This window comes from Pseudomonas sp. MDT1-17 (genome assembly GCF_054898105.1).
In genome coordinates this window covers 5948871-6353491 of sequence record NZ_JBUBVM010000001.1, presented here as the reverse complement: position 1 = coordinate 6353491, position 404621 = coordinate 5948871, and the positions used below count along the sequence as shown (strand labels likewise).

At 58.0% G+C, this 404621-nt stretch carries 376 protein-coding genes, 1 other RNA gene, 32 pseudogenes and 1 riboswitch (1 of these 410 only partly in view); of the genes and pseudogenes, 217 read left to right on the top strand and 192 right to left on the bottom strand.

The window, feature by feature from the left end; translation table 11 throughout:
* Positions 1-23: 23 nt before the first annotated feature.
* Entirely contained in the window at positions 24-3551 is a 3528-nt protein-coding gene (locus tag ACYZTX_RS29520) for an Ig-like domain-containing protein (protein ID WP_462036969.1), read from the top strand.
* Positions 3552-3646: 95 nt separating this feature from the next.
* Here the strand turns inward: ACYZTX_RS29520 and ACYZTX_RS29515 are convergent.
* The 3 pseudogenes from ACYZTX_RS29515 to ACYZTX_RS29505 all read right to left on the bottom strand — a co-directional run.
* A pseudogene (locus ACYZTX_RS29515) lies at positions 3647-4803 on the bottom strand (IS30 family transposase).
* Between the two features lie 357 nt (positions 4804-5160).
* Positions 5161-5912 (bottom strand): annotated as a pseudogene (istB, locus tag ACYZTX_RS29510) (IS21-like element helper ATPase IstB).
* Between the two features lie 19 nt (positions 5913-5931).
* Positions 5932-6339 (bottom strand): annotated as a pseudogene (locus ACYZTX_RS29505) (IS21 family transposase); the annotation flags it as partial.
* Positions 6340-6345: 6 nt separating this feature from the next.
* On the opposite strand from ACYZTX_RS29505, the pseudogene ACYZTX_RS29500 reads away from it, so the two are divergent.
* Positions 6346-6591: pseudogene (locus ACYZTX_RS29500) on the top strand (IS3 family transposase); the annotation flags it as partial.
* A gap of 180 nt (positions 6592-6771) precedes the next feature.
* Here the strand turns inward: ACYZTX_RS29500 and ACYZTX_RS29495 are convergent.
* The 4 genes and pseudogenes from ACYZTX_RS29495 to ACYZTX_RS29480 form a co-directional block, all read right to left on the bottom strand.
* Positions 6772-6992 (bottom strand): annotated as a pseudogene (locus ACYZTX_RS29495) (integrase core domain-containing protein); the annotation flags it as partial.
* A gap of 334 nt (positions 6993-7326) precedes the next feature.
* Positions 7327-7701, bottom strand: coding sequence for a hypothetical protein (locus ACYZTX_RS29490; protein WP_462036968.1), 375 nt, complete (start codon positions 7699-7701; stop codon positions 7327-7329).
* 232 nt (positions 7702-7933) lie between these two features.
* Entirely contained in the window at positions 7934-8224 is a 291-nt protein-coding gene (locus ACYZTX_RS29485) for a type II toxin-antitoxin system RelE/ParE family toxin (RefSeq protein ID WP_462036967.1), read from the bottom strand.
* Positions 8217-8462 (bottom strand): type II toxin-antitoxin system ParD family antitoxin, encoded by a 246-nt coding sequence (locus ACYZTX_RS29480; RefSeq protein ID WP_462036966.1) that lies wholly within the window; start codon positions 8460-8462, stop codon positions 8217-8219. Before ACYZTX_RS29480 ends, ACYZTX_RS29485 begins: the two co-directional genes overlap by 8 nt.
* 1537 nt (positions 8463-9999) lie before the next feature.
* On the opposite strand from ACYZTX_RS29480, the gene ACYZTX_RS29475 reads away from it, so the two are divergent.
* Positions 10000-11148, top strand: a complete 1149-nt coding sequence (locus ACYZTX_RS29475) for an OTU domain-containing protein (RefSeq protein WP_462036965.1) — start codon at positions 10000-10002, stop codon at positions 11146-11148.
* 145 nt (positions 11149-11293) lie between these two features.
* Here the strand turns inward: ACYZTX_RS29475 and ACYZTX_RS29470 are convergent, their stop codons facing one another.
* The 8 genes from ACYZTX_RS29470 to ACYZTX_RS29435 all read right to left on the bottom strand — a co-directional run bounded on the left by ACYZTX_RS29470 (position 11294) and on the right by ACYZTX_RS29435 (position 15678).
* Positions 11294-11962, bottom strand: a complete 669-nt coding sequence (locus ACYZTX_RS29470; RefSeq protein ID WP_462036964.1) for a lytic transglycosylase domain-containing protein — start codon at positions 11960-11962, stop codon at positions 11294-11296.
* A gap of 64 nt (positions 11963-12026) precedes the next feature.
* Entirely contained in the window at positions 12027-13079 is a 1053-nt protein-coding gene (locus ACYZTX_RS29465) for an EscU/YscU/HrcU family type III secretion system export apparatus switch protein (protein ID WP_462036963.1), read from the bottom strand.
* Positions 13076-13864, bottom strand: coding sequence for a type III secretion system export apparatus subunit SctT (sctT, locus tag ACYZTX_RS29460; protein WP_462036962.1), 789 nt, complete (start codon positions 13862-13864; stop codon positions 13076-13078). The genes ACYZTX_RS29465 and sctT overlap by 4 nt, the downstream gene beginning before the upstream one ends.
* Before the next feature lie 2 nt (positions 13865-13866).
* Positions 13867-14136: an EscS/YscS/HrcS family type III secretion system export apparatus protein gene (locus ACYZTX_RS29455; protein ID WP_462036961.1), complete on the bottom strand. Its 270-nt coding sequence runs from the start codon at positions 14134-14136 to the stop codon at positions 13867-13869.
* Positions 14137-14145: 9 nt separating this feature from the next.
* A complete protein-coding gene (gene sctR / locus ACYZTX_RS29450; protein ID WP_462036960.1) occupies positions 14146-14796 on the bottom strand; it encodes a type III secretion system export apparatus subunit SctR in 651 nt (216 codons plus the stop codon).
* Positions 14797-15150: 354 nt separating this feature from the next.
* A complete protein-coding gene (locus tag ACYZTX_RS29445) occupies positions 15151-15246 on the bottom strand; it encodes a type II toxin-antitoxin system YafQ family toxin (RefSeq protein ID WP_462037140.1) in 96 nt (31 codons plus the stop codon).
* Positions 15219-15428, bottom strand: a complete 210-nt coding sequence (locus ACYZTX_RS29440; RefSeq protein ID WP_462036959.1) for a type II toxin-antitoxin system YafQ family toxin — start codon at positions 15426-15428, stop codon at positions 15219-15221. Before ACYZTX_RS29440 ends, ACYZTX_RS29445 begins: the two co-directional genes overlap by 28 nt.
* Positions 15415-15678 carry a type II toxin-antitoxin system RelB/DinJ family antitoxin gene (locus ACYZTX_RS29435; RefSeq protein WP_462036958.1) on the bottom strand — a complete coding sequence of 88 codons (264 nt, stop codon included), beginning with the start codon at positions 15676-15678 and terminating at the stop codon, positions 15415-15417. Before ACYZTX_RS29435 ends, ACYZTX_RS29440 begins: the two co-directional genes overlap by 14 nt.
* Positions 15679-16052: 374 nt before the next feature.
* Here ACYZTX_RS29435 and ACYZTX_RS29430 point away from each other — a divergent pair, with 374 nt between their 5' ends.
* Positions 16053-16262: a recombinase family protein gene (locus tag ACYZTX_RS29430; RefSeq protein WP_462036957.1), complete on the top strand. Its 210-nt coding sequence runs from the start codon at positions 16053-16055 to the stop codon at positions 16260-16262.
* A gap of 163 nt (positions 16263-16425) precedes the next feature.
* Positions 16426-16666: pseudogene (locus ACYZTX_RS29425) on the top strand (IS481 family transposase); the annotation flags it as partial.
* 1035 nt (positions 16667-17701) lie between these two features.
* On the opposite strand, the gene sctQ reads toward ACYZTX_RS29425, so the two are convergent.
* Genes sctQ through ACYZTX_RS29395 form a run of 6 tightly spaced genes read right to left on the bottom strand, consistent with a single transcriptional unit; the run spans position 17702 to position 23221 of the window.
* On the bottom strand, positions 17702-18661 hold the full coding sequence (gene sctQ, locus ACYZTX_RS29420; RefSeq protein WP_462036956.1) for a type III secretion system cytoplasmic ring protein SctQ: 960 nt from the start codon (positions 18659-18661) through the stop codon (positions 17702-17704).
* Positions 18639-19082, bottom strand: a complete 444-nt coding sequence (locus ACYZTX_RS29415; protein WP_462036955.1) for a hypothetical protein — start codon at positions 19080-19082, stop codon at positions 18639-18641. Before ACYZTX_RS29415 ends, sctQ begins: the two co-directional genes overlap by 23 nt.
* Positions 19083-19097: 15 nt before the next feature.
* Positions 19098-19481, bottom strand: coding sequence for a hypothetical protein (locus tag ACYZTX_RS29410; RefSeq protein WP_462036954.1), 384 nt, complete (start codon positions 19479-19481; stop codon positions 19098-19100).
* The gene (gene sctN, locus ACYZTX_RS29405; protein ID WP_462036953.1) at positions 19460-20800 is read right to left on the bottom strand and encodes a type III secretion system ATPase SctN; all 1341 of its coding nucleotides are present in this window, start codon (positions 20798-20800) and stop codon (positions 19460-19462) included. Before sctN ends, ACYZTX_RS29410 begins: the two co-directional genes overlap by 22 nt.
* Position 20801: 1 nt before the next feature.
* Positions 20802-22856, bottom strand: coding sequence for an EscV/YscV/HrcV family type III secretion system export apparatus protein (locus ACYZTX_RS29400; protein WP_462036952.1), 2055 nt, complete (start codon positions 22854-22856; stop codon positions 20802-20804).
* Complete coding sequence (locus ACYZTX_RS29395) at positions 22853-23221, bottom strand: hypothetical protein (protein ID WP_462036951.1); 369 nt, start codon at positions 23219-23221, stop codon at positions 22853-22855. Before ACYZTX_RS29395 ends, ACYZTX_RS29400 begins: the two co-directional genes overlap by 4 nt.
* Positions 23222-23412: 191 nt before the next feature.
* Here ACYZTX_RS29395 and ACYZTX_RS29390 point away from each other — a divergent pair, with 191 nt between their 5' ends.
* Positions 23413-26175 (top strand): two component system sensor kinase, encoded by a 2763-nt coding sequence (locus ACYZTX_RS29390; RefSeq protein WP_462036950.1) that lies wholly within the window; start codon positions 23413-23415, stop codon positions 26173-26175.
* Here the strand turns inward: ACYZTX_RS29390 and ACYZTX_RS29385 are convergent.
* Entirely contained in the window at positions 26172-26822 is a 651-nt protein-coding gene (locus ACYZTX_RS29385) for a two component system response regulator (protein WP_462036949.1), read from the bottom strand. The genes ACYZTX_RS29390 and ACYZTX_RS29385 overlap by 4 nt on opposite strands.
* A 148-nt stretch (positions 26823-26970) precedes the next feature.
* Here ACYZTX_RS29385 and ACYZTX_RS29380 point away from each other — a divergent pair, with 148 nt between their 5' ends.
* From ACYZTX_RS29380 to ACYZTX_RS29365, 4 genes are read left to right on the top strand one after another with little or no spacing between them, the layout of a single operon-like run.
* Entirely contained in the window at positions 26971-27366 is a 396-nt protein-coding gene (locus ACYZTX_RS29380) for a hypothetical protein (RefSeq protein WP_462036948.1), read from the top strand.
* Positions 27363-28862 carry an EscC/YscC/HrcC family type III secretion system outer membrane ring protein gene (locus ACYZTX_RS29375; RefSeq protein ID WP_462036947.1) on the top strand — a complete coding sequence of 500 codons (1500 nt, stop codon included), beginning with the start codon at positions 27363-27365 and terminating at the stop codon, positions 28860-28862. The genes ACYZTX_RS29380 and ACYZTX_RS29375 overlap by 4 nt, the downstream gene beginning before the upstream one ends.
* The gene (gene sctD / locus ACYZTX_RS29370) at positions 28862-30070 is read left to right on the top strand and encodes a type III secretion system inner membrane ring subunit SctD (RefSeq protein WP_462036946.1); all 1209 of its coding nucleotides are present in this window, start codon (positions 28862-28864) and stop codon (positions 30068-30070) included. The genes ACYZTX_RS29375 and sctD overlap by 1 nt, the downstream gene beginning before the upstream one ends.
* A 24-nt stretch (positions 30071-30094) precedes the next feature.
* The gene (locus ACYZTX_RS29365) at positions 30095-30364 is read left to right on the top strand and encodes an EscE/YscE/SsaE family type III secretion system needle protein co-chaperone (protein ID WP_462036945.1); all 270 of its coding nucleotides are present in this window, start codon (positions 30095-30097) and stop codon (positions 30362-30364) included.
* A 681-nt stretch (positions 30365-31045) separates the two neighbouring features.
* Here the strand turns inward: ACYZTX_RS29365 and ACYZTX_RS29360 are convergent.
* Positions 31046-31270 (bottom strand): hypothetical protein, encoded by a 225-nt coding sequence (locus ACYZTX_RS29360; RefSeq protein WP_462036944.1) that lies wholly within the window; start codon positions 31268-31270, stop codon positions 31046-31048.
* A gap of 392 nt (positions 31271-31662) precedes the next feature.
* The gene (locus tag ACYZTX_RS29355) at positions 31663-32193 is read right to left on the bottom strand and encodes a YbjN domain-containing protein (protein WP_462036943.1); all 531 of its coding nucleotides are present in this window, start codon (positions 32191-32193) and stop codon (positions 31663-31665) included.
* Between the two features lie 1190 nt (positions 32194-33383).
* Here ACYZTX_RS29355 and ACYZTX_RS29350 point away from each other — a divergent pair.
* Positions 33384-34019 carry an HAD-IB family phosphatase gene (locus ACYZTX_RS29350; protein WP_462037130.1) on the top strand — a complete coding sequence of 212 codons (636 nt, stop codon included), beginning with the start codon at positions 33384-33386 and terminating at the stop codon, positions 34017-34019.
* 73 nt (positions 34020-34092) lie between these two features.
* Here ACYZTX_RS29350 and ACYZTX_RS29345 read toward each other — a convergent pair whose 3' ends face one another.
* From ACYZTX_RS29345 to ACYZTX_RS29325, 5 genes are all read right to left on the bottom strand, one after another.
* The gene (locus ACYZTX_RS29345; protein WP_462036942.1) at positions 34093-35436 is read right to left on the bottom strand and encodes an MATE family efflux transporter; all 1344 of its coding nucleotides are present in this window, start codon (positions 35434-35436) and stop codon (positions 34093-34095) included.
* Positions 35437-35761: 325 nt separating this feature from the next.
* Positions 35762-36835, bottom strand: coding sequence for an EAL domain-containing protein (locus tag ACYZTX_RS29340; RefSeq protein WP_462036941.1), 1074 nt, complete (start codon positions 36833-36835; stop codon positions 35762-35764).
* A 431-nt stretch (positions 36836-37266) separates the two neighbouring features.
* On the bottom strand, positions 37267-37446 hold the full coding sequence (locus tag ACYZTX_RS29335) for a carbon storage regulator (RefSeq protein WP_462036940.1): 180 nt from the start codon (positions 37444-37446) through the stop codon (positions 37267-37269).
* A gap of 126 nt (positions 37447-37572) precedes the next feature.
* The gene (locus ACYZTX_RS29330) at positions 37573-38040 is read right to left on the bottom strand and encodes a hypothetical protein (protein WP_462036939.1); all 468 of its coding nucleotides are present in this window, start codon (positions 38038-38040) and stop codon (positions 37573-37575) included.
* Positions 38037-38903 carry a winged helix-turn-helix domain-containing protein gene (locus ACYZTX_RS29325; RefSeq protein WP_462036937.1) on the bottom strand — a complete coding sequence of 289 codons (867 nt, stop codon included), beginning with the start codon at positions 38901-38903 and terminating at the stop codon, positions 38037-38039. The genes ACYZTX_RS29330 and ACYZTX_RS29325 overlap by 4 nt, the downstream gene beginning before the upstream one ends.
* Positions 38904-41146: 2243 nt before the next feature.
* Between ACYZTX_RS29325 and ACYZTX_RS29320 the strand changes: the two genes are divergently transcribed.
* From ACYZTX_RS29320 to ACYZTX_RS29280, 9 genes are all read left to right on the top strand, one after another.
* Positions 41147-42526, top strand: a complete 1380-nt coding sequence (locus tag ACYZTX_RS29320) for a TolC family outer membrane protein (RefSeq protein ID WP_462036936.1) — start codon at positions 41147-41149, stop codon at positions 42524-42526.
* A 65-nt stretch (positions 42527-42591) separates the two neighbouring features.
* A complete protein-coding gene (locus ACYZTX_RS29315) occupies positions 42592-44760 on the top strand; it encodes a type I secretion system permease/ATPase (protein ID WP_462036935.1) in 2169 nt (722 codons plus the stop codon).
* Between the two features lie 40 nt (positions 44761-44800).
* Entirely contained in the window at positions 44801-45970 is a 1170-nt protein-coding gene (locus tag ACYZTX_RS29310) for an HlyD family efflux transporter periplasmic adaptor subunit (RefSeq protein WP_462036934.1), read from the top strand.
* A 157-nt stretch (positions 45971-46127) separates the two neighbouring features.
* Positions 46128-46649, top strand: a complete 522-nt coding sequence (locus ACYZTX_RS29305; RefSeq protein WP_462036933.1) for a fimbrial protein — start codon at positions 46128-46130, stop codon at positions 46647-46649.
* Positions 46650-46731: 82 nt separating this feature from the next.
* Entirely contained in the window at positions 46732-47472 is a 741-nt protein-coding gene (locus ACYZTX_RS29300) for a fimbrial biogenesis chaperone (RefSeq protein WP_462036932.1), read from the top strand.
* 20 nt (positions 47473-47492) lie between these two features.
* Positions 47493-48173 (top strand): FimD/PapC N-terminal domain-containing protein, encoded by a 681-nt coding sequence (locus tag ACYZTX_RS29295; RefSeq protein WP_462036931.1) that lies wholly within the window; start codon positions 47493-47495, stop codon positions 48171-48173.
* Positions 48118-49872 carry a fimbria/pilus outer membrane usher protein gene (locus ACYZTX_RS29290; RefSeq protein ID WP_462036930.1) on the top strand — a complete coding sequence of 585 codons (1755 nt, stop codon included), beginning with the start codon at positions 48118-48120 and terminating at the stop codon, positions 49870-49872. Before ACYZTX_RS29295 ends, ACYZTX_RS29290 begins: the two co-directional genes overlap by 56 nt.
* Positions 49873-49879: 7 nt before the next feature.
* The gene (locus ACYZTX_RS29285) at positions 49880-51196 is read left to right on the top strand and encodes a fimbrial protein (RefSeq protein ID WP_462036929.1); all 1317 of its coding nucleotides are present in this window, start codon (positions 49880-49882) and stop codon (positions 51194-51196) included.
* A complete protein-coding gene (locus ACYZTX_RS29280; RefSeq protein ID WP_462036928.1) occupies positions 51193-51960 on the top strand; it encodes a fimbrial biogenesis chaperone in 768 nt (255 codons plus the stop codon). Before ACYZTX_RS29285 ends, ACYZTX_RS29280 begins: the two co-directional genes overlap by 4 nt.
* A gap of 271 nt (positions 51961-52231) precedes the next feature.
* Here the strand turns inward: ACYZTX_RS29280 and ACYZTX_RS29275 are convergent.
* Together ACYZTX_RS29275 and ACYZTX_RS29270 are read right to left on the bottom strand one after the other, a co-directional pair.
* Positions 52232-52476, bottom strand: a pseudogene (locus tag ACYZTX_RS29275) (IS5/IS1182 family transposase); the annotation flags it as partial.
* Between the two features lie 107 nt (positions 52477-52583).
* Positions 52584-53009, bottom strand: coding sequence for a type II toxin-antitoxin system HicB family antitoxin (locus ACYZTX_RS29270; RefSeq protein ID WP_462036927.1), 426 nt, complete (start codon positions 53007-53009; stop codon positions 52584-52586).
* A 292-nt stretch (positions 53010-53301) separates the two neighbouring features.
* Here ACYZTX_RS29270 and ACYZTX_RS29265 point away from each other — a divergent pair.
* From ACYZTX_RS29265 to ACYZTX_RS29250, 4 genes and pseudogenes are all read left to right on the top strand, one after another.
* A pseudogene (locus tag ACYZTX_RS29265) lies at positions 53302-53602 on the top strand (transposase); the annotation flags it as partial.
* Positions 53603-54309: 707 nt separating this feature from the next.
* On the top strand, positions 54310-54555 hold the full coding sequence (locus ACYZTX_RS29260) for a hypothetical protein (protein ID WP_462036926.1): 246 nt from the start codon (positions 54310-54312) through the stop codon (positions 54553-54555).
* A gap of 501 nt (positions 54556-55056) precedes the next feature.
* Positions 55057-55326, top strand: coding sequence for a hypothetical protein (locus ACYZTX_RS29255; protein WP_462036925.1), 270 nt, complete (start codon positions 55057-55059; stop codon positions 55324-55326).
* A gap of 55 nt (positions 55327-55381) precedes the next feature.
* A complete protein-coding gene (locus ACYZTX_RS29250) occupies positions 55382-55702 on the top strand; it encodes a hypothetical protein (RefSeq protein ID WP_462036924.1) in 321 nt (106 codons plus the stop codon).
* A 4-nt stretch (positions 55703-55706) separates the two neighbouring features.
* Here the strand turns inward: ACYZTX_RS29250 and ACYZTX_RS29245 are convergent.
* The 8 genes and pseudogenes from ACYZTX_RS29245 to relB (ACYZTX_RS29210) form a co-directional block, all read right to left on the bottom strand.
* Positions 55707-56036: pseudogene (locus ACYZTX_RS29245) on the bottom strand (DUF2931 family protein); the annotation flags it as partial.
* Positions 56037-56203: 167 nt separating this feature from the next.
* On the bottom strand, positions 56204-56470 hold the full coding sequence (locus tag ACYZTX_RS29240; RefSeq protein WP_462036923.1) for a type II toxin-antitoxin system RelE family toxin: 267 nt from the start codon (positions 56468-56470) through the stop codon (positions 56204-56206).
* Positions 56454-56681, bottom strand: a complete 228-nt coding sequence (relB, locus tag ACYZTX_RS29235) for a type II toxin-antitoxin system RelB family antitoxin (protein WP_005730594.1) — start codon at positions 56679-56681, stop codon at positions 56454-56456. Before relB (ACYZTX_RS29235) ends, ACYZTX_RS29240 begins: the two co-directional genes overlap by 17 nt.
* Before the next feature lie 450 nt (positions 56682-57131).
* A pseudogene (locus ACYZTX_RS29230) lies at positions 57132-58652 on the bottom strand (T6SS phospholipase effector Tle1-like catalytic domain-containing protein).
* Between the two features lie 137 nt (positions 58653-58789).
* A complete protein-coding gene (locus ACYZTX_RS29225; protein WP_462036922.1) occupies positions 58790-59077 on the bottom strand; it encodes a type II toxin-antitoxin system RelE family toxin in 288 nt (95 codons plus the stop codon).
* Positions 59067-59306 (bottom strand): type II toxin-antitoxin system RelB/DinJ family antitoxin, encoded by a 240-nt coding sequence (locus tag ACYZTX_RS29220; RefSeq protein WP_462036921.1) that lies wholly within the window; start codon positions 59304-59306, stop codon positions 59067-59069. Before ACYZTX_RS29220 ends, ACYZTX_RS29225 begins: the two co-directional genes overlap by 11 nt.
* Positions 59307-59903: 597 nt before the next feature.
* Positions 59904-60179, bottom strand: a complete 276-nt coding sequence (locus tag ACYZTX_RS29215; protein WP_462036920.1) for a type II toxin-antitoxin system RelE family toxin — start codon at positions 60177-60179, stop codon at positions 59904-59906.
* Positions 60163-60390 (bottom strand): type II toxin-antitoxin system RelB family antitoxin, encoded by a 228-nt coding sequence (relB, locus tag ACYZTX_RS29210; protein WP_462036919.1) that lies wholly within the window; start codon positions 60388-60390, stop codon positions 60163-60165. Before relB (ACYZTX_RS29210) ends, ACYZTX_RS29215 begins: the two co-directional genes overlap by 17 nt.
* A 593-nt stretch (positions 60391-60983) precedes the next feature.
* Between relB (ACYZTX_RS29210) and ACYZTX_RS29205 the strand changes: the two are divergent.
* From ACYZTX_RS29205 to ACYZTX_RS29190, 4 genes and pseudogenes are all read left to right on the top strand, one after another.
* A pseudogene (locus ACYZTX_RS29205) lies at positions 60984-61310 on the top strand (winged helix-turn-helix domain-containing protein); the annotation flags it as partial.
* Positions 61307-62653: an ATP-binding protein gene (locus ACYZTX_RS29200; protein ID WP_462036918.1), complete on the top strand. Its 1347-nt coding sequence runs from the start codon at positions 61307-61309 to the stop codon at positions 62651-62653. The pseudogene ACYZTX_RS29205 and the gene ACYZTX_RS29200, both read left to right, overlap by 4 nt.
* Before the next feature lie 256 nt (positions 62654-62909).
* A complete protein-coding gene (locus ACYZTX_RS29195) occupies positions 62910-63446 on the top strand; it encodes a hypothetical protein (RefSeq protein ID WP_462036917.1) in 537 nt (178 codons plus the stop codon).
* Between the two features lie 25 nt (positions 63447-63471).
* Positions 63472-63702, top strand: a complete 231-nt coding sequence (locus ACYZTX_RS29190; protein ID WP_462036916.1) for a helix-turn-helix domain-containing protein — start codon at positions 63472-63474, stop codon at positions 63700-63702.
* 473 nt (positions 63703-64175) lie between these two features.
* Here ACYZTX_RS29190 and ACYZTX_RS29185 read toward each other — a convergent pair whose 3' ends face one another.
* The 3 genes from ACYZTX_RS29185 to ACYZTX_RS29175 all read right to left on the bottom strand — a co-directional run bounded on the left by ACYZTX_RS29185 (position 64176) and on the right by ACYZTX_RS29175 (position 68282).
* Positions 64176-65618 carry a PipA/GogA/GtgA family type III secretion system effector gene (locus ACYZTX_RS29185; protein WP_462036915.1) on the bottom strand — a complete coding sequence of 481 codons (1443 nt, stop codon included), beginning with the start codon at positions 65616-65618 and terminating at the stop codon, positions 64176-64178.
* 766 nt (positions 65619-66384) lie between these two features.
* On the bottom strand, positions 66385-67362 hold the full coding sequence (locus ACYZTX_RS29180) for an IS5 family transposase (RefSeq protein ID WP_462032471.1): 978 nt from the start codon (positions 67360-67362) through the stop codon (positions 66385-66387).
* Positions 67363-67694: 332 nt separating this feature from the next.
* The gene (locus ACYZTX_RS29175) at positions 67695-68282 is read right to left on the bottom strand and encodes a tyrosine-protein phosphatase (RefSeq protein WP_462037129.1); all 588 of its coding nucleotides are present in this window, start codon (positions 68280-68282) and stop codon (positions 67695-67697) included.
* Between the two features lie 345 nt (positions 68283-68627).
* On the opposite strand from ACYZTX_RS29175, the gene tnpA (ACYZTX_RS29170) reads away from it, so the two are divergent.
* From tnpA (ACYZTX_RS29170) to tnpC (ACYZTX_RS29160), 3 genes are all read left to right on the top strand, one after another.
* Positions 68628-68951, top strand: coding sequence for an IS66-like element accessory protein TnpA (tnpA, locus tag ACYZTX_RS29170; RefSeq protein ID WP_462034296.1), 324 nt, complete (start codon positions 68628-68630; stop codon positions 68949-68951).
* Positions 68948-69283 (top strand): IS66 family insertion sequence element accessory protein TnpB, encoded by a 336-nt coding sequence (gene tnpB, locus ACYZTX_RS29165; RefSeq protein WP_462034295.1) that lies wholly within the window; start codon positions 68948-68950, stop codon positions 69281-69283. Before tnpA (ACYZTX_RS29170) ends, tnpB (ACYZTX_RS29165) begins: the two co-directional genes overlap by 4 nt.
* A gap of 61 nt (positions 69284-69344) precedes the next feature.
* On the top strand, positions 69345-70871 hold the full coding sequence (gene tnpC, locus ACYZTX_RS29160; protein WP_462034294.1) for an IS66 family transposase: 1527 nt from the start codon (positions 69345-69347) through the stop codon (positions 70869-70871).
* A gap of 950 nt (positions 70872-71821) precedes the next feature.
* Here tnpC (ACYZTX_RS29160) and ACYZTX_RS29155 read toward each other — a convergent pair.
* Positions 71822-72217, bottom strand: a complete 396-nt coding sequence (locus ACYZTX_RS29155; protein WP_462036914.1) for a hypothetical protein — start codon at positions 72215-72217, stop codon at positions 71822-71824.
* Between the two features lie 284 nt (positions 72218-72501).
* Here ACYZTX_RS29155 and ACYZTX_RS29150 point away from each other — a divergent pair, with 284 nt between their 5' ends.
* Positions 72502-72921, top strand: a complete 420-nt coding sequence (locus ACYZTX_RS29150; protein ID WP_462036913.1) for a group II intron maturase-specific domain-containing protein — start codon at positions 72502-72504, stop codon at positions 72919-72921.
* Positions 72922-73465: 544 nt separating this feature from the next.
* Here the strand turns inward: ACYZTX_RS29150 and ACYZTX_RS29145 are convergent.
* From ACYZTX_RS29145 to ACYZTX_RS29125, 5 genes are all read right to left on the bottom strand, one after another.
* Positions 73466-73690, bottom strand: a complete 225-nt coding sequence (locus tag ACYZTX_RS29145; protein ID WP_462036912.1) for a hypothetical protein — start codon at positions 73688-73690, stop codon at positions 73466-73468.
* Positions 73691-73776: 86 nt separating this feature from the next.
* The gene (locus ACYZTX_RS29140; protein ID WP_462036911.1) at positions 73777-74274 is read right to left on the bottom strand and encodes a hypothetical protein; all 498 of its coding nucleotides are present in this window, start codon (positions 74272-74274) and stop codon (positions 73777-73779) included.
* Complete coding sequence (locus ACYZTX_RS29135) at positions 74265-74732, bottom strand: hypothetical protein (RefSeq protein WP_462036910.1); 468 nt, start codon at positions 74730-74732, stop codon at positions 74265-74267. Before ACYZTX_RS29135 ends, ACYZTX_RS29140 begins: the two co-directional genes overlap by 10 nt.
* A 138-nt stretch (positions 74733-74870) precedes the next feature.
* Positions 74871-75284: a DUF2931 family protein gene (locus ACYZTX_RS29130; RefSeq protein ID WP_462037128.1), complete on the bottom strand. Its 414-nt coding sequence runs from the start codon at positions 75282-75284 to the stop codon at positions 74871-74873.
* Between the two features lie 302 nt (positions 75285-75586).
* Positions 75587-75784, bottom strand: coding sequence for a hypothetical protein (locus ACYZTX_RS29125; RefSeq protein ID WP_462036909.1), 198 nt, complete (start codon positions 75782-75784; stop codon positions 75587-75589).
* 144 nt (positions 75785-75928) lie between these two features.
* On the opposite strand from ACYZTX_RS29125, the gene tnpA (ACYZTX_RS29120) reads away from it, so the two are divergent.
* The 3 genes from tnpA (ACYZTX_RS29120) to tnpC (ACYZTX_RS29110) all read left to right on the top strand — a co-directional run bounded on the left by tnpA (ACYZTX_RS29120) (position 75929) and on the right by tnpC (ACYZTX_RS29110) (position 78174).
* The gene (gene tnpA, locus ACYZTX_RS29120) at positions 75929-76234 is read left to right on the top strand and encodes an IS66 family insertion sequence element accessory protein TnpA (protein ID WP_462036908.1); all 306 of its coding nucleotides are present in this window, start codon (positions 75929-75931) and stop codon (positions 76232-76234) included.
* On the top strand, positions 76234-76572 hold the full coding sequence (tnpB, locus tag ACYZTX_RS29115; RefSeq protein ID WP_462036907.1) for an IS66 family insertion sequence element accessory protein TnpB: 339 nt from the start codon (positions 76234-76236) through the stop codon (positions 76570-76572). The genes tnpA (ACYZTX_RS29120) and tnpB (ACYZTX_RS29115) overlap by 1 nt, the downstream gene beginning before the upstream one ends.
* A 63-nt stretch (positions 76573-76635) precedes the next feature.
* The gene (gene tnpC, locus ACYZTX_RS29110) at positions 76636-78174 is read left to right on the top strand and encodes an IS66 family transposase (RefSeq protein WP_462036906.1); all 1539 of its coding nucleotides are present in this window, start codon (positions 76636-76638) and stop codon (positions 78172-78174) included.
* 133 nt (positions 78175-78307) lie between these two features.
* Here the strand turns inward: tnpC (ACYZTX_RS29110) and ACYZTX_RS29105 are convergent, their stop codons facing one another.
* The 5 genes and pseudogenes from ACYZTX_RS29105 to ACYZTX_RS29085 form a co-directional block, all read right to left on the bottom strand.
* On the bottom strand, positions 78308-78622 hold the full coding sequence (locus tag ACYZTX_RS29105) for a hypothetical protein (RefSeq protein ID WP_462036905.1): 315 nt from the start codon (positions 78620-78622) through the stop codon (positions 78308-78310).
* A gap of 175 nt (positions 78623-78797) precedes the next feature.
* The gene (locus tag ACYZTX_RS29100) at positions 78798-79067 is read right to left on the bottom strand and encodes a hypothetical protein (protein ID WP_462036904.1); all 270 of its coding nucleotides are present in this window, start codon (positions 79065-79067) and stop codon (positions 78798-78800) included.
* A gap of 40 nt (positions 79068-79107) precedes the next feature.
* Positions 79108-79686 (bottom strand): plasmid pRiA4b ORF-3 family protein, encoded by a 579-nt coding sequence (locus ACYZTX_RS29095; RefSeq protein ID WP_462036903.1) that lies wholly within the window; start codon positions 79684-79686, stop codon positions 79108-79110.
* Positions 79687-79689: 3 nt separating this feature from the next.
* Positions 79690-79915 (bottom strand): annotated as a pseudogene (locus ACYZTX_RS29090) (transposase domain-containing protein); the annotation flags it as partial.
* 98 nt (positions 79916-80013) lie between these two features.
* Positions 80014-80529: a hypothetical protein gene (locus tag ACYZTX_RS29085; protein ID WP_462036902.1), complete on the bottom strand. Its 516-nt coding sequence runs from the start codon at positions 80527-80529 to the stop codon at positions 80014-80016.
* A 359-nt stretch (positions 80530-80888) separates the two neighbouring features.
* Between ACYZTX_RS29085 and ACYZTX_RS29080 the strand changes: the two are divergent.
* Positions 80889-81169, top strand: a pseudogene (locus ACYZTX_RS29080) (HigA family addiction module antitoxin).
* 45 nt (positions 81170-81214) lie between these two features.
* On the opposite strand, the gene ACYZTX_RS29075 reads toward ACYZTX_RS29080, so the two are convergent.
* Positions 81215-81496 (bottom strand): BrnA antitoxin family protein, encoded by a 282-nt coding sequence (locus ACYZTX_RS29075; protein WP_462036901.1) that lies wholly within the window; start codon positions 81494-81496, stop codon positions 81215-81217.
* A complete protein-coding gene (locus tag ACYZTX_RS29070) occupies positions 81456-81914 on the bottom strand; it encodes a BrnT family toxin (RefSeq protein WP_462036900.1) in 459 nt (152 codons plus the stop codon). Before ACYZTX_RS29070 ends, ACYZTX_RS29075 begins: the two co-directional genes overlap by 41 nt.
* Before the next feature lie 303 nt (positions 81915-82217).
* Between ACYZTX_RS29070 and ACYZTX_RS29065 the strand changes: the two are divergent.
* The 5 genes and pseudogenes from ACYZTX_RS29065 to ACYZTX_RS29045 all read left to right on the top strand — a co-directional run.
* Positions 82218-82861: pseudogene (locus ACYZTX_RS29065) on the top strand (group II intron maturase-specific domain-containing protein); the annotation flags it as partial.
* 243 nt (positions 82862-83104) lie between these two features.
* Complete coding sequence (locus ACYZTX_RS29060; protein WP_462036899.1) at positions 83105-83338, top strand: hypothetical protein; 234 nt, start codon at positions 83105-83107, stop codon at positions 83336-83338.
* Positions 83339-83598: 260 nt separating this feature from the next.
* Positions 83599-83919, top strand: coding sequence for a hypothetical protein (locus tag ACYZTX_RS29055; RefSeq protein ID WP_462036898.1), 321 nt, complete (start codon positions 83599-83601; stop codon positions 83917-83919).
* 354 nt (positions 83920-84273) lie between these two features.
* Positions 84274-84546: a hypothetical protein gene (locus tag ACYZTX_RS29050; RefSeq protein ID WP_462036897.1), complete on the top strand. Its 273-nt coding sequence runs from the start codon at positions 84274-84276 to the stop codon at positions 84544-84546.
* A gap of 335 nt (positions 84547-84881) precedes the next feature.
* Positions 84882-85004 (top strand): hypothetical protein, encoded by a 123-nt coding sequence (locus ACYZTX_RS29045; protein WP_462036896.1) that lies wholly within the window; start codon positions 84882-84884, stop codon positions 85002-85004.
* 129 nt (positions 85005-85133) lie between these two features.
* Here ACYZTX_RS29045 and ACYZTX_RS29040 read toward each other — a convergent pair whose 3' ends face one another.
* Together ACYZTX_RS29040 and ACYZTX_RS29035 are read right to left on the bottom strand one after the other, a co-directional pair.
* Positions 85134-85451: a hypothetical protein gene (locus ACYZTX_RS29040; protein WP_462036895.1), complete on the bottom strand. Its 318-nt coding sequence runs from the start codon at positions 85449-85451 to the stop codon at positions 85134-85136.
* On the bottom strand, positions 85448-85750 hold the full coding sequence (locus ACYZTX_RS29035; protein WP_462036894.1) for a hypothetical protein: 303 nt from the start codon (positions 85748-85750) through the stop codon (positions 85448-85450). The genes ACYZTX_RS29040 and ACYZTX_RS29035 overlap by 4 nt, the downstream gene beginning before the upstream one ends.
* A gap of 598 nt (positions 85751-86348) precedes the next feature.
* On the opposite strand from ACYZTX_RS29035, the gene ACYZTX_RS29030 reads away from it, so the two are divergent.
* Positions 86349-86588, top strand: coding sequence for a hypothetical protein (locus ACYZTX_RS29030; RefSeq protein WP_462036893.1), 240 nt, complete (start codon positions 86349-86351; stop codon positions 86586-86588).
* Positions 86589-87542: 954 nt separating this feature from the next.
* Here the strand turns inward: ACYZTX_RS29030 and ACYZTX_RS29025 are convergent.
* Positions 87543-89095, bottom strand: a protein-coding gene (locus ACYZTX_RS29025) for an IS3 family transposase (protein ID WP_462035392.1) whose coding sequence is annotated in 2 segments (ribosomal slippage) — positions 87543-88633 and positions 88633-89095 — 1554 coding nt in all. Because the reading frame shifts where the segments join, the coding sequence is not laid out codon by codon here.
* 146 nt (positions 89096-89241) lie between these two features.
* Between ACYZTX_RS29025 and ACYZTX_RS29020 the strand changes: the two genes are divergently transcribed.
* The 9 genes from ACYZTX_RS29020 to ACYZTX_RS28980 all read left to right on the top strand — a co-directional run bounded on the left by ACYZTX_RS29020 (position 89242) and on the right by ACYZTX_RS28980 (position 93409).
* Complete coding sequence (locus ACYZTX_RS29020; RefSeq protein ID WP_462036892.1) at positions 89242-89775, top strand: hypothetical protein; 534 nt, start codon at positions 89242-89244, stop codon at positions 89773-89775.
* Between the two features lie 347 nt (positions 89776-90122).
* On the top strand, positions 90123-90353 hold the full coding sequence (locus ACYZTX_RS29015; protein WP_462036891.1) for a carbon storage regulator: 231 nt from the start codon (positions 90123-90125) through the stop codon (positions 90351-90353).
* Positions 90354-90812: 459 nt separating this feature from the next.
* A complete protein-coding gene (locus ACYZTX_RS29010) occupies positions 90813-91181 on the top strand; it encodes a hypothetical protein (protein ID WP_462036890.1) in 369 nt (122 codons plus the stop codon).
* 150 nt (positions 91182-91331) lie between these two features.
* Complete coding sequence (locus ACYZTX_RS29005; protein ID WP_462036889.1) at positions 91332-91595, top strand: hypothetical protein; 264 nt, start codon at positions 91332-91334, stop codon at positions 91593-91595.
* A gap of 24 nt (positions 91596-91619) precedes the next feature.
* A complete protein-coding gene (locus ACYZTX_RS29000; protein ID WP_462036888.1) occupies positions 91620-91790 on the top strand; it encodes a hypothetical protein in 171 nt (56 codons plus the stop codon).
* 113 nt (positions 91791-91903) lie between these two features.
* Positions 91904-92128 (top strand): hypothetical protein, encoded by a 225-nt coding sequence (locus ACYZTX_RS28995; RefSeq protein WP_462036887.1) that lies wholly within the window; start codon positions 91904-91906, stop codon positions 92126-92128.
* A 335-nt stretch (positions 92129-92463) separates the two neighbouring features.
* Positions 92464-92661 (top strand): hypothetical protein, encoded by a 198-nt coding sequence (locus ACYZTX_RS28990; RefSeq protein WP_462036886.1) that lies wholly within the window; start codon positions 92464-92466, stop codon positions 92659-92661.
* Complete coding sequence (locus ACYZTX_RS28985) at positions 92654-92941, top strand: hypothetical protein (RefSeq protein WP_462036885.1); 288 nt, start codon at positions 92654-92656, stop codon at positions 92939-92941. Before ACYZTX_RS28990 ends, ACYZTX_RS28985 begins: the two co-directional genes overlap by 8 nt.
* Positions 92942-93109: 168 nt before the next feature.
* A complete protein-coding gene (locus ACYZTX_RS28980; protein WP_462036884.1) occupies positions 93110-93409 on the top strand; it encodes a hypothetical protein in 300 nt (99 codons plus the stop codon).
* Between the two features lie 192 nt (positions 93410-93601).
* Here ACYZTX_RS28980 and ACYZTX_RS28975 read toward each other — a convergent pair whose 3' ends face one another.
* The 4 genes from ACYZTX_RS28975 to ACYZTX_RS28960 all read right to left on the bottom strand — a co-directional run bounded on the left by ACYZTX_RS28975 (position 93602) and on the right by ACYZTX_RS28960 (position 96836).
* Positions 93602-93742 (bottom strand): hypothetical protein, encoded by a 141-nt coding sequence (locus ACYZTX_RS28975; RefSeq protein ID WP_462036883.1) that lies wholly within the window; start codon positions 93740-93742, stop codon positions 93602-93604.
* Positions 93743-94618: 876 nt separating this feature from the next.
* Positions 94619-95293 carry a response regulator gene (locus ACYZTX_RS28970; RefSeq protein WP_462036882.1) on the bottom strand — a complete coding sequence of 225 codons (675 nt, stop codon included), beginning with the start codon at positions 95291-95293 and terminating at the stop codon, positions 94619-94621.
* 20 nt (positions 95294-95313) lie between these two features.
* Complete coding sequence (locus ACYZTX_RS28965; protein WP_462036881.1) at positions 95314-95916, bottom strand: hypothetical protein; 603 nt, start codon at positions 95914-95916, stop codon at positions 95314-95316.
* A gap of 575 nt (positions 95917-96491) precedes the next feature.
* Positions 96492-96836, bottom strand: coding sequence for an AMP-binding protein (locus tag ACYZTX_RS28960; protein ID WP_462036880.1), 345 nt, complete (start codon positions 96834-96836; stop codon positions 96492-96494).
* 1145 nt (positions 96837-97981) lie between these two features.
* Between ACYZTX_RS28960 and ACYZTX_RS28955 the strand changes: the two genes are divergently transcribed.
* Positions 97982-98611: a hypothetical protein gene (locus ACYZTX_RS28955; RefSeq protein ID WP_462036879.1), complete on the top strand. Its 630-nt coding sequence runs from the start codon at positions 97982-97984 to the stop codon at positions 98609-98611.
* Positions 98612-99149: 538 nt separating this feature from the next.
* Here the strand turns inward: ACYZTX_RS28955 and ACYZTX_RS28950 are convergent.
* On the bottom strand, positions 99150-99791 hold the full coding sequence (locus ACYZTX_RS28950; RefSeq protein WP_462036878.1) for a tyrosine-type recombinase/integrase: 642 nt from the start codon (positions 99789-99791) through the stop codon (positions 99150-99152).
* A gap of 33 nt (positions 99792-99824) precedes the next feature.
* Positions 99825-100382, bottom strand: a complete 558-nt coding sequence (locus ACYZTX_RS28945) for a hypothetical protein (RefSeq protein ID WP_462036877.1) — start codon at positions 100380-100382, stop codon at positions 99825-99827.
* A gap of 203 nt (positions 100383-100585) precedes the next feature.
* Between ACYZTX_RS28945 and ACYZTX_RS28940 the strand changes: the two are divergent.
* Both ACYZTX_RS28940 and ACYZTX_RS28935 read left to right on the top strand, forming a co-directional pair.
* Positions 100586-101431 (top strand): annotated as a pseudogene (locus tag ACYZTX_RS28940) (IS256 family transposase); the annotation flags it as partial.
* A 408-nt stretch (positions 101432-101839) separates the two neighbouring features.
* Positions 101840-102277 carry an HAD domain-containing protein gene (locus ACYZTX_RS28935; protein ID WP_462036876.1) on the top strand — a complete coding sequence of 146 codons (438 nt, stop codon included), beginning with the start codon at positions 101840-101842 and terminating at the stop codon, positions 102275-102277.
* 239 nt (positions 102278-102516) lie between these two features.
* On the opposite strand, the gene ACYZTX_RS28930 is transcribed toward ACYZTX_RS28935, so the two are convergent.
* From ACYZTX_RS28930 to ACYZTX_RS28910, 5 genes and pseudogenes are all read right to left on the bottom strand, one after another.
* Positions 102517-103881 carry a tyrosine-type recombinase/integrase gene (locus ACYZTX_RS28930; RefSeq protein ID WP_462036875.1) on the bottom strand — a complete coding sequence of 455 codons (1365 nt, stop codon included), beginning with the start codon at positions 103879-103881 and terminating at the stop codon, positions 102517-102519.
* Positions 103874-104380, bottom strand: coding sequence for a hypothetical protein (locus ACYZTX_RS28925; RefSeq protein ID WP_462036874.1), 507 nt, complete (start codon positions 104378-104380; stop codon positions 103874-103876). Before ACYZTX_RS28925 ends, ACYZTX_RS28930 begins: the two co-directional genes overlap by 8 nt.
* Positions 104377-106473: a hypothetical protein gene (locus ACYZTX_RS28920; RefSeq protein ID WP_462036873.1), complete on the bottom strand. Its 2097-nt coding sequence runs from the start codon at positions 106471-106473 to the stop codon at positions 104377-104379. The genes ACYZTX_RS28925 and ACYZTX_RS28920 overlap by 4 nt, the downstream gene beginning before the upstream one ends.
* A gap of 1 nt (position 106474) precedes the next feature.
* Positions 106475-108082: a hypothetical protein gene (locus tag ACYZTX_RS28915; RefSeq protein ID WP_462036872.1), complete on the bottom strand. Its 1608-nt coding sequence runs from the start codon at positions 108080-108082 to the stop codon at positions 106475-106477.
* Positions 108083-108825: 743 nt separating this feature from the next.
* A pseudogene (locus ACYZTX_RS28910) lies at positions 108826-109734 on the bottom strand (YifB family Mg chelatase-like AAA ATPase); the annotation flags it as partial.
* Positions 109735-110026: 292 nt separating this feature from the next.
* On the opposite strand from ACYZTX_RS28910, the gene ACYZTX_RS28905 reads away from it, so the two are divergent.
* The 8 genes from ACYZTX_RS28905 (at position 110027) to ACYZTX_RS28870 (ending at position 117282) form a co-directional block, all read left to right on the top strand.
* Positions 110027-110776 carry a HalD/BesD family halogenase gene (locus ACYZTX_RS28905; protein WP_462036871.1) on the top strand — a complete coding sequence of 250 codons (750 nt, stop codon included), beginning with the start codon at positions 110027-110029 and terminating at the stop codon, positions 110774-110776.
* 22 nt (positions 110777-110798) lie between these two features.
* The gene (locus tag ACYZTX_RS28900; protein WP_462036870.1) at positions 110799-111257 is read left to right on the top strand and encodes a VOC family protein; all 459 of its coding nucleotides are present in this window, start codon (positions 110799-110801) and stop codon (positions 111255-111257) included.
* Positions 111258-111701: a DUF3291 domain-containing protein gene (locus ACYZTX_RS28895; protein ID WP_462036869.1), complete on the top strand. Its 444-nt coding sequence runs from the start codon at positions 111258-111260 to the stop codon at positions 111699-111701. It begins immediately after the preceding gene.
* An 11-nt stretch (positions 111702-111712) separates the two neighbouring features.
* The gene (locus tag ACYZTX_RS28890) at positions 111713-112585 is read left to right on the top strand and encodes an iron-containing redox enzyme family protein (RefSeq protein WP_462036868.1); all 873 of its coding nucleotides are present in this window, start codon (positions 111713-111715) and stop codon (positions 112583-112585) included.
* Positions 112585-113820: an ATP-grasp domain-containing protein gene (locus ACYZTX_RS28885; RefSeq protein WP_462036867.1), complete on the top strand. Its 1236-nt coding sequence runs from the start codon at positions 112585-112587 to the stop codon at positions 113818-113820. The genes ACYZTX_RS28890 and ACYZTX_RS28885 overlap by 1 nt, the downstream gene beginning before the upstream one ends.
* Before the next feature lie 84 nt (positions 113821-113904).
* Complete coding sequence (locus ACYZTX_RS28880; protein WP_462036866.1) at positions 113905-115155, top strand: cation:proton antiporter domain-containing protein; 1251 nt, start codon at positions 113905-113907, stop codon at positions 115153-115155.
* 95 nt (positions 115156-115250) lie between these two features.
* A complete protein-coding gene (locus ACYZTX_RS28875) occupies positions 115251-116105 on the top strand; it encodes an EamA family transporter (RefSeq protein ID WP_462037127.1) in 855 nt (284 codons plus the stop codon).
* A gap of 205 nt (positions 116106-116310) precedes the next feature.
* Entirely contained in the window at positions 116311-117282 is a 972-nt protein-coding gene (locus tag ACYZTX_RS28870) for a LysR family transcriptional regulator (protein WP_462036865.1), read from the top strand.
* A 77-nt stretch (positions 117283-117359) separates the two neighbouring features.
* On the opposite strand, the gene ACYZTX_RS28865 is transcribed toward ACYZTX_RS28870, so the two are convergent.
* Complete coding sequence (locus ACYZTX_RS28865) at positions 117360-117620, bottom strand: accessory factor UbiK family protein (RefSeq protein ID WP_008076132.1); 261 nt, start codon at positions 117618-117620, stop codon at positions 117360-117362.
* A 419-nt stretch (positions 117621-118039) separates the two neighbouring features.
* Here ACYZTX_RS28865 and glnK point away from each other — a divergent pair, with 419 nt between their 5' ends.
* The 4 genes from glnK (at position 118040) to sutA (ending at position 120815) form a co-directional block, all read left to right on the top strand.
* Positions 118040-118378: a P-II family nitrogen regulator gene (glnK, locus tag ACYZTX_RS28860; RefSeq protein WP_002555808.1), complete on the top strand. Its 339-nt coding sequence runs from the start codon at positions 118040-118042 to the stop codon at positions 118376-118378.
* Between the two features lie 35 nt (positions 118379-118413).
* Positions 118414-119751, top strand: coding sequence for an ammonium transporter (locus ACYZTX_RS28855; RefSeq protein WP_462036864.1), 1338 nt, complete (start codon positions 118414-118416; stop codon positions 119749-119751).
* Between the two features lie 215 nt (positions 119752-119966).
* On the top strand, positions 119967-120392 hold the full coding sequence (locus ACYZTX_RS28850) for a secondary thiamine-phosphate synthase enzyme YjbQ (protein ID WP_462036863.1): 426 nt from the start codon (positions 119967-119969) through the stop codon (positions 120390-120392).
* 102 nt (positions 120393-120494) lie between these two features.
* Positions 120495-120815, top strand: a complete 321-nt coding sequence (gene sutA, locus ACYZTX_RS28845; RefSeq protein WP_462036862.1) for a transcriptional regulator SutA — start codon at positions 120495-120497, stop codon at positions 120813-120815.
* Positions 120816-120977: 162 nt separating this feature from the next.
* Here sutA and ACYZTX_RS28840 read toward each other — a convergent pair whose 3' ends face one another.
* The 6 genes from ACYZTX_RS28840 to lptM are packed head-to-tail and all read right to left on the bottom strand — an operon-like array spanning position 120978 to position 125594.
* Entirely contained in the window at positions 120978-121679 is a 702-nt protein-coding gene (locus tag ACYZTX_RS28840; protein WP_462036861.1) for an HAD family hydrolase, read from the bottom strand.
* On the bottom strand, positions 121676-122575 hold the full coding sequence (gene xerC, locus ACYZTX_RS28835; RefSeq protein WP_462036860.1) for a tyrosine recombinase XerC: 900 nt from the start codon (positions 122573-122575) through the stop codon (positions 121676-121678). The genes ACYZTX_RS28840 and xerC overlap by 4 nt, the downstream gene beginning before the upstream one ends.
* Before the next feature lie 2 nt (positions 122576-122577).
* Positions 122578-123303, bottom strand: a complete 726-nt coding sequence (locus tag ACYZTX_RS28830; protein WP_462036859.1) for a DUF484 family protein — start codon at positions 123301-123303, stop codon at positions 122578-122580.
* 13 nt (positions 123304-123316) lie between these two features.
* Positions 123317-124147: a diaminopimelate epimerase gene (dapF, locus tag ACYZTX_RS28825; protein ID WP_462036858.1), complete on the bottom strand. Its 831-nt coding sequence runs from the start codon at positions 124145-124147 to the stop codon at positions 123317-123319.
* A gap of 4 nt (positions 124148-124151) precedes the next feature.
* On the bottom strand, positions 124152-125399 hold the full coding sequence (lysA, locus tag ACYZTX_RS28820) for a diaminopimelate decarboxylase (RefSeq protein ID WP_462036857.1): 1248 nt from the start codon (positions 125397-125399) through the stop codon (positions 124152-124154).
* 12 nt (positions 125400-125411) lie between these two features.
* On the bottom strand, positions 125412-125594 hold the full coding sequence (lptM, locus tag ACYZTX_RS28815; RefSeq protein ID WP_462036856.1) for an LPS translocon maturation chaperone LptM: 183 nt from the start codon (positions 125592-125594) through the stop codon (positions 125412-125414).
* Positions 125595-125901: 307 nt separating this feature from the next.
* Between lptM and cyaY the strand changes: the two genes are divergently transcribed.
* The 3 genes from cyaY to rnk all read left to right on the top strand — a co-directional run bounded on the left by cyaY (position 125902) and on the right by rnk (position 127000).
* Complete coding sequence (gene cyaY / locus ACYZTX_RS28810; RefSeq protein WP_462036855.1) at positions 125902-126234, top strand: iron donor protein CyaY; 333 nt, start codon at positions 125902-125904, stop codon at positions 126232-126234.
* 4 nt (positions 126235-126238) lie between these two features.
* Positions 126239-126463 (top strand): DUF1289 domain-containing protein, encoded by a 225-nt coding sequence (locus tag ACYZTX_RS28805; protein ID WP_462036854.1) that lies wholly within the window; start codon positions 126239-126241, stop codon positions 126461-126463.
* 126 nt (positions 126464-126589) lie between these two features.
* Positions 126590-127000, top strand: coding sequence for a nucleoside diphosphate kinase regulator (gene rnk / locus ACYZTX_RS28800; protein ID WP_462036853.1), 411 nt, complete (start codon positions 126590-126592; stop codon positions 126998-127000).
* Between the two features lie 6 nt (positions 127001-127006).
* On the opposite strand, the gene ACYZTX_RS28795 is transcribed toward rnk, so the two are convergent.
* The 3 genes from ACYZTX_RS28795 to ACYZTX_RS28785 all read right to left on the bottom strand — a co-directional run bounded on the left by ACYZTX_RS28795 (position 127007) and on the right by ACYZTX_RS28785 (position 130818).
* Positions 127007-129853 (bottom strand): class I adenylate cyclase, encoded by a 2847-nt coding sequence (locus ACYZTX_RS28795; protein WP_462036852.1) that lies wholly within the window; start codon positions 129851-129853, stop codon positions 127007-127009.
* A gap of 195 nt (positions 129854-130048) precedes the next feature.
* Positions 130049-130294, bottom strand: a complete 246-nt coding sequence (locus tag ACYZTX_RS28790; protein WP_462036851.1) for a TIGR02647 family protein — start codon at positions 130292-130294, stop codon at positions 130049-130051.
* A 227-nt stretch (positions 130295-130521) separates the two neighbouring features.
* The gene (locus tag ACYZTX_RS28785) at positions 130522-130818 is read right to left on the bottom strand and encodes a hypothetical protein (protein WP_462036850.1); all 297 of its coding nucleotides are present in this window, start codon (positions 130816-130818) and stop codon (positions 130522-130524) included.
* Positions 130819-130942: 124 nt separating this feature from the next.
* Between ACYZTX_RS28785 and ACYZTX_RS28780 the strand changes: the two genes are divergently transcribed.
* Positions 130943-131602: a glutathione S-transferase family protein gene (locus tag ACYZTX_RS28780; RefSeq protein ID WP_462036849.1), complete on the top strand. Its 660-nt coding sequence runs from the start codon at positions 130943-130945 to the stop codon at positions 131600-131602.
* Positions 131603-131732: 130 nt separating this feature from the next.
* Here the strand turns inward: ACYZTX_RS28780 and argH are convergent, their stop codons facing one another.
* Complete coding sequence (gene argH, locus ACYZTX_RS28775) at positions 131733-133127, bottom strand: argininosuccinate lyase (RefSeq protein ID WP_010465079.1); 1395 nt, start codon at positions 133125-133127, stop codon at positions 131733-131735.
* 139 nt (positions 133128-133266) lie between these two features.
* Here argH and ACYZTX_RS28770 point away from each other — a divergent pair.
* The 8 genes and pseudogenes from ACYZTX_RS28770 to rsd form a co-directional block, all read left to right on the top strand.
* Positions 133267-133589: pseudogene (locus ACYZTX_RS28770) on the top strand (sensor histidine kinase); the annotation flags it as partial.
* Complete coding sequence (locus ACYZTX_RS28765; RefSeq protein WP_449645358.1) at positions 133586-134332, top strand: LytR/AlgR family response regulator transcription factor; 747 nt, start codon at positions 133586-133588, stop codon at positions 134330-134332. The pseudogene ACYZTX_RS28770 and the gene ACYZTX_RS28765, both read left to right, overlap by 4 nt.
* 137 nt (positions 134333-134469) lie before the next feature.
* The gene (gene hemC, locus ACYZTX_RS28760) at positions 134470-135411 is read left to right on the top strand and encodes a hydroxymethylbilane synthase (RefSeq protein WP_462036848.1); all 942 of its coding nucleotides are present in this window, start codon (positions 134470-134472) and stop codon (positions 135409-135411) included.
* Positions 135408-136175, top strand: coding sequence for a uroporphyrinogen-III synthase (locus ACYZTX_RS28755; RefSeq protein ID WP_462036847.1), 768 nt, complete (start codon positions 135408-135410; stop codon positions 136173-136175). Before hemC ends, ACYZTX_RS28755 begins: the two co-directional genes overlap by 4 nt.
* 16 nt (positions 136176-136191) lie before the next feature.
* Complete coding sequence (locus ACYZTX_RS28750; RefSeq protein WP_462036846.1) at positions 136192-137346, top strand: uroporphyrinogen-III C-methyltransferase; 1155 nt, start codon at positions 136192-136194, stop codon at positions 137344-137346.
* Entirely contained in the window at positions 137343-138581 is a 1239-nt protein-coding gene (locus ACYZTX_RS28745) for a heme biosynthesis HemY N-terminal domain-containing protein (RefSeq protein WP_462036845.1), read from the top strand. The genes ACYZTX_RS28750 and ACYZTX_RS28745 overlap by 4 nt, the downstream gene beginning before the upstream one ends.
* Before the next feature lie 229 nt (positions 138582-138810).
* On the top strand, positions 138811-139362 hold the full coding sequence (locus tag ACYZTX_RS28740) for a disulfide bond formation protein B (RefSeq protein WP_462036844.1): 552 nt from the start codon (positions 138811-138813) through the stop codon (positions 139360-139362).
* Positions 139363-139540: 178 nt separating this feature from the next.
* On the top strand, positions 139541-139999 hold the full coding sequence (rsd, locus tag ACYZTX_RS28735; RefSeq protein WP_462036843.1) for a sigma D regulator: 459 nt from the start codon (positions 139541-139543) through the stop codon (positions 139997-139999).
* A gap of 61 nt (positions 140000-140060) precedes the next feature.
* On the opposite strand, the gene ACYZTX_RS28730 is transcribed toward rsd, so the two are convergent.
* Complete coding sequence (locus ACYZTX_RS28730) at positions 140061-140726, bottom strand: FKBP-type peptidyl-prolyl cis-trans isomerase (protein ID WP_462036842.1); 666 nt, start codon at positions 140724-140726, stop codon at positions 140061-140063.
* A 192-nt stretch (positions 140727-140918) separates the two neighbouring features.
* On the opposite strand from ACYZTX_RS28730, the gene ACYZTX_RS28725 reads away from it, so the two are divergent.
* Entirely contained in the window at positions 140919-141992 is a 1074-nt protein-coding gene (locus ACYZTX_RS28725; protein ID WP_462036841.1) for an AlgP family protein, read from the top strand.
* Here the strand turns inward: ACYZTX_RS28725 and ACYZTX_RS28720 are convergent.
* A complete protein-coding gene (locus ACYZTX_RS28720) occupies positions 141989-142453 on the bottom strand; it encodes a TIGR02444 family protein (RefSeq protein WP_462036840.1) in 465 nt (154 codons plus the stop codon). The genes ACYZTX_RS28725 and ACYZTX_RS28720 overlap by 4 nt on opposite strands.
* A 50-nt stretch (positions 142454-142503) precedes the next feature.
* Between ACYZTX_RS28720 and ACYZTX_RS28715 the strand changes: the two genes are divergently transcribed.
* The 4 genes and pseudogenes from ACYZTX_RS28715 to ACYZTX_RS28700 all read left to right on the top strand — a co-directional run bounded on the left by ACYZTX_RS28715 (position 142504) and on the right by ACYZTX_RS28700 (position 146980).
* Positions 142504-144414 (top strand): ATP-binding cassette domain-containing protein, encoded by a 1911-nt coding sequence (locus ACYZTX_RS28715; protein ID WP_462036839.1) that lies wholly within the window; start codon positions 142504-142506, stop codon positions 144412-144414.
* A complete protein-coding gene (locus ACYZTX_RS28710; protein ID WP_462036838.1) occupies positions 144414-144995 on the top strand; it encodes a mechanosensitive ion channel domain-containing protein in 582 nt (193 codons plus the stop codon). Before ACYZTX_RS28715 ends, ACYZTX_RS28710 begins: the two co-directional genes overlap by 1 nt.
* Before the next feature lie 220 nt (positions 144996-145215).
* Complete coding sequence (gene rhtB / locus ACYZTX_RS28705; RefSeq protein WP_462036837.1) at positions 145216-145848, top strand: homoserine/homoserine lactone efflux protein; 633 nt, start codon at positions 145216-145218, stop codon at positions 145846-145848.
* A gap of 110 nt (positions 145849-145958) precedes the next feature.
* A pseudogene (locus tag ACYZTX_RS28700) lies at positions 145959-146980 on the top strand (transposase).
* 142 nt (positions 146981-147122) lie between these two features.
* Here ACYZTX_RS28700 and ACYZTX_RS28695 read toward each other — a convergent pair.
* Positions 147123-147296, bottom strand: a pseudogene (locus tag ACYZTX_RS28695) (penicillin-binding protein activator LpoB); the annotation flags it as partial.
* 298 nt (positions 147297-147594) lie between these two features.
* Between ACYZTX_RS28695 and ACYZTX_RS28690 the strand changes: the two are divergent.
* The 3 genes from ACYZTX_RS28690 (at position 147595) to ACYZTX_RS28680 (ending at position 151266) form a co-directional block, all read left to right on the top strand.
* Positions 147595-149493, top strand: a complete 1899-nt coding sequence (locus tag ACYZTX_RS28690) for an FTR1 family protein (RefSeq protein ID WP_462036836.1) — start codon at positions 147595-147597, stop codon at positions 149491-149493.
* Positions 149494-149522: 29 nt separating this feature from the next.
* On the top strand, positions 149523-149978 hold the full coding sequence (locus ACYZTX_RS28685; protein WP_033060654.1) for a YaiI/YqxD family protein: 456 nt from the start codon (positions 149523-149525) through the stop codon (positions 149976-149978).
* 292 nt (positions 149979-150270) lie between these two features.
* Positions 150271-151266, top strand: coding sequence for an IS110 family RNA-guided transposase (locus tag ACYZTX_RS28680; protein WP_462033164.1), 996 nt, complete (start codon positions 150271-150273; stop codon positions 151264-151266).
* 77 nt (positions 151267-151343) lie between these two features.
* On the opposite strand, the gene elbB is transcribed toward ACYZTX_RS28680, so the two are convergent.
* A complete protein-coding gene (gene elbB, locus ACYZTX_RS28675; protein ID WP_462036835.1) occupies positions 151344-152012 on the bottom strand; it encodes an isoprenoid biosynthesis glyoxalase ElbB in 669 nt (222 codons plus the stop codon).
* 115 nt (positions 152013-152127) lie between these two features.
* Here elbB and ACYZTX_RS28670 point away from each other — a divergent pair, with 115 nt between their 5' ends.
* On the top strand, positions 152128-153363 hold the full coding sequence (locus ACYZTX_RS28670; protein WP_462036834.1) for a sterol desaturase family protein: 1236 nt from the start codon (positions 152128-152130) through the stop codon (positions 153361-153363).
* Here ACYZTX_RS28670 and ACYZTX_RS28665 read toward each other — a convergent pair.
* Positions 153344-153976 carry a DedA family protein gene (locus tag ACYZTX_RS28665; protein WP_462036833.1) on the bottom strand — a complete coding sequence of 211 codons (633 nt, stop codon included), beginning with the start codon at positions 153974-153976 and terminating at the stop codon, positions 153344-153346. The two genes, ACYZTX_RS28670 and ACYZTX_RS28665, sit on opposite strands and share 20 nt — an antisense overlap.
* Before the next feature lie 208 nt (positions 153977-154184).
* Here ACYZTX_RS28665 and hemB point away from each other — a divergent pair, with 208 nt between their 5' ends.
* Positions 154185-155198: a porphobilinogen synthase gene (gene hemB, locus ACYZTX_RS28660; RefSeq protein ID WP_462036832.1), complete on the top strand. Its 1014-nt coding sequence runs from the start codon at positions 154185-154187 to the stop codon at positions 155196-155198.
* An 18-nt stretch (positions 155199-155216) separates the two neighbouring features.
* Positions 155217-157439, top strand: coding sequence for a polyphosphate kinase 1 (gene ppk1, locus ACYZTX_RS28655; RefSeq protein ID WP_462036831.1), 2223 nt, complete (start codon positions 155217-155219; stop codon positions 157437-157439).
* A 167-nt stretch (positions 157440-157606) separates the two neighbouring features.
* Here the strand turns inward: ppk1 and ppx are convergent, their stop codons facing one another.
* Both ppx and ACYZTX_RS28645 read right to left on the bottom strand, forming a co-directional pair.
* Positions 157607-159109: an exopolyphosphatase gene (gene ppx, locus ACYZTX_RS28650; RefSeq protein WP_462036830.1), complete on the bottom strand. Its 1503-nt coding sequence runs from the start codon at positions 159107-159109 to the stop codon at positions 157607-157609.
* A 219-nt stretch (positions 159110-159328) separates the two neighbouring features.
* Positions 159329-159463, bottom strand: a pseudogene (locus ACYZTX_RS28645) (amino acid ABC transporter ATP-binding protein); the annotation flags it as partial.
* Here ACYZTX_RS28645 and ACYZTX_RS28640 point away from each other — a divergent pair.
* From ACYZTX_RS28640 to ACYZTX_RS28615, 6 genes and pseudogenes are all read left to right on the top strand, one after another.
* Positions 159458-159622 (top strand): annotated as a pseudogene (locus tag ACYZTX_RS28640) (FCD domain-containing protein); the annotation flags it as partial. The pseudogenes ACYZTX_RS28645 and ACYZTX_RS28640 overlap by 6 nt on opposite strands.
* Positions 159623-159742: 120 nt before the next feature.
* Entirely contained in the window at positions 159743-160072 is a 330-nt protein-coding gene (gene trxA / locus ACYZTX_RS28635) for a thioredoxin TrxA (RefSeq protein WP_008150340.1), read from the top strand.
* Between the two features lie 250 nt (positions 160073-160322).
* Positions 160323-161582: a transcription termination factor Rho gene (gene rho, locus ACYZTX_RS28630; RefSeq protein WP_462036829.1), complete on the top strand. Its 1260-nt coding sequence runs from the start codon at positions 160323-160325 to the stop codon at positions 161580-161582.
* Positions 161583-161723: 141 nt separating this feature from the next.
* Positions 161724-163190: a 4-hydroxy-3-polyprenylbenzoate decarboxylase gene (gene ubiD / locus ACYZTX_RS28625; RefSeq protein WP_046045118.1), complete on the top strand. Its 1467-nt coding sequence runs from the start codon at positions 161724-161726 to the stop codon at positions 163188-163190.
* Positions 163190-164158 carry a CDP-6-deoxy-delta-3,4-glucoseen reductase gene (locus ACYZTX_RS28620; protein WP_462036828.1) on the top strand — a complete coding sequence of 323 codons (969 nt, stop codon included), beginning with the start codon at positions 163190-163192 and terminating at the stop codon, positions 164156-164158. The genes ubiD and ACYZTX_RS28620 overlap by 1 nt, the downstream gene beginning before the upstream one ends.
* A 338-nt stretch (positions 164159-164496) precedes the next feature.
* Entirely contained in the window at positions 164497-165165 is a 669-nt protein-coding gene (locus tag ACYZTX_RS28615) for a gamma-glutamylcyclotransferase (protein WP_462036827.1), read from the top strand.
* On the opposite strand, the gene glpT is transcribed toward ACYZTX_RS28615, so the two are convergent.
* On the bottom strand, positions 165141-166490 hold the full coding sequence (gene glpT / locus ACYZTX_RS28610) for a glycerol-3-phosphate transporter (protein ID WP_462036826.1): 1350 nt from the start codon (positions 166488-166490) through the stop codon (positions 165141-165143). The two genes, ACYZTX_RS28615 and glpT, sit on opposite strands and share 25 nt — an antisense overlap.
* Positions 166491-166781: 291 nt before the next feature.
* The gene (locus ACYZTX_RS28605) at positions 166782-167759 is read right to left on the bottom strand and encodes an NADPH:quinone oxidoreductase family protein (RefSeq protein ID WP_462036825.1); all 978 of its coding nucleotides are present in this window, start codon (positions 167757-167759) and stop codon (positions 166782-166784) included.
* A 150-nt stretch (positions 167760-167909) separates the two neighbouring features.
* On the opposite strand from ACYZTX_RS28605, the gene ACYZTX_RS28600 reads away from it, so the two are divergent.
* Positions 167910-168311 carry a flagellar basal body-associated protein FliL gene (locus ACYZTX_RS28600; RefSeq protein WP_462036824.1) on the top strand — a complete coding sequence of 134 codons (402 nt, stop codon included), beginning with the start codon at positions 167910-167912 and terminating at the stop codon, positions 168309-168311.
* A 113-nt stretch (positions 168312-168424) separates the two neighbouring features.
* On the opposite strand, the gene ACYZTX_RS28595 is transcribed toward ACYZTX_RS28600, so the two are convergent.
* Positions 168425-168877, bottom strand: coding sequence for an EVE domain-containing protein (locus tag ACYZTX_RS28595; protein ID WP_462036823.1), 453 nt, complete (start codon positions 168875-168877; stop codon positions 168425-168427).
* Positions 168878-169078: 201 nt separating this feature from the next.
* Between ACYZTX_RS28595 and ACYZTX_RS28590 the strand changes: the two genes are divergently transcribed.
* A complete protein-coding gene (locus tag ACYZTX_RS28590) occupies positions 169079-169231 on the top strand; it encodes a hypothetical protein (protein WP_008024268.1) in 153 nt (50 codons plus the stop codon).
* Between the two features lie 34 nt (positions 169232-169265).
* Here ACYZTX_RS28590 and ACYZTX_RS28585 read toward each other — a convergent pair whose 3' ends face one another.
* The 4 genes from ACYZTX_RS28585 to ACYZTX_RS28570 all read right to left on the bottom strand — a co-directional run bounded on the left by ACYZTX_RS28585 (position 169266) and on the right by ACYZTX_RS28570 (position 170688).
* The gene (locus tag ACYZTX_RS28585) at positions 169266-169871 is read right to left on the bottom strand and encodes a 5-formyltetrahydrofolate cyclo-ligase (RefSeq protein ID WP_462036822.1); all 606 of its coding nucleotides are present in this window, start codon (positions 169869-169871) and stop codon (positions 169266-169268) included.
* Between the two features lie 84 nt (positions 169872-169955).
* Positions 169956-170134: non-coding RNA, 6S RNA (ssrS, locus tag ACYZTX_RS28580), on the bottom strand.
* A gap of 30 nt (positions 170135-170164) precedes the next feature.
* The gene (locus ACYZTX_RS28575) at positions 170165-170482 is read right to left on the bottom strand and encodes a cell division protein ZapA (RefSeq protein WP_150765618.1); all 318 of its coding nucleotides are present in this window, start codon (positions 170480-170482) and stop codon (positions 170165-170167) included.
* Complete coding sequence (locus tag ACYZTX_RS28570; protein ID WP_462036821.1) at positions 170479-170688, bottom strand: TIGR02449 family protein; 210 nt, start codon at positions 170686-170688, stop codon at positions 170479-170481. Before ACYZTX_RS28570 ends, ACYZTX_RS28575 begins: the two co-directional genes overlap by 4 nt.
* Positions 170689-170816: 128 nt before the next feature.
* On the opposite strand from ACYZTX_RS28570, the gene ACYZTX_RS28565 reads away from it, so the two are divergent.
* The 10 genes from ACYZTX_RS28565 to gcvP all read left to right on the top strand — a co-directional run bounded on the left by ACYZTX_RS28565 (position 170817) and on the right by gcvP (position 183029).
* Entirely contained in the window at positions 170817-171377 is a 561-nt protein-coding gene (locus ACYZTX_RS28565) for a YecA/YgfB family protein (protein WP_462036820.1), read from the top strand.
* Positions 171378-171404: 27 nt separating this feature from the next.
* A complete protein-coding gene (gene pepP, locus ACYZTX_RS28560) occupies positions 171405-172739 on the top strand; it encodes a Xaa-Pro aminopeptidase (RefSeq protein WP_462036819.1) in 1335 nt (444 codons plus the stop codon).
* On the top strand, positions 172736-173923 hold the full coding sequence (gene ubiH, locus ACYZTX_RS28555; protein WP_462036818.1) for a 2-octaprenyl-6-methoxyphenyl hydroxylase: 1188 nt from the start codon (positions 172736-172738) through the stop codon (positions 173921-173923). The genes pepP and ubiH overlap by 4 nt, the downstream gene beginning before the upstream one ends.
* A complete protein-coding gene (locus ACYZTX_RS28550) occupies positions 173916-174056 on the top strand; it encodes a hypothetical protein (protein WP_347802495.1) in 141 nt (46 codons plus the stop codon). Before ubiH ends, ACYZTX_RS28550 begins: the two co-directional genes overlap by 8 nt.
* Positions 174057-174065: 9 nt before the next feature.
* Positions 174066-175283, top strand: a complete 1218-nt coding sequence (locus tag ACYZTX_RS28545) for a 2-octaprenyl-3-methyl-6-methoxy-1,4-benzoquinol hydroxylase (protein WP_462037126.1) — start codon at positions 174066-174068, stop codon at positions 175281-175283.
* A gap of 221 nt (positions 175284-175504) precedes the next feature.
* Positions 175505-176509, top strand: coding sequence for an extracellular solute-binding protein (locus ACYZTX_RS28540; protein WP_462036817.1), 1005 nt, complete (start codon positions 175505-175507; stop codon positions 176507-176509).
* A 156-nt stretch (positions 176510-176665) separates the two neighbouring features.
* A complete protein-coding gene (locus ACYZTX_RS28535) occupies positions 176666-178282 on the top strand; it encodes an ABC transporter permease (protein ID WP_462036816.1) in 1617 nt (538 codons plus the stop codon).
* A gap of 156 nt (positions 178283-178438) precedes the next feature.
* Positions 178439-179521: a glycine cleavage system aminomethyltransferase GcvT gene (gene gcvT, locus ACYZTX_RS28530; protein ID WP_462036815.1), complete on the top strand. Its 1083-nt coding sequence runs from the start codon at positions 178439-178441 to the stop codon at positions 179519-179521.
* Positions 179522-179571: 50 nt separating this feature from the next.
* Positions 179572-179955: a glycine cleavage system protein GcvH gene (gcvH, locus tag ACYZTX_RS28525; RefSeq protein ID WP_462036814.1), complete on the top strand. Its 384-nt coding sequence runs from the start codon at positions 179572-179574 to the stop codon at positions 179953-179955.
* A 200-nt stretch (positions 179956-180155) separates the two neighbouring features.
* Entirely contained in the window at positions 180156-183029 is a 2874-nt protein-coding gene (gcvP, locus tag ACYZTX_RS28520) for an aminomethyl-transferring glycine dehydrogenase (protein WP_462036813.1), read from the top strand.
* Positions 183030-183184: 155 nt separating this feature from the next.
* Here gcvP and ACYZTX_RS28515 read toward each other — a convergent pair whose 3' ends face one another.
* The 6 genes from ACYZTX_RS28515 to ACYZTX_RS28490 form a co-directional block, all read right to left on the bottom strand.
* Entirely contained in the window at positions 183185-183853 is a 669-nt protein-coding gene (locus ACYZTX_RS28515; protein ID WP_462036812.1) for an outer membrane protein, read from the bottom strand.
* Positions 183854-184065: 212 nt separating this feature from the next.
* Positions 184066-184383 (bottom strand): DUF2388 domain-containing protein, encoded by a 318-nt coding sequence (locus tag ACYZTX_RS28510; RefSeq protein ID WP_462036811.1) that lies wholly within the window; start codon positions 184381-184383, stop codon positions 184066-184068.
* Positions 184384-184451: 68 nt separating this feature from the next.
* Complete coding sequence (locus ACYZTX_RS28505) at positions 184452-184901, bottom strand: NfeD family protein (protein ID WP_462036810.1); 450 nt, start codon at positions 184899-184901, stop codon at positions 184452-184454.
* Between the two features lie 8 nt (positions 184902-184909).
* Positions 184910-185830, bottom strand: a complete 921-nt coding sequence (locus ACYZTX_RS28500) for an SPFH domain-containing protein (protein WP_008150402.1) — start codon at positions 185828-185830, stop codon at positions 184910-184912.
* Between the two features lie 108 nt (positions 185831-185938).
* A complete protein-coding gene (locus tag ACYZTX_RS28495; RefSeq protein WP_462036809.1) occupies positions 185939-187723 on the bottom strand; it encodes a GspE/PulE family protein in 1785 nt (594 codons plus the stop codon).
* Positions 187724-187813: 90 nt separating this feature from the next.
* Positions 187814-188152 carry a hypothetical protein gene (locus ACYZTX_RS28490; protein ID WP_462036808.1) on the bottom strand — a complete coding sequence of 113 codons (339 nt, stop codon included), beginning with the start codon at positions 188150-188152 and terminating at the stop codon, positions 187814-187816.
* 126 nt (positions 188153-188278) lie between these two features.
* On the opposite strand from ACYZTX_RS28490, the gene ACYZTX_RS28485 reads away from it, so the two are divergent.
* Entirely contained in the window at positions 188279-188743 is a 465-nt protein-coding gene (locus ACYZTX_RS28485; RefSeq protein WP_462036807.1) for an Lrp/AsnC family transcriptional regulator, read from the top strand.
* 114 nt (positions 188744-188857) lie between these two features.
* On the opposite strand, the gene ACYZTX_RS28480 is transcribed toward ACYZTX_RS28485, so the two are convergent.
* A complete protein-coding gene (locus ACYZTX_RS28480; RefSeq protein WP_462036806.1) occupies positions 188858-190225 on the bottom strand; it encodes a CYTH domain-containing protein in 1368 nt (455 codons plus the stop codon).
* A 156-nt stretch (positions 190226-190381) separates the two neighbouring features.
* Here ACYZTX_RS28480 and argE point away from each other — a divergent pair, with 156 nt between their 5' ends.
* Together argE and argA are read left to right on the top strand one after the other, a co-directional pair.
* Positions 190382-191539, top strand: coding sequence for an acetylornithine deacetylase (gene argE, locus ACYZTX_RS28475; protein ID WP_462036805.1), 1158 nt, complete (start codon positions 190382-190384; stop codon positions 191537-191539).
* Positions 191540-191675: 136 nt separating this feature from the next.
* On the top strand, positions 191676-192974 hold the full coding sequence (gene argA, locus ACYZTX_RS28470; RefSeq protein WP_462036804.1) for an amino-acid N-acetyltransferase: 1299 nt from the start codon (positions 191676-191678) through the stop codon (positions 192972-192974).
* Between the two features lie 181 nt (positions 192975-193155).
* Here argA and tauA read toward each other — a convergent pair.
* Positions 193156-193407 (bottom strand): annotated as a pseudogene (gene tauA / locus ACYZTX_RS28465) (taurine ABC transporter substrate-binding protein); the annotation flags it as partial.
* Positions 193408-193773: 366 nt separating this feature from the next.
* Between tauA and ACYZTX_RS28460 the strand changes: the two are divergent.
* The 9 genes and pseudogenes from ACYZTX_RS28460 to ACYZTX_RS28420 all read left to right on the top strand — a co-directional run bounded on the left by ACYZTX_RS28460 (position 193774) and on the right by ACYZTX_RS28420 (position 201068).
* Positions 193774-195147: an OprD family porin gene (locus tag ACYZTX_RS28460; protein ID WP_462036803.1), complete on the top strand. Its 1374-nt coding sequence runs from the start codon at positions 193774-193776 to the stop codon at positions 195145-195147.
* Between the two features lie 83 nt (positions 195148-195230).
* Positions 195231-195359 (top strand): annotated as a pseudogene (locus tag ACYZTX_RS28455) (peroxidase); the annotation flags it as partial.
* 279 nt (positions 195360-195638) lie between these two features.
* Positions 195639-196232: an NADPH-dependent FMN reductase gene (gene ssuE, locus ACYZTX_RS28450; protein WP_462036802.1), complete on the top strand. Its 594-nt coding sequence runs from the start codon at positions 195639-195641 to the stop codon at positions 196230-196232.
* A 101-nt stretch (positions 196233-196333) separates the two neighbouring features.
* Entirely contained in the window at positions 196334-197311 is a 978-nt protein-coding gene (locus ACYZTX_RS28445) for a sulfonate ABC transporter substrate-binding protein (protein ID WP_462036801.1), read from the top strand.
* Positions 197312-197336: 25 nt separating this feature from the next.
* Entirely contained in the window at positions 197337-198485 is a 1149-nt protein-coding gene (ssuD, locus tag ACYZTX_RS28440; protein ID WP_462036800.1) for an FMNH2-dependent alkanesulfonate monooxygenase, read from the top strand.
* Between the two features lie 8 nt (positions 198486-198493).
* Positions 198494-199276 (top strand): aliphatic sulfonate ABC transporter permease SsuC, encoded by a 783-nt coding sequence (ssuC, locus tag ACYZTX_RS28435; RefSeq protein ID WP_462036799.1) that lies wholly within the window; start codon positions 198494-198496, stop codon positions 199274-199276.
* Positions 199273-200079: an aliphatic sulfonates ABC transporter ATP-binding protein gene (gene ssuB / locus ACYZTX_RS28430; RefSeq protein WP_462036798.1), complete on the top strand. Its 807-nt coding sequence runs from the start codon at positions 199273-199275 to the stop codon at positions 200077-200079. Before ssuC ends, ssuB begins: the two co-directional genes overlap by 4 nt.
* Positions 200080-200112: 33 nt before the next feature.
* Positions 200113-200328: a TOBE domain-containing protein gene (locus ACYZTX_RS28425; RefSeq protein WP_007942473.1), complete on the top strand. Its 216-nt coding sequence runs from the start codon at positions 200113-200115 to the stop codon at positions 200326-200328.
* Between the two features lie 122 nt (positions 200329-200450).
* Positions 200451-201068, top strand: a complete 618-nt coding sequence (locus ACYZTX_RS28420) for an LbetaH domain-containing protein (RefSeq protein ID WP_462036797.1) — start codon at positions 200451-200453, stop codon at positions 201066-201068.
* Between the two features lie 4 nt (positions 201069-201072).
* Here the strand turns inward: ACYZTX_RS28420 and ACYZTX_RS28415 are convergent, their stop codons facing one another.
* Entirely contained in the window at positions 201073-201711 is a 639-nt protein-coding gene (locus tag ACYZTX_RS28415; protein WP_462036796.1) for a TetR/AcrR family transcriptional regulator, read from the bottom strand.
* 226 nt (positions 201712-201937) lie between these two features.
* Positions 201938-203314: a glutamine synthetase family protein gene (locus ACYZTX_RS28410; RefSeq protein WP_462036795.1), complete on the bottom strand. Its 1377-nt coding sequence runs from the start codon at positions 203312-203314 to the stop codon at positions 201938-201940.
* Between the two features lie 278 nt (positions 203315-203592).
* Here ACYZTX_RS28410 and ACYZTX_RS28405 point away from each other — a divergent pair.
* The 8 genes and pseudogenes from ACYZTX_RS28405 to ACYZTX_RS28370 form a co-directional block, all read left to right on the top strand.
* Positions 203593-203910 (top strand): annotated as a pseudogene (locus ACYZTX_RS28405) (gamma-glutamyl-gamma-aminobutyrate hydrolase family protein); the annotation flags it as partial.
* A 99-nt stretch (positions 203911-204009) separates the two neighbouring features.
* Positions 204010-205368, top strand: coding sequence for a glutamine synthetase family protein (locus ACYZTX_RS28400; RefSeq protein WP_462036794.1), 1359 nt, complete (start codon positions 204010-204012; stop codon positions 205366-205368).
* Positions 205369-205426: 58 nt separating this feature from the next.
* Entirely contained in the window at positions 205427-206791 is a 1365-nt protein-coding gene (locus ACYZTX_RS28395; protein ID WP_462036793.1) for an aspartate aminotransferase family protein, read from the top strand.
* Between the two features lie 199 nt (positions 206792-206990).
* The gene (locus ACYZTX_RS28390) at positions 206991-208088 is read left to right on the top strand and encodes a polyamine ABC transporter substrate-binding protein (protein WP_462037125.1); all 1098 of its coding nucleotides are present in this window, start codon (positions 206991-206993) and stop codon (positions 208086-208088) included.
* Between the two features lie 242 nt (positions 208089-208330).
* A complete protein-coding gene (locus ACYZTX_RS28385) occupies positions 208331-209428 on the top strand; it encodes a polyamine ABC transporter substrate-binding protein (protein WP_462036792.1) in 1098 nt (365 codons plus the stop codon).
* Positions 209429-209502: 74 nt separating this feature from the next.
* Entirely contained in the window at positions 209503-210645 is a 1143-nt protein-coding gene (locus ACYZTX_RS28380; RefSeq protein ID WP_462036791.1) for an ABC transporter ATP-binding protein, read from the top strand.
* 35 nt (positions 210646-210680) lie between these two features.
* Positions 210681-211562, top strand: coding sequence for an ABC transporter permease subunit (locus ACYZTX_RS28375; RefSeq protein ID WP_461971029.1), 882 nt, complete (start codon positions 210681-210683; stop codon positions 211560-211562).
* Positions 211559-212449, top strand: a complete 891-nt coding sequence (locus tag ACYZTX_RS28370) for an ABC transporter permease subunit (RefSeq protein ID WP_462036790.1) — start codon at positions 211559-211561, stop codon at positions 212447-212449. Before ACYZTX_RS28375 ends, ACYZTX_RS28370 begins: the two co-directional genes overlap by 4 nt.
* 91 nt (positions 212450-212540) lie before the next feature.
* Here the strand turns inward: ACYZTX_RS28370 and ACYZTX_RS28365 are convergent, their stop codons facing one another.
* Positions 212541-212933, bottom strand: coding sequence for an HD domain-containing protein (locus ACYZTX_RS28365; RefSeq protein WP_462036789.1), 393 nt, complete (start codon positions 212931-212933; stop codon positions 212541-212543).
* Between the two features lie 236 nt (positions 212934-213169).
* Here ACYZTX_RS28365 and ACYZTX_RS28360 point away from each other — a divergent pair, with 236 nt between their 5' ends.
* Entirely contained in the window at positions 213170-214135 is a 966-nt protein-coding gene (locus ACYZTX_RS28360) for a GlxA family transcriptional regulator (protein WP_462036788.1), read from the top strand.
* 135 nt (positions 214136-214270) lie between these two features.
* Here ACYZTX_RS28360 and ACYZTX_RS28355 read toward each other — a convergent pair whose 3' ends face one another.
* Positions 214271-216670 carry a penicillin acylase family protein gene (locus tag ACYZTX_RS28355; protein WP_462036787.1) on the bottom strand — a complete coding sequence of 800 codons (2400 nt, stop codon included), beginning with the start codon at positions 216668-216670 and terminating at the stop codon, positions 214271-214273.
* 109 nt (positions 216671-216779) lie between these two features.
* Positions 216780-217361, bottom strand: coding sequence for a DUF6436 domain-containing protein (locus tag ACYZTX_RS28350; protein ID WP_462036786.1), 582 nt, complete (start codon positions 217359-217361; stop codon positions 216780-216782).
* A 97-nt stretch (positions 217362-217458) separates the two neighbouring features.
* Between ACYZTX_RS28350 and bipL the strand changes: the two genes are divergently transcribed.
* On the top strand, positions 217459-218406 hold the full coding sequence (gene bipL, locus ACYZTX_RS28345) for a phospholipase BipL (RefSeq protein WP_462036785.1): 948 nt from the start codon (positions 217459-217461) through the stop codon (positions 218404-218406).
* A 120-nt stretch (positions 218407-218526) separates the two neighbouring features.
* Here bipL and ACYZTX_RS28340 read toward each other — a convergent pair whose 3' ends face one another.
* Complete coding sequence (locus ACYZTX_RS28340) at positions 218527-219279, bottom strand: DUF2059 domain-containing protein (protein ID WP_462036784.1); 753 nt, start codon at positions 219277-219279, stop codon at positions 218527-218529.
* 108 nt (positions 219280-219387) lie between these two features.
* Here ACYZTX_RS28340 and ACYZTX_RS28335 point away from each other — a divergent pair, with 108 nt between their 5' ends.
* Positions 219388-220020 (top strand): 2OG-Fe(II) oxygenase, encoded by a 633-nt coding sequence (locus tag ACYZTX_RS28335; protein ID WP_462036783.1) that lies wholly within the window; start codon positions 219388-219390, stop codon positions 220018-220020.
* Positions 220021-220022: 2 nt separating this feature from the next.
* A complete protein-coding gene (locus tag ACYZTX_RS28330; RefSeq protein ID WP_462036782.1) occupies positions 220023-220508 on the top strand; it encodes a 2-thiouracil desulfurase family protein in 486 nt (161 codons plus the stop codon).
* A gap of 128 nt (positions 220509-220636) precedes the next feature.
* On the opposite strand, the gene ACYZTX_RS28325 is transcribed toward ACYZTX_RS28330, so the two are convergent.
* Complete coding sequence (locus ACYZTX_RS28325; RefSeq protein ID WP_462036781.1) at positions 220637-221224, bottom strand: transporter substrate-binding domain-containing protein; 588 nt, start codon at positions 221222-221224, stop codon at positions 220637-220639.
* A gap of 135 nt (positions 221225-221359) precedes the next feature.
* On the opposite strand from ACYZTX_RS28325, the gene ACYZTX_RS28320 reads away from it, so the two are divergent.
* The gene (locus tag ACYZTX_RS28320) at positions 221360-221785 is read left to right on the top strand and encodes a DUF4399 domain-containing protein (RefSeq protein ID WP_462036780.1); all 426 of its coding nucleotides are present in this window, start codon (positions 221360-221362) and stop codon (positions 221783-221785) included.
* Positions 221786-221848: 63 nt separating this feature from the next.
* On the opposite strand, the gene serA is transcribed toward ACYZTX_RS28320, so the two are convergent.
* On the bottom strand, positions 221849-223078 hold the full coding sequence (gene serA, locus ACYZTX_RS28315; RefSeq protein ID WP_462036779.1) for a phosphoglycerate dehydrogenase: 1230 nt from the start codon (positions 223076-223078) through the stop codon (positions 221849-221851).
* Positions 223079-223283: 205 nt separating this feature from the next.
* Here serA and ACYZTX_RS28310 point away from each other — a divergent pair, with 205 nt between their 5' ends.
* From ACYZTX_RS28310 to ACYZTX_RS28295, 4 genes are all read left to right on the top strand, one after another.
* Positions 223284-224678: an FAD-binding oxidoreductase gene (locus ACYZTX_RS28310; protein ID WP_462036778.1), complete on the top strand. Its 1395-nt coding sequence runs from the start codon at positions 223284-223286 to the stop codon at positions 224676-224678.
* 36 nt (positions 224679-224714) lie between these two features.
* The gene (locus ACYZTX_RS28305) at positions 224715-225380 is read left to right on the top strand and encodes a fumarylacetoacetate hydrolase family protein (RefSeq protein WP_462036777.1); all 666 of its coding nucleotides are present in this window, start codon (positions 224715-224717) and stop codon (positions 225378-225380) included.
* A gap of 215 nt (positions 225381-225595) precedes the next feature.
* Positions 225596-226525, top strand: coding sequence for an SdiA-regulated domain-containing protein (locus ACYZTX_RS28300; RefSeq protein ID WP_462036776.1), 930 nt, complete (start codon positions 225596-225598; stop codon positions 226523-226525).
* Between the two features lie 104 nt (positions 226526-226629).
* The gene (locus tag ACYZTX_RS28295; RefSeq protein WP_462036775.1) at positions 226630-227547 is read left to right on the top strand and encodes an SdiA-regulated domain-containing protein; all 918 of its coding nucleotides are present in this window, start codon (positions 226630-226632) and stop codon (positions 227545-227547) included.
* 125 nt (positions 227548-227672) lie between these two features.
* Here the strand turns inward: ACYZTX_RS28295 and rpiA are convergent, their stop codons facing one another.
* Complete coding sequence (rpiA, locus tag ACYZTX_RS28290) at positions 227673-228347, bottom strand: ribose-5-phosphate isomerase RpiA (RefSeq protein ID WP_462036774.1); 675 nt, start codon at positions 228345-228347, stop codon at positions 227673-227675.
* 147 nt (positions 228348-228494) lie between these two features.
* Between rpiA and ilvA the strand changes: the two genes are divergently transcribed.
* Together ilvA and ACYZTX_RS28280 are read left to right on the top strand one after the other, a co-directional pair.
* The gene (gene ilvA, locus ACYZTX_RS28285) at positions 228495-230009 is read left to right on the top strand and encodes a threonine ammonia-lyase, biosynthetic (RefSeq protein WP_462036773.1); all 1515 of its coding nucleotides are present in this window, start codon (positions 228495-228497) and stop codon (positions 230007-230009) included.
* A 39-nt stretch (positions 230010-230048) separates the two neighbouring features.
* Positions 230049-230474 (top strand): DUF2269 domain-containing protein, encoded by a 426-nt coding sequence (locus ACYZTX_RS28280; protein WP_462036772.1) that lies wholly within the window; start codon positions 230049-230051, stop codon positions 230472-230474.
* A gap of 122 nt (positions 230475-230596) precedes the next feature.
* Here ACYZTX_RS28280 and ACYZTX_RS28275 read toward each other — a convergent pair whose 3' ends face one another.
* On the bottom strand, positions 230597-231253 hold the full coding sequence (locus ACYZTX_RS28275) for a histidinol-phosphatase (protein WP_462036771.1): 657 nt from the start codon (positions 231251-231253) through the stop codon (positions 230597-230599).
* A gap of 143 nt (positions 231254-231396) precedes the next feature.
* Here ACYZTX_RS28275 and ACYZTX_RS28270 point away from each other — a divergent pair, with 143 nt between their 5' ends.
* Both ACYZTX_RS28270 and ptsP read left to right on the top strand, forming a co-directional pair.
* Positions 231397-231876 (top strand): RNA pyrophosphohydrolase, encoded by a 480-nt coding sequence (locus ACYZTX_RS28270; protein WP_095083604.1) that lies wholly within the window; start codon positions 231397-231399, stop codon positions 231874-231876.
* A gap of 22 nt (positions 231877-231898) precedes the next feature.
* Positions 231899-234178, top strand: coding sequence for a phosphoenolpyruvate--protein phosphotransferase (gene ptsP, locus ACYZTX_RS28265; protein ID WP_462036770.1), 2280 nt, complete (start codon positions 231899-231901; stop codon positions 234176-234178).
* A gap of 132 nt (positions 234179-234310) precedes the next feature.
* Here ptsP and ACYZTX_RS28260 read toward each other — a convergent pair whose 3' ends face one another.
* On the bottom strand, positions 234311-235057 hold the full coding sequence (locus ACYZTX_RS28260) for an NRDE family protein (RefSeq protein ID WP_462036769.1): 747 nt from the start codon (positions 235055-235057) through the stop codon (positions 234311-234313).
* A 120-nt stretch (positions 235058-235177) separates the two neighbouring features.
* Here ACYZTX_RS28260 and ACYZTX_RS28255 point away from each other — a divergent pair, with 120 nt between their 5' ends.
* The 3 genes from ACYZTX_RS28255 (at position 235178) to ACYZTX_RS28245 (ending at position 237870) form a co-directional block, all read left to right on the top strand.
* On the top strand, positions 235178-235960 hold the full coding sequence (locus ACYZTX_RS28255) for a sulfite exporter TauE/SafE family protein (protein ID WP_462036768.1): 783 nt from the start codon (positions 235178-235180) through the stop codon (positions 235958-235960).
* An 80-nt stretch (positions 235961-236040) separates the two neighbouring features.
* Entirely contained in the window at positions 236041-236850 is an 810-nt protein-coding gene (gene lgt, locus ACYZTX_RS28250; protein WP_462036767.1) for a prolipoprotein diacylglyceryl transferase, read from the top strand.
* Positions 236851-236898: 48 nt separating this feature from the next.
* Positions 236899-237870 carry a thymidylate synthase gene (locus ACYZTX_RS28245; RefSeq protein WP_462036766.1) on the top strand — a complete coding sequence of 324 codons (972 nt, stop codon included), beginning with the start codon at positions 236899-236901 and terminating at the stop codon, positions 237868-237870.
* 126 nt (positions 237871-237996) lie between these two features.
* On the opposite strand, the gene cadR is transcribed toward ACYZTX_RS28245, so the two are convergent.
* Positions 237997-238446 (bottom strand): Cd(II)/Pb(II)-responsive transcriptional regulator, encoded by a 450-nt coding sequence (cadR, locus tag ACYZTX_RS28240; protein WP_462036765.1) that lies wholly within the window; start codon positions 238444-238446, stop codon positions 237997-237999.
* Positions 238447-238531: 85 nt separating this feature from the next.
* Here cadR and ACYZTX_RS28235 point away from each other — a divergent pair, with 85 nt between their 5' ends.
* The 8 genes and pseudogenes from ACYZTX_RS28235 (at position 238532) to ACYZTX_RS28200 (ending at position 247888) form a co-directional block, all read left to right on the top strand.
* Positions 238532-240793, top strand: a complete 2262-nt coding sequence (locus tag ACYZTX_RS28235; protein WP_462036764.1) for a heavy metal translocating P-type ATPase — start codon at positions 238532-238534, stop codon at positions 240791-240793.
* Between the two features lie 15 nt (positions 240794-240808).
* Entirely contained in the window at positions 240809-241672 is an 864-nt protein-coding gene (locus ACYZTX_RS28230; protein ID WP_462036763.1) for a LysR family transcriptional regulator, read from the top strand.
* Positions 241673-241895: 223 nt separating this feature from the next.
* A complete protein-coding gene (locus ACYZTX_RS28225) occupies positions 241896-242972 on the top strand; it encodes a putative 2-aminoethylphosphonate ABC transporter ATP-binding protein (protein WP_462036762.1) in 1077 nt (358 codons plus the stop codon).
* On the top strand, positions 242972-244696 hold the full coding sequence (locus tag ACYZTX_RS28220) for a putative 2-aminoethylphosphonate ABC transporter permease subunit (RefSeq protein WP_462036761.1): 1725 nt from the start codon (positions 242972-242974) through the stop codon (positions 244694-244696). Before ACYZTX_RS28225 ends, ACYZTX_RS28220 begins: the two co-directional genes overlap by 1 nt.
* Before the next feature lie 49 nt (positions 244697-244745).
* Positions 244746-245771 (top strand): putative 2-aminoethylphosphonate ABC transporter substrate-binding protein, encoded by a 1026-nt coding sequence (locus ACYZTX_RS28215; RefSeq protein ID WP_462036760.1) that lies wholly within the window; start codon positions 244746-244748, stop codon positions 245769-245771.
* Positions 245772-245916: 145 nt separating this feature from the next.
* A complete protein-coding gene (locus tag ACYZTX_RS28210) occupies positions 245917-247050 on the top strand; it encodes a TIGR03364 family FAD-dependent oxidoreductase (protein WP_462036759.1) in 1134 nt (377 codons plus the stop codon).
* A 40-nt stretch (positions 247051-247090) separates the two neighbouring features.
* Positions 247091-247380 (top strand): annotated as a pseudogene (locus ACYZTX_RS28205) (HD domain-containing protein); the annotation flags it as partial.
* A gap of 85 nt (positions 247381-247465) precedes the next feature.
* Positions 247466-247888: a hypothetical protein gene (locus ACYZTX_RS28200; RefSeq protein ID WP_462036758.1), complete on the top strand. Its 423-nt coding sequence runs from the start codon at positions 247466-247468 to the stop codon at positions 247886-247888.
* 110 nt (positions 247889-247998) lie between these two features.
* On the opposite strand, the gene ACYZTX_RS28195 is transcribed toward ACYZTX_RS28200, so the two are convergent.
* The gene (locus ACYZTX_RS28195; RefSeq protein ID WP_462036757.1) at positions 247999-249375 is read right to left on the bottom strand and encodes a GTPase/DUF3482 domain-containing protein; all 1377 of its coding nucleotides are present in this window, start codon (positions 249373-249375) and stop codon (positions 247999-248001) included.
* On the bottom strand, positions 249368-250747 hold the full coding sequence (locus ACYZTX_RS28190) for a DUF2868 domain-containing protein (RefSeq protein WP_462036756.1): 1380 nt from the start codon (positions 250745-250747) through the stop codon (positions 249368-249370). The genes ACYZTX_RS28195 and ACYZTX_RS28190 overlap by 8 nt, the downstream gene beginning before the upstream one ends.
* A gap of 85 nt (positions 250748-250832) precedes the next feature.
* Between ACYZTX_RS28190 and ACYZTX_RS28185 the strand changes: the two genes are divergently transcribed.
* Positions 250833-251345, top strand: coding sequence for a dihydrofolate reductase (locus ACYZTX_RS28185; RefSeq protein WP_462036755.1), 513 nt, complete (start codon positions 250833-250835; stop codon positions 251343-251345).
* Between the two features lie 120 nt (positions 251346-251465).
* Here ACYZTX_RS28185 and ACYZTX_RS28180 read toward each other — a convergent pair whose 3' ends face one another.
* Positions 251466-252857 (bottom strand): L-cystine transporter, encoded by a 1392-nt coding sequence (locus ACYZTX_RS28180; RefSeq protein WP_462036754.1) that lies wholly within the window; start codon positions 252855-252857, stop codon positions 251466-251468.
* A 242-nt stretch (positions 252858-253099) separates the two neighbouring features.
* Here ACYZTX_RS28180 and ACYZTX_RS28175 point away from each other — a divergent pair, with 242 nt between their 5' ends.
* The gene (locus ACYZTX_RS28175) at positions 253100-254161 is read left to right on the top strand and encodes an HAD family hydrolase (RefSeq protein ID WP_462036753.1); all 1062 of its coding nucleotides are present in this window, start codon (positions 253100-253102) and stop codon (positions 254159-254161) included.
* 71 nt (positions 254162-254232) lie between these two features.
* Positions 254233-255599, top strand: a protein-coding gene (locus ACYZTX_RS28170; RefSeq protein WP_462036752.1) for an IS3 family transposase whose coding sequence is annotated in 2 segments (ribosomal slippage) — positions 254233-254722 and positions 254722-255599 — 1368 coding nt in all. Because the reading frame shifts where the segments join, the coding sequence is not laid out codon by codon here.
* Between the two features lie 101 nt (positions 255600-255700).
* On the opposite strand, the gene ilvD is transcribed toward ACYZTX_RS28170, so the two are convergent.
* The 5 genes from ilvD to ACYZTX_RS28145 all read right to left on the bottom strand — a co-directional run bounded on the left by ilvD (position 255701) and on the right by ACYZTX_RS28145 (position 262673).
* Positions 255701-257542: a dihydroxy-acid dehydratase gene (gene ilvD / locus ACYZTX_RS28165; protein ID WP_462036751.1), complete on the bottom strand. Its 1842-nt coding sequence runs from the start codon at positions 257540-257542 to the stop codon at positions 255701-255703.
* Between the two features lie 258 nt (positions 257543-257800).
* Positions 257801-259006, bottom strand: coding sequence for an MFS transporter (locus tag ACYZTX_RS28160; RefSeq protein ID WP_462036750.1), 1206 nt, complete (start codon positions 259004-259006; stop codon positions 257801-257803).
* Entirely contained in the window at positions 258999-259976 is a 978-nt protein-coding gene (locus ACYZTX_RS28155) for a diiron oxygenase (protein ID WP_462036749.1), read from the bottom strand. The genes ACYZTX_RS28160 and ACYZTX_RS28155 overlap by 8 nt, the downstream gene beginning before the upstream one ends.
* Complete coding sequence (locus ACYZTX_RS28150; protein WP_462036748.1) at positions 259973-261052, bottom strand: SagB family peptide dehydrogenase; 1080 nt, start codon at positions 261050-261052, stop codon at positions 259973-259975. The genes ACYZTX_RS28155 and ACYZTX_RS28150 overlap by 4 nt, the downstream gene beginning before the upstream one ends.
* 424 nt (positions 261053-261476) lie before the next feature.
* Positions 261477-262673 carry a class I SAM-dependent rRNA methyltransferase gene (locus tag ACYZTX_RS28145; RefSeq protein WP_282381575.1) on the bottom strand — a complete coding sequence of 399 codons (1197 nt, stop codon included), beginning with the start codon at positions 262671-262673 and terminating at the stop codon, positions 261477-261479.
* Positions 262674-262905: 232 nt separating this feature from the next.
* Here ACYZTX_RS28145 and ACYZTX_RS28140 point away from each other — a divergent pair, with 232 nt between their 5' ends.
* The 3 genes from ACYZTX_RS28140 to ACYZTX_RS28130 are packed head-to-tail and all read left to right on the top strand — an operon-like array spanning position 262906 to position 264938.
* Positions 262906-263721 (top strand): HDOD domain-containing protein, encoded by an 816-nt coding sequence (locus ACYZTX_RS28140; protein WP_462037124.1) that lies wholly within the window; start codon positions 262906-262908, stop codon positions 263719-263721.
* Between the two features lie 28 nt (positions 263722-263749).
* Positions 263750-264562 (top strand): bifunctional DNA-formamidopyrimidine glycosylase/DNA-(apurinic or apyrimidinic site) lyase, encoded by an 813-nt coding sequence (gene mutM / locus ACYZTX_RS28135; protein WP_462036747.1) that lies wholly within the window; start codon positions 263750-263752, stop codon positions 264560-264562.
* 52 nt (positions 264563-264614) lie between these two features.
* Positions 264615-264938: a multidrug transporter gene (locus ACYZTX_RS28130; RefSeq protein ID WP_462036746.1), complete on the top strand. Its 324-nt coding sequence runs from the start codon at positions 264615-264617 to the stop codon at positions 264936-264938.
* Positions 264939-265027: 89 nt separating this feature from the next.
* Here ACYZTX_RS28130 and ACYZTX_RS28125 read toward each other — a convergent pair whose 3' ends face one another.
* The 5 genes from ACYZTX_RS28125 to ACYZTX_RS28105 all read right to left on the bottom strand — a co-directional run bounded on the left by ACYZTX_RS28125 (position 265028) and on the right by ACYZTX_RS28105 (position 269713).
* Positions 265028-265279: a YfhL family 4Fe-4S dicluster ferredoxin gene (locus ACYZTX_RS28125; protein WP_458508730.1), complete on the bottom strand. Its 252-nt coding sequence runs from the start codon at positions 265277-265279 to the stop codon at positions 265028-265030.
* A gap of 102 nt (positions 265280-265381) precedes the next feature.
* Positions 265382-265861 (bottom strand): pantetheine-phosphate adenylyltransferase, encoded by a 480-nt coding sequence (gene coaD, locus ACYZTX_RS28120; protein WP_008150570.1) that lies wholly within the window; start codon positions 265859-265861, stop codon positions 265382-265384.
* 115 nt (positions 265862-265976) lie between these two features.
* Positions 265977-267572 carry a GMC family oxidoreductase gene (locus tag ACYZTX_RS28115; protein WP_462036745.1) on the bottom strand — a complete coding sequence of 532 codons (1596 nt, stop codon included), beginning with the start codon at positions 267570-267572 and terminating at the stop codon, positions 265977-265979.
* Positions 267573-267708: 136 nt separating this feature from the next.
* Entirely contained in the window at positions 267709-268254 is a 546-nt protein-coding gene (locus ACYZTX_RS28110; protein ID WP_462036744.1) for a twin-arginine translocation pathway signal protein, read from the bottom strand.
* 28 nt (positions 268255-268282) lie between these two features.
* Entirely contained in the window at positions 268283-269713 is a 1431-nt protein-coding gene (locus ACYZTX_RS28105; protein WP_462036743.1) for a coniferyl aldehyde dehydrogenase, read from the bottom strand.
* 147 nt (positions 269714-269860) lie between these two features.
* Here ACYZTX_RS28105 and ACYZTX_RS28100 point away from each other — a divergent pair, with 147 nt between their 5' ends.
* Together ACYZTX_RS28100 and ACYZTX_RS28095 are read left to right on the top strand one after the other, a co-directional pair.
* Complete coding sequence (locus ACYZTX_RS28100) at positions 269861-270532, top strand: TetR/AcrR family transcriptional regulator (RefSeq protein ID WP_462036741.1); 672 nt, start codon at positions 269861-269863, stop codon at positions 270530-270532.
* 33 nt (positions 270533-270565) lie between these two features.
* The gene (locus tag ACYZTX_RS28095; protein ID WP_462036740.1) at positions 270566-271420 is read left to right on the top strand and encodes a sulfurtransferase; all 855 of its coding nucleotides are present in this window, start codon (positions 270566-270568) and stop codon (positions 271418-271420) included.
* A gap of 136 nt (positions 271421-271556) precedes the next feature.
* On the opposite strand, the pseudogene ACYZTX_RS28090 reads toward ACYZTX_RS28095, so the two are convergent.
* A pseudogene (locus ACYZTX_RS28090) lies at positions 271557-272150 on the bottom strand (YheT family hydrolase); the annotation flags it as partial.
* An 86-nt stretch (positions 272151-272236) separates the two neighbouring features.
* On the opposite strand from ACYZTX_RS28090, the gene ltrA (ACYZTX_RS28085) reads away from it, so the two are divergent.
* Positions 272237-274003, top strand: a complete 1767-nt coding sequence (gene ltrA, locus ACYZTX_RS28085; protein WP_462032462.1) for a group II intron reverse transcriptase/maturase — start codon at positions 272237-272239, stop codon at positions 274001-274003.
* 45 nt (positions 274004-274048) lie between these two features.
* On the opposite strand, the pseudogene ACYZTX_RS28080 reads toward ltrA (ACYZTX_RS28085), so the two are convergent.
* From ACYZTX_RS28080 to ACYZTX_RS28065, 4 genes and pseudogenes are all read right to left on the bottom strand, one after another.
* Positions 274049-274465: pseudogene (locus ACYZTX_RS28080) on the bottom strand (YheT family hydrolase); the annotation flags it as partial.
* A 63-nt stretch (positions 274466-274528) separates the two neighbouring features.
* Positions 274529-275140 carry a 16S rRNA (guanine(966)-N(2))-methyltransferase RsmD gene (gene rsmD / locus ACYZTX_RS28075; protein ID WP_282383173.1) on the bottom strand — a complete coding sequence of 204 codons (612 nt, stop codon included), beginning with the start codon at positions 275138-275140 and terminating at the stop codon, positions 274529-274531.
* Complete coding sequence (locus ACYZTX_RS28070) at positions 275140-276630, bottom strand: M16 family metallopeptidase (protein WP_462036739.1); 1491 nt, start codon at positions 276628-276630, stop codon at positions 275140-275142. Before ACYZTX_RS28070 ends, rsmD begins: the two co-directional genes overlap by 1 nt.
* Positions 276623-277978 (bottom strand): M16 family metallopeptidase, encoded by a 1356-nt coding sequence (locus tag ACYZTX_RS28065; RefSeq protein WP_462036738.1) that lies wholly within the window; start codon positions 277976-277978, stop codon positions 276623-276625. Before ACYZTX_RS28065 ends, ACYZTX_RS28070 begins: the two co-directional genes overlap by 8 nt.
* A 344-nt stretch (positions 277979-278322) precedes the next feature.
* Here ACYZTX_RS28065 and ftsY point away from each other — a divergent pair, with 344 nt between their 5' ends.
* The 5 genes from ftsY to ltrA (ACYZTX_RS28040) all read left to right on the top strand — a co-directional run bounded on the left by ftsY (position 278323) and on the right by ltrA (ACYZTX_RS28040) (position 284310).
* Complete coding sequence (gene ftsY, locus ACYZTX_RS28060) at positions 278323-279855, top strand: signal recognition particle-docking protein FtsY (protein ID WP_462036737.1); 1533 nt, start codon at positions 278323-278325, stop codon at positions 279853-279855.
* Positions 279852-280523, top strand: coding sequence for a cell division ATP-binding protein FtsE (ftsE, locus tag ACYZTX_RS28055; RefSeq protein WP_008152655.1), 672 nt, complete (start codon positions 279852-279854; stop codon positions 280521-280523). Before ftsY ends, ftsE begins: the two co-directional genes overlap by 4 nt.
* Complete coding sequence (gene ftsX, locus ACYZTX_RS28050; protein WP_462036736.1) at positions 280520-281542, top strand: permease-like cell division protein FtsX; 1023 nt, start codon at positions 280520-280522, stop codon at positions 281540-281542. Before ftsE ends, ftsX begins: the two co-directional genes overlap by 4 nt.
* 113 nt (positions 281543-281655) lie before the next feature.
* Positions 281656-282510, top strand: a complete 855-nt coding sequence (rpoH, locus tag ACYZTX_RS28045; protein ID WP_007897890.1) for an RNA polymerase sigma factor RpoH — start codon at positions 281656-281658, stop codon at positions 282508-282510.
* A gap of 483 nt (positions 282511-282993) precedes the next feature.
* A complete protein-coding gene (gene ltrA / locus ACYZTX_RS28040; protein ID WP_462036735.1) occupies positions 282994-284310 on the top strand; it encodes a group II intron reverse transcriptase/maturase in 1317 nt (438 codons plus the stop codon).
* A gap of 103 nt (positions 284311-284413) precedes the next feature.
* Here ltrA (ACYZTX_RS28040) and mtgA read toward each other — a convergent pair whose 3' ends face one another.
* Complete coding sequence (mtgA, locus tag ACYZTX_RS28035) at positions 284414-285136, bottom strand: monofunctional biosynthetic peptidoglycan transglycosylase (protein WP_462036734.1); 723 nt, start codon at positions 285134-285136, stop codon at positions 284414-284416.
* Positions 285137-285210: 74 nt separating this feature from the next.
* Here mtgA and ACYZTX_RS28030 point away from each other — a divergent pair, with 74 nt between their 5' ends.
* From ACYZTX_RS28030 to trmB, 4 genes are all read left to right on the top strand, one after another.
* Positions 285211-285582, top strand: a complete 372-nt coding sequence (locus tag ACYZTX_RS28030; protein WP_090178577.1) for a DUF423 domain-containing protein — start codon at positions 285211-285213, stop codon at positions 285580-285582.
* A gap of 72 nt (positions 285583-285654) precedes the next feature.
* On the top strand, positions 285655-285855 hold the full coding sequence (gene thiS, locus ACYZTX_RS28025; RefSeq protein WP_165557463.1) for a sulfur carrier protein ThiS: 201 nt from the start codon (positions 285655-285657) through the stop codon (positions 285853-285855).
* Between the two features lie 60 nt (positions 285856-285915).
* Entirely contained in the window at positions 285916-286710 is a 795-nt protein-coding gene (locus ACYZTX_RS28020; RefSeq protein WP_462036733.1) for a thiazole synthase, read from the top strand.
* Between the two features lie 9 nt (positions 286711-286719).
* Positions 286720-287445, top strand: a complete 726-nt coding sequence (trmB, locus tag ACYZTX_RS28015) for a tRNA (guanosine(46)-N7)-methyltransferase TrmB (RefSeq protein ID WP_462036732.1) — start codon at positions 286720-286722, stop codon at positions 287443-287445.
* 130 nt (positions 287446-287575) lie between these two features.
* Here the strand turns inward: trmB and ACYZTX_RS28010 are convergent, their stop codons facing one another.
* From ACYZTX_RS28010 to ACYZTX_RS27970, 9 genes are all read right to left on the bottom strand, one after another.
* Positions 287576-287899: a DUF3392 domain-containing protein gene (locus tag ACYZTX_RS28010; protein WP_462036731.1), complete on the bottom strand. Its 324-nt coding sequence runs from the start codon at positions 287897-287899 to the stop codon at positions 287576-287578.
* Between the two features lie 22 nt (positions 287900-287921).
* Positions 287922-289127 carry a radical SAM family heme chaperone HemW gene (hemW, locus tag ACYZTX_RS28005; protein ID WP_462036730.1) on the bottom strand — a complete coding sequence of 402 codons (1206 nt, stop codon included), beginning with the start codon at positions 289125-289127 and terminating at the stop codon, positions 287922-287924.
* Entirely contained in the window at positions 289124-289720 is a 597-nt protein-coding gene (rdgB, locus tag ACYZTX_RS28000; protein ID WP_462036729.1) for an RdgB/HAM1 family non-canonical purine NTP pyrophosphatase, read from the bottom strand. The genes hemW and rdgB overlap by 4 nt, the downstream gene beginning before the upstream one ends.
* Entirely contained in the window at positions 289717-290151 is a 435-nt protein-coding gene (locus ACYZTX_RS27995) for a DUF4426 domain-containing protein (RefSeq protein WP_462036728.1), read from the bottom strand. The genes rdgB and ACYZTX_RS27995 overlap by 4 nt, the downstream gene beginning before the upstream one ends.
* Before the next feature lie 26 nt (positions 290152-290177).
* Entirely contained in the window at positions 290178-290798 is a 621-nt protein-coding gene (gene metW, locus ACYZTX_RS27990; RefSeq protein ID WP_462036727.1) for a methionine biosynthesis protein MetW, read from the bottom strand.
* 7 nt (positions 290799-290805) lie between these two features.
* Complete coding sequence (gene metX, locus ACYZTX_RS27985) at positions 290806-291945, bottom strand: homoserine O-succinyltransferase MetX (protein WP_462036726.1); 1140 nt, start codon at positions 291943-291945, stop codon at positions 290806-290808.
* A 120-nt stretch (positions 291946-292065) separates the two neighbouring features.
* Positions 292066-292653 (bottom strand): YggT family protein, encoded by a 588-nt coding sequence (locus tag ACYZTX_RS27980; protein ID WP_462036725.1) that lies wholly within the window; start codon positions 292651-292653, stop codon positions 292066-292068.
* Positions 292654-292677: 24 nt separating this feature from the next.
* The gene (gene proC, locus ACYZTX_RS27975; protein WP_462036724.1) at positions 292678-293496 is read right to left on the bottom strand and encodes a pyrroline-5-carboxylate reductase; all 819 of its coding nucleotides are present in this window, start codon (positions 293494-293496) and stop codon (positions 292678-292680) included.
* Between the two features lie 33 nt (positions 293497-293529).
* Positions 293530-294216, bottom strand: a complete 687-nt coding sequence (locus tag ACYZTX_RS27970; RefSeq protein ID WP_462036723.1) for a YggS family pyridoxal phosphate-dependent enzyme — start codon at positions 294214-294216, stop codon at positions 293530-293532.
* Positions 294217-294272: 56 nt separating this feature from the next.
* On the opposite strand from ACYZTX_RS27970, the gene ACYZTX_RS27965 reads away from it, so the two are divergent.
* Positions 294273-295307, top strand: coding sequence for a type IV pilus twitching motility protein PilT (locus ACYZTX_RS27965; RefSeq protein WP_462036722.1), 1035 nt, complete (start codon positions 294273-294275; stop codon positions 295305-295307).
* 102 nt (positions 295308-295409) lie between these two features.
* On the opposite strand, the gene ACYZTX_RS27960 is transcribed toward ACYZTX_RS27965, so the two are convergent.
* Positions 295410-296027, bottom strand: coding sequence for a C40 family peptidase (locus ACYZTX_RS27960; protein ID WP_462036721.1), 618 nt, complete (start codon positions 296025-296027; stop codon positions 295410-295412).
* A gap of 249 nt (positions 296028-296276) precedes the next feature.
* On the opposite strand from ACYZTX_RS27960, the gene ACYZTX_RS27955 reads away from it, so the two are divergent.
* Positions 296277-296696 (top strand): NINE protein, encoded by a 420-nt coding sequence (locus ACYZTX_RS27955; RefSeq protein WP_462036720.1) that lies wholly within the window; start codon positions 296277-296279, stop codon positions 296694-296696.
* 93 nt (positions 296697-296789) lie between these two features.
* Here the strand turns inward: ACYZTX_RS27955 and ACYZTX_RS27950 are convergent, their stop codons facing one another.
* From ACYZTX_RS27950 to gshB, 7 genes are all read right to left on the bottom strand, one after another.
* Complete coding sequence (locus ACYZTX_RS27950; RefSeq protein ID WP_462036719.1) at positions 296790-298061, bottom strand: dihydroorotase; 1272 nt, start codon at positions 298059-298061, stop codon at positions 296790-296792.
* A complete protein-coding gene (locus ACYZTX_RS27945) occupies positions 298058-299062 on the bottom strand; it encodes an aspartate carbamoyltransferase catalytic subunit (protein WP_007897943.1) in 1005 nt (334 codons plus the stop codon). Before ACYZTX_RS27945 ends, ACYZTX_RS27950 begins: the two co-directional genes overlap by 4 nt.
* Positions 299063-299089: 27 nt before the next feature.
* Positions 299090-299593 (bottom strand): bifunctional pyr operon transcriptional regulator/uracil phosphoribosyltransferase PyrR, encoded by a 504-nt coding sequence (pyrR, locus tag ACYZTX_RS27940; protein ID WP_462036718.1) that lies wholly within the window; start codon positions 299591-299593, stop codon positions 299090-299092.
* A gap of 79 nt (positions 299594-299672) precedes the next feature.
* Positions 299673-300110, bottom strand: coding sequence for a Holliday junction resolvase RuvX (gene ruvX, locus ACYZTX_RS27935; protein ID WP_090178626.1), 438 nt, complete (start codon positions 300108-300110; stop codon positions 299673-299675).
* Positions 300110-300682: a YqgE/AlgH family protein gene (locus ACYZTX_RS27930; RefSeq protein WP_462036717.1), complete on the bottom strand. Its 573-nt coding sequence runs from the start codon at positions 300680-300682 to the stop codon at positions 300110-300112. Before ACYZTX_RS27930 ends, ruvX begins: the two co-directional genes overlap by 1 nt.
* 193 nt (positions 300683-300875) lie before the next feature.
* Positions 300876-301775: an energy transducer TonB gene (locus tag ACYZTX_RS27925; protein WP_462036716.1), complete on the bottom strand. Its 900-nt coding sequence runs from the start codon at positions 301773-301775 to the stop codon at positions 300876-300878.
* A gap of 77 nt (positions 301776-301852) precedes the next feature.
* Entirely contained in the window at positions 301853-302806 is a 954-nt protein-coding gene (gene gshB, locus ACYZTX_RS27920) for a glutathione synthase (protein ID WP_462036715.1), read from the bottom strand.
* A 233-nt stretch (positions 302807-303039) separates the two neighbouring features.
* Between gshB and pilG the strand changes: the two genes are divergently transcribed.
* The 6 genes from pilG (at position 303040) to ACYZTX_RS27890 (ending at position 313049) form a co-directional block, all read left to right on the top strand.
* Positions 303040-303444 carry a twitching motility response regulator PilG gene (pilG, locus tag ACYZTX_RS27915; RefSeq protein ID WP_462037123.1) on the top strand — a complete coding sequence of 135 codons (405 nt, stop codon included), beginning with the start codon at positions 303040-303042 and terminating at the stop codon, positions 303442-303444.
* Positions 303445-303501: 57 nt separating this feature from the next.
* Positions 303502-303867 carry a twitching motility response regulator PilH gene (gene pilH, locus ACYZTX_RS27910; protein ID WP_109635579.1) on the top strand — a complete coding sequence of 122 codons (366 nt, stop codon included), beginning with the start codon at positions 303502-303504 and terminating at the stop codon, positions 303865-303867.
* 10 nt (positions 303868-303877) lie between these two features.
* Positions 303878-304426, top strand: coding sequence for a chemotaxis protein CheW (locus ACYZTX_RS27905; RefSeq protein WP_462036714.1), 549 nt, complete (start codon positions 303878-303880; stop codon positions 304424-304426).
* Positions 304427-304582: 156 nt separating this feature from the next.
* Positions 304583-306640, top strand: coding sequence for a methyl-accepting chemotaxis protein (locus tag ACYZTX_RS27900; protein ID WP_462036713.1), 2058 nt, complete (start codon positions 304583-304585; stop codon positions 306638-306640).
* Between the two features lie 51 nt (positions 306641-306691).
* A complete protein-coding gene (locus tag ACYZTX_RS27895) occupies positions 306692-312598 on the top strand; it encodes an Hpt domain-containing protein (RefSeq protein ID WP_462036712.1) in 5907 nt (1968 codons plus the stop codon).
* Complete coding sequence (locus ACYZTX_RS27890) at positions 312591-313049, top strand: chemotaxis protein CheW (RefSeq protein WP_462036711.1); 459 nt, start codon at positions 312591-312593, stop codon at positions 313047-313049. Before ACYZTX_RS27895 ends, ACYZTX_RS27890 begins: the two co-directional genes overlap by 8 nt.
* A 122-nt stretch (positions 313050-313171) precedes the next feature.
* Here the strand turns inward: ACYZTX_RS27890 and ACYZTX_RS27885 are convergent.
* Positions 313172-314085 (bottom strand): annotated as a pseudogene (locus ACYZTX_RS27885) (LysR family transcriptional regulator).
* A 127-nt stretch (positions 314086-314212) separates the two neighbouring features.
* On the opposite strand from ACYZTX_RS27885, the gene trhA reads away from it, so the two are divergent.
* Positions 314213-314830: a PAQR family membrane homeostasis protein TrhA gene (trhA, locus tag ACYZTX_RS27880; RefSeq protein WP_462036710.1), complete on the top strand. Its 618-nt coding sequence runs from the start codon at positions 314213-314215 to the stop codon at positions 314828-314830.
* Between the two features lie 85 nt (positions 314831-314915).
* On the opposite strand, the gene ACYZTX_RS27875 is transcribed toward trhA, so the two are convergent.
* Together ACYZTX_RS27875 and ACYZTX_RS27870 are read right to left on the bottom strand one after the other, a co-directional pair.
* The gene (locus ACYZTX_RS27875; protein WP_462036709.1) at positions 314916-315635 is read right to left on the bottom strand and encodes a 16S rRNA (uracil(1498)-N(3))-methyltransferase; all 720 of its coding nucleotides are present in this window, start codon (positions 315633-315635) and stop codon (positions 314916-314918) included.
* 155 nt (positions 315636-315790) lie between these two features.
* Entirely contained in the window at positions 315791-317197 is a 1407-nt protein-coding gene (locus ACYZTX_RS27870; RefSeq protein ID WP_462036708.1) for an adenosylmethionine--8-amino-7-oxononanoate transaminase, read from the bottom strand.
* A 223-nt stretch (positions 317198-317420) separates the two neighbouring features.
* On the opposite strand from ACYZTX_RS27870, the gene ACYZTX_RS27865 reads away from it, so the two are divergent.
* Positions 317421-319184: a flavin monoamine oxidase family protein gene (locus tag ACYZTX_RS27865; protein WP_462036707.1), complete on the top strand. Its 1764-nt coding sequence runs from the start codon at positions 317421-317423 to the stop codon at positions 319182-319184.
* 431 nt (positions 319185-319615) lie between these two features.
* Here ACYZTX_RS27865 and ACYZTX_RS27860 read toward each other — a convergent pair whose 3' ends face one another.
* On the bottom strand, positions 319616-321385 hold the full coding sequence (locus ACYZTX_RS27860) for an anti-phage dCTP deaminase (protein WP_462036706.1): 1770 nt from the start codon (positions 321383-321385) through the stop codon (positions 319616-319618).
* A 430-nt stretch (positions 321386-321815) separates the two neighbouring features.
* On the opposite strand from ACYZTX_RS27860, the gene ACYZTX_RS27855 reads away from it, so the two are divergent.
* Together ACYZTX_RS27855 and ACYZTX_RS27850 are read left to right on the top strand one after the other, a co-directional pair.
* A complete protein-coding gene (locus tag ACYZTX_RS27855) occupies positions 321816-322367 on the top strand; it encodes a cytochrome b (protein WP_462036705.1) in 552 nt (183 codons plus the stop codon).
* A 32-nt stretch (positions 322368-322399) separates the two neighbouring features.
* Positions 322400-322993: a YceI family protein gene (locus tag ACYZTX_RS27850; protein WP_462036704.1), complete on the top strand. Its 594-nt coding sequence runs from the start codon at positions 322400-322402 to the stop codon at positions 322991-322993.
* A 147-nt stretch (positions 322994-323140) separates the two neighbouring features.
* On the opposite strand, the gene ACYZTX_RS27845 is transcribed toward ACYZTX_RS27850, so the two are convergent.
* From ACYZTX_RS27845 to ACYZTX_RS27830, 4 genes are all read right to left on the bottom strand, one after another.
* Positions 323141-325030 (bottom strand): DEAD/DEAH box helicase, encoded by a 1890-nt coding sequence (locus ACYZTX_RS27845; protein ID WP_462036703.1) that lies wholly within the window; start codon positions 325028-325030, stop codon positions 323141-323143.
* A gap of 223 nt (positions 325031-325253) precedes the next feature.
* Positions 325254-326069, bottom strand: a complete 816-nt coding sequence (locus ACYZTX_RS27840) for a substrate-binding periplasmic protein (RefSeq protein WP_462036702.1) — start codon at positions 326067-326069, stop codon at positions 325254-325256.
* 197 nt (positions 326070-326266) lie between these two features.
* Positions 326267-327112, bottom strand: a complete 846-nt coding sequence (metF, locus tag ACYZTX_RS27835) for a methylenetetrahydrofolate reductase [NAD(P)H] (RefSeq protein ID WP_462036701.1) — start codon at positions 327110-327112, stop codon at positions 326267-326269.
* Between the two features lie 130 nt (positions 327113-327242).
* Positions 327243-328652 (bottom strand): adenosylhomocysteinase, encoded by a 1410-nt coding sequence (locus ACYZTX_RS27830; protein WP_462036700.1) that lies wholly within the window; start codon positions 328650-328652, stop codon positions 327243-327245.
* Positions 328653-328675: 23 nt separating this feature from the next.
* A riboswitch (S-adenosyl-L-homocysteine riboswitch) is annotated at positions 328676-328778 on the bottom strand.
* A gap of 198 nt (positions 328779-328976) precedes the next feature.
* Between ACYZTX_RS27830 and ACYZTX_RS27825 the strand changes: the two genes are divergently transcribed.
* Both ACYZTX_RS27825 and ACYZTX_RS27820 read left to right on the top strand, forming a co-directional pair.
* Complete coding sequence (locus ACYZTX_RS27825) at positions 328977-329381, top strand: acyl-CoA thioesterase (protein ID WP_462036699.1); 405 nt, start codon at positions 328977-328979, stop codon at positions 329379-329381.
* 171 nt (positions 329382-329552) lie between these two features.
* Positions 329553-330440: a formate/nitrite transporter family protein gene (locus ACYZTX_RS27820; protein WP_462036698.1), complete on the top strand. Its 888-nt coding sequence runs from the start codon at positions 329553-329555 to the stop codon at positions 330438-330440.
* 41 nt (positions 330441-330481) lie between these two features.
* On the opposite strand, the gene ACYZTX_RS27815 is transcribed toward ACYZTX_RS27820, so the two are convergent.
* On the bottom strand, positions 330482-331651 hold the full coding sequence (locus ACYZTX_RS27815) for an MFS transporter (RefSeq protein WP_462036697.1): 1170 nt from the start codon (positions 331649-331651) through the stop codon (positions 330482-330484).
* Positions 331652-331868: 217 nt separating this feature from the next.
* Between ACYZTX_RS27815 and ACYZTX_RS27810 the strand changes: the two genes are divergently transcribed.
* Positions 331869-332702, top strand: coding sequence for an EamA family transporter (locus ACYZTX_RS27810; RefSeq protein ID WP_462036696.1), 834 nt, complete (start codon positions 331869-331871; stop codon positions 332700-332702).
* A 40-nt stretch (positions 332703-332742) separates the two neighbouring features.
* A complete protein-coding gene (locus ACYZTX_RS27805) occupies positions 332743-333126 on the top strand; it encodes an MAPEG family protein (protein ID WP_462036695.1) in 384 nt (127 codons plus the stop codon).
* Between the two features lie 80 nt (positions 333127-333206).
* On the opposite strand, the gene mltA is transcribed toward ACYZTX_RS27805, so the two are convergent.
* Positions 333207-334379 carry a murein transglycosylase A gene (gene mltA / locus ACYZTX_RS27800; RefSeq protein ID WP_462036694.1) on the bottom strand — a complete coding sequence of 391 codons (1173 nt, stop codon included), beginning with the start codon at positions 334377-334379 and terminating at the stop codon, positions 333207-333209.
* 128 nt (positions 334380-334507) lie between these two features.
* On the opposite strand from mltA, the gene ACYZTX_RS27795 reads away from it, so the two are divergent.
* A complete protein-coding gene (locus ACYZTX_RS27795; RefSeq protein ID WP_462036693.1) occupies positions 334508-334957 on the top strand; it encodes a c-type cytochrome in 450 nt (149 codons plus the stop codon).
* 3 nt (positions 334958-334960) lie between these two features.
* Here ACYZTX_RS27795 and ACYZTX_RS27790 read toward each other — a convergent pair whose 3' ends face one another.
* From ACYZTX_RS27790 to ACYZTX_RS27775, 4 genes and pseudogenes are all read right to left on the bottom strand, one after another.
* Positions 334961-335356: a DUF1090 domain-containing protein gene (locus ACYZTX_RS27790; RefSeq protein WP_462036692.1), complete on the bottom strand. Its 396-nt coding sequence runs from the start codon at positions 335354-335356 to the stop codon at positions 334961-334963.
* A 97-nt stretch (positions 335357-335453) separates the two neighbouring features.
* A pseudogene (gene ligB, locus ACYZTX_RS27785) lies at positions 335454-337126 on the bottom strand (NAD-dependent DNA ligase LigB).
* 926 nt (positions 337127-338052) lie between these two features.
* Positions 338053-339243: a methionine adenosyltransferase gene (metK, locus tag ACYZTX_RS27780; RefSeq protein ID WP_008151990.1), complete on the bottom strand. Its 1191-nt coding sequence runs from the start codon at positions 339241-339243 to the stop codon at positions 338053-338055.
* 18 nt (positions 339244-339261) lie between these two features.
* On the bottom strand, positions 339262-340257 hold the full coding sequence (locus tag ACYZTX_RS27775) for an ArsR/SmtB family transcription factor (RefSeq protein WP_462036691.1): 996 nt from the start codon (positions 340255-340257) through the stop codon (positions 339262-339264).
* A gap of 273 nt (positions 340258-340530) precedes the next feature.
* On the opposite strand from ACYZTX_RS27775, the gene tkt reads away from it, so the two are divergent.
* The 6 genes from tkt to fba all read left to right on the top strand — a co-directional run bounded on the left by tkt (position 340531) and on the right by fba (position 346938).
* Positions 340531-342528, top strand: a complete 1998-nt coding sequence (gene tkt, locus ACYZTX_RS27770; protein ID WP_462036690.1) for a transketolase — start codon at positions 340531-340533, stop codon at positions 342526-342528.
* Positions 342529-342716: 188 nt separating this feature from the next.
* A complete protein-coding gene (epd, locus tag ACYZTX_RS27765; RefSeq protein ID WP_462036689.1) occupies positions 342717-343775 on the top strand; it encodes an erythrose-4-phosphate dehydrogenase in 1059 nt (352 codons plus the stop codon).
* A gap of 27 nt (positions 343776-343802) precedes the next feature.
* Positions 343803-344966 carry a phosphoglycerate kinase gene (locus ACYZTX_RS27760; RefSeq protein WP_449645616.1) on the top strand — a complete coding sequence of 388 codons (1164 nt, stop codon included), beginning with the start codon at positions 343803-343805 and terminating at the stop codon, positions 344964-344966.
* A 34-nt stretch (positions 344967-345000) separates the two neighbouring features.
* On the top strand, positions 345001-345222 hold the full coding sequence (locus ACYZTX_RS27755; RefSeq protein ID WP_462036688.1) for a hypothetical protein: 222 nt from the start codon (positions 345001-345003) through the stop codon (positions 345220-345222).
* 56 nt (positions 345223-345278) lie between these two features.
* Positions 345279-345611 carry an MliC family protein gene (locus tag ACYZTX_RS27750; RefSeq protein WP_462036687.1) on the top strand — a complete coding sequence of 111 codons (333 nt, stop codon included), beginning with the start codon at positions 345279-345281 and terminating at the stop codon, positions 345609-345611.
* A gap of 262 nt (positions 345612-345873) precedes the next feature.
* On the top strand, positions 345874-346938 hold the full coding sequence (fba, locus tag ACYZTX_RS27745) for a class II fructose-bisphosphate aldolase (protein WP_046045276.1): 1065 nt from the start codon (positions 345874-345876) through the stop codon (positions 346936-346938).
* A gap of 79 nt (positions 346939-347017) precedes the next feature.
* On the opposite strand, the gene ACYZTX_RS27740 is transcribed toward fba, so the two are convergent.
* Together ACYZTX_RS27740 and ACYZTX_RS27735 are read right to left on the bottom strand one after the other, a co-directional pair.
* Positions 347018-348217 carry a type II toxin-antitoxin system HipA family toxin gene (locus ACYZTX_RS27740; RefSeq protein ID WP_462036686.1) on the bottom strand — a complete coding sequence of 400 codons (1200 nt, stop codon included), beginning with the start codon at positions 348215-348217 and terminating at the stop codon, positions 347018-347020.
* Entirely contained in the window at positions 348214-348465 is a 252-nt protein-coding gene (locus tag ACYZTX_RS27735; protein ID WP_449645621.1) for a helix-turn-helix domain-containing protein, read from the bottom strand. Before ACYZTX_RS27735 ends, ACYZTX_RS27740 begins: the two co-directional genes overlap by 4 nt.
* 94 nt (positions 348466-348559) lie before the next feature.
* Between ACYZTX_RS27735 and ACYZTX_RS27730 the strand changes: the two are divergent.
* From ACYZTX_RS27730 to ACYZTX_RS27720, 3 genes and pseudogenes are all read left to right on the top strand, one after another.
* Positions 348560-348973: pseudogene (locus ACYZTX_RS27730) on the top strand (class II fructose-bisphosphate aldolase); the annotation flags it as partial.
* A gap of 158 nt (positions 348974-349131) precedes the next feature.
* On the top strand, positions 349132-349383 hold the full coding sequence (locus ACYZTX_RS27725; protein ID WP_462036685.1) for a helix-turn-helix transcriptional regulator: 252 nt from the start codon (positions 349132-349134) through the stop codon (positions 349381-349383).
* Positions 349376-350647 carry a type II toxin-antitoxin system HipA family toxin gene (locus ACYZTX_RS27720; RefSeq protein WP_462036684.1) on the top strand — a complete coding sequence of 424 codons (1272 nt, stop codon included), beginning with the start codon at positions 349376-349378 and terminating at the stop codon, positions 350645-350647. Before ACYZTX_RS27725 ends, ACYZTX_RS27720 begins: the two co-directional genes overlap by 8 nt.
* Before the next feature lie 140 nt (positions 350648-350787).
* Here ACYZTX_RS27720 and ACYZTX_RS27715 read toward each other — a convergent pair whose 3' ends face one another.
* Both ACYZTX_RS27715 and ACYZTX_RS27710 read right to left on the bottom strand, forming a co-directional pair.
* Positions 350788-351096, bottom strand: a complete 309-nt coding sequence (locus tag ACYZTX_RS27715) for a hypothetical protein (RefSeq protein WP_462036683.1) — start codon at positions 351094-351096, stop codon at positions 350788-350790.
* A 246-nt stretch (positions 351097-351342) separates the two neighbouring features.
* Positions 351343-352031 (bottom strand): annotated as a pseudogene (locus ACYZTX_RS27710) (transposase).
* A gap of 303 nt (positions 352032-352334) precedes the next feature.
* Between ACYZTX_RS27710 and ACYZTX_RS27705 the strand changes: the two are divergent.
* On the top strand, positions 352335-352670 hold the full coding sequence (locus ACYZTX_RS27705) for a hypothetical protein (protein WP_462036682.1): 336 nt from the start codon (positions 352335-352337) through the stop codon (positions 352668-352670).
* A gap of 146 nt (positions 352671-352816) precedes the next feature.
* Here the strand turns inward: ACYZTX_RS27705 and ACYZTX_RS27700 are convergent, their stop codons facing one another.
* Together ACYZTX_RS27700 and ACYZTX_RS27695 are read right to left on the bottom strand one after the other, a co-directional pair.
* Positions 352817-353110, bottom strand: a complete 294-nt coding sequence (locus ACYZTX_RS27700) for a fructose-bisphosphate aldolase (RefSeq protein WP_462036681.1) — start codon at positions 353108-353110, stop codon at positions 352817-352819.
* Positions 353111-353745: 635 nt separating this feature from the next.
* A complete protein-coding gene (locus ACYZTX_RS27695) occupies positions 353746-354414 on the bottom strand; it encodes a polysaccharide lyase family 7 protein (RefSeq protein WP_462036680.1) in 669 nt (222 codons plus the stop codon).
* Positions 354415-354737: 323 nt separating this feature from the next.
* On the opposite strand from ACYZTX_RS27695, the gene ACYZTX_RS27690 reads away from it, so the two are divergent.
* From ACYZTX_RS27690 to ACYZTX_RS27680, 3 genes are read left to right on the top strand one after another with little or no spacing between them, the layout of a single operon-like run.
* Complete coding sequence (locus ACYZTX_RS27690; protein ID WP_462036679.1) at positions 354738-356861, top strand: putative bifunctional diguanylate cyclase/phosphodiesterase; 2124 nt, start codon at positions 354738-354740, stop codon at positions 356859-356861.
* A 45-nt stretch (positions 356862-356906) separates the two neighbouring features.
* Positions 356907-357398 (top strand): M48 metallopeptidase family protein, encoded by a 492-nt coding sequence (locus tag ACYZTX_RS27685; protein ID WP_462036678.1) that lies wholly within the window; start codon positions 356907-356909, stop codon positions 357396-357398.
* Positions 357399-357429: 31 nt separating this feature from the next.
* Complete coding sequence (locus ACYZTX_RS27680) at positions 357430-357726, top strand: winged helix-turn-helix domain-containing protein (RefSeq protein ID WP_462036677.1); 297 nt, start codon at positions 357430-357432, stop codon at positions 357724-357726.
* Positions 357727-357834: 108 nt separating this feature from the next.
* Here ACYZTX_RS27680 and ACYZTX_RS27675 read toward each other — a convergent pair whose 3' ends face one another.
* Positions 357835-358287: a GNAT family N-acetyltransferase gene (locus tag ACYZTX_RS27675; RefSeq protein ID WP_462036676.1), complete on the bottom strand. Its 453-nt coding sequence runs from the start codon at positions 358285-358287 to the stop codon at positions 357835-357837.
* 258 nt (positions 358288-358545) lie between these two features.
* Here ACYZTX_RS27675 and ACYZTX_RS27670 point away from each other — a divergent pair, with 258 nt between their 5' ends.
* Positions 358546-359283: a substrate-binding periplasmic protein gene (locus ACYZTX_RS27670; RefSeq protein ID WP_462036675.1), complete on the top strand. Its 738-nt coding sequence runs from the start codon at positions 358546-358548 to the stop codon at positions 359281-359283.
* Between the two features lie 15 nt (positions 359284-359298).
* On the opposite strand, the gene yccS is transcribed toward ACYZTX_RS27670, so the two are convergent.
* The 9 genes from yccS to betI all read right to left on the bottom strand — a co-directional run bounded on the left by yccS (position 359299) and on the right by betI (position 373110).
* Entirely contained in the window at positions 359299-361482 is a 2184-nt protein-coding gene (gene yccS, locus ACYZTX_RS27665) for a YccS family putative transporter (RefSeq protein ID WP_462036674.1), read from the bottom strand.
* A gap of 227 nt (positions 361483-361709) precedes the next feature.
* Entirely contained in the window at positions 361710-362888 is a 1179-nt protein-coding gene (locus ACYZTX_RS27660) for a BaiN/RdsA family NAD(P)/FAD-dependent oxidoreductase (RefSeq protein WP_462036673.1), read from the bottom strand.
* 159 nt (positions 362889-363047) lie between these two features.
* Positions 363048-364433, bottom strand: coding sequence for an ATP-dependent RNA helicase DbpA (gene dbpA, locus ACYZTX_RS27655; protein ID WP_054044240.1), 1386 nt, complete (start codon positions 364431-364433; stop codon positions 363048-363050).
* A 57-nt stretch (positions 364434-364490) separates the two neighbouring features.
* A complete protein-coding gene (mdtD, locus tag ACYZTX_RS27650; RefSeq protein ID WP_462036672.1) occupies positions 364491-365918 on the bottom strand; it encodes a multidrug transporter subunit MdtD in 1428 nt (475 codons plus the stop codon).
* A gap of 111 nt (positions 365919-366029) precedes the next feature.
* A complete protein-coding gene (locus tag ACYZTX_RS27645; RefSeq protein ID WP_462036671.1) occupies positions 366030-367367 on the bottom strand; it encodes a TldD/PmbA family protein in 1338 nt (445 codons plus the stop codon).
* Entirely contained in the window at positions 367367-368809 is a 1443-nt protein-coding gene (locus tag ACYZTX_RS27640; protein ID WP_462036670.1) for a TldD/PmbA family protein, read from the bottom strand. Before ACYZTX_RS27640 ends, ACYZTX_RS27645 begins: the two co-directional genes overlap by 1 nt.
* A gap of 265 nt (positions 368810-369074) precedes the next feature.
* Positions 369075-370778, bottom strand: a complete 1704-nt coding sequence (betA, locus tag ACYZTX_RS27635; protein ID WP_462036669.1) for a choline dehydrogenase — start codon at positions 370776-370778, stop codon at positions 369075-369077.
* A 155-nt stretch (positions 370779-370933) separates the two neighbouring features.
* Positions 370934-372406, bottom strand: coding sequence for a betaine-aldehyde dehydrogenase (gene betB, locus ACYZTX_RS27630; RefSeq protein WP_462036668.1), 1473 nt, complete (start codon positions 372404-372406; stop codon positions 370934-370936).
* A 110-nt stretch (positions 372407-372516) separates the two neighbouring features.
* The gene (gene betI, locus ACYZTX_RS27625; protein ID WP_462036667.1) at positions 372517-373110 is read right to left on the bottom strand and encodes a transcriptional regulator BetI; all 594 of its coding nucleotides are present in this window, start codon (positions 373108-373110) and stop codon (positions 372517-372519) included.
* A gap of 379 nt (positions 373111-373489) precedes the next feature.
* Between betI and ACYZTX_RS27620 the strand changes: the two genes are divergently transcribed.
* Entirely contained in the window at positions 373490-375439 is a 1950-nt protein-coding gene (locus ACYZTX_RS27620) for a BCCT family transporter (RefSeq protein ID WP_462037122.1), read from the top strand.
* 209 nt (positions 375440-375648) lie between these two features.
* Here ACYZTX_RS27620 and choV read toward each other — a convergent pair whose 3' ends face one another.
* The 3 genes from choV to ACYZTX_RS27605 form a co-directional block, all read right to left on the bottom strand.
* Positions 375649-376827 (bottom strand): choline ABC transporter ATP-binding protein, encoded by a 1179-nt coding sequence (gene choV / locus ACYZTX_RS27615; RefSeq protein ID WP_462036666.1) that lies wholly within the window; start codon positions 376825-376827, stop codon positions 375649-375651.
* Positions 376824-377669: a choline ABC transporter permease subunit gene (gene choW / locus ACYZTX_RS27610; protein WP_282380591.1), complete on the bottom strand. Its 846-nt coding sequence runs from the start codon at positions 377667-377669 to the stop codon at positions 376824-376826. The genes choV and choW overlap by 4 nt, the downstream gene beginning before the upstream one ends.
* A gap of 66 nt (positions 377670-377735) precedes the next feature.
* Complete coding sequence (locus ACYZTX_RS27605; RefSeq protein ID WP_449645636.1) at positions 377736-378683, bottom strand: choline ABC transporter substrate-binding protein; 948 nt, start codon at positions 378681-378683, stop codon at positions 377736-377738.
* Between the two features lie 435 nt (positions 378684-379118).
* Here ACYZTX_RS27605 and ACYZTX_RS27600 point away from each other — a divergent pair, with 435 nt between their 5' ends.
* Positions 379119-380495: an L-serine ammonia-lyase gene (locus ACYZTX_RS27600; RefSeq protein WP_462036665.1), complete on the top strand. Its 1377-nt coding sequence runs from the start codon at positions 379119-379121 to the stop codon at positions 380493-380495.
* A 512-nt stretch (positions 380496-381007) separates the two neighbouring features.
* Positions 381008-382111, top strand: a complete 1104-nt coding sequence (gene gbdR, locus ACYZTX_RS27595; RefSeq protein ID WP_201198415.1) for a choline metabolism transcriptional regulator GbdR — start codon at positions 381008-381010, stop codon at positions 382109-382111.
* Between the two features lie 88 nt (positions 382112-382199).
* Here the strand turns inward: gbdR and ACYZTX_RS27590 are convergent, their stop codons facing one another.
* The 6 genes from ACYZTX_RS27590 to ACYZTX_RS27565 all read right to left on the bottom strand — a co-directional run bounded on the left by ACYZTX_RS27590 (position 382200) and on the right by ACYZTX_RS27565 (position 387542).
* Positions 382200-382463, bottom strand: a complete 264-nt coding sequence (locus ACYZTX_RS27590; RefSeq protein WP_401354025.1) for a hypothetical protein — start codon at positions 382461-382463, stop codon at positions 382200-382202.
* Between the two features lie 259 nt (positions 382464-382722).
* Positions 382723-383886 (bottom strand): gamma-butyrobetaine dioxygenase, encoded by a 1164-nt coding sequence (locus ACYZTX_RS27585; protein WP_462036664.1) that lies wholly within the window; start codon positions 383884-383886, stop codon positions 382723-382725.
* A gap of 13 nt (positions 383887-383899) precedes the next feature.
* On the bottom strand, positions 383900-384376 hold the full coding sequence (locus ACYZTX_RS27580; protein ID WP_462036663.1) for a thioesterase family protein: 477 nt from the start codon (positions 384374-384376) through the stop codon (positions 383900-383902).
* A gap of 154 nt (positions 384377-384530) precedes the next feature.
* Positions 384531-385496 carry an L-carnitine dehydrogenase gene (locus tag ACYZTX_RS27575; protein WP_462036662.1) on the bottom strand — a complete coding sequence of 322 codons (966 nt, stop codon included), beginning with the start codon at positions 385494-385496 and terminating at the stop codon, positions 384531-384533.
* A gap of 139 nt (positions 385497-385635) precedes the next feature.
* Positions 385636-386523, bottom strand: coding sequence for a 3-dehydrocarnitine:acetyl-CoA trimethylamine transferase CdhC (locus ACYZTX_RS27570; RefSeq protein ID WP_283181969.1), 888 nt, complete (start codon positions 386521-386523; stop codon positions 385636-385638).
* A 74-nt stretch (positions 386524-386597) separates the two neighbouring features.
* Positions 386598-387542 carry a choline ABC transporter substrate-binding protein gene (locus ACYZTX_RS27565; RefSeq protein ID WP_462036661.1) on the bottom strand — a complete coding sequence of 315 codons (945 nt, stop codon included), beginning with the start codon at positions 387540-387542 and terminating at the stop codon, positions 386598-386600.
* A 209-nt stretch (positions 387543-387751) separates the two neighbouring features.
* On the opposite strand from ACYZTX_RS27565, the gene ACYZTX_RS27560 reads away from it, so the two are divergent.
* Entirely contained in the window at positions 387752-388711 is a 960-nt protein-coding gene (locus ACYZTX_RS27560) for a GlxA family transcriptional regulator (RefSeq protein WP_462036660.1), read from the top strand.
* 136 nt (positions 388712-388847) lie between these two features.
* Here the strand turns inward: ACYZTX_RS27560 and ACYZTX_RS27555 are convergent, their stop codons facing one another.
* A complete protein-coding gene (locus ACYZTX_RS27555; protein WP_462036659.1) occupies positions 388848-389264 on the bottom strand; it encodes a DUF3010 family protein in 417 nt (138 codons plus the stop codon).
* A 219-nt stretch (positions 389265-389483) separates the two neighbouring features.
* Between ACYZTX_RS27555 and ACYZTX_RS27550 the strand changes: the two genes are divergently transcribed.
* Positions 389484-389780 (top strand): helix-turn-helix domain-containing protein, encoded by a 297-nt coding sequence (locus ACYZTX_RS27550; RefSeq protein ID WP_462036658.1) that lies wholly within the window; start codon positions 389484-389486, stop codon positions 389778-389780.
* Complete coding sequence (locus tag ACYZTX_RS27545) at positions 389777-391015, top strand: type II toxin-antitoxin system HipA family toxin (protein WP_462036657.1); 1239 nt, start codon at positions 389777-389779, stop codon at positions 391013-391015. Before ACYZTX_RS27550 ends, ACYZTX_RS27545 begins: the two co-directional genes overlap by 4 nt.
* Positions 391016-391019: 4 nt before the next feature.
* Here ACYZTX_RS27545 and ACYZTX_RS27540 read toward each other — a convergent pair whose 3' ends face one another.
* Positions 391020-391421: a lysozyme inhibitor LprI family protein gene (locus tag ACYZTX_RS27540; RefSeq protein ID WP_462036656.1), complete on the bottom strand. Its 402-nt coding sequence runs from the start codon at positions 391419-391421 to the stop codon at positions 391020-391022.
* A gap of 235 nt (positions 391422-391656) precedes the next feature.
* On the opposite strand from ACYZTX_RS27540, the gene ACYZTX_RS27535 reads away from it, so the two are divergent.
* From ACYZTX_RS27535 to ACYZTX_RS27485, 11 genes and pseudogenes are all read left to right on the top strand, one after another.
* Positions 391657-392634, top strand: coding sequence for a dipeptidase (locus ACYZTX_RS27535; protein ID WP_008033250.1), 978 nt, complete (start codon positions 391657-391659; stop codon positions 392632-392634).
* A 78-nt stretch (positions 392635-392712) separates the two neighbouring features.
* Positions 392713-393243 carry a DUF5943 domain-containing protein gene (locus ACYZTX_RS27530; RefSeq protein WP_008033249.1) on the top strand — a complete coding sequence of 177 codons (531 nt, stop codon included), beginning with the start codon at positions 392713-392715 and terminating at the stop codon, positions 393241-393243.
* A gap of 15 nt (positions 393244-393258) precedes the next feature.
* Positions 393259-395319: a dimethylglycine demethylation protein DgcA gene (gene dgcA, locus ACYZTX_RS27525; RefSeq protein WP_462036655.1), complete on the top strand. Its 2061-nt coding sequence runs from the start codon at positions 393259-393261 to the stop codon at positions 395317-395319.
* A gap of 171 nt (positions 395320-395490) precedes the next feature.
* Complete coding sequence (dgcB, locus tag ACYZTX_RS27520; protein ID WP_462036654.1) at positions 395491-397440, top strand: dimethylglycine demethylation protein DgcB; 1950 nt, start codon at positions 395491-395493, stop codon at positions 397438-397440.
* Positions 397440-398660 (top strand): electron transfer flavoprotein subunit alpha, encoded by a 1221-nt coding sequence (etfA, locus tag ACYZTX_RS27515; protein WP_462036653.1) that lies wholly within the window; start codon positions 397440-397442, stop codon positions 398658-398660. Before dgcB ends, etfA begins: the two co-directional genes overlap by 1 nt.
* A gap of 15 nt (positions 398661-398675) precedes the next feature.
* Entirely contained in the window at positions 398676-399446 is a 771-nt protein-coding gene (etfB, locus tag ACYZTX_RS27510; RefSeq protein WP_462036652.1) for an electron transfer flavoprotein subunit beta, read from the top strand.
* Positions 399447-399467: 21 nt separating this feature from the next.
* Positions 399468-400034, top strand: coding sequence for a GNAT family N-acetyltransferase (locus tag ACYZTX_RS27505; protein WP_462036651.1), 567 nt, complete (start codon positions 399468-399470; stop codon positions 400032-400034).
* Between the two features lie 216 nt (positions 400035-400250).
* Positions 400251-401121, top strand: a pseudogene (locus tag ACYZTX_RS27500) (hypothetical protein); the annotation flags it as partial.
* 403 nt (positions 401122-401524) lie between these two features.
* On the top strand, positions 401525-401710 hold the full coding sequence (locus tag ACYZTX_RS27495) for a Com family DNA-binding transcriptional regulator (protein WP_462036650.1): 186 nt from the start codon (positions 401525-401527) through the stop codon (positions 401708-401710).
* 10 nt (positions 401711-401720) lie between these two features.
* On the top strand, positions 401721-402551 hold the full coding sequence (locus tag ACYZTX_RS27490) for a lipid II-degrading bacteriocin (protein ID WP_462036649.1): 831 nt from the start codon (positions 401721-401723) through the stop codon (positions 402549-402551).
* 125 nt (positions 402552-402676) lie between these two features.
* Positions 402677-403081, top strand: coding sequence for a hypothetical protein (locus ACYZTX_RS27485; RefSeq protein WP_462036648.1), 405 nt, complete (start codon positions 402677-402679; stop codon positions 403079-403081).
* Between the two features lie 769 nt (positions 403082-403850).
* On the opposite strand, the gene gbcA is transcribed toward ACYZTX_RS27485, so the two are convergent.
* On the bottom strand, positions 403851-404621 hold the 3' portion of the coding sequence (gene gbcA, locus ACYZTX_RS27480) for a glycine-betaine demethylase subunit GbcA (RefSeq protein WP_462036647.1). 525 nt of this gene lie beyond the right edge of the window; the window shows 771 of its 1296 coding nt (coding positions 526-1296); its start codon lies beyond the right edge, outside the window; the stop codon is at positions 403851-403853.

Below are 404621 nucleotides of genomic sequence, written 5' to 3'. Positions count from 1 at the left end.
CGCCGCACTTGCGTTCCCTGACGATGGTGACGACGGGTAATAAAACCGCCGATGGCAAGGATCAGCATGAAGCCTTGGCGATCCTGGAGGATGGCCACGGCAACCTGTTGTCCGGTGCGACCTTGACGTTCACAGAAGTGGAAGGTCTTACCCCAGCGTCCGGTGCCAGTGATGAACATGGCCAGTTGGAAGTGAAATTTGCCAGTACCGCGTCCGGTCCGGTGGTCCTGACGGCCAAAGCCGCGAATGGGCTTGCGCAGACGGTTAAAGGCTCGTTCGTGGCCGATGCGGCCACGCCGCACTTGCGTTCCCTGACGATGGTGACGACGGGTAATAAAACTGCCGATGGCAAGGATCAGCATGAAGCCTTGGCGATCCTGGAGGATGGCCACGGCAACCTGTTGTCCGGTGCGACCTTGACGTTCACAGAAGTGGAAGGTCTTACCCCAGCGTCCGGTGCCAGTGATGAACATGGCCAGTTGGAAGTGAAATTTGCCAGTACCGCGTCCGGTCCGGTGGTCCTGACGGCCAAAGCCGCGAATGGGCTTGCGCAGACGGTTGAAGGCTCGTTCGTGGCCGATGCGGCCACGCCGCACTTGCGTTCCCTGACGATGGTGACGACGGGTAATAAAACTGCCGATGGCAAGGATCAGCATGAAGCCTTGGCGATCCTGGAGGATGGCCACGGCAACCTGTTGTCCGGTGCGACCTTGACGTTCACAGAAGTGGAAGGTCTTACCCCAGCGTCCGGTGCCAGTGATGAACATGGCCAGTTGGAAGTGAAATTTGCCAGTACCGCGTCCGGTCCGGTGGTCCTGACGGCCAAAGCCGCGAATGGGCTTGCGCAGACGGTTAAAGGCTCGTTCGTGGCCGATGCGGCCACGCCGCACTTGCGTTCCCTGACGATGGTGACGACGGGTAATAAAACCGCCGATGGCAAGGATCAGCATGAAGCCTTGGCGATCCTGGAGGATGGCCACGGCAACCTGTTGTCCGGTGCGACCTTGACGTTCACAGAAGTGGAAGGTCTTACCCCAGCGTCCGGTGCCAGTGATGAACATGGCCAGTTGGAAGTGAAATTTGCCAGTACCGCGTCCGGTCCGGTGGTCCTGACGGCCAAAGCCGCGAATGGGCTTGCGCAGACGGTTAAAGGCTCGTTCGTGGCCGATGCGGCCACGCCGCACTTGCGTTCCCTGACGATGGTGACGACGGGTAATAAAACTGCCGATGGCAAGGATCAGCATGAAGCCTTGGCGATCCTGGAGGATGGCCACGGCAACCTGTTGTCCGGTGCGACCTTGACGTTCACAGAAGTGGAAGGTCTTACCCCAGCGTCCGGTGCCAGTGATGAACATGGCCAGTTGGAAGTGAAATTTGCCAGTACCGCGTCCGGTCCGGTGGTCCTGACGGCCAAAGCCGCGAATGGGCTTGCGCAGACGGTTAAAGGCTCGTTCGTGGCCGATGCGGCCACGCCGCACTTGCGTTCCCTGACGATGGTGACGACGGGTAATAAAACTGCCGATGGCAAGGATCAGCATGAAGCCTTGGCGATCCTGGAGGATGGCCACGGCAACCTGTTGTCCGGTGCGACCTTGACGTTCACAGAAGTGGAAGGTCTTACCCCAGCGTCCGGTGCCAGTGATGAACATGGCCAGTTGGAAGTGAAATTTGCCAGTACCGCGTCCGGTCCGGTGGTCCTGACGGCCAAAGCCGCGAATGGGCTTGCGCAGACGGTTGAAGGCTCGTTCGTGGCCGATGCGGCCACGCCGAAGATCGTTTCTCTGACGGCGATCACTGGTTCGGACACCCTGGTGGTGTCGGCCAACGGTCAGGCCGTGCACTCGGCGACGGCAACCGTGACCGATGAGCAGGGCAACCTGCTGTCCGGTGCGCAGCTGACGTTTGAGCATGCCGACTCGGTGAGCGCGAATGCGGCGCAGACCGGTACGGACGGCACGACGCTGGTGACCTTTACCAGCAAAATGGCTGGCGAAGTCAAACTGACAGCGAAAGTGGGCAGCAGCTCGCAGGCAGTCACACTGAGCTTTGTGGCCGACTTGAGCACTGCGCAACTCACGGTTTTATTCGACAAGTCGGTGGCTACGGCCGGTGATAAAGACAGTATCGCCGTCACGGTCCTGGTGAAAGACATCTATGGCAACCCAATTAAAGGTCAACAAGTAGGCTTTACTGCGAGTGTGAATGCTTCAGTTACGGTCGTTAACGCGACCACCGACAAACAGGGCCAAGCGACCGCGACCCTGAAAAGTAAGAAGGCAGATGAGCACATAGTGACGGCGACCTTTCAAGGCAAATCGGTGACTAAGAAAGCCACCTTCGAGGCGGACAAAGCTACGGCTGCGATCGATGCAAGTAGCCTCCAAGTGGACACAGGAGTTGTAGCGAATGGTAAAGATAGTGGCACTGCTTGGGTTAGTGTTAAGGACGCTAATGGCAACGGCGTTCCTAATCTGAATGTGCATTTTACAGCGACGAATGACGTGACAGTTCATGGCTTGCCGATAACTACCGATAAGATAGGCGGCGCGGGAGTCAAGTTGCGCAGCGAAACGGCTGGCAAGAGTACCGTGACCGCAACGATAAATGGGGGTAAGGCGGCAAGCAGGGATACCATCTTTATAGCGGACAAGGAAAGCGCGCACATTCAGTCAAACACACTGAAAGCCACGAGTGGTGCTATTGCTAACGACATCGCTACGAACGAGGTAACAGCAACGGTAGTGGATAGAAAAGGCAATCTTATAGAAGGTTACGAGGTTAAGTTTTCCGCTAGTAATGGGGCAACTATCGCTTCGTCAATTTATACTAACGCACAAGGTGTAGCTAAAACCTCTGTGTCCACTAAATATGCCGGCACTGTTGTCGTGGAAGTGATTGTCGGGACTCAGGTGGCTACAGTAGAGACTGGCTTCGTAGCCGATCAGACGACCGCGAAAATCATAAAGGTATCTTCGAAGGACGAATTTGTAGCGAACGGAAAAGATGTTAACCCTGTTGTGATTAAAGTGGTGGATGCATACGATAATCCACTGATTGATAAAGAGATTAAGTTTGTGGCGCAGTTCGCAACAGTAAGGCCTGTCAATGTGAGGACTGATGTTTCAGGACACGCTCGCGTCAATTTGGTTACTGTGGTGTCTGGAATTGATAGTATTCAGGCCGCATTAAATGATGCAAAGCTAACGATTGAATTCAATGCTGAAGGAGATAAAGCCACTGCTAAAATGTCTATGGGGACAGAAACACCTAATTCACTTGATAGTCCTGCGCGAGAGATTTTGCTGTTCGTTTATATTAGTGATGCTAATGATAATCCATTAGCTGGCATCGAAGTGGTCGTTACTAATAATGTAATAATAAATTGGGCAGGAGGGCTGCAAGTTGTTAGCCGAAAAGCCGTAACTAATCACCTGGGGCTCGTCGAATTTAAGTTGAGTAGCCCTCATATGGTGAGTTCTTTTGACGCATCCGCTACTGTTTCTGGTAAGCGCTTACAAAAAAAAATGCATTTTTACTTTATCGGGTCTTAGTGGGGAGTAATTTCGCGCGGAGATGAAGTGCTTGCTACTACTGCTGTGAAATTGACTTGGGTGAAGCATTGAGGGTAATTGTTGTTGTGGCACGCTCAACCGGTCGGCGCAACAAGACATTGCAACCTATCAGCCGGTGTTTCGAAATCCAAGGTTTTTTGCGTGGTCGTTGATTCATTTGTAGCGCAACGGCATTGAGATCGGATTGGGAATAGCCACTCAAGTCGGTGCCGTTGCGAAAGTACTGACGTAACAATCCGTTAGTGTTTTCATTCGTGCCACGCAGCCAAGGGCTACGCGGATCGCAAAAAAACACGTTGATGTCTGTATCTACTGTGAACCGCTTGTGCTGGGCAACCCTTGTCCCGCGATCCCAAGTCAAGGGCGCCAGAGTTGCTCTGGAAGTTGTTGGACCTCGCATATCAGGCCGTCAACGACACTTTTGGTATCTTTACCCTCTACCCGGACAAGAACCCAAAATCAAGTGGTGCGCTCTACCAGCGTGGCAATGTGTCTGTTTTTAGAACCGGTTATCAAGTCGCCTTCCCAGTGTCCCGGTACGGCCCTGTCAGCCACCTCAGCAGGGCGTTCGGATATCGAAACAGCATCGATGATATGTCCTCTGGGCTGCCCCTTGGTCGTGGCAGTTTTTGCGCGGCGCATCATGCGTCTGGAGCGAAGTACGGCAACCAACTCCTTCTTCAAGACACCTCGTGCTTGAATAAACAGGCTTCGGTAGAGCGTTTCATGGGAAATCTGCATGGCGGGAGCGTCGGGATATTCGCGTTTGAGCCAACCTGCAATCTGCTCGGGTGACCAGTAGAGCTTCAGCTTACTCGATACCAGTTCGCACAGTTCAGGGGACTGATTCAATCGATACGGTTTAGGGCGAAGTCCGCGTGTCCAGGCTTGCGCATCCGCGTCCGTTGCGCGGTAAAGACCTCGCCCCTGGTTTCTCGATACGTCACGACTGACTGTTGAGGGTGAGCGGTTTAACTGGCCTGCGATGTGGCGAATGGAATGACCGATCGCCATTCCTCTGGAGATTTCTTCACGCTCGCCCAACGTTAAAGCAAGTCGAGAACGTTGCCTAATTCGCGGCCCCCCCCCCGTTACGAGCCAGCAATGTATGGACAGTGCCTGCCGGTTTTTGAATGGCTAGCGCAATTTTTCTGAGGGTTTCGCCCTTGCGCCACTTCCAAAGCTCTGATTTTTGCTCAGCAGAAAATCCATGTGCGCCACTGCGTGCCATTTTTTTATGGTACCCCAATCAACGAGCGGAAAGTGTACGTTGCGTTGACCGGTTGAGCGCGCCATCCCTACCGCGACCGGTCATTCGACGTGGTCGCGACCCGCTTGATGCGCGCTGGAGTTTGCGGCGGATTTTAATCGTATTTTCGTAAATGAAATTCAAAAAACATCATATGCTGTGCTTTTGTGGGTGCTTACATTTGGCGGGTCGAATTTCAGCGCTGCTTTGAAAAAACACCCGAAGTGTTGGTGTCTGCGGATTCCACGCCATCCGGACACTCAGCCCACCAACATCCGGACACCCATTCCACGCTCATTCGGACAGGCAGTCGGAGCGTAGCGCCGCAGGTTTGCATTGTTAGTCTGAAGTCCCTGTTGCCGTCAATTTCGTTGCGCGCCTGCGCATCGATTCGCCTTTGAGTTCGATCCGATAAGCGTTGTGCACCAGCCGGTCGAGGATCGCATCACCCAGGGTTGGATCGCCGATCAGCGCATGCCATTTGTCCACCGGCATCTGGCTGGTGACCAGCGTCGTGCGGTTGCCGTAACGGTCGTCAAGCAGTTCCAACATGTCGCGCCTTTGCGAGGCGGTAAACGGAGCGAGACCCCAGTCGTCCAGGATCAGTAGGTCAGTTTTAGCGTAGCCAGCCATCAGTTTGGCAAAGCGGCCGTCGCCGTGGGCCAGGCTCAGTTCTTCCATCAAGCGCGGCAGGCGCAGGTAGCGCACGCTTTAGCCATCGCGGCAGGCCTTGTGGGCCAGCGTGCAAGCGAGCCAGGTTTTGCCCACGCCGGTGGGGCCGCCGATGATCAGGTTCAGGCCGTCGCGTAGCCATTGACCGCTGCCTAGTTGCAGGATCAGAGACTTGTCCAAGCCACGCGGGCTGCGGTAGTCGATGTCTTCCAGTCAAGCGTTGTGGCGCAGTCGGGCCGCTTTGAGTCGAGTGCTCAAGCGTGTATCTTCACGCTCGGTCACGCGGTCGACCATCAGGCCGAGGCGTTCATCGAAGCCAAGGTCGTTGATGTCGGACGTTGCGTGTTGCTCGCTCAGCGCCTGATCATGCCGTGCAGACGTAGGGTTTGGAGCTTGTCTAGCGTCGGGTTGGGCAGCATTTGGGTGATCCTTTTTAGGTCAGTGGTAGTAGCCGGGGCCGCGCAGGTTGATGTGCTCGTCGGGCAGTAGCGGCAGGTTTTGCTGGGCCAGCGGCAGGCGTTCCAGCCCTTGGCGCAAGATCGATTCGAGGCTTTTGTAACTACACGCGCCCAGTGCCAGCGCACGCTGGCAAGCGGCCTCCAGCTGCTCTTCGCCGTGCTGCTTGCTCAGGCGCAGGATGCCCAGGCAGGCGCGGAAGCCGTGCTGCGGATGGATTCGGTGTTCGAGGATGTGGGCCATGACGCCAGCAGTATTCGGCCCGGTCTGCTCAGCCCAGCGGATCATTCGCTGCGGTGTCCACTCGGCGTGCTCGCGGTGACTCTTGGGCATGTGCTCGGTTTGGGTGGTGTGGCGGCCTTTATGCAGCGAGCGCAGGTGACTGGCCAGTTACTGCCAGCGATCAACGTGAAGCGGGTTTACCGGGTGATGCGTGACCACAACCTTTTGCTTGAACGCCGGATCAAACAGCCCGGCGTGCCGCGTCGGCACGAAGGCCGTATTGCCGTGGAAACCAGCGATACGCGTTGGTGCTCGGACGGCTTTGAGTTCCGCTGCGAGGACGGCGCAAAACTGAGCAGCACCTCGGATGAAGCGCTGGTTTACTGCGGTAAGCTTCTAGGGGGGCATGGGGGGGATATTGGGAAGAGGAGAGGCTCTGGTGACCCTAAACGCCCGAGAGCCCGTAGGATTGGCTGCTGAAAGTGCATCGCTGTGAGCCAGCGTCATATGTACGAGCGTTTGCGAAATTCGACAGGCATTGAAATGCTGCCATGGGGCTGAGAGACTTACCCCCCAAAGAAAATCGGACACCAACTCCTGTTAAATTGGTGGTGTGGCTAAACGCATGAATTCTCGTGGTGAGCGGTATTTCAGCGCGCTGTGCGGATGCGATCGTTGGAGTACTTGAAGGCAATCGTCAAGTTGTGTAACGCCGTTTCCCGATCAGGCTGGGTATGTGCGCGACGTAGTCGCGTTTGTTCGTTTTGACGAAGCTTTCGGCCCATGCCATTGCTTTGATGGTTGCGCACCGGCGTGGTCACCTATTGCCGATTTTTCAAGGAAATAGCCGCGTTTTTACGACCATATAGGCCGCGCGGTTAGTGCTGAGTCATTGCGCTGGTGTTATGGGGCGTTAATCGCCGAAGCGCTTCTCCACGTTTTCCAGCATCAAACGTCACTGTTGTAACCCGTCGCTCGAGCAGCAAATGATTATCACGCATCACGCGATAGACCCTTTGACGTTGATCGGCGCCTGGCGCTACTGTTCACGCCGCCGACGCAGCAAGCTCCACCCCCGGCTATAACCGTAGCTGGGACTCACTGACTTCAGTCCCTATCACCTCGACCAGCGCCGGGTGGTCCCGCATGCGCCGCCTAATGATGCAGCACCAGGTTGAATCGAAACGTCAATTGCGAGCGCGCTACACCGAGACTTCCATTGACCGGATTCACTAATCGCCCCAGCAAATAAGGGGAGTACGCGATCCATATTCGCGGCCGAGCAATCTCCTCCGCTTCATGGCGCACTTCGACCGGCATGGTTTTCCCCAGTATTCGCTGTAACTCGCGAATCTGCTTGGGCGCATCGGTCAGCTCGGACGCAGGCACCACGGCCTCGCGAGCGCTGACGACCAAGACGCTGCCCTTTTGAAAGCATTGAAACAGCTGATTGGCACTAATGCCGTTATGCCAAGCAGCCCTTGAGAGGCTTGTCCCCTCGCCATTTTTTGCTCCGAACCCCAGCGACATGGCCGCTCCATGCTCAAAAACTCCTGCCCCATCTCTGCTATAAATCATAAATGCAGTCTTTTACCTTCAGGGGAGAAGGGGGTGCTGTCTTTCAAGCGGTCTCGTTCAGCAATCACCAGAAAAACCAACTCGACACCTTGGTAGCTGCGCATACTCTCCGAGTAGAGGTTCGGGGAGCAACGGAACCGTGCGACCTCAGGTCGCACGGTTCCATTGCTCCCCCAACACTCAGTCACAAGTGGCGTGTTGCATCCATTGCTTTGTGTAAAATACGCACAATGGCAACGCCGTAAGGTTCTACGGTTAAGTAGACCGTGTGATGTACAATGCTTATGCGGCGATAGCCCTTTCGGATTTCATTGCAGCCCCTTGCTCTAGAGGGCCACGCCGCTAAATCATCAAAGGCGGTCGTTAGGATATCTGTGTAGTAATTGGCTTGTTGGAGACTCCACGTCTGAGCGGTGTAGCGCCAAATATCCTCCAGATCCATTGCTGCGGCAGGCGTAAGTCGGTATTCAACCATGCTTATTCATCATGCGTTGCTTGAATGCTTGCGCATTGAATGGGCGAGGCTCACCGCTGGCTTCACCGGCGATCAGTGCGGAACGGATCGCTTCAAGGCTATAACGTTGTTCCTGCTCTCGGCGGATGAGGTCGCGGATACATTCGCTGTCGTTCGTGTACTGACCGGAATCAATTTGAGCCTTGATCCAGCTGTCTTGTGCGTCGGTCACGGTGATGGTTTTGCGCACGGTAGCCATGATTTACCCTCAAGATGTTTTGTTGGTAACTGCACGCTATCATACTATTGGTGCTACTTTGCGCCATTAGTCGTTTAAGACGACGTTTTAGTTCGGGAGATCTGCTCGCCTGCTGCCCGAAGTAGTCCGCCAACCCCAGATTTTTATGCCGCGAGCAAAACGGTCAACGGCTGGTTGCTCGCCGCGTGAGCTTGCGTTGGTTTTTGTCGGGTAACGGCGGCGCATTACTGCGCCGCCGTCCCCTAAGAACCGGACATGAAAGTCGCCCCTCATCCGGCTCAAGCCTTTTAACTGCACCATCGTCTGGTACCGGGCAATTAATCAACGTCCATCGCGGCTCGACGTCGGGCAAAGTAAGACGACCACGCGGGATCAAAGAGAGTGGCCAAACCACGTATTTTGACGTGCCGAACGATTGGAGTCGTCGAAGCTCGAAAAACCACTATCGTTGGACAATACCACCGACGTTGGTTTGCCCTGCAAACACCCAGTTTTGGTACCCCTCTGCGTGGAAGTACTTCTGTCTTACTCAGCCTGCGCCTTTATTGGATGCCGACGCAGGACCCGTGTCCATAAGAGACGCCAAATTTGATAGGTGACGCGCTCGCTCGTTTTTGTCCAAATGCTTGGGGTGGAGGCGATCGTATACGGTGAGGATCGATGGATAGAGCAGGATTTCACCACAAAGGCCCGGTTGTAGGGTTAAGAATGGACTCAGGAAGCGTAATGAATCCCTACGCGAAGAAATTAGGTTTCTTTTTGAGTGCTGATGAACAATGCAGCTGTTCAGAGAGCTGTATGGTCAGTGAGGACGCAAAGGGGGCGGTGAGTTTGCCTGGTTAACCCCTGATACATCATGTTTCGTCGCGTTCAGATTGCCTAGGCGCTGATGATCAGGGCATAAATTCAAAAGGGGTAATCTGCAGTCACCGATGGTTGGAATACGGGCGAAGTGGGTGGTCGGCGGAAAGAGGCAAATAAGTCAGGGGGAGAGGCGGTCACCGTCAGTCTGCATCCGCTCCCGACCTGGTCCATCACAAGCCACAGTGGGGGGCACGTACGTGTTGTTTGAGGGTTCGTTAAAAACTCACCAGGCGTTCTAACCCAGGTTTGAGTCGAACGCGGCATTTCCGCGATTATGCCGAGTGGGTACGTGACCGCCCGGACAACTTATTGCCAATACTCTCGAGGCCGCGCGGTGCGCAGCTCACTGAGCAGGTGCTGCGGGAGCACTTTGATCCACGCCTGGGTGCGAAGTTTTTTGCGCGCCTTGAGCTCATCACAACAGCTTCGCTGGCAGAGGCCCGTCCAGCCGGTCGGTATGATTGGTCTGGGGCCAAAGGGGAGCTGTCAGGTCAATGCATCCCATGGCCAAAAAACGTCAGGACGCATGCGCCTGAAGACCATCCGCACCCTTGGCTAATTGTCGAATCGCGTTTGCGCTTGCTCGTCGCAAAAAATTAAAGATCGGCCAATTCCGTAAGACGCCTCGGTTTTGCCTGCGTAGAGTGGTGATTTTTCTTCAGGTCTCCCTCTGATGATTAACCTTACTGCTGTATCCGCCTCTACCTCGAATGTGGATACTCAGCTTGACGTTTCTGCCAGTGCTAGCCGCGCCACACCCTGCAATCCTCAAGATGCCGCCTTTATCGCTATTACCACGAGGGGGGATTGGGACAGTCAATACTTGGAGCAGGTGGCAACTTCGTTGCCGAAGTTGTCGCAGTGGCCTGCCTGGCGGGGGCTGGTCATTATCGAGCAGGAACGTATTCAGCGTTACGATGTTGCCGGTTCGCAGCCGGTAGATAAAGGCAATATTGATCCCAACGACGTCATTATTGCCCGTAGCGACGTTCAATATATGAGTAGGCCTAACCCAGGCATGGAATTCTGCTTTCTAAAGAATGGGGACGGTTTCTTTCGGGCCGTGCTCGCAGGCTTGCATGGCCAAGAATTGGATGACCGCACGGAAGCCAAGTTGCTTCCAGCACTGCGTGGCCAGGTAGCAGATTACGTCTACCGAAACTGGGATGATTTCAAAGATTTTGTCGTTCCGGGCAGAGAGCCGTTGGCGGGCGATGCCACGCTCGAGCCTCTGGGCGGCGCGGCGGTTAAGCCGTCGCCATTGCCGGAGGTGCCGGGGGGCGTTCAATCGATGGAAACGTTCAAGCAGGCGTCGGGCATCGGGAAGCCCTCGTTTATCACGATGTTGATGACCCAAGTACAGGCGCTGCTGGCTCCGGCTTTAGAGGCCATCCGCGGGGCTGCCTTCACTGAAAAAGATACGCACGGTCTGGCGGTGGCGCTGCGTCTGGTCAATCGCACCATCGCCGATGCGCCGCTTGCTGAAAAAGCTGAGTGGATCGAGCGTTGTTTGCAGGACTTGTTTTCCAGTGATGCCAAACATCCGGTTTCCAAGGCAGAAGCCATCCTTCAGCATCGCAACGTGGCGGCGCTAACCCCGCTGGTTAACGAACTGATGACGTTTATGGAAAACACTGCCCAGACGTTGCAGGGTGATGCGCTCGTGCGTCTCGGGGAGCTGCTGGGCGTAGATATTGCCGTCGATGGGATGGGTCGAGGGATTGGGCGGAGTTTTTCCAGCGAAGCTTCCACCTCGGGCCCGGTCGAACAATTCCGGGCGCGCTTTGAGAATCTGCGTGAAGAATTTGACATTGCGTTTTGATGCCCCCGATCTCAATCGCCAGCTAAGCATTTTGCTTGGGTGGTAAGGCAAGAAGTCGTTAATCTGTTGCAACAATACACTGCAGCGCTAGGTGGATAAACATGTTTCGGCCACCCGGATCGCCCAGGCATTGTTTTTACCAGCATCAGTTTTCATAACCGACAGATTGCGGTGAACTCAGCAGCAGTTCGATCAACCGGTTCAGCGGCACCAGTTGTTTTTGAGGGGAAGACCCGCTTTTTACGGGTTGACTTTTCCCGCCGGGCTGGTGGGGTTGGAAAACAGGAGAAGCCTTCGGGTCGTCACGATAACGCTCAATGACCTTGCGGACGTAGTTCTGCGTCTCCGGGTATGGGGGTATGGTTCGGCCGTATTTTTTTACCGCCCCTTCTCCTGCGTTGTAGCCGGCAATGGCCAGCTCAAGATTGTGATCGAAGTGGTTTAACAGCCATTTGAAATAGGTGGCGCCGGCCCGGACATTGGTGTGGGGATGGCGCAAGTCGGTATAGCCGAAGCGTTCTCCGGTGCCAGGCAGCACCTGCATCAGGCCAACGGCGCCTTTGCTGGACAGGGCATCGGCGTTGTAGCGCGACTCCACGTAAATCATCGCATGGAGCAGCCGGGCATCGAGCTGCAGTTCAGCGGCGACGCTGTCGATGACCCAGTCAAAGGAGGAGGCGGGGGCTGAAGCGGACGCCACCGCCTTCTCGGCGCGAACGGCGGATGCCGCTGCGGGGGATGGCGGTAAGGGCGCGCCGAGCTGGACGCTTTCAGGGTCCTTCCGGCTCCAGATCAGGGGTGCATCCTGGGCCATGGCGTGGTGTCCCCAGTGGCTTATCCACAATAGGGAAATCGCCAGCGGCCAGCGCAGAGGTTGCCTAGGCGGGCTCATGCTCGTAGTCCAGTTTCATGGCGATACGTAACAGGTGGGCGACGGGCTCAAACAGTTCAGGCGGAATGTAGCTGCCGACCGGGCATTGAGCCGCGAGCGTCCGGGCGATGCCGATATTTTCTACCACCGGGACGCCCGCATTTTCGGCCAAGGCGACGATGTTGAGGGCGAAGTGGTCGCGGCCGACTTCGAGCACCTGCGGCAAGGGTGTTTCGCCCTCGCGAAAGTACAGACAGACCGCGATGTGAGTCGGGTTGCGCACCACCATGGTGGATTTCCTGACATTGGCGGCCAGGCTGCCGCTTTGTACCTCCCTGTGAGCTTCCTTGCGCTTTTGTTTCATGTGCGGATCGCCTTCGGCGTTTTTGTATTCCTGTTTGATGTCTTCCAGCGACATCAGCAGTTGCTGCTCCGTGTTGTAACGCTGGAAGGCGAGATCGGCGGTGCCGACAATGATATAAAAGCCAATGAGCACCGCCCACATCCAGAACAGCAACTGGATGCTGACTTGCAGTCCGCACGCCACGGTGCACAAGGGCAGGAACTGGATCGTCGGGCCGTACTGACGAATCAGGTAGAAGAAAATCAGTGATAACACCGCCACCTTGGCGATGGACTTGCCGAACTCGAACAACTTCTGCGTGGAGAACATCTGCTTGGCATTGGTCAGCGGATTGATCTTCTCCAGCGACGGTTTCATGGCTTCAGGCGCCAGCAGAGGGCCCGTCTGCGCCATGATCGTGAGAAGGGTCACCAACACCAGTGGCGCGGCTATTCCGCCGACGACCCGCACCAGGATCTCGGCAAACAGATCGCTGAGCTGTTTGATGGCCGACGAGAGGTCGAGGTGGATCGCGTTGATGGTCGTGTCGAGTAGTGCGGTAAAGCTGTCCAGCAGGTAGCGGCCCTCAAGCATGAAGTAGCTGAGCATGACCGCCAGCTGTACCCCGCTGGTGATCTCGGTGCTCTTGGCGACCTGACCTTTGGCGCGTGCGTCGCGGATTTTTTTGGCGGTCGGCTTTTCGGTTTTTTCGCTCATCGCAAGTAATCCGGCAATTCGCGAGTATTACGTGTCGCTGACGTGCTGTGCTCCAGCGGCGCCTGAAAGGCAAAGCCGAAACTGATGGCCAGCATGAGAATGGCAAAAGCGCTTTTGATCGGCATAGACAAAAAGAAGACGTTCAACTGCTGGGCAGAGCGGTTGATCAGTCCGAGCGCCAGGTCGACCAGAAGGATCGCAACGATCGCGGGCATGGAAAAACGCAGACACAGCTCATAAGCCAGCTGCCATTGCTGGGACAGAAAGGCAGGAAAGCCTGGGCCCAGTCGGAAGACCTCGCCAGGCGGCAGGCTGACGTAGGAGTGGTAGATCGACTCGATCAGCAAATTGAAGCCACCGCCCATGAGAAACAGCACACCAAAGACCTGAGTAAATAATATGCCCAACAGCGACGATTGCTGGCCGAGCATCGGGTTCAACACGCTTGCCATGGAGGCGCCACGCAGCGTGTCGATTAAAAAACCGGCCATGTCCATCGCCCAGAAGGGGATGGCGGCGCAAAAACCCAGGAGAATCCCTATGCACAGTTCGCCGGCAATCAGCAGCATATAGCCGGACACGGTTGCCTGCTGGCGAGCGGCGTCCAGCAGGGGCCAGGTATCGGCGATTGCGACCAGGGGCAGGGCAATCACCAGCGCCAGGGCATTGCGCACCAGGGTGCCGCCCAGGATGGACGGGTTGAACAGCGGCACCATGATCATTACGCCCAGCGGACGCAACATGCACAACCCGAGAACAGGCAGCCACTGAGTGAGTGCTTCCACCCTCAGACCCTCATCTGGTGGATCAAGTCGAATGAGCGGTTGGCATAGTTGAGCAACAAGTCGCCCATCCAGTTGAAGCAGACGGCCAGAGTGATCGCCACCGCCACCAACTTGATCAGAAACTGCACTGTCTGATCTTGTACCTGAGTCAGGGCCTGCACCAGGCTGACCAGCACGCCGACGACGGAGGCGACTACCACCACCGGAAGGGACAGCAACAACACCAGCCACATCATCTGCATGGCCAGCTGGGTAATCAGGGCTTCACTCATCTGGCCGCCTCAGTGAAATGACAGGATCAGTTGCCCCAGCAGCTTCTCCCAGCCGTTCATCAGCACAAACACCAACAGCTTGAGGGGCATCGAAATCGTCATGGGCGAGACCATCATCATGCCCATGGCGAGCAGAACGTTGGAGACGATCAGGTCAATGGCGATAAAGGGTAAATACAGCAGCAGGCCGATCTTGAAGGCCTCGATCAGTTGACTGACGGCGAAGGCTGGCATCAGGACCAGCAGTGAATTGTCCGGGATGCGGTCATGGTATTTTTCCGGCCAGACGTCCTTGCCGATGTTGGCAAAAAACAGTACTTGATCAGGCGCCGTGTTGCGCTCGAGAAATACGCGATAAGGCGCCAGGATTTCACGTTCGACCTGCTGGGTAAAATCGCTAGATTGCATCTGCACCGGATTGGCAGCCAGGTTGTCCTGAATTTCCAGGGCGATCGGCGCCATGATGAACAGGGTTAGGATCAAGGCCAGCCCATACAGGGCAATGTTGGGTGGAATTTGTTGAATGCCCAATGCGTTGCGCAGCAGTGAAAGGACCACCGCCAGTTTCAAAAAAGACGTGCCCAACACCAGCAGCAAAGGCAGTAGGGAAACTGCGGACAGCAGCAGTATCAGGTGCAGCGGCTGCTCCAGCAGATTCATCAAAAAGCTCCGGATAAGGGGCGGCCATTATCCGGAACCCTTCACGGGCGGGTTATCGGGCACACACCTGAGTTTTCAGAGGAGGGAGGCCCCGCATTTGGGAAAATCATACGCTTGGCATTTGCCCCTGCCCCTGCCCCTGCTTGAGTGCAGTCGCATAGCGTTGTGATAAGTGAATACATGTATTGTGTAGGAGCCTTAGACGTGGCCACTCCATTCGCCTGGCGTCTGGAGCCGAGCAGTAACTGGATTTTTTGGCGACCTGCACCGGGCGTACCAAAGATGAGTGCGTCTAGATAAATTCAGGCCTCACTCAGGCCCATCCTTCTCTTTTAATGAGGCCTGAGTCTGTCCTTACAGGCCAAGCTCGCTGTGCGATCCGAGACGCACCAGTTGCAATACGTCATCTGGCTTGCGGTAAATCAGCACCAGATCGGTCTGATATGACAATCCCGGTGATCTTTCCAATCGCCAGTGAGCGCGTGGTCACGGTGCTTCTCGGTCAGTATCTGGTCGTTCGCCAAGGCCGTGACGAGGGTAACGAAATCACTCGCCAACGGCTGACGATGCGAGCCTTTGGCTTCACGCTTGTAATCGCGCTTAAACCGACTGGTCTGCTCAATCGTCCGCATTCAGGTCCGCCATCAGATCCTCAACGGTAGAGAACGACGTCAAGCCGCCGCGTCGCGCTTCTTTCATCGCCTCTATAGTGATGGCGTTCGGTACCAACGGTTCGAAGGGCAAAGCCTTCTCGCGGGCGACACGAGTCAACATGATGCGGAAGGCGTCGGAGACAGTCAGTCCCATCGCTGCTAGCACGATGGTTGCCTCTTCCTTGATGTGTTCGTCAATGCGGGCCCGGACTACAGCATTTGCAGGCATGGTTTGATCCTCTGGGTTTATGAGCCACATTGTAGCTCGGCTTTTCCGAAAGTACACCCAATAAAATCCAGCTTAAACACTAGGCCGGGACGAGGTCGTCCGCTGCGGGCGTCACACTATCTGTATCCACCAATATTAATATCCAACGCAATGCTCATGAGTATAGAAACCATGCTGATTGGATATGCGCGCGTCTCAACCGATAACCACTTCCTCGATCTGCAACGCGATGGATTGAAAAAACGTTGGCTGTGAGCGCGTTTTCGAAGACACCGTCAACGGTGCCTGAGCGAGTAGGTTTGGCTGCCTTGCAGGCCATACTGCGCAAGAGAGACACCTAGGTGATTTGGCGCTTGGATCGTCAGGGACGCTCGATGAAAAACTTGATTCGTTTGGTCGATCAGTTGGACGTCATCGGTGCCGGCTTACGTTGCTTGCAAGAAGGCAACTCAACTGCCTCGACTGGCGGTCGTGTGGTATTTCAACTGTTTGGTATCTTGGCTGTGTTTGAGCGAAATCTGATCCGAGTACGGGCCCAATCGGGCCGGTCCTCCGCGCGAGCGGGGGGGGGGCGCAAAGGCTGAGGCAAGAAGTTGATCGATCCGGCCAAACAAGAACTGATTCTGAGCCTTTACCGCTGACGAAAACAGGCTTGTCGGCTGATGGGTATCGGTCGCTCGACGCTCTACAGCGACCTGAGCGAGGCCGATTGCAATACCTTGCGGGCGAATAGTACCATCCTTGGCGATGATGCAGCCGCGGCAGCGGCTTGGCCACTTGCCGAAGAAAAGTCCGGGGCGGGCTATCCAGTTGGCAGCGATAGCGGAGTTGTATGGTGTGTCTGCCAGCACCGTACCGGCGATGAACCTCATCCATAAACCTCATGTGGCCCACCATGCTAATCAAGGTAAACCGAGCGTAATTGCAGCAGGGTGAGCTAGAGCGCTACTGTGAGCTGATTGCAGCGTTGGAACTGCGCACGACCAGCACAGGGTCGACTCCTTTTCTGCCAGTCGCGCGGACCTGTCCTGACGCGCAGCAGGGGCGGCGTGGCGCCTACTTGCCTACTTAGCGTTGCCCAGATTTGACGCATCACAGCCCCTAAAAAGTTATGTGCATCTTTATTTTGCGTGGAGTAGGGTTTAAATCCTAATTTTTCGGGAGGTTCGTCATGCGTAGCACTCAATAATTCAGTATCACTCTGCCTAACCCGATGGCTCGCCTGGTGGGTGCCAGGGCGGATGCCGGTGAATATGTCACCGAAAGCGAGTGATTCGTGACTGCCTGTGGGCTCTGTTGGCCGTGATCGTACCTTAGAAAGCTGGCTCGTAGGACAACTAGCCCCAGCATACGATGCCTTGAAAGCTGACCATTCGCGAGCTCAGAACGCCGATCAGCTGCGTGGCTGGTTATCGACAGACCGCCAGACCGCCACTGCAAAATCTTAGTGTCATATATCGTCGAGTTTGCACCGAAAGCCCTGGAACAGTTGGCTGCGCTTTGCCGCTACATTTCCGTAGCGGCTTCGCCGCGGACTGCTCAGCGTTTACCGACGTAATCGCGCCCCATTGCGAAGATTTTCGGCGTCCCCACACCGAGAGAGCCAGAGGGACGATTACGGCCAGGTCTGCGTATCACGAACTATTGCAAGCTTGCCATGATTGCCTTTGTCGCTGATGCCGAGCAGGTTTCCATCCTAGGCATTTTTTGCGGTGGACAAGGTTTTAAAGCAGTCTTGGAGTTTGAGATGGGCGAACAGAAAAGAGACCCCGTCCATGAATGAGTCCCTGAGCTCTTTGCCTTATCTGGGCATGGCTTTGGCGCGGTGCAGTGAATTGATTTGTTCTGCCTAGCTTGGATCAGCCTGACCATACTCCTGAAATCATTAACGAATGAAAGGGGCTTCCGTTTCTGAGGCCGCGGAGAATGTTGCGAATCGTGGAGAACCGCAGTCCTTGACCGCCTAGCATTGTTCCGGCCAAGTAACGTAGTACGCGATTTTTTCCGAAGTCTGAAGTCCCGCTTAGACAAACCGTTCGATACGCACGGCGAGCCGCCCTTCGATATTCAGCAGCAGGCCGTGGGCAATGGTGCGGCCCGCCACCTTGAGCAGAACCCCGTCCTCCAAACGGGCGGGCCCTTGCAGCACCTCGCCGATCTGCAGGCTGGCCAGTTGATGCAACGGGACGTCAATCGAGGCCACTTGGGCGACAACGCTTACCAGCAGGTCAGGGCACAGCAGGGCGGCGGACGTCGAAGCGTCGGGCGTTGCGTCAAGCCAATCGTCGAAATCTTCCATCACGGCCTCAAGGGTATAAGTGGCAAAGTCGTTGGCCACCACCGTGGCCAACGGACGGTTTAAAAACAAACCCAGTGTGCCGGCGTCGGTCGGGTAGCTCTGGTGTAACAGCAGGCCATCGCCGGGCTGCAGGCGCGCAAGGGCCTGTTGTTCGATCCGGCTCCAGCCGGCGATGAGGGCGACGGGAATCGCCCGGTCGCCGATCACCTCGCCATCCTCGATGGGCTCAAGCGCAGCCGCAACGCTGGCAAGCCAGGGCAGCGGCGACTCCAGAACCCATGCCTGCAGGTGACGCCCGTCCTGTTCGATTTCGAGACACCCGTAAGGGCCGAAGGGGGTGCTTGCCGCTTCAATTGTGAGTCCTGCCGGCCAGGAGAAACCGCAGTAGTCCAGGATGTCGCCGACGCAGGCCAAGGTCCAGCTGGCTAGCGCCTCATGCAGCTCAGGACAAACACTGCCCCAGTCCGGCACTTGGAGCTGGGGCTTGATCCACCGACACCACTGATCGGCCGCTAGCCATAGCTTGATGGGATGGCCCTCGGCTTCGGCGCTCAGCACCAGACCTTCGCCGGCGCCGGCGCAATAGCGCAGCGTCAGTGTGCAGTCCTGGCCGCGCAGCCTTCTGCCCGCGCCGATGTCGCGTACCAGCTGGCCGGCCGCTTTACTCAGTCGCGGCAGAGGCATCGTGAACCTCCAGAATGATCGGGCGATTGAACCGTCGCGCCAGTTCGCTTTCGAGTGCGCGGCAGGAGCCTGCAATTTGCTCGAAACGCGCTCGGTCAGGTGTGCGCACTTGCAGGTGCAAGGTACTGGTCTGGACGGTGGCGCAGATTTCCAGGCCTGCCAGCGGACCATTGGTCAATCTGAGGGTCAGGGTGGCTTGGGCGAATTGGCCCAGATTGGTCAAGTGCGTTTGGTAAGGTTCAAGCTCCAGCGTCAAGGCCTGATGAGCACGCTGCGAGGGTGTTTGTTCGCTGGGCGCAGGACTGTCGTTCAGCGGCGCGGGTTTTAGCCACTGTTGGAACGCTTGCCGTTGACGCTCATCGTCCTGCGTTCTTGCGAACTGCTGGGCCGGTGGTCGTCGGGCGGCGGTTGAAAGTGTCATGAGGCAGGGCATCTGTCACTCCAGAAGCATGTTGAGTTTTTCTTGTTCGATCAGCAGCTTGTGTAGCAATGACTGACGTTCTGCCTGCTCGAGCCGCAGACGGCTGCATTCGCTCTGGAGCATGTCAATGCGCTCGGACAGGACGTGGTCGTGCTGGTTGTAATCGGCCAAATCGATTTTCAGGTCGCGCAGGGCGCCCGGATCCAGAACCTCGGAAACACTGCTGCGCTCGCGCCATTGCGACCACAGGTGACGGCGTTGATCGAGCAAGCGGCTGGTGCTGGTCTGCAGCTCACTTTCTTGCTGGGCCAGCATCGCCAGTGCGGTGCGCTGGCTCTGCTCGCGTCGCCGTTTGAGGCCAAGCAATCTTCCCAGCGTTAAGCTTTCAGTATTGTGCATAGGTGCTCTAGCGTTCCTTGAAAACTGACTTTCTCCGTGATGGGCTGGCACAGGAACTGACGAATGGCCTCGTGGCGTGCGAGGGCTTCGTCAGCTTCGGGGTCCTGCCCCTTTTGGTACTCTCCAACCCTGACCAGCAGTTCGATTTCTTTGTAGGCGGCCATCAGTCGCCGCAGCTTGCCGGCGAGCTGGCGATGCTCGCCCTCCACGATCTGGCCCATGACCCGGCTGACGCTGGCACCAATGTCAATGGCCGGGTAGTGGTTGGCTTCGGCGAGCGCGCGTGACAGCACGATGTGCCCGTCAAGAATTGAGCGCACCTCATCGGCCACGGGCTCGTTCAGGTCATCGCCCTCGACCAGTACGGTATAGATTCCGGTGATGCTGCCGGTGCTCGATTGGCCGGCGCGCTCAAGCAGCTTGGGTAAGTGGGCGAAAAAGCTGGCGGGATAACCCCCAGGCCCACAGGGCTCGCCCGCCGCCACGCCGATTTCCCGGGCGGCGCGGGCAAAGCGTGTCAATGAATCCATCATGAGCAACACCGATTTGCCCTGATCGCGAAAATACTCGGCGACTGTGGTTGCGGTGTCAGCGGCTTTGTAGCGCTCAAGGGCTGGACGGTCGGAGGTCGAGACGATCACGACGGTGCGTTGCCGGGCGGCCGGGGATAGGGTGTGCTCCAGAAACTCGCGAACTTCGCGACCCCGCTCGCCGATCAGCGCTAGAACGATGACGTCGGCGAGGCTTCCATCGCAGATCATACCCAGCAGGCTTGTCTTGCCTCCGCCGGCGGCGGCGAAGATACCCAGGCGCTGGCCCACGCCGCAGGTCAGCAAGCCGTCGATGGCCCGCACGCCCAAGGGCAGCGGGGTATCAATGATCGGTCGGGAAAGAGGTGGCGGGGCGCTGCGTTCCACACCGCGGCGCACATGATCCGGTGGCGCCTGACGACCATCCAGGGCGCGACCCAGGCCATCGATGACCGTCCCAAGGAGGAAGAGACCGAGTGCGATCTCGTGGGGTTTGCCCAGAGCGTGTACGTGGCTGCCCGTGGTGACGCCCCGCGGTTCGCTGAACGGCGACAGCAGGGCGTAGTGGCCTTGTAGAGACACAACTTGCGCCTCGATGCCGGAGGGCTCCAGGCGACACAGCTCATGCAGGCCCACCCCGGGCAGCGCGGCGCGCAACAGCGTGGAGCCGACTTCGGTGATGCGTCCGTTGACCTGTTCACCGGTGTCGGGGCGCAGCGGCAGGGCGGCCGTAAAGTCCGGCTGTTGGTCCAGCAGACTAAGCACGTGGTGAAGGCTGGGCAGTTTCATGTCAGGTCCGCTCAATCAGGTCGATGTTGCCCAGCACGCGCAGTTCGACTTCGTCGCCCAGTTCCTGGAAGGACAGCACCGGCAGGGCGGCGTATTCGCGCTCGATGATCTTGCGCACGAAGCGGCGCACGTCGATGGCAGTGATCAATACCGCGCGCCGTGTATCACTGTCGCCGATGTGCTCGCGGATGCCTGCGATAATCGCCTGGTTTTGTGTGGCTTCGAGGGTCGAATACGACCCTGCGGCGGTCTGACGGATCGATTCGCGGATCAGCTGTTCAATGCGGTCACCAATCATCCAGCCACTGATCCAGGGCTGGCCGGCGCGGTAGCGGGTCGCGATATGACGACGCAAGGCGACGCGCGCGTATTCGGTGAGCATGATCGGGTCTTTTTCCCGGGGGGCCCATTCGATCAAGGCTTCAAGGATGCTGCGCAGGTCGCGAATCGACACGCCTTCTGCAACCAGGCGCTGCAACACGTCGGAGATCTTTCCAATCGGCAGTTGGCGCTGCGCTTCCTTGACCAGTTCGGCGTAGGTGTTTTCCATCGAATCCATGAGAAAGCGCGTTTCCTGCACGCCGATGAACTCGGCAGCAAAGCGGTCAATTACCAGTGATAGGCAGTGGCTCATGCGTGCCTGATCCCGATGCACGGTCACCCCGAGCGCGGTGAGCGTCTCACTGTGCTGCGGCTCGATCCATTGCAGCGTGTGCCCGCCAAAGGGCAGGCGTTCACTCTTGAGGGCTTGCGCCAGTGGCTGGGACTGCGCATCGGCCAGCAGCAGGCGGTCGGGGATGGTCAGTGTTAGCACAGGTTCCTGATAGAGCAACACCTGCAGTGTGCCTGGCGCAAGCGTGGAGTCTAGCTGCAGGTGAATCTCGGGCAGGGGGATCCCCAGTTGCTCGAACTTCCCCTGGCGTAGCTGACTGAACATCGCCTCAAGCGGTCCGGCGTGCATCAGGTCACTGGCCAGGCGCGCCATCAGCGGCAGCGCACCTGGGTTCATGGTCTGAGGCGAGTCGCCAGCGTGAGGCGCGCCCTGCGAATTAAATCCTGCTTGCTTTGCGGTGTGGCCGGCGTGCCCCCGGCGCTTTTTCGCCCACCACGACGTAGCATAGACCACCCCGGCCAAGGTCAAAAAGTAGAGGATGGGAAACCCTGGTATCAGCGCGAAAATCACCAGCACCCCGGCCGCCAAGGCCAGGGCCTGGGGTTGGCGAGTGATTTGCTCGCTCAGGTCCGAGGCCAGGTTCAAGCGTTGCTCGCCCGGGACGCGGGTGACAATGATGCCGGCGGTGATGGCAATCAGCAGCGCCGGAATCTGGCTGACCAGCCCGTCGCCGATGGACAACAGGGCGTAGGTCGACATCGCGGTACCGGCGCTCATCCCGTGAATGAAGACGCCTACTGCCGTGCCACCCAAAATATTGACCAAAATGATGATGATGCCGGCGATCGCGTCGCCTTTGACGAACTTCATCGCGCCATCCATCGCGCCGTACAGCTGGCTTTCCTTCTGCACCAGGCCGCGTTGGCGGCGGGCTTCATTGGCATCGATGATGCCGGCGCGCATGTCGCCGTCAATGCTCATCTGTTTGCCCGGCATCGCATCCAGGGAAAAGCGCGCACCCACCTCGGCCACGCGCTCAGAACCCTTGGTGATGACGATAAACTGCACGATGGTGATGATGGTAAACACGATCAGACCAACGCCGAGGTTGCCGCCCACCGCAAAGTTACCAAAGGTATAGACGATGTCGCCTGCGTCGGCCTGGAGCAGGATCAGGCGCGTGGTGCTGATGGTCAGTGCCAGGCGGAACAAGGTGGTGATCAGCAGCACTGCCGGGAAGGTCGAGAACTCCAGCGGCTCGTGGATGTACAGGGCCATCATCAACAGCACGACCGAAATGGTCAGGTTGATGGCAATCAGCAAATCGACCAGGCCTGTGGGCAAGGGCACGATCATCATGAACACGGCGAGTAGCAGGAGGATTGCCAGGACAATGTCCTGGCGCCCGGCGGCCACCGCCAGCCATGTGTTAAGCCGTTTCAAGGCTGCTCTGCGACGTGAAGTGCCAAGAGTCGACGCATCACGTTCAGGCAGTCCAGCCATTGATTGACGTCGCTGCCCGGTGCAGGCGCACAACTGAGCAGTTGGTAGTCATTGAGCAGGTAAGCACGCAGCGGCACGCCGCGGCTACAGGCTGGCTGGCAGCGGCGCAACAGGGTTTTTAGCGAGCTGATCCGCTGGCAGGGGTCGATCTGGCGAGCCAGCGACAGCAGAATGCGCCCTTGCAGGTACTCGATATACAGTCGAAGGGGGGGCTGGGAGAATTCCATACGCGCGTCGACGCGGCACGGAGAAAGGTCTGCTAGGCGCAAGAACTCCTCAAGGCTGCGTTGCGTTTGTAGGTCCATCGTATTCTCGTTTTGCAAGCCTATCGGTGCAGGTGCGCACCGATGCTCAGGGTAGGCGGCGAGGGTGACGCCAAGGGTGGTTTCAATCATCCAGCATCGATGCGGCGGGAGCCATCGGGTGATGACCTGATGTATGGCGGGGCCTCGGGTGAGGTAATTTGCAGGGGGTTGTAGCGCGATGGGGTGAGAGCGTGATTCGCATACATAAATTTTGGCAGGTTTCCTTGACTCGCAAGGTCATCTTGACGCTCGCGGGAGCGATGTGTGCGTTTTGGCTGCTGTCAGAGACTATCAGTTTTTATTACCGTTACCAAAAGGCCGAAGCCGAGGTGCGTGATGATCTGGCGTGGGAACTGAAAAGGGTGTCTCAGGAGGAGCATCGCCTTTACGAGTTGGCGCAGATTCGGGTCAATACCTTGTTACGCCTCTGGAGCGAATTGCTCAGCGGTGCTCGGCTGTCAAAGTCGCCTCGCGAGTTGCTCAGCCGAACGGTGTTCGTGCCCTTTGAGGGGGGGACGCTGGACGACGATACGGTGGCCGCGGTGGGACAGGTGCTGGAGGTGTTTGGCAATGCCGACCCGCAAAGTCCGGTGACCACCTTCTTGAAGGTGCCCGGTCAGGGGGTGTTTTTTTATCGCCCGAATCACTTGGGTCACGAAACTGCGGACCGCGCGTCTCAGACGGTGACCCGCCAGCGTTTTGGCGTGCCTTTCCAGGAGCCCTTTCTCAATGCGCACAGCCTCTCGCGCAGCGTGGTTACTGCGCTCGATCAAGGTTCCGGCGTCATGGCCGGTCAGGCGTTGAACATCAACCGGATGGGTGAGCATCGGTCAGAGTTTTCTTACCTGTTGCGCGATGAAGCCGGCACGGTGTTATGGAGTGATTTAGGCGTGGGGGCCGAGGCTAACGCCTTGCAGGCGCTGGTTCCGGGCTGCCGGCCGGACGTGACGCCCCTCGCCGACTTCATCGTGGCGTGTACGGTGCTTGAGGACACCCATTTGCAGATGCTGGCCCTGGCGCCTCGGGATCTGGCGATGCGGCAAGTATTGTCCTTGTTGGCGTTCACCGCGCCTTGGGCCTTGTTGGCCCAAGTGCTGCTTCTGGTCCTGATTGCGCTAATTCTGCACCGCCGACTGGGCGGCCCGTTACGTCACATCGTGGCAATCATCCATCGTCAGCAACAGTCTACGGATTTGAGTTTCCGCTTACCGGAAAAGCGCAAGGATGAGTTGGGGCGCATCGCGCGGGCTTACAATGCGTTGCTGACCAATCTCAATGCCTACCACCAGACACTGGAAGACAAAGTCAGTGAGCGAACCCGCGAACTGAGCGTGGCCAAGCGTATGGCCGAAAATGCCAATGACCGTAAAAGCGAGCATTTGACCAGTGTCAGCCATGAAATTCGCACGCCCCTGAACGGTATTGTCGGTGCCCTGAGTCTGCTGGAGCGCGGCGCGTTGTCTGGGCCGCAGCAGCAGGAATTGATCGCCACGGCGCTGCAGTCCTCGGGGTTCTTGCTCAGCATCATCAATAACCTCCTGGATTTTTCCCGTATCGAAGCCGGTCAGCTGGAGTTGTCTTGTGAACAGACCGACCTGTTGTCGCTGCTGGATCAGGCGTTATTGACGGTCAACTTGCGGGCTCAGGAAAAGTGCCTGCAATTGCAGGTGCTGGTGATGGCCGATGTGCCGCCATTCATGCGTCTGGACGGCATCCGGGTGCAGCAGATTCTGGTTAACCTGCTGGCCAATGCGGTGAAGTTCACCTCGGTCGGTGGTGTTTGCGTGCGAGTCGCACGCCAGGGCGACATGCTGATGATCACGGTGCGGGACACTGGTCGGGGGATATCGGACATACAGCGGCTCGACATTTTCAAACCGTTTTCTCAGGTGAGTGTTCATGACAACGGCAGTGGGCTGGGGCTGGCGATTGCCTCGCGCCTGGCCCGCCTCATGGGTGGGGACATAGGGCTGCAAAGCCAGGTAGAGAAAGGCTCGGTGTTTACGTTGCTGCTGCCGATCGACGAGCCGGGTAGCCCAGCGCCACAGTTTGCGGCAAGCCTGATGGCTCCCCTTAGTTTGCACCCCCAGTTGTCGCTGTGGGGGATTGCCGTGCAGGCGGGGGAGTGCCCTGCACTGGATATGCCGGAGTTGGCGTATTTGCCGGGCCGTCTGCGGCAAAAGCTCACTTCGATTCTTTTGAAAGAGCCGGTTCCTCGGGAGGGGGTGGCGTGGATGGCGCCTTGCCCTTGGTCGTTGAAAGTATTGATCGTGGACGATATCGCGATCAATCGCGATATCGTCGGCAAGATGTTAACGGTCTTGGGACATAAGGTGCATGGTGCCAGCGGTGGCCAGGAGGCCTTGGCTTGGGGGCGAGAGCATGTGTTCGATCTGGTAATGATGGATGTGCGGATGCCGGACATGGATGGTTTTCAGGTGACCCGGCTCTGGCGCGATGAGGGCAGTGACATGCTCGATCCGGGAACGCCCATCTGGGCATTGACCGCCAATGCGCTACCCGCTGAGCGAGGCCGGGCCAAGGCTGCGGGCATGGATGGCTATCTGGCCAAGCCGGTCAGTCTTGAGCAACTGGCGGCAACGGTGGGCCAAACGGTATCCCTCTTGCTGGCGCGTGGCCTCGACCTGGCACCCAATCTTCAGTTGCAGCAGCCGCTATTGGACCTGAGCGACACCGTCTTGCATGACAAGCTCTGCGCGACCCTGCGAGGCGTTTACGATGATATCGTGGTCGCGCACCGTCAAGGTGAGCGGGAAGAACTGTTGAAGTGGTTGCACGCCCTCAAAGGCTGTGCGGGGCAGGGCGGGCTTGATCTGGTCGCCGAGCTTGCGCAAGAACATGAAGATCAGATTCAACAGGGCGCTTGGCCGAGCGACAAGGATGTGCACAATCTGGGCTGCCTGATTCAGCAGAGCGCCCATGTCGACCCTTAATGAATCCCCAAGCGCCAGGCCCAGTTGACCAGCTCGGCGACGTTATGGGCGTCGAGTTTGCGCATCAGGTTCAAGCGGTGCGTTTCAACGGTTTTGATCGAAATCCGCAGCTGTTCAGCAATGTCGCGGTTGCGGGCGCCTTCGGCAATCAACTTCAACACCTGGTTCTCACGCACGGTTAACTTGCTGGGGCCGTCCAGGGTGGGCGAGCAGGTCACCTGTGCCTGGTTGAGTTTGGGATCCAGATAGACCTTGCCGGCCAAGGCTGTTTGCAAGCCGGCCAACAAAATCTGTTGCGAGCTCTTTTTGAGGACGTAGGCCAGTGCCCCGGCCGCCAGTGCGTTGTGGGCCCGGTGCTCCGACGCGTCAGCGGTGATCACGACAATCGTCAGCTGGGGAAGACGTCGTTTCAGTTGGAGGATGATGTCGACACCGTCCATGCCGGGCAGCCCCAGGTCGATCAGAACCAGATCGGGTGTCAACTTCAGGCAGGCGCCGTACACCTCCAGGCCGTCGCTGATGGCGCCCACGACGTGATAGTTGGCCACTGTCGAAAGAAGCTTTTTGAGTCCGTAGATGAGTATCTGGTGATCTTCGACAATGAGAATTCGTTTTCTTTCGTGCTGGGACGGCGAGTGTTGCCACATGGTTAAAAAGCCTGGCTTTCAAGGATGATTAAGGTCGATCGGGAGGGGCAAGTGGTGCCAGATAAATGATAGCGGGATCAGGTATTTACCGGATTAAGCTTTGCGTGAAAACTGACACTATCCTGTGAATTCTTCCTACTGTGATCCTATGAAGTTTCCTGTTTCCTTGGCGGACGTTGAGTCCCTGCATGTTGTGAAGCGTGAGGGTGGGCGATGGCGCATCACGCTGGCCGGCGTGCCAGGCTGGTGTGGGGAGTTCCCCCGGGGGCTGTGTATGGCATTGGCGATTGAACGGCCTGCGATGGATGAGGCCATGCTGTTGCAAACCACGCTGTGGCTGGCGTCGATCCCGGACAGTCTGGACGACAGCTTGGTGCTGGAAGGCGAACGCCTGTTTCTGATCCGCCGCTATGGGCTGGAAGAGCCTGCGGCCGAACGGGACACCCGCATCCAGCAGCACCTCGTCATCGTCAGGTGGTTTGCCACGCAGGGCCAACCACAGGCACTGGCCGCCGACCTCAAGCCTTCGGGGCCTTGGGTATGAGCCGAAGTAAAGCCATCCTCATAGGTTTGATACTGGTCAGCGGCTGGGCCTGTGCAAAAACGACTATGCCCACTCGAGGGGGGGCTGACTTTTTCCTGGACACCCGCGGAGCCAAGCTGGCGGATATCTTGCGCGATATGGGTGCCAATTTTCGATTGCCCATCATCGTGAGTCCCAGTATCAACGACTCCTTTATCGGCCATCTGGATGCAAAGTCCCCCGAACAGGCGCTCGAGCGCCTGGCGCAACTGTATCCGTTGGCGTGGTACTACGACGGGCAGACGATGCATGTTTATAGGACCGACGAGGTGGGCATGGAGTTACTGACGCCGGCTTACCTGTCTCCTCAGACCCTGATCGGCCAACTGCAATCGACTGGTGTGCTCGATCCCCGCTATTGTCGTGTACGCGCTATACCCACCTCCAATGCGCTGGAGGTGCAGGGAGTCCCGGTCTGCCTGGAACGGGTTGCGCGCTTGTCGCGGGGGCTGGATCAACAGAGGCTGGACCAGGAACGTAATCAGGAAGGCATAGAGCTGTTTGCCTTGAAGTACGCCTCGGCGGCAGATACGGCCTATACTTATCGCGGTCAACAAGTCGTGGTGCCTGGCATTGTCTCGGTGCTTAAAGACATGGCTCGGGGGCAAGCCCTGCCGCTCGCGCAAAAAGACGGGGGTGGGGCCTCCGGGGATCGGGTGCAGCCGACGTTCTCGGCCGAACCGCGCCAGAATGCGGTGTTGGTGCGTGACCGAAAGCTCAACCTGGGGTTGTACCCAACGCTGATCGCTCAACTGGATCAAAAGCCCCAACTGGTCGAAATCTCGGTCACCATCATTGATGTCAATTCCCAGGATCTGGGGGCATTGGGGGTGGACTGGTCAGGCGCGGCGAATCTCGGCGGCGCAGGGGTGAGTTTCAACACCGGTAGCGAATTGGGAGCGGGCAACTTTTCCACGGTAATCTCCAACACCGGCAACTTCATGCTGCGGCTCAGTGCGCTTGAGCAAAACGCCAAGGCGCGGGTGTTATCCCGCCCCTCTGTGGTCACGCTCAACAACATGCAGGCCGTCCTGGATCGCAACATCACTTTTTACACTAAGCTTGTGGCCGAAAATGTGGCCAAGCTTGAGTCCATTTCGACAGGATCGCTGTTGAGGGTCACCCCGCGGGTCGTTGGCGAGGCGGATCGCCAGGAAATCATGTTGGCGCTGATTATTCAGGACGGCCGGCAAACAAGCCCCATCAGCCAGGCAGAGCCGTTACCGCAAACCCTGAATTCGGAAATCTCCACACATGCCTTGCTCAAGGCCGGGCAAGCCTTGTTGCTGGGAGGGTTTGTTCAGGATGAGGAGAGCGAGAGCGTGCGCAAGATTCCGCTGCTGGGGGATATTCCGTTGCTCGGCCGCATGTTCCAGACGAAGCAGAACACCAAGCGTCAGGCCGTCCGGTTGTTTCTGATCAAGGCGGATCCTTGGCACCAGTCTGGTAGTTCCTGATGGAATGCAATTACCAACTTAAGTGGCTTAACGGGCTATTGGCGGGACGCGAACTGGCACTGCCCGACGGAGAGTTGCGCTTGGGCGGCCATGACCCGGACATTGCGCTGTCCCTGGAACAGGATGCCCAGGCGATTCTGAGGATCGATGGGTCGGCGGTGAGCCTGCTGACGCCTACGCCGACCTGGGTGGACGGTGCACCGTGGGATCTGCAGCAGTCCTTGCCGCTGGGTATGGTGATTGACGTGGCTGGACAGGCCTTCGTCCTGGCACGCTGGGGTGAGCCGTTGTCGTCTCTGGAGGTACCGCTGCGCCAAGGCTTGCGGCCGATGCCCGTCGCCGGCCCTGTTTGGGGGACAGCGGGCCTCATCCTTGCTGCCTTGGCCGTCGCAGGGCTGTTTTGGCAACCCGCGCCCGACGTGCCGCCGGCGACGGCGCAAGATTGGTTGGCGGCGCAACTGAAAAGCCCCGATTTGGCCGGTATGACGCTGCAGCGCGATGAGCAGGGCGGGCTGACGCTCACCGGCCTTTGTCTTGCTTCCTCCAGCGTCGAAGCGCTCAGGGTGCAAATACGTGATCGAGGCATGCACTTGTACGACGAAAGTGTGTGCGCCGACACTGTGCTGGACAGCGTGCGCGCGGTGCTCGCGTTTAACGGTTATGCGGATGTCATGGTCGAGAGCGATGAGGCGCCGGACCGGGTGATGATTTCGGGTAACATCGTTGCCGATGCGCTCTGGCAACGCACCACCCAGCAGCTCAAGTTGATTCAGGCCCTGGGAGGCTGGCGGGTGGTCAATGACCATGAGCACTTGTTCAATGAGTTACACACGCGTTTGACTGAGCATGCTGCGCTGGAGGGTTTGAGTATCCGTATCGTCGACGGCGCGCTGCGTGTCAGTGGCCAACTGGAGCCCGCGCGCCGGGAGACGGTGGTGCAGGTGCTCGAGACGTTTAACCGCCAAGCGCCACGGTTGCTGGCGGTTTTCCAGAATCTGCCGGCCGGTGCGCTGGCTGTCACGTACCTGCCCTCCGGCATTGTCGGTGTGGGAGGCAACCTCAAGTCACTGTACCTTCAGCTGGCCAACGGCATGCGCCTGCAGCAGGGCAGTGTCCTGCCCAGCGGCTACAAGGTCTATGCCCTCAGCCGCTCAACCGTGGTGTTGCTCAAAGGGCAGGAATTGATTTCCGTGCCGCTTGAGCTGTGATTTTTCCAACGATCAGGAGACCGTATGACCCGCATCACCCACTTGGAGGACGCCCTGTACGCGGATGCGCAGGGGGGCATGCGTGATCAGTTATTGGGCAAGCTGGCGCACACACAAGCGCAATTGAGCGAACAGCTGCGTATGCCCCAGCCGCCCGAAGCTTTCAGGGCGCTGGGGCAATGCCTGGAGGCGTGCGTCAGTGCCAGTGCCACGATTGAGGTGTTGTGGCAGCGGTATCATTTTCCGGGAGGGATGAAGGGGGGCGCACCTTCAAGTCCATCGACGCGCAACTGATCCGGTTCAGTGTCCCGGGCGTGGGGGGGGGGGGGGGCGTTGGTATTCCCCTCGGCTACGTCCCTTTCCTCCACTATCTCCGCGGGGCTTGGCCCTTTGTTCGATGGCTTCTCAGGGACTACGGACGTATCCGACTTCTCAGCGACGTAGACAGCAGGGTTACGGCTTTTGGCCTTGCTCCGCCCGGCGCTTGCGCGCCGGGCACCGCTGAGATCTCGCAGTACCTGTGCGAAGGACTTCCCGACGTGCACAGGGTCTCCGACCGCGCAGGATCAGAGCATGACTGGCGTATAACGCCATACTCCGTATGGCCTTCTGCTTCGCTTACAGGCGTGCTCATCTGGCCATATCGGCCAAACATGGCTCGGGGCGTGGTAAATCAGCGCGGGGAGAAGGGGGCCAGGGTTCATTAAACAGGGTTATTTTGGCCTCGACGACCACCCCTGCCCGCGCAAGATCTTTTTAAGAATGTTGCCTAGCCAAACGCAGAGGCGCTTCCAGGTTTCCACGTAATACGTTCGCCGCCCTTGAACGAGGATTTTGATCGGTGGTGAACGTTGAACCGCAGGCAAGCCTTTACGTTCCTCTTTTGGGATTAAAGCTTCGCCCGTATCGAGAGTGGTCTTAATCTCGCTCATGGCAGGGCTTGAGTTCGCAGCGATGGCGGGGGGGGCTTTGCGCTCACTTTGAGGCAACGCTGCTTTGGCGTTCAGCGCGATAAGCCGCGTCAGCCAACTCGCGCATTTCCTTTGCTTCGTCGGCATCGATCAGGCCTTGGGCAATCAGTTGGTGGAGCTCCTGGCGTAACTCGCGGTGCCAAGCGTCCAGGCTTACGATGAGGAAGGTATTACTTAACCGTTCGTACCAACTAGCCAAGTGACGCAATTTTTTACTGGGGTCAATCATGATCAAAATCCTATGCAGTGTGCAGCGGGCTGATGACTCGTCAAAGCTCCGTCTTTGCGTTAACTGGTCGCGTCCTGCGCCGTGGCCGATGAATAAGGAGCCTGCGCAAACCTCGTACGTGATCTGGGTTGATACCACGTGTCTCTTATCGATCTAGACCAACGGATCCTTTCCACGCTCGACGGCTGCCGCTGTGCGGTCAGTGGCTAAGTCTGCGTTCTCGCTGTCATGGCGATAGTTTCCTTTCCCGTTGGTTACTCGCCAGACACCCATTCGCTGAAGAACGCACGCAGCACGCCGGCTTCGCAAGACTGATCTTCTTCAGGTGCAGCAGGACGTTACCGCGGGAGCAGACGAGGCTGCGCGCGTAAACATCCTGCATGGGTTGTGGATCAGCGTGTTGCTTTTCCGGCGCTCTCTTTGGATTTCTCCGCTCGCGGCGTTTCAGGCTTCGGATCAGATGTTGTCTCAGACGTAGCGGCAGCTGACGCCAAGTTCGCCGCCTGTTGACTGTAATCGCGCAGGTAAACGATGAACTCTTGCAGGAGACGATCCCACAAGCTCAAGTTGCTGTGCAGATGCTCAGGGCTGACCCCGGCGCCGACCGTGACATCCAGGTCCATCACCAGAAAGTCACTTTGCACCGACAAGCGGGCAAAGCGGCGGGTCGCATTCCAAAGCTCGGTAATGCCTGCAGGCAGCACACCTTGAATTCGTAAGGCGCAACTGTAAGTGAAGTCGACGTAGGCATCTGATTCGGTGGCCCGGTTGCCAAAGCGCACGGCATAGCCGATGCCCTGGCTCGCGCTGAGCAACTGTATAACGCCGTTCTGTTCACTTTGATTAACCCGGTAGCCGGCAGTTTGCAAAACCTCTGTCAGATTCTCCGGGGTTACTTGCGTAATCAATCCGTTATTAGCCATATGTGTTGAATTCCTTTTTATTCGAGTAAGTGAGGTCGTGGGGTACGCTGCTATTATATCGAGCGCACACGAGCCCGTTTCTTTCGATAACAATTCCAGTGTTGCGGTGCGCCCGCCATTTATCAACAAAGAGCCCATCGGCAAGTAGGTATTTGACTGTTTTTGATCGCGATTGATGTTTTATGCCGGGATTTAACAAGTGTGCCTTTGTACTCTTGAAACATTCACCGGGCACGTCGGTGCGCAAAAAAATGGGGCTTGATCTATGGCGCATTAAACGCGCTGAGGCTGAACGGCAGGGCTGTGAAAATAAGATCAGTGAAGCAGGGGTGGAGGTCCGGACTCTGACTGTCTGATCTGTGCGCTCATCGAGGCAATTGGCTGCGCGATATCATGCGTTAACTTGTTTTTTTAGTATCGCGCATCGACGTCATCTCTGGCGGTGTGGCCCAGTGATCTAGCCTGTCGCGGGAGATGGCCGAGAGCGACTTTTGTTGCGTCGTGTTGAGCTGCAAGCGCTGGCGTATGACGCACGCTTGACGCTTGCTGCAGCACATCTCAAAGAACCACGCCTTGCGGCGGGGCTTCATTGTCTAGGCTCGTGAAAAACACAGCGTTGATGATTTTTCAGTGCGTGAAATTCAAGCCTATTGGAATAATAGGCTGTTTAATTACGGCATTCGCTTGGCAATCGCCTGACTGCCCAGCGACGCCCATAGAATTTGTGCCTTGGTGGTTTGCCAAGCGTGATAAATACCCGAAAATCTTGAAAAATCCCAAGAGGCGTATTAATCGGTACTGGCTCAAGGTCGACTCCATCATCACCGGACATGCCATACGCGTTCATGGCGTAGAACTTATTAATCATTATCCCGCCACGGTTGTGTTGCCGTGCGACGCAAGCGCCAGGTAAGGAAGCAAGCGTGTTCGGCTAGCCATGCCAAAGGGTATGGCTGGCGACTGAACGCTTGGGCCGAGGCCACGTATTTGGCCCTGCGCGACGACCTTCATCGAGATTACCGTGTGGTCTTAGCCTCAGAGCAGGCCGCCGCCGTCATTTTATGGAGCAAACCTTGGAACCTCGATTGGACAAAAAACACTCCGGTGCGCCTGATCTGGTGTCAGGCCCTCGCGCGACGAGCGCAGCGCCTGGCAGGAACCGCGACGCAGACAGTGTCTCGCTGTTGCTCATGAAACCTGACAAGGTTATCCCGCCCCCAGCGGTACTGTCTGTTTTTGATTTTGACGGCACCCTCACGTGGCACGATAGTTTTTTGCCCTTTCTGATTTTTGCTTTCGGCACGCAAACAGCGTGTCGACATATGCTCAAGCTGGTTCTGCCAAGCCTAGGATTTGTCTTGGGGCGTTATTCGCGCGATGAGCTCAAGGCACGACTGGTGCAAACCTTTTTGACAGGCGTCGACGCTCAATGGCTTGGGCAAACAGCAGCCCAGTTCAGCCAGGCCTGGTGGGGCAGGTTGATGCGCCCGGCAGGCTTGAGCGCAGTCGCCGCCGAAATTCAATCGGGGGCGGTCGTCACCCTCTGCTCCGCCTCGCCATCTTTGGTACTGCGTAGCTTCGCCGATCGCTTGGGGGTCCAGTTGATTGGTACCGAGCTTGAGACTGTGGATGGTTTGCTGACCGGCCGAATCGTCGGTGACAATTGTCGTGGCGAAAACAAAGTACTTCGTCTCGAAGAGGTCTATGGGCCTCTGCGGCAAATGCGCTTGCGAGTGTGGGGCGACTCTCCTGGCGACAACGCCTTGTTGTTAAGGGCGCAAGATCCTCATTGGCGGCCCTTTCATCCGCGCTGGCAGGTCTGGTGACCGCGCTCGCGGGCCAGCCTTTCGTGCACACCGTGGGGCCTAGGGCGTGTCAGCCACGCTGTCGTTTTTAACGTTAAGGAGAGGTAGCCAATTGTCGCTTGAGCAGCAGGAAGATACCCGCGCCCAGGATAATCGTTGAGACGGGCAAAGCGAGAAACACACCCGTTACCCCAAGCCATGGAGCCAGCAACAGCAGCGCTGGAACCTGGATCAGCATATTCAAGAGCGTAATGGCGATGGCCCTTTTATTATCATTGACTGCCTGGAAGTAAGCGGCAGCCAATACCAGCCCGCCATCGATGAACAACGCAAACAGGTGCAGTTGCAGCGCCTGCACCGTTGCCGCGGTCAACGTCGCGTCCTCGGCGCTGATAAAAATTCTCGCCCAGACCTGTGGGGCGAGGAAGATCAGGGCAACGAACACCAAGCCACTGCCGAGGATCCAGCGCAGCGCCAAAAAGAATGTTTGTCTGATCGGCGCCCTGAGGCCCGCGCCGTGGAAATAACTCACGATCGGCTGCATACCGGTGGCAAGACCTTCGGCGAGCAGGTAATAGACGGTCATGACGTAGCCGCTGACAGCATACGCGGCCACATGAACCGTGTTGCCGTAACGCATGAGCGCAACGTTGTGCAATAAAACGGCGACGCTGGCATAAAGGTACATCAGCAAGCTGGAAAAACCGCTCACCATGATGGCGCGCAACAGAGTCGTTTGTGGCCTGGTCCAAATGTGGGCGCTTTGTAATGGCAATGGGCTGCGCTTGGAGAACAAATAAATCGTGCCGATGATCACTGACAGTGACTCACCGATCACCGTAGCCCACGCCGCTCCCTCCAGCCCCCAGCCCATCACGGCGATAAAGACATAATCGAGCAGGACATTAGTGACAGCCCCCGCGAGCATCATGAGAGTTGCCAGCAGCGGCGCGCCGAGGTTTCGGACGAGGATGGGCAGTGCCAGGCTCGCCATGATCAGCGGTGAACACCAGCCAAATACACGCAAATAGTCACGCCCGTGGCGCAATACGCTGTCCTCCACACCTTGGGCCTGCAACAAGTGGTCACCGAACATAATGATCAGCGAACCGACCACTAGGCCCAGCACGATGAGGGCTCCTAGGCCTTGGGAAATGAACTGCTGGGCTTTGCGCGGGTTGCCTTCACCTTGCGCGATCGAGCAATGAATGCCGGCGCCCATACCAATCATCAGACCTACACCCGCCATGAGCCCAACCCAGGGCCAGGCGGTGTTGACTGCAGCTAATCCTTCCACACCGACAAAGTGACCAATAAAAATCCCGTCCACAATCTGGTAGAAGCCGCTGACCAGCATGGCAAACACCGTGGGCCATGCATATCGCCAGTAGCTAGTTCTAATGGTCTCGGAGCAGAGGGGGATATTTGCTTCAGACATGGGGCCTACCTGCAAGGGGAAAAAGCCTGACCGTCACGGGTAAGGCTGAAAGTGGCGCGGCATCAGGTTGATCAGGCCAGTGCCGGCCGTGCTAAACGCCCTCGTGATCACAATAAGTTTGATCGTTCAAGCCACGTTTTGACTGAGGGCGAAAGTCCCAAGCCATGCGGGGCAAGGGCAAGTCAGAGGCAGGCGAGAACAGCTCGGGAGGGGGCCGACGCTAACCAGGCGGTTTTAGCTTGTGCCGCCCTCACTCAACTCAAGTGGCGCTGTCGCATAGTCGGCCTTGGCACGACCAGCTGCAATAGAGCAGGACTCATAAGGGCTAAACGACGCCTTGCATGCTCGGATGCGGTAGGGAAAAATATGCCCTGACTAGTGCCTGGGCCGATAGCTCCTTGGAATAGAGCCAGCCTTGTGCCTTCTCTGCACCCAGTGCGCTGACCCGCCCCGCTTGATGTGTGGTTTCAATCCCCTCAACTACGACGTCGATGTCCAGTTTCTTGGCCATCTGCAGCAGGTGGGACAAGATAATGTTCGAGGTAAAGCTTTCGCTGCGCAAGGTGAAGGACTTGTCAAATTTAATCATGTCGACCTGCAATTGATCCAGGTAGGCCAAGCTGGAATAACCGGTACCAAAATCATCCAACACAATTCGATGGCCCCGAGCGCGCAGACGGTTTAACTGAACGACGGCTCGCTCGCGGTCTAAGGCCACACGCTCGGTGACTTCAAAGGCAAACCGTGACGCCGGGAGCTTGTGGGTGTCCAAAAGGTGCTGGATAAAATCCGGAAATGTGGGGTCCATGACATCGGCGGCCGAAAGGTTGATCGTGATGTAAAGCTCATCGCATGCCCAAAGGGTCTGCGAATATTCTTCAATGACCCGCCGGCATACCCAGCGTGTCACGTCTTGGATAAGGCCCACCCGCTCCAACTCGGCAACGATCGCTTCCGGACTAAAGGTTGAGCCTTTGGCTGGCCAACGTAATAACGCTTCTGCGCCTAGCCATCCTCCCGACTGCATATCCACAATCGGTTGGTAGTGCACCGTGATTTCGTTGCGGTCGAGTGCATTGAGAAAATCAGAAATTGTCGTGGAGAGATACTTGTAATACGAGACAACAATTTTTCTTGTGAACCAGCCCAGCGGGGAAATGGAAAAGGTTCGATGTATTGGATGTGGAGGCGTCGCGACTGCCTTTATCAACGGGGCAAACTTTGACAGTGCAGAATATTGCGCCAGCAAGGCCACTGAATTAGCGGTTAAAAGCCGCAGCCTCATCGCCAATGCTTTGAACTTTTGTTGACTGCGAGTCATCCGAGCTAAAGGAATTAAAGAGAAAAATGCTCGCCGGGCACGAATCGGCGGGGTGGCGGCAGGTGCATTACATTTCATGTAAGTTCCCCCTTGTCATGTCAATGAGCCGCTGCACTTTTAGAGGGCGCTGAGGCACGGAATTTGTTGTCCCCCATCATCTTAATGAGGAAGCGCTTTAAAACATACGAGGTGCGGTTTCCCGCACGAACGAGTATAGGGTTAGGGGTTGCATCGTAAGATCAATAAGCATGAATTTATCAAAATTCACAACAATCTGAATGCTGAGGGGTTCTCATCTACGCTGTTCGAGCGAACCCCATGTGAACGTGACAATGGCCCGCTCTCGCGGGACTTAAACGTGGGGCGTTTTAAGTTGAAGTCTGACCTGTCGGGAACCGTCGAGCGAGACATTGACAGTGCGCGTTAAACATTTTCATAGTCGATAGGGGAGAAGAGGCGACAAGGTGCGATAGCCCTTGTCGCAGGTAACTCATCTTATAAGTGAAAGGTTAAGGCGCCTTCGGTGCGTAGCGCTGATTTTGCCGAGGCAGTTCTGTCCGGACAATATTAACACTTTTGGGTGCCGTGAGCCCTAACTTGATGTAGCCGCGCTGTATGTTTAGCACCCTCACTTCCACTACGTCATTCAATATAACAGCTTGACCTATCTTAAATTCTAGCTCAATCATCGTCATCATCCTTTGATTAATGTCAAAGGATCGTGACTGAATCGAAGAGGCGACCCAAGACAAAAACTATGAAAAAGGGGTTTTTGTGGGTAAGCGGCTGTCTGCGCCTAGTCATGACTCGCCGGTTTAAGGCTCGGGCCCGAAACAACGAACAGCACTCAATTCCTTGACATAAAAGCACAGGCTGCTGCCTGTGGTGTCGAGTTTATACAAGGTAAGTTCCGATAAGGCGGTCGAAAGAAAAGTTTGATTGAACGAAATATCTCGGTCAATGGGCAGGGTGTATTTCTGAGTGACTTCGTTTTTTTCGATAATAAATCGGCCGCTGCCGGCGAGGCTGCTGATGCGCTTCAATGTGTATTTGCGGCTTTCCTGGTTGATCTCTTCGAACTGGTGAAGTTGTCGGCCGTGAGACTGCAATCGTAAATTGGCGGGAAACTCGGTTCCGTTGCTCGAGAGAATGGTGCCGGAGGCGAAATAGATGCCTTGGAAAACCGGTTGTTGCGACAGTGCTGTATAGATGGTATGTAAGATGATCATCAATACGATGACTGAAATGAGGGCAGTTCTTGCATCAAACGCGATACGGTTCATTGCATGCACCCCTTAAGTTGCTCGTTTGTCAGAGCGCTTACTTGCTTTCGATGGACGGTTAAGAATTTAACATTGGTCCCACTGTCGATGCAGGTGATTTCATAAAAGCTGTGCATGCGGTTAAAGATCACTGTTTGCGGTCGTGTGATCATTTTCTTCAGGCGTTCATGCACGGCGTGGAGATCTGTTTTTATCTGGATCAGTTCATCTTCGCTTTCGGAGGCATAAACGGTGGTCAGGTCGCCCGTGGTTTCCTCAATGACCGAAAGGCCGGACTGTTCGAACAGCGGCCAATCGAAGCGCCAGACAAAGGTGGCTATGAGAACGACCAAAAGCGCTGCTAGCATATAATTGACAACCGACCTGGTCGTCGGCGCTCTTGGTTTGGCTGGGAATGCTTGGGGCGACTCGATGGGCGCGTGGCCATGGGGCGCTGAGTGGCTGTCTTTCATATCAACAAAGAAAGTTGGCTCGTGGTCGCTGCTCAGAAAAGCCGAGTTGAATCGGTAGCCCCGCCGGGGGAACGTTTGGATAATGGCCCGGTGGTCATCGTCGTGAAACAGCTCGCGTATGTTGGAAATGGCTTGATTGAGGCTGTTCTGGCCCACCACACGTCGCGGCCAGGCGAATGAAAATATCTCTTCTCGGCTGACAATCACGTCCGCCTTGAGTATCAACAATTCCAGAATTCGGCTGGAGGTATAGCTAAGCTCAATACTCTTGATTGAGGATCCATCGTGAATGATAATTTGATGCTTGGCGGGGGTGAAGCGGGCGTGTTGCTGTCCCTCGAGGAAAGTTATGAAATAGTTGAGCGTATTAAGATCGTTTGTAGAAGATGTGACGTTGTCATCGGTTAGCATTTTCGTATGCCTCTTGAACGCTTTTAATTTGCTACCAGGTCAGCAGTTATCGGCAACACGCAGCCAAGAGTTTTTACACATCAACCGTCGCGTCAATGATCGCGCCATGCGGTCGCGCAGCAGCCTAGGGTCTTTCCAGGCGCGATGAAAGCAGGCTTTTGTAACTCGGAGTGAATTCCGGGTGGCTGCTTTAAATGCCCAAGTGCTACCTAGTTTCATCCACGCTAATCTCTGCCAGTGTGCAGTGCCAACGTTCCTTAAGCGTGTTGCGTACGCCTTTAAAGCGTGACTGTAAGCTCGAATTTTCACCTCATCAATGCCGGTTTCTGCATGCCGCTATACACCACTTAAGTAGCAAGGCTTTTGGGTTTTTAGCACAACAGCCTTTAGTGGTGCAGGCGCGCGAGATCCGCAAAGTAAGTGTCGGTGGAATCCATGTGGCGAGTTCACCAGGTTGCGCCCCGTTGCAACGTGCTGGCATTGGGGAGCCGTTGGATAGGTGTCGGGGCCATTGCATTGTTAAGGCCTCCTCTTCTCGATTAAACGCGGGAGTATTATGTAGCGACCGCCAGCCTTGGGGCAGTGACGCCTCGACTCATTCAGGCGGAGCTGCACTTCTGACGGCCTTTTCTTTATGGAGCGTTCTTAGTCACCATCGTGTAATTCCCTCACTTTGTTTCACCTTTAATGATCATGCTTGACGCCATCATAGTTCAGATTGGCTGGTCGACAGCTTTGCCGCTCGTGATAATTGGTAAATTCACTGGTATTCATCTTTTGAGCTTGGCTTTTCTAGGGGGACTGTAGCGCTATTGTTCTTTTGGTTGGTCGTGTCATTGGGTTTGCGGGGGGGGGGGGGGGGGCGCTTGCTGTGACTCTTGGCATTCTATGCCGCTTGATTAACTTAGCTCGCGCGCCCGCCGTGCTTGGGTTTGATTTTTATGGGTCGCCCCCACTTATGTTGGTAACGGGCCGGCTTCAATCGCGTCCTATGCGTTTGTCGCTGTGAGTCAACGCAGGCGACCTGCTAAAAGTTTGAGCAGTGCGCAGAGGCGACATCGTATGGGTGGGTGTGCTGTAGCTGACAAGGGTTCGCGCGATCCTCGAGCTATCAAAATACATTATTCACAATTATTGTTCCTTGGGTTTCGTCGCTCTGGCTTCGTGGCCTGATGTTAAACCGGGTTGTTTATTTATTGGGGTGACTCCGTGTTTAAGGCGCCTGCGCGCCTTGTAATCATGGGTTGGACGTTTCTTTTAGGGTGCCACTAAGTGGCTGCTGATTTAGTGAATTCACATTCATTGATTTTGGTGGTTTGCTCCTTGTTGTGAAAAAAACAAGTGCGTTTGTGGATAGATCGGTTCGGCAAGGACTGCCTCAAAGTGAGCGGTATAAAACGGGACTATGCTGTGTTCAGTCGGACCATTCTTTTAACAAGTTTCAAATCGAGATCAACGACTAAGGCCAGCAAGCCCGGTAGGGCACACACAGTAATGTCTTTGGGGACACCCTCCTCAACAGCCATTTGAAACGACCAGAGCGAACCGACCGAACCGGTGGAGGTGCATAATGACAGTGGCGATCTCAGTAGTTAATAAAAAGACCCACGCCTTCAGCACCGTTCCCGGGTTGTTTGTTTCGATTGTCTTGTCCATCGTGATGGTTACCTCTGTGCCGGACCTTCCTGGCAACTCGGCGGTGGTGGGCAATCACGATGGCCGCCGAAAGCGTAAAGAACTCCGGGGGCCGCTGAAGCTGGCGGCTCTATCACGTCGATATTTCCCGATGTTTGCGTCCTGCGTGGCGGTGCGGCCGGTGACGGCCGTTCTGGCCCGATTACCAAGGCCAAGCCGAAGACTTGCGGGACCAGCCGCATCACTCTGGCTGATTTGGCTGCCAACATTAGCGCTCAGGCCCCCTAGGCTTTTATTGACGATCTGGCGCACTCGACCCGGCCGGCACCGTGTATGTACCAGGTCCACAGGTAAGGCGTCGAAGGGGGAGCAATACCCAGATGGTCATTGACCGTGATGGCACGGGCTCAAAGTTCGAGCCGACGGCAGTGGTGAAAGTAAGGGGGCGGTGACGGGGTACCTAGGTACCTCGCTGTTGAATCACCAGTTGATTGTCTGATTAAAGCAGTAGTGAGAGTGCGTTGGCTGTGACGACCCACTCTGCCATTCGACAAAGACCTGGACGCTAACCCAATTTAGAAGTGCGACATTTTGGCGGGGAACTCTATATGCGTAGCGATATCAGGGCGTCTTCTGCGCGCCCACTTATGTCTAAAATGGGCCATAACAATGGCGCTCTTAAACGTGCGCTGTGCGGCGTACTGATTGCGCTTATGTTGCCGCCCATGACCCTGCCGAGCGCCTTTGCGGACATGTCGCAAGCGGTTGAGGTTACCGGCACCTCTTATTTAACGGCTGAAGCGGCGATCCTGTTGGCTTTTGAGCGCAGTCCCTCATTGGTACAAGCGTTTGCACTCATCAAGAAAGGCGAAGCGCGCAAAGATGAAGCCATGAGTGCTTATTATCCACAATTAAGTTTAGCCACTAGTTATGGCCTGCATGATGAATATACGTATGGGCCGAAGCTGAAACAGCTGATTTATGATTTCGGCAAGACCTCAGGGGCCATTGATAATCAAACATTCCTGACCGAGTCTTACCGCGACGACCTGATGAAGACCATTACCGAGGTGACCGGAGATGCGTTGCTGGCTTATTCCAGTGTCAAACGTTATCAGGAGATTATTGCCGTTACGCAAAAGATGATTGATTCGTTGGAGGCGGTGAAGTCGACTGCTCAACTGCGTTTGGCGTCCGGTTTGAGTTCATCTGCCGATGCACTTCAGGCGGCGACGCGTATTGCATCTTTTAAGACAACACTGGAGCAATACCGCAGCCAGTTGGAGAACGCCAAGGTCAGCCTGGCGCAACTGACCGGCAAGCGTGCCGAAACCCTTGCCGAGCTTCCGCAGGCGCTAGCGGTTGAACCGAGTCGTCATGCCGACAAGGTTGATTACGGCTCTATCCCGTCAGTGCGTTCCGCCGTCGCGCAAGTGAAAGCGGGAGAGGCGGTTCTTAGTTCTACCAAGGCGCAGCACATGCCGAGCATCAGTTTGGATGCGGCCCGACTTCGGCAAAACCAGCGCAACGCCACCAACGCTTATTCCGGTTGGGACAATCAAGTGGGGGTCTCGGTTGATATCCCGCTGTACCAGGGAGGCGCCATTTCGGCGCGTGTCTCCCAAGCGTACGAAGACCTTGAGGCCTCCAAGGCGTCGGTGAATCAAGCGATGCTGGAGGTCGAACAAAGAGCTTCCACCGCCGTGAGCAACTGGCGCGGCGCCGAGGCCCGGCTGCAGAGCAGTCGTTATCAGGTCGATATTGCCACCCGCACCCGAGATATCTACCAGGAAGAATACAAGCTCGGGGACCGTAGCCTCACCGATATGTTGAGTGTGGAACAAGACGTTTTTCAAGCGTTAAGCAACAGTACTGCAGCGAAGTTTGATCGATATGACGCCGTGATCAACTTTGCCGTGATTCAGAACACGTTATTGCCTCTGCTGGGCGTGGACAGCCCGTCAGAGCGGGCGCTGCCCAACCTTTAATGGCGACCACGGCGGGCCCGGCATCAGGTCTTACAAAAAGACTATAAAAAGAGCTAAGGATTTATATGAGCGAAATCGGCGGAATCATAGACATCAAGAAATGGATAGCGGCATTTGCTCGAGTTTCTGCCTCGTATGGACACCCGGTGGATGACCAGTATCTGGTCCAGCAAATGACCTGGCATCAAGGGGCTACGCTTGAGCAGAAGCTCTTGCGTTTGTCAGCGTTAATGAACCTGCAGGCGAAAATCAAGAACCCCACCCAAGTGCTTGTGAGTCCACAACGGGTTCCGTTTGTCGTCGTGCAGCACGATGGTCAACTAGCGGTCGTGGAATCGATCAATGATGACGGCGGTCTGAGCTTTTGGCTGACGGATGGCAGCGATCTAATAAATGAGTTGCCAGCGGACGAATTTTGGGCGCACAGCCTTGCCATGGTGGTCCTGCTCAGCCCCGCGCTGCGAGGGCGGGACGCTCGGGTGGATGAGTTCGTTAAACCCTATGAAAAGCATTGGCTGGCCCAGGCTTTTCGTGGGATGGGGCACAAGATTGCGGAAGTTTCCCTCGCCTCTTTAGTGAGTAACGTGCTGGCCTTGGCGGGCATCTTGTTCTCGATGCAAGTCTATGACCGGGTGATTCCTGCCGAGTCGTACAACACGCTGTGGGTGTTGTTTATCGGGGTCCTGGTCGCGGCCCTTTTCGAGTTTCTCATCCGCATGGCGAGAACGCAGGCTTCCGACCTCATGGGCAAACACGCGGACCTGAAGATATCCAGCTTTCTGTTCGCCCGCGCCATGGTGATTCGCAACGAAGCCAGACCCAAATCAACCGGGTCTTTCATTTCGCAGATTCGCGAGGTGGACCATGTTCGGGAAATGATCACCTCCAGCACCGTGGGGGCGGCCGCTGACATGCCGTTTGTGCTGATATTCATTGCCATTATGGCCCTGATCGGCGGCCCGCTGGTGTGGATTCCAGTGCTGGCCATTCCTTTGGTGATCATCCCGGGGTTATTGCTGCAATGGCCGTTGCGCAAGTTGTCGCGCGAGGGCATGCGCGAAAGTGCCTTGCGCAGTGCAGTTCTGGTGGAAACCATTGAAGGCATTGAGGACATCAAGGCATTGCAGGCTGAACCCTACTTCCAGCGGGTATGGGAACAGAACCACGAGATCAGTGCGGACATTGGCATCAAGCAGCGGATGTGGGGCGCCATGCTGTCTGGCTGGGGCGGGCTGGTCCAGCAGCTGTCGTATTCGGCGATGCTCGTGATGGGCGTTTATTTCGTGTTAAAGGGCGATATGACCACCGGCACGTTGGTGGCCTGCAGCTTGTTGTCCTCAAGAACGCTTTCGCCGCTCATGCAACTGACCATGGTGTTTTCCCGCTGGCAGCACGCCAAGGTGGCGATGAATGGACTGGACGAGCTACTAAGAAAGCCGATCGACATGCCGTCTGAAGAGTCCCGTGCGCATTGCCCCCATCTGCTGGGCAACTACCAGCTGCGGCATGTGCAATACGCGTACGACTACATGCAATCAAAAAGCGTCCTGGCAATCGACCAGTTGAGCATTGCCCAAGGCGAGCGTGTGGCGATCTTGGGGCGCGTGGGGGCTGGGAAGTCGACCCTGCTCAAACTCCTGGCCGGACAAGGCCAAGCCACGCAGGGCAAAGTCACGCTCGATGGTGTGGACCTGAGCCTGATCGACCCGGTCGATGTGCGTGCACAGGTCGGTTACCTGGGGCAGGACGCCCGCCTGTTTTTCGGATCGCTGCGGCAAAACCTGCTGATGGGCCATCCCCACGCCACCGAGCAGGAGATGCTGGACGCCCTCGCTGTCAGCGGCGCACTGACCATGCTCAAGCACGACGCCTCGATACTCGATCAAGTGGTTCATGAAGGCGGCAAGGGGCTATCAGGCGGGCAGAAGCAAATGGTGATGCTCAGCCGCATGCTGTTGCGCAACCCCAAAATCGTCCTGATGGATGAGCCCACCTCGAACATGGATGAGGGACTGGAGCATCAGGTGCTTAAACGACTTGATGAGTGGGTCGCCGGCAGAACGCTGGTGGTGGTAACCCATCGTCCCGCACTTTTAAAGATCGTCAATCGCATCGTCATTGTTGAGGACGGTCGCATTGTCGACGACGGTCCGCGGGACAAAATTCTCACCAAGTATGCCGGCAATGTCACCAACTCGGTCAGCCCCGTGGCACCCTCCGAGATGGCTAAATAGTTTGACTCCCCCACAACGGGTTGATTGGCAGGTATAAATTATGAGCAATGTAGTGGCAAGTGAATTGATGGCGTCGGAAAATATTCGACCGTCTTGGATTATCTGGTTGTCGCTCTTGGCGTTGATAGCGTTTGGCGCTTGGTCGTATGTTGCACTGCTGGATGAAGTCACTGTCGGGGCGGGGAAAGTCGTGCCGGCCTCTCAAGAGCAGATCATTGAAAGTCTCGACGGCGGGATTATTGCGCAACTGCTGGTCAAGAAGGGCGACCTCGTTAAAAAAGGTCAGGTGTTGGTCGAGCTAGATCCAGATTACTTTGAGTTTACCGTCAAGGAAGCCAGCGTGCGGGTCGCCGCCTTACAGGCCTCGATCGAGCGTTTAACTGCCGAAATCAATAAGCAGCCCTTGACGTTCAGTGCCCCAGTGCAAGCCGATCCTGAACTGGTCAAGCAGGAAACCGAGCTTTACACCGCGCGCAAAGAAGGGTTTGAGGCCACGCTCGTCGATTTGAAAAAGACCATGGCGCTTATCCGGGCCGAGTTGACCATGACCGATCCGTTGATCAGCAAAGGCGCGGCCAGTGAAGTGACCTCGATACGCCTGCGCCGCCAGTTGTCAGAGCTGCAAAGCAAAATCAATGACGTGACCAGCAACTATTTTGTCCAGGCTCATGAAGCCCTGGTCAAAGCCAAAGCCGAGGTGGAAGCCCAAAAAGCCATCATGTCGGGGCGCAAAGAGCAACTCGATCGCATGGTGCTCATGTCGCCGGTGGATGGAATCATCAAAGAGATCCACGTGACCACCCTCGGCGAGGTCCTGAAACCTGGCGATAAGCTCATCGAGATTATCCCGCTGGGCGGCGAAATCCTGATTGAAACCAAAATCAATCCTCGAGACATCGCCTATATCCGCCCGGGTCTTGCGGCCAATGTAAAACTAACCGCCTACGACTCTTCCATTTATGGCGACATCAAAGGCGTGGTCGATATTGTTTCCCCCGACACCATCCGCGACGACGTGCAACCCGACCAATACTTTTATCGGATATACGTGCGCACCAGCAGCACGTCGATAAAAAACAAAGCGGGCATAGAGTTTCCTGTGATGCCGGGAATGGTCGCGAGTGTGGAGATCAAGACCGGTGCCAAGACAGTGTTTGACTACCTGCTCAAACCGTTGAACAAGTTCAAGGAGTCGCTCAGAGAGCGTTGAATTTGCGCCTTTGTCACCCACGTATGAAGGAGGTGCATAGAGCCACCAGCGAAACCAGTAGAGCGCGTATGGGTAAGTTTGATATTCCGACAAAAAGCCTTGGCTTATTTTCGATGTAAACCGGTTGAGCCAAGGTCAATGACAAGAGGAAGTTGATATGAAACGTGCAGCGTTAATTGTCGCGATGACGGCGTTCCCCCTGGTGGCTGTGGCTGCCAGTTCCAACACCCTCACTTTTAAAGGAGAGGTGGCCTCCCAGACCTGCGAGGTTTCCATCAATGGCAGTTCAGCCACTGTGGTTCTATTGCCTACGGTGTCGGAGAAGTCACTCAATAGCAGCGGTGCGACCGCGGGAGATACCAGCTTCAGTCTCATGCTGAGCGGTTGCTCTGCGCCTTCGAGCGATCTCTCTATCACTACCAATTTTCAGGGCTCTAACGTGACCAGCGGCGGTAATTTGCGCAACAGTGGAACCGCCGCCGGGATCGCCTTGCAGTTGCTGGCCCCTGATGGAAAGGCGGTGAAGTTGTCCGGCCTCACACGCGTTAGCGGGCTGACCTTGAGGAAGGGAGAGACCTCCACCAGCAGTGATTTCACCGTTCGTTATATCAACGAGGACGGCAAGTCCGGGGCCGGCACGGTGACCAGCACTATGCAGTACTCAATTAGCTACCTGTAAGGCGTCAGAGCGACACTGCTGACCCCAATCATGGGGTTGGCAGCTTGATGTTCTCTCAAACATCCGATGGAATGAATCCGTTATGAGTTACCTGATGCGGTTCAGCGTTTACCTGTGCTTTTTGGTGTCGATGGTCTTTGCTTCACCGGCTTATTGCAGTGTGGTGTTGATTGGGACACGCATCATTTATCCTGCATCCGCGTCTGACAAAAGCCTGCAGTTCACCAGCCAGGATGCCTACCCGAGCCTGGTGCAAATCTGGGTGGACAAAGGTAACCCGCAATCCAAGCCTGAAACGGCTGACGCGCCTTTTGTCGCGACCCCGCAAATTTTCCGAGTGAACTCCAATGCCGGGCAACTGGTGCGGCTGGTGTTCACCGGTGCCGACTTGCCATCCGATCGCGAGTCGGTTTTTTACCTGAACTTCATGCAAGTGCCAGCACTCAAGGCTGACCAGCTATCGTCCAATTTGTTGCTGTTAGCGGTCACCAGCCGCGTGAAGCTGTTTTACCGCCCGCTGAGTCTTAAAGGCGATGCCGATAGTATTGCCAGTACCCTCAAGTTCAAGCTTCAAGGTAGCGGTGCCAGTGCGCGCGTTCAGGTTGAAAATGGCAGTGGCTTTCACGCTGTCATCAGGCAGGCCAGCCTGGTGGGGGGAGGGCAATCGATCCCGCTGGTGTCCAGCGTGATGCTCTCGCCGAAAAGCACCGATTCCTGGTCTATTCCCGCGTCCACTCAACCCCTGCCCTCCGGTCGCCGGCTACACCTCACACTGATCAATGATTTGGGCGCGGATATTGTCAGCGAATTGGCACTTGAGTGACGGCCTAGATTGGTCGCGGTATGGGTGATTGTGCCGATCGAAACGCCTCTGGCACCAGTGTCTGGCGCCCCCGCTGTCTTGTAGCTGCCTGTCTGTCTGCATTCCTAGCGCTGGGCCTTTGCGTCAGGGCGCAAGCCTCCCCGACGCCCCCGGCAGCCACCAGTGAGGAGTATCAGTTTGATGAAAACCTGTTATTTGGGGTCGGATCCCTGGCGCGTTTCAACAAGCCCAGTGCCGTCGAACCGGGCCGCTACACGGTCGAGTTGTATATCAACAACCACTTTGTGCAGCGCGCAGACGTCCGCTTTCTTGAAACGTCCAACAAGGAGGTTCAGCCGTGCCTGTCGGCGGCCTTGCTGGAGAACGCTGGGGTGCTGCGCAGCGCCATTCAGGCCGCGGCGAGCGAAGACTGTCCGCTGTTGGCGCAGACAATTAATGGCGCCTCTTTCACCTTCGATCTGGGCACTCTGCGATTGGACCTGAGCGTACCGCAAAGCTTGATCAATCGCACGCCACGCGGCTACGTGCCCCCTGACAGTCTGGACAGCGGTGCAACCATGGGTTTTATGAACTACAACCTCAATCATTACCATGTCACGCGCACAGGCAGTTACACCAGCCGCACAGAGCGGCTACGCGCCCTCGGTGCGCGGAATTGCGCAAACCAATGCCCAGGTCAGCATCCGGCAGAACGGCAATGAGATCTACCGGACCGTCGTGGCCCCCGGGCCGTTTGAAATCAGTGACCTCTACGCCACTCACTACAATGGCGATCTGCAGGTGTCGGTTCTGGAAGCCGATGGCCGCCCGAGTCATTTCACCGTGCCGTTTTCCGCTGTATCGGAGTCACTACGCCCCGGTACCTCTCGCTATCGCTATGCACTGGGCCGCACGCGGGACACGGGCCAGGACACGGCGTTTACTGAGCTGACCTACCAGCACGGCTTGAGCAATGCGGTGACGCTCAATAGCGGCCTACGCTGGAGTCAAGACTATCAAGCCTGGCTGGTCGGTGGTGTGTATGCCAATTGGCTGGGCGCGTTTGGCCTGGACACGACCTATTCACAAGCGAACGTGGCCGGGGAAGGCGCCATGAACGGTTGGATGTCGCGACTGTCCTACAGCCGTACGTTCGCACCGAGCCATACGCTCCTGACGGTGGCCGGCTATCATTACTTCAACGAAGGCTATAGAGATTTTGGTGACGTACTGCAGCGTCAATCGACCTCCACCGACACGGGCGGCGCCGTGACCCGCTACTTGCCGCGCTCGCGCCTGGACATTTCGGTGAATCAGGACCTGGCAGCCTTCGGGTCGTTATACCTCTCTGCATCCATGCAAAACTACCGTGGGGGCCACGCCCGCGACACCCAACTGCAGGCAGGTTACAGCCAGACGTTCCGCAATTCGGTCAGCCTCAACCTGTCGGTCGCCCGTCAGACCACGGGACCGTCGCAGCGCAATGGTGAAAACAGCACTATCGGTTCGGCCAGTAGCGACCTGATCGACACCGGGTTTAACGATAACCTGCGCACACCGGGCACCACTGAAACAATTTTTTTACTGTCCGTTTCCCTGCCGCTGGGCAGTTCCTCGAATTCGCTGGCGCCGATCTTCAACAGCGCTTTCAGCCACAGTGCCAATTACGGCGATGTGTACCAAAGCTCTCTATCGGGCGTCGCCGGGGCCGATCAAAGCCTAAGCTATGGCGTCGATGTCGTGCACGATGCCGAGCAAGCGCAAAATACCTTCAGTGGCAATCTGCAAAAGCGCTTGCCCAACGGCGCCGTTGGACTGAGCGCTTCCCAGGGACCGGATTACTGGCAAGCCTCCGCCACGGCGCGGGGCGCCTTGGCGGTGCACAGCGGCGGGGTGACGTTTGGCCCCTATTTGGGCGAAACCTTTGCCTTGGTACAAGCCAACGGCGCGGCCGGTGCCAAGGTCATGAATGGCCAGGGTGCGCAGATTGATGGGGCCGGTTTTGCGCTGGTGCCCTCTCTGACGCCTTATCGCTATAACACCATTGCCATTAGCCCCGAGGGTATGGATGAAAACACTGAGCTGGAAGACGGCCAACGGCGCATCGCCCCCTTCGCCGGTGCTGCGGTCAAAATCAATTTTGTCACCCGCACAGGCGCCCCGTTGTTGATCAATGCGCGTTTGGCGGGTGGGCAGCCCATCCCCATGGGCGCTGATGTCATCGATGAGCAGGGCCGTGTGGTGGGCATGGTGGGCCAGGGCAGCCAGGCCTACCTGCGTAGCGAGCAGCGCAGCGGTCACCTCACCCTGCGCTGGGGCGAGGGGGCTCAAGAGAAGTGCGTCATGGCTTACGACCTGCAAGGGCTCGACGTCAAACAGCCGTTGATCCGTCTGGATAAAGAATGCCGTCTCCAGGAGTAATGCGCTGATGCACAGCGTTCTTGTATCTTTGCTGATAATGCTGAGCTTGTTATGGAGCGTGCAGGCGCGTGCCCTGTGCGAGCAGGTCTATAACGGCATGCAGACCACCGACGGCAGTTCGGTGCAAATCAATGCGGGCAGGATCAACCTCACGTCCACCCATCTGCAGCCGGTGGGGGCGTCGTTGGCCAATACCCTGGTCAGTGCCGCCAATGCGCCCGGGATCAGTGCCGAGTCGGTGCTTTGGCAGTGTGACCTTAGGGACAAAGACCAACTTTATGAACTGTTCGCCACTAACGGGGCAGAGCGGGTGGGAGGCTACTGGGAAATTGGCGATGGTGCGGGAGCGTCTACCAACGACGGGTTGCCGGGCTATTTTGCGACCTATTTCGCCTACGTTGGCCTCAAACTCACCCACTTGAATTCGGGCAAGGCCTTCACCCGTCAATGGCAGCAAAGCCCGATCACCCAATACGACGTTGTGGGGGATAAGATCCTGATCAAAGCCAAGCACCTGAGTATGGTGCAGGCCGAACTGGCACGGGTCTCGGCCATCCCCCCGGTGGGCGGCAGCACTAGCGATCACTGTGCCGGCCTCGCTCAACGAAATGCCAGCAGCACCGCCAGTTACACCTGCCCTGTGCCCAATGCCTATATTCAATTCAAAGGGCCGGGGATTATTTCCGACGGGGCGGGTTCCGATGCCAGTACCAGTCGCGCCTTCATGGGGGCGCGCAATGGGGTGGCGTTTGGCTTGCGCAACGCCGCCTCCATCAGTTACGCCGCCGCCTGTACGGTTCGAACCGTGACGCCGGTCGTGACCTTCATGCGAGTGACGGACCGTCAGCTCAATACCGGGCAGACCAGTGAAAGCGATTTCTCCATTGAGCTTGAATGCAATGATTTCACCCCAAACGCGGCCGTCGCCCAGAATCTGTTTGGCATCCAGGTGTCCCCCTCAGCGTATGATCAGGCCCTTAAGCTGGGACTGATCACCGGCGATGGCGCAGTCACCTACTTGTTGTCCACCGGCTACGGCCGTGATCCCTCCATGGCCACCGGTGTCGGCATTCGCTTGCGCCACAACGGCAGCGGCATGCCCATGAATTTTGTCGGCCAGGCCGGGGTGTCTGCCCCCCTGGTAGGCAGCCGCGGTGCAGGGGGCTGGTATCCTATGGGTGAGGGCCAGGCACGCGATGCCTCCCGGTCAGGAACGTCTTTTTACACCGAGTCCATCACTGCCATTCTCTCGGTGTTGCCGGGGATGACGGCGAAAGTCGGGAAAGTCGATGCCATGGCCGTCGTGCTGGTGAAAGTGCAATGAGCCCCATCCGGCGGATCATGACAGGGCTATCACTTGTGTTCGTGTGGGGCGCGAGCGGGGGGCTGAAAGAGGCGAAAGCGGGGGTGATGGCTGAAAGCACGCGGGTGATTTATCTGGGGGGGCAAAAAGAACGCACGCTGATGGTGGCCAACACCAATGCCTACCCCGTGCTGGTGCAAGTCTGGGTCAACCATGGTGAAGAGGCGCTGGCACCGCAGTCGGCACTGACCCCGATGATTGTGCTGCCGCCGGTGTTTCGTTTGCAGCCAGGTGCCTTGCAGGGATTGCGGCTGATTTTCAACGGCGATCCGTTGCCTGTGGATCGCGAGTCGGTGTTTTGGCTCAACCTCTATGAAGTGCCGCCAACGCGGGAAATAGCCCCGACGATCGCGCCAAAAATCGCGGTCGCGATGAATACTCAGATGAAAGTTTTCTACCGGCCGATAACACTGTCCGCTACCGTCAACGATCTCGGCTCGACGCTACGCTTTGAACTGCAAAAATCAGCAGATAAAACATGCCTGAGGGTGCGCAACACCACGCCATATCACGCGTCGTTTTCCGCGCTAAGCCTGGTTAAAAACGGTCAGGAGCTGTCGATCACACCCGTTCACGACATGATGACACCACCCTTGAGCGAGCGATGTTACGCATTGCCGCAAGAGCGGACGTTTGATGTTACAAGCGCCGAAGTGCGATTTATGTTGATGGATGACGCGGGGCATGCTCAGGAGGGGACCGCGCTGATGTCATTGACCCAATGAACCTGGATTTCATTCTGTGCAATATCCGCAGGTCCCAGAGCACGTTAACGCTTTTTCTTGAGGGGCGAACTCCATGGCCTCTCAGAAGCGGACAGTTATCCGAAGCTGCCAGCGAATCTGTCGTCGAAAGAATTCATCAGAGCGACTCGCTCTCAGAATCGGGAACTCGAGTGGCTATCTTGAACGGCTAAAAGCCCTGCTCTTACCATTGGGTTAGCGGTCCTGCTTAAAGCCTCCAACAGCGGCATTACTTCGCCACCTGTGGGGTCACAAACTCGATGGGCAAAATTCGTAAGCCTGCTAGATGGATCTTGGTCGTATTACCTGCCCGACTTTTGCCGCTGGCCTCGGTGTCAGCGCTGCACCTCCGGTACTGTTTTGGTGAGCCTTGATACAGCTGCCATCAATGAATTCCCACTCAAGGTCTGGTTGGTCTACCAGAACTCTGAAAACCCTGAGCCATTTACCACCTGCTGACCAGGCATTGAACCGTTGGTAGATGGAGGTCCAGCAGCCACTGGGCAGTAGTCGGGGCATTGCAAACTCGTTTTGTTTCGGTGTAGGCCACAACAATACGAGTTTGCTATTTTTATCAAAGGGTTAGCACGAAACGTCAACAGACCTTAGGCTGATTCGAGTCTGATCGAAATTCGCCGCCCTAACCGGTGCAATGCGCGTTCAATGTTTTCGATTTTCGAGGGATAGAGGAAATTGATTAGGCAATAGACGTGGGACCGTGGCACGCAAAGACGGCGAGCCAGTTCAGTTCTGCTGGTTCCGGACTCCAGCAGCGCATTCCACAGGGCGATCTTGGCAGCGGTCCGCGCCGGCAGATGCAAGTGCACCTCCTCAGCCTGCGGTTGTCTGTGAGTGACCGGGATGGATCGGCGCTGACTGACATAGATTGACAGCACCGCTTCCAAGTCATTTAGGGCGCTGGCCAGTGCTTGCTCGAGCGTATCGCCTGCGATATGTAGCTCTGGGATATCAGAGCTCGTCAGCCAGATGCTGTCAGGTTCTTGATGAATCTTTAATGTGTATTCAAACATAGTGACTCCATTCGAGAATAGCAGGGCTCCCTTCCTTGGGAGCCAACAGGTTGATGACTGATACGTTGCCAGTGTGGCCGCTCCTAAATCAAAGCTGCAAGTAAGTCCGGTCGAATATATGTTTGAATCTAGGGCGCCGGCAGCATTCGGAAAAACATACTCTAACGTTTTCGGGGCTTAGAACGTGGCCCTGGATGGTCTTTACCAGCCGCCGGAGAAGGGCCGGTGCGGGCGACGCTACAAGCTGACGACATCGGATCCGTTGTGGATGTCACACTCCGTAGACTAGACACTTCTGGCGGATCGGGGCTATGACAGCGATGCCTTTGTCACGCAGGTGCAAGAGCGAGGAGGCAGTGGCTCCTGCGCGAAAGAATCGCAAGGTAGCGTGTGAGTACGACAAGGCCATCTATAAACTCCGGTACCTGGTCGAAAATGCCTTCCTGCACCTCAAGAGCTGGCGAGGCATTTTGCAACGCGCTACGCAAAAAAGTACCGCCTCGTTCCTCGCGGCTGTCCAGATTTTATGCATTTCACTCTGTGCTGTAATCGTGTGGCGACACCGTCTAGGCAGTGGTCCAGCGCAGGACTAGTCCGCGATACAAGGCTGCTCAAGACAATGCAAGGAGACGCTACAATGTCCCTGATGATGGACGCCGACGCCCTGCGGCCCGCCGCGCGGCCTCGGTGGTCAATACCCAGGAACGCGTGGTCCGAGCCGCTCTCGGCGCAACAATCCACCGCTTACCAGCAGGCCTATCAGAATGTCGAGCGCGCGCACCGACGCCTGCGAACGGCGGGCCCGGCAGGGGGGAGGAGGCCGAAGTGTTGTGTGAGGTCGCCGAAGGGTAGGGCGCCCCCATTACTCGTCACGAACTTTCAGAGCCTCCCCAAGCCCCTGAATCTCTGTGACTAACTTGAACCCGCCCTGACGGCGGTGACCGACGCTCAGAAAGCCTGGGAAACCGCTATGGCGGCGACTCGCGACGACTGCACCCTCGTAACGGGCGAGCCATACCCGCAACGGTTGCACGCGTCGGCCACGCCGAGTGCCATGGCGATCAAGTCACTTGCGAGATCCTGCGGGCCGAAGGGTAAGGTGGATCGGCTGACCCCTTGTCCACAATCGGAAATACTTTTCACCAGAAAGCCCCCTCGGTGCCCAGCTACGCTGCTTGCATCAACCTCAAGGCGCGACACCGATGGCCATATATGAAGTCCATGAAGCGCACGAGGTCTACAGCCCGCCGCACGGATAGGTGGGTGGCTGATACGTCACGAACGCAAAGGAATCTGCGCCATGGCCATGATCGACAGTGATCGATTCAAATACTATTTATACGCTGCGAAATACGCCAGGCCTGCGTGGGTCGCGACCAATTATGCGCTGCTGGCCGTTGACCGTTATGATCGCGCGGCCTGGGCGCAGGCCCAGGAGCACAACCAGCAGGCGCTTAACGCGTACAACAGTAAAGCCCGTGATGTGACGACCGTGATGCAGCTGCTGCTCGAGCAGGCCGAGCAGCACGGGGCGCAGCCTGGGTAGGCCGCGTGTGGCGAATAACGAACTGAACACAACGGAACCCCTGAGATGTCCACTTACAAAACAAATTCTGGAAGCCTTGATAAATGCCCAAGACTTCATTGCGCTGATCCGCCGGACCTAGACGCCGCGGAAGGCTGATGAGCAGGCCGGCCCGTGGTTATGTCACTGCGCTGTCTGATCATCAGCTGATTGAGTCGCTCCATGGAAATAGCTGATGGATCAGACGGCAGCGCGCGTCGGGACTGGACGCGCCCGAGCCCGAGTCCGAGTAGGTTGGAGACTACCAATAACGAAAACGGGAACCCCACCGTGGCGATGATCGACAGTGGCACACTTAAACCGGCCCTGGAGACCGGGCGGTGGCCGCGTACGGGCTGGATCATACCTCCCGCCGCAGCGACGGTGTCCAGAGTAGTTGACTGCGCAAAGCGGGCTATCCGGGTGTGGCACGAGCGGGCCAACGACGTAGATGATGACCGACTAACTGAAAGGACCCCCACCATGAGAAACCAAGAAGTCCCGCGCCGTGACAAGAACAACGCCGGCACCCTGGAGCGGGCGCGTGAGTGCATTGCCTCGGTGATTAATGCTGAAAGCCTAGTGTTCTGGCGGGAAGATGCCCTTATAGCCCAAGGTTGGATCAGCGCGTTATACATTGAAGGGCTATTGGATGTGGTCGGCTACGAACAGCTGGACGCCGAGCTGGAGGTGGCGATGGCCGCGGGTGAGGGCCGCTTGGCACGCAGAGTGCGCACCCTGGGTCACGAGTAACGTCGTTTTCGGGGGTTCCGGCTTACACCCCCAAAACGCCGCGATCGGCGGCGATATGAGCGAGCAGATTCGCGGCTTGCGCAACAGTGTAGCAGCGGTGGGTCAGCAACTGATTGCGCCCAAGACCTGGATCGGCTCACAAGACGTCAACGTGCTGCAGGTGCTGTGTGAGGTGATTGAGGTGATTGAGGTACTCGAGCAGATGAACACCCAACTGGCCGCGCACAAACACGGGCCATCACCAGTGGCGGATAACGCGAGGAGTTTGCCGGCAACGCCGCCAAGGCGCTGCTGCTGGGAAAGCTGCAGCCGATCACGGCGTAAAAAAAAGCCCGTCACCTGGGATGAGGATCCAGATGACGGGCTAAAGCCATGAACTTTTACCAACTGCCGTAAGGAATGCCGTAGCGCTCGATGTAGCGCTGCGCCTTCTCGCTGATCTTGTAGGCATACCGACCTTCGGTTTTGCCTTGACTTGGCCCCCGGGGTTCCACTTCCGCCTGAACCCGAGCGACCTTAACCGACTCGTTACAACTATCCCTAACCCATACCTGCACAATCCCGCCCGGTGCCATCCCCACCACCAGCCAAGCTGAGTAGCGTGAACGTTTGGTCTTCGCGCACGGCGGACTAATAGACGCCTGCATGACCTGCCGCGCCTCGTCGGGAATGTCTACCCAGACGTTATAGGGGACGGTAGAGAAAACGGACAAAATCGTACGCTAAGCATGCGGCCTGTCAGGTTGAGGTCATAGAGTTTGACGTTTAGGCGTCAGATAATGCAGAAAGCGGTCCTAGTCTGACGCGATGTCGGTGAGCCGACTGACGCCCAGTTGAGGTGTACTTCAACTGGACGCGACAGCGGGTTACGTTGGTTTCAGCGGTAAACTTCTCGACGGTTGCCAAGCTTTACAACCAGTATCCGTAAGGCGCCGTCCTGAATCTCGCAGATTACCCGGAAGTCTCCTACGCGATACCGCCACAAGCCACCCCATGGGCCTGTAAGCGCCTTGCCAGTAGTTCTCGGATCATCCCTGCTGGACACCCGCTCATCCATAAAGTCAAGAATGCGCTTCGCTGACTGCTTGTCGAGCTTCCGTAACTGTGTTTTGGCCGTGTCGGTGTAATCAATCGTCCAGGCCAAGGTCTTTCCTTACGTCCGCAGCAGAGTGAACGACCTCTGTATTTTTACGGACTCGCTCCAGGACTTCAGCCGCGAGGTAGTAATCCTCAAGGTCAGTCAGGCCATGATCGATGATTTCGCGCAGATAATACGCCTTGGTACGCCCGGTGCTTGTCGCCAAAAAATCTAGGCGCTGCTCGGTTTCGGGTGCCAAGCGAATGGAAGTGGCCATGTCTAAGGCTCCTATGTGATACGTGTATTCACATTATCACAAATGTGCGCGAATGCTTAGCGTACGATTTTTCCGAATTCTGCTGGCTCCCCTTATAGGTCTGCGGCTCGTCGATTGACTGCCAACGGACATAAATTCTTTTGGGCAAAGCGGCACCGGTCTCTGGTCGAATGTTCCCGCCAATTCTCTGCCAGCCTCGGGCGGACTCCGTACCGTCTTCTGGGGTATCAGTTCCCAACGCACCGCCGGCACCGTTGTTGAACAACTGGCCATGGATATCTTCCACCGTACTGTTTTTCCACCCAGCCGATCAGGTAGGACGGCCCCTGAAAATCAATGCTCCACCGGGGTAATGTCGAACCTGCTCGTCGGTTATCGCCCCACTGGCCTGACAATCGCTCATCAACAACAGGCCTACCAGGGCCAGCCACATTGTCATCGTCCATGAACTCATCCAGGTACGTGGGGGTGCCGCACGCGCACGGCATCACGCGTGGGGGCATTGATATACAACACCGAGGACTCACGCTGCCCCATAGTGTCCAAGGGGTGGTTCCAGTGTGCGGACATGTGGATGTAACGCAACTTGAGCAGAGCGTCTTCCGCCGGCGTCACAGTGTAGTCACCGGCGATAAACCTATCACACAGTGGCTGAAGTTCTGCCGGCAGTTGATACTCGGGCGTCTCGGGGATGTCCAAAAAACTCACCCCTTTTTGCTTAGCCAACTCATGCATGACCCGCATATATACCCGTGACAGCTCGCCCCGCACCGTCCGTTTGAGTTGCAGGCCGGCATAGACCCGCTTTTGCTCAGGGTCCATGAAATTGTTTTTGACACGCTCAAACACCTTGGGCGGCGGTGTGACCACCTCCAGCATGGCCTCGGGCCAACCCTGGGTCACCAGTTGAGTCTTGTAGACCAGCGCATCACGATAGATTGAAGTGGTCTTCACGTCCGTGCCTTTAGCCACGGTCAATCCCTGCATAGGGCCTACCAACACACATTCCAGCGCCTCAGCCCGGTAACCGCCACCTATGTTCGAGTGCACGCCGGGCAATACAATCTCCCGGTGGTCGGGTGCCACACGGTTCAGGGCAAAGTTGGCTCGGTATTCATCACGGGCTACCAGCTGCACCACATCCGGAAACAGCGCACGCGGCAAAAGCAGATGCACGCCGGGCGTTATCGCCCTTTGAACATTGCCCCAGTTCTTGAGCCCTGCCACCGAGGCGACGGTGTCGAACAGGCCAATAAAGCCCATGCGAATGTCGCTGTTGTAGAAATCCAGGAAAGTTCGACTAAAGCCTTTTTCATTCCGATTCAGGCTTTTTCGCAGCGGAGCATAATTACCCAGGGCGACCTCATTGGCAAAATGGCGGGCCGCAGCAGCACCTCGGCTGAAGCCAAAGGTATCGAAGGTCAGCGAGGTGATTTCGCCGTCGGGGTTAGTCTGAATGACGTCCTCGACTATCTCGATCTGAGCAAATGCCTCCAGCACTCGTCCAGTGACACCGGTGTCACCCCGTCCTGCTCCCAAGCCCAACGCACGGTCTTTTTCTCCGGCTTGGGTGCCAATGCCGTCAACGTAAAGCATACGCGATGCCAACTTTCCGGAGTCGTCACCGTCAAGTCCTTGAAAATAAAGATCGCTTAGCTTTTTTACATTGCTGACATCGTTGCCGTAACGGCTATCCGGATCGCTCATGTACGGCTTGCAACTGGCATCCAGGTCTTCGCGTTTGACCGGATGATGAGCACCGCAAGCCAAACCCTAGGCGGAGTTGGCGGCATTGTTGCCAGTGCCGTCGAAAAATACACCGATACGCAGGGCAATTCGGGTTTTCGCCTGGACGGGGATCGGCTTCTCTTCGAGCAGTGCGGGAGGGGCGGCGTACTGCGCCGGTATAGACCGGCTTTTAGGCGTGTTGCGGGGTGGGTTCGGGATCAAGGGCCGACACACATTCGGCATCACAGGGTCACACGCTTTTTCCCAATCGGTCGTCATTCCTGAACGCTCTAATTCTATCCATTGAAGAGCGACGCAGGCTAGCAAACGACTCCAGCGATAACTGCTTGTAAAGTCTTACCTGGTGTTTCAGCCAAACACTAACTGAGGCGCTCCGCAGCTTTGCGATAAACCTGATCTCGCTCGCGCTTATCGACAGCCACTACAAACACCAGCACCTCCTGATCACTCACTTGATTGACCAATCGGTAGCCGCTGCTGCGCAGCTTGATCTTGTAGCAGTCCGGTAAGGCGTGCAGACGGTTGGCTTCAATCCGGGGATTAACCAGGATCATAGCCAGCTTCTTCTTGAGTTGCTGGCGCACCGTACCCCCCAGTTTGGGCCACTCCTTTAATGCCCTCGCATCGAACTCGAGGCTATAGGTCATCGAGCGAAACCTTAACGCGTTGCGGAGCGGCCAGACGTTCACGCACCGTGGCCAACAACTCTTCATCGTCCTCGGTCATCAGCATGGGCTTGAACGGTAATTGGCCTCGCTCTGCCACGTATTGCAGGGCTTGACGCATCAACTCAGAAGGCGTCACGCCCAGTTTTTCCAGCTCATGGTAAGCCCGTGCCTTGAGGTCATCGTCGATACGAACGTTGATGGATGCCATGGAAATACTTTCACTGTAATGACGATTGTCATTACGGTGACGTAGAAAGACTTTTTAGGCAAGCCTGCGTCATGCACCGCTGAAAAGAAAACTTGCGCGAAAAGAAAAATGTTCAAGGAAACGCACTTTCCCCCCTCCCGCCGACGGGCTCTGTACATTTTTTTTGTGAAAAAATTTGGGTGATGCAAACATCCCTCCCGGTCAGGCCGGCTGCGGGCTTTGGCGGATTAGGGCATTTTTCAATTTTTGAAAGGTTTTTCAGTTTTTTGCAAAGACATCGCTCCGCGGCGGCTAGGTGCCGCCCAGACGGCGAAATCCGAGAGGCCCGGGCTAGAGCGGTCAAAAACGAGAAAACGCAGGGTTGGCCGTGTTTTCCAAAACTGAACGTCACCTCACGGCAGTGAAAAACGAGGTCCATGGAGGGCATTCAAAATCAGGCTGTAGCGCTAGCTACACGAGGGCTGCAGGCCTTGTTGTTGTTGGCTGATTTCAGATTTCAAAATCTTTCGCGAAAAAAACGCCCAGAAGAGCGTGCACTAGCAGCGCCATCAAAAACGCCAAAAAATCAGGTCTAGGCTTTTTTTCCACGCTACGACATTAGTGCTTTCGGTATACCTCACGACGATTACCAATACGCCCCACCAGGATCGTGACCACACTGTCTTGAATGCTACTGATTATCCGGTAGTCACCCACACGGTATTTCCCAAACTCCCCAAGCGCCGAGCCCTTTAAGGCCTCGCCGATGCTGCGTGGGTCATCCAATAACGAAACACGCTCCTGCAAAAACTTGACAATACGGCGGGCGATTTGGAGATCAATCTTGCCCAATTCTTTAGCAGCAGCCGGCTCTACTTTAATCTTCCAAACCATGCTGTTTGATCACTTCATCCAAGGATAGGGTTTCGGTTCGGCCTGCCCGAATTTCGATCATGCGCTGCTCGGCGACGTAAAGATCTTCGAGGTCGTCCAGATGCTCGCAGATGGCCTCTGTGGCGTAGTAGGTTTTGCTTCGCCCGGTGAGTTCTGCAAGGCGGTCTAGGCGCGCCTCACCCTCGTCTGGAAGACTCAGTGAAATAGCCATGGCTGACCTCTGTGGTGTATGTGCAATACAAGTATTGCAGCGAGACCGGAAGGCCTCAACTGCACTGCTGATCTGACAGACGTAGTTCTGCGGGCTGACTGACACCCCGGGGATCTCAAAATCGATGCCTTCACCGATGGCACACGACGGTGTCACCGGTTCGATCATTTTGAATCAGCCAGCGCACGCGCGCGCCCGGTTGAGCCCTGGGGCGATTTATCCGGGTCTTAGCGCCCGGAGGGCCGAAGGCCAGAGTAGGCCTGCTCCGCTTAGACAGACGGTCACACGGTCGTCAGGTGGTTGTTGTACAGATGCGGGTGCAGGGGTCGCAGACCCTTGCCGGGGTTTGGGGCGAGCAGCCCCATTGCACTGTCTTCGCGCCGTGCCTGCGGCACGACTTGCGCGAGCATTGCCGTAGGCAGACCAGGCTTCTCTAGGAGTGTTACTGGAAAGGCCAACACCGACTTAAACCAAGTATAAAGGGACTTAATACTTTCATGGTGTGAGTTGATTTTGAACGCGCACCGCACGCGGCTGCCGCGAACCGAAAAGTGGGGCCTGACTAAGGAGTAAGGCGCATCGACAGAACATGCCGCGCCAGTGGCTTCACTCAATCGACCATCGTTGCCGGCCCCTTGTTGCTGGACTTCCATCGCAAGCAGGCTCGCCTCGATAAAGAGCCTGTGGCACTGACCGCGTACGAGTATCGGATACTGGAGTACCTGATGCGTCATCACTGCCAGGTGGTGGCCAAGGAGCGCCTGATGGAACAGCTCTATCCCGACGACGCTGAGCGGGACCCGAACGTGATCGAGGTGCTGGTGGGGCGTTTGCGACGCAAGCTGGAAGGTCCTGCGGGATTCAAGCCGATCGAGACTGTTCGCGGCCAGGGTTATCTGTTCACCGAGCGTTGCACATGATGGGATCGCTTCGCCTTCGTCTGATGCTCGCCGCCACCCTCTTGGCGGTGTTTTTTATGCTGGCCTTGTTGCCGGCGATGCACGGTGCATTTAGCTTGGCGTTGCAAGACGCCATCGAGCAACGCCTAGCGTCGGATGTCACCACGCTCATCTCTGTCGCGCAGGTAGAGAACAAACAGTTGCAAATGCCCACGCAGTTTCCCGATGAGCGCTTTAACCTCTCCGACAGACGTTTGCTCGGCTACATCTATGATCGCCAAGGGCGCCTAGTCTGGCGCTCCAAAGATAGCCATGAAGAGAGCATCAATTACACGCCGCGTTATGACGGTCACGGTAACAAGTTTGCTCGGATCCGCCAGACCAATGAACAGGAGTTTTTTGTTTATGACGTGGAGGTCAAGCTGCTGGGGGGGCAAAGTGCAGCGTTCAGCATCGTTGCCCTGCAACCGGTACGCGATTACGAACTCACCCTCAAAGGCTTGCGCAAACACCTTTATCTGGGTTTCGGTGGCGCGTTACTGGTTTTGTTGGCGTTGCTGTGGATTGGTTTGACTTGGGGCTTGAAGGCTTTGCGCCGGCTCAGTCAGGAGCTGGATGAAATCGAAAGCGGTGCCCGCCAAAGCCTCAGTGAACAACACCCGCGAGAACTGTTGCGCCTGACCGGCTCCTTGAACCGGTTGCTGGACAGCGAGCGTGATCAGCGCAGCCGTTACCGGGATTCCCTCGATGACTTGGCACATAGTCTGAAAACCCCCCTGGCGGTTTTGCAAGGGGTCAGCGAAGACATGGCGCAGCGCCCGCAAGATCGAGATCAAGCCAGGATACTGCAAACCAAGATCGAACGCATGAGCCAGCAAATCAGTTACCAACTGCATCGGGCAAGTCTGCGCAAAAGCGGTCTGGTGCGCCATCAAGTACGGCTGCGACCTGTACTGAAAAGCTTATGCGACACCTTAGACAAGGTTTACCGCGACAAACGCGTACAGGTGGCGTTCGACTTGCCAGAACGATGTTACGTGCCGATCGAGAAGGGTGCCCTCTTGGAGATGATGGGCAACCTGCTAGAAAATGCTTATCGGCTGTGCCTCGGTGAAGTGCGCATCAGTGTGCGTGAAACGCTCGAGGGTGTTGAGTTGTGCGTCGAAGACGATGGGCCCGGCGTGCCTGCGGATCAGCGTGCGCGGTTATTGCGGCGCGGCGAGCGCCTTGACCGGCAGTATCCGGGCCAGGGCATTGGGCTGGCGGTTGTCAAAGACATCATCGATAGCTACGGCGCAAAATTGTCCTTGGATGACTCAACGATGGGCGGCGCGGCGTTTTGGATTCGTTTTGAGGTCCGTTGAGATGCGGTCGCACGCGCGGGGGCAACGTTGGAGTCGTAAGCACGGAAGCCCCAATGGCCGGCATCAGCATTAAGGATATCTGCAAGGCTGTGCGTGCTGATGCTTGTTTGGAGGGCGCACGCGACAATTCTCTCGAGAAGGCTCATCAGCGTAGGTGTGTAAGGCTGCGATTCATCCCCGCCCGCGATTGGCTTTTCCAATCATGGAGCTAAGCGACATCCAGTTTACTTGCCAGCCTTAAGGGTAATGGCTTCACTTGTGGGAGGAGGCGGCAGGCGTCGGCTTCGATCTCAACATCAAGGAAATGTTTGGCATGGATTCAGGTAAAAAGCTACTCGTCAGCGCCCTCTTCGCCCTCTTACTGCCTGCTTGCGGCAGTGAAAACAAGTCCCAGGCAGTCAGCGTGACCAGTGAACAGGTGTCTTTGGTCAGCGGTGGGTTCATGAATGGCGATGAACCGGGAGTGAGTATTTACATAGGACCGGATGAATTTAATTTTTTCGAGATCACGCTGGATCGGATCAATGTGAAGTCGGGGTATGCAGTTAAGGACATGGGCAACAGCGTCGCAAATTTTTCAGTCGCGGCTAACTGGGGTGGGGAGCACTATGTTCAGTCCTCTCACCATGCCACCTACACCACCTTCCAGATCCGTTCCCTCTCTCCTGATGAGGCGGTCATCGAGCTTTCTGCAAAATTGCTGTCGATGTCCTCGGGCAAGTTTCTCGTTTTGGCCCCCTCACTCGTCCACATACGGGGTGAACTGCTGCAAAAGCTGACTGCACCTCAGTAAGGGCAGTGCCGCCTGCACTAGTGTCATGAGCGCTGACCAGACTTCGACCGTGGCTCAAGCCGAACGCCTGCGGATACTGGAGCGAACTAACGAAGGCCGTTTGGAAGCAAAGGCCAAGGGTGTCAAGTTCGGCCGCAAACCTACTGTGGACAAGCTCAAAGTACTCGCGCTGCGTGATCAGGGTATCGGCGCGATGGAGATTGCCAGGCAGCTAAAGATTGGCCGCTCAACAGTCTACAAAGCGCTGGCATCGTGAATTGATGACCGGTTGCATGCTTAACGTACTTTAAATTCCGTTTTCTGAGGCGACCCCTGTTATCTGCGTACCAGCGGTCTTCTGAGATCGTTTCATCAGGTAGGCGATCCCTTGCGAAGCAATGCAGCCCATAGGTGACGTTGACCCTGAGTATCCATTCTGGCCGCGCTGGCTGCTTATCTGTTTTCTCCACGCCAGGAATGACGACCTCCCAGATATAGGGGTGTAGGTGGCTCAGTGTAGACCTCTCCCCCTACTGTCACTGCCTTCCAGGCAATACCACTCGTGGGTTTTCCCATCTATTTGCGTTCGCGTGCTGTCACCAATTACGTACATGTTGCCATGCGTACGTTAAATCGCTTGCTGATAACGGTGTTAAAAGCGATGGATTTCGGAGTAAAGAGGTTCTGCAGGTTTTCCTGTGGATCCTGATCTCCTCTTTAGGGGAGACCGCAGAAAACAGGCCCGTAGGTTCACCCGGTGACACGGGTGGTTCCCTCCACTGAAGTGGGAACAACTTCTGCAAGCGACCTCGTGTCGCACTTTTCCGAACTCTGTGGTCTTCCCTTCATCAGATAGCTGCTTAGCGCCAAGCCATAATAATGGGGGGCGACTTCGCAGCCAAATACAGGATCGAAATAAACCATTGTGTCGGCCTCAGCGTCGCGGACGGCGAGAATGGTATGACGGGCAAATGCAACCGTTTGACCGCCTTTGAGGTTAGGGATCTCAGGGTTTTCGGAAAGTGTAAAGGCCATCTCTGTATCGAGTACCTTCGTAGTAATCCCCTGAATGCCAGCGGCCTCGCCTAACAGAGCAAATAGATGCGCAAGCGATGAACAATCGCCGTCACGATGGCGAACCAGATCAAACGGATCGCGGTACTTGTCTATGCGATAAGAAAATATACGCTGTCGAAAATTCTGCTGCGCCATCTGCCCAAGAATTCCGAGGGGACTTTCATCGTCGGCGATGCCTTTTACCAGTTGCAAAAGTAAGCCTGGTAACCGCTGAGCATTTTGGCGGTCTTCTAGAGTCTTTCGCTGGAGTTCTGGATGAAAAAGCCTGGGGCGCTTGGCGATTAAATCAAGCCGCGCCTGAGATGCTTTTGCCAGCGCGGCTTCAACGCTTTTTAAAATATTTCCTTCTTTGGGTTGCCCGCCGCTTTTCAGGGCAAGGTTGGATTTGATTAAACGACTGGTGAGCAAGGTTAATGGACGGGTTCCCAATGGGGCGGGAGATAATGTCGAGGACGTTTCTATGGCACCCTCCTGCGCGAGCTCAGAAGATCGACCGGTCTGCGTGAGAATGATATTGGCATATTCTTGAATGGGGCCGCGGGGGTGATTCTCCTCACGCTGGGGCAGCCCTGTAATGGATGCGATCAGTTGCTCGGTCCAGTGTCTCCTTGGGCTGCAAGCGCGTTCCCCCGTAGACAAGCTGTGTGGAGTATCAATCCTATGGAGTTCTTTCTGGGGAGCCTTGGTATCTGCGAGGAGGGGAAAGAGACTCTGAAAATCACCGGTGTGTGGCTGTAGCTCAAGCGTGAAACGTCCTCCCTCATTCAAAATCGACGCTTCAAACGCGTGATTGTAAAGTCTGCGAAAGGTTGAACTTTTGTCGTAGCAAAGGATTAGTGTTTCAATGAGTATTTGTTTGGCGCAGACTATTTCTTTTGATTCATCTGCCCCGCTGACGTCTACAAGCAGGTGCTCTTGAAGTCGGCTTAATTCAAAGACAGGGCCATCATCCAGGGCTTGCAGGTCGTATTGTTTACGTAGGCGACTCGGGTTCTTCCACTGCTCGAACATATCGCTGTGACGTGTAGCTAGAGTCTGATCGCAATTTTTCAAAGGCCCAGTGTCTGGATCCTTTGTCACCCCATGAAAAGTTTTTAATGGATGGATTGTGTACATGTGCGCCTCTTGAGTTTATCGCAGACCGGGAGTGAAGAGCATCTGGTGATAAAAGCAAATTGTCCGGCAAAAAGCCAGTTCGAGCAATCCGGTACCCAAAGACCCTCCACCCCTGAATAAAAAGCAGCACGCTCGCCAGTTCGCCGAGCTGATGGGCGAGGCAATCGTTAAAGGGACGCATAAACTCATTTCGCTAATCAAAGTCTACAAATCCACAGCCTTGGATGAGTAAGTCGAACTTTAACCAAGGCTTACGTTGGTTTTTGGGTCCATTGTTCCCCAAACCCCAAACCCCAATATTCCAGTACGGCAGAGGTACGACCCCCGCATCTTACAGTTGGACTGTCGGCCAAAGTGATGAGGGCGCTTGCGGCAACTAATCATTTAGAAAACACATTGGGCCCCCAGCGTATTTTCCAGACGCTCGATCGAAAGGCCCAGACGGCAACTTTAGCATCTGCCACAGTCCGTCAAAAAATCGCCGATCATTCCCTGCCCGTTTTTTTTTCTAGGAAGGCGTTTTAGCCAATGACTGGGACTAGGGCTGGTGTTTTAGTGCCAAGTTCCCCATGTCGCAGAAGCAAGTTAGAACAGGTATTCAAGTTGATGCGCAACGCTCTAGGGAAGGTCTGAAGTACCCACCGATTTTTGATGCCCTCACTACTTGAGGCTCAAAAAATCATAAGTCGGCGAAAATCAGGCCTTTCTTGTCCTTAATCCACGGTTCTTTCCTCTAATTGCACTGTTTCAGGGCAATTGGCCCGCATTACAGACGCACCTCGTCCATACCCATCAACCGTTTTCGCACCATCCACAAGTTCGACAAAGCGAACAACGTTGTCTGCTGCGCGATGTTTTTCGACAAACCACGAAAGCGCACTTTCGTATAACCAAACTGGCGCTTGATCACGCGAAACGGATGCTCAACCTTGGCCCGCACCTGCGCTTTCGCGTATTCGATCTTGCGTCGCATGCGCCCGATCAGACTCTTTTTTGCGTGCTTTTTATAGCTGCTTGGTCGGGCGGCAATCGACCAGATCATCTTGCGATCCTGATGCTCTGGACGTTTATCCACGCCGGTGTAACCGGCGTCGCCACACACGTAAATTTCCTCACCGTGCAGCAACTGATCGACCTGCGTCACGTCCGCCACATTGGCCGCCGTGCCCACCAGGCTATGCACCAAGCCGGATTCGGCATCGACGCCGATGTGCGCTTTCATACCAAAAAAATACTGATTCCCTTTCTTGGTTTGGTGCATTTCGGGATCGCGTTTACTGTCCTTGTTCTTGGTCGAACTCGGCGCGTGAATGATCGTCGCATCGACCACCGTGCCGTGACGCAACAGCAGGCCACGGTCGCCCAGATAGCCATTGATGACCTGCAAAATCCCGCCTGCCAACTCATGTTTTTCCAACAAGCGGCGGAAGTTGAGGATCGTGGTTTCATCGGGAATCCGATCCAGATTAAAGCCCGCGAACTGGCGCAGAATCGTCGTTTCATATAGTGATTCTTCCATCGCCGGATCGCTGTAGCCGAACCAGTTCTGCATCAAATGAACGCGCAACATGGCCATCAACGGATACGCCGGACGGCCCCCTTCGCCCTTTGGATAATGCGGCTCGATCAAAGTAACCAAGCCCTTCCAGGGCACGACCTGATCCATCTCGATCAGGAAGCGCTCGCGGCGGGTCTGCTTACGTTTGCCGGCGTACTCGGCATCGGCGAAGGACATCTGTTTCATCGGGGCTCAACCGTTCTGTTCATGTGAGGTGCGTATTTCACCAAATATGGAAGTCTTTTTCAGAGTTTCCCTAGATCGGGTCCAGGCCCTCGTTGTTACGCCATCCACAGAACTGCACGATTGGACCATCGATGGCAGGGAGTTTCCTTTTCCCTGACGCGTGCAGTGTTTGCGAGTAATGACGCAGCGCCATTGCTCCTGTGCAGTGTTGCTCTTTTTTCCCCCAGACCTCCAGGTTGTGTTAACTGAACACCCACTCATCGCAGGGGATGCCAGAAGACGCTCGGCAGATCGTTGCTCGACGCGGTACGGACTGTCACCGTGTTCAGCGTTTACCCAGCACTCAGCCAGCTACGCACACGACAGGTGGCAAATCGACTGGTACTGCAATCACCGCGCACAAGTGCTTGGCGCAGTTGAGCGATATCGCTGCGCATGACGTAGCGAGTCGCCTGGATCAAATGCTCTGGATCGCCGTATCCACCTTCTTGCAGTTCCTTAAGTGCATCCTCTTTGCTCCAGTCCTGCACCACGGTGCGATACATCGCTGCCATCAGGCCCGTGCGGTTACGTCCGTGTTTGCAGTGCATCAGCACAGGCCCCTTCAACTGCGCGGCCTGTAACGTTCGCAAAACGCGCAACACATCGGCATCGTTAACCCGGTCTGCGTGCAAAGGAATGCTCACTAACGTCATCGGAGCGTCCCCCAGCCAAACCGCGTCATCCTGCTTGATAAAGCTCACGACAGTCTGAACCTGCAGGCTCTGTAGCAGTGGCACGCTTTGCGAGACAGGCAAAGCGCTGCGATACAGGGTCGGGGTCATTCGGTGAAGATTGATGGACTTATCGATCGGCGTTGCCCAGGCACTGTCAATGGATGTGGCTAGTCCGGGCGTGCTGGCCTGGACAGCCGTAGCCATCAGGCTAAGCAGAATCGAAGTCACCCAGATACGCGTGGAGAAAAACCCTGTGGGGCGTACCGCCCTGGTTCGGCCTTCCATGACATTCCTTGATCGGTGTGTGAATCTGGAGCGTAGCAAACGAACCGACAGTGGGACGCAGGGATTTCCCTCAAGACATTTCTTAATGAGCGTTGCGCTGAACACGAGGAGCTTCTGTAGTCCCCCCCCCTGAGTGCGCAATCCATTTTCGCGAGCGAGCAATCGTAAGCGTCCGGCGAAGTCACCTACCCGATCCCAGCGATAAGGGCGATGTTGTCCACTTAAAAATACGTGGACACTATCGCCCCTATCATCAGGATTGCCATGCGCCAAAGAACCTCTTATCCCAAACCCTTTAAAGCCCAGATCGTCCAAGAATGCCTGCAACCTGGCGTGTCGATGGCCAGCGTGGCCCTGCGTCACGGCATTAACGCCAACCTGGTTCGAAAGTGGATACCTGCTTATCGTGATCATCAGGCGCCGGCTTTGCCTGCTTTTGTTCCGATGAAGCTTGCGCCCGCAACCCAGCCCGATCAGCAGATGTCGGTCAACATCGAGGTTCCTTTCGGGCCGCAAAAACTCACTGTGAAGTGGCCATCCTCAGATCCTGGCGGGTGTGCTCGTTTTGTCCGAGAGCTTGCCAAGTGATCCGCATCGATGCCATCTGGCTCGCCACCGAGCCCATGGATATGCGTGCCGGTACCGAGACCGCGTTGGCCAGAGTAATTGCAGTATTCGGTGCGGCGAAGCCGCACTGTGCTTATCTCTTTGCCAATCGACGTGCTAACCGAATGAAAGTCCTGGTTCATGACGGGATTGGTGTTTGGCTGGCTGCACGGCGGTTGAACCAAGGCAAATTCCAATGGCCAGGCATTCGGCAAGGTTGCGAGATGGAACTGGATACCGAGCAACTTCAGGCCTTGGTATTAGGTCTGCCTTGGCAACGTGTTGGCGCTGGCGGCACAATCACACTGCTGTAAAAACTGTAATTAGCTTCTTGGCCTACTGCCGCAAGCGATCTGCTTTGGTAAAATCCAAGGCATGACTTCTTCGCCCAATATCGATCAGATGACCCCCGACCAACTGCGTGCATTCGCTGCGCAGTTGATGTCGAAGGTCGACACCATGGGCAGAAAGATCCACCGCGATCAAACCATCATCGAACAACTGACCCACGAGATCGCCATCCTCAAGCGGCACAGGTTTGCCAAGCGCAGCGAGCAGATCAGCCCTGAGCAAGGCAACTTGCTCGACGATCTGCTCAACACTGATCTTGAGGCTATCGACGCCGAGTTGAAGGCCCTCCGACCAGCTCCCGCTCCAGAAGAGAAGCGCCAGCAACCCAAGCGTGCGCCGCTGCCACCGCAGTTTCCACGCACCGTAATTCATCACGAACCGGAAAACACCCAGTGCGCCTGCGGCTGCCAACTTCAGCGCATCGGCGAGGACGTCAGCGAGAAGCTGGATTACACGCCGGGCGTGTTCACCGTCGAACAGCATGTGCGTGGAAAATGGGCCTGCCGTCAGTGCGAAACACTGATCCAGGCACCGGTGCCGGCCCAGGTAATCGACAAGGGAATACCTACAGCAGGTCTGCTCGCTCACGTAATGGTGGCGAAATTCGCCGACCACTTGCCGCTGTACCGGCAGGAGAAAATCTTTGGCCGCGCCGGCTTAGCCATCGCGCGTTCAACTCTCGCGCAATGGGTTGGGCAGACCGGTGTACAGCTTCAGCCATTGGTTGATGCCTTGCGAGAAGCTGTTCTGGCCCAACGAGTTGTCCATGCTGACGAAACTCCGGTGCAGATGCTTGCGCCCGGGGAGAAGAAAACTCACCGCGCTTATGTCTGGGCTTACTGCACCACGCCGTTCTCGGCGCTTAAGGCAGTGGTTTATGACTTCAGCCCGAGCCGCGCCGGTGAGCATGCACGTAACTTCCTCGGCTCGTGGAACGGCAAGCTGGTGTGCGACGATTTTGCTGGCTACAAAGCCGGTTTCGAGAAGGGCATGACCGAAATTGGTTGCATGGCCCACGCACGCCGCAAGTTTTTCGATCTGCACGTGGCGAATAAAAGTCAGTTGGCAGCACAGGCACTGCACTCGATTGGCGGCTTGTACGAAGTTGAACGCCAAACGTGCGAGATGAGTGATGAGGATCGCTGGCGGATACGGCAAGAAAAAGCTGCGCCGTTAGCGAAAGCGCTGCACGACTGGATGTTGGCCCAGCGCGATCTTGTACCCAACGGATCAGCGACGGCCAAAGCCTTGGATTACAGCCTTAAACGCTGGGTCGCGCTGACGCGCTACCTGGAAGATGGGGCCGTGCCCATCGACAACAACCCAGTCGAGAATCAGATCCGGCCGTGGGCGCTCGGGCGTTCAAACTGGTTGTTTGCCGGGTCGCTTCGCAGCGGCAAACGAGCGGCGGCGATCATGAGCTTGATCCAGTCAGCGCGTATGAATGGGCATGATCCGTATGCCTATCTCAAAGATGTGCTGACGCGGTTGCCGATGCAGCGAGCGAGTGAGATCGACCAACTGCTGCCGCATCAGTGGGTATCTGCCTGAGTCATGCAAGGTGACTTCGGCGGACGCTTACGTAACTTGAAGCACCACCCAAATTGATGTTGACATTGAGTTTGCCCATCGACATCGACATCGACATCGACATCGACATCGATGGACATTCGAGATTCCCAATCCAGTCGGTCAAGATGACTTTGGTAGACGCTTACCTTGAGTTTTGAAGGGCTTTGGATAAGAGGTTCGTTGGCGCATGGAAATCCTGACGTTAAGGGCAATCGCGTCCGCTTAAAAATACGCGGACACCATCGCCCTTAATGTTGGAGTTCGGAAGGTGTGTTGGCTGGACGCTTACGAGTGTCCACCCTGGGTCAGGAGTAACGTCGTTTATGTTCAATCGCCCCCCCCCCCCGCACTGATAAAGGCGGGGGGCTTTTTTACCCTGCGGAAACCACACCCCCTAGACTGGTGTGCCAGACGGCCAGGCGGTGATGAAGTACGTCGAATCAGTGGGGATGCGCAGGTGGTCAGGCCGCTATTGATGCTTTGATGCTTGAGTGTCGAGGCGCTGGCCGGGGTTTCGCGCTGCCGCCGCAGCAGGGCGCGGCACTGCTAGAGAATTTCCAGGTGATGGTCGGCCAGGTCGAGGGCAATAGTCATGGATAAACTTGCGTGCAGCGCGGTAGCGGTCCACAGGGGCAAGCTGTGCGCCGGTACGTTTCTCAGAAATACGGCACAAGCCCTTGGGCGTGGAGCGGTTCAAATCTCTACTCACTTGCCATTAATTCTGGTCAGCGGCGTTGGATTGTAGATCGAGCCGGTAGATTCAGGTTCATTCGTAATCACTTCCAGTGCGCGGGGGGGGCGGATAGACGCAATTAATGTCGATCGAAAAACACGCTGATTGCAGGTCGGCGTGTTTTCGATTGCAGGCCCTACAGTTGATGACCCTTTGCTTCGACACGGGCGGGTTAAGTAGGAGGCAAAGTAATAAGCTATACAAGATACAAAGCAGGCTTTTTAGCTGGTTCAGGAGCAGTGGTGTTGGCGTGCTGAGTGTCACTCCAAACAAACGGAGTTAAAGTGTCCAGCGTACGGCGCATCAGGGTGAACGCTCCTTTAAGCAAGAGCTGCTCTTCCTCCTCCAAAGACACCGTCGATCCTAGCTGGATATCATTTTGGGTCTGCTCACCAAAATGGCGGAGGGTGTTAATGGTTTGAAGAATATCCATTATGGCAAGGCGAGCTTTCACATTCATACTTAGCACTCCTGTGTCAGGTGAGCCGGAACATTTAAGTGTCAGGCTAGACGAATTAAAGAAGGCGTTAAAAAAATTGCCAGGATTGGTCTGCTCAATTTTGATCATCAATTTTTTTTGATAAGAAATCACAACTCAGCGTTCCGGAATGAATGCGGTATCACCATAATGTTGAAGAGTTGAACAGGCAGAAAACTTGGTATTTGGTCGGTTAGGGGGACTATTACCTACCTCGTCGAATCAGTGAGCATGAATACGGCCTGTGCCGATCCCGCATGCCGAAGCGGCGTATCAATAGATCGTGACACGCTTTACGGCTTTATCATGACGCGTTCCTATACGCTCGCAGGATAGGCGCGAGAGGTTGTCCATCGCCCTCATCTGCCTTAGGGGGGCTCTGAAAAAGACCTCCAAACGTGCGCAAGCATGGCGGTAAGTTGCTCATCAAACCAGCTGCCAAGAGCGAAACAGCACTCTTGGAAAAGGTCAGAGGAATTGTGAAGAAGAACTGGACAGCTACTCAAGCCAACCTGATTTTACAGCTCAATCCTGTGATTCGGGGATGGGGTATGTACCACCGGCACGTAGTGTCCAAATCCCGCTTTACATCCATAGATGCTCAAGTTTGGCGCCTCTTATGGAGATGGGCATTGCGTCGCCCCCCCTCAAAAGGCGCGGGCTGGGTAAGGCAAAAGAATTTCCACGCAGGGGGAAATCGGACATGGGTGTTTGCAGCGCAAACGAAGGTCAATGGACTAACCCAACGACTGCGGCTCTTTCGTATCGCAACCAATCGTTCGTCATGTCAAAATACGCGGCAAGGCGAATCTGTTTGATCCTGCGTTGATGTCTTACTTCGCTCGCCGTTGCACCGCGACCGTTTCGGATTGATGCCCGGTGCCAAAACATGGTGCTGACAATTGGCTTGAGCCGGATGAGGGGCGACTCTCACGTCCGGTTCTTAGGGGGCGGCGGCGCAGCAATGCGCTGCTCCTACCCGACAGTAGCCCCCAGTCGCCGTCGTCGATGTGGAAGATCAGCCAGCCTCTGCCGTCGGCGCCGCGATCGCCCTTGAGCAAGGTCCCGCCAAGCGTCCGACCGTTGGCCAGCTGCACGCTCGCGTCATGAGCTAGTAGGGGCCTTTGGTCCGCTCGATTCACTGAATCGCTACGTGGAAAAGCTGGGCATCGCAAGGTACAGCGTAGAGCTTTAGGACATAAAGCCTAGTTCTACGCTGCTCCCTTTGGTTGGCGTCCTTTAACGAGTGAACTTCTCAGCATGAAGCTTCGTCAGCATCACGCAACCTCGAGTCGTATTCGTTCTGAGACACTTCTACTTAGCCAGATGAGCGACATTTCTATCTGGCCTTGACAGGGCGGCCTATCCTTCGGCGACCATTGCTTGGCATTCCTCGCCCAAGGCCATCAGTTCCTCATAGGTTTCGAGGCTGATCAACTCCAGAGACAGCAACGTTGCCAAACGGCCGTCGACCATCCCGCATCGATAAATGTCCAACCCTTGAAACGTCACCCGTTCGGTGTTGATGTCTTTACAAATGTCTTCCAGATGCTGCGCAACTACGTCAGGCTGTACGATTAGACTCATTAGGGGGCTTCCTTTCTCAAATGTCCGTCTTTACACCAGGTGCAAAGGGTTCCTTTCGGTTCCTTACTCGTAACACGTATTACGTCCTACCCTTGCGCAGCGTCCTGCTGCGCCTTGGCGGCCAGCTGATCGACTAGCTGCTCGACCTGTTCGCAACCCTCGTCGATCCTCCCGAAACACTTGGGACACAGAGCGCCTTGCGCCGGTTGCGCCGGATCCAGATGGCCTTGGCAAAAACGATAATTGCGGCACGGGAACAGCTGCTGCGGGGTGGATTCGTCCATGAGGCCGCTTCCTTGTGGTTCGTTATTGCGATGCGACACCTTGTCGCCCTCGATCAGGCCCATACGGCGCGCGAGCGCCGCCACGGCCTCTTCGTTGTCGACAGCCTGACGGACATAGCCGTACAGTCGCCGACACGCGCCATGGTAAACATGTTGCGCCTTCTTGGCCTTGTCCAGGGCGGTGCCTTTGTCGACCGGCGCCGCCGCCTTCACAGCGGCAAAGGCCTGCTGATAGGCCGCTTCGGCGCGTTTCACCGGCAGCAAAGCGTGCTTGAGTTGTTCGGTGCCTATCATTGGCATAACTGGGACTCCTTTGCTTCACTGTGGTCGTTACGGGGTGCCGCTGGTGACGGTCGCGCCGGCTCCCATGGCAGCGGCTCGCCGCGCTGTGCTCGCTCCAGGCATTGCTCGGCCCAGGCTACGCGGTCGTACCGGTCAACGGCCAGCAACGCATTAGTGGCCGCGACCCACGCTGCCCTGGCGTCTTTCGCAGTGATCAAATGGTGTTTGAATCGCTCACTGTCGATCATCGGCATGGCAAGAATCCTTTGCCCTTCCCCCACTCGGCCTCTTTCCTGTTCCTGAGCGTTCTGCCGATCGGCCTGCTCTTGCAGCTCGACCCGTTCATAGCCGTCGTCGATCTTGGCGAAACAGTCAGGACAAAGGTCGCCTTGCAGGGGTTGCGCGGCATCCAGGTAACCCTGGCAGAAACGGTGGTAGTGGCACGGAAAAAGCGTTACGAGCGTGTATTTGTCCATGGTTCAGCGTCCTTGTTCATTATTGGCGAGGCGACATCCTTGTCGTCCTCGATCAGCCCCATCGGGCGCGCGAGCGCCGCGACGGCTTCTTCATTGTCGATCGCCTGGCGAACATCGCCGTACCGTCGCCGTCATGCGTCATGCTATACAGGTTGCGCCTTCTTGGCCTATCCAAGGTCGCGCTGAACATTTGCCAGCGGCCGTAGGGAATGCCGTAGCGCTCAACGTAGCGTTTCGACGCTTCTGTTTGCGGGTACTAATGATCGCTGGCTTTACCCAGATAAGGTCCCAAGGGCTCCACTTCCGCCAGTGCTCGAGCAACTTCGACCGGCCTGTGGCAACTGTCCTTGACCCACACACCACCACGCCACCCGGCGTCAATCCTATGATCAGCGAGGCTCCAGCGCGAGCAAGGCTGTCCGGTCTTTCCGAATAGCGCCGACTGGTTGACGTCTGCAAGAGCCGGCGGGCCTCGTCGGGGAGATCTACCCAAACCTTGTACATTTGCGGCTCGACGACCGATTGCCAGCAGACAAAAATCCGTTTAGGCATGGCGGCGCCGGTCACCGGCATGACATTACCTTTGAACCCTTGCCAACCTCGGGCGGACTCGGTGCCATCTTCCGGGGTATCAGTCCCCAACGCACCGCCGGCACCGTTGTTGAACAACTGTCCGTGGATGTCTACCACTGTACTGTTTTCCAACCAGCAATAATGTAGGACGGCCCCTAAAAGTCGATACTCCACCAGAGCGGGTGGGGGACGCCCTCGCCGGATAACGGGTCAGTGGCTTGGCAACCGCTCATCGACAACAGGCCCATCAGGGCCAGTAACGATTTTCATCGTCCTGGATCTCAACCGGGTACGTGAAGGTACCGTACGCGCACGGCATCGCGCGTGGGGGCATGGATATACAACACCGAGGGTTCACGCGGCCCTGTGGTGTCCAAGGGATGGTTCCAGTGCGCGGACATATGGATGTAACGCAACTTGAGCAAGACGTCTTCAGCCGGCGTGACGCTGTGGTCATCGGCGACAAACCTATCACACATCGGTTGAAGTTCATTGGGCACGGCATAGTTTGGGTCATGCTCATCAATCGCTTCAAACTTCCCCCTTTTGTAAGCCTCCAGCCCAGCCACCTGTAATTCCCTACCTCCACTCGCCACGCTGTGCTCTCCAAAAAAGGAGCACACATGAAACCACCCACCACACTTACTGCCCGGCGCACATTCTGGGCTGAACATGTCCAGGCATGGCGCAGCAGTGGGCTCACGCAAGTCGCCTACTGTAAGCAGCACCAACTCAACACCAAGTCTTTTGGCTATTGGTTTCGAAGTCGCGAGTTGGGAAACGAGACGCTGACGCTGGTACCCATAGCTGTGCATGAACCTGCCCAAACAAGTGACTTGCTGCTACGCCACCCAAGCGGCTGGGAATTGGTATTGCCCCGCGCGGTGGAGCCGGCGTGGTTGGCTCACTTGTTTCAGGAGATGCTCTGATGCTACTGCCGACACAGGTCTGGTTGAGACTTGAACCCATGGACATGCGCCTTGGCATTGATGGCCTTTCGGCACGTGTTCAACACGCGCTGGGGAACTCGCCGTGCGACGGCACCGCCTATGCCTTTCGTAATCGCCGAGGTAACCGCCTCAAACTTTTACAGTGGGATGGAACCGGCGTCTGGCTAAGCCAGCGACGTTTGCATGATGGGGTTTTTGTCTGGCCAGACGAAGGCGATAAAGCCTTCACACTGACCCAGGCTCAATGGCGCTGGCTGATCACCGGCGTTGACTGGCAGCGCTTGGAAGCTCGCCCCATGAGTCACTGGAAAGTGTAGAAAATAACCTTCATTACCGTTCGCGGATAACGATAGTGTTCACTTTTTCAGTAAAATCCACGGATGCCTATCGCCGACGAAATCGCCGCCCTGAACCTTGATCCCGCACTGCGGGAGCAGATCATGGCTGCGCTTCTACATAAGGCCGATGTCGATAAGTTACGTGCCCAGGCTCAACACGACGCCTTGAAAATCCAGGCTCTGACGCTTGAACTGGCGCACTACAAGCGCATCCGTTTCGGCGTCAAGAACGAAGCCCTGTCGCCTGAGCAGCGCGATCTGTTTCACGAAACCATGGAGGCCGACTGCGCCGCCATTGAGGCTGAAGTCGAGGTGCAAGTGCCTGAACTGCGGGCTCAGCGTCCGCGGGCCGGGCGTCAGGCACTGCCGGAACATCTGCCGCGCATCGAACATCATCACGAACCCGAAGTGTGCACGTGCGGCCAGTGTGGTGGTGCCTTGGTGAGAATCGGTGAAGACATCACCGAGCAGCTCGATGTCGAACCTGCGAGGTTCTTCGTCCACCGCCATATTCGCAGCAAGTACGCCTGCCGCCCTTGCGAAAGTATTGTCTCAGCCGACGTTGCTCCGGCTGTCATCGACGGTGGTATGGCGGCCCCCGGCTTGATTGCCTGGATCTTGATCAGCAAGTATCTCGATCATTTGCCGCTGTATCGGCTGGAGCAGATCGCCCAGCGTGACGGCGTCACGCTGGCCCGCTCAACCTTGTCGGAGTGGGTAGGCCGTTATGGTTTTGCCCTGCAGCCCTTGGCCGATCGCTTGCGTGAGTTACTGCATCAACGCCTGATTTTGCATGCCGACGAAACCCCGGTGCAGCAACTGGATCCCGGCAAAGGAAAAACCAAACGCGCCTATCTGTGGTGCTATCGCAGCAACGACCTGGATGACGGGCCAGGCCTTGCCGTGTTCGACTATCAGCCCGGACGCAGCGGTGCGTATGTGCGTGCGTTCCTGGAGGGCTGGAAAGGTCATCTGGTGGTCGACGACTATGCCGGTTACAAGGCGTTGTTTGGTCTTGGCATTACGGAGGTGGGTTGCATGGCCCATGCACGACGCAAGTTCTTCGAACTGCATGCGGCCAATCAAAGCCCGGTGGCGGCTGAAGCCTTGCGAAGGATCGCCGAGCTTTACGAGATTGAAGGGCGCGGCAGGAAACTCGCCACAAAACAGCGGCAACACCTGCGGGTTCAAGAAGCAGCACCCAAGCTGCGGTCGCTGCACGACTGGTTGCAGTCGACTCGCCAAGGCGTGGCCAACGGCAGCAGCTTGGCCAAGGCCATTGATTACAGTCTCAAGCGCTGGGAGGCGCTGTCGCGCTACGCGCTGAGCGGTGATTTGCCGATTGATAACAACCCCGCCGAGAACGTCATCCGGCCGATAGCTATCGGTAAGAAAAACTGGTTGTTTACCGGCTCAGAGCGCGCCGGACGCCGAGCGGCGGCGATTCAGAGTTTGCTGGCGACGGCCAAGTTGAACGGTATCGAGCCGAGTGCATGGCTGAAAGATACGCTGGAAAAGCTGCCAACCTTGCCCAATAGCCGGCTGGATGAGTTACTGCCGTTGAGATCAGCTGCCGAGTAAAGGTGGCTGGGCTGAAGGCTTACCCCCTTTTTGCTTGGCCAGCGCGTATGTGACCCGTAGATACACCCGCGACAGCTGACTGCGTACCGGTCGTTTGAGTTGCAGGTTGGCATAAACCCGCTTCTGCGCAGGGTCAATGAAATTGTCTTGCCGCGCGCCAACACCTTAGGAGCGGTGTGACCACCTCGAGCACGGCCTTGGGCCAGCCCTGGGCGACCAGCCGAGTCTTGTGCTTCAACGCATCGCGATAGATTAAGGTGGTTTTCACGTCCGTGCCTTTGGCCACGTTCAGGCCCTGCATCGGGCCAATCAGCACGCACTCCTGCGCCTGGGCTCGATAACCGCCACCAATCGAGTGCACTCCGGGAAATGCAATCTCCGAGTGGTCTGGCGAAATCCGGTTCAGCGCGCAGTTGGCCCGGTAATCATCGCGCGCCACCAACTGCACGGCAGGTACAGACGCACGCCTGGGGGCATCGCGCTTTGGACATTAAGCCCATTGGTGAAACTAGCCACCGAGGCTACGGTGTCGAACAGACCAATAAAGCCCATGCGGATGTCGTTGTTATAGAAGTCCAAGAAGGTTCGACTGAAGCCCTTTTGGTAAACATTGAGGATTTGCCTCAGTGGGCCGCGGTTGCCCAGGGCGACCTCTTGGCGAGGTGCCGAGCCGCCGCACCACGGCTAAAGCCGAAAGTGTCGAAGGTCAGCGACCGGATTTCCATATCGGGATGGGTCTCGACAATTTCTTGGATTACGCCATTGATACCGATAAATGCCAGCTGAACACGTCCTGCCACACCCGTGGCACCTCGTCCTGTCCCCAAGCCCATTGAACTGTCTTTTGCTCCGGCTTGGGTGCCGATGCCGTCAAGGTAGAGTTTGCGCAACACCATCTGGTTCGTAAGCGTTCGAGCTACACCGCCTTGCAGCTCAAACCTTAACCCGTTTAAACCACTGGTTCACGCGCTCGCACTCAAATGCCGCTGGATCAAAAACATCACCATGCCATTCAACCATCGCCTCATGCTCTGGATGATTGGGGTTGGCCATCGCTTCCAGAAACTCCTCGTAACCAGGCCCGCCACCCACGTCTTCCGGTGGACAAGCATTGGCACCATCGATGCAATACGGCACCTGAGGACAGGCAATAACGGGTAGCGTTTTTTCGACCTTGATACGGTGATGCCAGCTATCACCGAAGTCGTAGAGATAATTGAATGTTCGCTTACCGCTCAACGCCTTGATCAGCGTTTTACGAGCTTGCGGGTTAACCGTCGGCCCCCAGCCATCGGGATCGGGCATACCATAACGCTCACCGGCAATTTCAAACTCATGCAGATGACTATCACTCCAGCCCATCACGGCCTGGATGACATGGTGCAGTTTGCCCAAGGTGATGTTTTCAGGCACCGCGAACCTACGCCAGATTTTCGGAGTGATCCACTTCAGCTCAATGTGCAGCAGCAACAAGTCGGAGGCGGGTTTGGGTAAACGGACAGTTTTAACCATGGATCAGGCGGCCTCGCAGTATTCAGTGTGGTTCAAGGAAATGTTCCAGGGCAGCAACTCGCTCACCCGATTGATCGGGTGCTCGGCAATGTGCTCAAGCACGTAGGTCAGATACGCCTGTGGGTTCAATCCGTTTAGCTTGGCAGTGCCCCACCAGGCTGTAAATCGCAGCCGCTCGTTCTCCGCCGGCATCGGAACCGGCAAACAGGTAGTTTTTGCGGCCCAGCGCCCGGTCGGGTAGTCAGACGCGGTCACCCGCGTCCACCCCCCTAAGAACCGTGCATGCAAGTTTCCCAGCGCACGGATCAAGCCTCTACAAAGGCACTATCAAGCACCCGGCGATACCTCTTTAACATTGGCGAACTGCTGATCTCCGGGGCAGCGCTGGTGATAGATTTCAAGATTGACTGCCGCGTCCGTTCCTCCACAAGCCCGTTTCACGACGTGGCGAGCATCCCATGGCGTGTCTTTGGTAACGGGTTTATGACAAGTGGAGCACAGGCCGTCTTGCTGCCGCCAGATCCAATATAGCTTCGCGCGACCCCGTGTCGATCTGAGCATTTTCTTGCCCCAGTGGGACTCGAAGTACTTGTGCCAGTTGGGGTCATGCGGATTAGCGGCCGCTTTGATCCTGATGTGCCGCATGATCGCCGTGTCCGACTCCAACCGCAAGGTGTGTTCCTTCACCTTTCCCCCTGTGAGTTTTACAACGGTGGAAAACACCCACTGTTTCGGAACAGGCGGAAAATCGGTCACGTTGTTAGCGAAATGAGCGGTCACGTTGTACCGAAACGGGCGGTCACGATGGGCCGAAATACGCATTTCGTGCGGATTTTCTGGCACTCGAGCTCTGCAGAACTTACTGATGGAAGTTGGCAGTGCTTTATCCCACCTCTGCAGGGATCCGCAGGCTTTTCTCACCTGTTGTTCGCGTACGAAGCCCCCGGCCTGGGCTGGCTTGAGCCAGGTGCAGAAGTGCAGAAAAAGAGACCTATTTAGCCCGCAGGCGTGGTGGGGAGACGATTGCGCGCGCCAGGTGTAGACCCCCTGCCGCTCGACAGCAGGTCGAAGCCCCACCACCTCCGACAACCAGTAGGAAGCGCGTCATACATGACCCCGCGTCCCAAGGCCTATTGCTGGTCGACGTTGCAAGCCGTGAAGAGGCAGATCACACTGTCCCTGTGATCAAGACAGGGGGCCTCATGGCTATGCATACCCCTCCTCATCCAGGCGAAATGCTCTACAGCATGCTGCAGGAGCTGATCTAAAAATCGCCGAGATGGCCCGACGCTTGCGCTTTTCCCGTGAGATGCTTTCGCGGGTGATCCACGGACACACCTCGATCAGTCCCGACCTCGCTGTGCGCTTGGAACGGTCCGGACTCAGCACTGCCCGCTGTTGGCTGGTGTTGCAAATGAACTACGATCTTTGGCAAGCAGAGCATCACCAACAGCCATCGGTAGATCGCTTAGTCGCTGCTTGATTCGACCTTTACGAGCGCCAGATTTTTGCCGACCGAAGTCGGTGACTACGCCTTCAGTTCGCTTGGAGTATGCGTCTTGAGCCAGTCGGCTAGGGCGGCGTTCATTCGGGTTTGCCAGCCTGGGCCGGATGCCTTGAATTGTGCGAGCACGTCCGGCTCAAGCCGAATCGTTATCCGCTCACGCACCACGTCCGCCTTGGGCCTACCGCGTCGGACAAGTCGGGCTCCCTTGAACTCGTCAGCGTGCTTAAAGAAAGCGTCTGTGAGTTCAGGTGCGTCGTCCGGATCAACCCAGGCGGTTTCGGTATTGAGTTTGTTCGCGTTCATTGGCTTTTCTCATAAAGATGATGCGGCGAGCCTCGCCGTGAGGCGTCCAGACAATTACAACCATGCGACCGATCAACAGACCCACGGTGATAAAGCGGACCTCTCCGTAATCCTGTCGTGTGTCTTCGCCAGTGAAATGGTGCCCGGCAAAGACGGCGGCAGCGTCGGCAAAGTCAACGCCCCGCTCCATCAGGGTTTTGTCACGCTTGGCAGGATCGAAGATTATTTGCACATGTTTATTGTATGCACAATAATTAATGTATGCAAGGTAGTGGCCTGAACAACGCGACTGAAATACTGAGCCATCGGCCACGATCCGCTCTGTCAATGCGGCAATCCGGCTTTCGATCGTGCCGCGTTTAGCCTGTTGGTTAGAGAATACGCGGGCATAGAACGCCACAATCACAGCCTGGCTCATTGCTCACCTCGCTTTGCACTACGATGCTTTTTCACACAGGGCAGGGATTGTGACAATTCTGAGGAAGCCCGCGTTTCTGTCGGTTTAAGCTGCTCGCAGACCCTCTCGAGCTGTTCACGAGAGAATCGATTTGGTTCGAAGCCAGGCGGATACACCAATGCTCGTTATTCGGCTCATGACTGAAGTCTCCCGTCAGTGGGGGGGCGATGACCTCGATGACGAGAACAGTCTCGACATCGGGGTAAAATTTTCCCTGGCAATACGCAGCCGCCATTTTATCCGAGAGTTTGCTCTGTGGTTGCCGGTGCTATTTCACCATTGCTGGCCAATGTATTGCTGGGCGAGGTGGCAAGGAGATATCGCGACGAGGCCGCATCGTCAGGTACGCGGACGATGCGAACGTTTACGTACACAGCCTCAAGGCCGGTCAGCGGGTAATGGCAGTGCTCCGTCGCCTTTATGATCGACTTAAGCTGCAAGTGAACGCAGAGCGCCATTGCCAGTGCGTTTGGCCGCTAGGTCTGGGCTTTGGGCTGTCGGCTCAAGGCGAGGTCAAACGCTGGGTGGCAAGCAAAGCGCTGCAGACGTTCAAAAGCCGCATCCGACAGCTGACATCTCGTAATGGAGGCCGATGTATGTCGCAAGTGGTGGAAGGTCTGAGACTGTACCTACTGGGTTGGAAAGCGTTCTTCGGTTTATCGCAAACCCCTCGTCTCTGGCACCGGTTCGATGAACGGATACGCCGACGACTCAGGGCCATCCAGCTCAAACAATGGAACACCGCAAGGAGAACGTACCGTGAACTGCGCAAACTTGGAGCAAACCCTGATTTGGCAGCGGCAATAGCCGGCAACAGCCACAGGTTCTGGCACAACAGTGTCGGTCTGATCCATGGAGTGCTTACGGTGGCGTGGTTCGACCGGCTGGGTCTGCCTCGACTCTGCTGACCTCAACTTCTCGAACCGCCCGGTGCGGACCCGCATGCCGGGTGGCGTGGCAGGGGGGGCGGCCAGATGGCCTTCCCCTATGCCGATTCGTATTGAAAGACCACCCGCCGATCCGCCGATTTAATGCCGTAACTCGCAGACAGTGAAATCGCTGTGAAATTTTCTCAAATTCACGGTAGGCCGTCCTGCCGCTCAAATTTTGCTGCTTGAATAAGGCCGTAACCCATCCAGCAGGAGAGTCTTATGCACACCGAAGCGCATTTCGTGTTGAAAGATGTATTGATGACCTGCCAGACCCTCAATAATTTTGCTTATCGCGCGATCAAAAATCTAGAAGCCGGCTTTCCCAACGATCTGGACGATGAGGAGAAGAGTGAGCTGGAGCGTGCCTTCAACCTGATGCGCCTCACATTGGCGTGCATCAGTCCGTTGATTTCTGTCACGGCTGATGAAGCGCGCCTGAGGCGCGTAGGCTAGCGGCTATTGTTTATACTCCATTTTCCCTATTCATCCGGGGGTGTGCCAGGTTGTTTCCCGTCTTTCGACGCTCTAGATTGGCCGGATACAGTCGACACTGACTTTCACCCACCGCTTTGGCTCTGACAGAGGAGGCAGGACCCCAACATTGGCCTTGAGCGAAGGTCCGTGATGACTTGCCGTCCAGAAGAAACCCTGATGGGGCGCAACGGGACGTTTCGCGATGAAGCGGCTTTTCCAGTCAACGTAGGAGGTGGATCATGTCGGCGAAAACGCCAACATCTCGCTGGTGTATCGCCATCACTTTTGGCGATGAAGAAAATAATGGATTCGTCACCCTGGGTGGTGCCGCCTGTAACACGCAGGTCGAGTGGGAACAGCACTGGCAAGCCATCCTGGTATCCCCGCTGAGTTCAGACGATCCGGCCATGCTCGTTGCGAACAAGTTCGATCAGGACGGCGAACGGGTCGAAGAGCAGCGTATCAGCGCCGCCACCGCCGAGCGAATGTTGGGACGGCCGCTGGCCGAGTTGTTGAAGAGAGCCCAGCGAAAACATCATTCCCCTTGGGCCCAGTCTTGAATGTGAGATAGGTCGGGAAAACGACGGGGTTTCGGGAGAACATTCAGGGACGGCGCAAGGTGTTGGTTGGCCGAGTTGATGGTGACCTGTGACTGAAGGAGAGGGGGTCGTCGTTACGGGAAACAAATGCCCCTAACCGGAAGCTGCCCGTTAGCAAGAAAAGCTGCCCCATTCTGCAATGATCGATAAGGAATTGCTGCTCTCCTAGGAGCGTTGTGCCGACTGATTGAGCAGGCCGAGCACGACGCGACCGGATAAGTGCGCGGCGTTACGCGCAACGATCGCCTAGTCATTCACGCTCCCAGTGTTGGTTTGACGCAGGGGCGGCCGCTCGCTCGAAGAGGAATTGTCCGTATGCCGTGCTCTCCCACCCAGATCCCCCTTGACCCGCTGACGGTCGACGTGCCCAGCGCGACCCTGCACACCACTTGGGAGCGCGAGCTGCACAGCATTGGCGAGCACCTCAATGTCCCGCGGATCCTGCACCATGTGGCCCACGCCCAAGGCTTTGTCTGGGGCCTGTATGCCGGCGAACTGATCAGCGCCGAGCAACAGCGGGTGATGAATGAGGCGGTGCAGCGGGCCGAGCGTGCCGCTTTTCGGCGCGTAGCGGAGGGCAAGCCATGATCGGCGCGGTGATTCAACCCCTCCCCAGTGAAAACCCTGGTCAGTCAACACGGGATCCATGAAACGGTGGTCGACCGATTACGTGGCAATAATTAGCAGTGGACTATCGTGGCACAAGTTGAAAGCGCCCTATAAGGGAAGCTTCCAACTTGACAGCTCTGCAGAGAGTCTGCGAACCGCAAACTTCACCAAAAGGCCAATACGTTTCAGAAGGGAAGCTCTGCCATACCCATGATCGACGACGAGTCCCTGCGGCCTTACCTGGAGGCGGTACGGGCCCACCCCGTGCCGCGCGACTCGCGCTGGTTAGTGCCTTGAAGGCCCCCCAGGCGCACATGCCGCAGCAAATCGCCGCCTTCACACGGAACTATACGCTGGCCGATCTTGCGCATACCGATGCCTGTAAAGAGCTGGTTTGGCAGGTGAGCGAGGCGGGCGAAGGGGAGGGTGATCCGTGACGAGTACGCTGTTTATGCAGCAAGCGTGGCCACCGCCGACAGGCTGGCCCAGACCCGGCAGTTAGCGCCGCGAGCGCACTGGGATCAGCTGGCCGATGGGTGATCGGCGTCCAACAATGGTTATCGCTATTAGTCCAGCTGCCTCGCCGATCCGGCTTGGCCACCGGTGAGGGCGGCCTGCTCCAAAGTCACCAGACGGTCGTACCACTGCCGATCGATGGCGGTGTACAAGCGATCCGCTTGGGCGACGGAGATGTCCCGCCGCTGTTCCAGGCCGGCGACAAAATCCCTCGCATCGTCGCGGGCCTCACGCGCTGCCTTGCCATGCTCGGCGCCGCGGATCCGGTTGAGCCAGGCATTGGCTGGGGCGTCGACTACCAGCGGCAGCCCCAGTTCGGCAACTAGACTGACGCGTGGGACGACAGGCTTAAGGTGGTGTCGATTCATCTCAGCAACCCCCAGTCACCGTGCTCGATTTGCAAAAGCAGCCAGCCGCTGCCACGGAGGGTGCGCTCATCCTCGAGCAGGTGGGCACCGAGGGCTTGGCTGTTTGCCAGTTGCAGCTGCACGTAGTTGGCGTGATCAGGGGCATGCAGGACGCCGGCGAACTCTAAACAGGCTAGGTGGACCGCGCCGTGGCGGGCGAGGACGATGGTGGGGGCGTGATTGAGGTTGACGACTGGGTCGCTGCCGAGGTGGCGCACCGAGACGGTGACCTGGGCGGGATCATGGTAGGCATAGGCCATAAAGGTGTTTCCTTGGCGAGTAAGAATAACTCACGCAGCGTAGACCACAGTACGGGGGGGCACAGTCTAGGGTGGTCGGTTGCCGCCGATGGGTAGGCGGATTTTTTGCCGCCCGTCCCGGGAAAGGACGCACGCTCTCAGAGCACTTGCTATGCCCAGGCAGCATACGCTGCGGTTTCTATTGAAGACAATCAGAGGACTGCAACAACGCATCTCCAAGGCCATCGGGCGGCATGCTCTACCGTTGAGCGGTAAAGGGGACGACACAAACACCGGCATAAATAGTCCATGATTGCCGCGCAATTACGAATCAGCAACAAAATGGCTGCCTGAAGATCTCTACTTGGCGAGCCAACACAAGGAAGTCAAGCCGATGAAATTAAGTTCAGGTCTACACCCCGGCCAGGCCAGCAAGGTCATTAAGGAAGAAGGCTGGAAGCTGATGGCGGTCCCCGCGTGAGCAATCGTGAGGCACTGCCATTGATGACGGTGATAGCACGCCAACCCCAAGCGTTGAATAACGGCACACAGACTGGTACCCAGGTAAACGGTCGCTCGGGTGCGTCTTTTTGGATGACAAACTGAAAGGACTCTTCCCATGCCAATGATTGACACCGAGCACCTCAAACACGCCTTGCACCCGTACTGCATGCCCAAGCGGCCTATCAGCTATGCCGCGGTAAAGGCGGCGGCGCCGATGAACAAAAGCGTGGCCCTGGACAAGGCCAAGAAGGCGCAACACGTTTACCACGACGCGTGCCGACGACTGTGTAGCAATGTCCGACAGGCAGTCGAAAACGAAGAAACCGTCGCGGTATTGGTGCGCCGTATGGGCTAACCGGAAAACTTTTCCGATCTTGAAAGGCCCCCCGTCGTCATGAGTAAGCCCCCGATCTCCGCCCGGCGCCGCTGGCCGAGCCGCTGTCTGTCGTTACTGATAACACTGTTTATGTTCAAACGGATCCCCTCTTTGTCCAAGCAGGTGGTCGTTTGCTTCGTCACGGATGGCCGAGAAAGACGCTCAAATGTCGCTCGCTGGCACCAGTCAGCGTGGAAATTTTGGTCTAAAGGCCCTGGGCAAAATGGACAAAAGCAAAGGCGTTTTCGCCATAGGCGATGCAGCGTAACCGCGGCTTTTGGTTGAGCCTACTCCTGCGTGACAAACGACATCGGCCATGACCCTCGACAGTGTATGAATTCCGCAATTCGTAATAGCCGCCGCAGTGCTTGCGGCAATGCATAATCCCTGCCGATCAACCAGGGCAGGCCCAACCCCTCAGTTTAGTCATTGGCCACTTGGGCGCCGAGGGGACTGAGTCGCTGAATTTTTCGTGTCGCACGGCGGCTGAAAAGATCGGGCTGACGTGGCGTCGCACACAGTCCAGTGGACGTTGAAGGTGGCACTCAGATAGCCAACTTTGGCAAAAAGCCAGTATTGTCGAACAAAATTGTTAGGGCACACTGCCACCTCACACCAACAGGGATGGACGCGCGATGGATCAGCGCAGGCAACTGGAAACAGACGTTTTTTTAAATCTCTTAAAACCGGCATGGATGGGCTATCCCTTGCAGGGCCGAGCCCATCTTTGTCAGCGCTCGTTGTTGGCCACCGTGAGCACCGGCCATACCGATGACCCCCATGAGCACGACGCTTTCTCGATCGCTTCAGGACAACCTCAAGCTGCGGTTCTGGACGGTCGCGAACGGCTGTGCCAGGTGTTTCGCTCTTTTGGTTATCCCTGCCAGCTCGAGGGCGGCATTTTTCAAGGTAGTTGTCGCGTCAACCGTTCAACTATGCCGCTCTTTTCTCGTCCTGCTGCTCCCGATCCGGATTCAGCATCACCGCTCCTATCGGCTCCCAGTTCCGCGTCTGGCCTGACCAACGTTCCGGGCTTTTCTTGCGCGCTCGCTGGTACAGTTCATGCCGCCGCGCCAGGATCTGGTGGTCCAGCCCTCGATGCCGCTCCGTCGGTGTCACGAAGCGGATCCGGCTATGCCGGTGCTCGTTGTTGTACCAACGCATAAAATCTCTCACCCAAGCGCGTGCGGCGTCCAAGCTGGCAAAACCCTCCTGCGGCCATTGCGGGCAATATTTCAGTGTTCTAAACAGCGACTCCGAGTACGGATTGTCGTTGCTCACTCGCGGTCGGCCACGGGACGGCGTGATGCCCAGGTCGTACATCTTGCTCAACAGCGTCAGCGATTTCATCGGCGCACCATTGTCCGAGTGCAGCACCAGCGGCTCGCGTAAACACTGCTCGCCGATCACGCTGCGTTGCAGCAGCGCAGCGGCTTTTTCGCCGCTTTCTTCTTCGTAAACTTCCCAGCCCACGGCCTTGCGGCTGTAAATATCTTCGATCAAATACAGGTAGTAGTACTTGCCACGTATCGGCGACGGCAAATACGTGATGTCCCACGACCACACCTGATTGGGCGCTTTGGCGACATGCGTCGTCGGTGCCGCATGCCGTCTGGGTCGCTGGCTACGGCCCCGATGATGTTGCTGGCCGGCTGCACGCAGGATGCGATAAAACGTCGCTTCCGACGCCAGATAACGCCCCTCGTCAGCCAGCCTCGGTACGATCTGACTCGGCGGCAAATGGGCATACGCCGGGCTGTTACACAGCGTCACGATCGCTTGTCGTTCGATCTCGCTCAACGCATTACGTGGCGTGGGCCGCACGGTGGTTGTGCGGGCATCGGCTTGAACATCCTCACTCTGCGTCCATCGCTGCAAGGTTCTGAGCGACAGCCCCACCTCCTGGCACGCTCTGATTTTTCGAGCACCGGCCACGATGGCTTCGATCAACCAAGCCACCAACAACTGCCGTTCCGGCAAAGAGGTCAGGTGTCCTCGTTGTCGATCCCCCAGTAATCGTTGAGCTTTTTTCGCAGCACCAACAACGCGGCGGTCTCGGCCAGCGCCTTGTCTTTACGCAGCAGTTCGCGCTCAAGTTGCTGAATACGTTTCTTGTCCTTGCGAGACTGTTCGCGGTCGACCTTTTGTTGGTTCTGAACACTCTGCTGCCCCGTGATACAGGCTTGGCGCCAGGCGCTGACGTGTTCGGGGTACAGACCTTTTCGTCGGCAGTACTCACCCAGTTCGAGCTGCGACAGACCGGCGGTTTCAAGGACGACAGCGAACCGGGCTTCAGCAGACCAGTTCTCGGGGAGTGGCTTGTCTTCAGGCACTGCGCTTCCTTCAGAACTGACCTTCTTGCGCCAGTTGGACAAAGACATTTCGCTAACCCCTTCACGCCGGGAAACCTCGGCCATCGTCAGGCTCAGCGGGGGAAGCAGCATCTTGAGTAATGCGGCTTTGCGTTCAGGTGAATAGTACGGCACGACCAGTCTCTTTCCGCCCCCGATATGCTTTTTCAGGAAAATTCGGAGAGGCGACAACTATCCTGACACCGGGGGAGGGGAAGAGCTGATCAATCGAGGGCATGTCGTTCAACGATCGGACCCCCCCACAATGGAAAAGACCCTACATGGAATGTATTGGCAAAGTCCTGGCCCTCATCGGTCTGGCGTGTGTGCTTATGGCCTGCAGCGATACGGAGAATAACTCCGCCGTAATGAGCGGTGATACAACCTTAAGTCGCCCAGTGCTGAATCCGGGAGAGCGGGTTGGCATCAACGTCAAACAAGTGAAACGAGTGGTCTCTAAGCGCAACATCCTTGGTGAGTCCACGGTCTCGATTGTGATGGGATCGAACAGTCCAAATCTTTTTGAGCTCACCCTGCTGCGTTCGAACATCCGAACGGGCTATTCAGTTAACAGCGAGCGCTTTAGTCGTCCTGAGATTTTACTGAGCACGCTCTGGTATGGCAGCCGATTCATCCAATCGAATCAACATCGCACCGCGGTGAATTTGACAATGGAATCCATTAACTCCCAGGAGGCTGTGATCCATGTTTCCGGAACACTCGTCAACCCCGCGACGGGTGAGTACCTGACCTTGTCGCCGTCGATCATCTCCGTACAAGGGGCCTATCTAAAGGAGTTGGTCGCTGAGAAATAATGTTTTTGGTTGGGCCTGCGAGAAGCGCAATCGGATTTAGCTAGGCGCAGCGGCTGTCCGCCATGTTGTCCATGACATCACGCGGAACAATCCCCCACTGGAAAAAGCCTGGGTCGGAATTAAAAGAGCCAGGCCGACCGTATCCATCACCGAAATGGATGTGCCGAGCCACACTCGCGCCCCGCGTGCAGACCGAGCCCGCGCCCCGCACAAGCTTATGTTGGTGCTTCGCGGGCTGCCCAGCCAGCGATGGCCGCGCACCGTGGCGTAACGAGTCGCCGTGCTCAACCTGTATCGGCGATGGGTTTGTGCCGGATAGCAACTGAACTGTTCAAGGAGAAATAGCGATGTTGATATTGTCCCGCCGCTCAGGCAAAGCCGTGATGATCGGCGATGAAATTGTTTTTCAGGTGCTAGGCGTTGATGAAAATCAGGAGCACGTAACAATCGGAATCGAAGCTCCAGTGTCTATCCAAGTCCACCAGCAGGAGGTCTACAGCCGCATTAATGACCGCAAGCCAAGCGTCGTCATCTCCCACAAACCCAGGGTTCGGGTCTTGGTTCGGGGTAACCCCTAGACACTACCGACGCATAGAAAACTTTTCCGCCAGAAAGACTCCCGCCATGCCGATGATTGACGGTAACGAACTCAAGCCCATTACGAGCTGGGTCAATGAGTGACATCCTCCCCTGCATGGATGAGGGGGCTTCCCGCTGGTACGGATTGAGTCCCATCGTATCCCCTGTCTCATTGATTTTTAGAAGTGGAAGCACTGGTACCCGGATCATGAAAGCTGATGCAGTCGCGCACTCCCCAGAGAACTGGGCGACCCGACCCAATGATCCAACGTGGGTATTGGCAAAAGCTGGCTGGAAGTGAATCAGTACATCGTGAAAAAGCTGATAAGTGGGCTGATCGTGCTATTCACCGTCGTCATGGCGCAGCGCAAAATAGGCGCTACGCCATTCCCTACGCTAGCTGGCAAATGTTCATGGCTGCAACCCGGCAATACGTTTTTCACTAAAAGGACTTCCCCATGCCGATGATCGACACCAAACCCCTCAGGCACGCCCAGCAACCGGAGGAGCAGGCCGAAGCGGCTTATCATGCGGCTTACACTGCCGTGAAGGCGGCGACCGCTGTGGACACAGGCGCGGCTATGGACAAGGTCAAGAAGGTGCAACATGTTTATCATGACGCGTGTCGGCGACTGTGCAGCGATGTCCGCCAGGCGATCGACATCGAAGAAGCCGTCGCGGCGCTCGCGCGTTGGATGGAGCTGACCGAGGACGACAAGGATGTCGCCTCACCAATAATGAACAAGGACGCTGACCATGGACAAACCTACGCTCGTAACGCTGTATCCGTGCCACTTCCATCGTTTCTGTCAGGGTTACCTGGATAACGCGCAACCCCTGCAAGGCGACCTTTGTCCTGACTGTTTCGCCAAGATCGACGACGGCTATGAACAGGCTGAGCTGCAAGAACAGGCCGATCGGCAGGACGCTCAAGAGCAGGAAGAGGCCGGGGGGAGGAAGGGCAAAGGATTCCTGCTATGCCGATGATCGACAGTGAGCGATTCAAACATCATTTGATCACTGCGAAAGACGCCAGGGCAGCGTGGGTCGCGGCCACTAATGCGTTGCTGGCCGTCGACCGGTACGACCGCTTAGCCTGGGCGAAGGCCCAGAAGCACAACGAGCAGATGCTTAACGCGTACAACAGTAAAGCTCGCGATGTGACGACCGTGATGCAGTTGCTACTTGAGCAGGCCGAGTATTATGGACCCAGCCTGGGTAAGACAACATGGGGCGAATAACGATTCGAATAGAAAGGCCCCCTCATGGCCCTGATCATGGGTACCTATCCCCTGCCGCCCATGGCCCAACAAATGGCGGCGTATAAGCGTGACTATCGAGCGGCGGATCGGGCGCACGCGGATGCCTGCGAGCGGCTGGCCGGGCTGGTCATTGAAGCCGTGGAAGGGGAGGGTGGTGTGTCGTGTTCGCCATGAGTTTAAACACTACGCCTGCTAATTTTGGCATACATAAAATTGCTGGGGCGCAGCGGGACTGGGTCAGGTTGACAGTCCCCGCACGGACCAATCAGCAACGAAAAGGAACCCTTATGAGTTTGATCGTAAAGCCCGAGGTCATTAGCCAGCATCTGGAAGACATTCGTAAAGACATCAACACCGAAAGGGTGAAGTTCCAAGGACTGGACCTCTATCGGTGCGGAATGGTCGACGGTCGTTTAGACACGTTGCTGTATCTGGAACTGATCAGCATCGAAACTTTTGAGGAGCTGATGGCGCTGGGTGAGGAATGCCAGACGATGGACGCCCAAGAGTAGGCCGCCATAACAGTCGGATTTCGAGTAACGCCGCTTACGTTCAAAAGGCCCCAACCCCAGCCCAGTGAGGAGGCCTTTTCTTTTGCCTGCGAAAACCACCATAGTCTGGTGTACCACACCCTCAGATCAGGATTACGCACCGAATCTCCAGCACGGCCTACAATCGGTGCAACGTACCGGAGCGGCCTGTTAGCAGGCTTTTGCTTTGCGAGATGGCGGCGGTCGACAACGGCCTGGCTCTGGACAGGGCCGTGGCGACGCTCGCGTGCCGTATAGGCTGATCGAAGGCGACAAGCCACCGCGTCTTAATTACAAACCACAAGGAAAGTTACATCATGGATGAACCCACTCCGCTACAACTTATTCCCTGCCGCTATTATCGCTTTTGCCAAGGTCATCGGGATCCTGCACAACCGGCGAAAGGCTCATTGTGTCCTGACTGTTTTGCCAAGATCGATGAGGGCTACGAGCAGGTCGAGATGCAAGAGCAAGCCGATCAATTGGCGGCGCAGGAGGACGCTGGACATGCTTAGGGTGAGGGAATCGAAGCCCGAACTGATGGGCGGTACAGTGCCAAGTGGCGAAATCAGCCGTCAGCGCCTCGATGCCGCTCTTGGGTCGATCGAGGTGGCCAAGACGGCGCTTGAGGTGGGTTATGCCGCGGCCTACGCGGTCGGCTTCAGCGATGCCTTGCATGTGGAAAAACAGATTTGTCACGACGGCGTGCGCCGCTATCGTGAGGATGTGCACACGCGCTGTACGCGACGGCTGGCCGCGTTGGAGACCTTGCCCAGCGCCAAACGCCAAGGGTAGGGCGGCGCTCGACTGATCCTGCGGCGGTCCTATCGCAAAGGGGAGATGCCTGGCTGCAGCTCTCCCCTTTTTAATTGAATGACTCGGGAACCCCGTCCTTGCAGGAGGACGCATACTGTTAAGGCTATGGTTGAGGTCGTGATCGCTAATCATCCAAAAGGAATTTGTATGCCCCATATGCACCAAGGCCCGGCCCATGTCACGCTTTACGCCGGCCACTCTGGCCTGGAAGCTCTCGACATTTTGAATGAGGCGGTGAGCATTACCCTGACTGCCAGCGCCCTCCTCGACGTCGCGTGCTTGGCTTTTGCCCAGCCGTTGTTCGGCCCTGCACGGCCGCATTACGTGCGGGTGATGTTGCCCAGCGGCCTGGCGGTGGCAGGTCCCATTGTCCAGCGCAAGTATCAGCCGGATGGTAGTGGCTGGCTAACATTCGAGGTGGAAGAAACCAACCTGGGATGGACGTGATGCGTACGCCTGACTCTAAGAGTCGTGCCCACAGGCGACGATCCTGTTTCCACCCTGTTGCTGTTGCTGTTGCTGTTGCTGTTGCTGTTGCTGTTGCTGTCGCTGGTGATCACCGGGACGGTCAAAGCTTGGCTTCGTCGGGTGCTCAGGGCTGAGGAGTTCAGGGGCACGCACGAATCCCGCGTCGACGCCTCAGCGTTTGTTACCGGACTGAAACGACGACAGGACATCACCCTGGCCCAGGCCGGTCTGTTGTGTGCTGCGGTCGTCAACCAGTGGCGCAAATGCCTGCTGACTCTGGACATCAAGGTTGCGCTCCTGAGGACTGCTCATGAACGATCGCCCAAGCCGAACGCAGCGAACCACAGGCGCAGAACAGGTTTTAGGCGGTGGGGGTAAGGGGGCTTGTGCAACTTTAGCAGTGCCTGGGCCGCTTCAATGACGACATTCGGCCAGTTGGAAAAAGGGCCGCAGTACCTCCGGGAGGGCGTCGATTGGAAACCCGGGTAAATCCACACCAGGTCGTCCCTGGGACAGTCAGGGCATTCGCCAGCTCCTCCAGACTCACCGACCCCAGTCCAGGTCCAACCTGGGAGTAACAGCCAGTTGAGAGGACCTGCACGGACCGAGTGTTGTCGCAAACGCACGCCTGATGGGGTAAAAAGCGTAAGGAGTATAAGCAAACTCTCAAGGGCAGGGAGCCATCAAGGTCCAGCGGCGGCGTAGTTAAACGGTAAAAGGCTGCATCTCCAAGTCCCCACGAGACCACCATGGCCAAGCGTGGCGCTAACGCACAACTTGCCGTTTCCGGCGCAAAAAAAAGCCCGCCGATGGGAATGAGCGAGCTAAAAGCTTTCTTTCGGAATGCAATTAAACAGGATTTTTAACTCCCTCGACCGCGTGCTTCGCTGGAGACGAGACAGAGGCTACCAGACAATCTCCGCGGCGCCTGTAAAACGTCTATTGCTGCGTGTAACGGGAGGCGGAAAACCTCGTCCTTCAACTGAGCGCGAACCCATGGGTACGCCCTGTACCTGCCCGAAATCCGTGGGGCGTGGATCGTGCTCCCTTACAAGGTGATGATAAAAGCCGCCAACGCTACGATCGCCAAACCGGACGTAACCTCACCCGTCAAGGGCAGCAACACGGTCATGGACAGCACCGTCAGCAGGGTGGCGGCAAGCATCCATCCCACCCAGCGCGGCCCAATCATGTGCAACGCTCGGTAAATCGATAGCCCTGGCCACGCACGTTGTCGATCGGCTGGAAGCCGGTTTGGCCTTCAAGTTTACGCCGCAGACAGCCCATCAGCACTTCAATCACCTTCGGATCACGTGCGTCGTCGTTTGGCTGGAGGGCCAGCAAACTTTCTTCAGCCACCACTTCCCGGTGATGGCGCATCAAGTATTCAAGAATGCGGTATTCATACGCGGTCAGCGCCAGGGGCTTCTTATCGAGCGAGGCCTGCTTGCGATCGAGATGCAGCACCAGCGGTCCGGCGACCAGGGTCGGCGGAGTCAATCCGCTGGAACGGTGCAGCAAGACATTCAACCGAGCCTCCAGCTCATCGAACTGGAACGGCTTGACCAGGTAATCATCGGCCCCGGCGTCCAGACCTTCGACCTTGTCCTGCCAGTTACAACGCGCGCTGAGAATCAGGATCGGAAAACGCTGGCCGACGGCGCGTAGCTGGCGGATCAGCTCCAGGCCGCTCATGCCGGGTAAGCCGAGGTCGATCAGCGCCAGGTCGTGGTGGCCCAGCCCCACCTGGACCAACGCCGCTTCGGCACTGGCCACCGCCTCAACCGCATGGCCGCGCTTACTCAGGCAGCGTTGCAGTTGCCGGCGCACCAGCGCTTCATCTTCCACGACCAGCAATCTCATCACACGCTCCCTTCGGTGGTTTAAAACGCGTAGTTGGCCGCCAGGTAGGTCTGGGCGCTGCTGTTGAGTTTCATCGAACCCTGTTTGCTGCCACCGCGCTCATTGAGCTCAGTACTGGCGTTGGTGCGCAGGTAGCGGTAACCCAGTTCCACGGAGGTGTTTTGCGACACCTGCTGCAGTACACCAAGTTGCGCACCGACGGTGTACCCGACGTTGGTGTCGCGGCTAAAACCTGCCGATTCCTGGCTGACCTTGGTCAAGCCGGCCGAGGCACCGCCGAACAGTTTGGTGTCTTTGCCCACCGGCAAGAACAGGTCGTAGTTGCCCAGCAGGTTTTCCTGACGCTGTTTATTGGCATGGTGCGAGCCCGACACGTTGTCGTAGGTGGCGTAGTAACGGCTGTCGTCGCTTTGGCGACCGGCGCGCAGACCAAAGGTGTGGTCCCTGTGGATGATACCGTCGGCATTGGGGTGGTTGAGGTTGTCGTTCAGGGACTTGGATTTGCTGACCTGGTTGCTGGTCTGGCCGTAAGTCAGGCCGGCAAAGTTCTTGGTTTCGGCTTGCGCCGCGGCAGCGGTGCCCAGCATGGAGAAAGCCAACAGCATTTTTTTGAAGTGGGTCATGGGGAAGCTCCTGATGCGCGGATGGCGCTGAGTAGGGATGAAGCTAGGTTACGCCTCCCGTCCTGAACGCCCGCTGTACCCACGCTGTACCGCAGCTGAACCAGATCAAACGATTGTTTGAGGAGCCCATCACCGCCGCTGGGCATATACGGGGGGCACGGCGCAACGGCCTATTTTGACCGCGTGTATAAACTCCGCCGGTTTGGGCGTACCACCCCAGTCAATTTCTGCCAGGCTAAATATCTTTTTTAGCTTCGCTCCCAGTGGGCGCGGTACCCACTGCGATTTGTACCGTCCCGACGGTACAAATGCCCGGCGACTGCGATTACGGGTACTCGTTAAATGGTAATCCGTGCAGATGGCGGCGCAGAGGGATCCAAATGGCATTGATTTTTTTGGTAAATCGAGGTTCGCAACATGACCAAGGGACTGGCTTGCCAACGTTTCACGTCGATTCGATCCAGCATTGGGATCCGTTCAACTGCAACGGCATGTCAGATGGCCTAGTCACCTATCCTCGATGGTACTCGCTGAAGACTCCCCCGCAGCCGGTGCAGTATTGAGCCCGTCAATATTCACGCAAATACACTCTCTAACTCTGCAATGTCCAGCGATTTCAAGGTCAAAAGTATTTGAACCTGACTATCACGCATCATCCAGCGTTGACGTGCCTGGGGCGTTTTGGTGTCCAACGGTACATAGACTACACCGCACTTCAGTATGGCAAGTTCACTGACAATCAACGTGGTAAATCTGTCCCCAATAATCGCTATATGGGTTGCGGTCTTAGCTCCGCCACTGCGCAGGAAACGGGCTAATTGGGTCGTCTGCCGATTTAAGGTTTGATAACTTATGCAAGCCCCTTGTGCTCCACTGCAATAGCGTTGGGGCGCGCTTTCACCTGGGACTCGATACTTCATGGATCAACGATGTTGATCGCGTACAGGCCGCTTCGTCCGTATTGTCACCGTTGTGATAGTTCGCTTTGAACTTAGAAATATCTGACATTGCTTCATTCCTTACAACCCAAAGAGACTGCCAACTACAATAGTCGTCTTTTTAGCTGTTGGGCTTGCCTTTCTGAAAAATAACAATAATTCATTCATAGATAGGGCAATTCATAACAGGTGCCGGAATTCCATTATGATCATCAGTTTGATTGTTTCTGGCATGCAGGAAGTAAGTTTCGGCATGCCAGTACCTTAATGCGAGTGGCCTGCTGCGGTGTTGGCGGTGGCGCGCCCGTGTATGGGGTCGAGGGAGTGCCTGATCGAATTGATACGAATCATGGCAAAAGTCGCGACGCAGCAGCGGTTTTGGGGGCCAGGTCAACGGGATAAAGCCGTCCCGCGCAAGACACAGGACAAAGGAAACGGGCGGTCACGATGAGTGAAATACGCCGTCGGGGACGATTTACGGGTACGGGGCTGACTGAGGAGCCAAGTATTTTGGGGGGGGCGCCTGTGCCCCTGGATGGGGTGGTTGGCATTAAGCGTGGAGGTAGCGGTACTGGGCATCAAGCCACGAATGGGCGTGCTTCGTGACAGGCGGGCTTCTCCAAATCCGGGATGTTGTTTAGATAGCTACACTGATCGCTTGCGCCAATGTCGCCCCTGGTCTTAAACCGCCGAAATGGGCGGCGGCAGGGGCATCAGCTCTTGCTAACTTCGCAAGCATTCCCCTCACGATCGGTATAACTTGTACCACCGCACTGATTTCCTGAACCTTCTCTGACCCTGCATTTGGGGTAATAGTCCCATTCATTCATTCATTCATTCATTCATTCATTCATTCGTTTGTAAATCACGTCCTCTTAAAAAAGATGAACATTGCGAGTTGCGCGGGGGGCCTGCAGGTTATTGTTAAGAGTCGCCGGAGAAATGGCTAGCGACGGCTATGCAGAATCAAGTTGTCGTTCTGAGGAGTCGGCAGCCCTTATTTCGATAGCTTGCTAGCTTGTATGACCAGGCGCAGCACGAAGTCCCGCATTCTGATACAGACATCACCGAGGCCGGAGTGAAAGGGTCGACACGGTGCGACAGCCTCTGCAAAAGGAATGTGCACCGTGACGGACAGTGAAGGCGTGGATATCAGAGTGTTCGCAATTTGTGTGGCTTTTACGCTCGACAAAACAATTACAAACAACGCGATGGAGATTTACCTCATGGAAAGAATTACGAAATTCATGGCCATTATCGGCCTAGCGTACCTGCTGTTAACGTGCGGCCATGTGCCGAGACTGTCAATTGCCGGCAGCGAAGATGCTGGCGGGTATTCATTGTCGGTGCTAACTCCTGCCCCCAGCATTAGCTTCAATCAGGTAAAACACATTGCGCCGGCATTCAACGCGACCGGGGAGCCCACAGTATTCGTGCTGTTAAGCTCAGACGATCAGACGCTATTGGACGTCTACCTGCTGCGATCGGCCATCAAGGAGGGCTATTCGGTGCAAAGCCACCGATCGGATAGGCCCGAGATAGAGCTTAGGGCGCAATGGAAGGGCCGTCGATTCTCTCAATCGGCCGAGCACCCCACCATCGTCAACCTGACCATTCAGTCAATCACACCCACCGAGGCCGTGATTGATGTCTCTGGAACCTTGGTCAATCTCGCGACAGGCGCTTACCTGAGCGTGTTTTCGACGGGGATTCGTGTGAGTGGTGAAGATCTCAAAACGTTGGTGGGTGAGTTCTGAAGTCGCAATTACCAGAGGGTCCGGCCTGTGCCGGACTTTTCAGTTGTGGACACCACGACGGTTGGTATCGTGGACCTTGCACTTAGCAGTGGAGGTTGGGGCATGAGCATCCATTCAAACTACCACATCAAAGTGTCACAATGGATCATGCCGCCTGCATGGATCGGCCCTCAATGTGAACACCGGGAACATAACACCGCAGACGAAACACCCAGTTGTTGACGATAGTGGCTGGGGCTGCAGGCCGTGGAGGCTGGAGGTCATCGTCAGAGGGGCAAGGCAGTTTTTTTGTCGGCTGGGAGTGAATCGACCTGGCCTAGCCTTCGGTGCTGACCGACGCCGGCGCGCGCAATCAGCACCCCTCGCACAGCGCATCAAAAATGCAGCGGTCAGTTTTGGGTTACTCACGGGAAGCGCAATCTTTAATGGTTCCTGCTTTTTTGCACAGGTGTGACCTGCCACGGCGGAACAGTGGGTGGTCAAGCGGCCTCGCGGCGTAAAGAGCTCAACCGCGTCGGTACTCGCATTGAACGCGACATCACAACAGCGCTTCAAAAGACGCGATCAGGTCGAGCAGAGTGCGCGAACTCTTATCGAGGCCGGGCTGATCGAGCTCAGCGATCAAGTGAGTCACTTGTTCGGTGATCGCGCTCAGGCTTTGAAACTGTTCCATGCCGTGGATGGGCGGGCGCAACTGTCCGGCTTCGTCCCATGCCAGATGAATGTAAATGTCCAATGACTTCAGATTTTTGTGGCCGGTGAACTCCTGTACTTTGCGCTTCAATGTTTCCGTATTCAGCAGCGCTTCCTTGAAGTCGTTGAGTGTCCCGATTTTGCTGCGCATGATTTGCGCGACGAAGATCTTGGTGATGAAACGATGGCGGAACAAGTGCAGACTGACAGGCTCAGCAATGTGAGCCAGGGTGCGCAATTTTTGGATCTCAAAGGTGATGGTGTTGGCGCATAGGGGCCGACCGCTGGTCTCGCTGACAAACAGATAACCATGGTCAGGTTGCACTGTGAGGTGCTTGGCCATCAAAGGGGCGCGATGAACGTCCACATAGTCCTTCAGCAACTGGATATCCCGATCGCTGATCGGAATTTCCCGGTACGTCAGGCGGTCGTTGTGCTCAGGCGCATCGGCTCTCGGCGTTTTTCCCACTTGTTTGACCAGCAGCATGCGTAAATGCCCGGTTTTCTGGGCATGGGCCACCTAGGCCAGGGTCAGATGCTTCAGTTCCAGCCTTCGCCCCCCGGTCATCTCCAGTGTGCGGATCATCACCCGACGGCGTTCCCTGACGAAGGCGCTGGCCGTTTGATCACCGAACGCCGCGAGGCGCAGCCGTTTGATCTGCTCGGTGGTGACTGGCAAGCGGCGTGAAATCCTCGACTCCAGCGGCATGGCCACATGATGCAGTCCTGTACCCCGTATCTCGGTGCCGTCCGGCAACACCCGATCATACAGCTTACGCTGAATGCTCAGTTTAACCGGCAGGGCAAATGTGGTGGACAGGTAATGGATAAACTCAAGGCAGCTGCGAACAACGTTCAACGCCGGGTTTTGATTTCTGACGTGTGCTCCCTGAGCATTGCGCTGCCCCAGCAGACCGACCACAAAAAATGAAAACTGGACGTCGGTGATGGCCATGAAGGGGGTGTCGTTGGCGTAGGCAAATCGCAGAAGATGGCTCAGATTGGCCGCATAGGTGAGCAGTGTGCCCCCTCGCTCTGTGCGAGAGCGGCCCTGCTCATACAGGTGGAGCATCCACATGTTCGCTTCGATGCACTAGGCCCCGTCGGGCCAGCGGAGCGTGGGTATGGCGCAAGCGTCGGCGGTGATGGGTTTATGGTCAAGGCCGACGGAAAACGGCAGGGTCTGCGTTGCGCGGGTCAGCGTGTACAATTTTTTGAGGGTGTAATTAGTTTTGTGTAAACGGTCATTTGGCAGGAGACTGCCTACCCCAAGGAAATCCAATGACCGAGCCAAAACCCAAGCGCGCCAAACGAATCAAGCCTGATCCTGAGCTGGTTAAACTGGCCGACAGCCTGCTGACCAACTACAAAAAGCCTGAAGACCTCATCGGCGAAAATGGCTTGCTCAAACAGCTCACCAAGATGTTGGTCGAGCGAGCCCTTGAGGCGGAAATGACCGAGCATCTGGGTCATGGCAAAAGCGCGACGATCACCAACGCCGGCGCCAATGCCCGCAACGGTCACAGCGGTAAAACCCTGAAGGGCGACTTCGGCGAACTGCCGCTCGACATCCCTCGCGACCGGCAGGCGTCCTTCGAGCCGCAACTGGTCGCCAAGCATCAAACCCGCTGGACCGGCTTCGACGACAAGATCATTTCCCTCTACGCCCGGGGCTTGAGCGTCAGAGAAATTCAAGGTCACTTACAGGAAATGTACAGCACAGAGGTGTCTCCCAGCCTGATCTCGGCGATTACCGACGCGGTGAGTGACGAGGTCAAGCTGTGGCAAGCCAGACCGCTGGACGCGCTGTACCCGATCCTCTACCTGGACTGCATTCACGTCAAAGTGCGTGACGCTGGCGCCGTGCGCAACAAGGCGGTTTACCTGGCTATCGGCGTCAACATGGCCGGTCACAAGGAAGTGCTGGGCTTGTGGATCGCTCAAACCGAAGGCGCAAAATTCTGGCTGCAAGTGGTGACCGAACTCAAGAATCGGGGCGTGCAGGACATCTTCATCGCCTGCGTGGACGGCCTCAAAGGCTTCCCTGAGGCGATTGAAACGGTTTACCCAAAAGCCGTCGTTCAGCTGTGCATCGTGCACATGGTGCGCAACAGCTTGAACTTCGTGGATCACTGCATTTTTGAGCCTAATAAACGCTAAATAAATTCGTACTAATAGTCCATCAGGCCCCAATCCAAATGCAAGCAAGGCACACTGTATCTACATGATGATTCCGTGGGTCGTGCTAAAGTATAAATACAGTTGAGCAACACACCTCAAGATTGAGTAAGCGGTGGGAGAAAAAGCCAAGCCAACGGGCCATAAATATTTACCTTTTTAGGCGTAAACCTATTCACATTGTCGATCACTGCTGAAAAATATGCGACAAAGCAAAATCTTACGACAAAGAAAATTTCGGACAGGATTCACAAAGTGGTCACTACGCTTAGCGTACTGAAGGAGAAACATTCATCGGAATCGTAGTGTTTGTGTTCGAAGGTTGATCCGATTCCATACCTTTCAAGGAGAGATGGAGTGATAATTTTTCTAGATATCGATGGCGTTTTGCATCCGCTTTTTCCTCGAAGAGACCGGCCTGCCACGGAGTCTGCGCCATTTGCTTACCTCCCCAGGTTGTCGGCGGTTTTGCGTGATTACCCGAAGACGTATGTTGTCATCAGTAGCACCTGGCGTGTAAATCGCACCTTGAATGAACTAAAGTCTCTGTTTCCTTTAGATCTGCAAGATCGAATCATAGGGTCAACTCCAATTCTGGAGGACTCCCAGCGGCCGGGAGGACGAGAAGCCGAGGCATTAAGCTGGCTTGATTCTAATCCTGAACATACTAGCTGGGTTGCGGTTGATGATTGCGCAGTCTGTTGGTTTAGCCTCTCCAAACTAATCCTCTGCAATGACGGGTTTCGCAGGGAGGAAGAGGTGGATCTACGAGCCGCCATTAAAGACGAAAGCTAAGGTATCCGAAGTAGTGGGAGAGTTAACCTCAAATACGCCTACTACAATCTTATCGCCGTCTGTCATGAAGCTGGATCGCGAGCAAAATCCGATCTCCAACGGCTAAAAATGGTTACTAACTGCAATCGGTTTAATTCGCTTGGAGATTTTAGAATTGAGAGTTGGCAAGGCGCCGGAGTCAATGTAATGATATCCATTGTTTGTGCTGCAAAAAGTCGAATCGGTCTTAAAAAATAGTATCATTCGAGTTCCTTCAGGTAATCAGAGATCGATTCAAGAAGCTCACCAACTGGGATTATAGAAAAACCTGCCTTTATCTCATCTTGAGTCATTTTTATAGTCTGCCTTAGCGATGATATATGCTGACTACGTATCGCGGCGCTCGCGACTTCTTTTCGATTGGTTATATCTCCAAATGCTATTTTTATATAAGGGTCTAGAGAGCTTAGTCGTTTATGACCGGTCCACTGCTGTATTTCTTGCTTGAACGACTCTGTGTTGACAAGAAGGTTGCGAAATTCATCAGGATTTTCGAAGTTGTGTTGAAGTATTAACTTTATGAAATATTGGGTTATGAATCTATGTCGATACATGTGAGGGGACAAACGTTCATGAATATCAGCTGCGGTTGCAAGCTCAGATATTTCCTGGGTAATCGTATTGGCGTTTAAAGCTCCTCCGGTGTTAGAGTTAATAAGTAGAAAGCCTTCGTCTTTCATGCTTAATATTTTGATTTTTGGATTTCTATTGTATTCGATGTAAGAAGCGATAAATTTTAAGTCAGGTAAAGATATAGGCAAATATCTTGAGGCTGGTTTATTCCCACCTGTTTTTGCTGTTGGCACTTCGAGTCCCTTGCTTGGGTTGTTAAGTGCGGCATACACGCTACGTGTGGTTATTTTTACCAATTCTGATCTTCGGCAGCCCGTGTGTTCAAGCAACTTCAACATTACGAATCTTCGTTTGCGACGAAATAAATCGTCAGTCTTGGCAGCAGCCGAAACGATGGCTTTCGCATGGTTTTCGGTTATTGGAAATCTTTTCTTCTCAGGCGACGGCTTTGGAAAAGATCTGTGGTGCCAGTAATATTTTATGAGTTTTCGGGCTCCATTTGAAATGTCGATTTCAGCTCGTTTTTTCTCAGCTTTAATTACTCCGTTCTTGCCTACAAAGTTCTCTATTCCTTTGATTTTCCCTGTGTGAGCCAGTAAGTCGATACAGTTTCGCCCAATTGTTAATATTGTAGTATTGGAGCGGCTAGATTTGGTTGAGGTAATATTGTTTTTCTCGGATAACATTGACTGCATGAACAGAACAAATAAGTTGTCTGTCATTTGAGAGATGTCGATACTATTATTCCAGCAGTAGCGTAGGAGGTGGCTAATATTTCCAGCATAAGTTTTAAGCGTGCCTCCATTATTGTTTCTCGACAGGCCTTTTTCAAAGAGGGAGTGCATATAGCAGTTGGAGTAGTGGCACCATGATCCATCAGGATAGCGGAGCATGGGAATGTATGATGCAGAAATAGAAATGTAGTTATCGTCTGAGAGTATTGCAAGCGGAAGCTGAAAGTCGCTAGCAGTAAGTCGATATAATTTACGCATCACCTGCGGACCTCGGATGTTTTAAGAAAGCGTAAATTTCAGCGTGTTGCTTTTCGCACAATCGAATGTTGACCAAATCATTGGTCTTATTTGCAAAGCTTCTTGATTGCTCCATGCTTGACTGTAATGCTACTGTGTAATATAAGATTTCTTCGTTGAGAAGTTGGATTTCCCTTTTCAGTGTTGCTAGTTGGTCCTTTGTCTGCGGTTTTTTTATAGTTTTTGTGTCAGTGATAGCTAGTGACGCGACAGCTTTCAAAGCTGCAGATCTTGCTTGATCTAATGCTTCGAACCCACCGTTAAGATAAGTGTTAGCACGTGTTTTAAGAGTATTTAACGAGCAAGGGTAAATGTCACGCTCGGGTGAGGTGTATCTACAGAGCGTTGTCTGGTTTTTTAGAAACGGCCGAATAGCGTTCTCTCGAAATTTCTCACTGTTTTCGGAAACCATTACGAGTAAGGCATATAGATTCAAAACTGAGTCGATCTTTTTCTTCATGGTTTTTGCGTTAATTTCGTGACTATTTGATAAGAAAGTGATTCGCCACAATTTAAAAAATGTGGTTCCACAGTTATAGTGTTATCTTCAATGAGTGTCTCTAAATATGCTTCAACTTCTTGCATATCAAGCATCGTAAAATCTGTCGTTCCAAAGCGGGTCATCATTATTTCTTCTAGTTCATTGGTGACATCCTTGTCGCCTTGAGTTAGGCAGTCACTTACATATGCAGATTTGACTCCACGCAAAACCTCCCCTGGGGTCGACTCGGTAATATAGTTGTAAAGGTGTTCAACGTCGGTGTGTCCAAAAAACCACCGGAGGGTCTCAAGCCCACCAAAGGAATCGCCCCAAAAAAACATCATTGAGAAACCACGTCTTAATTGATGCTGACGTATATAGAATCGTTCATTTTTGCAGTTTTTAGGTGTTTCTATATAGTCACAGAAAAAGTCTAGGCTTCGGTTGTAACTTGGCGATCGTAGTCCGCTCCCTAAGCCTTTGGCGTGCCGGTCTGGAAAGGCAAACAAATTAGTATAATTGCCTATAACCTCGTTTTTTATTAGCGTTTTTTGAAACTCTTGTAGCGACTGAATAATTTGTACGCCGATACTTGGAATTGGCCTTTTCAAAATCTCCTTTTTTGATAAGTAACCAGACTTTCCGTTCTTAAACAATAGGTACTTTCTTGTTTTATCTAAACATTCAAAGGGTATGAGGTTCCTCAATTCTTCTTGTCGCCTAGCCATTAATAGCCCGACTACGATCTGCGCCGCTCCATAATAGACCCGTAGCAACTCCCATAATCCTTCGTTTTTTCGGAATCTGGTAAAGTATTCTTGGAGTTTCACTGTTCTTATTTTTTTTGAAAACTTTCGACCGGAAAGCATATTTGAACTTAAGGACCAGCATTTGACTCCTGCTTCAGCCAGTCTAGGGGATATCTCATTTTGCAGCGACCAAGTGGAGTCTTGGGTATTAACGCTTTCGCTATTATTCAATTGGGCGGTCATTACGGCGGCGGCTGACCTTAAGATATCATCCCCGTAGTCAATGATGAAATCGATAGCTTTTTGAAGGGATGGAAGTAATATGCTTGGCCTTAAGGTTCTGTACCGCGCGGTTTTAGCTAGGTTTAAGTGAGCAGTTAAGGTTTTCAGGCTCAGAGTACCCAAAGCGTGCGCAGGCGTATTTATACCTACTTCTGCTAGTCTAGTTACGGCCATAAACGAAGTGTAAAATCTTGAAAACTGTCGCTCACTCATGATGCTCTTGTTTTCCGAGCGCACGTTCACCGCGTTGTGCTCAGTAGATATTCCATCATACGGATCAAAGCTGAATTCGGGAATTGCGGTTTTTAGATTTCGGCCAAGTAAAGTGTTTTTGTATATATTCGATGCAAGTTTGGAGGTATTAATTGAGAATCTGTGCCCAGAGCTGAAGTTTGGCATATAGTAATCATTCTGGATTAGCCATATTTTTGATTTCTTTGTCTGGTCGATGGATAAACCTAAAGCCGGTTGGGGGACGTCTATAAGTGCGTAGATTTCGGGATATTTATATGAGAAGTCCAGTATTGATTCATCGTCTACCAGCTTGCTGGTATGTATAAAAAAATCCAAAGTTTTTGTTTTCCAGCTATATACGGCATCAATAATCTTGCTGGAAGTCGCTAAAATATAAAAAAAAGTTCTGACATCGTTTTCAGTTAGGCATTCTAGGCCAAATGTCGCGAGTTTAAATTTGTCTCCGTTCAGTATTAAGTAGTCAATGATGTGTATCGCCCTCCGTGTATTATTATATGCTGTAGCATCGCCCGGTGACACTCCTTGGTTTAACGAAGGTGTATTTTGAACCGTAATCCAATTTTTGAAGAGGAACAACAGTTCGCTATTGTTTTGATCCGTAAGGACTGAGCCGTTTTCAAGTTCAATTTGGAAGTCCACATCGAACTTTCTTCCTGAGCCGAAATCGAACGACCAAATTTTCGCATTGAAATCTTTTTTAAGCCATTGGCTGTTGAATTGCTCTGTAGTAAACGGGAACATTTCTTCTAAAAATGAAAGCGCCGAACCTTGATGATTTAAGGTCATGTCAGTATGTGGACTCCATAATTGTTTTGGCGTTCCTCAATGCCGACTGTATATCCGGTCGATCTGCCAAATTTAACTCGACGTGGTCTATGATTTTCGAGCTGAGGACAATCCAAAGATTCGATTTTGTTTCGCTTGCTGATGGGTACTGATTATTCTTGATTTTCAGTAGCTCTGTGAAAATCCCTTCATTTAACCCTATAAGTATTGAGCTTTCAGAGCCTACAGTAGTATCTACATTATCTAACGGTTCAGGCGGCAACTTGATCGCATGATTGAACAAAAACTTTTCGACTTGATCAAGGCTATTAAAACCAGAAGCATGAATCTTATTGGGGCGATCCTGCATAGCTTCGAGAATTATTCCTGCTTGGAAAATTCGGATCCAACGCTCTTGAAAAAAATCCCAAATTACGGCAGGTAGATAACGAGATAACAATTGTGGGTCATACTTTTTATGCCCTAGTGCTTTTGACATATCCTGAGTGCTTTTCGTCTTTAAATAAACCAGCACCCCAGCTGTCGCTCGCACAGTTGAAAGATTTGCACGGGGGGCTAGGGTAATTGCTTCTTCATGGCTTAGGTGCGCATATTTTTTTAAGCCTTGGACAATTTTTTCCAACATTTTTGGAGACGTAGTGCATGATGCTAGCTTAGGTCTCTGGAATTGACCGAAGCTTCTGACAGCAGATAGGAATAGATATCTGTAACTATCATTCCCTGTAAGTCTTAAATGCTCTCTTCCATAAGCTGTTATATTAATAATCTGCTGTACAATGTATGCCCCGTTTTCCGTCAGTTCGATGACCTGTTCAGCTTCGCGTCTACCAGCCCTGAATTTATAGCCAACAAGTTGATGACCATGGTCTGTTTTGTTGAAGCCTATTTGCTTGCCGTTTTCGTCAAATATCTCTAATTCATAAAGGAAGCCAGGTGTTATTTTTGGATGTAGGATTGTTAGCAGCACACAGTGCGGGTATAGAGATCCCGTCGTTGCAAGGCCAAGGTCGTGAGCTGTCAAATCGAGCGGAGTGGGGAATATCTGCTTGCATTTATCCATTACATATTGATATGAGTGGTTTTCTAAGTTCGCCGACGAATTTGCATAGTGCTCAGGGTTTTGACGATTGCGCATCCATATGCTTTTCTCACGACCATATTGGTTTGTACCGATGTCATTAATCCATCTTATCTTTCCATTTGGTGCTGCAAATTTTCGACGTTTGTACCGAGCTTCAAGGTCTGCTATCTCGCAGTGAGCCCATTGTTGTAGTGCTGCCATAGAACTATTTAATTTATCAAATATGCAATATATTGCTGCTTCGTCGGTTATCTCCAGTGGAATGTCGTGGATGAGTTTGGTGTGGACAAGGGTTTCATCAGAAGCTCTGCTGACTCTTGTAGAGCTATTTCTATACAGTTTTTTAGGTAACACCGGAAGTCCGCAGTAGCCTGAACTTAGCAAGCCAGCTGGAACGAGTTGGCTGTTAATGAAAGCTTTAAATTGAATATTCCAAGCAGACGCAATTGTGTTAAGTTGCATGCCTTTCCCATCGGCATACATAGTGTTGACATAGTGCTTAACGAACCTATCCCAGAAATCAGCCATGAACACATCAGACCTAAGTTGTGATGGTGTTATTTCTATAGGCTGGTTCTCTAAGAAATCTCCTAGTTGTAGTAGGCATGGTATACCTCGATACCGCCTGCCAGACAGATACAGATGGGTCTCGGCGTATAATTTTTTTGTGAACTGAAGTCCAATCTTTCTACAGAATCCCCATAATGGTAGATAGGATAGACCACCGGAAGTGGTTGATATTGGCCATCCACGCCAGTATTCGACCTTGTCGAAATCTAGTTCAAAGCTCCTAAACATTTCTTCATAAGAAGCTACGGCTTTTGGCGCTAGAGAGAAACTGAAAATAGTTCGCTTGTATTTTGATCCAAAGAAGGGGATCGCGCAGATGAAAAAATTTGCTCGATCATTCCTTGTCTTTTGTGAGGCCTGGACATGTGCTTCGGAGTACAAAAAGCCGAGAAAGCCTTCGACCAAACTTCGGAATTGGGCAGACGATTGCGGGACGGGCGGCTGCGCCGTTATCTGAAGGTAACACTCAAATCCCTTGACCGTTCGCTGCACGACAGATTGTGACGCCCACTTGACGTCCCTTGCTGCGGCGGTGAACGCCTTCAGATGCTCTGACCGCAGCCTCTCGTAGGGATAGTGGTGATAATGGACGCCATTTGAGAATGTTGGCAAAGGCGAGTAGGTACGGATTTCCAATGTGATTCCTTTGAAAACATGGGTTTATCCGATTTTTGACAACGCGCCTAAAAAAGTCAAAATACGAGTTCATCAAGGAACAGAACGCCATGGTGGGCGAGGGTGATTTCACCGGGTTGCGGCTTTGAACCACCGCCCACCAACGCCGGGCCGGAGGCCGAGTGATGGGGCTGGCGGAATGGTCTTTGCGGCCAGTGGCTCAAGGGCACGCAACTGGTGACGGATTGAATGGCTGCGACTTCCAGCGCCTCGTTTTCGGCCAAAGGAGGAAGCAGCCCCGGCAAACGACTCGCCAACAGCGTTTTCCCGGTCCCGGGTGGTCCGCTGAACAGAAGGTTATGAGCGCCCGCCGCCGCAATCAGCAATGCGCGTTTGGCCGAAAGTTGTCCCTGGACTTCATTCAGGTCCGGATAGGGTTTGCTGGCGTAGAGCAACCCGTTGGAAACGTAGGGTTCGACCGGCGTATGTCCGTTGAAGTGCGCAACGGCTTCCAGCAGGTGATCCACGGCAAACACCTTCAACCCCGACGCCAGGCACGCCTCCTCGGCATTCGCCCGCGGCACCATCAGCGAACGCCCGGCCTTGCGTGCTGCTAGCGCAGCTGGTAACACGCCTCTCACCGCACGTACCGCGCCTGACAGTGCCAATTCTCCGAGGCATTCAATGTCATCCAGCGTCAACGTCGGCACCTGGACGCTGGCGGACAGAATTCCCAGGGCAATCGCCAAATCGAATCGTCCACCGTCCTTCGGCAAATCCGCTGGGGCGAGATTCAACGTGATGCGCCGCGCCGGGAATTGCAGCCCGGAATTGATGATCGCGCTACGCACCCGGTCCTTGCTTTCCTTCACGGCCGTTTCGGGCAAACCGACCATGGTCAGCGATGGCAAGCCGTTGGCCAAATGGACTTCTACGGTAACGGCAGGCGCATCCACACCAATCTGGGCGCGGCTGTGGACGATGGAGAGGGACATTGTCGTTCCTTGAGCTTTACGGGAACCGCTTCCTGCGGTTTAAAAAGCATAGGTCGAGGTTGTCGGTTCGCTGGTAATTCGATAGCTGGATATACCTCAGGATGTTGCTAATCAGTTTTTGCAATTTATACGACCAGCATCGGCGCTGGCCATTGGCCTGCGAGTTTTATTACTTCATTTCACGAACGACAGTAGTTCCGCTGCTCGTGTTTATCCCACTTCGAAAGCTGGATAGGATCATTGGCGCTGCAACAAATTGTTAATGTTGCCAACTAACGTAAAGGAATTAGTGATGTCTGCGAACCTGGATGTTATGGATGTTGATCAATCGCATTTGGAAATTCTTGACAGTGATCCTTACAAGGAGCGCGACTTTTTCTGGGAGCAACATCGATTTGCCCGCGACGGCTATTTGAAAATAAATCATTTGGTTGATCCTTTAGTTCGCGATTCAATCATGGCTGACGTGAAGTTCCTCATGGCTAATCACGCCAAACGCCGTGATTTCCTGATCGAGTCAACGGGTAATACACCACGCTATTTGAGTAACGTAAGTCGAGACAATATCGAGGAATTCGGCAAGTACATTTCCCTGGCTTATAACTCGAAATACCTGATGAGCCTGATTGCCAATATCGTCAAGGAAGAGGTAATACCGACGCCTTGGAAGTGGGATAACTATATTATCAACAGCCAGCACAAATCGGGCGATACCCATGGCTGGCATTGGGGTGATTACCCTTACACCATTATCTGGATAGTCGAGGCTCCGAGCATTGAGAGCGGCGGTTTGCTCGAGTGTGTCCCGCATACCAATTGGGATAAAAAGAACTCCAGAATTGAAAACTTGCTGGTAGAAAATACCATCGATTCCTATTTTCACATGACCGGTGATGTCTATTTGCTCAAGGCAGATACTACGTTGCACCGAGTAAAACCACTGACTCAAGATGTTCAACGAATCATTCTGAATACAACATGGGAACGCGCTCGCGACGTTGATCGTCATGTTGAGCACGAGACTTTCGTTTTTCGCGATTGATCACGAAGTCGGACTGCTGATAATGAATACAGTTAAATATACCCACACTAATCTCATTGCGTCTGATTGGAAAAAGATCGCCAGATTTTATTCAGATGTGTTTGGTTGCGAACAGGTAGGGCCCGTAAGGTATTTGTCAGGAATCAATGTTTCCGGGGGTACGGGCGTTGAAAATGCCCAGCTCGAAGGTGTGCATTTGCAACTGCCGGGTTACGGCCCTGAGGGGCCTACCCTGGAGATATTCCAGTATGTCGAAACTCGAGAGCGAGAAGTGGCTTACGCCAATTCAAAAGGCCTGACTCACCTGGCATTCGAAGTTTCGAATATGGACGATACCTGTTCGAAAGTAATAAGGGCAGGTGGCTGGATGCTTGGAAAACTAGTCAGTCAGGTAATCGACGGCGTCGGGGTCTGCACGTTTGTGTATGTGCGAGACCCTGATCGAAACATTATTGAAGTTCAGATGTGGGATCACAATTGAATGGCAGTCTTGGCGCAGTTTGATCTTGTGCAACCGCGTTATCGAAAAGACAACCCTCTCATGACCGGATTTTATGAGTCTGTTCGATACGTCAACAATCTTGCAGAACAACACCCAGGATTCATCTGGCGTGAATTGAATGAAGATCAGGCACTCCTGGATGAGTTATGGGGAGAGGGATATCTCTACACGCTTTCATTATGGAAAAGCCCCGAGGCATTAAAGGACTTTTTGTACAAGACACCCCATAACGAGTTTAGAAAACGAGGTGGTGAATGGTTTATACCGATCACCAAGCCACGAGTCGTGATGTGGTGGGTGGATGAGGGGCATATTCCAACACTGAGTGAGGCGCATCAAAAGATGCAGATCCTTTATGAACTCGGGCCTTCCCATCAGGCGTTTGACCTCAAGTCCAGTGCACTGCCAATCGTTATTTACTGAGGAAACTGAAAATGGATTTTGAACAACGAGAAGGTCAGCAATTTATGGCTGACTATTATCGCGATTTCTTGAATGATCCGGCTGCGCTGGTGGGCCAGGGTAAGTTTCTCCATTCTCGGCGGGAGAGCGTAGAGAGCATCGAAGATGATTGGAGTCGTGCAGAAGAGGCAAAAGTTGACCTGCGTGAATTACCAACAACTCGAGAAGATTTTCTGACTTGGTATCTGGATTGCGAAAAGAAGATCAACGAAGATATCGACTTTTTTGTCGATTACATGAAAAACAGCGCGACGCTTGAGCAAGTAGCTTATTACATCTGCATGGAAGAAATGGTCGACGGCTCTTTCGATGACTTGATGGCTGTCGTGCAGTTGGGTATGCCGATCAATTGCAAAATGGTCGCGGGTGAAAATTACTGGGACGAAATGGGTAACGGTAATTTCGACTTTGTTCACACCTCCATGTTCAAAACCTCTTCAGCTTATATGCGCAATGTATTGGCGCAAAAAAACATTACTCCCGAGATTCCGCCAAAAGAATGTTTGATGAATGGCAACATTCTTCTGATGTGGGCCGTGCGCCGCGAATACAACATGCGTTTGATTGGGGCGATGGGCTTGGTTGAGGGGTCTGCGCCGACACGTTTTGGTGCCACCACCCAAGCGCTGGAGCGTCTCGAACAACCCAAGGAAGTGATTGCATACCATAAGGCGCATATCGGTATTGATACCCATCACAGTGAGGCTTGGTTCGATACCGTGCTGCAGCACTATTCCAAGGGTGGGGCCGAGGTTATTCAGGAACTGGCCATGGGTGTGATGATTCGCTACAACGTCGCCGTTCGTTACTACCGATACATGTATGACGCCATGCGGGGAATCTGATGATGACGCCAGCAGCCTCTATCGTGGTTATTGACCCAGTGAGTTCCGGTCGCCGTTATGGCCGTGAAATCGGCGAGAAGGGCTTTCACTCTATCGCCCTGACCACGCGCGACAGGTTCCCTGGGATGCTTGATCGTTTGCACAGTTGTGAAGAGTTCAACCAATCCATCAAGGCATACAGTTTTGATGAGGCGGTGGAGAAACTTTCCAGCCTTAACGTCAAGGCCATCATTCCGGGTTCAGATTCGGCACTCAAGTTCACTGACCAACTTGCGCAGCATTTTGCGCTGGTCGGCAATCCGGTCGCGACGCGGCAAGCGAGAGCCAACAAGTACGCGATGAAGCAACGACTTCGACTGCAGGGAGTTCCCGCAACGCAATCGGTGGAGGTGTCACTTGATCAAATGCTCAGCGGTGAATTGGCGTCGCTGGCGTACCCCGCAGTGGTCAAGCCAAGTCAGGGCACGGGCAGCAAGAACGTCAAGGTTTGCAATGATCGCTCTGACGTCTACAAGGCGCTGGCAGCGATTGAATCCGCCAATGAAGGGCATGTGGAGGAGGAGCGTGGTGCACTTATTGAGGCGTTTATCGAAGGTCCTGAGTATTTTATCGCTACGGCAAATTTTGGAAAAAACAAGAAAAAGAAGATTCTGTGCTTCGCGGAATACGAAAAAATCAGCGTCGGTAACAACCCCAGCATCTATAAAAACATACGATCCCTTCCGCCCCTGAATGAAAAGGCGATAGAGGCTTTTGCCTATATCAGCCAGGTGAACGAGGCGTTGGAGGCCGACTTCGGAATTAACGATATCGAGTTCAAAATCAATGATAAAGGCCACTTCATCATTGAACAGAACGGGCGGCTACCCGGTGCGAATGTGCCTTCACTGGTAGAAGCGTGTACTGGCCTGAACTGCTACAGCCTGAACCTGGATATTTTTCTGGGGCGGGAGATGGATCATTTGGCTGATGTCGACTATTCAAAGCACTTTTGTATTTGCTGCCTGATCAATACTCAGCCTGGTGAAATCAAGTCGATAACGGGATTGGAAGCCGTCGCTAAACTGTCCTCCGTGCACGATCTGGCCCTATTGGTAAAGGAAGGAGAGTACATCGAGGACACCCAGGACTTCCTATCTACGTGGGGGTTTGTTTACCTCGTCCACGAGGATCCAAAAGTGCTCGCGGAGCATTCGAGATTCGTCCACGAAACATTGCGGCTGCATTATTCCTGATACGAGAGCGGTTGCCTCGGGCAGCCGCGTGCTTGTTGTGCGCCGGACAAACCAGGTTGTAGCGATCGTTTACAGGAGAAGTTCATGTCGCATTGGATGCTTCAAGTCTGTCTGATTCTGGCTGTTTCCATATTGCTCGGCCGGATGGCGGAAAAACTCGGTCAGAGCCGCGTCATAGGTGAAATCACTGCGGGTATTTTGTTGGGACCTTCCGTATTAGGAGCGCTTTTCCCGAGTTTTTCCGAGTTTTTGTTTTTCACCGAATCGCTGCGTAACTTGAAAGTGCTGGCGGAGCTTGGGTTGGTGCTTTTGATGTTTGAAATTGCCTGGCACATGCCTGCTCAACGCTCCGGCGAGGGAACTGCAGCGAAGTTCGCGCCAATTACGATCGCGCTCTTTGGCATGCTTTCATCATTTGTGATCGGTTGCGTGATTGCGGTCCTTTCAAAAAAGGATTTGGCTCCAGACAAGGCGCTCTGGTCGTACACACTGTTCTGTGGCCTGGCACTTTCGGTCACGGCGCTACCGGTATTAGTGCGGATCATTGCCGACGCCAGGAACATCAGCGCTGACGCCGCTTCATATGCACTGTCTTCCGCGATCTACACCGATGTATTTGCCTGGCTAGGTGTGGCGCTTCTGGTTGCCTTCCACTCGATGGGGGCGACGGACCTTCTCGACTCCTTGATCAAGACGCTATTGCTGATCGGATTCTTCTTGTTGTCCTTTTATATGGTACGGCCGCTGATATTGAATTGGCGCCTCATGACCTCGACTGGCGGAATCAGCGTCCAATTATCCATTGCGTTCTGCTACTGTTTGATCAGCGCAGAAATAACCGCAAGACTTGGCTTTCACCAAGCCATTGGAGCCATAGTGGCTGCGTACGTCTTCTGCAAAGTACCGGGCCTGCAACTTAACTGGGAAAACGTAATTGGACGTTTCTCCGGTACGTTTTTGACGCCTTTATTTTTTGCTTACTCTGGACTTCAAGCGTCGTTTGGTTCTTTTTCCGAGAGCAGTGTCTGGGGGTGGCTGGGACTGTTTGTTGTCGGCGGTTTTCTTGGAAAGATTGGCGGTACGTATTGGGGCGCAAGAGTATGCGGTCTGCCTTCCGCAACAGCCCTGGAAGTGGGCGTGTTAATGAACACGAAGGGGCTGGTTGAATTGGTAGTGCTGAGCATTGGTCTTGAGTTAGGTATTTTGTCAGCGACTACTTATAGTGTACTACTAGTTCTTGCATTACTGTCCACCGTCATGACCATGCCACTATTGAATATGTGGATGCAACGTTCGTCGCGAATACGGGTTATATCTACAGTTAGTGATGGTTAATAAAAATGTTTGACTTTTTTATTGGATCCAGTCTATTTTGCGGGCGAAAACAAAAATGGATCCAAAAAAAAGGGAAGATGATTTTGGACATATTGATGGGATTAGTTGCTGCATTGTTTTGGGGCGGAACTGACTTTCTCGTCGGTTTAAATGCACGGGCGGTTGGCGTAAAACGAGCGGTATTTTTTGGCCAGGCGCTGGGTTTTGTTTTGATGAGCGCTCTCCTGCTGCTCTACCCGGTCTATCTCATCAAGTCCATGTCGGCGCCGTTGCAAGTTTGGCTCCTTGGTGCCCTTGCCGCGATTTTTACAGTCGCAGGTGCTCTCGCACTGTCCAAAGCCTTCGCATTGGGCAAGGCCGCGATTGTTGCACCGCTGGTGACATCCTATGGAGTGTTCACGACTGCATTTGCGTGGGCAAGCGGCGATATTATTGTACTTAGCCAATTCGTCGGAATCGCGGTGTGTGTGACGGGGGTACTGCTGACAAGCGCCCACGATAATGCGGATGGAAAGGTGAAGCGACAAAACAAAGTGTCCATTGTCTATGGATTGCTCGCAGCGTTGTTGTATGGCGCAAGTTTCTGGATTCAAGGTAAGTACACACTACCCACATTAGGCCCAATAACCATGTTGTGGCTGGGTTATGCCGTTGGACTGTTTGTCTTGTTTCTCCTGGTTTTAAGGGTGGAGTCGGGGCTGAAGCTACCGTCGGTAAAAAGCCTTGGTACGCTCACAAGTGCCAGTTTATTGAACCTTGGTGGGTTCTCGGCGTTTTCGTTTGGGGCCATTAACGGTTCGGTATCAGTGGTGACGGTCATCAGCACCTTGTCAGGAGGTATTGCCGCAGTGTTGGGTTATCTGTTTTTCAAAGAGCGGCTTGGCAAGATCCAAGTGGCGGGTATTGTTCTGGTGCTCCTGGGTGCGATCATTCTTCATCTGTTTCATTGAGTGGTTTCAAAAAAGCAAACGTTTGCGCATAGTGACTGAGCCGCTGAACTCATCATTTATTCCTCGTAAGGCTTGATCCTCTTGTTGTTAGCCTGTGAGGGGCTTAAGCCTTAATTAATAAAGACCGCGGCCTTCAGGGCACGCTGTCAAACGTAGCGTCGATTCAAGATAATCGTCCACTGTCTATAGTTATGGCTGATCACGAGTGTCTAACCCGTTTCAGTCCGCAGATAATAAAACAGCTTCCCGAAGGATTGAGAATAACTATATGCACAAAGGTCATATTGAAATACTACCTTACATGGCCGCTTTTGCAGTCGTTGTAGAGACGGGTAGTTTTATTGATGCCTCTACTAAGTTGGGAGTGTCGGCCTCAGCCGTGAGTCGGCAGATATCCAAATTAGAGCGAGCACTGTCATTACGCTTGTTAGAACGCAGTACGCGACAGCTGAAAGTCAATGAGGACGGCGCAAAGATATATTCACATTGCAAGGCGTTGTTGCACTCATCTTCCAGAGTGTTTGAGTTAAAAGATGAACTGGTGAGACCGCAAGGATTGATCAGGGTCAGCGCGCCGAAAATGATGAATAACATCTGCAATCAACTGATTCCCGAGTTCCTGCGTAAATATCCCGATATCAATGTTCAGTTCATATTTGATAATTCGGAGATCAATCTCATCTCCAGCGAGATCGATCTCAGTATCAGAATTACCGATTCTCCGCCACTGGGTTTGATCGGGCGGAAGTTGTTCAAGGTCGGTTATACCTTATGTGCATCGCCCGACTATATTGCTGAGTTCGGTGTGCCGTTGCACCCCTCTGACCTGGCGACGCACAGTTGCATTGTCATGTCTGAGGACTCTGCTGGAGAGAAGTGGGAATTTAAAAACGGTGCGGAGAAGTTTCAGATCAGCGTGAAGGGTCGTTATTGCTCGAACGACAGCGAAGCCGTTCTGGAGGCCACGTTGAGTAATCTCGGCGTCGCTTGCCTGCCGGTTGCTGTTGCGGATCAGGCTATCAAAGAGATGCGCTTGCATGCCGTGCTGCCAAGTTGGGATTACGTAGGTGCTTCACAAGGTATGGCATGGTTGCTGTATCAACCAAACAAGCACGGTTCGCAAAAACTGAAAGTCATGGTCGACTATCTGCTCGCCAAACTCTATTGCGTTAGCTAAGCAACATGCCCTCAGCTTGAATATCGCTCTTTATTGCGGCATTGCCCCGCGCTGCGTGCTGCGCGCGGGGAATCATGTTACTCGGCAGGCGGGTTCAGCTTCGCTTCCAACTCCGCAACCTTCGCCTCAAGACTTTCCAACCGTGCCCGGGTGCGTGCAAGCACGACCATCTGGCTATCAAACTCTTCCCGGCTCACAAGATCCAGCTTGCTGAAGCCGCTCTGCAACAGGGCCTTGAACTGGCTTTCGATTTCGCTTTTCGGCAGTGGGGTGTCGCCGCTGAAGAGGCGGGAGGCGGTGCCGCTCAGGGCATCGAGGAAGTCTTTGGGTGCGAGCATGGGAAATGTCCTGTCAACAATGGCGGGCAGTGTATCACGCAGTGTCTATAGTCAATCTCGCCGTCAGGGGTGCACGCTTTTCGCGCATGCGGACGGACGGCAATGCACTGTTGTTGTGCGTATCAGTCAAGCCATTTGCTCGAAGTAACTTGCGGCAGCGGCCAAGGGCTTGAAATCAGTGGGTTTTGGCGAGATGGCAAGCTTTCTGCTTAGTTGGTAGTGACCCATGCACTGATACAGTCGCTGTGACGAATGCAGTGCGCCAAGCGGAACGGGGGAAGTGTTTCGTGCGGTGTGGTTAGCAGGCGTCGGACGGGCAGGTAAGGCCGACGATGCGTTACAAAGCCAGGCACTGCGCTTAGACTTGAGCCGGGTTTGTTTTCCTGGGGCAAGTCCACCAAATTCGGGAGAGAGTTTTCATGAAGCTAGTCACTGCCATCATCAAGCCGTTCAAACTGGACGACGTACGCGAGTCGCTGTCCGAGATTGGCGTGCAGGGCATTACCGTTACTGAAGTCAAAGGCTTCGGTCGGCAGAAGGGTCACACCGAGCTGTATCGCGGCGCGGAATACGTGGTCGATTTCCTGCCAAAGGTGAAGATCGATGTCGCCATTGACGACAAGGATCTTGACCGGGTTATCGAGGCGATAACCAAGGCTGCCAACACCGGCAAAATCGGTGACGGCAAGATCTTCGTGGTCAATCTGGAACAGGCGATTCGCATCCGTACCGGCGAAACCGATACCGACGCAATCTAAGCCGCCACACACCCAACGCCCCAGGAGAAAACAATATGACTCTGCGTAAATTCGCAGGGCTAGGAGCCCTGTTGTCCCTCGTAATGCCCAGCCTGGCTATGGCGGCAGACGAAGTGGCGGCCCCAGTCCTCAACTCCGGCGACACCGCCTGGATGATGACCTCGACAGCCCTCGTGCTGTTTATGACCATTCCCGGCCTCGCGCTGTTCTACGGCGGCATGGTTCGCTCCAAAAACATTCTTTCCGTGATGATGCAGTGCTTTGCCATTACCGGTCTGATCAGCATTCTGTGGGTCATTTATGGCTACAGCATCGCGTTCGACACCACCGGCATGGAACAGGGCGTCGTCAACTTCAACTCGTTCTTCGGCGGCATGGGCAAGGCATTCCTCGCCGGTGTCACGCCATCGAGCCTGACCGGCCCTGCGGCATTGTTCCCTGAAGCGGTGTTCATCACCTTCCAGATGACCTTCGCCATCATCACCCCAGCTCTGATCGTCGGTGCTTTCGCTGAGCGGATGAAGTTCTCCGCCATGCTGATCTTCATGGGCATCTGGTTCACCCTGGTTTATGCACCGATCGCGCACATGGTCTGGTCCGGCAACGGCGGCCTGATGTGGGACTGGGGCGTGCTGGACTTCGCCGGCGGCACCGTGGTGCATATCAACGCCGGTGTTGCCGGTCTGATTGCCTGCCTGGTACTGGGCAAGCGCAAAGGCTTCCCGACGACCCCGATGGCTCCGCACAACCTCGGTTACACCCTGATGGGTGCTGCAATGCTGTGGGTTGGCTGGTTTGGCTTCAACGCCGGTTCCGCTGCTGCGGCCAACGGCACTGCCGGTATGGCGATGCTGGTGACCCAGATCGCAACCGCCGCTGCTGCATTGGGTTGGATGTTCGCCGAGTGGGTCACTCACGGCAAACCAAGTGCTCTGGGTATCGCTTCGGGTGTTGTGGCCGGTCTGGTTGCAATCACACCAGCCGCTGGCACCGTAGGCCCGATGGGCGCTCTGGTCATCGGCCTGGCAGCGGGCGTGGTGTGCTTCTTCTGCGCCACTACCCTGAAACGCAAGCTCGGGTATGACGATTCCCTGGACGCCTTCGGTGTGCACGGCATCGGCGGTATCCTCGGCGCGATCCTGACCGGTGTCTTCGCCGCTCCGGCCCTGGGTGGCTTCGGCACCGTCACCGACATCGGTGCACAAGTCTGGATTCAGATGAAAGGCGTGGGCTTCACGGTGATCTACACCGCGATCGTCACCTACATCATCCTCAAGGTCCTGGACGCCGTCATGGGTCTGCGTATCACTGAGGAAGAAGAGGCGGTCGGTATCGATCTGGCACTGCACAACGAACGCGGCTACAACTTGTAAGTACGCGCACAAAAAAACTTGCCCGGCTTGCCGGGCATTTTTTTGTCTGGAGTTTGTCTGTGAAGGAACTGCTGAAAGGTTTTTTCGTACACGTTTAGTGGCGTTTACGACGAGCGTTTTTCTGCGGCCAATGGCTTACATGATTGAAGGAATATTAGGGCCTTTGTTTTTTCCCAGAGCGCGCTAGAATGCGCCCCGAACGTGCGGAGAACTGTATGTGGCAACAGACTCTGATTACCCTGCGGGCGAGGCCCCGGGGCTTTCATCTGGTAACGGACGAGTTACTCGCCGGCCTGCCTGAACTCAAGGCATGTCGGGTCGGTCTTTTGCATTTGTGGCTGCAGCATACCTCGGCGTCGTTGACCATCAACGAGAACGCCGATCCGGCGGTACGTCGCGACTTCGAACGATTTTTCAATCGTCTGATCCCACAAGGAACAGACGGCTATGAGCATAACGACGAAGGCCTGGACGACCTCCCGGCGCACTTCAAGGCCAGCGTACTTGGCTGTCAGCTCAGTTTGCCGATTTCGGCAGGCCGACTGGCGCTGGGAACCTGGCAAGGCGTTTATCTGGGCGAGCACCGTGATAATGGCGGTGCCCGTAAAGTCCTCGCCACCGTTTACGGTGAAGGGGCATAAACCGTTGGTTGCCGGCGGTTGTAGAATTTTTTCCAGCGGCCTTCGACAGACGGCGAAGCTGGGCTATAACTAATCTGCTTTTCGCAAGTCATGAGGTAGAACATGAGCGACGATGATCTGGAAAACGACGACCTCGAAGTAGGCGACGACGAAACCGAAGAAGGTCTGGAAACAGCAGCGGAAGACGTTGCTGACGACGATGGCGGTGAAGCGCCCGTTCCGACCGCCAAAGGCAAAGCCAAGGCAGCGGTATCGGTCGACGAGCTGCCGAGCGTCGAAGCGAAAAACAAGGAGCGTGATGCTCTGGCGCGGGCCATGGAAGAGTTCCTGGCCAAGGGCGGGAGGGTGCAGGAAGTGGAGGCCAATGTGGTCGCCGATCCTCCCAAGAAGCCTGACAACAAGTACGGCAGCCGGCCTATCTAAGCGTCTGCAGCTTGCTTGCTGAAAAAGCCCGCCGTCGCTGCGGGCTTTTTCATGGGTGAAACAAAATCAAAAGATCGCAGCCTTCGGCAGCGCCTACATTATTGATGGTGTACACCTGTAGGAGCTGCCGAAGGCTGCGATCTTTTCGAGATCATCTCAAAACTAAACTGTATTCCACCGAGCCAACAACGCTGGCAACTCGCTCAGACTACGAATCTCGGCATCCGGTGCTTTCTCACCTTCCCACACCTTGCCCGCGGGGTTGAACCAGATCGCCCGCAACCCGGCCTGTTGCGCACCGGCGATGTCGTCACCCGGATGATCGCCGATATGCACGGCCGTCTCAGCCGTCGCACCACCCCGTTGCAACGCCTCATGAAACAGTCGCGCATCCGGCTTGCCGATGCCGATGTCTTCGGCGCACAACGCAAATTTGAAGTAATCCGCCAGCCCTAACCGGCGCACATCTGCATTGCCGTTGGTGACCACGCCGAGGGCGTAGTGATTGGCCAGAGTTTCGAGGGTCGGTTGCACCTCCGGGAAGATTTCCAGCTGATGCCGGGCATGCAGAAACACCTCAAAACTCTGATCAGCCAGGTCCGATGCCTGACCCTGCTCGTAACCGGCCTCTTCCAGCGCGTGGAACAAGACTCGGCGGCGCAGAGCGCTGATGCGGTGCTTGAGGTTGGGTTCGCTGCTGAGGATCCGCTCGCGAATTGCCCACAAATGCTCTACCGGCACGGCGCCCAGATTTGGTGCATGTTCGGTCAGCCATTCACGCAATACGGCTTCGGCGCTGACGATCACCGGGGCGGTGTCCCACAGGGTGTCGTCGAGGTCGAAGGTGATCAATTGGATTCTCATGACTCATCGCCTTTGATGCGTTTGGCCCTTGGATGGGCACTGTCGTAAACCGTCGCCAGGTGCTGGAAGTCCAGGTGGGTATAGATCTGGGTGGTTTTGATGTCCGAGTGGCCGAGCAACTCCTGAACCGCCCGCAAGTCCTGGGAAGACTCCAGCAAATGGCTGGCGAAGGAGTGCCGCAGCATGTGCGGATGCAGGTTCTGTCCCAGCTCGCGCTCGCCAGCGGCTTTAACTCGCAGCTGAATTGCCCGTGGGCCGAGGCGCCGGCCTTGCTGGCTGACAAACACTGCGTCGTCCGCCGGGTTGGTCATGGCCCGAAGCGGCAGCCACAACTCCAGCGCTTCGCGTGCTTTCTTGCCGACCGGCAGCAGTCGGGTCTTGCTGCCCTTGCCGAGCACTTGAACCATGCCGTCGGCCAAGTCCAACTGATCAAGATTGAGCCCGGTCAGTTCCGAAAGGCGCAAACCCGAGGAATAGAACAGCTCCAGAATCGCCTGATCCCGACGCGCCAGGAAATCATCTTCCACCGCGCCCTCAAGCAGTTGCAGTGCGCGGTCGGTGTCGAGGGTTTTTGGCAGCCGACGTTCGCCCTTCGGCGGCGCCAGGCCGTTAGCCGGGTCGTGGTCGCAAAGGCCTTCGCGGTTGAGGTAGTGATAGAGCCCACGCACTGCCGACAACAGCCGCGCCAGGCTGCGAGACGATTGACCCTGTGAATGCAGGCGTGCGATCAGGCTGCGCAGGCGCTGGATATCCAGGGCCGACCAACTGCTGATGTTCTGTTTGACGCACCAGCCCAGCACTTTGTCGAGGTCGCGGCGGTAGGCGTACAGCGTATGGGGCGACACCTGTCGCTCACTGCGCAAGTGTTCGCAGTAAGCGTCCAGTTGCCGTTCCATGGTCAGCGTACCGAGCGCAGGGAACTGTTGACCCGCGGCAGCACGCGGCCCATCACTTCGGCGATATAGCTTAGGAACAGCGTGCCCACCGAGCTCTTGTAATGCTGCGGGTCGCGGCTGGCGATGGCCAGGACGCCGTGGATGCCTTGATAGCTGATGGCGACGACGGCGGTGGAACCAATCTGCTTGCGCTGTTCTTCGCCAAACAGGAAGTCCAGTTCGTGTTCACGCAGGCTGCCGCTGACGCTTTTGTCTTCCGAGAGCAAGCCGCCGATGGCCGTTTGCGCGTCGGCATGGGTCACCCAGCGGCCCACCGGCATGGGATTGTCACCCAGCAGAATCAGGCTGACGAAGGGCACCTGGAAATCCTGGCGCAGACTGTCTTCAACGCTGATCACCACATCTTCCAGGCTGGTGGCGTCCATCAGCGCGAGAATCAGGCGGCGGGTCTTGTCGAAGAGACGGTCGTTGTCGCGGGCCACGTCCATCAAGTGCGAGAGGCGATGACGCAACTCGATATTGCGGTCGCGCAGGATGGTCATCTGGCGCTCGACCAGCGAAATGGTGTCGCCGCGCTGGTGCGGAATGCGCAAGGTCGCGAGCAGTTCTTCATGCTCGACGAAGAAATCCGGATGAGCCTCCAGGTACGCGGCAATCGCCGCCGCCTCGAGGCTTTCGGAAGGGGATTCGTCGGGCTGTAGGGCGGGAACCTGGGGCTTGTCGGTCATGGATTTAGCTCACTCAAAGACGCACTTGTCCTTCATATACGCGGACTGCCGGGCCGGTCATCATCACCGGTTGGCCAGGGCCTGCCCATTCAATGGACAAACGCCCGCCGGGCAGGTCGATCAATAGCGGCGAATCCATCCACCCCTGGCTGATCGCGGCCACTGCGGCAGCGCAAGCGCCGGTTCCGCACGCCTGGGTTTCCCCGGCCCCGCGTTCCCAGACGCGCAACTGCGCACGGTTGCGGTCGATGACCTGGAGAAAACCGACATTGACCCGTGCCGGGAAGCGCGGATGGTTTTCGATTTTCGGCCCCAGTTCACGCACCGGTGCGTTGTTGATATCGCTGACCCGCAGCACGGCATGGGGGTTGCCCATGGACACGGCGGCCAGTTCGACCGCAGTGCCGTCGACGTCAACCTGATAACTCAGGGCCTGTTCCGGCGCGTCGAACGGAATGTCGGCCGGTACCAGGCGCGGTGCGCCCATGTTGACACCGATCTGCCCGTCGCTGCGAATATCCAGTTCGATGATGCCGCTTTTGGTCTCGACGCGGATCAGCCGTTTCGCGGTCAAGCGCTTGTCGAGCACGAAGCGCGCGAAGCAGCGCGCACCGTTGCCGCACTGTTCCACTTCGGAGCCGTCGGCGTTGAAGATCCGATAGCGGAAATCCACGTCCGGGTTGCTTGGCGCTTCGACGATCAGCAACTGGTCGAAACCGATACCCGTATGCCGATCGCCCCATTGCTTGGCGTGTTTGGGCAGGATGTGCGCATGCTGGCTGACCAGGTCGAGGACCATGAAGTCATTGCCCAAGCCGTGCATCTTGGTAAAACGCAGCAGCATGGTATTACTCCGGCAGCAGGCTTTCGCCAGCAAACAACTCGGCTACCGTCTCACGGCGACGCACTTCAAATGCCTGATCACCGTCCACCAACACTTCAGCGGCACGACCGCGGGTGTTGTAGTTGGAACTCATGACAAACCCATACGCACCGGCCGAATGCACGGCCAGCAGATCGCCTTCTTCCAGGGCCAACTGACGGTCCTTGGCCAGGAAGTCGCCGGTCTCGCAGATCGGCCCGACGATGTCGTAGGCACGGGCAGCGGTAGTGCGCGGGCGCACGGCGGTGACGTCCATCCAGGCCTGGTACAGCGCCGGGCGGATCAGGTCGTTCATGGCCGCGTCGACGATGGCGAAGTCTTTGTGTTCGGTGTGCTTGAGGTACTCGACCTGGGTCAGCAGCACGCCGGCGTTGGCGACGATAAAGCGGCCCGGCTCGAACACCAGCGCCAGGTCACGACCGTCGAGACGCTCGCGCACGGCTTTGATGTAGTCGGCAGCCAATGGCGGCTCTTCATCGCGATAACGCACGCCCAGGCCACCACCGAGATCGATATGGCGCAGGTAAATGCCGCAATCGCCGAGGCGGTCGACCAGGCCCAGAAGGCGGTCGAGGGCATCGATGAATGGCGCCAGGGTGGTCAGTTGCGATCCGATGTGGCAATCGACGCCGACGACTTCCAGGTTAGGCAGTTGGGCGGCGCGGATGTACACGTCTTCGGCGTCGGCGATGGCGATGCCGAACTTGTTCTCTTTAAGACCGGTGGAAATGTACGGGTGGGTACCGGCGTCGACGTCCGGGTTCACGCGCAGCGAGATCGGCGCACGAACACCCAGCTCGGCGGCGACGACTTGCAGGCGTTCCAGCTCATCGGAGGATTCGACATTGAAGCAGTGCACGCCGACTTCCAACGCGCGACGCATGTCGTCACGGGTCTTGCCGACACCGGAGAACACGATCTTGTCGGCGCTGCCGCCAGCGGCCAGTACGCGTTCCAGCTCACCACGGGAGACGATGTCGAAACCGGCGCCCAGACGCGCCAGGACATTCAGTACACCCAGGTTGGAGTTGGCCTTGACCGCAAAGCAGACCAGGTGCGGCATGCCGACGAGCGCATCGGCATAAGCCAGGTACTGGGCTTCGATGTGCGCACGGGAGTAGACGTATGTCGGTGTGCCAAAGCGTTCGGCGATGGCGGACAGGGCAACACCTTCCGCGAACAGCTCGCCGTCACGGTAGTTAAAAGCGTCCATGGCGTTCCCTTATTATTGGTAGACGTCGTGCTTGTGTGCTTTCGACGGCTGCTTTTGCGAGGACTGGGCCTGCTCGGCAGGATCCTGAGAATCGTCAGGCAGGTACAGCGGGCCTTTTTGACCACAAGCCGATAATAAGCTGGCAAAAGCGACGAGCGAAGCGAGCGCAGCAAAGGAAGAGATCAGGCGCTTCATGGCGAAATCCTTGAAAATACGTTAATTGCGCCGGAGTATACCGGCCACCCGGCAGCTTGCCTATGCGACGGGGCTCCCGTCCGGCGGGGCTTCGCACGAGTCCGGTCGGTATCGTGCAATCCTTGTGGGAGCGAGCCTGCTCGCGAGGACGGTGTGTCAGCCAATAACGATGCTGAATGTGCTGGCCTCTTCGCGAGCAGGCTCGCTCCCACAAAGTGGTGCTTGGTCGTTATCCTTTGCAATCACCGGGGCTCGCCCGTATCTTGCGGCGCTTGAGCGTGAGTAGACACTTTTTGAGGTTCCCGCAATGAGTTTGACTGAAGCCCGTTTCCACGATCTGGTCGATGCCACCCAGCAGACGCTGGAGGATGTTTTTGATGAAAGTGACCTGGACATTGATCTGGAGAGTTCGGCCGGTGTGCTCACCGTCAAGTTCGAAAATGGCAGCCAGTTGATCTTCAGTCGTCAGGAGCCGCTGCGGCAGTTATGGCTGGCGGCGGTGTCCGGCGGGTTCCACTTCGATTACGACGAAGAGAGCGAGCGCTGGATGTGCGACAAGAGCGAAGAGCAATTGGGCGAGATGCTTGAGCGCATCGTCAAGCAGCAAGCTGGCGTCGAACTCGATTTCGAAGGTCTGTGAGGTCGTGACGCAGCCTGCGCCCGTTCGTCCGCCCAAACCGCTTTACAGCAATGTCAGCCCGGCGGTGCCTTCGCCTTGCAGCGGTGTGTGTCGGCTGGATGAGCAAAAGGTCTGCCTTGGGTGTTTTCGCCACGTCGAAGACATCCGCGAATGGCGCTCGGCCGATGACGACCGGCGTCGTGTCATCTGCACCCAGGCCGCACTGCGCAAACAGGTCTGCGGGCCCTGACTTGTATATTTATTGAGCTGTGATAGTGTCCGGGTACGCCTCAACCCATCGAGGCTCGTGAAAACCCCGCCTTTTTCTGGCGGGGTTTTGCTTTTTCTGTGCAGAAGAAAGGAGTCTGCCCAAATCATGACCGCACCTTCAATCACCCTTACCCGTCTGGACGTTCAACGTCTGGAACGCCTGATCGACAGCCTGGATGACACGCTGCCGGGCGTTATCGCGCTGCAAACCGAACTGGACCGCGCCGATACCCTGGTCGGTCACGAAGAGGTGCCAGCCGATGTCGTGACCATGAACTCCCGTGTGCATTGCCGTGAAGAAATCAGCGGCAAGGACTATCACCTGACACTGGTTTACCCGAAGGATGCCAATGCCGATGAAGGCAAGATTTCCATTCTGGCGCCAGTGGGCAGTGCCTTGCTCGGCCTTAAGGTGGGTCAGCACATCGACTGGCCGGCTCCGGGCGGCAAGACCCTCAAACTGACTCTGCTGGAAGTCGAATCGCAGCCAGCCGGGGGCGGCCACTTCCCGGAATAAAATCCATCAGACCTGCTCGAGCGCCTCGTTTAATGCGCGCTCCAGGTCGGCCTTGTAGCGCAAATACAAATTGCTGGAGTTCTGCCCATCACCGAGCAGGCCCGACAGGTCCAGGTCGGTGATGTAGCAGCGATAGCGTTCGGCTTCACTGCGTTGCTCGACGATTTCCCGGGCGACCACGCTGAACAGTTGGTCGCCATGCTCCAACTCTGAAAACTCCCGCTGATTGCAATACAACGTGACCTGCGCCTGTCCCGGTGCGGCTTTGCCGACAATCGCCTGCACGTCGTAGAACGGTTTGTTGACCGGGGTTTGCGGCGCTGGCCGGGCTTCGACCCGGCGTGCCCGTACGGGGCCGGAGGGCAGCAGTTGGTAATACAAGGTGTCCAGGCTCACCGGCTGGGCGACGTCCATCGGCAGCAAAGCGTCGCGCCGGTACTGGAGCGATTGCAGGAACCGTTGCAATGGCACCAGCAGGCTTTGCTCGTCGTGGTAAGGCAAACGCTGCTGCCACAGGGCATTGAGTTCATCCAGTACGTACAGGTCGGCGTGGTATTCATTGATCCGGTAGAACACCTGAATGCAGTCGGGCTGACCCATCGGCAGGACCAGCGCCAGGTCGTGATCTTCCAGTGCCATCGGGTCCAGGTGCAGCGGGCTGTAGCTTGCCAGCTCTTTACCCAGATAATCGACCAGCGCCGGCAGCGTGGCGAGGGCAACATGATTGACCTGGCCGGGTACCAGTTCCAGTGCGTGGTAGTGCTGCTGGACCTGAATCAGGTAGCGATGATTGAGTTTGCTCAACAGCAGGTTCTGCGCGGTGTCGAGGATTTCTTCGACCCGCCGGGCGATGAACTGTGCGCGGTTGTGGCAGAAGCAACGCACGCGCAACGTGGGTTGTTGTAGCCCGCCGGGCAAGTTATTGAGGTAATCGCGCACGCAGTCGAGCAGCGCGTGGGGGCCGTTGAATCGGCTGACCAGCACTTCGTTCCAACTATTGAGCGTGACCTGATCCAGCGTCAGCACCAGGTTTTCCCGAACGCCGGCGTAGCTCAGGGAATCGGTGCGCTCGGTGGTCATCAGGATGTTCAGGTCGCGGTGGTGCTTGAGTGGGTCGACACCGACGTTCACCAGTATCAGCACTTCGCTCGGCACACTGGCGCGCAGTAACGGTTCTTCGGCGACGGTCGTCAGCGGCAGTGCGATGCTCTGTTGCAGGCTGCCGAGCAGGTTGAACAGTTCGAACTCGCTCAGGTCGCTGTTGCCGGGATGCAAGGCCAGGCGAGTGCTGCTGTCGATCACGCCATTGCGGTGACACCAGGTCAGCAGTTCCAGCAATTGGCGGCTGCGTTTGATCGGTGCGAAATGCTCCCACTCGAGGGCTGTCAGGCTGCCGTTGTACAAACCCCACTGGGGTTGACCCGGTTCTTTTTTATTCGGCGCTTGCACCAGCGTGAGGGTGTCTTCTGCCAAGTCCGGGGCGATGCCAGGGTTGATGAACTCGACCTTGTCGGCCTTACGCTCGAACGCCGCGTACAGTCGTCGACCCAGAATGTTGAGGTCGCGTTTGTTGATCAGGCTGACGGTCTGTTCGGTGCGGGCGAATTGGGTCAGAAAGCGGTAGCTGTAATTCAGCTCGTTGACCAAGGCCCGGCGTTCCGAACCAACCTGACGGACTTTCCACTGGCTGCGGCTATCGAGCAAAGCCAATTGACGATGATCCCAGTGCCATTCGTGGGCCAGGCGTTTGAGCAACGAACGCTGCCAGCTCTGAGTGCGGCTGCTGCTGCCGGTGAGTTTGCGATTGACCTTCAGGTACAACGCCCGGCGTACCAGCTCCAGCCGCTCCGGTTCGCCACGGGCGATGAGGTATTCCTCGATGCGCCGGTAGACCACGACGTACGGGTCCAGCTCATCAAGGTCGAGCCGATTGGCAAACACCGCTTGCTTGAAGCGCAGGCTCAGGCAATGGACCTTGGGGTGTTCGCTGGCATAGACCTCGGTCAGCAGTAGTTTTAGCACCGATTTATAAGGCGATTCGATGCCCTTGAACAACTGCCAGAGCCCTGCACCGATGAACTCACCGGGTGGGATATAGGCCAGATGCCCCAAGTCCAGGGTTTCGTCGGCACGGATGAAGCGCTTGGACATCAGCGTGTGGGTGTATCGGTCGTAGCTTGCCTCTTCGTAGACGGGCACCAGCCACCAGATGGGTGTGCGGCCGGCCAGCCAGATCGCGGTGCGATAAAACTCGTCCAGCAGCAGATAGTGCTGGGTGGTGCCGCAGTCTTCCGAGCTCAGTTGCGTATCACGTTCGCCGCGTACGAAACGGGTCGGGTCGATCAGGAAGAAATGCGCCTCGGCGCCCTGGCTGGCGGCCCAGATTTCGAGGAGCTGGCATTTTTTGCGCAGCTCAATGAGCTCGTTTTCGCTCAAGTCCGGTCCGTGACAGACCCACACGTCCATGTCGCTCTGATCGGCCTGGGCCAGGGTGCCAAGACTGCCCATCAGGAACAGGCCGTGAATCGGTCGCGGCGGATTGCGGCCATGGCGGGGTTTATAGGAAAACGAGCGAGTCAGGCGTTGGGCTTCGGCGAGGGCGTTGGCGTCTGGTTCGTAATTCGACAGCCCGGCTGGCGTACCGCCCGAAACGTATCCCGGCAACAGCGGATGATTGACATGGAAAAACAGCGGCAACAGGGTCAGAACCGCTTGCTGGCGAGTCGACAACCCTTCCATGGCGCGCGCCAAACGGCCTTCGTGGAGCTTCAGAAAACGTGCGCGCAGTTGGCTGAGAACCTTGCGGTCGATTCCCTCGTCCAGATCGGGGCGGATTTCATGGGTGCGGGTCATGTCAGCTCAAACCGGCTCGCGGGGCTCGGACGTGGGAGGTCTCAGGATGAGAAGCAGTTTAGCGCTTCGGCCCTGGGACTTTTAAGCTGATTTTGTTTTTCTGGCGTCAGATTTTTATCGCGCGGCGACGGCAGGCAACAGAGTGAGCCCGCGGAAATCCCGTAGCAGGGGTTTCCGTGGGCGCTGCGGTAATGCTCAGGCAGTTTCCCGTACGTTGAGAATGGTCAGAACGGTTTGCACATTTTGCGCGGCGTCACGACCCAGACTGGTCAGATAACCACCATCTGGCTGGGTGATCAGTTCTTTGTCGAACAGTCTTAGGGCGGCGGCAATGGCTTTCGGGGCAGCGGTCTGATGAATTTTCAAACCTTCCTGGGAACTGTCCAGGTTGAAGAGTGCGAGGATTTCCAGTTCGGCAACCAACTCAGGGGTAAGCGACATAAGGACTCCAGACTTTCTAGGAATTGGACGACAGCGTCCCTAAGGTGATCCCACTTGTGCGGCATGTCCAGTGCTCGCGACAGGGTTTTTTCACCTCGGGATGCATTCCCCGGCGGGTAGTGCGGCAGCGGGGTGCGTACCAGTGTAGTCAGGGTCTGGGGGAAGGCAGGAATGATTGGTGACAATCTGTGTGGGAGCGAGCAAAGCCGCTCCCGAAAGGTAGTCGCTTACTTCTTTTCCGGCGGTAACTCTGGCAATGCACGCAACGCGGTTTCATACCATTCAGTGTTGAACGCGCGGTCTTCTTCGAGGATCGCGTCGATTTCCACTGCCAGAACGTGGGCCATCAGATTGAGAATTTCTTCACGCTCGTAACCCACCAATGTCAGCTTGTTGAAGGTGGCCTTGGCGGCTGGCGGGTTGTCGCTTTCGATCTGGTTTTCGATGGCTTCGACCAGGGTGTTTTCGGCGAACTCTTCTTCGTCGATGTCGTCTTGGTTGTTATCGGGGGTTGGCTCGCTCATGGCAGGCTCCTCAAGGAAAGACGGCCAGTTTACCTGCATTCAGCGCTGTGATGCTGCTGGCAAGAAACGTCGCGGCGTTCTATAAAAGGCACCTGCCAACCCCGCACGACCTGGAGACTATGTGATGCTCAAGCTTTATGGATTTTCCGTCAGCAACTACTACAACATGGTCAAGCTGGCGCTGCTGGAGAAGGGACTGCCATTTGAAGAAGTAGTGTTTTACTCAGGGACAAGCCCCGAGGCATTAGCCATCAGCCCGCGCGGGAAGGTGCCGGTGCTGGGCGTCGAACAGGGTTTCGTCAACGAAACCAGCGTGATTCTCGAATACCTCGAACAAAGCCAGAAAGGCACGCCGCTGTTGCCGAGCGATCCCTTTGAGCGGTCGCAGGTCTTGGCGCTGGCCAAGGAAATCGAGCTCTACATCGAATTGCCGGGACGCGCCTGCTACGCCGAAGCATTTTTCGGAATGACCGTGCCGGAGGCGATCAAGGACAAGACCAAAGCCGAGTTGCTGCTGGGGTTTGCCTCATTGGGCAGGCACGGCAAATTCGCCCCTTACGTGGCAGGTGACAGCCTGAGCATTGCGGATTTGTATTTCCTCTACAGCGTACCGTTAGCCTGTGCAGTCGGTCAGAAGCTGTTCGGTATCGATCTGCTGGCCGAGATACCGGCGGCGAAGGCGTTGCTGGAGCGTCTGGAACAGAACCCGCATGTGCAGCGGATTGCAAAGGACAAGGAAGCGGCAATGCCAGCGTTTTTGGCGATGGTCGCGTCCAAGAAGTAGGTTTTTTAGCGTCTTCAAGACCGCATTCGCGAGCAGGCTCGCTCCCACATTGGACCTATGGTGTTCACAAGGTCTGTGTTCACCACCGATTTAATGTGGGAGCGAGCCTGCTCGCGAAGCTTTTGGCGGTTTAGCGGCTGGCGAGTAATGCCTGGCCGCGAGCCACGGCCTTCTTGACCTGCGCCGGCGCAGTCCCGCCGATATGGTCCCGGGCATTCACCGAGCCTTCCAGCGTCAACACGGCGAACACATCCTGATCGATCTGGTCGCTGAACTTGCGCAGCTCTTCCAGGCTCATTTCTGCCAGGTCTTTCCCGCTTTCCACGCCGTACTTCACGGCATGGCCAACGATTTCGTGGCAGTCACGGAACGGCAGGCCGCGACGAACCAGATAGTCGGCCAGGTCAGTGGCGGTGGAGAAACCGCGCAGTGCCGCTTCGCGCATCATCGCGTGTTTGGGTTTGATCGCCGGGATCATGTCAGCAAAGGCCCGCAGCGAGTCACGCAACGTGTCGGCGGCGTCGAACAGCGGCTCCTTGTCTTCCTGGTTGTCCTTGTTGTAGGCCAGTGGCTGGCCTTTCATCAGGGTCAGCAGGCCCATCAGTGCGCCGAATACGCGGCCAGTCTTGCCACGCACCAGCTCCGGCACGTCCGGGTTTTTCTTTTGCGGCATGATCGAGCTGCCGGTGCAGAAACGGTCTGGCAGATCGATGAACTGGAACTGGGCACTCGTCCACAGCACCAGCTCTTCAGAGAAGCGCGACAAGTGCATCATCGCGATGCTCGCGGCCGAGCAGAACTCGATGGCGAAGTCACGATCGGACACGTTGTCCAGCGAGTTGCCGCCCACAGCGTCGAAGCCCAACAGTTGCGCGGTGAATTCGCGGTCGATCGGGTAGGTGGTGCCCGCCAATGCAGCGCTGCCCAGTGGCATGCGATTGGTACGTTTGCGGCAATCGACCAGGCGCTCGTAGTCGCGGCTGAGCATTTCGAACCAGGCCAGCATGTGGTGCCCGAAGGTCACCGGCTGCGCGGTTTGCAGGTGAGTGAAGCCCGGCATGATGCTGCCGGCTTCGCGCTCGGCCTGCTCCAGCAAGCCTTTTTGCAGACGGGTGATTTCGCTCAGGATCAGGTCGATCTCGTCACGCAGCCACAGGCGGATGTCGGTGGCGACCTGGTCGTTGCGGCTGCGGCCGGTGTGCAGCTTTTTACCAGTGACGCCGATGCGGTCGGTCAGACGCGCCTCGATGTTCATGTGCACGTCTTCGAGGTCGATGCGCCAGTCGAACTGGCCAGCCTCGATTTCACCCTGGATGGTCTTCAGGCCATCGGTGATGCTGTCGCGCTCGGCATCGGTCAGCACGCCGACCTTGGCCAGCATTGTGGCGTGGGCGATCGAGCCCATGATGTCGTGGCGATACAGGCGCTGGTCGAAAGTGACGGAGGCGGTGAAGCGGGCGACGAAGGCGTCGACGGGTTCACTGAAGCGGCCGCCCCAGGACTGATTGGTCTTGTCAGTGCTCATGAATTCGCTCGTATCGGCTGAAGAAAGATGGCGTTTAAAGCTGGTGCGGATAATAACAGGGTTGCCAATCCTGTCGCTGGCACTGGTCGAGACGTTTTTTTCTCATGCTGCGGTCCATACTCAAGTTAACGCGAGGAGGGTTGCGCAACGATATTTTTCAATTGAGCAATATCGTGCCGGCAACCGTCTACAGTTGGACAGTAGGATCAGCGCACTTCCAGACGCTGCAGCTGACTATAAGAAGAGGGGGTGTTCATATTGTGTATCAACAAACCCTACGGCGATGCCTCGCCAGCGCGGGCCAGGGCCACTAAACGCACGACAGATAAAAATTTAGCCGTCGGTCGGGCGGCACTTTTTGGCCCTCGCGCTAGTCTTAGCGTGGATCGCGGTGACGGACGCCACTTCACCTGTCTACGCTATCCTTGTGCGAGACTCACGCAGGAATCCAGCGCAATATGAATGTCCTGATCGTTGATGACGAACCCCTTGCCCGCGAGCGCCTGAGCCGAATGGTTGGCGAACTCGAGGGATACAGTGTCCTGGAGCCTAGCGCCACGAACGGCGAAGAGGCGTTGGCACTGATCGACAGCCACAAACCGGATATCGTGCTGCTCGATATCCGCATGCCGGGCCTCGATGGCCTGCAAGTGGCTGCACGATTGTGCGAACGCGAAACCCCACCCGCCGTGGTGTTCTGCGCTGGGCCCGATGAATTTGCCGTGGAAGCCTTACAGGCCAGCGCCGTAGGCTATCTGGTGAAACCTGTGCGTACAGAACAATTGCATGAAGCGTTAAAGAAAGCCGAGCGGCCCAATCGCGTCCAGCTCGCGGCCCTGACCCGTCCCGCCGCCGAAAGTGGCAGCGGCCCACGCAGTCACATCAGCGCCCGTACCCGTAAGGGTATCGAACTGATCCCGTTGGGTCAGGTGGTCTACTTCATTGCGGATCACAAATACGTGACCTTGCGCCACGAAGGCGGCGAAGTGCTGCTGGATGAGCCGCTCAAGGCCCTTGAAGATGAATTTGGCGACCGCTTCGTGCGCATCCACCGCAACGCGCTGGTCGCCCGCGAGCGCATCGAACGCCTGCAACGCACGCCTCTGGGGCATTTTCAGCTGTTCCTCAAAGGCTTGAACGGCGATGCCCTGATCGTCAGCCGACGGCATGTGGCCGGGGTGCGCAAGATGATGCAGCAGCTTTAATCCGCCATTTACGAGCGGGTTGCATCCCGATTGCTGGACGTCTGAGGCCAGGGAGGCCACGCGGTTTCTGATACAAGTCAAAGTGGATTTGGCTGAGCTGTTATTATCCGCCGTATCTATTCAGTACGGATTGATCCATGTCCTCTCGCGAAATCCGCATCGCCACCCGTAAAAGTGCTCTCGCCCTGTGGCAGGCCGAATACGTCAAAGCTCGTCTGGAAGAGGCCCATCCGGGTCTGCTCGTGACGTTGGTGCCCATGGTCAGTCGCGGTGACAAGTTGCTCGACTCGCCACTGTCGAAAATCGGCGGCAAGGGCCTGTTTGTCAAAGAACTGGAAACCGCGCTGCTGGAAAACGAAGCCGACATCGCCGTGCACTCCATGAAAGACGTGCCGATGGACTTCCCTGAAGGGCTCGGTCTGTTTTGCATCTGCGAGCGCGAAGACCCGCGCGATGCGTTCGTCTCCAACACCTACGCCAGCCTGGATGAGTTGCCGCAAGGCAGCGTCGTCGGTACCTCCAGTCTGCGCCGTCAGGCTCAATTGCTGACCCGGCGTCCGGACCTGGAGATCCGCTTCCTGCGCGGTAACGTCAACACGCGCCTGGCCAAGCTCGATGCCGGCGAATACGACGCCATTATCCTCGCTGCTGCCGGCCTGATTCGTCTCGGCTTTGAAGATCGAATCACCTCGGCCATCAGCGTCGACGACAGTCTGCCGGCCGGTGGCCAAGGCGCGGTGGGTATCGAATGCCGTAGCGTCGACAGCGAAATTCACGCGCTGTTGATGCCGCTGCACCATCAGGACACCGCCACTCGCGTGATTGCCGAACGTGCTCTCAACAAACATTTGAATGGCGGCTGCCAAGTGCCAATCGCCTGCTACGCCGTGCTTGAAGGTGAGCAGATCTGGTTGCGTGGCCTTGTCGGTGATCCGAACGGTGGTCTGCTGCTCTGTGCCGAGGCTCGTGCGCCACGCAGCGACGCCGAAGCCCTGGGCGTGCAAGTGGCTGAAGACCTGCTGAGTCAAGGCGCCAACGACATTCTCAAAGCAGTCTACGGCGAGGCAGGTCACGAGTGACGGGCTGGCGCCTGCTGCTGACGCGTCCCGCGGATGAGTCGGCGGCGCTGAGCAGTCTTTTGGCCGAAAAGGGGATTTTCAGCAGCAGTTTGCCGCTTTTGGAGATAGAGCCGATTCCTGTCTCTGACACAATGCGCGAAGTGATTCAGGGTCTGGATCGCTATTGCGCGGTGATCGTCGTCAGCAAGCCGGCCGCCAGAATTGCTGTGGATTTGCTCGAGCGGTTTCGGCCGCAACTACCTCGTCTGAAGTGGTTCAGCGTGGGCGCAGCCACCGCGCAGATTCTCGAGGATCGCGGGTTGGACATCAGCTACCCGGTGGATGGCGATGACAGCGAAGCCTTGCTCGAACTTCCCTCTTTGCGCGAGGCCATCGCACGGCCCGGTCCACGCGTGCTGATCATGCGCGGGGAGGGCGGGCGCGAGTTGCTGGCTGAGCGTTTGCGCGAGCTAGGTGCTAGTGTCGAGTATCTGGAGTTGTACAGTCGCGGCCTGCCGCAGTACCCGTCAGCGGCCCTGCCTGAGCGGATCCGGGCGGAACGCTTGAACGGGCTGGTGGTCAGCAGTGGACAAGGTTTTGAGCACCTGCGTCAATTGGCCGGCGATGCCTGGCCGCAATTGGCGCAGGTGCCGTTGTTTGTTCCAAGCCCCAGGGTCGCCGAGCTGGCACGTGCCGCCGGGGCCCAAACAGTTGTGGATTGTCGCGGCGCCAGTGCCGCGGCTTTGCTGACGGCGTTACGGGAGCACCCCGTGCCCGTTCTCTAATGCAAAGGATGGATACGTGAGCGAAACTGCCTTGCCTAAAGATGACGTCCAGCCAGTGCTTGATGCACCGGTTGAAGCACCGGTTGAAACCGGGCCACCTGCTGCAGTGCAGCGCCGAGGCAATGGGCTGGCAATCGTCGCGCTGTTGCTGGGCGCTGCCGGTGTCGCCGTGGGCGGATGGGGAGTCTGGCAGGTGCGTCACCTGCAAGCCAATACTCAACAGCAGTTGAGTCAGGTCCAGGCATTGAACGATCAGGCGCAGGACCTGAAGCTCAATGAACAACGCCTGACTGCTCGCCTGGCGCAAATGCCTGCCGCCGACGAACTCGACGCTCGCAGTCGTTTGGTCACTCAACTTCAAGGCGATCAGCAACGCTTGAATCAACGTCTGGAAACGGTTCTCGGCGCCAGCCGCAAGGACTGGCGTCTGGCCGAAGCCGAGCACCTGCTGCGCCTGGCCAGCCTGCGTCTTTCCGCGTTGCAGGACATCAGCAGTGCCCAGGCCCTGGTGCAGGGCGCAGATGAAATTCTGCGCGAACAGAATGACCCGGGTTCCTTTGCCGCTCGCGAGCAAGTGGCCAAAACGCTGGTGGCATTGCGTAGCACCGAGCAGCCGGATCGCACCGGGTTGTTCCTGCGACTAGGGGCGCTGCGCGATCAGGTGATCAGCCTCACCGAGCTGGCACCCGAGTACAAGGATCGCGGTGAATCCCTGCTGGGTCTCACCGCTGATGGCGACGGCGCGAGTCGCTGGGCGCAATGGTGGGATCAGGTCTCGCGCTACATCCGCATCGACTTCAACGCCGACAAGAATGTGCGTCCATTGCTGGCCGGGCAGAGCCTGAGCCAGGTGCGCCTGGCCCTGAGCCTGGCACTGGAGCAGGCGCAATGGGCCGCGCTCAATGGCCAGGCCGCCGTTTACACCCAGGCGCTGGCCGAAGCCAGGGACGTGCTCAAGGGCAACTTCAACCCGGACAACCCGCAGAGCAAAGTGATGCTCGAGCAGGTTGGCGAATTGAGCAAGCAGCCGGTCACCGTGGTCACGCCGGATCTGACCGGCACGCTGAGCGCGGTTCAGGGGTATCTGGAACGGCGTAACGTCAACGCCGAGGACTCGATCAAGCCGATGGCCAAACCTGCCGCGAACACCGCGCAGGAGGCGACGCCATGAAACGCCTCTATGTGATCGTGTTCCTGGTGATCGCCGCGGCTGCCGCGCTCGGGTTGGCGATTGCCGAGCATTCCGGTTACGTGCTGATCGCCTACAAAAGCTTTCGTTACGAATCGAGCCTGTGGGCAACCCTGGCGTTGGTCGCCGTGCTGTGGCTGGTGTTCTGGGGCATCAAGGCGCTAATCGAACTGGTGACGACCTCCAGCGGTGTGGTCAATCCCTGGTCGCGACGCAACCGTAGCCGCCGGGTGCAGGTGGCGATTGAACACGGTCAGCTGGATCTGGCCGAAGGTCGCTGGGCCAGTGCACAGCGTCATCTTCACCGGGCCGCGGAAGCCGAGCGCCAGCCGTTGCTTTACTACCTCGGCGCTGCCCGGGCCGCGAACGAACAAGGTCATTACGAGGAAAGCGACAACTTGCTGGAGCGCGCGCTTGAGCGACAGCCTCAGGCGGAGTTGGCGATTGCCCTCAACCACGCCCAATTGCAGACTGACCGCGGCGATACCGAAGGCGCCCTGGTAACCCTGCAAGCCATGCACGAGCGTCATCCTCATAACGTCCAGACGCTGCGTCAGTTGCAGCGCTTGCATCAACAGCGAGGCGACTGGTCGGCCGTGATTCGCCTGCTGCCGGAGCTTCGCAAGGACAAGGTCCTGCCACCGGCCGAGCTGGTCGAACTGGAACGTCGGGCCTGGGGTGAGAACCTGTCCCTGGCGGCGCATCAGGAAGCAGACGGGACGGTCGGCTTGCAGTCGCTCAACCGCGCCTGGCAGCAGCTGACCTCCGCTCAGCGGCAGGAGCCGCAACTGGTGCTCGCTTATGCAGAGCAGCTTCGGCAGCTGGGTGCTCAGGTCGAAGCCGAAGAGATCCTGCGAGCGGCGCTCAAGCGCAACTACGACAGTCATCTGGCACGCCTCTATGGACTTGTTCGCGGCAGTGATCCGGCACGTCAACTGCACACCGCCGAGGGCTGGCTCAAAGACCATCCGGCCGACCCGAGCCTGCTGCTGACCCTGGGGCGCTTATGTCTGCAAAGCAGCCTTTGGGGCAAGGCCCGGGACTATCTGGAAAGCAGCTTGCGCATGCAGCGCAATCCGGAAGCCTGCGCGGAACTGGCGCGGTTGCTGGCGCAGCTGGGTGACACCGAGCGCAGCAATCAGTTGTTCCAGGAGGGCTTGGGCTTGTTGGATGAGCGCTTGCTGGCGGCACCGTTGCCAGTTCCTGTTCACGCTTGATGAGTGAATGACGGGTCGCTCGAGCGGGCGATCCCGTCGGCTGCAATCTGCCGGGATTTTACCTTTGTAGTCCGTCATCGGCAGAGTCCTACAGAGGACTACACCTAATCCTCTCGTTTCTGTCGGGAATTCCCTACACTTCTGTTGAAGTGTCCCCGCTAGCCTGCCTTGAAAGGCTGGCGCGCTTTCCTCTACCGTAACCGCCTGTCTCTACTGTTACGGAAATGACATGTCTTTGGCCTGCTCACGCTCCTTGTTTTTCATGGCTTTCATTGCAGGTGCCCTGGCCCTGGGCGTGTCCTATTACCTGGAATATGCGGTCGGCCTCAAGCCTTGCGGGTTGTGCCTGTTGCAGCGGTTTTCCCTCGCGTTACTCACGGGCATCTGTCTGATGGCTTCGGTGCATGGGCCGGGCCGCTTCGGGTCATTTCTGTATTGGATGCTCGGTCTGCTTTGCAGTCTGGCGGGTACGGTCACGGCGTGGCGGCAGGTATTGCTACAGAGCGATCCAATGCATCAGTTGTTGACGTGCTCGCCCGATCTGGCTGTTCAGTACAAGGACTTGCCTTGGTTGTGTCAGGTGACGCACATGTTTAAAGGGGAGGCAGAATGCGCGGAGATTTCCTGGACACTGTTCGATCTGAGTATTCCTGAGTGGAGTCTGCTGCTCTTCATGGCAATGACGGTTTTAGGTATTTATCAGGTGCTGCGTCTTGTCTGGAAAGCCTGCCAGCGACCGCTCAGCGGCGAGTTGTCACACCGGGCGCTGGCGGGTGATTAAACACTTGTATGAACTTTATCTCCTGCGTACCTTGAAGCCATTGTCGCGCGGGCATAATCTGGCCCGCACGTGTCATTGGAATTATGTTGCTCGAATGACGCTCTGCCGGGCCAATACTTGATCTTCAAGTGTGCGACGGGTGTAGGGCAGCATGACCCACAAGGGAAGAGAGATCACCATGCTCGAAAGTTGTCAGAATGCTCAGGAACGTTGGGGTGGAGTGCATCTGCTGATCGATCGCTGGTTGCAGGAGCGTCACGAACTGGTTCGGGCCTATGATGCTCTCGGCGCCGAGCCTGAGGCGCTGGGTGAGAACCGTAAGCCGTTGCAGGAATTCTGCGGAGTGCTAGTCGATTACGTGTCTGCCGGGCATTTCGAGATCTACGAACAGTTGACCGGTGAAGCCAAGGCGTTTGGTGACACTCGCGGACTGGAGTTGGCCGAGACCCTCTACCCTCGTATCGACGTCATCACCGAGAAGCTGCTCGCGTTCAACGACCTGTGTGATGCAGGCAAATGCGTGGCAGAGAAATTCAAAGAGCTGGGTGGCCTGTTGCACGAACGCTTCGAACTGGAAGACTGCCTGATCGAAGTGCTGCACACCGCTCACAAGGAAGAAGATTCGGTTCAGGCCTGAACCCCTTCCCGCAAGACCTCCAAAAACGGTGCGCTATGCGCGCCGTTTTCGTTTCCGGTATTCAGCGTGTGGCACCGCGCAATTCGACTTCGAATACCAGCGGTGTAAACGGCGCGATCAGGTCGCCGGCACCCTCGGCGCCATAGGCCTGGGCCGATGGAATCACCAGGCGCCATTTCGCGCCGACCGGCATTTGCTGCAACGCGCTGCGCCATCCGCTGATCACGCTGTCGAGACTGAACCACTGCGGCTGACTGTTCTGGTCGAACACTGTGCCGTCGGGAAGGCGACCGATATACAGCACCTGGACTTTGCCGTTGGGGCCAGCTTTGGCACCAGTGCCCGGCGCCAACTCCGTCAGCAATATTCCATCGGCCAGCTCACGAACGCCCGGTCTGGTTTTTTCCTCGTCGAGAAACGCCCGCTCTTTTTGGAGCGCGATTTCGCTTTGCGGCAGGGTGGGTTGCAAGGCGACCTGGGCTTCGTGCTCGGCAAGAATCTGTTCGATCTGCTCATCTTTCAGCGCCAGTGGCTTGCCTTGATAGGCTTGTCGCAAACCTTCGATCAGCGCCTGAAGTTGCAGATCGGGAACCTCCTGACGCAGGCGTTCGCCGAGGCTCGCGCCCAGGCTGTAAGAGAGATCGTGAGTGTCATTTTCTTTGGTTTTTTCGGCGGCCTGGGCCACGGAAAAAAACACGCACAGTGATAAAAAAAGGTAGCGCGACATGGGCACTCTCCGACCTGAGATGCGCAGGATTATGCCAGTGTGAATGCGCTCAACGGTGAACTGGTTTTACGCAGACGCAGAAGAATTTCAATCCGTTGCAACGCAGCGCTTTGGATACTGTCAACATGCCCTAGCGGCGGTAGCAGCAGAGGTCTAGTATGAGCCGCACCCACGTCAGCCAGGAGGTAAACCATGTCGGCCACCAAGAAGCCAGTAAATACTCCGTTGCACTTACTCCAACAACTCTCGGGCAGCTTGCTCGAGCATCTGGAAAACGCTTGTTCCCAAGCCATGGCTGATGCTGAAAAACTGCTCGCCAAACTGGAAAAGCAGCGCGGAAAAGCGCAGGAGAAATTGCACAAGTCCCGTACCAAATTGCAGGACGCTGCGGCAGCCGGCAAGGCCAAGGCACAAACCAAAGCCAAAGGCGCGGTGAAGGAGCTTGAGGACTTGCTCGATGCCCTCAAGGATCGTCAATCGGAAACTCGCAGCTACATTCTGCAACTCAAGCGCGATGCTCAAGAAAGCCTGAAACTGGCCCAGGGCGTCGGTCGTGTACAAGAGGCTGTCGGCAAGGCGTTGTCCCTGCGTTCGGCCAAGCCTGCCGCGGCTCCTGCCAAGAAAACCGCTGCCAAACCGGCTGCTGCAAAAGCACCGGTGAAAACCGCAGCAAAACCAGCAGCGAGAAAAGCAGTTGCTGCCAGCGCTGCGAAACCGGCTGCTAAAACGACGGCTGCCAAGCCTGCCGCAGCCAAATCTGGCGCTGCAAGAACTGCTGCTGCCAAACCCGCCGTGGCGAAAACTGCCGCTGCTAAACCGGCTGCTAAACCAGCTGCAAGAACGGCCGCTAAACCCGCAGCAAAACCAGCAGCCAAAACTGCAGCCAAAACTGCAGCCAAAACTGCAGCAGCGAAACCTGCTGCCAAACCGGCCGCCAGATCTGTCGCGGCTAAAACCGCTGCAAAACCGGCTGCGAAAACTGCGGCCAAACCCGCTGTAAAAGCAGCGGCCAAGCCGGCCGCTAAACCAGCCGCTAAACCGGCAGCCAAACCTGCTGCTGCCAAACCGGCCACCGCCAAACCCGCTGCCAAGCCAGCAGTGAAAAAACCGGTTGCCGCCAAGCCGGTCGCCGCGCCAGTTGCCAAGCCAGCCAACCCGGCTCCGGCAGCAACGTCTGCTTTAGCAGCAGCCACCTCGACAGCCACGCCAGCGCCAACGCCGGCCGCCGCTTCGATCGCAGCAACCACCCCAACCAGCGCTTCCTAAGGGCCGGTTACCGCGACGCGCAGCTGATGCAGCGCGTCGCGGTCCAGGTGGGCGGCGCCTGCCGTCACACCTTCCAGCCAGGCCGATAGATCGGTCGCCTCACCTTGCGGCCAACTCTGTGCCGATCGCTCCAGCCGCAACAACAGATGGCGTTCGGCGTCGAGCTCCAATCTCTTTACTTGTTCGCGCAGCGTAGTCAGCTCGGCATCCTCAGTCGCGGCGGCTTTCCATTGCATGCGCAATGCTCGCAGCGGTTGAACGACATCGGTCTCCCAGGGCTCGGCCACAGTGCGAAGTAGCTGCAATCGCTGCTCGTTACAGGCAACGCCCCGCTGTGCCAGCCACAATCCACCGAGCAGCAAGCACACATTCACGCCCGCCGACTGTAATCGCAGGCAGGCGTGCTCAACGCCGGGACGGGTGTAAGTACTAAGGGAAAAGCTCCACAGGTCAGAGGACATAGTGCTACTCGCGCCAGTTGCGAGCGAAGCTGGTAGACTCCGCCGCCATTATGATTCGACTTCAGAACCTGACTTTACAGCGTGGCCCGCAACGTCTGCTAGAAGACGCCGAGCTGACCCTGCACGCCGGCCACAAAGCCGGCCTCATCGGTGCCAACGGCGCCGGCAAATCGAGCCTGTTCGCCTTGCTTCTGGGTGACCTGCACCCGGACTCGGGTGATTGCTTCTTGCCGGCGGACTGGCGCATCGCCCACATGCGCCAGGAGATCGATACTCTCGATCGCGTGGCGGTCGACTATGTGCTCGATGGCGACCTGCGCCTGCGCGAGGTGCAACGCGACCTCGCCGCAGCCGAAGCGGCCCATGCCGGTGCCGCTCAGGCCCGCCTGCACGCCGAACTCGACAGTGCCGACGGTTACACCGCCGACGCCCGAGCGCGCAAGTTGCTGGCGGGGCTTGGGTTCACCAACGAGCAAATGGATCGCCAGGTAGGAGATTTCTCTGGTGGTTGGCGGATGCGTCTGAACCTGGCGCAGGCTTTGATGTGCCCCTCGGACCTTCTGCTACTCGACGAACCGACCAACCACTTGGACCTCGACGCCATCATCTGGCTCGAAGAGTGGCTCAAAAGCTATCCCGGCACCTTGATGCTGATCTCCCACGACAGGGACTTCCTCGATGCCGTGGTTGATCACGTGGCCCACGTCGATCAGCGCAAGATCACCCTGTATCGCGGTGGTTATAGCGCCTTCGAACGCGCCCGTGCCGAACGTCTGGCCCAGCAACAGCAGGCCTACGAGAAGCAACAGGCGCAACGTGCGCACATGGAAAGCTACATCGCCCGCTTCAAGGCCCAGGCCACCAAGGCCCGTCAGGCCCAGAGCCGGATCAAGGCCTTGGAGCGGATGGAAGAACTGTCCGCCGCCCACGTCGATTCGCCGTTCGATTTCGTTTTCCGCGAATCGGTGAAGATCTCAAGCCCGCTGATTGACCTGTCGGATGCTCGGCTGGGTTATGGCGACAAAGCCGTGCTGGAAAAGGTCAGGCTGCAACTGACCCCCGGTGCACGGATCGGTCTGCTCGGCCCGAACGGCGCCGGTAAATCGACCCTGATCAAAAACCTCGCCGGTGAACTCGAGCCGTTGTCCGGTCGATTGACCCGAGGCGAGAACACTGTCGTTGGTTACTTTGCCCAGCATCAGTTGGATTCGCTCGACTCCAAGGCCAGCCCGTTGCTGCATATGCAGCGCCTGGCGCCGACCGAGCGCGAGCAGACCCTGCGCGACTTCCTCGGTGGTTTCGACTTCCGCGGGGCGCGAATCGATGAGCCGGTGCTGAATTTCTCTGGTGGCGAGAAGGCTCGTCTGGCGCTGGCGTTGATCGCCTGGGGCCGGCCGAACCTGTTGCTACTCGACGAACCGACCAACCACCTGGACCTGGAAATGCGCCTGGCGCTGACCATGGCGCTTCAGGAATTCAGTGGCGCGGTACTGGTGGTCTCCCACGATCGCCATTTGCTTAAAAGCACCACCGACAATTTCTACCTGGTGGCGGACGGCAAGGTCGAGGAGTTCGACGGCGACCTGGAAGACTACACCCGTTGGCTGGTGGACTACCGTCAGCGCAATGCGCCCGTCAGCAACACCCCGGTCAATCCGGACAAGACCGACAAGAAGGCCCAGCGCCAGGCCGCCGCTGCGTTGCGTCAGCAACTGGCGCCACACAAGCGTGAAGCCGACAAGCTCGAAGCCGAGTTGGGCAAGCTGCACGAGAAACTGGCCAAGATCGATACCAGCCTCGGCGACAGCGACATTTACGAGCCGGCGCGCAAAAACGAATTGCGTGATCTGCTGGCCGAACAGGCGAAGCTGAAGGTACGTGAGGCGGAGCTGGAAGAAGCCTGGATGGAAGCGCTGGAATTGCTCGAAAGCATGCAGGCGGAGCTGGAGGCGCTGTCCTGATGGAAGCCTTCAAGCTGCCATTGCCTGCCGTGTTGATCGAGCCGATCTGGCTCTTTGTGCAAATCCTGCTGATTCTGTTGGCGGGCTATGTCGCCCAGCGCTGCGTCGCCAAGTGCCTGACTCGCCTGGGTGAGCGCTATCCGTTTCCACCGCAATTGCTGATGCCGCTGCGCGGTGGTCTGCGCTGGCTGATCATGGGCAGTGCGCTGATCTTCGTACTGGAACGCCTGGGGGTGTCGGCGACGGTGCTCTGGACCGCGTTGTCCGGGTTTGTCGCGGTGGCGGCGGTGGCATTCTTCGCGATGTGGAGCGTGCTCTCCAATCTGCTCTGCGCGATCCTGATCTTCACCGTCGGCCCGTTCCGCCTCGGCGACGTGGTCGAGTTGGTGGACACCACCGACAAGCCTGGCGTCAAAGGCCGGGTCGTGGCGATCAATCTGCTCTACACCACGCTGATCGAAGCCGAAGAACTCGGCACCGGCAGCGCGATGGTGCAAGTGCCCAACAGCCTGTTCTTCCAGCGCTCGGTTCGACGCTGGCGTGGTACGGATGTGTTCTCGACCGGTGGGTTTGAAAAGTAGGCCTTCTGTTGCCTGACATATCGCTTTCGCGAGCAGGCTCGCTCCCACAGTAGACCTGTGGCGCTCACAAATCCCGTGTGGGAGCGAGCCTGCTCGCGAAAGGGCCCTGGGTCTGTATATTGCTTGTCGGTTTCAGCTCTATCCTACAAAAAATCGGTAGTCATCGGCCCAAAGCCGCATTAGCTTAGACGTCTGTCACGAGTCTGAGTCGAGGTGTGCGATGGAGCTTCAAACGTGGCTGGCTTTTTTTGCCGCCTGCTGGGTGATCAGTCTGTCTCCCGGAGCCGGCGCCATTGCGTCGATGTCCAGTGGTCTGCAATACGGTTTCTGGCGCGGTTACTGGAACGCCCTGGGCCTGCAGTTGGGCCTGGCGGTGCAGATTGCGATTGTCGGTGCCGGTGTTGGCGCGATTCTCACGGCGTCGGCCACTGCCTTCTATGCGATCAAATGGTTCGGTGTCGCCTATCTGGTTTTCCTCGCGATCAAGCAATGGCGTGCGCTGCCCAGCGACATGAGCGATGACGCGGCCGTGCGTCAGATTGGCAAGCCGATGGCGTTGGTGTTTCGCGGTTTCCTGGTGAACATCAGCAACCCCAAGGCCCTGGTGTTCATGCTGGCGGTGTTGCCGCAGTTCATTGATCCGCATGCGCCGCTGCTGGCTCAGTACCTGATCATCGGGGTGACCATGGTCTTCGTCGATCTGATTGTCATGGCCGGTTACACCGGATTGGCGTCCAAGGTGCTGCGGTTGTTGCGCACGCCCAAACAGCAAAAACGCATGAACCGCACCTTTGCCGGGCTGTTCATTGGTGCGGCGGCATTCATGGCGACCCTTCGCAAAGCGGCGGTGTAAAACCGTCAGACACAAAAAAGGCGACCCAAGCAGACTGTGTGAAAACCTAGCAATCTGCCTAGCGATCAAAGAAAATGCTCCGCATCGAAAGATACGGAGCATTTTTCGTTATGGCCTACATCCAAGGACAGTCCCGCAGCCAGACCAGCCTGTTCCCGGTCTCGCTGGAAGAGTTGATCCCCGAGGATCACCTCGTTCGTGTGATCGATACCTACGTTGCCAAGCTCGATCTTGTGCGCCTGGGTTTCGATAAAGCCTTACCCAAAGGCACCGGGCGCCCCTCTTACGGCTATTTCCAACGGATTCGCTCATCCCGGCGTCTCGAAGCCGAGTGCCAGCGCAACATCGAAGTGATGTGGTTGATCAACCGGCTTAAACCCGAATTCAAGACCATCGCCGACTTTCGCAAAGACAACAAAGCTGCCTTTATCGCGACCTGACGTGCCTTCGTTCAGTTTTGCCGAAAGGTGGGTCTCATCGCTGGCGAACTGGTGGCCATCGATGGCAGCAAGTTTCAGGCGGTTGCTTCCTCGCGGCGTCATATGAATTTGAAGCGGCTCAAGCACCAGGAGCAGAAGCTGGATAAACGCATTGCCCAATACCTGGCTGAGCTGGATGAGGCGGATAAAACCGAAGCCAATGAGGTGGTTGATCGTAGTGCGGTCAAGACGGCTTTGGCGCAACTTGAAGTCAGGCACTCCAATAACCTGACGTGCCAGGCACTGATGAAATCAATGGAGCTTGAGCAATTCAATACTCACGAAAGCGATGCACGAATGATGCGAACGCACAAAGGGCCTCGGGTCGCGTACAACGTGCAAACCGCCGTAGACGCTGAGCATTGTCTGATCCTGCATCATGAAGTCACTCAGGACAGCGATGATCGCAAGCAACGGCTTTCGAACGAATGGAGCGGCGAATGCAGGCACATCCAGAGATGATGGTCAGCCGAAGATCCATCGTGGAGCATCCCTTCGGCAACCTGAAACAGTGGTTGTTTGGCAATGCTCGCTTCTTGCTGCGACAGCTCGACGGGGCGAGAGCTGAAATGGCCTTGGCGGTGAACGCTTATAACCTGAAAAGAGCGATTAACGTGCTTGGCGCACGTCAGCTGATAACGTTAATGGGCTGAAACGCCCTTTTTTGTCTGCTGTCCGCACAAAAGCAAACGCCCCGAACAAGTCGGGGCGTTTGCAGGAACCACCATCAGTGCGTTTTCACACAGCCTGCAAGGGTCGCCTTTTTAGTTTCAAAGATCAGCGCAGAATGACCGGCGCCGAGTAGCTGTCGTTGTTGGCGAGCTCGTTGATGTCGTTGTTGAAGTCGATGTCCGACACGGTGCCGAACAACACGTAGTCGGCACCTTTGAAGTTGCCGGCCTTGATCCGCTTGATCACGTCATAGACGTCACCCTTGGACGCCGATGTATGCGTGCCCTGGACCGCTTGCTCTTCGCTCTTGAGGTATTCCTTGTCGCGCAGGTCGGCGATCACGGCCGGCGCTGAGCGCGATCGAGGTAAGGGCGCGGGATGCCATGGCGGGTACTTCTTCCCTGAATGTCAGCAGCCGCAAATGCGGGACGGGCTGATGGGACCTACTGGCGGGGATGTTGGCCTCCTGCCGATTACTCATAACAAGAGGAGCTTAAATACCGAATGCCGTGCCGTTAACCGCACAACAAAGCTTGAGTGAAAGTCATTGGAAGTGAACAATGTGTTACTTCGTATTTCCAATTGAGATTCATTCATGACTGCCCCGTCCCGTTTCCTGGCCTGGCTGGTGTTGCCGTTGTTTGCCCTGTGCAGTACCAATCTGCTGGCGGATACCTTGGAAGGCGCGCCGCAAGCGCTGCATTTGCTCGATTACATCGGCGCGGACTACCCGCAGACGGTGCAGGCGGGCAAGGTTGCCGACGAATCCGAATACCGTGAACAGCTGGAATTCATCAAGGTGTTGCAGGGCTTGATCGCGGAGATGCCGGCCAAACCGGAAAAAGCCGGGCTGGAGCAGGGCGTCAGCACGCTGCGCAACGCCATCGCTGCGCGGCAGGACGGCGCGGACGTCGCCCGTCAGGCACGGCAACTCGGCGCGAAACTGGCCGTAACCTATGAAGTCAGCCAGGCACCGATCATTACGCCGGATCCGACCCGTGGTGCGCCGCTGTACGCTCAGCATTGTTCGGTTTGCCACGGCGACGCGGGTGCCGGGGATGGTCCGGCGGGTGTCGGTCTGATGCCACCGCCGTCCAATCTGCGTGATGCGGCGCGGCTGGATCACCTGAGCCTCTACGCGATCTACAGCACCTTGGGCCTCGGTGTCGAAGGCACCGACATGCCAGCCTTCTCCGATCAGCTGGACGATCGTCAGCGTTGGGATCTGGCGACCTACATCGCCAGCTTAAGCGCCGATCCGGCTGCCGCAAAATCCGAACAGACCTACAACATCGCCGACCTGGCCCGTCAGACTCCCGCAGAAGTGCAGGCCGCCGAGGGGCCGCAAGCGGCGGCGACCTTCCGTGCGCAGCGGGCGCAACCGCCGCAGGTCAAGCGTGGCCCGGCGCAGTTGCTCGACTACACCGCCGCGACGCTGGACAAGAGCATAGCGGCCTACCGTGCCGGCGATCACGATCAGGCCTATGACCTGTCGGTGGCGGCTTATCTGGAAGGTTTCGAACTGGTCGAAAGCTCGCTGGATAACGTCGACGCCAACGTGCGCAAAGACACTGAAAAATCGCTGATGGCGTACCGTCAGTCGTTGCAGGATGGTTTGCCGGTAACCCAGGCCCAGCAGCGTCTGGACGCGGCCAAGGCCAAGTTGAAGGAGTCCGCCGGCCTGCTGGGCAGCGATGGTTTGAGTTGGTCCCTGAGCTACATTTCCGGTTTGTTGATTCTGCTGCGCGAAGGCCTGGAAGCGATTCTGGTGCTGGCAGCGATCCTCGCGTTCCTGCGCAATACCGGCCAGCAATCGGCGGTACGCAGCGTCAATGTTGGTTGGGGGCTGGCGCTGCTGGCGGGTCTGGCGACCTGGGCGCTGGCGGCGTACGTGATCGATGTCAGCGGTTCGCAGCGCGAATTGCTGGAAGGTGCGACGGCGTTGTTTGCCGCTGTCATGGTGCTCTGGCTCGGGGTGTGGATGCACGATCGTCGTCACGCAGCGGCCTGGCAGGATTACATCAAGAGCAGCCTGGTGGGCGGCGGCGGGCGTTTCGGCTTTGCGACGCTGGCGTTCTTCTCGGTGTATCGCGAGCTGTTTGAAGTGATTCTGTTCTACGAGACCCTGTGGCTGCAGGCGGGTCCAGCGGGTCATAACGCGGTGTTGGCGGGTGGTGCGACGGCGTTGGTATTGCTGGTCGGTCTGGCGTGGGTGATTCTGCGTGGCTCGGCGAAGTTGCCGCTGTCGCTGTTTTTCAGCATCAACGCCGGATTGCTGTGTGCACTGTCGGTGGTGTTTGCCGGGCACGGCGTGAAGGCGTTGCAGGAAGCCGGGATTTTCGGCACCCGGCCGGTGCCGTTCTTTGACTTCGACTGGCTGGGCATCCACGCTGATGCGTATTCGCTGAGTGCTCAGGCGGTGGCGATCATGGCGATCATCGTGCTGTACAGTCGCAGCCGGATGGCCGAGAAGCGGCGGGTGCCGGCTTCCTGATCGAGTGATCCTTTAAAAGGAAAAACACAATGCGTGTCTGGATCGATGCCGACGCCTGCCCTCGGGCGGCCAAGGATCTGGTGGTGAAGTTCGCTCTCAAGCGCCAGTTCGAAGTGGTGTTGGTGGCTGGACAGCCGCAGATCAAGCCGGGTTTGGCCTTGGTGAAGCTGATCGTGGTGCCAAGCGGTCCGGATGCCGCCGACGACTACCTGGTGGAATACGCGGTACCCGGCGAACTAGTGATCTGCAGCGATGTGCCGCTGGCCGACCGTCTGGTGAAAAAGGGCGTTGCGGCGCTGGATCCACGGGGCAAAGAGTTCGATGCGCAGAACATGGGCGATCGATTGGCGGTGCGTAACCTGTTCACCGATCTACGTGAACAGGGGCAGATGAGCGGCGGGCCAGCGCCGTTTGGCGAGCGCGAGAAGCAAGCGTTTGCCAATGCGCTGGACCGGATTCTCACGCGGCTTTCCCGCAAAGCCTGAAAAGATCGCAGGCTTCGCCAGCTCCTTGTATGTTGACCCTGATTCCAACGAGAGAGGTTACGCTCAAGGATTCATACAGCAGCAAGTACGTTTCTGGGGGAGGCCGATCGCTCCTGAAGGCAGGATTCGCTCCTGACCTTGTCTGTAGAGAGGCCCCCCCGCCTCATTGCCCACCACGAAGAGTATCGAGAAGCCGACAAGTCGGACTTCGCATTACAAGGTTGCAGTGGCATGAAGTTCGAGGTCGGGGGAACCAGAAGCAATCTTACCGAAAGTCAGGGAAGTGAAAAGCATGAATACTCATGTCGGCATAGACATTGGTGCCAAAACGTCTGCCATGGGATGGCGGCAGAACGGTAAAACATCAGGCCAGTGGGACATTCAGCACACACCCAAGGGGCGTAAGGCTGCCGTGACCAAGATGTTGGGCCTCAAACCGCTGAGCGTGGTCATGGAGGCCACCGGCATTTACTACCTGGACCTTGCGCTGGAGTTGCACGCCGCCGGCCTACCGGTCTCGGTGATCAACCCCAAAAGCTTCCATAATTTTGCCAAGCTGATGCTGCAAAACAGCAAAACTGACCAGATTGATGCTCAACTGCTGGCCGAATATGGTGAACGCATGGCGCCTAGACTTTGGGTGCCACCTACTGCAGATCAACTGATGCTGCGTGCGATTGGTCGTCATATCAACCGGCTGATTGGCCATCGGACCCGAGCCAAGAACGAGTTGCACGCATTACAAGCGACGGAAACGAGTGTTGAACTGCTGATCGAGGATGAAAAAGATGCGATTGCAGCGCTGGACACACGGATTGATCGTTTGAAGAAGGCCGCACGCGAGGCCATCGCCAAATGCCCGGATCTGAGCTTGCAGTTTCGCTGCATGATGGCCGCCCCCGGCGTGGGGGAAGCCTCGGCCATCGCCGCACTGGCTGAGCTGACAACGCTGCCGGTGACGCTTAAATCGGCACAGGTCAGCCGTTATGCAGGGCTCGACGTAAGGTTGACCCAGTCAGGCACCAGCGTGAACCGGCCAGGCCGGATGTCCAAATGCGGCAACGCGTATTTACGGGCAGCGATGTTCATGCCGGCAATGACGGCAATCCGCTGTGATGAGAATGTGAAGGCCTTTTACGAGGCGCTGGTAGCTCGCGGCAAGAAGAAAATGCAGGCCATCGGAGCAGTGATGCGCAAATACCTGACCGGGTTATGGGCCTGCATGCGATCTGGAGAAGAATTTAATACGGCCAAACTTTTTAGCGAAAAACATCTCGCGAAAGCTTGACCGTGAACAGAGTATCTACAGGTGAACATTGATCCCCTGTAGGAGCTGGCGAAGCCTGCGATCTTTTGATCTTGCCTTTAACCGTCGTTTTCGTGGGTTAACTCGAGAACACGGTCGACCAGCTTGTTGATACCCGAAGCCGCTTCACTGATGCTCTGCGCCAGCATGTACGCCGGGGTGCTGACCAGTTTGCGTGCTTTGTCTTCAACGATGTCAGTGACCGCGCAGTCTGTGTGTGTAGCGCCCATCTTGTTCATGGCGGCGGCTGTGTCGGCGTCGTTGCCGATGGTGCAGGTCACGCCCGGTCCATAGATTTTCGCCGCCAGCGCTGGCGAAATGCAGATCAACCCTACCGGTTTGCCCGCTTCAGCAAACGCTTCGGTCAACGCCAGGACGTCCGGTTGAACGCTGCAACCGGCGCCTTCGATGGCGAAGTTCGACAGGTTCTTGGCCGCGCCGAAACCGCCGGGCACGATCAGCGCGTCGAAGTCTTCGACGTCGGCTTCACGAATGTCTTTGATGTTGCCCCGGGCGATCCGCGCCGATTCCACCAGCACATTGCGCGACTCGGGCATTTCGTCGCCGGTCAGGTGATTGATCACATGCAATTGCGAGATATTGGGGGCAAAGCACTGCACCTGGGCGCCACGCTGGTCCAGGCGCAGCAGGGTGATCACGCTTTCGTGGATCTCGGCGCCGTCGTACACACCACAGCCGGATAGGATCACTGCAATTTTTTTGCTCATGGGCTTTTCTCCAGATTCATGGCGTTAAATGTCCACTAATTTGTCACTCGTTGCCATAGGGTTAATTCGCGGCTACACCTAGGATCTGTCCTCAAGATTCCGATCAGGGCGCGTCATGGACTTCATTCTGTATGCGGTGCCGTTTTTCTTTGTGCTGATTGCCGTCGAACTGCTGGCCGACCGTTGGCGCGGGGTGAGCAATTATCGCGTGGCGGACGCGATCAACAGCATCAGCACCGGGGTGTTGTCGACCACCACCGGCCTGTTGACCAAAGGCGTCGGGCTGGTGACCTATGGCTTTGCCCTTGAGCATCTGGCGCTTTTCAAACTCTCGGCCGACAGCGTTTGGGTCTGGGTATTGGCCTTCGTCCTCTACGACTTTTGCTATTACTGGCTGCATCGCATGGGCCACGAACGCAACATCCTCTGGGCGGCGCACTCTGTGCATCACCAGAGCGAGGATTACAACCTTTCCACGGCGCTGCGCCAGACCAGTACCGGCTTCCTGTTGAGCTGGATCTTCTACCTGCCGATGGCCGTGCTCGGCGTGCCGCTGCTGGTGTTCATTAGCGTCGCCGCGCTGAACCTGCTGTACCAATTCTGGGTGCACACCAAACACATTTCCAAGCTCGGCTGGTTCGAGTGGTTCTTCGTCACGCCGTCCAATCATCGGGCTCACCATGCACAGAACGCTCTCTACATGGATCGCAACTACGGCGGGGTGTTCATTATTTGGGACCGTCTATTTGGCTCGTTCCAGGAAGAGGATGACAACGAACCGGTGATTTTCGGCGTGACCACGCCGCTGGCGAGCTGGAACCCGTTGTGGGCGAACGTGCAGTTCTACGCGCAGCTGTGGGATGACGCACGGCGTGCGCAAAGCAAATGGGACACGCTGCGCATCTGGTTCATGCGCACCGGTTGGCGGCCGGCGGATGTGGCGGCCAAGTACCCGATGAACAAGCCGGACCTGAGTCAGTTCCGTAAATTCGAGGTGCCTGTGGATGGGCGTCAGCAGCTTTACGTGGTGTTGCAGTTTTGCATCTACATCGCGCTGGGCAGCTACTTGATGAACCTGGAGCCACGTTTGCCGACAGCCGCGCTGGTGCTCGGCTGGAGTGCCGTGGCGCTGGGTTTGTTTACGTTGGGCGTGGCCCTGGAGAATCGCCCGTGGGCGCTGAAGCTGGAACTGCTGCGCCTGGCGTCGAATGTGCCGCTGGTGTGGCTGGCGCCGGTCGTTGGGCTGTGGCCGGCCAGCGCAGTGGGCTGGGTCGGCTTGCTGAGTTACAGCCTGCTCAGTGGTATCGGTCTCTACTGTTGCAGAAACCGTTTCACTCGACTGGCGTCGTAGGTTTGTCGGTTTTGGCTTGTTCGGCTTTCAGGGCCTGCTCGTCGGCGTAGATCTTCTTCGCCAGACGGGCGTTCTTGAAACGCCGGCGCAACCACAGGCACAGGCCCAGTACCAGCAGGGCACCGAGCACCCACAGCTCGTACTTCTTGACGCTGCCGAGCATGCCTTCGAGCACCGCGCCGAAGTGATAAGCGGCAGCAGCCAGTGCGGCGGCCCAGATCGCGGCACCAATCCCGTTGAGCAGCAGATAACGTCCCGGCGGATAGCCCGACAGGCCGATCGCCACCGGCATCACCGTGCGCAGGCCATAGACAAAGCGGAAGCTCAGCACCCAGATGTCCGGGTGCCTGCGGATATGCTCCAGCGCCCGGTCGCCCATCAATTGCCAGCGCGGTTTGCGCGCCAGCAACTTGCGGCCGTGCTTGCGCCCCAGGAAATACCACAGCTGATCACCGGCATAACTGCCCAGGAACGCCACGATCATGACCACTTTGAGGTCCATGTATCCGCGGAACGCGAGGAAGCCTGCGAGCACCAGAATGGTTTCGCCTTCGAAAAACGTGCCGAGAAAGAGGGCGAAGTAGCCGAATTCCTGAAGAAATTGTTGGAGCATTGTCTGGGTGCTGGCGAAATGAACGCGCAGCCTAACCCTTCGGGCACATTCATGAAAGTGTCCAAATGTGTCTCGACGTGAACATTTCCTACAAGGACAATGGAATGCGACTACCTGTCACAGGGGTGCACATAACTGTAATACGACGGTCATAATGGCCGCTTATAACTGTCACACTCGCCCGCCAGCGCGGGCTCAGGAGTCTGCCGTGAGCTTTACCCCCGCCAACCGCTTGTTTCCAGCAACCCGCCTGCGTCGCAACCGTCGTGATGATTTCTCGCGTCGACTGGTTCGTGAAAATGTTCTGAGCGTCGATGACCTGATCCTGCCGGTGTTCGTGCTGGACGGTGAAAACCGTCGCGAAGCGGTGGCGTCGATGCCAGGCGTCGAGCGCCTGACCATCGATCTGTTGCTTGAAGAAGCGGCCAAGTGGGTCGAGCTGGGAATTCCGGCACTGGCGTTGTTCCCGGTGACGCCGCCGGAGCTCAAATCCCTCGACGCCGCGCAAGCCTGGAACCCCAACGGGATCGCCCAGCGCGCCACCCGCGCGTTGCGTGCGCAATTTCCTGAGCTGGGCGTGATCACCGACGTTGCCCTGGACCCGTTCACCACCCACGGTCAGGACGGTATCCTCGACGAAGAAGGCTACGTGCAGAATGACATCACCGTCGACGCACTGGTCAAGCAGGCACTGTCACACGCCGAAGCCGGCGCTCAGGTGGTGGCCCCGTCGGACATGATGGACGGTCGCATCCAGGCGATCCGCGAAGCGCTGGAACTGGCCGATCACGTCAACGTGCGGATCATGGCCTACTCGGCGAAGTACGCCAGCGCCTATTACGGCCCGTTCCGCGATGCGGTCGGTTCGGCGCTGAACCTGGGCAAGGCCAACAAGGCCTCCTATCAGATGGACCCGGCCAACAGCAACGAAGCCCTGCATGAAGTGGCGGCGGACTTGTCAGAAGGCGCGGACATGGTCATGGTCAAGCCAGGCATGCCGTATCTGGACATCCTTTACCGGGTCAAAGAAGAATTTAAAGTGCCGACCTTTGTTTATCAGGTCAGCGGTGAATATGCCATGCACATGGCGGCGATCCAGAATGGCTGGTTGAGCGAAGGGGTTATCCTCGAATCCCTGACCGCTTTTAAACGTGCAGGCGCCGATGGCATCCTGACTTACTTTGCCGTCCGTGCTGCTCAATTGTTACGAGAGCAAAAATAGCCCTCCCAGGAACATTCGATGAATACCGAAGTCCTCACTGAAGTTGCCGTAAAAGACGCTCAACCTGTGGTGGAGCACATCGCCGAAACGCCGCCGGAACTGGAGCCTGCTCCACCCGCGGCGGTGGCCGAGCCTGTGTCGGCGGCGCCAGCGATTGCTATTCCCGGCCTGGATGACAGCAGCCTCTACATCCATCGCGAGCTCTCGCAACTGCAGTTCAACATCCGCGTGCTGGAGCAGGCGCTGGACGAGTCCTACCCGTTGCTGGAGCGGCTGAAGTTTCTGCTGATTTTCTCCAGCAACCTGGACGAGTTCTTCGAGATTCGTGTGGCCGGCCTGAAGAAGCAGATCACCTTCGCCCGTGAACAGGCTGGCGCCGATGGCCTGCAACCGCACCAGGCCCTGGCCCGCATCAGCGAGCTGGTACACGGTCACGTCGACCGCCAGTACGCGATCCTCAACGACATTCTGTTGCCGGAACTGGAAAAGCATCAGGTCCGCTTCATCCGCCGGCGGCACTGGACCACCAAGATCAAAACCTGGGTACGCCGCTATTTCCGCGACGAGATCGCGCCGATCATTACCCCGATCGGCCTCGACCCGACGCACCCGTTCCCGTTGCTGGTCAACAAGAGCCTGAACTTCATCGTCGAGCTCGAAGGTATCGACGCCTTCGGCCGCGATTCCGGTCTGGCGATCATCCCGGCGCCACGACTGCTGCCGCGCGTCATCAAGTTGCCGGAAGAAGTGGGCGGCTCTGGCGACAACTACGTGTTCCTGTCGTCGATGATCCACGCTCACGCCGATGACTTGTTCCAGGGCATGAAGGTCAAGGGTTGCTACCAGTTCCGTCTGACCCGTAACGCCGACCTTTCCGTCGATACCGAAGATGTAGAAGACCTGGCCCGCGCCCTGCGCGGCGAGTTGTTCTCCCGTCGCTACGGTGACGCGGTGCGTCTTGAAGTTGCCGACACCTGCCCGAAACAGTTGTCCGACTACTTGCTCAAGCAGTTCAACCTGCACGAAACCGAGCTGTACCAGGTCAACGGTCCGGTCAACCTGACCCGCCTGTTCAGCATCACCGGTCTGGACAGTCAGCGTGAACTGCAATACATGCCGTTCACCCCGCAGATCCCCAAACTGCTGCAGAACAGCGAGAACATTTTCAGTGTGATCAGCAAGCAGGACATCCTGTTGCTGCACCCGTTCGAGTCGTTCACGCCGGTGGTCGACCTGCTGCGTCAGGCGGCCAAGGACCCGCATGTATTGGCGGTCCGTCAAACCCTGTACCGCTCCGGCGCCAACTCGGAAATCGTCGATGCGTTGGTCGATGCTGCGCGGAACGGCAAGGAAGTCACCGCGGTGATCGAATTGCGGGCACGGTTCGACGAAGAGTCCAACCTGCAACTGGCCAGCCGTCTGCAGGCGGCCGGTGCGGTGGTGATCTACGGCGTGGTGGGCTTCAAGACCCACGCCAAGATGATGCTGATTTTGCGTCGCGAAGCCGGTGAGATTGTGCGTTACGCGCATTTGGGTACCGGCAACTACCATGCGGCGAACGCCCGTCTGTACACCGACTACAGCTTGCTGACGTCCGACGATGCCTTGTGCGAAGACGTCGGCAAACTGTTCAGCCAGTTGATCGGCATGGGTAAAACCCTGCGCATGAAGAAGCTGCTGCACGCGCCGTTCACGCTGAAGAAGGGCATGCTCGACATGATTGCCCGCGAGACCCAGTTCGCCCTCGACGGCAAGCCGGCACACATCATCGCCAAGTTCAACTCGCTGACCGATCCGAAGATCATCCGCGCGCTGTACAAGGCCAGTCAGTCCGGGGTGCGTATCGATCTGGTGGTGCGTGGCATGTGCTGTCTGCGGCCGGGCATTGCCGGGGTTTCGCATAACATCCACGTACGCTCGATCATCGGGCGCTTCCTGGAGCACACCCGGGTCTTCTACTTCCTCAATGGCGGCGAAGAGCAGATGTTCCTGTCCAGTGCCGACTGGATGGAGCGTAACCTCGACAAGCGCGTCGAGACTTGCTTCCCGGTCGAGGGCAAGAAGCTGATCATGCGGGTCAAGAAAGAGCTGGAGCTTTATCTCACCGATAACACTCACAGCTGGAGCTTGCAGGCGGACGGCCGTTACATTCGCAACACGCCGACCGGCAACCAGAACCCGCGCAGTGCGCAGGCTACGCTGCTGGAACGGTTGGGTAGTCCGATTCTGGCAGTCCGATAAAGAGCGAAACCTGTGGGAGCGGGCTTGCTCGCGAAAGCGGAGTGTCAGTCAATATTGATGTCGACTGACACTCCGCTTTCGCGAGCAAGCCCGCTCCCACATGGGACTGCGTCGTTTGCTATATCGCGAGCATAAAAAAGGCCTTCCGAAGAAGGCCTTTTTCAATTTCAGCGAACGTTGAGTACGAAGCCGACCCGTGTGAGCCATTCCGCTTCCAGACCGAAGTCGGCCTGAGTCAGCTGGTTTTCGTCCAGCCAGTTTTCCGGAAACAGCACATCCAGGCTGTCGCCATTGGCGTGCAGCTCGACCTGAGGCATTTCCTGGGTGCCGCGGATGTGATGGAACAGGATCGCAAAGCGCAGCAGCACGCACAGGCGAATCAGCTTGATGCCTTCATCGCCGAACTCGGCAAACTTGTCCCGGGGAATATTGCGTCGGTGGCCACGCACCAATAGCGCGAGCATTTGCTGGTCTTCGCGGGAGAACCCGGCCAGGTCCGAGTGCTCGATCAGATAGGCGCCGTGCTTGTGGTAGTGATAGTGAGCGATGTCCAGGCCCACTTCATGAACCTTGGCCGCCCAGCCGAGCAATTCGCGCCAGACGCCGTCATCCAGGTCCCAATCCTCAGCCACTTGATCGAAGGCATGCAACGCCTTGCGCTCAACGCGCACCGCTTGTTCCAGATCGACGTGATAACGCTCCATCAACGAGCTGAGGGTGCGCTCACGGACGTCTTCGTGATGATGACGGCCCAGCAGGTCATAGAGCACGCCTTCGCGCAGGGCGCCTTCACAGTGGTCCATGCGTTGCAGTTCGAGCGCGTCGAAGATCGCTTCGAGAATTGCCAGGCCGGCCGGGAAGATCGTCCGACGGTCGGGCTTGATGCCTTCGAAGTCGATCTTCTCGACGTCGCCGAGCTTGATCAGCTTGCGCTTGAGCCAGGCCAGGCCTTGGGCGTTCACCTCGCCGGTGCCATGACCGCCGGCCTTCAGCGCCAGGCCGATGGCGCGGATGGTGCCCGAGGAGCCGATGGCTTCATCCCAGGTCAGGCGATGCAGGGCGTGTTCGATGCTCATGATCTCCAGCCGCGCCGCCGTGTACGCCTGGGCGTAGCGGGCCGGGGTGATCTTGCCGTCCTTGAAATAGCGCTGGGTATAGCTGACGCAGCCCATTTGCAAACTTTCGCGCAGCAGCGGTTCGAAGCGCTGGCCGATAATGAATTCGGTACTGCCACCGCCAATGTCGGCCACCAGGCGCTTGCCCGGGGTGTCGGCGAGGGTGTGGGACACGCCGAGGTAGATCAGACGCGCTTCTTCACGGCCGGAGATGACTTCCACCGGGTGGCCAAGGATTTCTTCAGCGCGGTGGATAAATTCGCCACGGTTACGGGCTTCACGCAGGGCATTGGTGCCGACGATCCGTACGGCGCCGGTCGGCATACCGTTGATCAGTTGGGCAAAACGCTTCAGGCAATCGAGCCCGCGCTGCATGGATTCTTCACTGAGCTGGCGCTCATCGTCGATGCCGGCGGCCAGCTGAACCTTCTCCCCGAGTCGTTCGAGAATACGGATTTCGCCGTTCTGGGCCTTGGCCACGACCATGTGAAAGCTGTTGGAGCCCAGGTCGATTGCGGCGATCAGGGACAGATTCTTGGCTTGAGATTGCGGCATGGTCAGGGGGTCTCGGTCGATAACCTCGACATCGTGCCACGATCAAACGCTGCCGCCAACGCACAGTGTTCAAAGCGTTGATCCAACACAGTAATGCCGGTGACCGCTACGCGGTCAATCGCGAGCAGGCTCGCTCCCACAGGGATTGTATGAGCACCAAAAATCCACTGTGGGAGCGAGCCTGCTCGCGAAGACGGCCTCAAGGGCGCTGAATATCTGTCAGCCCGCCGCCTCAACCGTACCAATGAAATTCGCCAACTCCGCGGTCTGCGGGTTGGCAAACAAAATCTTCGGATCCCCCACCTCATGCACCTTGCCGTGGTGCATAAACACCAATTTATCCCCAACCTCATCCGGCCCGAGCGCGCGATGGAAACCTGGCAGGAGCACCGAAAAATCCTCCGCGCACTGGCCCGGCGGGCGTCCGGCGCGGCGCAGAAGGCCATGCACGAACATGTACGCAACGCCGCCCTGCGCACCGCAATTGCCTTCGTCGCTCCCGCCACCTCGTGACTTGAGCTATACCCAAACTGATGCGGCACCATAGCGAGACTCAATCATCTGCACCTTCCTGAACGAGGGAAGGGCGGCTATGATGGGCCACGTTTTTTTGCTTACAACCTGGAGACTTCCATGAGCAGCGATCTTATTAAACACGTCACCGACGCTAGCTTCGACGTCGACGTCCTCAAGGCCGAAGGCGCTGTACTGGTCGACTACTGGGCTGAATGGTGCGGCCCTTGCAAAATGATCGCTCCTGTTCTGGACGAAATTGCTGAAACCTACAAAGGCAAACTGACTGTTGCCAAACTGAACATCGACGAAAACCAGGAAACTCCGGCCAAGCATGGCGTGCGTGGTATCCCGACGCTGATGTTGTTCAAGAACGGCAACGTTGAAGCGACCAAGGTCGGCGCACTGTCTAAGTCGCAGCTGGCTGCTTTCCTCGACGCCAACATCTAAGCGTCGCTAGTAAAGTGTCATCAAAAAGGCCCCGCATATTGCGGGGCCTTTTCGTTATTGAGGGCTAGACGCTCCGAAACTCAGGTGGTACATTCGGCCCCGCACTGGTTTCTCCACTGCCCCCTACTAGCCGTCGCCGACGCACTCCTTTTCGAATAAGTACGCGATCCTGTCGCCTTCTCTGCGGCGCGGCCTCATTAAGCCAAAAGCTTAATTTCCCCCCCTCCATAAATGATTACGTCATTCCTATATGAATCTGACTGAACTCAAGCAAAAGCCGATTACCGAACTGCTCGAATTGGCCGAACAGATGGGCATAGAAAATATGGCCCGTTCGCGCAAGCAGGACGTGATTTTCTCCCTGCTCAAAAAGCACGCTAAATGCGGCGAGGAAATCTCCGGTGATGGCGTGCTGGAGATTCTCCAGGACGGCTTCGGCTTCCTTCGCTCCGCTGACGCTTCCTATCTCGCCGGCCCGGACGACATCTACGTCTCGCCGAGCCAGATCCGTCGCTTCAACTTGCGCACCGGTGACACCATCGTTGGCAAGATCCGTCCTCCAAAGGAAGGCGAGCGTTATTTCGCACTGCTCAAGGTCGACACGATCAACTACGACCGTCCCGAGAACGCGAAAAACAAGATTCTCTTCGAGAACCTGACCCCGCTGTTCCCGACCGTGCGCATGAAGATGGAAGCCGGCAACGGCTCCACCGAAGACTTGACCGGTCGTGTTATCGACCTGTGCGCCCCGATCGGCAAAGGCCAGCGCGGTCTGATCGTTGCACCGCCGAAAGCCGGTAAGACCATCATGCTGCAGAACATCGCAGCCAACATCGCTCGTAACAATCCTGAAGTTCATCTGATCGTATTGCTGATCGACGAACGTCCGGAAGAAGTAACCGAGATGCAGCGCACCGTGCGCGGCGAAGTGGTTGCCTCGACGTTCGACGAGCCGCCAACCCGCCACGTGCAGGTTGCTGAAATGGTGATCGAGAAGGCCAAACGCCTGGTCGAACACAAGAAGGACGTGGTGATTCTGCTCGACTCCATCACCCGTCTGGCTCGCGCCTACAACACCGTGATCCCGAGCTCCGGCAAAGTACTCACCGGTGGTGTCGATGCCCACGCCCTGGAGAAACCGAAACGTTTCTTCGGCGCCGCGCGGAACATCGAAGAAGGCGGTTCGCTGACCATCATCGCCACCGCGCTGGTTGAAACCGGCTCGAAGATGGACGAAGTGATCTACGAAGAATTCAAAGGCACGGGCAACATGGAACTGCCTCTGGATCGTCGCATCGCTGAAAAACGCGTCTTCCCGGCCATCAACATCAACCGTTCCGGCACCCGCCGCGAAGAGTTGCTGACGGCTGACGACGAGTTGCAACGCATGTGGATCCTTCGCAAGCTGCTGCACCCGATGGACGAAATCGCCGCCATCGAGTTCCTGGTCGACAAGCTGAAAACGACCAAGACCAACGATGAGTTCTTCCTGTCGATGAAACGCAAGTAAGTCGATAGACCAGCAAAAGCCGGGGAAACCCGGCTTTTTGCTATCTGATTTTTGATGAACCGGCAGTTCGTGGTTCTGAACAGAGGGGTTCGGCGCTAAACTGCCACCCCCCGAACGCCACGGCCAATACGAGGCTCACGCATGCAGTATCGCGACTTGCGCGACTTTATCAGCGGCCTGGAAAAGCGCGGCGAACTCAAGCGCATCCAGGTTCCGGTGTCCCCTGTGCTCGAAATGACCGAGGTCTGCGACCGCACCTTGCGTGCCAAAGGTCCGGCCCTGCTTTTCGAAAAGCCCACGGGTTATGACATTCCAGTGCTCGGCAACCTGTTCGGCACCCCTGAGCGCGTAGCGCTGGGTATGGGCGCAGAGGCGGTCAGCGAATTGCGCGAGATCGGCAAGCTGCTGGCGTTCCTCAAGGAGCCCGAGCCGCCGAAAGGCCTGAAAGATGCCTGGTCCAAGCTGCCGATCTTCCGCAAGATCATCGCCATGGCACCGAAGGTGGTCAAAGACGCGGTCTGCCAGGAAGTGGTCATCGAAGGCGACGACGTCGACCTCGCGATGCTGCCGGTGCAGACCTGCTGGCCGGGCGACGTTGGCCCGCTGATCACCTGGGGCCTGACTGTCACCAAAGGTCCGAACAAGGATCGCCAGAACCTCGGCATCTACCGCCAGCAAGTGATTGGCCGTAACAAGGTCATCATGCGCTGGCTGAGCCACCGTGGCGGCGCGCTGGATTACCGGGAGTGGTGCGAGAAGCACCCGGGTCAACCGTTCCCGGTGTCCGTGGCGCTGGGCGCCGACCCTGCGACCATTCTTGGCGCTGTAACGCCGGTACCGGACAGCCTTTCCGAATATGCTTTCGCTGGCTTGTTGCGCGGCAACCGCACCGAACTGGTGAAATGCCGTGGTAACGATCTGCAGGTTCCGGCGACTGCCGAGATCATCCTTGAAGGCGTGATCCATCCAGGCGAAATGGCCGATGAAGGCCCGTACGGCGACCACACCGGCTACTACAACGAAGTCGACAGCTTTCCGGTGTTCACCGTCGAACGCATCACCCACCGGATCAAACCGATTTATCACAGCACCTACACCGGCCGTCCGCCGGATGAGCCGGCGATTCTCGGCGTGGCGCTGAATGAAGTGTTTGTGCCGATCCTGCAGAAGCAGTTCCCGGAGATCACCGACTTCTACCTGCCGCCCGAAGGCTGCTCGTACCGCATGGCCATCGTGACCATGAAGAAGTCGTATCCCGGCCATGCCAAGCGGGTAATGCTCGGTGTCTGGTCGTTTTTGCGACAGTTCATGTACACCAAGTTCGTTATCGTCTGTGACGACGATATCAACGCACGCGACTGGAACGACGTGATCTGGGCCATCACCACGCGCATGGACCCCAAGCGCGACACGGTGATGATCGACAACACGCCGATCGACTACCTGGACTTCGCCTCGCCGGTCTCCGGCCTGGGTTCGAAGATGGGGCTCGATGCCACGCATAAATGGCCGGGCGAAACCACTCGCGAGTGGGGCCGGGTGATCGTCAAGGATGAAGCCGTGACCCAACGGATCGATGCCATCTGGAATCAGTTAGGAATAGATTGATGCGTGTAACCTTGCAGCCGTCCGGAGCAGTGCTACAGATTCTGCCCGGCGAGCGGATTCTCGATGGCGCGCGGCGTCTGGGCTATGAATGCCCGCAAAGCTGCCGAAACGGCAATTGCCACGTGTGCGCGGCGTTGCTGGTGGAAGGGCGGGTCGAACAGGAAGGCGATGTGCGCGACCATGGCGAGTTCTACACTTGCATAGCAGAGCCGCTGGAAGACTGCATCGTGCTGTGGGATGGCGTGCTCGCGCGGGGAGAATTGCCGGTGCGCAGCTTGTCGTGTCAGGTCATTGAGTGCAGGGACGTCGGCGGCGATACCTGGCGTGTGCGTCTGCGAGCGCCGGCTGGCAAGCCGCCGCGCTATCACGCCGGTCAGTACTTGATGATCGAGCGCGAGAACGGCGAGAAATCCGCGTTCTCCCTGGCCTCGGCGCCCCATGGCGGGCGCGATCTGGAAATCCATGTGCTGGCGCGCGAAAGCAGTGCGCTGAACCTGATCGAGCAGCTTCAGCGCAACGCGATGGTGCGGCTCGAAATGCCCTTCGGCGACACCCATCTGGCGGAACTGCCGGACGGTCCGTTGGTGCTGATTGCCGCGGGCACCGGCATGGGCCAGATTCATAGCCTGATCGAACATTGCCGTGCCGCGGGCTTCAAACATCCGGTGCATCTGTATTGGGGCGTGCGTCGTCCTGAAGACTTTTATGACATTGAACATTGGGATGAATGGCTGAAACTGCCCAACCTGTTCCTGCATAAAGTCGTCAGCGATCAATGCGGCTGGCAGGGGCGGTGCGGCATGTTGCATGAAGCAGTGTGCGAAGACTTCCCTGATCTGAAACCCTTGCATGTCTACGCCAGCGGCTCTCCGGCGATGGTCTACGGTACGCTCGATGCCTTGGTCGAAGCCGGGATGGATGCTCATCAGATGCGTGCGGATGTGTTTGCGTACGCTCCTCGATCTTGATCCTCGATCTTGATCCTCGATCTTGATCCTCGATCTTGATCCTCGATCTTGATCCTCGATCTTGATCCTCGATCTTGATCCTCGATCTTGATCCTCGATCTTGATCCTCGATCTTGATCCTCGATCTTGATCCAAGGCCCTGATCGTTATAACTCTCCATATAGCCGATCGGTATTTATAGTTTTATTTAAATGCCGGTAGGTTATATCTCATCAAGGCGATTATTTAAGAACTGTGCCATGGCACTTAAATTGCCTTAAAACATATGTGCCTTATTGTTACAGCGGTGCGTTCTATTAAGTAATTCTTTATCCGCGGGGAGCTGAACGCTATTCGCCATGAGCGCCATTGAATCTGCTTTTTTGAATCTGGCTTACCCGCCGCGGCTCGATCTGGGGCCGCAGCTCACGCACGAACAATTGCTCAGCTCGATGCAGTCGACCATGGCGCGTCACAAGGGCGGTCCGGTGTGGTTGTTTGCTTATGGCTCGCTGATCTGGCGGCCTGAATGCCCGGCGGTGGAACGTGTGCGGGGTCGGGTGCATGGCTACCATCGCGGTTTGTACCTGTGGTCCCACGAGCATCGCGGCACGCCGGAAGTGCCTGGCCTGGTGTTTGGTCTGGATCGTGGCGGCTCTTGCAGCGGTTTCGCTTACCGCTTACCCGAAGAACAACTCGACGCTTCGCTCTACGCCTTGTGGCAGCGCGAAATGCCATTTCCGTCCTATCGTCCACACTGGCTCAACTGCCGTCTTGAAGACGGAAGTCAGGTTCAGGCATTGGGCTTTGTTTTGGAGCGTCACCTGCCCAGCTATGCCGGCAACTTGCCGGATCACGTGCTGAGCCATGTGTTCGAAAACGCTTGCGGGCGTTACGGCACCACTCGCGATTATGTCGAGCAGACCGCCAACGCCCTGCGTAGCCACGCCATGCCAGACCGGAATCTGGAGGCGCGGCTCAAGCGCTGCAAATCGAAGGCCGATCAGGCGATTGCTTCGCGGCTCTGACTGGCGACTTGCTTGTGCCACAGGGTTGGCGCAAGGAAGACCATCGCCAGAATGCACGCGCCGATCAGTAATACAAAACCACCATCCCAACCGAAATGGTCCACGGTGTAGCCCATCGCTGCACTGGCCGCGACCGAACCACCCAGATACCCGAACAGACCCGTGAAGCCTGCTGCCGTACCGGCGGCTTTCTTCGGCGCCAGTTCCAGCGCTTGCAGCCCGATCAGCATCACCGGGCCGTAGATCAGGAAACCAATCGAGATCAGCGCGATCATGTCGACAGTCGGGTTGCCGGCCGGGTTGAGCCAATATACCAACGTCGCCACGGTCACCAATGCCATGAACACCATGCCGGTCAGGCCACGGTTGCCACGGAAGATCTTGTCCGACATCCAGCCACACAGCAGCGTGCCCGGAATACCTGCCCACTCGTAGAGGAAATACGCCCACGAGGTTTTGTCCACGCTGAATCCTTTGGCTTCCTTGAGGTAAGTCGGTGCCCAGTCCAGCACGCCGTAGCGCAGCAGGTAGACAAAGACGTTGGCCATGGCGATGTACCAGAGCATTTTGTTGCGCAGCACGTATTTGACGAAGATTTCCTTGGCGCTGAATTCGTCTTCGTGGCTGGCGTCGTAGCCTTCCGGGTAGTCGTTCTTGTACTTCTCGATGGGCGGCAGGCCTACCGATTGCGGGGTGTCGCGCATGGTGACGAAGGCAAACACCGCCACCGCCATGGCGACCGCCGCCGGCACGTAAAACGCTGCGTGCCAGTCATTGAACAGGCCCATGCCGAGCAGGAACAGCGGGCCGATCAGGCCGCCACCGACGTTATGCGCCACGTTCCACAAGGACACTACGCCACCGCGTTCCTTCTGCGACCACCAGTGCACCATCGTCCGCCCACTCGGCGGCCAGCCCATGCCCTGGGCCCAACCATTGATGAAGAGCAGGATGAACATCATGGTGACGCTGGACGTAGCCCACGGTGCGAAACCAAAAATGAACATCACCCCGGCCGATACCAGCAGGCCGAAGGGCAGGAAGTAACGCGGGTTGGAGCGGTCGGACACCAGGCCCATGAGGAACTTCGACAGACCGTAGGAAATCGCGATTGCCGACATCGCCAACCCCAATTGACCACGGGTGTAACCCTCGTCGATCAGGTACGGCATGGCCAGGGAGAAGTTTTTGCGCAGCAAGTAATAACCCGCATAGCCAAAGAAAATCCCGGCGAAGATCTGCCAGCGGAGGCGTCGGTAAGTGCTGTCTATTTTTTCTTCAGGCAATGGAGCCTGATGTGCGGCAGGACGAAAGAAAGCAAACATTCAAGAGCTCCAGATTTCTTGTTTTGACTGCGGATGCGAATGTTACAGTTTCGTTACCGAAAATAGCACTGGTTCGCATCGGCCAAATAGCGGAAATGTTGGAGATCGCATGTTCTTTTATGAACATGTCGCTCAGGTATAAATGTAGGGCGTTGTGGGAAACGTTACTTGCAGGTCTTCATGCGGCATTTCGGTCCAGGGTAGGACGAGGCTTTGGGAAATGTCCTTCGTTTGAATGGGAAGTAAGCAGTCTGAACTCCTTCATTTGAAGTCCAGGCCGCTTCATTGGGTTCAACGAACCTGCACCACCACTTTCCCGACGGCCTTGCGCTGGCCCAGATCATTAATAGCCTGCGCCGCATTACTCAGCGGATACACCTGCGACACCAGCGGCTTCAACTTGCCCTCGGCAAACCAGCCAAACAATTGCTGGAAGTTCGCCGCGTTGTCTTGAGGCTGGCGCTGGGCAAACGAGCCCCAGAACACGCCGACCACTGCCGCACCTTTGAGCAGCGCCAGGTTCACTGGCAATTCCGGGATGCGACCGCTGGCAAAGCCGACCACCAACAGGCGTCCGTTCCAGGCAATGGCGCGAATGGCCTGGTCGAACAGATCACCGCCCACCGGGTCGTAGATCACGTCGGCGCCCTGGCCATCGGTCAGGCGTTTGATTTCGTCCTTGAGGCTGGTTTCGCTGTAGTTGATCAGCTCATCTGCACCGGCAGCCTTGGCCACCGCAAGTTTTTCGGCGCTGCTGGCGGCGGCGATCACGCGGGCGCCCATGGCTTTGCCGATTTCCACCGCCGCCAGGCCGACGCCGCCGGAAGCGCCAAGCACCAGCAGGGTTTCACTGGGTTGCAGATGGCCTCGTTGCTTGAGCGCGTGCATCGAAGTGCCGTAGGTCATGCTGAAAGCGGCGGCGGTGTTGAAGTCCATAGAGGGCGGAATTGGCAGCACGTTATAGCCTGGCACCGCGACCTGTTCGGCGAAACTGCCCCAACCGGTCAGGGCCATGACCCGATCACCGACCTTGAGGTGAGTGACCTTTTCACCCACCGCGCTGACCACGCCGGCGGCTTCGCCACCCGGGGAAAAGGGGAAGGGCGGCTTGAACTGGTATTTGCCCTCGATGATCAGCGTGTCCGGGAAATTCACCCCGGCGGCGTGCACGTCCAGCAGGATTTCATTCTTCTTCGCAACAGGACTGGCGACGTCTTCCAGCACCAGCGATTCGGCAGGGCCGAAGGCTTTGCACAGCACGGCTTTCATCAGGGCTATTCCTTTGGGAGTGATGGCCGATAAGTGTAGGTGTGTGAGTCGATGGGTCAACGAGCATGCCCGGCCCTGATAGTCAGCCATAAGCTTGTGCTTGTGCGACGGGTCGTTATGCTAGGCCGCAAACCGGATAAGGAGCGAATTGTGAAAGCGTGGATCATGTTGTTGCTGGCCCTGTCTCTGCCTGTGGCAGTGATGGCCGAAGAAGCCAAAGATGCTCCGAAGGTCAATTACATCACCTTGAGCCCGCCGTTCGTGGGTAACTACGGGCTGGACGGTACGCCGAAGCTCAAGGTCTACAAGGCCGATGTGGCGTTGCGAGTGACTGGGGAAGAGGCGACCAAATTGGTCAAAGCCAACGAGCCGTTGATCCGTAATCAACTGGTGGCGTTGTTTGCCCAGCAGACTACCGAGGCGATGAACAACGTCGAGGCCAAGGAAAAGCTGCGTCAGGAAGCCCTGAAGCAGACCCAGCAAATCATGAGCGACGAAACCGGTAAGCCGGTGGTTGAGGATCTGTTGTTCAACAACCTGATCATTCAATAAGACTTCGTTGTCCTGACTGGCTTATTCGCGAGCAGGCTCGCTCCCACAGAGAATGCAGATTCACTGTGGGAGCGAGCCTGCTCGCGAAAACACGCTTGCAGTCACTGCATGGCTTAAGCCCGTAATGCAATCACCGCCGCCCACTGCTCTGCTGTCACCGGCATCACCGACAGTCGCGAGCCTTTCTGCACCAGCGGCATCTCGGCCAGCGCCGCCTGCTGTTTCAGATAATCCAGCTTAAGCACCTTGGGAAACGTCTCGACGTGAGCGACATCGATCGCGCTCCAGGCGTTTTTCTCTGTCGTGGCTTTCGGATCGTAGTAATGACTTTCAGGCTCCAGCGCCGTCGGGTCCGGATACGCGGCTTCGACAATCTTTCCGATCCCGGCAATTCCCGGTTCGGGGCAGCTGGAATGATAGAAAAAAAAGTCGTCGCCCACGGCCATGGCCCGCAGAAAATTACGCGCCTGGTAGTTGCGAACCCCGTCCCAGCGCGCTTTGCCAAGCGTTTCCAGGCCCTTGATCGAGAGCTCGTCGGGCTCGGATTTCATCAGCCAATAGGCCATGGTTTTTGCTCCTTGCGAGGTGAGTGGGCAAGTTGTCAGGCAATTTTATGACAAACCGACGGTCGGTTGACGCCAGCGTTTGCGTGTCGGTTCACGTTGTCGCAGAATGCCGGCCTTCTAAGCTTGACGCTGCTGCACGGCCTACACCTACAACGGAAACCGCTGCTGTCATCGTATTGATGTGCCTTTGGGGGGCAATCGATGAAACGCAAACCGGATTTACTATGGATTTTGGTTATTTTGTTCGGCCTGGGCGTCGTGACCACTGGCTATGCCCAAAGCCTGTGGAGCAACAAGACCGATGCTCCGATCGAAATCGCGCAGCAACAGCAGCCGTCGGCGTTCAAACGCTGAATCTGTCTTCGGAAGCCGCTGATTCCCGCGGCGTCTAGCCTGCGAAATACCACGCCTTGTCTGTCACCGTTCCCTGTAACGGCACATCCCAGCTCGCTTGAGCCAATCGCTCGACCTTCTGACATTCATGGGCCAGCCCCAATAGCGTCGGCTTGCGCCAGTTTTTACGTCGAGCCAGGTACGCCAGGCTTCGATCATAGAAGCCACCGCCCATGCCCAGGCGCCCGCCGACATCGTCAAACCCTACCAATGGCAACAGCACCAGATCGAGCGCCCAGACTTTACGTTGCCGGGCGAGGTTGTGCCGGGGTTCGAGAATACGGAAACGGTTGGGTTGCAGTTTTTCACCGGGGCGAATTCGCTGGAACACCATTTTGGTTCGTGGCCAGGCGCTGAGCACCGGCAGATAAGTCGCCTTGCCCCGACGTTGAGCGGCGCGCAGCAACACACGCGGATCGATTTCACCGTCGGTGGGCAGATACAGAGAGATATGTTTTGCGCGACGAAACAGCGGCTGCTGGGCCAATTGCTTGTACAGCCCGCGTGCAGCCTGGCGCTGCTGGCTGGGTGTCAGTGCGCGGCGGGCCTTGCGCAGCATGCGTCGAAGTTGCGGGCGTGGCAGCAGCGCAGGTTCGTTCATGGATTCGGGCTCGCGGGGCGGATACGTAAAGCGTACCCGTAAAAAAGCCGATGCCGGTATTTAAACCGGCATCGGACTGGAATCAGACTCCCCGGATGAACCGCTGTCGACTTAGCCCTTGAACCCGAAAGTTCAAGGTGGAAGATGCAGTAGGCTTTAAGGCTTTCCGTCTAGCGGACATGCACACCAGCCCAACGTGCAACCTCCAGGGTATAGCAAATCGGCTCAGGGACATCGCCAACTGGCAAGCACCCCAGGGAGTGTTGCGAGTATACCCCAAGCGGTTTCGCGTTTCAGCCCTTGGTGACGTCCGGATCGGTTGCGAGCACCAGATCGACGCGGTCCAGCAGGTCGCGAACCTGCTCACGGGTCGAGCCGCCGGCCTGTACATCCGGGCGCTCTTCCTTGTGCAGAAGATCGTGGGTGATGTTCAGCGCGGCCATTACGGCGATGCGATCGGCGCCGATGACTTTGCCGCTGCTGCGGATTTCGCGCATCTTGCCGTCCAGGTAACGGGCGGCGCTCACCAGGTTGCTGCGCTCTTCCTGGGGGCAAATGATCGAATATTCTTTATCGAGGATCTGCACGGTAACGCTATTGCTTGAACTCATGAGTCTTGCTCCAGGGCCTTGAGGCGCGAAATCATTGATTCGACCTTACGCCGTGCGATTTCGTTCTTTTCAATGAGGTGAGCGCGTTCCTCGCGCCAGGTCTTTTCCTGAGCTAATAGGAGTCCGTTTTGACTCTTTAGTTGCTCGACTCGGTCAATTAGCAACTCGAGTCTCGCCATCAGCGCTTGCAGGTCTGAGTCTTCCATTGTGTCCACTGAGATTGTGTCTAGTGAGTGGTAGCTGGCGGACAGCCTTTAATAGTCTTGGCGAGTCTGTCGATGTAGGATACAAGGCCTTCATTCTAGACATAGCGCCGTCTGGCGCCTAGCTGCCCATGCCCATTCAGAATTCCCCGTATCAAGCCTTCGCCACACTGCTGACTTCCAGCGGTCATAATGTCTCGCCTGCCGAACTGCATGGCCTGTTGCTCGGCCGCAGTTGCGCCGGTGCCGGCTTCGATGCCGAAGGCTGGCTGGTCGATGCCGCCGAGTTGCTCGAAACCGAGCCGCAGGATAACGTCCGCAACGCCCTGATCGGCTTGCAGGAGATGGTCAAAGGCGAGCTCACTGGCGACGACGTGACCGTCGTTCTGCTGCTGCCGACCGATGACGAGCCACTGGCCGACCGCGCCGCCGCACTGGGCCAATGGTGCCAGGGCTTCCTCAGCGGTTTCGGTCTGAACTGCCGTGACAGCAGCATGCTGAGCACCGAGGCCACCGAAGTGTTGCAGGATCTGGCGGCCATTTCTCAGGTGCAAGACGCCCTGGAAGAGTCCGAAGACGGCGAAAGCGACTACATGGAAGTCATGGAATACCTGCGCGTCGCGCCGCTGCTGCTGTTCTCCGAAACCAAAAAAGCGGATGCGCCGGCTGCCGCCAAACCGTCGTTGCATTAATTTTTTGCCAGGGAAAGCCATCTGCCCATGATTCATATCCCGAAATCGGAATACAGCCGTCGCCGCAAGGCCCTGATGGCGCAGATGGAACCCAACAGCATCGCCATCCTGCCCGCCGCTGCCGTTGCCATCCGCAACCGTGACGTCGAGCACGTCTATCGTCAGGACAGCGACTTCCAGTACCTCAGCGGTTTTCCCGAGCCTCAGGCGGTTATCGTTCTGATGCCGGGGCGTTTACATGGTGAATACATACTGTTCTGCCGTGAACGCAACGCCGAGCGAGAATTGTGGGACGGCCTGCGCGCCGGGCAGGAAGGCGCGATTCGCGACTTTGGCGCCGACGACGCCTTCCCCATCACCGACATCGACGACATCCTGCCGGGCCTGATCGAAGGCCGCGACCGGGTGTATTCGGCCATGGGCAGCAATCCGGAATTCGACCGGCACCTGATGGACTGGATCAACGTGATCCGCTCTAAAGCGCACCTCGGCGCCCAACCGCCGAACGAATTCGTTGCCCTGGATCATCTGCTTCACGACATGCGCCTGTATAAAACGGCGGCAGAAGTGAAGGTGATGCGCGAAGCCGCACGGATTTCCGCCCAGGCGCATATCCGCGCGATGCAGGCCAGCCGAGTCGGGCTGCATGAATTCAGCCTCGAAGCCGAGCTCGACTACGAGTTCCGCAAAGGCGGGGCGAAAATGCCGGCCTACGGTTCTATCGTCGCCGCTGGGCGCAACAGCTGCATCCTGCATTACCAGCAGAATGACGCCGTGCTCAAGGACGGCGATCTGGTGTTGATCGATGCCGGGTGCGAGATTGATTGCTACGCCAGCGACATCACTCGCACTTGGCCAGTCAATGGCAAGTATTCAGCGGAGCAGAAAGCGATCTACGAGTTGGTGCTGGCTTCGCAAGAAGCGGCGTTTGCCGAAATCGCCCCTGATAAACATTGGAATCAGGCGCACGAAGCCACCGTCCGGGTCATTACCACAGGGTTGGTGAAGTTGGGCCTGTTGCAGGGGGACGTCGACGAGTTGATCGCCAGCGAAGCCTATAAAGCGTTTTACATGCACCGCGCCGGCCACTGGCTGGGTATGGATGTGCATGATGTCGGCGAATACAAGGTCGGCGGCGAATGGCGCGTGCTGGAAGTCGGCATGGCGTTGACCGTGGAACCGGGTATCTACATTGCCCCGGACAACCAGAATGTGGCGAAGAAATGGCGCGGCATTGGCGTGCGCATCGAGGACGACGTAGTGGTCACCAAAACCGGCTGTGAAATCCTGACCCAAGGCGTGCCGAAAACGGTCGCCGAGATCGAGGCCTTGATGGCCGCCGCGCGGGCACAAGCGGCATGAGTCGAGTCAATCTGGCAATCATCGGTGGTGGTCTGGTCGGCGCTAGCCTGGCGTTGGCGTTGCAAGCAGGGGCCAAGGCGCGTGGCTGGAAGATCGTGTTGATCGAACCCTTTGCCCCCGGCCACACCTATCAACCGAGCTACGACGCCCGTTCTTCGGCGTTGTCCTACGGCGCCAAGCAGATTTATCAACGGCTGGGCGTGTGGCAGGAAATCTCCCGCCGCGCCGAGCCGATCAAGCAGATTCATGTCTCCGACCGTGGACGTTTTTCCACCGCGCGATTGTCGGCGATGGAAGAGGGCGTTCCGGCGCTGGGTTACGTGGTGGAAAACGCCTGGCTCGGCCAATGCCTCTGGCAAGGTCTGGATAAGGACGTGATTACATGGCGTTGCCCGGCGGAAGTCACGCGCATGGAGCCTTTGACCGACGGCTATCGCCTGACCCTCAACGATGAAACCACCCTGGAATGCGACCTTGCGGTGCTCGCGGATGGCGGCCGTTCCGGTTTGCGCGAACAGCTGGGTGTTGGCATCAAAAAGCGCCCCTATAACCAGAGTGCGCTGATTGCCAACATCACCCCGAGCGAAGCGCACAACGGCATGGCCTTCGAGCGTTTCACCGATGACGGTCCGATGGCGTTGTTGCCGTTGCCGGAAAACCGCTGCGCACTGGTCTGGACTCGATTGGGAATGGACGCGCAACGACTCGCGGCACTTGATGAGCGCAGCTTCCTCAGCGAGTTACAGGGCGTGTTCGGGTACCGCCTCGGCACCTTGAAGCAGGTGGGTGCGCGGCATCTTTACCCGCTGACGCTGATCGAAGCCGAAGAGCAGGTGCGTCCGCATCTGGCAATTCTCGGCAACGCCGCTCACAGCCTGCACCCGATTGCCGGCCAGGGTTTCAACCTGTCCCTGCGTGATGCCCAAGCGTTGGCTGATGCGCTGCTGGCGAGCGAAACATCTCCCGGCGACTTTACGACCTTGCAGGCTTACCGCGAACGTCAGCGTCTGGATCAGAACCTGACCGTGGGATTCTCCGATCAGGTCACCCGTTTGTTCGGCAGCACTCAACCGCTGGTTTCCCTGGGCCGCAACATCGGCCTGCTCGGTCTCGATCTGCTGCCGCCGGCCAAACGCTGGTTCGCCCGGCAAGCCATGGGCTTGGGTACTCGACCCGATGCTTAAGTGGCTGACTGCAAGACTCGACTCGATGGTCGATCCGTTTTTCATGCTGATGCTGCTGGAGAACCTCGGTCACCGGTACATTGTCGGAAAAACCCTTTACGTGCGGCTCAAGCCGCAAGCGAGACAGGCTTAAAGCATGGAAATGCGCGCAGATCTGCTGATTGTCGGGGCCGGAATGGTCGGTAGCACCCTGGCGCTGGCGTTGCAGGACAGCGGGCTGGAAGTCCTGCTGCTGGACGGTAGCCCGATGAGCGTCAAGCCCTTCGACGAGCAATCGCCGTTCGAACCGCGAGTGAGCGCCTTGTCGACGGCCAGCCATAGGATTCTCGAACGCCTCGGTGTCTGGGACGGTATCGCCAACCGGCGCAGCAGTCCGTATACCGACATGCACGTCTGGGACGGCAGCGGCACCGGGCAAATTCATTTTTCGGCGACCAGTGTGCATGCCGAAGTGCTGGGGCATATCGTCGAGAACCGCGTGGTTCAGGATGCCTTGCTCGACCGTTTGCATGACTGTTATCTGGGCATGCTGGCCAACGCGCGTCTGGAGCAAATGCGTCGCTCCGGCGACGATTGGCTGCTGACCCTGGCCGATGGGCGCACGCTGCGCGCACCGCTGGTGATTGCGGCGGATGGCGCCAACTCCGCAGTGCGGCGGCTGACCGGTGTGGCGACTCGCGAGTGGGATTATCTGCACCATGCGATCGTCACCAGCGTGCGCAGCTCCAGGCCTCATCAACTGACCGCCTGGCAGCGTTTCACTGACAACGGTCCATTGGCGTTTCTGCCGCTGGAACGTGATGGTCAGCAGGATTGGTGTTCGATCGTCTGGTCGACCACCCCGAGCGAAGCCGAACGCCTGATGGCGCTGGACGACGAAGGTTTCTGCAAAGCGCTGGAGCGAGCCTTCGAAGGCCGACTCGGCACGGTGCTCAGCGCCGATCCGCGTCTGTGCGTGCCCCTGCGCCAGCGCCATGCCAAGCGCTACGTGGCTGAAGGCCTGGCGCTGATCGGCGACGCGGCGCACACCATTCACCCATTGGCCGGGCAGGGCGTGAACCTCGGTTTCCTCGATGCCGCCGTGCTGGCCGAAGTGCTGCTGCAAGCGATCACGCGTGGCGAGCGTTTGGCGGATGTGAAAGTGCTCAGTCGCTACGAGCGTCGGCGCATGCCTCACAACCTGGCATTGATGGCGGCGATGGAGGGTTTCGAGCGCCTGTTCCAGGCTGATCCATTGCCGGTGCGCTGGTTGCGTAATGCCGGGTTGAAGATGGTCGACCAGATGCCTGAAGCCAAGGCGCTGTTCGTGCGCGAAGCGCTGGGTTTGATCGGGGATCTGCCGGCGCTGGCCAAGGCCTGAGATTTGCGCTGCGGCTGATGGCCCTTTCGCGAGCAGGCTCGCTCCCACATTGGAATGCTTTTCAACTGTGGGAGCGAGCCTGCTCGCGAAGGGGCCGGTACATTCACCACAAATCCCAACCTATGCAACATCTGGTAACGCCTCCGCAAACTGTTCGATTGAGAAGCTAAATGTGAGTCCATATCATTTGGCTTCAATTTTTCAACCGAGAGATCGCTCCCATGTTGATACCGAAGCGTCTACTGACCGCATTCGCCCTGACCCTGATTGGCAGCACCGCTGCCCAGGCCGCCGATGAAGTGGTGGTTTACTCCTCGCGGATCGACGAGCTGATCAAGCCGGTCTTCGACGCTTACACCGCGAAAACCGGTGTGCAGGTGAAGTTCATCACCGACAAGGAAGCGCCGCTGATGCAGCGGATCAAGGCCGAGGGCGAGAACGCCACCGCCGACCTGCTGCTGACCGTCGATGCCGGCAACCTCTGGCAGGCCGAGCAAATGGGCATCCTGCAACCGTTCACCTCCAAGGTGATCGACGCCAATATCCCGCTGCAATATCGCTCTTCCGCCCATGCCTGGACCGGTTTGAGCCTGCGGGCGCGGACTATCGCTTACTCCACTGAGCGGGTGAAGCCGGGCGAGCTGACCACTTACGAAGGTCTGGCCGACAAAAATTGGGAAGGCCGCCTGTGCCTGCGCACGGCGAAGAAGGTCTACAACCAGTCCCTGACCGCCACCATGATCGAAGTCCACGGCGCTGACAAAACCGAGAAAATTCTCAAGGGTTGGGTAAGTAACCTGTCCACCGACGTGTTCTCGGATGACATCGCGGTGCTGGAGGCCATCAACGCTGGCCAATGCGACGTCGGCATCGTCAACACCTATTACTACGGTCGTCTGCACAAGCAGAAGCCTGATCTGGCGGTAAAGCTGTTCTGGCCAAACCAGGGCGACCGTGGCGTGCACGTGAACCTGTCGGGCATCGGCCTGACCAAACACGCCCCGCACCCGGAAGCGGCCAAAGCCTTGGTGGAATGGATGACCACACCTGAAGCGCAGAAGATCTTTGCTGACGTGAACCAGGAATTCCCGGCCAACCCTGCGGTTCAGCCTTCCGCAGAAGTGGCGAGCTGGGGCAAGTTTGTCGCTGATACGTTGCCTGTGGAAATTGCCGGCAAGCGTCAGGCTGAAGCGATTCGCATGATGGATCGCGCTGGCTGGAACTGAGTCTCTGTCTTTAAAGATCAAAAGATCGCAGCCTCGTTTCACTCGACAGCTCCTACATTGGGATGGCGTACCCATGTAGGAGCTGTCGAGTGAAACGAGGCTGCGATCTTTTTGCGTTTTCCCTAAACTTCACGATTTATCCGCGAGAGACCTTTCTTGGCCCACCCCGCCCAACGCCGCTGGTACCCTCTGGTCTTCGCCATCGCTGCGCTGGTCCTGCTGCCACTTAGCGTGTTGCTGTTGTCATGGCAAACCATCGATCATCAAATCTGGTCCCACCTCTGGGATACCCAGATGCCGCGCCTGCTGGGCAACACCCTGATCCTGGTATTCGGTGTCGGCATCGGCGTAACACTGTTGGGCGTGAGCCTCGCCTGGCTCACCAGTCTCTGTGAATTCCCCGGCCGGCGTTGGCTGGACTGGGCGCTGATGCTGCCTTTTGCGATACCGGCCTATGTGCTCGCGTTCGTCTTCGTCGGCCTGTTGGATTTCGCCGGCCCCGTGCAAACCCTGTTGCGCGAATGGTTCGGCACAGGTTTGAGGTTGCCGCGGGTGCGCTCCACCGGCGGTGTGATTCTGGTCCTGGTGCTGGTCTTCTATCCCTACGTTTACCTGTTAGCGCGAACCGCGTTCCTGGCTCAAGGCAAAGGCTTGATGGAAGCGGCGCGAGTCTTGGGGCAATCCCCGTGGCAGGCGTTCTGGCGAGTCGCGTTGCCCATGGCGCGCCCGGCCATCGGTGCCGGCGTGGCGTTGGCGCTCATGGAAACCCTGGCGGATTTCGGCGCGGTGTCGGTGTTCAACTTCGACACGTTCACGACCGCCATCTACAAGACCTGGTACGGATTTTTCAGCCTCTCTACCGCCGCGCAACTGGCCAGCCTGTTGCTGCTGGTGGTGATGATCGTGCTGTACGGCGAGCGCCGTGCTCGCGGGGCCAACCGGGCGAGCAACGAACGACCTCGGGTCAAGGCGCTGTATCACCTGCGCGGTTTCAAAGCGCTGGCGGCCATGAGTTGGTGCGGTCTGGTGTTCGCTTGTGCCTTCGTCATTCCGATGCTGCAACTGATGGTTTGGTTCTGGCAGCGTGGGCGCTTCGATCTGGATGAGCGTTACGCGGGGCTGATCGTCCATACGTTGTACTTGGGCGCAATGGCGGCGTTGATCACCGTCAGTGTTGCTTTGGTGCTGGCGTTTGCCCGACGCCTGGCGCCGACCCGAGCAATCCGCTCCGGCGTCAGTCTGGCCAATCTCGGCTACGCCTTGCCGGGTTCGGTGCTGGCGGTGTCGATCATGCTGGCGTTCAGTTACCTGGACCGCGAACTGGTGATTCCGTTATCGGGTTGGTTGGGGGGCGCCGGCAAGCCATTGCTGCTGGGTAGTCTGTCGGCGTTATTGCTGGCCTATCTGGTGCGTTTCATCGCGGTGGCGTATGGGCCGCTGGAAAGCAGTCTGGCGCGAATACGGCCATCTTTGCCCGAAGCAGCACGTAGCCTTGGCGTCAGTGGGCCACGACTGTTTTTCAAAGTGTATCTGCCGTTATTGCTGCCAGGAACGTTGAGCGCTGGGTTGCTGGTGTTCGTCGATGTGCTCAAGGAAATGCCCGCGACCCTTCTGATGCGCCCGTTTGGCTGGGATACGCTGGCGGTGCGGATCTTCGAAATGACCAGCGAAGGCGAATGGGCAAGGGCCTCGTTGCCGGCCCTGACCCTGGTTTTGGTCGGGCTGTTACCAGTCATCGGATTGATTCGACGTTCGGCGCATCGAAACGCCTAGGTGTCAGTCCTACACCTTGAGGCTACAATGCGCGGCATTCGGTGCGGTCCGTCCTACAGACCAGGTAGCTGAAATCGGCTGAAAGCCTTCTATTTCAAGGCTTTCACCCCGTGCAGCACCGGCCCGCACCTTCGCCACGCCCGGAAGGAGAAACCCATGGGACAGCGTACGCCTCTGTATGACCTTCATCTCGCCCTCGGCGCGAAGATGGTCGATTTTGGCGGTTGGGATATGCCCTTGCATTACGGCTCGCAGGTCGAGGAACACCATCAGGTGCGTCGCGATTGCGGGGTTTTCGATGTATCCCACATGACCGTGATCGATGTCAGCGGCCGTCAGGCCAAGGCCTGGCTCCAGCATTTGCTGGCCAATGACGTCGAACGTCTGCACAGCCCTGGCCGTGCCTTGTACAGCACCATGCTCAACGAGCGTGGCGGCATCGTCGACGACATGATTGTCTACCGTCTCGAGGACGGTTATCGGCTGGTGGTCAACGCCTCCACCCGCAATCAGGACCTCTCCTGGATGGAGGCCCATCTCGATGGTTTCGATGTGCAACTCAACGAGCGCTCCGAGTTGGCGATGCTGGCCATTCAAGGGCCTCAGGCCCGGCACAAAATTTCCGAACTGGTGACCCAGTCCCGCAGCAACCTGATCCAGATGCTCAAGCCTTTTGAAGGCCAGCCTGACGGCGACTGGTTCATCGCGCGCACCGGTTATACCGGTGAAGATGGCCTGGAAATCGTTCTGCCGGCCAATCAAGCGCCAGGATTCTTCAACGATCTGGTGGGCGCGGGCATCTCGCCGATCGGCCTCGGGGCGCGCGATACTCTGCGGGTCGAAGCCGGCATGAACCTCTATGGTCAGGACATTCACCAGGACGTTTCACCGCTGGCCTCGAACATGGCCTGGAGCATTGCCTGGGAGCCGGCCACTCGTCAGTTCATCGGCCGTGCTGCCCTGGAAGCCGAACGGGCCGGTGGCGTACAGCACAAACTGGTCGGGCTGGTCCTTGAGGAGCGTGGGGTTTTGCGCGCTCATCAAGTGGTCCGCATCGCCAATGTTGGCGAAGGGGAGATCACCAGTGGTAGTTTCTCTCCTACGCTTAGCAAATCGATAGCACTGGCGCGCGTGCCGATGGCGACTGCCGACCGCGCAGAAGTGGAAATCCGTGGCAAGTGGTACCCGGTCCGAGTGGTCAAACCGACCTTCGTACGCCATGGCAAAACCTTGATCTAATCTTTTCTGGCGGGCAACGACCGCTGACAATTCTCTTGAGGACACAGAACATGAGCGATATTCCTGCCGACCTGCGTTTTGCCGAAAGTCACGAATGGGCCCGTCTCGAAGCCGATGGCACCGTCACCGTGGGCATCAGCGATCACGCTCAGGAAGCCTTGGGCGATGTGGTGTTCGTTGAATTGACCGAAGTCGGAAAAGTCTTCGCCGCCGGTGATCAATCCGGTGTGGTGGAGTCGGTTAAAGCGGCTTCGGACATCTACTCCCCGGTGGCCGGTGAAGTGACTGCGATCAACGAAGAACTGAGCGCTACCCCGGAGCTGCTCAACTCCGACCCGTACAGTGCCTGGATCTTCAAGCTCAAGCCAAGCAACGCTGGCGATCTGGACAAGCTGCTCGATGCAGCTGGCTACAAGGCCGCCATCGGCGAGTAATGCTCGCCCCGTAGGAGCTGCCGAAGGCTGCGATCTGTTGATCTTGTTTTTTTAAAATCAAAATCAAGATCAACAGATCGCAGCCTTCGGCAGCTCCTACATCGGTATCTCTTGATCCTCAATGACGCCCCGGCATCGACTGCTATGCTGGTTTGACCGTGTTGCATCGACGTTGAGCGCCAGTCAAGAGAGAGCCCGTCATGTCCCAGTTGCCGTCCTTGAGCCAGTTACGCGACCCCAATGCCTTCCTTCGCCGCCACCTCGGGCCCGATGCCGCCGAGCAACAGGCGATGCTCGACAGTCTCGGCCTCGGTAGCCGTGTCGAGTTGATCGAGCAAACGGTGCCGCCGGGAATCCGCCTGAACAGGCCGCTCGACCTGCCACCCGCCCTCGACGAAGAAGCCGCGCTGGCCAAACTGCGTGGGTACGCCGAGCAAAACCAGGTCTGGACCAGCCTGATCGGCATGGGCTACCACGGCACCCTCACGCCGACCGTCATTGTGCGCAACGTGCTGGAAAATCCCGGTTGGTACACCGCGTACACGCCGTATCAACCAGAGATCGCCCAAGGGCGGCTCGAGGCGTTGCTGAACTTCCAGCAATTGACCATCGACCTCACCGGCCTGGAGCTGGCCAACGCCTCGCTGCTGGATGAAGCCACGGCGGCGGCGGAAGCCATGGCGCTGGCCAAGCGTGTCGCCAAGTCCAGAAGCAATCTGTTCTTCGTCGACGAAAACTGTCACCCACAGACCATTTCCGTGGTGCAGACCCGAGCGGAAGGGTTCGGCTTCGAGTTGATCATCGACACTGTGGATAATTTGAAACAGCACCAGGTGTTCGGCGCGCTCCTGCAATATCCTGATACCCATGGCGAAATCCGCGATCTTCGTCCATTGATCGATCAGCTGCATGCTCAGCAAGCCTTGGCGTGTGTCGCAACCGACCTGCTCAGTCTGTTGTTACTGACGCCGCCGGGTGAGTTGGGCGCCGACGTGGTGTTCGGTTCATCCCAGCGTTTTGGCGTACCCATGGGGTACGGCGGGCCTCACGCGGCGTTTTTTGCCAGTCGCGATGAGTACAAACGGGCGATTCCCGGGCGGATCATCGGCGTGTCGAAAGATGCACGCGGCAATGTCGCCTTGCGCATGGCCCTGCAAACCCGCGAGCAACATATCCGCCGCGAGAAGGCTAACTCGAATATTTGCACCGCTCAGGTGCTGCTGGCCAATATTGCCAGTTTTTATGCGGTGTACCACGGTCCGGAAGGGCTCAAACGCATTGCCCAACGCGTCCATCGGCTAACCTGCATCCTCGCCGCTGGCCTCGAGCGCCACGGCATCACGCGCCTCAATAAAAACTTTTTCGACACGCTGACGCTGGAGGTCGGTGGTACTCAGACCGCAATCATCGAAAGCGCTCAAGCGGCGCAGATCAACTTGCGCATTCTCGGGCGTGGGCAGTTGGGGCTGAGCCTCGACGAAACCTCTGACGAATCCACCGTCGCGAAGTTGTTTGATGTGTTCCTCGGTTCCGATCATGGGCTTAACGTCGAGGAACTGGACGCTGAAGCCCTTGCTTTCGGCATTCCCGCAGGTCTGCTGCGTACCTCGCCTTATCTGCGTCACCCTGTGTTCAGCGCCCATCACAGCGAAACCGAAATGTTGCGTTACCTCAAGCAACTGGAGAACAAGGACCTGGCGCTCAATCAATCGATGATCCCGCTGGGCTCCTGCACCATGAAGCTCAATGCCACCAGCGAGATGATCCCCATCACCTGGCCGCAGTTCGCCAACCTGCACCCGTTTGCGCCGAAAGAGCAGGCGGTCGGTTATTCATTGATGATCGAAGAACTGGAGCGCTGGCTCTGCGCGATCACCGGTTTCGACGCGATTTGTATGCAACCCAACTCCGGTGCCCAAGGCGAATACGCCGGGTTACTGGCGATCCGCAAATATCACGAGAGCCGCCAACAGGGTGCTCGGGATATTTGCCTGATTCCGTCCTCGGCCCACGGCACCAACCCGGCTTCGGCGCAAATGGCCGGCATGCGGGTGGTGATCGTCGAGTGCGACGAGGCAGGCAACGTTGATCTGGATGACCTGAAAGTCAAAGCCACTGAGGCGGGCGACAAACTGGCCTGCCTGATGGCGACGTATCCTTCTACCCACGGCGTATACGAGGAAGGCATCAGCGAAATCTGCGAAGTCATCCACAGCCACGGCGGCCAGGTGTACATGGATGGCGCCAACCTCAACGCCCAGGTCGGGCTGGCGCGTCCGGCGGACATAGGCGCCGACGTGTCCCACATGAACTTGCACAAGACCTTCTGCATTCCACATGGCGGCGGCGGGCCGGGCATGGGGCCGATTGGCGTGCGGGCGCATCTGGCGCCGTTCGTTGCCAATCACCCGGTGGTGCCGATCGACGGGCCACTGGCGCAAAACGGCGCAGTCAGTGCGGCGCCCTGGGGCAGTGCAAGCATTCTGCCGATCAGCTGGATGTACATCGCGATGATGGGACCGCAACTGGCGGATGCCAGTGAGGTGGCGATTCTCGCCGCGAATTACCTGGCGCAGCACTTGTCCGGGGCGTTTCCGGTGCTTTACACCGGGCGTAACGAACGAGTGGCTCACGAATGCATTCTTGACCTGCGGCCACTCAAGGCGCTGACCGGGATCAGCGAGGAGGACGTCGCCAAGCGGTTGATGGACTATGGCTTCCATGCGCCGACCATGTCATTTCCGGTGCCGGGAACGTTGATGGTTGAACCGACCGAAAGCGAATCGAAGGCAGAGCTGGACCGGTTTATTGGCGCGATGCTGAGTATCCGCGCGGAAATCACCGAGGTGCAGAACGGCAACTGGCCAGCCGATGACAACCCATTAAAACGTTCACCGCATACCCTGGCCGATATCACCGGGGTTTGGGAGCGGCCCTACACCATTGAGCAGGCGGTGACGCCGGACACTCACACCAAGGCCCACAAGTATTGGCCGGCGGTGAACCGCGTCGACAACGTCTACGGCGACCGCAATCTGTTTTGTGCGTGTGTGCCGGTGGATGATTACCGCTGAACTACCGGGCACAAAGAACTGATGTGTGCGGGCTTGCTCGCGATATAGGTAGTCCGTGCCAGTCGACATCCATACCGACTGACACACCGCTTTCGCGAGCAAGTCGGATCGCCGCACCGCCACTCCCACAAGTGAATTACATCAGGGCAAATAACTCAGAACGACATTCGCGCCTCAACGTACAGGTTCTGCTCCCGCAGCTTGCCCTTGAGCTGTTCGTCCCGGGCATTGATGCGGTTGGCGAAGGTGTTGTAGCCGGTTTCAATGTCACCCATGTCGACATAGCGATAGCCGGTGCCGAGGGTGATTTTCTGGTTGAGCTTGAGGTCTGCCCCGACGCCCAGGGCGTAGGCGAAGTTGTTCTGGCTGTTGTTGGCGAATCGTCGCGAAGGGTTGGTTTGATAACCTTCGGAACTGATGTGTGCCACACCCACGCCGGCCATGGCATACAGCGACAGGTATTCGTTCAGCGGGAAGTCTTTGTAGCCATTGACCATCAGGCGACTGGACGAGACTTGCATGTTGTTGACGTTGGCGTTGAACGGCGCCCAGTGGCTCTTGAACTCCGAATCCTGCTTGATGCTGTATTCAGCTTCCAGGCGCCAATTCCCCTTGAACCCGTAGCCCAGTGCCACGGAACCGCCAACATCTTTATTGCTGTCCGGGCTGGCCACACGATTGCTGACCCTGGGGCTGGTGAGCAGGGCGCTTTCCAGGTCTTGCTGGGCGCTTTGAATTTTTACCGAGCCGTACAGGCCCTCGGCTTGAGATACGTTGCTGAAGACTGCGGCAAGCAGCAATAAAGACAGGCTTGGTTTGCTCATGGGTATCGATTCGCTTGTTTAGGGTGTTCGAATCGACAAAGTTTGGGGGCGCACCCCCCGACGCTCATATCAGAGCATTCCCCAGTAATCCGCTGAATTCTCGTCAGGGGGCCGAGGTTTTGGCATTCGCCGCTGTAGGAAAGTGTTGTGCAGTTTTTCTGGCCCATAAAAAATGCCGCTCATATGAGCGGCATTTCTACAGGTGCGAAAGCTTATTCCGAAGCAACGGCATTCTTCGCCAGGATCGCATTCGCCAGTTCCATGTCCGTGGCCTGCAGACCAGGGTTGTCGGTGCGGACTTTCTGCATCGCGGCTTCCAGGTATGGCCCACGAATGCCGCCGTCACTGGCAACAAAACTGCCGGCGTCGTCCTGGGCGGCAACGATCAGCTTGTGATCCTTGAAGGTCAGGTAGGTCGAGCCGGTGGTCGCACCGGACGAGATGACGTTACGCCAAAAGCTATCGGCCATCGCCGAACCGACGGGAAGGGACAACAGGGCGATGGTAGCGACAGCAAGTTTGAGACGCATAAGGGGTGACTCCACTGGGTTATCTACGGCCTTGGATTGCCAATCACCCAGTCGAGTTCCGTAACGGCTTATTCAGCCGGTTCAACCAGCAAAATAGCCCCTTGCTGCCCGATCACCCGAACGCGGCTGCCCGCTGCGGCGTCAGGCCCTCGGGCCATCCACACACCGTCGGCGACCTTGATTTTGCCGCGACCGTCGACAATCGCTTCATGTACCACAAAGGTTTTGCCGATCAACTCCTGACCGCGCAGATTGAGGTTCGGCTGATCACTCACCCGCATCGCGCTACGCTGGCGTCTCCACCAGTACAGGGCGGTAGCCATCGAGAGCAGGCCGAACAGCAGAAACTGCAATTCCCAGGTGATGTCTGGCGCCGCAAAGGTCAGCACGCCAACGGCGGCGGCTGCTATGCCGATCCACAGCAAGTAGCCACCGGCGCCGAACACTTCGAGAATCAGCAGCACGGTGCCTAATGCCAGCCAGTCCCAGAACGATAAATGCTGCAGGAATGCCCACATATCGTGCCTCAGGCTTTCTTGTTATCGAACGTGGCCTTGACGATTTCGCCGATGCCGCCGACTGCGCCGATCATCGAACTGGCCTCGAGCGGCATCAGAATCACTTTGCTGTTGTTGGCCGAGGCCAGTTTGCCCAGCGCATCGATGTACTTCTGCGCGACGAAGTAATTGACTGCCTGCACGTTGCCGCCAGCGATGGCTTCGGACACCACTTTGGTCGCCTGGGCTTCGGCTTCGGCCTGGCGTTCACGGGCTTCGGCCTCAAGGAACGCTGCCTGACGACCCCCTTCGGCCTCCAGAATCTGCGCCTGCTTCTTGCCTTCGGCAGTCAGGATCGCCGCGGCGCGCAGGCCTTCGGCTTCAAGGATTTGCGCGCGCTTGATCCGCTCGGCTTTCATCTGCCCCGACATTGCAGCCATCAGGTCAGCCGGCGGGCTGATGTCCTTGATCTCGATCCGGGTGATCTTGATGCCCCACGGCGCCGTGGCTTCATCGACGGTGCGCAGCAGTTTTTCGTTGATCCCGTCACGCTGGCTGAGCATCGCGTCCAGCTCCATGGAGCCGAGCACGGTACGGATGTTGGTTTGCAGCAGGTTGCGAATCGCGTGTTCGAGGTTGTTGACCTCGTAGGCGGCCTGGGCGGTGTTGACCACCTGGAAGAAGCACACCGCGTCGATCTGCACCGTGGCGTTATCGGCGGTGATGACTTCCTGGGGTGGAATATCCAGCACGCTTTCCATCACGTTGATCTTGCGACCGATGCGGTCCATCACCGGAATGATGATGTTCAGACCGGGCTTGAGCGTGTTGGTGTAACGGCCGAAACGTTCGACCGTCCACTGATAACCCTGAGGCACGACCTTGAAACCCATGAACAGAATGGCGACCACCAGGCCGACAAAAAGTAAAAGCACGCTACCGATCTGCATAACAATTCCCTGTTGATCAATGATGTTGTGATCGCAGGAGTGTAGCGGCGCGGGTCGGGGATAAGAACTGTTAGTCGGCCCTCGCATCATCAGGAGACATAAAAGGTTTCACTTCTGCTCACTCTGCGGCGTCACCCGCAATACCTCCTCAATCGTCGTCAAACCCGCAGCGACTTTCTGCGCGCCCGACAACCGCAAACTGCGCATGCCTTCCTTGAACGCCTGACGCCGCACCGCCAGCAAATCGGTGTCGGGGTTGATCAGCGCTTTGACGCCGTCCGTCAGTTGCATGATTTCGTAGACCCCGGCGCGACCGCGGTAACCGGTATCGCGGCATTCCAGGCAACCAATGGCGCGATGTGCGTTGTGCGGCAACGGTGCCTGCCAGGGGCGGGTCAAGCTTTGCCAATCTTCTTCACCCAGTGTCAGCGGCGCCTTGCAGTGCGGGCACAAGGTGCGGACCAGGCGCTGGGCCATGACGCCGAGCACCGTGGCTTTGATCAGGTAATGCGGCACGCCCAGCTCCAGCAAGCGGCTGATCGCGCTTGGCGCATCGTTGGTGTGCAGCGTCGACAGCACCAAGTGGCCAGTGAGCGCAGCCTGGATCGCCATTTCGGCGGTTTCGAGGTCACGGATCTCGCCGATCATGATGATGTCCGGATCCTGTCGCATCAGCGCGCGCACACCGGCGGCGAAGGTCAGGTCGATGTTGTGTTGGACCTGCATCTGATTGAACGCCGGCTCGACCATTTCGATCGGGTCTTCGATGGTGCAGAGGTTGACCTCTGGCGTCGCCAGTTTCTTTAGCGTGGTGTAAAGCGTGGTGGTTTTCCCGGAACCGGTCGGCCCGGTGACCAAAATGATGCCGTTGGGCTGGCTAGTCATGTCCTGCCAGCGGCGCAAGTCATCGGCGGAGAATCCCAGCTGATCAAAGTTCTTGAGCAGTACCTCCGGGTCGAAGATCCGCATGACCATTTTTTCGCCGAATGCGGTAGGCAATGTTGATAGCCGCAGCTCGACTTCGCCACCGTCCGGGGTTTTGGTCTTGACCCGGCCGTCCTGGGGTTTGCGTTTTTCCGCGACGTTCATCCGCCCCAGGCTTTTCAGGCGACTGACGATGGCCATGTTCACTTGTGGCGGAAATTGATAGACGTTGTGCAGCACGCCGTCGATGCGAAAACGCACGGTGCCTTGCTCGCGACGGGGTTCGATGTGGATGTCGCTGGCCCGTTGCTGGAACGCGTACTGGAACAACCAGTCGACGATGTTGACGATGTGTGCGTCGTTGGCGTCCGGTTCCTGGTCGCTGGCGCCGAGGTTCAGTAGCTGCTCGAAGTTGCCCAGGGTGTTCATCTGCTGATCGGCGTTGGTCGCGCCGCTGACCGATTTGGCCAGTCGGAAGAACTCCACGCTGAAGCGCTGGATGTCGACCGGGTTGGCCACCACACGCTTGATCGGCAGTTTCAGCACGTGGGTCAAGTCGGACTCCCAGCCGGTGACGTAGGGCTGGGCGCTGGCCACGGTCACCGCGTCGCGGTCGATGGAGACCGCAAGAATCTTGTGGCGCTGGGCGAAGGCGTAGGACATCAGCGGCGTAATCGCCGCCACGTTTATTTTCAGCGGATCGATACGCAGATAAGGCTGGCCGGCTTGCTGCGACAGCCAAAGCGTCAGGCTTTCCAGGTCGAGGTGTTTGCCGGGACGACTGAGGTCGTCCAGGTGTTGGCTGGCGATAAATTCCAGTGGGTGCATCTGGCCATTGGCGGCGTGACGGCGTCGAGCATTGAGCGCGTGTTCGGCCGAGTCCTGGCTGATAAAGCCTTGGGCGACCAGTTCACGCAGCAAATCATTGAGATCCAGCCAGCGGTCCTGAATGGAAAGTTGAACGGACATGCGGGCTCCTCATGAACAACAGTTCGCAAAGGATAGTCGCGGACCCGCAGACCGTTGGGCCACTACCCGACGAAGCCGTGTCGAGTTCTTTCAGCCTGCCGCCTGAGCCGGTTCATCCCACGCGCAATCAGCCGCTTGCAGGTCAACCGAACAGACACTGATCAGGTTACGTAATTTTTCCGCGATCACTTGCGCGCGGTGCCAGCTCAGACCGTCCATCACGATGTCGATCGACAGCAGATCGTCCCTGCGCTGCATGTTGACCTGCACCGGTGTCAGGCACTGCAAGGCGAACAGGTTGAGCGCCCGGCACAGCAGGTCCGGTTCGGCCTCGGCCAGCAATTGATAGTGAACGCGGCAGTGGGCGTTGCTGGCGTTCCAGACATCGGTGCGGGTGTGCGGGTTGTTCACGGCTTCTAGATGCGGCATGGTCGGTCTCCAAAATCACTGGAGGAATTTTTACATTCGGTACCGGGCATTTCTTATCTATGATTGGGTGTATTGGCGATTATTTGAATTGTTTGATTCGTTAAGTTTTCAATTAAAGGTTTTTTTATGCATAGCGAACTGGATGGCTACGACCGCAAGATTCTCGCGTTGCTGCAAGAAGACGCTTCACTCTCCAGCGCACAGCTCGCCGAACAGGTGGGACTCTCGCAGTCGCCGTGCTGGCGACGGATTCAGCGGATGAAGGAAGAGGGGATCATTCGCGGACAGGTGACCTTGCTCGACCGGAAGAAAATCGGCCTGAATACGCAGATCTTCGCTGAAATCAAACTCAACGCTCACGGGCGTTCGAACTTCACCGAGTTCACCGAGGCGATTCGCGGCTTTCCCGAAGTGCTGGAGTGTTATGTGCTGATGGGGTCGGTGGATTTCTTGCTGCGCATCGTCACGGCGGACATCGAAGCGTATGAGCGCTTCTTCTTCGAGAAGCTGTCGATGGTGCCGGGGATCCAGGAGGTTAACTCGATCGTGGCTTTATCCGAGATAAAGTCCACGACGAGTTTGCCGGTCTGAAGTTTTGCGGTGAGTGTGCGTGCCTCTTCGCGAGCAGGCTCGCTCCCACAGTTGACCGAGTTGTCTGAACGAATGCGGTCTAATGTGGGAGCGAGCCTGCTCGCGAAGGCGGAATTACATACGCAGCAGCATCTTCCAGGCACGATTCTGATAAACCGCAATCGCCTGCTGCTTGCGCGCATCCAGCGATTCATCGGTGATCGGCTCGTTCGCTAACAGAGCAAGCTGTTTCAGCTCACCATACAGGCGATCCATTTCCGGGATGTCCAGCACGCTGCGGGCGTGGTGCAACCAGGCCTGGATGCGCTCGATACGCGGCAGTTGCTCGGCGAGATCTTCCGGCTGTTGCTGGTAACGCTGCAACTGCAGCGAAGTCGCTTCTTCACCCAGCAGGCGGGGTAACCAGCTACCCAATTGCGCAGCGCCCTGACGATTGCCCCGGACGTTGCGATCGGCAGCCCAGGTGCGGGCCAGCAACCAGCGCGAAGTGTTCAGCGAGAACAGGCCCCAACGCGGGTCTTCAAGTTCTTCGAGGAACTGCTCCGGCGCGGCTTTACGCACGTCTTCGTCGTCGACACCGGCGTGAACCAGCGGACGCCAGTCTTCGAGCAAGGCATCCAGCGCGACGCGCAGATCGTGGGTCGACTGACGCGGTGCCGCTTGGCCCAGACTGCTGAGCAGCGCGCGCAATTCAGCCAGGTTCTCGACCCAATCCTGCAACAGGCGCCAGTGGCCGTTGAAGCGATACTGCTCGGCCAGACGCTGGCTGCTGCCCAGCAAATGCCAGCTCAGCGCTGCGAAAGCGTCGTCCAGCGGGGTTTCGGCGGTGATCTGCGGCGCCGGCAGGCTCAGCGAGTAGCTGTTGGCGTCGTACAAGCGATAACCGCGCTCGGCCTTACTGATGTCACACGGCATCAGGGCCAGGGTCGCGGCCAGTTCGGCGGCCAGTTCCAGCAAAGCGGCCGGCTCGCCTTCGCGCAGTTCCAGCTCCAGTTCGCAGATTTCTTCTTTCTGCTTGCCGACCACCACGTGACCGAGGTCCAGCGCGGCTTCGATGACCACTTTGGTCTTGCCACGGCCCCAAGCGATTTCAGCGCGTTCGCGGACGAAATCGGTGGTGAAGATCGCCTTCAGGGTTTTCTTGTCCAGCTCGGCGAGTTCTTCGGGCCAGCATTCGCCGTCGAGTTTCTTCACGTCGAGCTTGGCTTTGGGCAGGTTCCAGTCGTATTCGTTACGCACCGACAGACCGGCGACGCTCTGGCCACGGGTCTTGAGGGTCTGAATCACTTCTTCGCCATCGCGGCGCAGGCGCAGGGCAACCTTGGCGCGGGCCAGGTCGCGCTCAGGCGTGTCGAAGTACTGGTTCATCAACTCACGGCGTTCCCAGCCACTTTTGTTGCGTTTTTTCAGGAGCGGGTGCTCGCGCAGGGCAGCGAGGGTTTCGCGGCTGACGCGGAGTTTGATTTCGGTTTCTTTCTGCATGGCCGGAAAATCCAGGATCGGGAGCGCAGCCGGGGGAATGTGTGGCTGCCAAGGCCGTGCAGTGTACAGGACTCATCAGTCCTACGTGCCGCGGCGGTTTATTCCTGTCGCCGGATGGTTCTATGATGGACTTCAATTCGGGAGTTGGAGTCAGCGATGCCTTTGCCGTCCATGAAAGATCAGTTCGCTGCGCTGATCGCTACGCCGTCCGTCAGCTGTACGCAGGCCCGCCTCGATCAATCCAACCGCCCGGTGATTGATCTGCTGGCGAGTTGGCTCGGCGATCTGGGTTTTACCTGCGACATCCAGCAGGTCAGCCCCGGCAAATTCAACCTGCTGGCCAGTTTCGGTTCTGGCCCCGGCGGCCTGGTGCTGGCCGGTCACAGTGACACTGTGCCGTTTGACGGCGCGCTGTGGCAGACCGATCCGCTGAAGCTGACCGAAGTCGATGGCCGCTGGATCGGGCTGGGCAGTTGCGACATGAAGGGTTTTTTCGCCCTGGCCATAGAAGCCGTCATTCCTCTGCTCGACCAATCGTTCAAACAGCCGCTGCTGATCCTCGCTACCTGTGATGAAGAAAGCTCGATGTCCGGCGCTCGCGCCTTGGCCGAAGCCGGGCGGCCACTGGGTCGTGCCGCTGTCATCGGCGAGCCGACTGGGCTAAAGCCGATCCGCATGCACAAAGGCATCATGATGGAGCGCATCGACATCCTTGGTCAGAGCGGCCATTCCTCGGACCCGCGCCTTGGCCACAGTGCCCTCGAAGCCATGCACGACGCCATTGGTGAACTGCGCGGTTTACGCCTGCTGTGGCAGCGCGAATTTCGCAATCCGCAGTTCGGTGTACCGACGCCGACCCTGAATTTCGGCTGTATTCATGGTGGCGATAACCCCAACCGCATTTGCGGCCAGTGTTCGCTGGAGTTTGATCTGCGTCCGTTGCCGGGCATGGACCCCAATGCCCTGCGCGCGGAGATTCTGCAGAAGCTCAAACCCATTGCCGAGTGGCATCAGGTGAAGATCGATTACGCGCCGCTGTTCCCCGAAGTGCCGCCGTTTGAGCAAGCCGAGGACGCCGAATTGGTCCGGATCGCGGAAAAGCTCACCGGCCATCGCGCCGAAGCAGTGGCGTTCGGCACCGAAGCGCCTTATCTTCAGCGTCTTGGCTGCGAAACACTGGTGCTCGGCCCTGGCGATATCGCCTGTGCGCACCAACCGGGGGAATACCTCGAAATGTCACGTTTGCAGCCTACGGTGCATCTATTACGGCAACTGATTGAACATTACTGCCTCACACCGGCCCAAGCCGTATAAATTGCCAGCATCCCAACCCGTATTCATGAGGAGAGCGCGCGTGTCGCCAAGCCTGTTCCGACGATAACCATCAGCCCGCTGTGCGTTTTTCTGTTTCGCCCATTTTTTGGCTGCTATTTATTACAGGCCCAGGTTCATGCCCGAATACGTTAATTGGCTTCGTCACGCTTCGCCTTACATCAACGCCCACCGCGATTGCACCTTCGTCGTCATGCTGCCTGGCGACGGCGTGGAGCACCCGAACTTCGGCAATATCGTCCACGACCTGGTGCTGTTGCACAGCCTGGGCGTGCGACTGGTGCTGGTTCACGGTTCCCGTCCGCAAATTGAAACCCGCCTCGCCGCGCGTGGCCTGACCCCGCATTACCACCACGGCATGCGCATCACCGATGCCGCGACCCTTGAGTGCGTGATCGATGCGGTTGGCCAGCTGCGTATCGCCATCGAAGCGCGACTGTCCATGGACATGGCTTCATCGCCAATGCAGGGCTCGCGTCTGCGGGTGGCCAGCGGCAACCTGGTTACGGCGCGGCCGATTGGCGTGCTCGAAGGCGTCGACTATCACCATACCGGCGAAGTGCGCCGGGTCGACCGCAAGGGCATCAATCGTCTGCTGGATGAACGCTCCATCGTGCTGTTGTCGCCATTGGGTTACTCGCCGACCGGTGAGATTTTCAACCTCGCCTGTGAAGACGTCGCCACTCGCGCGGCCATCGATCTGGGGGCGGACAAGTTGCTGTTGTTCGGCGCCGACTTGGGTCTGATCGATGAAAACGGTCGTCTGGTTCGTGAGTTGCGCCCGCAACAAGTGCCGGCGCATCTGCAGCGCCTGGGCAGCAACTATCAGGCTGAGCTGTTGGATGCGGCCGCCGAGGCCTGCCGTGGCGGCGTGGCGCGCAGTCATATCGTCAGCTACGCCGAAGACGGCGCACTGTTGACCGAGCTGTTCACCCGTGACGGTGGCGGTACGCTGGTGGCCCAGGAGCAATTCGAGATTGTGCGCGAAGCGGCCATCGAAGACGTCGGCGGCTTGCTGGATTTGATCAGCCCGCTGGAAGAGCAGGGCATTCTGGTGCGCCGTTCCCGTGAGGTGCTGGAGCGTGAGATCGAGCAGTTCAGTGTGGTCGAACGCGAAGGCATGATCATCGCATGTGCGGCGCTGTATCAGATTGCTGATTCGGACGCGGGGGAGTTGGCGTGTCTGGCGGTGAACCCGGAATACCGCCATGGCGGTCGTGGTGATGAGTTGCTGGAGCGCATTGAAACCCGCGCCCGGGCGCAAGGGTTGAACACCTTGTTCGTACTGACTACGAGGACCGCTCACTGGTTTCGCGAGCGTGGTTTCGTGCCGAGCAGCGTCGATCGCCTGCCGTCGGCGCGGGCATCGCTATACAACTATCAGCGTAATTCGAAGATCTTCGAAAAAACCCTCTGACCTGATCGCTCCCACGCGCAGCGAAGGAACGTCTCAACGGACGCTCCGCGTTCGGCTGTTGTGGGACGCGGAGCGTCCTGGGTTGCATTCCCACGCAGAGCGTGGGAACGATCATCCCTCAGTGACAAACTTTGCGCTGACATACGGCCCCATTGACCAGCCTGAGCGGCGGCGGCCAACGGGCTGAGCCGCGGTTGCCGATCTGCACGTCGCCGGAAGCAATGGCTGTAACCACTTCCGGGCCGCTATTGAAACGACGCCAGTCAATTTTCTGGCCGATGGTTTTCTCGTACAGTCCATCTGCCTGGGGGACTTTGCTGGGGTCGATACCGGTTTGATAACCGACCGTGAGGTTCGCCGCGTGAGCGCTAAAAGAAAATAATACCGATACACAAACTGTAACAAATGGACTGGATAGTGCGCGCTTGGCCATCATAGGGTCGCAAATTCGATAGGGATTGACGTTTTTGGGATGCTTAAACGCTAATCGATCTAAAAAAAGGCTAACAAATACCATTTAGGAATTAGCTTATGAGCCGATACCCAGTGTCCCGGTTCGGATAGATAGTGCTTAGCTATATTCCTTAATGGTATTAAAACTTACAAAACAATTCTTTTTGGTTTTGAAGAATTCATTCCCTGCTGGGACCAAATCACTGCGGTTAGACCTTGGTCGTAGACACATATGGTTACGATTGCCTTATAAGTCACGGTCTGGCGCTAATCGCGCATCTTGGATCTGGGGCGTTAGACCCGAGACCAAAGAACACAAAAATTAGAAACGATAGGAGCGAAACAAATGAACAAGTCCACCTTGGCCCTGGCTGTGGCCGTAGGGGTTTTGGCGCAGCAGGCAGGCGCCGCCGGTTTTATCGAAGACAGCAAGGCTACTTTGGGGCTGCGTAACTTCTACATCAACAACGATAACCGTGATTCCGGTGCTCATACCACCCAGAGTAAGGCAGAAGAATGGGGCCAAGGCTTCGACCTGCGTTTCATCTCCGGTTACACCCAAGGCACCGTTGGCTTCGGTATTGATGCTATCGGCCTGCTGGGCGTGCGTCTGGATTCGGGTGGTGGCACTAATGGTGCGAGCCCTGCAACCAGCACAAACTATGGTTCTTATGGCGGTACTGTTTTCCCAAGCAAGTCTAACGGCGAAGCGGTTGATAACTTCTCCAGCCTGGGCCTGACTGCCAAAGCCAAGATCTCCCAGACCGAACTGAAACTGGGCACTCTGCAGCCAAAACTGCCGGTGATCGTGACCAACGATGGTCGTCTGCTGCCGCAAACCTTCCAGGGCGGTCAGATCACCTCGAACGAGATCAAGGACCTGACACTGGTCGGTGGTCAGATCGAGCACGTCAAGGGCCGTAACTCCAGCAACAACGAAGAGTTGTCGATCGCTGGTGCTAACGGTCGTACTGCAGCCGGCCGTGACAGCAACAAGTTCATTTACGGTGGCGGCGACTACAAAATCACCAAAGACCTGACGGCCCAGTACTACTACGGCAACCTGGAAGATTTCTACAAGCAACACTTCCTGGGTCTGGTTCACAACTGGGCTATCGGCCCGGGCGTGTTGAAGTCTGATTTCCGCTACTTCAACAGCTCCGATGATGGTGCTAACGGCAACGACTCGAACTACTTCAGCTCGGGTAACTATCAGGGTTTCCGTGCTGGCAGGGGCAAAGTCGACAACAACTTGTACAGCGGCCTGTTCCTGTACTCCGTTGCCGGTCACACCTTCGGTGGTGGTTACCAGGTCAGCAACGGTAGCAGCGATTTCCCTTGGCTGAACCAGGGTGACGGCTCGTCGGCTTACCTGACTACCGATAGTCAGATCGCCAAGTTCGCCCGTGCCGGCGAACGTACCTGGCAAGCTCGCTACTCGTATGACTTCGCCAAGGTCGGCTTGCCAGGCGCTACTGCCGGCATCGTTTACCTGCGCGGTGACAACATCGACACCATCAACAGCTCCAGCACCGCAGTGTCCGGCTCTGGCCGTTCCGAGTGGGAGCGCGACCTGACCCTGGCCTATGTAGTCCAGAGCGGTCCACTGAAAAACCTGGGCCTCATGTGGAAGAACGCCATGTGGCGCAACGACGTCCCAGGCCAACGCGACCAGGACGAAAACCGTCTGATCGTCAGCTACTCGATCCCGCTGTTGTAATAGCGCTCGCGTAACCGACGTAAAAAAAGCCCCGCCCCGGCATCACGCCTGGCGGGGCTTTTGCGTTTTCAAGTCAGGCTCACTTCGTGGACGGTGATGAAGTGGTGATCGTGCCATCGCTCAAGGATGAAGACGAAATCCAGAAACGTTTTCCCAAGGGCTATCGCGCGGTGAAGCCGTACCTGCGCCTGACGCCACAACCGAATCGTTGAAGATCAAAAGATCGCAGCCTTCGGCAGCTCCTACGGGTGTACGTCGATCCATGTAGGAGCTGCCGTAGGCTGCGATCTTTTCAAGGCATCCACAAAGCTGGGGATTTCAGGCCGTTTTTACGACCTTTTTTTTCTGGGAAATGATGCCTCTCATAGACCTACAAAGAATAACTAAATGAATAAATATGATTTATGGATATAACAATCACCTGTTAAGGTCACTCCACCAACGCGAGATCGCAAGCGCGATTCGCCAACACGGTTCAAGGAATCGCCTAAATGCTGGTCGTCTCACTCGGTGGCAGTCCCAGCCTACGCTCCCGTTCCGGGGTGCTGCTGGAGCGCTCCCAACGCTGGTTGCAGGAGCAAGGTGTGGAAGTGGTGAGTTACCAGGTACGGGACTTCCCGGCCGAAGACTTGCTGCATGCGCGCTTCGACAGCCCGAAGGTCATCGACCTGCTGCAGCAGATTGAAAACGCCGATGGCCTGCTGATCGCTACACCGGTGTACAAGGCGTCGTTCTCCGGCGCATTGAAAACCGTACTGGACCTGCTGCCCGAGCGCGCCCTGGCCCACAAGGTGGTTTTGCCAATGGCCACCGGCGGCAGCATCGCGCACATGCTGGCGGTGGATTACGCGCTCAAGCCGGTGCTGTCGGCGTTGAAAGCCCAGGAAATGCTCCACGGGATTTTCGCCGTGGACAGCCAGATCGCTTACGGCGAAGGCAGCGCCCAGGCGCAGTTGGTACCCGAGCTGGAACAACGACTGAATGAATCGCTGGAGTTGTTTTTCAGCGCCATGGCCCGACGGCCCAAGCCGATCGATCCAAACCTGTTGAATGAACGTTTGTTGAGTGCTCGCGGGAGCATTTAAGCCAGCACTTAAGCCACACCTCAATTTGAAGTATTCACCTTACTCAGCCGCTAACGGCCAAGCAGGTGCAGCCAAAACCCAACTGCAAAAAGGAGAGCGCTATGCGCACTGTCATTTTGCGTCGTGGTCTGGTCGCTCTGTTTGTTGCGGCTGCCTTCGGCGTTATTACTCAAGCTCAGGCGCTTTCTACCCATGAAGGCGTCCTTCGGATCGGTTATCAAAAGTACGGCACCTTGGTGCTGCTCAAAGCCAAAGGCACACTTGAAAAACGCCTCGCCGCCCAAGGCGTGGACGTGCAATGGACTGAATTCCCCGGCGGCCCGCAACTGCTTGAAGGTCTGAACGTCGGCTCCATCGACTTCGGCGTTACGGGTGAAACGCCACCCGTATTCGCTCAAGCCGCCGGCGCCGATCTGCTCTACGTTGCCTACGAACCGCCAGCGCCCCAAGGCGAAGCGATCCTGGTGCCGAAGGACTCGCCGATCAAATCGGTGAAGGACCTCAAGGGCAAGAAAGTCGTGCTCAACAAAGGCTCCAACGTTCACTACCTGTTGGTCCGCGCACTGGAAGATGCCGGTTTCAAATACACCGACGTCCAGACTGTATTCCTGCCGCCCGCCGACGCTCGCGCCGCGTTCGAACGTGGCAGCGTCGATGCCTGGGTGATCTGGGATCCGTACCAGGCTGCTGCCGAACAGCAACTGCAAGCACGCACCCTGCGTGATGGCCAAGGCATCGTCGACAACCATCAGTTCTACCTGGCAACCAAGCCTTACGCATCGAAAAACCCTGAGGTGATCAAGACCCTCGTGGAAGAAGTGCGCGCGGTCGGCGAATGGGCCAAAGCCAACCCCATCGACGTGACCAAACAGGTTTCGCCACTGATCGGCCTGCCGGCGGACATCACCCTGACCTCGATGAAACGCCAGGGCTACGGCGCGCTGTTTCTCACGCCTGAAGTGGTCGCCGCCCAACAGAAAATCGCCGACAGCTTCTACCAGCTCAAGCTGATTCCAAAGCCGCTGAGCATCAAAGACGTGATCTGGACGCCACCGGCGGCCGTTGCCAAAGCTCTGTAATTCGATTCCCTAAGGAGACCACTCCATGAGCCTCAATATCTTCTGGTTCCTGCCTACCCACGGCGACGGCCATTACCTTGGCACCGCCGAAGGCGCTCGCGCCGTCGACCACGGTTACCTGCAACAAGTCGCGCAAGCGGCGGATCGCCTGGGCTTCGGCGGAGTGCTGATTCCTACCGGTCGCTCGTGCGAAGACTCGTGGCTGGTAGCGGCGTCGCTGATCCCGGTGACCCAACGGTTGAAGTTCCTCGTCGCCCTGCGCCCCGGGATCATTTCCCCGACGGTGGCCGCGCGTCAGGCGGCGACGCTGGATCGCTTGTCCGGCGGTCGTGCGTTGTTCAACCTGGTCACCGGCGGTGATCCGGAAGAATTGGCCGGCGACGGTTTGTTCCTGACTCACGAAGAGCGCTATCAAGCCTCGGTGGAATTCACCCGTATCTGGCGCCGCGTGCTGGAAGGCGAAACCGTCGACTACGACGGTCAGCACATCAGTGTGAAGGGCGCCAAGTTGCTCTATCCGCCGATCCAGCAACCGCGCCCGCCGCTGTACTTCGGTGGTTCTTCGGAAGCGGCGCAAGACCTCGCGGCAGAGCAGGTCGAGATGGTCCTGACCTGGGGCGAACCACCCGCAGCCGTTGCCGAGAAAATCGAACAAGTGCGTGCCAAAGCCGCGAAGCTCGGCCGCACCGTGCGTTTCGGCATTCGTTTGCATGTGATCGTTCGCGAAACCAACGCCGAAGCCTGGCAAGCGGCGGATCGTCTGATCTCCCATCTGGACGACGAAACCATCGCGCGTGCCCAGGCTTCTCTGGCGCGCTTCGACTCGGTCGGTCAGCAACGCATGGCCGCATTACACGGTGGCAGCCGCGACAATCTGGAAGTCAGCCCCAACCTGTGGGCCGGTGTCGGCCTGGTGCGCGGCGGTGCTGGCACGGCGCTGGTGGGCGACGGTCCAACCGTGGCCGCCCGCGTGAAGGAATACGCAGACCTGGGCATCGACACGTTCATCTTCTCCGGTTATCCACACCTGGAAGAGTCTTACCGCGTTGCCGAGTTGCTGTTCCCGCACCTGGACATCGAGCGTTCAGAGTTGCCGAAAGGCGCCGGTTACGTCAGCCCGTTTGGTGAGATGGTCGCCAACGATATTCTTCCCAAAGCCGCGTCGCAGAGCTGACGCGCGCCATGAAGAAACTTATCCACAGCCTTGCGCCCTGGGTGTTGCCTGTTTTGCTGCTGGCGGTGTGGCAGTTGTCGGTGTCGGCGGGCTGGTTGTCGACACGGATTTTGCCGGCGCCAATCGCCGTCATCGAAGCCGGCGTCGGCCTGGTGCGCAGCGGTGAAATCTGGACTCACCTGGCGATCAGTGGTTGGCGCGCAGCGCTGGGCTTCGTCATCGGCGGGGGTATCGGTCTGGCGTTGGGTTTCATCACCGGCCTGTCGCAATGGGGCGAACGGCTGCTCGACAGTTCGGTGCAGATGATCCGCAACGTGCCGCACCTGGCGCTGATTCCACTGGTGATCCTGTGGTTCGGCATCGATGAGTCGGCGAAGATTTTCCTGGTGGCATTGGGCACGTTGTTCCCGATCTATCTCAACACCTATCACGGCATCCGCAATGTCGATCCGGCGCTGGTGGAAATGTCCCGCAGTTATGGCTTGTCCGGTTTCAGCCTGTTCCGTCAGGTGATCCTGCCGGGCGCGCTGCCTTCGATTCTGGTCGGTGTGCGCTTCGCCCTCGGTTTCATGTGGTTGACCCTGATCGTGGCAGAAACCATTTCTGCAAGCTCCGGCATTGGCTACCTGGCGATGAATGCCCGAGAGTTTTTGCAGACCGACGTGGTGGTGCTGGCGATTCTCTTGTACGCCGTGCTCGGCAAACTCGCCGACCTCGCGGCTCGTGGACTTGAACGCGTGTGGTTGCGCTGGCACCCGGCCTATCAGGTGACCAAGGGAGGTGCAGCATGACGGCTCAACAACCTCCACGCCTGCTGCGCGGTATTGCGCTGGTAGTGCGCAAGCTGCAAAAAACCTTCGGCTCGCGGCAGGTGCTGCGTGAGATCGATCTGCACATCCCGGCCGGTCAGTTTGTTGCCGTGGTCGGTCGTAGCGGTTGCGGCAAAAGTACCTTGCTGCGCTTGCTCGCCGGCCTCGACAAACCCACGGGTGGTGAATTGCTGGCCGGTTCCGCGCCGCTGAGTGAGGCGCGGGAAGACACCCGGCTGATGTTCCAGGAAGCGCGTTTGCTGCCGTGGAAAAAGGTCATCGACAACGTCGGTCTTGGGCTCAAGGGCAACTGGCGGCCACAGGCGCTGGAAGCCTTGGAATCGGTAGGTCTGGCAGACCGCGCCAATGAATGGCCGGCCGCCTTGTCCGGCGGACAAAAGCAACGTGTGGCCCTGGCCCGCGCGCTGATCCATCAACCGCGTTTGCTGTTGCTGGACGAACCGCTGGGCGCGCTGGATGCGCTGACCCGAATTGAAATGCAGCAGCTGATCGAGCGGCTCTGGCAGAAGCACGGTTTCACCGTGTTGCTGGTCACCCACGACGTCAGTGAAGCGGTGGCGATTGCCGATCGGGTGATCCTGATCGAAGAGGGCGAAGTCGGCCTCGACCTGCACGTCGAGTTGCCGCGCCCTCGGGTTCGCGGCTCCCATCGGCTGGCGGCGCTGGAAACCGAGGTCCTCAAACGCGTGCTGGCGTTGCCCGGCGAACCGCCGGCGCCGGAACCTGTTTCACCCTTGCCCACGCAATTGCGTTGGGCTCAATAACTCAAGCCTTATCCAATGACAGGAATCAACATCATGACGATCAAAGCCATCAACGTTCGCAACCAGTTCAAAGGCGCCATCAAGGAAATCGTACTCGGTGACGTGCTGTCGGAAATCGACGTACAGACCGCTTCCGGCATCGTCACCTCGGTGATTACCACTCGCTCGGTGAAAGAGCTGGAACTGGTGGTCGGCAGCGAAGTGATCGCGTTTGTGAAATCCACCGAGGTGTCGATCGCCAAGTTGTAAGCGCGTGTGCAAACAACAACCCCGAAGGGTTTTAGCCCTTCGGGGTTTTTTTATGGAGGCTGCGACGGTGGTAGAGTTCGGCTGATTCGTTTTGATAGACGCTTGGCGAAAGGAGATCAACCGTGACTGTCAGAATTTCAGATTACATTCATGACGTGGCCTGCTCACCACTGGCCGAATGGGCCGGGCTGACACCTTGGGAAGTGGTGATCAATGCGCCTGAACGTGTGCAGCAGCTGCTCACGAGGCTGGCGTGCGATGAGTACGACGTGCAGGGCGATATCGCCATCCATCGCACGGCGCGGTACGAGGAAGGGGCGATACTCAAAGGCCCATTGATCATCGGCCCTGGTTGTTTTATTGCCGCGGGTGCTTATCTGCGCGGCGGTTGTTGGCTGGGCGAAAACTGCATCATCGGTCCCGGCGCGGAACTCAAGTCTTCGTTCGTCTTCAGCGGTACCAAACTTGCCCACTTCAATTTCGTCGGTGACTCGGTGTTGGGCGCCGGGGTCAATCTGGAAGCCGGCAGTATCATTGCCAACTACCGCAATGAACGCGCTGACAAAGGCGTTAACGTGAGGGTGAACAATGTTCTTCGGCCGACGGGTTGTGAAAAATTTGGCGCCCTGATGGGTGACGGCTCACGCCTTGGTGCCAACGCCGTGGTTGCGCCAGGGGGATTGCTGCTGCCAGGAACAGTGATCCGGCGTTTGTCACTCTACGATTGCGAAGTGTCATAGCGCGTCAGAGCGCAAGTGCACGCTTGGGCAGGTAGGGTGGCAAGTACAGCCCCAGATAAGCATCAAACACCCGCATGCCTTCTTCGGCCATGCGCGGGGTGATCTGTCCGTGTTGTTGCACCGAGCGCGCATAGACGCGGTCGCCGAGCTCCATGGCCAGGGCAAACACATCGACGTCGGTCGGTAGTGTCGGCAGCTCGAAGTGGTGGTCGAAGAGTTTGTGCATCAGGTCGCCGAGTTCGATGTCGTGCTGACGGTCGGCCTGGGTGACCTCGGTCAACCCGTGCTGGGCGAGTATGAGCTGGCGGGCGGCGGCGTCCTCGCTGTAGATCGCGAGCATGCGTTGCTCTACCAGTCGCGACAGATCGCGCCAGCCGTTCAGGATGTCGTGGTCGATGGGTGCTTGCAGGCAGGCACGGAACGCCGCGTGGACATCGGCCGTCAGGGCTTCGAGCAGCGCCGGGACGCTGGCAAAGAAGTGGTAGACGGAGGAGGGCGGAATCTCCGCGCGTTCGGCGACGCTGTAGATCGACAGGCTGGCCACGCCCTCGGCAGCCAGCAGCGTGCGGGCGGCATCGAGTATCGAATCGATCCGGGCCTGGCTGCGTGCGCGGGGTTTGCGTGGGGTGGCGAGTCGGGTCATTGGTGTCTCCTGCAGGGCAGCGGGCATTGTACGAGCAGGGTTTGATGTTGTCTGCCAGGACGCCTTCGCGAGCAGGCTCGCTCCCACAGTTGATCTCCAGCGAACATGAATTTTGTGCACACAGGAAATCCCCTGTGGGAGCGAGCCTGCTCGCGAACCGCCGAAGGCGGCCATAAAAAAACGCCGCAAGCTGTGAGGCCTGCGGCGTTGTTTTTACTGCAATCGCTTACACGGTGTGCAGGTACCAGTTGTACTCGAGGTCGGAGATGGAGTGTTCGAACTCCTCCAGCTCGCTCTCTTTACACGCGACGAAGATATCGATGTATTTCGGATCGATGTACTTGGCCATGACTTCGCTGTCGTCCAGCTCACGCAATGCATCGCGCAGGTTGTTCGGTAGGCTTTGCTCGTTCTGCTCGTAGGAGTTGCCTTCCACGGGTGCGCCTGGCTCGATCTTGTTGGTCAGACCGTGGTGCACGCCTGCCAGGACCGAAGCCATCAGCAGGTACGGGTTGGCATCGGCGCCAGCAACGCGGTGTTCCAGACGGACCGCGTCGGCGGAACCGGTCGGCACACGCACCGCAACAGTACGGTTGTCCAGACCCCAGCACGGTGCATTCGGCACGTAGAACTGTGCACCGAAACGACGGTAGGAGTTGACGTTCGGGCAGAGGAAAGCCATCTGCGCCGGTAGGGTCTCGAGCACACCGCCGATCGCGTGACGCAGTGCGGCGTTCTGCTCGGGATCCTCACTGGCAAAAATGTTTTTGCCGTCTTTATCAAGAATCGAGATGTGGACGTGCAGACCGTTACCCGCCTGGCCCGGATAAGGCTTGGCCATGAAGGTAGTGTCCATCTCATGGTCGTAGGCGATGTTTTTGATCAGACGCTTGAGCAGAACCGCGTAATCGCAGGCCTTGATCGGGTCGGCCACGTGGTGCAGGTTCACTTCGAACTGCGCCGGGGCACTTTCCTTGACGATTGCGTCGGCAGGGATGCCTTGCTCTTTCGCACCTTCCAGAATGTCCTGGAGGCAGTCGACGTATTCGTCGAGGTCGTCGATCAGGTAAACCTGTGTCGAGTGTGGGCGTTTGCCGGAGACCGGCGAGCGTGGCGGTTGCGGACGACCGTTCACGTTCTCCTGGTCGATCAGGTAGAACTCCAGTTCGAACGCGGCGCAGATGGTCAGGCCCATGTCGTCGAACTTGCGTACTACATTGGCCAGCACTTCTCGCGGGTCAGCAAAGAACGCCTGGCCTTCGAGTTCGTGCATGGTCATTAACAGTTGCGCGGTAGGGCGCTTCTGCCAAGGCTCGTTGCACAGGGTGTCAGGGATTGGATAGCAGATTCGGTCAGCATCGCCGATGTCCAGGCCCAGACCGGTGCTTTCCACCGTCGAGCCATTGATATCCAGAGCAAATAGAGAGGCCGGCAGGTTGATGCCTTTCTCGTAAACCTTGTGGAGACTGGTGCGTTCAATGCGCTTGCCGCGCACCACACCATTCATATCCGCAATCAGAAGGTCAACGTACAGAACCTCAGGATGTTCCTTAAGGAACGCGTTCGCTTCGTTAAGCTGAACGGCACGCGGGGGTACCGACATGATGCAACACCTTTGTTGTTAAAAATATCAATCATTGATCTCTTCGGGTTTCAGTCAACCCGAACGGCATGCCGAAGTCAAGCGAGGCCTTTTTTGTCCTAAAAAAGCGCCCTTGGGGCATTTTTGAGGCACTTTGGGGCGTTTTTATGCCTTTGAGCGCTTTAGCGCCTGCGAGCTTGAGCGGGCCGTGTTGTATTTTTTACGGGGGTGTTGTGTAAAAAAATGAACAAGGCTAAGCTCGATTCAAACCCATAACACCAATAATACCGGGGTGCTTCATGTCTCGCCTGCCGTTAATCGGCGTCACCATCTGCTCAAGGCAGATCGGTCTGCATGCTTATCACATCAGTGGCGATCGTTACGCTCACGCCAAGGCCCGTGTTGCCAAAGGCGTGCCGTCGACTCTTCCTTCCCCGGCAAACCCGCTGGCTCCGTCCGATATTCTGGACGGTCTACACGATATTCTCTTTACCGGTTGTCCTTCCAATATAGAACTGTTTTACCGTGCCGGCCCGACCAACGTGTCGAGCATTGCTCATGATTCTGCACGACCTGATCTTATCTCGCTCACCCGCGCCATTACCCGTGCGGGTGTTGGTGCGCGGCAATTGCAGTGGCAATCTGTACCAAGCGACGCCCATGCGTCAAACAACGCCTGACTTATAAGAGTCAGGAAACTCAGCCTAGAGGCATTTATGAGTAACAACCTCGACCAGCTCACCGATTGGTTGAAAGACCACAAGATCACAGAAGTCGAATGCATGATCGCCGACTTGACCGGGATCACCCGGGGCAAGATATCGCCGACCAACAAGTTCATTGCCGAAAAAGGCATGCGCCTGCCCGAGAGCGTTCTGTTGCAGACCGTGACCGGCGACTATGTCGAAGACGACATCTATTACGAACTGCTCGACCCGGCCGACATCGACATGATTTGCCGTCCCGACCAGAACGCGGTGTTCCTGGTGCCCTGGGCTATCGAGCCCACTGCCCAGGTCATCCACGACACCTACGACAAGCAAGGCAACCCGATCGAGCTGTCGCCGCGCAACGTGCTGAAAAAGGTTCTGAAACTCTATTCCGAGAGGGGCTGGCAGCCGATTGTGGCGCCAGAAATGGAGTTCTACCTGACCAAGCGTTGCGAAGACCCGGACTTCCCGCTGCAACCGCCGGTTGGCCGCTCAGGTCGCCCGGAAACCGGTCGCCAGTCCTTCTCGATTGAAGCGGCGAACGAATTCGATCCGTTGTTCGAAGACGTCTACGACTGGTGCGAATTGCAGGAGCTGGACCTCGACACACTGATCCACGAGGACGGCACGGCGCAGATGGAAATCAACTTCCGTCACGGCGATGCCCTGTCCCTGGCCGACCAGATCCTGGTGTTCAAACGCACCATGCGCGAAGCCGCGCTCAAGCACAACGTGGCAGCCACCTTCATGGCCAAGCCAATGACCGGCGAGCCGGGCAGCGCGATGCACTTGCACCAGAGCATCATCGACATCGAAACCGGCAAGAACGTGTTCTCCAATGAAGACGGGAGCATGAGCCAGTTGTTCCTGAACCACATCGGTGGCTTGCAGAAACTGATCCCCGAGCTGTTGCCGCTGTTCGCGCCTAACGTCAACTCGTTCCGCCGCTTCCTGCCGGACACCTCGGCACCGGTGAACGTGGAGTGGGGCGAGGAGAACCGCACCGTGGGCCTGCGGGTTCCGGATGCCGGGCCGCAAAACCGTCGGGTGGAAAACCGCCTGCCGGGCGCCGACGCCAACCCGTACCTGGCGATTGCCGCGAGCCTGCTCTGCGGTTACATCGGCATGGTCGAAGGCTTGAACCCGAGTGCGCCGGTGGTGGGGCGTGGCTATGAACGCCGCAACCTGCGCCTGCCACTGACCATCGAAGACGCGCTGGAACGCATGGAACACAGCGTGACTATCGAGAAGTACCTGGGCAAAAAATTCATCACTGGCTACGTCGCGGTCAAGCGGGCCGAGCATGAAAACTTCAAGCGCGTGATCAGTTCGTGGGAGCGGGAATTCCTGCTTTTCGCCGTCTGATACGCCGGGCGCCGCTGCTCTTGGCGGCGCCCTCCACTGGAATCTTAGGAGAATTCGCATGACCAGCAACAACCCGCAAACCCGTGAATGGCAAACCCTGAGCAACGATCACCACCTGGCCCCGTTCAGCGACTTCAAGCAGCTGAAAGAAAAAGGCCCGCGGATCATCACCAGCGCCAAAGGCGTTTACCTCTGGGACAGCGAAGGCAACAAGATCCTCGACGGCATGGCCGGCCTGTGGTGCGTGGCGATCGGTTACGGTCGCGATGAACTGGCCGATGCCGCCAGCAAACAAATGCGCGAACTGCCTTACTACAACCTGTTTTTCCAGACGGCTCACCCGCCGGTGCTGGAATTGGCCAAGGCCATCGCCGACATCGCGCCACAAGGCATGAACCATGTGTTCTTCACCGGTTCCGGCTCTGAAGGCAACGACACCATGCTGCGTATGGTCCGCCACTACTGGGCGATCAAGGGGCAGCCGAAGAAGAAAGTCATCATCAGCCGCAAGAACGGTTATCACGGTTCTACCGTGGCCGGCGCGAGCCTGGGTGGCATGACGTACATGCACGAACAAGGCGACTTGCCGATCCCGGGCATCGTCCACATCGCGCAGCCTTACTGGTTCGCTGAAGGCGGCGACATGACACCGGAAGAGTTCGGTATCTGGGCGGCCAATCAGCTGGAAGAGAAGATTCTGGAAGTCGGCGTGGACAACGTCGGTGCCTTTATTGCCGAGCCGATCCAGGGTGCCGGCGGCGTGATCATTCCGCCAGACACCTACTGGCCACGCATCAAGGAAATCCTCGCCAAGTACGACATCCTGTTCGTGGCTGACGAAGTGATCTGTGGTTTCGGCCGTACCGGTGAGTGGTTCGGTTCCGATTTCTACGACCTCAAACCCGACATGATGACCATCGCCAAAGGCCTGACGTCCGGCTACATCCCTATGGGTGGCCTGATCGTGCGTGACGAAGTGGTGGCGGTACTCAACGAAGGTGGCGATTTCAACCACGGCTTCACCTATTCCGGGCATCCGGTGGCCGCTGCCGTGGCACTGGAAAACATCCGCATCCTGCGCGAAGAAAAAATTATCGAGCGCGTTCATGCAGAAACGGCACCCTATTTGCAAAAGCGTCTACGGGAACTGAACGATCACCCGTTGGTGGGGGAAGTCCGCGGGGTGGGGCTGCTGGGGGCGATCGAACTGGTGCAGGACAAGGCCACTCGCAAGCGTTACGAGGGCAAGGGCGCCGGCATGATTTGCCGCACGTTCTGCTTCGAAAACGGCCTGATCATGCGCGCCGTCGGCGACACCATGATCATTGCTCCGCCACTGGTGATTACACCGGCAGAAATCGATGAGTTGGTGACCAAGGCACGCAAGTGTCTGGACCTGACCTTGAGTGCATTGCAGGGCTAAGTGCTAGGCTCTGAGCGGGGTGCGAAGTTTGCATTTCGCTCAGCGCAAACAAAGGATGGGTCTTTCCTTGAAAGCCTGCCTTGGATCTTGCCAGACTACCGGTTGTTTTTAGCTGCCCAGGAATAGGCCGCTGGCTCTTGGTTAACAAGAACGTGGTTAAAAAAGAAAAATTGGAGCATTACCCATGAAGGCATTAGGTATGAAGATAGCTGGCAAGACCCTCCTCGCCATGTCCCTGATGGGCGTGATGGCGGGCGCAGTTCAGGCGGACGACAAGGTTCTTCACGTGTACAACTGGTCCGATTACATCGCACCGGACACCGTCAAGAAGTTCGAAGCCGAGTCGGGGATCAAGGTTGTTTACGACGTATTCGACAGTAACGAAACCCTGGAAGCCAAGTTGCTGGCAGGCAAGTCCGGCTACGACATCGTCGTACCGTCGAACAACTTCCTGGCCAAGCAGATCAAGGCCGGTGTTTACCAGAAGCTGGACAAGTCCAAACTGCCTAACTGGAAGAACCTGAACCCTGACCTGCTTAAAGCGGTGTCGGTGAGCGACCCGGGCAACGAACACGCGTTTCCGTACATGTGGGGTTCGATCGGTATCGGCTTCAACGCCGAGAAGGTCAAGGCTGCACTGGGTGCCGATGCGCCCACCAATTCCTGGGATCTGATCTTCAAACCTGAAAACGCCGCCAAGTTGAAGTCGTGCGGTATCAGTTTCCTTGATTCGCCAACCGAGATGATTCCGGTGGCGTTGCACTACCTGGGCTATCCAACCGACAGCCAGGACAAAAAACAACTGGCCGAAGCCGAAGCACTGTTCCTGAAGATTCGTCCTTCGGTGGGCTACTTCCACTCGTCCAAGTACATCTCCGACCTGGCCAACGGCAACATCTGCGTCGCCGTGGGTTACTCGGGTGATATCTACCAGGCCAAGTCCCGCGCGGCTGAAGCCGGTGACAAGGTGAAAGTCAGCTACAACATTCCGAAAGAAGGTGCGGGCAGCTTCTACGACATGGTCGCCATCCCTAAAGATGCCGAAAACGTCGAAGGCGCCTACAAGTTCATGACCTTCCTGCAGAAGCCGGAAATCATGGCCGAAATCACCAACGCCGTACGCTTCCCGAACGGTAACGCGGCCGCCACCGCATTGGTCGATAAAGAAATCACCGCCGACCCAGGTATCTACCCCCCAGCGGACGTGCTGGCCAAGCTGTACGCGATTGCCGACTTGCCGGCCGCGACCCAGCGGATCATGACTCGCAGTTGGACCAAGATTAAATCCGGTAAATAAGTAAAACCCTGTAGCAGCTGCCGCAGGCTGCGTCCAACTGCGAAGCAGTTGTGCTGTTGAAAACGCGGAAAGGTCCTTCGGACCTTAACGCAGCCTTCGGCAGCTGCTACAGGTCTCTGCATAAAAGTTTTGCTGGAACGGTTTTTCGAGGGTAAGTTGCGCGCCGGTTTTGTTGCCAGGCAGCCATGGCTGTCATGTAACGCGGGGCAACTTGGGCCCAACTAATTTTAGAGGACCTCCACGTGCCTATTTTTTCTTTGTTGCGCAATGCACTGCTGGTCGGCGCCGGACTGACGCTTGCCGTTAGTGTCCAGGCGGCGGGCACTGTGCATATTTATAACTGGTCGGACTACATCGGTCAGACCACCCTGGCGGACTTCCAGAAAGAGTCCGGCATCAAGCCGGTGTACGACGTCTTTGATTCCAACGAAACCCTGGAAGGCAAGTTGCTGGCCGGGCGTACCGGTTACGACGTGGTTGTGCCGTCCAATCACTTCCTTGGCAAACAGATCAAGGCGGGCGCTTTCCAGAAGCTCGACAAGTCCAAGTTGACGAACTATTCCAACCTCGACCCGGTGCTGCTCAAGCGCCTGGAGCAAAACGATCCGGGTAACCAATACGCCGTGCCGTATTTGTGGGGCACCAACGGCATCGGTTACAACGTCGATAAGGTCAAGGCTGTGTTGGGCCTCGACAAGATCGATTCCTGGGATGTGGTGTTCGAGCCGGAGAACATCAAGAAGCTGCAGAGCTGCGGCGTGGCGTTTCTCGACTCCGCTGATGAAATGATGCCAACGGTCCTCAACTACATGGGCCTCAACGCCAACAGCACCGACCCCGAAGACTACAAAAAGGCCGAAGCCAAGTTGCTGGCGGTGCGGCCTTACGTGACCTATTTCCACTCGTCCAAATACATCGCGGACCTGGCCAACGGCGATATCTGCGTGGCGATCGGTTTTTCCGGCGATATGTTTCAGGCCAAGGCTCGCGCGGCTGAGGCTGGCAAAGGCATGAACATCGCTTACTCGATTCCGAAAGAGGGCGGTGCGCTCTGGTTCGATATGCTGGCGATCCCCAAGGATGCGGCCAACGTCAAGGAAGCCCACGCCTTCATCAACTATTTGCTGAAACCTGAGGTGATCGCCCAGGTCAGCGATTACGTGGGTTACGCCAACCCTAACCCAGGGTCGGACACGCTGATGGAACAGTCCATTCGCACCGACGAATCGGTTTATCCACTACAAGCAGTCCTCGACAAGACTTACGTGTCTATCGAGTTACCACCAAACATTCAACGTTTGATGACCCGCAGCTGGACCAAGGTCAAGTCGGGTAAATAGCTGCAAGGCTCAAACTATCCAAAAGTTCGCTCACCTTGAGCGAACTGCACTCTTTTTTTCTGGGAGTTTCGTAAATGGCAGTTGCCTCCGGCGCCTATAAGAAAGCCCTCGAGGGCGACCAGACACCTAAACAGGTGTTGGTCAAAATCGACCGGGTCACGAAGAAGTTCGACGAGACGATTGCCGTGGACGATGTGTCCCTGGAAATCAAGAAAGGCGAGATTTTCGCCCTGCTCGGCGGTTCGGGATCGGGCAAATCCACGTTGCTGCGCATGCTCGCAGGCTTCGAACGGCCCACGGAGGGGCGCATTTTCCTCGATGGCGTAGACATCACCGACATGCCGCCGTACGAGCGGCCGATCAACATGATGTTCCAGTCCTACGCCTTGTTCCCGCATATGACTGTGGCGCAGAACATCGCCTTCGGCCTCAAACAGGACAAAATCCCCGCAGCTGAAGTCGATGCTCGCGTAGCCGACATGCTCAAGCTGGTTCAGATGACGCAATACGCCAAGCGCAAGCCGCATCAGTTGTCCGGTGGCCAGCGTCAGCGTGTGGCCCTGGCGCGTTCGTTGGCCAAGCGACCGAAGCTGTTGCTGCTCGACGAACCGATGGGTGCTCTGGACAAGAAGCTGCGTTCGCAAATGCAGCTGGAGCTGGTCGAGATCATTGAGCGTGTCGGCGTAACCTGCGTCATGGTGACCCACGACCAGGAAGAGGCCATGACCATGGCCGAGCGTATCGCGATCATGCACCTGGGCTGGATCGCCCAGATCGGCAGCCCGATCGACATCTACGAAACCCCGACCAGCCGCCTGGTCTGCGAGTTCATCGGCAACGTCAACATCTTCGACGGCGAAGTGATCGACGACGCCGAAGGCCACGCGATCATCACTTGCAAGGACCTGGACCGTCAGATTTATGTGGGCCACGGGATCAGCACGTCGGTGCAGGACAAATCCGTGACCTACGCGATCCGTCCGGAAAAACTGCTGGTGACGCCGATCCAGCCAACTTGCGAATACAACTGGTCCAGCGGCAAGGTGCACGACATTGCCTATCTGGGCGGGCACTCGGTGTTCTACGTCGAACTGCCAAGCGGCAAGATCGTCCAGTCCTTCGTTGCCAACGCCGAGCGCCGTGGCGCGCGTCCGACCTGGGGTGACCAGGTTTACGTGTATTGGGAAGACGACAGCGGCGTGGTACTTCGCTCATGAACATGCGCAAATTCAAACGCCGTCTTAACCGAATAATTCCCGGTGGCCGCCAACTGGTCATCGGCGTCCCGTTCATCTGGCTGTTCCTGTTTTTCATGCTGCCGTTCTTCATCGTCCTGAAGATCAGCTTCGCCGAAGCCGACGTGGCCATTCCGCCGTACACCGAGATCTATACCTTCGCCGAACAGAAACTGCAGTTGCTGCTTAACCTCGGCAACTACGCGATGCTGGCCGGCGACGAACTGTACATTGCCGCTTACCTCGGCTCGTTGAAGATGGCGCTGATCAGCACCATCCTTTGTCTCGCAATCGGTTACCCGATGGCCTACGCCATCGCCAGCGCCCGCAAAGAAATGCAAACGGTGCTGGTGCTGCTGATCATGATGCCGACCTGGACCGCGATCCTGATCCGCGTCTACGCGTGGATGGGCATCCTCAGCAACAACGGTCTGCTCAATGGTTTCCTGATGACGATGGGCTGGATCGATGAACCGCTGCAGATCCTCAACACCAACCTCGCGGTCTATATTGGGGTCGTTTACTCCTATCTGCCGTTCATGATTCTGCCGCTCTACGCCAACCTGGTGAAGCACGACAACAGTCTGCTGGAAGCGGCGTCCGACCTCGGCTCAAGCACCTTCAACAGCTTCTGGAAGATCACCATTCCGCTGTCCAAGAACGGCATCATCGCCGGCTGCATGCTGGTGTTCATCCCGGTCGTGGGCGAGTTCGTGATTCCGGAACTGCTGGGCGGTCCGGAAACCCTGATGATCGGTAAAGTGCTCTGGCAAGAATTCTTCAACAACCGTGACTGGCCGGTGGCGTCTGCTCTGGCAGTGGTGATGTTGCTGATCCTGATCGTGCCGATCATCCTGTTCAACCGTAGCCAAGCCAAAGAAATGGAGGGCAAGGAATGAAGCGCTTCCGTTTCTCAAGTTTCATGCTGGTAGCGGGTTTGCTGTTCATCTACGCGCCGATGCTGATCCTGGTGATCTACTCGTTCAACGCCTCCAAACTGGTGACGGTATGGGGCGGCTGGTCGATCAAGTGGTATGTCGGGTTGATGGACAACACCCAGCTGATGGGCTCGGTGGTGCGCTCGCTGGAAATCGCCTGCTACACGGCGGTGGCGGCGGTGGCACTGGGTACGTTGGCGGCGTTCGTCCTGACCCGTATCACCCACTTCAAGGGTCGCACGCTGTTCGGTGGTCTGGTCACCGCGCCGCTGGTGATGCCCGAAGTGATCACCGGTCTGTCGCTGTTGCTGCTGTTCGTGGCCATGGCGCAGATGATCGGTTGGCCACAGGAGCGAGGCATCATCACCATCTGGATCGCCCACACGACGTTCTGTGCGGCGTATGTGGCGGTGGTGGTGTCGGCGCGCTTGCGTGAGCTGGACCTGTCCATCGAAGAAGCGGCCATGGACCTCGGTGCGCGGCCGTGGAAGGTGTTCTTCCTGATCACCATCCCGATGATCGCGCCCTCCTTGGGCGCGGGCGGCATGATGTCCTTCGCCCTGTCCCTGGACGATCTGGTGTTGGCGAGCTTCGTGTCCGGCCCGGGTTCCACGACCCTGCCGATGGAAGTGTTCTCGGCGGTGCGTCTGGGCGTGAAACCCGAGATCAACGCTGTGGCCAGCCTGATTCTGCTGGCGGTATCGCTGATGACCTTCCTGGTCTGGTTCTTCAGCCGCCGTGCCGAAGAAGCGCGCAAGCGTGCGATTCAGCAGGCGATCGAAGAAAGTGCTGCCGACTCCTGGAAACAACCGGACGTGCGTCGCGCCCCGGCGCCGGAAGCGGCTTAACAGCAAAAGATCGCAGCCTGCGGCAGCTCCTACAGGAAAACGTATTCCCATGTAGGAGCTGCCGCAGGCTGCGATCTTTTGATTTTGTGGGTTAGGAAATCCAAGGCGACTTGCGGATGATCTCGACGAAATTCATCGGCTTGAAACCCGGCTCGCTGTCGACCAACCAGACCTGTTCGATATCGTCGTCGGACAAACCGTAGGGTTTGAGGAACGCTTTGGCAGCGTTGGCGCTATCGACTTCGAAGCGCTCGTCGTCAGTGCGATGACCTTCCACCAGACCCAAGTCATGGAACATCGCGCCGACGTACAACAGTTCGGGGTCATAGGCCAGTTGCTTGCGTTCACCGCTCAAGGCGCCGAACAGAAATACCCGACGCGAGTGGTGATACAGCAGGTCTGATTCGACGTCGCGAATGTATTCCGTGGTGGCCTTGGCCAACGCGCTGTCGGGGATTTTAATACCGGCGATGTTGCTGCTCATGGTGCTTTCCTCGTGGGGAGCGCCGTGGCGGCGCTGATGGGATCAGTCTGTCCGCGCACCCGAAACCGAGCTATCGATCCATGGCTGCGATCCTTGCCAATGAGCAGGCATATCGCGCCAATCTCGCTTGTTGCCCGAGGATTGGCTAGGGTTAACGCAGATTTCCCGAAAGGAATGCAGTCCTGTAGGAGCTGCCGCAGGCTGCGATCTTTTCCACATTCAAGGTAATTCCTGTCATGCAGAAAACCGTTGCCATCGTGGTGTTCTCAGGCGTTCAGTCCCTGGACGTCACCGGTCCCATGGATGTGTTTTCAGAAGCCAATCGTTTCCTCGAGCCGCAAGATCACTATCGACTGGAGGTGATTGGCGTCGAGCGCGGGGTGATGCCGTGTTCAAACGGTTTGTCACTCAATGCCCATCGGCATTTCAGCGAAGCGCTGGCGGCCTATGACTTGCTGTTGGTGGCCGGTGGGCCGCAGTTGCCGTTCATGAATTTCGGTGCGGCATTCGATGCCTGGTTGCGTGATGCCTGCGCGCTGGCGCAACGCTTTGGCTCGATCTGCAACGGCGCGTTCATGCTCGCCCGGGCCGGATTGCTGGAAGGGCGAACGGTGACCACCCACTGGGGAGACGCCGCGGCGCTGGCGCAGTTGTGCCCGTCGACTCAGGTCGATGCTGATCGCCTTTACGTGCAGGACGGCGAGCTCTACACCTCGGCGGGTGTCACGGCGGGGATTGATCTGTCGCTGTACTTATTGGCCAGGGATCACGGGCCGGAAGTCGCATTGAGTGTGGCAAAACGATTGGTGGTGTTCACTCAGCGCTCCGGCGGGCAGTCACAGTTCAGCCCATTCCTCACGCCACACGCCGAACCCACTTCTGCCGTGGCACTGGTGCAGCTTTACGTCTTGGCCAACCTGACGGGCGACCTGACGATTGCCGACCTGGCCAACGCCGCCAACATGAGTGCCCGCAACTTTTCCAGGGTGTTTACCAAAGAGGCGAAAATCACCCCGGCGGAATTCGTCGAACGGGCCAGGGTGGACGCGGCGCGGGTGCTGCTTGAAAGCACCCATTCGCCGCTCAAGACCGTGGCTTATCAATGCGGGTTTCGCGATGCCCAGCACATGCGCAGTGTGTTCAACCGCAGGCTGGGGGTGACGCCGCAGCAGTTCAGGCTGAACTTTGCGGCGATGGTTTGAGCTGACATTTTTGTCGCTTGTCAGGGCCTCTTCGCGAGCAGGCTCGCTCCCACATTAGTCCGTGTCTGTCTGAACAACTTGGTCAACTGTGGGAGCGAGCCTGCTCGCGAAAGCGTCCGCCCGGCCAACTAAAAACTACTGCGCAGCACGCGCCGGCAACAGCTTCAACGTGCTCCGCGTATTGGCCGTGACTTCTTCGTCGTTGAGATGCGCCTGGTAGTAGATCCCTTCGATAAACGCCTCAGCCTGGTCGTCATAGTGGCTGTCGAACGGCACGCCGCTCTGGCCGACCGGGTTGATGGTCAGGCTGTGGGCTGGGTCGGCGAAGTCGATCAGGCGGCGGGTCGACGGACCATACGTCACGGGCCATGGCGCCGGACCGATCTTGGCCGAAAGGTTGTTCGGCACTTCGTGAGTGCCAGGCGCCGCGAACGGGCCGACATTGAAGAGACGGTCCAGCGGCTTTTGCTGCCCCAGCGGATGGCCATGCGTCAGCGTATGCGCCTTGCCCCACTGCCATTGCGCGAAGTCAGCGCCGAGGGTGGTCTTGAGGTGAGCGATGCTCGCTTGCCACGCAACCTTGACCGTGTCGGCGCGGGTTTCCTTACCGAGGGTGTTGCGGTTGTCCCACCACGGCGAATCGGCGGTCGCGGCCAGTCGCGGTAATGCCGCATCAATCACCCGGGTCGACAGCAATGTTTCGAAGAAGTCATTGCCCAGTTCATCGTGCATGGTCGCGTCAGCCAGGTTGAACAGGAGCTGATTGAACAGCGTGGCGCTGGTGGAATCGAGTGGGTAGTCGCCTCTCCACTGGGTGAGTTGCTCAACCAGTTTGAGCTCGGCGGGGTCACTCACTACTTCGCGCAATACCGGCAGCAGTGGCGCCAACACGCGAGGACCGTAGGCGGTGGTGGTGCCCAGTTGCAGCTTTTGGCTGGCATCCAGATCCCACTTGATGGTGTTGTCGCTGAGCTGGCGATTGAGCTGCTGACCGCGATCGGCGAGGTTGTAGTAACCGGGAACCTCCATGCCGGTCGGCGATACCGGCTGAAAGTTGGCCGAGACGATGTAACCGCGTGCCGGGTTCTCTTCCTGTGGGTTGGCGCTGAACGGGTAGAAACCTTCCTTGTCCGCCTCGGCGGTGCTGCCGTCGAGGATGAACCCCGGACGCACACCGGCCTGACGTTTTGGCAACTGCGCGGCTGCCCACCAGCCGATGTCGCCCTTGGCGTTGGCCCAGACGATGTTCAGCCCCGGCGCCTGAACCTTCGCCGCGGCACTGCGCGCCTTGGCCAGGGTGTCAGCGCGGTTGAGCTGGTAGAAGCCCTCGAGGATCGGATTCTGGCTTTCGAGAAAACCCCACCACATGGCGATCGGTGTTTTGCCGACGTTGCTGCCCAGCGCATCGTTGACGATCGGACCGTGGGGCGACTGGCGCAGCACCAGTGTCACCGGCGCCTGGCCCTTGACCGCGATCTGCTGTTCGCTGGTCACCATGTCCACCCACTTGCCGCGATACCAGACCTGATTGGGGTTGTCCGGGTTGACCTTCTCGGCGATCAGATCGAGGTCGTCGTTCTGGAACATGGTGATGCTCCAGCCGAAATCGCGGTTCAGCCCGAGGGAGGCGAACGGCATCAACGCCTGATAGTGGCCGTAGAGTTCAAAGCCCGGCGCCGAGAGGTGCGCTTCATACCACACCGACGGCGCGGAAAAGCGGATATGCGGGTCGCCGGCCAAAAGCGGTTTGCCGCTTTTGGTTCGGCCTCCAGAGACGACCCAGGCGTTGCTGCCCTCGAACTGTGGCAAACCGTTGTCGGCGAGTGCCTGTTCGCTAAGGCGGGCGAGGGTGTTGAGGTCTTTCCAGTCGGCACTGGCCAGGGGCAGCGTGCTGCCGTTGAGCACACCTTTGGGCTGCCAGTCGAGATCAAAGATGTTCAGGTAGTTGGCGCCCAACTGATCGCGCACGAAGGTCAGCAACGGTTCGGTGCGAAACGCTGCGGCAAAACTGTAGGCCATGTAACCGGCGATGCTGATGGTGTCCTGAGCAGTGAACGGGCGTTTGGGGATGCCCAGCACATCAAACTCTGCGGGCTTTGGATGGCTGTTCTGATACTGGTTGATGCCGTCCAGATAAGCTTGCATGGCGATAAAGGCCGGCGATTGTTTGTCCATATTCGCCAGGTAGGTGTCGGCGCGTTCGCGAATGCGCAGGCTGCGCATGAGCTTGTCGGTGTCGAGCAGTTTCGGGCCGAGGACTTCGGCCAGCTCTCCACGGGCGAGGCGGCGCAAGACTTCCATCTGAAACAGCCGGTCCTGGGCGTGCACATACCCGAGGGCGCGGTACAGGTCGGTTTCGTTCTCAGCGCGGATGTGCGGGATGCCGCGCTCGTCGTAGCGCACGGTGACCGAACCTTGCAGGTGTTGCAGCTCCACCATGCCCTGGCGTGTCGGCTGCTTGCTGTAGATGTACCCGCCGCCACCTGCGGCGAGCACGACAATCAGCAAGGCGAGAACGGTCAAGCTACGTTTCATGGTGATTCCTTGTTGTTATGAGTGGCAGCAGTTCCCTGGCGGCACTGTTTAACACGGCTTGGCGAATTGGCCCATCGCCCGTAGGAGGGATTCGCGTCTCCTGTCAGCCTTACTTCGTTGTGTCGACGGGCCACGGGCAGTAACAACCCACTGCCAGTGTGTGCGTGGCATTCACCGTGCGGCCTTCGTTCAGCGCTTGCAGAATCGGTTCAATAAAGCTGTTACTCGAATTGCAGGTCAGACCTTCGCTGTACGGGCCGAAATACGCCAGTTTGCCGCTACGATCCCAGATCGCCACGGCCGGGCTGGCGGGGATCTGTTCGGAGCCCGGGAGGACGGCGATGCTTTTGAGGCCGCTTAAGGTGCTCGGCAACTGACCGTGGCTGCCAGGCTTTTGTACCGCATAAAACTCCACGCCTTGCGGTACGTAGTGCTCAACCAGTTCGCTCAGGTGTTGTTGGTTGCCGACATTGCACGGGCAGGCCGGGTCCCAGAAGTGCACGAGGCGGATGGCGCCGGGGCCGGCGAGGTTGTCGGGCAGGCGCAGCGGATCGCCGGAAAATACCGCGGTGTGCTCGCTGAATGTCCGCAGGTAGCGGCCCTGAAACCAGTCGTAAGCAACCCACAGCAAGCCGGCACACACGAGGGCGAGCAGGCTGGCAAGCAGTGTGGCGCGGTAGGGCGAGCGCATGGATTTCAGTCCTCGAAGGTGCGCTAGCTTGCCATGCTTGCCGCGACAGATGAATATCGCAGGCCCATAAAGTCCGTTTCACGTTCTGGAATTGCTCATGTCTGCCACTTTCGACCCCGATCATCTGCGTGCCAGCCTGCGGCCACTGGCCGACAGGCAGCCGCTGTCGGTGGAAGCGCTGGCTTACCAACGCTTCTACGGGCTGGATTTTGCCGGGCGTCATGTGCGCAGTAGCCTTGGGCGTTTCGAGGTCGATGGTTATGAAGTGGTCAGCCAGGTCTGGTGGCCCGAGCGGGCGAAGGCGACGCTGTTTTTGTTCCACGGCTTTTATGATCACACCGGACTTTACCGGCATGTGATCGAGTGGGCGCTGGATCAGGATTTTGCGGTGATTGCCTGCGACCTGCCGGGGCACGGGTTGTCCAGCGGTGCGCGGGCGAGCATCAAGGATTTCGCCGAGTATCAGGACACCCTGCAAGGACTGTTCGTCGAGGCGCAATCCCTCGATCTGCCGCAACCGTGGCACCTGTGCGGGCAAAGTACTGGCGGCGCGATCGTGATCGATCATGTGCTCAATCAGGGCGCCAGCAGTCCGGCCCAGGGCCAGGTAATCCTGTTTTCACCGCTGGTGAGGCCGCGAGCCTGGGGCTGGTCGCAGCTCAGCTATTACCTGCTCAAGCCTTTCGTCAAAGCCATCGCCCGGCGCTTCAGCGAAAACTCCAACGACCCGGATTTTTTGCCCTTCCTGCAAGCCGACCCGTTACAGCCGCTACGTTTGCCGACCGCCTGGGTCGGTGCGCTGGCGCGCTGGATCAAGCGCATCGAAGCCGCACCGGACAGTCCGCGGCGACCGTTGATTGTTCAGGGGCAGGCGGACATGACGGTGGATTGGGAACATAACCTTGAGGTGTTGCGGGGCAAGTTCGATCGGCCGCAGGTACTGATGTTACCCGAGGCACGGCATCACCTGGCGAATGAGACGCTGGCGTTGCGGCGGGAGTATTTCGGTTTTTTGAGCAAGCGGATCAAGGGGCGGAATCTTTAGGGGCTGTGGCGGCCTCTTCGCGAGCAGGCTCGCTCCCACAGTTGACCGAGTTGTTCAGACGAGCACGGTCTAATGTGGGAGCGAGCCTGCTCGCGAAAGCGATCTTTAAGGCGCCGAAAGTTACTGGCGAAGACTTGAAGCATCCTGCCCCACCGCCAGCCCCGCGCGAATCGCTGCCAGTGCTGCCTGATAGTAAGCCTTGCCTTCGTCAGACTCGGCAAACGTGGCGAATTCTTCCAGTTCGTTATCCGACAGGTCGCGATAGACATACAGCAGCGTGTTGTTCAGGTCACTGCCAATCTGGTCCATCAAGCGCTGACGCTGACCGTTCAACATGCCTTGAGCCTGACCGCCGCCGAGCAGGCCGGGGATCATCGAACTGAGGCTGTCGGCCGCGACACCGGCAATCGCCAGGCTGACTTCAGCGCCGGCCTCGCGCGCAGGCAGGGCCTGAGCCAGATGGCCGATGATCAACAGGCGGCTGTCGCTGGCCTGGATCTTGGGTAAACCCTTGGCGTTTTTTGCCAGCTGATCACGACGGGTTGCGAGCAATTCGGCGGCGACGATTTTCTTGCCCAAAGGTGACTGAAAGAACGCCAGCGCGGGTTTCGGATCGGCAAGGGTCTTGCGCAATTGTGCTTCGGCGCGCTGGTCCACGGCCTGGGGGGCAAAGCGCTGATTGCTGTTATTCACCAACGCCTGGAAAACGGCCGGGGGCAGGCTATTTTGATACCGCTGCTGAGCGGCCGAGAGAGCGTCGTTGAAATGCGCGCGTTGTTCTGGCCAGCCGGCGACCTTGTACAACTGGTCGTGGCTGTCTGCCCAAGCGGGCATAACGCAGAACATCAGCATTGAGAAAAGCAAACGGCGCATAGGGACTCCTGTCAGCAGGCGACTATTCTCCGTGTGGCATTCGTCCTTGTCGAGAATTCGTATCAAGCCGCTGCGCGGCTCTGTCGGATTTTCGGGCACAGGAATACTATGCGCGCCATGCCAATACCCTCTGATCACCCGCTGCTGTTACGTATCGTCGACGACCTGGCTGAACACGGCTGGTCGCAGCAGAATATTTTCCTGCCCAAGGCTCTGACCCTGGAACTGGCGGCTGAGTGCCGTAAACGTGCTGCTGAGGGCGAATTGGCCCCGGCCGCCGTGGGGCGCGGGCCGACAGCCGAAATTCGCGAGGGGATTCGCGGCGACCATATCCAGTGGATCGAGCCCGGCCAGGCCGATGCTTGCGACCGCTATCTGGAATTGATGGACAGCCTGCGCGAGGCGATGAATCGCGGTTTGTTTCTGGGCCTGGAAGATTTCGAAAGCCATTTCGCCCTGTACCCGCCCGGCGCTTTCTACCTCAAGCATGTCGACCGTTTTCGTGATGATGACCGGCGCACGGTGTCGGCGGTGGTTTACCTCAATGACCCCTGGCTGCCCGAGCACGGCGGCCAGTTGCGCATGTACCTCGATGAAGGCGTCGAATACGATGTAGTACCTGTCGGCGGATGCCTGGTGGTGTTCCTGTCGGGCGAGGTGCCCCACGAAGTCCTGCCCGCGACCCGGGATCGCCTGTCGTTGACCGGCTGGTTTCGACGTCGTGGCAACGAGCCGTTCTGATCATGCAGAAAATTCTGGTAAGCCGCTGTCTTCTCGGCCACCGCGTACGTTACGACGGCGGCGCGAGCGGGCCTTTCGATCAGCTTCAGCAGTGGCTTGATGAAGGTCGGGTGGTGCCGTTGTGTCCGGAGGTTGCCGGTGGCTTGCCGACGCCACGGGCGGCGGCGGAGATTCCGGGCGGGCAGGGCGGTGAAGTGCTGGATGGCCATGCGTCGGTGATTACCACCGAGGGCGAGGATGTCAGTGCGCAGTTTCTCAACGGTGCTTTTCAGGCGTTGGACCTGGTGCAAAAGCACGGCATCCGGATCGCTGTGCTCAAGGCCAACAGCCCGTCTTGCGGGAATCTGTTGACGTATGACGGGAGCTTCAGCGGTGTGAAGGTCAGTGGTGAAGGGGTGACGGCGGCGTTGCTCAAGCGCAATGGCGTTCAAGTCTTCAGTGAGCTGGAGTTGCCACAAGCGGCTGAAGCCTTGGCAACCCTGACCTAACGCCCTACACAAAACCACTGTGGGAGCGAGCCTGCTCGCGAAGGCGGTGTGTCTGGCAGCCTCAATGTCGACTGACACACCACCTTCGCGAGCAGGCTCGCTCCCACAGGTTATTCGCCAGCCTGAAATCAGGGTTTCGGCGCCACGCTCGTATCCGCCCCCAACCACTTCTGCGACAACGCCTCCAGTCGCCCATCCGCCTTGATCCGCTGCAACGCGTTCTCCAGGCTGGCATGAAACGCCGGGTTACCCTTCTGAAACGGAATCGCCAGGCTCACGGGCGGGCCGACTTTCGGCTTCTCTTCCGTCAAGGCTTGCACCAGCAGCATCGAGCGCGGTTGCTCTTCCTTCTGCGCGATCAATTGCGCATTGGTGTAGCTGTAAGGTTCGCTGAAGTCGAAACGATCCTTGAGGTCCGGGGTCACTGCTATGTGATTGATGGCGACGTCGTACTTGCCGGTTTCAACACCTTGCAGCAGATCGTTGGAATCGGTAATGACGAAGTCGGCCCGTACATCCAGTTCGTTGGCCAGCAGTTGGCCCAATTCGACCTCGAAGCCCGTTAGATTGCCATCGTCCTTGAAATTGAACGGCGGTGTATTAGCCTCAAGAGCGATGCGCAATTCGCCACGGACGTTTACATCGTCAATCAGTTCGGCATGAGCCAAAGGGCTCAAAAGGGGTAGCAGGCAGATCAGGCCAGGCAAAAAACGCATGGTCACTCCTTTGAATTCATTATCGCGATGCTCTGGTTCAGGCTCGCTTTGCTATGGTTGTCGAGAGCTTTCGACAACGAATGGCCGTGAAGTTGTCATGGCCACGCGGATTTTACGAAAAAACTGGAGATGAGAATGAAAACCTTTATGTCACGAGCAGCATTGGCTGGCCTGTTGCTGGGTGCTTCGATGTTGGCGACGGCTGCAACGCCGGCTCCCGAGGGGGCAGAAGCGTTCATTGTTTCCCCGGAAGACGGGGCCACGGTGCCACAGGAATTCAAGGTTAAATTTGGCATCAAGGACATCTCATTGGCCCCGGCGGGCGATGTCACCAAAAATACCGGCCACCATCACTTGCTGATTGACGTTAAAGAGCTGCCTGCTGCAGGGCAACCGATTCCGACGGATGCCAACCATATGCATTTTGGTAAGGCGCAAACCGAGGCCACCATCAAGCTGCCGCCAGGCAAGCACACTTTGCAGCTCGAACTGGGCGACAGCGGTCACCTGCCGTTCGATCCGCCAATCGTTTCGAAGAAAATCACCGTCAACGTCAAGTAACGTTGTCGCGCGCATGAAAAAGGGAGACCCGAGGGTCTCCCTTTTTTGTCGCTCAAGTCGCTATCAGAACAACACGCGGCAACGAATGGTGCCGTTGATGTGCTGCAGTTTCTCTTGGGCGATTTCCGAGTAGTCGGCGTCGACATCGATCACGACGTAGCCGACTTTCTCGTTGGTCTGCAGGAACTGACCGGAAATGTTGATGCCGTTTTCGGCGAAAACCTTGTTGATCTCGCTCATCACACCCGGAATGTTCTCGTGGATGTGCAGCAGACGGTGCTTGCCAGGGTGAGCCGGCAGCGCCACTTCCGGGAAGTTCACCGACGATACCGACGTACCGTTGTCGCTGTACTTGACCAGCTTCTCTGCCACTTCCAGACCGATGTTGGCTTGCGCTTCAGCGGTGGAACCGCCGATGTGCGGGGTCAGGATCACGTTGTCCAGGCCACGCAGCGGGCTTTCGAACTCTTCGTCGTTGGAGCGAGGCTCCACCGGGAACACGTCGATGGCCGCGCCGATCAGGTGCTTGTCCTTGATCGCGTCCGCAAGGGCTTGCAGTTCAACGACCGTGCCGCGCGCCGCGTTGATCAGGATGCCGCCCTTCTTGATGGCGCGGATTTCCTTCTCGCCGATCATCCACTGGGTCGCAGCGGTTTCCGGAACGTGCAGGGTGACGATGTCGGACATGCCCAGCAGCTCGTGCAGGTTGCCGACCTGGGTGGCGTTACCCAGTGGCAGCTTGGTCACGGTGTCGTAGAAGTACACCTGCATCCCCAGGCCTTCTGCCAGGACTGACAGCTGAGTACCGATCGAGCCGTAACCGACGATGCCCAGCTTCTTGCCACGGATTTCGAAGGAGTTGGCTGCGCTCTTGATCCAGCCGCCACGGTGGCAGGAAGCGTTTTTCTCAGGAATGCCGCGCAGCAACAGGATCGCTTCGGCCAGCACCAGCTCGGCAACGGAGCGAGTGTTGGAGTACGGTGCGTTGAACACCGCGATGCCGCGTTCGCGAGCCGCGTTCAGGTCGACCTGGTTGGTGCCGATGCAGAAACAGCCGACAGCGACCAGCTTCTTCGCCTGATCGAAGATCTCTTCGGTCAGTTGAGTGCGGGAGCGAATGCCGATGAAGTGCGCATCAGCGATCTTTTCCTTCAGCTGGGCTTCCGGCAGAGAACCGGTGAGGTACTCGATGCTGGTATAGCCCGCCGACTTGAGAACGTCGACAGCCGATTGGTGGACGCCTTCGAGAAGAAGGAACTTGATCTTGCTCTTATCGAGAGAAGTCTTGCTCATCTGCGTAAACCTGTATCCCGGAGAAAAATGGCAGGGAATCGGACAGCGTGAGCTGACCCGGACGGCAGGAAAGCCGTCACCGCAGAACAGCCTTTGGGCACTATGCTGCGGGGTCGGTATGCTAGCATATGCACCCCGCTAAACACTCATTCCTGCGACGTGAAGCGTTCTCAGGATGACCATGAATTGTTCGAGAGTTCTGTCGATGACCAATCCTGCCTTGATTGAAGAGCTGAAGACCCTGGTTGAGCCTGGCAAGGTGCTGACCGATGCCGACTCCCTGAATGCTTACGGTAAGGATTGGACCAAGCATTTCGCCCCGGCCCCGACGGCCATTGTGTTTCCCAAGACCACCGAGCAGGTCCAGGCCATTGTCCGTTGGGCCAATGAACACAAAGTGGCGCTGGTGCCGTCCGGCGGTCGTACCGGGCTTTCGGCTGCGGCCGTGGCAGCCAATGGCGAAGTGGTCGTGTCCTTCGACTACATGAACCAGATCCTCGACGTGAACATGACCGACCGCACCGCGGTCTGCCAGCCAGGCGTGGTCACCGAACACCTGCAGAACGTCGCCGAAGAAAAAGGCCTGTACTACCCGGTGGACTTCGCTTCGGCAGGTTCCAGCCAGATTGGCGGCAATATCGGCACCAATGCCGGCGGGATCAAGGTCATTCGCTACGGCATGACCCGCAACTGGGTCGCGGGCATGAAAGTCGTCACCGGCAAAGGCGATCTGCTGGAGCTGAACAAGGATTTGATCAAGAACGCCACGGGTTACGACCTGCGCCAGCTGTTCATCGGCGCAGAAGGCACCCTCGGTTTTGTGGTTGAAGCCACCATGCGACTGGACCGCGCTCCGAAGAACCTCACCGCGATGGTCCTCGGCACCGCCGATTTCGACTCGATCATGCCGGTGTTGCACGCGTTCCAGAGCAAGCTCGACCTGACCGCCTTCGAATTTTTCTCCGACAAAGCCCTGGCCAAGGTCATGGCTCGCGGCGACGTGCCGGCGGCGTTTGAAACCGATTGCCCGTTCTACGCGCTGCTGGAATTTGAAGCGACCACCGAAGAAGTGGCCAACCACGCCCTGGAAACCTTCGAGCACTGCGTCGAGCAGGGCTGGGTGCTGGACGGCGTGATGAGCCAGAGCGAAACCCAGCTGCAGAACCTCTGGAAGCTGCGCGAATACATTTCCGAGACCATCTCGCACTGGACGCCTTACAAGAACGACATTTCGGTCACTGTGTCGAAAGTACCGGCATTCCTGAAAGAAATCGACGCGATCGTCGGCGAACACTACCCGGATTTCGAAATCGTCTGGTTCGGCCACATCGGCGACGGAAACCTGCATTTGAACATCCTCAAGCCGGAGAACCTGAGCAAGGACGAGTTCTTCGCCAAGTGCGCGACCGTCAACAAGTGGGTGTTCGAAACCGTCGAGAAGTACAACGGCTCGATTTCCGCCGAACATGGCGTGGGCATGACCAAGCGTGACTATTTGACCTACAGCCGCTCACCGGTTGAGATCGAGTACATGAAAGCCGTCAAAGCGGTGTTCGACCCGAACGGCATCATGAACCCAGGCAAGATTTTCGCTGTTTGACTTTTGAATTTAAGAGCTACGAAACAGGAGTCGGTAATGAGCTATCAGCACCAGTATGTCGACGGCACGCGTATTCACTTCCCGCTGGGGAAAGTGGTGTGCATCGGCCGCAACTACGCCGAACACGCCAAGGAACTGGACAACCCGGTGCCTACAGAACCGCTGCTGTTCATTAAGCCGGGCAGTTGCGTCGTGCCACTGGAAGGCGGTTTCAGCATTCCGACCGAACGTGGTTCGGTGCATTACGAAGCGGAAATCGCGGTGTTGATCGGCAAGCCTTTGTCGACCAAACCGAGCCGTGAAGAAGTGCTCGATGCTATCTCCGGCTTCGCTCCGGCTCTGGACCTGACGCTGCGCGACAAGCAGGCCGAGCTGAAATCCAAGGGCCTGCCGTGGGAAATCGCCAAGTCCTTCGACGGTGCGGCGGTGATTGCGCCATTCGTGTCCGGCAGCACGTTTGCTGACCTGACCGACATCGGCATCCGCCTGACCATCAATGGTGAGGTCCGCCAGGACGGCAACAGCAGCGCGATGCTCAATCCGATCGTGCCGATGATCCAGCACATGGCCGGCTGTTTCTCGCTACAGGCCGGTGACGTGATCCTGACGGGTACGCCGGTTGGCGTCGGTCCGCTGAATGCTGGTGATGAACTGGTGCTGGAATTGCCAGGCGCCAGCAGCTTCACCAGCAGCGTCCGCTAAAAAAGCAAAAGATCGCAGCCTTCGGCAGCTCCTACACCGACCTCTGTAGGAGCTGCCGAAGGCTGCGATCTTTTGATCTTGGCTGCCCACACAGGGCTTTCCCGCCATTTCCCGTTTTTTTCACATCCCGTCAGGATAATTCCGGGACTTGCGGCGTCTGAGCCGGTCCCAATTGTGCTATTACCCTTAGCCTGAATTTCTGGAACGCATCCTTGATGGTCACCCAACCACTGCCCAAGCTGAAAACTGCCCGCCCCCCGCGCTTTGTCATGCGTTGGTATTCCTGGCTTTTGCTGGTGGTCGCCACCGCGTATGGCCTCGCGTTTGCGATGCACTGGGATGACCGTGGTGTGCTCTGGGTGCTGGAGCGTTTCGAAAGCCCCGCCGAACGTCAACAGAGCATCTGGCTGCCGGATTACCGGGCCGTGATCGACGCCAAAGTGCTGCCGGGCATGGAAAAGGATGAAGCGTCGGACCTGGCCTACGACCCGCAAACCAAAACCCTGTTTTCGGTCATGGGCAAAAACCCGTTCCTGGTTGAGCTGACATTGCAGGGTGACGTGCTGCGCAAGATGCCGCTGGTGGGCTGGAGCAACCCGGAAGGGGTGACCGTGATCGGTAACGGTCTGCTGGCCATCGTCGATGAGCGCGAACACCTGCTCTCCATCGTCAAGGTCGACGCCGACACCCGCGAGCTGAATATCGCCAACTTCCCGAAATACGACCTCGGCCCTTCGAAAGACCAGAACAAGGCCTTCGAAGCCATCGTCTGGGACTCGCGCAATCAGCAAATGTTGTTGGGTGAAGAGCGTCCACCGGCGTTGTTCACCTGGAAAAGCAACGATGGCCAGACACTCGCCGGCGACAAGCAGAAACTCGCCAATGACGAACTGGACATCCGCAACCTCTCGGCCCTGGCCATCGACCCGCGCACCGGTCATACCCTGGTGTTGTCTGCCGACTCCCACCTGCTGCTGGAGCTGGACGAGAAGGGCGAGCAGGTCAGCTTCATGACCTTGCTGGGTGGCTTCAATGGTCTGAAGAAAACCATCCCTCGCGCCGAAGGCGTGACCATGGACGATGGAGGCAACCTGTACATGGTGAGTGAGCCAAACCTGTTCTACCGTTTCGAAAAACAGAAATAGGCACCCGAATCCCGCAGTTGTGGTCCAGGGCCACTGGCCATTAAGCTTGAATTCATACAAGCGTGATATTTCATCCGCCTGTTTCTGTTTCCGAGCTTGCCTGAATGCGCCGACTTGCCCGTCCCAAACCCTTTATTCTGATCCTGACAGTGATTGCGCTGATCGCGCTGGTTGCGGTTGGCCAATACATGCGCCTGTTCGAGCGGGCGTGGTTTAACGTGCACACGCTGTGGCAGCCAACAAACGATCAATCCATTGGCCTGGACCAATACCGGGTGGAAGTCGAGGCTCGGGTGATTGATGGCCTGAACGACGATGTTTCGGCGCTGACCTTCGATCCGGTGCGCAAAAGCCTGTTCACCGTCACCAACAAAAACTCCGAGCTGATCGAGCTGTCTCTGGACGGCCAGATTATTCGACGCATGGCACTGGTCGGGTTTGGCGATCCGGAAGCCGTGGAGTTCATCAGCGCCGACACGTACGTGATCACTGACGAGCGCGAGCAGCGGCTGATCAAGATTCATCTGGAGAAGGACACAACGTTCCTCGATGCCGCGGATGCCGAGCAGATGACCCTTGGTGTGCACATGAGCAGCAATAAGGGCTTCGAAGGTCTGGCTTACGATTCGGTGGGCAAGCGGTTGTTTGTCGCCAAGGAGCGCGACCCGATGCTGATCTACGAAGTGCAGGGCTTCCCGCATTACAACCCGGAAAAGTCCTACGCGGTGCACGTGGTGAACAACCCCAAGCGCGATGCCGGGATGTTCGTGACGGACCTGTCGAGCCTGCAATACGACGAACGCAGCGGGCATCTGCTGGCGCTGTCGGATGAATCGCGACTGATTCTGGAGCTGGATGTGGACGGGCGACCGCTGAGCACCATGTCACTGAGCAAGGGCCGTCAGGGGTTACAGAAGACGGTGCCGCAAGCGGAGGGGATCGCCATGGACGACGACGGTACGATGTACCTGGTGAGCGAGCCGAACCTGTTCTATGTCTTCAAAAAACCAGCACAACCCTGACCAACACCCCAAAACAACTGTGGGAGCGGGCTTGCTCGCGAATGCGGTGTGTCAGTCGACATCTCTATTGACTGGCCCACCGCATTCGCGAGCAAGCCCGCTCCCACAAGGGGTTTGTGTTGGGCTTACTGGGCGCGCAGGGTTTTTACGCCTTCGCTGGTGCCCAGCAGCAGCAGATCCGCGGGACGTGCCGCGAACAAACCGTTGGTGACCACGCCGACGATGGCGTTGATCTGCGTCTCCAGCTCCACCGGGTTGGTGATCTGCATGTTGAACACGTCGAGGATGATGTTGCCGTTGTCGGTCAGCACGCCTTCACGGTAGACCGGGTCGCCGCCCAGCTTCACCAGCTCGCGAGCCACGTGGCTGCGGGCCATCGGGATGACTTCGACCGGCAGTGGGAACGCACCGAGCACCGGCACCAGTTTGCTGGCGTCGGCGATGCAGATGAAGGTCTTGGCCACGGCTGCCACAATCTTCTCGCGGGTCAGGGCTGCGCCGCCGCCCTTGATCAGGTTCAGGTGCTCATCGCTTTCATCGGCGCCGTCAACGTAGAACTCCAGGTCGCTGACCGTATTCAACTCATACACCGGAATGCCGTGGCCCTTGAGGCGGGCGGCGGTGGCTTCGGAACTGGCGACCGCGCCGTCGAATGCGCCCTTGTGCCGGGCCAGTGCGTCGATGAAGCAGTTGGCGGTGGAGCCGGTGCCGACCCCGACGATGCTCTTGTCGTCGAGTTTCGGGAGGATGAAGTCGACAGCGGCCTGAGCCACTGCCTGTTTGAGTTGATCCTGGGTCATGCGGGCTCCGAAGCGGGCAAGGGGAAAACGGAAAGGCCGGCATTATAGCTCCATGCCGGGCTAAAACCTCTTGATTCGTATGGTCGCTCAGGCAAAAGCCGGGTTAGACTCCTTGGCCCTGCCCAACCCGCTCAGTGATGCTTTCCGATGCTCGAACAGTACGTCAAAAAGATCCTCACCTCGCGCGTTTATGACGTTGCCGTAGAAACCCCATTGCAGACTGCCCGCCAGCTCTCCGAGCGGCTGGGCAACAGTATTTTGCTCAAGCGCGAAGACTTGCAGCCCGTGTTCTCGTTCAAGATTCGCGGCGCCTACAACAAGCTGACCCAGCTGAGCGATGAAGAGCGTGCTCGCGGTGTAGTGACCGCTTCGGCGGGCAACCACGCGCAAGGCCTGGCCCTGGCGGCGAAAGTGTTGGGCGTGAAAGCCACCATCGTCATGCCCAAGACCACCCCGGAAATCAAAGTCGAAGGCGTGCGCTCGCGCGGCGGCAAAGTGGTGCTGCACGGAGATTCGTTCCCGGAAGCCCTGGCCTACTCGCTGAAACTGGTCGACGAAAAAGGCTACGTCTACATCCACCCTTACGACGATCCCCACACCATTGCCGGGCAGGGCACGGTGGCGATGGAGATTCTGCGTCAGCACCCTGGGCGTCTGGATGCGATTTTCGTCCCCGTGGGCGGTGGCGGGCTGATCGCCGGGATCGCGGCGTACGTGAAGTACCTGCGCCCGGAAATCAAAATCATCGGCGTCGAGCCGGACGATTCCAACTGCCTGCAAGCCGCCATGGCCGCTGGCGAACGCGTGATCCTGCCGACCGTGGGCCTCTTCGCCGACGGCGTCGCAGTGGCGCAGATTGGTCAACACACCTTTGATATCTGCAAAGACTACGTCGATGAAGTGATCACCGTCAGCACCGATGAAATCTGCGCGGCGATCAAGGACATCTACGACGATACCCGCTCGATCACCGAACCTGCCGGCGCCCTGGGTGTCGCCGGGATCAAAAAATATGTCGAGCAACGCGGCGTCACCGGGCACACCTTCGTGGCCATCGATTCGGGCGCCAACGTCAACTTCGACCGTCTGCGCCACGTCGCTGAACGCGCCGAGCTGGGCGAAGGTCGCGAGGCCATCATCGCCGTGACCATCCCGGAGAAACCGGGCAGCTTCAAGGCGTTCTGCGAAGCCATCGGCAAGCGCCAGATCACTGAGTTCAACTACCGCTACAACACCGGCAGCGAAGCGCACATCTTCGTTGGCGTGCAGACGCATCCGGAAACCGACCCGCGCAGTGCGCTGATTGCCAGCCTCAGCGAGCAGGGCTTCCCTGTGCTGGACCTGACCGACAACGAATTGGCCAAGTTGCACATTCGGCACATGGTCGGCGGGCGTGCGGCTCATGTGGTCGACGAAGTGATTCTGCGCTTCGAGTTCCCGGAGCGTCCGGGCGCGCTGTTCAACTTCCTCAACAAGCTCGGCGGGCGCTGGAACATCTCGATGTTCCACTACCGCAACCATGGCGCAGCGGATGGCCGGGTGGTCGCGGGCCTGCAAGTGCCTCACGATGAACGCCATCTGGTGCCGGCGGCGCTGGAAGAAATCGGCTACCCATACTGGGACGAAAGCGACAATCCGGCCTATCAGCTGTTTCTCGGCTGAGCGGCTACGCTGATGGGCAGCTCATAAGGAAATCGAACAATGGAAACGTTAACCGCCCTGAAAATGGCTCACACCGTGGCAACAGTGCTGCTGTTGATCAGCGCTTTGGGTCTGGCGATCTGGGTCTGGCGTACGCGCCGTAACGGCGACGCGACGGCTCACGCGCGCACGCTGCAAAGGCCACGAGTGTTTATCTGGCTGGTGATGGGGCTGGCGCTGCTAAGCATGCCGTTTACCGGCTGGTGGATGGTGCATCTGGTGGGCTGGCCGCTGGGGCAGACCTGGTTGCTGGCGTCCAGTGTGCTTTACACCGTCGCGGCATTGGGTTGGTTTTGGTTGCTGGTGCGGCTTAACAAGTTGCGCACTGTTCCGGGAGGCAATGGCAAGTTCACCTTCGCCCTTGCACTGTTCAGCTTTGTTTGTTTTATCGCGATTGCCGGATTGATGGGCGCGAAGCCGGTTTAAGGCTTGAGACCGGGTTGCCTCTTTCGCGAGCAAGCCCGCTCCCACACTAAATCTTCAGGGAACACAGATTTTGTGTACGACGCAGATCTAGTGTGGGAGCGGGCTTGCTCGCGAAAGCGATTTCAGTCGCGCAACGATATCACCGGCCAACCCCGCTTCTCGGCTTCGGCGCGCAAGTTAGGGTCCGGGTCGACAGCGATCGGATGCATCACCTGCTCAAGCAGCGGTAAATCATTCATCGAATCACTGTAGAAATAGCTGTCTTCCAGCGAATACCCGGTCTCTTCCAGCCAACGATTCAACCGCGTCACCTTGCCCTCGCGAAAGCACGGAATGTCGGTACTGCGTCCGGTGTAGCGGCCGTCGATCATTTCGCACTCGGTGGCGATCAGGGTTTCGACACCCAAGCGCTCGGCAATCGGTCCGGTGACGAAGCGGTTGGTGGCGGTGATGATCACCAGTTTGTCGCCGGCCTCACGGTGCTTGGCCAGTAGTTCGATAGCCTTGGGCAGCACGATCGGTTCGATGCAGTCGCGCATGTAGTCGCGGTGCCATTGATCCAGCGTGGCCATGTCGGTGCGGCCGAGGACTTCCAGGCAGAAGTTCAGGTAGGCATCGTTATCCAGCTTGCCGGCCAGGTAATCCTGATAGAACTCGTCGTTGCGCGCCTTGTAGGCGACGGCGTCGAGGAAGCCGCGTTCGCACAGGTAATCGCCCCAGGCGTGGTCACTGTCACCGCCCAAGAGCGTGTTGTCCAAGTCGAATAGAGCCAGCCGCATTGCAGTTACTCGCTGAAAAGTCTGTAGAAAGGCGTCCAGAATACGGACTTTTCACAAGAGTGCACATAAGGTAGGCCGGCTCGTTGCTGCTATCACAACCTTTGTGGAACAATGCGGCGACATGCGTTTGCGAGGTTGTTGCCGTGATCGACCCCGATGGTTTCCGCCCCAATGTCGGGATCATTCTCACGAATGATGCCGGACAGGTGCTATGGGCTCGCCGTATCAATCAAGATGCCTGGCAGTTTCCACAGGGCGGGATCAACCCCCAGGAGACGCCGGAAGACGCCTTGTATCGCGAGTTGAACGAAGAAGTGGGTCTTGAGCGCGAAGATGTTGAAATTCTCGCCTGCACCCGGGGCTGGTTGCGCTATCGTTTGCCGCAACGTCTGGTCAGGACGCACAGCCAACCGCTGTGCATTGGCCAGAAACAGAAATGGTTTCTCCTGCGCCTGGTCTCCAACGAGCAGCGGGTGCGGATGGATTTGACCGGTAAACCGGAATTTGATGGCTGGCGCTGGGTCAGCTATTGGTATCCGTTGGGCCAGGTGGTGACATTCAAGCGCGAAGTGTATCGACGCGCTCTCAAAGAGCTTGCCCCGCGCCTTTTAACGCGCGACTGACGACGGAGTTCGACCCCGAGCCATGCTCAATACGCTGCGCAAGATCGTCCAGGAAGTTAACTCCGCCAAGGATCTCAAGGCGGCGTTGGGGATTATTGTATTGCGCGTCAAAGAGGCCATGGGCAGCCAGGTCTGCTCGGTCTACCTGCTTGACCCTGAGACCAACCGCTTCGTGCTGATGGCCACCGAGGGCTTGAACAAGCGCTCGATCGGCAAAGTCAGCATGGCACCCAACGAAGGTCTGGTCGGCCTGGTCGGCACGCGTGAAGAACCCCTGAACCTCGAAAACGCCGCGGATCACCCGCGCTACCGCTACTTCGCCGAGACCGGTGAAGAACGCTACGCCTCGTTCCTCGGGGCACCGATCATTCACCACCGCCGCGTCGTCGGCGTGTTGGTCATTCAGCAAAAAGAACGTCGCCAGTTCGATGAAGGTGAAGAAGCCTTCCTCGTGACCATGAGCGCACAGCTCGCCGGCGTTATCGCCCACGCCGAAGCCACCGGTTCGATCCGGGGGCTGGGCCGTCAGGGCAAGGGCATCCAGGAAGCCAAGTTCATTGGCGTACCGGGGTCGCCGGGCGCGGCGGTCGGTACCGCGGTGGTCATGCTGCCGCCGGCCGATCTGGATGTGGTGCCGGACAAGACCATCGCCGACATCACCGCCGAACTCGGGCTGTTCAAGACGGCAATCGAAGGCGTGCGCGCCGACATGCGCGCCTTGTCCGCCAAGCTGGCGAACCAGTTGCGCCCGGAAGAGCGTGCGCTGTTCGATGTCTACCTGATGATGCTCGACGATGCCTCGCTCGGCAGCGAAATCACCACCGTGATCAAGACCGGTCAGTGGGCCCAGGGTGCGTTGCGCCAGGTGGTCACCGAACACGTCAACCGTTTCGAATTGATGGACGACGCCTACCTGCGTGAGCGCGCGTCGGACGTCAAAGACCTTGGTCGCCGCTTGCTGGCTTACTTGCAGGAAGAGCGTCAACAGACTCTGGTTTATCCCGACAATACCATTCTGATCAGCGAAGAACTGACGCCGGCGATGCTCGGCGAGGTGCCGGAAGGCAAGCTGGTCGGTCTGGTCTCGGTACTCGGTTCCGGCAACTCCCACGTGGCGATCCTGGCGCGCGCCATGGGTATCCCGACGGTGATGGGCCTGGTCGATCTGCCGTACTCCAAGGTCGACGGCATCCAGATGATCGTCGACGGCTACCACGGCGAGGTCTACACCAACCCCAGCGAAGTGCTGCGCAAGCAGTTCGCCGAGGTGGTCGAGGAAGAGAAACAACTGTCCCTCGGACTGGATAAGCTGCGGGACTTGCCGTGCGTGACCCTAGATGGTCACCGCATGCCGCTGTGGGTTAACACCGGCCTGCTGGCGGACGTGGCGCGGGCGCAGAAGCGTGGCGCTGAAGGCGTCGGTCTGTACCGCACCGAAGTGCCGTTCATGATCAACCAGCGCTTCCCGAGCGAAAAAGAGCAACTGGCGATCTATCGCGAGCAACTCGCCGCGTTCCACCCGCAACCCGTGACCATGCGCAGCCTGGACATTGGCGGTGACAAGTCGCTGTCGTACTTCCCGATCAAGGAAGACAATCCGTTCCTCGGCTGGCGCGGTATCCGCGTCACGCTCGACCATCCGGAAATCTTCCTGGTCCAGACGCGCGCCATGCTCAAGGCCAGCGAAGGCCTGAACAACCTCCGGATTCTGCTACCGATGATCTCCGGCACCCACGAGCTGGAAGAAGCCCTGCACCTGATTCACCGGGCCTGGGGCGAAGTCCGCGACGAAGGCTGCGACGTGCCTATGCCGCCGATCGGCGTGATGATCGAAATTCCGGCGGCGGTTTATCAGACCAAGGAACTGGCGCGGCTAGTGGACTTCCTGTCGGTCGGCTCCAACGACCTGACCCAGTACCTGTTGGCGGTGGACCGAAACAACCCGCGTGTGGCCGATCTCTACGACTACCTGCACCCGGCGGTGCTGCAAGCCCTTCAGAGCGTGGTGCGTGACGCTCATGCCGAAGGCAAGCCAGTGAGTATCTGCGGTGAGATGGCCGGCGATCCGGCGGCGGCGGTGCTGTTGATGGCGATGGGTTTCGACAGCCTGTCGATGAACGCCACCAACTTGCCGAAAGTGAAGTGGATGCTGCGTCAGATCAACCTGAGCATGGCCAAGGAATTGCTCGCCGAGCTGATGACTATCGACAATCCGCAAGTTATCCACAGTTCGCTGCAATTGGCGCTGAAGAACCTTGGGTTGGCGCGGATGATCAATCCGGCTTCGGCCAAGACTCTTTAAAGGGCTAATGGCCTCTTCGCGAGCAAGTCGAATCGTCGCACCGCCGCTCCCACATTTAACCGAGTTCTCTCAGAAGAATGCGGTCAAATGTGGGAGCGGGCTTGCTCGCGAAGGCGTCAGTCCTGACAACACCTAAACTTTGATCTCAATTTCCCCCAAATGCCCGCCATACGGCCCAAAACTCCGCTCAACCATCCACCGCGTCCCATCCGCCTGAACAATCAACGCCGTGCTCGCCCGCGTCCCATAAGTCGGGCTGGCAATAAACACACTCGACAGCAACGTCTCTGTGGCCAACCCGACCCCGGTATCCGGCAGTTCGGCAAACGGCGCCGCCTGCGCATCGTTCAGCAACGCCAACAAAGCCTGAGGCTGCGGATCTTCCAGCACTTCCTCCAGCGCTGCCCGTGCCTTGAGCAGTTTCGGCCACGGCGTATCCAGTCCCGCGTTCGACAACCCATAAACCCCCGGTGGCAGCATCACCGCCTCAGTCTCCCGGGCATTGAAGTGCCACAGTTCGTTGGCATTACCGATCAGCAGATTAAATCCGGCATATTCCAGCGACCGTGCAACAACGTCGCTCAAATAGTCATCTATCGGCAGATCCCCGCCAAGAAATCGCGCCACTAGCTCTCCTCGCGACTTGCGCGCGGGCGGCTGATGCGGATCGCGAATATTGGTCAGCGCGGCGAAGCGTCCATTCGCACCAACACCGAGCCAGGTGCCCCCTGCCTCCAGATCGCGACCGGCATGAACGTGCGGGGCTTCTGGCCATTGCGCCAGAGGCAGGCTGGGCCGGGCGTAGAACTCGTCGCGGTTGGCCGCCACGATCAGCGGCTGGGCGTGACCCGGTCGCCAAGCGAAAACAATCAGGCACATAAGGTGGTCCTTGTGTGTTTTTTGCTCACTCTACGCAGACATCACGCTTCTATCCATCGCCATCCAGTGGAGCTTGAGGCCATGCATCCGTTACCATGCCGCTCTAATTTGGGGATGCACATGGAATTTCTGCTCTATCTGGCGCTGGGCGCCTGTGCAGGCGTGCTGGCCGGGCTGTTCGGGGTTGGCGGCGGGATCATTATCGTCCCGGTGCTGGTGTACAGTTTCACCTTGCAGGGTTTCGATGCGTCGATCCTGACCCATCTGGCGGTCGGCACGTCCCTGGCGACAATCATATTTACCTCGATCAATGCGATCCGCGAACATCATCGTCGCGGTGCCGTGCGTTGGCCGATTTTTGCCTGGATGACCCTCGGCATTCTCATCGGTGCCGGTTTCGGCGCGTTGACTGCCGAGGCGATCTCCGGGCCAAACTTGCAGAAAATCATCGGCGTCTTTGCACTGATCATCGCCGTTCAGCTCGCCTTGGACTTCAAACCAAAGGCCAGCCGAACGGTGCCCGGTAAAGTCGGTCTGACCGTGGCCGGCAGTGTGATTGGCTGGGCCTCGGCGATTTTCGGGATTGGCGGCGGTTCGCTGACGGTGCCGTTCCTGACCTGGCGCAGCGTGCCGATGCAGCAAGCGGTGGCGACTTCATCTGCCTGCGGTCTGCCGATCGCCTTGTCCAGTGCGTTATTTTTCATGATTCTGGGCTGGCACGATCCATTGCTGCCGGCCCATAGTCTGGGTTTTATTTATTTGCCGGCGCTGCTAGGGATCGCCCTGACCAGCATGGTCTTCGCCCGCCTCGGCGCGCGACTGGCCCACAGCCTGTCGCCGAAGTTGCTGAAAAGACTGTTTGCCGCTTTGCTGTTCTGCGTGGGCCTGAGCTTTTTGCTCTGACGCGTACCGCAATCCTGGCTTAATCCTGGCGTGGCAGTGTCGCCCGGGAATTTTGGTTTCAACTCTAACAAGGAGTCGCAATGCTGCCTTACCCGCAGATCGACCCGGTGGCCTTGGCCATCGGTCCGCTGAAAATCCACTGGTACGGCTTGATGTACCTGATCGGCATCGGCGGTGCCTGGCTGCTGGCGTCGCGCCGGTTGAATCGCTTCGACCCGACCTGGACCAAGGAGAAGCTCTCCGACATGGTCTTCTGGATGTCGATGGGCGTTATCGTCGGCGGGCGTCTGGGCTACGTGCTGTTCTACGATCTGAATGCTTATCTGGCCAACCCGACGCTGATTTTCGAGGTCTGGAAGGGCGGCATGTCGTTCCACGGCGGCTTTATCGGCGTGATGCTGGCAGCGTTGTGGTTCGGTAAAAAGAACGGCAAGTCGTTCTTCCAGCTGATGGATTTCGTCGCACCGATGGTGCCGATCGGCCTGGGTGCCGGGCGCATCGGCAACTTCATCAACGCCGAGTTGTGGGGCAAAGCAACCGACGTGCCGTGGGCGATGGTCTTCCCGACCGATCCGGCGCAACTGGCGCGTCACCCGTCGCAGCTGTACCAGTTCGCGCTCGAAGGCGTGGCGCTGTTCGCCATTCTCTGGTTGTTCTCGCGCAAGCCGCGGCCGACCATGGCGGTGTCCGGGATGTTCGCGCTGTTCTATGGCATTTTCCGTTTCATCGTTGAATTCGTCCGGGTGCCGGACGCGCAACTGGGCTATCTGGCCTGGAACTGGCTGACCATGGGCCAGGTACTGTGCGTACCGATGGTCGTTGGCGGGCTGTTCCTGATCTGGCTTGCATACCACCGCGCTCCGGCTACCCCGGCGAACGCTGCGCTTTAAATTCGAACACCGGGGCGACGGCCCCGGGTTCAAGGACACAGGTAACTCATGAAGCAATATCTCGAACTGGTCGCCCACGTCATCAAAAACGGCACCAAGCAGGCCAACCGCACCGGCGTGAACACCATCAGTTTCCCTGGCGCGATGCTGCGTTATGACCTGAAGGAAGGTTTTCCGGCGATCACCACGCGCAAAATGGCCTTCAAATCGGCCATCGGCGAGATGTGTGGTTTTCTGCGCGGGGTGAACAACGCAGCCGAATTCCGTGCGCTGGGCTGCAAGGTCTGGGATCAGAACGCTAACGAAAACGCGCAGTGGCTGGCCAATCCGTTCCGTCAGGGCGAAGATGACCTCGGTGAGATCTACGGCGTGCAATGGCGCAAATGGCCGGCGTACAAGCAGATCCCGGTCAGCAACAAGGCCGCCATCGAGCAGACCCTGAACCAGGGTTATCGTCAGATTGCCGAAGGCGAAGAGGACGGTCAGGCTTACGTGGTGCTGTACAAAGCGATCGACCAGATCCGCCAGTGCGTCGACACCATCATCAAGGACCCGGGCAGCCGCCGCATCCTGTTCCACGGCTGGAACGTCGCCCAGCTCGATGAAATGGCCCTGCCGCCGTGCCATCTGCTGTACCAGTTCCACCCGAATGTCGAGACCAAAGAGATTTCTTTGACCCTTTACATCCGCTCCAATGATTTGGGCCTCGGCACGCCGTTCAACCTCACCGAAGGCGCCGCGCTGCTGAGCCTGATCGGTCGCCTGACCGGCTACACGCCGCGCTGGTTCACCTATTTCATCGGTGACGCGCACATCTACGAAAACCACCTGGACATGCTCAACGAGCAGCTCAAGCGCGAGCCGTTCCCGATGCCGAAACTGGTGATTTCCGAGCGTGTGCCGGAGTTTGCCAAGACTGGCGTTTACCAGCCGGAGTGGCTGGAGTTGATCGAGCCGAGTGATTTCTCGCTGGAAGGTTACGAACACCACGCCCCAATGACCGCGCCGATGGCGGTCTAAAGAACTACCGCTGACCCCATGTGGGAGCGAGCCTGCTCGCGAAGAGGGAGTGTCAGTCAACAATGATGTTGTTTGATACACCGCTTCGCGAGCAGGCTCGCTCCCACATTTGGTTATGAGGTGTTCCTAGTGGCCGTGACTGCGGCCGACATGAGAATGCTCCACCGCCGTCGCCACAACCCCGCCACTCACTTCCAGCCGCTGCAAAATCCCGCACTGATCAATTTCCGGCCCTTCGCCACAGCGTTGGCGCAGGTCGAGCAGTTGTGTCTGCAAGGCCAGCAACCCATCGATCCGCGCCTTCACGTGATGAATGTGTTCGTCGATCAACGCATTCACGCTTTCACACTGATCCTGCGGACTGTCGCGCAGGGCCAGCAGGCTGCGGATTTCTCCCAGGGTCATGTCGAGGGTGCGGCAGTTGCGGATGAAGGTCAGGCGCTCGGCGTGGGCCTGGGTGTAGACGCGGTAGTTGCCGTCGCTGCGGGCAGGTTCCGGTAGCAGGTTTTCGCGCTCGTAGTAGCGGATGGTTTCCACGGCGCAGTCGGTGAGTTTGGCCAGTTCTCCGATCTTCATGATGGCAATCTCCAAAAGGGTGCTTGACCCTATAGTGGCTACAGGGTCTTTACTTGGCAACAGGCACCTTTCTGGACGCGACCCAATGAGCGATTCCCTTCACACGCACAAACCCGAGGCTGATCACGATCACAGCCACAGACTGCAGCCTGTGTCCCAGCATGACCATGGCGGCCACGGGGATTCCTGCTGTTCTTCGAAAGTGGCGGCGCCATCGCTGATCAAGTTGAGCGACAAGCCAACCACCGGCGCGCGTCTGAGCAGTTTCCGCATTGACGCCATGGACTGCCCGACCGAGCAGACGCTGATCCAGAACAAACTCGGCAAACTCGCGGGTGTGCAGCAACTGGAATTCAACCTGATCAACCGCGTGTTAGGCGTCACCCATGACCTGCCGACCACTGCGCCGATCATCGAGGCAATCAAGTCGCTGGGCATGCTGGCCGAACCGATGGAGCAGGGCACCGAAGCGCCAGCGCCAATCCCCGAGAAAAAGCACTGGTGGCCCTTGGCGCTGTCCGGCGTGGGTGCGCTGGCTGCAGAAGTTATCCACTTCACCAACGTCGCACCGACGTGGGTGGTGGCAATCATCGCGCTGATCTCGATCCTCAGTGGCGGCTTGACCACCTACAAGAAAGGCTGGATCGCGCTCAAAAACCTCAACCTGAACATCAACGCGCTGATGAGCATCGCGGTGACCGGCGCAATCCTGATTGGTCAGTGGCCGGAAGCCGCGATGGTTATGTTCCTGTTCACCGTGGCCGAGTTGATCGAGGCCAAATCTCTGGACCGGGCGCGAAACGCCATCAGCGGCCTGATGCAGATGACCCCGGAACAGGCCACGGTGCAGCAAGCCGACGGCAGCTGGGTCTCGCAGTCCGTGAAAACCATCGAGCTGGGCGCGCGAGTGCGGGTACGTCCCGGCGAGCGGATTGGACTGGACGGCGAAGTAGTGTCGGGCAGTTCGACCATCGATCAGGCGCCGATCACCGGCGAAAGCTTGCCGGTTGAGAAAGCCGTAGGCGACAAGGTGTTCGCCGGCACCATCAATCAGGCGGGTTCTCTTGAATACACAGTGACCGCTGCGGCCAACAATTCGACGTTGGCGCGGATCATCCACGCTGTCGAGCAGGCTCAAGGTGCGCGGGCCCCGACTCAGCGATTCGTTGACCAGTTTTCAAAAATCTACACCCCCGCAGTGTTCATCTTCGCCCTCGCGGTGGCGGTGATTCCGCCACTGTTCATGGGCGCCGTGTGGTTCGACTGGATCTACCGGGCGCTGGTGTTGCTGGTGGTCGCGTGCCCGTGTGCACTGGTGATTTCCACGCCAGTGACCATCGTCAGCGGCTTGGCGGCAGCGGCACGCAAGGGGATTCTGGTGAAGGGCGGCGTCTATCTTGAGGGTGGTTACAAGCTCGACTACCTGGCTTTGGACAAGACCGGCACCATCACCCACGGCAAACCGGTGCAGACCGATTATCTGTCCCTCGAGCCAACCACTGAGGAAGCAGCCCCGGCGATTGCAGCGGCGCTGGCCGGTCGCTCGGATCACCCGGTGTCCTTGGCCATCGCCAACGCGGCTGTGGATAAACAATTCGCGCCGCTCGTTGTGGATAACTTCGAGGCGCTGGCCGGCCGCGGCGTACGTGGCGAAATCAACGGTCAGACGTATCACTTGGGCAACCACCGCCTGGTGGAAGAACTGGGCCTGTGCTCGCCAGCGCTGGAGGAGAAGCTGTTTGCCCTGGAAAAACAGGGCAAGTCCGTGGTGCTGCTGCTCGACAAGTCCGGCCCGCTGGCGCTGTTCGCCGTGGCCGATACGGTCAAAGAGTCCAGCCGCGAGGCGATCCAGCAACTGCACGATCTGGGCATCAAGACCCTGATGCTCACCGGCGATAACGTCCACACCGCTCAGGCGATTGCCGCGCAAGTCGGCATCGACGAGGCCAAGGGCGATCTGTTGCCGACCGACAAGCTGCAAGCCATCGAAGCCCTTTATGCACAAGGCCATAACGTCGGCATGGTCGGCGACGGCATCAACGACGCACCAGCGCTGGCGCGGGCCGAGATTGGTTTCGCCATGGCGGCGGCGGGTACGGATACCGCCATCGAAACCGCCGATGTCGCCCTGATGGACGACGATCTGCGCAAGATCCCGACCTTTATCCGGCTGTCACGGCAGACTTCCCGCATCCTCAAACAAAACATTGCCCTGGCATTGGTCATCAAAGCGATCTTTCTTGGAGTAACCTTCGCTGGGATCGCCACCATGTGGATGGCGGTGTTCGCCGACATGGGCGTGAGTCTGTTGGTGGTGTTCAACGGTTTGCGCCTGCTGCGCAAATAACGATGGGGGAAGGGTGTGCTGAGTGCCGAGCTGAAGGCGTTTTATATGGTTGCCCGCCTGGGCAGCATTACCCTGGCGGCGAAAAAACTCGGCCTGAGTCAACCCACGGTGACGACCCAGATTCGCCATCTGGAGAGTCAGTACTCGGTTGAGCTGTTCTACCGTGGCGGCCGTCGCCTCAGCGTCAGCGATGAAGGCGCGCGGTTGCTGCCGATGGTCAAGGCGCTGTTGCAGCAGGAAGCCGACATTGAGTTTTTCCTGCGCAACAGCGGTCAGGTCCAGGGCACGTTGCGCATTGCGGCCACCGCGCCGTATTACATCCTCGATCTGGTGAAGACCTTTCGCGAGCGCTTGCCGCACGTAGAGGTGTCGGTAGAAATCGGCAACTCTCAGCAAGTGCTGGAGGCGCTCGAGGAGTACCGTGTGGACATCGCGGCGTCGTCGCAGTTGCTCGACGATGCGCGGCTGATCCGCCGCGTGCTCGGCAGTGATCCGCTGGTGCTGGCGGTGCATCGCAATCATCCGCTGGCGGTCCACGACCATGTACCGCTCAGTGCGTTGGCCGGGCATACGTTGTTGATGCGCGAGTCGGGCTCGACCACTCGCTGCCTGACCGAGGAAATGTTGGCCAACGCCGGGGTGAGTTTCGGGCCTTTGCTGGAGATTGGTAGCCGTGAGTCGATCCGTGAGGCGGTGCTGCGCAACATCGGCATCAGCATCATTGCCCGGCAGGAAGTGCCGCACGATCCCCAGTTGCGGGTGCTGACCATCGAGAATGCGCCGCAGATTCCAGAGTATTTGTACTGCCTCAAGGAACGAAAAGGCGCGCGGCTGCCGGCGGCGTTTCTCGGGTTGGCGCAGGAAATGGCTCCGGCCTGAGAGTTACGCTGACTGTGCAGGCCTCTTCGCGAGCAAGCCCGCTCCCACAGGGGAACGCATTCCAAAATGTGGGAGCGGGCTTGCTCGCGAAGGGGCCAGACCAGACAACCCATCACTCAACCCAAATCCTTGAATACCACTATCAGCCGATTTTGCCTCACTGCCACATGACGGACGCATTACAAATCTAGGATGGCCTTCATCTGCTTGATGAGGCCTGTCCATGAACCACTCGATCGCAACTGCCCTGACTAACCCCGGCGCCCCGATGAAAGTGCGCGGCGTGCAGAAACGCTTCGGCGCGTTCACCGCGCTGGATAACGTTTCCCTCGACGTGGCGGCCGGTGAACTGGTGTGTTTGCTCGGTCCGTCAGGTTGTGGCAAAACCACCTTGTTGCGCTGCATCGCCGGTCTGGAGAAGCAAGACAGCGGCGAGTTGTACCTTGGCGATCGCGACGTTTCCCACCTGGCGCCCCAAGCGCGGGACTACGGCATTCTGTTTCAGTCCTACGCGCTGTTCCCCAATCTCACCGTCGAAGCGAACATCGCCTACGGCCTCGCGGGCAGTGGTCGCGATGAAGTGCGCCAGCGTGTCGGTCAGATGCTGGAACTGGTCGGCCTGATCGGCAGTGAGAAAAAATACCCCGGCCAATTGTCTGGCGGCCAACAGCAGCGTGTCGCGCTGGCTCGGGCATTGGCGCCGGCGCCTTCGTTGCTGCTGCTCGACGAACCGATGTCGGCCCTCGACGCCCGAGTCCGCGAGCATCTGTGCACCGAACTGCGCCAACTGCAGCGCAACCTCGGCGTCACCACCCTGATGGTCACGCACAATCAGGACGAAGCGATGCTGATGGCCGACCGCATCGCCGTGATGAACAACGGCAAGGTTGAGCAATACGCCACGCCGCAGGAAATCTACGACCGTCCGGCGACGCCATTTGTGGCGGAGTTCGTCGGGCAGGGCAACTGGCTGCCGTTTCACCGTAGCAGCGACAGCCATGCGCAAGTTGGCGGGATGAGCATGCGCCTGGCGGATGGCAGCGCTAAAACGACGTCGGGTCGTCTGTTTTGCCGCCCCGAAGCGATCAACGTCAACCCGCCCGTGCATGAAGAGAACCTGTTCCCGGCCAAGGTTCGCGAGATTACTTTCCTCGGCAATCGCTGCCGCATGAGCTTCGAACTCGATCAACTGCCAGGCCACGCATTGCTGGCGGAACTCGCGCCAGAAGCGATGCCGCGTCTCGGCGCGCAGCAGATCATGGTCGCCTTGCCACCGCGCAGCCTGCAGGTGTTCGCCTGATGAGCGCGAACATCGCGCTGCCGATACCGCACAAGCAGGTTCGGCAGACCTCCCGTGCCGAGATCGGCGACCGGGTGTTCGTGGTCGGCGGCAAAGTCCTTTTGCTGGTGTTACTCGGCGTTGCGGTGTTGATGCCGTTGCTGGCGATCTTCTGGCGCGGTTTCAGTTCTGAAGCCGGGCAGGGTGGTGGCCTGGTCGCTGCACGAGAACTGGTCACCAGTGCGAACTTCCACTGGCTGCTCGGCAATAGCCTTAAAGTTTCCCTCAGCGTTGCGGCCATTGTCGTTCCGCTGGCTTACCTGTTTGCCTACGCGCTGCAACGCACCTTGATTCCGGGCAAAGGCATCTGGCGTGGGATGTCACTGTTGCCACTGATGGCGCCGTCGATGCTGCCGGGTATCGCACTGGTTTATCTGTTCGGCAACCAGGGCATGCTGCGCGGTTTGCTCTCGGACAATATCTACGGCTTCTGGGGCATTGTTCTGGGCGAGGTCATCTACACCTTCCCACACGCTTTGATGATTCTGCTGTCGGCGTTGTCCCTGGCGGATGCGCGACTCTTCGATGCGGCCTCCAGCATGGGCGCCAGTCCGGCGAAAGCTTTCCGTAGCATCACCTGGCCGGCGACGCGTCAGGCGGTGTTCGCGGCGTTCTGTCTGGTGTTCACCCTGACCATCACTGACTTCGGTGTGCCTGTGGTGGTCGGTGGCGATTATCAAGTACTGGCGCTGGAAGCCTACAAGGCCGTGGTCGGCCAACAACAGTTCGGTCGCGGCGCGTTGATCGGCATGGTCCTGCTGCTGCCGGCGCTGTTCAGCTTCGGGGTCGACGCCTGGTTGCGTCGGCGTCACGGCGATTCCATGAGCGGCCGGGCGCAGGTTTTTCAACCAGCGCCGTCGAAGCTGCGGGACGGTTGCTACCTGGCCATCGTGTTGCTGATCTGCGCGGTGTTGCTGTTGGTGTTCGGCATGGCGGTGTACTCGTCGCTGGTGAAATTCTGGCCGTACAACCTGTCGCTGTCGCTCAACCATTATCAGTTCAACGACACGGCGGGCGGTGGCTGGCTGGCCTACGGCAACAGCGTGAAAATGGCCCTGTGCACGGCGTTGATCGGCAGCGTGCTGATCTTCACCGGCGCCTACCTGATGGAAAAAACCAAGGGCCAAAGCGGGCTGAATCTGATCCTGCGCATGCTCAGTTTCGTACCGATGGCGGTGCCGGGTCTGGTGCTGGGTTTGGGTTACGTCTTCTTCTTCAACCTTAGCGGCAACCCGCTGCATGTGCTCTACGGAACAATGACCCTGCTGGTGGTCTGCACCATTGCTCACTATTTGACCACCGCGCAAATGACCGCCACCACCGCGCTGCGCCAGCTCGACGCCGAGTTCGAAGCTGCCGCGCTGTCGCTCAAGGCGCCGCTGTACCGGCATTACCTGCGGGTCACCGTGCCGATCTGCCTGCCGGCACTGCTGGACATCGTGCGCTACCTGTTCGTCTCGGCCATGACCACCGTTTCGGCGGCGATCTTCCTCTACAGCCCCGACACCATCCTCGCGGCGGTGGCGGTGCTGAACATGGACGACGCCGGCAACGTCGGCGGCGCGGCGGCGATGTCGACCCTGATTCTGTTCACCTCGGCGGGCGTGTCCCTGCTGCTGGCCTGGGCCTCGCGCGGTTTGTTGCGCCGCTCCCAGGCCTGGCGGCAGACCGTGCCTGGCCATTGATTCCCTGCTCCTCAAACCCCAAAGCCTTCAACTCAAACAGGAAAAGATCATGTTCAAGCCCCTGGCCCTGGCCGCTGCTGTCCTCACCGCTTTCAGCCTGAACGCCTTCGCGGCGACTACCGAGTTGACGGTGTACACCGCCCTCGAAGCCGAACAACTGAAGACTTACAAAGAAGCCTTCGAAAAAGCCAACCCGGACATCGAGATCAAGTGGGTGCGCGACTCCACGGGGATCATCACCGCCAAGCTGCTGGCCGAAAAAGCCCGTCCGCAGGCTGACGCGGTCTGGGGGCTGGCGGCCTCGAGCCTGGCGATCCTCGATCAGCAAGGCATGCTGCAAAGCTATGCGCCGAAGGATCTTGGCAAGATCGGCGGCAACTACCGCGACGCCGCTAACCCGCCCGCCTGGGTCGGCATGGACGTCTGGGCCGCAACCATTTGCTTCAACACCGTCGAAGCCGAAAAGCAGGGCCTGAGCAAACCCGTGAGCTGGCAGGACCTGACCAAACCTGAGTACAAAGGCAAGATCGTGATGCCGAACCCGGCCTCGTCCGGCACCGGTTTCCTCGACGTCAGCGCCTGGCTGCAAACCTTCGGCGAGAAGCAGGGCTGGCAGTACATGGACGACCTGCACCAGAACATTGGCCAGTACGTTCACTCCGGTTCCAAGCCGTGCAAGCTGGCAGCTGCGGGTGAGTTCCCGATTGGTATTTCCTTTGAATACCCGGCCGTTCAGTTGAAGCGCCAGGGCGCGCCGCTGGACATCATCCTGCCGAAAGAAGGCCTGGGTTGGGAGATCGAAGCCACCGCCGTGATCAAGGGCACACCGCATGAAGACGCGGCGAAGAAACTGGCTGACTTCTCCGCCAGTCCGGCGGCAATGGAGCTTTATAAAGAGAACTTCGCGGTGCTCGCTCAGCCGGGTATTGCCAAGCCGCAGACCGAGTTGCCGGCGGATTATGAGCAGCGTTTGATCAAGAACGACTTTGCCTGGGCGTCGAAGAATCGCGATGAAATCCTCACCGAATGGCGCAAGCGCTATGACGGTAAGTCCGAGAAAGTGGTTGCCAAGTAAGATCTTCATCGGCTGACGGGCCTCTTCGCGAGCAGGCTCGCTCCCACATTTGTTCTGTGGCGCGGACAAAATTCATGTCCACCACAAAACCCCTGTGGGAGCGAGCCTGCTCGCGAAGGCGGCTTCAAATTCAGGACATCACTTGATGACACAACACAACGACATGCTGATCGTCGGCGCCGGCATTCTTGGCCTGTCCCACGCCTACGCCGCCGCCAAACGCGGTCTCAAAGTCACGGTTTTCGAGCGCAGCGAAACACCTTTGGGCGCCTCGGTACGCAACTTCGGCCAGGCACTGGTCACTGGCCAACCACCGGGCCCGATGCTCGAACTGGCCAAGGCCAGCCGCGAGATCTGGGGCCAATGGGCGCAGCTCGCCGGTCTGCAACTCAAGCGCAACGGCTCGTACCTGTTTGCCCGCACCGAAGCAGAAGAACACCTGCTGGAAGCCTTTTGCGCCGGCCGCGCCGTGGAACACGGATACCGCGTCGAGCTGCTGCGCTGCGCTGCGTTACGCGATGTGTACGGCGGTCAGTTCAGGCATCATCGCGCGGCGTTGCACGGGATGGACGATCAGCAGTTGTATTCGCGCGAAGCGATTCCGGCGCTGATCGACTACCTGCGCCGCGAGCTTGGCGTCGCGTTTCACTTCTCCACCCTGGTGCGCGACATCGAGCCGGGCCGCCTGCACAGCACCGCCGGAACCTTCAGCGCCGAACAGATCATCGTCTGTTCCGGGCACGATTATCAGACGCTGCTGGCCGAGCCGATCGCCGAACTCAACCCGCAAATCTGTCGCCTGCAAATGCTCCGCGCCCGACCGAAAATCAACCTCAACCTGCAACACGCCTTGCTCACCGGTTTGAGCTGCGTGCACTACGGCGCCTTCGCCGATCTGCCGGAAGCGGCGGCGGTGCACGCGCAAATCCTGCGAGAGGAACCGCATCTGCATGAAAACGGCATTCACCTGCTGATCAGCCCGACGCCTCACGGTGAATTGATCATCGGCGACTCCCACCATTACGGCAGCGACCCGTCGCCGTTCAATGCCGAACAGGTGGACCATTGGATGATTGAACTCGCAGAACACACCCTGGGTTGCAAGGTGCAAGTGGTGGAACGCTGGCAGGGTGTCTATGGTTCTCGGGGACCGGGGCCGTTCTCGTTCCTGCGTCCGATGCCGGGTGTGAGCGTGGCACTGATGCACACGGGTGTCGGCATGAGCGTCGGGCCGGCGATGGCTGAACGTAACGTCGCGACTTTATTGGGAGACCTCTGATGGACCGCAATGAGCAAGTGATCGCCGAGGTGTTTGGTAGAACATGGGCGGCTTCGGCGTGGTCAGTCACGAGCGGTTGGGCGCGGATTATTTGCGTCGCGCAGGTTTCAGCGAGCGCATGGCGCGGCTGGTGGAATACCACGTTCAGGCCAAGCGTTACCTGACGCTCAAAGAGCCTGGGTATTACGAGAGATTGAGCGAAGCCAGTCGCCGGACCCTGGAGTATCAGGGCGGGGTGATGAGCAAGCCAAGGACGTGGGCGTTCCAGTGATGGACCTCGCCGTCTTGAAGCGCAAGGCCGCGAATGCCTTGTCCGGCGAGGCGCGTTGAGTTGTCTCACAGGCAATAGGGAAGCGGTGGATGGATTGCCTTGCGGTATCGGGCCAGTCTGGGCTTTTCCCAAGGAAGCGCACGGATGCGTTATTTGAAAGTGATTGCACAGGATCGAAGCGGTCAGGGTGCGGCGGCTACCGTTGATTTTGAGTTCTATGAAAATGATCAGAGGCAGCGCAAGGCAACGGATGCGGATCTCAAGCGGCTCAAATCTTTCAGCACAACCTATTTGAAATGCGCCTGGTTCAACGCCGGTGAAGGTGAGACGCGGCACTTGCGAATCTTCTCGCAGAATCCAACTGCGGACGGTACGCCTGAGACGGTGCGCCTGCATTTTCATGAAGGGCCGGTGATTGTCTATAAAGCAGCAGCTCGCGATCTTGATAACGATGGGGGTTTCGAGCTGATATTGAGTTCGGACGTGGACAATGACGGGCGGGCGAATCGCACGGATCGTAATCGTGTCAGGTCGTTGGTGCGGGAGTTTTTGAAGGCCTGTGTATAAACCCGGGACCGAGTCGCGGCTTTCGCGAGCAGGCTCGCTCCCACAGTGGAACGCGTACTCCTTGTGGGAGCGAGCCTGCTCGCGAAGGGGTCGGTCCCGACACCACAGATCTAAAGCTGCTGCGCCAACACCTCAACCTGCTCCTGCCTTTGCGCCTGACTCAACTTCGCATGAGGATTGAGCGACGACCACTGCGGATGCGCCCGCGCCTTGTTCAGTGCCTCGGGCAGTTTGCCTTCGCGCCAGGTTTTGTCCTGGGGCGTGGCCACTTGAATGCTGTCCATCGCCGCATGCCCTCGCGCATTGAGCGCTTGCAGCAGTTGCCGCTGACGCAATGCCAATAGCCGCAGCACGCTGTCATCGACGGTCAGCTCTCGCTGCCCTTTGATCTTGCCCAGCAAGCGGCTGCCATAACTGCGGGCGGTTTGCAGAGCTCCGCCTGCGATCGCCCCGGCCAGTGCCGCTGCGCCAAGGGTCAGCCCGCCCACCAACAGGTCGACGCCCGCCCCGGCTACCGCGCCGGCAGCGATACCGCCACCGACTCGCACGCCCAGCAGTTTCAGGGTTTGCGGGTTGAACAGGTCGTCACCCCAGCGGCCATCAAGCAGCGGCAGATCACTGGCCGCCGCGTCCTGTGGACGGAAGGCGTAGAGCTTGAGCAGCGCTTCGACGCAGCGTTGCTCCCGTTGTCGAACGGCTTTGCGCAGTTCGTTGATGGCCTGCTGTTCTTGCTCGGCTTCACTGACCACGCTGCGCCGGTAGGCGGCACAGTCGATCAATAATTCGGCAATCAGCCGCGCCGCACTTTGTTGCCGGGCCTGGCGTTGGGCTTGCTGATCGGCGATCAGGCGTTCCAGTTGTGGGCGGGCGCTTTCCAACAGCAGCGCGAGGCTTTCATAGAGCCGACGTTCGCCGTCCTCCGGCGGTGCGACGCTGTCGAAGCGCACCAGCGCATGCAAACCGAGGCGTGCCAACGCTTCGCGCCAATCCGGCTCGCGGTGGTTGGCGCTGCTGACAAAATTCAGTACCGGCAGCAGCGGTTTGCCGCAGCTGGCCAACACTTCCAGTTCGTCGCGGTACTTGGCCAGCACCGGTTCCCGGGCGTCGATCACGTAGAGACCGGCGTCGCAGGTCAGCAGTTGCCGCAGCACCTTGGCTTCCTGTTCGAAACGTTGCCGGGCTTCGCTGCCCTCAAGGAATCGCGCCAGACGCGCCGGGCCGTCGAGGCGTTCACCTGGTCGCTCCAGACGTTCGAGGTAGTCGAGCAGAACGATGGCGTCTTCCAGGCCGGGGGTGTCGTAGAGGTCGAGCAAAGGCTCGCCATCCACCGACAACCGTGCGCCTTCGACGTGTCGCGTGGTGCTGGGGCGATGAGACACCTCACCGAAACCGACATCGCGGGTCAGGGTGCGCAGCAACGAGGTTTTGCCGACGTTGGTGTGGCCGACCACGGCGAGCTTCAAGGGCGGTGTCCATGGATTAGTCATGACCGGTCTCCAGCCAGTTCAACGGCGCGCAATCGGCGAACGGCAAGTCCAACTGCTGCAGCGCCACGTGCCAGTCACCCAGCCTTTCGGCATCCAGCGCTTCGCCCGGCGGTGCTTGCAGCAGCCAGACGCGAGTGGCGCTGGCGCTGCGAGCCAGTTCGGCGATCAATGCCAGACTGCCGCGGTCCGGCGAACGTTGCGGATCGCAGGCGATGGCCAGACGGGCAGGAGGGAAGCGGCTCAGCTGTTCGAGGAGTTTGTGCCGCGATTCGCGACTGTCGAGAATGCCGGCGTTGCTCACGGTTTTCGGCAGTGGCGGCGGCCACTGGCGTTGATCGTCCAGCTCGATGGCCACCAGCAGCGCGCCATCGCTTGGCAGGTCGCTGACACCGCTTTCAATACGATGCAGTTGCTCTGGCGCAGCGTCGCTGATGCCCAGGCGTTCGCTGGTGGGCATCAGCCGTTCGCGCAGTTGGGCGTAACCGGGCAGGTTCAAATCCAGGTGCAATGCCGCTTGGCCGGTTTTCCAGCGCCACAGGCAAAACAGCGCCAGCAACAGCCGTGGCAAAACACCGTAGACCACTAGCACGCCGACCAGCCAGGTGGCCCAGGCCTGACGGGCGCTTTCGATGTTCAGCGCGGCATCGCCGCTGGCGCGGATCATCTCCACGGTCGGTACGTTGAAACCCAGCAAGGCCGGCAGGGCGCCGAGGGCTTGGGTCATGGCGACGAAGGTGTCGCCGCTGAGGAGGGTGGTTTCCCAGACGAAGCCATAACGCCGGGTCGCCATCAGCATCAGCAGCATCACCAGGGCGCTGAGCATCGCCAGCAGCCACAAACCGTTGACCAGCACACCGATCGCCCAGCAATTGAGTTTCTGTCGTTGCAGCAATAGCAGCAGGGCCGGGGCCAGTTGCGCGGCTTTGGCATCGCGAGCGAGTTTTTCGCTGAGCCATAACCATAAGCGTCCGAGGGTGGCGCCGTGTTCGCCGGCGAAGACCAGGCCCACTGCCCAGCTCAGCAACAAAATCAGGTTCAGCCCGAGCAAACTGCCCAAGGCCCAGAACACATTGACCGGAGTTTGTCCGTCGCCCAGCGCGGCAAACGCCAGGCCGGCGCCGCTGGCGACGGCGAGAACAGCCAGTACCAACAGTGCCAGCCGCGCACCTTGCAGCCAATGTTTGAGGGCGCTGCTCAGTCCATCGCGCTCGGCCAGCCACAGGGCGCGGCGCGCAATACGTGTCGGCAGATCGCCGCCCGCGCTGCGGGCCAGTCGGTTGGCTTCCAGGTCCTCCAGGGGGCCGGCGTGTTCTTCACGCAGGCGCACCGTCTCGGTCAGCCAGAGGTTTTGCAGTGGAGTCAGTTCAGTCACGCGGCATCCCGTCGCTCAATTGAACGGTGAGCATAACCGCTGTGGCGCTTATCGGGGTACGGGAGGCTCTGGTATCCTCGCCGACATGACTAAATCACTCCCCCTCAGCCTGATCGCAGCCCTCGGTGAAAACCGTGTGATCGGCGTCGACAACAGCATGCCCTGGCACCTGCCGGGGGACTTCAAATACTTCAAGGCCACCACCCTCGGCAAGCCGATCATCATGGGTCGCAAGACCTGGGATTCCCTCGGTCGACCGTTGCCGGGCCGGTTAAACATCGTGGTCAGCCGTCAGGCGGATCTGCAGCTGGACGGCGCGGAGGTTTATCCGTCGCTTGAAGCGGCGGTGGTTCGGGCGCAGGAATGGGCGAACGAGCAAGGCGTCGATGAGGTGATGCTGATTGGCGGGGCGCAGTTGTATGCGCAGGGGTTGGCTCAGGCTGATCGGCTGTATTTGACGCGCGTGGCGTTGAGCCCGGAAGGAGATGCGTGGTTTCCGGAGTTTGATTTGAAGGCGTGGAAGCTGGTGTCGAATGTTCCGAATGCGGCGGAAGGCGACAAGCCAGGGTACAACTTCGAGGTGTGGGAAAAAGCCTAAAAGCTTCGCGAGCAAGCCCGCTCCCACATGGATTGCGGTGAAACACAAAACGAGTGAACACCACTGAACCCTGTGGGAGCGGGCTTGCCCGCGAAGAGGCCCGCTCAGTCGCTGACAGACTTAAGCCTGAGCCAACTGCGCATGCTCCTCCGCATCCAGCAGTTCTTTATCCGTCTGCTGCATGATCTGGCTGGTAATCGCCCCCGCCGTAATCGAACCACTGACGTTCAATGCCGTACGACCCATGTCGATCAGCGGCTCAACCGAAATCAGCAACGCCACCAGTGACACCGGCAACCCCATCGCCGGCAGCACGATCAACGCGGCAAACGTCGCGCCACCACCGACGCCGGCCACACCGGCCGAACTCAGCGTCACAATCGCCACCAACGTCGCGATCCACAGCGGATCCAGCGGGTTGATGCCCACGGTCGGCGCCACCATCACCGCCAGCATCGCCGGGTACAGACCGGCACAGCCATTCTGGCCAATGGTCGCACCGAACGAAGCGGCGAAACTGGCGATGGACTGTGGAATACCCAAACGGCTGGTCTGGGCTTCGATACTCAGCGGAATCGTCGCAGCGCTGGAGCGGCTGGTGAAGGCAAACGTCAGCACCGGCCAGATCTTGCGGAAGAAACGCAGCGGGTTGATCCCGGCGGCCGACACCAGCAGGCCATGGACCACAAACATCAGGCCCAGCCCGACGTAGGAAACCACCACGAAACTGCCGAGTTTGATGATGTCTTGCAGGTTGGAGCCGGCGACCACTTTGGTCATCAGCGCCAATACACCGTACGGGGTCAGCTTCATCACCAGACGCACCAGACGCATCACCCAGGCTTGCAGGGTGTCGATAGCGTTGATCACTTTCTGACCTTTCTCGACATCATCCTTTAGCAGTTGCAGCGCCGCGACGCCGAGAAATGCAGCGAAAATCACCACGCTGATGATCGAGGTCGGCTTGGCCCGAGCGAGGTCGGCGAAGGGGTTTTGCGGAATGAACGACAGCAGCAACTGCGGCACATTCAGGTCCGCGACCTTGCCCGCGTAGTCTGTCTGGATGGTTTGCAGGCGAGCCATTTCCTGAGTGCCCGCGACCAGACCTTCAGCAGTCAGACCAAACAGGTTGGTCAAGCCGATACCGATCAGCGCCGCAACGGCCGTCGTAAACAGCAGCGTGCCGATGGTCAAGAAGCTGATCTTGCCCAACGACGAGGCGTTGTGCAGTCGGGCCACGGCGCTGAGGATCGAGGCGAACACCAGCGGGATCACGATCATTTGCAGCAACTGCACGTAACCGTTGCCCACCAGATCGAACCAGCCGATCGAGGTTTTCAGTACCGGGTTGCCGGCACCGTAAACGGTGTGCAGGGCCACACCGAACACCACGCCCAGCACCAAGGCGAGCAGGACTTTTTTGGCCAGGCTCCACGTGGTGTGACGGGTTTGCGCCAGGCCAAACAGTAACGCGAGGAACACCAGCAGATTGAGGATCAGCGGCAGATTCATAAGAACTCCGAAAGTGACTTGTGCCAGCCACCTTCCGGGGCAGCTGCGAACCGGCAAGCCTAACAGCTTGATTTACAATGAATTAATATCAAAAAACTCTTGTGACTGTCGTTTTTGGAATAAGCCGATGTCGCTCTCAGGGATGCAGCTGGCGCGAAAGAGACGTGAGCGGTCGCAGGCAGACGGGCACCGTCACATTAATTTGTTAGCGTCGATATCTTTCAATCAGGGAGATATTGCCGATGAAGCTCGCACCGAAATTTCTGGCTGTCGCAATGGCATTGGGTTTGGGCCTCACCGGCCAAGTATTCGCTACGGATTTGAAACACTGGCCAGCCGATCAGGCCAAGGCGCTGGACGCGATGATCGCCGCCAACGCCAACAAAGGTAACTACGCGGTGTTCGACATGGACAACACCAGTTACCGCTACGACCTCGAAGAGTCGTTGCTGCCGTTCATGGAAAACAAGGGTCTGATCACCCGTGAGAAACTCGACCCCTCCCTGAAACTGATGCCGTTCAAAGACACTGCCGACCACAAGGAAAGCCTGTTCAGCTACTACTATCGCCTCTGCGAACTCGACGACATGGTTTGCTACCCATGGGTCGCCCAAGTGTTTTCCGGCTTTACCCTCCAGGAACTCAAAGGCTACGTCGATGAGTTGATGGCGTCCGGTAAACCGGTGCCTGCGACTTACTACGAAGGCGACGTGGTCAAGAACCTCGACGTCAACCCGCCGAAAATCTTCACCGGCCAGAAAGAGCTCTACAACAAGCTGATGGAGAACGGCATCGAGGTCTACGTGATGACCGCCGCCTCCGAAGAATTGGTGCGGATGGTCGCCGCCGATCCGAAGTACGGCTACAACGTGAAACCGCAGAACGTGATCGGCGTGAGCTTGCTGCTCAAGGATCCCATGTCTGGCGAACTGACCACGGCGCGCAAGCAAATCACCGCCGGCAAGTATGACGAGAAGGCCAACCTTGGCCTCGAACTGACCCCGTACTTGTGGACCCCGGCGACCTGGATGGCTGGCAAGCACGCGGCGATCCTGACCTATATCGATGAGTGGAAAAAGCCGGTTCTGGTCGGCGGCGATACACCGACCAGCGATGGTTTCATGCTGTTCCACGGCGTCGACGTGGCAAAGGGGGGCATCCACTTGTGGGTCAACCGCAAAGACAAATACATGACCCAGATTAACGGCATGATGGCCAAAAACGCTGCGGCTCAGGCCAAGGAAGGGTTGCCGGTGACGGCGGACAAGAACTGGGTGATCGTCAAGCCTGAAGAGATTCAGTAACCCTTCGATGATCGTTCCCACGCGGGAGTGGTCTGCACCCCAAAAGTTGGACACAACTGATGGGGTGTTTCATGGGTAAGTACACCGTTCAAGCGAAGTTACCAGCCGTGCAGGATTACTGTACCGGCAAAGCGGGTTTGAGAGAGGTCGCGCATCAACACGCAGTGGATTTTTCGTCGTTGCGCCAGTGGGTCGCGGCCTACCAGGTGCACGGTGCTGTGGCGTTAGAAGCAAAAAAGGTGCAGCACTACAGCGTTGAATTCAGGATGTCGGTGCTGAAGCGTATGCGTGAGGAACAGCTTTCCTATCGCCAAGTCGCGGCGTTGTTTGATATCCGGAAATTCAACATCGTCGGCGATTGGCAGCGTCGCTATGATAAAGGCGGTGAAAATGCCTTGCTCAGCCAACCCAGACGAACCGGATCTACGAAAAAGATGCCCAAACCGCCCGAACCAGCCCAGCCTCTGTTACCTGATGAGTCTCGTACCCGGGAGGAGTTGATCGCAGAGCTGAATCAACTTCGGTTGGAAATTGATTATCTAAAAAAGCTCGATGCCTTGGTTCAGAAGAAACGAGCAGCGCAAGAGAACAAGCGCAAATCGTAATCGAACTGAGGCAGCGGCACTCTCTCGACGGCCTGTTGAAAGCCGCTGGATTAGCGCGCAGCACGTTCTACTATCAGCAGAAAGTGCTCCAGGCGGCTGATAAATATGCGGATCTGAAAGCCAAGATATGCGAGGTTTTCAACGAAGACGAAGGCAAGCTTGGCTATCGCCGCGTAACGCTGGCAGTGCGCAAGGCTGGCTACGTGATCAGCTACAAAACTGTCCAGCGCCTCATGGCGGAGCTTGATCTCAGATGCCGTGTGCGTGTGAAGAAGTATCGCGCTTACAAAGGTGAGGTTGGTCGAGCCGCACCAAATCTTCTGAACCGTGATTTTCAAGCCTCACAGCCCAATCAGAAGTGGGTGACCGATGTCACGGAGTTTAAAGTGGGAGGACAGAAGCTTTATCTTTCGCCAATCCTGGACCTGTATAACGGCGAAATCATTTCCTACGATATCGCCAAACGGCCGGTGTTCAGCATGGTTGGGACAATGCTCATCGAAGCTTTTACGCGGCTCAAACCAGATGAAAAGCCCATTTTGCATTCAGACCAGGGCTGGCAGTACCGGATGCCCATTTATGGCCAGCTTCTCAAAGAGCACTCGGTCACACCGAGCATGTCACGCAAAGGCAACTGTTACGATAACGCGGCCATGGAGAGCTTCTTTGGCACGCTCAAATCAGAATTTTTTTACCTGAACAAATTCAGTAATCTGGACGAGCTTCACGCTGGTTTGGTGGATTACATCCACTATTACAATCACCGTCGCATCAAGCTGAAGCTGAACGGACTGAGCCCTGTTGAATACAGAACTCAGTCCGTTCAGATATAGGTCCACAATCGTCCAACTTTTCGGGGTCAGTCCAGAGCGTGGGAACGATCAAAAAAAAGCCCCGCACTTGGCGGGGCATTTTTTTGTTCAACGGTTAAGCATCACAGCCCGTCGAGCATTGCCTTGTTACGCACAGCACCCTTGTCGGCGCTGGTCGCCAGCAGGGCGTAGGCTTTCAGTGCGGTGGTCACTTTACGTGGACGTTTTTCCACCGGTTTCCAGCCTTTCTGATCCTGCTCGGCACGGCGCCCAGCCATTTCTTCGTCGCTGATCAACAGGTTGATCGAGCGGTTCGGAATGTCGATCAGCACTTTGTCGCCATCCTGCACCAGACCGATCGCGCCGCCCGCCGCCGCTTCTGGCGAAGCGTGGCCGATGGACAGGCCCGAAGTGCCGCCGGAGAAACGGCCGTCGGTGAGCAGGGCGCAAGCTTTGCCCAGGCCCTTGGATTTCAGGTAGGACGTCGGGTACAGCATTTCCTGCATGCCCGGGCCGCCTTTCGGGCCTTCGTAACGAATGATCACGATGTCGCCGGCCTTCACTTCGTCAGCGAGGATGCCGCGTACGGCACTGTCCTGGCTTTCGAAGATCTTCGCGTTGCCTTCGAAGACGTGGATCGATTCGTCGACGCCGGCGGTTTTCACCACGCAGCCGTCCAGCGCGATGTTGCCGTAGAGAACGGCCAGGCCGCCTTCTTTGGAATAGGCGTGTTCGACACTGCGGATGCAGCCGTTTTCACGGTCGTCGTCCAGGGTTTCCCAACGGGTCGACTGGCTGAACGCGGTTTGCGTCGGGATGCCCCCAGGGCCGGCCTTGAAGAAGTGATGCACCGCTTCGTCGCTGGTCTGGGTGATGTCCCACTTGGCGATGCCTTCGGCCAGGGTTTTGCTGTGCACGGTCGGCAGGTCAGTGTGCAGCAGACCGCCACGGGCCAGCGAGCCGAGGATGCTGAAGATCCCGCCGGCGCGATGCACGTCTTCCATGTGGTACTTCTGGATGTTCGGCGCAACTTTGCACAGTTGCGGCACGTGACGGGAGAGGCGGTCGATGTCCTTCAGATCGAAGTCGATCTCGGCTTCCTGGGCCGCGGCCAGCAAGTGCAGGATGGTGTTGGTGGAACCGCCCATGGCGATGTCCAGGGTCATGGCGTTTTCGAACGCCTTGAAGTTGGCGATGTTGCGCGGCAACACCGACTCGTCGTTCTCGCCGTAGTAACGCTTGCACAGCTCGACGATGGTGCGACCGGCCTGCAGGAACAGCTGCTCGCGGTCGCTGTGGGTGGCCAGGGTCGAACCGTTGCCCGGCAATGCCAGGCCGAGGGCTTCGACCAGGCAGTTCATCGAGTTGGCGGTGAACATGCCGGAGCACGAACCGCAGGTCGGGCAGGCGTTGCGCTCGTAGTCAGCGACTTTCTCGTCAGAAGCGCTGGAGTCGGCGGCGATCACCATGGCGTCGACGAGGTCGAGGCCGTGGCTGGCCAGCTTGGTCTTGCCGGCTTCCATCGGGCCACCGGAAACGAAAATCACCGGGATGTTCAGGCGCAGAGACGCCATCAACATGCCTGGGGTGATCTTGTCGCAGTTGGAGATGCAGACGATCGCATCGGCGCAATGGGCGTTGACCATGTATTCGACGGAGTCGGCGATGATCTCGCGGCTCGGCAGCGAATAGAGCATGCCATCGTGACCCATGGCGATGCCGTCATCCACGGCAATGGTGTTGAATTCTTTCGCTACGCCACCGGCGCGTTCGATCTCGCGGGCGACCAGTTGGCCCAGGTCCTTGAGGTGGACGTGGCCCGGTACGAACTGGGTGAAGGAGTTGGCAATGGCAATGATCGGCTTTTTGAAGTCGTCATCTTTCATCCCCGTGGCGCGCCACAGTGCGCGGGCGCCGGCCATGTTGCGGCCATGGGTAGATGTTTTCGAGCGGTAATCAGGCATGAAGCACTCCGGGCGGCTAATCAGGTATCAAAAGGGAAGTGAGCTTCTATTGACGTCTGGAACACTCAGAAATGGCCGTGTGTCCGGAAGTTGCCGATAACTTTGCGGGATCGCCGCGCGCTTCAGCTTGAGCTCATAAACCCGCCGGGGGATGACTGGCGATGAATGTCGCGATTCTACACGGCTGGCGTCAGGAGGGAATGCCGGGAAGTGTTGATCCGGTACTGACAGAGCATGCGGGATGACGATCGGCAGGTATCACCCGCTACTCAGCGCCTGATGCCGACGTGTGATCAGCGCATTAAGGGAAACACCGGTGGTGCTCAGTATGAGGAAACTCACTGCCAGGGTCGCTTGCAGATGGGTTCCACTCAGGTTGATCAGGGCGCTGGTCAGCCCGCCGAAGATGAAGACCAGCGTGTTCCCGGCCGACGCCGACGTGCCGGCCATATCCGGGAACACCTCCATCGCCTTGGAGGTGGCGACAGGGCGCGCGATGGTGGTGCCGGCGGTGCAGATGATCATCGGAATCAGCACCGTCAGGGTTGAAAGTCCCAGCAGGTTTGAGAGCAAGAGCATCACCAGTCCCGAAATGAAGATCAGGCCCAGGCCGACGACTATCTGTCTATCGGCCGTGATCCGTCCGGCGAGGACTCGAGCGACAATGCCACCGATGATGTAGGCCGCGCCGTACAGCAGCAGTGTCAGGGAAAACTCGTACGCCGAAAGCTGCAACTGCTCCATGAAGATCAGTGGCGAGATGACAATGAAGGAAAAGTGGCAGGTGAATGCAATCGCGGCGATCAGCCAATAGCCGAGGAAACCGGTGTCGCGACAGACGCGTCGGTATGACTGAAGAATGCTTTGGCGGGGGGCTGTGGTGATGTGCCGGTTTTCAAGAAAAAAACAGGCCTTCAGGAACACGGCGGCGGCCAGGGCGATAAAGACAATGAAACTCCCGGGCCAATCCAGTGCCTGTTGCAGCAGGGTGCCCACCAGTGGCGAAACGGAAATGAAGATCCCGCTGGCGGTGACCATTAGAATCCGCAGCTGATCCCGTTCCTTGCCGTCGAACAGGTCCTGTATCAGCGCCTGTGAGAGCACAAAGCAACCGCAGCCGACGGCCTGCAGCACCCGGAACATCAGGAACCAGGCGTATTCGGTGGATAGCACACAACCTGCCGAACCGATGATCGAGACCGCCATTCCCGCCAGCAGCAGGCTTTTACGCCCGATGACATCCGAGAGCGGCCCGACCAATAGTTGGGACAGGGAGATTCCGATGGCGAACAGGCTGATGGAAAACGCAATGTTGCCTGGTGTGGTCCGGAAGTGATCGGCCAGCGCCGGGAACGATGGCAGCAGAACATCGAGAGGGAAGACCCCGAGCATCACCATGGTCATCAGCAATATGATCGCAGCCCGGCGGTTTTTGATACTGACTGCGGATTTTTCTTCATCCATCGACAAGTCCTGCCTTTGCCAAGAGCTGCTGGTTGGAAGGCAGGTCGAAAAAACCTGCCTTTTCCATTGCCTGAAACGTCGCGCCTGCACCCGATCGGGTGCGCTGAAGGCAGGCATGCGGGCCTGTCAGGGCACTGAGGATTTCTGCGACGCAGTTCTCGCCGAGGCCCACACTGTTCAGGCTTTCCTTTAGCCATCGCTCATCGACCTCAAAGAACATCGGGATGACGTCTAACAGCAACTTCGCGGCGAACGTGCGTTGGCTGCCGTTCAGGGTCAGCCACAGATAATGGAACACTTCGGAAAAATAGCGACTGTGCCGGGCCTCGTCGGTGAGGTGGTCCCTGAGCATTTCCAGGACGCTGGAGACCAGCACGTTGCGGCAAACCTCGAGCAGTTCCCTGGCGATGATTGTCTCGGACACGAAGCCGACGAGAAACCAGGCCAGCGCCTTATGCCTGTCGGGGGCGTGGTCGATCAGTGCGTTCAGTCGGGTAATGCGGTGCGGCATCACTGGGCGTTGGGTCATGCCGTAGAGGTCGGCTATCTGTTCGGCGAGACTATTGGAGAACAGGGCGTGATAACCCTCATCGGTATAGAGCTGGAGGGCGGCCGTTTTCATTCGTCGGGGGATGGACGCACCGAGCTCATCATGGACGATGGTTTCCACCGAGCGGTTGACGATCCGATGTTCGAGTCGGGTGGTGTAGTCGAGGAAATACACCAGATGGTTGGCCGATAATCGATGGACGATCGAGCTACCTGCTGCTTCGATTGCCGGGTGATTCAGGTAGGGCAGGAAGGCCGGCGGGAACCAGTGTCGTGTTTCCAGTTGCCGTTCCAGATCTGATGGCAATTGATAGGTGTGCTCGCTGGTTCGTACCGAGGCTCGGGTGTTCCAGTCGCCGAGGGTGAAACGCTGGGCCCAGGCGTCGGGAAGGGACAGGTCGTCTGTGCGGGGCTCGGTCATTGGTGTGAGCCTCGGCTGGCCAGCAGCGCTTTCAATTCTTTGCACATCACTTGTCCGTCACTCTGGCCACAGCCAACAAAAAACAACGGTTGTTCGGCGCTGTCCTCGATCCCCAGCAACGTTTCGACCTGATCGTCCGCCAACGCACCGGTCAGCCATGTGCTTAACCCAAGTGCGGTAGCCACCAGTTGAAAGGTCTGGGAAATATGGCCTGCCTCGACGTAAGCCATTCGGTACGCCCGCGAGTGTTCATATTTCCACCACAGTTTGTCGAAGCGGGCGGTGATGAACAGGCCGACTGGAAGGTTGTTGATGAAATGCTGCCCACACAACAACTGGCCCAAGGGCGAGTCAGGCAACGGATTGACGAAACTCAACGCATGTTCGGTGGGGTGGTAAGCGTAGAGCCCAGGATTCAGGCCGCTGACGTTTTGAACATGAAGAAAGCCTTCGCAGGCATTCAGCCCGCCACCGGATGGACTGCTACGTCGGGCGCCGAGACCTTCTGCGATGGTTTCGTCGATATCGTTTTCGCGCTCACGCAGATAGCCTAGGGCCAAATACAGAAGAGTACTCACATCGTCGAGAGAGACCCCTTCACCCGTGAAAGAGCGACAGGTCTTTCGCTCGATCAGCGTCTTTGCAAGGGCGCTTTCCGGCAGGCAGGAAGATTGGGGCAGGAAAATCCGTTCGCTTGTCGGGCGCTCGTTGAGTCTGGCCTCTGGGGCAGGTGTGGCCAATACTTCGGCGCAATGGTCCAGATAGTGTCTCGACCATTCATTAATATCTTGGGGGACATATTCACAAGGGATGTTCTTGGTGCCGATATGAAATATCTTCGACAGTTCATCCCAGCCCCACTCAATGGAGTCTTGTATCAAAGGGGTCAGTATTCCTGCGCTTAGAAACTGATTATCTATTGTGTTGTTTTTGTCAAACTTTTCGGGGTTGTCGATAAGGTGTGCGAGACGGGTTGAATATTCAAGATTCAATTCGAATTGTTTGTGGTTCTTGTAATCCCAGACTATTTGGCCCGGCGAGCGAGGAAGTATGAATATATAAGGGTTGATCTGCATGTTCGGCGACTCACTCTGCTCCGTGCTATAGAAAAACGCTGGGTAGCCGGCACTCCCCAGCGTCTTATTTACTTAGCGGGCTTTTGGCGCAACCAGAAAGGCCAGGTTAGCGATGCTGTTTGCTTCCAGAGTAATTGCTTTCATGTTTTGAACTCCTTGTAAGTGATAGTGAGTGTCACTCCGTTGTGACAACTTAATCATAGTTTGTAATGAGTTCTTATCAAGGGGATATTGGGTAGGAATGATCTAGTAATTTTGTCGGATCAATCTTGGGGGTGGATGAATTTTGTAAGTTCTGTCCGCTAAAATAAAAGACAGCGCGAAACGTCCTGCAAGTCAGTGAGACTGCGGAGTAGGAAATTGGAGGATTCAATAACAGATAGTAGAACGGGGAGCCGGTTGGCCCCCCGTCAAACCGGCGTAATCAGCTGTTTGGCAGCAGACGGCAGGTGATGCTCTTGATGTAGCGGGTTTCGGCGATGGCTGGGTGAACCGGGTGATCCGGGCCCTGACCGCCGCGCTCCAGGATCTGGATGTTGCGGTCCAGGTGACGGGCGCTGGTCAGCAGGATGTTCTGCAGGTCATCTTCCGGCAGGTGCATCGAGCACGAAGCGCTGACCAGGATGCCGTCCTTGCTGAGCAGGCGCATGGCTTGCTCGTTCAGGCGACGGTAGGCGCCTTCACCGTTCTTCATGTCTTTCTTGCGTTTGATGAAGGCCGGCGGGTCGGCAACGATCACGTCGAAGCGTTCTTCGCTGGCTTTCAGCTCTTTCAGGGCTTCGAACACGTCGCCTTCGATGCAGGTCATTTTGTCGGCAAAACCGTTCAGCGCGGCGTTGCGCTCGACGCCGTCGAGGGCGAAGGCCGAAGCATCGACGCAAAACACTTCACTGGCGCCGAAAGCAGCCGCTTGTACGCCCCAGCCACCGATGTAGCTGTACAAGTCCAGCACGCGCTTGCCTTTGGCATAAGGTGCCAGACGCGCGCGATTCATGCGGTGGTCGTAGAACCAGCCGGTTTTTTGTCCCTGGATGACGGGTGCTTCGAATTTCACGCCGTTTTCTTCCAGCGCGACCCACTCCGGCACCAGGCCGAACACGGTTTCGACGTAGCGATTGAGGCCTTCGGCATCACGCGCGGCAGAGTCGTTCTTGAACAGAATGCCGCTTGGCTTGAGCACTTGGGTCAGCGCCGCGATCACGTCTTCTTTATGAGCTTCCATGGTTGCCGAGGCGATCTGTACCACCAGAATGTCGCCGAAACGGTCAACCACCAGGCCTGGCAACAGGTCGGAGTCACCGTAGACCAGGCGATAGAACGGCTTGTCGAACAGACGATCGCGCAGGGACAGGGCAACGTTCAGGCGATGCACCAGCAGCGACTTGTCCAGCGGCAACTTGATGTCGCGCGACAGCAGGCGGGCGCAAATCAGGTTGTTCGGGCTCATGGCAACGATGCCCAGTGGCTTGCCGCCGGCAGCTTCGAGGATCGCCTGGTCGCCGGCCTTGAAGCCGTGCAAAGGAGTAGCGGCTACATCGATTTCGTTGCTATAGACCCACAAATGGCCATTTCGCAGGCGACGGTCGGCGTTGGCTTTGAGGCGCAGGCTAGGCAGGGACATGACGTCGCTCCGGAAAAAAGAGCGGGAGTATAGCGTGTTGCGCAAGGCCACGGTTTGGCGGATGGACATGCGGTGAGGAACGCCGGGCTTTGATGAAACTTCAGGCGATGCACCGGCCAAGGTGTCGGATCCAACTTTATAAGGGTTAGAATTGCCGCCTGTCCCAGAGTGTGTACTTATGTCCCAAGAGCTGACTTCCGAACAGATTCAACAATCCCTGCAAGGCATCAGCGTGCCGGCCCAGCCGCAGATCATGGTGGATTTGCAGATGGAACAGTACATGCCTGATCCGGACCTGGAGGTGATCGCGAAGCTGATCTCCCAGGACCCGGGCCTCTCTGGCGCCTTGTTGAAAATCGTCAACTCGCCATATTACGGCTTGAGCAACAAGATCGCCTCGATTCAGCGTGCGGTGAACCTGCTGGGCAGCCGCTCGATCATCAACCTGATCAACGCTCAGTCGATCAAGGGCGAGATGAACGACGACACCATCGTCACCTTGAATCGTTTCTGGGACACCGCTCAGGACGTGGCGATGACCTGCCTGACCCTGGCCAAGCGCATCGGCGCCCAGGCAGGCGATGAAGCGTACGCTTTGGGTCTGTTCCATGACTGCGGCGTGCCACTGATGCTCCAGCGTTTTCCCAACTACATGACCGTTCTGGAAGAGGCCTATGCCAGTGCCAGCGCTGAATGCCGGGTGGTGGACACTGAGAATCGGGTGTTCAATACCAATCACGCGGTGGTGGGTTATTACACCGCGAAATCCTGGCGCCTGCCGGAGCATGTCACCGCCGCCATCGCCAATCACCACAATGCGTTGGCGATCTTCAGCGATGAGTCGTCGCGCAATAGCCAGCTGAAAAATCTGCTGGCGATCCTGAAGATGGCCGAGCACATTTGTGCGTCCTATCGAGTGCTGGGCAATCAGACCGAGGATCATGAGTGGAACAGCATCGGGTCTTTGATTCTCGATTATGTCGGCCTCTCGGACTACGACTTCGAGACCCTCAAACAAACGATTCGCGACCTTGGCACTCACCGCTGAGCGTTGCACAGCCTGATTCGAGAGCACCATGCCGGAACTGCCTGAAGTCGAAACCACCCGCCGCGGAATTGCGCCGCACCTTGAAGGCCAGCGCGTCAGCCGGGTGATCGTGCGGGACCGCCGCTTGCGCTGGCCGATTCCCGAGGACCTGGATGTGCGGCTGTCCGGCCAACGCATCGTGCTGGTGGAAAGACGCGCGAAGTACCTGCTGATCAATGCCGAAGTCGGCACGCTGATCAGCCATTTGGGCATGTCGGGAAATCTGCGTCTGGTGGAAGTCGGCACGCCGGTGGCCAAGCATGAGCATGTGGACATCGAGCTGGAATCCGGCCTGGCCTTGCGTTACACCGACCCGCGACGGTTTGGCGCGATGCTCTGGAGCCTCGACCCGCTCAACCACGCATTGTTGATTCGCCTGGGGCCGGAGCCGTTGACTGACCTGTTCGACGGTGAGCGCTTGTTCCAGCAGTCCCGCGGACGATCCATGGCGGTCAAACCGTTCATCATGGACAACGCGGTGGTGGTCGGCGTGGGTAATATCTACGCAACCGAAGCGTTGTTCGCGGCAGGTATCGACCCGCGTCGTGAGGCCAAGAGCATCTCTCGGGGGCGTTATCTGAAATTGGCGATCGAGATCAAACGCATCCTGGCTGCCGCTATCGAACGCGGCGGCACCACGCTGCGGGACTTTATCGGCGGTGACGGTCAGCCGGGTTATTTTCAGCAGGAACTGTTCGTGTATGGCCGCGGCAGTGAGCCTTGCAAGGTCTGCGGGACGGAGCTGCGGGACGTGAAACTCGGGCAGCGCGCCAGCGTCTTTTGCCCACGCTGTCAGAGCTGATACCTCATTCGGTCTATAGTCAGTGCTCACTGCCTAGCCGAAGGACCGTGTCATGAACCTGTTTCGAACCCTTGTCGTCGCGTTGCTGCTGAGTGTCGGCGCGCCAGTGCTGGCGGCAAACACCGGCAGCGGCGACCCGCGTTACACCATCCAGAATCCCCCGGCGTACGCCATGCTTGGCGATTTGCTGATCGCCCGACCCTTGCTGGTCGTGGCAACAGTGATCGGTGCAGGGGCGTTTGTGGTGTCGTTACCGTTTACCGCGTTGGGTGGCGGCATCGGCGATGCGGGGCAGGCGTTGGTGGTCGACCCGGCGAAAGCGGCGTTCGTGCGGTGTCTGGGGTGTATCGGGGAGGGGTTTGAGCAGCGGGAGTGAATCAAGATCAACAGATCGCAGGCTTCGCCAGCTCCTGCAGGGGGAATGCGATTCCATGTAGGAGCTGCCGCAGGCTGCGATCTGGGCCCTCAAGCCTTACCGGTAATGATCCGGTACTTCACCATCAACTGCTCTTCAGTCTCCGGATGCGCTTCGTCCAGCGGGATGCAATCCACCGGGCAGACCTGTTGGCACTGAGGTTCGTCGTAGTGGCCCACACACTGTGTGCACAGGTTCGGGTCGATCACGTAGATCTCTTCGCCTTGAGAAATGGCGGCGTTCGGACACTCGGGTTCGCAGACGTCGCAGTTGATGCAATCGTCGGTGATGATCAGGGACATGCTAACTCCAGCCAGGGCGGAAGGCCCGGGCGCAATAAACCAATGCGCACAATTGTGCCGCATTGGCGCCCGCAGTGCACGCGGGCGCCGCTTGAGCGGTTGTTACTTCTTGAAGCGCTCGTTCAGGGCGTCCGCCACTGCAGGGTGGACGAACTTGGTGATATCGCCGCCCAAGGCTGCGATTTCACGCACCAGCGTCGAGGAAATATACGAATAACGCTCGGACGGAGTAAGAAACAGACTTTCCACATCCGGCGCCAGCTGACGGTTCATGTTGGCCAGCTGGAATTCGTATTCGAAGTCCGACACCGCACGCAAACCACGCAGGAACACGTTGGCGTTCTTCTCTTTGGCGAAGTGCGCCAGCAGCGTCGAGAAGCCGACGACTTCAACGTTGGGTAGATGTTTAGTGACCTCGCGGGCCAGCGCCACACGCTGTTCCAGGGGAAACAACGGGTTTTTCTTCGGGCTGGCGGCGACGGCGATGATCACATGATCGAACAGGCGCGCGGCGCGTTCGACCAGATCGCCATGGCCCTTGGTAATAGGGTCGAAGGTACCTGGGTACAACACTCGGTTCATCGCGTCGTCCTGGCGGGAGTCCGTTGGGGAGTCGGATGGTATCGCAGCCTTCCCGGTCGGCCAAGTCGCCTTTTGGGTAAGAAAGCACTATAGACGATTGGAATATTCTCCATTTTCACGGGTTTTTCAAACGTTCGGCCAAAGAAGTTGCCAACTGCGCTGTCAGCCCGTAGACCGACAATTGCGGGTTTGCGCCAATGCTGGTGGGGAACAGCGAACCGTCATGAATCGACAGGTTGCTTATCTGATGATGGCGGCCGAGGCTGTCGGTCACGGCGTTTTTCGGCTCTTCGCCCATCGCACAACCGCCCATCACATGGGCACTGCCAAGGCGTGTGCGGTACAGCTCCAGGCTCAAGCCGTCGATCAGCGTGCGCGCTTCGGCGAGGGTTTTCACGTAGCGAGCGTCGGCGTGCATGGGCATCACTGCATTGGCACCCCCAGCGAACTGGATCTCGGCCATGCTTTGGAACGCCCGGCGCAACCCGTCCCAGGCGTAGGGTGAAACCTGATAGTCGAGAACCGGCGTGCCGTCACCGCGCAACTCGACGCTACCGCCCGGGCTGTCAGGGTGGAAACCGTCTCGCAGCAACGCCAACATAGCGTGGGTATGGGGCAGGTTTTCCATGTGCCGGGCGTTTTCCTTACCGAATCCACCGAGCAGCGTGCTCGCCAGCGCCGGGTGCAGCGGCGGTACTTCGAGTTTGTAAGACATTTTTCCGGTGGTGCCGTCCTGCCATTGGAAATGGTCGGAATAGATCGACTGTGGCGCGCCATAGAACGGGTTGATCACCTCGTCGAACAGCCCGGCCGACATGTTCACCAGGTGGAGAAAAGTCCTTTTACCCAGCCGCTTGTGAGGATCGGGCGCCTCGGAGCGCATGAGCAGCGCCGGGCTGTTGATCCCGCCGCCAGCCAGCACGTAATGCCGGGCCTTGACCGTGATTGTCCTGCCCATGGGCGCGACGCAACGGTCGTCCATCGCTACGCATTGCAAGCCCGTGACCTTGTCGCCGCTGATCAAGAGCTTTTCGGCGCGAGCCAGATAGAGCAGCTCACCGCCTTTTTCCAGGGTCGCCGGAATGGTCGTAACCAGCATCGATTGCTTGGCGTTGGTCGGGCAGCCCATGCCGCAGTACCCGAGGTTCCAGCAGCCACGCACGTTGCGCGGGATCACATGCCAGGCGTAGCCGAGTTTTTCGCAGCCTTTGCGGATCACGTCGTTGTTGGGGTTGGGGGGGATCATCCAGGGAGCGACGCCCAGGCGTTGTTCCATCTTCTCGAACCACGGCGCCATCTCGGCCGGCGTGTGGCCTTTGACGTCGTGTTCTTTGGCCCAGTGGTCGAGGGTCGGGTCCGGCGTGCGAAAGCTTGAGGTCCAGTTGATCAGCGTGGTGCCGCCCACCGCCCGACCCTGGAGGATGGTGATCGCGCCGTCCTTGCTCATGCGGCCGATACCTTCCTGATAGAGGTTTGTGTAGGCCTGGTCTTCGAGCAGCTTGAAGTCGCTGCTGGTCTTGAGCGGGCCTTCCTCGATCAGCAACACCTTGTAGCCCGCGGCGCTGAGAATTTCGGCGGTGGTACCGCCGCCAGCGCCGCTGCCGATGATCGCCACGTCCGCTTCGAGGGTCAGGTCCTGGGTCAGTTGCGAACCGTTATAGGTTTTCCAGCCACGGGCCAGGCCTTCGCGGAACGGATCGGGTACGGGCATCTTCAGGTTCTCTTGTTGTTATGTTTTGGATCGGCGGTGTTCATGAGATCGCCTTCGCGAGCAGGCTCGCTCCCACAAAGGGTTACGCGATCCCCTGTGGGAGCGAGCCTGCTCGCGAAAGAGGCGACACGGTTTTTCAGACGGTTGGCGGCCCGGGATACCCGCAATGCGCCCACGACTCCGCCCGGCTGTACCACGCCATCATCACCAATTGCTGCAGCGAGCTGTGCCCCATGCGCAGCAGGCTTAACGAACTGTTTTCCCAGCGGTCCAGAAAGTGCCGGATCTCATCGGCACTGGCGTTTTCCCAACTGCCCCAGATTCCGGTCAGCGGTCCGCGAGTCACGGCCATTCCCAGCACATCGAATAACTGCTGGGTCAGCTTGAGCATTTCCGGCGACAGGTGATTCAGGCTGTTATCCAGACAGTGCAGGGTGCCATCGACGGCCGCCGGCATTTTCTCGACGGCCACGCCGCCGTCGAGCATTACCGGAATCAGTGCCCGCAGAAACAGCAAGTCACCGCTGCGCAGAATCGCGAAACCACTGGCGGGAATGCTCGACGAGCAGCCGCTGAGGCTCGCTCCCAAACCGGCGGTGGCGAGAAAGGCGCTGGCGCCCAGGCTGAATTTAAGCAAGCCGCGCCGTGACAGCGCGGGTGTATCGGTCAGACTTGGGCTCATTATTGTTATTAACCGGTGGTGGTGATCGTTAGCGGATAAACAGCTTCTGAATCAGCTTCTGAATGGATTTGCCGTACGGCGGGTAGATCAATTTCGCCGCATTGAACCGCTGTTTGATCAGCACACCTTTGGCTTTGCTGAAGGTCAGGAAACCTTCGTGGCCATGGTAATGGCCCATGCCCGAGGCGCCGATACCGCCGAATGGCATGTCGTCCTGAGCGACGTGCAGCAGGGTGTCGTTCAGGCACACGCCGCCGGAATGGGTTTCGTGAAGCACGCGGTTTTGCTCACGCTTGTCGTAGCCGAAGTAATACAGGGCCAGCGGACGAGGTCGTTGATTGATGTAGGCAAAGGCTTGATCCAGATCCTTGTACGGAACGATCGGCAACAGCGGGCCGAAGATTTCGTCCTGCATCACCATCATGTCGTTGCTGACATTGAGCAGCAGGCTGTGGCTCATGCGGCGCCCCTGGCCCTGGTCGAACAGCGGAATCAGCAGCGCACCCTTGCTGGTGGCGTCGCTGATGTAGCCGTTGAGGCGGGCCAATTGTCGGTCATTGATGATCGCGGTGTAGTCCGGGTTGTCGGTCAGGGTCGGATAAAACCCGCGAACTGCCTGACGATAGGCCTCGACGAACGCACCGACGCGATCTTCCGGCACCAGGACGTAATCCGGGGCCACGCAGGTCTGCCCGGCGTTGAGCGTCTTGCCGAAGGCGATGCGTTCGGCGGCGTCCTTGAGTGGTACGTCGCGAGACACAATGGCCGGGGATTTGCCGCCGAGTTCGAGGGTCACCGGGGTCAGGTTCTCGGCTGCCGCACGCATCACGTGTTTGCCAACGCTGGTGGCGCCGGTGAACAGCAGGTGATCGAAACGCAGTTTAGAGAACGCTACACCGATATCGGCTTCGCCCAGCACCACGCAAACCAGGTCTTGCGGGAAGATTCGGCCCAGCAGTTCCTTGAGCAACAAACCGAAGACCGGGGTCGACTCACTGAGTTTGAGCATCACCCGATTGCCCGCTGACAACGCGCCTACCAATGGCCCGATGGCCAGATACAGTGGATAGTTCCACGGCACGATCACCCCGACCACACCCAAAGGTTGATAAACGACTTTGGCTGCCGCGGGTTGAAAAGCAATCCCGACCTTGCGCTTCGACGCCTTCATCCACCCTTTGAGGTGCTGATTGGCGTAGTGAATGCCATGCAGGCTGGGCATCAGTTCGGCGAGCAGGGTTTCATCGGCGCTGCGATGGCTGAAATCCTGGCTGATGGCATCGATCAGTGCCTGACGCTCATTGCTCAACAAATCTCGTAGGGCTTTCAGCCATTGCTGACGCTGGGCAGCGGGCGGCATCGGGTTGGCTGCATACGCCGCGCGTTGCGCGTCGAACAGCGTCTGGAGCTCCTCCAGGGGCTGCTGAAGGTTCTGCAAGTAGGCGATGTCAGCAGTCATGAATCGGCTCCGGTTTTATTGTAATAAAAGACCTTTTAGAGTCTATGCTCTAGAAAGTCAAATGACATCCTGGCGTAGCGTTGTTTTATCCAGTGCCCGTTAGGTCGTAAGATGCCCGTCAACGCACTCTGAATTAAAGCCCAAGCCATGGCCCCTCGGATCAAAACCAGCGAGCGCATCGTGCAGAACAGCCTGGAGCTGTTCAATCAGCAGGGTGAGCGCAGTATCAGCACCAACCACATTGCTGCCCACATGGAAATTTCCCCGGGCAACCTGTACTACCACTTTCCCAACAAGCAGGCGATCATCGCCGTGCTGTTCAGTGAGTACGAAAGCCTGGTGGACAGCTTCCTGCGCCCGCCCCAGGGCCGCGCTGCCACGGTTGACGACAAGCGCGTCTACCTCCAGGAGTTGCTGGCTGCCATGTGGCGCTACCGGTTTTTGCACCGCGATCTGGAGCACTTGCTTGACAGCGATCCGGAGCTGGCCGACCGTTATCGGCGTTTTTCCCAACGCTGCCTGATCCATGGCACGCACATCTACGCGGGCTTCGTCGAGGCCGGCATCCTGCAAATGGACAAGGTGCAGATTGAATCCCTGACGCTCAATGCCTGGATCATCCTGACGTCCTGGGTGCGTTTTCTGTGCACCACGCGTGAAAACTCCAATCACCTGAGCGAGCAGGCCATTAAACGTGGCGTGTATCAGGTGCTGGTGCTTGAGGCCGGTTTTGTCACGGATCAGTCTCGCGCCGCGGTGGATGCGCTGTTCGAGGAGTTTTACGTGCCGCTGGCCCAAGCCCTGGAAGAAGTGAAGTAGGATCAAACATCGCCAAAGTCACAGGAGCCCGTTATGCCCATTGCGCAACTGATCAGCCCACAAGCGTTGGACCTGAAAAAGGAACAGCCGGGGTTGGTGATTCTGGATTGTCGTTTTGCCCTCGAAGACCCGGATTACGGTCAACGCAGCTATGCCGAAGGGCATATCGCCGGGTCGAGCTTTGCCGATCTTGAGCGTGATTTGAGCGGGACTGTGGTCAAGGGTGTGACCGGGCGCCATCCGTTGCCTGAACCTGAAGACTTGATTGAACGCCTGCAAACCTGGGGCATCAACGCCGACAGCGATGTGGTTTTGTACGACGATGGTCCGGGTGCCTACGCGTCGCGGGCCTGGTGGTTGCTGGCCTGGCTGGGTAAACGTGACGGCGTGTTCATCCTCGATGGCGGGCTCAAGGCCTGGCACGCGGCCGGTTTGCCCCTGAGTCTTGATGCGCCGCAGATTGAGCGTGGCACCTTCACGGGGGCGGCGGACAACGCGCTGATCTTGAGCGCCGAACAGCTCCAGCAACGTCTCGGCCAGCCCGCGCTGACCCTGCTCGATGCTCGCGCCTTGCCGCGCTTCAAGGGCGAGGTAGAGCCAATCGACCCGATTGCCGGGCACATTCCCGGCGCGCAATGTGCGGCGTTCACTGACAACCTGGGCAGCGACGGGCGTTTTCTGCCAGCTGATCAGCTCAAGCAGCGTTTTGCCGACAAACTCGATAATCGTTCGCCGACCGATCTGGTGGCGTACTGCGGTTCTGGCGTGACGGCGTGCCACAACCTGTTTGCACTGTGTCTGGCCGGGTATCCGTTGGGGTCGTTGTATGCCGGGTCGTGGAGCGAATGGATCAACGATCCCGCGCATGGCATCGCCAAGGGCGAGTAAACACAGACCCAAATAATGTGGGAGCGAGCCTGCTCGCGAAAGCGGCGGGTCAGTCGACATTAATGTTGACTGTTACACCTATATCGCGAGCAGGCTCGCTCCCACACTTGAATTTGCGCTCTGATAAGCAAACCCATTACTCGCGACCTGCGGCGGTCAGCCACTGCGGAATGCGGCGTTCCAGGTAGTAACCCGGTTGCCTGAACGAGCCATCGACGAAGCCGACATGCCCACCCTTGGGTTGTAGTTCGAATTGAGTGCAGGCGGACAATTCCTCGGCTTGCGGCAGGCTATGAGGAAAGACAAACGGGTCATCGGCCGCTTGAATGATCAGGGTCGGCGTACGAATCTCGCCAAGGAAATAGCGACTCGAGGCACGGCGATAGTAATCCTCGGCGTCGGCAAAACCATTCAGCGGCGCCGTGACCCGGCCATCGAAATCCCAGAACGTGCGCATGTTTTCCAGTGAGCCCAGCGCAGCCAATGCCGCCAGTCCATCCTCGCGCCCGTCATGCTGGAACTGGCGCTGCTTATTCTTGATGTAGGCCAGCATCTCGCGCATGAAGTGCGCCTGATAGACCTTGGAGAAACCCTGGCCGATACGGTCGGCGCATTGATCGAGACGAAACGGTACCGACACCGCCACCGCACCGACCACGCCGCTGTCACTGCCGGATTCACCCAAGTGCTTGAGCAAGACATTGCCGCCCAGGGAATAACCGATCGCATAGTGCGCCAGTTAAAGCTGGCGGAGGATAGTCGATGAAAGTTCGATACTGGTAAGAAATGGCGAATCAACCAGACCCCGAGTCATGCATGTTGCACCGTGAGGTGCAGGGTGAAGCGTTGACAGGGGAAACCGATGGGCCAGCCATTGAGCCGCGTAATCAGGAATCCGGGATGCCGATGCTGTTATGCGAAGCAGAAGGCAATATGGAGCATGGCGTTATACGCCAGTCATGCTCTGATCCCGCGCGGTCGGAGACCCTGTGCACGTCGGGAAGTCCTTCGCACAGAAACTGGGAGATCTCAGCGATGCCCGGTGCGCAAGCACCGGGCGGAGTAGGAAAGGCCAAAAGCCGTAACCCTGCTGTCTACGTCGCTGAGAAGTCGGATACGTCCGTAGTACCTGAGAAGCCATCGAACAAGGGGCTTAGCCCTGCGGAGATGGTGGAGGAAAGGGACGTAGCCAAGGGAAACACCGACACGTCCCCCGCGCCCCGGACACAGAGCCAGATCAGTTGCGCGTCGATGGGACTTGAAGGTGTACGTGAAGCAGCCCGAAGGGATAAGGGCATGCAGTTCACGGCATTGCTGCACCACATCACACCGCAATTATTGGCGCAGAGCTTTTATGCGCTTCGCCGCGATGCGGCGGTGGGCGTGGACGGCATGTCGTGGCGAGAATATGAGGAAGGTCTTCTCCAGCGGGTAACCGATCTGCACGCAAGGCTCCACAGTGGAGCCTATCGAGCAACGCCGTCGCGGCGGGTCTACATTCCCAAAGCCGACGGCAGGCAGCGTCCGCTGGGCATTGCCTCTCTGGAGGACAAGATCGTACAGCAGGCAGTTGTCACTGTTCTGAATGCGATCTACGAAGAAGACTTTCTAGGTTTCTCGTATGGGTTTCGGCCGGGACGTAGTCAGCACGATGCGCTGGATGCGTTGACGGTCGCGCTGAAGGGCCAGAAGGTGAACTGGATATTGGATGCGGATATCACGTCGTTCTTTGATGAGATCGACCATGAATGGATGCTGATGTTTCTAGGACACCGGATTGCAGACCGGCGCCTGCTCGGACTGATCTGCAAATGGCTTCAAGCGGGTGTTATGGAGGATGGCCGTAGGGTGGCTGCGACCAAGGGGACTCCCCAAGGCGCAGTGATATCGCCGTTACTGGCGAATATCTATCTTCACTACGTGCTGGATCTATGGGCAAGGCAGTGGCGCCAGCGCCACGCCCGTGGCGATGTGATTGTCGTGCGTTACGCGGACGACAGTGTGGTGGGTTTCAGGACGCAATGGCAGGCTCAGCAGTTCTTGGAGCAATTGCGGGAACGGCTGGCCAGGTTCGGTTTATCGCTCAACGCTTCGAAGACACGGCTGATTGAGTTTGGTCGTTTTGCTGCAAGAAATCGTAGAAAGCGAGGTTTAGGTAAACCGGAGACATTTGACTTCCTGGGCTTCACGCACTGTTGTAGTACCAACAGAAGCGGTGGGTTTCAAATACTGCGACTGACGGTCAAGAAGCGAATGCGTGCAACGCTACTGGCTATCCGGGATGAGCTGAAACGCCGACGTCATGAGCCTGTTCGGGTCGTGGGTCAGTGGCTTAACCGGGTTGTCAGTGGGTACTTCAATTACCACGCAGTGCCGGGAAACCTGATACGTCTTGGCGGTTTTCGGTTGGCGGTATGCCGTCTATGGCGGCAAGCCCTCAAACGTCGCAGCCAGCGTCATCGGCTTCAATGGTCACGCTACGGACGCCTTGCCGACCTCTATATACCAAGACCCAGAAATGCACATCCTTATCCTGAGGATCGCTTTGCGTCACGTACCCAAGGCAGGAGCCGTATGCGGTAGTTCCGCACGTACGGATCTGTGCGGGGGGCGGCAGGTAACTGCCGTCCCTACCGCGACCAGTGGCGCCAGAGGGCGTTTGGTCCGCAGGTGTTTGATGGTTTCGGCCAGGTCTTCGCTGGCACCAGAGTGGTAGCTGCGCGGCAACAGATTCGGCTCGCCTGAGCAGCCGCGCCAGTTCAGCGCGACGCTGGCCCAGCCTTGGGCACCCAGTGCTTTCTGCACCCCGGCCACGTAAGGCGAATTGGAAGAACCGGTCAGGCCGTGCAACACCAGCACCAGTGGCGCATCGACGCTGTGAGGGCCGTGCCAGTCGAGATCGAGAAAGTCGCCATCCTCAAGCCACAGGCGTTCGCGTTGGCGCTCGATGTGCGTGGTTTTGCGCCACAGCGGTCCCCACAAGGTTTGCAAGTGCGGATTGCCGAGGCCGAAGGCGGGGGTGAAACGTTCTGGCGGATGGGGCACGTTTGTTTCCAATGCAGCGGTGCGAGCCTCGCTTGAGGCGCGCACCTTTTTCAGGCCGGTCGGTTAACCGGCGATCTCTGCCATACGTTGCCACAACGCGTAGTAAACCCGCCCGGATTTCTGCTCCCGGTGCAGGCGCCAGTTGCCTGGCAGACCGAGTATCGATGGCGCGTTTTCGCTTTCAGTGTAGATCCAGGCCTCGTTGGCCAGCCATTGACGCTCTTCGAGCAGCGTGCAGACGGTCGGCAACAGGTTCTGGTTGAACGGCGGGTCGAGGAACACCACGTCGTAAGCGGTCGCTGTCTGGGTTTCCAGGTAGCGCAAGGCATCGGCGGTCTGAATCTGGCCGGTGGTGCAGCGCAGCGTGCCCAGATGTTCCTTGATGCTGGCGACCGCGATGTTGCTGGCGTCCAGCGCCTGACCCATGGCCGCGCCACGGGACAAGGCTTCGAGGAACAACGCGCCACTGCCGGCGAACGGATCAAACACTTTGGCCCCGGCAACGTACGGCGCGAGCCAGTTGAACAGGGTTTCACGCACCCGGTCCGGGGTCGGACGCAGGCCCGGGGCATCCGGGAAGCTCAGCTTTCGGCTGCCCCATTCGCCGCCGATGATGCGCAGTTGGTTCACGCCGTTATGCACGTTGTGAACAGGTTTTTTAGGACGAGTGGCCATTAATGCTCCGGAACCCCGAGCGGTTGCTCGGCAGGTTTATCAGTAGGGGCCGGCAACGGCTTTTGCGGCACGGTCGGGCCAGCGCTGACGATGACCATTTTGTCCGTGCTCAAGTGTTTGTTCAGTGCGGTTTTGACCTGTTCGACCGTCAGGCTCTGGGACTCACGCATAAAGTCATCCAGATAGCTCAGCGGCAGGTTGTAGAAGCCCATGGCGCCGAGTTGGCCGACAATATCGGCGTTGCTGGCAGTGGACAGCGGGAAGCTGCCGGCCAGCTCACGCTTGGCATCGTCGAGTTCCTTCTCGGTCGGACCGGTTTTAAGGTAGTCGGCGAGCACGTCCTGCACCAGTTTCAGCGTGCCTTCGCTCATCTCTGCGCGGGTTTGCAGGTTGATCATGAACGGGCCGCGCGCCTGCATCGGGCTGAAACCCGAATACACGCCGTAAGCCAGGCCACGCTTCTCGCGCACTTCGCTCATCAACCGGGTGCCGAAACCACCGCCGCCCAGAATCTGGTTGCCCATGGACAGTGCCGCGTAGTCCGGATCGTCACGATCGATGCCCAGTTGCGCGAGCATCAGGTTGGTCTGCTTGGACGGGAACTCGATGTGGCCGATGCTGGCTTTCGGTTCTTCCGGTTGCGCGATTTTCGCCAGTTCAGGACCTTTTGGCAGCGTGCTGGAAACTTGCGAAGCAATCGCCTCCGCCTCGGCACGAGACAGGTCTCCCACCAGCGCAATCACCACGTTGCCAGCCGCATAGGCCTTCTCATGGAACGCGCGCAGTTGCGCCACGGTGATTGCCGGAACGGTTTTCGCCGTGCCGTCGCTGGAATGCGCATACGGGTGATCGCCGTACAGACGGTTCATCAGTTCCAGGCTCGCCAGTTTGCCGGGGTTCTGCTTCTGGTATTCGAAACCGGCGAGCATCTGGTTCTTGATGCGCGCAAAGGAGTCGGCAGGGAAGGTCGGTTTGCCGACGACTTCAGAGAACAACTTAAGGGCCGGTTCGCGTTTGTCCGCGGCGCTGAGGCTGCGCAGGGAAGCCAGTGCCATGTCTTTAAACGCGCCGTTGCCAAAGTCCGCGCCCAGGCCTTCGAAGCCCTGAGCGATGGCGCCAACGTCTTTGCCGGCTACACCTTCGTTGAGCATGGCGTTGGTCAGCACGGAGAGACCCGGTGCGTCGCCGTCCTGGCTGCTGCCGGCGGCGAAGATCAGGCGCATGTCGAACATCGGCAGCTCCCGGGCTTCAACGAACAGCACCTTGGCGCCTTCGGCGGTTTTCCAGGTCTGCACGTCCAGGGTGCGGTGGCTTGGCGCCTTGCCGTCGAGTTCTGCCAGCGATTGCAGCTTCTGGCTGGCCTTGGCCTTGTCGAGGGCTTCGCTGGCCTTGGATTCGTCGGTCTTCGAGAAGTAAAAAGCTGCAGACCCGATCAATGCGACAGCGATCAGGCCAATCAGGGCCAGGCGTGGTTTTTTACGCTCACTCATGAGTCGTCTCCTCTGGCAATACATGGGCGACGCTGAGACGTTCGCGGGTGAAGTACAGCTTGGCGGCTTTCTGGATGTCTTGCGGGGTCACGCTTTCCAGCTCGGCGAGTTCGGTGTCCATCAGCTTCCACGACAGGCCGACAGTTTCCAATTGGCCAATGGCGGTGGCCTGGCTGGTGATCGAGTCACGCTCGTAGACCAGACCGGCGATGACCTGTGCGCGGACGCGTTCCAGCTCTTCAGCGGACGGCGCGGTGGTTTTCAGCTGTTCAAGCAGCTTCCACAAACCGGCTTCGGCCTGGGCCATGGTTTTCTTTTTCTGGGTATTGGGCGTTGCCGACAAGGTGAACAGGCTGTCGCCACGGGTGTAGGCGTCGTAACTCGACGAACCGCCGGACACCAGCTCTTCGCCGCGCTCCAGTTGCGTCGGGATGCGTCCGCTGTAGCCGCCGTCGAGCAGGGCCGAGATCAGGCGCAAGGCGTTGACCGAGCGTTTGTCTTCGGCGGTGGCGATGCTAGGCACGTTGAAACCCAGCATCAGGCTTGGGAGTTGGGTTTGCACGTGCAGGGTGATCTGCCGCTCGCCGGGTTCGGCCAGTTCCAGCGGGATTTTCGCCGATGGCACATCACGTTTGGCGATCGGGCCAAAGTAGCGCTGGGCCAGGGTTTTGACCTCGTCCGGAGTCACATCGCCGACCACCACCAGCGTGGCGTTGTTCGGCACGTACCAGGATTGGTACCAGTGACGCAGCTCCTCGACTTTCATGCGGTCGAGGTCAGCCATCCAGCCGATGGTCGGCGTGTGGTAACCGCTGGCCGGGTAGGCCATGGCCTTGAAGCGTTCGTAGGCCTTGGACATCGGCTTGTCGTCAGTGCGCAAGCGACGTTCTTCTTTAATGACTTCGATCTCGCGGGCGAACTCGTCGGCCGGCAGACGCAGGCTGGCCATGCGGTCGGCTTCCAGCTCGAAGGCCACGCCCAGACGGTCACGGGCCAGCACCTGGTAATAAGCGGTGAAGTCATCGCTGGTGAACGCGTTCTCTTCGGCGCCGAGGTCGCGCAGGATCAGCGAAGCTTCGCCGGGGCCGACTTTTTCGCTGCCCTTGAACATCATGTGTTCCAGGGCGTGGGACAAACCGGTCTGGCCCGGGGTCTCGTAGCTTGAGCCGACCTTGTACCAGACTTGGGAAACCACCACCGGCGCACGATGGTCTTCGCGCACGACGACCTTCAGGCCGTTATCGAGGGTGAATTCGTGGGTGGGTTGTGGATCGGCAGCCAGGGCCGAGAGGGGCAGACAAACTGTGCTGAGCAGCAGGCCTGCAGCGCGGCGGGCTAAAGCATTCATTCGTTTTTAAACCTTTGGGGCTGCCCGCTTGGTCTTAGCGTCGGCGGGCGAGAGGGTGCTAGGATACTGATCCGTTTTACTGGCGGCCACGCCTATCAGGCCTATGATTGGTCAGCAGGTTGTTTGGGTTTACGGCTAAAGCTTTGAGTTTGTCAGCTAAACTCTGTGTTTTCGCCGACGATGCCGTTCCAGTCCTTCGTATTAGTCGACCTTTGAGGTGCTGTTTGCACCTCGACAAAATGTTGCGCGTGAACAAGCTGGGTCAATCGCAGTCTGTTCTGCATCGAATATTTATTTGCCGGGGCGCCCTTTGGCGCGTCGCTACCGTGAGATAGCCGTCCTCCATGTTTGGTTCCAACGACGACAAGAAGACACCAGCTGCGGCTGGCGAGAAGAAAAGCCTGTTCGGATGGCTGCGCAAAAAGCCGCAGGAACCCGTCGTCGAACAGCCACAGCCACTTCCTGAGCCAACGCCTGCGCCGGTCATAGAAGAAGGGCCCGCGCCGGTTGTCTTGCCGATCGCTGAGCCGGTGCTGCAACCGATAGTCGAGGCTGAGCCTGAAACTGAACTCGTGGTTGAGCTGCCGCTGGCGCCAACCGCAGAGCCGTGGCTGACCTTGCCTGTGGCGGAAGAGCCGGTGGCATTGGTCGAAGATGAGCTGGCGCCGCACGTTGCGCCATCGATTCCAGCGCCGACCGCGTTTGCTCCTGAGCCCGTTCAAGCGCCAGTGGTTGAGCCGGTTGTCGCGCCAGTTGTCATGGCCGAGCCTGCGCCGGTGGTCCCGGAGCCTGTCGCTCCTGCATTTATCGCTCCGGTTGCTCCGGTTGCTCCAGCACCAGCACCAGCACCCGCACCCGCACCCGCACCGATTGTCGCTCCCGTTGCCGCCGCACCTGTCACTCCCGTCGAAGCGCCTGCCGAGCCTGTGCGTACCGAAGAAACCAAAGCCGGTTTCTTCGCCCGCCTGAAACAAGGCTTGTCCAAGACCAGCGCCAGCATCGGCGAAGGCATGGCCAGCCTGTTCCTGGGCAGGAAGTTCATCGATGACGAACTGCTCGAAGACATCGAAACCCGCTTGCTGACCGCCGACGTTGGCGTCGAGGCAACGTCGGTGATCATTCAGCATCTGACCCAGAAAGTCGCCCGTAAAGAACTGGCCGATGCCGATGCGCTGTACAAATCCCTGCAAGCGGAATTGGCGGCGATGCTCAAGCCGGTCGAGCAACCGCTGAAAATCACTTCGCAGAGCAAGCCGTTCGTGATTCTGGTTGTCGGCGTCAACGGTGCCGGCAAGACCACCACCATCGGCAAACTGGCGAAGAAACTGCAACTCGAAGGCAAGAAAGTCATGCTCGCGGCCGGCGACACCTTCCGCGCCGCCGCCGTCGAGCAATTGCAGGTCTGGGGCGAGCGCAACAAGATCCCGGTCATCGCCCAGCACACCGGCGCTGACTCGGCTTCGGTTATCTTCGATGCCGTGCAAGCGGCCAAGGCCCGTGGCATCGACGTGCTGATCGCCGACACCGCCGGTCGTCTGCACACCAAAGACAATTTGATGGAAGAGCTGAAGAAGGTTCGCCGGGTTATCAGCAAACTCGACGCCGACGCGCCTCACGAGGTGCTGTTGGTGCTCGATGCCGGTACGGGGCAGAACGCGATCAGCCAGGCCAAGCAATTCAACCAGACCGTCGAACTGACCGGCCTGGCGCTGACCAAGCTCGACGGTACCGCCAAAGGTGGGGTGATTTTCGCCCTCGCCAAGCAGTTTGGCTTGCCCATTCGCTACATCGGTGTCGGTGAAGGCATTGATGATTTGCGTACTTTTGAAGCAGAACCCTTTGTCCAGGCACTGTTTGCCGAACGGGAGCGTTCATGATTCGTTTCGAGCAGGTCGGTAAGCGCTACCCGAACGGTCACGTCGGCTTGCATGAGCTGAGCTTTCGAGTCCGTCGGGGCGAGTTTTTGTTTGTGACCGGCCACTCCGGCGCCGGTAAAAGCACCTTATTGCGCCTGCTGCTGGCGATGGAGCGTCCGACCACCGGCAAATTGCTGTTGGCCGGTCAAGACCTGAGCACCATCAGCAATGCGCAGATCCCGTACTTGCGCCGGCAGATCGGCGTGGTGTTCCAGAACCACCAGCTGCTGTTCGATCGCACGGTGTTCAACAACATCGCGCTGCCCTTGCAAATCCTTGGTCTGTCCAAGGCCGAGATCGCCAAGCGCGTGGATTCGGCCCTGGAGCGCGTAGCGCTTTCGGACAAGACCGATCTGTACCCCGGCGATCTGTCCACCGGTCAGCAACAGCGCGTCGGCATCGCCCGCGCCATCGTTCACCGCCCGGCCTTGCTGCTGGCAGATGAGCCGACCGGTAACCTCGATCCGCGTCTGGCGGCAGAAATCATGGGCGTGTTCGAAGACATCAACCGTCTGGGTACCAGTGTGCTGATTGCCAGCCACGACCTGGCGCTGATCGCCCGTATGCGTCACCGCATGCTGACCCTGCAGCGCGGCCGATTGATCGGCGACGGGGAGGCTGGCGTATGAGTGCGACACGCAGCCCCAAGGTTTCCGAGCGCGTGGCTCCAAAGGCCGCCGATCCGCAGCCACAGAAGAAAAAACGCGACGATGATGACGGTCCGGACTTCGCCACGCTGTTCCGCGCCTGGGTCGAGAGTCATCGCGCCAGCCTGCTCGATAGCTTGCGGCGTTTGGGCAAGCAGCCAATCGGTAGCTTCTTCACCTGCATGGTGATGGCGGTGGCTCTGAGTTTGCCCATGGGCCTGTCACTTTTGCTAAGTAACGTCGAACGCCTCGGCGGTTCCTGGCAGCGTGCGGCGCAGATTTCCCTGTACCTGCAAATCGAGGCCAGCCCTGCTGAGGGTGAGTCGCTGCGCGAGCAGATCAAGGGGATGCCCGGCGTCGCCGAGGCTGAATATGTCGGCCGCGATCAAGCGCTGGAAGAGTTTCAGCAGCAGTCCGGTCTGGGCGAGGCGCTTAAAGAACTGCCGGAGAACCCGCTGCCAGGCGTGGTTCTGGTGACGCCGAATGAAGTCGACAAGCCCGCCCTTGAAGCATTAAGACAAAAACTTTCCGAGTTACCCAAGGTACAACAGGCACAACTTGATCTAGTCTGGGTCGAGCGTCTGGCAGCGATCCTCAAGCTGGGCGACCGTTTTGTCTTCGGTCTGACCGTACTTTTGGTTTCTGCATTACTTTTGGTGATAGGCAATACCATTCGTCTTCATATTGAAAACCGCCGCACAGAGATAGAAGTGATTAAACTCGTCGGCGGCACTGACAGCTATGTGCGTAGGCCCTTTCTGTATATGGGTGCGCTTTATGGCTTCGGTGCAGGGATTCTTTCCTGGGGCGTATTGGCGTTTGGCCTTGATTGGCTGAACGACGCGGTAGTGGGGCTGGCCGGTTTGTACGGCAGTGATTTCGCGCTGGCCGGAGTGCCAGTTGCCGACGGTCTGTCGCTCTTGCTTGGCGCGGTGCTGTTGGGGTATATCGGTGCATGGATTGCAGTCGCACGCCACCTGAGGGAGCTTGCGCCTAAGTAGTATCATTTTGCTCGTATTGACCTTTCAGCGTTTATGGGAACTTGTCTTTCGGTTTCCGGTCAATTTTCGCAGTGCTGAACTGCACGAGTTAGGTAAGTCGGAGGTTTTTTCGTATGACCAATTCTTTGCAACCTGCATATGCTCTGGTCCCGGGTGCGAACCTGGAGGCTTATGTGCACACGGTGAACAGCATTCCATTGCTGACGCCGGAGCAGGAGCGTGAACTGGCCGAGAGTCTCTATTATGAGCAGGATTTGGGGGCGGCTCGGCAGATGGTGCTCGCCCACCTGCGTTTTGTTGTACATATCGCCCGTAGCTATTCCGGCTACGGTCTGGCTCAGGCTGACCTGATCCAGGAAGGCAACGTCGGCCTGATGAAGGCCGTGAAGCGCTTCAACCCGGAAATGGGTGTACGCCTGGTGTCCTTTGCCGTGCACTGGATCAAGGCGGAAATCCACGAGTTCATTCTGCGCAACTGGCGCATTGTGAAAGTCGCGACCACCAAGGCTCAGCGCAAGCTGTTTTTCAACCTGCGCAGCCAGAAGAAACGTCTGGCGTGGCTGAACAACGAGGAAGTCCACCGTGTGGCGGAAAGCCTCGGTGTAGAGCCTCGGGAAGTCCGCGAGATGGAAAGTCGCCTGACCGGCCATGACATGGCCTTCGACCCGGCCGCGGAAGCGGACGACGACAGCGCTTTCCAATCGCCGGCCAACTATCTGGAAGACCACCGGTACGATCCGGCCCGTCAACTGGAAGATGCTGACTGGAGCGACAACTCGAACCACAACCTGCACGAAGCGCTTGAAGTGCTGGACGACCGGAGCCGTGACATCCTCTACCAGCGCTGGCTGGCAGAAGAAAAAGCCACGCTGCACGACCTGGCGCAAAAGTACAACGTGTCGGCCGAGCGTATTCGTCAGCTCGAGAAGAGCGCGATGAACAAGCTCAAGTTGTCGATTGCTGCATAAGCTGCAAACCGGCAATAAAAAACGCCCCGATCATTGATCGGGGCGTTTTTGTTGTGCGCCCAGCATGGGCGCAATCTTGTGGGTGAAAGTCCCGCCGTGAGCTGACCACAGCGAACGAAGTGAAGCGCAACTGCATGAGGGCGACCGAGTGTGGGGAGGAAGCGTGAATCGAAACCGTGAGCCGATGGACAAGAACCGGATATAAGGCGATGCCAACCAGGGCGAGCGGGCAACAAACCGCGAAGCTCTTGTGGTCAAGGGTCAGGCAGCGTAAATCCGGCGGTTGTGCGGGGAAGGATTGCGTTCTTACCTGGGGAGATCTCGCCTTGTGCCTGAAAGGGCGACGGCGCCAGCCGGAGCGAGAAGTCAGCAGAGGCCGTAGTAGTCTTTTTTTTTTTTGACGAAGGGCCGAACGAGAGAAAGCGTTATAGGCCATATTGATGCGAAAGACCGGAAGTCAGATGCCTGCCAAACGCAGGGCGGATGGAGACTGCGAACGGTGAAGCCGTGAGAAATCCCGTCAGCGACGAGGTCGATCGCCCGCAAGATGAATCCAACAACGCAGGGCAAGGGCTGCTGGAGCGGGCCTTTGCGAGAGAAAACCTGAAGCGGGCGTGGAAGCGGGTCAAGGCCAACAAAGGTGCGGCGGGAGTCGACGGTCTGGATATTGATCAGACGGCCGAATACTTGCTGACCCAATGGGCGGCGATTCGTGAACAGCTTCTATCAGGTGTCTACCGGCCCAGCCCGGTACGGCGTGTGGCCATTCCCAAACCTGACGGCGGTCAACGCGAGCTGGGTATCCCAACGGTCACCGACCGTTTGATCCAGCAAGCCTTGCTGCAAGTCTTGCAGCCATTACTCGATCCGACTTTCAGTGAACACAGCTACGGCTTCCGTCCGGGACGCTGTGCGCAGGACGCCGTTTTGGCGGCCCAGCGCCATGTGTCCTCAGGGCGCAGAGTGGTGGTGGATGTTGATCTGGAGAAGTTCTTCGACCGGGTCGACCACGATATTTTGATTGATCGTCTACGCAAGCGGATTGCGGGTCGGGCGGTTATCCGGTTGATTCGGGCGTATCTGGATGCGGGAACGCTGATCAATGGCGTGGTCGAGAAAAGCCGCTGCGGGGCACCGCAAGGTGGCCCGCTGTCGCCGTTGCTGGCGAATGTGCTGCTGGACGAAGTGGATCGGGAGCTTGAACGTCGAGGTCATTGCTTCGCACGCTATGCCGACGATGCGAATGTGTATGTTCGCAGCCGCAGGGCTGGGCAGCGGGTAATGGCTTTGCTGAAGCGTCTGTATGAAAAGCTGCACTTGAGTGTCAACGAGAGCAAGAGTGCGGTGGCGAGTGCATTTGGTCGCAAGTTTCTTGGATATGCCTTTTGGGCGTCGCCCCAAGGCGTCAAAAGAGCTGTGGCGGTCAAAGCGCGCAAGCAGTTCAAGCAACGGATACGCGAACTCACCCGTCGCTCAGGTGGCCGCGGTCTGCGACAAGTCGTCGAAAATCTGCGCCCTTATCTCTTGGGCTGGAAAACTTACTTTGGGTTGTCACAAACACCGAAAATCTGGCGAGAGCTTGATGAATGGATACGACACCGACTGCGAGCGATCCAGCTTAAGCAATGGCGGCGTGGATCGACGATCTACCGCGAACTGAGGGTGCTGGGAGCCAGCAGTCAAACGGCCCGGAAAGTGGCGGCCAACTCGTATAGCTGGTGGCGTAACAGCCGATTTGAGCTGAATCGAGTGTTGGATGTGGCATGGTTCGACAGGCTGGGACTGGTGCGACTCTCATAACCTCAATCTCTCGAACCGCCCGGTGCGGACCCGCATGCCGGGTGGTGTGGCAGGGGAGCGGCCTATGAAGGCCGTCCCCTATGCCGATTGTGCCTCAAAAAAGTCACTGCGCCCAAGGTGCGCGGCGTGAATCGTTGATGCCCACCAGATAACTGTCCCCGCCCAGCTGACTCATCTGCTGTCGAATCCATCCCGCTCGCCGTGCGACATAGTTGGTTGGATGGCCGGCACTCCACACCCGCGGGTTAGGCAGCACCGCAGCCAACAAACTGGTCTGCTGCCGGGACAACGAGCGAGCGCCGACGCCAAAGTGATGTCTGGCAGCTGCTTCGGCGCCAAACACACCGTCATCCCACTCAACGCTGTTGAGGTATACCTCGAGAATTCGCTGCTTGGGCCAGAGTACTTCGATCAGCCCGGTAAACCAGGCTTCCAGGCCTTTACGTAGCCAACTGCGGCCGGACCACAGAAACAGATTCTTCGAAACCTGCTGACTCAGCGTGCTGGCGCCGCGAATCGATCCTCCGAGTTCGTTGTGGGCCAGTGCGGCCTGGATCGCGCCAAAGTCAAAACCCCAATGCTCCGGGAATTTCTGATCCTCGCCGGCAATCACCGCGACTTTCAGGTCATCGGAGATTTCATCCCAGGGTTTCCAGGTGCGTTGCAGGTCGATGGGTTCGCCGTCGAACCAGGATTCGACCTTGCGCTCGACCATCAAGGCCGTTCCAGGTGGCGGTACCACGCGAAAAACAAGAACCAGCAATACGCTGCCACCCGCGAACCAGAGCAGGGCCTTCGTGAATCGTCGCAAAAATAAACGCAGCATAGAGATGGCTTGGCCGAACCCGTTGAGCGGGCCATTATACAGACCCTGTGGATCGAGTCTGACTGGAGTTCTTCATGCTGCGTGGCTTTCTGATGCTGGCCGCTTTTTTCGGCTTCACCGGCGTTGCCCTTGGCGCATTCGCCGCCCATGGCTTGAAAAACCGTCTGACGCCCGAATACCTGGCGATCTTCCACACCGGCGTGACGTACCAATTGGTGCACACCCTGGCCTTGCTGGGCGTGGCACTGCTGGCCACGCAGATTCCCGGTCGCCTGATCACGTGGGCGGGTGCATCGTTTGCCATCGGCATACTGCTGTTTTCCGGCAGCTTGTATCTGCTGACGATTACTGGCGTGAGCAAGCTTGGCATCGTCACGCCTTTCGGTGGTCTCGCGTTTCTCGCGGGCTGGATTTGCTTGGGGCTTGCCGCTTGGCGCTTGGGCTGACTTAAGGGCTTGGGTCACCCAGACTGATCGGGCTAGAATGCCAGCCCCTAAAAATGATGGCGGCCATTCGGTATGCGCATTCAGTTGAACGGCGAATCCCTTGAACTGCCCGACGGTGAAACCGTTGCGGCCCTGCTGACCCGTCTGGAACTGACCGGACGCCGGGTGGCGGTTGAACTCAATCTGGATATCGTCCCGCGCAGCCAGCATGCCGACACCACGCTGAACGACGGTGACAATGTCGAAGTCGTGCACGCCATCGGCGGCGGCTAGTCGCCCGGCCCGCAAGGGCACAGAATTCTGCAAGAACCTCACCCCTACAGAGGATTTCCCATGAGCATCGTTCGTAGCGACAAGCCCTTCGTCCTGGCCGGTCGTACTTACCAGTCGCGTTTGCTGGTAGGTACTGGCAAGTACCGGGGCATGGAAGAAACCCGCCTGGCCATCGAAGCCTCGGGTGCCGAGATCGTCACATTCGCCGTGCGCCGCACCAACCTCGGCCAGAACCCGGGCGAACCGAACCTGCTCGAAGTCCTGTCGCCGGATCGCTACACCTTCCTGCCTAACACCGCCGGTTGCTTCGATGCTACCGAGGCTGTGCGCACCTGTCGCTTGGCCCGTGAGCTGCTCGGCGGCCACAACCTGGTGAAGCTGGAAGTGCTGGCGGACCAGAAAACCCTGTTCCCTAACGTGATCGAGACCCTCAAGGCCGCCGAAGTGCTGGTCAAGGAAGGTTTCGACGTGATGGTTTACACCAGCGATGACCCGATCATCGCCCGTCAACTGGCGGAAATCGGCTGCATCGCGGTCATGCCGCTGGCTGGTCTGATCGGCACGGGCCTGGGGATCTGCAACCCGTACAACCTGCAAATCATCCTCGAAGAAGCCAAGATCCCGGTGCTGGTGGATGCCGGTGTCGGTACCGCTTCCGATGCCACCATCGCCATGGAACTGGGTTGCGAAGCGGTGCTGATGAACTCGGCCATCGCCCATGCCCAGCAGCCGATCATGATGGCCGAAGCCATGAAACACGCCATCGTCGCGGGCCGCTTGGCCTACCTCGCCGGTCGTATGCCGAAAAAACTCTATGCCAGCGCCTCCTCGCCGCTGGATGGTCTGATCAAGTAAGAGCCATTGATGACTGAATCAAACGAAACGCCTATCCAGCCGGAAGAAGGCGAAGAGCGCCAACACCGCCGCATCAAGAGTTTCGTGATGCGCGCCGGGCGTATGACCGAAGGCCAGCAAAAAGGCCTGGAGCAGGGCACGCCGCTGTTCGTCCTGCCGCTGGCCGATGCGCCGGTGGACTTCGACCAGGTGTTCGGTCGTTCGGCGCCGCGCTCGCTGGAAATCGGTTTCGGCATGGGTCATTCGCTGCTGGAAATGGCCGCGGCCTCGCCGGAACAGGATTTCATCGGTGTGGAAGTACACCGTCCGGGTGTTGGCGCGCTGCTCAATGGCGTGCTCACTCAGAGCCTGACCAACCTGCGGGTCTACGATTGCGATGCGATCGAAGTGCTCAACCGATGCGTGGCTGACAACAGCCTCGATCGCCTGATGCTGTTTTTCCCGGACCCGTGGCACAAGAGCCGTCACCACAAGCGCCGTATCGTTCAGGCATCGTTCGCTGAACTGGTGCGCAGCAAGTTAAAGGTCGGCGGTGTGCTGCACATGGCCACCGACTGGGAACCGTACGCCGAGTACATGCTGGAAGTGATGAACGTCGCGCCGGGTTACCGCAACCTTGCCGAAGACGGCAAGTGCGTCCCGCGCCCGGCCGAACGTCCGATCACCAAGTTCGAACGCCGCGGCGAACGTCTTGGGCATGGCGTGTGGGATCTGAAGTTCGAGAAACTGACTTAAGCTGCACACAATCAAACTGTGGGAGCGAGCCTGCTCGCGAAGGCGTCATGTCAGCCAACATCAATGTTGAATGATCGACCGCTTTCGCGAGCAGGCTCGCTCCCACAGTTGTTTTCGGTTGTAGCTGAAGTCAGCGGCGGTCGGCGACTACGCCTATCAACACCAGAACCACCAGTAATACCGGCGCCAGGCTGTAGTTGTTGAACTGGCTCAGGCCTTTGATGATCCACGGCGTGGCGTAGATCAGCGCGACGCCGCTGCCGACCATGCACACCAGCGCCATCAGCGGGACGCGCAAGGCGCCGCCGATGCTGCCCAGGCGTCCGTCGACCCAGCCTTTGATATCGGCGCCAAACAACACCAGCAGGCAGCCCACCAGTGCCAGAGCGATTTCCGACAGGTTGCTACGGCTCCAGCGAGACGCGGTGGCGAGCAGGTCGAGTATCAAATCCATTCGTTTTCCCTTAAGGCTGAAATCAGCTCAGAAATGTCTGCAGCAAGTCATTGAGAAACAGTTGTCCGCGCTCGGTGGCCGCCAGACGTGACGGTTCGACCTGCAACAGGCCACTTTGTTCGGCGACCCGGCGGCCTTCGGCGAGGCTTTCCAGGCTCAGCCCGGTGCGCTCCGGATACAGACGCGAATCAACGCCCTCGGTCAGGCGCAAGGCGTTCATCAGGAACTCGAACGGCAGTTCTTCATTGGTCAGGGCTTTTTCCCCGGCCTTGAAGCTTTTGGCCGGGTTGAGGTAGTCCTTCGGCAGACGGGTCTTCCAGGTACGGACGATGCGCCCGTCCGGATGGCTGAGCTTGCCGTGAGCCCCGGCACCGATGCCGATGAAGTCGCCGAAACTCCAGTAATTGAGGTTATGCCGCGCCGCACGACCGGGCTGCGCATAAGCCGAGACTTCGTATTGTGCGTAACCGTGCTCGGCCAACAGCGCCTGGCCGGCTTCCTGAATGTCCCACAGCGTGTCGTCTTCCGGCAGCGTCGGCGGCTGGTTCCAGAACACCGTGTTCGGTTCCAGGGTCAGCTGATACCAGGACAAGTGAGTCGGCTTCAGGGCGATGGCTTGGCGCAGGTCGCTCAACGCATCGTCCAGCGACTGATCCGGCAAGCCATGCATCAAGTCCAGGTTGAAGTTATCGAACCCGGCCTGACGCGCCATGCCAGCGGCACGTACCGCTTCGTCACCGTTGTGAATCCGCCCCAGCGCCTTGAGCTTCTCTTCCTGAAAACTCTGGATGCCGATCGACAGGCGATTGATGCCCAGCGCGCGATAGGCGAGGAATTTCTCCTGCTCGAACGTCCCGGGATTGGCTTCCAGGGTGATTTCGATGTCGCTGGCAAACGGGATGCGCTGCTCTACGCCGTTGAGCAAACGGCCCAAGGCTTCGGCGCTGAACAGGCTCGGCGTGCCGCCACCAAAGAAGATCGAGCTCAGCTCACGGCCGTAGACCGCGTGCAAATCCTGATCGAGATCAGCCAGCAACGCGTCGACATACTCCTGCTCCGGCAGCACCGGGCTGGCGGTGTGGGAATTGAAGTCGCAATAAGGACATTTGCGCACACACCACGGGATGTGGATGTACAGCGCCAAGGGCGGCAGCGTTGGCAGCGCGGCCCGAGGCGATTGTGCGGCGCCGCCGAAGATCAGCGGCGACGCGGATGAGTCGTGGATCATTTCAGGCCCAGACGCTGGCGCAGCAGATCCATTGCACGGGCGCGGTGGCTGATGAGGTTCTTGTCGCTCGGGCTCAGTTCGGCGCTGGAGCAATCGCGCTCCGGCACCCAGAACAGCGGATCGTAACCAAAACCGTGCTCACCGCTGGCCGCCGGCAGGATACGCCCGTGCCACAGGCCTTCGCAGAGGATCGGCAACGGATCGTCGGCATGACGCACCAGCGCCAGCACACAGACGAACTGCGCACCGCGTTCGTCTTGCGGCACGTCTTTCAACACATCGAGCAGTTTGGCGTTGTTCGCCGCATCGCCCTGGCCATCGGCGTAACGGGCGGAGTAGATACCCGGCGCACCGCCGAGGAAATCCACGGCCAGCCCCGAATCGTCGGCCAGCGCCGGCAGGCCGGAGATGCGCGCGGCATTGCGGGCCTTGAGGATGGCGTTTTCGACGAACGACAGGCCGGTTTCTTCAGGCTCGACACTGCTGAACTCGCCGATCGAGCGCAGTTGCACCGACTCGCCGAGCATGGCCTGAAGTTCCTTGAGTTTGCCGGCGTTATGGCTGGCCAGTACGAGTTGCGTGAAATTCATCATTGGCCGGGGAAAAGCTCTTGTTGGAAACTGATGGTGTTGGTTTTGTCGCCAGTCTGCACCTTGATGTCAAAGGTGCGGATTTCCTGCTGATCCACCGGGAACTGGGCGATGTAGTACACCGCGCCTGCTTCAGTGATTTGTTTGAACTTCAGCGGGATGCTTTGGCTGGTCAGGTCTTTGACCGCGCCGCTGACCTGAGCCATCAGCGGTTTGCCTTCCTTGATCACCGAAACGTTGATCACACCTTGGTTCTTGCTGCGGGTGAGCTCCGCGGCTTTAGCGATATCAGGTGTCAGGAAGGTCGAGTTGAAGGTGTTGTAATGCACCGTCACGTCGCCAAAGGTTTCCTTGCGCTCGCCCTTGATAACATCGGCGGCCATGGTGGTAATGCTCAGGCAGGCAGTAAGTACAAACAGCGCTAGACGACCCATGATCGTTCTCCTTGGAATGTCGTGGTTCAGACCGCGATTTTGTGATCCTGCAGCCCTGGGCTGCTGACGCGGTAAATACCGATCTCACCTAACAGATTAGGCCATAGCTTACTGGCCCACCCGTGGCGGTGTTGTTGATCCACGGCAAGCCGATCAATGACCTTGGCTTCACGTTCGCGGCACAACGCTTCAAAGTCTTCGAAGGTGCAAAAGTGGATGTTTGGCGTGTTGTACCAGGTATACGGGAGAAAATCGGACACCGGCATCCGGCCCTTGCTCGCCAGGTACCAGCGGCAGCGCCAGTGACCGAAGTTGGGGAAGGTGATGATGCACTGGCGACCGACCCGCAGCATTTCCTCGAGGATCTTGTCCGGGTAGTGCACGGCTTGCAGTGCCTGGGTCATGACCACGACGTCGAAGCTGTTGCTGGCGAAGTTGCCCAGGCCCTTGTCCAGGTCCTGCTCGATGACGTTGATGCCTTTGGCCACACACTCTGCGATGTTGTCCGGGTCGTTTTCCAGGCCATAGCCGGTGACTTGCTTGTTGTCACGCAGCCAGGTCAGCAATTCGCCGTCGCCACAACCGAGGTCGAGCACGCGGCTGCCGGCGGGTATCCATTCCTGGATGATTTCCAGATCGGCTCTCATGTCTTCCTCAAAGCGAAATACGGTTCATGTAGTTGCTGAACGCCTGCAAGTAGCGCGGGATCGGAATCAGGAAGGCGTCATGGCCTTGCGGAGCATCGATCTCCAGGTAGCAGACGTCTTTCCTGGCCGCCATCAGTGCGTCCACCAGTTCCCGCGAGCGGGCAGGGGAGAAGCGCCAGTCGGTGGTGAAGGACATCACGCAGAACTTGGCCTGGGCATTGGCGAAGGTTTTCGCCAGGTCATCGTCGAAATTCGCCGCCGGGTCGAAGTAGTCCAGCGCCTTGGTCATCAACAGGTACGTGTTGGCGTCGAAACGACCGGAGAACTCTTCGCCCTGATAACGCAGGTAGCTTTCGACCTGGAACTCGACGCTGTGGAAGTCGTAGTTGAGCTTTTCGCTCTTCAGGCCCCGGCCGAATTTCTCGCCCATCGAGTCGTCGGACAGGTACGTGATGTGCCCGACCATCCGCGCCAGCATCAAACCGCGCTTGGGGATCACGCCCGCTTCCTGGAACGAACCGCCGTGGAATTCGGGGTCGGTGAGGATCGCCTGGCGCGCCACTTCGTTGAAGGCAATGTTCTGCGCCGACAGCTTGGGTGCCGAGGCGATGGCCAGGCAGTGCCGAATGCGATCAGGGTACGTGATGCTCCACTGCATGGCCTGCATACCACCGAGACTGCCGCCAATAACGGCAGCCCATTGGCTGATGCCGAGCACATCAGCCAGGCGCGCCTGGCTGTGAACCCAGTCTTCCACGGTCAGCACCGGGAAATCGGCGCCGAACGGCTTGCCGGTGTCCGGGTTGATACTGCTCGGGCCGGTGGAGCCGTTGCAACCGCCGAGGTTGTTCAGGCTGACCACGAAGAACTTGCTGGTGTCGATTGGTTTGCCGGGGCCGATGCAGCTGTCCCACCAACCGGGTTTGCGGTCGTCGGGGCTGTGGAAACCGGCAGCGTGGTGGTGGCCGGACAGGGCGTGGCAGATCAGCACGGCGTTGCTCGCCGTGGCGTTCAGCGTGCCGTAGGTTTCGTAGATCAGGTCATAAGCTGGGAGCGAACGGCCGCAGGCCAAGGCCAGGGGTTCGCTGAAGTGCGCCACTTGCGGCGTCACCAGACCAACAGAATCGGTGGGGAAGGCAGCTGGCATCGACCCTGCTCTCGTTGAAATGAGGCGTAAGTCTAAAGACCGCTGCCTTTAGCAGCAAGCTAACTTCCCCGCCGCTAACGATCGCTCCCACGCAGAGCGTGTGAACGATCGCTCACCGGGTCAGACCAGGCCGAGCAGCCCCTGCGGCATCAAGGCAAAGTACGCAATGCGTGGGATCAGCCAGCTTTGCAGCAACTGGATCACGATAAACGCGAAGATCGGCGAAATGTCGAGGCCACCCAGGTTTGGAATGATCCGGCGGAACGGGGCGAGTACCGGTTCTGTGATCTGAGCAACCAACTCTGCGCCCGGATTATGGCTCCCCGGCGCGACCCAGGACAGAATCACACTGATGATCATCGCGTAGAACAGAATGTTCAAAAACAGCGAGAAGAGTGCGATCAATGCCCAAGGCACCAAAAGCACCCAGTCGACCATAAAGCCTTTGAGCAGCAGGATGACCGCTATCAGCAGCATCTGCACGATCAGCGCCAGCACCAGCGACGACATGTCCAGTCCGAACATGCTCGGGATAACCCGGCGCAGAGGTTTGAGCAGGGGTTGAGTGGCTTTCACGATGAACTGGCAGAGCGGATTGTAAAAATTCGCCCGAACCAGTTGCAGGATGAAGCGCAACAGCACGATCAGCAGGTACAGGCTGCCCAGGGTTTTGATGATGAAAATGGCAGCGTCATTGAGTCCGAGCATCATTGATTCCTTTGTAAGAGCTGATTAGCGACCGAGCTGTTCAGCCATCTCGGCTGAGCGGTGCGCAGCGGCGCCGAGTGCTTTTTCTACCAGGGCTTCGAAGCCACCAGCCTGGAACGACTTGATCGCCGCCTCCGTCGTGCCCGCGGGCGAGGTCACGCGGCGACGCAGTTCCGCAGCGTCGACATCGCTGGCAACCGCCATTTGCGCTGCGCCAAGGGCGGTTTGCAGGGTCAGTTGTGCAGCGGTTTCCGGCGGCAGGCCCAGTTTCACGCCGGCGGCGGTCATGGCTTCGATCAGCAGGAAGAAGTACGCCGGGCCCGAGCCGGAAACGGCGGTGACCGCGTCCAGTTGCTGCTCTTCCTCCAGCCACAGGGCAATGCCGACGGCCGACAGCAGCTCTTCAGCTTGCTGGCGTTGTTCGGCAGTCACTTGGGCCGTGGCGAACAACCCGCTCACGCCCTGACGCAGCAGCGCCGGGGTGTTGGGCATGCAACGGACGATCGGTTGCGCGCCGAGCCAGTTGTTCAGGCTGGCGCAGGTGATGCCGGCAGCAATCGAGACCACCAGTTGATTTGGCTTGAGGCTTGGGCGAATGGCTTCGCAGACGGCTTTCATCGCTTGGGGTTTGACCGCCAGTACGATGACTTCGGCGCCCTGGATGGCGTCGCTGTTGTCGGCGAATACTTCAACACCGTGTTCAGCGTTCACGCGAGCGCGGGTTTCGGCGCCCGGATCACTGGCGCGGATCTGCGCGGCGTCCAGACCTTTGGCGCGCAGGCCACCGATCAGGCTGGCGGCCATGTTGCCGGCACCGATAAAGGCAATACGAGTCTTGCTCATGTCAGGTCCTTATAGAGAGGTGAGTCAGCCAAGTTATGGCTGACCGTAGTCGCGAGCACCAAACAGGGCCGTACCGATGCGGACCCAGGTGGCGCCCATGGCGATGGCCGACTCGAGGTCGTGGCTCATGCCCATGGAAAGTGTGTCGAGCGGCAGGTTCAGGCTGGCTTGCAGGCGCTGCACGGCAGCAAAAGCGGCATCCTGGGCGGCGCGATCTTCAGTCGGCTCGGGGATTGCCATCAACCCGCGCAGCTTGAGGCGTGGCAGTTCGCTGATGGCATTGGCCAAGGCAGGCAGGTCGGCCGGGGTGCAGCCGGACTTGCTGGCTTCACCGCTGACGTTGACCTGGATGCAGATGTTCAGGGGTGGCAAATCGGCAGGACGTTGTTCGGACAGGCGTTGTGCGATTTTCAAACGATCCACGGAATGCACCCAAGCGAAGTGCTCGGCGATAGCGCGAGTCTTGTTCGATTGAATGGGGCCGATGAAGTGCCAGATCAAGGGCAGGTCGGCCAATTCGAGCTGTTTGCTCAGGGCTTCCTGCAGGTAGTTCTCGCCAAAGTCGCGGATACCGGCAGCATGCGCTTCACGCACGGCCTCGGCCGGCTTGGTCTTGCTCACGGCCAGCAGCTGGACGCTGTCTTCGTCGCGCTTTGCGGCGACGGCAGCGGCGTGGATGCGTGAACTAACCTGAAGAATGTTGTCTGCTATCGTGGACATCAAGAGGCGCCAGCGGTCTGAAGGTTGGCGGCATTCTACTGGAATTGAGGAGCGCTATGGATATCACTGAGCTGCTGGCCTTCAGCGCTAAACAAGGAGCGTCCGACCTGCACCTGTCCGCCGGCCTGCCGCCGATGATCCGCGTCGATGGCGATGTGCGGCGCATCAATTTGCCGGCCCTGGACCACAAGCAGGTTCAGGCCCTGATCTACGACATCATGAACGACACTCAGCGGGTGGACTTCGAAAAGCACCTGGAAACCGACTTCTCCTTTGACGTGCCCGGCGTGGCACGCTTTCGGGTTAACGCGTTCAACCAGAACCGTGGTGCCGGCGCGGTGTTCCGGACCATTCCGTCCAAGGTCTTGAGCATGGACGACCTCGGTATGGGGGAAGTGTTTCGCAAAATTACCGAAGCACCGCGGGGGCTGGTGCTGGTGACCGGCCCGACCGGTTCCGGCAAGTCCACCACCCTGGCGGCGATGATCGATCACCTGAACACCCATCGCCATCAGCACATCCTCACGATTGAAGACCCGATCGAGTTCGTCCACGAGTCGCGCAAATGCTTGATCAACCAGCGTGAAGTCCATCGTGATACGCGCAGTTTCGCCACGGCGCTGCGCTCGGCCCTGCGGGAGGACCCGGACGTGATTCTGGTCGGTGAGATGCGGGATCTCGAGACCATTCGCCTGGCGTTGACCGCCGCCGAAACCGGTCACCTGGTGTTTGGCACGCTCCACACGACATCAGCGGCAAAAACCATCGACCGGGTGGTGGACGTGTTTCCGGGTGATGAGAAGTCGATGGTCCGTTCGATGCTTTCCGAGTCGTTACTGGCGGTGGTGTCGCAAACGCTGGTCAAAAAGATCGGCGGCGGGCGGATCGCCGCCCACGAAATCATGCTCGGCACGTCAGCGATCCGTAACCTGATCCGCGAAGACAAGGTGGCGCAGATGTACTCATCGATTCAGACCGGGGGCAACCTGGGCATGCAGACGCTGGATATGTGCTTGAAGGAGCTGGTGACCAAGGGGTTGATCAGTCGCGAGCAGGCGCGGGAGAAGGCGCGTTCGCCGGATGGTTTTTGAGGCTTAAAGCAAAAGATCGCAGCCTGCGGCAGCTCCTACAGGGAAATGCATAGTCCCGTGTAGGAGCTGCCGCAGGCTGCGATCTTTTGATCTTGCTTCAAATCAGCGCTGAACAACCTGTAAGGTGTTCTTCTCTTTCGGCAGAACCCGCTTGGCAACCACGTAGTGGCTTTCCCAGTAAGGTTTCTTCAGAGTGTCGATGCTCACCGACTTGCCACGGCGTGGTGCGTGGATGAAGCGGTCGTTGCCCAGGTAGATGGCAACGTGATTGACCCGACGGCTCTTGAGCTTGAAGAAAATCAGGTCGCCAGGCTTCAGATCCTTGCGATCGACTTTCTCGCCATGGCCGCTGGCCATGGCGTTGGAGGTGCGCGGCAGGTCAAAAGTGGCGTCGTTGAACGCGTATTTCACCAGGCCACTGCAATCGAACCCTTTGCTTGGGCTGCTGCCACCCCAACGGTACGGAGTACCGAGGACGTTAACTGCGCGGCTCAGCACGTTGCTGCTTTCCTTGGTCGCCATCGGCGGAACCAGGCTGCTTTTGCTGTTCAGTTGGGGAGCGCGTTTTACGGTCTGTTTGTTTTTGCTCGAAGGAGCAGAAACATGGGATTTTTGGGTGTAACCATTAACGTTAGGAAGACGTTGCTCACGATTGGTGGCGTGGGCGGCCAGTGGCATCAAAAGGCAAATGGTTAGCCATGTCTTGAAAAATGGACGCATTAGGCAAGGCTCATATAAGTTAGCGCGCAACTTTATAACAGCTTTTTTGCCCCTTCCGAGGCCGTTGGTCGATTCAACTTTCGGACAACGGAACCAAATAAGCAGAAAATTGACGCAATTGTCGGACACAAGTCAGGTGCTACAAGGCTTTGACGTGAGACACGGTAGCAGATGCCATACGTCGGTCACCTGTAAAAAAGTCACAAAGAATTCAAGAATATTTATCTATCGTGTGAATCGAGGTCCTTCATGAACACCTATCAACAGCCCGTTCCGCAGCAAGACACGCACAGCAAAGTAATTGGTTACCTGCTGTGGATTTTGGGTTTTACCGGCGCTCACCGTTTCTATTACGGCAAGCCGGTGACCGGGACGATCTGGTTCTTCACCCTCGGTTTGTTGGGTATCGGTTGGCTGATTGATTTGTTTCTGATCCCAGCCATGGATCGCGAAGCAGACCTGCGTTTTACCGCCGGACCTATCGAGTACAACGTGGCGTGGATTCTGCTGACGTTTCTTGGGGTATTTGGCGTACACCGGATGTATCAGGGGAAGTGGATCAGCGGGTTGCTGTACCTGGTGACGGGCGGGTTGTTCTTTCTGGGGGTGCTGTATGACTTCTGGACGCTGAATGATCAGGTGTCGATTCGCAATGCGCAGCGTCGATAACAGCAAAGATCAAAAGATCGCAGGCTTCGCCAGCTCCTACAGGGAAATGCATATTCCCGTGTAGGAGCTGCCGCAGGCTGCGATCTTTTCGTTTTACGCCTGGTGGCTAATCCGCCCATCCACCAGGGTGTAACGCACCACACCCGGCAAGCTGTGGCCAATGAACGGGCAGTTTTCGCCCTTGGACAGCCAGGTCTCACCGGCCACGGTCGAAGCCGTCGGATCGAACAGCACGATGTCCGCCGGTCCACCTACCGCCAGCTTGCCCGCCGGCAGGCGCAACGCCTCGGCAGGTCCGGCACTCAAGCGCGCCAACAGCGTTGGCAGGTCCAGCAAACCGTCTACCACCAGTGTCATCGCCAACGGCAGCAGCAGTTCCACGCTGCTGATGCCCGGCTCGGTGGCACCGAACGGCGCCAGTTTGGCGTCCCGCTCGTGGGGTTGGTGATGACTGGATATCGCCGATACCACACCCGATTTCACAGCTTCACGCAGGCTGTCGCGGTCGGCGCGGGTGCGCAGCGGCGGCTGGACGTGATAGAGGCTGCTGAAGTCGATCAGCGCTTCGTCAGTCAGGATCAGCTGATACAAAGCCACATCGGCGGTCACCGGCAGCCCGCGAGCCTGGGCCTGAGCGATCAGGGCCACGCCACGAGCGCTGGTGAGCTGACTGAAGTGCGCGCGCACGCCACTTTGCTCGACCAGCAGCAGATCCCGGGCCAAAGCCACGGTTTCAGCGGTTTCCGGAATCCCGGGTAAACCGAGGAAGCTGGCGGTCGGGCCTTCGTGGGCCAGGCCACCTTCGGCCAGGTCATGGTCCTGAGAGTTGAAAATCACGGTCAGGTCGAATGTTGCGGCGTATTCCAGCGCCCGGCACAGCGTGCGGGTGTTGCGGAAACTCTCCAGGCCGTTGCCGAAGGCCACGCAACCGGCATCGCGCAGGGCAACGAGCTCTGCAAGCTGTTCGCCGTCCAGGCCTTTGCTCAGGGCGCCAATCGGGAAGACTTTGGTGTTGCCGGCCTCGCGGGCGCGGTCGAGGATCAGTTCGGCCACGGCCGAGGTGTCCAGCACCGGTTTGGTTTTCGGCGGGCAGCACAGGCTGGTGACACCGCCGGCCGCAGCGGCGCGGGTTTCGCTGGCAATCGAGCCTTTGCGGCTGTAACCCGGCTCGCGCAGGGCGACGTTCAGGTCAACCAGGCCAGGCGCGGCCACCAGACCTTTGGCGTCGATGGTCTCGACCGGGACAAAACCGACCGGTGCCGCGCCAAGGGCGACGATCTTGCAGGCTTCAACGTGAATATCGGTTACTAGATCCAGACCACTGCTTGGATCGATGACGCGGGCGCCGAGAATGCTGAGCTTCACTGGGCGTTCTCCTGCTCGAATTGGCGCTGGGCAGTCTGCCCGCTCATGGCCATGGACAACACAGCCATACGAATCGCGATGCCGTAGGTGACCTGGTTGAGAATCACCGAGTGCGGGCCGTCGGCCACCGCCGACTCGATTTCCACCCCGCGGTTGATCGGCCCCGGGTGCATGACGATGCAATCCGGCTTGGCCCCGGCCAGGCGCGCGGTGGTCAGGCCGAACAGGCGGTAGAACTCGCCTTCGCTCGGCAGCAGGCCGCCGGTCATGCGTTCGCGCTGCAGGCGCAGCATGATCACCACGTCGACGTCTTTCAGGCCTTCGGTCATGTCGGTGTAGACCTTCACACCGTATTGCTCGATGCCGATCGGCAGCAGGGTTTTCGGCGCGATCACGCGGATGTCCGGGCAACCGAGGGTTTTCAGGGCCAGCATGTTCGAGCGCGCCACCCGCGAGTGCAGGATGTCGCCGACGATGGCCACCGAGAGGTTTTCGAAGCCGCCCTTGTGCCGACGGATGGTGAGCATGTCGAGCATGCCCTGGGTCGGGTGGGCGTGACGGCCGTCGCCGCCGTTGATGATCGCCACTTGCGGGCAGACATGTTCGGCGATGAAGTGCGCCGCACCGGAATCACCGTGACGCACGACGAACATGTCAGCAGCCATGGCTTCAAGGTTACGCAGCGTGTCGAGCAGGGTTTCGCCCTTGCTCGCCGACGAGGTCGACACGTTCAGGGTAATCACGTCCGCCGAAAGGCGCTGGGCCGCCAGTTCGAAAGTGGTGCGGGTGCGGGTCGAGTTCTCGAAGAACACGTTGCACACGGTCTTGCCGCGCAGCAACGGGACTTTCTTCACCGCCCGGGCGCCGACTTCGAGGAACGAGTCGGCGGTGTCGAGGATTTCCGTCAGCAGCTCGCGGCGCAAACCGTCGAGCGAGAGGAAGTGGCGCAGCTGGCCCTGATCATTGAGCTGCAGCGGGCGCTTGGTTTCTAGAGGCGTCATCGCGAGGGGGACTCTCAATAGGGCGAATTAAAGGGCGAGGTCTTGCAGTTCAAGCGCAAGCTCCGGGCCGGACAGCTTCACGCGCTCGTGGGCCGCCAGCGACAGGGTCGCGCCGACCACGTTCGGGCGGATCGGCAGCTCGCCGGCGTCCAGGTCCAGCAGGCACACCAGCGTCACGCTGGCCGGGCGACCGTAGTCGAAGAGTTCGTTCAGGGCGGCGCGGATGGTCCGACCGCTCATCAGCACGTCGTCGATCAACACCAGGTCCTGGCCTTCGATCTCGAACGGTAGCGCGGACGGGCGCACTTGCGGGTGCAGACCGTTCTGGCTGAAGTCGTCGCGGTAGAAGGACACGTCGAGGGTACCCAGGGGCGAGTCGCTGCCCAGTTCATCGAGCAACGCCTGGGCGACCCAGATGCCGCCGGTACGAATACCGATGTAACGCGGTTCGCTGATGCCACGGTGTTCCAGGTGTGCCTTGAGACGGATCGCCATCTGGCTGATCAGTTCGGCGGGATTGGGCAGGCTCATGGTTGCTCCTTCTTGGGCCCGAGCCGGGTCTTGGCGGATGTGGCTCGGGTTGTATCTAATAGAGGCGAGGTACGGCTCTTCAGGATTCGAACAGTGCGCTGTTTTCGTCGAGCCAGCCTTGCAGCAGCAGGGCGGCGGCGATGGCGTCGACCGGGTTGTCGCGGTAGCTGCCCTTTTGTCCGCCACGATCGCGCCGTTCACCCTTGGCTTCGAAGGTGGTCAGGCGTTCGTCGTGGGTATAGAAGGGCAGGTTGTAGCGGCCGTTCAGGCGGCGGGCGAATTTCTCTGCGCGCAGGCACATGTCGCTCGGTGTGCCGTCCATGTTCAAGGGCAGGCCAACCACCACGGCATCAGGCTTCCACTCTTTAATCAGGGCTTCGACCTGATTCCAGTCAGGAATACCGTTTTGTGCCTTCAAGGTGCACAGCTCGCGGGCCTGGCCGGTAATCACCTGGCCGACCGCAACGCCGATCTGTTTGGTGCCGTAGTCGAAACCCAGAATCAGGCGCAGGGCCATCAGGCGTGCCCCGCCTGGCTGGTCAGCAGGCTGAGATTGACCCCGAGGTGCTTGGCTGCCGCTTCCAGGCGCAGTTCGCTGCTGGTGTTGAACAAAATATCGGCTTCGAACGGGCAGGTCAGCCAGGCGTTCTGGGCCAGTTCGGCTTCCAGCTGCCCGGCTTCCCAGCCGGCGTAGCCGAGGGCGATCACACTTTTTGCCGGGCCGACACCGTCAGCGATGGCGAACAGCACATCCTGGGAGGTGGAAAGGGAAAGGTCGCCCTCCAGATCAACGGTCGCCTGAAACGTCTTGCCCGAGGGGTGCAGGACAAAACCGCGATCGGTCTGCACCGGGCCGCCGATGAAGATCGGCACATGCTGGCAGAGCACCGGCGGTTCGATGTCGGGGCGCAGTTGCTCGAGGATATCGGCCAGATTGAGGTCTTGCGGACGATTGACCACCAGCCCCATGGCACCATTGGCCGTGTGCTCGACGATGTAGGTCAAGGTGTGCGCAAAGTTCGGGTCGACCATATGAGGCATGGCGATCAGGAAGTGATGCTTGAGGTAGCTGGGGCTGACGTTCTTCATGAGCGCTAGTGTGGCGTTGGAGGGGCGAACTGACAAGCTGGGGATGCACGGGAAATGCCGTAATCCTGTAATCAACCGAGATCAAATGTGGGAGCGAGCCTGCTCGCGAAGAGGGAGTGTCAGTGACATAAATGTTGCCTGACACACCGCATTCGCGAGCAGGCTCGCTCCCACAGGGGAAATTTGCGAAGTGTCAGTTACTGGAGAGCTTGTCCCCGCGAGCAAACTTCCAGGTCCGAATAATTTCCAGACGATCGATATCCGACAAATCCCCGGCAAACGGCGAAAACGGTGCCGCCAGCCGCACGATGCGCTGGGCGGCCTGATCCAGCAGTGGTTGCCCGGATGACTCCAGCACCAACACCTCAAACAGCGAGCCGTCGCGGTTGATCGAAACCAACAGGCGCAGATTGCCGTAGATCTGCTTGCGTCGCGCTTCGTCCGGGTAATTCAGGTTGCCGATGCGCTCGACTTTCTTGCGCCACTCGTCCTTGTACCAGGCGCCTTTGTCTTTCATGGTCGACGCGGCGCTCAGGCGGTGGATGCGCGGGCGCTTGGCATACAACTGTTGTTCGTTGGCCAGTTCCGCTTCCAGACTGGCGATGTCGCTGGACAGCTGTTCACTGTCGAACGTCGGCGCGGCCACTGCGGGTTTGGTGACGGGCTTGGGTTCTTCGGTTTTGGCCGGGGCTTTTTTCGGCTTTGGCGCGACGGTCGTCACGGCGGCCTTGGGCGCCGCTTCCCGCACTTCGGGCTTGGCCGCCGGCGGTGGGGTGACTTTCTGCACCTTGTTGTCCTGGAAAGGCGCGACCTCAGTGGTCTTGGGAATCGCCTTTTTATCCAGGGTGCCGCTGCCTTGCTGATTCTCCTGGGCGAGGAAATCGGCTTTTTCCGGCTTCTTTTCGCTCTTGAAGGTGGCGAGGGTGATTTCCAGGGTTTTACTGATTTGCTTGGGTTCGACCATGGTGAACCCGACGCCCAGCAGCAAAGCCAGGTGAATCAGCGCCGCGAGAAACAGGGTAAAACCGAGGCGATCGGCGGGGCGCACGCCACGGTGGGCGAGTTCAGCGGGCAGATCGGACGGAAGTGTCATGACAAAAAAACCAACATCACGTTTTTCACAGGCCGCGGATGATAACGCAATGTTGGTCGTTTCTTGGCTGTTCTATATCAACGGGCCTTGAGCTTCTGATCGATGGCATCCATCAACAGGCCACCGATGTCGGTGCCAAACGCGTTATCAATCTCGCGAATGCAGGTCGGGCTGGTGACGTTGATTTCCGTCAGATGCTCGCCAATCACGTCCAGGCCGACGAACAGCAGGCCTTTCTCGCGCAAGGTCGGGCCGACTTGTGCAGCGATCCAGCGATCTTTCTCTGTCAGCGGTCGGGCTTCGCCACGGCCACCGGCGGCAAGGTTGCCACGGGTTTCACCAGCGGCAGGAATTCGCGCCAGGCAATAATCCACCGGCTCGCCATCGATCATCAGGATGCGCTTGTCGCCATCCTTGATCGCCGGCAAGTAGGCTTGGCCCATGATCTGCTGGGTGCCTAGCGCGGTCAGGGTTTCCAGAATCACCGACAGGTTCGGATCGCCCGCGCGATGACGGAATATCGAAGTGCCGCCCATGCCGTCCAGCGGCTTGAGGATCACATCGCCGTGCTTGGCGGCAAATTCACGCAACACGTCGGCGCGGCGGCTGACCACCGTCGGCGGCGTGCACTGCGGGAACAGCGTGGCGAACAGTTTTTCGTTGCAGTCACGCAGGCTTTGCGGCTTGTTGACCACCAATACGCCAGCACGCTCGGCCTGTTCCAGCAGGTAAGTGGAGTAGACGAACTCCATGTCGAACGGCGGATCCTTGCGCATCAGGATCACGTCCAGATCGCTCAGCAGCGCGTCGGTCTCGGCTTCCAGTTCGAACCATTTCTCCGGGTTGGCGAAGACTTTCAACGGACGCATCCGCGCACGGGCCTCGCCTTCGCCCTGATACAAATCGCGCTGTTCCATATAGAACAGTTCCCAGCCGCGCTTCTGTGCGGCCAGCAGCATGGCCAGCGAGCTATCCTTTTTATAGGAAATGCTGGCAATAGGGTCCATGACAATCCCGACGCGAACGCTCATGGGTTATTCCTCGAAATTTGGTGCCCGAATGGACATGAAAAAGTGGCGTCAGAGTGGCGCTGAGTGTGTTCCCGGTCAAGGAAAAACCACTGCGCCAGTCCCCCGATAGATTGGAGTTGGAGACTGTGCTAAAAAGGCTGCCATATCGTGCTGGCCCTTGAACATCAAGGGTTTCGAGCCTCCGGTTATCGGAAATGGACAATTTGATTCGCAAAGGCGACGGCAGAGCATTTATGGAACAGAATTCCAGCGCCCTGAAGGTCATGGTGATCGACGATTCGAAGACGATTCGCCGCACCGCCGAAACGCTGTTGAAGAACGTGGGGTGTGAAGTGATCACGGCCATCGATGGTTTCGATGCCCTGGCCAAGATTGTCGACAATCACCCCGGCATCATCTTTGTCGACATCATGATGCCGCGTCTGGATGGCTATCAGACCTGCGCTTTAATCAAGAACCACAGTGCGTTCAAGTCCACGCCAGTGATTATGCTGTCGTCCAAGGACGGGCTGTTTGACAAGGCCAAGGGGCGCATCGTCGGCTCTGATCAGTTTTTGACCAAGCCTTTCAGCAAGGAAGAACTGCTGAACGCGATCCAGGCCCATGTACCGGGCTTCGCCGCCGTTTTGCCGCAGTAGGACACGCACAGTGACGCTCGGCCAGCGGGCCCGGCGTCGACAAGAATGGGGAAGACCATGGCACGTATTCTGATCGTCGATGATTCGCCGACTGAAATGTACAAACTGACCGGCATGCTGGAAAAGCACGGTCACGAAGTGTTGAAAGCCGAAAACGGTGCCGACGGTGTGGCGCTGGCCCGTCAGGAAAAACCCGACGCGGTGCTGATGGACATCGTCATGCCCGGCCTCAACGGTTTCCAGGCGACCCGCCAGCTGACCAAAGACCCGGACACCGGGCACATCCCGGTGATCATTATCACCACCAAGGATCAGGAAACCGACAAGGTTTGGGGTACGCGCCAGGGCGCCAAGGATTACCTGACCAAACCGGTCGACGAAGACACCCTGATCAAGACCCTGAACAACGTGCTGGCCGGTTGATCGTGCGGCCATGACCGAGTCGCTGACTGCCTTCGAACTGCTGCTGCAGATCGACCAGCGCTGTCGTCTGCTGGCGGCGGACTTGCCGTCCCAGCCGACCCGACAAGACAGTTGGAGCGGCATCGGCTTTCGGCTGGGCGAACACTGGTACGTCGCGCCCATGGGCGAAGTCAGCGAAGTCTTGCATGAGCCGCGGTTCACCCAGCTGCCGGGGGTCAGATCCTGGGTCAAGGGCGTGGCCAACTTGCGCGGGCGTCTGTTACCGATCATCGACTTGTGCGGCTTCTTTTCTGGTAATGAGCCTGGGCATGAGCTGTCAGCCGTGCGCAAGCAGCGCCGGGTATTGGTGGTCGAGCATAACGATGTATTTGCCGGATTGATGGTTGATGAAGTTTTCGGCTTGCAGCACTTTGCCCAGGACAGTCTGGAACCGGTAGATACCTTGAGTGGCCCGATTGCACCGTTTATCAAGGGCCGGTTTCAGCGCGAGCAGAACTGGCAGGTGTTCAGCCCGTTTGCGTTGGCGCAGGCGCAAAGCTTTATGCACGTCGCGGTGTAACTGGCGCGGCGCAGATCCAATGTGGGAGCGGGCTTGCTCGCGAAGAGGTCGGCACATTCAACAGTGATGTCGACTGGTGTACCGCCTTCGCGAGCAAGCCCGCTCCCACAGGGTTCTCGGCAAGGTTCACAGGTGTTGGTTAACAGGCGAGGACCGATGATAAAAGCAAAAACAGGCAAGCCAGAAGGGTCGCGCAGCCGGTCACAGATCATCGCGCTGTTCATTGCGCTGATCGTCTTCATCATGCTGCTGTTCGCCAACTTCGCTTACCTCAATACCCAGGCCACGTACGATAAACAGTACATCGGCCACGCCGGCGAGCTGCGCGTGCTATCCCAGCGCATTGCCAAGAACGCCACCGAAGCCGCTGCCGGCAAGGCAGCGGCGTTCAAACTGCTGAGCGATGCGCGCAATGACTTTGCCCAACGCTGGGGCTATTTGAAGAAAGGCGATCCTTCCACCGGCCTGCCGCCGGCACCGCCCACCGTGCGCCCGGAAATGCGCGCCGTGCAACTGGACTGGGAACACCTGCTGAAAAACACCGATGCGATCCTTTCCAGCGAACAGACCGTGCTGTCGCTGCATCAAGTCGCCGCGACCCTGGCCGAAACTGTGCCGCAGTTGCAGGTCGAGTACGAAAAAGTCGTCGAAATTCTCCTGCAGCGCGGTGCCCCTGCCGCACAGGTCGCCATGGCCCAGCGTCAGTCGCTGCTGGCTGAACGGATTCTCGGTGCAGTGAACACCGTGTTGTCCGGTGATGAAAATTCGCAGCAGGCTGCCGACGCTTTCGGTCGTGATGCTGCGCGATTCGGTCAGGTGCTCACCGGCATGCTCCAAGGCAATGCGGCGCTTAAGGTCAGCCAGGTCGAAGACCGTGACGCACGCGCGCGGTTGATCGAGATTTCCGAGCTGTTCGAATTCGTTTCGGGCTCGGTGGATGAAATCCTCGAAACCTCGCCGGAGTTGTTCAAAGTCCGCGAATCGGCGACCAATATTTTCACCCTGTCGCAGACCCTGCTCGACGAAGCCTCGCAGCTGGCCAGCGGTTTCGAAAACCTGGCCGGCGGGCGCAACACCCACACCATTGGCGGGTATGTGCTGGGCCTGCTGGCACTGATGTCGATCATCCTCATTGGCCTGGTAATGGTTCGCGAAACCAATCGTCAGCTGCGCGAAACGGCCGAGAAGAACGAGCGTAACCAGAACGCAATCATGCGCCTGCTCGACGAGATCGAAGACCTGGCGGACGGCGACCTGACCGTGACCGCTTCGGTGACTGAAGACTTCACCGGGACCATCGCCGACTCGATCAACTATTCCGTGGACCAACTACGCGATCTGGTGGCGACCATCAACCTCACCGCTGGGCAGGTCGCTGCCGCGGTGCAGGAAACCCAGGCCACCGCCATGCACCTGGCGCAGGCTTCGGAGCATCAGGCGCAGCAGATTGCCGAAGCCTCCACCGCGATCAACGACATGGCCCAGTCTATCGACCAGGTCTCGGCCAACGCCGCCGAATCCTCGGCGGTGGCCGAGCGTTCGGTGGAAATCGCCAACAAGGGCAATGAGGTGGTGCACAACACCATCCACGGCATGGACAATATTCGCGAGCAGATTCAGGACACCGCCAAGCGCATCAAACGCCTCGGCGAGTCTTCTCAGGAAATCGGCGACATTGTCAGCTTGATCGATGACATTGCCGACCAGACCAACATCCTTGCGCTCAACGCGGCGATCCAGGCCTCCATGGCCGGTGATGCCGGGCGCGGTTTTGCGGTGGTCGCCGATGAAGTCCAGCGGCTGGCCGAGCGCTCGTCTGCCGCCACTCGGCAGATCGAAACCCTGGTGCGAGCGATCCAGACCGACACCAACGAAGCCGTGATTTCCATGGAGCAGACCACCACCGAAGTGGTGCGCGGCGCGCGTCTGGCGCAGGATGCCGGAGTGGCCCTGGAAGAAATCGAAGGTGTGTCGAAGACCCTCGCCGCGTTGATCCAGAGTATTTCCAACGCAGCGCAGCAACAGACGTCTTCGGCCGGTCAGATTTCCCTGACGATGAACGTGATTCAGCAGATCACCACGCAGACGTCGTCCGGCTCCACCGCCACCGCCGAGAGCATTGGCAACCTGGCGAAAATGGCCAGCCAGCTGCGGCGTTCGGTGTCCGGTTTCACCTTGCCGACCGCCAAGGCGCAGGCTGCGGATAAAGTGTGAAGCGCCCGCGGGCGTTTGCTTTTTTTGAGTAGAGCAGTGAACGGAGTGGTTATGGGTGATCGGCACGACTATGTGGCCCTCGAGTGGGTCAAAGGCGAGATTGCCGAAACGCTGAAAGTGGCTCATCAGGCCATCGAATCCCTGCTTGATGACCCGCAGGCGACGCACGCCCTCAGTGAATGCCTGGCATGCGTCCATCAGGTTCACGGCAGTTTGCAGATGGTCGAGTTCTACGGCGCGGCGCTGCTCGCCGAAGAGATGGAACAGCTGGCCACTGCCTTGCAGCAGAACCGCGTCAGTCATCGCGATGAGGCGATCCATCTGTTGCTGCAAGCGCTGGGGCAACTGCCGATTTACCTCGACCGGGTGCAAGGCGCCCGTCGCGATCTGCCGCTGGTGGTGCTGCCGCTGATCAACGATTTGCGCAGCGCCCGTGGCGAAAGCCTGTTGTCGGAAACCAGCCTGTTCACCCCGCAATTGCCGGACCTGCCACCCCTGGACGAAGAGTCGCTGGCGCTGCTCGAGCCGGCAGATTTACCGAACGTGCTGCGCAAGTTGCGGCAGATGTTGCAGATGGCCCTGGTCGGATTGTTGCGTGAGCAGGACGGCGAAACCAACCTCGATTATCTGACCAGGGTTTTTACGCGTCTCGAAGGCCTGTGCGGCAATGCGCCCCTGAGCCCGTTGTGGCAAGTTGCCTCGGCGCTGGTCGAAGGTATACGCAGCGGCTCGATCGCCAACAGTCCGGCGTTGCGCAGCCTGTTCAAAGACGCCGACAAAGAGCTCAAGCGCCTGCTCGAGCAGGGTATGCCCGGAATCAATCAGCCGGCGCCGCTGGAGTTGCTCAAGAGTTTGCTGTTCTACATTGCCAAGGCCGAACATCCCACCGGGCAGATGCTGACCATGAAAGATCGCTACGGATTGGACGACGCGTTGCCTGACAGCGCGATGGTCGACGAAGAACGCGCACGGCTGGCCGGTCCCGACCGTGATGCCATGCGCTCGGTACTGGCCGCGCTGTGCGAAGAGCTGGTGCGGGTCAAGGAACGCCTGGACCTGTTCGTGCGCAGTGACCGCCAACACACCTCGGACCTCGAAAGCCTGCTGGCGCCACTGCGGCAAATCGCCGACACCCTGGCGGTGCTCGGTTTCGGCCAGCCACGCAAGGTCATCATTGATCAACTGGCGGTGGTGCTGAGCCTCGCCCAGGGCCAGCGTGAGCCCAATGACGCGATCCTCATGGACGTCGCCGGTGCCCTGCTCTACGTCGAAGCGACCCTCGCCGGCATGGTCGGCACCGTCGAGCCGGAAAGCCAGGAAGAAAGCCGCCTGCCGACCACCGACCTGACACAGATCCATCAGATCGTGATCAAGGAAGCGCGCATCTGCCTGCAACAGGCCAAGGACATGATCGTCGACTACATCGACGCCGACTGGGACCGCCAGCACTTGCAGCCACTGCCGGCCTTGCTGACCCAGGTGCGCGGTGCGCTGGCGATGATTCCGTTGAGCCGCGCGGCGAGCCTGATCGAAACGTGCAACCACTTCATCCGCGAACACCTGCTGCTGGATCCGGATCAACCCGGCTGGCAGGAACTGGACAGCCTCGCCGACGTCGTCACCAGCATCGAGTATTACCTGGAACGCCTCAGCGACGACCCCGAAGCGCCCGGTGAACAGTTGCTCGATGTCGCGGAAAAAAGCCTGGCATCACTCGGCTTTTTCCCCAGCGAGCAGCAGGTGCCGGTGCTTGAGGATGTGCTCAGTCCGAGTGAAGCGCAGGTCTTGCAGGATCTGCAGGAACTGGACGACCCTGACACCGTGCAGTCACTGGCCGATGTATTGGCCAGCCCCGTGTCCTCGGTCAACCCGCCCGCCCTGACCACCCCGGGAAGCCTGTTGCCGCCACCCGCCGGTGAAGAACCGGTGGACGATGAGTTGCGGGAAGTCTTCCTCGAAGAAACTGATGAAGTCCTGGAAATTCTCCGGGAATACCTGCCGCGCTGGTCGGCCGATCCCGACAGTAAATCGGCCTTGAGCGAACTGCGCCGGGCCTTCCATACGTTGAAAGGCAGTGGCCGGATGGTCCGCGCTTTGGTGCTGGGCGAACTGGCGTGGGCGATGGAGAACCTGCTCAACCGCGTACTGGAACACAGCGTTCCACCGGGGCCGGCGGTGCAACAACTGCTGGGCGATGCGCTGAACCTGCTACCGGAACTGGTGACTGAGTTTGCTGGCAATGCCCAGCGCCAGCGCAATGATGTCGACCAATTGGCCGCACGCGCCCACGCCTTGGCCAAGGGCGATGAATCGATACTCGATGAAGACGCACAGGACGTCGCAGCCCTCGATCCGCTGCTGCTTGAGATCTTCCGCAACGAAGCCGAAACCCACTTGGGCAGCCTCAACCGCTTCCTCGATAAAGCCGCCGAGCACTTGCCGTTGCAGGCCAGCGACGAGTTGCAGCGGGCACTGCACACCCTCAAGGGCAGCGCTTCCATGGCCGGCGTAGTGCCGATCGCCGAGCTGGCGAAGCCACTGGATCATCTGGCCCGGGAGTACAAGGCGCACCTGATCGCCCTGGACCTGGACGAAGTCGAACTATTGCTGGAAGCCGAAGGACTGTTCCGTCTCGGGCTACGACAGCTCAAGACTGATCCACTGACGGAGATTCCCGGCGCCCGCTCCTTGATCGAACGAACCCAGGCATTGCTGGCCGAGCGTCTGCAAACCCTCCTGAGTGCACCGAATAGCGGGTTGCGCATCAAGCGTGATCCGCAACTGATCAATAACTTTCTCGCGCAAGGCATGGACATCCTGCTCGACGCCGAAAGCCTGTTGCAGCGCTGGCAGCAACATCCCGGCGAGCGTCAGGAACTCAGCGCGCTGCTGGACGAATTGACCACCCTGGGCGAAGGCGCCCACCTGGCTGACCTGCATCCGGTGGATGAGCTTTGCGAAGCGTTGCTCGATCTCTACGGTGCGGTGGAAGAAAGCAGCCTGGCGGTCAGTGAGGCGTTTTTCCGCGAGGCGCAAAGTGCCCACGAAGCGCTGATCAACATGCTCGACGAACTGGCCGCGGGCCAGGAAGTCAGCGCGCAACCGGAGCGAGTCCGGGCCTTGCGCGGTTTGCTGGATGCGAGTCTCGATCCGTCGGCGATGGGGCTGATTCGCAGCGACGGCAGCCGTACCCTGAGCATTCGGGAATTGGGCAGCGCCACGGCCGAACTGGCGCAGAACGCGACCCAGGTTGAACTGGACGATGAGATCGTTTCGATCTTCCTCGAAGAGGCGGTGGATATCCTCGAAAGTGCTGGCCAGGCCTTGCAGCGCTGGGTGAGCGACCCGGACAACGCCGCGCCGTTGTTGTCGTTACAGCGTGATTTGCACACCCTCAAGGGGGGCGCGCGGATGGCCGAGGTGCAGCCGGTCGGTGATCTGGCCCATGAGCTGGAAAGCCTTTATGAAGGCCTGGTGGACCGCCGCTACGCCTACAGCGAAGCGTTGGCGCAACTGCTGCGACAAAGCCATGACCGGCTCGCACAGCTGCTTGAGCAGTTGCAGAACCAGCAGCCATTGGGTGATTCGGACGCGCTGATCGAGGCCATTCGCGCGTTTCGCCAGGGCAATGTCGGCGCTGTTGAAACGGTCGAACCGGCACGGGTCGAGGATTCGCCGGGCCATGATCCGGAGCTTCTGGACATCTTCCTTGAGGAAGGTTTCGACATCATCGAAAACTCCGGCGCGGCGCTGGTGCGCTGGCAGGCCGAGCCTTCGAATCGTCAGGAAGTGGAAACCCTGCTGCGCGACCTGCACACCCTCAAGGGTGGTGCGCGGATGGTGGAAATCGTACCGATTGGCGACCTCGCCCATGAGCTGGAATTCCTCTACGAAGGCCTCTCGGCTGGCGTGCTGCAACCCACCGCCGCGTTGTTCGGCTTGTTGCAAAGCAGCCACGACCGACTGGCGCAGATGCTCGACGCGAGCCGTGCCGGTCAGCCATTGCCGCCCGCCGATCAACTGATCGACGCGATCAAGAATTTCAGTCATCCGGCAGTGCCCGGAACACCGGCACCGGTGGCGGTGTCCGCCACGCCGAAAGTCGAGACGCCTGCACCGCAACCCGATGCCGGCGCGGACATGGTCAAGGTCTCGGCAGAGCTGCTCGACGACCTGGTGAACCTGGCCGGCGAAACGTCGATCTTCCGTGGCCGGATCGAACAACAGGTCAATGATGCGCGCGTGACCCTGAGCGAGATGGAAACCACCATCGAGCGCATGTGCGACCAGTTGCGTCGTCTCGACACTGAAACCCAGGGGCGGATTCTCAGCCGCCAGCAAGTCGAAGCCGAACGCCTGGGCTACGAAGAATTCGATCCGCTGGAAATGGACCGTCACTCACAATTGCAGCAACTGTCGCGCGCGCTGTTCGAATCTGCCTCCGACTTGCTCGACCTCAAGGAAACCCTCGACCGACGCAATCAGGACGCGGAAAACCTGCTGCAACAGCAGGGCCGTATCAACACCGAATTGCAGGAAGGTCTGATGCGCACGCGCATGGTGCCGTTCGAGCGGATGCTGCCGCGTTTGAAGCGGATCGTCCGTCAGGTATCGAGCGAACTGGGCAAAGAAGTGGAATTCATCGTCGGCAATGCCGAAGGCGAGATGGACCGCAACGTCCTTGAACGCATGGCCGCGCCGTTGGAGCACATGCTGCGCAACGCCGTGGATCACGGCCTGGAATCGGCCGAGGTGCGTATCGCCGCGGGTAAACCGGCTCAAGGTCGAATCACCCTGGACCTGTCGCGAGAGGGCGGCGACATCATTTTCGACATCCGCGACGACGGTGCCGGCGTGCCGCTGGACGCTGTGCGGCGCAAGGCGATCAAGCGCGGGTTGTTGGCCCCGGACAGCGATATCAGCGACCGCGATGTGCTGCAATTCATCCTGCAACCGGGGTTCTCCACCGCCGAGAAAATCACCCAGATTTCCGGGCGTGGCGTCGGCATGGACGTGGTCCACGAAGAGGTCCGGCAGCTCGGCGGCAGCATGAGCATCGACTCTGTGCCGGGGCAGGGCGTGCATTTTCGGATTCGTCTGCCCTTCACCGTGTCGGTCAACCGGGCGCTGATGGTGCAGTGCTTTGATGATCAGTACGCGATCCCGCTGAACACCATCGACGGCATCGTTCGTGTGCTGCCCAACGAACTTGAAGGGCATTACCGGCTCGATCCGCCGACCTACAAATACGCCGGGCAACACTATGAACTGTGCTACCTCGGCGAACTGCTGAAAACCAGCCACCGCCCGAAACTGCTGGGCCAGAGCCTGCCGTTGCCGGTATTGCTGGTGCAGTGCAACGAGCGGCACATCGCCGTGCAAGTCGACTCCATGGCCGGCACTCGCGAGATCGTAGTCAAAAGCCTCGGCCCGCAATTTGCGGCGGTGCAGGGGTTGTCCGGAGCAACGATTCTCGGCGATGGGCGGGTGGTGCTGATTCTCGATTTGCTGGCGCCGATCCGCGCCATGCAGGCCCGTGTGCCGCAACAGTCAGTGACTCAGGAGGCGGAGGTCGAGCCGCATAAACCGCTGCTGGTGCTGGTGGTAGACGATTCGGTGACCGTGCGCAAGGTCACCAGCCGTCTGCTGGAACGCCACGGCATGAACGTGCTGACCGCCAAGGACGGTGTCGACGCCATGCTGCTGCTTGAAGAACACAGGCCTGACCTGATGCTGCTGGACATCGAAATGCCGCGTATGGACGGCTTCGAGGTGGCGACCCAGGTACGCGCCGACGAACGTCTGCAGCACCTGCCGATCATCATGATCACCTCCCGCACCGGGCAGAAGCACCGCGACCGTGCCATGGCCATCGGCGTCAACGACTACCTCGGCAAGCCGTACCAGGAATCGGTGCTGCTCGAAAGCATTGCCCTGTGGAGCAAAACCCATGCGTGAGCACCGCACCAGCAACCTCACCGGCCTGCTGCTGCCCTTGGCCGACCGCAACCTGATTCTGCCCAACGTCGCTGTGGCGGAGCTTATTGATTACCAACCCAGCGCCTTCGACCTCGACACGCCACCGTGGTACCTCGGGCGGGTAACGTGGCGGAACCGGCAGATTCCGTTGCTCAGTTTTGAATCGGCGTGTGGGCAGAAAATCGTCATCGGTGAACGGGCGCGGATTGTCATCTTAAACGCGCTCGGTGGGCGGCCTGAGCTGAAGTTTATTGCGTTGTTGGTTCAGGGGATTCCGCGGTCGTACAAGCTTGATAGCCAGTTGAGCTATGTGGATGTGCCGTTGTGTTCGCTGGAACAGGCGGCGGTGCAGGTAGGGGAGCAAGTGGCTAAAGTGCCGGATTTGTTGGCGCTGGAGGAGTTTATTGTTACGGCCGGGTTAGCCAACTGATTCGGCTAACCCGATGGATCATCGCTGACTGTTCCGACGCCTTCGCGGGCAAGCCACGCTCCCACATTGGAATGCATTCCACTGTGGGAGCGTGGCTTGCCCGCGATGCAGGTGCCGCGGTCTCAAGCCTGGCGATTGGCATACATCCGACACTCCGCCAACAACGCCAGCAAATTCGGATCGCGTTCCTTGGCCTTCAAAAACACCACGCCAATGTGCTGCTGCAACCGATACCGTTCCTGCAACGGAATCAGCTTCACCCGATTCTCATACACCGCCGCAATCCGTCCCGGCAGCAACGCATAACCCACGCCCGAGCTGACCATGCTCAGCAGGGTGAAGATGTCGTTGACCTGCATCGCCACCTTCGGTTCAAACCCCGCCTGCTTGAACACCCGATTACCGTCCTGGTGCGTGGCAAAGCCCTGGGTCAGGGTAATGAATGTCTCATCGCGCACTTCGGCAAGGTCGACTTCGGTCCGTTGCGCAAACTTCGAATCCGCCGGTGTGGCGAGAAAAATATCGTCGGAAAACAGCTGGATCTGCTCGCAGTCCGGGTCGTTGACGCTCTCGTCCAGCGACACCAGGATCGCGTCGACTTCCATGTTCTTGAGCTTGTACAGCAGGTCGAAGTTCGAACCGAGGATCAGGTCGATATTGAGTTCGCTGCGGCGGATCTTCAGGCCCATGATCAGTTGCGGCACCGTCTTCACCGTCAGCGAATACAGCGAGCCCAGCTTGAAGCGCTCGGCGGAGAACCCGGCGGCTTCGCGGGTCAGGCGCACGGTTTCGACCACGTCCTGAATCAGCTTCTGCGCGCGTTCTTCCAGCACATAAGCGCTTTCCAGCGGCGTGAGATTGCGGCCTTCGTGCTTGAACAGCGGGCAGCGCAGGGCGCTTTCAGGGAATGGATCGCCCGGTGCACGCTGACGTTGCTGGTCTGCAACTCGGCGGCGGCCCGGGCCAGGTTGCCGGTGCGCATGAAGGCCAGGAACACCTCGAGTTTTTTCAGGGTCAACTCTTCATCGATCAGCAGGCGTAGCTCTTATTCGAATGGCTCGATTGTGCACGTATGAGGGGATTTGTGATCTGAAACATTGCGCTTTTAATCTCAAGGCCTGAGCCTTGCGCGATGTTGCAATGAATGTTGAGGTGAGCAACACATGTATCACGGGGAACGATTGAACGCCTGGACGCACTTGGTCGGGGCAGTGGCCGCGGTTGTCGGGGTGGTGTGGATGCTGGTGATCGCCAGCATGGACGGCAGCCCGTGGAAGATCGTCAGCGTGGCGATTTACGGGTTCACCTTGCTGGTGCTTTACAGCGCCTCGACCGTTTACCACAGCGTGCGTGGGCGCAAGAAAACGATCATGCAGAAGGTCGATCACTTTTCGATCTACCTGCTGATTGCCGGCAGCTACACGCCATTCTGTCTCGTGACGCTACGCGGGCCGTGGGGCTGGACGTTGTTCGGGATTGTCTGGGGACTGGCGCTGATCGGCATCCTGCAAGAGATCAAACCGCGTTCGGAAGCGCGGATTCTGTCGATCGTGATTTATGCGGTGATGGGCTGGATTGTGCTGGTGGCGGTCAAACCGTTACTGGCGGCGTTGGGCAGTACAGGGTTTGCCTGGCTGGCGTCGGGTGGGGTGCTGTACACCGTGGGGATTGTCTTTTTTGCCCTCGATCATCGTTTGCGGCATGCCCACGGGATCTGGCATCTGTTCGTGATCGCCGGGAGTTTGCTGCACTTTGTGGCGATTATGTTTTACGTCTTGTAGACCGCGTTGTGGCCATTCGCGGGCAAGCCCGCTCCCACAGGGGTACGCATTCCAATGTGGGAGCGAGCCTGCTCGCGAAAGGGTCCTAGAAGTCACCCCACAACTGTTGGGCAACCGCAAGCGCAACCACCGGCGCGGTCTCGGTTCGCAACACCCGCGGCCCAAGTCGAGCAGCATGGAAACCAGCCCCCTTGGCCTGATCAATCTCGGCATCCGATAACCCGCCTTCCGGCCCGATCAAGAATGCCAAGGTCCCAGGCTTGGCATGGCTCACCAACGGCTCAGCCACCGGATGCAGCACCAGCTTCAACTCCGCTTCAGTCTGCTTCAACCAGTCCGCCAGCAGCAGCGGCGGATGAATCACCGGCACCCGTGAGCGCCCGCATTGCTCGCAAGCGCTGATCGCCACCTGGCGCCAGTGCATCAGGCGTTTGTCGGCGCGTTCGTCCTTGAGTCGGACTTCGCAGCGGTCGCTGAAGATCGGGGTGATTTCGGTGACACCCAGTTCGGTGGCTTTCTGAATCGCCCAATCCATCCGCTCTCCACGGGACAAGCCCTGGCCGAGATGGATCTGCAAGGGCGACTCGACCTGCCCGGCAAAGCTTTCATCGATCTGCACGACCACGCGCTTCTTGCCGACCTCCACCAGTGTGGCGCGAAACTCATGGCCCGAACCGTCGAACAGTTGCAGCGCATCGCCCTCGGCCATGCGCAGCACGCGGCTGATGTAATGCGCCTGGGCCTCGGGTAACTCGTGTTCGCCAGTGCTCAAGGGGGCGTCGATAAAGAAGCGGGACAGTCTCATGCTGGGTCTCTGGAAAGGGTGTGAATCATCTGGATTTGTGTCGACTTCTTTCGCGAGCAAGCCCGCTCCCACAGGGTGTACGCGGTCAACTGTGGGAGCCGGGCTTGCTCGCGAAGGCGGCCGCCCATGCACCACAGAAGGTCAAGCGGGCTCAATCAGCCCGGATCTCGGAAGCCCGGATGAAAGTCTTTCGGCACTGACACACTGACGCTGTCACGGGTCGCGATGTCGATGCCTTCGCTGGCCACTTCGGCCAGAAAGTCGATCTGCTCAGGCGTGATCACGTACGGTGGCAGGAAGTACACCACGCTGCCCAACGGTCGGAGTAAAGCACCACGCTCCAACGCATGCTGGAACACTTTCAAGCCGCGACGTTCCTGCCACGGATAAGCTTCTTTGCTGGCCTTGTCCTTGACCATCTCAATGGCGAGCACCATGCCGGTCTGACGCACTTCCGAAACGTTCGGGTGATCGGTCAGGTGCGCGGTGGCGCTGGCCATGCGCTGGGCCAGGGCCTTGTTGTTCTCGATGACGTTGTCTTCTTCGAAGATATCCAGCGTCGCCAAGGCTGCCGCGCACGCCAGAGGATTGCCGGTGTAGCTGTGGGAATGCAGGAAGGCGCGCAGGGTCGGGTAGTCGTCGTAGAACGCGCTGTAGACATCTTCGGTCGTCACGCAGGCCGCCAGCGGCAAGTATCCGCCGGTCAGGGCCTTCGACAGGCAGAGGAAGTCCGGGCGGATGCCGGCCTGCTCGCAGGCGAACATCGTCCCGGTGCGGCCGAAGCCGACGGCGATTTCGTCGTGGATCAGGTGTACGCCATAACGGTCGCAAGCTTCGCGCAGCAGTTTTAGATACACCGGGTGGTACATGCGCATGCCGCCGGCGCCCTGGATCAGCGGCTCGACGATCACTGCGGCCACGGTGTCGTGGTTCTCGGCCAGGGTCTGTTCCATGGCGGCGAACAGGTTGCGCGAGTGTTCTTCCCAGCTCATGCCTTCGGGGCGCAGGTAGCAATCGGGGCTCGGCACCTTGATGGTGTCCAGCAGCAGGGCCTTGTAGGTTTCGGTGAACAGCGGCACGTCGCCCACCGACATCGCGGCCATGGTCTCGCCGTGGTAGCTGTTGGTCAGGGTGACAAAGCGCTTCTTGTTCGGCTGGCCGCGGTTGAGCCAATAGTGAAAGCTCATTTTCAGCGCGACTTCGATGCAGGACGAGCCGTTATCGGCGTAGAAGCACCGGGTCAGGCCGTCCGGCGTCATCTTCACCAGACGCTCGGACAACTCGATCACTGGCTGATGGCTGAACCCGGCAAGGATCACGTGTTCCAGCTGATCGACCTGGTCCTTGATGCGCTGGTTGATGCGCGGGTTGGCGTGGCCAAACACGTTGACCCACCAGGAGCTGACGGCATCGAGGTAGCGTTTGCCTTCGAAGTCTTCCAGCCACACGCCTTCACCGCGCTTGATCGGGATCAGCGGCAGCTGTTCGTGGTCTTTCATCTGGGTGCAGGGATGCCACAACACCGCGAGATCGCGTTGCATCCACTGATTATTCAGGCCCATTTTCAGTCTCCTCGAGGCGGCTCGCTTGGTGCGCGGGCAAACAATCGCGCAAGCCTATGCAATGCGTGGCGTGGGGACAACCCATTGTGTCGATTGAGCTACTTTGTATAGGTCGGTAGACGTCGCTGGCGGCCTTTTGATGGCTGACGTATTCTTCGTGGTTCTTTGAGTCGTCTGGCTCGCAAAACCGCTTTTCCCTACGTGTATTTCCGGAGTTCGCTGAATGTCTGCTGGTTGGCTGCGCGCCTGTGCGCTGGTGATGTTAGGGCTGTTCAGCGTGTCTGCGCTGGCCAAGGATAAAACGGCGATCGTGATCGGGGGAGGGCTGTCTGGCCTCACCGCGGCTTACGAACTGCAAAACAAAGGCTGGCAGGTCACCCTGCTGGAAGCCAAGCCAAGTCTGGGCGGTCGCTCCGGGATGGCCACCAGTGAGTGGATCGGCAACGACAAGACCCAACCGGTTCTGAACAAGTACGTCTCGACCTTCAAGCTGAGCACCACGCCAGCCCCTGAATTCGTGCGCACCCCGGGCTATCTGATCGACGGTGAATATTTCACCGCCGCCGATCTGGCGACCAAACAGCCAGCCACCGCCGAGGCGCTCAAGCGCTACGAAAAGACTGTTGACGATCTGGCTCGCTCGATCGAAGACCCGCAGAACCCGGCGGCCAACAGCACGCTGCACGCATTAGACCAGATCAACGTGTCCAACTGGCTTGATCGCTTGACTCTGCCAGCCACTGCCCGCCAGTTGGTGAACCAGCAAATTCGTACCCGTTATGACGAACCTTCGCGCCTGTCACTGTTGTACTTCGCACAGCAAAGCCGGGTTTATCGTGGCGTCTCCGACCGTGACCTGCGCGCCTCGCGCCTGCTTGGTGGTAGCCCGGTGCTCGCCCAGGCCTTCGTCAAACAGCTGAAAACCATCAAGACCAGTTCTCCGGTTTCGGCGATCACTCAGGACAAGGACGGCGTGACCGTCAAAGTCGGCAGCGTTGGTTATCAGGCTGACTACGTCGTTGTGGCCGTGCCGTTGCGCGCACTGAACAAGATTCAGATGACCCCGACGCTGGATGCTCAGCACATGGGCGCCATCAAGGGCACCAACTACGGTTGGCGCGACCAGATCATGCTGAAGTTCAAGACGCCAGTATGGGAAAGCAAGGCGCGCATGTCCGGCGAAATCTACAGCAACACCGGTCTGGGCATGATGTGGGTTGAACCGGCCCTGAAGGGCGGCGCCAACGTGGTGATCAACCTGTCCGGCGACAATGCGCGCGTGATGCAGGCCTTCGGCGACAAGCAGATGGTCGATCAGGTGCTGATCCGTCTGCACGCCTTTTATCCACAGGCACGCGGTTCGTTCACCGGTTATGAAATCCGCCGCTACAGCACCGACCCATCCATGGGCGGCGCTTACCTGGCCTTCGGCCCTGGCCAGATCAGCAAGTACTGGCGCCTGTGGGAACGTCCGATTCAGCGTGTAGCCTTTGCCGGCGAACACACTGACACGTTGTACCCAGGCACGCTGGAAGGCGCATTGCGCACCGGTCAGCGGGCAGCCAGTCAGGTAGAAGACCTGGCGGCCGGCAAGTCGTTTGAACCTGTGAAGGTTGTTCCAGCAGCGACCGCAGTGGCGGCCGGTGCGGTGGCGGCGAAGAAAGGTAACTTCTTCACCAACCTGTTCGGTGGTGCTGACGACAAACCGGTACCGGTCAAGGCGCCAGAGCCAGTGGCTCCGGTTGCTCCTGCTCCGGCTCCAACGCCAGCTCCGACCCCCGCGCCAGCGCCGGTCGAAGCACCGAAACCAGCGGCACCGGTGAAAGCCGAGCCGGCCAAAAAAGCCCCGGCGAAAAAGCCTGCTGCCAAAACCGAGGCCAAAAAAGCTCCGGCGAAAGCGCCGGTGAAGAAAGCTGAACCGGCCAAGAAGCCAGCGGCCAAGCCCGCCGCGACTACACCGGCAGCGAACGAGGCCAAAACGCAGTAAATCTTGGGATCAAAGAAAAGCGCGACAGTGATGTCGCGCTTTTTTTATGGTCAGTGCTTTGGATTAATTGACTAAAAACTGATATGTAAGTTCTAAGTTGATAATAGTGTTAATTCATTTTGAATAAGGTGTTGGAATGCTGTAGGCGTGTTTGCTTTTTTTGGGGGGGCGAGTTATAAAACATATTGCTTACAATGACGACCGGTTATTATTGTTGTTTATGGTTTGTTGGCGCGACTTTATACATTAACCAAAGGGGAACGTCCCTTTGGTTAATGTAGTGTGTCTAGCGCTTTTCTTTTTGCTGTCTAGACGACATTGAGGCGGGAGCATTCTGCTGAGGGGATGCCTTGAGAGCTTCTTGCTTCCAAGAAGGCCATTGCTCAACGGTACGGCGCGATTCCGCTAGGTGATTGAGAAATTCTTCCTTATTAGGCGTCATTTTGGCTTTCCTCCAGGTACCTTAACAAAAGGGTTGCAGCTATGGTTTCGCGTTCAATGTACGAGCAAGGCAGCATTTGGGTGCGTAATTTAGCATCCGCCTCACTCCAGTCAAGAGCCTGACCGTCATCAGATTTTCTTATTACCGGATAACCACTTCCAAGATTAGTAGAGAATAGGTTAAAAAAGCTTCTAGGGCCAACTCCGATGAACGGTGCAAACACGACGTTGCTGCTGCGTTGGTTTAGTGATATGGAGTCGGAGTGGAAATCTAACGCTTTACTCTTTGGGTAGGGTTCCACGTATATTACCCTCTTTATTCCTGCTGCCACGATATGTTTGGCGCAGTTGTGACAGGGGAACGTTGTACAGTATAAGTCGCTGCCAGACGTGCTTACTCCTGATCTTGCGCTTGACAGCAATGCCTCCATTTCTGCGTGAACAACACGCCCGTATTCGGTGATGTCTTTAATTTTACTGCGTTTTATCAGTGGTTTAAGCTCATCCCTATACTCCAAAGGGATAACTTCAAGAATACTGTCAATGATTAAGCGCTTTTGTGTGGCGTTGGAATCTTCACCTTTCATGTAATCGCGTCCATCTTTCGCATCTACGATTTCTTGAGTGTCCTCGTTGATTTCTGGCCAATAAAGTCCGCCGTGTGCTTTGGGTACGTCATTGGCACCAGTAGAAATTATGCATTGGTTCTTGGTTAGCACTGCACCTACTTGACGTGACAGATCTGCTGATCTCAGGGAGGCAGAGAACGCCATAAACATCGCGTATTCATCAAAGGTGGGAGTGATGTAAGGTTTTCCGAAAAGTAGATCAAATACTCTCCAGATTTGCTTTTTAAGTGAGTCGGAGTTTCCATTGTAGTCAACGAAGAAATCGGATAGATGATAAGTGTCGCGAGTATGTTGTCCATAGTCGTCGCGCTCGTCAGCATCCCTGTCTATAAGTTTTGATGCTTGTTCTTCAGATATTGATTTATCTTTTGTCAGGTAGTTGTGTCTTCTTGTGTGATCAGCATGTACACCAATTAGAAAAAAACCGTTTGAGTATATTTTACGAAGTCGCTGCACTTCCGCCGGATTTTTTAATGAGTTGATAATAAAGGATTTTCTGCGAAGGGCTTCTTGTTTTTTACGAAGGAGGTTGATTCTTGCTGCTGCCCCGAGTGCGAGGATGGAATTGTCTTTGCTATTCCTGCGTAGATTATTTCCTTCCTCCATGTAAGCGCTGATCCTGCAAAATTCATCCTCGCTAGCAGACGGTGAGCCAATGGTGGCGATTACGTCAGTCGATATTTTTATACGCTCTGTGGTGTAGTTAAATTTTAATAAACGTTCTTCGATTAGACCTGAAACTTCCGTAAGATTGGTTCCGATTGTTCCGACTAAACCAATAACTAGTTCGGAATCAGAGTACGAGTCATCTAAAAAATAGGTAGCCGTTTCTATTGTTTCTGTTGATAGTTTTTGAACTACTGACTCCGCTTCAGTCAGTGCGTCCTTAGTTTTGCTTTTTTCATTCTTAACTTTACTATCTAGTAGCTCTTCAACCAGAGCTTGGAGTTGTTCGGCTGAGACTGTATCTCCTTGGAATGTGATGTTTCCGGTGGATGGGTACCAGTTCATTATTCCTTTGTTTTTTGCTCTGAATTGAAATTGGTTTGGGTTGACTGCTCTCCATTCGCCGGCTTGTTGTAACGAGCCTAACCTTATTTTTAGTTCGCTTATCTCTCCATCAAATCGCATTTCGTTTCCTTGCCATGGTTCTCAGCGAAATCACCCAGCACGTCAGTTGAAAGCGCTTGGGTGTGGATTTTTCTGAAGAGTAGTCGACGCTAAGTGATCAGGCTAGGAGCTGAAAGGCGGTGCAGTGATAGAAATCTTTGACATTCGTAGGATGGTTAAAAAGGATGACATCCCCCCCCACTTGTCCTACAAGATCGATGGCTGTATCCGGCCTCTTCAAGGTCTTTTCACACTGCGATCTACGTCCAAAGGAGTCATCAGTGTGGGAGATTTCTGTTCGCGACCTAGGAGTATGCCGTGGGTTAATCTTTCCTTAACGCAGGACTTACAGACTCTTGATCGTATTTCTCGATATTTCAAAGCGAAATTTTCCGCTTTAATTCGATAGATAACTCGATAGTCTTGGTCGCAGTTCTCACAGGATTTGGCAATGCAGCTACGTAACTCTTCTTCGCGCTACGGTTGGGTCAGCATTTTCATGCACTGGGGTGTGGCACTGGCGGTCTTCGGTCTGTTTGCGTTGGGCTTGTGGATGGTCGGTCTCGACTACTACAGCGTCTGGCGCAAAGACGCGCCGGACTTGCACAAAAGTATTGGTCTGGTGCTGTTAGCCGTCATGGTTCTACGGGTTTTGTGGCGCTTTATCAGCCCACCGCCACCGGCACTGCAAAGCTATAGCCGCATGACGCACCTTGGCGCCAAGTTCGGCCATTCGTTCCTGTACCTCACTCTGTCCGCTGTGATGATTGCCGGTTACCTGATTTCCACCGCAGAAGGTGCCGGGATTCCGGTGTTTGGCCTGTTTGAAGTCCCTGCATTGGTTTCCGGACTACCGGACCAGGCAGACACCGCTGGTGTGATTCATTTTTATCTGGCGTGGGTGTTGGTAATTTTTTCCGGCCTCCATGCGTTGGCAGCACTGAAACACCACTTTATCGATCGTGATGCGACCCTGACGCGAATACTGGGTCGCAAAGCATGAAGTTCAACCTCGACTCCAAAGGAATAGAAAGCATGTTGAAAAAGACCCTCGCCGCTCTGGCAATCGGTTCTGCTCTGCTGTCCGCCAACGTGATGGCGGCTGACTACGTCGTCGACAAGGAAGGCCAGCACGCCTTCGTTGACTTCAAAATCAGCCACCTGGGCTACAGCTTCATCACCGGTACCTTCAAGGACATCGACGGCAAGTTCAGCTTCGACGCTGCCAAGCCAGAAGACAGCAAGATCGAGTTCAACGTGAATACCGCCAGCGTGTTCACCAACCATGCCGAGCGCGACAAGCACATCGCCAGCGGTGATTTCCTGAACGTGAGCAAATTCGGTAAAGCGACGTTTGTTTCCACCAGCGTCAAATCCACTGGTAAAAACGCCGCGGGCAAAGACACTGCTGACGTAACCGGTGACCTGACCCTGCTGGGCGTGACCAAGCCAGTCGTGGTCAAGGCCACTTTCCTGGGTGAAGGCAAGGATCCATGGGGCGGCTACCGTGCCGGCTTCGAAGGCACTACCAGCATCAAGCGTTCCGATTTCGGCAAGCAGAAAGACTTGGGCCCAGGGTCCGACGCGGTCGAGTTGTACGTGACGTTTGAAGGTGTGAAAGCGAAGTAATGCTGAGACCGTAGGAGCTGCCGCAGGCTGCGATCTTTTAAGATCAAAAGATCGCAGGCTTCGCCAGCTCCTACAAAAGCAGTTCGCAGCACAAACAAAAATGCCCCGGATCGTGAGATCAGGGGCATTTTTTGTTACTGCGTTAAATCAGCGATTGCGGGTCAGCAAGGCTGGTTTCTCACCGCGAGGGCGACCTGGCAGTTGATCCAGTTGCTCAGGTGTCGGGAAACGATCGGTTTTCGACTCCTTGTGAATGATCTTCGGTGCCGGACCGCGCGGGTTTTGCACGGCTGGTTCCGAAAGCGGCTGATCGTCGGTGCGGGCCGGGCGGCGGTTGCGGGACTCTTCGCGACGGGCCTGGCCGTCACGTGGAGCACCGTTGCGTGGGCCGCTGCGCTTGGCCGGCGGCGTGCCAGTGGTGGCGCCATCGCTGCTGCGCGGACCGCTTTGGCGACCCTGAGGCTTGCCGCCGGTGCGCGGAGCACCTGCGCCTGCACCGGCGCCTGCGGCCGAGCCTTGTGCCGGAGCACTCGGACGGCGGCCACGGCCTTGAGCGGGTTTGGCCTGTGGTACGTAGTCGACGCGGTTACCGAAGTTATCGACGTCGTCGTCCAGAAACTCGTCCGGAGCGCGGTCAGCAGCGGCGCGAGGAGCCGGGCGCTGTTGCTCGCGAGCCGGGGTGCCTTCGCGTGGCTTGTGTTCACGCGCCGGGCGATCACCACGGCCAGTGGCTGCAGGTTTTTCCTTGCCGCCCTTGTCCTTGCCCTTGTCTTTACGACCGCCGCCACCGCCAGTGCCGTTCGGACCGTCGCCGCGCGGGCCACGTGGGTTGCGTGGGTTACGCACATCCGGACGCTCGCGAACTTCTGGTTTCTCGGCTTCTACAGCGCTGGAATCGAAGCCCATCAGATTGCCGTCGGCAATTTTCTGTTTGGTCATGCGCTCGATGCTTTTCAGCAGCTTCTCTTCGTCCGGAGCCACCAGCGAGATCGCCTCGCCCGAACGACCGGCACGGCCAGTACGGCCGATACGGTGAACGTAATCTTCGTCGACGTTTGGCAGTTCGAAGTTGACCACGTGTGGCAACTGATCGATGTCCAGGCCGCGAGCGGCGATGTCGGTAGCAACCAGGATGCGCACTTCGCCAGCCTTGAAGTCGGCCAGGGCTTTGGTGCGGGCGTTCTGGCTCTTGTTACCGTGGATCGCGACGGCGCTCAGGCCGTGTTTGTCCAGGTACTCGGCCAGACGGTTGGCGCCGTGCTTGGTGCGGGTGAACACCAGCACCTGTTCCCAGGCGCCAGCAGTGATCAGGTGCGCCAGCAACGAACGCTTGTGGCTGGCGGCCAGGCGGAATACGCGCTGTTCGATACGCTCGACCGTGGTGTTCGGCGGCGTGACTTCGATGCGTTCCGGGTTGTGCAGCAACTTGCCGGCGAGGTCGGTGATGTCTTTGGAGAAGGTGGCCGAGAACAGCAGGTTCTGGCGTTTGCTCGGCAGACGGGCGAGGACCTTTTTCACGTCATGGACGAAGCCCATGTCGAGCATGCGGTCGGCTTCGTCCAGCACGAGGATTTCCACGTGGGACAAATCGACGCTGCCTTGGCCGGCGAGGTCGAGCAGGCGGCCGGGGCAGGCCACCAGCACGTCTACACCACGGGACATGGCCTGAACCTGCGGGTTCATGCCGACGCCGCCGAAGATGCAGGCGCTGACGAACTTCAGGTCACGGGCATAAACCTTGAAGCTCTCGTGGACTTGAGCCGCGAGTTCGCGGGTAGGCGTCAGTACCAGTACGCGCGGTTGGCGCGGGCCGTGACGCTGGGATTTGTCCGGGTGACCGCCCGGAAACAACCGCTCCAGAATCGGAAGGGCGAAGCCGCCGGTTTTACCAGTACCTGTCTGAGCCGCGACCATGAGGTCGCGACCTTGCAACACGGCGGGAATGGCCCGCTGTTGCACCGGAGTAGGCTCGGTATAGCCCGCTGCCTCGATGGCGCGGACTAAAGCCTCGGAGAGACCGAGGGAAGCAAAGGACATGAGTAATCCTGTTTTAGTTAGGGCTTGGCCCAATGGGAGTCTTGCCTGGCGCGAATGGCGTTTAAGAAGAACGCAATCCCGTCCGGTCCTGCTGGGCCTTGAAAGCTCGTCTGGAGTGCTCGCGCGGGCTGAAAAGCTGCGCTGTAGCGGTGTCGAGATGCCTTGAACAAGTCCGAGCGTCCGGGCGTGAGCCTGGCGGGAAGGCCGGAGTATAACAGAGCAATCACTGCGCGCCGCTTTCCTGCTGCTCAACGGTTTTTCCGCTGGCGGCGGTGGCTCTGGTGGTTTTTACCTCGGCTGCCGGCTCGGCACCATAACGGGCGCTCAGTTCTGCGTACGCAGGCTCGCGCTTGAAGCGTTTGAGCTCGGCGCCGAAGCGCTGCACCAACAAGTCCATGCCCGCGTTGCGGCGCACCGCCAGGAACTGGCTCTGGTGGCTGATGACGGTCGGGTTCTCGGTAATCTTGTCGCGGATGCCCAATTCGTCGAGCAAGTGCTGACCCACCCGGCGGTCCGTGATCAGCAGGTCGATCCGCCCGCGCTCCAGTTTGCCGAAGTTGGCTTCATGGGTCGGTGCCGGCTCGCGAGTGAACAGGGGCGATTCGCTGAAATCCTTGCTGTAGAGATAGCCCGGCGAGGTGCCGATGGTCAGGCCTTTCAGATCGTCCAGAGTGTGGAACGGATGCGGGCGCTCATTGGCGTAAAACATCACGAATTCGACTTCAGACAGCGGTTCGCTCGGGTAGAGCAGGATAGCGTCGCGTTCGTCGCTGTGAAAAATATCCAGCGCGCCATCCGCCTGGCCTGTTTCGAGCATCGACAGGCAGCGTTTCCACGGCAGGAACTGCCACTCGATCTCGATCCCCAGGCGCTTGAAGACAATCGCCGTGGTTTCGTAGTCCAGTCCCAGGGATTTGCCGTCCTCCTCATACACGTATGGCGCCCACGGCTCGGTGACAATGCGCAGCTTCTCGCCCCGAGCGGCGAAGCTCAGGCAAGTAAAAAGAAACACGGTCAGTAACTGTGAGATCAAAGGCATGGCTTGAGATTACGACGAGAAACCGGAAAGAGCCAGAAACGGGATCCAGAAGCTCTAACTCCGTGTGTTGCTGCACAATAAAAGTGCGTTGAATGCAAAAGATCGCAGCCTCGTTTCACTCGACAGCTCCTACAGAGTACGCAATCCCCTTTAGGAGCTGTCGAGTGAAGCGAGGCTGCGATCTTTTGATCTTGCTTTTAGCGCGGCAACTTCAGATTGTTCCACACCGCCAGGCTCGGTTCGGCCTGGTTCAGCGTGTAGAAGTGCAGCCCTGGAGCGCCACCCTGCAGCAAGCGTTCGCACATCTGGGTGATGACTTGCTCACCAAAGCCTTGAATGCTCTGGGTGTCGTCGCCGTAGGCTTCCAGCTGCTTGCGGATCCAGCGCGGGATTTCCGCACCGCAGGCATCGGAGAAGCGCGCCAGCTTGCTGTAGTTGGTGATCGGCATGATCCCCGGAACGATCGGGATGTTCACGCCCATCGCCCGTACACGCTCGACGAAGTAGAAGTAGCTGTCGGCGTTGAAGAAGTACTGGGTGATCGCACTGTCGGCGCCAGCGTTGGCCTTGCGCACGAAGTTGGCCAGATCGTCTTCGAAATTGCGCGCTTGCGGGTGCATTTCCGGGTAAGCCGCGACTTCGATGTGGAAATGATCGCCGGTTTCTTCACGAATGAATTCAACCAGGTCATTGGCGTGGCGCATTTCGCCACTGGCCATGCCCATGCCTGAAGGCAGGTCGCCACGCAGAGCAACGATACGCTTGATGCCGGCGGCCTTGTATTGCGTCAGCAGGCCGCGCAGGTCGTCCTTGCTGTCGCCAACGCAGGACAAATGCGGTGCTGCAGCGACTTTGACTTCGCTTTCGAGCTGCAACACGGTGTTGAGGGTGCGATCACGCGTCGAACCGCCAGCGCCATAGGTGCAGGAGAAGAAATCGGGGTTGTACGTGGCCAGCTGACGGGCAGTGGCGAGCAGTTTTTCATGCCCAGCGTCGGTCTTCGTAGGGAAGAACTCAAAGCTGTAGCGACGGTCTTGGGACATGGTCATATCCTTGGAAACACGTAAGCCGGACGCTGATCCCCCGTAGGAGCTGCCGCAGGCTGCGATCTTTTAAAGATCAAAAGATCGCAGGCTTCGCCAGCTCCTACAAAGGACGGTCAGTCAGCGCCAATCAGTAGCGGTAAGCGTGTGGCTTGAACGGACCTTCGACGGTCACGCCGATATAGTCGGCCTGAGTCTTGGTCAGTTGAGTCACTACACCGCCGAAACCGCGGACCATTTCCAGGGCCACTTCTTCGTCGAGTTTCTTCGGCAGTACTTCAACGGTCAGACGCTCGGCTTTCTGGGCTGGCGACAGGTCGGCGTACTTCTGGCCGAACAGGAAGATCTGTGCCAGAACCTGGTTGGCGAACGAACCGTCCATGATACGGCTTGGGTGGCCGGTTGCGTTACCCAGGTTAACCAGACGGCCTTCGGCCAGCAGGATCAGGTAGTCGTCGTTCTGAGCGTCAAATGCGCCAGGGCCGGTACGGTGGATCTTGTGAACCTGTGGCTTCACTTCTTCCCATGCCCAGTTCTTGCGCATGAAAGCAGTGTCGATTTCGTTGTCGAAGTGGCCGATGTTGCAGACAACAGCGCGCTTCTTCAGGGCTTTGAGCATGTTCGAGTCGCAAACATTGACGTTACCGGTGGTGGTCACGATCAGGTCGATCTTGCCCAACAGCGCTTTGTCGATGCTTGCTTCAGTACCGTTGTTGATACCGTCGATGAACGGCGAAACCAGCTCGTAGCCATCCATGCAGGCTTGCATGGCGCAGATCGGGTCGATTTCGGAGACTTTAACGATCATGCCTTCCTGACGCAGGGACTGGGCCGAACCCTTGCCCACGTCACCGTAACCGATGACCAGCGCTTGCTTGCCGGACAGCAGGTGGTCGGTACCGCGCTTGATCGCGTCGTTCAGGCTGTGACGGCAGCCGTACTTGTTGTCGTTCTTGCTCTTGGTCACCGAGTCGTTGACGTTGATGGCCGGGATTTTCAGCTCGCCCTTGGCCAGCATGTCCAGCAGGCGGTGAACGCCCGTGGTGGTTTCTTCGGTGACGCCGTGGACGCGGTCCAGGATCGCCGGATATTTCTTGTGCAGCAGCTCGGTCAGGTCGCCGCCGTCGTCGAGGATCATGTTGGCATCCCAAGGCGCGCCATCCTTGAGGATGGTTTGCTCCAGGCACCACTCGTACTCTTGTTCGGTTTCGCCTTTCCAGGCGTAAACCGCGATGCCGGCAGCGGCGATAGCAGCAGCGGCCTGGTCTTGAGTCGAGAAAATGTTGCAGGACGACCAGCGTACTTCGGCACCCAGGGCAACCAGGGTTTCGATCAGCACGGCAGTCTGAATGGTCATGTGGATGCAGCCGAGGATCTTGGCGCCTTTGAGCGGCAGCTCACCGGCGTACTTGCGGCGCAGACCCATCAGGGCCGGCATTTCGGATTCGGCGATGATGGTTTCGCGACGGCCCCAGGCAGCCAGGGACATGTCGGCCACTTTGTAATCGGTAAAATCTGCAGGCGTGATAACAGCGCTCATGATGAGCCTCCATTCGTAATGTATGCGAATGGGCGCCGTTGTGCGTTTAGTGTCTGACCGATAACGGTCAAGCAACGCCCCATCCGAGCCTGACAGGTCGAACCTGCTGCAGCGCCCCTCGGACAGGTGGCGGGAAAACGGTATCAATTGAAGATGACCGTTTTGAAACGGTGGCGATTATAGCCGTGTGAGCGATACTTCCAAAGCGTTTCTGTTGGTCAATGTCTGAACGGTAATCGAGGCCATAGTCGATGCGTGATAGAGCCCTGGGTCGGGCTCTGCCATGATGCCCACCATCATTCGGCAAGACGCTCAGGAGTGAATATGAATTTCCACACCCGCAAATGGGTAAAACCCGAAGATCTCAACCCCAACGGCACGCTGTTCGGCGGCAGCCTGTTGCGCTGGCTCGACGAAGAGGCGGCGATCTACGCCATCGTCCAACTGGGCAATCAGCGTGTGGTGACCAAGTACATTTCAGAGATCAACTTCGTCAGCGCCTCGCGTCAGGGCGACATCATCGAACTGGGCATCACCGCCACCGAGTTCGGTCGCACCTCAATCACCCTGAAGTGCGAAGTGCGTAACAAGATCACCCGCAAAAGCATCCTGACGGTGGAGAAGATTGTTTTCGTCAATCTGGGTGAAGACGGCTTGCCTGCTCCGCACGGCCGGACTGAGATCAAGTATGTCCAAGACCAGTTCAAGGATGATGGCATCAGCGAGTAATGCGAGCGAGTAGGAGCTGCCGAAGGCTGCGATCTTTTGACCTTGATCCTGGCGACGTCACTGTCCGCTGAAAAGCAGGATCAAAAGATCGCAGCCTTCGGCAGCTCCTACAGAACGGACCCTGACCCCGCGTGTCGTACCTACATGACACACCACCGGTTCCGGAGCTTTATGGACACTAAGAAAGAAGGCAAGACCCCGAACCTCTCGCCTGAAGAACAGCACGACGTCGACAAGAGCCAGCCGCCGCGGGCGGCGGTGCTGCACGAAATCATCCGCACCCAGGGCGATCAGGAGCTTGAGCGCAGCGTTGCCGCCTTGTGGTGGTCGGCGCTGGCGGCCGGCCTGACCATGGGCCTGTCGCTGATGGCCATGGGGCTGCTCAATTCCCGTCTGCCAGACGGCGAAGGCTTTAAGGTGATCGCCAGTTTCGGTTACTGCGCAGGTTTTCTCGCGGTGATCCTCGCCCGTCAGCAATTGTTCACCGAGAACACGTTGACGGCTGTGCTGCCGATCATGACCAAACCCACACTGAACAATTTCGGTCGGTTGCTACGCCTGTGGTCAGTGGTGCTGGTGGGCAACCTCTGCGGCACGTTGCTGGTGGCGTATGTGATGCTGCATCTGCCGATTTTCGACAGTAAGACCGACCTGGCTTTCCTCGAGATCGGGCGCAAGATCATGGAGAACGACGCCAGCCAGATGTTCGCCAAAGGCATTGTGTCAGGCTGGATGATCGCCACCATGGTCTGGATGATTCCGTCCATGGAGAGCGCGAAGATGTGGATTATCATCCTCATCACGTACCTCATGGCGCTGGGGGATTTCACCCACATCGTGGTCGGCTCGGCGGAGGTCTCGTATCTGGTGTTTGCCGGCCAGCTGCCGTGGAAGGATTTCTGGCAGGTGTTCGCCGGGCCGACGCTGGCGGGGAACATCATCGGCGGCAGCTTCATCTTTGCGCTGATCAGCCATGCGCAGATTCGCAGCGAGAGCGGGCCGCCGAAGAAGTCTGCGGATCAAGGCCCGGAGCCCGACCCGCAGGAGAGCAAAAAGTAATAAGTTTGAAATCTTTGTTAGATCAAGGGCCACCCGAGCCATCAGCCAGGCACATTGACCACACCCGCCCCACGACGTTGCAGATAGATGTAGAAAACAGCCGTCACCACCGTCAAACCACTCACCAGTGCGCCGGTCCACGGCAAGTCCGCCAGATCTGCACCGCTGGCAACAACCAGCCCGCCAATCCACGCGCCGGCCGCGTTCCCGAGGTTGAACGCGCTCTGGTTCAAGGTCGAACCGAGGTTTGGCGCTTCATGGGCCTGATCGATGATCAGCAGTTGCAAAATCGGGCACAGGGCAAAGGCGAAGATCCCCCACAACACCAGCGTGATCGCCGCCGGAATCACCGAGTGGCTGGTCTGGCTAAAGGCAGCCAATACAACTGCTACGGCCAGCGCCATGCCGACCAGCGAAGGCAGCAAACGACTGTCCGCCAGTCGACCACCGAGCATGCTGCCCGCGGTCAACCCCACACCAAATAACAACAACATGAGGGTCACCCCATGCGGGCTGACGCCGGTGATGTCTTGCAGGATGGGGGCAATGTAAGTGAAGACGCTGAACAGGCTGGTTGACGCCAGCACGCTCATGCCCAACGCCAGCAACACATTCACTTTGCCCAGCACTTTGAACTCGCTGGCCAGGTTGGCCTTGTCCATGGCGATGTCCTTCGGCAACCAGACCCACTGCGCGATCGCGGCAATCACGCCGATCACTGACACCGCCCAAAACGTCGAGCGCCAGCCAGCGTACTGCCCGAGTGCGGTGCCCAATGGCACACCCAGCACGTTGGCCAGGGTCAAACCGGTGAACATCAGTGCAATCGCCTGGGCGCGTTTGTTCGGGGCTACCAGACTGGCGGCAACCACCGACCCTATGCCGAAGAACGCTCCGTGGCACAACGCGGTAACCACCCGCGCGGCCATCAGCGTGGCGTAGTTCGGTGCCAGGGCGCAGAGGATGTTGCCGAGGATGAACATCAGTGTCATGCCCAGCAACGTGGCTTTGCGCGGCATGTTGGAGGTGCCGACCGCGAGGATCGGCGCACCGAACACCACGCCCAGTGCGTAGCCGGTGATCAGCAGGCCAGCGTGGGGAATGCTCACGGCGAGGTCGCGGGCGACATCGGGCAGCAAGCCCATGATGACGAATTCAGTGGTGCCGATGCCGAATGCGGCAACAGCGAGGGCAAGCAAGGCGAGTGGCATGCGCAGGGTCTCTGTCGGTAGTCTTGACGCTCTGATCAGGCATACGCATGCCGACGCCCGTTCTCGACGAGAGCGGGCGGTGGCAAAAATTATTGGAGTTAGTCTGTGCGCAACTGAGTGCGGCGTGGTCGCTTGCAGTATAAACAGCTGCTGACATATGGCGAATCAATTATCTGGGCGCCTTCCGTAGGGACAAAAATAAATAAGGGAGTGTGCCGTGCTTGCAACAGCACTGGTGTTAGTCGCGGCGCTGTTGCATGCGGCGTGGAATAGCCTGATCAAATTCAGTGCGGAACGATTGTTGGTGGTGGCCTGCATGGACAGCGTGGCGATGTTGTTTGTCGCGGTGATGCTGCCGTTCGTGAACTTGCCGCCTCTGGAAATCTGGCCGTGGATTCTGGCGTCGGCGGCGTTCGAGTTGCTCTATCGCTATCTGCTGATTCAGGCGTACCGCGTCGGCGACCTCGGGTTGGTCTACCCGCTGATGCGTGGCTTGTCGCCGCTGGTGGTGCTGGCGCTGACACTGATTTTTGCCGGGGAAGTGCTGACGAACCAGCAGATTTTCGGGATTCTGCTGATCCCGTTTGGCATGCTTTGCCTGCTCTGGCAGGGCGGTGGCGGCGCGCGTTTGCCATGGTCGATGCTGCCGGTGGTGGCGTTGATCGGCCTGTGCATCGGCTGCTACACCTTCATCGACGGCCAGGCGTTGCGACGCTGGTCGCATCCGCTGGATTACCTGGTGTGGGTCACGTTGCTCAGCGCCTGGCCGTTTCCGTTACTGGCTCTGGTGCGCAAGCGACCGGCCTTCATGTTGTTCTGGCGTGAGCAGTGGCGACTGGGGTTGGCAGTCGGGTTTTGCGTGTTGTTCAGCTACGCTCTGGTGCTGTGGGCCATGCAGCTGGGCTCGATTGCCGAAGCGGCGGCATTGCGCGAGATCAGCGTGATTCTGGTGGTGCTGTTCGGCATGCGTTACCTGAAAGAACCTTTCGGCAGGCCTCGGCTCTTAGCCTGTGGGCTGGTACTGATCGGCATGTTGGTGATGAAGTTTTGACTGGAGCTCGACTCTTGAAACTTGAAGAAGGGATTGCGTTATGACGGTTGCTCTGTGGTGCATTTTGATCGCGATTTTCCTGCCCTATATCTGCACGGGCATCGCCAGGGTCAGTGGCGGGTTCAGGCCGAAAGACAACCATGACCCCCGTGACTTTCTCGAGTCACTGAATGGTTTTGGCCGACGCGCGTATGCGGCGCATCTGAACGGTTTGGAAGTGACTCCCGCGTTCGCGGCGGCGGTGATCGTTGCGCACCTGGCCGGCAATGCCGAACTGGTGACGATCAATGTGCTGTCGGTGTTGTTCATCACCAGTCGGCTGCTGTACATCATTTGCTACTTGGCGGACTGGGCGATTTTGCGGTCGCTGATGTGGTTGGTGGGGATTGGGTTGATCGTCAGTTTCTTTGTGGTTTCTGTTTAAGAGCAAGATCAAGAGATCGCAGGCTTCGCCAGCTCCTACCCTCATCCGCGATTTTGCGGCGAGCCTGCGGTCTTTTGACTTTAAAGCTTGTCGGTCACCTGAGGCACTTGAGGCAGGGCTGCGCCTTTAGGCCAGAGCATCCAGATCTGCCCCTGCTGTTTCATGTCGCCGGCCAATTGCCCGGCCGCATCGCCCGTGCCCCAGAACAGGTCCGCACGGACCTCGCCGGCAATTGCGCCGCCGGTGTCTTGAGCGGCTACCGGGCGCACCAGTGCGGAGCCATCCGGTTTAGTCGTCGATAACCACAACAGACTGCCCAGCGGAATCACTTTGCGATCCACCGCCGCGCTATAGCCTGCGGTCAGCGGTACGTTCAGCGAGCCGCGAGGCCCTTCGTTGCTGTCCGGGTTGCGAGTGAAGAACACGTAGCTGGGGTTGCTGCCCAACAGTTCCGGAATGCGCGTCGGATTGGCCTTGGCCCAATTGCTGATGGTGCCCATGGTCACCTCTTCCTTTTTCAGCTCGCCCTGATCGACCAGCCAGCGGCCGATGGGTCGATAGGGGTGACCGTTCTGGTCGGCATACGCAATGCGCAATTGACGGCCGTCGTCGAGTTGAATGCGGCCCGAGCCCTGAATTTGCAGAAATTGCAGGTTCATCGGATCGGTCAGCCACGCAACAACCGGTGCCTTGACGCCTTTGGTTTCAATCGTTGCCGCATCGTCGTAAGGCTTGAGCACGCGACCTTCGAGTCGTCCACGCAGGCGTTTGCCTTTGAGTTCCGGATAAATGCTGTCCAGGGAGACGATGATCATGTCCTCGGGTACGCCGTACACCGGGATGTTCGCCGCTTCGGTCTGTGTCAGGCTGCCGGGGTAGACCGGCTCGTAATAACCGGTGATCAAGCCGTTGGGATTGTCATTGGCGGCGCGCAGTCCGTAGACGTCGAGGTTCTGCTTGAGGAAGCCACGAATATCGTTGGCGGTTTGCGGCACGTTGGCGGCAGCCGCACACGTCGAGCCCCAGACCGGGTCGGCTTTGAGTCGGGTGCAAGCGCTGCGCCACGAGCCGAAGCCGGCGACCAGGTCGTTGTCGGACACCGTCGGAAGTGCTTCCCACGTGGCGCTGGAGTAGGTGGCCAGGGCGTGGGTTTTCGGTTTGTCGCTGTCGCCACCGGTGCAGCCCGCAAGCACGGCCACCATCGGAAGGGTCCAGGCGAGGTTGTGACGCCATGCCTTGATACGGCTGTTCATGGAGTAATTCCTTTGCTGGTTGCCTGAGTGCTCCATGCGCTCAAACAACCCGTATTGATAATAGGGCTATTGGTCTTTGCCGATGACGCGAGGATACTGGCCGCCGTTTCCCGTGACCTGAAGCCACCATGACTCTTAAAAGAATTTCTGTTGTATTGCTGGCCTGCCTGACGCTGTCCGCCTGCGGTGGTGTCGACCCCAACTCGCCGCTGGGCCAGCGCAAGGCAATCTTCAAGCAAATGCTCAAGACTGGCGAAGACCTGGGCGGCATGTTGCGTGGTCGCATTCCATTTGACGGTCCGAAATTCGCTGAAGGCGCCGTGAAACTCGACGCGTTGTCCCATGAACCCTGGAAACATTTTCCGCAGGTGCGCGAAGAAGATCACACCAGCGCCAAGGACAATGTGTGGCAGCAGCAGGCACGCTTCCAGGAAATGGTCCGCACCCTTGAAGCCGCCACCGGTGAATTGTTGATTGCCAGCAAGGTTCAGCCTTACAAGGCCAGTAACCTGGGCCCGGCAGTGCAGAAAGTCGAGGATGCCTGTAGTGCGTGCCATAAAGAGTTTCGGGATCATTGATCCTTACTTATCCAACTCATCGAGTGCGTCCTGCAATGCCTTGCGGGACTCGGCGAGTTTGTCTTTGCGCTTGTTGATCTTCTCGGCGTCGCCTTTCTTCATTGCCTTGTCGAGATCAGCCTGACGCGTGCTGACTTCGTGCTTGGCGTCGAGCGCTTTGTTCTCCCGTTCTTTCTTCAGCGAAGCGTCGGTGCAATGAGCGGTGACTTCGCTCAGGGCCGTTTCAAGGCCAGCCTGCTGATCAGCATTACCATGGGATTTGGCCAGTTCAATCTGATTGATGATGCCCTGCTTCTTCGCGGCGCAGCCGGTCAGCCCCGGAGCTTCTTCGGCGGCCATCAGTGGAGCGGCCATCACGCTGCAAAGGGTCAACAGGGCCAGCGGTGAAAGAAGTTTCATAAAAGCTCCATGTGAAAAGGCAATCGGGTCGATGTGGCGATGGGGTGTTTGAGCCCAGCGGCACTATTGGGTTCCGGGTTGGTGGCATGACCCGTCATTAAAAACCGTCAATCCCGGCAACGCGTAATGTTTCACTCAAGGCCAGGACCTGCGGGTCGCGGAAAAATGCGCTCAATTGCGCTGCGCGTCCCGGGCCAATGCCAGGTTCTGCCTGCCATTGTTCGGTGCTTCGTTGGGCCAGTTCTTGCCATGAGTTGGCGAGGCGTGCCTGGCCGGTCGGTGGCAAACCCAAGGCCTTGAGCCAGCGAGCGAAGGGGCGTTGCCGGGCACTGTTGAAGCTGTTCAAAAGACGAGCACTGCTGCGTTCGCCGAGCCGTCAATGTTAGCAAGCTCTTGAGCCTCGAGGGTCAACCAATCCAGGAGGCCGTTCAGGCGGCCTGTTTCGAAAAGTTTCTCCCAAGTGCCAGGGCCAACATGTGGCAAAGCGAGTCCTTGCTTGCCGCTGAGCCAGGTCAGTCGGGCGAGGAATTGGCTTACGCACCCCGGTGTCGGCTGCCAGCAACTCAAATGATGAAAGTCCTCTGCCAGCGGTACGCTCAATTCAGCGCGTTCGGTACTGCGCAGCATGACACCGTCGAGCCTTGGAATGGTCAGGCCTGCCAGGCTGATGGCGACCTGGTCTCCAGGCCGGATATCCAGCGTTTCCCAGCGTTGCAGTGAGCTCACACTGACTCGCTTGATCTGCCGGTCATCAAGCATTACCGGTGTCAGTTCCAGGACCGGCGTGATCCGACCGGTCCGTCCAATCTTGAAGTGGACCTTGCGCACCTCGGCCAACGCCTGAGCAAAAGGGTATTTCCAGGCGACGCTCCAATAAGGCGGTTTGGCCTGCCAGCGCTCGGCGGGTGGACGCTGTCCCTGGCGCAGGACAATGCCATCAGTGGTGAAGGGCAGGGGCGTGCGATACCAGTGATCTCGCCAGCGTTCGACGTCGGCGAATACCTTGATCGGGTGACTGTAAGGTGCGGAGCTGGGGAAACCCAGCTCATCCAGAGTCGCAACGCGGGCGGGCAAACTGGCCGGGCCTTGGGGCCAGTCCCAGACAAACAGGCCGATCCCGGCGGCTTGCTCAATGCTCAATTTTTTACGGGCCATCAAACCGGCCACTGTAGCGCGTGCGTTGAGGCTGCCGGCCTGCGCCTGTACGTGGTCGGTCAGACGCCAATAGAGCTCACCTTGCAGCAGCAGGTCCAGTGGTTGTGGCAATCGTTGGGGGATGGCGGCGATCTGGTGTGCCGAAGACGTCCAGTCCTGGCCATTTACCCCGTCACCGCGACTGATTGCCTGAGTCAGCAGGCCTTTGCGGTAGATCAGCGTCACTGCCACGCCGTCGATTTTTGGCTGAATCCAGACATCGCTCCGACCGTTTAGCCACGCTTCGACGGCGCGACCCTCGTGGAGTTTTTCCAGGCCTGTGTGGGCGATAGGGTGAGGAATCGTGCCGCCCGCGGTGCGTAACGGTTCCGCGGATTGGGCCAGGCCAAAACAGGTGCGCCATTCGGTCAGTCGCACACGGGACTGATCGTAGAGTTCGTCGGCGACCAATGAGCGGCCTTCCCGGTGATAGCTGTCGTCCCAGCGGTCGATTTGTTTTTGCAGTGACGAGACTTCGTCCAGGGCGCGTGCGGCTGGCCAGTTGGGGCACTCGGCAGCGTTTGAACTCAGGCAAAGAAAGGTCAGAAAAAAACAGAAAAACAGGCGCAGAAGCATCGTGAGCATCCTTGCTCAGGGAGAATGCTTTCAAGGCTAGTCAGCTTTCGGGCGTCGGTAGCGAGGATGTTTTTCGGTGTGTTTCGAGAGGCAGGAAGATCAAGAGATCGCAGCCTCGTTTCACTCGACAGCTCCTACACAAATCCCTGTAGGAGCTGTCGAGTGAAACGAGGCTGCGATCATTCGATTTTCGCGATCGAGTAGGAGGCGGGGTTGCCCCCGCCGTCCTCTCACACCACCGTACATACGGTTCCGTATACGGCGGTTCCTGCCTACTGACAAACAACGTCAGCGAGCTTGGTTCCGTTGATGTGTCGCCTGCGGTATCTAAGCGCCCAGACCGGCCCTCGGAGCTTCCGGCTCCTACCTCCTGATGGTCTCGACCCCCGCTACGCGGAGTTTCTGCTTTACGCTCCAACAGAGATCACACCCGACTATCTACTCATGGCAGGTTCAGCCCTTCATTACTCCGGTTTCGAGCAACTACTACGGCCTCTGCTGACTTCTGTCGCCCATCCCGTCATCTCGCGACGCCGGTAGCACATGGCAGGCTAAACAGATCTCCCAGGGTAATTCGCGCGACCTTCCTGCTTATGCCTGTCGGATCTACGTCGTAGCGCTCCGTGCAAGTATTGGGCTTTGGCAATTTTGGCTACCTTACCCCGCTACGCCGCCTAATCCGCTTCCTGTTCGTCAGGCCAGCATTTTGCCTCGGGCTTCCTTCAGATTCGCAGTCACCCGCGACACCCTTGCCTCTGGCTAACACTTCCCCTTGCCGGGTGTGTAGAGGACTTTCACCTCCAAGTCACCAGCGTGGCCACCATAGCCAAACTGGTTGCGCTTGCGCGCAACGCGCCATGCCTGGCGCACCAAAAAAAGCCCCGCACGGCGAACCGTGCGGGGCTTTTGGTACCGCCGGTGAAGTCTTACAGGCCAGCAGCGGCGCGCAAGGAATCGGCGCGGTCGGTCTTTTCCCAGGTGAAGGTGGTGAACGTGTCTTCGCCCACAGTCTTGGTGGTCGGGGTGCGACCGAAGTGGCCGTACGCCGCGGTTTCCTGGTACATCGGGTGCAGCAGGTCGAGCATGGTGGTGATTGCGTATGGACGCAGGTCGAACACTTCACGAACCAGTTTGACGATTTTGTCGTCGCTGATTTTGCCGGTGCCGAAGGTGTTCAACGAGATCGAAGTCGGCTGAGCAACACCGATCGCGTAGGAAACCTGGATCTCGCAACGCTCGGCCAGGCCGGCCGCCACGATGTTTTTGGCCACGTAACGACCGGCGTAGGCGGCCGAACGGTCAACCTTCGATGGATCTTTGCCGGAGAACGCGCCGCCGCCGTGACGGGCCATGCCGCCGTAGCTGTCGACGATGATCTTGCGACCGGTCAGGCCGCAATCGCCAACCGGGCCACCGATGATGAACTGGCCGGTCGGATTGATGTGGAACTGGGTGTCTTTGCTCAGCAGTTCGGCAGGCAGTACGTGCTTGACGATCAGCTCCATCACGCCTTCACGCAGGTCTTTGTACGACACGTCAGGGTTGTGCTGAGTCGACAGTACAACGGCGTCGATACCAACAACCTTGCCGCCTTCGTAACGGCAAGTCACTTGCGACTTGGCGTCCGGGCGCAGCCAAGGCAGCAGGCCGGATTTACGGGCTTGGGCCTGACGCTGAACCAACTGGTGCGAGAAGGTGATCGGCGCTGGCATCAGCACGTCGGTTTCGTTGCTGGCATAGCCGAACATCAGGCCCTGGTCGCCGGCGCCTTGATCTTCAGGCTTGGCACGGTCAACGCCCTGGTTGATGTCAGGAGACTGCTTGCCGATGATGTTCATCACGCCGCACGTGGCGCCGTCGAAGCCGACATCGGAGCTGTTGTAGCCGATGTCCAGAATGACGTTACGCACGATCTCTTCCAGGTCGACCCAGGCCGACGTGGTGACTTCACCTGCGATGATTGCCACGCCGGTTTTAACCAGCGTTTCGACCGCTACACGGGCGAATTTGTCTTCAGCAATGATGGCGTCCAGCACCGCATCGGAAATCTGGTCGGCGATTTTGTCCGGATGCCCTTCGGACACGGACTCGGAGGTGAAGAGGGAGTATTCGCTCATCTCGATTTTTTCCTGAATTTACCGATGGTGAGTGTCGCCAGCCGGTCGCTGAAAATGGCGGACCTGGATCTGGAAACCATTACGTAAGCCTACATAGAGGCTTTCCCCGGGAACGAGTCCCGCAGCGGTGGCCCAACGGGCCAAATCGTCCTGTTCAAACCCCAACCAGAGATCACCGCAGGCCTCCCTGGCCCAACTCTGGTTGTGGCTACATAACTCTGTCACGAGCAGGCTACCGCCCGGTTGTAGCAAGTCGGCCATGTGCTTGAGCGCTTCGGCCGGTGCGGCGAAATGGTGCAGCACCATGTTCAGTACAACGCAGTCAGCCTTGAGGTTTACACCGTTCAATGCATCGGCTAATTGCAGGCTGACGTTAGCCAGCGGTTCACGTTCGCAAACCTGACGCGCCAGTTCGAGCATCGCCGGGCTGTTGTCCAGCGCCGTCACCTGGGTGAAACGACGCGCCAGTTCCGGCAAAAATGCACCGTCACCGGGGCCGACTTCGATGGCCGTGGCGCCTTCGCTGAAACTCAACTTGTCGAGCAATGCCACAACGCTTTCACGGTATTGCGGCAGACCGGCAATCAAGTCTTGCTGGGCGCGAAACTTCTCCGCGACCCGTGAGAAAAAGTCCTGGCTGGCCGCCGCGCGTTGCCCATGGACCTGACCGATCCGCGACTGCACCTCGGCAGGCAGGGTCAGATTGTCCACTTCTTCGAGCAGGGCCGCGTGCAACTTGCCACCCAGCAGGTCGGTATGGGGCAGGGCGCGACGGTAGAAAATCGCGTTGCCTTCACGGCGCGTCGCCACCAGATCGGCCTGTGCCAATACCTTGAGGTGATGACTCATACCGGACTGGCCGATGCCAAAGATCTGCGCCAGTTCCAGTACGCCAAACGAATCGTTGGCCAACGCGCGCAATACATTCAGGCGCAGAGGATCGCCGCCGGCCTTGCACAGGGCCGCCAGCTCATCGCAATCGTCAGGTCGAATGGAAGGCGCACGTAAATTCATAAGGCAAGCAGTCTAGTGACGGTCAGAAATCACCGCAAGAGCAATATCAAAAAGTTTTGATATTGCTCGATAGATGGCACTTCTCATGGAAAGGGTCACTCTACAAATCGTCAGCGGAAAGGTTTCACCAGGCGAATGCGACTTTATCCACCGGAAAAACGCCTTCAGGTGACTATCTGTCATTGCCCCGAGGCGTGTCGGTGAGGGAAAATGCTCGCCTTTTTTCCGTTTCGTTTTATTCACTCTTGATTCAGAACCCGCAGGAGAACAGCGATGCCCAGCCGTCGTGAGCGTGCCAACGCCATTCGTGCCCTCAGCATGGATGCCGTGCAAAAAGCCAACAGCGGCCATCCCGGTGCCCCTATGGGTATGGCGGATATCGCCGAAGTACTTTGGCGTGACTACCTGAAGCACAACCCGAGCAATCCATCGTTCGCCGACCGTGACCGCTTCGTGCTGTCCAACGGTCACGGCTCGATGTTGATCTACTCGCTGCTGCACCTGACCGGCTACGATCTGTCGATCGATGACCTGAAGAACTTCCGCCAGCTGCACAGCCGCACCCCGGGTCACCCGGAATTTGGCTACACCCCAGGCGTTGAAACCACCACCGGTCCCCTGGGCCAAGGCCTGGCCAACGCCGTGGGTTTTGCCCTGGCAGAAAAAGTCCTGGCGGCGCAGTTCAACCGTCCGGGCCACAACGTCGTCGACCACCACACCTACGTGTTCCTGGGTGATGGCTGCATGATGGAAGGTATTTCCCACGAAGTCGGCTCTCTGGCCGGTACCTTGGGCCTGGGCAAACTGATCGCCTTCTACGATGACAACGGCATCTCCATCGACGGCGAAGTCGAAGGCTGGTTCACCGACGACACGCCTAAGCGTTTCGAAGCCTACAACTGGCAGGTCATCCGCAACGTTGACGGTCACGACCCTGAAGAGATCAAGATCGCGATCGAAACTGCGCGTAAAAGCGAGCAGCCGACGCTGATCTGCTGCAAGACCACCATCGGTTTCGGTTCGCCGAACAAGCAAGGTAAAGAAGACTGCCACGGCGCCCCGCTGGGTGACGCGGAAATTGCCTTGACCCGAAAGGCACTGAACTGGAACTTCGGTCCGTTCGAAATCCCGGCCGACATCTACGCCGAATGGGATGCCAAGGAAACCGGTCGCGCGGCCGAAGCCGAGTGGGATCAGCGTTTCGCTGCCTACTCTGCAGCGTTCCCTGAGTTGGCCAACGAGCTGATTCGTCGTCTGAGCGGCGACCTGCCGGAAGACTTCGCTGAAAAAGCCTCGGCTTATATTGCTGAAGTCGCTGCCAAGGGCGAAACCATTGCCAGCCGTAAAGCCAGCCAGAACGCACTGAATGCGTACGGCCCGCTGTTGCCTGAACTGCTGGGCGGCTCCGCTGACCTGGCCGGTTCCAACCTGACCCTGTGGAAAGGTTGCAAAGGTGTTTCGGCTGAAGACGCCAGCGGCAACTACATGTACTACGGCGTTCGCGAGTTCGGCATGAGCGCGATCATGAACGGCGTGACGCTGCACGGCGGTCTGGTGCCTTACGGCGCGACCTTCCTGATGTTCATGGAATACGCCCGCAACGCCGTGCGCATGGCCTCGCTGATGAAGAAGCGTGTGGTGTTTGTCTACACCCACGACTCCATCGGTCTGGGCGAAGACGGCCCGACTCACCAGCCGATCGAGCAACTGACCAGCTTGCGCAGCACGCCGAATCTCGACACCTGGCGCCCAGCCGATGCCGTTGAATCGGCGGTGTGCTGGAAACTGGCGCTGGAACGCAAGGACGGCCCTTCGGCGCTGATCTTCTCGCGTCAGAATCTGCAGCATCAGGAGCGTAATGCCGACCAGATCGCCGACATCGCCCGTGGCGGTTACGTGTTGAAGGATTGCGCAGGCGAGCCTGAGTTGATCCTGATCTCCACCGGTTCCGAAGTGGGTCTGGCGGTTCAGGCCTACGACAAGCTCACCGAACAAGGTCGCAAGGTGCGTGTTGTTTCGATGCCTTGCACCAGCGTGTTCGATGCTCAGGACGCCGGCTACAAGCAAGCGGTTCTGCCATTGCAGGTCAGCGCCCGTATCGCCGTCGAAGCCGCCCACGCGGACTACTGGTACAAGTACGTGGGCCTGGAAGGCCGCGTCATCGGCATGACCACCTACGGCGAGTCGGCGCCTGCGCCAGCCTTGTTCGAAGAGTTCGGCTTCACCCTGGAAAACATCCTGGGTCAGGCTGAAGAGCTGCTGGAAGACTAAAGCACAACGCGGCGGCCCCGTCTGCCGCGGTCCCTTGTAGGAGCTGTCGAGTGAAACGAGGCTGCGATCTTTTGATCTTGTTTTTTAAGATCAGGATTAAAAGATCGCAGCCTCGTTTCACTCGACAGCTCCTACAGAGGATTGTGTAGTTAAAGAGAATTCGTCTGCCCGCGTCTATCGAGAACCCCATGCCTCAACCGCGTCCTTACAAAGTTGCACTCAACGGCTACGGCCGGATTGGTCGTTGCGTCTTGCGTGCGTTGTTCGAGCGAGGGGCGGCGGCCGGGTTTGAAATTGTTGCGATCAACGATCTGGCTGACATGGCCAGCATCGAATACCTGACACGCTTCGACTCCACTCACGGGCGCTTTCCCGGTGAAGTGAAGGTCGACGGCGATTGTCTGCATATTAATGGCGACTGCGTGAAGGTCCTGCGCAGTGCCACCCCCGAAGGCATCGATTGGGCGTCGTTGGGCGTCGATCTGGTGCTGGAGTGCTCCGGCGCTTACCACACGCGGGTAGACGGCCAGCGCTTTTTGGATGCCGGCGCACCGCGCGTGCTGTTTTCCCAGCCGATGGCCAGCGAGGCGGATGTCGACGCCACCATCGTCTACGGCGTGAACCAGGATTGCCTCACGGGTGATGAGTTGCTGGTGTCCAACGCGTCCTGCACCACCAACTGCGGCGTGCCGCTGTTGCGCCTGCTGGATCAGGCCATTGGTCTGGAATACGTGTCGATCACCACCATCCACTCGGCGATGAACGATCAGCCGGTAATCGACGCCTATCATCACGAAGACTTGCGCCGCACCCGTTCGGCGTTTCAGTCGGTGATTCCGGTGTCCACTGGTCTGGCGCGTGGTATCGAACGGCTGTTACCGGAACTTGCCGGGAGAATTCAGGCCAAAGCCGTGCGGGTGCCGACGGTTAACGTGTCTTGCCTCGACATTACGATGCAGACCGTGAGCGATACCGACGCCACCGAGGTCAACCGGATTTTGCGCGAGGCCGCCACTTCTGGCCCGCTCAAAGGCCTTCTGGCCTACACCGAGTTGCCTCACGCCAGTTGTGATTTCAATCATGACCCACATTCGGCCATCGTCGATGCCAGTCAGACCCGAGTTTCCGGCCCACGGCTGGTGAACATCCTGGCCTGGTTCGACAACGAATGGGGTTTTGCCAACCGAATGCTGGACGTTGCAGAACACTATCTGCAAACGGCGACATCGAAAATTCCGGCTCTCTAATCTATAGCTATTCAGGAAATGCGACCCATGACCGTGTTGAAGATGACCGACCTCGATCTGCAAGGTAAGCGCGTACTGATCCGCGAAGACCTCAACGTCCCAGTCAAGGACGGTGTTGTCACCAGCGATGCGCGAATCCTGGCCTCGCTGCCGACCATCAAGCTGGCCCTGGAAAAAGGCGCGGCCGTGATGGTCTGCTCGCACCTTGGCCGTCCGACCGAAGGCGAGTTCTCGGCCGAGAACAGCCTCAAGCCAGTCGCTGACTACCTGAGCAAGGCCCTGGGCCGCGAAGTGCCGCTGGTGGCCGATTATCTGGACGGCGTTGACGTGAAGGCCGGCGACATCGTGCTGTTCGAAAACGTGCGCTTCAACAAGGGCGAGAAAAAGAACGCTGACGAACTGGCCAAGCAATACGCCGCCCTGTGCGACGTGTTCGTGATGGACGCCTTCGGCACCGCTCACCGCGCCGAGGGTTCGACCCATGGCGTGGCCAAGTTCGCCAAAGTCGCTGCTGCGGGTCCGTTGCTGGCCGCCGAACTGGACGCACTGGGCAAAGCCCTCGGCGCTCCGGCTCAACCCATGGCTGCCATCGTTGCCGGCTCCAAGGTTTCGACCAAACTCGACGTACTCAACAGCCTGAGCCAGATCTGCAACCAGCTGATCGTCGGCGGCGGCATTGCCAACACTTTCCTGGCCGCTGCCGGTCACCCGGTCGGCAAGTCCCTGTACGAGCCGGACTTGCTGGACACCGCTCGCGCCATCGCCGCCAAGGTCAGCGTGCCGCTGCCGGTCGACGTCGTGGTTGCCAAGGAATTCGCTGAAAGCGCGACCGCTACCGTCAAGCTGATCGCTGATGTGGCCGCCGACGACATGATTCTGGACATCGGCCCACAGACCGCGGCGAATTTCGCCGAGTTGCTGAAGTCGTCCAAAACCATCCTGTGGAACGGCCCGGTGGGCGTGTTCGAATTCGACCAGTTCGGTAACGGCACCAAAGTCCTGGCCCAGGCCATCGCGCAAAGCTCGGCGTTCTCCATCGCTGGCGGCGGCGACACCCTGGCGGCGATCGATAAATATGGCGTTGCCGATCAGATCTCCTACATTTCTACCGGCGGTGGCGCGTTCCTCGAATTCGTCGAAGGCAAGGTTCTGCCGGCCGTTGAAGTCCTGGAAAGCCGGGCCAAGGCCTGAGGCCGCCCATTTGACCAGGCAAAGGAGTGTTCAGATGGTCAAAACGTTAGCGCTGTTGATTGTCGCGGGTACGTTAGTGGCTTGCGGGAGTAACCCGAAAGCCCCGAAGGTGCCCGAGACGCCTGAACAGGACAAAGGCTGCTACCAGGCCGACTGGCAGGCTGAAACCAACCCGGTGATCAACAAGCGTTCCGGGCCTGATGGCCTGGACAAATACGAGACACAGACCCCGGCCAAGGAACATGGTTGCCCTTGACGGGTCTGACACTTTACTCAGGGCTGGCGGCGTGCGTCGTCAGTCGAGGAACATGGATGAAAGGTTTTATCGCCGTTACGGCGCTGGCTCTGCTGGCAGGTTGCGCCAATTTGAACCTGTTCAAGCCCGCCGAATCGACGGACAGCTGGACCACCTGGACCTGCGACAGTGAGGCCAAAGTGCTCTGGCGCTACACCGACGAAAGCCGCAAGGAAGTCGACGTTCGCCTGGGCGGTGCCGATCAGGTCTACCGCTTGAAGCATGAGCCGGGCGCCGAAGGTTCTCTGTACAGCAATGACATGCTGGCGTTTCACATAAAAGGTGAGGAAGGCCTGGTGTACTGGGTCGCCACCAATGATTTGATCGGCCGCGGTTGTGAAGCGCAGTAAGACACGAAATTGATACACCACAGATCCAAATGTGGGAGCGGGCTTGCTCGCGAATGCGGTTTGACATTCAACATTGATGCAAGCTGATCCACCGCTTTCGCGAGCAAGCCCGCTCCCACAAGGGTTCTGTGCAGTACTCAAGATTTAGGCAACACCGAATTGGCAGGCAGGGCTGACCCCCGATCTGCAATAACTTGAATAGCCGCCGCCGCTACGGCAGGCTGGCACGATTAACGACCCTCAACCGGGAGATACACACACAATGGCACTTATCAGCATGCGCCAGATGCTGGACCACGCAGCCGAGTTCGGCTACGGCGTTCCAGCCTTCAACGTCAACAACCTTGAGCAGATGCGCGCCATCATGGAAGCCGCTGACAAGACTGACTCCCCGGTGATCGTCCAGGCTTCGGCCGGTGCTCGCAAATACGCCGGCGCACCGTTCCTGCGTCACCTGATCCTGGCGGCGATCGAAGAATTCCCGCACATCCCGGTGTGCATGCACCAGGACCACGGCACCAGCCCTGACGTCTGCCAGCGCTCCATTCAACTGGGCTTCAGCTCGGTGATGATGGACGGTTCCCTGGGCGAAGACGGCAAGACCCCGACCGACTACGACTACAACATCCGCGTGACCCAACAAACCGTCGCCCTGGCTCACGCCTGCGGCGTATCGGTAGAAGGCGAGCTGGGCTGCCTGGGTTCGCTGGAAACCGGTATGGCCGGTGAAGAAGATGGTATCGGCGCCGAAGGCGTGCTTGATCACAGCCAAATGCTGACCGACCCGGAAGAAGCCGCTGACTTCGTCAAACGCACCCAGGTCGACGCCCTGGCCATCGCCATCGGCACCAGCCACGGCGCCTACAAGTTCACCAAGCCGCCTACCGGCGACGTGCTGGCCATCGACCGCATCAAAGAGATCCACAAACGCATCCCGAACACTCACTTGGTGATGCACGGTTCGTCTTCGGTTCCGCAAGACTGGCTGGCGATCATCAACCAGTACGGCGGCGACATCAAAGAAACCTACGGCGTACCGGTTGAAGAAATCGTCGAAGGCATCAAGCACGGCGTGCGCAAGGTCAACATCGACACCGACCTGCGCCTGGCCTCCACCGGTGCGATGCGTCGCCTGATGGCGACCAACCCAAGCGAATTCGACCCGCGTAAGTTCTTTGGCGCGACTGTTACTGCGATGCGTGATGTGTGTATTGCTCGCTACGAGGCTTTCGGCACTGCCGGTAATGCTTCGAAGATCAAGCCGATCTCGTTGGAAGCGATGTATCAGCGGTATTTGAAGGGTGAGTTGAACGCTAAGGTTAACTAAGCCTTAGAATTTGACCAGTGTTGTGAAAAACCCGCCGAGAGGCGGGTTTTTTCTGGGCAGGGGTTTTTGCGCGCAATAACTACCCAAAAGTCAGAGAAAATGGCGCTGCCGCTTGCTCAATGGCACTGACCACATGAGGCGCCTGTTCCCGATACTCAGGATAGCGATCAAGTACTGCTTCAACCGAGGCAAGCAATTGCTGAATGCGCTCCTGGGGTCGCTCGATCTCACAGGTGTGCGCAAACTCCAGCAGCCCTTGCCGGGAGGCAAACATTGACTTGTTGCCCGCCAGATCCAAAGCCAAAACATCTTCCGGAATATAGGCCGTGGTGTTGACGATGTCGTAGGCCGGCGCCAGGTGTGCATCTCGTTGCGTAGGCTCGGAATAGAGCAATCCGAAGTTTTTCAAATGAGCGTCGCCATTCCCGACAATACAGCTCAGGGCAACGCTATCGAAGAGTTGATCAAGGGAGGTGCGTAAATGTTTAGTCGGGCAGAACACACGAATAGCCTTGGCGATTGCCGCATAACTTTTGCTGTACTTCTGGTGAGCCGATAGCCCCATCAACACCGCCATGTCTTCAAAACCAATCGGGTTGAGCTGGTCGTCGCGGTCAAAACGGCGCATGACAAACAGCTTGGCATTATCGGAAAGGTAAAACGGCGGAACAGGAATACCGGCCTCCTTCGCAATGGACATGCAAAGGAACTCGTTGATTGCGAGACCGGGAAATTCGTCTCGGCCACTTTTGATAATCAGGTCCGAGGTTTTCGATGTCAGCCGTGGCAATCCGGTTTCCTGGCGTTCCGGTACCAACACCTTGGGTTGAACGCCGGAAATGCCGGCACGCAGGATGTAGCGATCAAGAATGTCGGCGAAGATATCTCCCGTGCCGTCCCACGTCAGAATCTCTTCGAGTTTCTCCCCCGGAAATTGATGCTCCTCCAGCAAGGCATCAACCGTTTCAGACCGCACTTGCACCCTGCCTATGGGCGAAGTGCTGCCGGAAAGAGCCAGCAAAAGCATCGGATCGACATTCACAGTCTTGGCCAAGCGATTGCGCAGTTGCTCCAGTACATAGCCTTCCGGCAGGTTCATCTGAAAAACAGGGTGCAGTTCGCTCCGACGAAACTCGTCATGCCTTACTGGCATCGACAAGCTGATAGCCATTTCTGGCGATGCATTTTCGTGATAACGGAAAGTGAAGTCTTCGGCATCGCTGAAAAGGCTGCCGCTACGCCCCTCAGGCGTGCTGACTTTGAGAGCTGTCATCTTCATTCGAATAAATCCCCAAGCTCTTCAAGGGTCGGCATAGCGGCTGGAACGACAGCAAGCTCACAATCCAGAGCGCCAAGGACACGCGCATAGGCGATCATGCCTACAGACAGAGTACCTTTCTCTACTGCGATGACTTTGTATCGTGTCAGTCCCGCGAGGTCGGCAAGCTGTGCTTGCGTCAGACCGCGATTTATACGTTTTTCGCGTAATTGGTTGCCAAGACGGCTGATCAACAGAAAATAATCCATGTTCCGGTACCGTAACATTCATAGCTGAATGTAGCGTATGCGCAACATTTTATCTACGTCGTATTTAAGTCCACGGTCAGCGGCGACACGGGGTCGTAGACCGTCAAGAATCCACAAACGCATCCATCTGGTGATGCACGGTTCGTCTTCGGTTCCGCAAGACTGGCTGGCGATCATCAACCCGTACGGCGGCGACATCAAAGAAACCTACGGCGTACCGGTTGAAGAAATCGTCGAAGGCATCAAGCACGGCGTGCGCAAGGTCAACATCGACACCGACCTGCGCCTGGCCTCCACCGGTGCGATGCGTCGCCTGATGGCGACTAACCCAAGCGAATTCGACCCGCGTAAGTTCTTCGGCGCGACTGTGACGGCGATGCGTGATGTGTGTATCGCTCGCTACGAAGCTTTCGGCACTGCCTGTAATGCTTCGAAGATCAAACCGATCTCGTTGGAAGCGATGTATCAGCGTTATTTGAAGGGTGAGTTGAACGCTAAGGTGAACTAAGCCTGAGTGTTTTATCGCGTTGATGAGAAACCCGCCGAGAGGCGGGTTTTTTTCGCAGGGATTTTAACTGGGCACCGTCTGACGTAAGGCGCTTGAAATGTCACCTATAGTGGACATAATTAAACTATTAGCTAATAAAGTCCGATATAGGTCACATCATGCTCCTGCACAACCCCTCTGTGTTCGGTGAAAGAGTTCGCCAGTTGCGACGCGCCAAAGGCTATAGCCAGGCAATGCTGGCGCACAGAGCAAAATGCAGCCGCAAAACCATCATTGACCTTGAGGCCGGTGAAAATGTCGCGATATACACCGCGTTCAGGGTGTTATCAGCGCTGGGCATGGCGCTTGAAATTGTTGATAACCGAATTGACCTCAAGTCCCTTGCTGATCTGGTAGAGCACGATGAGTAAGGTCAAATTGCTCAATGTCATAACACCGCAGGGCTTGTCTGGTGAGCTGTCCAAGGGGTCGCAGTTCTCGTTTGCCTACGAATCCGCCAATGCACCCAGGGAAGTCTCACTGGTCATGCCCTATGACCCGACGCCCTCGGTGAGCAATGTGCTGCATCCGATCTTCGATATGAATGTGCCTGAAGGGTTTCTGGCCGATCAGATCAAACGCCGGATGGCCAAGCATATGCAGGTGGATGAAATGCGCCTGTTATCGGTCATCGGAGGGAATCAAATCGGGCGCCTCACCTACCAGGACCCGATAGAGGCACTCGTGTCCGTTCGTGCTGAGGTCGGCCTGCGAGAAATCCTGTCTGCGGATGCCTCGCAAGGTGTTTTCGAGTTCCTCGTCGATACCTACTTCGAGTCGGGCATTTCAGGGGTACAACCCAAGGTGCTGGTGCCCGATCTGGACAAGCTCACCGGTCATCGAAAAACCATGCTCAGCTCCGATCTGATTGTTAAGTCAGGCGCCGATGAGTACGCACATCTGGCTCAAAACGAATTTCTCTGCCTGGAAGCGGCTCGTCTTGCCGGGCTGGAAACACCGCCGTTCTGGCTGTCTGAAAACGGTGATCTGTTTGTAATGGAGCGATTCGATCTGACCGCATCCGGCCGGTTAGGGTTTGAAGACATGGCCGTCCTTTTGGGGCTCAACAAGGATCCCCATGACAACTACAAGTATTCCCAAAGTTACGAAACGCTAGCGGCGGTGATTGGTCAGGTATGCCGGCATGGCGATCCGGTACGCGAGCTTGAACGCTTTTTCTCTTCGGTTTGTCTTTCGGTCATGGTTCGCAACGGAGACGCACATCTGAAGAATTTCGGAGTGATTTACACCCATCCTGACGCGCTCGAAACGGTGCAATTGGCACCGGTCTTCGATGTTACGACCACGACCGTCTACGAAAACTACAACCCGAAATCCGGTCGGTCATTGGTTGATCGTACGCTGGCCATCAAGATGAACAAGGTGAAAAGCTACCCGGATCGTCAGCAATTGATTGAGTTCGGTCGAAAACACTGCGCGGTGGAAAGGCCGGCCTTGATCGTTGAGCGTATTGCCGAAGCGATGACTCAAGCGTTAGCGGCTAATCGGAATCGAGTGGATGGTGAACTGTTTGCGGATATGCAGCGTGAGTGGGATGCCGGACGGGTTGCGGCGCTGAATGACACTGTTGCATCGGGGCTAAGGCGCAAACCTGTGGGCAAGACGGGCAGTTGATTTTCGTGATGGCTGGCGATCGTCAACCAGTATGGGGACGACATCAAAGAAACCTACGGCGTACCGGTTGAGGAAGTAAAACCCGCAGTGATGCGGGTTTTTTTAACTGGCAGTAGAAACTTACTTTGGATTTAGGCGTGTTAACGGTGAATTACTATGGTGTAAGCATTAGACCAGTCTTGGTTGTTGGTCAATCTTGCATTTTCGTCCAGTTCGTGAATAACAATTTGATACTCACCTGGCGCTAGTGGGTAGGTGTCGAAGGTAACAGTGCCATTGCCGTTAAGTTCTCCTCTACCAAGCTGTTTGTCTCCTTGATTGGCAATGTATGCGCCAACCCAACCAGCGTGCCGCCCCAAATGTCCATCCGAATTTCCAGTGATAGTTACGATCGTTCCTTGCGTGGTTTTTTGTTTGATGACAACGTTGTCGATTCTGTTGTTAGCCATTTCGTTTGCTCTCCATATTGCTATAGAAAAAGTGGCGGATTTATTTGTCCAGTTAGCTCTCGTTTTTTGATGCTGCGTAATCAAGGTTAGAGCGGGTTTAGTGTTGGGTAACCTGTAATAAATGACAGTTTTTTATACCGTATCGTAATAATTGATAAGAAAATAATGAAAAGCAAGCATGAAAAGGGGACCATGAAACAGGTGTAAACCTATTTCAGGACTAGACACCCTGTGTTCCTATTCGAGTTATTTCGCAGGCCTGCCTCGCGCTCGATGTGATATTCGCAATCCGGTGATTTGCTCAATCTCATCTATAAATCGAGGATTGCCCGTCAATTGGCCACGCTGAAGGGCGCCTCTGATCACCTACAACTCTGAGGAAGGAACCGCCTGTTCCATAAAGGAGGTATAGCGAGCAAGGCGCTCGGTGTGGGTTTTACCGAGTTTGTTGAAGCAAGGATCTTCATCCAGCCAATGGTTTTCTGCCGTTTCGTTGAGGCGCAGGGGAAAGCTCGACCAGGGATAATCTTGTGCATGCTGAACCATTTCCGCTCGCACCGGGTTTAGCTCTATGTATCGACTACACGCCATCAAATAGGTGTCGGTTTGACGACGCTGGATTTGTATCGATACTCCCACAAGGTGCCGGAACGTCCTTCCAGCTTATTGCGATACCGCGTCATGCGGCCCGCCAGACCTTTCATCAATTGCCCTAGACCCGCAGCGGAGTCTCTCGGTGCGAGCAACAGATGGACATGATTGGTCATCAAGCAGAAGGCATACACTTTCACGTCAAATAGAGTTTTGAGCTCTCGCAGATCTTCGAGGTAGCGCTGATAGTCGCTTGGCTCGGCGAACACAACCTGCCTGTTGTGGCCGCGTTGTACGACATGATGCGGATAACTGGGTAACACAACACGTCCCATTCTGGGCATATAGCCTCCTACGTCCTTGTAGTGAGGGGGGAAGCGTAGCAGCAAATAGACGTGCTCCTGCCGAAAAAGTCATTTTCAGTATTTCTTCTTTTATAGTTATATCGGGTATCGCAAAAGGGTATTAAAAACTGTCGTTTATTACAGGTGATTTAATGCTGGTTGATGCCTATTGTTTGATGCGTAATCCGAGAAAAGTGGAGTGAGGCGGATTAAATAGATCTGTCCCATTTACTGCACATTTACTGCAGTCTTTTACTTGTTTCTCGTCTAACAAAAGTCTTTTCAATTATGGAGATAAATAAAATGCCAAATGGAATCTACTCGGGTCGCGGCGATACAGACCATAACCCGGCCGCTCTGACGATTACAAACGCTAATGCCGGCAATGGTCGTATTGAAGGCGGGAGCTATAAATATGCAGGTAGAGAATATAGCGTCTGGGGTACTTTTTATTACTCGGATACCTCGAACCCTGCCAGCCCTGCTAGATTTATTTTGAGTGCACATCCAAGCGATGGTTCGGGTCTTGACTTACAGATGTCATTGTCTTCAGCTGATAGGAACTATAATAAATTGACGGGCTCAGCTACGGTCGTTCGTACAGGGTTTTCATATGATATTTCACTTTCAAAACAATAGAAATTCATCTTAAGGAAAGTTAAGGGGTGCGCTAATCTGTTTGTTTTAGATATTATGCCCTTCTCAATAACCCGCAGTGATGCGGGTTATTTTTGACGCATGGATTTATCAGCCGGTGCACTGAATATCAAAACCAAGCCCAATACTTAGCTATTGCCTGACTCGTCAAACCCACGCTGCTCAATCACCCGAAACACATCGCTCACGTCCTGGATCATGATTCGGGCAATGTTGGTGACGGTGTTGATGTCGTTCTCAGCGTAGTCGGGCAGGCTGGTGCACGCCATGAGATGCAGGTATTTGAGAACGGCGTTGAGGCGTTCGCTGACGCAGTTGTGGAGTTCGCGTAGCGGGGCGTCGCTGTCGATGAGCAGGACGGGGTAGTCGGTGGCGAATTGGGACATGGGGGTGAAGCGGCGAGGCGGGTGTTGATTAATCATGGAAAGTCCTTAACTCAAGAAAAGAATTTGCCACCGTTTGCTGCGAAACAAATGGGGTGACAGCTGTGCGCGGGTTCGCAGACCGAGGAGTTAAGACCCGGCAGACCCGAGGGTCTCCCACGCACAGCCGCCATAAAAAACGAGTACGGGCAAATGCCGTGTCGTATTTTGACGGTTGTGGTTCTAACTCGGTAGGGCTGCGAAACCCTATCGCCAACTGTTGCTGGCGACGGGGCGAACTATAAGCGGCGACTTTGGTGGCTGCAACCGGGGTGTAGGACCGAGCACGGTCATTGTGGCGAGGGAGCTTGCTCCCGTTCGGCGGCGCAGCCGTCGTAAATCGGGTGATGTGGTGTGTCAGCAGGAATGCGGTGGCAGGGTTTGAGGATGCTTCGCATCCCAACGGGGGCAAGCGCCCTCGCCACAGGGGGAGTGGTCCTACGCGTTTTTCGGATGCTGGGGTTTGTAGCAGCTGTCGAGCCTGCGAGGCTGCGTCCGATCGCGCAGCAGCCGTAAATCAGACAACGCATTTATTCAGGTAGACCGGGTTCATCGGGCTGGCGAGGACTTCGTCCTCGGAACGCAGCCTCGCGCGGCTCGGCAGCTGCTACAGGGGTTGTGTTCTTTGGAGGGCGCTACTTATCGTGATCAATATCCAGCCTGCTGAACGTCAATTTCCCGCCTTCACTGGTGTACCCGGTGTTGTCCTGCACATAAGCCCCAGCCTTGAAGTACAGCGGCTTGTCTCGCCAGGACGCGCTGATGTCGGTGTTCCACTGGTAGCCCGCCGCACTGATGCCCAGCGCGCCGCCGGGGCTCAGGTGGATGAGGTAGTTGAATTCCTTATCCAGTTTCACACCGGTAGCAATGGTGATCACCCGTCCGTCACCGTCATCCGGGCGCATACGAACCTTGGCGACGATGGTGCCTGACTGCGTGCTGGTCGAGTACTGATACTCGAGCTTCACCATGGGTTTCTGGCTTTGATAGGCGTGGATCTGGCCAATGACGATCTTACCCGAGCTCGGTACCTGTTTCACTGCCAGGGTGGCACGCAGGGAATTGTCGGCGTCCGGGTACAGCCAGTTTTTCAGGGTGCCGTTGCTGTAGGTTTCGCGAAGTTCGGTGCGGGGATACTTTGTGTTTTCAGTTTTAGTGCCGGTGACCGGGGACCAGAAAAACAAGGTGCCGGTGTAGGAGTGGAAGTATTGGTCCTTGAAGCCATTCACCAGTTTTGGCGTATCAACGGTGTACGGCGGATTGCCGACAGGAACACTGAGGTTCCAGGTTGCGAGATCAATCATAGACAAAAGCTTCCACGGTTTTTTTACTGCACGCACGTTCCAGAAGCTCTGGCACGCGCCTTGGGGGTCATCCTTATAAGCGCAGAAGTTCAATTTGTTAACGCGTAAATGACAAGCGGGTGACGTCAAAATCCTGTTAAAAGGCCATCTTTCCCGGTTTCAGGGGCCTGTAGCGCCGACCGTTAGTCGGCAAATGAACGCTTTGGTTAATGATGGCGCACTGACACCTTCTGCTTTCGCGGATCCCGGTCTAGAGTGAAGGCTTAGTATTTGTCCGGTTTTTCACGAGAAACCGGCCTGACGTCCCGCATAAGAGAAGCAGCATGGAATGCGCGCAGCCCCCGCCAGTTGAAGACAACTCAATCCTTTTAATCGTCGATGATTACCCTGAAAACCTGATCAGCATGCGCGCGTTGTTACAGCGCCAGGATTGGCAGGTCATGACCGCCGCCTCGGGCTTCGAGGCACTCAATCTGTTACTCGAACACGATGTCGACCTGGTGCTGCTGGATGTGCAGATGCCGGGCATGGACGGTTTTGAAGTGGCGCGCCTGATGCGCGGCAGCCAGCGAACCCGTCTTACGCCAATCATTTTCCTTACCGCCAACGAACAGTCCCAGGACGCCGTGATCAAGGGCTATGCCAGCGGCGCGGTGGATTACCTGTTCAAACCGTTCGACCCGCAAATTCTCAAGCCCAAAGTCCAGGCGCTGCTCGAGCATCAGCGCAATCGCCGCGCGTTGCAGCGCCTGAGCCACGATCTGGAGGTCGCACGCGCGTTTAATGCCTCGGTGCTGGACAACGCCGCCGAAGGCATCCTGGTGGTCGGTGAGGACGGTCTGATCCGCTTTGCCAATCCGGCAATGTCGCGGCTGCTCAGTGCCACGCTGCAAGACCTGCAAGGCAAAGAGTTCCTGGATTTCCTGCAACAGCCGCACATCCCGATCTGGGCCGAGTCCGAGCTGTTCGCCGGTTATCAACGAGGAGAAACCTTGCGCCTGCATGACGCTCTGCTGCGGACCGCGCCCGGTCAGCAGGTGCCGGTGGCCCTTTCTTGCGCACCGTTGCCCAGCGAACAACATGCCATGGTGGTGACGGTGTTGGACATGTCGGTGGTGCGCCATCTGCATCAACAACTGGAGTTTCAGGCGGTGACTGACCCATTGACCGGGCTGCTCAATCGTCGCGGCTTTTATCAGACGGCGGAAAACCTGCTGCTGCGTGGCGAACGCTCCGACAGCGCCTGGGTGCTGCTGTATCTGGACCTCGACGGCTTCAAGCGGGTCAATGATTCCCTCGGTCACGATGCCGGCGACCGGGTGCTGCGTTGGGTGTCCGAGCAGCTGAAGGCCTGTCTGCGGCCTTTCGACATTCTGGCGCGCATGGGCGGTGATGAATTCACTGCTCTGCTGGATCTGGAATTCCCCGAGCAAGCGGCAAAGATTGCCGAGAAGCTGATTGAGCGGGTGTCGATCGGTCAGCAGATTGATGGTCTGGATATCGCGTTGGGCGCCAGCATCGGCATTGCGACGTACCCGGATTGCGGTGCCAATCTCGACGGTTTGCTGCGCGCATCCGACATCGCCATGTACGAAGCCAAGCGCGCCGGCCGTCAGCAATATCGTTTCTACGATCACGAGATGAACGGCCGCGCACGCTCGCGGCTGATGCTCGAAGAAAGTGTGCGCGCGGCGATCGAGAGCCGTGATTTCAATTTGGTGTATCAACCTCAGGTGGCCATTGTCAGTGGGCAGATTCGCGGGTTCGAAGCGCTGCTGCGCTGGCAACACCCGAGCGTCGGCGATGTACCGCCGGGGCTGTTTTTGCCGTTGCTGGAAGAGGCGCGGTTGATCAGTCGCCTGGGCAGCTGGATCTATCAACAAGTGGCGAGCCAGCGACAAGCCTGGGAAACCTTGTTTGCTGAGGATCTGGTGCTGAGCGTCAGTTTGAGCGGTACGCAGTTCGGCATGCCCAATCTGGTCACCGAGTTGCGCCAGGTACTGGAGCGCCATGGTTTGCAGGCGCGCCATCTGGAAGTCGAGGTCACTGAAGAGGCCTTGATGCAAAACCCCGAGGAAACTCGCAAACAGCTGCGCCTGCTGCGAAACCTGGGTGTGCGAGTGGCCTTGGATGACTTCGGTTCCGGGCCGTGTTCGTTGACTCATCTGCGTGATCTGGAGTTGGACACGCTCAAGCTCGACCGGCATTTGATTGCCCGGCTGCCGGAGTCCTCACGCGATGCGGCGCTGGTGCGCAATGTGATCAACCTGTGCAAGCAGTACGGGATGCTGGTGATCGCCGAAGGGGTGGAAACCGTTGCGCAATATCAGTGGCTGCAAGCCAATGGTTGCGAGTACGTGCAAGGGTTTCTGGTCGCGCGGCCGATGATGGCCGAGGACGCCGGCGAGTTTGTGCAACCGTTCGACTGGAACACGCTGACCGGCTGAATTCGCTACACTGGCGACCTTTTCGTGACTTGTGTTGCCGCCCCAATGACCGCGTTGAAATACCTCCAGGCCTATCCCGCAGCGTTGCAGGACCAGGTGCGCCAGTTGATCGCCGAAGGTCGGCTGGGCGACTACCTGAGCCAGCGGTACCCGGAAAAGCATCGGGTACAGAGCGACAAGGCGTTGTACACCTATACGCTGGAACTCAAGCAGGAATACCTGCGTAACGCCCCGGCCATCGACAAAGTGTTGTTCGATAACCGCCTGGACCTGACCCACCGCGCCCTCGGCCTGCACACCGCGATTTCCCGGGTGCAGGGTGGCAAGCTCAAGGCCAAGAAAGAAATTCGTGTCGCCTCGTTGTTCAAGGAGGCGCCTGCCGAGTTTCTGAAAATGATCGTGGTGCATGAGCTGGCGCATTTCAAAGAGTCGGATCACAACAAGGCGTTCTACAAACTGTGCGAACACATGTTGCCGGGGTATCACCAGGTGGAGTTCGATGTGCGGGTGTACCTGACGTGGCGGGATATGCAATAGAGATCAAAATATCGCAGCCGGGAGTGTTTAGATGGATGTAAGCAAGACCAAGAGCAGCTTCTATCGCCGGTTGTACGTGGCGTACCTGATTGATAGCAGGCTGGCCAGCAGCGTCCCGGCGCTGACCGAGGTGACCGGCATGCCCCGGCGCACAGCCCAGGACACCATCGCAGCGTTGGCGGATCTGGATATTGTTTGCGAGTTCGAGCAGGAAGAAGGCGCACGCAATCATGCCGGGCACTATCGGATTCGCGAGTGGGGGGCGATTGATCGGGGGTGGATCGAGCGTAATTTGCGGCAGATTAAAGCGGTGTTGGAGTATCCCTAGGCTATTGTGGCAACTGGTCTGACGCCTTCGCGAGCAGGCTCGCTCCCACACTGATTGGTGGCGCGATGAAGATCCACTGTGGGAGCGAGCCTGCTCGCGATGAGGTCTTTATGGGCGACGCATCCCGATATGCGGAATGTCATCCTCGAGAAATTCCTCACCCGCCACCACAAATCCGTATTTAGCGTAGTACCCCTGCAAATGCGCCTGGGCCGAGAGATAAATCGGCATTTCAGGCCAGTGCTTCTCAGCCTGCTTCAACGCCTGCGCCATCAGCTCATGCCCCAGCCCGGTGCCGCGCGCTTGAGGGGCAATGATCACCCGGCCGATCACCACGTCACCGCCCTGTAATTCCGGGTCGAGCAACCGCAGGTACGCCACCAGCCGATCCCCGTCCCAGGCCATCAAATGGCAGGTGTCACCTTCCAGATCCTGGCCGTCGATGTCTTGATAAGCGCATTTCTGCTCAACGACAAATACTTCTGCGCGCAACTGCAGAATGGCGTACAGCTGCTCTTTGCCTAGATCGCTGTGGTGTTTGCAGACCCAATCGATTGTCATCTTCACATTCCTTGAACAACGTCGTTCCGATACTAAGCGCCCAGACGAGAGATGTCTTTATTGCAGAGAAATCTGTGACAAAGGCCAAAATGCCATCATTCATTTTGCGCGGCGTTGTCTTCTTTGTGTAATCTGAGATGAAGCGCTGTGCAGCGGCTTCGATGAGCTAATGTTAGTTCCTGGGTTTGGCAGTATAGGGAGCCTTGGAGTTTTGGCTGAAAACATGTCGGGCGTCCCGCCCGCTAAGGATTTTCTGGCATGCCGCGATTGCATCGAGCCTTTTCTTTGATTGGGTTGCTGTTGCTGACTCAAGGCGCGGCAGCGGAAAAGCTGCGATTGGTGGCCGATGCCTGGCCACCTTTTACCGACGCCACGCTGGTCAACGGTGGGCTGGCCACGGACATCGTCAGCACCGCGCTGGCCCGGGCCGGTTATGCCACTGATTTCGAACAAGTGCCTTGGGCGCGGGCGTTGCTGGGTGTGGGCGAAGGTCGATACGACGTGCTGGTCAACGCCTGGTACACCGACGATCGCACCAAACTTGGCCAGTTTTCCGGCGAATACCTGCTCAACCGTGTGCGCTTTCTCAAGCGCAAAGACACGCCGATCGAATACAACAACCTGCAACAACTGCATACCTACCCGATAGCGATGGTGCGCGGTTATGCCTATTCACCGGAGTTTGATGGCGACGTGTCGCTGCAGAAAGTCCCGGTGCACAGCTTTTCCATGGCTGTGCGCATGGTCGCCGCGGACCGGGTCAAATTGACGCTGGAGGACGAATACGTCGCGCGTTACTACCTGGCCCGGGAATCCTCCAAGGTGCGTAATGCCGTGGAATTTTTGCCCAAGCCACTGAGCGAGAACAGCCTGCACATCCTGGTCAGCCTGAAGAACCCCAGGCATGAACAGATCGTCGCCGGTTTCGACCGCGAGATCGCGGCGATGAAAGTGGATGGGAGTTATCAGCGGTTGTTGCAGAAGCACGGAATGTGAGTGCCGGGCCCACGCTCAATCCTCACTCGTTTCCTTGATGAGGTGCGTTGCCAACGTCCGCAATGGCCCAAGCTGGCGGCAGATCAACGCCAACTGCGTCTGCACCAATCGCTGCCCTTCATCGATTTCGTCCGGCATCTGCTCAAGCGTATTGGCCAGTGCCTCTTCCTCATCGCTTTGAATCGCAATCGGCAGTTTGTTCGCCAGGCCTTGGGCAATTTCATCGAGGCTGGCGGCCAGTTTCACGCCGGCACCGTCGATCAACTGCTCGTGCACGTCCGGGGGTAGCTGGGTTTCCCGGTGTGCGCCCAGTCCGGATAGATAACTGAGCAAGGTGTGCGACAGCACCAGGAAGCGAAAACCGACATCCGCTTCCTTACGGAAATGCCCCGGCTCCATCAGCATGTTGGCGAGCGTCGTCGACAGCGCCGCATCAGCGTTGTGCGCGTTGCGACGGGCCAGACGATAAGCCAGGTCGTCGCTTTTGCCGGCGGCGTATTGCTGCATGATCTGACGCAGGTAAACGCTGTTGCAGGTCAGCGTGTTGGCCAGCACTTTATTCAGGCGTCGGCCCTGCCAGTCCGGCAGGAACAGGAAAACCGCCAGCCCGGCGATCAGGCTTCCGAGCAAGGTATCGAACAGCCGCGGCAGGAGCAGCCCGTAGCCATCCCCGACCTGGTTGAAGCAGAACAGCACCATCAAGGTGATCGCGGCTGTGGCCAAGGTGTAGCGGGTGGTGCGGTTGATAAAGAACACCACCCCGGCGGCGATCGCGAAGCACGACTGAACCAACGGATTCGGAAATAGATCGAACAGCGCCCAGGCCACCGTCAGGCCAATGGCGGTGCCGATGATCCGCTGGCCGAGTTTGCGGCGGGTGGCGCCGTAGTTTGGCTGGCAGACAAACAGCGTGGTGAGGATGATCCAGTAACCCTGGGACGGGTGGATCAAATGCACCATCGCGTAGCCGATGCTCAAGGCCAGGGGCAAACGCAGGGCGTGACGGAACAGTAACGAGGTCGGCGTCAGCTGGGTGCGCAAGCGGATCCAGACATCCTTGAGGCTGCGTGGCGAACGGTCGAGCAGGCTGCTGTCGGTGGCGTCGGCCAAGGCATCGGGGTTGCTGGCGTCGCTGAGCAAACGGTCGAGCGTGCCGAGGTTGGCCGCCAGTGCCCGCAACGAGCGCAACAACCCACGCCAGGCTGGGTTGCTCTGAATGCGCAGGTGTTCGAGGGAGGCGTGCAGATCGTTCAGGGCTTCGGCGAAGCTGGCGTCATAGATGAACGGCTGGCGCATCTGGATCGACTCGGCCAGCGCCCGGCAGGCCTTGCCTTGCTGGCGCAGCAGGCGCTGACAACGGAACATCACGTCGCTGTGAAAGAAGGCATCGGCGAGGGCGTTGTAAGGGTAGTGCGAGGAGCTGGCGCGCTCGTGGATGTCCTGGGCGAGGAAGTACAACTTCAGGTATCGGCTGAGTTTCGAGCCCGGTCGACCGTTGCCCACCCGATGCAGGATGATCTCCTTGGCGGCGTTCAGTGCTGCCACGACACGACCGTTTTGCTGCGCCAGTTCCAGTCGACGCGCTTCCACGTCCATCTGGCGGATCGGCTCGAACAGCGACGATTTCAGCTTCAGGTAAAAACCCAGTTCACGGAACAACCGCGCCAGGCTTTGCTGCACTGGCTGATTGGAAAACAGCGCCTGCCACAGCACCGAGAGCAAACCGTACCAGGCCGCACCGGCCACCAGTAGCACCGGCTCGTGCCAGAAATCGGTGACGGCGCCGCCGCGCTGGTCCACGCCGATCATGGTGTAGACCGACAGAATCAACGTCGCCGAAGCAATCGCGCCATAGCGTTCGCCGAGGGCGCCGAGCATGGTCAGGCCGAAACTGGCCAGCGCCAGCGCGATGATAAAAATGATGGGGTAGGGGAAGAGCAGTTCGACGGAGAAGGCGGCGACGCTGAAACACACCAGCGTCACGGCCAGTGCGTTGAGGCGGCCCTGCCAACTGTCGTCGGTCTCGGCCAGGGCACTGGCGATGATCCCGAGGAACAGCGGGATCAGCAGCCCCATTTCATCCTTATACCAACACAGCGCCATGCTGCCGGTCAGGGCGATGAACACCCGCACGCTGTAGCTGAATTTATCCAGCGCCCAGAGGCGACGCAGAGACTGATTAAACGGGGTCGATGACATGAAGTGCGAAGGCCTTCCGAGGCAATGACGCTAAATTGAGCCAGTAATGACGTCGACGCAATGGCGCCGATCACATCTGACAGCAAAATCTGTTCCTTCCCTGGGGAATCACGACCCCTGTAGGAGCTGACGAGTGAAACGAGGCTGCGATCTTTTGATCTTAAAAAAGCCAAGTCAAAAGATCGCAGCCTCGTTTCACTCGACAGCTCCTACACAGAGCGGTGTGGTCAGACGAATTGCGCGGCGGCGTAACCCGAGGCCCAGGCCCACTGGAAGTTGAAGCCGCCCAGATGCCCGGTGACGTCGAGCACTTCACCAATGAAATACAGGCCGGGGCTTTTCAGCGATTCCATGGTCTTGGACGAGACTTCTCGCGTATCGACGCCGCCCAGGGTCACTTCGGCGGTGCGGTAGCCTTCGGTGCCGGCCGGCACGACTTTCCAGCTCGCCAGTTTTTCGGCGATGTCGGCAATTTCCGCGTGGGTGTACTGCTTCATCGGTTTGGACACGAACCAGTTGTCCGCCAGCAGGTTGGCCATCTTCTTGGTGAAGATTTCACCGAGCAGGGTTTTCAGCTCGCTGTTCGGACGCTCGGCCTGCTGCTGTTGCAACCAGGTCGGCACGTCGTGATCCGGCAGCAAGTTGATCTCCACCGTATCGCCGGATTCCCAGAACGACGAGATCTGCAAAATCGCCGGACCACTGAGGCCGCGGTGAGTGAACAGGATGTTCTCGCGGAAACTCTGGTCGTTGCAGCTCACCAGGCAATCCACCGATGTACCCGACAGCTCGGTGCACAGCTCCTTGAGCTGATCGGTGATGGTGAACGGCACCAAACCTGCGCGGGTCGGCAGCAAGTCGTGGCCGAACTGCCTGGCCACCTGATAACCGAAACCGGTCGCACCCAGCGTCGGGATCGACAGGCCGCCCGTGGCGATGACCAGCGATTCGCAGGTCAGCTGCCCGAGCGTGGTGTCCAGCAGGTAACCGCTTTCGAGTTTCTCGATGGTCTGAATCGAAGTGTCCAGGTGCAGGCTGACGCCGACCTGATCGCACTCGTTGAGCAGCATCTCGAGGATGTCGCTGGATTTGTTATCGCAGAACAACTGGCCGAGTTTTTTCTCGTGGTAGGGCACGCCGTGTTTGGCGACCATCCCGATGAAATCCCACTGGGTGTAGCGAGCCAGGGCAGATTTGCAGAAGTGTTCGTTATGCGAGAGAAAATTGTTCGGTTCGTTGTACATGTTGGTGAAATTGCAGCGGCCACCGCCCGACATCAGGATTTTCTTGCCAGCCTTGTTCGCATGGTCGAGCAGCATCACCTTGCGCCCGCGCCCGGCGGCGGTCAGCGCACACATCAAACCTGCGGCGCCAGCGCCAATGATCACGACTTCGGTAGAGCGCAAAACGGTGTCCTCATACAAAATTCAAATTCAGCGAAAAACCAATGTGGGAGCGGGCTTGCTCGCGAAGGGGCCAGCACATTCAACATAGGTGTTGTCTGTCAGTCCGCCTTCGCGAGCAAGCCCGCTCCCACATTTGATCTCTGTCGGGCAGAAGATCTTTTACAAAATGCGAACGCGCAGCGAACGGCCTTTGATCTTGCCGTCGTTCAGGCGCTGCAAGGCTTGTTTGGCGATCCCGCGTTCAACAGCCACATACGCCTGGAAGTCGAAAATCGCGATCTTGCCCACCTGAGCCCCCGGAATACCGGCGTCGCCCGTCAGTGCACCAAGAATGTCGCCCGGACGCACCTTGTCTTTACGGCCAGCGCCGATGCACAGCGTGCTCATCACCGGCAGCAGCGGTGCGCCGCCTTGGGAGGTGAGGTTGTCGATTTGATCCCAGCTCAACGGCGACTGTTGCAGTTTCTCGATGGCCTGGGCGCGGTGCGCTTCGGACGGGGCGACGAGGCTGATCGCGATGCCTTTCTCGCCGGCGCGACCGGTACGGCCAACGCGGTGGATGTGGATTTCCGAGTCACGGGCCAGTTCGACGTTGATCACCATGTCCAGCGCATCGATGTCCAGGCCGCGGGCGGCGACGTCGGTGGCAACCAGTACCGAAGTACTGCGGTTGGAGAACATCGCCAGTACCTGGTCGCGGTCACGCTGTTCCAGATCGCCGTGCAGGCCGACGGCGGAAATGCCTTTGGAGGTCAGGTGGTCAACGGTTTCCTGAACCTGCTGCTTGGTAAAGCAGAACGCCACGGTGGACGCCGGGCGGAAATGGCCGAGCACCTTGGTTACGGCGCTCATGCGCTCTTCCGGGGAGATTTCGTAGAAGCGCTGCTCGATCTGCGTGTCGTCGTGGAATGCCTCGGCCTTCACGATCTGCGGGTTGCGCATGAACTTCGCGGCCAGCTGCTTGATGCCCGTCGGGTAGGTCGCGGAGAACAGCAGGGTCTGGCGGCGTTCCGGGGTCTGGGCAATGATTTCTTCGATGGAATCGTAGAAACCCATGTCGAGCATGCGGTCGGCTTCGTCGAGAATCAGCGTGTTCAGGCCATGCAGCACCAGCGAACCTTTGCGCAGGTGCTGCTGGATGCGGCCCGGGGTGCCGACGATGATGTGCGCGCCGTGCTCCAGCGAACCGATCTGCGGGCCGAACGACACGCCGCCGCACAGGGTCAGGACCTTGATGTTGTCTTCGGCGCGGGCCAGGCGACGGATTTCCTTGGCGACCTGGTCGGCCAGCTCACGGGTCGGGCAAATGACCAGCGCCTGGCAACCGAAGAAGCGCGGATTGATTGGGTTCAACAGGCCGATACCGAAGGCGGCGGTTTTGCCGCTGCCGGTCTTGGCTTGCGCGATCAGGTCCATCCCCTTGAGGATCACCGGCAAGCTTTGCGCCTGGATCGGCGTCATCTGGGCGTAACCGAGGGAGTCGAGGTTAGCCAGCATGGCGGCGGACAGCGGCAAAGTATTAAAAGCGGTGGCGATGGTGGTCACGGGACTGGCCTGCAAAACAAAATGTCGCGCAGTGTATCAGTCCCGCGGCCATTCGCCCTAAGGCTCTATGTGCTCTTCCGGACGTTTGACGCGCCGTCCGTCTTCCTTTGAGAGCTGGGAGAAGATCGTCGCGGCCAGCATCGCCATGATTCCGACCGTTACAAAGGTCAGCTGGAACGCCCCCAGAACCGTGTCCACGCCGTCGTTGCCAACCTCTGCGGTGAACCCGCCGAGCAGCGCACCGGCACAGGCAACGCCGAGGCTCAGGGACAATTGCGCGACCACTGACAACAAGCTGTTGCCGCTGCTGGCGCTGGCGTCGTCGAGGTCGATCAGGGTCACGGTGTTCATCGCGGTGAACTGCAACGAGTTGATCGCGCCGAGGATCGACAGCATCACCAGCAGCAACCAGTACGGCGTTTGCTCGCTGACCAACCCCATGCTCGCCAGCATCAACCCCAGCGCCAAGGTGTTGCCGGTCAGCACGATGCGATAGCCCAAACGTTCGATCAGCGGTCGCGCCACCGACTTGGCGACCATCGCTGCCGCCGCCAGCGGCAACATGCTCATCCCGGCCTGGGACGGCGAATAACCCAGCGCTATTTGCAGCAGTAACGGCACGAGGAACGGCAGGGCGCCGCTGCCCAGGCGGGCGAACAGGTTGCCGAGGATGCCTACGGCAAACGTCCGGGTCTTGAACAGCGACGGCGCGAACAGCGGATTATCGATGTGCCCGGCGCGCAACCAATACGCCGCCAGACACGCCATGCCGCCGAACAGCAGCAACATCACACGCAAGTGCGGCAGGTGCAGTTCTCCGAGGCCTTCCATGGCGATGGTGATCAGCACCATCGCCGCGCCAAACAGCAAGAAGCCGAGGCTGTCGAAGCGGGTGCGTTCGCTGCCACGCAGGTCGGGGATGAACCTCCACACCGCGTAGCAACCGACGGCGCCCACCGGCAGGTTGATCAGGAAGATCCAGTGCCAGGTCAGGTATTCGACCATCCAGCCGCCCATGGTCGGACCGATCAACGGACCGAGCAGGCCGGGAATGGTGATGAAGCCCATGATCCGTACCAGTTCCGAGCGCGGGTAGGCGCGCAGCACCACCAGTCGCCCGACCGGTAGCATCAGCGCGCCGCCCAGACCTTGAATCACACGCGCGCCAATCAGCATGCTCAGGGTACTCGACAGCGCGCAGAGCAACGAGCCGAGGCTGAACAGCAAAATCGCGCCGAAGAAGATTTTCTTGGTGCCGAAACGGTCGGCGATCCAGCCTGAGGCAGGGATCAGCAAGGCGACGGTGAGCATGTAGGCGATGATCACGCCCTGCATGCGCAAGGGGTTTTCAGCCAAGTCTCGGGCCATGGCGGGCAGGGCGGTGTTGAGAATAGTGCCGTCGAGGGATTGCATGAAGAAAGCGATCGCGACAACCCACGGAACCCAGCGGGCGGTGACAGCGTCGAGAGGCGGGCGGTTGGGCATGGGACCTCTTGCAGTGTGAATCAAATAGTCCGTGGTGACTTCTTCGCGAGCAGGCTCGCTCCCACATGGACAGCGAACATCCTGTGGGAGCGAGCCTGCTCGCGAAGCTTTTTACAGCGTCAACGTAAGTCGGCTGACGAGCCCCCCCGGCAACAACGCCGAGGCCGTAGCCCGCTGACTGTACGTGCTCGCCGACAACATCAGCTCGCGCTCTTCGGTCAAAGCCTCCAGCTGCGATCCCAGCAAACTGTAGGCGCTGTCATCAAAGCGCATGGTGCTCACCGGCGCCTGAATCTCGCCGTTCTCGACCCAGAATGTCGCAAACCGCGTCATGCCGGTCAGGCGTGCCGCCGGCTGATCCGAGTAGTTCAGGTACCACAGGTTGCTGATGTACAGCCCGGTGCCCAGTTGCTTGAGAATCTCTGCGTCAGGCAACTCGCCGGCCGCCATGTTCAACGCGCTCGGCATTTCACCACCGCTGGCGCCGTTGGCGGTCAGGCCATACTCCGCAGCACTGCGCGAGCCCACCAGTTGCGCGCCGGCCTTGCCTTCGACGATCAACCCGAGATCGCTGCGCGGATAACCTTCGCCGGAAAATGCCGGGCTCAGGGAGCCGCTGATCTTCTCATCCAGCGAGACCAACGGGCTGAACGAACTGTCGCCTGCGTAAAGCTTCTGCAGCGGACTGTTTTTGCTGGCAATCGACTGTGCTGAAAAACCGCCCCAGCCCAGTATGTCCATGATTTCTCCCAGGGCTGCCGGAGCCAGGTAGGCACGGTACTGACCCGGTGGAAGGGTGCGTTGCGGTCTGCCTAGAAACGCCAACTGCTCGCGCGCCAGCGCAAAGCGCCTGGTAAACCCTTCACTGCTCCATTCGTGCCCGGCGTAACTGGCTTTCACCGCCTGGCCGTTTTCATGAAACAGGCTGAAATCGAAGTTGAAGCTGTTGGCCTGATGCCATCCAAGCGCACCCGACGAACTGGCAAAGCCGCGGCTGATCGGGCCGGCAGCATAAAAACCCACCAGGTCCAGTCCCTCGGCAGCCTGGGTGATTTCGGCTACAACCTGCTCGGTGTCCGGCAGTGGATGATCCTGCACGTTCTTGCTCTGCCAGTCGTTGTGATTGAGCAGCAGGTAAGGATCCTGCGGCAGCAGCGGCAAGGTTTCGCGCAACTGTTGCAGCCCTTCGGCCAGACGCTGAACGTCCACGTCGGGGTCGCCTGCCAGCGTGATGTCGAGGTCAGCATGCCGGCCATCATTGATCAGTTTGAAACCGACGCTCGCCTGCTGCACCTGCCCGGCCTGACGGACCTTGGCGTGGTTGAAACGCACGAAGGCCGAGGACTCGGCGGCGTAGCTGAGGGTGAACTGTTCCGGCTCGCGAATCGCATCGCGCAGCCAGTTGACCAAAGCCTTGAACGACTCGGCCTGATTTTTTGAAGTACTCATCAGGCATCTCCCCCAAACACATCCACATTGCTGAACACGCAGGCTGGCGACGCATGGCCGACGCGGATCACCTGATTCGGTTCGCCCTTGCCGCAGTTCGGTGTGCCCAGAACCTTGACGGTGTTCGCATCGCCGACAGCGCTGAGGCTTTTCCAGAACTGAGCGGAAATCGCCCGGTAGTTGGGGTTCTTCACCACGCCTTTGAGTTCGCCGTTTTCGATCAACTGCGCCCATTCGCAGCCGAACTGGAATTTGTTGCGCGCATCGTCGATGGACCACGAGCGATTGGTCGACATCATGATGCCGTGTTCGATGTTGCCGATCAGTTGCTCCAGCGGTTGATCGCCGGGCTCGATGTTCAGGTTGGCCATGCGGTCGATTGGCGGGCGGTTCCAGCCACAGGCGCGGCTGTTGGCGACGCCGTCCATGCCGGCACGGAATTGCGACAGCGCACCGCCCAGTGGGCGCAGCAGCAAACCTTCTTTAATCAGAAACTGTTTACTCGCGGCAGTGCCGTCGTCGTCATGACCGTAACTGGCGAGCTGCTCGGGGATGTCCGGGTCGAAGGTCACGTTGAGCAGTTTGGAGCCGTATTGCAGGCGGCCGAAGTCTTCTGCCTTGACGAAACTGGTGCCAGCGTAATTGCGTTCGTCGCCCAAGATGCGGTCCAGTTCCAACGGGTGACCGATGGATTCGTGGATCTGCAGCATCATTTGGTCCGGCATCAACAGCAGGTCGCGCGGGCCTTGCGGGGTGTTCGGCGCCAGCAGCAATTGCAGCGCCTGGTCGGCGATTTTCGGGCCGGCACCCACCAGGCCGCAGCGGCTGATCACATCGAAGCCGCCTTGCTGGCCGAAGTTTTCACGGCCCAGGGTGCGGGTCTGGCTGTCGCTGCCGTCATAGGCGGTGACATCCAGACCCGGGTAGACGAAACGTTGAGCCTGACGCAGTTCGGCGCCGGCGCTGTTGAGGTAGATCTGCTCGACGTGGGTGATGCCGATGCTCACCTGCCAGTTCACCACTCGCTCGTCCTTGGGCACGGCGGCGGATTCGGCGCCGAGCAGTTGGTAGCAGTCGCTCAGGGACGGGAAGGGTTGGTCCAGATTCGGCGAAAAGTAGTCGGCGCGGTCGCTGGAGACGGCTTGCTCACGCAGGTCGAGCAGGGCGTGGGGCTTGAGTCGGCGGGCTTGCTGCTCGGCTCGCTCCAGCGCGGCTTGAAGGCCGGATTGGGACAGGTCGTTGGTCGCGGCGTAGGCTTCGACGCCGTTGACCCGAACGGTCAGCATCGCGCCTTCGTCACGGCTCAGGCTCGGCGGTTCGGCAACATTCTTGCGCACTGAGAGGTACTGACCGGACTCGCGCACATAACGCAGCGAAAAGAATTCAGCGCCCGTGCGCAAGGCAGCGAAGCGCTGCTTGAGCTGGGGGTGGAAATCGAACATTCGGGAACCTCCTTGGTATGGGGTTGCGATGTATCGGTATTGCGAGGGGGTGAAACGTTTGCGTGGCGCTAGATTAGGCCTGGGCGGGGGTAGGATCAAGGGCGGAGCGGTGTAGGAAAGGATTACGCGGTGTGTTGCTGGAAGTGATGTGCTGTTTGATCGGGCCCCTTCGCGAGCAAGCCCGCTCCCACTTTGGATTTGTGAACGACACAGATCACATGTGGGAGCGGGCTTGCTCGCGAAGGCAGCGCCGCGGTGTTGCGGCTTACTGCGAAGTCAGGCTCACATCCCGCAGCGGCTTGCCACGCACCGGTGCATCGCCGGCCACGAAGTAGGCGGCCGTGCTGCGCGGCAACGGCTGGCGACCACGGATCTTGTCGGCGATTTTCTCGGCGATCATGATCGTTGGCGCGTTCAGGTTGCCGGTGGTGATGATCGGCATGATCGAGGCGTCGACCACGCGCAGGGCTTGCATGCCATGTACACGGCCTTCGGCATCAACTACCGCCATTTCGTCGGTGCCCATCTTGCACGAGCATGACGGGTGGAACGCGGTTTCGGCGTGTTCGCGGATGAACTTGTCCAGCTGCTCATCGGTTTGCACGTCGATTCCCGGGCTGATTTCGCGGCCACGGAAAGCGTCCAGTGCAGGCTGTTGCATGATTTCACGGGTCAGGCGGATGCCGTCGCGGAATTCCTGCCAGTCCTGCTCGGTGGCCATGTAGTTGAACAGGATGCTCGGGTACTCGCGCGGATCCTTGGACTTGGCCTGAATACGACCGCGACTCGGCGAACGCATGGAACCCATGTGCGCCTGGAAACCGTGCTCTTTCACGCCGTTGCTGCCGTTGTAGTTAATCGCGACGGGCAGGAAGTGGTACTGAATGTTCGGCCAATCGAATTCTTCGCGGGTACGGATGAAACCGCCGGCTTCGAACTGGTTGCTGGCGCCGATGCCGGTGCCGTTAAACAGCCACTCGGCACCGATGGCCGGCTGGTTGTACCAGAGCAGCGACGGGTACAACGAGACGGGTTGGGTGCACGCGTATTGCAGGTACAACTCGAGGTGATCCTGCAGGTTTTCGCCGACGCCTGGCAGGTCGTGGACCACCGGGATGTCGAGCGTGTTCAGCAGTTCGGCAGGGCCGACACCGGAACGTTGCAGAATCTGCGGCGAAGCGATGGCGCCGGAGCACAGCAGCACTTCTTTGCGGGCGCGAGCTTCAACGCGTTCTTCTGCGGCGCCGATCAAGTAACGCACGCCGACTGCACGCTTGCCTTCAAACAGAATCTTGTCGGTCAGGGCGTGGGTGACGATGGTCAGGGTCGAGCGCTTCTTGGCGATGTCCAGGTAACCGCGAGCGGTGCTGGCGCGACGGCCATTCGGCGTCACGGTACGGTCCATCGGACCGAAACCTTCCTGCTGATAACCGTTGAGGTCTTCGGTACGCGGGTAACCGGCTTGCACGCCGGCTTCAACCATCGCGTGGAACAGCGGGTTGTTGCCGGCTTTCGGCGTGGTCACGCTGACCGGACCGTCGCCACCGTGGTAATCGTTCGCGCCGATGTCCCGAGTTTCAGCCTTGCGGAAGTACGGCAAGCAGTTCAGGTAGTCCCAGTCTTCCAGACCTGGCAGTTTCGACCAGTTGTCGTAGTCCATCGCGTTGCCGCGGATGTAGCACATGCCGTTGATCAGCGAAGAACCACCCAGGCCCTTGCCGCGACCGCATTCCATTCGGCGACCGTCCATGTGTGGCTCTGGATCGGTTTCGTAGCCCCAGTTGTAGCGACGACCTTGCAGCGGGAACGCCAGGGCGGCCGGCATTTGCGTACGGAAGTCCAAGCGGTAGTCCGGGCCGCCTGCTTCGAGCAGCAGAACGGTGACGCCTTCGTCTTCAGTCAGACGGGTCGCCAGGGTGTTACCGGCCGAGCCGGCACCGATGATGATGTAATCGAATTCTTGGGACATTAAATGCACCCTCTTTGAAAGTGGTCAGGTCGCCTGTAGCAGCTGCCGAGGCACGAGGCTGCGTTGGGCCGCGCAGCGGCCCCCTGAGGGCGGTCCTGCGGACGCGCAACGCAGCCTCGTACCTCGGCAGCTGCTACAGGGTTTTCAGCCGGGGCTTAGAAAACCGAGGCGTAATCGCCCAGTTCGACCTGTACCGATTTGATGCGTGTGAAGTTGTTCAGTGAGCTGATGCCGTTTTCACGGCCCACGCCCGACTGCTTGTAGCCGCCGACCGGCATCTTGGCGTCGGACTCGCCCCAGGCGTTGATCCAGCAGATACCCGCTTCCAGTTGGTGAATCACGCGGTGAGCGCGGTTCAGGTCTTTGGTGACGATGCCAGCTGCCAGGCCGAAGTCTGTGTCGTTGGCACGACGGATCACTTCTTCTTCGGTGTCGTAGGTCAGGATGGCCATGACCGGGCCGAAGATTTCTTCACGAACGATGGTCATCTCGTCGGTGCAGTCGGTGAACACGGTCGGCGCCACGAACGCGCCTTTGGCGAATTCGCCTTCGGTCAGACGGCTGCCGCCGCACAGAACGCGAGCACCTTCCTCCTTACCTTTAGCGATGTAGCCCAGCACGCTTTCCATGTGGGCGAAGCTGACCAGCGGGCCGAAATTGGTGTTTTCGTCTTCCGGGTTGCCGATGCGGATGCGCGCAACGCGCTCAGCGATCTTGGCTTCGAAAGCCGCTTTCAGGTGAGTCGGTACGAACACGCGAGTGCCGTTGGTGCAGACCTGACCGGAACTGTAGAAGTTGGCCATCATTGCGGTGTCGGCGGCGCGATCGAGGTCGGCGTCGTCAAAAATGATCAGCGGGGATTTGCCGCCCAGTTCCATGGTCACGTCTTTCAGCGAAGACGCGGAAGCGCTCGCCATCACCTTCTTGCCGGTGTCGGTGCCGCCGGTGAAGGAGATTTTTTCGATGCGTGGGTGCTCGGTCAACCAGGTGCCGACTTCACGGCCGCTGCCGGTCAGCACGTTGAACACGCCAGCTGGAACGCCAGCTTCGGTATAGATCTCGGCCAGTTTCAGGGTCGTCAGGGACGTGACTTCGCTTGGCTTGAAGATCATCGCGTTACCGGCTGCCAGGGCAGGGGCGGATTTCCACAGGGCGATCTGGATCGGGTAATTCCACGCGCCGATACCGGCCACAACGCCCAGCGGCTCGCGACGGGTGTAGACGAAAGACGTGGTGCGCAGCGGGATTTGCTCGCCTTCGATGGCCGGGACCAGACCTGCGTAGTACTCCAGCACGTCAGCGCCGGTGACGATGTCGACGTAACGGGTTTCGGAGTACGACTTGCCGGTGTCCAGGGTTTCCAGGGCGGCCAGTTCATCGTTGCGCTCGCGCAGGATGTCCACGGCACGACGCAGGATGCGCGAACGCTCCATGGCGGTCATGGCGGCCCAGATTTTCTGGCCCTTTTCAGCGCTGACCACAGCGCGCTCAACGTCTTCCTTGGTCGCACGCTGTACGGTTGCGAGGACTTCACCGTTAGCCGGGTTGATGGCTTCGAAGGTGGCGTCGCCGAGGGCAGAGGAGTAACCGCCATCGATGTAGAGTTTTTGCAATTCGAAACGGGCCATAGTGTCCTCGCAAGTGCATAAGTGGTTGGCGTAGGCCGCTGGGGTGATGCCATAAGGTTGTGGCAACACCGATCAGCAGCAGTTCAGGGGTTGAGCGTTTTATGTGTGCTCTAACTCACCTGCTTGGCCAATTGGAAATCCATGTATTCGTAAGCGATCTGGTGCGCCTGCCCGGTGTCGAAAGCATCTCCCGACAGCGCGCCGCGCAACCACAAGCCGTCAATGAGGGCTGCCAGGCCGCGGGCGGCGATGCGCGCTTGATCAAGCGGCAACACACGGCGGAACTGGCAGCACAGGTTGGAATACAGGCGGTGATCGTTAATCCGCTGCAACCTGTGCAATGACGGGTGGTGCATGCTGGTGGCCCAGAAGGCCAGCCAGGTTTTCATTGCCGGGCCATTGACCTGGCTGGCGTCGAAGTTGCCTTCGATGATCACCTGCAGATGCGCCCGTGGGCTGTCATCTGTCAGCGCCTGACGGCGCGCGGTGACGTTCTCGCTGAGGACACTCATCAGGTACTGCGCCGTGGCAGCGATCAGGCCGTTCTTGTCCTGAAAATAGTGACTGATGATGCCGTTCGAGACACCGGCCAAACGGGCGATCAGCGCAATGCTGGCGTCCCCCATACCGACCTGATCTACCGCCTGCAATGTGGCTTCGATCAACTGCTGGCGGCGGATGGGTTGCATACCGACCTTGGGCATCTTGCACATCTCCTTAGGCCTTCCGGCGGACGTGAAACGTCTATCGGATTGAGGGCCAGTCTATTTTGTTTTGATTGAACGTTCAATCAACAAAGAATAAGATCTGCGACAATTCGTCGCTGCCTACAGGTTTTTCCTACGTGTAGTTGGCGGAAAAACGACATCCGAAAACGCTCGAAACCCGCGCGCACTGGCGCTCCCGGGTTTCGGGCTTTTTTCGGGGTGTCTTTATATCACCCGCCGGTCGGCTGCCAACTAACCGATTGGTCGGGTACCGCGTTGCCTTGTGTTCTTCTCCCGCACTGCCCGGAGCATCTGTGCCATGAGTTCTGCCTCTCTAATAAAGACCCCACCCGAGAAGGTGACGGTCAACGGTTGGGTGTTCTACACCTCTACCGCGTTGATCCTGCTGTTGACCGCCATTCTGATCATCGCCCCGCAAGAGGCCGGCAGATTGCTTGGTATTGCCCAGGCCTGGTTGTCCCGCAGCTTCGGCTGGTACTACATGGTGGTGATCGCCGCTTACCTGGTCTTCGTGCTCGGCCTGGCGTTTTCGTCCTACGGCAAACTCAAGCTGGGCAGCAAGGACGACACCCCGGACTTCAGCTACGGCGCCTGGGCGGGGATGCTGTTCTCGTCGGGTATCGGCATCTCGCTGTTGTACTTCGGTGCTTCCGAGCCGCTGGACCACTACTTCAATCCGCCGGAAGGCGTGGCCGGCAGCAACCTCGCGGCACGTCAGGCGGTTCAGCTGACGTTCCTGCACTGGGGCCTGCATGGCTGGGCGATCTACGCGTTGGTCGGCTTGGCCGTGGCGTATTTTGCTTACCGCCATAACCAGCCGCTGGCATTGCGTTCGGCGCTGTATCCATTGGTGGGCGAGCGTTGGGTCAAAGGCGCGGCCGGGCATGCGGTGGACGGCTTTGGCATGTTCGTGACCCTGCTGGGGCTGGTGACGAACCTGGGGATTGGTTCGCTGCAAGTGTCGTCGGGCCTGGAAAACCTGTTCGGCATGGAGCACAACAACACCAACCTGCTGATCGTGATCATCGTGATGAGCACCGTGGCGACCATCGCTGCCGTGTCCGGCGTGGAAAACGGTATTCGCCGTCTGTCCAACCTGAACATCGTGCTGTTCAGCGGTCTGCTGATTTTCGTGCTGCTGTTCGGCCCGACCCTGCACCTGCTCAACGGCTTCGTGCAAAACGTCGGCGACTACCTGAACAGCGTAGTGCTGAAGACCTTCGACCTCTACGTCTACGAAGGCGACAGTGAGAAGTCCGACCGCTGGTTGGGCCTGTGGACCCTGTTCTACTGGGCCTGGTGGATTTCCTGGGCCCCATTCGTGGGCATGTTCATCGCGCGTATTTCCCGTGGTCGCACCGTGCGTGAACTGGTGGCCGGTGTGCTGCTGATCCCGCTGGGTTTCACCCTGGCGTGGCTGTCGATCTTCGGTAACTCGGCCCTGGACCTGGTGATGAACCACGGGGCGGTGGAACTCGGGAAGACGGCGCTGGAACAGCCGTCCATGGCGATCTATCAGTTGCTGGAGCATTACCCGGCGTCGAAGGTTGTGATTGGCGTGTCGATCTTTGTCGGCTTCGTGCTGTTCCTGACCCCGGCGGATTCCGGTGCGGTGATGATGGCCAACCTTTCATGCAAGGGCGGCAACGTCGACGAAGATGCGCCGCACTGGCTGCGGATCTTCTGGTCGGCGGTGATTACGCTGGTGACGATCGGCCTGTTGTTCGCCGGTAACTTCGAAGCCATGCAAACCATGGTAGTGCTGGCCGGTCTGCCGTTCTCGGTGGTGCTGGTGTTCTTCATGTTCGGCTTGCACAAGGCCATGCGCCAGGACGTGCAGATCGAACAGGAGCAAGCGGAACTCGCAGCTCGCGGTCGTCGTGGTTTCAGCGAGCGTTTGACTCAGCTGGACTTGCAGCCGAATCAGTCGATCGTTCAGCGCTTCATGGACAAGCAAGTCAGCCCGGCGCTGGAAGAGGCCACGGTGCAACTGCGCGCTCAGGGTCTGGATGTGCAAACGTTGCTGGGCAAGGCCAAGCGTTGCATGGGCCTGCGGATCGAGATGGAAGAGGGCAACCCTTTTGTCTACGAAGTGAGCCTGGACGGCTATCTGGCAGCGGCGAGCGACACGGTTTCGGCTGAGAGTGCTGATGAACCGCGCGCACGTTACTACCGCGCCGAGGTGTACTTGCACAACGGCAGCCAGGATTACGACTTGATGGGCTTCACTCAGGATCAGATCACCCGTGACGTGCTCGATCAGTTTGAAAGCCATCGGCAGCTCCTTGGCCGGGTCTATAGCTAAAACTAGATAGAACGCGGTGTTTCAGTCTGAAGCACCGCGTCGTGTCCTTCGCGAGCAAGCCCGCTCCCACATTGGATTTGTGAACGACGCAGATCAAATGTGGGAGCGGGCTTGCTCGCGAAGAGGCCATCAGTAGCAAAGCCCCTTTACCCGATGTCCCATAAACAAAAACGCCGCGATCCTCTCGCGGCGTTTTTGTGTCTGCTGCCTTACCCCAGGTTCTTGCCAAGCAGCGCGTGATACAGCTCGCTGTCACCCAGAATCCCGACCACCTTGTTGTTGTCGTGCAGCACCAGTTTATTACCCGTCTGATATCGAATCTGCAGCGCGTCGCGCATGCCGATGTTCGAATCCACCAGCGTTGGTCGACGACCCAACCCTTCAACCGATTGGCCAGGAATCCAGTTCTGCAGGTCCAGGCTCGCGCCGTTCTGGCGTGCGCCTTTGATGGTGTTGCCTTCGGCCAAGTCCAGCCAGGAATCGCCGCCCGGATCGAGGCATACCGAACCGTTGATGCGTTTGCAGTTGTCCAGCGTGCGCATCAGGCTGCGACCGCACAACACGTTCAGCGGGTTGGTATGGGCCACGAAGGTCCGCACGTAGTCGTCCGCAGGGTTGAGGACGATCTCTTCCGGCTTGCTGTACTGGACGATCCGACCGTCTTTCATGATCGCGATACGGCTGCCCAGCTTCAGTGCTTCATCGAGGTCGTGGCTCACGAACACGATGGTTTTGTTCAGCTTGCTTTGCAGCTCCAGCAGTTCGTCTTGCAGGCCCTGGCGGATCAGCGGGTCGAGTGCCGAGAACGGTTCGTCCATCAGCAGAATGTCGGCGTCCATCGCCAGCGCGCGGGCCAGGCCCACACGTTGCTGCATACCGCCGGAGAGCTCGTCCGGCTTCTTGTTGCGCCACTGGGTCAGGCCCACCAGCTCAAGTTTTTCATCGACCAGTTTTTTCCGTTCCTTCTCAGGTCGTCCCTGCATTTCCAGGCCGAAGCTGATGTTCTCGCGAACGGTCAGCCAAGGCATCAGGGCGAACTTCTGGAACACCATCGCAATGCGCTTGGTGCGCATCATTTTCAATTCCACCGGGGTGCAGGAAGCGATGTCGATCTGCTTGCCTTCGTGCTCGACGAACAACTTGCCGCGGCTGACGGTGTTGAGGCCGTTGATACAGCGTAGCAAGCTGGATTTGCCGGAGCCGGACAAGCCCATCAGCACGCAGATTTCACCTTTTTCGACATCCAGGCTGGCCTTTTCGACGCCGACAATCTGCCCGGTCTTTTTCAGGATCTGATCGCGGGTCATGCCCTGATCGAGGAGTTTCAAGGCCTCGCGCGGGTCTTTGGAGAAGATTACGTCGACGTCTTCGAAGCGAATAATGCTCATGCGTCACCCCCTACTTTGGCTTCGGGTTGTTTGCAGATACGGTCGAGCATGATCGCCAGCAATACGATCGCCAGGCCGGCTTCGAAGCCCAGGGCGATATCAGCAGTGTTCAGTGCGTTGACCACGGGTTTGCCCAGGCCGTCGGCGCCCACCAGTGCCGCGATCACCACCATCGACAGCGACAGCATGATGCACTGGGTGATACCGGCCGCGATGCTTGGCATGGCGTAGGGCAGTTCGATGCGCGCGAGCAGTTGACGGCGCGAGCAGCCGAAGGCTTTGCCGGCGTCCATCAATTCTGCGGGAACATCACGGATACCCAGGTAGGTCAGGCGGATAGGCGCGGCAATTGCGAACACCACCGTAGAAATCAGGCCCGGGACCACACCCAGACCGAAGAGGGTCAGGGTAGGAATGAGGTACACGAAGGTCGGCACGGTCTGCATCAGATCGAGCACCGGACGCATCAGTGTGTAGAACATCGGTTTGTGCGCGGCGACGATGCCCAACGGCACGCCGATGACCACGCAGACCAGGGTGGCGAACAACACCTGGGCAAGGGTTTCCATGGTTTCCTGCCAGTACCCCAGATTGAGGATCAGCAGGAAGGAGGCGATGACAAAAACGGTCAGTCCCCACTTTCGTTGAATGAAGTGTGCCAGTAGCGCGATGAGGCCGATCAATGCCAGCGGGTTGAACCAGGTCAGCGCAAAAGTCACGCCGTGGATCATCGTTTCCAGTGACACGGCGATTGCGTCGAAGGTGTTGGCGCCGTGTTGCGTCAACCATTCAACGAAGCCCGCGATGTACTGGCCTAGAGGTATTTTCTGATCAATCAGCATGGTAGTGAACGTCCGCATGCAAGGAAATAAACAGCCCGGGCGAGCGAACTCGCCCGGCGTAAGCGATTACTGCGCGAGTTTGGCTTTCACGGCCTCCAGGCCTGGTTTACCGTCAATGGTGGTCACGCCAGCGAGCCAGGTATCGAGGACCTGTGGATTCTTTTTCAGCCAGGCCTTGGCGGCCGCGTCAGGCTTCATTTTGTCGTCCAGGACGTTGCCCATCAGGGTGCTTTCCATGTCCAGAGTGAACTGCAGGTTTTTCAGCAGCTGACCCACGTTGCTGCATTCTTGCGCATAGCCCTTGCGGGTGTTGGTGTAGATGGTTGCCTGGCCGAAGTTCGGGCCGAAATACTCGTCGCCGCCGGTCAGGTACTTCATCTTGAAACGCGTGTTCATCGGGTGTGGTTCCCAGCCCAGGAACACCACGGCGGTGTTGCGGCGCTGGGCGCGATCGACTTGCGAGAGCATGCCTGCCTCGCTGGACTCGACCACCTTGAAGCCGGCGGCTTTCAAGCCGAAGGCGTCCTTGTCGATCATGCTCTGGATCAGACGGTTGCCGTCGTTACCCGGTTCGATGCCGTAGATCTTGCCGTCGAGTTCTTTCTTGAACTTGGCGATATCGGCGAAATCTTTCAGACCTTTGTTATACAACTCTTCCGGGACGGCGAGTGTGTATTTTGCGTTTTCCAGGTTGGCGCGCAGGGTGTCCACGGTGCCGGCATCGCGGTAGGCCTTGATGTCGTTTTCCATGGTCGGCATCCAGTTACCCAGGAATACGTCCATGTTCTTGCCGTCGGCCAGGGACTTGTAGGTCACCGGTACGGAAATCATCGTGGTTTTGGTCTTGTAGCCGAGGGCATCGAGAACGACGCTGGTGGTGGCGGTGGTGACGGTAATGTCAGTCCAGCCGACATCGGAGAAGTTTACGGTGCTGCATTGAGCCGGTTCGGCGGCTTGAGCCAGAAACGGCAGACTCAGCATGGCGGCCAACAACAACGACGGGGAACCTTTCATGGATGGACTCCTTGGTGTTTTTTTTGGCAGTGTTCCGACTGGACCACCGCACTTATAGGTTGCGGTTGGATGGCGTTTTGGAGACAGCTCTACCACGGCGCCTTGCAATCGAGTCGATACGATCATGTACCAGTGAAAATCTGACGCCTACAGGGGGCGTCGTAACCAGTACAGGGATGGTCGCATCCAGTGTCGGTGACGTCGTTTACAGCTTTTTTCAGCCCTCTTTGCCCCTCTGATCCGCAAAAAAACGGCGAAAACGCAGCGTCAAACGCCCGCGGCGTTAGTGGGCATGAGTGCGTCGGTGTGAGACGTCGAACGACATGGCAAAAGCCTGATGATGCGGCCATCTCGGCGGATTGCAGCTTCAGCGTAGCAGCTCCGTCACTGGGCGCTTTTGCGTCTGGAGTTGGCACATCCAGGAGTTCGGCAGTAATGGCTATCAGCGTTTTCGACCTGTTCAAAATCGGCATTGGCCCTTCCAGTTCGCACACCGTGGGCCCTATGCGGGCCGCGGCGTTGTTCGTGCAAGGTTTGCGTGAGCAGGGTCTTTTGGAACAAGTGCGTCGCGTCGAAGTTCAGCTTTATGGGTCGTTGTCGGCCACCGGCATCGGTCACGGCAGCGACAACGCGGTGATCATGGGCCTGATGGGCGAGTGGCCGGATGCGATCGATCCGTCGCAAATCGGCATCCGCATCGAAACCCTGCGCGAGACTCACACGCTGTTGCTCGACGGTCGCTTGTCGGTCCCTTTCATCTGGGCCCGGGACATGCGCCTGATCGACGAAAACCTGCCGTTCCATCCCAATGCCATGACCCTGATCGCCGAAGACGATAACGGCGAGCTGCATCGCGACACCTACTATTCCATCGGCGGCGGCTTTGTCGTTGATGAGGCACAGGCTTCAAGCGGCGTGGTGGATCTGGATCGCACGGTGTTGCCGTACGATTTCTCCAGCGCCGTCGAACTGCTCAGCCTGTGCCAGAAGCACAACTTGCGCGTTGCCGAATTGATGATGGCCAACGAGAAGGTCTGGCGCAGTGAAGAGGAAATTCGCGCCGGCCTGATGAAACTCTGGCGCGCCATGCAGGATTGCGTCGAACAAGGCCTCAAGCACGAAGGCATCCTGCCCGGCGGACTTAATGTGCGCCGTCGTGCGGCCAAGTTGCATCGCAGCCTGCAAGAGCTGGGGAAACCTAACGTAATCGGCTCAACGCTGAGCGCCATGGAGTGGGTCAACCTGTTCGCCCTGGCGGTCAACGAAGAAAACGCCGCGGGCGGGCGCATGGTCACGGCGCCGACCAATGGCGCGGCGGGGATCATTCCGGCGGTGTTGCATTACTTTATGAAGTTCAGTGAGGTGGTGACCGATGCCAACGTGGTCGACTATTTCCTCAGTGCGGCGGCGGTAGGGATTCTGTGCAAGAAGAACGCTTCGATTTCCGGTGCCGAAGTCGGTTGCCAGGGCGAAGTCGGTTCGGCCTGCGCCATGGCGGCGGCCGGGTTGGCGGAGATCCTAGGCGCCACACCGGAGCAGCTGTGCAACGCGGCGGAGATCGGTCTGGAACACAATCTCGGTCTGACCTGCGACCCGGTGGGCGGGCTGGTGCAAGTGCCGTGCATCGAGCGCAACGCGATTGCCGCGGTTAAAGCGATCAACGCGGCGCAAATGGCGCTGCGTGGCGATGGTCAGCACTTTATTTCGCTGGATCGGGTGATCCGCACGATGCGCGATACCGGTGCCGATATGCATGACAAATATAAAGAGACATCGCGCGGTGGGTTGGCGGTTAGCGCGGTTGAGTGCTGAAACCGTAGCGAAACCTTCGCGAGCAGGCTCGCTCCCACAGGGAATGCGGTCAACTGTGGGAGCGAGCCTGCTCGCGAAGGCGTCAGACCAATCAAAACTGCGCGCTAAGTGAACACCTGAATCGAAACGCGCCACGTTTTGGCGCGTCGCTTACAGATAAGCGACTTCACCCAGGTCAGGGATCCAGATTGGCCATTACCGCCTGTCACCTGTGCTTGCGGTGACACTCTCCATCAGGTCGCCGTAGCCCTGTTCCCACAAGTGCTACCGATTTGCTCACGCCCAACGGGGCAGAGCGCCTGCCGCCGATAATGGCACTTATAACCCCCACTCTGCGCACGGCTTATATAGACACGCCGCGACGTCGTTTTCAGGAGTTATTGAACGGCCATTCAACTTTAGGCATGGCAATTGCTCTGTCATTACAAAGCCCGTCTCCCACGCGAGAACGATGGCAATAACAAGAGCCTCCGCCTGAGGCCATCACCCGCTTTGTGTGAGGAGATACCGCGATGACGACGTTCAACTCCGGGGCTCAACCCCAGAACCGTGCGCCTCAATCCATCGGCTTTTTGCTGCTGGACAATTTCACGCTTATTTCTCTGGCCTCCGCAGTAGAACCCCTGCGCATGGCCAACCAATTGTCCGGCCGCGAGCTGTATCGCTGGACCACACTCACCGTCGACGGCGGTCAGGTCTGGGCCAGTGACGGTCTGCAGATCACTCCCGACTGCTCCATGCACAAAGCTCCCGCCCTGGACACCATCATTGTCTGCGGCGGTATTGGCATCCAGCGCACTGTTACCCGCGAACACGTGTCGTGGCTGCAAAGCCAGGCGCGTCAGTCCCGCCGTCTCGGTGCGGTCTGCACCGGCAGCTGGGCCCTGGCGTGCGCCGGCTTGCTGGATGGTTTCGATTGCAGCGTGCACTGGGAATGCCTGGCCTCGATGCAGGAAGCTTTCCCGCGTGTGGCCATGAGTACGCGTCTGTTCACCCTCGACCGTAACCGTTTCACCAGTTCCGGCGGCACCGCGCCGCTGGACATGATGCTGCACCTGATCAGCCGCGATCACGGTCGTGAACTGTCGGCCGCGATCTCGGAAATGTTCGTCTACGAGCGCATCCGCAACGAGCAGGATCACCAGCGTGTGCCGCTCAAGCACATGCTCGGCACCAACCAGCCGAAATTGCAGGAAATCGTCGCGCTGATGGAGGCCAACCTGGAAGAGCCGATCGATCTCGACGAGCTGGCGGTGTACGTCGCGGTGTCGCGTCGTCAGCTGGAGCGACTGTTCCAGAAATACCTGCACTGCTCGCCGTCGCGTTATTACCTGAAACTGCGTTTGATCCGTGCTCGGCAACTGCTCAAGCAAACGCCGATGTCGATCATCGAAGTGGCATCGGTGTGTGGTTTCGTTTCCACACCACACTTCTCCAAGTGCTACCGCGAATATTTCGGCATTCCGCCGCGTGACGAGCGCGTAGGTTCCAACACCACGCAACAAGTGGCGATGATGCCGCTGCCACAAGCGTTGGTGCTGTCGCCGTTGTCCGGGCCGTTGTCGGCGTTGAGTCAGGCGCGCAACGAGTCGACGTTCGCTAGCGTAAGGCTTTAAACCGAGGCGCCTTCATTCGCGAGCAGGCTCGCTCCCACAGGGAGATGTGATCCAATGTGGGAGCGAGCCTGCTCGCGAAAGCGGTTTATCAGGCGCTACGGCTTTGCTGATACTCCGCCAATGCCGGCAGCAACTGCTTGTCAATGGCCTGGCGCACAGCCGGCAGGATGGTCGCGCTGCTGGTGTACATCTGCTTGACCATGGTCCGCAGTTCCATGGCCCGTTCGTTGTTCAAACCCCGTACCGCGCATTCGCAGGCCTGCTCGGCGGTTGCGCCAGGGGGCACTGCAAATCCCAACGCCTTTAGCTGGCCCAACAGGTCTTCCTGGTCAATCAAATCGGCGTACATCATGACGCAATCCTTCTTCAGGGAACGGTGTCGTGGCTCGATTCTCGTAGCGGTGCACAGTGGCGGCAAGGACGATTTGTCGCAATGGCCGCAATACCTATGAACAGGTCGTTTTCGGCTAACTTGCAAAGGATGGTAGTGGGCACACTGGAGTCAGCTGGCTTCACGAAGGTTTGGTCACCCTCGCGCAACGGCTCCTCAACAGTACCCACCTCTGCCCCGATCCTGTCACGGCTTGATCGGGGCTTTTTTTGGCTGGGGTTTAACGCTGCAGGACGAGGATGCGCGACAGCAATTCATCCCGGTCGACATAGCAACCCTGGAAATGCCGGGCGCCGCTGGCGGGGTCGAAGGCGTTGCGGGCGTGGAGGGTGCGGCGGTTGTCGAAACACCACATTTCGCCGGGTTTTAGCCGCGTCATCACCCGGAATCGCGTTTCGCGGGTCATCGCAATGAAGCGGCGATAGGCGTGATAGAGCGTGGGCATCTGCTCGACCGACGCATCGAACGGACCGCGCAGAAAGTTCGCCATGCGGATTTCCGAAACCTGCCCGAAGGCATCCAGAGCGATGATCGGCGCGAGACAACGGTAGTCGCTGTGGCGGTCTTTATTACGGAACTCCACAGGGATTTCGCAAAGGCTTTTAAACGCCTGGGGATCTTCCTGACGCAAGGCTTCGGCGATGGCAAAACCGTCGACGAAAATACTCTCACCACCGTCCGCGTCATTGACCAGGCAATGCAGAAATTGAAGCCCTGGTTGCAACTCCCGCGTCGGCAAATCGCTATGCAGCGGCAGGTTGAAAGCGGTATAGGCATTGCTGTCGGCATCGGCCTTGGATTGCACGTTGAACAGCACGCCAAAATTGCTCTCGCGGATGAAGGAAATCCGCTGGGCGATCAGCTTCAACGAGCCAGACTCGGTGGGCACACCGCGAACCTGGGTCAGGCCGATATCGCGCACGGCCAGCAACCATTGCAGCAAGGCATCGTTGTCGTTCATCAACGCTTGGTATTCGAACACCGGCAGCTTCAGGTTGCTGTTCCAGAGCTGGCTTTTGGGCTTGGCGCTCCGGCGTTCGGCGCGGGACTCATCATCGTAGGCGTGGGCCCGTAACCAGCCAGGATCGAACCGACTGAGATGGCCGTCCTGCCAATCGACACGCAGGCAGCCTTCGGCATCAATGCTGACGTGCGAGGGTTTCAGATTTTCCGCGACGTCGACGATTTCCAGCACTTGCTCGCGGGTCACGGTGTAGACGCACAGCGGGCACGGACAGTTGTCTCGCAACCATTGATGATGAAACGGGCTGACACGGTCATCGGCCCACTTCACTTGAACTCGGTCCGCCAGGGTTTGTACGGCGGTCAACGCGCTGATCAACGGGTAGGTACGGAAGTCGGCAAAAGCGGCGGCGGTGTTCATGGCGATCTCCTTGTCATTTTTTCGGCGGTAATGCGATCACTCGGCCAATGTAGGCGGGGGCGGGCAGGTCGGCTTGCTCGGCGACGATGGTTTGCAGCTTGCTCAAGGTTTCTTCGCTGAAGGGTGCGGATCGAGGGCCAGCGAGGTCGACGTGCAGCAGCATTTGCTCGTTGCCTGCCAGCTCCTTGTCGTCGCCCACCTGATACAGGCTGTGATAGAGGTGCAGGCGTTTGCTGTCGTGACCGATGATTTGGGTATGCACTTCGACGTCGGCGTCGAGCTTCACTTCGTGCAGGTAATTGAGGTGCAGTTCGAGGGTGAACAGCGAGTTGCCGCTGGCCTCGCGATTGTTGCTGTCCATTCCCAGGCGATCCATCAGCGCATCGGTGGCGTAGCTGAAGATGAGCAGGTAGAAGGCATCGCGCAGGTGGCCGTTGTAGTCGACCCAGTCGGGGATGATTTTGGTTTGGTAGGTGGTGAGGGTGGGCATGATGGGTGATCCAAGATGTGTGGTGACTGGGCGGCCGCTTTCGCGAGCAAGCCCGCTCCCACAAGGGATTAGTGGTGTGAACACTGTCTATGTCACAACGCAGAACCAATGTGGGAGCGGGCTTGCTCGCGAAGGGGGCAGGCCTGCTGGCTCGTTACTCGCTAAACGCCATGCCGTGTTTCTCTTTGGTGGTTTTTACCGCCTCCAGCACCGCCAGCAAACAATCATCACGATAGCGCTCCAGGGCCGAAATGCTGTGTTTGCCCAATTGTTCGCTGGTGCCCTCCACCACATCATCGATCAACTTCTCGGTCAGTTCCGGCGCCGGCAGATACGTCCACGGCAACTGCAACGCTGGCCCGAATTGCGCCATGAAGTGCCGCATCCCCGCATCGCCACCCGCCAGGGTGTAGGTCAAAAACGTGCCCATGAACGACCAGCGCAGGCCCGCACCAAAACGAATGGCATCGTCGATCTCACCGGTGGTCGCCACGCCGTCATTAACCAGGTGCAGCGCCTCACGCCAGAGCGCTTCGAGCAAGCGGTCGGCGATAAAACCGGGTACTTCCTTGCGCACATGCAGCGGACGCATGCCCAAGGATTCATACACTTTCATTGCCGCTTGAACGGCTTCGGGAGCGGTGTTTTTGCCGCCAACCACTTCCACCAGCGGCAGCAGATAAACCGGGTTGAACGGGTGGCCGACAACGCAGCGTTCCGGGTGCGTCGAACTCTCGTAGAACTCGCTCGGCAACAGGCCGGAAGTACTGGAGCCGATCAGTGCATTCGGCTTGGCCGCCGCGCTGATTTTGGCGTGCAGTTCCAGTTTCAGATCCAGGCGTTCCGGAGCGCTTTCCTGAATGAAATCCGCGTCGCGAACGCATTCTTCAATGGTGGCGACAAAGCGCAACCGGTCCTGCGATGCGCCCGGTGCCAGGCCTTGTTTCTCCAACGCGCCCCAGGCATTGGCGACGCGTTTGCGCAGGGCTGCTTCGGCGCCGGGTGCCGGGTCCCAGGCCACCACGTCGAGGCCGTGGGCGAGGGCGCGGGACACCCAACCGCTGCCGATGACACCGCTGCCCAGGGCGGCGAAGGTTTTGATATCAGTGATAAAGGTCATGGCGACGTCCTAAGAAATTCGGTGATCCCTTGTGGGAGCGGGCTTGCTCGCGAAAGCGGAGTGTCAGTCGACAGTAATGTCGGATGTGACGGCCTCTTCGCGAGCAAGCCCGCTCCCACAGGTGAGGTGTAGGTTCGGGTCAGCCGCGCTTGGTCAGGCCCATTTTTGCCCGCCCTTCAGCCGGGGTCAGGACGCGGGCGCCGAGGCGGCTGAGGATCTCCGAGGCGCGTTCGACCAGTTGGCCGTTGGTCGCCAGGACGCCCTTGTCCAACCAGATGTTGTCTTCCAGACCGACCCGCACGTTGCCGCCGAGCAGCACCGCTTGCGCCGCCATCGGCATCTGCATGCGACCGATGCCGAAACCGGCCCAGACCGCATTGGCAGGCAGGTTGTCGACCATGGCTTTCATGGTCGTGGTGTCGGCCGGCGCGCCCCACGGGATGCCCAGGCACAGTTGGAACAGCGGGTCGTCGAGCAACCCTTCCTTGATCATCTGCTTGGCGAACCACAGGTGACCGGTGTCGAAGATTTCCAGCTCGGCCTTCACGCCCAGCTCTTGAATGCGTTTGGCGCCAGCGCGTAGCTGGGCCGGGGTGGACACGTAAATGGTGTCGCCGTCGCCGAAGTTCAGGGTGCCGCAATCGAGGGTGCAGATTTCCGGCAACAATTCTTCAACGTGGGCCAGACGGGTCAGCGGGCCGACCAGGTCGGTGTTCGGGCCGAACTCCATCGGGTTCTCGCCAGCGCCGATTTCCAGGTCGCCGCCCATGCCGGCGGTGAGGTTGACGATGATGTCGACGTCGGCTTCGCGGATGCGCTCCATCACTTCGCGGTACAGCGCCACGTCACGGCTGAACTTGCCGGTTTCGGGGTTGCGCACGTGGCAGTGGACCACGGTGGCGCCAGCCTTGGCGGCTTCCACGGCGGCCGCGGCGATTTGTTTCGGGGTGACCGGCACATGTGGACTTCTGGCGGTCGTGTCGCCAGCACCGGTGAGTGCGCAGGTGATGATGACGTCGTGGTTCATGAGGCGGGTTCCTTGCAGGCGTGATGGTTCCGTTCGCAGCCCGGTCGGGCTGCGAGTCGGTGGTTCAATCGGGTTTATTTGGTCGTCAGTTTCAGGTTTTCAGCCGCCGGTTTGCCATCGAAGGTGGTCACGCCTTCGAGCCAGCGTTGCTTGTCTTGCGGGTGATCTTTCAGCCATTGCTTGGCCGATTCGAAAGCGTCTTTGTGATCGAGCAGCGGCTGCATCATCCGGCTCTCGTCTTCGGCGGTGTACGTCAGGTTGCTCAGCAAACGACCGATGTTCGGGCACTGCTGCGCGTAGTTCGGCGAGGTAACGGTCCAGACTGTGGCCATGCCTTCATCCGGGCCCAGGGCGTCTTCGCTGCCGGTGAGGTAAGTCATCTTCACGTTGACGTTCATTGGGTGCGGCGCCCAGCCGAAGAACACCACGGCCTCTTTGCGGCGCACGGCACGATCCACCGCCGCGAGCATGCCGGCCTCGCTGGACTCGACCAACTGGAACTTGCCGAGGCCGAACTGGTTCTTGGCGATCATCGCCTTGATCTGGGTGTTGGCGCCTGAACCTGGCTCGATGCCGTAGATCTTGCCGCCCAGTTCCTTTTCAAACTTGGCGATGTCGGCGAAGGTTTTCAGGCCCTTGTCGGCGAGATACGTCGGTACGGCGAGGGTGGCGCGGGCGTCTTTCAGGCTTGGCGCTTCCAGAACCTTGACTTGATTGGCCGCGACGAACGGGGTGATGGTCTGGGTCATCAGCGGGTTCCAGTAGCCCAGGAACAGGTCCAGGCGCTGGTCGCGGATCCCGGCGAAGATGATTTGCTGGGAAGCGCTGGTTTGTTTGGTGTTGTAGCCGAGGCCATCGAGCAGGACCTGGGTCATGGCGCTGGTGGCGATCACGTCGGTCCAGTTCACGACGCCCATGCGTACGTTCTGGCATGAAGCAGGTTCGGCCGCCATGACACTGGCGCTCAAGAAAGCGGTACCGCTGAGTGCAAGAACACAGCTGCTGATCAGTCGTTTCATGTCGGGTTCCTCGGCAGGTCGTTATTGTGGGTCCGGGCGTCTTCGTGCGCCGGTGATGCTCAAGTTACGCAGCATAGCCCCTGTGAAAACGCACTGCGGCGACCAGCTCTTGCACTGGAGCGACCTGCGCTCTTGAATGACGTCGGCAAGTGGCGTATCAACGTCCACACGCTTCCCGCCCTCTCGCTACCTGCCATCGAGTGCGCTCCATGTCCCAGGATTTCTACTTTTTGTTGATGCCGGGTTTCTCGGCCATCGGTTTTATCTCGGCGATCGAGCCGCTGCGGGTCGCCAATCGATTCCGTGGCGAGCTGTACCGCTGGCATGTGCTCAGCGCTGACGGCGGCGCGGTGCTGGCCAGCAACGGCATGTCGGTCAACGCCGATGCGGCGCTGGAACCGCTGAAAAAAGGTGCGACCTTATTGGTAGTCGCGGGCTTCGAACCGCTGAAGTTCGCCACCCCGGCGCTGGAGCACTGGCTGCGCCGCCTGGACAACGAAGGCGTCACCCTCGGCGCCATCGACACCGGCAGCTTCGTCCTCGCCGAGGCGGGCTTGCTCGACGGCCATCGCCTGACCCTGCACTGGGAAGCCATCGACGCCTTCAAGGAATCTTATCCACAGCTCAGCGTTACCCAGGAGCTGTTCGAGATTGACCGCCGGCGCATTACCTCCGCCGGCGGCACCGCGTCCATCGACCTGATGCTCGACCTCATCAGCCAGGCCCACGGCCCGGAACTGGCGATCCAGGTCAGCGAACAATTCGTACTCGGCCGCATTCGCCCGCGCAAAGATCACCAGCGTATGGAAGTCGCCACGCGCTATGGCATCAGCAACAAGAAACTGGTGCAGGTGATCGGGGAGATGGAACAGCACAGCGAACCGCCGCTGAGCACCTTGGCGTTAGCCGAATCGATCAAGGTGACGCGGCGGCAGCTCGAACGCCTGTTTCGCCTGCACCTGAACGACACACCGAGTAATTTCTACCTGCGGTTAAGGCTGGAGAAGGCTCGGCAGTTGTTGCGGCAGACGAACATGAGCGTGCTGGAAGTGAGTATTGCGTGCGGGTTTGAATCGCCATCGTATTTCACCCGCAGTTATCGGGCGCGGTTTGAGCGGTGTCCGCGAGAAGACCGACGGCGCTTGGGAGATGGACGGGAACTGGTGTGAATGTTTTCTCTGGTCAAACACAAAAAAAATGTGGGAGCGGGCTTGCTCGCGAATGCGGTGGAGCAGTCGACATCAATGTTGAATGACCCACCGCATTCGCGAGCAAGCCCGCTCCCACAGGTGATCTTCTTTGGTGTTACTTCTTCATCAGCGCTGAACACGCTGCTTTGTAAGCCTCATGCTGATACTTGTTCAGCGTTGCCGGCAGTTCGAAATCAAATTTCTTGTTCTGCGCATTGATGGTCTGCGGCGACAGCAACGTCGCCTCGCAACTCTCCAACAACTGAAAAACGCCTTCGATCTTGAACGTGGTCGGCCCACCGGCGAACTCACCTTTCTTGCTGCGCTTCTTGATCACGATCCGATCGATGGAATTCTCGCGAACAAACGACGCCACCTGAGCGGCAAAGACTTTGACGTTCGCGGCTTCGTCGTCATCGTCGAGGGCGATTTTCTTGGTGGCTAGAGCGACGTGGCTCAGCGCCTGACCGTCGAGGGAGGCCACGGCGATGATCGCTTCGCTGCCTTTGATTTCGATGCCGCAGATTTTCATTTGAGTCCCTTTCCCGGTGGATGATGTGCAGCTTATAGCTCAAGCCCTAAATGTAGCTTGTACACGAAATGTCCTAGCGGCATTTTATATGCTCACATAAAGGTCTAAATATTAACCGTTAACAATCAATAAACGAATTAAAAGGTAAAATGTTGCCTTTTAACATTAACTAAACTATCGCGCTGCTACACTTGCTCACATTCCTCTTGAGGTCGACTCATGGCCCTTACCCATATCCTCTACTCCCCCGGAGAGATCGCTTTACAGATCGCCGGGAATGCCAAACGTCTGAGGCTCAGCAAAAACCTTTCGCGGCGCACGCTCGCGCAAAAGTCGGGCGTCCCCGAGTCGAATATCAAGCGCTTTGAAACCACCGGCAAGATCTCTCTGGATGGCTTGTTGTTGATCGCGATTTGCCTGGGGGCAGAGGCGCCGCTGACAAATTTGTTTGCCTCGGCTCAATCGCTGACGCTTCAAGAACTGAAAAACTACGAAAGGGCTCGTGGTCGAAAATGAAATCCGTCAACGCACTCAGCGTCATGCTTCAAGGATCACGAGTCGGCGAGCTGGTCGCGATTCCTCGTCAGGGTGTGTTCTTTTCTTATGATCCGAGCTGGTTGGCGAAAGGATTCAACCTTGCGCCGTTTCATATGGATTTCTCGGTCAAACCCCAGAGGGCGGCTGATCCGATGTTGTTCGACGGCCTGCATGGTGCCTTCAGCGATTCGTTGCCCGATGGCTGGGGGTTGCTGCTCATGGATCGATTCTTCCGAACTCAATTGAGAATCGAGCGCCACGCAATCGGACCGCTGGATCGTCTGGCCTACATGGGCAATCGAAGCATGGGCGCGCTTGAATACGTGCCGATGTTCGAAACCGTGGAAGCAGACGAAGACCTCGATCTGGCCGCCCTCTATGAGGCATCACAGACGATACTTTCAGGCAGCGCTGACGAGGTCATCAATTCTTTGCGACTGGCGGGTGGTTCCCCCGGTGGTGCCCGACCCAAAGCGGTGATTGGTCTTTCGCCGGACAAAACCCGCGCCGTTTCGTCATTCGGTGAAATGCCCAAGGGTTTTGAGCACTGGTTGATCAAATTTCGCTGCGAAGAGGAGCATCGTGATAGCGGCACCATTGAGCAGGCTTATGCTCTGATGGCCCATCGGGCAGGGGTCGAAATGTCCGAGTCGAAACTGTTTCAGGTAGAAACCATCAAGGGTGTCGAGCAATTCTTCGCCACGAAACGCTTCGATCGAGAAGCAGGTTCCAAGCGCCACATGCTTACCGCTGCGGCGATTCTATATGCCGACTTCCGTGCGCCAAGCCTCGATTACAGTGATTTACTGCGAGCGACCTGGGCAATGACCAAGGATGCGACCGAGGTCGAGAAAATAGCCCGATTGATGGTCTACAACGCTCTCGCTCATAACCACGACGATCACGCGAAGAACTTCTCGTTTTTTGGCGGCAAGGATGGCTGGAAAATGGCTCCAGCTTACGATCTGACCTTTTCCAGCACCGCAGGGCGCGGCAATGAGCACACCACAGCCTTCGCGGGAAAAGGCAAACCCACACGCAAGGCGCTCATTGACGTGTGCAAACCGTTCAGTTTCCTTGAGCCCGAACGCTACATCGAGCAGACGCTGGATGCTTTTTCCGGGTGGGTTATTTGTTGCGCCGAACTGGAGATGGATAAAGCGGCGAGCAAAAAATTGCTGACCGCTCTTGAGTCAGTGTGGCAGGCGCTCTGACGCCTCACTCCTGCCCAATCGACTCCAAAAACTCCGACCGCTCATCACTCATCCGCGCCACGCAATCATTTTGCGAAATGGTGAACGCCTTGCTGCCGGCCGTCGTTGGAAACGCGTCAATCGCGCAATCCGCATCCCGAGTCTTCAACCACTGCTGCTGCGCAGCCTTGAGCTTGGCGGTGATGTCTGTCAGTTGCGCCGGGTTCTTGCCGTAGGCCGTTTGCATGCGTTCGGTCAGGCTTTGATAGTTGTCTTTGAGCAGGTCTTCGGCGGTGGTTCTGCTGTAGGCAGAGCACTCCAGTGTCTGGACGTCGTTTTCGACTTTGTCGCAGGGGGTGTCGTCTGACTCTTCAGCCGCGTGTACGCCAGTCGCTATCAGTGCCAAAGCCAGGAAAATCGTTCTCATTGCGCCGCAGCCTCTTTTTTCAGTGCAAATTCAGTAATGCCGCGAATTCTGGCCCATGCAAAGGCCCTTGAACAGGTGGCCCATGACGCCCGGCGACGACCCTTTGTCGCAGATTGACGCTTTCGGCAAACCCCCTGTCGTTTTTGCACCCGGCTACCCCGTCCCTCAGGCATATGCTGGCCCCAAAGCGCCGACACACGATTCGGCGCACGAATCGCTAATAGGGGACAGCCTGATGAGCCCAGCCGAATTGCACGCCGACAGCATCGTTATCGACGGTCTGATTATTGCCAAGTGGAACCGTGAGCTGTTCGAAGACATGCGCAAGGGCGGGTTGACCGCGGCCAACTGCACCGTGTCGGTGTGGGAGGGCTTCCAGGCCACCGTCAACAACATCGCCGCCAGCCAGAAGCTGATCCGCGAAAACAGTGACCTGGTGATTCCAGTGCGCACCACCGCCGATATTCGCAAGGCCAAGGAGCAGGGCAAGACCGGCATCCTGTTCGGCTTCCAGAATGCTCACGCCTTCGAAGACCAGATCGGCTACGTCGAGGTGTTCAAGCAGCTGGGCGTCGGTATCGTGCAGATGTGCTACAACACCCAAAACCTGGTCGGTACCGGCTGCTACGAGCGCGATGGCGGCCTGTCGGGTTTCGGTCGCGAAATCGTCGCCGAGATGAACCGAGTCGGCGTCATGTGCGACCTGTCCCACGTGGGTTCGAAAACCTCCGAAGAAGTCATCCTCGAATCGAAGAAACCGGTCTGCTACTCCCACTGCCTGCCGTCGGGTCTGAAAATTCACCCGCGCAACAAATCCGATGAAGAACTGAAATTCATCGCCGATCACGGTGGTTTCGTCGGCGTGACCATGTTTGCGCCATTCCTGGCCAAGGGCATCGATTCGACCATCGACGATTACGCCGAAGCCATCGAATACACCATGAACATCGTCGGCGAAGACGCCATCGGTATCGGCACCGACTTCACCCAGGGCCATGGCCAGGACTTCTTCGAATACCTGACCCATGACAAGGGCTACGCCCGCCGCCTGACCAGTTTCGGCAAGATCATCAATCCGCTGGGCATCCGCACCGTCGGCGAGTTCCCGAACCTGACCGAAACCCTGCTCAAGCGCGGCCACTCCGAGCGAGTAGTGCGCAAGATCATGGGCGAGAACTGGGTCAACGTCCTCAAGGACGTCTGGGGCGAGTAAGCCACAGCACCTCTGAATCCTTTCCCCCGGCCATCCGTGCCGGGGGCAACACCAAAATTTTTCTGGAGTTAAGTTTCCATGGCCAAGATCGCCCCGCAATTGCCAATCGAAGTCGACAGCGAAACCGGTGTCTGGACCTCCGACGCCTTGCCGATGCTGTACGTACCGCGTCATTTCTTCGTCAACAACCACATGGGCATCGAGGAGGTTTTGGGCGCCGACGCCTACGCCGAGATTCTCTACAAGGCCGGCTACAAATCCGCCTGGCACTGGTGTGAAAAAGAAGCTGAATGCCACGGCCTGGAAGGCGTCGCGGTGTTCGAGCACTACATGAAGCGCCTGTCGCAGCGCGGCTGGGGTCTGTTCAAGATCCAGGACATCGACCTCGACAAAGGCACTGCCAGCGTCAAGCTCGAACACTCGGCATTCGTCTACGTGTACGGCAAGGTCGGGCGCAAGGTCGACTACATGTTCACCGGTTGGTTTGCCGGGGCCATGGACCAGATTCTGCAAGCCCGCGGCAGCAAGATCCGCACCGTTGCCGAACAAGTCTACGGTGGCTCCGAAGAAGGCCACGACGACGGTTTGTTCACCGTCAAGCCGTTGTAAGTCGAGGACCCCGCCATGGCTTTCGAAGCAATGTTCCAGCCGATCCAGATCGGCAAACTGACCATCCGTAACCGCGTGCTCAGCACCGCGCACGCCGAGGTCTACGCGACCGACGGCGGCATGACCACCGACCGGTACGTCAAGTATTACGAAGAGAAAGCCAAGGGCGGGATCGGCCTGGCGATTTGCGGCGGGTCCTCCAGTGTGGCCATCGACAGCCCGCAAGGCTGGTGGAAGTCGGTCAACCTGGCCGACGACAGGATCATTCCGCACTTCCAGAACCTGGCCGATGCCATGCACAAGCATGGCGCCAAGATCATGATCCAGATTACCCACATGGGCCGACGCTCGCGTTGGGACGGTGAGCATTGGCCAACCCTGCTGTCGCCGTCGGGCATCCGTGAACCGGTGCACCGTGCGACCTGCAAAACCATCGAGCCGGAAGAAATCTGGCGGGTGATCGGCAACTACGCTACCGCGGCTGGCCGCGCCAAGGCCGGTGGCCTGGACGGCGTTGAATTGTCCGCTGTGCACCAGCACATGATCGACCAGTTCTGGAGCCCGCGCGTCAACAAACGTACTGACGAATGGGGCGGAAGCTTCGAAAACCGCATGCGTTTCGGCCTGGAAGTATTGAAGGCTGTGCGGGCCGAAGTCGGCCCGGATTTCTGCGTCGGCATCCGTCTGTGCGGTGACGAGTTCCACCCGGACGGCTTGTCCCACGAGGACATGAAGCAAATCGCCAAGTACTACGACGACACCGGCATGATCGACTTCATCGGCGTTGTGGGTTCAGGTTGCGACACCCACAACACCCTGGCCAACGTTATCCCGAACATGAGTTATCCACCGGAGCCATTCCTGCACTTGGCTGCTGGTATCAAGGAAGTGGTGAAGGCGCCGATACTGCACGCGCAGAACATCAAGGACCCGAACCAGGCGACCCGTATTCTGGAAGGCGGCTACGTGGACATGGTCGGCATGACCCGCGCCCACATCGCCGACCCGCACCTGATCGCCAAGATCAAAATGGGGCAGGTCGACCAGATCAAACAATGCGTCGGTGCCAACTATTGCATCGACCGTCAGTACCAGGGCCTGGACGTCTTGTGCATCCAGAACGCCGCGACCTCCCGTGAATACATGGGCGTGCCGCACATCATCGAGAAATCGACCGGTGTGAAGCGCAAGGTTGTGGTGGTCGGTGCCGGTCCTGCCGGGATGGAAGCCGCTCGCGTGTCGGCCGAACGCGGCCATGACGTGACCCTGTTCGAGAAGAAAGAATTCATCGGCGGGCAGATCACCACCGCCTCGAAAGCGCCACAGCGTGACCAGATTGCCGGTATCACTCGCTGGTTCCAACTGGAACTGGCGCGTTTGAAAGTCGACCTGCGCCTGGGCGTGGCGGCCGATGCGGCGACCATTCTCGACCTGCACCCGGACGTGGTGGTGCTCGCCGTTGGCGGCCATCCTTTCCTGGAGCAGAACGAACACTGGGGCGCGGCTGAAGGCCTGGTGGTCAGCAGCTGGGACATCCTCGATGGCAAGGTCGCACCGGGCAAGAACGTGCTGGTCTACGACACCATTTGCGAATTCACCGGGATGTCGACTGCCGACTTCCTCGCCGACAAGGGCAGTCAGGTCGAGATCGTCACCGACGACATCAAACCGGGCGTGGCGATTGGCGGCACCTCGTTCCCGACTTACTACCGCAGCATGTACCCCAAAGAAGTGATCATGACCGGGGACATGATGCTGGAGAAGGTCTACCGCGAAGGCGACAAGCTGGTGGCGGTGCTGGAAAACGAATACACCGGGGCCAAAGAGGAGCGGGTGGTGGATCAGGTCGTCGTCGAAAACGGCGTGCGTCCGGACGAAGAAATCTACTACGCCCTGAAGGAAGGCTCGCGCAACAAAGGCCAGATGGACATCGAAGCCCTGTTCGCGATCAAGCCGCAACCTTCGTTGAGCCAGGCGGGTGACGGCTACTTGCTGTTCCGCATCGGCGACTGCGTGGCGCAACGCAACACCCACGCGGCGATCTACGATGCCCTGCGGTTGTGCAAGGATTTCTAAGAGCTTGTGGATAACCCTGTGGGAGCGGGCTTGCTCGCGAAGGCGGTGAGTCAGACGACATCAATGTTGAATGTCAGTCCGCCTTCGCGAGCAAGCCCGCTCCCACAGGAATCGAGCAAGGCATCCAGGTAGTTAGGCCTGCAAGACCCCGAGGTCTTTGGGAGCTCCACCATGTTGAACACCCTTCTTCCAATCCTGTTGTTCGCTGCTCTGGGCCTCGCTGTCCTGGGCGCGTTGCGGCGGGTGGCTATGTGGCGCCGAGGCCGGGCTTCGAAAGTCGACCTGATCGGCGGCCTGTTCGCCATGCCCAAGCGTTATATGGTCGACTTGCACCATGTTGTCGCTCGGGATAAATACATCGCCAACACCCACGTGGCCACGGCCGGTGGTGCGGTAGCGTCCATTGTGCTGGCGATACTGGTTCACGGGTTCGGCCTGCACAGTCGCCTTCTCGGTGTTGCCCTGCTGATTGCTTCGGCGGTGATGTTCGTCGGTGCGATTTTCATGTTTCTGCGCCGTCGCAACCCACCGGCTCGCCTGTCCAAAGGGCCATGGATGCGCCTGCCAAAAAGCCTGTTGGCGTTTTCTGCGAGCTTCTTCCTGTTGACCCTGCCGGTGGCGGGCATCCTTCCGGAAAACTTCGGTGGCTGGGTGCTGGCGGCGATCCTCGGCGTCGGCGTGTTGTGGGGCGTCAGCGAACTGTTCTTCGGCATGACTTGGGGCGGGCCAATGAAGCACGCCTTCGCTGGTGCCCTGCACTTGGCCTGGCACCGTCGCTCCGAGCGTTTCGGCGGCGGCCGTTCTACCGGTTTGAAACCGCTGGACCTGAACGATCCAAACGCGCCACTGGGCGTGGAAAAACCCAAGGATTTCACCTGGAATCAACTACTCGGCTTCGACGCCTGCGTGCAGTGCGGTAAGTGCGAAGCCGCGTGCCCGGCGTTCGCCGCCGGCCAGCCGCTTAACCCGAAAAAACTGATTCAAGACATGGTGGTCGGCCTCGCCGGTGGCACTGATGCCAAGTTCGCTGGCAGCCCCTATCCTGGGAAGCCAATCGGCGAACACGCCGGCAACCCGCATCAACCGATCGTCAACGGTCTGGTGGACGCTGAAACCCTGTGGTCTTGCACCACCTGCCGTGCCTGCGTCGAGGAGTGCCCGATGATGATCGAGCACGTCGACGCCATCGTCGACATGCGCCGTCACCTGACCCTGGAAAAAGGCGCGACCCCGAACAAGGGCGCCGAAGTCCTCGAAAACCTGATCGCCACCGACAACCCTGGCGGTTTCGCGCCGGGCGGGCGGATGAACTGGGCGGCGGACTTGAACCTGAACCTGCTCAGCGAGAAGAAATCGGTCGACGTGCTGTTCTGGGTCGGCGACGGTGCCTTCGACATGCGCAACCAGCGCACCTTGCGCGCCTTCGTCAAAGTGCTGAAAGCGGCCAAGGTCGACTTCGCGGTGCTCGGTCTTGAAGAGCGAGATAGTGGTGACGTAGCCCGGCGTTTGGGCGACGAAGCGACTTTCCAGTTGTTGGCCAAACGCAACATCCAGACCCTGGCCAAGTACAGCTTCAACCGCATCGTCACCTGCGACCCGCACAGCTTCCACGTGCTGAAAAACGAATACGGCGCCTTCGACGGCCACTACCTCGTGCAGCACCACAGCACCTACATGGCCGAAATCATCGGCGCTGGCGCCCTGAACCTCGGCCAGCACAAAGGCAGCAGCGTGACCTATCACGACCCGTGCTACCTCGGCCGCTACAACGGCGAATACGAGGCACCGCGTGAAGTACTGCGCGCCCTCGGGATAGAGATCAAGGAAATGCAACGCTCCGGTTTCCGCTCGCGCTGCTGCGGCGGTGGCGGTGGTGCGCCGATCACTGACATTCCGGGCAAGCAACGGATCCCCGACATGCGCATGGAAGACATCCGCGAAACTGGCGCCGAACTGGTGGCCGTGGGTTGTCCACAATGCACCGCGATGCTCGAAGGCGTGGTCGAACCCCGGCCACTGATCAAGGACATCGCCGAACTGGTGGCGGACGCGTTGCTCGAAGACGCGGCCCCGAGCAAGCCGACCACACCGGCCCAACGTGAACCTGCGGAGGCCCACTGATGAGCGACATTATCCGCCGCGACCCACGCGCCGAATGGATCGCCCGCAACCGCCTGCACCCGCTGCACGCAGCCATGCAACCGGCGCAGCACAGCTGGATGGGGCCTAATGGCGTCATCCGCAAGAACCCCCATGGCATCGGTTTTATCGGTCCCAACGGCGTCAAGCGGATCGACCGCAGCGGCGCTCAACAGGGCGGGGCGACCAAACGCTCGGCCGCGGTTGAAGTGCAATTGCCGCTGCATCAAGTGGCTGCACCTGCGTTTTACATCAGCGTGGTGCCGGACATGGTCGGCGGCCGCTTGAGCAGCCACGATCGCGACTTGCTCGGTCTGGCCCATCAGTTGGCCGGCAAGGATGGCGCGGTGTTGGCCGTGGTCTTCGGCGAACACAAAGAAAACGCCTTCGCCACCGCGGGCGTCGATCGCTTGCTGGTGCTGGACGGCGATGAATTCAGCGGTTATGCACCGGAACAAAGAGTCCAGGGCCTGCGGGCTGTGGATAACCAGTTCAGCCCGCGCCACTGGTTGCTGCCGGACAGCCGCAGTGGCGGTGGTGAACTGGGTCGACGTTTTGCCGCTGCACTGGGCGAACGCCCGGCCACGCGGGTCTGGCAGGTCAAGGACCAGGAATGCATCGGCCGCGCCGGTGCTGGTTTGCAAGACCTTGCGCGCCCGGTCGCTCGCTTGATTCTGGCCGCCGTCGAATGCGCGGAACCGGTCAGCGAAACCCGTCACGAAGCCTTGCCGGTGGAGTTATCCACAGCCGTGGTTCGCAGCCTGTCGCGCATCGAAGATCTAGGCGCGGTGGCGGTGGATCCGGCGGCGATTCCAATGGCCGAAGCTGAGTTCATTTTCTCCGGCGGCAACGGCGTCAAGGATTGGGGACTTTTCCACAGGACCGCCGAAGCGCTCGGCGCTACCGAGGGCGCTTCCCGTGTGGCCGTGGACGATGGCTTCATGGCGCGCGACCGTCAGGTCGGTGCGTCCGGCACCTGGGTTACCGCAAGGGTCTACGTGGCGGTGGGGATCTCCGGGGCGATCCAGCACCTGCAAGGCATCGGTGCCTGCGACAAGGTGGTGGCGATCAACCTCGATCCTGGCTGCGACATGATCAAACGGGCCGACCTGTCGGTGATCGGCGAGAGCGCCGAGATTCTTCAAGCCTTGATCGCGGCGGTAGAGGCTTACCGCAACGAAGCCAAGCGCGATGCGGCTTAAGGAAAGGAAAGGGTTATGAGCACGAAAATCATCAGCCTGGTGTCCATCGGCGCCCACCCGACTTCCGGCCGGCCACGTCGCGCGGAGCAGGATGCGCGAGCCGTGGAACTGGGTCTGCAACTGGCTGGGGATAACCTGCAAGTGCTGCATGCCGGCGACGTCGCAGAGCCTGCGCTGCGTGCGTACCTGGGCATGGGCCTGGAACAGTTGCATGTGCTTGAACAACCTTCAGGCGCCGATGCACTGCCGGCATTGACCGCGTATTTGCGTGACGCCGGAGCTCAGGTCGTGCTGACCGGCAGCCAGGCGGAAACCGGTGAAGGCTCGGGCATGCTGCCGTTTCTACTGGCGGAAAGTCTGGGCTGGCCGCTCGTCGTAGGGCTGGCTCAGGTTGAATCCATCGATGGCGGTTCGGCACTGGTGCTGCAAGCCTTGCCACGTGGTCAACGCCGTCGTCTGAAAGTGCGACTACCGTTTCTTGCCACTGTGGATAACGCTGCACCGAAACCTCGGCAGAGCGCTTACGGCCCGGCCCGACGCGGGGTGTTGCAGGCGGATGAAGTCGAAGTGATCGACGATGAACTGCTGGCGGTCGCCACCCTGCAACCGGCCAAGCCACGGCCTAAACGCTTGAAGGTGATCAAGGCCAAGAGCGGCGCGGACCGGATGAAAGCCGCGACGGCCAAGGCCAGCGGCGGGGGCGGGCAGGTGCTTAAAGGGGTGAGTGCGGAAGCTGGGGCTGAGGCGATTCTCAAGTTATTGATCGAAGAAGGCGTCGTCCGCTAACGGCCCTGTGGAGCCCGGTATATGGCAGTTGAATTTCGTTCGGCCCTGCGCGCGGATGCGCGGGAAATTGCTCGTTTGTTTCAGATTTCATCAGAAGGCGCTGCGGATTACATCTGGAGTCAACTGGCGCAGCCCGGTCAGGACTTGCTGGATGTGGGCGCCAGTCGGTACGCCCGTGAAGACGTGGATTTTTCCTGGCAGAACTGCCTCATTGCCGAGGCAGGGGGAAATGTCATCGGCATGATGCACAGCTACGTGATGCGTCACGATCCGCTGGCGGCCCCCGTGACCGATCCGGTCCTGGCGCCGTATGCCACGATGGAAATTCCCGACACCCTCTATATTTCCAGCCTGGCGCTGCATGAAGGCTGGCGAAATCAGGGGCTGGGCAAACAATTCCTCGCCTACGCCTACGACCGTGCCAACCAGCTTGGGCTCAATGGCTTGAGCCTGATCGACTACGCCGTGAACACCGGCGCCCGCCGGTTTTACGAGCGACATGGCTTCCGGATTGTCGATACCTGTCAGATCACCCCGCATCCGATGATTCGGGTCACGGGTGAGGCCTATCTGATGTATCGGCCCTAGTGAGCTACATTTCTCTATGAGCTGGCTTTGTATGAGCTGGGCGGGGTTGCGGTAGCGCTAGTTCATAAAACTCGTTTTCAAGAATGGGTTGAACATGAAAACGGTCAGTCGGCGTGAGACATGTCTGATCGGTGGCGTGAATGTAAAGTCGTCTCTGATGCTGTTTGCATTTTGGATGTGTGCAGCTACAAGTCCGATGGCCGACACCAGGCAGGCCATGCTCAGGCCATCGCGAATGACCCTGAGCTCAACGCACTATTTTTCCATGTTCGGCACTGAGTCCATCGCGACTCTGCGGGCGGTCGGCGATTTTTCGGTGGAAAGAACCAAACGGCACGAAGTGCTGGCGATTCACCCCTACCCCAGTGACGCTCACGTCACTGACGAGGTGCTGCCCTACGTCGATGTCAAAGCGGCCAATGGTGTCTCATCACGATTTATTCTGGACACCGGCGCACCGCAAACCAGGGTCAACAGCGAAGCTGATGGGGATCACGTAACCGACTCTCAATACGGCTACAGCACGTTTTATGGTGAGCGCGACCTGTCTGCCAAGCTCGGGGTCTTTAAGTCTTTAAAGATAGGCGGGAGCGAGTTCAGGAATGTTCTGGTGTTCGTCAGTGATCGGGATACCTTATTAGGGCTTGATCTGATCGGTAAGTTGGGGCGTTTAAAGGTCACGAAAAAGACCCTGGAACTTAACGCCGAACCACCCGCGCGATGTGATTCGCGAATTACCTATGCGCGTATCGACATCAATCAAAGACTGACCATTGGTGCACGCCTGGATCGTCGGGCGACGCCGGCGATTATTGACATCGAATGTCGATTACCTGACGTCGGCCTCGCCGGGCAACTCACCCCTTCATGTCACCGATATGCCGTGTTCCCAAACCTTCGAGGGTGAATTGAGCCTGTCGGGGTATATCCAATTGATCACCTACAAATACTATCCGGATTTACGATCCCTCCGTCCTTTTTGCTGGGGCAGTACGTACCTTCGCTTTTGCTCGGGTGGCGTGCATTCAATGATTATGAATTGAAACTGGATATCGACTCGGGCCAGTCGTGTTTCAACAGGATCTAGCATTAGATTGAATTATTTTCGTGGGCAAATAGAATATTATCTGTAAGCTTATTTTATTATTGGTGTAAGGCCTTTCCTGTCGGGGGAGCCTTAAGGCGTTTATCGGTTGCAATGTTCGCGCGTTTTATTCCGATCTATTCGAACAGTCTTGTTTATATATCAGTAGGTTGCTCCGATTTTGGCAGGACCTGTCGCCGTTTAAATTCAATCTTAGGACGTCCTACAAGGCTCAGGAGTAGGCCGCTCAACTGAATAGTCGTGATCTTGTTCAATTGTTTTCCTTGAGATATATTTTTTTCGTCCGCTGTTACAGAGTGAGAGTCTAAGCAGCAGTATTTTGTGTGGCTCTCCGGTGTTCGGCGCTCAACTATGAGGAGGGTCACTCAACCAAAAGGCTTTACAAATGTTGAAAGACTGCAGATGTGGTAATTGTAATCGGCTTTTAGCCAAAGTCGGTGGGTGTACCGAGTTCCAGATCAAATGTTCCCGATGTGGCACGTTGAATCATGTGAAGGTCCCGAGCCTCGAACGATCGCCTACGAGCGAATTACATGCAGCACCTGCTGCGCAAAAACTTATAATTTCGTAGGAAATAACAGATGAACAATGGAATTGTACTTCCTCCCCTGAAGGTTACTGCAACCGCGCCTGGCTATAGCCCGATAGCACCAGGCGGTGCTTGGCCGGCGCCTAATCCGGCAATGGTTTTTATTGCCCAGCAACAGGAGCGGAACGAACTCTACAGCCAAGGTTTGTGGCGAGAGATGATCGTAAAGATCACTAATGAACAACAGGCTTCTATTAGAAATGGGGTTGCTGTAGGCCTTGTCACATCCATTGTGCGTGACATGCAGTCGATCCCTTTTGCTGATAACTACATTTGCTTGAATCCAAATATGTCACCGGCTCAAGCGTTGAACTATACGTCACGTAGCTTTAAAGCGGGTTCTGTTCCCGAGTCTACCGGCCTTTCTGGCGGTGCGCTAACTCCAGTCGCCGCGCTTGGTCATTTTCTTTATGGAAACGGAGCTGCTGCCGAGACCAACATCAATAGTCTAGGTCTAAACCTGTCTAGAACATCAATTCCTATGCTGGATAACGCTTTAGCTACTGCACCTGTTGGACGAACTGTAATCGCCTTGGATAAAGTGCCTTACAATACCTCGTCGGACTCTTGGATGACTGCATCTTGGCTTGGTAATATTACTCTAAAAATCGAAGGAACTATAATTAAACAAGATAACGGTATGTTGTTCTTTCAAGGTGGTGCAAGAGCTTACAATGATATCTATGATGCGAATCCAAGTACGTTTCGAAGTTCGGTGGGTGAGAATGCGACCAGCGTACTTGCCGCAGTAGAAAAATATTTGAATGCTAAACCGTATGAAATCGCTATTCAAGGCACAGCTTTGATCTTCATTGAGCGTTAGTCTTGAGTATGGTGCTAGCATAAAAGCTTGTGACTAAGTGTCATGGCTTGAAAGTTTATCGGTTTTGTTATTGTGTAATTTGGTCGTGCATGCACTGGCGGCCAATCTTCGGAAGGAAACTATTCATGCGTCAGTATCAACGTTTGTTAATTGCAAATATATTGTTCATTGGTGCCTGGTTTTGCTTGTTGTCTGCTGGAGTTGGCACTCCAGAGAACCCGGATGACCTTTTTGATACGAGAGGGTTGCCTGTAGTTACCATTTACACGGTAGCTCTGCAAGTCGTGGGTTTTTTGGCCATCGTGTTCTCAGGGCTGGGAATGTTTGTAGCAGCTAAAATAAAGTCAAACTCGTTTGGCATAAAACTATCTATTTTTTTTGTATCAAACATCCTTCTTTTACTTGCCTCGTTCATGGGTGTTTTTGTGATTGTATCGTTTGTACTGGGAACGATATCTGGAGTCTCGGGTATCAGCCTTTATATTGGTGTGATTTGTTTAGTAACGACTGCTGCCCCAAAAAGTACGTAACCAATCGTGACATGACGGTGTATCCAAGATGTGTATTTTCCGAAAGGCGCTAACCCAGTTTCAGTCATTTGGTTTTTTTGGTCGTTGGATCGAATTTACCCACAATCCCTGTGAGCGCTTCTGTGGATAACATGTTCGCCGCTCGCTACACCCCACACAAATCAAGCCCTGCAACCCTTCGTACAAAAAACAACCAGCCTAACTTGCGGTTTTTTCACGCATTTTCCAAAGAATAACTTTTCACGCGAGCCCATACTTGCCCCCAATCTCTGTTAGCGCATCTGTGGATAAGATGTTCGCTGTCCTCTACAGGCCATATAAAACGGGCTTATCAGGTGGGTGATCAAAAAACGATCAAATCTTCGTTTTAGATCCATAAACCTTGCGCAAACCCCGATTTATCGCAGTCTCCGACGGTTTTCCACAGATCCATCGAAGTTGCCCCCAAAGTCTGTTGGCGCTTCTGTGGATAAGGTGTTCGCCATCCTCTGCAAGCCATGTAATTAGGGCCCTACAGGCTTTCGATCAAAAAACAACCAATCGCAGTTCAAAACCCTGCTTTTGGATAAGTCACGGATTTTCTTCGGTTTCTGTGGAGAAATTTTTCGCCTTAAACCGAGTTGTCCCCATTTGCTGTGGGTGAAGGTGTGGATAACTTGTTCGCGAACCGCTACAGCCCCACACCGGTGGCAGCTCTAAAGCAATTGATCGAAATTTGAACAAAAAAAACCGCGAAACATGTTCGCGGTTTTTGTCTTAGCGGGATCGGTCAGCCTTGAACCGGCACGCCTTTGAGGTAAGGCGCAGGTTCAGCCCCGAGGTTGTTCAGCAAACGCTCGCTGTACCAATCCACGAAGTTCACCACGCCAAACTCATAGGTCTTGGAATAAGGCCCTGGCTGGTAAGCGGTGGAGTTAATGCCGCGCTGGTTCTCTTCAGCCAGGCGACGGTCCTGGTCGTTGGTCGCATCCCACACCTTGCGCATGTGTTCCACGTCGTAATCCACGCCTTCGACCGCATCCTTGTGCACGATCCACTTGGTGGTGACCATGGTTTCCTGCGCGCTGATCGGCCACACGGTGAACACGATGATGTGGTCGCCCATGCAGTGGTTCCACGAGTGCGGCAGGTGCAGGATGCGCATCGAGCCCAGGTCCGGGTTCTTGATGCGGCCCATGAGTTTGGCGCAGCCCTGTTTGCCGTCCAGGGTCATCGACACGGTGCCCTTGAGCAACGGCATGCGCACGATACGGTTACGCAAGCCGAAGCTGGCGTGGGCGTAAGGAATCTTTTCGGCTTCCCAGGCAGCGGCGGAGGCGGCGACGTGGTCTTTGAAGGCCTGGTCGGCGCGCGGGTCGGTAACGTCGTCCCATTCCAGCAGGGTTTTCAGCAATTCCGGGTGCGACGCGTTGCAGTGGTAGCACTCGCGGTTGTTTTCCAGCACCAGCTTCCAGTTGGCTTTTTCGAACAAGGTGGTCTGGATCGCCACCTTGGTGTTCTCCATGTCGTACGGTTCCATGTAATGGTTCAGCGTCGACAG

Coding starts and splice junctions, on each gene's coding strand:
- ACYZTX_RS29520 (WP_462036969.1), top strand. CDS start 24: ATGGTGACGACGGGTAATAAAACCGCCGATGGCAAGGATCAGCATGAA.
- ACYZTX_RS29490 (WP_462036968.1), bottom strand. CDS start 7,701: ATGTCGCTGGGGTTCGGAGCAAAAAATGGCGAGGGGACAAGCCTCTCA.
- ACYZTX_RS29485 (WP_462036967.1), bottom strand. CDS start 8,224: ATGGTTGAATACCGACTTACGCCTGCCGCAGCAATGGATCTGGAGGAT.
- ACYZTX_RS29480 (WP_462036966.1), bottom strand. CDS start 8,462: ATGGCTACCGTGCGCAAAACCATCACCGTGACCGACGCACAAGACAGC.
- ACYZTX_RS29475 (WP_462036965.1), top strand. CDS start 10,000: ATGATTAACCTTACTGCTGTATCCGCCTCTACCTCGAATGTGGATACT.
- ACYZTX_RS29470 (WP_462036964.1), bottom strand. CDS start 11,962: ATGGCCCAGGATGCACCCCTGATCTGGAGCCGGAAGGACCCTGAAAGC.
- ACYZTX_RS29465 (WP_462036963.1), bottom strand. CDS start 13,079: ATGAGCGAAAAAACCGAAAAGCCGACCGCCAAAAAAATCCGCGACGCA.
- ACYZTX_RS29455 (WP_462036961.1), bottom strand. CDS start 14,136: ATGAGTGAAGCCCTGATTACCCAGCTGGCCATGCAGATGATGTGGCTG.
- sctR (WP_462036960.1), bottom strand. CDS start 14,796: ATGAATCTGCTGGAGCAGCCGCTGCACCTGATACTGCTGCTGTCCGCA.
- ACYZTX_RS29440 (WP_462036959.1), bottom strand. CDS start 15,428: ATGCGGACGATTGAGCAGACCAGTCGGTTTAAGCGCGATTACAAGCGT.
- ACYZTX_RS29435 (WP_462036958.1), bottom strand. CDS start 15,678: ATGCCTGCAAATGCTGTAGTCCGGGCCCGCATTGACGAACACATCAAG.
- ACYZTX_RS29430 (WP_462036957.1), top strand. CDS start 16,053: ATGAAAAACTTGATTCGTTTGGTCGATCAGTTGGACGTCATCGGTGCC.
- sctQ (WP_462036956.1), bottom strand. CDS start 18,661: ATGCCTCTGCCGCGACTGAGTAAAGCGGCCGGCCAGCTGGTACGCGAC.
- ACYZTX_RS29415 (WP_462036955.1), bottom strand. CDS start 19,082: ATGACACTTTCAACCGCCGCCCGACGACCACCGGCCCAGCAGTTCGCA.
- ACYZTX_RS29410 (WP_462036954.1), bottom strand. CDS start 19,481: ATGCACAATACTGAAAGCTTAACGCTGGGAAGATTGCTTGGCCTCAAA.
- sctN (WP_462036953.1), bottom strand. CDS start 20,800: ATGAAACTGCCCAGCCTTCACCACGTGCTTAGTCTGCTGGACCAACAG.
- ACYZTX_RS29395 (WP_462036951.1), bottom strand. CDS start 23,221: ATGGACCTACAAACGCAACGCAGCCTTGAGGAGTTCTTGCGCCTAGCA.
- ACYZTX_RS29385 (WP_462036949.1), bottom strand. CDS start 26,822: ATGTGGCAACACTCGCCGTCCCAGCACGAAAGAAAACGAATTCTCATT.
- ACYZTX_RS29380 (WP_462036948.1), top strand. CDS start 26,971: ATGAAGTTTCCTGTTTCCTTGGCGGACGTTGAGTCCCTGCATGTTGTG.
- ACYZTX_RS29375 (WP_462036947.1), top strand. CDS start 27,363: ATGAGCCGAAGTAAAGCCATCCTCATAGGTTTGATACTGGTCAGCGGC.
- sctD (WP_462036946.1), top strand. CDS start 28,862: ATGGAATGCAATTACCAACTTAAGTGGCTTAACGGGCTATTGGCGGGA.
- ACYZTX_RS29365 (WP_462036945.1), top strand. CDS start 30,095: ATGACCCGCATCACCCACTTGGAGGACGCCCTGTACGCGGATGCGCAG.
- ACYZTX_RS29360 (WP_462036944.1), bottom strand. CDS start 31,270: ATGATTGACCCCAGTAAAAAATTGCGTCACTTGGCTAGTTGGTACGAA.
- ACYZTX_RS29355 (WP_462036943.1), bottom strand. CDS start 32,193: ATGGCTAATAACGGATTGATTACGCAAGTAACCCCGGAGAATCTGACA.
- ACYZTX_RS29350 (WP_462037130.1), top strand. CDS start 33,384: ATGAAACCTGACAAGGTTATCCCGCCCCCAGCGGTACTGTCTGTTTTT.
- ACYZTX_RS29345 (WP_462036942.1), bottom strand. CDS start 35,436: ATGTCTGAAGCAAATATCCCCCTCTGCTCCGAGACCATTAGAACTAGC.
- ACYZTX_RS29340 (WP_462036941.1), bottom strand. CDS start 36,835: ATGAAATGTAATGCACCTGCCGCCACCCCGCCGATTCGTGCCCGGCGA.
- ACYZTX_RS29335 (WP_462036940.1), bottom strand. CDS start 37,446: ATGATTGAGCTAGAATTTAAGATAGGTCAAGCTGTTATATTGAATGAC.
- ACYZTX_RS29330 (WP_462036939.1), bottom strand. CDS start 38,040: ATGAACCGTATCGCGTTTGATGCAAGAACTGCCCTCATTTCAGTCATC.
- ACYZTX_RS29325 (WP_462036937.1), bottom strand. CDS start 38,903: ATGCTAACCGATGACAACGTCACATCTTCTACAAACGATCTTAATACG.
- ACYZTX_RS29320 (WP_462036936.1), top strand. CDS start 41,147: ATGCGTAGCGATATCAGGGCGTCTTCTGCGCGCCCACTTATGTCTAAA.
- ACYZTX_RS29315 (WP_462036935.1), top strand. CDS start 42,592: ATGAGCGAAATCGGCGGAATCATAGACATCAAGAAATGGATAGCGGCA.
- ACYZTX_RS29310 (WP_462036934.1), top strand. CDS start 44,801: ATGAGCAATGTAGTGGCAAGTGAATTGATGGCGTCGGAAAATATTCGA.
- ACYZTX_RS29305 (WP_462036933.1), top strand. CDS start 46,128: ATGAAACGTGCAGCGTTAATTGTCGCGATGACGGCGTTCCCCCTGGTG.
- ACYZTX_RS29300 (WP_462036932.1), top strand. CDS start 46,732: ATGAGTTACCTGATGCGGTTCAGCGTTTACCTGTGCTTTTTGGTGTCG.
- ACYZTX_RS29295 (WP_462036931.1), top strand. CDS start 47,493: ATGGGTGATTGTGCCGATCGAAACGCCTCTGGCACCAGTGTCTGGCGC.
- ACYZTX_RS29285 (WP_462036929.1), top strand. CDS start 49,880: ATGCACAGCGTTCTTGTATCTTTGCTGATAATGCTGAGCTTGTTATGG.
- ACYZTX_RS29280 (WP_462036928.1), top strand. CDS start 51,193: ATGAGCCCCATCCGGCGGATCATGACAGGGCTATCACTTGTGTTCGTG.
- ACYZTX_RS29270 (WP_462036927.1), bottom strand. CDS start 53,009: ATGTTTGAATACACATTAAAGATTCATCAAGAACCTGACAGCATCTGG.
- ACYZTX_RS29260 (WP_462036926.1), top strand. CDS start 54,310: ATGGCCATGATCGACAGTGATCGATTCAAATACTATTTATACGCTGCG.
- ACYZTX_RS29255 (WP_462036925.1), top strand. CDS start 55,057: ATGAGAAACCAAGAAGTCCCGCGCCGTGACAAGAACAACGCCGGCACC.
- ACYZTX_RS29250 (WP_462036924.1), top strand. CDS start 55,382: ATGAGCGAGCAGATTCGCGGCTTGCGCAACAGTGTAGCAGCGGTGGGT.
- relB (WP_005730594.1), bottom strand. CDS start 56,681: ATGGCCACTTCCATTCGCTTGGCACCCGAAACCGAGCAGCGCCTAGAT.
- ACYZTX_RS29225 (WP_462036922.1), bottom strand. CDS start 59,077: ATGACCTATAGCCTCGAGTTCGATGCGAGGGCATTAAAGGAGTGGCCC.
- ACYZTX_RS29220 (WP_462036921.1), bottom strand. CDS start 59,306: ATGGCATCCATCAACGTTCGTATCGACGATGACCTCAAGGCACGGGCT.
- ACYZTX_RS29215 (WP_462036920.1), bottom strand. CDS start 60,179: ATGGTTTGGAAGATTAAAGTAGAGCCGGCTGCTGCTAAAGAATTGGGC.
- relB (WP_462036919.1), bottom strand. CDS start 60,390: ATGGCTATTTCACTGAGTCTTCCAGACGAGGGTGAGGCGCGCCTAGAC.
- ACYZTX_RS29200 (WP_462036918.1), top strand. CDS start 61,307: ATGATGGGATCGCTTCGCCTTCGTCTGATGCTCGCCGCCACCCTCTTG.
- ACYZTX_RS29190 (WP_462036916.1), top strand. CDS start 63,472: ATGAGCGCTGACCAGACTTCGACCGTGGCTCAAGCCGAACGCCTGCGG.
- ACYZTX_RS29185 (WP_462036915.1), bottom strand. CDS start 65,618: ATGTACACAATCCATCCATTAAAAACTTTTCATGGGGTGACAAAGGAT.
- ACYZTX_RS29180 (WP_462032471.1), bottom strand. CDS start 67,362: ATGAAACAGATGTCCTTCGCCGATGCCGAGTACGCCGGCAAACGTAAG.
- ACYZTX_RS29175 (WP_462037129.1), bottom strand. CDS start 68,282: ATGGCTACGGCTGTCCAGGCCAGCACGCCCGGACTAGCCACATCCATT.
- tnpA (WP_462034296.1), top strand. CDS start 68,628: ATGCGCCAAAGAACCTCTTATCCCAAACCCTTTAAAGCCCAGATCGTC.
- tnpC (WP_462034294.1), top strand. CDS start 69,345: ATGACTTCTTCGCCCAATATCGATCAGATGACCCCCGACCAACTGCGT.
- ACYZTX_RS29145 (WP_462036912.1), bottom strand. CDS start 73,690: ATGAGTCTAATCGTACAGCCTGACGTAGTTGCGCAGCATCTGGAAGAC.
- ACYZTX_RS29140 (WP_462036911.1), bottom strand. CDS start 74,274: ATGCCAATGATAGGCACCGAACAACTCAAGCACGCTTTGCTGCCGGTG.
- ACYZTX_RS29135 (WP_462036910.1), bottom strand. CDS start 74,732: ATGGACAAATACACGCTCGTAACGCTTTTTCCGTGCCACTACCACCGT.
- ACYZTX_RS29130 (WP_462037128.1), bottom strand. CDS start 75,284: ATGCCTAAACGGATTTTTGTCTGCTGGCAATCGGTCGTCGAGCCGCAA.
- ACYZTX_RS29125 (WP_462036909.1), bottom strand. CDS start 75,784: ATGTGTGATAGGTTTGTCGCCGATGACCACAGCGTCACGCCGGCTGAA.
- tnpA (WP_462036908.1), top strand. CDS start 75,929: ATGAAACCACCCACCACACTTACTGCCCGGCGCACATTCTGGGCTGAA.
- tnpB (WP_462036907.1), top strand. CDS start 76,234: ATGCTACTGCCGACACAGGTCTGGTTGAGACTTGAACCCATGGACATG.
- tnpC (WP_462036906.1), top strand. CDS start 76,636: ATGCCTATCGCCGACGAAATCGCCGCCCTGAACCTTGATCCCGCACTG.
- ACYZTX_RS29095 (WP_462036903.1), bottom strand. CDS start 79,686: ATGGTTAAAACTGTCCGTTTACCCAAACCCGCCTCCGACTTGTTGCTG.
- ACYZTX_RS29075 (WP_462036901.1), bottom strand. CDS start 81,496: ATGAACGCGAACAAACTCAATACCGAAACCGCCTGGGTTGATCCGGAC.
- ACYZTX_RS29070 (WP_462036900.1), bottom strand. CDS start 81,914: ATGAGCCAGGCTGTGATTGTGGCGTTCTATGCCCGCGTATTCTCTAAC.
- ACYZTX_RS29060 (WP_462036899.1), top strand. CDS start 83,105: ATGCACACCGAAGCGCATTTCGTGTTGAAAGATGTATTGATGACCTGC.
- ACYZTX_RS29055 (WP_462036898.1), top strand. CDS start 83,599: ATGTCGGCGAAAACGCCAACATCTCGCTGGTGTATCGCCATCACTTTT.
- ACYZTX_RS29050 (WP_462036897.1), top strand. CDS start 84,274: ATGCCGTGCTCTCCCACCCAGATCCCCCTTGACCCGCTGACGGTCGAC.
- ACYZTX_RS29045 (WP_462036896.1), top strand. CDS start 84,882: ATGCCGCAGCAAATCGCCGCCTTCACACGGAACTATACGCTGGCCGAT.
- ACYZTX_RS29040 (WP_462036895.1), bottom strand. CDS start 85,451: ATGAATCGACACCACCTTAAGCCTGTCGTCCCACGCGTCAGTCTAGTT.
- ACYZTX_RS29035 (WP_462036894.1), bottom strand. CDS start 85,750: ATGGCCTATGCCTACCATGATCCCGCCCAGGTCACCGTCTCGGTGCGC.
- ACYZTX_RS29030 (WP_462036893.1), top strand. CDS start 86,349: ATGCCAATGATTGACACCGAGCACCTCAAACACGCCTTGCACCCGTAC.
- ACYZTX_RS29020 (WP_462036892.1), top strand. CDS start 89,242: ATGGAATGTATTGGCAAAGTCCTGGCCCTCATCGGTCTGGCGTGTGTG.
- ACYZTX_RS29015 (WP_462036891.1), top strand. CDS start 90,123: ATGTTGATATTGTCCCGCCGCTCAGGCAAAGCCGTGATGATCGGCGAT.
- ACYZTX_RS29010 (WP_462036890.1), top strand. CDS start 90,813: ATGCCGATGATCGACACCAAACCCCTCAGGCACGCCCAGCAACCGGAG.
- ACYZTX_RS29005 (WP_462036889.1), top strand. CDS start 91,332: ATGCCGATGATCGACAGTGAGCGATTCAAACATCATTTGATCACTGCG.
- ACYZTX_RS29000 (WP_462036888.1), top strand. CDS start 91,620: ATGGCCCTGATCATGGGTACCTATCCCCTGCCGCCCATGGCCCAACAA.
- ACYZTX_RS28995 (WP_462036887.1), top strand. CDS start 91,904: ATGAGTTTGATCGTAAAGCCCGAGGTCATTAGCCAGCATCTGGAAGAC.
- ACYZTX_RS28990 (WP_462036886.1), top strand. CDS start 92,464: ATGGATGAACCCACTCCGCTACAACTTATTCCCTGCCGCTATTATCGC.
- ACYZTX_RS28985 (WP_462036885.1), top strand. CDS start 92,654: ATGCTTAGGGTGAGGGAATCGAAGCCCGAACTGATGGGCGGTACAGTG.
- ACYZTX_RS28980 (WP_462036884.1), top strand. CDS start 93,110: ATGCCCCATATGCACCAAGGCCCGGCCCATGTCACGCTTTACGCCGGC.
- ACYZTX_RS28975 (WP_462036883.1), bottom strand. CDS start 93,742: ATGAGCAGTCCTCAGGAGCGCAACCTTGATGTCCAGAGTCAGCAGGCA.
- ACYZTX_RS28970 (WP_462036882.1), bottom strand. CDS start 95,293: ATGAGATTGCTGGTCGTGGAAGATGAAGCGCTGGTGCGCCGGCAACTG.
- ACYZTX_RS28965 (WP_462036881.1), bottom strand. CDS start 95,916: ATGACCCACTTCAAAAAAATGCTGTTGGCTTTCTCCATGCTGGGCACC.
- ACYZTX_RS28960 (WP_462036880.1), bottom strand. CDS start 96,836: ATGAAGTATCGAGTCCCAGGTGAAAGCGCGCCCCAACGCTATTGCAGT.
- ACYZTX_RS28950 (WP_462036878.1), bottom strand. CDS start 99,791: ATGCTGCTGGTCAAACAAGTGGGAAAAACGCCGAGAGCCGATGCGCCT.
- ACYZTX_RS28945 (WP_462036877.1), bottom strand. CDS start 100,382: ATGTGGATGCTCCACCTGTATGAGCAGGGCCGCTCTCGCACAGAGCGA.
- ACYZTX_RS28930 (WP_462036875.1), bottom strand. CDS start 103,881: ATGCGTAAATTATATCGACTTACTGCTAGCGACTTTCAGCTTCCGCTT.
- ACYZTX_RS28925 (WP_462036874.1), bottom strand. CDS start 104,380: ATGAAGAAAAAGATCGACTCAGTTTTGAATCTATATGCCTTACTCGTA.
- ACYZTX_RS28920 (WP_462036873.1), bottom strand. CDS start 106,473: ATGACCTTAAATCATCAAGGTTCGGCGCTTTCATTTTTAGAAGAAATG.
- ACYZTX_RS28915 (WP_462036872.1), bottom strand. CDS start 108,082: ATGGCTGATTTCTGGGATAGGTTCGTTAAGCACTATGTCAACACTATG.
- ACYZTX_RS28905 (WP_462036871.1), top strand. CDS start 110,027: ATGTCTGCGAACCTGGATGTTATGGATGTTGATCAATCGCATTTGGAA.
- ACYZTX_RS28900 (WP_462036870.1), top strand. CDS start 110,799: ATGAATACAGTTAAATATACCCACACTAATCTCATTGCGTCTGATTGG.
- ACYZTX_RS28895 (WP_462036869.1), top strand. CDS start 111,258: ATGGCAGTCTTGGCGCAGTTTGATCTTGTGCAACCGCGTTATCGAAAA.
- ACYZTX_RS28890 (WP_462036868.1), top strand. CDS start 111,713: ATGGATTTTGAACAACGAGAAGGTCAGCAATTTATGGCTGACTATTAT.
- ACYZTX_RS28885 (WP_462036867.1), top strand. CDS start 112,585: ATGATGACGCCAGCAGCCTCTATCGTGGTTATTGACCCAGTGAGTTCC.
- ACYZTX_RS28880 (WP_462036866.1), top strand. CDS start 113,905: ATGTCGCATTGGATGCTTCAAGTCTGTCTGATTCTGGCTGTTTCCATA.
- ACYZTX_RS28875 (WP_462037127.1), top strand. CDS start 115,251: ATGGGATTAGTTGCTGCATTGTTTTGGGGCGGAACTGACTTTCTCGTC.
- ACYZTX_RS28865 (WP_008076132.1), bottom strand. CDS start 117,620: ATGCTCGCACCCAAAGACTTCCTCGATGCCCTGAGCGGCACCGCCTCC.
- glnK (WP_002555808.1), top strand. CDS start 118,040: ATGAAGCTAGTCACTGCCATCATCAAGCCGTTCAAACTGGACGACGTA.
- ACYZTX_RS28855 (WP_462036864.1), top strand. CDS start 118,414: ATGACTCTGCGTAAATTCGCAGGGCTAGGAGCCCTGTTGTCCCTCGTA.
- ACYZTX_RS28850 (WP_462036863.1), top strand. CDS start 119,967: ATGTGGCAACAGACTCTGATTACCCTGCGGGCGAGGCCCCGGGGCTTT.
- sutA (WP_462036862.1), top strand. CDS start 120,495: ATGAGCGACGATGATCTGGAAAACGACGACCTCGAAGTAGGCGACGAC.
- ACYZTX_RS28840 (WP_462036861.1), bottom strand. CDS start 121,679: ATGAGAATCCAATTGATCACCTTCGACCTCGACGACACCCTGTGGGAC.
- xerC (WP_462036860.1), bottom strand. CDS start 122,575: ATGGAACGGCAACTGGACGCTTACTGCGAACACTTGCGCAGTGAGCGA.
- ACYZTX_RS28830 (WP_462036859.1), bottom strand. CDS start 123,303: ATGACCGACAAGCCCCAGGTTCCCGCCCTACAGCCCGACGAATCCCCT.
- dapF (WP_462036858.1), bottom strand. CDS start 124,147: ATGCTGCTGCGTTTTACCAAGATGCACGGCTTGGGCAATGACTTCATG.
- lysA (WP_462036857.1), bottom strand. CDS start 125,399: ATGGACGCTTTTAACTACCGTGACGGCGAGCTGTTCGCGGAAGGTGTT.
- lptM (WP_462036856.1), bottom strand. CDS start 125,594: ATGAAGCGCCTGATCTCTTCCTTTGCTGCGCTCGCTTCGCTCGTCGCT.
- cyaY (WP_462036855.1), top strand. CDS start 125,902: ATGAGTTTGACTGAAGCCCGTTTCCACGATCTGGTCGATGCCACCCAG.
- rnk (WP_462036853.1), top strand. CDS start 126,590: ATGACCGCACCTTCAATCACCCTTACCCGTCTGGACGTTCAACGTCTG.
- ACYZTX_RS28795 (WP_462036852.1), bottom strand. CDS start 129,853: ATGACCCGCACCCATGAAATCCGCCCCGATCTGGACGAGGGAATCGAC.
- ACYZTX_RS28790 (WP_462036851.1), bottom strand. CDS start 130,294: ATGTCGCTTACCCCTGAGTTGGTTGCCGAACTGGAAATCCTCGCACTC.
- ACYZTX_RS28785 (WP_462036850.1), bottom strand. CDS start 130,818: ATGAGCGAGCCAACCCCCGATAACAACCAAGACGACATCGACGAAGAA.
- ACYZTX_RS28780 (WP_462036849.1), top strand. CDS start 130,943: ATGCTCAAGCTTTATGGATTTTCCGTCAGCAACTACTACAACATGGTC.
- argH (WP_010465079.1), bottom strand. CDS start 133,127: ATGAGCACTGACAAGACCAATCAGTCCTGGGGCGGCCGCTTCAGTGAA.
- ACYZTX_RS28765 (WP_449645358.1), top strand. CDS start 133,586: ATGAATGTCCTGATCGTTGATGACGAACCCCTTGCCCGCGAGCGCCTG.
- hemC (WP_462036848.1), top strand. CDS start 134,470: ATGTCCTCTCGCGAAATCCGCATCGCCACCCGTAAAAGTGCTCTCGCC.
- ACYZTX_RS28745 (WP_462036845.1), top strand. CDS start 137,343: ATGAAACGCCTCTATGTGATCGTGTTCCTGGTGATCGCCGCGGCTGCC.
- ACYZTX_RS28740 (WP_462036844.1), top strand. CDS start 138,811: ATGTCTTTGGCCTGCTCACGCTCCTTGTTTTTCATGGCTTTCATTGCA.
- rsd (WP_462036843.1), top strand. CDS start 139,541: ATGCTCGAAAGTTGTCAGAATGCTCAGGAACGTTGGGGTGGAGTGCAT.
- ACYZTX_RS28730 (WP_462036842.1), bottom strand. CDS start 140,726: ATGTCGCGCTACCTTTTTTTATCACTGTGCGTGTTTTTTTCCGTGGCC.
- ACYZTX_RS28725 (WP_462036841.1), top strand. CDS start 140,919: ATGTCGGCCACCAAGAAGCCAGTAAATACTCCGTTGCACTTACTCCAA.
- ACYZTX_RS28720 (WP_462036840.1), bottom strand. CDS start 142,453: ATGTCCTCTGACCTGTGGAGCTTTTCCCTTAGTACTTACACCCGTCCC.
- ACYZTX_RS28715 (WP_462036839.1), top strand. CDS start 142,504: ATGATTCGACTTCAGAACCTGACTTTACAGCGTGGCCCGCAACGTCTG.
- ACYZTX_RS28710 (WP_462036838.1), top strand. CDS start 144,414: ATGGAAGCCTTCAAGCTGCCATTGCCTGCCGTGTTGATCGAGCCGATC.
- rhtB (WP_462036837.1), top strand. CDS start 145,216: ATGGAGCTTCAAACGTGGCTGGCTTTTTTTGCCGCCTGCTGGGTGATC.
- ACYZTX_RS28690 (WP_462036836.1), top strand. CDS start 147,595: ATGACTGCCCCGTCCCGTTTCCTGGCCTGGCTGGTGTTGCCGTTGTTT.
- ACYZTX_RS28685 (WP_033060654.1), top strand. CDS start 149,523: ATGCGTGTCTGGATCGATGCCGACGCCTGCCCTCGGGCGGCCAAGGAT.
- ACYZTX_RS28680 (WP_462033164.1), top strand. CDS start 150,271: ATGAATACTCATGTCGGCATAGACATTGGTGCCAAAACGTCTGCCATG.
- elbB (WP_462036835.1), bottom strand. CDS start 152,012: ATGAGCAAAAAAATTGCAGTGATCCTATCCGGCTGTGGTGTGTACGAC.
- ACYZTX_RS28670 (WP_462036834.1), top strand. CDS start 152,128: ATGGACTTCATTCTGTATGCGGTGCCGTTTTTCTTTGTGCTGATTGCC.
- ACYZTX_RS28665 (WP_462036833.1), bottom strand. CDS start 153,976: ATGCTCCAACAATTTCTTCAGGAATTCGGCTACTTCGCCCTCTTTCTC.
- ppk1 (WP_462036831.1), top strand. CDS start 155,217: ATGAATACCGAAGTCCTCACTGAAGTTGCCGTAAAAGACGCTCAACCT.
- ppx (WP_462036830.1), bottom strand. CDS start 159,109: ATGCCGCAATCTCAAGCCAAGAATCTGTCCCTGATCGCCGCAATCGAC.
- trxA (WP_008150340.1), top strand. CDS start 159,743: ATGAGCAGCGATCTTATTAAACACGTCACCGACGCTAGCTTCGACGTC.
- rho (WP_462036829.1), top strand. CDS start 160,323: ATGAATCTGACTGAACTCAAGCAAAAGCCGATTACCGAACTGCTCGAA.
- ubiD (WP_046045118.1), top strand. CDS start 161,724: ATGCAGTATCGCGACTTGCGCGACTTTATCAGCGGCCTGGAAAAGCGC.
- ACYZTX_RS28620 (WP_462036828.1), top strand. CDS start 163,190: ATGCGTGTAACCTTGCAGCCGTCCGGAGCAGTGCTACAGATTCTGCCC.
- ACYZTX_RS28615 (WP_462036827.1), top strand. CDS start 164,497: ATGAGCGCCATTGAATCTGCTTTTTTGAATCTGGCTTACCCGCCGCGG.
- glpT (WP_462036826.1), bottom strand. CDS start 166,490: ATGTTTGCTTTCTTTCGTCCTGCCGCACATCAGGCTCCATTGCCTGAA.
- ACYZTX_RS28605 (WP_462036825.1), bottom strand. CDS start 167,759: ATGAAAGCCGTGCTGTGCAAAGCCTTCGGCCCTGCCGAATCGCTGGTG.
- ACYZTX_RS28595 (WP_462036823.1), bottom strand. CDS start 168,877: ATGGCCTATTGGCTGATGAAATCCGAGCCCGACGAGCTCTCGATCAAG.
- ACYZTX_RS28590 (WP_008024268.1), top strand. CDS start 169,079: ATGAAACGCAAACCGGATTTACTATGGATTTTGGTTATTTTGTTCGGC.
- ACYZTX_RS28585 (WP_462036822.1), bottom strand. CDS start 169,871: ATGAACGAACCTGCGCTGCTGCCACGCCCGCAACTTCGACGCATGCTG.
- ACYZTX_RS28575 (WP_150765618.1), bottom strand. CDS start 170,482: ATGAGTTCAAGCAATAGCGTTACCGTGCAGATCCTCGATAAAGAATAT.
- ACYZTX_RS28570 (WP_462036821.1), bottom strand. CDS start 170,688: ATGGAAGACTCAGACCTGCAAGCGCTGATGGCGAGACTCGAGTTGCTA.
- ACYZTX_RS28565 (WP_462036820.1), top strand. CDS start 170,817: ATGCCCATTCAGAATTCCCCGTATCAAGCCTTCGCCACACTGCTGACT.
- pepP (WP_462036819.1), top strand. CDS start 171,405: ATGATTCATATCCCGAAATCGGAATACAGCCGTCGCCGCAAGGCCCTG.
- ubiH (WP_462036818.1), top strand. CDS start 172,736: ATGAGTCGAGTCAATCTGGCAATCATCGGTGGTGGTCTGGTCGGCGCT.
- ACYZTX_RS28550 (WP_347802495.1), top strand. CDS start 173,916: ATGCTTAAGTGGCTGACTGCAAGACTCGACTCGATGGTCGATCCGTTT.
- ACYZTX_RS28545 (WP_462037126.1), top strand. CDS start 174,066: ATGCGCGCAGATCTGCTGATTGTCGGGGCCGGAATGGTCGGTAGCACC.
- ACYZTX_RS28540 (WP_462036817.1), top strand. CDS start 175,505: ATGTTGATACCGAAGCGTCTACTGACCGCATTCGCCCTGACCCTGATT.
- gcvT (WP_462036815.1), top strand. CDS start 178,439: ATGGGACAGCGTACGCCTCTGTATGACCTTCATCTCGCCCTCGGCGCG.
- gcvH (WP_462036814.1), top strand. CDS start 179,572: ATGAGCGATATTCCTGCCGACCTGCGTTTTGCCGAAAGTCACGAATGG.
- gcvP (WP_462036813.1), top strand. CDS start 180,156: ATGTCCCAGTTGCCGTCCTTGAGCCAGTTACGCGACCCCAATGCCTTC.
- ACYZTX_RS28515 (WP_462036812.1), bottom strand. CDS start 183,853: ATGAGCAAACCAAGCCTGTCTTTATTGCTGCTTGCCGCAGTCTTCAGC.
- ACYZTX_RS28510 (WP_462036811.1), bottom strand. CDS start 184,383: ATGCGTCTCAAACTTGCTGTCGCTACCATCGCCCTGTTGTCCCTTCCC.
- ACYZTX_RS28505 (WP_462036810.1), bottom strand. CDS start 184,901: ATGTGGGCATTCCTGCAGCATTTATCGTTCTGGGACTGGCTGGCATTA.
- ACYZTX_RS28500 (WP_008150402.1), bottom strand. CDS start 185,830: ATGCAGATCGGTAGCGTGCTTTTACTTTTTGTCGGCCTGGTGGTCGCC.
- ACYZTX_RS28495 (WP_462036809.1), bottom strand. CDS start 187,723: ATGTCCGTTCAACTTTCCATTCAGGACCGCTGGCTGGATCTCAATGAT.
- ACYZTX_RS28490 (WP_462036808.1), bottom strand. CDS start 188,152: ATGCCGCATCTAGAAGCCGTGAACAACCCGCACACCCGCACCGATGTC.
- ACYZTX_RS28485 (WP_462036807.1), top strand. CDS start 188,279: ATGCATAGCGAACTGGATGGCTACGACCGCAAGATTCTCGCGTTGCTG.
- ACYZTX_RS28480 (WP_462036806.1), bottom strand. CDS start 190,225: ATGCAGAAAGAAACCGAAATCAAACTCCGCGTCAGCCGCGAAACCCTC.
- argE (WP_462036805.1), top strand. CDS start 190,382: ATGCCTTTGCCGTCCATGAAAGATCAGTTCGCTGCGCTGATCGCTACG.
- argA (WP_462036804.1), top strand. CDS start 191,676: ATGCCCGAATACGTTAATTGGCTTCGTCACGCTTCGCCTTACATCAAC.
- ACYZTX_RS28460 (WP_462036803.1), top strand. CDS start 193,774: ATGAACAAGTCCACCTTGGCCCTGGCTGTGGCCGTAGGGGTTTTGGCG.
- ssuE (WP_462036802.1), top strand. CDS start 195,639: ATGCTGGTCGTCTCACTCGGTGGCAGTCCCAGCCTACGCTCCCGTTCC.
- ACYZTX_RS28445 (WP_462036801.1), top strand. CDS start 196,334: ATGCGCACTGTCATTTTGCGTCGTGGTCTGGTCGCTCTGTTTGTTGCG.
- ssuD (WP_462036800.1), top strand. CDS start 197,337: ATGAGCCTCAATATCTTCTGGTTCCTGCCTACCCACGGCGACGGCCAT.
- ssuC (WP_462036799.1), top strand. CDS start 198,494: ATGAAGAAACTTATCCACAGCCTTGCGCCCTGGGTGTTGCCTGTTTTG.
- ssuB (WP_462036798.1), top strand. CDS start 199,273: ATGACGGCTCAACAACCTCCACGCCTGCTGCGCGGTATTGCGCTGGTA.
- ACYZTX_RS28425 (WP_007942473.1), top strand. CDS start 200,113: ATGACGATCAAAGCCATCAACGTTCGCAACCAGTTCAAAGGCGCCATC.
- ACYZTX_RS28415 (WP_462036796.1), bottom strand. CDS start 201,711: ATGACCCGACTCGCCACCCCACGCAAACCCCGCGCACGCAGCCAGGCC.
- ACYZTX_RS28410 (WP_462036795.1), bottom strand. CDS start 203,314: ATGTCGGTACCCCCGCGTGCCGTTCAGCTTAACGAAGCGAACGCGTTC.
- ACYZTX_RS28400 (WP_462036794.1), top strand. CDS start 204,010: ATGAGTAACAACCTCGACCAGCTCACCGATTGGTTGAAAGACCACAAG.
- ACYZTX_RS28395 (WP_462036793.1), top strand. CDS start 205,427: ATGACCAGCAACAACCCGCAAACCCGTGAATGGCAAACCCTGAGCAAC.
- ACYZTX_RS28390 (WP_462037125.1), top strand. CDS start 206,991: ATGAAGATAGCTGGCAAGACCCTCCTCGCCATGTCCCTGATGGGCGTG.
- ACYZTX_RS28380 (WP_462036791.1), top strand. CDS start 209,503: ATGGCAGTTGCCTCCGGCGCCTATAAGAAAGCCCTCGAGGGCGACCAG.
- ACYZTX_RS28370 (WP_462036790.1), top strand. CDS start 211,559: ATGAAGCGCTTCCGTTTCTCAAGTTTCATGCTGGTAGCGGGTTTGCTG.
- ACYZTX_RS28365 (WP_462036789.1), bottom strand. CDS start 212,933: ATGAGCAGCAACATCGCCGGTATTAAAATCCCCGACAGCGCGTTGGCC.
- ACYZTX_RS28360 (WP_462036788.1), top strand. CDS start 213,170: ATGCAGAAAACCGTTGCCATCGTGGTGTTCTCAGGCGTTCAGTCCCTG.
- ACYZTX_RS28355 (WP_462036787.1), bottom strand. CDS start 216,670: ATGAAACGTAGCTTGACCGTTCTCGCCTTGCTGATTGTCGTGCTCGCC.
- ACYZTX_RS28350 (WP_462036786.1), bottom strand. CDS start 217,361: ATGCGCTCGCCCTACCGCGCCACACTGCTTGCCAGCCTGCTCGCCCTC.
- bipL (WP_462036785.1), top strand. CDS start 217,459: ATGTCTGCCACTTTCGACCCCGATCATCTGCGTGCCAGCCTGCGGCCA.
- ACYZTX_RS28340 (WP_462036784.1), bottom strand. CDS start 219,279: ATGCGCCGTTTGCTTTTCTCAATGCTGATGTTCTGCGTTATGCCCGCT.
- ACYZTX_RS28335 (WP_462036783.1), top strand. CDS start 219,388: ATGCGCGCCATGCCAATACCCTCTGATCACCCGCTGCTGTTACGTATC.
- ACYZTX_RS28330 (WP_462036782.1), top strand. CDS start 220,023: ATGCAGAAAATTCTGGTAAGCCGCTGTCTTCTCGGCCACCGCGTACGT.
- ACYZTX_RS28325 (WP_462036781.1), bottom strand. CDS start 221,224: ATGCGTTTTTTGCCTGGCCTGATCTGCCTGCTACCCCTTTTGAGCCCT.
- ACYZTX_RS28320 (WP_462036780.1), top strand. CDS start 221,360: ATGAAAACCTTTATGTCACGAGCAGCATTGGCTGGCCTGTTGCTGGGT.
- serA (WP_462036779.1), bottom strand. CDS start 223,078: ATGAGCAAGACTTCTCTCGATAAGAGCAAGATCAAGTTCCTTCTTCTC.
- ACYZTX_RS28310 (WP_462036778.1), top strand. CDS start 223,284: ATGACCAATCCTGCCTTGATTGAAGAGCTGAAGACCCTGGTTGAGCCT.
- ACYZTX_RS28305 (WP_462036777.1), top strand. CDS start 224,715: ATGAGCTATCAGCACCAGTATGTCGACGGCACGCGTATTCACTTCCCG.
- ACYZTX_RS28300 (WP_462036776.1), top strand. CDS start 225,596: ATGGTCACCCAACCACTGCCCAAGCTGAAAACTGCCCGCCCCCCGCGC.
- ACYZTX_RS28295 (WP_462036775.1), top strand. CDS start 226,630: ATGCGCCGACTTGCCCGTCCCAAACCCTTTATTCTGATCCTGACAGTG.
- rpiA (WP_462036774.1), bottom strand. CDS start 228,347: ATGACCCAGGATCAACTCAAACAGGCAGTGGCTCAGGCCGCTGTCGAC.
- ilvA (WP_462036773.1), top strand. CDS start 228,495: ATGCTCGAACAGTACGTCAAAAAGATCCTCACCTCGCGCGTTTATGAC.
- ACYZTX_RS28280 (WP_462036772.1), top strand. CDS start 230,049: ATGGAAACGTTAACCGCCCTGAAAATGGCTCACACCGTGGCAACAGTG.
- ACYZTX_RS28275 (WP_462036771.1), bottom strand. CDS start 231,253: ATGCGGCTGGCTCTATTCGACTTGGACAACACGCTCTTGGGCGGTGAC.
- ptsP (WP_462036770.1), top strand. CDS start 231,899: ATGCTCAATACGCTGCGCAAGATCGTCCAGGAAGTTAACTCCGCCAAG.
- ACYZTX_RS28260 (WP_462036769.1), bottom strand. CDS start 235,057: ATGTGCCTGATTGTTTTCGCTTGGCGACCGGGTCACGCCCAGCCGCTG.
- ACYZTX_RS28255 (WP_462036768.1), top strand. CDS start 235,178: ATGGAATTTCTGCTCTATCTGGCGCTGGGCGCCTGTGCAGGCGTGCTG.
- lgt (WP_462036767.1), top strand. CDS start 236,041: ATGCTGCCTTACCCGCAGATCGACCCGGTGGCCTTGGCCATCGGTCCG.
- ACYZTX_RS28245 (WP_462036766.1), top strand. CDS start 236,899: ATGAAGCAATATCTCGAACTGGTCGCCCACGTCATCAAAAACGGCACC.
- cadR (WP_462036765.1), bottom strand. CDS start 238,446: ATGAAGATCGGAGAACTGGCCAAACTCACCGACTGCGCCGTGGAAACC.
- ACYZTX_RS28235 (WP_462036764.1), top strand. CDS start 238,532: ATGAGCGATTCCCTTCACACGCACAAACCCGAGGCTGATCACGATCAC.
- ACYZTX_RS28225 (WP_462036762.1), top strand. CDS start 241,896: ATGAACCACTCGATCGCAACTGCCCTGACTAACCCCGGCGCCCCGATG.
- ACYZTX_RS28220 (WP_462036761.1), top strand. CDS start 242,972: ATGAGCGCGAACATCGCGCTGCCGATACCGCACAAGCAGGTTCGGCAG.
- ACYZTX_RS28215 (WP_462036760.1), top strand. CDS start 244,746: ATGTTCAAGCCCCTGGCCCTGGCCGCTGCTGTCCTCACCGCTTTCAGC.
- ACYZTX_RS28210 (WP_462036759.1), top strand. CDS start 245,917: ATGACACAACACAACGACATGCTGATCGTCGGCGCCGGCATTCTTGGC.
- ACYZTX_RS28200 (WP_462036758.1), top strand. CDS start 247,466: ATGCGTTATTTGAAAGTGATTGCACAGGATCGAAGCGGTCAGGGTGCG.
- ACYZTX_RS28195 (WP_462036757.1), bottom strand. CDS start 249,375: ATGACTAATCCATGGACACCGCCCTTGAAGCTCGCCGTGGTCGGCCAC.
- ACYZTX_RS28185 (WP_462036755.1), top strand. CDS start 250,833: ATGACTAAATCACTCCCCCTCAGCCTGATCGCAGCCCTCGGTGAAAAC.
- ACYZTX_RS28180 (WP_462036754.1), bottom strand. CDS start 252,857: ATGAATCTGCCGCTGATCCTCAATCTGCTGGTGTTCCTCGCGTTACTG.
- ACYZTX_RS28175 (WP_462036753.1), top strand. CDS start 253,100: ATGAAGCTCGCACCGAAATTTCTGGCTGTCGCAATGGCATTGGGTTTG.
- ilvD (WP_462036751.1), bottom strand. CDS start 257,542: ATGCCTGATTACCGCTCGAAAACATCTACCCATGGCCGCAACATGGCC.
- ACYZTX_RS28160 (WP_462036750.1), bottom strand. CDS start 259,006: ATGGATGAAGAAAAATCCGCAGTCAGTATCAAAAACCGCCGGGCTGCG.
- ACYZTX_RS28155 (WP_462036749.1), bottom strand. CDS start 259,976: ATGACCGAGCCCCGCACAGACGACCTGTCCCTTCCCGACGCCTGGGCC.
- ACYZTX_RS28150 (WP_462036748.1), bottom strand. CDS start 261,052: ATGCAGATCAACCCTTATATATTCATACTTCCTCGCTCGCCGGGCCAA.
- ACYZTX_RS28145 (WP_282381575.1), bottom strand. CDS start 262,673: ATGTCCCTGCCTAGCCTGCGCCTCAAAGCCAACGCCGACCGTCGCCTG.
- mutM (WP_462036747.1), top strand. CDS start 263,750: ATGCCGGAACTGCCTGAAGTCGAAACCACCCGCCGCGGAATTGCGCCG.
- ACYZTX_RS28130 (WP_462036746.1), top strand. CDS start 264,615: ATGAACCTGTTTCGAACCCTTGTCGTCGCGTTGCTGCTGAGTGTCGGC.
- ACYZTX_RS28125 (WP_458508730.1), bottom strand. CDS start 265,279: ATGTCCCTGATCATCACCGACGATTGCATCAACTGCGACGTCTGCGAA.
- coaD (WP_008150570.1), bottom strand. CDS start 265,861: ATGAACCGAGTGTTGTACCCAGGTACCTTCGACCCTATTACCAAGGGC.
- ACYZTX_RS28115 (WP_462036745.1), bottom strand. CDS start 267,572: ATGCCCGTACCCGATCCGTTCCGCGAAGGCCTGGCCCGTGGCTGGAAA.
- ACYZTX_RS28110 (WP_462036744.1), bottom strand. CDS start 268,254: ATGAGCCCAAGTCTGACCGATACACCCGCGCTGTCACGGCGCGGCTTG.
- ACYZTX_RS28105 (WP_462036743.1), bottom strand. CDS start 269,713: ATGACTGCTGACATCGCCTACTTGCAGAACCTTCAGCAGCCCCTGGAG.
- ACYZTX_RS28100 (WP_462036741.1), top strand. CDS start 269,861: ATGGCCCCTCGGATCAAAACCAGCGAGCGCATCGTGCAGAACAGCCTG.
- ACYZTX_RS28095 (WP_462036740.1), top strand. CDS start 270,566: ATGCCCATTGCGCAACTGATCAGCCCACAAGCGTTGGACCTGAAAAAG.
- ltrA (WP_462032462.1), top strand. CDS start 272,237: ATGTTGCACCGTGAGGTGCAGGGTGAAGCGTTGACAGGGGAAACCGAT.
- rsmD (WP_282383173.1), bottom strand. CDS start 275,140: ATGGCCACTCGTCCTAAAAAACCTGTTCACAACGTGCATAACGGCGTG.
- ACYZTX_RS28070 (WP_462036739.1), bottom strand. CDS start 276,630: ATGAGTGAGCGTAAAAAACCACGCCTGGCCCTGATTGGCCTGATCGCT.
- ACYZTX_RS28065 (WP_462036738.1), bottom strand. CDS start 277,978: ATGAATGCTTTAGCCCGCCGCGCTGCAGGCCTGCTGCTCAGCACAGTT.
- ftsY (WP_462036737.1), top strand. CDS start 278,323: ATGTTTGGTTCCAACGACGACAAGAAGACACCAGCTGCGGCTGGCGAG.
- ftsE (WP_008152655.1), top strand. CDS start 279,852: ATGATTCGTTTCGAGCAGGTCGGTAAGCGCTACCCGAACGGTCACGTC.
- ftsX (WP_462036736.1), top strand. CDS start 280,520: ATGAGTGCGACACGCAGCCCCAAGGTTTCCGAGCGCGTGGCTCCAAAG.
- rpoH (WP_007897890.1), top strand. CDS start 281,656: ATGACCAATTCTTTGCAACCTGCATATGCTCTGGTCCCGGGTGCGAAC.
- ltrA (WP_462036735.1), top strand. CDS start 282,994: ATGGAGACTGCGAACGGTGAAGCCGTGAGAAATCCCGTCAGCGACGAG.
- mtgA (WP_462036734.1), bottom strand. CDS start 285,136: ATGCTGCGTTTATTTTTGCGACGATTCACGAAGGCCCTGCTCTGGTTC.
- ACYZTX_RS28030 (WP_090178577.1), top strand. CDS start 285,211: ATGCTGCGTGGCTTTCTGATGCTGGCCGCTTTTTTCGGCTTCACCGGC.
- thiS (WP_165557463.1), top strand. CDS start 285,655: ATGCGCATTCAGTTGAACGGCGAATCCCTTGAACTGCCCGACGGTGAA.
- ACYZTX_RS28020 (WP_462036733.1), top strand. CDS start 285,916: ATGAGCATCGTTCGTAGCGACAAGCCCTTCGTCCTGGCCGGTCGTACT.
- trmB (WP_462036732.1), top strand. CDS start 286,720: ATGACTGAATCAAACGAAACGCCTATCCAGCCGGAAGAAGGCGAAGAG.
- ACYZTX_RS28010 (WP_462036731.1), bottom strand. CDS start 287,899: ATGGATTTGATACTCGACCTGCTCGCCACCGCGTCTCGCTGGAGCCGT.
- hemW (WP_462036730.1), bottom strand. CDS start 289,127: ATGATCCACGACTCATCCGCGTCGCCGCTGATCTTCGGCGGCGCCGCA.
- rdgB (WP_462036729.1), bottom strand. CDS start 289,720: ATGATGAATTTCACGCAACTCGTACTGGCCAGCCATAACGCCGGCAAA.
- ACYZTX_RS27995 (WP_462036728.1), bottom strand. CDS start 290,151: ATGGGTCGTCTAGCGCTGTTTGTACTTACTGCCTGCCTGAGCATTACC.
- metW (WP_462036727.1), bottom strand. CDS start 290,798: ATGAGAGCCGATCTGGAAATCATCCAGGAATGGATACCCGCCGGCAGC.
- metX (WP_462036726.1), bottom strand. CDS start 291,945: ATGCCAGCTGCCTTCCCCACCGATTCTGTTGGTCTGGTGACGCCGCAA.
- ACYZTX_RS27980 (WP_462036725.1), bottom strand. CDS start 292,653: ATGCTCGGACTCAATGACGCTGCCATTTTCATCATCAAAACCCTGGGC.
- proC (WP_462036724.1), bottom strand. CDS start 293,496: ATGAGCAAGACTCGTATTGCCTTTATCGGTGCCGGCAACATGGCCGCC.
- ACYZTX_RS27970 (WP_462036723.1), bottom strand. CDS start 294,216: ATGTCCACGATAGCAGACAACATTCTTCAGGTTAGTTCACGCATCCAC.
- ACYZTX_RS27965 (WP_462036722.1), top strand. CDS start 294,273: ATGGATATCACTGAGCTGCTGGCCTTCAGCGCTAAACAAGGAGCGTCC.
- ACYZTX_RS27960 (WP_462036721.1), bottom strand. CDS start 296,027: ATGCGTCCATTTTTCAAGACATGGCTAACCATTTGCCTTTTGATGCCA.
- ACYZTX_RS27955 (WP_462036720.1), top strand. CDS start 296,277: ATGAACACCTATCAACAGCCCGTTCCGCAGCAAGACACGCACAGCAAA.
- ACYZTX_RS27945 (WP_007897943.1), bottom strand. CDS start 299,062: ATGACGCCTCTAGAAACCAAGCGCCCGCTGCAGCTCAATGATCAGGGC.
- pyrR (WP_462036718.1), bottom strand. CDS start 299,593: ATGAGCCTGCCCAATCCCGCCGAACTGATCAGCCAGATGGCGATCCGT.
- ruvX (WP_090178626.1), bottom strand. CDS start 300,110: ATGGCCCTGCGCCTGATTCTGGGTTTCGACTACGGCACCAAACAGATC.
- ACYZTX_RS27930 (WP_462036717.1), bottom strand. CDS start 300,682: ATGAAGAACGTCAGCCCCAGCTACCTCAAGCATCACTTCCTGATCGCC.
- ACYZTX_RS27925 (WP_462036716.1), bottom strand. CDS start 301,775: ATGACACTTCCGTCCGATCTGCCCGCTGAACTCGCCCACCGTGGCGTG.
- gshB (WP_462036715.1), bottom strand. CDS start 302,806: ATGAGCGTTCGCGTCGGGATTGTCATGGACCCTATTGCCAGCATTTCC.
- pilG (WP_462037123.1), top strand. CDS start 303,040: ATGGAACAGAATTCCAGCGCCCTGAAGGTCATGGTGATCGACGATTCG.
- pilH (WP_109635579.1), top strand. CDS start 303,502: ATGGCACGTATTCTGATCGTCGATGATTCGCCGACTGAAATGTACAAA.
- ACYZTX_RS27905 (WP_462036714.1), top strand. CDS start 303,878: ATGACCGAGTCGCTGACTGCCTTCGAACTGCTGCTGCAGATCGACCAG.
- ACYZTX_RS27900 (WP_462036713.1), top strand. CDS start 304,583: ATGATAAAAGCAAAAACAGGCAAGCCAGAAGGGTCGCGCAGCCGGTCA.
- ACYZTX_RS27895 (WP_462036712.1), top strand. CDS start 306,692: ATGGGTGATCGGCACGACTATGTGGCCCTCGAGTGGGTCAAAGGCGAG.
- ACYZTX_RS27890 (WP_462036711.1), top strand. CDS start 312,591: ATGCGTGAGCACCGCACCAGCAACCTCACCGGCCTGCTGCTGCCCTTG.
- trhA (WP_462036710.1), top strand. CDS start 314,213: ATGTATCACGGGGAACGATTGAACGCCTGGACGCACTTGGTCGGGGCA.
- ACYZTX_RS27875 (WP_462036709.1), bottom strand. CDS start 315,635: ATGAGACTGTCCCGCTTCTTTATCGACGCCCCCTTGAGCACTGGCGAA.
- ACYZTX_RS27870 (WP_462036708.1), bottom strand. CDS start 317,197: ATGGGCCTGAATAATCAGTGGATGCAACGCGATCTCGCGGTGTTGTGG.
- ACYZTX_RS27865 (WP_462036707.1), top strand. CDS start 317,421: ATGTCTGCTGGTTGGCTGCGCGCCTGTGCGCTGGTGATGTTAGGGCTG.
- ACYZTX_RS27860 (WP_462036706.1), bottom strand. CDS start 321,385: ATGCGATTTGATGGAGAGATAAGCGAACTAAAAATAAGGTTAGGCTCG.
- ACYZTX_RS27855 (WP_462036705.1), top strand. CDS start 321,816: ATGCAGCTACGTAACTCTTCTTCGCGCTACGGTTGGGTCAGCATTTTC.
- ACYZTX_RS27850 (WP_462036704.1), top strand. CDS start 322,400: ATGTTGAAAAAGACCCTCGCCGCTCTGGCAATCGGTTCTGCTCTGCTG.
- ACYZTX_RS27845 (WP_462036703.1), bottom strand. CDS start 325,030: ATGTCCTTTGCTTCCCTCGGTCTCTCCGAGGCTTTAGTCCGCGCCATC.
- ACYZTX_RS27840 (WP_462036702.1), bottom strand. CDS start 326,069: ATGCCTTTGATCTCACAGTTACTGACCGTGTTTCTTTTTACTTGCCTG.
- metF (WP_462036701.1), bottom strand. CDS start 327,112: ATGTCCCAAGACCGTCGCTACAGCTTTGAGTTCTTCCCTACGAAGACC.
- ACYZTX_RS27830 (WP_462036700.1), bottom strand. CDS start 328,652: ATGAGCGCTGTTATCACGCCTGCAGATTTTACCGATTACAAAGTGGCC.
- ACYZTX_RS27825 (WP_462036699.1), top strand. CDS start 328,977: ATGAATTTCCACACCCGCAAATGGGTAAAACCCGAAGATCTCAACCCC.
- ACYZTX_RS27820 (WP_462036698.1), top strand. CDS start 329,553: ATGGACACTAAGAAAGAAGGCAAGACCCCGAACCTCTCGCCTGAAGAA.
- ACYZTX_RS27815 (WP_462036697.1), bottom strand. CDS start 331,651: ATGCCACTCGCCTTGCTTGCCCTCGCTGTTGCCGCATTCGGCATCGGC.
- ACYZTX_RS27805 (WP_462036695.1), top strand. CDS start 332,743: ATGACGGTTGCTCTGTGGTGCATTTTGATCGCGATTTTCCTGCCCTAT.
- mltA (WP_462036694.1), bottom strand. CDS start 334,379: ATGAACAGCCGTATCAAGGCATGGCGTCACAACCTCGCCTGGACCCTT.
- ACYZTX_RS27795 (WP_462036693.1), top strand. CDS start 334,508: ATGACTCTTAAAAGAATTTCTGTTGTATTGCTGGCCTGCCTGACGCTG.
- ACYZTX_RS27790 (WP_462036692.1), bottom strand. CDS start 335,356: ATGAAACTTCTTTCACCGCTGGCCCTGTTGACCCTTTGCAGCGTGATG.
- metK (WP_008151990.1), bottom strand. CDS start 339,243: ATGAGCGAATACTCCCTCTTCACCTCCGAGTCCGTGTCCGAAGGGCAT.
- ACYZTX_RS27775 (WP_462036691.1), bottom strand. CDS start 340,257: ATGAATTTACGTGCGCCTTCCATTCGACCTGACGATTGCGATGAGCTG.
- tkt (WP_462036690.1), top strand. CDS start 340,531: ATGCCCAGCCGTCGTGAGCGTGCCAACGCCATTCGTGCCCTCAGCATG.
- epd (WP_462036689.1), top strand. CDS start 342,717: ATGCCTCAACCGCGTCCTTACAAAGTTGCACTCAACGGCTACGGCCGG.
- ACYZTX_RS27760 (WP_449645616.1), top strand. CDS start 343,803: ATGACCGTGTTGAAGATGACCGACCTCGATCTGCAAGGTAAGCGCGTA.
- ACYZTX_RS27755 (WP_462036688.1), top strand. CDS start 345,001: ATGGTCAAAACGTTAGCGCTGTTGATTGTCGCGGGTACGTTAGTGGCT.
- ACYZTX_RS27750 (WP_462036687.1), top strand. CDS start 345,279: ATGAAAGGTTTTATCGCCGTTACGGCGCTGGCTCTGCTGGCAGGTTGC.
- fba (WP_046045276.1), top strand. CDS start 345,874: ATGGCACTTATCAGCATGCGCCAGATGCTGGACCACGCAGCCGAGTTC.
- ACYZTX_RS27740 (WP_462036686.1), bottom strand. CDS start 348,217: ATGAAGATGACAGCTCTCAAAGTCAGCACGCCTGAGGGGCGTAGCGGC.
- ACYZTX_RS27735 (WP_449645621.1), bottom strand. CDS start 348,465: ATGGATTATTTTCTGTTGATCAGCCGTCTTGGCAACCAATTACGCGAA.
- ACYZTX_RS27725 (WP_462036685.1), top strand. CDS start 349,132: ATGCTCCTGCACAACCCCTCTGTGTTCGGTGAAAGAGTTCGCCAGTTG.
- ACYZTX_RS27720 (WP_462036684.1), top strand. CDS start 349,376: ATGAGTAAGGTCAAATTGCTCAATGTCATAACACCGCAGGGCTTGTCT.
- ACYZTX_RS27715 (WP_462036683.1), bottom strand. CDS start 351,096: ATGGCTAACAACAGAATCGACAACGTTGTCATCAAACAAAAAACCACG.
- ACYZTX_RS27705 (WP_462036682.1), top strand. CDS start 352,335: ATGCCAAATGGAATCTACTCGGGTCGCGGCGATACAGACCATAACCCG.
- ACYZTX_RS27700 (WP_462036681.1), bottom strand. CDS start 353,110: ATGATTAATCAACACCCGCCTCGCCGCTTCACCCCCATGTCCCAATTC.
- ACYZTX_RS27695 (WP_462036680.1), bottom strand. CDS start 354,414: ATGATTGATCTCGCAACCTGGAACCTCAGTGTTCCTGTCGGCAATCCG.
- ACYZTX_RS27690 (WP_462036679.1), top strand. CDS start 354,738: ATGGAATGCGCGCAGCCCCCGCCAGTTGAAGACAACTCAATCCTTTTA.
- ACYZTX_RS27685 (WP_462036678.1), top strand. CDS start 356,907: ATGACCGCGTTGAAATACCTCCAGGCCTATCCCGCAGCGTTGCAGGAC.
- ACYZTX_RS27680 (WP_462036677.1), top strand. CDS start 357,430: ATGGATGTAAGCAAGACCAAGAGCAGCTTCTATCGCCGGTTGTACGTG.
- ACYZTX_RS27675 (WP_462036676.1), bottom strand. CDS start 358,287: ATGACAATCGATTGGGTCTGCAAACACCACAGCGATCTAGGCAAAGAG.
- ACYZTX_RS27670 (WP_462036675.1), top strand. CDS start 358,546: ATGCCGCGATTGCATCGAGCCTTTTCTTTGATTGGGTTGCTGTTGCTG.
- yccS (WP_462036674.1), bottom strand. CDS start 361,482: ATGTCATCGACCCCGTTTAATCAGTCTCTGCGTCGCCTCTGGGCGCTG.
- mdtD (WP_462036672.1), bottom strand. CDS start 365,918: ATGCCCAACCGCCCGCCTCTCGACGCTGTCACCGCCCGCTGGGTTCCG.
- ACYZTX_RS27645 (WP_462036671.1), bottom strand. CDS start 367,367: ATGAGTACTTCAAAAAATCAGGCCGAGTCGTTCAAGGCTTTGGTCAAC.
- ACYZTX_RS27640 (WP_462036670.1), bottom strand. CDS start 368,809: ATGTTCGATTTCCACCCCCAGCTCAAGCAGCGCTTCGCTGCCTTGCGC.
- betA (WP_462036669.1), bottom strand. CDS start 370,778: ATGTCCCAAGAATTCGATTACATCATCATCGGTGCCGGCTCGGCCGGT.
- betB (WP_462036668.1), bottom strand. CDS start 372,406: ATGGCCCGTTTCGAATTGCAAAAACTCTACATCGATGGCGGTTACTCC.
- betI (WP_462036667.1), bottom strand. CDS start 373,110: ATGCCCAAGGTCGGTATGCAACCCATCCGCCGCCAGCAGTTGATCGAA.
- choV (WP_462036666.1), bottom strand. CDS start 376,827: ATGAGCATTATTCGCTTCGAAGACGTCGACGTAATCTTCTCCAAAGAC.
- choW (WP_282380591.1), bottom strand. CDS start 377,669: ATGCTGATTGATCAGAAAATACCTCTAGGCCAGTACATCGCGGGCTTC.
- ACYZTX_RS27605 (WP_449645636.1), bottom strand. CDS start 378,683: ATGAAAGGTTCCCCGTCGTTGTTGTTGGCCGCCATGCTGAGTCTGCCG.
- ACYZTX_RS27600 (WP_462036665.1), top strand. CDS start 379,119: ATGGCTATCAGCGTTTTCGACCTGTTCAAAATCGGCATTGGCCCTTCC.
- gbdR (WP_201198415.1), top strand. CDS start 381,008: ATGACGACGTTCAACTCCGGGGCTCAACCCCAGAACCGTGCGCCTCAA.
- ACYZTX_RS27590 (WP_401354025.1), bottom strand. CDS start 382,463: ATGATGTACGCCGATTTGATTGACCAGGAAGACCTGTTGGGCCAGCTA.
- ACYZTX_RS27585 (WP_462036664.1), bottom strand. CDS start 383,886: ATGAACACCGCCGCCGCTTTTGCCGACTTCCGTACCTACCCGTTGATC.
- ACYZTX_RS27580 (WP_462036663.1), bottom strand. CDS start 384,376: ATGCCCACCCTCACCACCTACCAAACCAAAATCATCCCCGACTGGGTC.
- ACYZTX_RS27575 (WP_462036662.1), bottom strand. CDS start 385,496: ATGACCTTTATCACTGATATCAAAACCTTCGCCGCCCTGGGCAGCGGT.
- ACYZTX_RS27570 (WP_283181969.1), bottom strand. CDS start 386,523: ATGAACCACGACGTCATCATCACCTGCGCACTCACCGGTGCTGGCGAC.
- ACYZTX_RS27565 (WP_462036661.1), bottom strand. CDS start 387,542: ATGAAACGACTGATCAGCAGCTGTGTTCTTGCACTCAGCGGTACCGCT.
- ACYZTX_RS27560 (WP_462036660.1), top strand. CDS start 387,752: ATGTCCCAGGATTTCTACTTTTTGTTGATGCCGGGTTTCTCGGCCATC.
- ACYZTX_RS27555 (WP_462036659.1), bottom strand. CDS start 389,264: ATGAAAATCTGCGGCATCGAAATCAAAGGCAGCGAAGCGATCATCGCC.
- ACYZTX_RS27550 (WP_462036658.1), top strand. CDS start 389,484: ATGGCCCTTACCCATATCCTCTACTCCCCCGGAGAGATCGCTTTACAG.
- ACYZTX_RS27545 (WP_462036657.1), top strand. CDS start 389,777: ATGAAATCCGTCAACGCACTCAGCGTCATGCTTCAAGGATCACGAGTC.
- ACYZTX_RS27540 (WP_462036656.1), bottom strand. CDS start 391,421: ATGAGAACGATTTTCCTGGCTTTGGCACTGATAGCGACTGGCGTACAC.
- ACYZTX_RS27535 (WP_008033250.1), top strand. CDS start 391,657: ATGAGCCCAGCCGAATTGCACGCCGACAGCATCGTTATCGACGGTCTG.
- ACYZTX_RS27530 (WP_008033249.1), top strand. CDS start 392,713: ATGGCCAAGATCGCCCCGCAATTGCCAATCGAAGTCGACAGCGAAACC.
- dgcA (WP_462036655.1), top strand. CDS start 393,259: ATGGCTTTCGAAGCAATGTTCCAGCCGATCCAGATCGGCAAACTGACC.
- dgcB (WP_462036654.1), top strand. CDS start 395,491: ATGTTGAACACCCTTCTTCCAATCCTGTTGTTCGCTGCTCTGGGCCTC.
- etfA (WP_462036653.1), top strand. CDS start 397,440: ATGAGCGACATTATCCGCCGCGACCCACGCGCCGAATGGATCGCCCGC.
- etfB (WP_462036652.1), top strand. CDS start 398,676: ATGAGCACGAAAATCATCAGCCTGGTGTCCATCGGCGCCCACCCGACT.
- ACYZTX_RS27505 (WP_462036651.1), top strand. CDS start 399,468: ATGGCAGTTGAATTTCGTTCGGCCCTGCGCGCGGATGCGCGGGAAATT.
- ACYZTX_RS27495 (WP_462036650.1), top strand. CDS start 401,525: ATGTTGAAAGACTGCAGATGTGGTAATTGTAATCGGCTTTTAGCCAAA.
- ACYZTX_RS27490 (WP_462036649.1), top strand. CDS start 401,721: ATGAACAATGGAATTGTACTTCCTCCCCTGAAGGTTACTGCAACCGCG.
- ACYZTX_RS27485 (WP_462036648.1), top strand. CDS start 402,677: ATGCGTCAGTATCAACGTTTGTTAATTGCAAATATATTGTTCATTGGT.